This is a genomic window from Paracoccus kondratievae (assembly GCF_009301415.1).
Classification (GTDB): domain Bacteria; phylum Pseudomonadota; class Alphaproteobacteria; order Rhodobacterales; family Rhodobacteraceae; genus Paracoccus; species Paracoccus kondratievae.
Window position 1 is genome coordinate 1,007,501 of record NZ_CP045073.1, and the last position, 448,612, is coordinate 1,456,112.

Sequence of the window (448,612 nt, forward strand, 5' to 3'; positions counted from 1 at the left end):
GGAATGCTGGCCCAGCTTATGCTCGACCGAGACCACCTCGTAGCCCGGCGTGTCGGTCGGCACGATAAAGGCCGAGATCCCCTTTTTGCCCGCCGCCGGATCGGTGACGGCAAAGACGATCACCACATTGCCGTTCTTGCCCGAGGTGATGAACTGCTTGGCCCCGTCGATGACGTAATGATCGCCTTCGCGCCGCGCCCTGGTGCGCAGGTTAGAGGCGTCCGACCCGGCATGAGGCTCGGTCAGGGCAAAGCCGCCGATCCACTCGCCACTGGCCATCCGGGGCAGAAAGCGCGCCTTTTGATCATCCGTGCCAAAGCGCAGGATCGGCACGCAGCCGACCGAGCTATGCACTGACATGATGGTCGAGCATGCCCCGTCCGCCGCTGCAATCTCTTCCAGCGCAAGGGCATAGGCGACCATGCCGGTTTCCGAGCCGCCATGCGCCTCGGGCACCAGCATCCCCAGAAAGCCCAGCTCGCCCATCTCGGTCAGTTCGGCGCGCGGAAAGGCATGCTCACGGTCGCGCCGCGCCGCGCCGGGGGCCAGCCGCTCTTGCGCGAATTGCCGGGCAGCGTCGCGGATCTGTTCCTGTTCCTCGGTCAGCATCATTGCATCCTTTCGATCGCGACCGCCGTCGCTTCACCGCCGCCGATACAAAGCGAGGCGATACCGCGCGCCAGCCCATGCGTTTCCAGCGCCGCGAGCAGCGTGACCAGCACCCGCGCGCCCGAAGCCCCGATCGGATGGCCCAGCGCGCAGGCGCCGCCATGCACGTTCACCTTGTCATGGGGCAGATCCAGGTCGCGCATCGCCGCCATGGCAACCACGGCAAAAGCCTCATTGATCTCGAAAAGATCGTAATCACCAGGCGCGGTCCCGGTCCGCTCGGCCAGCCGGCGGATTGCACCGATCGGCGCGGTCGGGAACAGGTTCGGCTTATCGGCAAAGGTCGCGTGCCCAAGGATGCGGGCGCGCGGTGTCAGGCCACGCCGCCCGGCCTCCGAGGCGCGCATCAGCACCAGCGCCGCCGCCCCGTCCGAGATTGACGAGCTGTTCGCCGCCGTCACCGTCCCCCCATTGCGAAAGGCGGGCTTCAGCGTGGGGATCTTGTCAAGCCGCGCCTTTCCCGGCTGTTCATCCGTATCGACCACGGTTTCGCCGCTGCGGGTCCTGACCGTGACCGGCGCGATCTCGGCCCGGAAATGCCCGGCAGAGATTGCCTGCTGCGCCCGCCTCAGCGAGCTGATGGCGAATTCGTCCTGCGCCTCACGCGTGAACTGATAAGCCTCGGCACAATCCTCGGCAAAGGTGCCCATCAGGCGGCCTTTGTCATAGGCGTCCTCAAGACCGTCCAGAAACATATGGTCCATGACCTGGCCATGGCCCATGCGATAGCCCGAGCGGGCCTTGGGCAGCAGGTAGGGCGCGTTCGACATGCTCTCCATCCCGCCCGCAACCACGACATCGGCCGATCCGGCAAGGATCAGGTCATGGGCCAGCATTGCCGCTTTCATGCCCGAGCCGCACATCTTGTTCACGGTCGTCGCGCCCGCGCCCAGGGGCAGACCCGCGCCGAGTGCCGCTTGCCGGGCCGGGGCCTGACCCTGACCGGCAGGCAGCACACAGCCCATGATGATCTCATCCACCGCCTGCGGGTCCAGCCCGCCCAGCGCCGCCCTGATCGCGGTCGCGCCCAGCGACGCCGCCTCGACCGAGGCGAAATCGCCCTGAAACCCGCCCATTGGCGTGCGGGCCAGACCAACGATGACAATCGGATCGGTGCTCATGATGTCTCTCCCTTATTTCGGCGCCATGCGCAGCGCGCCATCCAGCCGGATGACCTCGCCGTTCAGCATCTGGTTTTCGACGATATGGCGCACCAGCGCCGCATATTCGGCCGGATTGCCCAGGCGCGGCGGGAAAGGCACCGTACCGCCCAGACTGTCCTGCACCTCCTGCGGCAGACCGGACATCATCGGGGTGGCAAAGATTCCCGGCGCGATGGTCACGACCCGGATACCATGCCGCGCCAGTTCCCGCGCCGCCGGCAGGGTCAGCGCAGCGACCCCGCCTTTCGAGGCCGCATAGGCCGCCTGCCCGATCTGCCCGTCAAATGCGGCAATCGAGGCGGTGTTGACGATCACGCCGCGCTCACCCCCCTCGCCCGGCGCATTCTTCGCCATGGCACCGGCGGCCAGCCGCAGGATGTTGAAGGTGCCGATCAGGTTGATCTGGATGGCACGGGCAAAGCTATCAAGCGCATGCGGACCCTCGCGCCCGACGATCTTTTCACCCGGCGCGATACCAGCGCAGTTCACCGCAACGTCCACACGGCCAAAAGCCGCAAGCGCCGCCGCCAGCGCGGCCTCGCCGTCCGGGGCGCTGGTCACGTCGGTGCGCACAAACCGCACGGCCTCGCCCAGCTCTGCCGCCATGGCTGCGCCCGCCTCGGCGTTCACGTCCAGAAGCACGGCCCGCGCGCGCGCCGCAACGGCCATACGGGCCACCGCCGCGCCCAGACCCGAGCCCGCGCCGGTGATCAGAAATACCTTGTTCTCGATCTGCATGATGCGTCCTTAATTCCGGGCCAGTTTCTCGACTTCAGCCTTGCGCAGGATAAAGCGCTGGATCTTGCCGCTTGGCGTCTTGGGCAGATCCTCGACGAAATCGATCATCCGGGGATAGGCATGGGCCGACAAGCGTTTCTTGACATGCTGCGCCAGCTCTTCGCTCAGGGCATCGGACCCCTCGACGCCCTTGGCCAGAACAACAAACGCCTTGACCAGTTCGGTTCGTTCGGGGTCGGGCACGCCGACGACCGCCGCTTCGACCACCGCCGGATGTTCGATCAGCGCGCTTTCAACATCGAAAGGCCCGATGCGATAGCCCGAAGAGGTGATGACATCGTCCGAGCGTCCGATAAAGCTGATCGACCCGTCCGGCTCGAACTCGACGGAATCGCCGGTGCGGTAATATCCGCCGGCAAGGGCGGGCGTCGCCTGGTTCAGATAGCCCGAGAACCACATCAGGGGCGAACGCTTCATGTCGATCGCCAGCACGCCCGGCTGGTTCGGGCCAAGCTCGTTGCCCTCGTCATCCAGCACCACCACACGATAGCCCGGCATCGCCAGCCCGGCCGAACCGGGGCGCACGGGATGATCCAGCCCGTGATGGTTGTTCACGCACATGCCCATTTCGGTCTGGCCGTAATGGTCGTGGATCGGCACCGACAGATGTTCAGCAAACCAGCGGATGATTTCGGGGTTCAGCGGCTCGCCGGCCGAACTCACGACCCGCAGCTGGCCCTTGATCTCTGCCGCAGCCTCTGGCCCCGCCGCGGTCAGCAGCCGATAGGCTGTCGGCGACCCGGCAAGGCTTGTCACGCCCATGCGCCGGATGATGCGACAGGTGGTCTCGGCGGTGAAACCGCCCTCGTAAAAGATCGTCGGCTGACCCAAAAGCAGCGGCCCGGTCAGCGCATAGTAAAGCCCGTAAGCCCAGCCCGGATCGGCGATGTTCCAGAAAACATCCTCTTCGCGCAGATCGACCGCATCGCGCATATAGGCGCCAAAGGCCAGCAGAGCCCGCAACGGCACCGGCACCCCTTTCGGCAGGCCGGTGGTGCCCGAGGTGGACATCATCATGAACAGATCCTCGCCGCGCCGCATCACCGGCTCGAACCCGGCCGAGGCTGTGCTCAGCGCATCGCGGAAATCAATGTCCTCGGGGGCCAGCTTTTCTTCATCTGCGCGAACCGTGGCGACCAGGGGGCAATCCTCGACCTCATCCAGCTTGGGCCGTTGGGCGGTATTCGTCACCACCAGCTTGGCACCGCTGGTCTTTAGCCGATGCTCGATTGCCTTGGGGCCAAAGGCGGTGAACAGCGGCTGATACACCGCACCCAGACGCCAGGCGCCCAGAACCACAGCAACCAGATCAACGGTGCGCGGCAACAGCCCCGCCACCACATCGCCCGGCCGGATACCCTTGTCCGAGAACAGGTTCGCCACCCGCGCCGACATGTCGCGCAGTTCTTCAAAGGTGTATTCGGTCAGCGTCTCATCCGCCGACAGGCAGCGCAGCGCCACCCGATTCACGCCACAATGCCGGTCGCAGCATTCGACACAGGCATTCAGCCCGGTCTCAAGATCGCCACGCAGCCCGGCCATGGCATCTTCGATCCGGAACCGCGCCACAGCATCATGATAACCGGGACGCGCCCGGGTCAGGGTCGTCGCAGACATATCTCTCCTCCTCTAACTCTCCGCCGGTGGCGGCTCTCCTGAGTCTGGCGTCAGCTTAGCGTCAGGCGCATTGCAAACAATGACATTGGCGGCCAGAATAGGCGATCGGTTTTGCAATATGGTGACATGGAACGGCGCAGGATCACCCCGGGTTTTGTCGAGGACGCGCTGGACTGTCTGCGCCGCCGCGGGCTTGACCCGCAGCCCCTGCTTGCGCGCGCAGGGATCGGGACTGCGGGCGAGCCGGTCTCGAACCTGCAATACGGCAAGCTGTGGCTCGCTATCGCCGATCTGATCCAGGACGAGTTCTTTGACGAGGCCGCCCGCCCGATGCGCCCCGGCAGTTTCCAGCTGCTGTGCCAGGCGGTGCTGCACGCCGAAACGCTTGAGCACGCGCTACGCCGGGCGCTGAAATTCCTCGCCGTCGTGCTTGACGACCCGGTCGGAGAGCTGCGCTTGCGCGAAGGCCAGGCCGAGATCCTGCTCAATGACAGCGGCCCGCCGCGCCGCGCCTTTGCCTATCGCACCTATTGGCTGATCCTGCTGGGGGTAATGTGCTGGCTGATCGGTCGCCGCATTCCGCTGATGCAGGTCGATTTCGCCTGCCCTGCACCCGAGAACCGCCGCGACTATCATCAGTTCTTCGGCGCTCCGGTTCATTTTGACCGGCCCGTCAGCCGGCTGACCTTTGCGGCAAGCTACCTGTCGCTGCCGACGATCCGCAACGAAAAGGCGCTGGCGGGCTTTCTGCGTGGCGCGCCGGCAAATATCCTTTTGCGCTATCGCCACGATCAGGGGTTGTCGGCACGCATCCGGGCAAGGCTGCGTGCGCTTGCCCCCGGGGACTGGCCGGATTTTGACACGCTCGCCGCCGATCTGCGCCTGTCGCCCGCGACCCTGCGCCGAAGGCTGCGGCGCGAGGGTCAGGGTTATGCCGCCATCCGGGCCGAGATCCGCCTGATGCGCGCCCGGGAATTTCTGCGCGACACTGACCTGAGTGTGGCCGAGATCGCTGCCCGGCTGGGTTATGGCGAACCCAGCGCCTTTCATCGCGCCTTTCTCAAGATCGCTGGAACGACACCCGCCGCCTTTCGCCGTGACGCGCTCAGCCAGCCAGCATCCACAGCCGGAACCGCCGCCCGCCTGTGATCTCGCGCGCAAGACCCAGGGATTTCATGCGCGCCAGCATCCGCTCGGCTGTGTCACGGCTGATCCCGGCGCTATCCTCAAGCATCGCCGCGCTCAGCAGCGGATGCGCGGCCAGCGCCCGGATCACCCGGGCCGGATTGTCGCCCTTGACCCCTGCCATCGCCGCCAGTGCCCGGGCCTGCCATTCGGTGACCCGCGCCAGCTCATGGCGGGCGTCCTCGATCCCCGCAGTGACCGCCGCCAGATGCCGCGCCATCCGCTCGGCCGGGGTGCCGCCGTCGATCCAGACCCCGCGCCCATGACGGCCAAGCGGGACAAAGCGCAACCCCTCGCACCCCTCGGCCATATCCCGCGCCGTCCATGTCGCGGGCTCGGCCAGCACCTCGGGCGCGGAAAGATCGCAAAGACGCCACAGCACCCGCAGTGCAGGGGCCCGCGCCACCGGCGTCAGATCGGCCAGTTCACCGGCCAGTGTGCGGAACTCTGCGGCGGCAGCATCGAAGTCATGACCGGTCGGACGCGCCGCCAGCAGGTCATCCAGCCCCGAGACCTCGGCCCGGTGCAGCCCGAGAAATGCGCGCAGGTCGCGCGGATCCCCCTGCCCTTCCAGCCGCCGGATGCTCCAGCGCGCCAGCCGCATCGCCTCCAGATCGGCGCCGGCCCGTGCCTCCATCAGATCGCGCCCGATCTCTTCCCGCCGTAGCGGAGAGCCCTGCGCCCATAGCATCGCCTCGGCTTCGATCAGCGCCAAACGCCGATTGGCCCCGGCCCGCAACTCAGGCTCCATCGCCATCAGCATGCCTTCCAGCCGCCCCAGAGCAAAGGCTGCGCGGGCCAGATCCGCCGCCAGAGCACTCTCGGCAGAAAACCAAGCCCCGACATCAAAAAGCTCGTGCAAAGGTGGTTTTTCGTGATAATCTGTGTCCGAAGCGGATGGCATGTTTTCTGACCTGCAAAAGTTCTTATCCGCAGAATATCCCCATTTTGCGGATCACTGGAAGAGGGCTGTTTTACCCCCTTCCGATACCTCTGTCCGCCCCGTTCTGCGCTCCCTTCCCCAGGGCGAAACCTTCCCCGTGGGGAAGGTCAGTCAAGCCCCTCAAGCAGCGATCTCACCGCCGCCTCAAGCTTGCGCCGGTCCACCGCCGAAAAGTCGCGTGGCAGGCGGATCTCCAGCCGCCCGTTCGAGGCGGTACACTTCGCGCTGCCCTGTGGACGCTGGATTTGAAAGCTGATGCGCGCCTTGCCCGACGGAGTGGCCGCGGTGGCGCTGCGCGGCTTTGCCGCAGCAGTTTCGCTGTCATCCCCCTGCCCCGCATAGCGGCGCAAAACGTCGAGTTCATCCTTGATCGAGCGCGTATCCCAGCCCTTCAGTTCGGCCCGGATTGCCGCTGCTGTGCCCGGCACTTCGTCCAGCCGCTGCGCTAATGCCAACCCCAAAGCGCGGGGGATTTCGGGTGCATACATCAGCGTTTCGCCAAGCGCCTCGATCAGGCGGATAAAGCTGCGGATATAGCTGCGCTTTTGATAGCCTGCCGATTTGAACAGGATCGCAACAGCCTTCTCGGGGTCATGTTCCTCGGTCTGCGGGTCCATGGCATAATGCAGCGCAAGCTGGGCCATCTCGGCAAAAGAGATGTCCTTGCGCACCATGTTTTCATCAACCATGCGCCGGTAAAGCTGCTCAAGCTCATCGCCGCGTGCGGCGATTCCGGCCGGAATCCGACCCCATTTCTCGGTATCGCCCGTCTCCTCCAGCAACAGCCGATAGGCCGACAGCCGCCGCCAACCCTGGATCAGCTCGTAGCGGCCACCCTCGGCCGGCTCGACCCTGATCGGGTTTGAAAGCCCGATATCACGGATAGATTCCACCAATTCGGGCAGCTCATAATCCGGTCCCGGCGCGCGGTCCCGGATCAGTTTCCGGGTATCAATCGCGTCCAGCGGGATCATATCGGTGATCAAACCGGCGCGTTTCAGCCGCACATGTTCCTGTGCCAAAGCATCGTTTTCGGCGCGGATCTGAGCCTCCAGACGGGCGCGATCTCTACTGGATTCAACGGTTTCCGCGATTGCGGTGGCCATTGGCCCCCGGCGCTGTTCACGCTCCTCCTTCCCCGCGGGGAAGGTTTCGGGCGTGGCCTCGACCGGCTCTTCCGGCATTTCGATTTCGAACATGCGACGTTTGCGGCTCATGCCTCACCCTCCAGCTTGTCCCAGGCGGCAACGAGACGGGATTTGAATTCCTCATAAGCCTGATCAAAGGTCGCCCGCGCCCGCCGCCAGGTTCCGCGCGTCATCTCACGATAATCAATCTCGTAGATCGAGGACAGGAAACGGCCGGACTGCTCGACCGCGCGCGTCAGTTCGATCGGATGCTCAGCCATATGCTCGCCGAACACCTGCTTGAACGCGCCATACATCGCCTGATGCAGTTCATTCGACGGCTCGAACCGCGTCATCAGGAACCGGATATCGGCAAAGGCTTTCGGCAACCGGATCTTCCCCGTGGGGAAGTTTTCGAAACCATGCGACAGATCCTCCAGCGCCTCGGATAGCTGTCCGATAAAGCTGGTGGTCGAGTCATACTCCCAATAGCCCGGCCCCGAGGGGATATAAAGCATGTCGGCAGCAAAGACCGCGTTCATTGACTGATAGCCAATCGCCGGCGGACAATCGAAAAGAATAAGGTCGTAAGCATCATCCGCGAGACTGTCGAGAAAGCGCGACACCGCACCAAAGAACGTCCATTCCGGATTAAGGTGCCGATACTGGGCGCTGGCGAACTCGACAAAGGCGGCGTTGGCGCAGCTTGGCACGATATCAATAGTGGACCATGCGGTCGGCTTGATAAAGTCCGCCGGGCGCAGCATCCCCAGCCCCATGTCACGGATCGAGGCGGGCAGCTTGCGTTGCGGCAGCGCCGTTCCCGACTCAGCCCCGCGAGCCACCGCATTCATACGGTCGGTTTCACGCTCAAGGTCACGGGCCATGATGCCCCAGACGGTGTGATCCTCGCCGACATCCGTCAGACCCATCGAATGGCTCAGCGTTGCCTGCGGGTCGAAATCGACCACCAGAACCCGATAGCCGTCCAGCGCGGCAGCGTGAGCAAAGTGCAGCGCCACGGTCGATTTGCCGGCGCCACCCTTAAAATTGGCAATCGCCGCCCGAAAGGCGCGCTTGCCCTGCGGCCGCCAGGGCATCAGCGACTTGCGGTTGATGCGGATGCGGCGGCGCAGCTCGTTCACCTCGTCAAGCGAGAACCAGCGCTGGCGACCATCCTCCTCAACTTCCCCGAGGGGAAGGTGCGGCTCGGCGGCAAGCTTGCCGCGAAAGGTCGACTGGTTGATGCGAAAGATCAGCTCGGCCACCTCCCAGCTGGAAAAGCGGCGCAGTGTCTTTTCATTGGCCGGGCTGAAGGTCTGGCGCCGGATCCAGCCCTGCATCTTCAAGGATTGTGCCTGCAGCCTGGCGAGGTCTTCGTGCGTATACATGGGATGCCTGTATTTATAGGACGCAGATTTTCTTCTGTTTCGCTTTTACGCCGGATTTGCACTTTTGGCAAAAACAGTTTTGATTGATAAGGCAAGAAGGCGGAAATGCGGGAATTTTCAGGCCCCGCCTGCGAATCGCCAACCGAATCGGAGGCCCGTCCGGAGGCAACGCAAACGCCGGAAATGGGGGACGTCAGATCGGCAGAGCGGCCTGAATAGGGGACAATATCGCGCCATTAGGTGACTCCCTGGGTGTCCCTCAATACCAATGATACCGATTTTTCCTTTCGGAATTGGGACGGGAAACCGGCCTGACGGCAAGACGCTTGACAGAATCGGAAATCAGGACGCAAATACGAGAGAGATGGCGAAAAGCGTTTCGATCGGCACAAGATCGGCGCCGCTGTCGGGGTCTCTTCGTCAGACGGGACCTTTGGGCTAAGGGGCAATAGCAGCCGGTCACATCCGGAGGCAGGGGCAGAGATGCAGGTGATCCGCGCCGTTGGTCGAGAGGCCGCGGCCAAGAAATACGATTTGCTTTCCGCCATGATGGCGCATGGCCTTGCGGGCGACAAGCATCGTCAGCGGCTGATCTTGCGACTCATGGCCCTGATCACCACAAGATATAACTGGCAACGAGATGAGCTTACGATTGGTCAGCGTGAAATCGCGCGGCTTTGGTGTGTTGACGAACGAACCGTCAAACGAGAGATGGCCAAGCTGCGTACGCTTGGCTGGATCGAAATTAAGCAGCACGGCGCGCGGGGCCGGGTTTCGGTCCTGAGTCTTAATCTGGAACGTATTTTGCTGGATACCCGGGGAGAATGGCCGAATATCGGGCCAGACTTTGTCGAACGGGTAGGGGGCAAACCAAGCGAACCGTCCAGCAATGTCGTGCCGTTGCATCGACCTGAACCGGTTCCGGCACAGGGGCTTTGGGCTGAGGCGCGTGCACGGCTGGCCGAAGAGGACCCGGCGTTGTTTGATGCCTGGTTCGCCGGGCTGATTGAGGCAGAGCTGACCGAAAGTTGCCTGACGCTTTTTGCGCCGACACGGTTTCACGCCAATTATGTCCAGACACATCTGCTGGAACGACTGCACACCGCAGTCCTGCGTTGCAACGGCCGGATCGCCAGGGTTCGCATTATTGGCCCGTGAGGGCAGGGCGGCTGTAAGCGAGCTGCAAGTTTCGCACCTTTATATCTGCAGCGATCCACGCAAATGCAGGAGTAAAGAATGCGTTTCATTGCCATGACTGCCGTGCTGACTGCCTTGGCCTTTCCGGTCATGGCGGATGGGGATTGCAAGGTTCCGGTTGCGCAGCGGCGAACGGTTGAGGAGCTGAAATCCTCACTGACCGCCAAGGGATGGGTCGTTCACAATGTCACCCTCGATGACGGTTGTTACGAGGTTTATGGCAAGGATGAGACTGGTCAGCGCGTCCAGATCGTCTTTCATCCCACAAGCTTTGCCGAACTGCGGATGGATGACTGACAAGACGGGGCAGGATCCGTTTGCGTCTAAATAATAGATAATATATCCGGGTTAACTTTCTGACGCGGCATTTTTATAGATACTCTTGAGGCCAGGTTCAGGAGGGATCATGTCGCAACCATTGTGCCGCGCTAAAGAAATCTATAATTTGCCACTGATGGACCTGCTTTTCAGGGCACAAACCGTGCATCGCGCCAATTTCGACCCGAATCTGGTCCAATGTTCAAAACTGCTTTCGATCAAAACAGGCGGCTGCCCCGAGGACTGTGCCTATTGTTCGCAATCGGCACGGAACGGGGCGGAACTCTCTGCATCGAAGCTGATGGAGGTTCAGCGCGTGCTGGCAGAGGCCAAGCGCGCAAAGGAAGCGGGCGCGACACGTTATTGCATGGGCGCTGCCTGGCGGTCACCGAAAGAGCGGGACATGCCAGCCGTGCTGGCGATGATCCGCGGCGTCAAGGCGCTGGGGATGGAGACCTGCATGACGCTGGGCATGCTGGACATGGATCAGGCGTTACGGCTGAAAGATGCTGGGTTGGATTATTACAACCATAATATTGATACATCGGAACGCTATTATTCCGAGATCATCACCACCCGCAGCTTTCAGGACCGGCTGGATACGCTGGACCGGGTGCAGGCGGCTGGGATCAATGTCTGCGCAGGTGGCATCATCGGGATGGGCGAGACGGCCGAGGACCGGATCTCGATGCTTGAAACCCTTGCCGGGATGGAGGTTCCGCCACAATCGGTGCCTATCAACATGCTGATGCCGATGGCGGGGACACCGCTTGCCGATGCGCCAAAGCTTGATCCGATCGAGATGGTGCGCACCATCGCTACCGCACGCATCCTGATGCCGAAATCATATGTGCGCCTTTCAGCCGGGCGCTCCGGGATGAGCGATGAATTGCAGGCGATGTGTTTTTTCGCGGGGGCAAATTCGATCTTTGTCGGCGACACCCTGCTGACCGCCGAAAACCCCGGCGAGGACAAGGATGCGCAGCTGTTCGCCCGCCTTGGCCTGCGCGCCGAGGTACTGACCGGGCCGGCCGAGGGCTGTGCGGCATGAGCTTTCCCCGCCATCGTGCGGCGCTTGATGCGCTGGCGCAGCGTGGCCGGTTACGCCAGCGGGCAACGACAGCCGGGCTTGATTTCGCCTCGAACGACTATCTGGGGCTGGCGGGGTCCGGGTTGCTGGTCCGTGCGGCGCTTGATGCGCTGGGGCGCGGCGTTCCTGTCGGGGCAGGGGGGTCGCGGCTTTTGCGCGGCAACCATCCCGAACATGAGGCGCTGGAGGCCGAGGCGGCCGCGTTTTTCGGCGCTGAGGCTGCGCTTTACATGGGTGGCGGCTTTCAGGCCAATCAGGCCATTTTTTCGACCCTGCCGATGCAGGGAGATCTGGTCCTGCATGACGCGCTGATCCATGCCAGCGCATATGAGGGGATGCGCCTTGGCCGGGCCGAATGCCGGAGCTTTGCCCATAATGATGCGGCTGATGCCGCCCGGGTGATAGCGGAATGGCGCGCCTTGGGGGGGCCTGGCCGGGTCTGGATCGCCGTTGAAAGCGTATACTCGATGGAGGGTGATCTGGCTCCGCTTTCCGCATTGGCCGAACTTGCCGCGCGCGAGGATGCGGTGCTGGTCGTGGATGAGGCCCATGCTACCGGCGTTTTTGGTCCGCAGGGCAGGGGGCTGGCGCATGGGGTGTCCGGTCCGCTGGTCACCTTGCATACCGGGGGCAAGGCTCTGGGTGCCTCGGGCGCACTGATCTGCGCAGATAAGGTGCTGATCGAGACGCTGGTGAACCGGGCGCGGCCCTTTATCTTTGCAACTGCGCCAGCGCCCCTGTCGGCGGCGGTGCTGCGGGCCTCGCTGATGGCCTTGCAGGATCAGCCCGCGCTGGCCGAGGGTGCGCGGCAGCGCATGGTTTTCGTGCGTGAGGCTGCGCGGGCTTGCGGCATTGCGGCGCAAAGCCAGATCGTGCCGGTGATCCTTGGCGCGGATCATCGCGCGCTGGCGATGGCCGCCGCATTGCAGGCGCAGGGTTTCGATATTCGTGCCATCCGCCCGCCGACGGTGCCAAAGGGGACGGCGCGGCTGCGCGTCTCGGTCACTGGGAACGTTGCAGAAAAGGATATCGCGGCGCTTTTCGCAGCCATTGCGGCAGAAGGCCGGGCGGCGGCATGAGCGCGGTGATCGTCACAGGCACCGATACCGGCATCGGCAAGACGCTGTTCAGCGCCGGGCTGACCCGCGCGCTTGGCGCAAGTTATTGGAAGCCGGTGCAGGCGGGGCTGGAGGATGAGACGGACAGCCAGACCGTCGCGCGTTTGTCCTCGCGCCCGGTTCTGCCCGAGGCCTATCGGCTGCGTCTGCCGGCCTCGCCCCATCTTTCGGCTGAACACGAAGGGGTGCGGATCGACCCCGCGCAGTTGGCGCTGCCGTGTATCGGCGGGCCGCTTGTCGTCGAAGGCGCAGGGGGGCTGATGGTGCCTTTGACCCGGGAAATGCTGTACTTACAGGTGATCGCCGAATGGCACGCGCCGGTGGTTCTGTGCAGCCGGACTGCGCTTGGCACCATCAACCACACGCTTTTATCGCTGGCGGCGCTGCGTGCGGCGGGGTGCAGGGTCGCGGGCGTGGCCTTTATCGGCGATGAGGCCAGGGATAGCCGTCAGGTTATCTGCGAGATTGGCGCGGTGCGCGATCTGGGGCGGCTGCCACGACTTGATCGGGTGACGCCCGAGGCGCTGGAGGCCGCGTTTACCGGCATAGATGTCGGCACGATCCGGGGGGCGATGTGATGCGCGATCTGGAATTTGACCAGCAGCACGTCTGGCATCCCTATGCCTCGATGCGTGAACCCGGCCCGGTGCATGAGGTTGTCGCGGCCGAAGGGGTTTGGCTGCAACTTGCTGACGGGGTGCGGATGATCGACGCGATGTCCTCATGGTGGGCGGCGGCGCATGGTCACCGTCACCCCCGGCTGGTCGCGGCGATGCAAAAGCAGTTGCAGCACCTGCCGCATGTGATGTTCGGCGGGCTGACACATGCCCCTGCGGTCGGGCTGGCACGACGGTTGGTGGGGATGCTGCCCCCGGGGCTTGACCGGGTGTTTTACAGCGACAGCGGCTCGGTCGCGATTGAGGTGGCGCTGAAGATGGCCTTGCAGGCCCAGCTTGGGCTGGGGCAGGACGGGCGGATGTATTTTGCCTCGGCCCGCGGGGGATATTACGGCGATACGTGGAAGGCGATGAGCCTTTGCGACCCGGTCACCGGCATGCACAGCCAATTCGGCGCGGCCCTGCAGGTGCAGCATTTCGTGCCGCGCCCGCCCATCCCCTTTGGCGCGGAATGGGACGAGGATCCGGCCCGGAACGGGCTGGGCGCAGTCGAGGCGTTGTTTGCCAAAAAAGCCTATGAAATCGCAGCTTTTATAGTCGAGCCGGTCGTGCAGGGCGCGGGCGGCATGTGGTTTTACCATCCGCGCTGGCTTTCGGGTCTCAGGACGTTATGCGACCGGCATGGGGTGCTTTTGATCCTTGACGAGATCGCCACCGGTTTTGGCCGCACCGGCACGTTATTCGCACTGGAGCGGGCGGGCGTAGTGCCGGACATTCTGTGTCTGGGCAAGGCGCTGACCGGGGGGATGATGAGCTTTGCCGTGACCGTCGCCTCACGTCGCGTGGCCGAGGCGATTGCGGACGGTCCCGCGCCGGTGCTGATGCATGGGCCGACGTTCATGGGCAATCCGCTGGCCTGTTCGGTCGCCTGCGCCAGTCTTGATCTGCTGGCCGAGGGGCACTGGCAAGCACAGGTCGCCGAGATCGGGGCCGGCCTGCGTCAGGGCCTTGTCCCGGTGCGCGACCTGCCCGCGGTCCAGGACGTGCGTGTTCTGGGCGCGATTGGCGTGATCGAGATGCGGCAGCCGCTGGACATGGCCCGCGTCCACGCTTTCTGCCGGGAAAGCGGGGTTTGGCTGCGGCCCTTTGGACGACTGCTTTATTGCATGCCACCCTTTGTCTGCGGGCCCGATGAGGTCGCGCGTATCTGTGCCGCCATGGTCCGGATCGCCGGGTGGCAGGAATGAAGGCCGAATGGCTGCGCCGCACGGGCGCTGATCACCTGATCGTGGTTCTGACCGGCTGGGCTGTCGGGGCGGCGCCGTTCCGGCATTTGCAGGGCGCGGCGGATGTGCTGGTTCTGTCCGATTACCGCGACCTTGCTGGGCCGGGCCGGCCTCAGGGATATGCGGCGACGGATCTGGTCGCATGGTCATTTGGCGTTGCGGCCGCCTGTCATCTGCCGGAGCCTGGCGGGTTTCGCCGCAAGGTGGCAGTTTGCGGATCTTGGTCGCCTTGTGACGACGATCTGGGCATCCCGCGCCAGATCGTCAGGGCGACGGCAGAGAATCTGTCGGCACGCTCATTGCAGCAATTCGCGCGTCGGGCGGGGTGCCCGGTGCCCGGTGACGCCGATTTGCAGGCATTGGGCACAGAGCTGCGGGCGGTAATGGCCCGCGAGGCCGGGCAGGTCCCGACCTTTGATCGCATCTGGCTGGGGGCTGCCGACCGCATCTTTCCGCTGCAGAACCTGCGGCGCGCGTGGCAGGGCTGGCACGAAGCGGTGCAAGAGCTTGACTGCGGGCACAACCCCTTTGTCCTGTGGCACGATTGGTCCGAGGTGCTGGGATGAACGCGTTGACCGGGCGGGTGGCGCGGTCCTTTGCACGCTCTGCCGAAACCTACGACCGTGCGTCATTGGCGCAGCGCCGGATCGCGGCACAGCTTTTCGCCGCCTATCGCCATGCCGCACCCGACCACCATCCGGAAAACGTGCTTGAGGCCGGGTATGGCTCGGGTCATCTGACCCGGCATCTGCTGAACCTTGCTCCGCGTCGGTTATGGCTGAACGATCTGGCCGCGCCCGGACTGGCGGGCATAAAGGCCGACTATCTGCCGGGTGATATCGCGCAGGTGGTGCTGCCCGACGGGGTGGATCTTGTGGCTTCGGCCTCGATGATCCAATGGGTTGCAGATCCGGCGCAAGTCATCACCCGGCTATGCGCCACGGCCGATGCCAGAGGGTGGCTTGCCCTGTCAGGTTTCGCGCCCGGCCATTTTCCTGAACTGCAGGCGCTGGGCAGCCGGGGTGCGGCGCCCTCATACCTGACCGGGGCACAGATGGCGGCGCTGTTGCCACCCGGATGGCGGGTTCATGGCGCGGGGGAATGGCGAATGCCGCTGCAGTTTCCTGGCGCGCAAGAGGTGCTGCGCCATCTGCGGGCCACCGGGGTCAACGGTTGCGCGGGACAGATCCGCGCGCCGGGCGCGCTGCGCGATTTCATGGCGCGGTATGAGATGCGATACCGGACGCCCAAGGGCGTTAGCCTGACCTATGTGGCAAGCTGGCTGGTTGCCGAAAGGCAGGGCTAGCCGACGATGGCAAAGGCCTCGCGCTGCTTGTCGCCGCCACCGGTTGCGGGACGGCGGCCAATCCAGCGCACATGCCGGGCAAGGGTGGCGCAGGCGCTGTCCACGTCCCCTTTGCGCAGCGCAGCCAGAATGGCCCGGTGGTCGTGATCGGTGCGGGTTTCCCAATTCGACTGCCATGCGGCGAAAAGGAAACGGGCGCTGGCCGCATGCAGATCGTCGATCGCCGCCAGCAGCCGCGGCATGGCGCAGGGGGTCAGGATCAGCTTGTGAAAACGGCGGTTCGCGGCCTCCCACGAACGGACATCGCGCGAGGCGTCGCCGGCCTTGGTCGCCTCTTCGGCGGCGTTAAGAATTGCCGGGGTCAGGTGCGGGGCGGCATGGCGCAGGGCAAGTTCCTCAAGCGCGGCGCGCATCTCGGCCACTTCCTTGACCTCGGGCAGATCAAAGGCCGCGACACGCACGCCCCGGCGCGGTTCGCTGATCGCCAGCCCCTGCGCCTCAAGCCGACGAAAAGCCTCGCGTACGGGGACATGGCTTGCCCCGAATTCCTCGGCAATGCGGTCCTGGCGCAGCCGTTCGCCGGGGCCGATTTCGCCCGATACGATCCGGTCCGCCAGCACACGGCTGATGCGGACGGCCAAGGTTTCTTCTGATCCCGCGCTCATGGCCTCATGGATAAGGTGAGCAAAGGAGATTGTCGATAACGCTTCAGGTCAGCGGCCAGCGCGCCAAAGGCACATGTCGCCCCAATCCCTGCAAGCTGTCGATCAGAACCAGCTCATTCACCCGCCAGCGGACAGGGGGCACGGCAATCCCTGCGGGGGGCAGCGGCTTGCCATAGGCCAGGGTTACATGCGGCGTGACCCGGTGACGGGCGACGGCCAGCCCGGCACCGGCAAGGCGCTGCCACAGCTGCTGGCACAGCGCGTCGGGTGCGGGGTTGATCTGGCGTCCGGCGAGCACCAGCGGCCGGTCGCGTCGTCGCGGCGGGCCAAAGGTGGTCAGCAGGTCGAGCACCAGATCAAAGGCCGGAAAATCCAGCCCCTCGACCGCATGCGCCAGTCCTTTTGCAAGGCACGGTTCAAACTGCGGGCTGCGCAGCACCGGCAGGATGGTCATATGCAGTGTTGAGCGGCGAAAGCGGTCGCGTCGCTCGGCCAGATGCCAGACGGTCTCCATCTCTGCGGCCACATCGGGCGGCGGTATCGCAACAAAGAGCAGGAAATGCTCGCGCGCGGTTTCTTGCGATTTCGGGGCGTCGGGCATGGCGGCCTCATGTCATTACCGCCATGCTAGGACAAATCGTGGCTCGGGTCAGCCCGCCCCGCTGACAAGGATCACATGCAGAAAGCCCGGCCCATGCGCGCCGCGCACATAACTGCCTTCAATATCGGTCGTGCCGCTGGGCCCCGTGATGAGGATCGCATTGCGCGGCACCTGCTGCGGCGACAGGCGGGCGGCATAATCCTCAAGATACGGCAGCAGGGTGGCCTCACGCAGCACCACGATATGATGCAGCGGCAGAAAGGACATCAGAATCGGATTCCCGGGCCCCGAATGGATGACGAGCGAGCCGCTTTCGGCAATGCCCCATAGTGCAAGGCCAAGGGCGGCGGGCTCGTCCGGGGCAATCTGCGGGCTGGGGGTGATGCCTGCCCAGTCCAGCGCGGAAAGTTCGGGCGTAGGTTGCATGGCAAGGCGGGGTGGAAGGCCATGCGCCTTAAGATAGCGCGCAGCCGCCTGCGGCACCCCGGCCATGCCGGACACACGGTCGATGGTGGTGCCAATGGCTGCGGCCTTTTGCGCAAAGGCATCGGGCAGGGCGGGGGCGACAAGCGCCGGGCGTGCCGTGTCCACCGGCTCAAGCAGCAAGGCGGCCTCGACGGCGATCTCATTGGCCGGTTTGCCGGGGCCAAGCGTGGCGCGGATGGCGGACAGGATACGGTCGCGGGCGGTCATTTGCGGGCCCTTTGTTCAGCCCGGTACTGATCCATAAAGCTTTTCGCCGCTGGTCGCGGCATATCGCGGTAATCGGTCCAACCCCGGGCCAGCGGCAGGCGCGAGATCCAGCCGGATCTGCCAAACAGCCGCAGGACGCGCAGCCCCAACCGGGTCGCAAGCCGGTAAAGCCGGGGGCGGCGGGCGAACTGCGCCCAAAGACCGATCCCGGCGCGGACCGGTGCAGGCTCAAGTCCCTCGCGCCAGCTACGGCGTCGCCAGGCGCGCAGCAGCGTTGGCAGCGGGATCCCGACCGGGCAGACCTCGGCGCAGCGGCCGTTCATGGTGCAGGCGTTTGGCAGATCGCGCGAGATGGCAAGCCCGTCCAGCACCGGCGTCAGGACCGAGCCCATGGGCCCCGGATAAGTCCCGCCATAGGCATGTCCCCCGATCTGGCGATAGACTACGCAATGGTTCATGCACGCCCCGCAGCGGATACAGCGCAGCATGTCGCGAAACTCGTTCGCCAGCATTTTCGTGCGGCCGTTATCGACCAGGACGATATGCATCTCTTCCGGACCGTCGGCATCGCCCGTGCGTCTGGGCCCGGCGTGAAAGGTTGTGTATTGCGTCATCTCGCCCCCGGTGGCCGAGCGGACCAGCAGGCGCAACAGTGCAAATGCATGCGCGGTCGAGGGGACCAGCTTCTCGATCCCGGCGGTGACGATATGGATGCGCGGAGGGGTGGTGGTCAGCTCGGCATTGCCCTCATTCGTGACCGTGCAGGTGGCCCCGGTATCGGCGATCAGGAAATTCGCACCCGAGATGCCGACATCAGCCGAAAGGAACTTTTCCCGCAGCACCCGACGCGCGCTTTGCACCATGGTCGCCGGGTCCTCGGCCGCGGGCGGTGGCTGGTGAGCGGTCTTGAACAGCTCGGCCACCTGCTCGCGCGTGCGATGCATGGCGGGCCAGATGATGTGCGAGGGATGCTCTCCGGCAAGCTGGATGATATGTTCTGCAAGATCGGTCTCGACCCGCTCGATCCCCGCATCGGCAAGGGCATGGGGCAGGCCGATTTCTTCGCCCAGCATGGACTTGGAACGTGTGACCCGCCGCGCATTGGCCGCCAGGCAGATATTGGTGACGATCGCGCGGGCCTCGGCATCATCGGCTGCCCAATGGACCTGTGTGCCACGGGCGGTGGCGTTTCTCTCGAACATCTCCAGATAATGGTCGAGATGGGCGATGACGTGATCCTTGATCGCCTGACCCCGGGCACGGGCGGCCCCGAATTGGGGAAAGTCGGCGACGGCCGCGGCGCGCTTGCGCTCGGCATTGCCCGTGGTGCGGTCGATGGCAAGCTTCAGCACCGGATCGGCCAGCGCAGCCGCGACGCGGTCCTTGAAACGAGCGGTCATGACGCCTCCTCGCCGATGGCTGGTCCCCCGGCACGTCCGGCCAGCACCTCGATGGTGTGAAAACAGCGGGTCCGCGCGCCGCGACGATGCAGCTTGCCGGCCATGTTCATCAAACAGCCCAGATCGCCGGCCAGCAGGATATCTGCTCCGGTTCCCTCGATGGCCTCGGCCTTTTCGGTAACGATGGCATTCGAGATGTCCGGGTATTTCACGCAGAACGTCCCGCCAAAGCCGCAACAAACATCATTGCCCGGCAGCCCACGCATGTTCAGCCCCTCGACATGGGACAGCAGCGCACGGGGCTGTTCGGCGACACCCAGGTCGCGCAGGCCCGAGCAGCTGTCGTGATAGGTCGCCGATGCCTCCAGCCGCACGCCCTGTGGCACATAGCCCAAGACGTCATGCAGAAAACTTGTGATCTCATGGGTCTTGGCTGCCATGGCCCGGGCGCGTCCGGTCCAATCCGGGTCGTCCGCCAGAAGCTCGGGATAGCCATGGACCATGGTTGCCGCGCAGGAACCCGAAGGCAGGACAACATAGTCATACCCCTCAAAGGCGGCAATCGTCTGACGGGCAAGTAAGGCGGCATTGCGGTCATTGCCGCTGTTCAGCGCCGGCTGGCCGCAACAGGTCTGAACCTGCGGTACCTCGACCTCGCACCCGGCCTTTTCCAGCAGTTCAAGGGCGGCAAAGCCGATCTGAGGACGGATGGCATCGACAAGGCAGGTGACGAACAAACCGACCCTGGGCTTTGGCTGTGCGGACATGGCTGCGCCCTTTGCTTCTTTCGTGGATAAATATCCCGGGGGTCCGGGGGCAGCGCCCCCGGTCCGTTTCGCAAGGCTCTGGCCTCAATCGGCCGGGGCGGTGATGGGCGGTGCTTCGGGCACCATCCCGCTAAAGGGCGGCAGATAGGCCTGGGCCATGACCAGCACGCCGACCAGTGCCGCCAGTGCCACCGAATGGAAGAACACAAAGCGCAGGATCGAACCTTCGCGCCCGTACCATTTGGTCGCGGTCGAGGCGACGACGATCGACTGGGCGTCGATCATCTTGCCCATCACCCCGCCTGACGAGTTCGCGGCGGCCATCAGAACCGGGTTCAGGTTCAGCTGCTGTGCGGTGACCTTTTGCAGCCCGCCAAACAGCACGTTCGATGCCGTGTCCGAGCCGGTGACGGCAACCCCCAGCCAGCCAAGCAGCGTGCCAAAGAATGGATAAAGCCAGCCGGTATTGGCAAACGCCAGACCCATGGTCGCATCAAGGCCCGAGTAGCGCGTGACATAACCAAGGGCCAGCATGCAGGCGATGGTGATCAGCGAAAAGCGGATCATCCAGAAGGTCCGGCCATACATCCGCAGCAGCGCCATCGGGCTATAGCCCAGCAAAATCCCCGAGACGAGCGCCGACAGCAGAATGCCGGTCCCGGTCATCGACAGGATGTTGAAGCTGAAGACCGCGGCCTCGGCATGGGGTTCGGGGGCGACCGGGGGCACTTTCTGGACCAGACCGTCCAGACCTGCGACCGGGATCTTGGCGCTCCAGATGCCGTCAAGCAACGCCTTCATCTGCGGGACACCCCACAGGAAGACAAAGATCGACAGGATCACCCAGGGCATCCAGGCTTTCAGCACTGATCGGCCCACGGCCGCGGCATCAGAGCCCTCTTCAGTACCGTCCCTGACCTCGTCCGAGGACCAGTCGCGCGGCGCTTCGGTGATCGGGTTCTTTGGCCGCCACACACGCAGGAAACCGGCCAGACACAGCATCGAGCTTATCGCCGCGATGATGTCTACCAGCCACGGCCCGTGAAAGTTCGAGACGAGGTATTGCGGCACCGCGAAAGAAACCCCGGCAACCAGCAGCGCCGGCCAGACCTCGATCATGCGGCGGAAGCCGACAAAGGCCCAGATCAGCCAGAAGGGTACGATGACGGAAAAGAACGGCAGCTGACGACCGATCATGGCCGAAAGTTCCATCAGGTCCAGTCCGGTGACGGCCGAAAGCGCGATCACCGGTGTCCCAAGCGCGCCATAGGCGACAGGTGCCGTATTGGCGATCAGCGACAGGCCCGCGGCTGACAGAGGCGAAAAGCCCAGACCCATCAGCATGGCTGCGGTTACCGCGACCGGTGTGCCGAACCCTGCCGCGCCCTCGAAAAACGCACCAAAGCTGAAGGCGATGAACAAAAGCTGCATCCGCCGGTCGTCCGAGATGTTGCGGATCGAGTGTCGCAGCACATCGAACTCGCCCTTTTCGTTGGTAAGCTGGTAAAGAAAGATGACGTTCAGGATGATCCATCCGATCGGCATCAGGCCATAGGCTGCGCCATAGACGGCGGACATCCCGGCCAGACCGACCGGCATGCCAAAGCCGACGATCGCCACGGCCAGCGCGGTGACCAGGCCCAGCATGGCGGCGATATGGGCGCGGATCTCGAAAATACCGATGGCGCCCAGAAGCACCAGCACCGGAATGGCGGCAGCGATGGTCGACAGGACCATATTGCCGAATGGATCGTATATCTGTGACCAGATCATGAAATGTTCCCTGTCATGGCAGCTATGTCAGCGCGGTGCGATGCGGCGCGACCGGGCTGCTGCTTTGGCTGTCCAGATGAAGCATTGTGAACGCGACGCCGGCGATCCGGGCGCGGCGGGACTGCATGTCTTTCCTCCCTCTCTCCTCTCCTGATGGTTCCTGCTGGCGCGGGGCCGGCGGTTCAGGGCCCGCTTATTGCCAATGCGCGCATTTCGAGGTCTGGCCGATGCCGGGGTTCATGCTGTTTGTGGGGTCGAGCTGCCGATAAAAGCCCGCGAGCTCCGGCTTGGCGTGATAGAGATGACCGACATTGTGTTCGGCCGGGTATTCGGCACTGCGCTGGTCAAGCAGGCGCCACATCTCATGTTCGACAGCGATGCAGTCGTGGCCCTTTTTCACCACGTAATCCTGATGGAAGACGTGGCAGAAGAAATGGCCGTAATAGAGTTTCTTCTCGATTTTGTCGGCCAGTTCGGGCGGCAGCCGCTCGACCCAGTCGCGGTCGTTGCGGCGCAGGGCGATGTCCAGCGCGACGATATCCTCGACCTCGCGGGCGTGGATCGCGCGGTAACGAACCGCCGCGCCGGCGACGGCAAAGCGGTGCAGAAAGGCGGCCGTCCCCTCATCCGGGTTGCATTCGAACATGTCCCCCTGAGCCGAGGGGAAAATGCTGCCAAGATAGTCGCGCGCCTCGGCAATGCCCGCCCCGCCCATGCGCAAAAGCAGGTGGTGTTCGTAGCGGTCACGGAATTCGTTCATGCGCCGGGGCAGATGCTGGGGCGCCAGCGAAGCAACGGCCTGCGCCAGCCGATCCGACAGGGTTGAGCCAAGACCAAGGCGTTCGGTCAGCGCATCCATCCGTGACTTGGCGGAAAAAAAGGCTGGCATGCGGTCGGTGCCGGCGTGGCGGATGAACAGGAAGGTGTCCTTGCCGTATTTGGCCGCGACGTCATAGGCCTCGCGGTGGATATATTCCCCGGCAATGGGCAGGTGACGGAAACTGGCAAGGATATGACGGCGAATCCCGGTCAGTTCGTCGGGGTCGTTGGTGCCGATGTAAAAGACCGCAGTTTCCTTTTCCGCCTTGAATGTGTCGAGCCGCACGGCAAAGACCGCCAGCTTTCCCGCACAGCCCGCGGCCTCGCGCAGGCGGCGTGGGTCGGCGTTGAACCGGGCCGGGGTGTCCGCCTCGATATCGCGGACATGATCGGCATATTCGCGGTCCGAGGCCCAGGCGTCGGTCGGCGCGGGCACGGGCAGATCGCCGGTCTCGATGCGGGCGAGGATCTCTTCGGGGTCGTCACCCAGATCAAGCCCCAGATGGTTGACGAGCGCGACCGAACCGTCGGCGCGTACCTCGGCGTAAAGGCTCATCTCGGTATAGGCAGGGCCGCGCTGGATCAGTGCGCCGCCCGAGTTGTTGCAGATCCCGCCAAGGACCGAAGCACCGATGCAGGACGAGCCGATCACTGAATGCGGCTCACGTCCCAGCGGGCGCAGGCGTTTTTCCAGCGCATCCAGCGTGGCGCCCGGCAGGCACAGCACCTGATCGCCCCCGCCCAGCAGGTGGATGCCCTTTAGTCGCATGACTGAAATCAGCACGATCTCGCGGTCGTAATCCTGTCCCCAGGGGGTCGAACCGCCGGTCAGCCCGGTATTCGCCGCCTGCAGGATCACGGCCCGGCCCGAGGCGATGGCGGCGTTCAGCACCCGCCACATTTCGACCAGAGAGCCGGGGCGCACCACTGCCGCGACCGGCCCCTCGCCATAACGAAAGCCACGGGTATAGCGGCGCGTTGTCCGGGGCGCGGTCAGCACATGAGCGCGCCCCACGATCTGGCGCAACTGGTCCAGCAGCCGGGTGCGGTCTGCGGCTGGCCTGGCGTCGCCGGGTCGCGTCATGGCTTTCCCCCCTCCCGTTCTTGCCTGTCTGGGCGGTATCGGTCCCATGTCAGGCATAAGAATTGATCAGTTCATTTTACCCACCCCAATTTATTGGTAAAATGATTTTACCAATCGGGTCAAGCGGAGAATCCATTGCGCCCGGCCCGGTGCTATGGATAATCTCTTCGACCGGGCGCCGCCGGTTAACCTTCTGAAATTTCGGCGATCCGCAGGGGAATGGGCATGGCGAGCGAAGTGAACAAAGGCATCTCAGCCGCAGAGACAACCGCACGGCATATCGAGGACCTGATTCTGGAAGGTTCGCTTCGTCCTGGGGATTCGCTTTTGGCCGAGCGTGAGCTGGCGCTGCGGCTGAACGTTTCGCGCCCGACGCTGCGTCAGGGGATCCGCATGCTTGAAGACAAGGGGCTGATCGTCGCCGAACCGGGCGGCGCGCGCCGGGTGGCGCCGCTGGCGACCAGCATTACTGATCCGTTGATCGTTCTGATGGCCTCACGCCCAGAGGTGGTGGACGACTATCTTGAGCTGCGCGGCACGCTTGAGGGGATGGCGGCCAATCTGGCCGCAACCCGTGCCAATGATGTTGATCGTGCCACCCTGACCCGCTGTATGGAGCGGATCGACGAGGCCCATGACAAGGCCGATTTCCGCGACGAGGCCGAGGCGGATGTCGATCTGCATGTCGCCGTCTATGAGGCCAGTCATAATATCGTGCTGCTCCAGATCATGCGCGCGCTGTCGGGCATGTTGCGCAAGGGCGTCTTTCACAACCGGGAAAAGCTTTATGCCCGGCCCGAGGTGCGCGAGGTGCTGCGCAGCCAGCATCGCGCTATCTACAACACCATCATGGCACGCGACCCCGAGGCGGCAGCCCGCGCTGCCCGCGATCACATGGTTTATACCCAACGCGTCCGGGCCGAGATCATCGCGGCCGAGGCCCGGCTGGAGATTTCGCTGCGCCGGATCGAGGGCGGGAGCCTGACCCCGCGCAACTGAATGGCTTTGCCGGTTCCGGCATCCATGCCATCATCAAATCCCGCAACGACAGGGAGAAGGGCATGGACAGGATCGACAAGCTGACAGCCCGCATCGACGGGCTTGAGGGTCGCGTGATCGCGCATCGCCGAATGTTTCAGAAACTGCTGGATCTTTCGTCCGAAAGCGTCCGGGCCCAGATTCTGCGCTGGCTGGAAGACCGCGAGGTGATGCTGGACGGGCAAGAGGACCCCGGCGTGATCTCTGGTCCCGAGGCCGCGCTGGAGCTGGCGCTGTCGGATGAGATGCGCTTGTTGCACGATCTTGCCGCTGCTTCGCGGTCCCGTTTCGAGGCATCTTAACCTTTTTCGTCACATCCGTTAACGCTAACTTTCATCTGACCGTCACAAGCTGCGAAGGGCGTGGCGCGGCAGAACCAAGTTTACAGACCGTCCCACGACCATTCGCTGGAGGAGTTCCATGAATCCCGTCGAGCCCGTTCACAGCACGACCACGCTGCTGCTTATCGCTGCGGCAGCGGTGCTGGTCCTGCTGGTCCTGATCATGCGGTTTCGGCTGCATGCCTTTGTTTCTCTGGTGCTGGTCAGCCTTTTGACCGCCATGGTCGCGGGTATTCCCCTGGCCGATGTCATCCCGACGCTGTTGCAGGGCTTTGGCTCGACGCTGGCCACGGTGGCGCTGCTCGTCGGCTTTGGCGCCATGATCGGCCGGTTGCTTGAGGTTACCGGCGGGGCGCAGGTGCTTGCCGACCGGCTGATCGGTAAATTCGGGGCCAACCGAGCGCCCTTTGCGCTGGGCGTTGCCTCGCTGCTTTTCGGCTTTCCGATCTTTTTCGATGCCGGTCTGGTGGTGATGCTGCCGATCATCTTTAGCGTCGCCTATCGGTTCGGTGGCTCGGTGCTGCTTTACGCCTTTCCGGCGGCGGGCGCGTTTGCAGTCATGCACGCGCTGGTGCCCCCGCATCCGGGACCGGTTGCGGCAGGCGATCTGCTGGGGGCCGATATCGGGCTTCTGGTGCTGGTCGGGCTGATCGTTGCCCTGCCGACCTGGTATTTCGGCAGCTATCTGTTCGGGCTCTGGGCCGGGCGGCGGTTTGAACTGCCGATTCCAAAGCTGCTTGGCGCGGATGAAGCTGTGAACCACGACCGTGTCCCGCCAAGCTTTGGCACGGTGATGCTCGTGCTGCTTTTGCCGCTGGCGCTGATCTTTCTCAACACCGGGCTGAGCACGCTGGCGACCATGGGCGTGGTCAGCGGCGATGCGGGCTGGGTCACAGTGCTGCGGCTGATCGGCCAGACGCCGGTTGCGCTGCTGATCACCGTGCTTGTCGCCATGGCACTGCTGAGCCAGGGCCGTACCCCCGCCGAGATTGAGCGTATTATGGACAGCGCGCTGGGCCCGATCTGCTCGATCATCCTCGTCACCGGGGCGGGCGGCATGTTCGGCGGTGTGCTGCGCGCCAGCGGTATCGGCGAGGCGCTGGCCTCAAGCCTTGCCACGGTGGGCATGCCGCTGATCGTCGCTGCCTTTGTCATCTCGATGGCGCTGCGGGTGGCGCAGGGCTCGGCCACGGTGGCGCTGACCACGACCGCCGGACTGATCGCGCCGACGGTTGCCGCGACCCAGGGGCTTAGCGAGTTCGACCGTTGCTTTCTCGTGGTGGCGATTGCAGGTGGCGCAACGGTGCTGAGCCACTTCAATGACTCGGGTTTCTGGCTGGTTGGCCGTTTCCTTGAGATGGATGAAAAGACGACACTGAAAACCTGGACAGTGATGGAGACATTGCTGGGCACCATCGCCTTTGGCTTTGCCCTGATCGGATGGTGGCTGCTGTGAGCGGGGCGGTGCAACATATCGTGGTGATGGGCGTTTCGGGCGCCGGGAAAAGCACCACCGGAGAGGCGCTGGCCCGCCATCTGGGCTGGCCCTTTGTCGAGGGTGACAGTTTCCACCCCGAGGCCAATGTTGCCAAAATGCGGGCTGGCATCCCCTTGGATGATGCCGACCGCGAACCCTGGCTGCGGGCGCTGGCCACAGAGATCGCCCGCAATGAGGCGCAGCGCCAGTCCTCGGTCATGGGCTGCTCGTCGCTCAAGCGCGCCTATCGTGACATTCTGCGCACGGGCGCACCGGTCGTGCGCTTTCTGCATGTTCACGGTTCGCGCGAACTGCTGGAAAGCCGTCTTTCGCACCGTGAAGGGCATTTCTTTCCGGCCAAGCTGCTGGATTCCCAGCTGGCGACATTGGAGCTGCTTGGCCCCGACGAAGATGGCACGGTGGTCGATATGGCGCTGCCGGTCGAAGAGCAGGTGCGCAAGGCGCTGAGGCTGCTGGGGCTTGAGGGGAAAGAGGCCCGCCGCGCCTGACCCGATAGCCGGTGGATCCCCATATGAATACCCCGCCTGAGCGTCAGGCAGAGTATTCGCTATGTCGGAGTCTGGACTGTGTGCGGAGCGCCGCGCACAGTCGCTCTCAAGGGCTCACATGGGGACTTTTTCTTCAACTGGTATGATCCGGCATTTCGTCAGTCCTTTCCGTTGTTCCGGATCCGTGGTCCAAGCCCGTTTCGCGATCCGTGCGCGTGCCTGTCGCACCTATCAAACTCACATACGGTTGCCGCTCAGGGCGGCTGCACCATGATCCCGCATTCTGCGGGCGAGGGCTCGGGAGGACGGGACCATTCTGCTCTGCGGCTGTCGAAGCCACGCCCTAATAAGGTCGCTCACCCGGATCCGGCGGGGTTGATCAGATCCCTTCGAACATCATGGCCATGAACGTCAGACCGTCTTCATGGCAGCACCTTCGATTACCACTCCGGCTGCGAGATACTTCCACAGGGCGACCAGCAGTTTCCTCGTCATAGCAGCGATCATGGTCTTGCGAATGCGGCCGCCATGAACGCCCCCCTTCGCCAGTCCGAGCGTCTTGGCCGTCTGACGACCGCGCTTGGCGCTGACATGCTGGCGCTTCTGCGCTTTGACGGCACGGACCATCTCAACGACCTGTTCGAATACCGCGTCGAGGCGCTGGCCACCCGCGATGATCTCGACTTCGACGCGCTCATCGGCACCCATGCCACGGTCGAGATCGAGGGCCGTGAGGGCACCCAGCCTTTTGACGGCATCGTCACGCAGGCGCGATGGGCCGGGGTGGGCGAGAACGGCCACCGCTATGATCTGGTGCTGCGCCCGTGGTTCTGGCTGGCAGGACGGCGGCGCTGCCGGCGCACAGTCCCTCCCGCAACAGCCCGGATATGACACATTCCAGCATGCTGTCGCCGTTGAACCGCGCCCTTATGAATTTGAGATCCTTGGCGTGAAACCCGGCATGCCGATTGATGAGGCCGTGCGCCTGATCGAGGAACATCTTGGCAAGGAACTGTCGCCACTGGATGGCACGCTGCAGATCAGCAGTCCGGATGGGCGCACATTCCGTACGGAACTGCGCTTAGGCTATGAAACACCGGGTATCACCTTCTTCCTGCGCAATCAGGATGATCAGCCCTTTGACAGCCTGAAACTTGACGTCTCGACGCCGGCATCAGGTTCCGTGGTCACTGTCGTGCGCAGAGAGGTCAGGCTGAGCGCCAGCGATGGTCCTGACGGTGCCAGCCTGCTCGCCCAGCTGGAGGACCTGCATGGCGAGCCCTCCGAGACCAAGGTATCCCCGGGTACAAACTCCTGGCTCTGGGCAACAGATATGGATTACAGCGCCATCCCCTTTGTCGGCGGCGGTCCGGAACCACGCTACGCCTGTGTTCTCGGCCTGCCGGACAATGGGCGATACAGCTACGAGGCGCCGTTTCTGACTGAGGGACCAAACAACTGCGGCGCGACATTCGGAGTCAGTCATCGCACAAGCGCTACCACGGTCACGCTCAATTTCCGGCTGACGGATTACAAACTGGTCGATCAGGATCGGGAGGCCGCGAACTCTCAGGTGGACGAGAAACTGAGTGCGACAGCGGTGCCTTCGGATATGAAGCTGTAAGGAGAACGATCCGGATGGACGGAGACGATGTTTTCACCGAGCCGAGCGACGAACGATTGGCGGATAATAGCATGGAAAACCTGCAGGATATGCTGGCCCACTTGCGCGCCAATCCTGACGACGACAAGGAGTGCGACCTCGAAATTCGGATCCCGATGTCGGCGTTGCTGAAAATGTTGCTGCGCAGCACGCAGGAAGGAACATCTCTGAAAGATGTCATGTGGGATGCTCTCCGGCGTGCCGATCTTATCGGGGCTGTCACATAGCCTGAGCCAGGGCGACGCAGGTTGTAGCCTTGATCCCTGGCGAGTGCGGTATGATGATTGGTGAACCGGGAGGAGTGGTATGGCAGCATCATTTGGACAATCCAGACATCCGGACGAGGCGGCGTTGCTGGATTGGGTTCACTACGGTCCCAAGAATTCGGATATTTGGAACCTGGTTCGCTGTCTTGCACATCAGCATGGGATGCGCCTTGCTGAAATCGAAGCGTTGATCGATAGCGCGCTGAGATCGGAGCTGAAAAGGCGCGAAGATCAAGTGCGGGGCGTCAGTTCTGGCGTTGACCCGCGGCAGAGCATTAAATGACGGATTGTTTTTAGATTGACTCAGGTGGGCGTATGAATTATTTGGAGAATAGGTTTGCCGCTTCAGTGCGGTTTTTATGTTTCGGGTCGATGATTAACTTGACTGGCCGAATCATCATAGACTAGTCTGCCTGTATCTTGTGCTACCGCACGATGCAGATCCAACATGTTCCCACACAAGTCGCCAGGTTGCGATCAGCGCACTGCCATTAAAGATGCGCTCAGGCGCCAGGGCGTAACCTTGGCTGATGTCGCGAAATCCCTGAACATCAGTGCGGCTGTCGATCGTGTTAACGGGCGAGCGCCGCTCACGCCGAGTCGCCGAGCATGTGGCAATGGTCCTAAATTCGACCATAGAGGAGCTTTTCCTCGGTCTCTACCCCAGCACGGAGGCTCGCTCATGACCTGACAGTACGTTCAAGTTGAATGTATTTTCTGGAGCACCCCATGCTCCGTGGAAAAGAAAACGGGGCTTGTCGTTTGCACCGACATGCCCCGCCGCGGATCTCAGAAGAAACCCATCTCTTCCTTCTGAATCCTTCTTTTCCCCGAAAAAGTCAAGCCTCCGCAGAAGGACTGCGGAGGGCAGCCACATATTCGCGAATGAAGGAGTTCTGATATGCCTTTGGCATGTGAGACAAGTGTATTTTCCCCCGCCTTGTCCAGCACAGCGACCCGGCCGGTTGGGAAGCGGTCCCGCACGAGCGTGCGAACGTTCCTGCCACGCCGCACTGCCCTCAGACGGCTTTCCGCCCTTACCGACGGTTCTGCACATTGATGGAAGCATCCATGTAGTCTGCCGTAACTGCATGTCGTCGGCGGTTTCGTGAAGCGATAGCCTAGTGGACAGAAGATCTGTCAAAAATGGACAAAAAGCTGTCACAAATGGACAACTCGCATGTCACCTGACAACAAAGGATTTTCAGTGGTGAGCCCGACAGGATTCGAACCTGTGACCCACTGATTAAAAGTCAGTTGCTCTACCAACTGAGCTACGGGCCCATCGCACGGGGGGCTAACTAAGGTTGGTGGCGGACAGGGTCAAGCGGAAAAATCGCTGCCTCTGGCAGAATCTTTTCGGCAGGAGTATGTCGGCGCCATGGAACATCAGCAAAACCTTGGCCAGAGCGCCCTTCTGCCCTTTATGAAGATGCACGGGCTAGGCAATGATTTCGTGGTTATCGACAGCCGCGCCACTGGCGCGCTGCCTGATGCTGCGACTGTGGCCGCCATGGCCGACCGCCATCGCGGCGTCGGCTTCGACCAGCTGGCCGTTATTCTGCCCGACGAAAGCGCCGATGCGCGGCTGGTGTTCTATAATGCGGATGGTTCGCTTTCGGCGGCCTGCGGCAATGCCACGCGCTGTATCGCGCGCTTTCTGATGGACGAATCGGGGGCGACGGCGCTGCGTCTTGCCACGGATCACGCCCTGCTTGCTGCCGAGGACGCGGGCAACCGGCTGACGCGCGTGAATATGGGGGCTCCGGTCTTTGACTGGTCGCGCATTCCTTTGGCTGAGGATGTCGATACGCTGCATCTGCCGATTCCCGGCGATCCGGTGGCAACCGGTATGGGTAACCCGCATATCACCTTTTTCGTGCCCGATGCGGCGGCGGTCGATCTTGAACGATTCGGCCCCGAGCATGAGCATCATCCCCTGTACCCCCAGCGCACGAATGTTGAGCTGGTGCAGGTCGTTTCGGATAGCGAAATCATCCTGCGCATATGGGAGCGGGGGACGGGAATCACCCTGGCCTCGGGCTCATGCTCATGTGCGGCGGTGGTCGCTGCGGCGCGGCGTGGGCTGACCGGGCGCAGGGTGCGGGTCAATGTTCCGGGCGGCGTGCTTGAAATCGACTGGCGCGATGATGGCGTCTGGATGACCGGCCCGACTGCGCATGTCTTTGACGGGGTCTGGCGGGGATGAGCGTGCCGAAGCCGCCTGTCTTTGCCACGCTTGGCTGTCGGCTGAATGCCTATGAGACCGAGGCCATGCGTGAGATGGCCGAGGCCGCAGGGCTGCAAGGTGCGGTGATCGTGAACACCTGCGCCGTCACGGCCGAGGCGGTTCGTAAGGCCCGGCAAGAGATCCGGCGGCTTGCACGCGAAAACCCCGGTGCTCCGGTCATTGTCACAGGCTGTGCGGCCCAGACCGAGCCCGAGACATTTGCCGCCATGGCCGAGGTCACCCGCGTCATCGGCAACCATGAAAAGATGCAGCCCGCGACCTGGGCCACGATGCAGGCCCCCGACCTGATCGGCGAGACCGAAAAGGTGCAGGTCGACGACATCATGTCCGTGCGTGAGACGGCTGGCCATCTGATCGACGGTTTCGGACGCCACCGCGCCTACGTGCAGGTGCAGAACGGCTGTGATCACCGCTGCACCTTCTGCATCATCCCCTATGGCCGGGGCAATTCACGCTCGGTTCCGGCGGGGGTGGTGGTCGAACAGATCAAGCGCCTGCGCGACCGCGGCTTTAACGAGGTGGTGTTGACCGGGGTGGACCTGACCTCATGGGGGGCGGATCTGCCGGGCCAGCCCCGCCTTGGCGATCTGGTCATGCGCATTCTGCGGCTGGTGCCCGATCTGCCGCGTCTGCGCATCAGCTCGATCGATTCGATCGAGGCAGATGAGAACCTGATGCTTGCCATCGCCACCGAGCCGCGACTGATGCCGCATCTGCACCTGTCCTTGCAAGCGGGCGATGACATGATCTTAAAGCGGATGAAGCGTCGCCACCTGCGCGACGACGCCATCCGCTTTTGCGAAGAGGCGCGGCGTTTGCGGCCCGGCATCGTCTTTGGCGCCGATATCATCGCCGGTTTCCCGACCGAGACCGAGGCGATGTTTGAAAACAGCCTGAAGCTTGTCGATGATTGCGGGCTGACATTCCTGCATGTCTTTCCCTATTCGGCGCGCAAGGGTACCCCGGCGGCGCGGATGCCGCGTGTTCCGGGACCGGCCATCAAAGAACGTGCAGCAAGACTGCGTGCTGCGGGCGATGCGGCGCTGGCGCGGCATTTACAGGCTCAGCTCGGCGAATCCCGCATGGTGCTGACCGAGGGGCCCCGCCTTGGCCGGACCGAGCATTTTACCGAGGTGACCTTTGATCGCGACATGCCCGAAGGCTCGCTGACCGAGGTGCGCATAGCGGGCCATGACGGGCAGCGGCTGACAGTTCAGGCACTCTGAGGCAGCATCGCGGCTGCCGTTTTCGGCAGGATCGGGAACATTGTCTTGCCCGGAAAAGGTCCGTGGCCATAATCCTTGGCTGATGACCCTGTTATACACCCATCCGTCCGGCTTTTCGCATGTGACCCCGCCAAGCCACCCCGAGCGTGTGGGGCGGCTTGATGCCGTGCTTGAGGCGCTGGAGGATATGGACCTTGACCGCCGCGAGGCGCCCGAGGGCACGGATCAGGACATCCTGCGCGCCCATCCGGCGGAATATCTGGCGCTCGTGCAGCGCAAGGTCCCGGCCGAGGGCTGGACGATGCTTGATTCGGACACCTATCTGGCGCCAGACAGTCTGACGGCGGCGCGTCATGCGGTGGGCGGGGTTTGCGCGGCAGTCGATGCGGTGCTGGCGGGCGAGGCTCCGAATGCCTTTGTCGCCATGCGTCCGCCCGGACACCATGCCGAGCGCGAAAAGGCGATGGGGTTCTGCATCTTTTCCTCGGTCGCCATCGCGGCCCTGCGGGCGCTTGATCACCACGGGCTGGACCGGGTGGCGGTGTTGGATTTCGATGTCCACCACGGCAATGGCACGCAGGATGTATTGTGGCATGAGCGGCGGGCCTTCTTTGCCTCGACCCATCAGATGCCGCTTTATCCGGGCACCGGCGCGGCCTCTGAACGGGGCGCGCATGGGCAGATCCTGAATATGCCGCTGGCCCCCGGCAGCGCGGGGGACGAAGCCCGCGCGGCATGGGAACAGATCTGTGAATGCGCCGAGGCGTGGCGGCCGCAGCTTGTACTGATCTCGGCCGGGTTTGACGCCCATGCCGACGATCCTTTGGCCGCGCTTATGTGGAGCGAGGCCGATTTCACCGCCATCACCCGAATGATCTGCGACACGGCGGCGACCTGTTCAGCCCCGGTGGTGTCTGCCCTTGAAGGGGGATATGATCTCGCCGCTCTGGGCCGCTCGGCGCGCGCCCATGTCGATGTGCTGAGGGAGACTGCGGCGTGACCGAGATCGAGAACATGTCCTTCGAAGAGGCGATGAAAGAGCTTGAGGCGACCGTCAGCCGGCTGGAACATGGCGAGGCCACGCTGGAAGAGGCGATCAAGCTTTACGAACGCGGTGCCGCATTGCGGGCACATTGCGACAAGCGCCTGCGTGAGGCCGAGGAACGGGTTGAAAAGATTACGCTGGCCGCGAATGGTCAACCCACAGGCACTGTCCCGGCCGAGGGACTGTGATGCAGGATCGTCTTGAGGATGTGAAGGCGCAGGTACAGACCGCGCTGGAAGGCGCAATGTCCTGCCTGCCGGATGGCGAGCTTAGCGATGCGATGCGTTACGCCTGTATCGGCGGTAAGCGCATCCGTGCCTTTCTGGTCATGGAATCGGCTCGGCTTTTCGGGCTGGGTGACAAGGCGTCGCTGCCCGTTGCTGCCGCGGTCGAGGCTTTACATGCTTATAGTCTGGTCCATGATGACCTGCCCGCGATGGACAATGACGACCTGCGGCGCGGTCTGCCGACCGTTCATGTCCAGTGGTCCGAGGCGACCGCGATTCTGGCCGGGGACGCCCTGCAGACCCTTGCATTTGGGCTACTGACTGACGCGCAGACCGGTTCGGCCGAGGTGCGGCTGGCGCTGGTGCGCGGGCTGTCCGAGGCGGTTGGCGCGCGCGGCATGGTCTGGGGGCAGGCGCTCGACATCGCGGCCGAGACCGCGATCACCCCCCTTGATATCGTTGCGATCAAGCGGCTTCAGCAGGCCAAGACCGGGGCGCTGATCCAGTTTGCCGCCACCGCCGGTGCGGTCATGGCGGGCGAGGACCCGGCCCCCTTGGCGGAATATGCGAAAAACCTTGGCCTTGCCTTCCAGATTCAGGACGATGTCCTTGATGTGACCGGCGACCCCGAGGCGATCGGCAAGCGCACCGGCAAGGACAAGGCGGCGAACAAGGCGACCTTTGTGTCGCTGCTTGGGCTTGAGGGTGCGCAGGACAAGGCGCGCAAGCTTGTGCGCCATGCCGAGGCCGCCCTTGAACCTTATGGCGAGGCGGCAGGAAACTTGCGGCAGCTTGCGCGTTTCGTTATCGAGCGCGACGCCTGACAGCCCGCCCGAGAGAGGGGCAAGCCATGACCACTGACCAGAACGAACATCGTCCCCTGACGCCGGTCCTGGATCGGGTGACACTGCCCTCGGACCTCAAAAACCTCAGCGACCGCGAATTGCGGCAGCTTGCTGACGAGCTGCGGGCCGAGACGATCAGTGCCGTCTCGGTCACTGGCGGCCATCTTGGTGCAGGGCTTGGCGTGGTCGAACTGACCGTCGCACTGCATGCCGTTTTCGAGGCGCCGCGCGACAAGATCATCTGGGATGTCGGCCATCAATGCTATCCTCACAAAATCTTGACCGGTCGGCGCGACCGCATCCGCACCCTGCGGATGGAGGGTGGTCTTTCCGGCTTCACCAAACGTTCCGAAAGCCCCTATGATCCCTTTGGGGCAGGGCATAGCTCGACCTCGATCAGCGCGGCACTGGGTTTTGCCATGGCCCGCGAACTGGGCGGCGATCCGGGCGACGCTGTCGCGGTGATCGGTGATGGCGCCATGAGCGCGGGCATGGCCTTTGAGGCGCTGAACAACGCCGGCGATCTGGGCAAGCGGCTGTTCGTGGTCCTGAACGACAATGAAATGTCGATTGCCCCGCCGACCGGGGCCCTGTCGCGCTATCTGACCCGCCTTTACGCCGAGGGTCCGTTCCAGGACCTTAAGGCGGTTGCCAAGGGCGCTGTCGGTTTTCTGCCCCAGCCTCTGCAAGAGGGTGCGCGGCGCGCCAAAGAGATGCTCAAAGGCATGACCGTTGGCGGCACCCTGTTCGAAGAGCTGGGCTTTTCCTATATCGGCCCCGTCGATGGCCATGATCTGGACCAGCTCTTGCCGCTGTTGCGCACGGTCAGGGCGCGGGCTGACGGGCCGGTGCTGATCCATGTCGTGACCCGCAAGGGCAAGGGTTATGCCCCGGCCGAGCGTGCCGCCGACAAGGGGCACGCTACCGCGAAATTCGACGTTCAGACCGGCGCGCAGGCCAAGGCAAAATCGAACGCGCCAAGCTATACCTCGGTCTTTGCCAAGGCGCTGGTCGATGAGGCCAGCCGCGATGCCCGCATCGTCGCTGTCACCGCTGCCATGCCCGACGGGACCGGGCTGAACCTCTTTGCCGAGCGTTTCCCGCGCCGTTGCTTTGATGTGGGTATTGCCGAACAACATGCCGTGACTTTCTCGGCCGGTCTTGCCTCGGGGGGGATGAAGCCGTTCTGCGCGCTTTACTCGACTTTCCTGCAGCGTGGGTACGATCAGATCGTCCATGACGTGGCGATCCAGCGCCTGCCGGTGCGTTTCGCTATCGACCGGGCCGGGCTGGTCGGTGCCGATGGCGCGACCCATGCCGGAGCCTATGACATCGCGTTTCTGTCGAACCTGCCGGGCATGGTGGTCATGGCTGCCGCGGATGAGGCCGAACTGGTCCATATGGTCGCCACCGCCGCTGCCTATGACGCGGGGCCGATCGCGTTCCGTTATCCGCGCGGCGAAGGCACCGGGGTCGAGATGCCCGAGCATGGCGAGGTTCTGGAAATCGGCAAGGGCCGGGTCGTGGCCGAGGGCAGGGGCGTTGCCATCCTGTCCTTTGGCACCCGTCTGGCCGAGGTGATGCGGGCTCGCGAAGCACTGTTCGTGCGTGGCATCCAGCCAACGATTGTCGATGCGCGCTTTGCAAAGCCGCTCGACCGCGATCTGATCTTGCGCCTTGCCTGCACGCATGAGGCGCTGATCACCATCGAAGAGGGCGCGGTCGGCGGCTTTGGCAGCCTTGTGGCGCAGCTTCTTTCCGATGAGGGCGTTTTTGATGGTGGGTTGCGTTTCCGCCAGATGGTTCTGCCCGACACTTTCATCGACCATGCCAGCCCCGAGGCCATGTACCGCGAAGCCCGCATGTCAGCCCCTGACATCGAGGCAAAGGTTCTGGAGATTCTGGGCGTGGCCGTGGCCAAACGTGCCTGAGAGGAAATAATGCTTCGTATCCTTCTGACTGGCCTTGCCCTTGCAATGCCTTTGGTCGCGCAGGCGCAGGACGACTACCTGCCGCGCCTTTTCGATGTCACCGTGGTCGAGACCTGGGACAAGCTGAACGTGCGCGAGGCGCCTCATGGTCAGGCCAAGATCGTTGGCACCCTTGCCTCGACCGCTAAGGGGATCGAGCTGATCGAACGCGATGCTACCGGCAAATGGGGCCGGGTGAATATCGGCGAAAGCTCGGGTTGGGTGGCGCTGCGCTTTCTCAAGCCGCAGGCCTCTGCGTGGAAGTCGGCCGAACTGCCCCTGACCCTGCAATGCTACGGGACCGAGCCGTTCTGGTCGGTCAAGACGGTGCAAAAGGGTATGGTCTTTAGCGAACCCGGCCAGCCCGAGCGCCAGCTTTCGCTGCGCAAGGTGATGGATAACGGCATTCCGGGCGATCCTTCGCGCGGTCTTGTCGCCGGGGATGACAAGGGTCGGCTGACTGCCTTCATGCGGCCCGAGCAATGTTCGGATGGCATGTCGGACCGCAACTTTGCCTTGGCGATCAGCGTAATTCTGGACGGGCAGGACCAGCCGTCGCGCATGCTGAACGGTTGCTGCTCGATCGCGCCCTAAACGCCGATGTTCTGGACCGTGATCCCTTCCGCCCTGGCCAGCGCCGCAAGTCCGGCGCGATAGTCAGGATAGCGCAGGGTCACGCCCAGTTCGGTTTTGATACGGTTGTTCGAGACGCGCTTGTTTTCGGCATAAAAACTGCGGGCCATCGGCGACATTCCGGCGGTGGCGAAATCCTCGGCCGGGGGCAGGGGCAGGCCCAACAGTTCCGCTGCATGACCGATCACCGTCTCGGGCGGGGCGGGGTCGTCATCACAGACATTATAGATCGCCCCGGGCCGTGGTGCCTTGATCGAGGCCAGCAGCACCTGGGCGATATCTTCGGCATGGATGCGCGAAAAGACCTGCCCTGGCTTGATAATTCGCCGCGCCGTGCCCTGACGCACCTTGGCGAAGGGTCCGCGGCCCGGTCCATAGATCCCGGCCAGACGAAAAATATGCAGCGGCAAACCGTGCCGGGCGGCAAGCTGCTGCCAACCCTCTTCGGCGGCGACCCGCTCGCGCCCGCGCTGGGTGGTGGGGGCGCAGGGTGTCTTTTCGTCCACCCAGTCGCCGTTACGGTCGCCATAGACCCCGGTCGTCGAAAGGTAGCCAAGCCAGCGCGGGCGTGCCGCCGCGATCTGGGCGCCAAAGGCCGCCAGAACGGGATCAGAGCCGCTATCAGGCCCAATCGAGACCAGAATCGCATCAGCCCCGGAAATCGCCCGGCCGACCGCTGCGTCATCCCCTGGCCAGATCAGCGGCTCTGCCCCTGTGGCTGTGACACGGGTGGTGTCGCTGCGCGTGGTGCCGGTCACCTGCCAGCCCTCAGCCCGCAGAAGCGGGGTGAGGAAGCCGGCAGAATAGCCGTGACCAAAGACAAGCATCCTCATGCGCGGCCCCGCAGGATCTCGGCTGCGATGGCAAAGCTGCGATGCCGGGCCTGTTGGTCAAAGATATTGCCGACAAGGATCAGCTCGTCTGGCTGATAACGGGTGATCAGTTCATCCAGCCGCGCGGCGACGGTCGCTGGTGTACCGACCGCACTGACCGAAAGCGCATGTTCGACCGAGGGCAGGATGCGCACCGGAATGGCATCCAGCACATCATCGACTGGCGGAGGCAGCAGCCCCGGCATCCCCAGCCGCAGCCGGGCAAAGCTGATCATCTGGCTGCTGCGCAGTTTTTGCGCCTCGGCATCGGTTTCGGCTGCGATGACGTTCACGGCCAGCATGAAACGAGGCCTGGTGCCGAACTCGGTCTGCTCAAACCGCTCGCGGTACAGTTGTGCGGCCTGATCCAGATCGCCGGGGGCAAAATGGCTGGCAAAAGCATAGGGCAGGCCAAGCGCGGCGGCGAGACTTGCACCGTAAAGCGACGAGCCCAGGATCCAGACCGGCACATTCGTCCCTTCGCCGGGGTGGGCCGCCACTGGTGCACCGGGGCGGGGCGGGCCGAGATAGCGCAACAGCTCGACCACATCATTGGGGAAATCTTCGTTGCGCTGCATCGAACGGCGCAGCGCATGCATCACCACCCCGTCGCCTCCGGGCGCGCGGCCCAGCCCCAGATCAATGCGCGGGCCGTGGATCGTCGCCAGCGTGCCGAATTGTTCGGCGATGGCCAGCGGTGCGTGATTGGGCAGCATTACGCCGCCCGCGCCGATGCGGATGGATTTCGTATGATCGGCGACATGGCCGATCAGGACCGAGGTGGCAGCACTGGCGATGCCGGGCATGTTGTGATGTTCGGCCAGCCAAAAGCGACTGTAGCCCCAGTCTTCGGCCGCCTGGGCCAGTGCAACGGAATTGGCAATGGCCTGCCGAGCATCCGAGCCCTCGGCGACCACCGCAAGGTCAAGAATGGAAAATTCCATGCGGATCACTCCTTTGCACATCAGATAGGGTCTCTGGTGGCGGCTTGCCAGCCCGGTGCGGCGCTGGCACTCTCCTTTCCAAATTGGAGAGCGCGCATGAATGCAACCGACAGCCGCAGACTTCCCATCGAGACGCCGGAACCCGCCGAGCGGCTTTATTTCGACGATCCGGCCGCCGCCGTCGCCAGATTGATCGAGCTTTACGACCGTTCGTCGCAATTTCTGCTGAACCGCTTTCTGGCGACCCTGAAAGGCGGCAGGCCGGGCGCGCGCTATCGCGCCTTTTACCCCGAGATCCGCATGACGGTGCCCATCCATTCCAAGACAGATTCGCGCCTGTCCTTTGGTCATGTGGCGCTGCCGGGGACCTATTCGACCTCGATCACCCGGCCCGACCTGTTTCGGGGCTATCTGACCGAACAGATCGGCCTGCTGATGCGCAACCATGGTGTGCCGGTCGCCGTGGGGGACAGCAGCACGCCGATGCCCGTCCATTTCGCTGTCGCCACGCAAAGCGACCTCAACGTCCCGCAAGAAGGCGTGCTCGACTATTCCCTGCGCGATGTGTTCGATGTGCCGGATCTGAATACGATGAATGACGATATCGTGAACGGGACTGCGGGGCCGAACCCGGATGGCAGCCACCCGCTGGCGCCCTTTACCGCGCAGCGTGTGGATTACTCGCTGGCGCGGCTGGCGCATTACACCGCGACCCTGCCCGAGCATTTCCAGAATTTCGTGATGTTCACGAATTACCAGTTCTATGTCGATGAGTTCGAGGCCTTTGCCCGCCGCGCGCTTGCCGATCCGAATTCGGGCTATACCGGGTTTGTCGCGCCCGGAAACCAGATCCTGGAACGCCCCGAGGATATCATTGCGACCGGCGCCAAGATGCCGCAGATGCCGGCCTATCACCTCAAGCGTCCGGATGGGGACGGAATCACGCTGGTCAATATCGGCGTCGGCCCTTCGAACGCCAAGACTGCGACCGACCACATCGCCGTCCTGCGTCCCCATGCCTGGCTGATGGTCGGCCATTGCGCGGGGTTGCGCAACAGTCAGAGCCTTGGCGATTTCGTCCTTGCCCATGCCTATCTGCGCGAAGATCACGTGCTTGACGATGACCTGCCGGCCTGGGTGCCGATCCCGGCCCTGGCCGAGGTGCAGGTTGCCCTGCAAGAGGCAGTGGCCGAGGTTACCCGGCTTGAGGGTTATGAGCTGAAGCGCATCATGCGCACCGGCACTGTCGCCACGATCGACAACCGCAACTGGGAGCTGCGCGACCAATCCGGTCCGGTGCAGCGCCTGTCGCAGTCGCGTGCCATCGCGCTGGATATGGAAAGTGCGACCATTGCCGCAAACGGTTTCCGCTTTCGGGTTCCTTATGGCACGCTGCTTTGCGTCAGCGACAAGCCGCTGCACGGCGAATTAAAGCTGCCCGGCATGGCCACCGACTTTTATCGTACGCAGGTTGCAAACCACCTGCAGATCGGCATTCGCGCGATGGAGAAGCTGCGAGAGACCCCTCTGGAGCGCATCCACTCACGCAAGTTGCGTTCGTTTAACGAGACCGCGTTCCTGTAGCCTGGTCCTGCGAGGCACTTTTCGCAGCGTTTGCTGGGGAATTTCGCCGAAAACGCTTGATCTGCGCTTAAAAAGCTTGTGTAGCGACACGCGTGCCGCCAAGGTGGCGTCCGAAAATTTCCCGAACGGGAACAACGAGGAGACAGAAAATGGCTCAGGCCGCTTCCAAACCGATGACCAAAACTCAGCTCGTCGCCGCGCTGGCCGATGAAATGGGCAGCGACAAGAAAACCGCCGCCGCGGCTCTGGACGCGATCTCGGCCATCGTGTCGCGCACGGTTGCCGAGGGTGGCGCCGTCACCCTGCCGGGGATCGGCAAGGTCGCCTGCCGCGCCCGTCCCGAGCGTCAGGTTCGCAACCCGCAAACCCAAGAGATGATGACCAAACCGGCCGACAAGGTGGTCAAGGTCACCATCGCGAAAGCGCTGAAAGACAGCGTGAACGCCTGAGATCCCGCGTTTACTGACGGGAATGAGCCGCGCATCTGATCTGCGCGGCTCTTTTCTTTTGCGGCGCCCCGATCTTACGGGGTCCGGGTTTTCGCACCTGCGGGCGGTTTGCTGCGCGGGTGATTACGCCGCCCCTTGTGCATCCCCGCGCATCCGTGTCCCATGCGCACGCAACACCGGGGGGACAGGATGGATTTCCGCGCGATATTGATGGGCGTCGGTTTTGCGGTGGTCTGGGCCTCGGCCTTTACCTCGACACGCATGATTGTCATGTCCGCCCCGCCGCTGACGGCGCTGGTCATCCGCTTTGGCCTGTCCGCGCTGGTGGCGATTCCCATGGCGCGTGCCATGGGGCAGAACTGGCATCTGACCCGGGCCGAATGGCGCACGGTGATCCTGTTCGGCCTGTGCCAGAATGCGCTTTACCTGGGGTTCAGCTGGGTCGCGATGCAATATGTCGAGGCCTCGGTTTCGTCGATCATCGCTTCGATGATGCCGCTGGTCGTGGCGTTTCTGGGCTGGCTTCTTTATGGCGAGAGGCTGCGGCCCATTGCCGTTGCCGGTCTGATCGCGGGCGTCGCGGGCGTCACCCTGATCATGGGGGTGCGGCTGCAACATGGGCTGGATATCCCCGGCGTGATCTTGTGCCTGATCGGTATGGTGGCACTGACCTTTGCGACGCTGGCTGCGCGTGGGGCAGGGGGCAGCCGCAACATGATGATGATCATCGGATTGCAGATGGCGGTCGGGGCGATCCTGCTGGTGATACCGGCCCTGCTGATGGATTGGGGCCGCCCGGTCGAATGGAGCGCCGGCCTGATCTGGGCCTTTGCCTATACGGTGGTCGCGCCGGGAATTGGCGCGACCTGGCTATGGTTCAGGCTGGTCAACCGCATCGGCGCGGTGCGGGCCGCCACCTTTCACTTTCTGTCGCCGATCTTTGGCGTCGGGATCGCTGCCGTGTTGCTGGGTGAACGGTTTGGCGTCTCGGATGTGATCGGCGCGCTGATCGTCGCGGCGGGAATTTTGATGGTGCAGCTGGCAAAGCTTCCCGCCGCGGGCTCAACCGCTCAGGCGTCCAGTTCGGCTACCCGCGCCATCGAGGGGCGCGACTGAATCCGCTGCACCCAGTCGTCAACGGCGGGGGTGCGCGGCATCTGCTCGGGGCCAAAGAACATGAACGGGCCCGCGACCAGCAAATCAGCTGCCGAGAAATCCTCGCCCAGCAGATAAGGCTGCTTTGTCAGCACCTCGTCCAGCCGCGCGACGGCGGTATCATAATCGCGCAGGCTTGCGGCCAGCGCCGGATGGTTGATCCCGCAAAAATGCAGGATCGCCACCGGCTCAAGCACGCCCTGATACCAGCTGAGCCAGCTGAGATATTGTCCGCGCCGGGGATCGCCTGGCAGAGGGCCCAGCCCTGCCTCGGGGAAAGTGTCGGTCAGATAAAGCATGATCGCGCCGCGTTCGCGTACGTGATCCTGACCGTTGACCAGATAGGGCACTTTTCCTTCGGGGTGGGGGTTGGCCGGGTCGCGGGCACCCGAGCCGTCCTGACGCGGGATCGTGACCCGGCGAACATCGACCTTGTCCAGAACGCCCAGCTCTTCCAGCAGCTCGACGACGGATGATGAGCGGCTTTTGGGCGCGTGATATAGAGTCAGCATCTTGGTCTCCTGTATTGACGGGGGCAGAATGACCCGACCCTCCTGACAAAAGGTGACAGCATGTCTCGTACCGATCGCCTGATGCGCCTGATGGATGCGTTGCGCCGCCTGCCCGCGCCGGTCACGGCCGGGCGGCTGGCGCAGGAGACCGGCGTTTCGACGCGTCAGCTTTATCGCGACATTGCTACCCTGCGGGCCGGAGGTGCGCTGATTGATGGCGAAGCGGGCGTTGGTTATTCGCTGACCGAAGACCCGGCCCTGCCGCCCCAAAGCTTTTCCCGGCTTGAGATCGAGGCCCTGCTGCTTGCCATCTCGGGCCTGCGTACTCTGGGTGATTCCGAACTGACACATGCCGGCGAAAACGCCATGGCCCGAATCATCGCCACCCTGCCTGAAGGTCAGGGCCGGCATGCCATGCACGCGACCATGCGCCTGTTTCGCGAACCTGCGCAAAGACCCGCCCTGAATGTGGATATGGCGCTGTTGCGGCAGGCGCTGTGGGATGAGCGTAGCCTGATAATCGGCTACCTTGACCTGCAGGGGATGCAGACCACGCGCGAGATCTGGCCTTTGGGCCTCAGCTACAGTGAGAATCACATGATGCTGTTGGCCCATTGCCGGATGCGACAGGATTTCCGCACCTTTCACGTTCCGCGCATTCAAGCCATGCGGCCGGGTGAGGAAAGCTTTCGCCCCCGCCGCGTGGCGCTGGTGCGCGAATATGTGGCGACCGTGGCCTGCGCTACTCGGCCGCGACCGGCGTAAAGATCGCGGTCGAATGGTCGCAGCGGTAATGGGGCAGGTGTTCCGTTGCGTGATCGGAAAGGTCGCAGATGGCGTCCAGAATTGCCTGAACTTCGGCGCGCGGGGCGGCCCAGCACAGGTTCAGCCGCACGAATCCGGGTTTCTCGATCTCATCCCCGGCAAGGATCGCGGCGCGCATGCGCGCTGATTCCTGTGGGTCCAGCCCCAGCAGGTGATGGACATAGGGGCCCGCACAGGCGCAGCCGCCCCGCGCCTGCACGCCATAAAGATCCGACAACATCCGAGTCGCCAGTTGCTGGTGGACATATCCTCCCTGCCCATCGCGGACGCGGAAGCTGAAGAAGGGCAGGCGGGGGGCATCCAGATTGCCCAGCAGCTCGACCCGGGGATGCGCGCGCAGCTGCGCCATTCCCAGCGCAAGCCATTCGGCATTGCGTGCATGGATATGGTCCTGACCCGCAGCGGCCTTGGTCAGAAAGACCAGCGCGGCGCGGATATCCCCGACCACGTTCGGCGTGCCGCCTTCTTCGCGCGCTTCCAGCGACAGCGAATAGTCATGCGACTCGGGCGAGACAAAGCGCACCGTCCCGCCGCCGGGCAGGGTGGGGCGGTCATTCACCACCGCATCGCGGCGCAGGATGGTCACGCCGGATGCCCCCGGCCCACCAATGAACTTGTGCGGTGAGATCACCACCGCATCCATGCCCAGCCGCATGTCGATGGGCAGGTAGGGCGCGCCTCCGGCATAGTCCCAGACCGCCTTGGCACCTGCAGTTTTGAGGATGCGCGTGACTTCGGCTACGTCAGTCAGCGTCCCTGTGACGTTCGACGCGGCCGAGAAACTGCCGATCACCGGTCCTTGGGCCTGGTCCAGCGCCTCGGCCAGCGCGGTCAGGTCCGGGCCACCGGTCGCAGCCTCGGGGATGGTGATTACGGTCGCGCCGCTTTCGCGCCAGGGCAGGATGTTCGAGTGATGTTCGTAAGGCCCGATCAGCACCGTCGTACCCGGGCCCGCACCCAACAGATGCACCAGCCGGTTGATCCCCTGTGTCGCGCCCCCACCGGTAAAGATCACCGCATGTTCAGGCCCGGCATGGGTGCAATTGCCAATCGCGGTCCGCGCGGCGCGGCGCATCCGGGTCATGGTGCCGCCGCAATGGCTGGCCTCGGTATGGCTGTTGGCATACCAGGGAAGCACGTTTTCCATCACCCATTCCTCGATAGGCCGCAGCGCGCGGCCCGAGGCGATGTAATCGGCATAGATCATCCGGCGCGGTCCAAAAGGACCGTCGATCACCGCGTCGCGGCCGATCAGGCAGGTGTGGATCTGACTGATCGGGTCGTCGCCCAACCGGGCGAGGTAGCTGTCAAAGGGCGGGATGGAAATCTGTCTCTGCATGCAGCCATCTTGACCCGCAGATCATGAGAAATCATTCTGAATATCAGCGATATTTTTTCAATATGGTTGTCAAATGAGCGACAAAAAGACAGAAACAGATGAAATCGACAACCAGTTGCTGGCGCTGCTGCAGCGGGACGCCAGCTTGTCTCAGCGCGAGCTGGCCGAACGTGTGGGCCTGTCCCAGAACGCCTGCTGGCGACGCTTGCAGCGGCTGACCGAGGCAGGGGTGCTGCAGGGCAGCCGTGCCGTCATTGACGCGGCTGCGCTGGGGCTGGGGCTGACCGTTTTCATCATGATCCGCACTCGCCACCACAACGATGCGTGGTCGCGCCGCTTTCGCGCCCGTATCGAATCCCTGCCCCAGATTGTCGAGTTCCACCGTATCGGCGGTGAATGGGACTATCTGGCCAAGGCGGTGGTCAGCGGCATGGCTGGCTATGATGCGCTATACAAGCGATTGATCGCCGATATGGATCTTGAGCGCGTAACAGGCGTTTTCTCGATGGAGACGATCTTTGAGGGTCGGCCATTGGCGCTGGCTTGATTTTCACGAAATGTTCTGGATGCTCGGACCATGCGCGCCGATTCCATTCTGTTTCCGACCGAGGCCGGGCTTTACTGCCCTGACGGCGGCTTTCACATCGACCCGCTGAAACCGGTCGCGCGTGCGCTGATCACCCACGGCCATTCCGATCACGCCCGCTTTGGTCATGGGGCGGTCATGGCGACGGCCGAGACGCTGGAGATTATGCGTCTGCGCATGGGTGAGGGGTTCGCGGGCACGACTCAGGTTGCTGCTGGGAACATGCGTATCGGTGGTGTCAGTGTGGGCTTTCACCCGGCGGGACATGTGCTCGGCTCAAGCCAGATCTCGGTCGAGGTCGGGGGCTGCCGCATCGTCGTTTCGGGCGATTATGCGCGCCAGCCGAACCCGACCTGTGCGGCGTTTCAGCCCGTCCCTTGCGATGTCTTTGTGACCGAGGCGACCTTTGGCTTGCCGGTGTTCCGTTTTCCTGATCCGGCGGGGCAGGTGCAAAAGCTGCTGGCCAGCATGGCCGAATTTCCCGACCGTCCGCATCTTGTCGGCGCCTATGCGCTGGGCAAGGCGCAGCATGTGATCGCTTTGCTGCGCGAGGCGGGCTATGATGCCCCTATTGCCGTTCACGGCGCGCTAAAGACCTTGTGCGAGTATTACGTTTCACGCGGGGTCAATCTGGGCACGCTGGTGCCTGCCTCGGTCGATGAGGTCGCGGCGCAACTGGTGATCGCCCCGCCCCCGGCCTTTGCCAGCCCCTGGGTGCAGCGGTTTCGGGATCCGGTTCTGGCATTCGCCTCGGGCTGGATGGCGGTGCGTGCCCGGGCGCGTCAGCGTGGGGTCGAACTGCCGCTGATCATCAGCGACCATGTTGACTGGCCTGCGTTGACCGCGACTCTGACCGAATTGGCCCCCGGCGAGGTCTGGGTTACCCACGGCACTGAGGATGGCGTGATCCGCTGGTGCGAATTGCAGCAGATCCCTGCACGTCCATTGCGACTGGTCGGCTATGAGGACGAGGCGGAATGAAAGCCTTTGCCGCCCTGTTGGAACGGCTGGCTTTCACGTCGGCACGGAACGCCAAGCTGCAAATATTGCAGCATTATCTGGAACGCACGCCCGATCCGGACCGCGGTTGGGCCCTTGCCGCACTGACCGGAGAGCTTGAGCTGCGCCGGGTCACGCCCTCGCTTTTACGCACCCTCGCGGCCGAGAGGGTGGATGAGCAGCTATTGGCGCTTAGCTATGATTTCGTCGGTGATCTGGCCGAAACCATTGCGCTGATCTGGCCCGATGGGGCCGAGGACGACCCCTCGCTATCAGATGCCGTGACGCTGCTGCGGGAAACCGGCAAGGCCGCACTGCCCGGCGCGATTGCTGCCATGCTGGACCGGCTGGTCCCGTCCGGGCGGCTGGCCTTTCTGAAGCTTGCCACCGGCAATCTGCGGATCGGAGTGTCGGCCCGGATGGCACGGATGGCATTGGCGGCGATGGGCACGCCCTCGGTTCCCGAGATCGAAGAGATCTGGCACGGCCTCACCCCGCCTTATGACGCGCTTTTTCACTGGCTGGGTGGCGGGGCGCGGCCTGAGCGTGCAGCACTCGCCCCCTTTCGCCCGGTGATGTTGGCAACGCCCATCGACCTGGAGGGATTGCAGGGGCTAGACCCCACCGAATTCGTTGCCGAGTGGAAATGGGACGGCATCCGTGTGCAGGCGGTCAGCGAGGGTGGTGTGCGCCGCCTTTACTCGCGCAGCGGAGAGGACATCTCGCACGCCTTTCCGGATGTAATCGCGGCAATGGATTTCGACGGTACAGTCGATGGTGAGCTGATTGTGCGGCGCGGGGACGAGGTGGCACCCTTTGGCGAATTGCAAAGGCGGCTGAACCGCAGGACGGTCAGCAAGGCACTGCTGGCAAGCCACCCTGCCGGGCTGCGGCTTTACGATCTGTTGCTGTGGCAGGGCTGCGACCTGCGGACCGAGCCTTTGACGCAACGCCGCGCGGTGCTTGAGGCGGCACAGTTTGGCGAGGGGATCGACCTTTCTCCGCTGCTTGATTTCGCCGGGTGGGAGGGTCTGGCCGCTTTGCGCGCCAACCCTCCTGTTGCGGTCATCGAAGGGGTAATGATCAAGCGTCGCGACAGTGCCTATGTCTCGGGTCGTCCGCGTGGCCCATGGTTCAAGTGGAAGCGTGATCCCATGGTTGTCGATGCGGTGCTGCTTTATGCGCAGCGCGGGCATGGCAAACGGTCGGGGTTTTATTCCGATTTCACCTTTGGCCTGTGGGACGGCGATGATCTGGTCCCGGTCGGCAAGGCTTATTTCGGCTTTACCGATGCCGAACTGCGCGAGCTGGACCGCTTTGTCCGCCAGAACACGGTCGAGCGTTATGGCCCGGTGCGGGCACTGGCTGCGAAACTGGTGGTCGAGGTCGCATTTGAGGGGCTCAACCGCTCGACCCGGCACCGATCGGGCGTGGCCATGCGCTTTCCCCGTATCAGCCGAATCCGCTGGGACAAGCCCGCTGCCGAGGCCGACCATCTGTCAGCACTTGAGGCGATGCTGTGATCCTGCCTGCCCTTTTTCAGGACTGGTTTGCCCGGCAAGGCTGGCAGCCCCATCCCCATCAGCTTGCGCTTTTTGCGGCCAGGGGCGACAGCCTGCTGATCGCACCGACCGGAGGGGGCAAGACGCTGGCGGGGTTCCTGCCCTCGCTCGTCGAGCTTGCCGGGGACAGGGCGGCCACGAAAGGGGTGCATACGCTATACGTTTCGCCGCTGAAGGCGCTGACGGCGGATATTGCGCGCAACCTTGCCCGCCCTGTCGCGGATCTGGGGCTGTCGATCCGGGTCGAGGACCGCACAGGGGACACCGGGCAAACCCAGCGGCGCCGCCAGCGCGTCGATCCGCCCGAGGTGCTGCTGACTACACCAGAAAGCCTTGCACTGATGCTGAGCTATCCCGAGGCGCCGGCGATCTTTGGCGGGCTGCGCCGGGTGGTGCTTGATGAACTGCACGCGCTGGCGGAAAGCAAGCGCGGCGATCAGTTGATGCTCTGCCTTGCCCGGCTGCGGGCGCTGGCGCCGGAACTGCGGGTCACCGGGCTTTCCGCGACGGTCGAGGACCCGCAGGCGCTGGCGAGTTTCATGGCAGGCGCTGACCCGGTGATGGTGGTCGAGGCTGATCCCGGTCCCGATCCCGACATTGCCATGTTGCCTACGGCCCGGCCTGCGCCATGGGCGGGTGGTGGTGGTCATTACGCCATCTCCGAGGTTCTGGCCGCGATCCGGGAGGCGCGCACCACCATCATCTTTATCAACACCCGTGCACAGGCCGAGCTGTTCTTTCAGGCGCTGTGGGCCGCGAATGAGGAAAACCTGCCTATCGGCCTGCACCACGGCAGCCTTGCGCGCGAACAGCGGGCGCGCGTCGAGGCAGCGATGGCGGCGGGTGAATTGCGTGCTGTGGTGGCGACCGGCAGTCTTGATCTGGGCATCGACTGGGGGGCAGTCGATCTGGTGATCCAGATCGGGGCGCCCAAGAATGTCAAGCGGCTGGTCCAGCGCATCGGTCGGGCCAATCACCGTTATAATGCGCCATCACGGGCGCGGATCGTGCCAGCCAATCGGTTCGAACAGATCGAATGCGTAGCAGCGCTGGAGGCAGTGCGCGAACGTGATCTGGACGGAGATCCACGCGGTCCCGGACCGCTGGACGTATTGTGTCAGCATATTCTGCTGACCGCCTGCGCCGCGCCCTTTGATCCCGATGCGCTATATGCCGAGGTCAGGACTGCTGGTCCCTATCGCCACCTTTCGCGTGCCGACTTCGATGCCTGCCTGGATTTCGCCGCGACCGGCGGATACGCGCTGCGTGCCTATGACCGCTGGCAGCGGCTGGTCCTGCGAAACGGCCTATGGCAGTTGCGCGATCCCCGCGCGGCCAGGCTGTTGCGCATGAATGTCGGCACTATTGTCGAGGCCGAGATGGTCAGGGTCCGCCTGCGTGGTCGTGGTGGCGCACCGTTGGGCGAGGTCGAAGAGGCCTTTGCCGCAAGCCTTTCCCCCGGCGACAGTTTCCTGATCGGCGGCCGTGTGGTGCGCATGGATGCGATGCGCGAGATGGTGGTAGAGGTCACGCCCGATCCGACCCGGCAGCCGAAAATCGCGGTCTATTCCGGGGTCAAGCTTGCGACCTCGACCCAGCTTTCCCATCGCGTGCTGGCACTGATCGGCGATCCCGCCCGGCACGGGGTGCTGCCCGTTCAGACGCGTGAATGGCTGGCCCTGCAGGCGCAGGTCTCGACCCTGCCCCGGCCGGGGCTGCTGCTTTCAGAAAGCTTTCCCCATGCCGGACTGTGGCATTTCGCGCTTTACGGTTTTGCCGGGCGCAATGCGTTGCAGACGCTTGGCCTGCTGTTGACGCGCGAGATGGAAGAGCAGGGCGTCGGGCCGTTGGGGTTTCTTTCAACCGACTACGCCCTGCTGGTCTGGTCGCTTGACCCCGTACGGGATCCGGTGCCACTGCTTGACGGTGCGCAGCTGCGTGCAGGACTTGACGACTGGCTGGGCGAGAATGCGGTCATGAAGCGTACATTCCGCAATGTCGCAACGGTCGCCGGGCTGATCCAGCGTAACTTGCCTGGTCGGCGCAAGACGGGGCGGCAGGCGACGTTTTCCAGCGATATCCTCTATGACACTTTGCGAAAATATGATCCCGGCCATCTGATGCTGCGGATCACTGGCGATGAGGTCGGACGCGGGCTGGTCGATTTCGGGCGTATTGAGGAAATGCTCAGCCGCTCGCCCCGGCGGGAACATCGGATGCTGGAACGGGTCTCGCCTTTGGCCGCGCCCCTGCTGCTGGAGGTTGGGCGCGTCCCGATTCGGGGGGAAGGGCGCGAACGGCTTGCCCGGATCGAGGCCGAGGCGCTGATGCGCGACGCCGGACTGGAGGAGATCGCATGACCGGCCACGGGTTTCAGTTTCACGGATTGCGGCTTGAGGCGCGGGCCTCGGGCGCGCTGTGGTGGCCCGGAGGCGGGTGGCTGATTGTCGCGGATCTGCATCTGGGCAAATCCGAGCGGATGGCCCGGCGCGGTGGTCCCCTGCTGCCACCTTATGAGGGGTTGGCGACGCTTGAACGGCTGGGGGCCGAGATTGCGGCCCTTAACCCCCGCGTCGTTGTCAGTCTGGGGGATGGTTTCGACGATCTTGCGGCGGCCGAGGCGCTTGACCCGCAGGTCGCCGATATCCTGCAGCGACAGGCACGGGGTCGGGACTGGCTGTGGATCGGCGGCAATCATGATCCCGGCGCCCCTGCTGGCCTGCCGGGGCAGGCGGTTGCCAGCATGATGCTGGGTCCGGTGACCCTGCGGCATGAGGCGGGGCAGGGGCCTGATATTTCAGGGCATTTTCACCCGGTCGTGCGGCTGGCGGGGGAGCGGCGCCGCGCCTTTCTGCTGGGCCGCGATCATCTGCTGCTGCCAGCCTTTGGCGCCTATACAGGCGGGCTTTTGCATGATGATGCGACGCTGACGGCACTGGTACCGCAGGGCATCGCCGTTGCCTGCGGTACCAGCCCGATCATCCTGCCGCTGGCACCTCGCCGAATGGGCTAGACAACAAAAAAGGGCCGCCAGAGGCGACCCTTTTTGTCCGTGGAGCCGGACCAACTTGCCCCGGATCAGAACCGGAAGTTCAGACCCAGTTTGATGTTGTGATAATCAGGGGTCGCCCGGGTTTCATAAACACCGTCCGACAGGGTTTCCTTGCCGAAGTTGGCATATTCGTATTCGCCGGTCACCGACATACGTTCGTTGATCTTTTTCTCGGCGCCCAGACCGACGATGTAGCCAGTCTTGGTATATTCGTCGCGGATATCCGCGCCGTTGCCGGTTACCGAATAATCGACCTTGGCGCGAGCCACGCCGGCGATCCCGTAGACCAGAATGTCGTTGTCGAGGACATAGCCGGTTTTCAGGCGCAGGGCGAGGACGTTCTTGATTTTCGATTCGGCGTCATAGCCGTCGGTCAGGAAGTCGTCCGAGATGTTGCCGCCCTCAAAGCCCAGTTCCGGGCCGATGACCCAGCGGTCACGCTGCCAGCGATAGCCCAGCCGGATGCCGGCATTCGCGCCGCTCAGTTCCAGCGTATTGGGGCTGACGCCGTTGACACCAACCTCATCATCGCCGCTGAAGGCATAACCCAGCGTCAGACCGGCGTAAGCGCCAGCCCAGTCACCAACCGGCTGAGCCTCGACCACCGGGGCGACCACGGGTTCCACCACCGGGGCAATAAAGCCGCCTGCCGTCGCGGTCAGGGTCGTGCCAAGGGACAGCAGGGCCGCGAGCGAGGCGGCGAGCGGGGCGTTCATACGAACAGCGCACATGTCCACATCTCCTATGCAAAACGATGCCAGGGAGTATCGCGCCCTAAACATCCTGAATTGAGTTTTAGCTACGCCTCCAGCCGGATGGCCGCAAGCGGCTGGTTGTTACGACGATCCTATACCAGCCAATGCGCGGCATGATAGCAACACTTAACCGGAGATTGAGTAAAAAAACAGCGATTCGCCTGACAGGGCAAGACGATGACGCGGATCATATATCCAGATTTTCCACGCTCAGGGCATTTTGCTGGATGAAATCACGCCGCGGCTCGACCATATCACCCATGAGTTTGGTGAAGATATCGTCGGCCTCGCCCAGATCCTCGATTCGCACCTGCAACATGGTCCGCGCTGCCGGGTCCAATGTGGTTTCCCACAGCTGTTCGGGGTTCATTTCGCCCAAACCCTTGTAGCGCTGCAGCGACAGGCCTTTTTCCCCTTCAAGGAAGACCGCCTGCAACAGGCTCAGCGGGCCATGGATGGGAATATCCCGGTCCTTGCGGATCAGATGCGCTGTCGTGCCATAGATCTCGTGCAGCGTGTCGGTCATCGTGGCCAGACGCCTGCTTTCGGCGCTGCGCAGCATCGGGCCATCAAGGGTCCGGCTTTCCTCGACCCCGCGCAACAGGCGGGTCAGGCGGATACCAGCGTCCTGAGTCGGGCGGCCCGACCAGCCACGTTCATATTCCTCGGCGATCATATCAAGACGTGCGGCCACCGCGGTGGCGACGCCCTGTGCATCCGCATCGACCCGGCCCTGTACCAGGGCACCAGCAATCGCGGCCTGCTCGATGATATGCGCGGGGTAATGCGTCGGATAGGCGCGCAGGATGCGACGGGCGGTGCGCGCCTCTTCGACTATGCGGGCCAGGTCGGCCCCGGTGATCTGTTCGCCATTGCCAAGCCGCAGGCTTGCGCCCTCGATCCCCTGCTCGATCAGGTAATCCTCAAGCGCGGCCTCGTCCTTGAGATAGACCTCAGAGCGGCCGCGGCTGACCTTGTAAAGCGGCGGCTGCGCGATATAGAGATGCCCCGCCTCGATCAGTTCGGGCATCTGCCGGAAAAAGAAGGTCAGCAACAGCGTGCGGATATGTGCGCCGTCGACGTCGGCATCGGTCATGATGACGATCTTGTGGTAACGCAGCTTTTCAAGGTTGAATTCGTCGCGTCCGATGCCGGTGCCAAGCGCGGTGATCAGCGTGCCGATCTGGTCGCTGGACAGCATGCGGTCGAAACGCGCCCGCTCGACGTTAAGGATTTTCCCGCGCAGGGGCAGCACCGCCTGGTTCTGGCGTGAGCGGCCCTGCTTGGCCGAGCCACCGGCCGAGTCACCCTCGACGATGAACAGTTCGGACAGCGCCGGGTCCTTTTCCTGACAGTCGGCCAGCTTGCCGGGCAGGCTGGCGACGTCCATCGCGGTTTTGCGCCGGGTCAGTTCACGGGCACGGCGCGCTGCCTCGCGCGCAAGCGCCGCCTCGACGATCTTGCCGAGGATCTGTTTGGCTTCGGCGGGATTTTCCTCAAACCACTCGGCCAGTTTCTCGCCGAGCAGTCCCTCAACGGCGGGGCGCACCTCGGACGAGACCAGCTTATCCTTGGTCTGGCTGGAGAATTTCGGGTCCGGCACCTTGACCGACAGTACGCAGGTCAGCCCTTCGCGGGCGTCGTCACCGGTGAAGTCGACCTTTTCCTTGCGGACCATGGCGTTCGACTGGGCATAATTGTTGATCACCCGGGTCAGCGCACCGCGAAAACCTGCCAGGTGGGTGCCGCCATCCCGCTGCGGGATGTTGTTGGTAAAAGGCAGCACCGTTTCGTGGTAGCTGTCGTTCCACCACATCGCCACTTCGATGCCGATGCCAGCGCGCTCACCCTGAATAAAGATCGGCTCGGGCATGATCGGCGTTTTCGAGCGGTCGATAAACTTGACGAATTCGCGCACGCCGCCTTCGTAGAACAGCTCGGTCCGCAGGGGTTCGGCGGGGCGGTCATCCTCGATGATGATGCGCACGCCTGAGTTCAGGAAAGCAAGCTCGCGCAGCCGGTTCTCAAGCACCTTGAAGCTGTAATCGCGGTTCGAGAAAGTCCCGTCCGGCCGGTCCTCTTTCGATGAGGCCAGAAAGCGGACCTCGGTCCCCTTTTCGCCTTCGGCGGCGTCGCCCACGACACGCAGATGCTCGACGGTATCGCCGTTTTCGAACCGGGCGAAATGTTCCTTGCCGTTGCGCCAGATGCGCAGCTCAAGCCAGTCCGACAGTGCGTTGACGACCGAGACGCCGACCCCATGCAGACCGCCCGAGACCTTATAGCTGTTCTGGTCGAATTTCCCGCCGGCATGCAGTTGGGTCATGATGACCTCGGCTGCCGAGACGCCTTCGGTCGGGTGCATATCGACCGGGATGCCGCGGCCATTGTCCCGCACCGAGATGCTGCCGTCGGCGTGAATTTTCACCCGCACAAAGTCGGCATGACCGGCCAATGCCTCGTCAATGCCGTTATCGACGACCTCATAGACCATGTGATGCAGGCCAGAGCCGTCGTCGGTGTCACCGATATACATGCCGGGGCGCTTGCGCACCGCCTCCAGGCCCTTGAGAACCTTGATGGAATCTGCGCCGTAATCGGATGTCTGGGGGGCGGGTTCGGTCATTGTCTTCTTATCCTGCCTTGGACCCACATCTTATAGTATGCGCCGCGCGGATTGTCACGGCAATGCCACAAGATTTGGGGATTTTCCGCGTCTTTCGCGCCCTCTTGGCCTGCGCTGCCGCTGTTTCGGGGCCGTAAGGGGTAAAAGCGGGGCTTTTCAGGGCCGTGATACCGCCCGGGGCGGGGGTCATGTCAGCCCGGTTTCATCCAGCAAGGTGTGGCCATCGCGGCTTTCGATCTCGATCACCCACAGGTCGGGGTCGCGGGCGGCGTTGCGGGAGATTTCGGCGTCGATTTCAGGCTCGGTGGCCTCGTTCAGCTGCGTCCACAGCCGCTCGTCCGTCTCATAGTTCCATTCGCGGGTCCATAGGCTGGCGCGCCCGTCCAGAGTGGCGCATTTCACCATCACCGCGCCGGCGGTGTCGTCGCCACGTCGGGTGATATAGGCGGGGATGGTCGCCAGTTCCAGCCGACGCAGATAGGCTGCCACCCAGATCCCGGTGGCCAGCCGGGCCTCAGGCATCGCCGTCCCGGAAATCCAGGCCCATTTCGTTATAACGCTCGGCCTCGTCCAGCCAGTTCTCACGAACTTTGACCTGCAGGAACAGATGGACCGTGCGGCCCATGAATTCGGCAAGCTCGGCCCGTGCCGATTGGCCGATGGCCTTGATCGTTTCGCCGCCCTTGCCCAGAACGATGCCCTTGTGGCCGGGACGGGCGACATAGATCACCTGATCGACCCGCGCCGAGCCGTCCTTTTTCTCTTCCCAACGCTCGGTTTCGACGGTCAGTTGATAGGGAATTTCCTCATGCAGGCGCAGGGTCAGCTTTTCCCGGGTAATCTCGGCCGCGATCATGCGCATGGGCAGGTCGGCTACCTGATCCTCGGGGTAAAGCCACGGGCCCTGCGGTACCTCGCCCGCCAGCCAGTCCAGCAGATCGTCGCAGCCATGACCCTTTTCCGCCGAGATCATGAAGGTGCTGACAAAGTCGAAAGCGCCGTTCACCTCTTGCGCCAAAGCCAGCAGGGCCTCGGCCTTTACCCGGTCAATCTTGTTGATGACCAGTGCGACCGGGGTCTTGCCCGCGTGTTCGCGCAGCTGCTCAATGATCGCCTCAACGCCGGGGGTCAGGCCGCGATGCGCCTCGATAAGCAGCAAGACCACATCGGCATCGGCCGCGCCGCCCCAGGCGGCCGCAACCATCGAGCGGTCAAGCCGCCGCCGCGGACGAAAGATGCCGGGCGTATCGACAAAGACGATCTGGCTGTCGCCGCGCATGGCGATCCCGCGAATGCGGGCGCGGGTGGTCTGGACCTTGTGGGTAACGATCGAGACCTTGGCCCCGACCATCTGGTTCAGCAAAGTTGATTTGCCGGCATTCGGTTCGCCGATCAGGGCGACGAAGCCCGCGCGCGTTTCGCTCATGTCGTTCTTTCAATCTGTTCCAGCATCGCACCGGCGGCTGCCTGTTCGATGCTGCGTTTGGTGCCCTTGCCACGGGCCGCCGCCTCGCGGCCATCGTCCAGCCGGACAGTGATTTCAAACTCTGGCGCATGGTCGGGGCCGCTGCGCGATGTCTGGATATAGCGCGGCGGGCTCATCCCATGGGCCTGCGCCCATTCCTGCAGTGCGGTCTTGGCGTCGCGGGCATCCGTCTCGACATTGGCAAGGCGGTCGGCCCAAAGCCGCAGGACCACGTTGCGCGCTGCCTCAAAGCCTGCGTCCAGATAGACGGCGGCGATCACCGCCTCCATCGCATCGGCCAGCAGCGCCTCTTTGCGGCGGCCGCCCGACATCATTTCGGACCGGCCGAGTTTCAGCACCTCACCCAGCCCGATCTGGCGGGCGACGGCGGCGCAGGTTTCACCTTTGACGAGCGCGTTGTAGCGCGGCGCAAGCTGACCCTCGGTCGCGCTGCGGTCGGCATCAAACAGTGCCTCGGCGATGGTCAGGCCCAGAACGCGGTCGCCCAGAAACTCCAGCCGCTGGTTGTCGGGCCGCGCGGCGCTGGCGATCGAGCCGTGGGTCAGCGCGTGCCGCAAAAGATCGGGGCGCGAAAATTCATGCCCCAGCCGTTCCGAGAATGCGCGCAGGTCTGCCGATATCTTCATGCTCCGATCTTGCCACGGCGTGGGGCGCCGCAGCAATCTTTCCCTAGTCCACCGCCTTGAAGAAACGGTCGGCCCGCCAGGTCCAGAAATACAACAGCGATTTGCCCGCCGACGAGAATACGATCCGGTCGGCCCGCCCGATCAGATATTCCGCAGGCACCATGCCGACGCCGCCCACAGCTGCCGGCCAGCGCGAGTCGCCCGAGTTGTCGCGGTTATCGCCAAGGAAGAAGTAGTTGCCCTCGGGCACGGTGAATTCGGCCGTATTATCGCCCGGGCCGTTATCAAAGATGTTCAGCACGTCATGGGCGACGCCGTTTGGCAACGTCTCGGTATAGCGGTCCTTTTCGCAGGCGCCGCCTTCGGGCACCGGCTCGTTGCGGCACTTGGGCAGGGTCTGCTGCGGGCCCTGAGGCTCATAGGGTTCGGTAAAAGTGCCGGCGGGCTGCTGGGGCACCTCTTGGCCGTTGATCCACAGAACGCCGTTCCTGATCTGGATGCGGTCGCCGGGCAGGCCGATCACCCGCTTGATAAAGTCGTCGCCGCGCGTCGGATGGCGAAAGACCACCACATCGCCGCGCTCGGGCTCTGAACCGAGGATACGCCCCGAGATCGGGCACATCGAAAACGGGCAGGACACCCGCGAATAGCCATAGGCCATCTTGTTCACAAAGAGGAAATCACCGATCAGCAGCGTGTCTTTCATGCTGCCCGAGGGAATCCAGAAGGGCTGGAAGAACAGGGTGCGGAACACCCCCGCAATCACCAGCGCCCAGAAGATGGTCTTGATGGTTTCCCAGATGCCCCCATCCTTGCGGGCTTCGCTCTTGGCCATGTCTGCCATTCCCTTCATCGGCAAGTCGCGCGTTCATGGGGTGCAGGCGGCTGCAAAGTCAACCCGTGGCAGGCTTCACGCTGTCAGGAAGCGCCTCGATCACCACGAAAGCCTGCGCCCAGGGGTGGTCATCGGTCAGCGTCACATGCACATGTGCGTGATGGCCGGGCGGGGTCATCGCGGCCAGCCGCTCGGCCGCCCAGCCGGTCAGCTCCATCGTCGGCTGGCCGGTCCGCAGGTTTCTGACCGCCATGTCCCGCCAGGAAATCCCCATGGCGAGCCCGGTTCCCAGCGCCTTTGAGCAGGCTTCCTTGGCGGCCCAGCGTTTTGCAAGCGTCGCTGCCTCGTGTCGGCGGCGGCTGGCAAGCGCCAGTTCCCTGTCGGTAAACACGCGGCGGCGAAAGCGGTCGCCGTGGCGCTCAAGCACCCCGGCGATGCGGTCGATGTTGCAAAGATCCGAGCCTATGCCAAGAATCATGCGCCTGATAGCTCCTTCATGGGCGTGTCAGCCGCGCGCAGCGTCCATGCGCTCGCGCATTTCACGGATCGCCTGACCAAGACCCAGAAAGACCGATTCGGCGATCAGGAAATGGCCGATGTTCAGTTCGCGCAGTTCGGGGATCGCGGCGATCGGGCCGACAGTGTCAAAGGTCAGGCCGTGGCCGGCATGAACCTCAAGCCCCAGCCCGTGGGCTTGCACCGCAGCCTTACGCAAAGCCTCAAGCTCTTGATCGCGCTCGCTCAGCCGGCCTTCGGTATCATAGTCGCAATAGGCACCCGTGTGCAGCTCCACGACTGCTGCGCCGATGCGGGCGGCGGCCTCGATCTGCGCGGGCTCATGCCCGATGAACAGCGAAACGCGGCAGCCGGCATCGCGCAAGGGGGCGATGAAATCGGCAAGGCAGGCCTCGTTTCCGGCCACATCGAGCCCGCCTTCGGTAGTGCGCTCTTCGCGTTTTTCGGGGACGATGCAGACGGCATGGGGACGGTGGCGCAGCGCGATGGCCTGCATTTCCGCAGTAGCCGCCATCTCAAGGTTCAGCGGCAGGCTCAGCGTTTCCATCAGCCGGTCGATATCTGTGTCCGAGATATGACGCCGGTCCTCGCGCAGATGGGCGGTGATACCGTCGGCGCCGGCCTTCTCGGCCAGCCTCGCGGCCCGGACCGGATCGGGCCAGGGCGTGCCGCGGGCGTTGCGGATGGTGGCGACGTGGTCGATGTTGACGCCAAGGCGCAGCATGATGTTCCCCTTGTGGATTTTACGGCAGGTTAGACCTTTGCCGGCGCAAGTCCAGACGCGGCCACCCACCAGTCAGGATTCGTCCCCAAGATGCGGTCGCGGGCAGCCTTTGCATCGGCGGCGCTGGCGAACAGGCCAAAGCAGGTCGCGCCCGATCCCGACATGCGGGCAAGCAGTGCGTCGGTGTCCCGGATCGCGGCCAGACAATTCGCAATCCTGGGCATAAGCGCGATGGCCGGAGCTTCCAGATCATTGCGGCAGTCGCGCAGAAAATCGACCAGCGCCTCAGCATTGGTGAAATCGGGCAGATGCTTGGGCATGGGCGGGTTGTCCCGTTGCCCAAGCGCCTTGAATACGGCGGGGGTGGACATGGCCGCGCCGGGATTGACCAGCACCACATGCAGGGGGGGCAAGGCAGGCAGCGGTGTCAGTATCTCGCCAAGGCCCTGCATCCGCACCGGACGGCTGGCAAGACAGGCGGGAACGTCGGCGCCCAGCATCTCCAGCCGCTCGGGCCGGGCATCGAGCGCGCGCAGCACGGCCGCCGCATCAGCCGAGCCGCCGCCGATGCCCGAGGCGACGGGCAGGTTCTTTTCCAGCGTGATCCGCGCCTCGCGTCCAGCCAGTCGCGCGGCGCGCAGGCAAAGGTTGTCCGGTTCGGCCGCAAGACCCTGGGCAAAGGGGCCGGTCAGACTGAGCGACAGCGGACCCGGAGCGACCGTGACCACATCGCCCAACTCAAGAAACACCACCAGCGAATCAAGCAGGTGATAACCGTCCGGGCGGCGTCCGGTGACATGCAGGGTCAGGTTCAGCTTGGCGGGGGCCGCCTCGCGCCGGGTCAGGGGCATGGTCACTCGGCCCGGGTCGGTTCCGGCGGGGCATGAACTTCGGGCAGCTTGCCGCCGTTGGCCTTTTCCTCTTCGAGCACGGCGTCAAGGCCGCGTTCCAGCTTGGCGCGGATGCGGCGGGCCTCGTCCTCGGTCTCGGGCTTCAGCGACAGGGCGCGGCGCCACTGGATCTCGGCCTCGCGGTGACGGCCGGCCATCCAGTAAATGTCGCCCATATGGTCGTTGACCAGCGCATCGCTGGCCATGGCCGCAACCGCCCGCTCCATCGGTGCGACGGCCTCTTGATAGCGGCCAAGGCGGAAATAGGCCCAGGCCAGCGAATCAAGGATATAGCCGTCAGTAGGCCGCAGATCGACCGCGCGCTGGATCAGCTTGAGCGCCTCTTCCAGTTTTTCGTTACGATCGACGAGGCTGTAGCCCAGATAGTTCAGCACCTGCGCCGAATCAGGACGAATTTTCAGTGCGGCGCGGAAATCGGCCTCGGCTTTGGTGAACTGGCCCGAGCGTTCCAGCGCGATGCCACGCGCATAAAGCGGGAACCAGCGTGCCTCGGGGTTGTCCTCGCCCAGAAGGCTGAGCGCCTTGTCATAGGCCGGGATGGCCTGACTGAACTTGTCCTGCTGGCGCAGGATGTCACCAAGCGCGATCCAGCCCTGAGCCAGCTCGGGATGGGTGGCGGTCAGCGCCAGAGTTGCTTTTTCAGCATCGGCCAGCCGGTCGGCGCGGGCCAGCGCGTCGATGCGCGACAGTTCGGCGATTGGGCGCATTTCGCCCTGTTCGCGCAGCTCTTCGAATTCGCGTTCGGCAAGGTCAAACTGGCCGAATCCTTGCAAAAGCTGGGCGGCAAGCAACCGTGCCTCGCCCAGATCGGGGGCAAGATATTCGGCCAGCCGGGCATGGATCAGCGCCAGCGGGTCAGGCTCATCGCTGCTGGCCAGAACCGAGCCGAAGGTCAGAAAGACCTGCGCGATCCCGTCAGCCGGGGTGCGCACTGATTCAAAGGGCAGCGTCTCGCCCTTGGCCAACCGGTCGCGCAGCGCCACGAGATAGGGCTCTTCGGCAAAGCCGGGGGTTTCCTCAAGCATGGCGATGGCGTCGCGGTTGCGTTCCAGCTGCGACAGCACCTGCGCATGCGCGATGATGCCCAGAATATGGGCGCCGGTCGCGGGATCAGCCAGCAGCAGCTCGGCCCCTTCAAAGTCGCCGACCTGCGCCTTGGCCAACGCCAGATGGTAGTTCACCATCGAAGCTGCGCCGCGCAGCTTGGTCAGCTGCTTGAACTCGGTCAGCGATTCGCCGGCGCGGCCGGAACCAAGCTGCGCCCAGGCGTGCATCAGCCCATCGACGAGCACGGTGCCGTCGGACGTATCGCCTCCACGGGACGCGGGCACATCCCCGATGGCCGAGACAAGTGCGTCCCAGCGCCCGGTGCGCGCCATTTCGGTGCGCTGGACCAGCTTGGCCAGATCGGTGGCGCGGCCCTGATCGGACATGGTGACGGCAAGCGCAGTGGCCCGCTCCATCTCGCCGGTCGAGATCAGCGCGACAAGGGCGCTGTCCTGCAGATAGGGGTCGCTGTCTGCATGGGCCAGTGCCTGCAGGTAATAGTCGGCGGCGGTGGAAAAGTCGTTCTGGATCGCGGCCATGCGCGCCGCCAGATAGGGACCGGCCAGCCCGCGAATTTCAGGCGCGGGGGGCTCGGGGCGGTGGGCCGGCCGCTCACTGTCCGGCGCGGCGGGGGCTTCGGCCTGAGCAAGCAGGGGGGCAGCCATGGCGGCGCCCTGAGGCAGCGGCGCGGTGGTCAGCGCGATCAGCGCCAGCGGGATCAGTCTTGTGGTCACGGCTTGGGCCCATGTCTAGGCAGTTTGCGCTGAACCCTAGCCGCCGCAGCGTCGATGGGCAACGCTGCGGCAGGCATGTCGCACCTATGTGCGATCACATATTCGGGTAGTTTGGTCCGTCGCCGCCTTGTGGTGTTGTCCAGTTGATGTTCTGGCTGGGATCCTTGATGTCGCAGGTCTTGCAGTGGACGCAGTTCTGGAAGTTGATCTGGAAGCGCGGCCCTTCTGGCCCATCAAGCACCTCATAGACCCCGGCCGGGCAATAGCGTTGCGCCGGCTCGGCATAAAGCGGCAGGTTCACCGCAATCGGCACCGAGGGGTCCTTGAGCTTCAGGTGACAGGGCTGGCTTTCCTCGTGGTTGGTAAAGGAAAACGCCACGTTGGTCAGCCGGTCAAAGGACAGCTTCCCGTCAGGCCTGGGATATTCGATGGGCTGGAAATCGGCCGCCTTGCCGGTTGCCTCGGCATCCGTCTTGCCGTGTTTCCAGGTGCCAAGGGGGTTCCAGCCGGTCAGGTTTGCCACCCACATGTCAAAGCCGCCTAGCGCAAGGCTGGCCCAAAGGCCAAGTTTCGACCAGATCGGCTTGACGTTGCGCACCGGCTTGAGGTCGCGGGCGATGGGACCCGAACGGACGTCGGCCTCATATTCGGCAAGCTCGTCGCCCGCGCGGCCCGCGGCGATGGCGGCGGCTGCGGCCTCGGCTGCGGCGATGCCCGACAGCATGGCGTTGTGGTTGCCCTTGATGCGCGGCACGTTCACCAGACCGGCCGAACAGCCAAGCAGAGCCGCCCCCGGGACAGTCAGTTTCGGGATCGACTGCCAGCCGCCCTCGGAAATCGCGCGGGCACCATAGGCGACGCGCTTGCCGCCTTCGAGCAGGTCAGCGACCAGCGGATGATGCTTGAACCGCTGGAACTCCATATAAGGATAAAGGTGCGGGTTGGCGTAGTTCAGGTGGACGACAAAGCCGACAAGCACCTGATTACCCTCAAGGTGATAGATGAAGCTGCCGCCGCCTGCGTTTTTGCCCAGCGGCCAGCCCATCGTGTGGGTGACCTTGCCCGGCCTGGCCTTGGAGGGCTCGATCTCCCAGATCTCTTTCATGCCGATGCCGAATTTCTGCGGCTCATGCCCGGCAGAGAGGCTGTATTTATTGATCAGCTCCTTGGCGAGACTGCCGCGCACGCCCTCGGCGATCAGCACATATTTGCCGCGCAGTTCCATGCCGGGCTCATAGGACGGGCCGGGGGTGCCGTCGGCCTCAAGCCCCATTTCACCCGCAACGACGCCGACGACGCGGTCGCCCTCATAGACCAGTTGCGAACAGGCCATGCCGGGGAAGATCTCGACCTCCAGCGCTTCGGCCTGTTCGGCAAGCCAGCGGCAGACATTGCCCATCGAAACGATATATTTGCCGTGGTTGTTCATCAGGGGCGGCATCGGCCAGTTCGGAACCCGCACCTGGCCCTGTTCGCCAAGGATATAGAAGTTATCCTCGATGACCTCGGTCGAGATCGGAGCACCTTTTTCGCGCCAGTCGGGGATCAGCCGGTCCAGCCCCGAGGGGTCCAGCACCGCACCCGACAGAATATGTGCCCCGATCTCGGACCCCTTCTCAAGCAGCACCACCGACAGTTCGGGGTTGATCTGCTTCAGCCGGATCGCTGCAGAAAGGCCGGCAGGCCCACCGCCAACGATAACGACATCATATTCCATCGACTCGCGGACGATTTCAGACATGGCTCGGCCCCTCAGTTATCCCTGGCTCGTGAATCTGCGTTGCACACCTAGCGCGTAATAATCTTGCGGGCAATCGTAACGCGACGCAGCATAATCAAACTGCGACCTCTTCTTAGGCGGCCTCTTGCAGAGTACTGGCGGCGGGGCTTGCAAGAAAGATCGGAACGATACACGATGCCGGCGGATTTTTCAGCGGGCGCCCTCGGCCAAAGGCCGGGGGCGTTCCAACACCTTGTTTCGCGTTGACTGGGGTCGCCTGGCTGCGACCGGAAGGACTGGAATGGAAAAGATACCGATGACCCGCGCGGGCTATGACCAGCTGGATGAGGAACTGCGCGAATTGCGCTCGGTTCAGCGTCCTGCGGTGATCCGCGCCATCGCCGAGGCCCGGGAGCATGGCGATCTGTCGGAAAACGCCGAATACCATGCAGCGCGCGAAAAGCAGAGCTTTGTCGAAGGCCGCATCAAAGAGCTTGAGGTGATCCTGTCGCGGGCCGAGGTCATCGACCCCTCAAAGCTGAGCGGCAGCATCAAGTTCGGTGCGACCGTCACGCTGCTTGACGAGGACACCGAAGAAGAGCGCACCTATCAGGTCGTCGGCGAGGCCGAGGCGGATCTGGAGCGCGGCCTTTTGAACATCCGCTCGCCCTTGGCCCGTGCCCTGATCGGCAAGGAAGAGGGCGACAGCGTCGAGGTGGTGACCCCTGGCGGTGAGAAATCCTATGAGATCATTTCGGTCCGTTATGTCTGACCGGTGGGGCGGGGCGCATGGATTCGCTTGATGCTCTGCGCCGGGTCGCGGTCGAACAGGCCCGTAACCGCGTGCTGATCGCCGGTGCGGCGGCAAGTGTTGCATGGCTGGCCTTGGCTGGGCTTTTCGCGCTGATCGGCTCCGATTCTGAAGGCGGCGCGGGCTGGCCGGTCTGGCTGGTCGGTCTGCTTTTGCCGCTGGCGTTGATCTGGCTGGCGGTCTGGTCGGCACGCAGCCTTCTGGCGCTGCGCCACGAGGCCGAAGAGCTGCGCACCATCCTGGCCCGCATGCAGGGTCAGGACCCGTCAGACCTCGGCATCCCCGCCGATCGCCATGATGCCGAGCCGCGCCGGACCCCACGCCGCAGCGCCGTCCCACCCGCGCCGCGCCCGGCAGCGGATGCGCGCCAGGCCTCGCTGGAGCTTGATTCGCCCCCCGCGACCGAATTGACCGCGACCGAACTTTTCTACGCCCTGAATTTTCCTGACGGCCCCGAGGACCGCGAGGCGATTCGCAGCCTGCGCCTGGCGCTTGCTGATCCCGGGATGGCCCGGCTGATCCGCGCCGCACAGGATGTCGTCACGCTGCTGGCCGGTCAGGGCGTTTATATGGATGAGCTTGAACTGGCCGAGGCCGACCCCGCCCTGTGGCGCCGCTTTGCCGAGGGCGCACGCGGAGAGGCGGTGGCTGAGCTGGCTACGATCCGTGATGAGACCGCGCTTGCCACCGCCGGTACCATGCTGCGCAGCGACGAAGTCTTTCGCGATGTGGCCCATCACTTTCTGCGCCATTTCGACCGCCTGTTAAGCCGTAAGGTTCAGGACAGCGATCCGCAGCTGTTGGCGGCGCTGGCTGAAAGCCGCTCGGGCCGGGCCTTTACGCTGCTTGCGCAAGTAACCGGTATGCTGGGCCGGGACGAGAGTGCGGAAGAGGCACAGGCCGAAGCCGAAGGCGACGCCTAGACGGCCATCCGTAGAACATGGGCAGGGGCCGACCATGGCCAGCCCAGTCTTTCCCGCCCGAGGTGCCGAAACCCCATCGCCTGCCATGCAGCCAGTGCGGCGTGGTTCCGGGCATGAACCTCGGCCCTCAGGGCAGGATACCCAAATTCGCGAGCATGGGCGGCAGCGGCTTTGACCAAAGCGCGGGCGATGCCGCGCCGCCGCCACTCTGGCCGCACCGCGACCCCGTCCAGTACCAGATCCGTCGTCTCACCCCCGCCAAGATACAGTGCTGTCGTCAGATGCCGCAGTCGTCCGCCAAACGGACCCCATGCGGCAACAAAGCCCCCGGCGTCCGGGCTGAGGAAGCCGCCATTCGCATCGCGCAGTCCCGCGACCCCGACAAGGCGGCCTGCCGGGGACAGGGCGACAAGCGCCTGTCCGGGCCGCATGGCGGTACGGATCAGCGCAACGCCCTGTCGCGCCCGGGCAGGCAGGGGCGAGATCTGCGCACCGAAATGACGCCAGTAGAGCGCCGCCACAGCGCCCTGCAATTCATCGGGGATGCCGCGCAAGATACGGGGTGGGGTCAGTGGTCCGGGCATTCGGGTCCTGATTTTCGGTCCTTGTATCGGCTCGCGGTTTTGGCGAAGGTGCGGCCAGCCATAACGTTATCTCGAGCCAGTTTCATCATGTCAGCGCAAGCCGAACTTGCGGCCAGTCCCAATCTGTCCCCCGAACAGAGCCGCGCCCTGCAGCGCAGCCCCGCACAATGCGTGCGCCACGGGTTTTTGCAGGCGCTGCCCTTTATCCTTGTGCTTATGCCTTTTGGCATGCTTTTCGGCGTCGTCGCATCTGAGGCGGGGCTGGATCTGGCACAGACCGTCGGCTTTACGGTGCTGGTACTGGCCGGGGCCTCGCAGTTCACTGCCGTCCAGTTGCTGACCGATCATGCGCCGGTGCTGGTCATCATCGTGTCGGCCATCGCGGTCAATCTGCGCATGGCGATGTATTCGGCTTCGCTTGTGCCATGGCTGGGCGCGGCGCGGCCGCGTGACCGGGCGTGGATCGCCTATGCGCTGATCGACCAAAGCTATGCGCTGTCGATCCAGCATTACGAAAAGCACCCGCGGCTGAGCATTGATCAGCGTGTCGGCTATTTCCTTGGCTCGGTGCTGGCAACCTGCCCGGTATGGGTGGTGGCGATGCTGCTGGGCTTTTGGCTGGGCAAATCCATCCCCGAGGACTGGGCGCTGGATTTCGCCATGCCGATCACCTTTCTGGCGCTGATCTCGCCCATGCTGCGCACCCCCGCCCATGTCGCGGCGGCGCTGGTTGCCGTTGTGGGTTCGCTGATCTTTGCCTTCCTGCCCTCAGGGCTGGGGCTGTTCGTTGCGGCACCGCTTGCCATGATCACCGGCGCCGTGGTCGAGGCGCTTATGGAGCGCAGAAACGGAGCGCGCCTGTGACCGGCTACAGTGACTCGACGATCTGGCTGATCATTGTGGCGGTGGGGCTGGGGACCTATGGGCTGCGCTGGTCCTTTCTGGGTATCTTTGGCAGCCGGCCGATGCCGATCTGGGCCCAGCGGATGCTGCGTTATACGGCGGTGGGCGTGCTGCCGGCTATTGTCGCGCCACTGGTCGTCTGGCCTGCGGCGACGCATGGCGAACCCGATCCCGCACGGATGATTGCGGCGGTTGCAGCCGTGGCGGTAGGGGTGCTGACGCGCAACGTTCTGGCGGCCATCCTTGCCGGGATGACCGTCCTTTACACCGCGCTTTATTTCATGGCGTGAAGCTGGCCGTCCTTGCCATAACCGGCGATTACGCCGCTTTTCTGGCGCAAAAGCACGTCATGGTTATTGGCCGGATCGCCGTCCATATGGCGTTTTGAGGTGACGCCGGGCAGGGTCAGGAACCAGTTGCGCAGCTTGGTCACCGAAAAGCCGGTCGGTGCGCCCTCAAAGCCCGGAACGCGGCGCAATGCCTGACCGGTGTTGACGGCGCAGAAGCTTTTGTTCGCGGCACCCTGCTGCTCGACCGAGCGGATCGCGGCATCGGCGATGGCCAGCGGCACCTGCACCGTGTCCTCGGCCACCCAATAGGTCGAGCGGGCGTGGTAATCGATGTAGAAATTCTTGAAGTTCGGGGTGATCCCGTACAGCACGTCATGGCGTTCGGGGATCGCGGGGTGTTCCCAGCTGCCGGCGGGGTCATAGATCACCCGCTGGCTGCCGTTGATCATCAGCGCGGAATGCCCGCCCTCGCCACGCGGGATGCCGATGACGCTGAACAGCGTGATCGAAGGAGGCTCATTCGAGACATAGCGGGCGCGCCGGACGGCTTCGTCGCTGGCCCATTTGTTGTCGGCTCCGCAGGCCGCAAGCACGGCTGGCAGCCCCAGCGCAAGGAAGGCACGCCTTTGCATGTTCGATTTTCCCCGGTCAGGTTCAGGCGTTGGTCAGCGCCAGGAACACCAGCACGACAATGGCCAGGGCACCAACCCAGGTCGAAGCCTTGATGAAGCCGGCAAAGGTCGCCTGCTGATGACGGATGTCCATTTCGCCGTGTTTGTGATCGGTGATTTCGTGATGCGAGGCCATGATCCTGTCCGTGAACGATACGATGCGTCTGGCGCAGGGATAGCGCAAGGTCGAGGCCGTGTCACGCCCCCCAGAGCACCGCTCCGCCCTCAGTCTTGCCCACCGGCCACACCCGGCCTGTGGCATGCAGGTGATTGATGTGTCCGACTGCCTCGGCCAGTGCCAGGCCGAATTCGGGCTTGGCGATCGGGCGGCGATAGAGCAGGGGAAAGCACCCCACCACGGTCAGCGGCTCGTGCTGCAGTCCCTCGACCAGACGGTCAAGCGCGGCGCGCTGATTCTCGGCCAGCTGGCGCAGCCGGGTCGGCAGCCCGCGATAAGGCAACTTGTGGCCGGGCAGAATCAGCTGGTCAGGCCGGGCGAACTGCGCTAGCCGGTCGCAGCTTTCCAGCCAGTCGCCGACGGTATCGGCCTCGGGCTCGGTCGGATAGACGCCGAGATTGGGCGAGATGGTCGCCAGCATCTGATCTCCGCCGATCACCAGATCGTCGTTGAGCGACCATAGCGTGACATGTTCGGGCGCGTGGCCGTGCCCCATGCGTACCACCCAGCGCCGCCCGCCAAAGGCGATCTCCTGTCCCTCGTGCAGGCGGCGATAGCCGGGGGGCAGGGGCGCGCAGACATCGGCGCTGTTAAAGGGACGTTCGTGGCTGCGTTCCTCGATCAGTTCGGGCGGCATACCTGCGCGGCGCCAAAAGGCGATGGCCTGCGGGGTGGGGCGCTCTTGCACGTCAAGAATGCCCATGCGCGCGGTCAGCCATGCCGTGCGCGAGGTCCACAGCTCGGCCCCCTGTGAAAGAAACCACCCGGCAAGGCCGATATGGTCGATGTGGTGATGGGTAGCAATCAGCCGGCGCACCGGTGCCCCGGCAAGCGGCCCTTGCAGGATGCCTTGCCAGATTGCGCGCGTCCGCCGGGTATCCAGACCCGTATCCACCACCGTCCAGCCATCCGCATCGTGAAAGGCATAGACATTCACTGTATCGGGCTTGAATGGCAGGGGCAGGTGTAACCAGAACGCACCCGGGGCGATTTCATGCGCCTCGCCCTCGGGTGGGGGATTATGTGTCTCGCTGCGTATCACCCGGCCATCTGGCCTGACAGGGCTGCGTCGTCAAGCGCCTCAAGGTCCGAGACACCGGCGCGGGCGGCGGCCAGATCGGCAGAAAACTGCGGCAGGATGCGGGTGATATAGATGCGGGCCAGAGGCTTGTTGCCGCCCTGGGTTGCCGCGCGCAGGTGGTAATGCGCGCCAAGCACCCTGGCAAAGGCCGAAAGATAAGGCACCGCGCCGGCGAAACGGTCGGCCATATCGAGACCCAGCAGCTCTTGCGTCGCTTCGCGCAGGGTTTCGGCGGCCTGCCAGACCTGATTGGCCAGATCCGGTTCGGCTGGCTGCGCGGCCTTTGCCCCATCAAGGATCTCGTCCAGCAGCGCCATTGCCGCCGCTCCGCCGTCCGACAGTTTGCGGCCGACCAGATCCATGGCCTGAATGCCGTTCGTGCCTTCGTAGATCGCGGTGATGCGGACGTCGCGCAGATATTGGGCCGCGCCGGTTTCCTCGATAAAGCCCATGCCGCCATGAACCTGTACCGCGGTATCGGCAATGCGAATGCCGACATCGGTGCCATGGGCTTTGGCGATCGGGGTCAGAAAGGCCGCGCGCGCGGCCCATTCCTCTTGCCCAGTGGCGCGCGCCATATCCAGCGCCACCGCGCAGCCAAGACAGATCGCGCGGGCGGCAAAGACCTCGGCGCGCGAGGTGGCAAGCATCCGGCGCACATCGGGATGGCGGATGATCGGACCCATCTGCATCCGCTCGGCGGCATAGGCTGTGGCCTGCTGCAAGGCGGCCTCGGCCTGTGCGACGCCCTGCACGCCGACGCCCAGCCGGGCGGCGTTCATCATCGTGAACATGGCGGCCATGCCCTTGTGTTCTTCGCCCACGAGCCAGCCTTTCGCGCCCTCAAAGCTCATCACGCAGGTCGGGCTGCCGTGGATACCCAGCTTGTGTTCAAGGCTGACGGTGCGCAGATCGTTTGCAACGCCCGGATTGCCGTTTTCGTCGGGGATGAGTTTCGGTACCATGAACAGGCTGATGCCGCGTGTACCCGGCCCGCCGTCGGGCAGTCGGGCAAGGACCAGGTGGCAGACATTCTCGGTCACATCGCTGTCGCCCCAGGTGATAAAGATTTTTTGCCCGGTGATACGATAGGTGCCGTCCCCGGCGCGTTCGGCGCGGGTGGTCAGGGCGCCAACATCCGAACCGGCCTGAGGCTCGGTCAGGTTCATCGTTCCCGACCATTCGCCCGAGATCAGCCGCGGCAGGTAAAGCGCCTTAAGCTCATCACTGCCGTGATGTTCCAGCGCCTCGATCTGGCCCTGCGTCAGCAGCGGGTTCAGTTGCAGCGCAAGACAGCCCGAAGCGACCATCTCGTTTACCGCCATGTTCAGCGATTGCGGCAGGCCCATGCCGCCATATTCGGGGTTGGCGGCAAGGCCGATCCAGCCGCCCTCGGCCAGCGCGCGAAATGCCTCGGCATAGCCGGGCGAAGAGCGCAGCTTGCCGTTTTCAAGCCGGGCAGGGGTCAGGTCGCCCGCGCGGTTCACCGGTGCGATTACCTCGGTCGCAAGCTTGCCCGCCTCGGTCAGGATCGCGGTCGCGGTCTCGGCTGTTGCTTCGGCAAAGCGTGTGGTGGCGGACAGGTCCGGAAAGGACACGATCCTGTTCAGGATGAACTCGATCTGTTCGACCGGGGCTTGATAGGCCATCCGCGCTGTCTCCCTCTGGCGCCTTGGCAAACCCTGTTGCGGCGCGTAACTGATCCTTTGGGTCTCGATCATATTTGTGGGCCCACGCCCATCAACCACAACCCGACGTAACGAATGCATACCGAGATACTAGGTCATGACCTTCGGGGGCTGCGCGCCGCGGCCGAACTGCTGGCGCGGGGCGAACTGGTCGCCATCCCGACCGAGACGGTCTATGGCCTTGCCGGCGATGCGCGCAACCCCCTTGCCGTTGCGCGTATTTATGAGGTCAAGGGCCGTCCGTCCTTTAATCCGCTGATCGTCCATCTGCCGGATATTGCTGCGGCCGGACGTATCGCGGTCCTTGGACCCGAGGCACTGGCGTTGGCGCACAGGTTCTGGCCGGGCGCGCTGACGCTGGTGCTGCCGCTGCGCGAAGATTCGGGCATCGCCTCGCTTGTCACGGCAGGGCTCAGCACCGTGGCGATTCGCGTGCCCGCCCATCCAGCGGCGCAAGAGCTGTTGCGTACGTTTGACGGACCCTTGGCCGCGCCCTCTGCCAATCCCTCGGGCCGGGTCAGCCCGACCACGGCGGCACATGTCGCTGATCCTGACACCGGGCTTGGCGGGCGTATCGCGGCGGTGCTGGATGCCGGGGCCTGCCCGGTGGGAGTCGAATCGACCATCGTTGGCTGGACCGAAGGCCGCGCGGCCCTGCTGCGCCCCGGAGGCGTCGCCGCCGAAGAGATCGAGGCCGTGCTGGGTCAGCCCCTGTTGCACCCCGTCGCCAATCCCGATGCGCCGAATGCGCCGGGGCAACTGACCAGCCATTATGCCCCGCGCGCCAGCCTGCGGCTGAACGCCGACACGGCCTTGCCGGGTGAGCTTTTGATCGGCTTCGGGTCAGTAACGGGCGAGATGACGCTAAGCGAAAGCGGTGATCTGACCGAGGCGGCCGCACGGCTTTTCGATCTTTTGCGCCGCGCGGATGAGGCAGGCCGCCCTCTTGCCGTCGCGCCGGTGCCCGAGCATGGGTTGGGCGCGGCGATCAATGATCGCCTGCGCCGCGCCGCGGCACCGCGCTAGACCTGATCGCCATTCAAGGTTCATAAATCGGCTGATGAGTGCTTCACAGGCCTCCGTGTTGAGCACGGAGGCCTGTCAGTGAAGGCGAAACGATATGAGCTGAGCGACGGACAGTGGGACAGGATCGCATCGCTGCTTGCTGGCAAAGCTGGCGATCCCGGCCGGACCGGGGCTGACAGCCGGATATTCATCAATGGCTGGCCGTGGGTTTTGCGCTCTGGCACCCATTGGCGCGACCTGCCGGACCGCTACGGCAAATGGACGACGGTGCATAAGCGCTTCAGCCGCTGGCGCCATGCCGGTATTCGGGTGCAGGTCTTCGAGACGCTGACGGCATCAGCAACTGATGATCGACTGCGCGATTGTGCGTGTTCATCAGCAGGCGGCATCTGGAAAGGGGAGCAGGGATCAGGCGCCGGGGCGTTCCCGAGGCGGGCTGACCATCAGGATCCACATGCTGGCCGATGCTCTGGGCAGACCGTCGCGGTTCATCATAACGGCCGGCCAGGTCGGCGAGGTTGCGCAGGCCTCGTCCCTTCCGCAGGGACAGAGCGGTGATCTCGTGCTGGCCGATAAAGCCTGTGACAGCAACGCCTTGCGGCAAATCATTGCCGGCATCGGAGCCGAAGCGGTCATCCCGTCAAACGGCTTGCGTAAAATCATCATTCCACACAATGAGCGCGCCTGTGCGCGTCGCAACCACATCGGACGTTGCTTCAGCCAGATGAAGCTCTTCCGCCGCTTCGCCTCTCGATACGACCGAAGAGCCGTTCACCTTCCGGGGCTTCGTTTATCTCGTTGCCGCTATGCCCCGGATGTGGTGAATGTCCGATCCGGCCTAGCTCGTCAGGCGTGGCCGGCGTCGGGCGACAGCATCAGGGGGTCAATCCCCAGCGACTTCATCGCCGCGCGCCATTTGCCGGAATTGTCGGTGCCAAAGATGATCTCATCCCCCCGGTCCGAGGTCAGCCAGCCGTTCTGGCGGATCTCGGAATCAAGCTGCCCCGGCCCCCATCCGGCATAGCCAAGCGCCAGCACCGCCGGTTGCGGGCCGTGCCCGTGAGCGTAATCTTCGAGGATGTCGCGCGTGGTGGACATGGCAAGATCGTCGGTGATGCGCATGCGGTTTTCGGCCAGGTCGATGTCGCGGGGCACGCGATGCAACACGAATCCGCGCCCCGGCTCGACCGGGCCGCCAAAGCGGACGGGAATATCCACCGCGTTTTCATCAGCCTGAATGCCAAGCTGTTCCAGAAGGTCGGAAAAGCCGATCTCGGGCAGCGGGCGGTTGACGACCAGCCCCATGGCGCCTTCCTCGGAATGGGCGCAGATCAGGATCACCGACTGCTCAAAGCGCGGATCGCGCATGCCGGGCATGGCGATCAGCATCTTGCCGGTCAGGTTGCTGGATTTATCCATGATCTGCTCCGTGTTTGTTGTTTGTTTCCTCTCAAGATCGGCCTTGCGACATGTTTTCGCAAGAGATTGCCGTCATTGTGACTTCACGCCCGGGCAAGGGGACGGCTAAAACGACACCATGAGGATGATCGCCCTGCTTTTTCTGACCGTCGCGCCGGCCATGGCACAAGACCTGCCGCCCGGGCTTGTCTCGGCCGAGATGATGCCCGGCTGGGTCACGCCCGAAGGCAATCGCATCACCGCTTTGCATCTGCGGCTTGAGCCGGGCTGGAAGACCTATTGGCGCAGCCCCGGCGATGCTGGCGTGCCGCCGCGCTTTGACTGGGCTGGTTCGCAAAATCTGGGCGAGGTCCGGTTGCTTTGGCCCCGTCCCGAGGTGATCGAATCCGAGGGAGAGCGTACGCTGGGCTATCGGGAAGAGCTGATCTTGCCGATCGAGATCACCCCCGCCCGCCCCGGCGCCCCGGTCGAGCCGATGGCCGAGGTCGATTTCGGCATCTGTCAGGACATTTGCGTGCCTGCACAGGTCAAGTTGCAGGCAGGTGCCCCCGCCGCGACCCCCGATCCGCTGATCAAACAGGCCATGGAAATGCGCCCCGAGATCTCGGACCGGCAGCCCGACTGCCGCATTGTCGAGATCCGCGACGGCATGCAGGTCACTGCCACCCTGCCAGCCGAGGACAGCGCCCGCGGCGACAAGGTCGCGATGGAGCTGACGGACGACGAGGTCTGGGTCTCGACCCCTGAAATTGGCGGAAAGGATGGGCGGCTGACGGCGCAGGCCGATTTCGTCGCTGCCTCGGGCAAACCCTTTGCACTGGACCCCGCCACGCTGAGGCTGACTCTGATCGGCCCCGATGATGCGGTCGAGTTCCGGGGCTGCCGCGAGGTCGCGGACTAACCCTTACCGGCAGCTTCAGCTAAGAGCTTCGACGCTGACCAGTTTGATGCTGCCGTCGAATGGTGCGATATACGCGCAAATATTATCGCTGAATTCGTCGATCAGGTTCAGCCCTTCAGGGTCGTAATCATTCTCGGCGATCAATCTTAGCACGCCGTCCGCGAATGTGCAGACGACGTTGTGCTCATGCGGATAGTTGCTACGGAACTCTTGGGTGATGTCGTCCGCTGCCCCGGGCCCCGCAGCGGCGGGAACACCATGACATTCCAAAGTGATACGATACATGTGTCGATGCTCCTGCTGCGGGAGAGGGGCAGGTCACTGGTTATGCTCAGCCAGCCAGGTCCTCAAGCCGCGCGGACAGCGACAACAGGTCCGCCCATGCCTCGCGTTTGGCCAGGGGCGTGCGCAGCAGATAGGCCGGATGGGCCATCGGCAGCGCGGGCAGGCCAAAGGCGGTCGTCCAGGTGCCGCGCAGCTTCAGGATGCCCTGCCGGTTCAGCGCCGCGATGCAGGGCGTATTGCCCATCAGCACCAGCAGCTGTGGTTGCACCAGTTCGACGTGCCGGGTCAGAAAGGGCATCATCATGGCGATCTCGGCCGGTTCGGGGCGGCGGTTTCCCGGTGGTCTCCAGGTCAGGACATTGGTGATGTAAAGCGCCTTTTCGGCATCAACCGCCGTCCGCGACAGTCCGATTGCCCCGAACATCTGGTCCAGCAACTGGCCAGCGCGGCCAACGAAGGGACGACCCTGCCGGTCCTCTTCCTCGCCCGGAGCTTCGCCGATGATCATCACCCGCGCGCCGGGGTTGCCGTCCGAGAAGCAGAAATTACGTGCGCCCTTTTTCAGCTCGATCCCGTCAAAGGCCTCTTGTGCGGCGGCAAGCTCGGCCAGCGTGGTGGCGCTGGCTGCCATGGTCTCGGCCTGCGCAACCAGATTTTCGCCCTCATCGCGGGGCGTGGCTGCAGAGGGGGCGGGCGGCGCAGCGGCAGGCGCGGCCGAGGGGGTCTCGGTCCGGTCGGACAAGGCATAACGGTCGAGCGGCGCATCAAGACATGGCTCGTCCGCGCCCAGCTCGGCCTGCCATTGCAGAAGCGCCAGCGCCGTTTCGGCGTCCAGCGCGAATCCCCTGTAGGTTGGATCGGCGGTCATGACCGCAGGCTAGGGCGCGAAGCGGGCGCGGGCAAGCCCGCCTGCGCTGCGGTACGCGTCATTGCGACTGGGTCAGCGGCGTCGTGCCGCCGCCCATGCCGATCAGCCGTTGGATCAGCGGTTTGGCCGTGGGCCCGATGCGGTCGCAGGCCGCCGGATCGTCCAGCAGCTTAAAGGCCGGCCCGTAATAGGTTTTGTCATAGGCCGAGGCGTCCAGCCCCAACTGTGCCGCCAGCAGGTCGCCAGTGCCGGTGATCAGGGTCCATTCCCCGTCGGTGATCGAATAATCGGCGCAATTCGAGGTGATGACATTCACATTCGCCAGTTCAGCGATCAGGGATTTCGCCTCGTTTTCGGACAGGTTTGAAACGTCGGGAAGCTTTACGGTGATGCCCCCGTCTGCCAGTGCCGCGCCGGACAGCAGGGCCAGTGCGCCGGCCAAAGCCGCGAGTGCCTTCATGGATTGCTCCCTTGCTTGTGCTGGGCATTCGGTTTGCCCGCCCATCCCGCCCGATCCGTCTGTCGGGCGCAACCCAATTCGCCGTGAACTTGACGCAGGCAGGCCGCAGGGCTAGGCGGGGCAGCAAGTGTCATAAGCATATGAGGATGCCTGCGATGACGACCTATTCCCTGCTGATCCTGCCCGGCGACGGCATTGGCCCCGAGGTCATGGCCGAGGTCCGCAAGGTCATTGGCTGGTTCGAAAAGAACCGCGGCCTGTCCATTGACGTCAGCGAGGATCTGGTCGGCGGCGCGGCTTACGACAAATACGGCAAACCCCTTGCGGATGAGACGATGGCCAAAGCACAGGCGGTTGATGCCGTGCTGCTGGGCGCGGTCGGCGGACCGAAGTACGACAACCTCGATTTCAGCGTGAAGCCCGAGCGCGGTCTTTTGCGTCTGCGCAAAGAGATGGACCTTTTTGCCAACCTGCGTCCGGCGCAGTGTTTTGACGCCCTGGCCGATTTCAGCTCTCTCAAGCGCGAGGTGGTTGCCGGTCTCGATATTCTGATCGTGCGTGAACTGACCTCGGGCGTTTATTTTGGCGAGCCGCGCGGAATTTCGGCGGACGACACCCCCGGCAACGAAGGCGGCCGCGTCGGCGTCAACACCCAGCGATATACCAGCGGCGAGATACGCCGCGTCGCGCGCTCGGCCTTTGAGCTGGCCCGTAAACGCGCAGGCCGCGTCTGCTCGATGGAAAAGGCCAACGTGATGGAATCTGGCATCCTGTGGCGCGAAGAAGTGCAATGGGTGCATGACAACGAATATCCCGATGTCGAGCTGTCGCATATGTATGCTGACAACGGCGCCATGCAGCTGGTACGCAACCCGCGCCAGTTCGATGTGATCGTGACCGACAACCTTTTTGGTGACATTCTTTCCGATGCGGCGGCGATGCTGACCGGCAGTCTGGGCATGCTGCCCTCGGCCAGCCTTGGCGCGCCGATGGCCAATGGCCGGCCCAAGGCGATGTATGAGCCGGTTCACGGCTCGGCCCCCGATATCGCGGGGCAGGGCAAGGCGAACCCGATCGCCTGTATCCTGAGCTTTGCCATGTGCCTGCGCTATTCCTTTGATCTTGGAGCCGAGGCTGACCTGCTGGAAAAAGCGGTCGAGAAGGTGCTGGCCGATGGCGTGCGCACCGGCGATCTGATGGGCGCCGAAGGCGGCAAGCCGGTGTCCACATCCGAGATGGGCGACCATATCGTCGCGGCGCTTTCGGCGCTCTGATCCAGGACCCGCGCCCGGTTCGCCGGGCGCGTCCGATCACGTGAACCGTCGGGGAGAGACATGGCGGCGGGCAATATCAAGGGCGCGTTGCTCGCCCTTCTGTCTATGGGGCTTTATTCGACCCATGACGTGATCATCAAACATCTGGGTGCCACATATCCGGCGCTGCAGATCCTGTTCTTCTCGGCGCTATTATCCTTTCCTCCGCTGGCGGTCCTGCTGCTGCGGGACCCGACGCATGGTACCCTGCGGCCGCGCAACCCGTTCTGGGTCGGGCTGCGGTCGTTCTGCATCGTCGCCTCGGGGATCGGCGGGTTCTATGCCTTTTCCGTCCTGCCGCTGGCGCAGGTCTATTCCATCCTTTTTGCTGCGCCCTTGCTGGTGACCGTCCTTTCGGTCCCGCTGCTGGGGGAACGGGTCGGGTTGCACCGCTGGCTTGCCGTCTGCGCCGGGCTGGGCGGGGTTCTGATCGTCCTGCGCCCTGGGGTGACACCCTTGGGTCTGGGACATCTGGCGGCGCTGATGGGGGCGACGGCGACCGCGCTGTCGGCCATTGCCGTGCGGCGTCTCGGCCGGTCCGAGCGGACGGTGATCCTGCTTTTATGGCCGATGATCGGGAACTTTCTTCTGACCGGAGCCTCGCTTGGCTTTGCCTATCGCCCGCTGGAATTTGGGGATCTGGTGCTGACCGGCGTGATCGCGGCGCTGGGGCTTGCAGCGGGTTTCCTGCTGATTCTCGCTTATCAGGCGGGCGAGGCGACCAATGTCGCGCCCATGCAATATTCGCAGATGCTCTGGGCTGTCGGCTATGGCTGGTACCTGTTCGGAGAGCGCCCGGATGGTCCCACCATCCTGGGGGCGGGTCTGATCATTGCCTCTGGGCTTTACATCCTGATGCGCGAGCGTCTGGGCGGTTCACGTCTGCGTCCGGCAACGCGGGCGCGCTTTGGTAGCGAGACGGTGACCGCCCCGCGCTGGAGCCTGTTGCAGCGCCTGATGCGCGAACGTGGCTGATCTCTGGTACGCGCCGTTTTCTGCGATGGGTTCGCAAGATTCCCCCTTGCATTCCGCTGCTTCAGGGGATACCTGCCCCTCACGGTCGGAGCGTAGCGCAGCCTGGTAGCGCACCTGCTTCGGGAGCAGGGGGTCGGAGGTTCGAATCCTCTCGCTCCGACCAATTTTTCTTTGTGGCGTTTCAGAGAGTCTTGCCTTTTGTTTCACAGGGCGCCCTTTCCGACTCGCTCGTCGGTTGGCCGCAGGACCACATATGACTTCCTGCCATGCCGGCAGATCAGCGCTCTGTTTGCATCGCGAGCGACCCGCTTGCAGCAACGGGGCAGCGAAGCGCATGATATCGGTATTTTAGGTAGAGGCGGCTCATCGCGGACGTTCGCAGTGACCCTCGCGCTACTGCACAGTTCCCCAAGAGCCGATACTCGTCAACGTATCTATATCCCGATGGGAGAGATGGGTGGCACGATAATCGGAGGCCTTGATCTGGAACTTGACTGCATATGCGGGCATGGTTCACGATAGCCCGAAGCCACCTTGGCGGTGCTTGCCGATTATCCCCAGAACTGATGGGTAGGCAGGCCGATCCGCAATTTACAGTAGGGAGGCCTTCCTGTTACACAATATCCAGCTAGGGTCAGGATGCATTGATTTTCAGTGTGCTACGTGATTCACGGCTCGGAAAACGGAGCGGTGACATGAGCGACCTGTACTGGCTGACCGACGAGCAGATGACCAAGCTTGCCCCTTTCTTCCCGAAGTCGCACGGCAAGCCACGCGTCGATGACAAGCGTGTTCTAAGCGGGATTATCTTCATCAATCGCAATGGTTTGCGCTGGCGAGATGCCCCCAGGGAGTATGGGCCGCACAAGACGCTCTACAGCCGGTGGAAGCGTTGGAGCGAGAAAGGCATTTTCGCCAGGATGATGATCGGGCTGGCCGCCGACCACGGCGAGGAAAAGACCGTGATGATCGACGCGACCTATCTGAAAGCGCACCGCACCGCGACCAGCTTGGCCGTGAAAAAGGGGGGCGTGGACGCCTCGTCGGCCGGACCAAGGGCGGCATGAACACGAAGCTGCATGCCATCTGTGACAGCCAGGGCCGACCGCTCGACCTGTTCGTCACCGCAGGGCAGGTCAGCGACTACATCGGGGCGCGGGCGTTGCTCAGCAGCCTCCCAAAGGTCGATTGGCTGCTCGGGGATCGCGGCTATGACGCCGACTGGTTCCGGGAAGCCTTGCAGGACAAGGGGATACGAGCCTGCATCCCCGGCCGAAAGCAGCGCAAGACACCGGTCAAATACGACAAGCGCCGATACAAGCGGCGCAACCGCATCGAGATCATGTTTGGCAGGCTCAAGGACTGGCGGCGCGTGGCAACCCGATACGACAGATGCCCGAAGGTCTTCCTCTCGGCCATCGCGCTCGCGGCAACCGTCATTTATTGGTTATGAATCCTGACCCTAGGTCATGTTGACAAATGGCGGAGCCAGAGCCTGATGCAGGCGACGTCGACGAAGCCAAGGAAGCTTTCGGCGGTTTTGTCGTAGCGGGTTGCAAGGCGGCGGCTATTTTTCAGCTTGTTGAAGCAGCGCTCGACCATGTTGCGCAGGGTGTAGATGGTCATGTCGACAGCCTTGCGCACCCTTCGGTTCCTTCGCATCGGTATCATGGGCAGGGCGTTGCGGCTCTCGATGTCTTCCCGAATTTTATCAGAGTCATAGCCCCTGTCGGCGACCAGAACTGCTGGTTGCGGCAGGTTGTCGGCCATCACCATATCATAGCCGGTGTAGTCGGAATCCTGCCCCGGCGTGATCTCGGTCCTCATCGGGAGGCCTGCGCCGTTGACGCGGAGATGGATCTTGGTCGAGAAGCCACCTCTCGAACGGCCAAGAGCCTCTTTCGGAGTCCCCCTTTTGCGCCCGCCGCATGATGATGGGCGCGGATCACAGTGCTATCAACCATCTGGAGCTTGTCTGGCGCGATCCCAGCGTGGTTCAGCGCATCCAGGATATCCTCCCACAGTCCCGCCAAAGTCCAGCGGCGGAACTGACGGTAGACCGAGGACCACTTGCCAAACTCTTCGGGCAGATCGCGCCATGGCGCACCAGTCCTTGCGATCCAGAATATACCATTCAGAACAAGACGATGGTCCGCAGGTTTCCGCCCGTTAGGGTGCCGGACGGCACGAATGAAGCCCTCGAAGAAGGTCCACTCATCGTCGGATATCAGGTTGCGTGCCAAGTTCATCTCCCACGTAGAGATGAGCTTGAATCATAGGACGACTGCCAGAGGAATCCCTTTTGTCAACACGACCTAGGACCGCGGCATATCGAATCACATACTCCGCGCCTCGGGCTGCAGTATCCAAATCGATTTATCTTCGGAAATGTCGTCGGAAGGATGCGTACACATCGGCTGAGCAACCGGCGGAAAGGTCGCTCTGGGCGTTTCCTGTGGCGACCTCCTTCATAAAAAATGTGACTCGGCCGTCACGTAAGCAATTGATATATATGTGAATCTGCTTGCAGGCCCATAAATGAGCATTTGCCCAATAAGCGGAAAATTGCTCACGCCGCGGATGCCTCGGATAGATTCCTTGCCACGTCATGATTTTGCATCAATCCTTAAGTTACATGGAGACGTGAAATATTTTCAGTTTCGCGAGGGGGGGCGAGCATTGTCGGATCGAGCGCTTGAGCTGGACGAACTTGAAAGACTTCTGAATCATGACCCGGCCGGCGTTGAGCTGAAGCGATTGCTGGAAAAGTTATCGGCTGCAAAGAGCATTGTGATCCGCGAGATGGATCGTGGGGTAAGTCCTGAAGTTTACGCCCAGCTTACCCTTCTTGCTCAGGCATATAATTCAGGAATTGATGCCCTGCCGAAACTTTGGGCGAATATTAACCACTCAGAGTGAACGGAGACTAAAATGGCTAATCCCATTACCGGAGATTTCAATGCGGGTATGCAGGACGTGATCAACCAGCAGCGTGCGATTACGCTGGAGGCTGCGAAAACCAACGTGGAAATTGCAAAACAAACCACATTGAAGGACGCCTACGGCAAGATCCGCTAATTATATTATGTGAGACGGGATTTCGTCTCGTCTCACATTTTTCTCTTGAATTCCGGAGCCCGCCATGGGGGAACAGGCAGGGCGCCGTTCCTCTGCGGACAGTTTCGTGCTGAGCGTCCTCGCCGGACCGAACGCAGGGGCATCCGTTTCGCTGGAAGCGGGGCGCCACACGATCGGCAGCGATGACAGCAACGACATCATACTGGCCGGACTGGGTGATCAGGTCATCAATCTGTCATTGAAGGGTGCGGCGGTCATCGCCAATCCGATCGTCGACGGCATTGGGCTGGTGGGCGAGGGAGCGAACGGCGTCGCGCCGCTGACCGTGAAGGGCGCGCCTTACCAGATCAAGCTGCCCGCGCGGCTTTGCCTTGGCTCTGATGTGATGGTGCAGCTTTCGGGCGGCGTGCAACGGCCCTCCACGGATCGGCGTATGCTTGTCGGCGTCGGCCTGGCGGCCTTGTTCTTTGGTTGCTGGCTGGGCGCAGCACTGTTTACGCAATCGCCGACGCCTGTGCTTGCCGGCCTCGGCAGCTCGGCGGCGGCCGATGTGTCGGCCCGGGTAGCGCTGACGGAACCGGCAGAGCTTGCGGTCACGCCGCGGATCAGCAACTCGCCGCAGCTTGAGTGTTTTAGCGATTGCGTTTTGGCAGCCGAGGCCGAGCTGAAGTCCCGGCTTGCGGCAGCGGGCCTCAACAATCTGACACTCAGCCATGATAGCGGGGTTCTTCGCCTTGGCGGGACGGTGCTGCCCGAGCAGGTGAACGACTGGCGTCAGATCCGCACCAAGTTCGAGGCAGAGTTCGGGCAAAGCCTGCCGATCGTTACAGCAATCGAATCCGAGACGGCGCCAATGCTGGCCGTGTCTTCGGTTTGGCTGGGCGAGAATGCCGAGGTTCGCACCAAGACCGGCAATGTCTATCGGGTCGGCGACCGGACCCGCGATGGCTGGGTCGTACGAAAGATCGACCGCGGTAGCGTCGAGTTCGAGCGTGACGGCCAGCTTGTCGCGGTACGTTTTTAGGGGAATGCAGAATGGCTGACTCGATCCATCCTTCTTCCCGTCTTATCTCCAGCACGCCGGCAACGCATGAGCTGCCGCGCTTGGGCCGGATCGGGCGTCCGCATCAGCCCGCACCTATCAGGGATGCCGACGATATCAGTTCGCGCCCCCGCCCGCGCGGTGAACGGGTCGGGTTCCAGTCGATCCTCGAGACCGGGCTCGGCAATGTGAGCCTGCCATCAGCGCCCGACCTGATCACCGCACTGGAAACGGCCCGCAGCTATGCCGACCGCGCCGACAAGGCGGTTCCGGGGCTTGGGCGTCTGGTCGATGCGGTGCTTGAGGACGAGTGCCGCAAGCTGTCGTGTTACATGGACATGCAAACAACATGAATGCTCCGCTTTCGATCATCACGAATTCGATCAGGCTGCCGGACCGGGCTGTGGGCGATGAGCCGACGGATGAGCAGCTTGAGGATATCTATGGCGAACTTGGCAACTTGGATGAGGCCGAGGCTCTGCCCGACAATCTGATCGCTGCCGATGCGCGCAAGCACGGACACATCCTGTCGTCGCTGGCGCTGCTTTATCTGCGCCACGGCAATCCGTCGAGAGCGATGGTTCTGGCGCTAGCGGCGCTATCGATGGGTGATGTGCGGCCCTCGGCGCTGCTGACCCTGGCGGAATCGCTGCTGCGGGCCGGGGATCCGGAACAGGCGATGTCGGTGCTGACCCGGTTCGACGAGACGGATCCGGGCCTGATAGATCCGGCGGCGACCGATATCCAGCACGCCGCGCGCCAGTATATCCGCGCCAAGGCGCTGCATCGGCAGGGCGATGCCATCGGAGCCCGGGATGCGCTTGCGCTGGCCCGCGATCTGCGGGTCGCAGCCGAGACCCGAAAGGAGAGCGGCTGATGGCGGAGGGCGGGTTTAGACGACGGATCAACGCGATTGCGGCGCGGCAGGATCTGGTTCTGGTGATCCTGCTGGTCCTGATCGTCTTCATGATCATCGTGCCGTTGCCGACCTGGTTGATCGATCTGTCGATTGGCTTCAATCTGGCGATCTCGGTCCTGATCATGATCGTGGCAGTCTATCTGAAATCACCGACGACGCTGTCCACGCTGCCCTCGATCCTGCTCTTCAGCACATTGTTCCGGCTGGCCATCAGCATCTCGACCACACGGCTGATCCTGCTACAGGCCGATGCCGGTCAGATCGTCGAATCCTTCGGGAACTTCGTCATCGGCGGCTCGCTTCTGGTCGGCATGGTGGTGTTTCTGATCATCACCATCGTCCAGTTCATCGTCATCACCAAGGGCTCTGAACGCGTGGCCGAGGTCTCGGCGCGCTTCTCGCTTGATGCGCTTCCGGGCAAGCAGATGGCGATCGACAGCGATATGCGTGCGGGCGAGATTGATCTGGCCGAGGCGCGCCGCCGCCGCGAGACGCTGCAGACCGAAAGCGAATTTTACGGCGCAATGGACGGCGCGATGAAGTTCGTCAAGGGCGATGCGGTGGCCGGGCTGATCATTATCGCGGTCAACATTCTTGGCGGGCTTGGCGTCGGTGTCGGGCAAATGGGAATGCCCTTTGGCGAGGCGCTGCACCGCTATTCGGTGCTGACCATCGGCGATGGCATGGTCAGCCAGATCCCGGCGCTGATCATGGCGATCAGTTCGGGCATCGTGATCACCCGGATCGCGAACGAGCGCTCGGTAGATCTGGCGCATGACATTACCGAACAGGTATCGGCCAATCCGCGGGCCTTGCATGTGGCGGCAGTGGTGCTGCTTGGCTTTGCACTGATCCCCGGCTTTCCCACTCCTGTCTTTCTGACGCTGGCGCTGGTCTTCGGGACGGCGGGCTTCCTGATCGCGCGGCGCAAGCAGGCCGAAGAGATCGAGGAAAGCCAGCGTCCGACGACCGATGGCAAGCAGGATCTGTTGATGGCGCCGATGGCACCGGTGCGGCTGGCCGTCGGTCCCGACATTGCTGAAAGCATCGACCGGATCGAGTTCGACAGGGTCGCCCTGCGCGAACGGACCAATGTGTTCGAGGATCTGGGCGTGCCCTTCCCGCGGCTGGAATTGTGGGTCGATGCGGATGCACCGAAGGATCGCTGGCAATTGCTGGTCGAAAGCGTGCCGGTTGCAGAGGGCTATATTCCGGCGGGGCGGCTGCGCCTGACCGATGACGCGGAAACCGCCGAGATCCTGGGCATTCCTGTTGATGATATCGAGCTGAGCCCGACCGAGCCGCACAGCTATTGGTGCGATGCGTCGAGGACCTATGAGCTTGAGAAGAACGGAGTTGCCTATCAATCCCCGGCCGAGGCGCTGGCTCATATCGCGGCCCGCAGATTGCCGCGCCATGCCGCCGAATTTCTGGGCGTGCAAGAGGTGGGCGCGCTGCTTGCGGCGATGGAATCGCGCTATGACAGCCTGGTCACCGAGGCGCAGAAGGCGCTGTCGCTCCAAAAGATCGCGACGATCATGCGGCGTCTGGTGGAAGAGGAGATTCCGGTTCGAAACCTGCGGGTTCTGTTGGAAACCATCGTCGACTGGGCCCCGCGCGAGAAGGATCCCGAGCTTCTGTCGGAATATGTCCGCACCGCGCTGGCCCGTCAGATCAGCTACAAGTTCGCCGATCGGGATCGCTTCATCGCCGCCTATATCGTCGATGCCGATATTGAGGGGCTGATCCGCAGCTCGATCCGCAACTCCTCGTCGGGGGAATATCTCTCGCTGGAATCGAAACAGTCGCGCCGCCTGCTGGAGCGCCTGAAGGAAACCGTCGGCGATCCGCAATCCCATTCCGCGCCGCCGGTCTTTATCTCGACCACCGAGATCCGCCGCTTCCTGCGCAAGTTCCTTGCGACGCATGAGATCAACTTCCCGGTGCTCTCGCACAAAGAGATCGCTCCCAGCTTCAAGGTGCAACCCATCGCGATGTTGTCGTTACAATGAAAAAACTCCTGACCCATATTTATGGACGCTCTGGCCGGATGGCCATGACAGGTTTCGTCGCAGCCCTGATCGCGGGCGTCGTCATCTCCGGCGCCGATGCGCAATCGACGCGTATCTATCTGAGCGAGGGGGACGGGCGCCGGATCGAGCTGCCGGAAGATACGGCAACGGTCTATATCGCCAATCCGATGATTGCGGACGCGCAGGCGATCTCGCCCACGGCGATCTATCTGACGGGCTATACGCCGGGACGCACCAGTGTGATCATCACCGGCGAAAACAGCGCAGTCAGCGCCGAATATGAGGTCGAGGTGATGCCTGCCTCCGGCGGCGCGGAAGCCCTGCTTCCCTCCGAGACGACGGTTCGGCGCAAGGAAGGTATCGCGATCATCTCGGGCGGGGTGAATGACGTTCAGGGCACGCGCGGCGTGGTCGCTTCCGAACGTTCTTTCGGGCGCCAGGGAGTCGTGACACGCGATGAGACGACCTATGGCGGTGGCACGCAGATCTCGTTGCGGGTTCGCTTTGTCGAGGCCTCCAGAAGCGAATTGCGCCGGATGGGCGTGGATCTGGCCGCACTTGGGGCAAGCGCGGGCGGCCCGCTGCGCGTCGTCACCAGCGGCGATCCAAGCGGTTTTCTGGACGGGGCGGCGGTCAGCAGCCCGGCCATTGGAGGGCGGATGACCTCGGGTAGCTTCACCATCGACACGATGATCAATGCGCTGGAAGAGCGCGGGGCCGTCCAGATCCTGTCTGAACCGACGTTAACCACCGTATCGGGTCGCCGCGCCAGCTTCCGTGCGGGCGGCGAGATCGGCTATCCGATCAATCAGGGCGATGGCGTAATTTCGGCCGCGTTCCGGCAATATGGCGTCTCGATCGAATTCCTGCCGACAATTCTGCCGAACGGCCGCATCGCCATCGAGGTTCAGCCCGAGGTCAGCTTCCTCAATCATGACAACCAGGTGAGTGTGGACGGTTTCGTGGTTCCCGGCCTGTCGGTGCGCCGTGCCGATACCACGGTCGAGGTCGGCAGTGGCCAGACCTTCGCCATTGCCGGCCTTTACGAGCAGTTCTCGGAGAACGGCCGCCGCGGCACGCCAGGGATGAGCGGGCTCTTCGGGCGGTCGAGCAATGTCCGGCAAGAACGCGAGCTGTTGATCTTCATCACCCCCTATATCGCCGAGGCCAGCAATGTCAGCGCCCCGCCGGTCGCCCGGCGTCCGGTGCGCAGTACCGTGGGGTTCATCACCAGATGAAATATCTTATGATCCCCGCCGTTGCGCTACTGGCCGCCTGCACCGATCCGCTGATCAAGGACTCAGACGTGATCGCCCGCGCCTCGGCCCCGGCCTATGGCTATTCCGAAAGCGGCCATGTCATTCCGTCCTCGTGCCAGCGCGTCGGCGGCATCTATTCGCGCCGCGCGCCGGGCTGTGAGCGTGATCTGGTTCTGGCGCGACAGGTTGCCAATCCCCGCGATCTCGTCTCGCCGGTCAGCCCCGGTCCTGCCGCGGCGCGCCCACTCGGGCGGGCGGCGGACAGCTATATCTACGGCCATGACGGTTCAGGCCGGCCCGACTATCCCGAAGACCCCCATTGGCGGCTCCGGTCGGGATCGGCGGGCGGAGCGGGCCAGGCGCGATCGATCGAGGTCGAATGACGATGCCCCTTTAATACAGGGCCGCACATGTCCCGGCCCGTGTATCTGGTTCACGGTTGGTAACGACAGGTCAATGCATCCTGAGGAGGGAATAATGGAAGTGAACGCTCACGCTGCCGGATGGCAGGACTTCTACAGCGACCGCCAATCACGCTGCGATTCCGCGCCCGACGAGGCGTTGAAGAAGCATTTCCAGGCGGAACTGGACGTGGCGCGTCAGACCATGCAGTCCATGGGACTGGACGTTCCCGAAGGCCAGCCCGCGCCGGAAACCGAGGCCCCCGCGGGCTGCGAGGATCTGCCCGGTGATGTTGCGGGTGAGGTGCCCGGCGATCTGCCCGAGCAGCCGGTCAATGCCGCTGTTCAGCCGGGCAACCCCGACCTGCCCGCCGGCGATCCCGAGACGCTTGGCTATGAAGATCAGGCCAGGCTCGACAAATACCGCGAAGACCTTGAGCCTCCTCATCAGGTTCCGGGCGGTCCTGAAGGTCAGGTGCCGAATGATCCGGCGGGCGACATCCCGACCCCGGTTCAGCGTCATCAGGTCGCCGGTGACGTCCCCGCCGTCGAAAGCGCTTCGCCGCAATATAACGATGCGCTCGAGGCCTTCCGCGCGCAGATCCTCGCCGCCTCCAAGGCGACCGGCATCCCCCCTGATATGCTTGCCGCGATGATCTGGGAGGAATCCAAGGGCGATCCCGACGCGATCTCGACCAATGCCGAGAACGGCAAATCCGATATCGGCCTGATGCAGATCAACGAGGACACCTTCGCCGAGATGAAGGCCAAATATCCCGACCTGATCAAGGGCGACATCAACGACCCCGAATCCAACATCATGGCGGGCGCGCTGTATCTGGCCGAGAAGAAGGAAGAGTTCGGCGATTGGGATCTGGCGCTGCGGGCCTATAACTCAGGCTCTGCCTCGGTCGATCCCGACAATCCCGACGTCTCCACCACCGACCTCGGAACCGACAGCTATGTCAACCGGGTGAACTACTATCAGGACCTGATCAAGGAAGGTCAGGACCTCCCATCCGAATACTCCGAGACCCCCGAACAGGTTCAGACCTGATCGCCCGAACCCGAGCGCCTGCCAAGCATGCCACGGCTGAAACGGTAGGCGCTCACCGCACCACATAGTTCGCACCGAAAGCGGGCATAGCAAACCGACGGCGCAAAAGACGCGTTAGCCACAACGCTCATCGGCCCCTGGTCCAAGATATAAGAGGGAGAAGAACGATGCCCATGGATGTCTCTTCAACTTTAGAACGTAACAAAGCCCCGCAAGAGATCGATATCCCGACCCCGGTGAAATTGGCAGCTAGCAGAAGTAATTCCAAGCCGGACGAGAGAAGTGGCGACGATAGCGAAGCCCCCAAAACCCTTGAGGACGACGACGTTCTTCCTCCGGTCAACAAGCTCGAGCCGAAAAGGGTTGATGACGATACGATCTCTTACACGTTCAACGGCGAAACCTATTATGTCAATCGCGAGGAAACGCCATTCAAGTATAATGTCTTGGAAGGCAAGCTCCTTGGAGCTGAGTTCGACAAGAGCGACAACAACATCAATGTAAACGTGCCAGAGTCGAGCGCGACCGACTTCATGAACGCAAAGACGACCGAAGATGGGAAGACGGTCGGTGAGCTGTTCCACGAGAACATGAAGAAGGAATGGGGCGATCTGAGCCTCGACGATCCGCGTCGCCAGTATTTCGAGCTGATGGAGGCCAAGTCGGCGCTGGCTGCGGGCTATCACGTCGTGCCCTACCAGACGAGGGACGGCGCGTTCGGATCGACGGTAACGACCTCTTTGGATTCAACATCACCCCTTGATCAGGCCAGCACCTATGGTCTTTTGAAGGAAGAGGAAATCGCCAAGAAACTGGCCGAACTGTCTGAACGTCCCGAGATCGTAGAGGGCGTGGACAAGCTGATGAACGACGCTGTTTCGAAAATCGAGGACCGGCGCGGGCTGACGAACAAGGTCTTCGACTCAATGTCCAGCGACGAATACATGGACATGCTGGAATCCCTGGACCCGGAAGTGGCAAAGGTGCGATTTGCCAACGACCTGAAATCGCTTGATTTCCTTGACAAGAACAAGGCCAGCGAAATCCGGAACAAGTTCCTCGATGAGGGCCTGGTCGATGAATTCACCAAGATTATGGAGAGCGGTGAATTCGATAAGGAAGCGATAGAGCTTGCTGCCAGCGATACGGTCCAGAAGGCATTGCAAGCGACTTTCATGTCGGCTTTCGGCATCACCTTCAGCGATATGGCCGTTCAGAACTATCTTAAGGACGGCAGCGGGAACCTGCCCGATGACGTAAAGCGTGGTCTGGACAGCTATAAGGTTGCGGTCAACGTTGCCACCACCGCCTTCACGGATTCGTTCAAGGCGAACGGAAAGTTCGACCTGGCCGATGTAACGAAGCGCCTCAGTCAGGGTATTTTGGCCGCAGACAACCTTCCGACCTCTTCGACTTCGGTCCGGAACGGCGCGGCGGCGCTGCTGAACGGCGCGATGATGAATGGCGCCCTGCCGGCAGCGGGCGGTATTCTTGCCGGTGTAGCCACAATCTATACACTGAACAAGAATGGCGGGGATACGCTCGAAGAACGTATGGGCGCTGCACGGACCGGGTTGATCGTCATCGCGACCAGCCCGGCCCTGGTGAAGGCCGGTTCGAAAGTGGTCGAGTCCTTCTTCAACAAGCCCGGCATGACCGCCATGCTTGGTCTGGAAGACAATACGCAGTTGCGGGAGGCGTTCGAGAAAAAATTCGGCGAAGCGGCCAAGCCGCCCGAGCTGCCCACACCGCCTGAATCGCCCACGCGCCCCGGATCGCCGGTTTCACCCGGGCTCGGTTTGGATCTGGGCGATATGGGAATAGAACTGGATGACTGGAGCAGGGATCTGCTTAGGGATATCAACAGGGCCGGTTCGGGAGAGAATGGCTTCTCCGAAACCATGCGAAACATGAATGTCGGTCTTGATGACGCGGGCGATGCCGCGACCCGGCCGATTGCCGACGCCTTGGACAATGCCGACCCGGCTGACCGCGCCAGCTTGATGAACATGATCGATGACCGTGTGCAAAGCATGGGTGTGGATCCAAGTGATCTGGATACCCCAAGCAAACTGCGCATCATCGGAACGATCATGACGACCGTGGGTGGGCTTGCCGACACCGTTGGGGGTATTCTCGACATTGCGCTTGGCGGCATGTCGCTGGACAAGCTCAGGAAGGATCCGGATGCCATGCCGGATGAGATCGCTGGCGCCACGTTCCAGTTGCTGGGCGGCATCAGTATCGCGGGTATGGCAGGCACCAGTCTGGCCAGTATGCTTGCAGGTCCCGCTACCGCCGCCACTATGGGGGTAGCGGCTGGTGCGATGGGCATCGCGGGTCTGGTTTTCGGTGGCATCTCGGCAATCATTGCCGGAGTCGTCGCCAGGAAGAAGCAAGATCAGGCGATGGACAACGTCCGCCAGGACTTCAATGACTGGAGCAGGCTTGGCATCACCGAGGACAATTGGGGCGACAAGCTCAACTACGCGATTCATACCGCCTACGAGTATAATTCGCGAAAGGGTTCGTCAAAATATTACGACCTCTATCCGGAAGACAAACCCGTATGGGAGGGACGCCCCGAACAATACGAGGCGTTCACCGAATACGTGGCCAAGCATGGTAAGATGCACGATGACTGGTTCAAGGACTGGGACGAGGAAGAGCTTGGCGCCAGCATCGGCAACTGGGGGGACAATTTCGGTTCGGACGATCCCTCGGGCCTGCCGCGTTTCGGCGATTCCGGCAAACCAGGCAGCTTCGGGGAATTCAAGCGCGATGTCGACCGTGTCGATGTAGGCTCGATCGAACTGGCCGAAAACGGCCGCGTCATCTTCAGGAAGGATGGTGTCAAGCAGATCATTGACCCGCAGATCGGCGAGAAGGCAAGCGACAAGGATCGGCGAGATATCATCAATTATCTCAAGGATTTGCATCAGATCACCCATCCCGGAGGCAAGCGTGACCAGGACATCATCGACCGGATCACCAAGCTGCATGACGAATCCGATCGCTATAACGAAATTTCGGATCTGAAGCGTATCCTCGACGACAGCAAGCCGCCGCTTTTCGGCAAGGACGGCAATACCAAGGTCGGCACGTTCAGCGATTTCAAGCGGGACATCGACCGCGTCGACATCGCCTCGATCCGGCCCGACTCAGGCGACAGCAGTGTCATCTATTTCGAAAAGGACGGTCAGGAATGGATGCTGGACAAGGATGACCACGGCAGCCTGAAAAAGGGGGATGCTGAGAAGATTTTCGATTACCTGAACAATCTCTACGTCATGACGCATCCCGGCGGCAAACCGGATCAAGATCTGATCGAACGGATCGAGGGATTGTTCGGTAAGTCCGACGATCACAACGATCTGGACGATCTCAGGGACGAGATCGGGGTCGACAAAGACCCGACCGGCCTGCCGGTATTTGGCGATGGCGGCAAGCCCGGCACCTTCAAGGACTTCCGGCGTGATATCGACCGCGTGGATATCGGGTCGATCGAGCTTGCCGATGGCGGGCGCGTCATCTTCAAGAAGGACGGGGTCCGCCAGGTCATCAACCCATCGGATGGCGACAAGGCCGGGCGCGACACGCGTCGCGACATCATTCGCTATCTGGAAGGGCTCTACCATCTTGCGCGGCCGGACGGCGATCTGGACAAGGATCGCGTCGACATGATGAACGACATCTTCGGGCGCACCGACAAGTACAACGATCTGGACGCAATCCGCGACAAGATCGAAATGGAGGAGAGCGCCGATGGTCTGCCGTTCTTCGGCGATGGCGGCAAGCCCGGCACCTTCAAGGACTTCCGGCGTGATATCGACCGCGTCGATATCGGTTCGATCGAGCTGCTGGACAACGGCAATGTCATCTTCACCAAGGATGGCGTGAAACAGGTCGTCTCGGTCACGCATGGCAGCGATTCCGACAAGAAGACGCGCGAACAGATTATCAACTACCTGAAGGAGATGCACAAGATCGCCCACCCGGACGGCAAATTCGATCGTGGCATCGCGGAACGGATGGATTGGGTGCTTGGCGCGAATGACAAGCACAACGAACCGGACAAGATCGGCGACTACATCGACGAATGGATTCGCAAAGGAAGACCGAAAGAAAAGGATAGGAAAAAATGGTGATCTTCCGCCGCCGCACAGGGTCCGCATCAGAAAGCCGGTGTTCGACATGCACGCTCACCGCCTGATGATCATCAGAAATATGCCGCCGGGGTTTCTCCGGCGGCGCGTTCGGGATTTGCGGTGATGGTTCGCGTTTTCGCCTTGGTGCCCGTTCTTGGCATTTGTGCGCTGCTTCTGGCGGGGATACCTGCGGTGGCGCAGCATCCTGACCTGCTTCGGGCGTTTCCCTACGCGGCCAGTGACGAGCGGGCCGATACGGCCTTGCGCGATCTGATGCGGCGGACGGGGATCCCGGTGATCATCAGCAACGAGATCAGCGGGTCGGTATCGGTCAACAACAGCAATGGCAGCATCATGGACGTGCTGAACTCGATCTCGGAACAGGTCAATGGCGTGTGGTGGTTCGATGGAAGCGCGGTGCGCGTCGAGCCAAGCTCGGTTCTGACCAGCCGGATGATCCCGCTGGACGGCTTTACGGTCGGGCAGCTCCGCCAGCAGATGCGGGCGGTGCGGCTTGAGGATGCGCGCTTTCTGATCAGTGCGGCCGAGGATGCCTCGATGATCCGGCTGTCGGGTCCGACGGGCTATGTCGATGCGGTCGAGGCGCTGGCACTTCATCTGACGGAACTTCGCCGCGCGGACAAGCCCGTGCGCGCAGGCTTTCCGGTCATCATCAGGGGACGGGAAACGGCGAGATCGCAACCCGAAACCCCGCAACAACAAGGGAATGAGTGAGATGCAACAGCTTTCAACCCAACAGAACGACGACCTCCATCTGCTGATGTCCATCGCGATCCTTTCCGGCAAACGCGGCGTCGATGTCGATCTGATGCCTATCTTCGAACTTTGGGAGGCAGAGTATCCGCAAGACGCCTTGGGCAAGGTCGGCCGCGGGCTTGCGATGGTGCACGAGGGTGATCTTCGGGGCGGCTACGAACTGATCAAGAAGGCTGCCGCGACCTCGACCTCGCGGGCGGATCAGGCGCAGGACGCTTTGAAATCGCTGACCGAGGGCTTGGGGGAATATCTGGACTGATCGTCACGCCGGGATGCGGCCGCCGATATCATCGGGAGGAATACAGAATGGTCACTGCAGTCATAGCCGTCGGCGATGCCGACCCCGCCGCCAAACTTCAGAGCGTGAACCTTGACGCGAGCGAGGCCGCGCCGGAAATGAGCAACATTGCCCAGGCCGCGCTGGCCCGGATCACCGAGATGGACAGCGGCTATCGCGCCAGCGCGGCAAAGCTGGAGGCGCTGGATTCGAAGCACTTCGCGCTGAACGGAACCGGGTCCAGCCTTGCATCCTCGATCAATCAGGTCAGCGAGACGTTCCGGGTTGCGCTGGAGGTGCAGACGCAGATCACGCAATTCTCTATGGTATCTTCGTTGTCCCAGACGCTGAGCACGCAGTTGAACAGCTTTCTGCGCGGGCAATAGGATCTTTTCCGCATGAAGATCACGCAGTTCATCGCCGTTTTATGTGCCGTCCTGTTTCTGGCGGGGTGCAAGTCCGAACTTTATACCGGTCTGACCGAACGTGAGGCAAACGAGATGGTGGCGGCGCTGATCGGCGCCGGGATTCCGGCCTCGAAATCCGGCTCTGGCGAAAATCTGAAGGTCATGGTCGATGGCGGCCGTTTTGCTGAGGCGATGAACGTGCTCGAGGTGCGCGGTCTTCCGGCGCAAACCTATTCCAACTTTGGCGAGGTGTTCCGCAAGGAGGGGCTGGTCTCGTCCCCGACGGAGGAACGGGCACGCATGGTCTATGCGCTCAGCGAGGAACTGTCGCGGACCATTACGCTGATCGACGGGGTTCTATCGGCGCGGATCCATGTAGTTCTGCCGGAAACGGACATGCTGGGGCGGAATGTAAAGCCGTCCTCGGCCTCGGTCTTTGTCCGCTATTCGCCTGCGGCGAATGTTCAGGACTATTCCGCGCAGATCAAACTGCTTGTGGCGAACTCGATCGAGGGATTGCTCTACGACAATATCACCGTGGTGATGGTGCCTGCGGAAGAAACCCGGAACACCACCGAGCCGGTCCGGTTCGTCGATGTGCTGGGCATCTGGGTGCATCCCGCCTCGGCCAACAGATTGTGGGCGGTTCTGGGCGGGATGTCGGCGATGACGATCGCGGCCTTCGGCTTGGCTGCCTGGCCCAGCCTGCGTCGCTCGCGCAGGTCCGAGACGCGCCCGGAGGCGAGTGCGACGCAAGAGGGCAAGTCATGAGCAAGGCGGCGGATCGCGACCAGATCTCCCCCGGTCCGGAACGGGTGTCGGCGCAGGAGGTGGCGCGCGCCAGGCTGCGCGCCCGCGCCAGTGCAGCGCGTGTGACGCTTCGCCGTCCAAGCCTTGATCCGCAGGGGCGGGGCGGGGCGCGCAAGGCACGGGATCTGTCGCCCGTCGGCGCGGCGGACCTGCCAGACAATTCGCCTGCGGTTCAACTGTTGCTGTCGGGCAAGCGGGCTGAACTGGTGCTGGACGCGGCTGTGGCGGCGCTTCTGTCGCCGCTGTTTGCCGATGTGATCGTCTCGAACAAGGTCGCCGAATTGCCGCTTCGGCGCGTGGCGCGCGAGTTCGGGCTGAGGCACCGCCATCTGGCGATGACGCTGGAAGAGATCCCGCAGCAGGAGCCCTTCGCGGTGGTCAAGGCCGGATTGCGCGGGCTGTGGATCACGATGCTGCCGCCGGTTCTGGGCCGCGAATGGGAGATAGCGGCCCAGCCGCTGCATCTGCCGACGATAGCCGTCAACCGCAAATCCGCGCCGCCGTCGCGCTTTCGCGGCATGTCCCGATGGCTGAAGCGCCGCCGCCCGAAGCATGTGCTGCCGCTTGCGGTGGAAAGCCCGGTCGAGGATCGGGCCGAGGCGGCCTTGCTGAGCGCAATCCGTGAACTCTGTGGTGACGCATGATGGCGCGGACAAGGCAGATCCAATCCAGCCGTATCCTCCGCAAGAAGGATCTTGCCAAGCTGCGCGATGCCGATCGCATCCTGCGCGAGGCCGAGAAGGCAAGCGAAACAAGCAGACAGTCCGCGAAGGTGCTGGAGCAGGAAATCCTTGATGCGGCCCATAAACGCGCGCTGCGCGATGCCGCGCGGGCAGCAAGCAGGGTGATCGCCGACGCGGAAGCGGCGACCTCAAGCCGCATGCAGAATTTGGAGACCGAACTGGCACAGCTTGTCAGCCAGACGGTGAGGGCAATCCTTGGCAGCTATGCGGCGGAAGATGCGACCTATCGCGCCGCGCTGAATGTGCTGTCGCAACTGCGCGAACATCGGCAGGGACGCGTCTTTGCGGCGCCGGATGTCGTCGATCTGATGCGCCGCGCTGTCACCGATCTTGGCAAGGACGGGGCCGAGGTCACGCAGGTGCTGACCGATTCGGGGCTCGCGTCCGGTCAGGCCTTTCTGGTCAGCGACCGGGGCAGCGTCGAGATCGGGTTGTCGGCCCTGACGGATTCGGCGCTGCGGATCTGGGAGGGGCCCGGAGCAGGAAAGGACCGACCCGAGTGAGTGACGCTGATCCCATGATCGAACGCCTGCGCTCGCGCGCAAGGATGATCGAGCCGGTCGAGTTGCGGGGCCGGGTCACACGGATCGTCGGCTGCGTCCTGCATGCTCAGGTTCCCGATGGCCGTGTCGGCGAGGAGTGCATCCTGCGCGATCCCGTAAGCCAGATCGAGCTGCGTGCCGAGATCATCGGCTTTGACGGCTCCGAGACCATTCTCGCGCCGGCAGGCGACATGCGCGGCCTGTCGGCGCGAACCGAGGTGATCCCGACCGGCACCGAGGCGCTTGGGCCGGCGGGGGTGGCGCTTCTGGGGCGGGTCGTCGATGCCTTTGGCCGGCCGCTGGACGGTCTGGACCGGGTCGAGGCCAATGTGCCGATCAATGCCGACCCGCCCTCGCCTCTGGACCGTCCGTTGATCGACACGCCATTGGAGACGGGTCTGCGGGTGCTGGACGGTTTACTGACGCTTGGAGAGGGACAGCGGATCGGCATCTTCGGCGCGGCTGGCGTCGGCAAATCGACGCTTCTGTCGCAGATCATCCGGGGCGCCAAGGCCGATGCGATCGTGCTTGGCCTGGTCGGGGAACGTGGCCGGGAAGTGGCCGAGTTCCTCGAGCGCGATCTTGGCAAGGAGGGGCGGCAACGTGCGGCGGTGGTCGTGGCCACCTCGGATCGCCCGGCAAGCGAGCGGCTGCGTGCGGTGATGACTGCTACCACCTGCGCCGAGGAATTGCGCCGTCAGGGAAAGCGGGTTTTGCTACTGGTCGACAGCGTGACGCGCGTGGCCCGCGCGCTTCGCGAGATCGGGCTTGCCGCAGGAGAGCCGCCGGTCCGGCGCGGCTTCCCGTCCTCGGTCTTTGCGGCATTGCCGCGGCTGGTCGAGCGGCCCGGCAGGACCGGAACCGGGGTTATTACGGCGATCTATACCGTGCTGGTCGAAGGCGATGACGACAATGCCGACCCGGTCGCGGATGAGATGCGCAGCCTGCTTGACGGCCATATCGTGCTGTCGCGCAGGCTGGCCAGTCAGGGTCATTACCCGGCCATCGACGTTCTGCGCAGCAAAAGCCGGGTGATGGAATCGGTCGCGGGCAAGGCGCAAATCCAGAACATGCGGGTTCTGACCGAGCGTCTTTCGAAGCTGGAAGAGATCGAGATCCTCGTACAGGTCGGCGAATACAAATCGGGTAGCGATCCGGTCGCCGATGCGGCGTTGGCGACCCGTGCGGCGATGAACGACTTCCTGCGGCAGGCCACGGATGAGTTCAGCGAGATGCCCCGGACGCTCTCGGCGCTGGATGACGTGGCGAGGATGGGCTGAAATGCAGGGGCCGCGTATGCAGATGAGGAAATTGCTTGAACTGTCCTCGGTTCGCGAACAGCTGGCACAGCAGCGGGTTGCCGCGGCCAGGAACCTGTTCCGCAAGCGCGCCGCCGAGGTTGCCCGACTGCGTGCCGAGGCCGATGCCTTGGCGCAAGCGCATCGCGACAACCGGATCGCCATGCGCAAGCCGATGATCAGCAAGCCCCAGCTTCGCGGGGCGATCGACGCCATCGTCGCCACATTCGACGCCGACCGGCATCGCGAGGAAGCGGCCGAGCGCGAGGTGATGGCCGCGCAAAAGAAGGTCGCCGAGGCCAAGACCGCGCTGGACCACGAGACCGCCGCGCTGGCCTCGGTTTACCGGCAGAAGCAGAAGCGGCAGGAACTGTGCGATGTGCTGGATGACGAGCACCAGCGCCATCTTGCCCGTGCCGAAGAGGCCGAACAGGGAGAGCGGCAAACGATTCTCGCGCGTCGCAGGACGGCGCCATGACGAAGGATATTCGACTGCCCGCCAGACGCGGCACGGGCGCAGGCAATGTGGCTGCGGCCCGGATCGAGGGCATCCAGAAGGTCTTCGTCGAGGCGCCGCAGCCCGCCACGCTGTTCATGCGCAGGCTGGACCGGGATCAGGCCGCGATCCAGAACCTACTGTGCCGACGCCGCTATTCCATCCGCTTCCGCATCGGCGAGACCAGCATCCATGTCGCGATCCGGCGCAGTCAGGCGGCCTCGTCCGCCTATGGCTGGATCGAGGCCGAGCTGAGCGGTCATTCCTTCCGCTTCGGCCTGCCTTGGACCGCCACGCGGCGCATCACCGGCGTTGCCGCCGAGGCCGCGACACCGGAAGATGCGGCGCTGCTGCTGGAAGACGGGCTGACAACGGTTCTCGATGAACTGGAACGCCAGTCGGGCCACACGATCACCTTCCGCCGCCTGCTGCCCGCGCGCGAGCCGGAGCCCGAAACCCGTGTTGATATCTGGTTCGGCATCGAATATTCGAACCGCGCCGAGAAAGCATTGCAGCGCGTCCAGGTCCCTGTCGAGCTGTCGCCCGCGGCCGCCGGAACCCTGGCCGAGATCCTTGGCCAGTGGCAGCGCCCCCAGCAGGACGATGGCGTGCTGTCTCTGCGCGCCGGGATCGAGATGGGCGCGACGCCCCTGACCCTTGCCGAACTTGCCAGCCTCGATCCTGGGGACGCGGTGATCATCGACGCGGCGGACAGTGCTGCGCGGATCGTGGTCGAGAACCAGTTGTTTGCAGCGGTCACACCATCCGGCAGCCCGGATCAGTGGAAGATGACCTCTGCCCTCCAGCCGCTGCCGCCCGCCCGCAGCCTTCCTTTCACCCCCCACGAGATCGAGAAAGTCATGCCCAATCAAGATACGCCCGACGACAACGCCCCCAAGGTTCAAGTCGAGGGCACCGAGGACCGAAGCTCGATAGGGGCGCTTGACGATCTTGAGCTGTCGCTGTCGGTCCGCTTTGGCGAAACCCTGGTGACGCTGCAGGATCTGCGCAATGCCGGGCCGGGCACGATCTTCACGCTGGACCGCCCCGATGGCACCCTGGTTGAGATGATGGTGAACGGCAAGGTCATCGGCACCGGCGATCTGATCTCGGTAGCGGGTCAGCGCGCGGTCGAGATCAGATCGCTCTTCCGCGAGAGCGGTTCCTGATGGACAGCCCGTTTCCCCTTCTGCTGATCGCGGCGGGCATTACGGTCATCCCTTTCCTGATCGTCAGCCTGACGGCATTCGTAAAGATCGCGGTCGTCCTGTTTCTGGTGCGCAACGCATTGGGCACTATGCAGACGCCGCCGAATATCGTGCTTTACGGGGTTACGGTGGTGCTGACCGGCTATGTCATGTCGCCGGTCTTTGCGGCCTCGCTGAATGCCGTGACTGCGGGCGGCACGTTGACGCAGATGCCCGCGCCCGCCGAATGGCCCGATATCTTCTCGCGCGGGATCGAGCCGGTGCGCGACTTTCTGATGCGCTTCACCACGCCGCAGGACCGTGAATTCTTCCTTGCCGCAGCGCAGGAGATGCATTCCGAAAATGCCGTGATGCCGCAGGAAACCGATATCTTCATCCTCGCGCCCGCCTTCGTGACGGCCGAGCTGACCAAGGCGTTCCAGATCGGGGTGCTGCTGTATCTGCCGTTCATTGTCGTCGATCTGGTGGTCACCAACGTGCTGACCGCGCTTGGCATGATGATGGTGTCACCGACAGTCATCTCGCTGCCGTTCAAGCTGTTGCTGTTCGTCGCTGCCGGCGGCTGGTCGCGGCTGACCCATGGGCTGGTGATGAGTTATGTGTGAGGCGGCATGCAGCTTTATGAATCCCTGACCCATGCACTGATCCTGGTCTTCCAGCTATCGATGCCAGCGATTGCGGTGGCGACGGTGATCGGTCTGGTCGTGGGGCTGATTCAGGCGCTGACGCAGATTCAGGATCAGACCCTGCCGCAAGCGATCAAGCTGTTCGCGGTCGGGACGGTGATCGTGCTGACCGGCGGGGCCCTGTCGGCGAAGCTGGTGGCCTTCACCGTCGATATCTTCTCACGGATCTCGCAGGGATGAACAGCCTACAGGACTTGTTCGCAGGTGGTGATTACGGTGTCATCCTTGCGGACATGATGGCGCTCTTCGTGATCATCGGCGGGCGGGCACTGGGTTTCGTGATGATCCACCCGATCTTTGGCCGCTTCGGGATCAACTTCGGACTGCTGCGCGGCTCGGTCATGGTGGCGATGACGCTGCCGCTGCTGCCGACCGGTGCCGTGATGGCGGCCGCCGATCCAAGCCTGCTGGAACCCGGCAACATGCCGTTCCATATGCTGCGCGAGGTGATCATCGGCGTCATTCTGGGGCTCATCACCGGCATCCCGTTCTGGGCGGCCATCGCTGCGGGCGAAATCCTTGATACGCAACGGGGTGCCTCCTCGGCCACCGATACCGACCCGACCGGCGGGCAGGTCGCGATCAGCGGCAACTTCTTCTTTCTGGTCGCGGTGCTGCTTCTGACCGCCGAGGGTCTCCTGATCCCCGCCGTCTTCGGTCCGCTCCTCAGCAGCTATCAGCTTTTCCCGCTGTTCGGTGCACTGGCATGGCCCGATCCGGGGCAGGGCCACCTGTTGCTGGCGCTGCTGGACGATCTGCTGCGGGCGGGGCTGATCCTCGCCATGCCGATCCTGATCCCGCTGCTGCTGACCGAGGTCGTCATCGCGATCTCGACCAGATACATGCCGCAGATCAACCCAACCTTCCTGTCGATGTCGGCCAAGCAGGTCGTCTATCTGCTGATGCTTGTCTTCTTCATGCCGCTTCTGGGGCGATACATGCTTGCGCTGGTCGGCCATGACAGCTTTGGCGCCGACGCGCTGGCAAAGTTTCTCAGCGGCGCGATCAGATGAGTGGTGGGGGTTCCGAACAGAAGTCACTACCAGCCTCGGCCCGCAAGCTAAGGAAGGCGCGCGAAAAGGGGCAGGTCGTCACCTCACGCGATTCCATCGCCTCCTTGGTGACGCTGGCGGTTCTGGTCTATCTGTTCGCGCGCCGCCATCACCTGTCCGATCTGCTGTATGGTCTCTTCACCTATACGCCACCGCCCGAATTGGTGTTCAGCGCGGCATTGTCCGATCTGATGGATCTTGCCTTCAGGGTGATCATCCAGATCTGCCTGCCGCTGATGATCCTGGTCGTCACCCTGAGCATCCTTGTCGGTATGCTGATCGCTGGCGGCCCGCTCTTCACGACCGAGCCGCTGAAACCCGATTTCAACAAGATCAACCCCGCCACGGGTTTCTTCAAGATCTTCAGCAAGCGGTCATTCATGACCTTTCTGATGCATGTGATCCGGGTCACGGTGATCTTCAGCGCATTGGGACTGATCCTCGCCTATTCCGCAGCCGCGTTGTTTACCGCACCCTATTGCGGGCTCCCTTGCACGCAAGAGGCCGCCATTGCGATCACCGTGCCATTGCTTGGTGCGCTGGTCGCGATCCTGCTGCTGACGGCGCTTTTCGATTATCTGGTCCAGCGCTCATCCTTCCTCAGCGAACAGAAGATGACCATGACCGAGTTCAAGCGAGAGTTGAAGGACCAGCACGGCGATCCGCAACTGCGCGGTCGCATCAAAAGCGACCGCCGCGACATGCTGGAGCGCCCGATCGGATGGGGGCAGGCTACCACCATCATCTATGCCGCGCCCCATATCGCAGTCGCGCTGCGCTATGTCCCCGACGAAACCCCCGCGCCCCTTGTCGTCGGTCGTGCCCGAGGGGCAGATGCCATCGCCCGCGCCCTGCGAAACAGCAAGGCGCCACGCAACGAAGATGCCCATGCGACCGCAATGATCGCGGCGATCCCGGTCGGGAAATACGTTACCGATGAAGAGCAGATCGTCGCAATCGTTCGATATCTGACAGCGTAGGGACGTTGTTGAGCTAATCGGCTGCAGGCCGATATGATCTTTTTCCTCTTTTCGTTCAACCAACGGCTATGATCTAGGCGGCGCCGAGGGCGTTGTACATGTTCATGACGGCGATGCGAATGTGGATCTCTGCGGTCTGTCGATCCGGGTCCGCCCGTTGAAGCTTTCGACGAAACCGTTCTGCATGGGCTTGCCCGGCGCAATGTAGTGCCATTCGATCTGGTGCTCGGCACACCATCGCAGGATCGCGTTACTGGTCAGCTCCGTCCCATTATCGCTGACAATCATTCCGGGTTTGCCGCGGCGCTCGATTAGGGCCGTCAGTTCACGCGCCACTCGGCGCCCCGAGATCGAGGTGTCCGGGATCGCCGCGAGGCATTCCCGGGTGACGTCGTCGACGACGTTGAGCACCCGAAAGCGCTGGCCTTTGGCGAATTGGTCATGGACGAAATCCAGAGACCAACGCGCATTGGGCCGCGCCTCGATCAGGATCGGGGCTCGCGTCCCGATAGCCTTGCGCCGGGCCTTTCGCTTGCGCACCGTCAGCCCTTCCGTAACGGCCCGATTGTTACCGCCTGCCTGAGTTTGGGCTGATGGATTAAGGCACGTGCATAGTGACGTCGTTAATGACGTGTCTTATGCGGGTGTGGGGATGCGGGGCGATATTCTTGGACTGGAGCGGCGGCGGCGGTGGAGCGACGAGGAGAAGCTCGAGATCGTTTTGTCGGTCGGCGTGGACGGGGTGACGGTGACGCAGGTTGCACAGCGGCACGATGTGACGCGGCAGCAAATCTATGCCTGGCGGCACCAACTGAAGAAGAAGGGCGTGATTTCGGCGTCTCCGGAAACGCTGTTTCTGCCGGTTGAACTGGACCGGCCCACGGAATTGGTGATGCAGTCAGCGACCATCTGCGCAGGAGCGCCTCGCCCCGCCCAGATCGAGTTGCAGTTGGCGAATGGTCGCTGCCTGCGCTTCGATCCGGCTCTGGATACCGTGACGCTGACACATGTGATCCGTGCGGTGGAAGGGGCATGATCGGGCCGGGAACCGGCGTTCGTGTCTATCTGGCCTGCGGCGTGACCGACATGAGGAAGGGAATCTCCGGGCTGGCTGCACTTGCCCAGGATGTTCTGCGCCAGAAGCCGGCCGGCGGTGCGGTTTTTGCATTCCGCGGGCGTCGCGGCGACAGGTTGAAATTGCTTCATTGGGATGGTCAGGGCTTCTGCCTGTATTACAAGGTGCTGGAGAAGGGGCGCTTTCCATGGCCGATGTGCGGGGATGGTGCGGTTCGCCTGACCTCGGCGCAGTTGGCCATGCTGTGGGAAGGCATTGACTGGCGCAGGCCGGATTGGGGCGCGCCACCAGCCCGCGTCGGCTGATTTATCCCGCTGAAACGCCTTGTTTTTATGGCCATTCCGCCTGCCTTGTGGTAGGCGGGCGCATGTCGAATACGGCCCAAATCCTTCCCGATGATCCGGCGCGTTTGAAGGCGCTGATCTTGGCGTTGCAGACGGAGAACGCGAAGATCTCGGCCACGTTGCGCGCCCATGACCAGTTGATCCAGGCCCTGCGGTTACGCATCGCGAGGCTGAAGAAGCAGGTGTTCGGCCAGTCCTCGGAAAAGATCGAGCGCGAGATCGAACAGCTGGAGCTGGCGCTCGAGGATCTTTTGATCGCAACGGCCGAAGGCCAGACTGACGTCGAGGACGACGGCCAAAACAATGATGGGCTGGAAACGGCACCTGCCGATGAAGCTGCCGAGCGTCCATCCCGCCGACGTCCCCGGGTCTCGGACAGCGCGCCGCGCGAGCGGCGGGAACTCGATCCCGGCAGCTGCTGCCCCGATTGTGGCGGCGACCTGCGCCTGGTGGGCGAGGATGTCAGCGAGATGCTGGATCTGATCGCGGCGCGGTTGAAGGTCGTCCAGATCGCCCGCCTGAAAAAGTCCTGCCGCCGCTGTGAACGCATGGTGCAGATGCCGGCCACCAGCCGGCCGATCCCCGGCAGCATGGCAGGCGCGAACCTGCTCGCCCACATCCTCGTCTCCAAGTTTGACGACCACCTTCCGCTTTATCGCCAGCATGAGATCTTCACCCGGATGGGCGCCGACATCCCGGACAGTACCTTGGTCGACTGGTGCGGTCGCGCCATGAAGGTGCTGGCACCGCTGATCGAACGGATCGAGGCAGACGTGATGGCCAGCGACCTCCTTCATGCCGATGACACACCGATCCGGGTGCTGGATCGCGCGGGCCGCGACAAGGGATTGGGCAAGGGTGTGAAGAAGGGCCGGATCTGGGCTTATGTCCGCGATCAGCGCCCTTGGGCAGGCACGTTGCCACCCGGCGCGGTCTATGCCTTCGCGCCGGACTGGAAGGAAGAGCATGTCCATCGCCATCTGGCCCGGACCCGCGGCATCCTGCAGGCCGACGGTTACAAGGGTTATGCCAAGCTCTACGATCCAAGCCCGGACGGGACACCCCGCCTGCGGGAGGCTGCCTGTTGGGCTCACCTGAGGCGCGACTTCCATGATGAATGGGACAAGACCAAATCCACGATCGCCCGTGAGGCACTCGACCGTATCGGCGCACTCTACGACATCGAGCGCGAGATCACCGGCCATCCCGCCGAAGTCCGTCTTGCCGCGCGCCAGAAACACAGCGCTCCGAAGGTCGAGGCCTTCTTCGCCTGGTCAGAGCAGCAGCTCTCGCGGATCCCCGGCAAGGGCGATCTGGCCAAGGCCTTCCGTTACGGGCTGAGCCGCCGGGACGCTTTCAGCCTGTTCCTTGAGGACGGCCGGGTGGCGATCGACAACAATCCTGCCGAGCGCGCGCTGCGCCCGATCGGTGTCGGGCGCCGCAACTGGCTCTTCGCCGGGGCCGATACCGGAGCCGAAACGCTGGCCCGCGCCATGACCATCGTTGAAACCGCCAAGATGAACGGCCTGGACCCCCAAGCCTATCTGGCCGACATCCTGGCCCGCATCCACGATCACAAGATCAACCGCCTCGACGAACTGCTGCCCTGGAACTGGGTGCCGACGACCGAAACCTTACCCGAGGCCGCCTGATGGCAACCGTCACCCATGTCTGCACTCTCGACTACGTTGCCAGGATGCTGGGCGAAGCCCCCGAGCTTCTCGAAGCCATCGTCTATAACGACGACAACCTGAGCTACAGCGCGATCATCAGCGTCTATACCGGCCAGGATGACACCGTCACCGCCCTGACCGATGACGGTATCGATGAACTGAAAGACATGCTCAGGGACGCCCGCATCACCACCGAAACCTGGCACCAGTTCCTCGACGACTTTGTCGATGACGCGGAACTCGTCGCCCGCATCAAAGCCCAATCGCCGCGGTAACAATCGGCCGGTTACGCCCTTCCTCGCGGTAGAGCCGATAGATCCGGTTAATCCCGGAAGGCTCCCCCTCGCGCCGCAGCAGCACGAAGAGCCGCCGATAGCCGAACCGTCGGCGCTCGTTGGCCAGATCCCGTAACCGCCCACGCAGCACTATGTCCGGCTCACGCTGTGCTCGGTAGCGGACCATCTTGCGATCCGCCCCAGCAATCCGGCACGCCCGCCGTTCCGAGAGCCCGAGTAGGGACCTCAGATGCGCGACCGCCTCGCGCTTCACGACAGGCGTCACCACTTTTTTGAAACCAGTTCCTTCATCGCAGCGAGATCGAGCAGCTGTTCGGCCAGCAGCTTCTTCAGCTTCGCGTTCTCATCCTCAAGCGCCTTCAGCCGCTTCGCCTCCGACACCGTCATGCCGCCGAATTTGGCCTTCCAATTATAGAAGGTGCCTTCCGACATGCCGTGCTTGCGGCACAGGTCCGCGCACTTCGCGCCTGCTTCGTGCTCCGCTAAGATGCCGATGATCTGTTCGTCCGTGAATCTCGTTCGCTTCATTGTCCGTCCTCAGATTGGATCGGACTCTAATCAACGGCGGAGGAAAAATCCCGTGGCAGGTCAAACGGAAAAAGACACCGCCCTGTTGATTGCCACTGAGAATTGACCCGGCAACGGCCAAAATTGTCACTGAGAATTGACCCATGTGCAACCTTGCCCCGGCTTGAACCAGCTGGGAGCACATGGAGTGATCGACATGGGATTTTTGAAGGTTATCAGGACATGGGCGCTGCGAGACAAGATGCCCATTCGCGAGATCGCGCGGCGCACGGGCATTTCGCGCAACACGATAAAGAAGTATTTGCGGGAGGGGATTGTCGAACCTGCGTTCCAGACGCCGGATCGCCCCAGCAAGCTGGACCCATATGCCAAGCAGCTGACCTCCTGGCTCACGACTGATCAGCGCAAATCACGCAAAGAACGCCGGACGGCGAAGCTGATGCATGCCGATCTGGTGAAGCTGGGATATGACGGCTCCTATGAGCGCGTTGCCGCCTTCGTTCGTGCATGGAAAGGCGAACGGCAGCGCGCGCAACATACGACAGACCGAGGAACCTTTGTGCCGCTGGCATTTGCGCCTGGGGAGGCTTTCCAGTTCGACTGGAGCGAGGACTGGGCCTATGTCGGTGGCGAGCGGATCAAGCTGCAGGTGGCGCATATCAAGCTCTCCCACAGCCGCGCCCTCGCTTTTCGTACCACCTACGACAGAATCCGAGAAATGCCATCTCGGGATTGCGGGGGGGCTCGGTCACCCAAGCGCGCCATTTGCTTTCGATATAGCGCACGTCCCAACCGGGAGCAGCCTCTCGAGCCATGTCGTAAACATCGGAATCGAGCTGTGGGATGGTTATGGCCTCAGTCAGCACCTCTGGCCCAATGCTACCGCGGCTACGCACTGTCAGGAGATCCGTCTCGCTGTCGAAGCGGATTTCATAATCTGGCATGTGATTGTGCTTCTGGTCCTCATCCGCAATGGCGTTAACTAGCCTACGAAACTCTCGCACCGATGAGCCGGAGCCACACTTTTTTTGAAGCCTTTCCAATCCAATCCGCCATTCTCGCTGTCGGCCGCAATGCTTGCGCGCCAGCTCATAGATCCGTCGCTCCAGAGGCTTACGCAGGCGAAAGTAATCCCGGCTGAGCGTAAGCACCTCTTGCGCCTTGATCGCGTTAAAAACCCAGTCCGACAGCTTGATCTCGACCTCTTGCATGCGCCCTTCGCGCGTCTCCCGAACAATCCGAGATCTCTCAATTAGACCGAAGTTCTCGAATATCTCCTCGCCACCAGTCGTAATATTAGTCGAAATCCGCGTTCCGGCCAGACGCTCCATCGCTGCCTTTAGCAAATCGTATCCGCGGCCTGTGAGCATGCGGTTTGTGGCCTTCAGTAGGTCGGACGCCTGAAAACGTACCACTTGCTGCGGCTCTCTACCTTCATTCATACCCCGGATGATCTGGCTGATACAAAAGATCAAGACGTCCCGGTCATGCACAGTAGCCAGTCCATCAGCAGACGGCTTGACCTCTACAGAAACGCCGTTGTGCTCGTATAAGCGAGGACGGGTGTCTGGCTTAGTCGATAGCGAGAATATCGGATGCTCCATTGATCCGATATCGTCTTTCGGCGCAGCATCAAAGACGTCGCACACGAAGAAGTCACCTTGCGGATGACGATCAGGCAATAATGGGTAGTCGTTCATCTCTGACTTTCGACATTTTACACGCACAACATACAACGACACTTTACACACGGGAAGCCACAAAACGACACTTTACACACGGCTGGTGTGAAACGACACTTTACACACAGAGAATCACCACTTTACACACGGCGCGTTCAGGTAGTAATCTGTTTTTATAAGTTAAATTCAGCCTCATAGAAACCGTAACACAGACTCTAACACCTATTAACACCCCTAATCTGTGGATGGGTTCGGGATCTGCTCTGAGCTGCCCGTGATACTGAGCCACTAAAGCGTGTCCCATGCGGGTGATGCACTGTGGCTCCCGTTTCGTCCCGACCGGAAAGATTGCATTCGGCTATGCTAGGTTCTCACTCGCAACGCCGCCATGAGCAAATCCAGAATCCGTGCAAGCTGTTTCTCATCTGATGTAGTGGTCGCAGCGAACACGGCACCAGCAATGCATAGCGTGACATCATCGGGTTCCACGTCGGCACGCAAACTTTGATCCTGCTGCCCTGCGCACAAAAACTTTGTGATCACGGCCGTCATGCGAGCTCGTAGCTCGGAAGTGGAGCCTGATTGCGGTGTGATAGAAATGCGTAAGGCATCGTGCATTGCGTGTTTTGTCGCGACGAAGCTGGCATAGAGACCTAACCACAGGCGCATTGCGTCGAAACTTTGATGCCCAGCCAGAAATGTTTCCACTTCTTGCTCCAGCGCATCGAGTTCAACGCGATAAACAGCCTCGACAAGTGCTTCCTTGCTCGGAAAGTGGCGATAAAGCGTCCCGATGCCGACACCTGCGGTGTCGGCGATCGTCTCGAGAGACACTGGTTCAGACGCGGACAATAAAAGATCGCGTGCCGTCAAGGTGAGGCGTTCACGATTTTTAGCCGCATCGGCACGCAGCTTCGGAGCTGTTGACAAGCGGACGACCCTCCGGTTAATAAACATCAAGCGGACGACCCTCCGCTTTATTCGCCCTAGCGCAGGAGAGTCAGTTGGTCCACCAGAAATCGTCAGGCGTAGCCGGCGCCGGTTCTTACGCCTTAGGCGAACGTCAGATTCCCCGCATGGGATATGGCGCGATGCAACTTCAGCGGCTTGTCAATGATCGCTCCGCAGCTATGGAGGTTTTACATCGCGCAGTTGGCTTGGGTGTCGAGCATTTTGATACGGCAGAATTCTACGGCGCCGGGTTTGTCAACGACATCATTCGTGAACTGCGTCTGGAACATCCCAACATTCTGATTGCAACGAAAGTTGGTGCGGCGTCGAATCCCGCTGGACCGATTCCAATTCGGCCCGCCCAGAAACCGGAGGAACTTCGGGCAAGCGTGGAGGAGAACCTTCGCAGTCTTGGTGTCGAACAACTTGACGTCGTGAATCTGCGTCGGCTTGACGTCGCGCCTGGTCTTTCTTCCGAGGGCGATCAGATTGTCGGAATCGACGATCAACTGGCCGAGATGTTGCGTATGAAAGATGAAGGCAAGATCGGTGGGATCGGTCTGAGCGCCGTTAGCCTCGACAACCTGAAACAAGCACTACCTGCAGGGATTGTTTGCGTTCAGAACGCCTATAGTCTGCTTAGTCGCCGTTATCAGCCACTGCTTGAACTATGCGAAGCCGAACATATCGCATGGGTGCCCTTCTTTCCGTTGGGAGGGACATATTTCCCTGACTGGCCGAAGGTGACGGCTCATCCCAAGGTTATCCAAATTGCAGCACGGTATAGGATCAGTCCGTCACAGCTCGGTCTTGCATGGCTCTTGCATCACAAACGGAATGTCTTGCTGATCCCCGGAACGACAAGTCTTGCCCATTTGGAAGAGAACGTTGCGTCCGCATCAATCATTCTACAGCAAGAAGATATTGTCGAACTGGACGCCCTGTCCTGTGCGCACGAGGAAGCATCGCATGAGTAACCAGTTTGCAGAGAACCCCATTTCAGGCAAGGCCATCACCTATCGGCAATCCGGTGGCCCGGAAGTCATCAGCATTGTCGACCGGCAGGTGCGTGCTCCACGTGAACACGAGATTCGTATCGCAGTTGTTGCGGCGGGTGTGAACCCGACCGACATCCAACTTCGCGATCCGGGTTTTCCCGGTCAAGCCTATCCCGTCGTGCCTGGCATGGACGCTGCCGGAATTGTCGAAAGCATCGGCTCGGCTGTCTCTCGGTTCAGGGTGGGAGACCGGGTCATGGCGGTCTTATTGCCAACGCGGCCTGAGGGTGGGGCGCAGGCAGAATACGTAGTGGTCCCCGAGGCATCCGCCGCCGTGATTCCGGATCATCTTTCTTTTGCTGGGGCCGCAACGCTTCCCATGAATGGATTAACCGCTCTGCTTGCGCTTGATCTGGCGGGCTTGTCGACAGGTGAAACCCTTGCAGTGAGTGGCGGCGCTGGACTGCTTGCAAGCTATATCATCCCAATCGCACGGTCGCGGGGATTGCAGGTTATCGCCGATGCAAGGTCTGAAGCGGTCGACCAGATTCGTAGCTATGGCGCAGACATTGTGATCGAACGAAGCTTGGATTTTGCGGAGAGGGTCAGAGACCATTTTCCACGCGGTGTGGACGCAATGATAGATACTGCTGTATTGGGCGTTCCAGCCTTGGGTGCTGTCCGCGATTGCGGCACCTATATCCCGCTCCGCGGATGGGAAAGCGATGTCCACGAACGTGATATCGGGATCAAGCCGGCGTTCGTGTTTCACGCTTTGCAACGCACAGATTGGCTCGAACTGATCCGTAACCTAGTTCAATCAGGGACGATTCCTCTCCGCGCGGTCTCGGAATATCCACCCGAAAACATCGCTGGCGCACAAGAGGCAATTTTAGCGGGCAGCGGAAAACACCGTCCGGTCATCCTATTTCGGACAGATGTTCGGTAATTCGATCCATTCACGGAAAGTGAGCTAATCGCCCTCCATTAAATCCGGGCAAGTCCAGACAGCCAGAGAAGCGTTGTCTTTTGTCCTGTTGCACCACTGGCAAGCGGGGACTGTCAGGCCACCACCTCTGGTCCTTGGAATGAGATGATCCCGGGTCAGAACCCGATCCGCCTCACGCTGACATCGAGCCTTGGCGAGCAAGGCAACGTCGCAATAGGCACAGGACGATCGTAATCGCGCATCATACCAGATTCTTCTCGCCATAGCCGTTTGCAATGCGGCCGATCTCATCCTTCGTCAGTCTTTCTGGATGACGCAGTATGTTGGCTGGTCTGGGTTTCCTGCGAAGTGCTGAGCACCGAAGATGGTGCAGGTCCATGACCATGAAGCGGGCAGGGTCCGGGCGAGGATGGCTGGGGTCAGGAAGCCGACCGTTATCGCCGCGACAAAGGCCGGAGGAAGCGCTACGGTGCTCAGGAGCTTTAAGCGCCGCTTCCGGGTCTCGTAGTCGCTCCTGGCCTCTCTGAGGGCCTCTGCGGCGATCCTGGAGGCCTCTGTGCCCACCGCGGCACCAAGGCGCGCCTTTTCTTCAACCTGCTGCTCCAGCGCAGGTTTAAGGCGGCCTATGGCCGAGCGGGTGGCCTCCACCATCTTAACAGGCAGATTGTTTATCAGCTCTGTCATCAGATGCTGCCAGCCAGCCATATTCCGAAACGCCTCGGTATCGGCCTCGATCCGGGTGGCTGATGCAGCGTTGCGCCTGTCCAATTCATCCAGAATGGCGATGAAGGCCGTGCCGGGATCTCCGCCATTGGCTTCCTGTTCCTGACGGAACAGATCGCGCAACGGCGTGTCCTGTGCCGCGCTGGCAGGTTCTGTCTTTGGCGGCAAGGGTGGTGGCCTGCGGCTCATTGCGCTGCCTCATCCGTTCTGCGCCCTTGTTGATCCGGTCGAGTGCCGTCCGTATCACGATCACCCTCATCTCGCGGTTCTAGGCCGGGGCGGGGCAGGGCCCAATCCTCAAACGCCTTGCGATCGTGCTGGCGGGACAGACCCCTTACCAATGCTGCCAGAATCTTCGCCGTCTCTGGATCCCGGCCGGCGCGCTCGATCAGCGCCCCACCGAGAATGATCTTGCGGCGGGCATCGAGCTTGCGCTGATGCTCGCGTTCCCGCGCCCGGGCCGCCTCCAGTCTGGCTCTGGCCTGCTGATATTGCCGCTCGAGTTTTGCCAGCTCGGATTCAGCCATCGATCCGCTCCGCTTTCAGGAATGTCGGGCGACCCTCTACCGATCGGCCGATGGTCAGCCGGTAACGTTCACCAGGCTGGGCATAGCGTAAGCTCGGACCATTCTCATCGGGCGCATAATCCTTGTCACGAAAGGTCTCGAGCCGAAACCGCTGGCGCGTCCGATCTTCCATCATGAAACATGAGAAGAGGTTCTGGGCCTTTCCCCAGATTGTCTGGATGAGAATAGCTGTCACAACTCCCTCCGGAAGATCGATCTCGGGAAAGGCTCCGGGATCAATGGCGGCATCATTCCAGTCTCTGACCGTTGTCTCATGCATGGAAACCTCGTCTGCGCTAAGGCCTTGGCGATTGAATAGGGTGAGGCTACCATGAACGCCAAAAGGAGTGAATGAAGCACTTATGCAAACTTGTTCTTCGGTACCCTCATCACAAGCTTTGCGCGCGATCTCTTCGGGGCCGTGCCCCGGCCGATGGCCAACCCCTTCACCGCAACGCTGTGCGGCGATATGGAAGAGCGCGCCGCCTCTTCCAAACCATCTCAGCCCAACTTGCGCAGTTGGATGGCGCGGCCCCCCTGTCCGCCGTCCTGCCATCTGGAGGGCTGGCGGCGGACAGGGGGGCTGGCGGTCGTCGCGTTTGTTGTTGCGGGCAGCTCCGACCTTGCCGTGTGCGGGGCGCTGAGCGATGGCCAGCTACCATCTCAGCGTCAAGACCGTGAAGCGCTCCGTCGGTCGTTCGGCCGTCGCTGCCGCCGCCTATCGGGCGGGCGCGCAACTGGCCTGCGATCGCGAGGGGCGCGTTCACGATTACACCCGCAAACAGGGCATTGTCGGCACCTTCATCCTCGCGCCCGATGCCGCCCCTGGCTGGGTGCAGGATCGGGCAGCGCTCTGGAATGCCGCCGAGGACCGCGAGACCCGCCGCAACGCCGTCACCGCCCGCGAATGGGAGCTGGGGCTGCCGGCCGAGCTTGACGATGCCGGGCGCTTTGCCTTGGCTCTCAACTTCGCCCAGGCGCTGGTGGCGCGCTATGGCGTCGTCGCCGATGTGGCGGTGCATACGCCGCATCGCGAGGGCGATCAGCGCAATCACCATGTCCACATCCTGACCACCACCCGCGAGATCGGCGCTGATGGCCTCGGGGCCAAGACCCGCATTCTCGATGCCGCCAAGATCGGAGGGGCGGAAATCGAGGCGATGCGGGCCTATTGGGCCGATCTGCAGAACCGGGCGCTGGAGCAAGCAGGGCAGGGGACCCGGGTCGATCACCGCTCGCTGGAGGATCAGCGTGAGGCTGCCCTGGAGCGTGGTGACGATCTCGCGGCAATGGCGTTGGATCGTGATCCCGAGCTGAAGCTGGGTCCGGCCGCCAATGCGATGGAGCGCAAGGCGCTGCGCGACGCTGTCGAATTTGGCGTGGATTATGTGCCGGTCACCGAGCGTGGCCGCGTGAACCACGCCCGCAGGCAGCAGCGGGATCTGCTGGCGGATCTGCGCGATCGGGCCGAGCGGGCGCACGAAGCATGGTCCGCCGCGCGGGCGGCGGATGCCAGCCGCTTCAGCGCCGCCGTCGAGGCCGCCAGGGCGCTGTTTGGCGCGTCCGAGGCCAGCGCATTCGCCAAAGGCTTCGAGAAGGCGTGGACCGCGCAAGACAGTGCCCGGAAGGCCGCTGAGGCCGAGGCACGGGATCGCGCGCGGCGGGCGCTGGAGGAACAGCAGGCGCGCGATCGACAGAAGCAGCTTGATGTGGAACGGGCGAGGTTCATCAAGGAAGCCGCGCAACGCTGGCAAGCCACATGGCATGTCGTCGATGCAGCACAGCGCGAGACGCTACAGGATAGGATCGTCGACCAGATCGCGCAAAAAGCCGAGAGATACGACATCAGCTTCGATGAGCTGGCTGCGCCCATCAATCAGCGCGCAAAGCGGATCAATGAAGAGCGGGTGGAGGCGGAGCGCCAAAAACAGCAAGAACACGAACAGCAGAAAAGCCGAAGCCGAGATGCAGGATACGACTTCGGAATGTGAAAAGACGTCAGGACTGGTTATGTCCTGCTTATCGAAGCTTGCCGAAGGCGTCTTTGACTGTTGTCTGCTGAGCTAACTGCACATTCGTTTGCGCAGAAATCAGCGTGATGTGGCGCTGCTGGTTAATCACGTCCTGCATGTCGAAGCTGAAATCCCCGGACGGAACAGCAGATTGAGACATGTTCTGCCCGGACGACACCTGCCTTGGCTCTCCACCGGGGCTCCGATGCTGATAATTGGAACGATTAGACCGAAAGTGGGGGAGGTTATTGTGCCGTCCTACATAACCCGAGGGGCGGCTAGCACCACAATTCATCATCAGGGGTCACACTTCAATTCATGTTGTTGACACTTGCCGCCGCAAACAGCGGATAGTCAGAACATCGCCTATATAAACCGGGGAGTCTACTATTTTTTACATTTTGACCGACAGTCATCTCGCTGCCGTTCAAGCTGTTGCTGTTCGTCGCTGCCGACGGCTGGTCGCGGCTGACGCATGGGCTGGTGATGAGTTATGTGTGAGGCGGCATGCAGCTTTATGAATCCCTGACCCATGCACTGATCCTGGTCTTCCAGCTATCGATGCCAGCGATTGCGGTGGCGACGGTGATCGGTCTGGTCGTGGGGCTGATTCAGGCGCTGACGCAGATTCAGGATCAGACCCTGCCGCAAGCGATCAAGCTGTTCGCGGTCGGGACGGTGATCGTGCTGACCGGCGGGGCCCTGTCGGCGAAGCTGGTGGCCTTCACCGTCGATATCTTCTCACGGATCTCGCAGGGATGAACAGCCTACAGGACTTGTTCGCAGGTGGTGATTACGGTGTCATCCTTGCGGACATGATGGCGCTCTTCGTGATCATCGGCGGGCGGGCACTGGGTTTCGTGATGATCCACCCGATCTTTGGCCGCTTCGGGATCAACTTCGGACTGCTGCGCGGCTCGGTCATGGTGGCGATGACGCTGCCGCTGCTGCCGACCGGTGCCGTGATGGCGGCCGCCGATCCAAGCCTGCTGGAACCCGGCAACATGCCGTTCCATATGCTGCGCGAGGTGATCATCGGCGTCATTCTGGGGCTCATCACCGGCATCCCGTTCTGGGCGGCCATCGCTGCGGGCGAAATCCTTGATACGCAACGGGGTGCCTCCTCGGCCACCGATACCGACCCGACCGGCGGGCAGGTCGCGATCAGCGGCAACTTCTTCTTTCTGGTCGCGGTGCTGCTTCTGACCGCCGAGGGTCTCCTGATCCCCGCCGTCTTCGGTCCGCTCCTCAGCAGCTATCAGCTTTTCCCGCTGTTCGGTGCACTGGCATGGCCCGATCCGGGGCAGGGCCACCTGTTGCTGGCGCTGCTGGACGATCTGCTGCGGGCGGGGCTGATCCTCGCCATGCCGATCCTGATCCCGCTGCTGCTGACCGAGGTCGTCATCGCGATCTCGACCAGATACATGCCGCAGATCAACCCAACCTTCCTGTCGATGTCGGCCAAGCAGGTCGTCTATCTGCTGATGCTTGTCTTCTTCATGCCGCTTCTGGGGCGATACATGCTTGCGCTGGTCGGCCATGACAGCTTTGGCGCCGACGCGCTGGCAAAGTTTCTCAGCGGCGCGATCAGATGAGTGGTGGGGGTTCCGAACAGAAGTCACTACCAGCCTCGGCCCGCAAGCTAAGGAAGGCGCGCGAAAAGGGGCAGGTCGTCACCTCACGCGATTCCATCGCCTCCTTGGTGACGCTGGCGGTTCTGGTCTATCTGTTCGCGCGCCGCCATCACCTGTCCGATCTGCTGTATGGTCTCTTCACCTATACGCCACCGCCCGAATTGGTGTTCAGCGCGGCATTGTCCGATCTGATGGATCTTGCCTTCAGGGTGATCATCCAGATCTGCCTGCCGCTGATGATCCTGGTCGTCACCCTGAGCATCCTTGTCGGTATGCTGATCGCTGGCGGCCCGCTCTTCACGACCGAGCCGCTGAAACCCGATTTCAACAAGATCAACCCCGCCACGGGTTTCTTCAAGATCTTCAGCAAGCGGTCATTCATGACCTTTCTGATGCATGTGATCCGGGTCACGGTGATCTTCAGCGCATTGGGACTGATCCTCGCCTATTCCGCAGCCGCGTTGTTTACCGCACCCTATTGCGGGCTCCCTTGCACGCAAGAGGCCGCCATTGCGATCACCGTGCCATTGCTTGGTGCGCTGGTCGCGATCCTGCTGCTGACGGCGCTTTTCGATTATCTGGTCCAGCGCTCATCCTTCCTCAGCGAACAGAAGATGACCATGACCGAGTTCAAGCGAGAGTTGAAGGACCAGCACGGCGATCCGCAACTGCGCGGTCGCATCAAAAGCGACCGCCGCGACATGCTGGAGCGCCCGATCGGATGGGGGCAGGCTACCACCATCATCTATGCCGCGCCCCATATCGCAGTCGCGCTGCGCTATGTCCCCGACGAGATGCCGGCGCCGCTCGTCGTCGGCCGCGCCCGCGGCGCGGAGGCCATCGCGCGCGCCCTTCGCAACAGCAAAGCCCCGCGCTCCGAGGACGCACATGCCGCCGCGAAGATCGCTGCAATCCCGGTCGGTCAATATGTGACCGATGAAGAACAGATCATGGCGATCGTGCGATATCTGGCAGCCTAGGGCGTGTTGACAAAAGGGATTCACCGGGCGCGGTGATCGTGATTCAAGCTGGTATCTGCAATGGAGACCAGCGTGGCACGAAACCTGATGTCGAACGACGAGTGGGCGTTCTTTGAACGCTTCATCCTGGCTGTCCGTTCTCCGAACGGCCGCAAGCCCACGAACCATCGGCTTGTTCTGGATGGGATTTTCTGGATCGCCCGAACGGGGTCGCCCTGGCGCGACCTGCCGGAAGAGTTCGGCAAATGGTCGTCTGTCTATCGGCAGTTCCGGCGCTGGACGTTGGCGGGGCTGTGGGAACAGATCCTGGAGGCGCTGAACGAGAGCCGGATCGTGCCGGATGCGCTGCAGATGATCGACAGCACCGTGGTTCGCGCTCATCATCAGACAGCGGGCGCAAAAGGGGGACTCCGCGCCAAGGTTTCGGCCGCTCGCGAGGTGGCTTCACGACCAAGATCCATCTGCGGGTCAATGCGGCAGGCCTGCCCATGAGAACCGAGATCACGGCCGGGCAGACATCGGACTACCTCGGCTTCGATCTGGTCATGGCTGACAACCTGCCCGAGCCAAGCGTTCTGCTCGCAGACCGCGGCTACGACTCCGACAACATCCGCAAGACCATGGAGGTGCGCGACGTGGTGCCGGTCATCCCCATGCGCAAAACCCGGAAGCTACGGGTCGCCGTTGACCGCAGGCTCTACCGCCTGCGCAATCTCGTTGAGCGGTGCTTCAACAAGCTCAAGAATGCCCGTCGCGTCGCCACCCGCTACGACAAGACCGCCGAAAGCTTCCTGGGCTTCATCGACATCACGTCGATCCGCCTCTGGCTCCGCCATTTGTCAACATGACCTAGTTCGCCACAGACGCGCATGCTGTACTTGGCTGCGGAGCGCATTGCCATTTGTGGAATCTTGTGGTCTCCTGCAGGTCGACCAACGAACTATCCCCACATGAGGGCTCTTGCCGTCCAGTCCAAACAGCCACCGACAAAACTTGCAGAAGTTGGCGAAGGTTATTACAATAATAATAACGCAATAGGGGTTTTTCTATGGTAAAACTGAAAGTGCGGAAGTTCGGAAATTCCCTTGGGGTGGTACTGCCCAAGGAAGTGGCCTTGCGCCTAAACGCACAGGACGGCGCGCCCCTGTATCTGATTGACGCTCCGGAAGGCGGCTATCGGTCGGTGCCCTATGATCCCAACTTCGAGCAGAAAATGGCGAAGGCCAAGGACATCATGCGGCGCTATCGTGACACGCTGCATGTTCTGGCTCGCCTTACATCGCAAAGGAGACGCAGATCTTCGCCCGCCAGCTCGGCCTGAGGCCCTGCTTCACGCCGGTGCAGAGCCCGCAGAGCAACGGTATCTCGGAGGCCTTCGTGAAGACGCTGAAGCGCGACTACGTCCAGGTAACGCCGCTGCCCGATGCACAGACCGCTCTCGGATTGATCGGAGGCTGGATCGAGGACTACAACGAAAACCACCCGCACTCAGGGCTGAAGATGCGCTCGCCCCGCGAGTTCATCGCAGCTCAAACCGCAACCGCCTGAGTGTCCGGCGAAACGGGGGCAAGACCACCTGCTAGGATTGCAAACACTACCATATTGTCAGCATGTAACTGGACATATATACGAAATGTCGATGCCGATTCAGTCTTGGCGATCGATAGCACGGATTATCTTTGACCATAATGACAGAAACGTAAAACGCCAAAGGCCATCAGAATGAACGTTCGCAATTTCAGGATTTGCTTTGGTTTGTTGGGTATTGTGCTGCTCGCCGCCTGTGCGGATCCGAACTTCGGACAATCGCCCGGTGCCATGGTTTCCCAGCAAGAAAAGCTCGCGCAACTGCAATCTTCCATCAAGGATCAGCCGAACAACTTGGCAGCCCTGAAGGAGTTCGGCGCGCTTCAGGCCGAAATGGGTGAATGGAGCAGGGCGATGGGCGCCTATCGGGAAGCGCTGCTGATCGCCCCGAATGATCGCGAGGCAAAGATCGGATTTGGCGAGGCGCAGCTTGGTCTAGGCGATTTTCAGGGCGCGCTGGACACCGGAACCTCCATCGGCGGAACCACGCTTCAGGTCCAGCAGCTCAGGGCAGGTGCGCTGACCGGCCTGAGCAGGTTTGATGAAGCGCGGGCGATTCTGGATGCGCTGCATCAATCGCATCCGCGCAATCTAGATGTGCGCAGCAACCTTGCATTGGTCATGGGCCTGCAACGTGACCTGGCGGCCTACGGCATCGCACGCGCAGCCGCCTTCGCGCCGGATGCCGAATTCACCCATGTCCGCAACATGGTGCTGATCGGCGGCATGATTCAGAACGAAGCCGGTGCCCGCAACGATGCCGAACAGCTTGGCCTTGCGGCGGATGAAATTGGCGAAATCCTTGCGATTGGCCGGCGCGCCCGCACGCAAGGGATGAGCGCATTCGGGATCGTATCCTGACCTCGGACGCTTTTGCGGTCGATAGGGTCGCGCCGGAATATTCGATCTGACGAAAGGCAAGGGCTGCATTTCGCGGCCCTTTTTCGCACACATCCGCGGTAATATCTGCCAGCGGGCCTTAAAGCTTGTGCATGCTGGCGCAGACAAAGATGAGGCACTCCAAGACATTTCAAGAAGGTGCGAGACGCCGCCTGTCATGACGCTGACAAGAATCAATGGCAGTTAACGGGCCAATACGAACAAAGGATTGTGCCTGATGACTGCCACCGTCGATCTTCTAAGCCCCGGCAACGCCGCCACGCCTCCGCATCGCGACATTCGCGACGGCATCCCGATGCAGATGCAAGCAGGGCTTGACCAAACAAAGCAAGCGAACACGCGGCAAGGCACATCGAATGAAAAATGGCCCGATCCGACGGAAACCAGCGTCACGGTCCTGGAGCGTTGGTTGGACGATTCCGGGCGTCCGAAGCTGGAATATTTCGACAATCATGGCGGCAAGTTCGTGCAGCTTGATCGTGACACGAATCCGCAGCTTTACGACTATCTGGAGCGGCATCAGGAGTTCAGCGCCTCCGAAAGGACCTATGAATATGCCGAAACTCAGGCCGATGAATTCGACGCCATCATCTGGGAGCGTGACCGCGCCCTGCCGCACCTGAAGGATATAGGCTTTGCCGAGATGCGCGGCGATGCGGTGACGCTGGAAACCAATGAGGGCGACCGTTTCGTCGTGACACGCCAGCTTGCGCCGGGCTCTTTCGACGCGGCGATCCGTCTGGCGCGCACCGTGGACGGCATCCGGATGAGCGAAGAACAAGGCTACAAGAACACGATCGAGGACGTCTACAGCAACGATCAGATCCAGAGGGCCAAGATCGGCTGGGAAGATGAGGTCGGCCCGGGCATGATCCGCGCCGAGATTCCGGTTGGCGATGACGATATTCGCAAGGTGATCGTCTCTGAAGAGCTTAACCCGAATCTCTATGACCGGCTCGTCTCGGCCCGTGATGGCTTCGTGGACTTGGATGGGCAGATCGACGATGCGCGCGACAAGCGGAATCTGCCGAAACCCGGCGACGTCGATCCTCTGGGCATGGAGACGACCGAAACCGTCTCGAAGGACGATGATACCAAGCTGACCGTTTCCGGTCTGGCATGGCGCGAGACGCTGGACGGCTGGAAGCGCGGGATCGAGGAAGGCAGCATCGACAAGGATGACGACCGCGCCAAGCTGTATGACGCGCTACGCGCCAAGACGATCCTTGACGATGGCACCAAGATGGTCGCGCTGGACATGTCGATGGGGCAGAACCTTGTCGATGTGAACCATCTGGACATGGCGGCGATCATCGACGCGTCGAAACTGGACACCAATATCGCCGATCTGATGTCTTCGGAAAGCATACAGAACGATTACATCGCCGCGCAGGACAAGGCGATCAAATCGCTGCCCGATGCCGACAAGGTGCATAAGCGGCTCAGCGACGTGGCCTTCAGCGACGATTATGCCGACTACATCTCCGACCTGAAACAGAATGGCGACGGGGATCTGGCCGAGGCTGATATCGCCCGCACCTATGCCGGTCTGGCAGCCTTCGACAAGGAAGAGGCGGGCAAGTTCGCCCAGACCATGCTGCTGAACGGGCTGACTGCTGATCTGGACCAGATCATCGCCGATCCCGGTTCGGTCAGCGAAGAAAACGAGGCGCTGGCTACCAAGGATGTGCTGGTCACCGTTCTGACAACGCTTAAAAAGGGCGGCATCGACGTCCCGCGCAGGACGGTCGATACGCTCGACAAGTTTGTCAACGAGTTCCTGAACGACAAGCAGCAGGCCAAAAGCTTCAACGCGGTGTTGCAAGAGCTGGGCGACAAGTTCAACAAGAATGGCACGCTGACGCAGGCCGATATCGAGAAGGTCGCCGCGTCGAATGGCAAGGACATCTTCAAGGCGTTGAACGAACGCAGCGACGGCGCGGCGCTGAGCGTGTTGGGCGAGTTGAACAGCAATGGCACCCTCGGTTCGGTGGGCGGCGCGATTTCGCTGGCATCCGGCATCTATCAGCTGACGGGCAAGGGCGGCACGCTGGCCGACACGCCGGAAGAGCGGGTTGCCATTGCGAAGGAATTCGTCAGCTTCCTTGGCGCGGGACAGCATTTCGCCAATCTCGGCTCGAACATCTACGACAAGATCTTGGGCACCAATGCCAACAAGATGTTGGGGCTGGACAAGACGCTGCCGCAGATCTTCAGCCGCGAGAACGCGTCGGGTGGCACGCCCTTCACGCCTGAGATCGGCGAGCGGTTCGTCCAGCACTTCGAAGCGGTGTTGGACGAGGTCGATATCGATGGCACCGGCAGCCTGTCCAAGCGGCTAAACCTCAGCGAAAGCGACGTGAAAGAGATCAGGAAGGGGATCGAGAACGGCTATGTGAAGAACCCTGAACTGCCCGGATCCACGAATTTCTCGCGCATGGCCTCGGCCGCGCTGCGGATCATGGATGCAGGCGCGAATGTGTTCACCGGCGTAGCCGATGTGGTTCTGGGCGGTCTCTCGATCAAGCGCGGCGTCGGTGCGGGCGATGCAGGCGCTATCGCCAGCGGCGCGATTCAGATCGCAGCGGGGGCGTTTACCTTTGGGGGCGGCGCGGCGACGGGTGCGGCGACCGCAGGCAGGATCGGGGCTGCGATCGGGCGCGCGCTTGCCGGGCCGCTGCTTGGGGTCGGCGCACTGCTTGGCGCAATCGCCTTCCTGCCCTCGATGATCATCGACGACATCAAGCACAACAACAACATGAAGAAGCACCGCGAGGATATGAAGGATCTGTTCTCGCGGCTGGACGGTCAGGACGTTCTGATGCCTGATGGAGCACAGCGCTACGAATACCTGGACAAATACCTATACAGCTACGGCCAGCGCGATGCGCCGGATGATCAGAGCATCTTCGACTACCGACCAGAAGAGTGGCAGTTCTACAAGGATAATGGGCATTTGCCGAGTCCGGGCTTCGACGATGTCGAGCATAAGGACTACAAGGGCGACGGTGACAATCTGGATACCCGTATGGACCGTCTTGGTTAGCATTCCAGTTTGATGTGCGCCTGTCTGGCGGCGGCCTGATGTGCCCTTCGCCAAAGCGCCGAGCTCAAACAGGCAGGCCATGACGATGCCGCGTCATGGCCTGTCGTTCGGACCTGCCGTGACAGGCCAGCGCCTCCTCCACAGCTTCTATACAGAAGTCGGCCTCCAGCGTGATCGACACCCGCCATGAAGCTGAAAATGGCCGCGTGAGTTCTACGGTCGCGCCCCGTTAAAACGGGGAGGATTACCCCATCATGCGGCGATCAAGTATCGACTGCGCAGACAACCGTGCCCCCGGCAAACGTCAATCAGCCCCACATCACGAAATGGCGTTTCGCATCATGTTCCGCATTTCGACGCGTCGTCCGGTCGAACGAAGACCGGCGGTCACTTGAATATTGTCAAATGAGCTTGACTGAGGGCACGCGATTAGACAACGGCATCTAGGGCGTGTTGACAAAAGGGATTCACCGGGCGCGGTGATCGTGATTCAAGCTGGTATCTGCAATGGAGACCAGCGTGGCACGAAACCTGATGTCGAACGACGAGTGGGCGTTCTTTGAACGCTTCATCCTGGCTGTCCGTTCTCCGAACGGCCGCAAGCCCACGAACCATCGGCTTGTTCTGGATGGGATTTTCTGGATCGCCCGAACGGGGTCGCCCTGGCGCGACCTGCCGGAAGAGTTCGGCAAATGGTCGTCTGTCTATCGGCAGTTCCGGCGCTGGACGTTGGCGGGGCTGTGGGAACAGATCCTGGAGGCGCTGAACGAGAGCCGGATCGTGCCGGATGCGCTGCAGATGATCGACAGCACCGTGGTTCGCGCTCATCATCAGACAGCGGGCGCAAAAGGGGGACTCCGCGCCAAGGTTTCGGCCGCTCGCGAGGTGGCTTCACGACCAAGATCCATCTGCGGGTCAATGCGGCAGGCCTGCCCATGAGAACCGAGATCACGGCCGGGCAGACATCGGACTACCTCGGCTTCGATCTGGTCATGGCTGACAACCTGCCCGAGCCAAGCGTTCTGCTCGCAGACCGCGGCTACGACTCCGACAACATCCGCAAGACCATGGAGGTGCGCGACGTGGTGCCGGTCATCCCCATGCGCAAAACCCGGAAGCTACGGGTCGCCGTTGACCGCAGGCTCTACCGCCTGCGCAATCTCGTTGAGCGGTGCTTCAACAAGCTCAAGAATGCCCGTCGCGTCGCCACCCGCTACGACAAGACCGCCGAAAGCTTCCTGGGCTTCATCGACATCACGTCGATCCGCCTCTGGCTCCGCCATTTGTCAACATGACCTAGTTACGCGGCCATGTCTTCAATTTCCAGAGCCGCGTAGAAGTTTGCCTCTGCTTCTGCCGGCGGGATGTTCCCGATCGGCTCGAGGAGGCGGCGGTTGTTGAACCAATCGACCCATTCGAGGGTGGCATATTCGACGGCCTCGAAGTTGCGCCACGGCCCGCACCGATGAATGACCTCGGCCTTGAATAGACCGTTTATGGTCTCCGCCAGAGCGTTGTCATAGCTGTCGCCAACGCTGCCCACGGAGGGCTCGATCCCCGCCTCGCCCAGCCTCTCGGTGTATTTTATGGACAGGTATTGCGACCCCCGGTCGGAATGGTGGACGAGCCCCGCGCCCTTGACTGGGCGGCGATCGTGGACGGCCTGTTCGAGAGCATCGAGCACGAAGCCTGCGTGTGCGGTTTGGCTCGCCCGCCAGCCGACGATCCGGCGGGCGTAGGCGTCGATGACGAAGGCGACATAGACGAACCCTCGCCAAGTGGCGACGTAGGTGAAATCGCTGACCCAGAGCATGTTCGGCGCGGGCACGCGGAACTGGCGGTTCACCTTGTCCTGCGGGCACGGGGCCTTCTTGTCGGGGATGGTCGTCTTGTGCGGCTTGCCCCGGATGATGCCTTGAATACCCATGCCCTTCATCAGCCGGGCCACGGTGCAACGGGCAACCGCGAAGCCTTCCCGATCCAGCTGACGCCAGACCTTGCGCACTCCGTAGACACGCCAGTTCGCCTCGAACACGCGCTCGATCTCGGGCCGCAGCGCAGCGTCCCGCCGGGCACGATCCGATAGCCGGGCCGGATCGGCCCGCTTCGCCAGGTGATCGTAGTAGGTGGACGGGGCGATCGGCAGAACCTTGCAGATCGGCTCGACCCCATGTTCACCACGATGATCGTCAATGAACCCGACCATCACTTCGACCGGCGGTCGAGCTCCGCCATCGCAAAATATGCGCTCGCCTTGCGCAGGATCTCGTTGGCCTGGCGCAACTCCCGGTTCTCCCGTTCCAGCGCCTTCATCTTCTCTGCCATGTCGGTCGGGATGCCCGCGCGCTTGCCGCTGTCGACCTCGGCCTTCTTCACCCACTCGTTCAGGGTCTGGGGCGCACAGCCGATCTTCGCGGAAATCGACATGACTGCCTGCCAGCGCGATCCATGCTGACCCTCATTGTCGAGAACCAGCCGCACCGCACGCTCGCGCACTTCGGGGGAAAACTTGTTCGTCGTCTTGCTCATGATGCTCCATCCTACTCAGGAGTTGGAGCCTCCGGCAAACCCGGAGCGGTTCATTTAGCTGCGAAAGCCGACTGGAGAGTTTCCACCGCTGTGGTAGTTGATGGCGTCTTGAGATTATTTTCGGCGAACCCGAAACGCGACGCGAACGGGATGAGGAAAGGTGATGCCAGCCCGCGGCAGGTACTCAAAGATGGACCGAGGGATAAATCACCTCTTAGAGAAATTTATATTTCTGGCAACGATGTGCTCCTGTTTCAAATAATCCTAAACTACTTAAAGGCATGCGACGAAGTCTTTTGGAAGGGCGCTGAGCGAGATTCATACATCTTGAAAACGATCGGCGTTCAAGCTGTCTTTGACATTCTTCGTCAATTGGCGGGGCAAGCTTATGCCGATCGCAATATCAGCGAAGAATACTTCGTCAGTAAGCTTAAAGGTGCACAAGATATCGACTTCTCCGAGGATTGTTTCAAGAACCCTTCAGGATCGGGGCGCACGGTCATTAGGAAAGCCATAGAAGCTGCGATTTTTGGGTAGGAAAATTTAATCCAACGGCCGAATTGGTCATCGGCTTCTCTATTGATGCTGATCACATTATGGCCTTTTATGGACCGTTAATTCTGAGAATTTTCCATTGAATATTTGTACTAAAACTTGACCCTCATCATTTCTTTACAAGAAAAGTATAGCCCTCAATGGTCCTTACTGATTTCTCCAGGGAGAATCCCATTTGATAGCACATGTATGGTATATCAATTTCAGAAGCTGGATCCGTTGCTTTAATAAGCAGTAATTGTCCCGATTCCAGCTGTGAGAGTACTCTCTTGGCCCGGATGACTGGAATTGGACAAAGTGTTCCGCTAGTATCAAGGTATTTGTCATACTTCATGGGACAATTCTATACCTTTGCAGCTGGCTATTTAGTTTGCTTATTTGTAGCTGCGTTCATTGGTGATCGGACCCACTGAGCGGATTTGTCGGGATTGTTAGCGCAATGTTAGGCGCAACGCCAGCGCGAGTGATGCCGTAAGACAGAGCTGCTGGGCACTGACGGTGATTCTCACCTGATCATCAGGCCGGCCCAGGATTTCCGACAAAACTATGACAACGCATCTGTGCTTGGTCGTTTCGACTAGGCGCTGCCGCCGCAGTTGGAGATTCTGTTACAGTTACTCGGCCTTCAGCAGCATCCAGCTCTCTACCCCAAACCCTTGGGCGACTCGATACAGATTGTCAATGGAGATGTTCTGCTCCGACCGCTCCACCGCACTGAGGTAGGTCCGGTTCAACCCGCATTCGTGCGCTAGGTACTCCTGCGACCAGCCGCGTTCTGCCCGCAGCCTGCGCATGTTGCGCGCCACGATGTCTCGCAGAGGGCTCTTGGGAGTCGTCTTCATGCACAATGCTATTGTGCACCGACGCTTTTAACTCTACCTGTTTTAACATTCATTCGACATCACGGAGCCCGCCATGCCCCAACAATGTCCACATTGCATGACCGAGATTCACGCCGAAGCTTCCACCTGCCCCGCCTGCGGAGCGATCCGCGGCGTGTGGGGCCGCTCGGTCGAAAGCTGGCGCCGGGCATCGACCTTCATGCTCGGCGTGGCCGCCTTCTTCGTTCTTGCCGGCATTGGCTTCGGCATGCTGGTGGCGTCGGATTACTCGACGACCTGGTTCGACGGGTTGATCGCCTTTCTGTTCCTATCGCCCTTCGTGCTGTTCGCCGGCGGTGTCGGCCTGTTCCTGCGCTATGTGATCCCTCGGATGTCGGAGGGCTGGTACCGATGAGGGCCATGCGCCGATCAAGGTTTGCAACAAGATGAAACGCGCCTGCAGGAGGAACGACCATGACCGCCAAGCAGAAATCTGAGTTGGACACGGACGGTATCACCGATCAGCGGCGGATCGACAATTTGCGGAACATGTTGGCCCATTTGAGTAACTATCCGGCAGACGATGCAGAATGCATCCTGGAGCTCAAGCTTCCGCTGTCGATGCTGGCCATGATCATGAAGCGCAGTGCCGAAGCCCGGACTACGCCACAATCGCTTGTTCTGGACCTGCTCTCCGAGGCTGGGTATTGATGTCTCATGCCGGACCCCGCACACCCACATCCTGACGCTGCATCCATTCGAGACTGGGGACTGTACGGGCCGCGCGACCCGGCCATTGCGACGCTCGTCGAGCGCCTGGCTTACGAACGCCAGATGCGGCTGAACGAAATTGAGCAGCTGATCGTCGATGTCCTGACAACCGCACTTAATACAGAGCGCAAACCGTCAAGCTAAGCGTGCGACTGGGCTTCCCCGTTCTAACAAAAAACAATCTGTAAAAAATTAGATTAGTAAAATCAAAGCGCTAGATAATTTTTTAGCTGGGAAAATGATTCGTTCTCTGCCATAATCCGTTTGGGCTAGATGTGCTGGTCACTCACTGACACGGTATAGGTGCAGGGATGGACGATGAATTTTGCCACGAGATGATCCGGGCACGCTTGCGGCTGGCCGGAACCAGCTTCAGCGACATTGCTCGCGAACTGGGCAAAACTCCTGCCTCGGTAAGCCTTGTGTCGCAAGGGCATCGGCGGTCTCAGAGAATCCAGCGTGCGATAGCGGAAAAGCTTGATACCACCCCCGAAAATATCTGGCCTGATCGCTACGAACAGGAGGGCACCATGAAGAGCTAAAAGCGAAAGGCTCCGAAAGCGCCAACTTTCAGAGCCCTGCTTAAACTTACCGAATCTGGTCAACCCGGTAAGTCGAAGCATCCCAAACCTCGCACGCAAAGTCAATGACCGGCGCCATCCGTTTCGGTCGATGGCTGCGCTGTGCCTGCATCCGCCGTGATCGCCCGTTCCCGGGGCGGTCACCTGACAAACTATTGCCAGGGATGTGACATGAACCCCTTCTTTCGTTTTCCCGTGCTGGCACCCGCCAGCCGGACCATTCCGGCGCGCTCGAAAGCGAGCGCCCGCGTGCAGGTCGTCGATGTGCGATCATTCTTGCCCCAGCCCGTCATCAGCCGGCTCGAATCCGGGCTGGAAGCCCATTGCTGGGACCAGTTGATTGCGGATCCCGAGATTCGTGAAGTTCAGGCGCAGCCGCCCGCCATCCGGTACCGCGACGCACGGGGCAGGCCCGCCGTCCATCACTTCGATTTCCGCGCCCGCCTGACCGACGGCAATGCGATTGCCGTCGCCGTGCGCCCACTGGCCCGCGTCCGCAAATACCGCTTCGAGGACACGTTGAGGCTTATCGCCTCGCAACTGCCCAGATCCTTCGCGACACGAGTCTTGCTGTTCACGGACGCGGATATTCCCCGGCCGGAAATCGTGCCGCACGCCCCGACGACGCGCCTGATCGAGCGCGCCAGGGAACTCGGCGCCCCGATGATTCCAGCCTTTACCCATATGATCCTGGCCTGAGAGGACGCCATGAAACACAGCAATTTCAAGCTTCTCGATCTCGTTGTCCTTGATGGCGTGGAATATCGGCTTGCATCACATGAACCAGAAGGGATCGTGCTGATCGGAACAGCGCCACCACACCCTGCCCGCAGCATCAGCCATGGCGAGATGGAGGAACTGCTTCGCAGCCCAAGGTTCCGCTGCATTCCGCAGGGAGGCGCACGCACAACGGCCGAGCGCAACCTTGACGGACTCCCCGAATATTTTCGGGATCTTCCCGACAGCAAGCAGCAGACGGCACTGTGGCGATTGCTGTTCGCCGAGGAACTGCTGCGCTGCATCGAGGCCGGGATGGCCAAGCGCAACGAGGCCTCGGTCAACACCATTCTGCCAGCAATCATTGCGGCCGTAGAAAATAACATCCGCAAGCGCTTTCGCAAACGGTTCAAGCGCGCGGGGCGTATGGAAACCTCTCGAACGCCGCCCTGCGCCAAGACGCTGCTGATCTGGACACGAGCCTATGAAAGAAGCGGCTTCAGCATCATGGCCCTGGTGCCTCAAACGCATCGATGCGGGGGCAGACGCCAGATGCTGCCCGGAGAGCTTGCGGCATTCGATGCGCTGATCGCCGAATACGCCTCGCCGCTGCGCCCGACCATCGATCAGATCCACGAGCGCGCGACCAACCTTTACGCGGATTTCAACCGCGACCGTGCTGAGCGGGGGGTGCCCGAACTCCGGCCGCCATCCCGCTCTACCGTCTATCGCGCGATCCTGCGGATGGACCCTTACGAGACCTACCTGCAACGGTGGGGCGTCGATGCCGCCAACAAGAAATTCGCGATCATCGAATACGGCGCGCAGGTCCTGCGGCCCATGGAACGGGTCGAGATCGACGAGTGGGATGTCGACCTCATGACATGGGTTTCCAACGCCGGTCTTCTCGAGCGGCTGACGAAGCAGCAGATCGCCGCTCTCGAAGTGATCCGCCTTGTCATCTGCGTCGCCATCGACTGCGCCACGCGCTGCGTCGTCGGTCTCACCCTGTCCAGGTCGACCAGTGCCGAAGCGGCGATCCGCACGCTGGAAACGGTCACGATCGACAAGACGGCTCTCGCGGTCGGCCTTGGCTGCCGTCACGGCTGGCATCAGGGCGGGCGCCCCGAAACCGTCGCGGCCGACATGGGCTCGGCCTTCGTCAGCGATGATTTCAAGATCACCTGCGCCGGGTTGCTTGCCCGCCTGGTCAATCCACCCGGCGGTGTGGCCAAGCTCCGGTCTCGCATCGAACGCCTGTTCGGGACCTTTGCAACGCATTTCGTCAGCCGATTCCGGGGGCGGACATTCCCGAACCCCGAGCAGCGGGGCGATTACGATGCGGAGGTGGAAGCCTCGCTCACCGATCAGGATCTGCTGGCGGCGCTCGTGACCTATATCGTGGACGTCTATCACCAACGGGCCCATCGTGGGCTGCATGGTGAGTCCCCCGCAGAGTGCTGGGACCGACTGGTCACCAAATACGGCCTTCCGGCGCCGGTCGATGCGATGGATCGCCGGGCGATCTTCGGCATTGAGCTGGAACGCAGCATTTCCGGTCGGGGTGTGCGGGTGTTCGGCGCGGATTTCGCCTGCGACCAGTTGCGCGATGCCCGCAAGCACAGCCATCAGCACAAGGCCCGGCTGCGGTTCGATCCACTTGACCTTGGCTGGGTCGCGGTCGAGGTCGGCGGAATCTGGTATCCCGCCCATGACCTGTCCGGGGCGCTTTCGGGCGTTTCCTTCTACCAGTGGTCGGCCTTCGCCAGGACCGTCATGGATCACAACCGCGAACGCGCGGCAATCTCCGCCGAAATCTTCCATGACGGGCTGCGCCGGCTCGATCTGCTTTCCATCGAGGCGGCCAACGCCGCGCAGCTTGGGCGGATGACGTTCACCGCCGAGGAGATCGACAGGGCGGAACAGACACTCGGTCTTGGCCTGCACCTGCTGCCCGCTGCGTCGGTCGGTCAGGCCCAGGCCGGCTCGGATTGGCTGCAGGGCGGGTTTGAGGTCGGGGGCAGCGAGGCAGATGATGCTGAGGTGCCACCCGCACCGGAGGACCCTCCTGCGGATGACACCCCGCCATCGCGCAAGGGCTGGAGGTTCGAAGATGACGAATGAGCATCACACGGCGCCCGATCAGGTCGCGCGGATCGCCGTGTCCCTGCGCAAGCATTTCGTGGCCCATCCGGGCTACGAAACCGTGCGGCGGCTTTTCCGCGAGATCATGGACAAACGCCAGGCCGAACTGGATCTTGGACAGTCTGCCGAGGGACGCGGGATCGCGGTCATCGGGGAATCCGGCAGCGGCAAGACCACTGCCATCCAGCGGATCCTGCGCCGGATTGATGCTGCGGACGCCGAATCTGGCGAGTTCCGCTGGATCTCCATTCGGGTGCCGACGCCTGCCACCCAGAAAGACCTCGCACGCGCGATCCTGCATGCCCTGGCTTTCCAGATCCAGAGCAACACCACGGCGTCGCGCATGTGGGAGCTGGTCAATTTTCACCTGCACCTGCGGAAATGCTGGCTGATCCACCTCGATGAAGGCCAGGAATTGGGTGGCCGAGGCTCGGAGGTCGAGAAGGCGGGCGTGATCAATGCCCTGAAGAGCCTCATGCAGATCCCGGACTGGCCGACCAACCTGGTCGTCAGCGGGACACCGGAACTGCATGATCTGCTGACCCAGGATCCACAACTGTCCCGCCGCTTCTTCATCACCCGCTTTCTTCCGGTGACCGAGTTCGATGCCTGCGACGATGTTGCAGAACTGGTCGCCCGCTACGCCGGGCTTGCGGATCTGCCGCTGGCGCCGGATCTGGCGGATGTGGAGTTCGTGCCCCGGCTTCTCCATGCCGGGCGCGAACAGTTCGGAATCGTGGTCGAACTGATCATCGGCGCGATCACCCGCGCCCTGGCGGACGGACATCTGGCGTTGGGCATCAGGGATTTCGCACGGTTCTATACCGAACGCACCGGGGATGTCGCGGGGCGGAACCCATTCCTCGTGCCGGATTTCCGGAGCCTGAATACAGGGCGATCACCGCTTGAGCCCGATCCTCCGACGGGTTCGAAGGGGCGGTCGCGAAAACCAAGGGGGAGGCGGTAAGATGATCTTTCCCGCCCCGCATGCCCGTGAGACCATCGCCTCCTACGGATACCGCATTGCCCGGCTGTCCGGGCTGTCATCCTTGCCAGAGCTGGTCCACCTCTTCGATCTGGACCTTCGAGCCCTGCTGATGGGCGACAGGCACAGCGTCGAAAACCTTGCCAGATATACGGGCTGCGATCCGCAGGCGCTTGTTCGTGGCGCCCTGGACGCCAGCAATCCGCGGCGTCTGCAACTCGGTGCCGACCCCCGCAACAAGGTTCAGTGCGCCCCGGATCGGTATCGGTTCTGCCCGGCCTGTCTGGGGGGATTGGCCGATGGTGATCTTCGCTCTGCCTGCCTGGGCCGGACGGATTGGCTGATCGACGCGAACCATGTCTGCGCCGAGCACGGTCTCCGTCTCATGACGGTCCTGCCCCGCAAGGCGGCACGGATGCAGCAGGACCTGTCGCCTCTGATTCCAAAGCTGGTCGCAGCTCGGGCGGCGCCCTGGCAACCAGGTCGACCGACCGCGCTGGAGCACTATATCACTGAGAGGTTGGACGGTGTGCACTCCAGGCGCTGGATCGACGATGTTCAGCTCGATGTCGCCATCCATACCGCCGAGGTCTTCGGTGCCATGGCCATGCGCGGTCCCCAAGGCGACTGGAAAGGCATATCTGCCGATGAGCGTCGCGAGCATGGGGATCTCGGGGCCGAGGTGCTGATCGAAGGACCGGCGGCGATCAAGGATTTCCTGCGCACGCATATCGGTCATGGCCGGCGGGGCAACGATTACCACAACGCCTTTGGCCGTGCGTTCAACGAGTTCTATTTCCGAAAGGATCAGCCCGCTTACAGGCCCATCTGTGCGGTGCTGGCAGCATATGTTGGGGAAACCTTCCGTTTCACGGGTCAGGAGAAGGTTTTCGGCATCCGCACACGCGGGGTCGAGCCCAAGACCCTGCGTTCGCTCTGCAACCGTCACGGAATCGGGCTGAAGATCACCGTGCAGGTGCTGAAGGCCCAATACGGCCTCAGGGTCGGGATCGGGGCCAGTTCCGAGGTCGATCCCGACCTGATCGCCGATCTTGCACCAAAGCTGAAGGACCTGCTCAACGCCCAGGATGCCGCGCGCCATCTTGGCGTCAGCGTCGATGTGGTGCGGGGGCTGATCGGCGACGGGCTGCTGGTCCCCGATTACCGCTTCAACGACAGGATGGTCGGGTTTTCGGCAGCGACGCTCGAATCCTTTCTCGATGACTGGTGCAGCGCAGGCAAGTCGCCATCAGGTGGACAGGCAATTCGCACCCCCATCCAGACCGTCGCTCGTGCGAACAGGGTCAAGGTTTCGCGGCTGCTGATCGCGGCTCGGGCCGTTGGGGGTGCGCTGTATCGTGACCGGCGGAAGCGGGGACTGACCGGGGTTACTGTCAGTCATTCTTGCATGGCGGCACTGGTTGAGCAGGCTAAAACCGATGCCAGCAAGGTTGGGCTCGGCTGACGTGCCGCGCGACAAACAGGATGAGACGGATCGGCGGGAGCGCGGCGGAGGGAGGGCGTAGCCCGACCGGAGGCGCGCTCCCGCCGATCTGCCCGATTTCCCGGGGTCTGTGATCGCGGTCGGCTCGCTACGTTGGTGGTTTTCAGGACTGGAGAACCACCTTTGTGCCGGGTCGCCATGTAACCGATCATCAGACGAGGCTTTTCATGAAGCTGAGACAAGACCATCCCATTGAGACCGCCGCCGCGAAGGCGGGGCTGAGCCGGTCGACGGGCTATCGGATCGTAAACGACCCGCGCCTGCCGTCGCAGAAGAAGGGAGCCCGCGGTCGCCGCCGCCCCGACCCGCTGGAGCATATTTTCGAGGCCGAGGTGGTGCCGATGTTGCAGTCGGCCCCCGGGTTGCGGCCGGTTGCCATTTACGAGGAGATGCTGCGCCGCCATCCCGAACTTCAACCGGGCATTCGCCGCACGCTGGAGCGCCGGATCCGGGCCTGGCGAGCTCTCCACGGCGAGGATCGGGAGGTCATGTTCCGACAGGTCCACGAACCTGGGCGGCTCGGCCTGTCGGACTTCACCGACATGGGCGCACTCGGCGTGACGATCACCGGGCAGCTGCTCGATCACCTGCTTTACCATTTCCGGCTGCCGTGGTCGGGGTTCGAACATGCCCATGTCATCCTGGGCGGCGAGAGCTTCGTGGCTTTGGCCGAGGGGTTGCAGAACGCGCTGTGGTCGGCGGGCGGCGCCCCCGCCTGTCACCGCACCGACAGCCTTTCGGCCGCGTTCCGCAACCTTGACGCCGATGCCCGGACGGACCTGACCACGCGCTACGAAGCGCTGTGCACCCAGTACCGCATGGTGCCGACGCGCAACAACAAGGGCGTGGCACATGAGAACGGGGCGATCGAAAGCGCCCATGGCCATCTCAAGGCCGCTGTCCGGGACGCACTGCTGATGCGCGGCAGCGCCGACTTCGATCACCTGGATCACTATCGCGCCTTCATCGACGAGATTGTCGGGCGCAGGAATGCGGCCAGAGGTAAGGGGATCGCGGCCGAGCGTGCCCATCTGCAGGTGCTTCCGACACGGCGCACCACCGACTTCGAGGAGGTGATCGTCACGGTGACCGGCACCGGCGGCTTCACCCTGCGCAAGGTGTTCTACACCGTGCCCTCGCGCCTGATCGGGCATCGGCTGCGGGTGCGCTTGTTCGATGACCGGCTGGAAGTCTTCACCGGCGGAACGCATCTTCTGACCCTGCCGCGCGGGCGTGCGCAGGCCAATGGCAAGCACGATCAGGTGGTGAACTATCATCACGTCATCCATTCCCTGCGCAAGAAGCCGATGGCTCTGGCGGGCCTGGTCTATCGCGACAAGCTCTTCCCTCGACCGGAATATCGCCGGGCCTGGGAGGCGCTCAATGAGGCGTTGCCCGCCCGGCAGGCCTGCAGGATCACTGTCGAGCTTCTGGCCCTGGCCCATGATCGCGGCTGCGAGGCCGAACTGGCCGCCGAGATCGGCCGCGTCCTGCAAGACGGTGGTTTGCCCGACCTGTCCATCCTGCGCGCACGGTTCTCGCCCGATCCCGAACAGCTGCCGGTCATCACGGTGACCTCGCCCCGGCTCAGCAGCTACGAGGCGCTGATCCGTGCCCCGGAGTTGGCGGAGGCCCGCGCATGAAACCTGCATCCCACACCGTCGACGGCGCGCGCCTCGGCATCATGCTCAACGAGTTGAGGCTGCCGACGATCAAGACCCTCTGGCCCCGCTTCGCCGAACAGGCGGATCGGGAGGGCTGGCCTGCCGCCCGCTTCCTTGCCGCGATCGCCGAGCATGAACTGGCCGAGCGTGCGCATCGCAGGATCGCGCGACATCTGGCCGAGGCCCATCTGCCGCCCGGAAAGACCCTCGACAGCTTCGCCTTCGAAGCCGTGCCCATGATCTCGAAGGCCCAGGTCTCCGCCATGGCCGCAGGCGACAGCTGGCTGGCCAAGGGCGCCAATGTGCTCATGTTCGGTCCGCCCGGCGGCGGCAAGAGCCACCTCGCGGCTGCGATCGGCCTGGCGCTCATCGAGAACGGCTGGCGCGTCCTCTTCACAAGGACCACCGACCTCGTCCAGAAGCTGCAGGTTGCCCGCAGGGAACTGCAGCTCGAGGCCGCCATCGCGAAGCTCGACAAGTTCGACCTGCTGATCCTCGACGACCTCGCCTATGCTCATCCTGTTTGTCGCGCGGCAGCCGCGAGCTCTCGGTAAAGGTCTTCGCGGGCCAGTGTCGCCTGGTCGAACTCGGTTTTCGCCAGGGCGGCGCGCCCGGATACGGGTTGCGCCGGGTGCTGATCGACGAACACGGAAACCCCAAGGGCGAACTGTCCCGCGGCGAGCAGAAGAGCCTTCAGACCGACAGGGTCATTCTCGTTCCCGGCCCCGAGGACGAACAGGACGTCGTCCGGCGCATGTATCGCATGTTCGTCGAGGACGGCCGATCCGAGCGCGAGATCGCGGATGCCCTGAACGCCGACGGACTGCGCACCGATCTCGACCGGCCATGGACGCGGGCGACGGTCCATCAGGTGCTGACCAACGGGAAATACATCGGCAACAACGTCTTCAACAAGATTTCCTTCAAGCTGAAGCAGCGCCGGGTGGTGAACCCGCGCGAGATGTGGATCCGCGCCGAGGGCGCCTATCCGGCCATCGTCGATGAGGCACTGTTCCTGCGCGCCCGGGAAATCGTCGATGCGCGCAGCCGTCATCTTTCCGACCAGGACCTGCTGGACGCACTTCGGGCACTGCTTGCGAGCAAGGGCTTCCTTTCCGGGTTGGTCATCGACGAGCACGAGGACGCGCCGTCATCGAGCGCGTTCCGATCCCGGTTCGGCAGCCTGCTGCGCGCCTATGAGATGGTCGGCTATCAGCCCGACCGGGACTACCGATACATCAAGATCAACCGCAAGCTCCGCGAGGCACATCCGCAGATCGTGGCGGGTGTCATCGCTGGGATCGAGAACGCCGGTGGCAGCGCCGTTCAGGATCCCCGGACCGAGATTCTGACCGTCAACGGCGAATTCACGGTATCGGTCGTGCTGTCGCGATGCTTCGAGACCGCTGCAGGCTCGCTGCGCTGGCGCATCCGCCTCGACACGCTTCACGGTGAACTGATGCGGTGGATGCCCCCACCCGACGGCATCTTGTGTGCCATGATGGTTTGATTGGAACCGAGCGGAGGGCGCAATTGTGACGACGAAGATCAGCATGCTGGCGATTGACCTGGCGAAGGGCAGCTTTCAGGTCTGTGCGGTCGCAGCGGATGGGGCGGTTCTATACAACCGCGTGATGTCACGGACCAGATTGGCAGCGCTATTGGCGGAGCAACCAGCCTGCGTAGTGGCCATGGAGGCCTGCGCCACGTCGCATCACTGGGGCCGCATGGCGCAATCCCACGGTCACGAAGTGCGTCTGGTCCCTGCTGTGTATGTGAAGCCGTTCGTAAAGCGCCAAAAGAATGACCGGGCGGATGCTGAGGCCATCGCGGAGGCAGCCCTCCGCCCGACCATGCGGTTCGTGGCGGTCAAGAGTGCCGACACACAGGGTCGCGCAGTGGCGTTTCGGACCCATCAATGCCTGGTCCGGCAACGCACGCAACTCATCAACGCCCTCCGCGGGCATCTGGCCGAGTTCGGACTGGTGGCGCCGAAGGGGCCTGCGAGCCTGAAGGTCCTAGAGAACGCGCTGGCAGATCCAGCCAGCGATGTGCCAGGCCCTGTCCGGGAGATGGGCGCGATCTACGTCGAGCAGATCGCGAGGCTGACAGAGGTGATCGGACGACTGGCGGAGGAACTCGAGGCCGCATCGAGGACAGATACGCAGCTCCGTCGGTTGTGCACCATCCCCAGGATCGGACCAGTTACTGCCGGCGCCGTCGCGGCATTCGCACCGGATCTCGACACGTTCGACAGCGGGCGCAATTTTGCCGCCTGGCTCGGCCTGGTGCCGCGCCAGAGATCAACGGGCGGCAAAACCAGATTGGGCTCTGTCAGCAAGATGGGGCAGACCGATATCCGCCGCCTGCTGATCGTCGGCGCCATGAGTGTGATCCGCTGGGTCGTCCGCAAGGGGGGCAGCGCGAACCGTTGGCTGGCCGCGCTCGTGATGCGCAAGCCGAAGATGGTCGCGGCAGTCGCGCTGGCAAACAAGATGGCCCGGATGATTTGGGCGCTGACGACAAAAGAACAGGATTACAGAATGGCGTGACCCAAGCCCGGAAAGGGTGACGGCACGGCATGGCCGCAAGGCCGGGGTGAGCGATCGACGAGGAGTAGGCGACACGGACTTCGAAGTTCAAGGCGGGGAAATTCAGTCCCGGGGCTCGAGCGCATGCAGCTCTATGAACCGATGTGAACCCAGCCTTCCGAACAGCATACCGGCCCGTGGTGTCATCCAAGGCCACGCTGAGAGGCCTGACACACGTCCGATCGAAGACCCCGCCGAAAGATCAAAGATTTAGCTTGCCAAACCGGGGGCATCCACACACGCCCCGGGTTTTCCGGAGGCGATTTGGTTTGAGTCACGCCGCCGTGGGTAGTTCTTCCAGCATGGCGTAGTAGCGTTCCTCGGCTTCGACCGGCGGGATGTTGCCGATGGGCTCGAGCAGCCGGCGGTTGTTGAACCAGTCGAACCACCGGCACTCGTTGGCCGAATCCCGCAACCGCCGGCGCAGCTCCGTGTCCCGAGCCGCTGTGCCTGATAACGGACCGCTAGCACCAAAGTCAGGAATCGTGCAAGCAAAAGTGCCGGTCGGGGCAGGACAACCCAAAGGGGTACATCACGCTTGACGGTGGGCGCGGCCTCCGCGTCATGGCAGGATCGAACCAGATCGTCAGCGAGCCGCGGCCCTTGAACGCTTCATTGCAGGTTGCTCAGTTGTTGGGCTCGTAGGTCGGGGTATCTGTCTGCTCATGTCACCCATTTATCAAACTGAATTCACAAGATAAATCCAATCCGTCGATTTGTGCAGCGGAGCCCCAAGACCTGACGAACGCATCGCCATGCACGCTCATAGAAGGAAGAAAAGATTCTGAAATTTCAGTATTGATTCGAGTCTGGATTTGTAATAGTGAAATATCAGAACAGGTGAAGGTTCGTGTGCTCTGGGGAGGGAGTCCATGAAATCGCAATTCGGTTCCTATTCTCCGTCTGATTGCCGGCTTTTCCCATGAGCCGACAGCCGTTCATTTCTTTCAACTCCGTCAGCAAGAGCTATGACCATGGTCGATGGGTGGTTGAGGATCTTTGCCTTGACGTCAGGGAAGGCGAGTTTTTGACGCTCTTGGGCCCGTCCGGGTCAGGAAAAAGCACCACGCTCATGATGCTCGCCGGGTTTGAGCAGCCAACCACGGGAGATATCTTGCGGCGCGGCCGATCACTTCATTCGATCGCGCCACACAAACGTAACATCGGGATCGTGTTTCAAGACTATGCGCTTTTTCCGCATATGAAAATTGGCGGCAATATCGGCTATCCGTTGAGGATGCGCGGTCTTCGGGGCGCTGATGTTGCACGAAAGGTAGAAAAAGCCCTGGACATGGTTGATATGTCAAATCTTTCGTCACGCTATCCCCATCAATTATCAGGAGGGCAACGCCAGCGTGTGGCTTTAGCACGGGCTTTGGTATTTGATCCTGATCTTGTTCTCCTGGACGAACCTCTCGGCGCGCTTGACAATCAGTTGCGCATTCGCATGCAGGCAGAGATCAAGCAGCTTCACGCAGCAACCGGCGTAACTTTCGTAGCTGTCACGCACGACCAGAACGAGGCGCTTTCGATGTCTGATCGTATCGCCATTTTCAATAACGGACGCGTCCAACAGATCGATGAACCTCGCAAGATATACGATCAGCCTGCCACAGCTTTCGTGGCACAGTTTATTGGAGATAGCAACATTCTACCAGCACAGCTTGTAGATCACGGCGCTGGTCAGGTGAGGGTGACAGTTGCGGGCATGGGGACATTACTCGCAACCAAACAAACGCTTACACCGGAAGGCGACAATATGGCAGTCGCTATTCGACAGGAGAGGATCGTCATCAGCCCTGCAGCCGCGAATTGCGACAATCGCTTCAGTGGTCAGGTCTCCGAACTTGCCTTTCTGGGTGATCAGATCCGCGTCCAGATCCACATTGGTGATCATCGCATCAATGTGCGTCGACCTATCTCGGAATTTGTCGAGATCCCGACCGAAGGTGATTGGTTCGAGGTTGGCTGGTCCCCGACCGATTGCTGGGCGCTTCCAGAGACCTGAAGTTAGTATGCATTGGGAACAGCAATGGAAAAGCACGAGTTCTACGCAGCCATGGTCCTCGCTTCGATCACTGCTACGATCTGTGGACCGTACCAATCTCTTGCGGACCAGATAACAATCGCGTCCTGGGGTGGGAATGTTACCGACGCCAATCGTGCGGCCTATTGGGAGCCATTTACGACCGAGAGTGGAATTGCAGTCGTCGACGATGTTTTCAACGGCGAGATAGCCAAGCTACGCGTTCAGGTGGAAACCGGATCGATCCAGTGGGATATCGCCGAGGTGGAGGACGCCGAGGCTATAGTCGGTTGCGATGAAGGTCTATACGAATTTCTAGTTATAGATACCCTTCCGATAGACGACATGCTGCCTGGAACAGTCACTGATTGCGGCATTGCTTCGCTAAGCGCGGCAAGCGTTTTGACTTATAACGGTACAAAGTTTGAAGAGGGTCCGAAAACTTGGACTGACTTCTTCAACCTGAACGCTTTTCCTGGCAAACGTGGGTTGCGAAAGTCGCCGACATACACGCTTGAGTTTGCGTTGCTTGCCGATGGTGTACCCCGCGAAGAAATTTATGAAGTGCTTGCGACGCCAGAAGGACAAGACCGAGCATTCGCCATGCTTGACCGGATCAAGGACGAGATCGTCTGGTATAGTTCTGGAACTCAGCAAATTCAGGGCTTTATCTCAGGTGAATACGACATCGGCGTCGGATTCAATGCAAGGGTGGCCGATGCCAATCGCGAACAGAGGGTTGATCTGCGCATGTCATGGAATGCGGGTTATATCGTCGGTCACAATTTTTGGGTCGTTTTGGCCGGATCTTCAAGGATCGAAGAAGTACGGAAATTCCTTGAGTTTGTGACCAGGCCGGACCGGCAGGCGGCTTTCATGGAGTATATCGATTACGGGTCGTCCAACCGGGAATCCTATAAGTTACTTCCGGAAGACCGAAAGACCTACCTACCAGGTGCAGGCGATCATGCCGAATACCAGATCAGTTATGATGCCCAGTTCTGGAGTAATCATCTTGACCAATTGACGGAACGGTTCAATCGGTGGATCGGCGAATGATCGAAGCAGCAGCCAAGTACGCGCACTCGGCAACATGGTGGCAACGTACAAAGCTGTTTGGTGATCGGTCGAACCGCGCGGCGTGGCTGCTGCTCTTGCCGTCGATGGTGCTGGTCGCGCTGGCATTTCTGATGCCGCTGGGAGGTTTTCTCTGGCGTGCGGTCGATAATTCGGCGTTGTCCAGAAAACTGCCCGCGACCATCGAGGCCGTTCAGATGTGGGATCATCGAACGGAACCAACGGAGACACTTGCCGCCGCAATGATGAGTGATCTTGCAACACAGGCCGAGCAGCGCGGTGGAATGGCAGCGGTTGCGCGAGAATTGAACGATCTGCTCCCAAGCTTTCGGAACGTGATAATGCGGACGGGACGCGCCCTTACGCAACCGCCTCAGACCGTCTCGGCGATGGAATGGCTAGGAGCCGTGGACCAACAATGGCGGGAGCCGGATGTTTGGATCGCCGTGAAGTCCAATGATGGATATCTGACCGACCGCTATCTTCTGACGACATTAGGGTTAGAGCGGTCGATCGATAAGGGGTTGACTCGCGCGTCCGTTGACAAGCGCATCTATGCTGATGTGCTTGTCCGAACCCTTTGGATGAGCTTTGTCGTCACCGCGGCCACTCTTCTGCTCGCCTATCCGCTGGCCTATGCACTCGCCCATGCGCCGAGCAGATGGAGAGGGTTAGTCCTCTGCGCTATAATGCTACCTTTTTTGACTTCGCTCTTGGTCAGGACTCTCGCGTGGGTCATCATCTTACAGAAACACGGAGTATTGAACCAGCTGCTGATTGGCACCGGAATAGCAGAGCGGCCGCTTTCTTTGCTCTATACACGAGGTGCCGTCTATTTAGGGATGATACATATCCTGTTACCGTTCATGGTCCTGCCGATCAGAAATTCTATGCAACGTATCCCACCATCTCATATGAAAGCTGCTTTGTCGCTTGGCGCAACACCGCTGCGCGCCTTTCTGAATGTTTATCTGCCCGCGACCCTTCCTGGAATCGGTGCCGGCGTCCTAATCGTCGGTGTACTCACGCTTGGCTTCTATATCACACCCGAGTTTCTGGGGGGATCCAAGGACCAGATGGTCAGCTATTTCGTCTCATTCTTCACCAACCGAAGTGTCAACTGGGGCATGGCATCGGCAATGGGGATATGGCTATTGGTCTTGGCGGTCGCGCTTGTAGGCACACTACGCTGGCTGACGCAGCACTTTAACCCGGAGCGTCAGGGATGAGAGTTTCTGGTCTTTCTTCGATTGTTCTGGCGGCTCTGTGCATCCTTCTGATCGGTTTCCTGCTCGCTCCTCTGGCAATCATTCTGGTTTTGTCCTTCACCGCAGACACCTATTTCGTCTTTCCGCCTTCCGGCTGGTCGCTGAAATGGTATGCTGAAGTGATGGCCAGCGCGGAATGGCGCAGATCTTTCGTCAATTCGATGCTTATCGCAACTGCGACCGCTCTGTTGGCGACGGTGTTTGGCACAATGGCGGCGTTGGGACTGTGGAAGCTACGATCACCGCTCAAGGGTGTAATCTACGCCACGCTTCTGGCACCCTCGATGGTGCCGATCGTCATCACTGCGGTCGCGCTGTTCGCAGCCTTCAGCAGGGTCGGTCTCGTGAATACTTACAGCGGGATAATCATTGGCCACACTCTGCTGGCGTTGCCCTTCGTTATCCTGTCGGTTGGTGCAGCCCTGCAATCCTATAATCCTAATCTCGGCCGTGCCGCAGCAAGCTTGGGAGGTTCGCCGTTGCGGGTGTTCCTAGGCGTCATGATGCCCGTTATCGCGCCGGGATTGATCACGGGGGCGCTGCTTGCTTTCTCGACATCTTTCGATGAGGTCGTTCTGGCGTTGTTTCTCGCGTCGCCGGGACAAAGGACCGTTCCGCGCCAGATCTATGCGGGAATCGGGGAAAGTATCACACCTGCTGTTGCCGCTGCCGCCGCACTGGTGATCCTGATGGCGACGATCCTTATGCTTCTGATTGTTTATCGAAGCCGAACCAGGACATGACGCAAGCGGCCTTCCCGCATTATTCAGGCATATCAGAAATGCCTTGGCATCGCTCGGGCGACGGACTAGAAAGCAGCCACCTCATGGATATCAGCCGCGATGCAGCAGAATCTTTCACCCACACCACGCAAGCGCCGTCCGGGCGGCGGGCGCAAGCAGGTGGCGGCGCCGAGCCTGCCGGTTCTGGCAAGCGGTGATGAGGAGACGCTGGCGCAAAAGGTCTATGATGCCTTGCAGGCAGGATTGATGGCGGGCAGCATCGAGCCGGGAATGCCTTTGACCGTGCGATCATTGTCGCAGGTCATGGGGGTCAGCGCGACCCCGGTTCGCGAGGCGCTCAAACTGCTGGAAGCCGATGGCGTGCTGGAGGCCCGCAACAAGAGCGCATTCTATGCCCGTGAATTGGGCAGCGAAGAGATGCGGCAGGTGCTGGACATGCGTCTTGCGCTGGAGGGGTTGGCGGTCCGCCGGGCTGCCTTGGCGGTCGGGCCGGACGATCTGGACAGGATCTCGCGGCTGAACGATCATTATGCAACCGCGCTGCGCGCCGCGGGGGACAACGGCCCATTGATCCTGGAACGCAATCACCAGTTTCATTTTGCCATCTACGCGCTTTGCGGCTCGCCGATCCTGCTGCAGACCATCGAGACGATGTGGCTGCGGATCGGCCCAACCCTGCATCTCTACATTGACGCGGGCGGCATGGACGGGGATTTCCCGCGCTATCACGAGGACATGATCGATGCGCTGCGCGAGCGGGATGCCGATGCCGCCGAAGCTGCCCTGCGCGATGACCTGATTGCTGCCGCCCGCAAGATCCTGCGCCTGCAGGCGTCTGAGACAACAGGCAATCGGCAGCCCTATATCCTCGAAAACGTCGATCTCTGAAGACCCGAGCCGCGGTTGACGATTCGCGGCTTTTGCATCTCTGGCAAGTGGGTATTGTCTCAAATAATTGATATTACTTGATGAAAGATCCGTCTTTTTATTTTGGCATATCAGATTGACAGACCGGCCGTCTGTAGTGATACTGACATCTCAGAATAGAAGGACGGCGGGGCCTGACCCTGCTCGCCCTCGAAATCCGAGATGCGGTCAAGTGCGATCCGCGTCCATCCAACGGGGTTCTTTCATGCCGAAGAAGGTCATTATCACCTGCGCCGTCACCGGGGGGCTGCACACGCCGACCATGTCGCCCTATCTGCCGATCACTCCGGACGAGATCGCGGAAGCCGCCATCGGCGCGGCCAAGGCAGGGGCGGCGATCATCCATCTGCATGCGCGCGATCCCGAAAGCGGCCGCCCGAAACAGGACCCCGACCTGTTCCTGCAATTCCTGCCGCGGATCAAGCAGGCCACCGGCGCGGTGCTGAACATCACCACCGGCGGCGGCCTTGGCATGACGCTGGAAGAGCGGCTGCGTCCCGCACATCGCGCCAAGCCCGAGGTTTGCAGCCTCAACATGGGCACGATGAACTTCTGCGCCTTCGAACTGGCGGGAAAATACGACAGCTGGAAGCACGATTGGGAAAAGCCCTATCTGGAAAGCACGCGCGACCTGATCTACGCCAATACCTATGCCATGCTGGAAACCATCATGGTCGAGGTCGGCCAGGCGCATGGCACGCGGTTTGAATTCGAGTGCTTCGATCTCAGTCATCTGGAGGCGGTGCGCTATTTCGCCGCCAAGGGGCTGATCAAGCCCCCCTTCCTGATCCAGGGCATCTTCGGCGTGATGGGCGGCATGGGCGCGACGATCGAGAACTTGATTCATTTCCATGGTGTCGCGCAACGCCTGTTCGGCAGCGACATGGAGTTTTCCGCCTTTGCCGTCGGGCGCAGGCAGATGCATTTCCTGACCGTCGCGGCGATCTTGGGGGGCTCGGTCCGGGTCGGGTTGGAGGACAGCGTTTACATCGGCCGGGGCGAACTGGCTACGTCGAACGCGCAGCAGGTGCAGAAGATCCGCCGGATCGTCGAGGAGCTGGGACTGGAGGTCGCTTCGCCCGACGAGGCACGCGCGCGGCTGTCGCTGAAGGGCGGCGACCGCGTCGATTTCTAAGGGAGGAGGGCAAGCAATGCGATTGGCAAGCGATACCGGCGGCACCTTTACCGATCTGGTCGTCGAGGAGGACGACGGCCGGATCACCATGTACAAGTCGCCTACCGTGCCCGACGATCCGGTGTTGGGCGTGCTGCGCGCGCTGGAACTGGCCGCCGAAGATCGGGGCCTGTCGCTGCAGGAACTGATGGCGCGCGCCGATACATTCATCCACGGCACCACCCATGCGATCAACGCGATCATCACCGGCAATGTCGCCCGCACCGCGCTGCTGGTCACCAAAGGCCATCGCGACATCCTGGTGTTCCGCGAGGGCGGGCGGGTCGAGCCCTTCAACCAGTCCATCCCGTTTCCGCGTCCCTATATCCCGCGCGATCTGACCTATGAGATCCCCGAGCGGATCCTGTCGACCGGCGCGATCCATCGCGATCTGGACGAAGCGGCGGTGATCGGGGTGCTGCAGTCGCTGAAGGAACAGCAGGTCGAGGCGGTGGCAGTCTGCCTGCTCTGGGCAACGATCAATCCGGCGCATGAGCTGCGCGTAGGCGAATTGATCGCCGAACACCTGCCGGGCGTCCCCTATACGCTGGCCCATGACGTCAACCCGACGCTGCGCGAGTTTCGCCGGGCGTCCTCGGCGGCTATCGACGCCTCGCTGAAACCGCTGATGGGGCATTACCTCAGCGGGCTGACCGACCGGATCCGGGGCGAGGGTTTCACCGGCGACATCATGTTGCTGACCAGCAGCGGTGGCATGGTCGATGCGGCCGAGGTTGCGCGCTCGCCGATCAAGGTGATCAACAGCGGGCCGTCGATGGCGCCGATCTCGGGGCATTATTATGCGCGGGCCGAGGCGCAGGCGGATGACGTGATCGTCGCTGATACCGGCGGGACCACCTATGACATCAGTCTGGTGAGGAAGGGCGTGGTGCCGATCACGCGGGAATTGTGGATCGGTCGGCCGCTGCTGGGTCATCTGGTCGGCTACCCTTCGGTCGAGGTGAAAAGCGTCGGCGCGGGCGGTGGTTCCATCGCTCATGTCGATCAGGGCGGCCTGCTGCGCGTCGGGCCGCAAAGCGCGGGCGCGAAGCCCGGGCCGGTCTGCTACCGGCAGGGCGGTACGAAGCCCACTGTAACCGATGCCTCGGTCGCGCTTGGCCATATCGACCCGGACTTCTTCCTTGGCGGGCGTATTAAGCTGGACCGTCCCGCCGCCATCGAGGCGATCCGGAAGCAGGTGGCCGAGCCGCTGGGCATGTCGGTCGATGAGGCGAGTTGGCAGATCATCGCGTTGGCGACCGAGGGCATGGTGCAGGCCATCGCCGATATTACCGTCGCTCAGGGGATCGACCCGGCCAATGCGGTGCTGATCGGCGGCGGCGGTGCGGCGGGTCTGAACTCGACCTTCATTGCGCGCCGCTTGGGCTGCAAGTCGCTGGTGATCCCGGAAACCGGCGCGGCGCTGTCCGCAGCGGGTGCGATGATGTCACCGCTGATCAGCGAATATGCGACCAGCATCTTCGTCTCGTCGGACCGTTTCGATCGCGAGGCACTTGCCGCCGCAATCGAAAGGCTCCGTGCGAAATGCGAAGACTTCGCCAGCCGAAGCCCTGCAGCCAACGGCGCGCCCCGGATCAGCTTCGTCGCCGAGGCGCGATACGAGGGGCAGGTCTGGGATATCGATGTGAAGTTCGACCCTCAGAAGATCCTTGGGCCTGACGGCAGCGAAATCTTCCGCGCCGGCTTCGACGATATGCACGAACAGATCTTCGCGGTGCGCGATCCCGGCTCTGCGGTCGAGATCATCGGCATCCGCGCCACCTTGCGCGCCGATATCCGCCGGGATGTCGAGTTCCGCCTGCATTCGCCGGGCGCCCTTTCCGGTGATCACCGGCCGCGCGAGATCTATTTCCACGGCTATGGGCGGCTGCAGACGCCGGTCCTGCGGCTCGAGGCGATTGCGCCGGGACGGCCCGGCCAAGGCCCGGCGATCATCGAATCCGCCTTCACCACCATCGTCGTTGATCCCGATGCGCGCTTTCACCGCTCGGGAACCGGCAGCATCGTCATTCATCCGTGAAAGGGACCACCATGACCACCACCGCTTTGAACGGCGCGGAACTGGCGATCCTGAACAACCGGGTCGAAGGGATCGTCCGCAAGATGGCCAATACCCTGCTGCGCACGGGCCGGTCGGGCGTCCTGAACCGCGCCAAGGACTTCTCCTGCTGCATCATCACCGCCGATTGCCATCTGCTGGCGGCGGCGGAAAGCCTGCCGATCCATGTGCTGTCCGGCCCGGACATCATGGCGCGCACCATGGCCGAGTTTCACCCGAACCTGCGGCGCGGCGACGCCTTCTTCCACAACTCGCCCTATCACGGCTGCTCGCATGCGGCGGATCTCAGCATCCTTGTGCCGGTGATCGATGCCGATGGCCGCCACCGCTTCACCATCTTCGCCAAGGCGCATCAGGCCGATATCGGCAACAGCGAGCCGACGACCTACATGGCGACGGCGCGCGACATCTATAATGAAGGGGCGCTGCTGTTTCCGGCCGTGCAGGTGCAGCGCGACTATCGGGACATCGCCGACATTATCCGCATGTGCGAATTGCGCATCCGTGTGCCCGAGCAATGGCGTGGCGACTATCTGGCGACCATCGGCGCCGTCAGGATCGGTGAGCGGGAACTGCTGGCGCTTGGCGAAGAGATCGGCTGGGATCGGCTGGATCAGTTCGCCGCGCAATGGTTTGACTATAGCGAGAACATGATGGATGCCGCGATCCGCGAATTGCCTGCCGGTCGCGTCATGGGCCGGTCCACGCATGATCCGTTTCCGGGCCTGCCCCCCGAGGGCGTCACCGTCACTGCCCATGTCCATGCCCGCCCGGACGAGGGCCGTATCACCGTCGACCTGAGCGAGAATATCGACTGCCAGCCCTCGGGTCTGAATCTGTCGGAAGCCTGTTCCCGCACGGCGGCGATGATCGGGGTGTTCAACAGTCTGGATCATCGCGTGCCGAAGAATGCGGGCGCGTTCCGGCGAATCGAGGTGATCCTGCGCCGCAACTGCATCGCGGGGATCACCGAGCATCCCTATAGCTGCTCGGCGGCGACCACGAACATTTCGGACCGGGTCGGAAATGCGGTGCAGCTTGCCATGGCCGAATTCGGCGACGGCTTCGGCATGGCCGAGGTGGGCGCGGTCATCGCGCCCTCGGCTGGCGTCGTTTCGGGTGTCGATGCGCGCAGTGGCAATGCCTTTGTGAACCAGATCTTCCTTGCCTTCTCGGCGGGGGCGGCGAGTCCGATTTCCGATGCCTGGTGGACGATGATCGATGTCGGCAATGGCGGCATGTGCGGGCTGGACGGGGTCGAGCTCGACGAGATCTACCAGCCGCTTCTGGTCGAAAGCCGCCGCTTCGTCACCGATACCGAAGGCGCCGGCCGGTTCACCGGCGCGCCCTCGACCGAGGTAGTCTTCGGCCCGGTGCAGGGGGGAATCACCATCGCCTATGGCTCGGACGGCCAGGTCAATCCTCCGCAAGGGGTGCGCGGCGGCGGCCCCGGGGGCGGCAGCGACCAGTTCATCCGCCGCAAGGACGGTACGGTCGAGCCGCTGCCCCCCGTTGCACAGGTCGAACTGCGCGAGGGTGAGATGATTATCGCCATCTCGACCGGCGGCGGCGGTTATGGCCCGCCTGCCGACCGCGACGCGGCAGCCGTCGCCCGCGACGTGCGCGAAGGCTATGTCAGCACGGATCGGGCCCGGACGGTCTATGGCGTGGTGCTGGACGGGCAGGGCCAGGTCGATCTGGCTGCGACCGAAACGCGACGCGCGGAGATGATGGCATGAGCGGGCAAAGTGTCATCGTGACGGCGGGCGCATCGGGCATCGGCCTGGCCATTGCCCGCAGCTTCCTGGAAGCAGGCGCGCGGGTCGCCATTTGCGATCTGAACGCCGAGGCCTTGGCGCAGGTCAAGGCGGAACACCCGGACATCCAGACCCTGCAGGCCGATATCGCCCGCGAGGATCAGGCCATTGCCAGCGTGGCGGAAGTCGTCCGCTTGCATGGTCGTGTCGATGTGCTGGTCAACAATGCTGGCATTGCGGGCGCCTGCGCACCAATTGCTGACATATCTGCGGTGGACTGGATCCGCTCCTTCGATGTGAATGTCCATGGTGTCTTTTTCATGCTGCGCGCCGCCCTGCCCGACATGATCGCGCGCAGAACCGGCGCTATCATCAATATCTCGACCGGCTCGGTCTTCACGCTTCCGGCGGGTCGGGCGGACTATGTTGCCTCGAAATGGGCGCTGGAGGGGCTGACGCGGGCGGCAGCGAAAGAGCTTGGCCCGCTGGGCATCCGCGTCAATGCGATCCGCCCCGGCTTCGTGGACAGCGCAAGGATGCGCGGCATTCTTGGCCAGAAGGCGAAGGCCGAGGACACCACGATGGAGGCGCTGGAGCAGAGGTTTCTGGATTACATCTCGATGCGGACCAAGGTGCAGCCGGAGGATATCGCCCGCATGGCGGTGTTCCTTGCCTCGGAGAGCGCGCGTTTCGTCACCGGGCAACTGGTTTCCGTCGATGGCAACATCGAATGGGAAAACTGACCGGATCAGAAGGCAAGGCGAATCGGATGGCGGTCGATGTGGCGTTGGATCCGGACCGGATGACTGATGCCGGACCGGATCCCGGCAGAGGGCAGCCTGATGGCGCAATGCCGCGCCACGATGATCAAGCTGCTGCGCTGCGAAGGCGTTACCCTGGCCGATGTCCGCATACCTTCGGCCGGTCGCAGGCTGATGTCGCGGCCGGCAAGGTGTTCGTCGCGGGTGTCTCTTCTCCGTTGCTGTCCAGCGGCGGCGAGCCGGAGATTGGCCGGCCGGGCCAGGTGGCACGCCGCCCACGCGCGGCCTTGCGGGGCATCCATACGGGTACAGTCACCAGACCGAAAGGTCGGGGTGAGATCGTTGAAGCAAGGAGCGGAGCCTGATGGATGACAGTAAGCCGCGCCAGATCGAGACCGGCAGGCGGGTGGTGTATCCGTGGTATTGCGATGTCATGGGGCATCTGGCGACGCAGCACTACATGGCGTTCCTTGACGATGCCTTCCTGCATTTCATGGCGGAACTGGCACCCGCGCCGCAACCCGAACGGCTGGGCTGGGCCGATGTCCGCCACGAGATCGACTATCTGGCGGAACTCCGGGCGGGCGATCTTGTGGTCCTGCGCAGCAGCCTTCTGGCGATCGGGCGCAAGTCGATCCGCCACCAGACCGAGATCCGGCGGCAAGGCTGTGGCACGGTCTGCGCACGCGTGATCTCGACCACCGTCCGCTTCGACCTCGACGCCCGCCGCGCCATCGATGTCGAACCCGGGATCGCCGCCCGCGCACAGGCGCTGGACCTGCTGCCCCGGGCCGCGTCCAAGCCATCTTGCCCCTGATCGGTCATGCAACTACTCTTTTGCGCATCCGCAATTAAGGCGAAGGGCACAGCATGGCCAGGAAAATCGAAGGGACCCGGATTCAATCCGGTCTGCCAGAGCGGCTACGGGCGTTGCGGGAACGCAAGGGCTGGTCGCTCAATCGGGCTGCGGAAGAGGTGGGCGTGCCGCCCAGCACCCTGTCGCGGATCGAGAACCGCAAGATGTCGCCGACGCTGGATCTGCTGCTGAAGATCGTCCGCACCTTCGACATGCATCCCAACGACGTCTTCTCTGGCCGTCCCGACCAGCAGGAAAAGCAGGAAATCAGCGTTTCGCGCGCCAGCGATCCGGCGCTGATCGAGCTGCCGAACCTGTTCTACAAGCATCTGCACCCCGATATGGCGTGCTTCAATTTCCGCGCCATCCTGATCACCCTGTTCGCCCGCTCGGTCGAGGAATATGGCGGGCTGACTGCGCATTCCGGGCAGGAATTCGTCTATCTGCTGAGCGGCAAGCTGCAGGTCCATCTTGAGGGACATCCGCTGGTCACCCTGGCCCCCGGCGACAGCATCATGTTCACCAGCAGCATTCCGCACGCCTATGTCTCGGCAGGTGATTCGCAGGCGAAGCTGTTGATCGCATCCTCGTCGGAAGAAGACGTCCTTCAGGTCAAGTTTCAGAAATAAAAGAGTTTCATCTTGAAAATTCGCGCGAATCTGCGGGGATCTCCGCCGGAAATTTTCTTTTTGATTGCGCATTCGCAATGGAGTATTGTTGCTGATACGCAATGATGCAGGAGGCCTGCACGCAGGTGTCGGACGCCTTTAGCGGCGACCCTTCAAGCAGGACAAGCCAATCAACAGGGTGAGCCATGTACCAGTATTTTCCCAACAACTATTCGTGGAGTCTTGCCGTCTCGTGCTCCATCGCGATGGGTGCGCAGATCTCGGAACTGGACGAGGCGCTGGCGCCGCTGGTACCACTGGTCGAAGCCGGCCATACCGCGGCCGCAAACGAGGCCTGGTATCAGAACTGGACCCGCCTGGGCCACAAGCTGAACGATCTTGCAAAAGCCGATGAAGCAGCGGGCAACGGTTTCACCGCCTCGGCCAAATACATGCGGGCGGCGAATTACTACCTGTTCGCCGAGCGGATCGCCTCATGGTCCGATCCGCGCCGGATGCATGTCTACAACCTGGGGATCGCCGCCTTCCGCAAGGGCCTGGAGCTTTCGGGCGACCGGTGGGAGCGCGTCGAGATCCCGTTCGAAGACGGTGTGCTGTCGGGCTGGCTGCGTCTGGCCGATACCGATGCAAGGCAACCGGCGCTGGTCTTCTACAACGGCTTCGATTCGATCAAGGAGATGCATTACCTGATCTATGCCGGCATGTCGGCCCGGCGCGGCATCGCCACGCTGTTCGTGGATCAGGAGGGAACAGGCGAGGCCGTGCGCTTCCACAATATCCCGAAACGCCCGGAAACCGAGGTGTCAGCAGGGAAATTCTACGACTTCCTTGCCGCGCATCCGGCAATCGATGCTGACCGTATCGGCATCGTCGGCCTGTCGATGGGCGGCTACTGCGCTCCGCGCGCGGCGTCCCAGGACCATCGCTTCAAATGCGTGGCGAGCCTTGGCGCCTTCTTCGAACTTGATGCCGGGTGGGAGGCGCTGCTGCGCGGCACCTCGGGCTCCGGGCTGTCCGACGGGCTGCCGGAAAGCGGCATCCACGCCATGCATGTGACCGGAAAGCCGACCATCGACGAGGCCATCGCGGTGTTGAAGGCCCGCACCCTGGAGCCGGTAATCGGGCAGGTGAAATGCCCGCTGCTGGTGGTGCATGGCGAGAACGACCGTCAGGTTGCGCTGGCCCATGCCGAAAAGACCGTAGCCGGGGCGGTGAACAGCGCCGATGCGAAGCTACGGGTGTTTTCGGTGGCCGAGGGCTCGACAGAGCATTGCGGCGTCGATGTGATGGAGATGCAGGGCCACTATGTCTATGACTGGGCCGCCCGCATTCTGGGGGGGCGCGTGGCATGAACCGGTTCAAGGACAAGATCGCTGTCGTCACCGGCGGCAGTTCGGGGATCGGCGCGACCGTCGCCATGCGGTTGGCCGCCGAGGGCGCGCGGGTCCATGTGGTCGCCAGCAGCAGCATCGACAAGGCCCGGGTCGTCGCCGACCGGATCGTCGCGGCGGACGGACAGGCGGCGCCGCATGTTGCGGATGTGCAAAGCGAATGGATGATGCGGGCGCTGGCCGATAACGTCGTCAAGGCGGACGGCCGGATCGACATCTGGGTCAACGCAGCGGGCGTCTTTCTTCCCTCACCCGTGGGTGACACTCCGCCGGAGGTGCTGAACGGCATGATCGACATCAACCTGAAGGGAAGCTGGAACGCCATTCAGGCTGTTGTCCCGCACATGAAGGCGGCGGGCGGCGGCAAGATCCTCAACTTCTCGTCGGTGGCCGGGCTGACCGCGATCAAGGGCTTTGCGCTCTATTGCGCCAGCAAGGCGGCGACGGCGATGCTAACCAGGGTCCTGGGGGCCGAGCTTGCGCCCTTCAACATCAACGTCAACGCCATCGCGCCCGGCAATACCGAGACGCCGATGAATGACGCGATGCGCAACGATCCGGCGCAGTCGGCGGTGCTGGCGGCGATGAAGGCCATGACGCCCAGCAACCAGACCTTCTCGAAGCCCGACGAGATCGCCTCGACCGCGCTGTTCCTGGTCTCCGACGAGGCGCGGCCGATGTATGGCAGCATCCTTCTGGCCGATGAGGGCCTGTCCGCCGCGATCGGCTGATCGTTCGCGGGGTCGGGCCTTGATCCTGCGACACCCACATCCAGGCCGCCGGGCGGCCGATCCATCCCGGCGCACGGCCTGGGGATGCAAGCCTCGCCTGCGCGGATCACATCATCTCTTGCAGGAGTATTTCTCATGCAGACTGTGACCACCTCGTCCATGGACGAATTGAAAACCGGCTGGAAATATCTCGTCGCCGCCATGGTCGGCTGCGGGTTGGGGGTTTCCTCGCTGCCGATCTATACGGCCGGCGTCTTCTTCCCCGCGCTCATCGCCGAATACGGCTGGAGCCGCTCGCAGCTCTCCTTCGCGGTGCTGCTGTTCACGCTGTCGATCGGGGTGGCCTCACCCATCGTGGGCCGGGCGATCGACCGCTTCGGCCCGGTGCGTTGCGCGGCGGTCTCGATCATCTCGGCGGTGGTGCTGTATCTGGTCCTTGCCCGTTTCGTGAACAGCCTTGCGGGCTTCTATGCCGTCCATGTCCTGATCGCGCTGCTGGGCGCGGCGGCGGCGCCGGTGGCCTATACCAAGGTGATCGCGGGCCATTTCTCGCGGATGAAGGGGCTGGCCATGGGCATCACCCTGATGGGCCCCAGCGTTGTGGCGACGGTCGCGCCGGCCATCGTGGCGACCTCGATCGACGACACCAACTGGCGCGCGGGCTACATCGCGCTGGCGGTCATGATGGCGATCGTCCTGCCCTTCCTGCTGCTTCTGCGCGGGCAGGGCGATGGCGTCCAGGCTGCGCAGGCCGCCCCCGAGGACGACAACGGCGCCTTCACCGAGGCCGAACGCCGGAACATCTTCCGCCTGCTGATCACCGGGCTGGCGTTGTTTTCGCTCGGCATCGGCAGCCTGATCGTGCACCTGTCGCCGATGCTGATCGACGCGGGGCTCGAGCCGGTCACGGCGGCAGGGATCGTCGGCTTCCTGGGCATCTCGGGGATGGCGGGGCGCCTGATCGGCGGCTGGTTGGCCGACCGCATCTTCGCGGCCTACATCCTGGTCGGGGTGTCGCTGTCGGCGGCCCTGGGCTGTCTTGCGCTGGCCATGGTCGGCGCCAGCGTGGCCATCCCCGCCACGATCGCTATCGGCTTTTCACTGGGCGTCGAGGCGGATCTGATGGGCTACCTGGTGTCCCGATATTTCCGCAGGTCCGACTACAGCAAGGTCTATGGCTGGCAATATGCGGCGTTCATCGGAGCCGTCGGGATCAGTCCGCTGATCATGGCGCGGATATTCGATTCGCTGGGCAACTATCAACTGGGGCTGTTCCTGAACGTCGTGTTGTTGACGATGGCTGCGGCGGTGTTCCGGGTGCTGCCGCGTTATGATAAACCTGCCGCTGTCCGGAGTTTTGCTTCAGCAGGCTGAGATGTCACTACTGTCCGTCGCTGGATGATCTGGAACGGAAGGCTTGGCTCGTTCGGCTTTCAGTCCATGCTGCGGTTTGATGATGCAGCAATCGGCGCTTCTCAAAGGTTTTGATCTCTTGCGCCGTTTGAAGATGGTTTAGGCATTGTTGCAGAAGTCAGGCAGTGGTGGGACGTGCCCTTTCCCCGCTTGGTTCAGGCCACGCGTTCGATCTCTGCGATGCCGAGTGCATTGAGGCGGTTCATGGGCGCAACGCGGATCTGGACTTTGGCTGCTTGGCGGTCCGGGTCCCGTGATGCGATGCGCTCGCCGAAGGCGTTGACCTCAGCAAGTTGGGAACTGACGCACCACAAGCTGACCGCGAAGGACAGGGCCGACCTGACCTTGGGCGCCGGAGCCGATAAGCTGAGGCCGATGACCGAAGCCGGCTCGGCTGAGGTGCAGGACAAGGAGAAGGCGCCGCTGTCCGAAATCCTATTGAAGGTGTAGCTGCCATAGCGGCGGGCCAGTGCAACGATGTCGTCGGTCAATTGCCGCTCGTCATCCCGGTCGCGAGAAAGGCGACGCTGCGTGGAACGGTTCTGCCCCAGCACGCGGACATACCGCTCCGACACGCGGCTAGCAGGGCAGTGCGAAAGGGCACGGTCTAGCGCGTCAGCCGAGTCCAACCTTGCCCGCATCGGTTTTGGTTGCATTTCAGCTCCGGCGTTTTGGGTTGATGAGATGAGCGAGCCCCGGCCCGCTCTCCACAAAATGGGTTGTAGGGACGGGGCTGACGACGGCGCAGGTTGAAAATCTCCGTAGCATGATGTATATGTTTCTGCATATACACATGAACAGGAGGGGCGATCATGCCGCATCCGCAGCCATCTTCAGGGCCTCGTGAAGCCAAGCTCTTCCGCAACAACAAGAGCCAGGCCGTCCGCATCCCGGCTGACTTCGAGATGCCGGGGGATCGGGTGAACATCTATCGTGACGGGAACCGGCTTATCATCGAGCCGCTGCGCCGCAAGAACCTGCTTGAAGTGCTGGCCGGACTAGACCCGCTTGGGCCAGAGGATCAGTTTCCTGATGTGGACGAGACGCTTCTCCCGGCCAAGGAAATCGACCTTTGACCCTTTACATGCTCGACACCAATATCGTCTCCGATCTGCTGCGACATCCTGACGGCAGCGCGGCAAAGCGCATTGCCGAGGTCGGCCCGGATGCGATCTGCGTGAGCATCATCACAGCCGCAGAGCTGCGATATGGGTGCGCCAGGAAAGGGTCTGCGAAACTCCTGGCGCATGTCGAAGCGATACTGGAAAGCGTGCAGGTTCTGGCGCTCGATGTGCCTGCTGACGCAGAGTATGGCGGCATTCGTGCCGAGCTTGAGGCCGCTGGTAAGCCCATTGGTCCGAACGATCTGTTGATCGCAGCTCATGCCTACGCCGCAGGCGCAATCCTTGTGACTGACAACACGGGCGAGTTTTCCCGCGTTCGCGGCCTGCGGGTTGAAAACTGGATCAGGTAGCCGATGAAGCGGGGATTCGATCCATCAACCTGAACACCGCTCAGGGAAGGAGCACTTCCAGACCCCATCAACCCGAAACGCCGGATAGCCCAGAAAACAGATCGTGAGCACCTTTACCTGGCAAAGTTGCTCGGAAACGCACGGGTGGTTCGTTATCTCATGCAGCATCGTCCTGAGTTCCTGGCCAAGTTCCAGGCGATCGCGGACATGGCGCCCACGCTGCCGCCAGAGGCCGCCGCCTGACCGCAACGCGACAACCGATGGGGACCCGGACCCATATCAAGCGCGGTGGTGGGGGTGGCGGCGAACCCGCCTCAAGCTCGTTCGCTCCGACTGGATCGGACGAGATCGCGAGAACCATGGAGAAGGCTGACCTCCCAAGGGCCGCATCATGTCCGACCGCCGGGTTTCCGTAGAAGAAATCGTCGTGCATCTAGCATCAGCAAGAACACGGTTTAGCGCGTCAGCTATAGCGCGACAATCTGGGTGAGACCTCGTTTCTCGCAATGGCGGGGCGTGAGGAGCTCATGGCGGCCGTGAAGCTCGCGGCTGCGGAACGGGCGATCGAAGAGGTACTGGCGGCAGTCCGCCGGCTGACGGCCGAAGATTGACCTGACCATACCAAGGCGCCGCCTGACGAGGCGGATTTTACCGTCCGCCAATGATACGCAGGATTGCGCAACGCTCAAGGCCCGAAAGCGGGCGGAGTATGAGAACCGATGAAGGCTCTCGTCTTCCCGCCTCCGGAGGAAGCCGGCATTGATGGTGTCTGATACTTCTTATCACCCACTTCTTGCAAAAAGTAACCCGATGGGCTACATGTGGGCATGCAGACAGTAGTGGAAACCCCTATCTTTACCCGACAGACCGAAAAGCTGTTCGACGAAGACGAGAAGCGGGAACTGATCGATTTTCTGGCCGAGAACCCCATGGCCGGTGATGAGATCCCTGGCACGGGTGGGGTGCGCAAGCTCCGGTTCGCAGCCTCAGGTCGAGGCAAACGGGGCGGTGCTCGGGTGATCTACTACTACCTGGATGAATCCATGCCGCTTTACGCGCTGCTGGCCTATGCCAAGAACGCGAGAAGCGACATGACCCCGGATGAAAAGCGCACTGTGGCCGCGCTGGCCACGGCGCTGAAGGCTGCATGGAAGGAAAGGAAATGAGCACGTTTGGCGAAGATCTGATCCAGGCCATGGGCGAGGCACTGGCCCATGCCAAGGGAGAAGGCACCGCAATTCTGCACGAGCCGGTCGATCCGCGAGAGGTCAGGATGCGGGCGAAGCTGACACAGGCGCAAATGGCCCCATTGATGGGGATGAGCCTTTCGGGGTATCGAAAATGGGAACAAGGTCAGCGTCGCGTCTCTGGTCCTGCTGCCACGCTGCTGCGGGTGATCGAGAAAGAGCCCGTTGCGGTGCAGCGTGCCTTGGCGGGTCGACCCTGAATGCGTCGAGTAGTTGGAAGCCAACCGGAAATCACCCGCCCCCCCCGCATGATCGGATGAATGCCGAGCAGCATTTCCAGGGGCAACCGATAATGCTGGCAGGAACACAATGAGCACTCTGAACATCCATCTGGACACGGGGGCCAATCTTCGGACAGGCTTCACCGAAGCAGGCGAACTGGCCGTTGCAGCCAAGGGCCGCGAAGCAGTCCCCGCGCTGTATTTTCGCAGCTACGAGGATCTGCATCGGGTTCTCACACCTTCTCGTCTTAGGGTTGTCATGGCGCTTGCCGGGCAAGGGGTCATGTCCATTGACGAGCTTGCGCACCGGGTCGGGCGCGATGCGCCAGCCGTGCATCAGGACGTAATCACGCTCGCAGATGCGGGGGTTATCGACCATACTGAAAAAGGCGCCGAATTTCCCTATCGCGGCATCCACCTCGATTTTTGGTTAGATTTATCGGATGGGAACATGCAACGGCATGAGCAATAAGCAATATCGGGAGTGCGCTTCATACAATACGGCGCGGCCGATCACCTCAAGGCCTGCAAGATCGCGAACAAACCTCGAAGCAATTGTGAACCTCCGAACTTTGCCAGCCCCAACACGATAACCCGCGTGCGAAGTGAAATAAAAGGCAGTTAACGAAAAACGCGCTAGCCAAAGCCACTGGATTCGTTCAGGATTCGGATGGAGAACAGAGCAAGACTCTCTGAAATTTCACATTCTTTGTCGCGTTTCAGAAAGATTTGCCTTTCGTTTCATAAAGGCGCGGGTTTTGGGACGGTTCACATGAAAGACGAAGCGCCTAATGGCGCTTTTTCTTTGTTTATTTCTGTACGTCTGCTCTCCATACTAGATCGCCATAGCTGCTCCAGCAGAGCAAGATCCTGAGGAGAGGCACCCTAGATGATTTCCAAGTCACCTGTGTGAGCTCAGTCTGAACTGGTCAGACGACGGCTATGGGCGGAGAGATGCCTGACGCTAGCGCGGCATGGCACCTGCAGCAAACCCGGAAAAGCGCCCATTCGAGTGTGACGCCGCACAAGCCGCTCACCACTGTCGATCAGGGCGGAAAGCAGTCGTTGGCGCTCCCAAGAGGTTGAATGATCGCCAGAGTGAAAGCAGGCATTCGGGCTCCCGCGTTTGAAAGACCAAACTGGGGCGGGAAGCCGTTTGGGGCGGTGCGGCATGGTGCCCGCGGCGAACTTGAGAAAGCAAACACTCATACGTAGCATGGCGATCATCCTGTCTTGCGGGCGGAAACAGTCGTTCGCTGCAGTCGCAAAATCGAGACTATAGGTTTGAATATCATTCCCGCTCGTCTGATGCACAGTAGTTTTCAACGATCTGTCCGCGCGTTACGATTTCCCAAGGCATGCACCGGTGAAGGAGGTCAGCAGAGTGACGGAGAACAGCAAATTAGCCCAGCTGATTATCGATGGCGACGCCGCCGGACGCCTTATCCCGACTATACTCGACTTTGAACACAAGGACAGGCAACGAGAACTAAGCGATTTGCTGGCAGAGTTACACAACTCAGGTGAGATCGCTCTGCTCTCGGACCACAACCTCGAGGCCATACGACAGCTTGAGCACAACAACTTTTGGATGATTTTCGGCGCGTTGTCTGACGCGATTGAGCGCGTGGCGGATGACTATCACGCCGTTCAGCGCTTTGCCGAATGTTTGGTCGAAAAGGCAGGTAATGATGGGGCTTCGACCACACCGTTTGCATCATTAGTTCGTTGGTGCGAAAAACATCCCTCGCAAGCCAGAGAAATTGTACTGGGCGCAATAGACGGCCAAGAAGATTGCCAACGCTCCTGCGTGTTCGCCTTACAAGGCCTCGATGACTTCGGGTGCTTGGTAGGTTTCTTAGAGGACAGTAGAGCAGAAATCCGATCTATAGGATTTCGCGCCCTAGGACGGCTCAAGAACATGACATCACAGGATGATAAAACCGGCATAGATGCTTGCTTTTCGGATATTCAAAGTCCGTCATCCGAGGACGCGAAAAATGCCGCTATTGAGGCCGTTTTTCGTATTTGGGACAAAGAATCAGGCAAAGAAAAATATCGGCAAGACGAAGTGATCCAGTCCCTTCTCGCCCAGCCGACAGATGAAGACTTGGTCCGCCTGTGTGCAATGCTTTTCTATCACAAGAATGCATCCACAGGGCAAACTATCAGTGCAGTATTGAGCAGATCACAAAGCATATCCTCCAGCTTTGAGGCAGCAAGCCACTGGATAGATAGCGCGCTAACCTGGAAAGATGAACGCTGGTCGTTCAAAGCGGTGGTCGCGTTCATGGAGGCCATGGTTCCGCACTTCGAGAAGCCAGCAAAGAGCGAGCAGTTTCATAACTTTTTCGAATGGGCTTGGGAGGAACCTTCAAACGCGTCATATCTATTCGCAAGATGGCTAAATTCTGGGGACTTTTCTTTGTGCAGCTTCTTGGCTGAGATGGTTCGCGGCGGAGATAAAGGAGCAGTTCTGATAATCCAGCCGCGAGACATACCTTCTGAAGCGGTCGATCAAGTCTTTTTGGCCCGAAAATGTATCGGATTCCTTTGGATGCATGAGATCACGGCAGCGTCAGTTCTGCTCAGTCTTGTGGAACATGGACATCCAGATGCTGTTGCTGAGATCGAAAAACTTCTTTGGGAACCACTTTTGCTTAGCTACTCCAGTGAGCTTATACCATATCTTGAGCAGCAAGCGTCTAGTGGTTCTCCGGCCGTGGCTAAGGCAGCTCATGACCTAATAGCGCGACACAAGGCGTATATTGAGGGATTGAAAAATGCGGAAGAACTCAGTGAACTTGAACCCTCAAATGAAGCGAGGCGGGCAGCTGCGATAAAAGATCACCAAAGGAACACTGATATTCAAAAGCAAGCTCGGAAAATGTCAGTGTTTGCTAGTCTCGTTCACAAGGTCACGATGCTCTACGGGCGTAAGAGCTTTACCATGATTACAGGCGCAGACGGCCAACAGTTTCCTAGCATTAGCCCACTGAGTGAGCACTCCTACAGCTTTGAGATTCCTCGATTATCCGTGGTCGACCCGGTTGGGTTTAATGCTCTTCTGACGGTTTTTAGGGTCGAGCAGAGAAAAGTAAAATGAAGCTGATACTTAAAGAATATCTCGCATCGCTCAAGGAACGCGGTGACCTTGACAAAGTGTTGTTGCCCAACTTGCTGTCTGCGATGGGGTTGCAGGTGCTGAAAACTCCAATGATCGGAACTCGCCAAGATGGAGTTGATATATCTGCCGTAGGTCAGTTGCCAGACGATGATCAGAAGTACCTTTATTTGCTCTGCGTCAAGGCAGGAGACGTAGGGCGCAACGATTGGGATGCAGGGCCACAGTCAGTGCGTCCTGAGTTGCAGGAAATTCTGGATGTTTACATAGGTTCGAAAGTTGCAAAAGAGCGTAACGGCCCGATTGTTACCGCCTGCCTGAGTTTGGGCTGATGGATTAAGGCACGTGCATAGTGACGTCGTTAATGACGTGTCTTATGCGGGTGTGGGGATGCGGGGCGATATTCTTGGACTGGAGCGGCGGCGGCGGTGGAGCGACGAGGAGAAGCTCGAGATCGTTTTGTCGGTCGGCGTGGACGGGGTGACGGTGACGCAGGTTGCACAGCGGCACGATGTGACGCGGCAGCAAATCTATGCCTGGCGGCACCAACTGAAGAAGAAGGGCGTGATTTCGGCGTCTCCGGAAACGCTGTTTCTGCCGGTTGAACTGGACCGGCCCACGGAATTGGTGATGCAGTCAGCGACCATCTGCGCAGGAGCGCCTCGCCCCGCCCAGATCGAGTTGCAGTTGGCGAATGGTCGCTGCCTGCGCTTCGATCCGGCTCTGGATACCGTGACGCTGACACATGTGATCCGTGCGGTGGAAGGGGCATGATCGGGCCGGGAACCGGCGTTCGTGTCTATCTGGCCTGCGGCGTGACCGACATGAGGAAGGGAATCTCCGGGCTGGCTGCACTTGCCCAGGATGTTCTGCGCCAGAAGCCGGCCGGCGGTGCGGTTTTTGCATTCCGCGGGCGTCGCGGCGACAGGTTGAAATTGCTTCATTGGGATGGTCAGGGCTTCTGCCTGTATTACAAGGTGCTGGAGAAGGGGCGCTTTCCATGGCCGATGTGCGGGGATGGTGCGGTTCGCCTGACCTCGGCGCAGTTGGCCATGCTGTGGGAAGGCATTGACTGGCGCAGGCCGGATTGGGGCGCGCCACCAGCCCGCGTCGGCTGATTTATCCCGCTGAAACGCCTTGTTTTTATGGCCATTCCGCCTGCCTTGTGGTAGGCGGGCGCATGTCGAATACGGCCCAAATCCTTCCCGATGATCCGGCGCGTTTGAAGGCGCTGATCTTGGCGTTGCAGACGGAGAACGCGAAGATCTCGGCCACGTTGCGCGCCCATGACCAGTTGATCCAGGCCCTGCGGTTACGCATCGCGAGGCTGAAGAAGCAGGTGTTCGGCCAGTCCTCGGAAAAGATCGAGCGCGAGATCGAACAGCTGGAGCTGGCGCTCGAGGATCTTTTGATCGCAACGGCCGAAGGCCAGACTGACGTCGAGGACGACGGCCAAAACAATGATGGGCTGGAAACGGCACCTGCCGATGAAGCTGCCGAGCGTCCATCCCGCCGACGTCCCCGGGTCTCGGACAGCGCGCCGCGCGAGCGGCGGGAACTCGATCCCGGCAGCTGCTGCCCCGATTGTGGCGGCGACCTGCGCCTGGTGGGCGAGGATGTCAGCGAGATGCTGGATCTGATCGCGGCGCGGTTGAAGGTCGTCCAGATCGCCCGCCTGAAAAAGTCCTGCCGCCGCTGTGAACGCATGGTGCAGATGCCGGCCACCAGCCGGCCGATCCCCGGCAGCATGGCAGGCGCGAACCTGCTCGCCCACATCCTCGTCTCCAAGTTTGACGACCACCTTCCGCTTTATCGCCAGCATGAGATCTTCACCCGGATGGGCGCCGACATCCCGGACAGTACCTTGGTCGACTGGTGCGGTCGCGCCATGAAGGTGCTGGCACCGCTGATCGAACGGATCGAGGCAGACGTGATGGCCAGCGACCTCCTTCATGCCGATGACACACCGATCCGGGTGCTGGATCGCGCGGGCCGCGACAAGGGATTGGGCAAGGGTGTGAAGAAGGGCCGGATCTGGGCTTATGTCCGCGATCAGCGCCCTTGGGCAGGCACGTTGCCACCCGGCGCGGTCTATGCCTTCGCGCCGGACTGGAAGGAAGAGCATGTCCATCGCCATCTGGCCCGGACCCGCGGCATCCTGCAGGCCGACGGTTACAAGGGTTATGCCAAGCTCTACGATCCAAGCCCGGACGGGACACCCCGCCTGCGGGAGGCTGCCTGTTGGGCTCACCTGAGGCGCGACTTCCATGATGAATGGGACAAGACCAAATCCACGATCGCCCGTGAGGCACTCGACCGTATCGGCGCACTCTACGACATCGAGCGCGAGATCACCGGCCATCCCGCCGAAGTCCGTCTTGCCGCGCGCCAGAAACACAGCGCTCCGAAGGTCGAGGCCTTCTTCGCCTGGTCAGAGCAGCAGCTCTCGCGGATCCCCGGCAAGGGCGATCTGGCCAAGGCCTTCCGTTACGGGCTGAGCCGCCGGGACGCTTTCAGCCTGTTCCTTGAGGACGGCCGGGTGGCGATCGACAACAATCCTGCCGAGCGCGCGCTGCGCCCGATCGGTGTCGGGCGCCGCAACTGGCTCTTCGCCGGGGCCGATACCGGAGCCGAAACGCTGGCCCGCGCCATGACCATCGTTGAAACCGCCAAGATGAACGGCCTGGACCCCCAAGCCTATCTGGCCGACATCCTGGCCCGCATCCACGATCACAAGATCAACCGCCTCGACGAACTGCTGCCCTGGAACTGGGTGCCGACGACCGAAACCTTACCCGAGGCCGCCTGATGGCAACCGTCACCCATGTCTGCACTCTCGACTACGTTGCCAGGATGCTGGGCGAAGCCCCCGAGCTTCTCGAAGCCATCGTCTATAACGACGACAACCTGAGCTACAGCGCGATCATCAGCGTCTATACCGGCCAGGATGACACCGTCACCGCCCTGACCGATGACGGTATCGATGAACTGAAAGACATGCTCAGGGACGCCCGCATCACCACCGAAACCTGGCACCAGTTCCTCGACGACTTTGTCGATGACGCGGAACTCGTCGCCCGCATCAAAGCCCAATCGCCGCGGTAACAATCGGCCGGTTACAAAAGAGCACCAAGATTTGCCGATCAAAATATGTTTGTGCATGGGGGGGGAGCTAAAGGAAACTGTTGAGGGCAACTGGGCTGGTTTCACGCAGAAAAATGCGACTAGCGAAGTGTGCTTTGAGCTTTGGAACGGGGACCGCCTAGCTGGATTTATGGAAAAATCTTTGTTGGCTCGGGAGCTATTGGACGAAGCGGCGCGCAGGCATTTCCAGAAAGCTCTTGCAATGGTGAATGAGCCAGAGGCCTGCTACGAGTACACTAGAAGTTTTGTTGCCATCGTTCTCCCACAAGAGGATATGGATGACAAAGAGCGCCTATTGAGGCTCAGGCAGGCGTATATTTGCCTCCACGCCATTTGCGCCTGGGCAATCGAAGCAAAGAGCCTCGATGTCATCTATCGGATTTCTGAATTAGGCTTGCTGTTCTGCTGGGATGCCATGCGAGAAGAACCAGTCGAGACGAAGCCGTCCAAACATCAAAGTGCTCTGACGGCAATTTTGGATCAGTACGTTCGGCTCTATCTGATGATGTCCGAGTTATATTTTGAGAAGGTATTGTATCCTCATGCAGGGACGCTTCATGCGCTAACGGTTTCGGTGAAGTCGCGTGAAGCGGTCGATGCGAATCTTGCTATGTTCGACTTGCTTGGACGAGCCGCCATCCGTGCAATCTGGACGGACTTGTTTGGGAAAGCTCTCTCGGAGGCGAACCCCGAGTTCGCTCGTAGCCTGAGCGAGCAGACAATGAAGATGCTGGATATGTTGGTAGCTCTGATCAACAACAACCCGACTTTGGGGTCTCCGTTTAAGGACGATCACATGATCGAGTCAGCGTTGATCATGTATCTTGCTCAACAGACATCGTCTGAAAATCGATTCATACCATGGTTACATGAGATGGCTCAGAACACTTCGTTCGCGCTTCTCACAAATTCCAGTTACCCGACGTGTTTCCGTGATTACAACGATCTGCTTGCTCATCCTGCGAGTAGTGATCAGGGATACCGTGATGAGGCCTGTGTTGGCAGTGTCCTGTTTCCCTACCTGTTCGTGTTGCTACAGTACGGCGCAGAACAAAGTCTCATTGACGTATTCTCAGGACGACTTTCGCAAATGATACCCGACTGCACACATCAAGCGTGGTTCCCAGATGCGGAAACGGATCAAAAAATCTGGCGTGGGGATACCTACCATGGGATTTGCGTGACTGGCCTGTCGCCATCGCGTGGATATGAGAAGATAGCAGATACCTTGAACCTTGCAATCAAGGAGTGTGTGGCAATTTTTGAAATGACAGCGATCAAGCGAGGTCTCGTCCCGCTTTTCCTGACTGCGTGTAGGCACTATCGCCTGCCTATCCCGCCGACACTATGGATCCCACCGCAGAGCATTACAGATGTGTCTCAGGATGAGCCCCATTCATAGTAGTGCAGGATGCTGTCCGACCCGCAGGCCCAGCTCGTTCAGCTCCTCGGTCATACGCGGCCTGCCGTAGCTGCCCAGGCTCAGCCGATGCTGTTCGCGGATATGGGCCAGGATCACCATATCGCGCCGCTGACGGATGGACGGGGGGCCTGCGCAGCCACGCGCGCAACCCGCGATCCGTTACGCCCATCATGCGACAGAGATGGCGGCGAGAAAGGCTGCCACGATAGCCGGCAATGAACTGAAACTTCACGGCTTTTGAGCCGCGAAGAACTGAGCCGCCTTTTTTAGTACTTCCCTCTCCTCGCGCAGTATGCGGTTCTCTTTGCGCAGCCGTTCGTTCTCACGAAGAAGACCGGTATCCCGTTCCGGCATCTTCGCCTCAGCGGAAATCGCCCGTATCCACTTGCCAAGCGTCGAAAGGCCGACGCCAGGATCAGACGCAACCTGACGCCGTGTCAGGCCGCTGGTGAGTGCAATGCGAACCGCATCCCGTTTGAATTCCGCGCTGTGTGTCGCTGCCATATCCTGTCTCCTTTGGGGAGAGCATCGCTCTCAGAAGACCGGAACGAAACCGCGACAGGTCCAAAGTGCCGCATCAAAACCCGAGCCTGAACACCCCCGAAACGCAGGCCCGCGTCGGCTGCGCCAGCTGGAAAGCTACGCCGCCACGGGCCTGCTCACCACATCGCCAGAGGGGTCCCTTTTGGACGCCGATAAGGGGGCACTCTTCAACGCCGATTGACATTCAAGCTTTCCCAAACCACGTTACCATCCTTGTCCACGCGCAATATTCCCGGCTCGTGGCTTCTTGCAATACGATCTGCATCTAAGGGCCCAAATCCTTGCTCGAGACGGTCTCGGATCCAATCCGGCGACATTTGCTATGTGCCGTCCTTTAGTCGTCCCAACCCGGCCGACCCATATTTGGCATCGGTGACGAAGTAATCCGGGGGGGGGTGGGGTTGCGATAGACCGCATCCAGCCCCCGATGGCCCGGCGTATTCATGGTCGAAGCAGGGCCGTTGCCCTTTTCCCAGGGCGGGTTCTGTTTTGCCGCCCAATCATCGGCCATCATCTCGCCAAACCGGCCCTTGGTGTTGTTGCTGGTCTGGGAAACCCGTTTCCAGGTGCCGTTTTCCTCGGCCATTGCCCCACCGTCGGGGGCACGACGAACGCCGGGAGGATCTGCCGGATTCCGATAAGAACCACCAGGTCTTCGGCATTGCCCTTATCGTTGCCCTTGCCCGGACGGCCATAGCGATTCCGGATCAGATAATGCGACAAGAACCCGCTGAAGAGCGAGGCGCGTTTGCGCGTTCCGTCCGGCAGAATCTTTGCCACCAGGCACTGGTCGTTGTCATAGAGTACGGACTGGGGAACCGCACCGAAGAACGCGAGCGCATGGATGTGGCCATCCACTCAGGCCTCGGCCATCGTCGCAGGATAGGCCCGCACATAGCACGCATCGCTGTGCGGAAGGTCCAGCACGAAGAAGTGCGCCTTCTGCTCGACACCGCCGATCCGGACCAGGGCCCCGCCGAAGTCGGCCTGACCGTGGCCCGGCAGATGCGACAGCGGCACGAACATCTCCTGCCCGCATCGTTCCCGCTCTCGCATGTAATCCTTGATGATCGCGTAGCCGCCGGTGACGCTGCATTCTTCGCGAAGCCGGTCGAACACCCGCTTCGCCGTATGCCGCTGATTGCGCGGCATGGTCAGACTGGCTTTCAGCCAGCCCTCAATGATCGGGAGGAAGGGCTCGAGCTTCGGGCACCGGATATCGAACGTCAGCCGGTAGCCGGGTGGAACCGAAAATGACATCATCTTCCGAACCGTGTCCCGCGGAACGTGGAATATCCGTGCTGTTTCCTGTTGGCTCATGCCATCCGCACAAGCCTGACGAACTCTCAGATATAGCTCCACGCTGTAGATCCCTACGACCTCCCTGCAACCGCAGGAAGGAAAAGTGGACGACTTTCACGCCGCCCGCAGCAGCTTCATGCCGCCGCTTCCGTGGACCAATTTCCCACCGCCGTTCTCAACTTGACCCCGGTTTCCTTCATGACCGCCCCCAATCGGCGATTCAGGGCAAGCCTCTGAGTCAGAGCCTGTGCAGTGACTTGGAACGTTCCGATTGATTGCAGAGCCGCTTTGAACCAGTCAATCGCGTGTGCACAAGGTGTGTGGCCCAAAAGCATGGTGGATCTGATCCGGGCCGGCTGCCTTGACCGCATTCCGCGACGCCATCCTGGTTGGATTTCTTGGCGGGGCAGGCGGATAGTGGCGCTTTGCACGGACTCGACCCCAGCCAAGGTTTCGAAAGCCGTGCCGAAGCAATCTCGATTGCCGGTGCTAAGTCATGCGGATTTTGGTGCCCCTGATCGCCGCATTTTTCGGCAGTCCTTGGCCGCTGAAACGGCTTCATACGGCGATGAGGCGCGGTTCTGAATTTTACCACTTGATAAAAAATGAACCTGTGAGACCCTGATTGCAATAACAAGCCAGGGAGGTCCAAGGTGACCAACAGCCAGTTAACGCCGGGGGCGGTGCCCGGTCGGCTGTCGCATGACAGCTATTGCACCAATTTCAGTGACGTGGCGCCGCCGCTTGATACCCATCAGGCGCAGGTCGAGGCAGACCGCTGTTATTTTTGTCACGACGCGCCTTGTACCGAGGCCTGCCCGACCTCGATCGACATTCCGTTGTTCATCCGCCAGATCGCGACCGGCACGCCCGAAGCGGCGGCGGTAACCATTCTGTCGCAGAACATTCTGGGCGGTATGTGTGCCCGGGTTTGCCCGACCGAGAACCTGTGCGAAGGTGCTTGCGTGCGCCAGACGGCCGAGGACAAACCGGTCGAGATTGGCGCGCTGCAGCGCCATGCGACGGACAGGATCATGGCGCGTCAGGACCATCCTTTCCGCCGCGCTGATGCGACCGGCAAGACCATTGCCGTGGTGGGTGCGGGGCCTGCGGGTCTGGCCTGTGCACATCGGTTGGCGATGCGTGGTCATGACGTCGTGCTGCATGAAGCACGGGCGAAACCCGGCGGGCTGAACGAATTCGGCATCGCCTCATATAAGGCCGTTGACGATTTCGCCGCGCGCGAGGTGGCATGGCTGATGCAGATCGGCGGCATCCGTCTGATCGAGAACTGGCAGCTGGGCCGTGATGGCGCGCTGGCGGATCTGGCCGGGGATTATGATGCGGTCTTTCTGGGCATGGGGCTGTCAGGCGTGAACGCTTTGGGCCTTGCAGGCGAAGACAAGGCTGGTATCGAGCCCGCGACAAGCTTTATCGCTGAACTGCGTCAGGCCCGCGACCTTGCAGAACTGCCAATCGGCCGTGACGTGGTGGTGATCGGCGGCGGCATGACTGCGGTCGATGCGGCAGTGCAGGCGCGGCTTTTGGGGGCGCTGAACGTCTCGATCGTCTACCGCCGCTCGCGGGCCGAGATGCCCGCCTCGGCCCATGAGCAAGAGCACGCCTTGGCCAATGGCGTGCGCATCATCGAAAACGCCGCCCCGGTGGCGATCCACGGCAATGGCGCGGTGCGAGAGGTGGAGTTCGCCTATACCCGCCGCGGGGCGCAGGGGTTGGAGCTGACGGACCAGACCTTTCGACTGCCAGCCGATCAGGTCTTTAAGGCCATCGGCCAGACGCTGGGTCAGACCCCGGCCGAGATCGCGTTGGAAGCGGGCAAGATCCGCACAGACGCCCACGGCCGTACCTCGGTTTCGGGGGTGTGGGCAGGCGGCGATTGCGCGCTTGGCGGAGATGATCTGACCGTGACAGCGGTGGCTCAGGGCCGTGACGCTGCTGAAGATATCCACAACTTCCTGATGGGGGCCTGAGCTATGGCGAACCTGGCTACCGACTTTATTGGCATCAGATCGCCGAACCCTTTCTGGCTGGCCTCGGCTCCGCCCACGGACAAGGAATACAACGTCCGCCGCGCCTATGAGGCCGGTTGGGGTGGCGTGGTGTGGAAGACGCTTGGGGCCGAAGGGCCTCCGGTCGTCAATGTGAACGGCCCGCGTTACGGCGTCGTTTATGGTCCTGACCGCCGTGTCATCGGGCTGAATAACATTGAGCTGATCACCGACCGCCCGCTTGAGGTGAACCTGCGTGAGATTAAATCGGTCAAGCGCGACTACCCTGACCGTGCGCTGATCATCAGCCTGATGGTGCCATGCGACGAGGATTCATGGCGCGACATCCTGCACCGCATCGAGGACACCGGCGCCGACGGGGTCGAGCTGAACTTTGGTTGTCCGCATGGCATGGCCGAACGCGGCATGGGCTCGGCCGTGGGGCAGGTGCCGGAATATATCGAAATGGTGACCCGCTGGGTGAAGACCCATTCACGCATGCCCTGCATCGTCAAATTGACGCCGAACATCACCGATGTGCGCAAACCTGCCGAGGCGGCAATGCGCGGTGGGGCCGACGCGGTCAGCCTGATCAACACCATCAATTCGATTACCTCGGTCAATCTTGATGCCTTTTGCCCCGAGCCGATGATCGACGGCATGGGCACGCATGGCGGCTATTGCGGCCCGGCGGTCAAACCCATCGCGCTGAACATGGTGGCCGAGATCGCCCGCAACCCGGCCACCCATGGCCTGCCGATCAGCGGCATCGGCGGCGTCACCACCTGGCGCGATGCGGCCGAGTTCATGGCACTGGGTGCCGGTTCGGTACAGGTCTGCACTGCGGCCATGACCTATGGTTTCAAGGTGGTGCAGGAGATGATCTCGGGCCTGTCGGATTACATGGATCGCAAGGGGTTTACCTCGGTAACCGATCTTGTGGGTCGCGCGGTGCCAAAGATCACGGACTGGCAATATCTGAACCTGAACTACACGACCAAGGCGGTCATTGATCAAACCGAGTGCATCAAATGCGGCCGTTGCTATGCCGCCTGCGAGGATACCTCGCATCAGGCAATCGCCGTCGAGCCGGACCGCACCTATGTCGTCAAGGACGAGGAATGCGTGGCCTGCAACCTTTGCGTCGATGTCTGTCCGGTCGATTGCATCACCATGAAAGAGCTGCCTTTGGGCGAAGTCGACCCGCGTACCGGCCGGCCGGTTGCGGCCTATGCCAACTGGACGACCCACCCCAACAACCCGGCAAGAAACGCTGCTGAATGATACGGCGCATTGTCCGGTAAACGTTTGCTGGCTGCCGGGGGGAAACCTTCGGCAGTCGCGATTCAGATCCGCAGCAGCCGCGTGAACAGCATGTCAAGAAAGGCGCCGGCCTCATCATAGGGATCGTGGCCCGGGCCCAGAACGGCCGTAACCTGCACCTCGAAATCGGCGTAATGCTGGGTCAGCGCCCAGATGGCAAAGATCAGATGATGCGGATCGACCGGGGCAAGCTTGCCGGCCCGTGTCCAGTCGCGGATGATTTCGGCCTTTTCATCGACCAGCGCCTTAAGCTTGGGCAGCACCTCAGTCAGTCGCGGTGCGCCTTGCAGCATTTCATTGGCGAAAAGCCGGCTTTCGCGCGGCATGGCGCGGCTCATCTCAAGCTTGCGGCGGACATAGCCCAGGATCTCATCCTGTGGGGTGCCGTCAGGGTTCAGCTCGCGCAGCGGTGCCAGCCATGTATCCAGCAGGCCGTCCAGCAATTCGGCATGGATCGCCTCTTTCGAAGCGAAGTAATACAGCAGGTTCGGCTTTGACAGCCCGGCTTCGGCCGCGATCTGGTCCAGTGTCGCGCCACGGAATCCCTGGGCCGAGAATACCTCAAGTGCGGCTTCGAGGATGGCTTTGCGGTTGCGGCGCTGGATGCGCGTGCGGGCTGGGTTGTTGTCGCTCAATGTTGTCCTTTCCCGTCAGATCGCGACGCCGATGCCGCGAAGGATGATCTGCTTTACAGATTCCCGCGCCGCGCGCCAGTCCGCATCGCTTAGCGGACCTCCATTCAGGACCTCGATCTGGTGGCCGAAGTCGGCATAATGCTGCGTGGCGGCCCAAAGCATGTAAAGCAGGTGCTGCGGATCGGTCGGCGCCATCTTGCCGGCGTCAATCCAGCCCTGAATTACTGCTGCCCGACCGGCGGTCCAGTCGCGCAAAGTCGTTTCCAGATAGTCCTGGATCACCGGCGCGCCGTGCATCACCTCGCTGGCCCAGACTTTTGAACCGTTGGGATAGCGGCGCGAGATTTCCATTTTGGCATCAATATAGGCACCGATGCCTTCGGCCGGGCCGGGGGCGTCGTCCATGGCCTGCGCTGCCTCAAGCCAGATCTGGAAGATGCGCTCGACCACCCGGCGATAAAGCTCTTCCTTGCTGGCGAAATAATAATGCAGGTTGGCTTTCGGCAGGCCGGCAAGATCGGCAATCAGTTGCATGGTCGCACCGCCAAAGCCAGCTTCGGCAAAGACCGTTTCGGCGGCGTTCAGGATCGCCTCTTCGGTGGCGCGACGGTTTGCCTCGCGCCGCCCGATTTTTGGGCGTTCTGCGTCGGAACTCGTGTTCATCCTGGCCCGTGGTGCTGAATTTTTGTTGACCGGATGGTCAGAACGTGGCCTCCTGCAACCTGACCATATGGTCAGAAATGGATTCGTCGCAAGAGGGCCAAAGCCCCGAAGCCGACAGGGAGATCAATGACATGCCATCACCCGGAGAGAATCTCCGCATCGATTCCGCGCGCCTGTGGGACAGCCTTATGCAGATGGCGCAGATCGGCCCCGGCGTCGCCGGCGGCAATAACCGCCAGACGCTGACCGATGCCGATGCCGAGGGTCGCGCCCTGTTCAAGCTCTGGTGCGAAGAGGCGGGGCTAAGCCTTGGCGTCGACCGCATGGGCACCATGTTTGCCACCCGTGCGGGCGAGGACCCCGATGCTTTGCCGGTCTATGTCGGCTCGCATCTGGATACCCAGCCGACGGGCGGGAAATATGATGGCGTGCTTGGGGTGCTGGCCGGGCTGGAACTGGTGCGGACGCTGAACGATCTGGGCATCCGCACCAGGCATCCCATCGTGGTGACGAACTGGACCAATGAGGAGGGCGCGCGGTTCGCGCCCGCCATGCTTGCCTCGGGCGTTTTCGCCGGGGTGCTGGACCTCGACTATGCCTACTCCCGCAAGGATCAGGAAGGTCTGACCTTTGGCGACGAGCTAAAGCGCATCGGCTGGGTCGGTGAGGAAGAGGTCGGCGCCCGCAAGATGCACGCCTATTTCGAATATCACATTGAGCAAGGCCCGATCTTAGAGGCCGAGGGCAAGACCATCGGGGTAGTGACGCATTGCCAGGGGCTGTGGTGGCTGGAATTCACCCTGACCGGACGCGAGGCGCATACCGGCTCGACGCCGATGGACATGCGGGTGAATGCCGGACTGGCCATGGCGCGGATCTTTGAGATGGTGCAAGAGGTGGCGATGGCCGCCCAGCCCGGTGCGGTGGGCGGTATCGGACAGGTAAAGTTCAGTCCAAATTCGCGCAATGTGTTGCCGGGGAGCGTTGTCTTTACCGTGGATATCCGCAGCCCCGATCAGCCCAAGCTGGACGGAATGCGGGCCGAGATCGAAAAGCGCGCTGCCGCAATTTGCGCCGATCTGGGCGTTGGCTGCGCGGTCGAGGCCGTCGGCCATTTCGATCCCGTGACTTTTGATCCGGTGCTGGTCGGCCGGGTACGCTCGGCTGCCGAAAGGCTGGGGCTTGAGCATCGCGATATTATCTCAGGCGCGGGGCACGATGCCTGCTGGGCGGCTAAGGTGGCGCCGGCCACCATGATCATGTGCCCCTGTGTCGGCGGTCTGTCGCATAACGAGGCCGAAGAGATCAGCCCCGAATGGGCTGCCGCTGGCGCTGACGTGCTGCTGCACGCCGTGCTTGAGACGGCAGAGGTGGTCGCCTGACCGCATGAGCCGGTTCAGGGGCGTCACGCGTCCCGGACCCCAAAGATTTCTGGGAAACGGAGAGGGACTGAGGCATGAGCACGGTCATCAAGGGCGGCACCATCGTCACCGCGGATCTGAGCTATTCCGCGGATGTGCTGATCGAGGGCGGGCGGATTGTTCAGATTGGCGCGGGTCTGACGGGCGACACGGTTCTGGATGCGACGGGCTGCTATGTCATGCCTGGCGGGATCGACCCGCATACCCATCTGGAGATGCCCTTCATGGGCACCTATTCCAGTGACGATTTCGAAAGCGGGACACGCGGCGCCTTGGCGGGCGGAACCACGATGGTGGTGGACTTCGCCCTGCCTGCGCCCGGTGAAGGGCTGCTTGATGCACTGAAGAAATGGGACAACAAGGCTGGGCGTGCCTGTTGCGACTACTCTTTCCACATGGCGATCACCTGGTGGGGCGAGCAGGTCTTTAATGAGATGCAGGCGGTGACCGAGCGCGGCATCAACACCTTCAAGCATTTCATGGCCTATAAAGGCAGCCTGATGGTGAATGACGAAGAGCTGTTTGCCAGCTTTCGTCGATGCGCCGAACTTGGGGCGATCCCGCTGGTCCATGCCGAGAACGGCGATATCGTCGCCAGCATGTCCACCAGGCTGCTGGCCGAGGGGAACAAGGGTCCCGAGGCGCATGCCTATTCCCGCCCAAGCCAGGTCGAGGGCGAGGCGACGAACCGCGCGATCATGATCGCCGATATGGCAGGCGTGCCTCTATATGTCGTCCATACCTCTTGCGAGGAAAGCCATGAGGCGATCCGTCGGGCGCGGATGCTGGGCAAGCGGGTCTGGGGTGAGCCTTTGATTCAGCACCTGGTCCTGGATGAAAGCGAATATGCCAACCCCGATTGGGACCATGCCGCGCGGCGGGTGATGTCGCCGCCTTTCCGCGACAAGCGCCATCAGGACAGCCTGTGGGCCGGGCTTGCCTCAGGCAGTCTAAGCTGCGTTGCAACCGACCATTGCGCCTTTACGACCGAGCAAAAGCGCTTTGGCATCGGCGATTTCACCAAGATCCCGAACGGCACTGGTGGTCTTGAAGAGCGGATGCCCATGCTCTGGACCACGGGTGTCAGGACCGGGCGGTTGACGCCGAACGAATTTGTGGCGGTAACCTCGACCAATATCGCCAAGATCCTGAACATCTATCCGCAAAAAGGCGCAGTGCTGGTCGGCGCGGATGCCGATCTGGTGGTCTGGGACCCCGAGGCGCGCAAGGTCATCACGGCCTCGGCCCAGCAATCCGCCATTGACTACAACGTCTTTGAGGGGCGCGAAGTGGTCGGCCTGCCCCGATTTACGCTGACGCGCGGGGTCGTGGCCGTGACCGAGGGCAAGGTTGATACGCATGAAGGCCATGGCCGCTTTGTCGCGCGTCAGCCCAGGGGCGCAGTCGGTCAGGCTCTTTCCACATGGAAGGCGCTGACTGAACCCAGGCCGGTGCCGCGCGCCGGTATTCCGGCCAGCGGGGTGTAAGGTGGAGGCGGCACCTGTGGTCATCGAGGCCCGGCACCTGAACCTCACCTTTCCCACAGACGACGGCCCGGTCCATGCGCTAAAGGACGTGGACCTGATCGTTGAGGCTGGCGATTTTGTCAGCTTCATCGGCCCGTCGGGTTGTGGCAAGACGACGCTTTTACGCTGTATTGCCGCGCTGGAGACGCCAACCGGGGGCAGCCTGACCGTGCGCGGCATGACGGCCGATGCGGCACGGCAGGCGCGAAGCTATGGCTATGTCTTTCAGGCGGCGGGGCTATATCCCTGGCGTACCATCGCCGGAAACATCCGCCTGCCGCTTGAGATCATGGGTTATCCCAAGGCCGAACAGGCCGAGCGGGTTCAGGCAGTGCTGGATCTGGTCGAACTGGGTCAGTTCGGTCGCAAATTTCCCTGGCAGTTGTCCGGGGGCATGCAACAGCGGGCAAGCATCGCCCGCGCCCTGGCTTTTGACGCCGGGATTCTGCTGATGGATGAGCCTTTCGGCGCGCTTGACGAGATCGTGCGCGACCGCCTGAACGAAGAGCTGTTGCGGCTGTGGCAGCGTACCGGCAAGACCATCGTCTTTGTCACCCATTCGATCCCCGAGGCGGTCTATCTGTCCACCAAGATTGTCGTCATGTCGCCGCGTCCGGGGCGTATCGCAAAGGTGATCGAAAGCCCGCTGCCCCGGGTCCGGCCCCTGGATATCCGCGACACGCCTGAATTCATCCGCATTGCCCATGAGGTGCGCGAAAGCCTGCATGAAGGGGGGCGCCATGACTAAGGTTGCGGTCCTTATGCATGACATGGCCGGAAAGGATGCGACATGAACCGCGTCCTGCCGGTCCTGACCGTGCTGTTTGCGATCCTTGTGATCTGGTACGGCGCGGCGGTTATCCTGAACCGGGCGTGGGTGCTGGATCAGGCGGCGCGCTCGGGGACCGAGGTGGGTTTCGGCCAGATGCTGCACGAGACGATGACGCAGGAACGGCCGGTGCTGCCTGCGCCCCATCAGGTGGCAAAGGGGCTGTGGGACGGTATCGCCGGGCAAAAGATCACCTCGAAACGCAGCCTTGTCTGGCATGCCGGGGTAACACTGTCGGCGACGCTGGCCGGGTTTGCTCTGGGGACTGCCGCGGGCCTGCTGCTCGCCATCGGCATCGTCCACAACCGCGCGATGGATATGAGCGTGATGCCATGGGCCATTGCCTCGCAGACCATTCCCATCCTGGCGATCGCGCCGATGGTGATCGTGGTTCTGGCCTCGCTGGGGATCAAGGGGCTGCTGCCCAAGGCGCTGATTGCCGCCTATCTGAGCTTTTTCCCGGTGCTTGTCGGCATGGTCAAAGGCTTGCGGGCACCGGACGGGATGCAGCTTGACCTGCTGCGGACCTACAGTGCCTCGCAGGGCCAGACCTTGCGGATGCTGCGATTACCGTCCTCGGTCCCCTATCTCTTTGCGTCGCTGAAGGTCGGGATTGCGGCGGCACTAGTCGGCACCATCGTGGCCGAGCTGCCGGCGGGCGCGACGGCGGGGCTTGGGGCGCGGTTACTGTCGGGCAGCTATTACGGCCAGACGATTCAGATATGGGCAGCACTGTTTGCCGCCGCCATCCTCGCCGCGGTCCTGGTGATGCTGATCGGCGCGGCTGAGCGGGCTACCCTGAAACGCATGGGGTTTGTGCGATGAGCTGGCAGGGCTGGGCCGCAATCCTTTTCTGGGCGCTTGCCCTTGCGCTGAACGTGCAGATCGCAAACCGGTACGGCAATGCGCGGTGGGCGCGGGTATTTGTGCCGACCCTGTTTGGCATCACGCTGCTGGTACTGTGGCAAGGTCTGGTGCGCGGGCTGGCGGTCAGCCCCGTGATCCTGCCCGCGCCAAGCGATATCGCGGCGCGCTTTGTGCAAAGCCTGCCATTGCTATGGGGGGACTTCACTCAGACGATCCTGAAAGGGGCGCTGTCGGGCTATGTCATCGGCTGCACGACAGCGGTTCTGACGGCCATCGCGGTGGACCGCTTTCCCTTCCTGCAGCGGGGGCTGTTGCCGGTCGGGAATTTTGTCGCCGCCCTGCCAATCGTCGGTATCGCGCCTATTCTGGTGATGTGGTTCGGTTTCGACTGGCAGTCAAAGGCGGCCGTGGTCGTGGTCATGGTATTCTTTCCGGTGCTTGTGAACATGGTCGCGGGGCTTGCTGCAACCGATGCGCTGCAACGCGACCTGATGCGGACCTATTCCGCAAGCTATCGTGACGCGCTGTTAAAGCTGCGCCTGCCTGCGGCGATGCCCTTTCTCTTCAACGGGTTAAAGATCGCGACCACGCTTGCCCTGATCGGTGCCATCGTGGCCGAATTCTTTGGCTCACCAACGCGGGGCATGGGCTTTCGTATCTCGACCGCTGTGGGGCAGCTGGATCTGCCGCTGGTCTGGGCCGAAATCGCCGTGGCGGCGCTGGCCGGCAGCGGGATTTTCGGCCTGATGACGCTTGCCGAAAAGGCAGTCACCTTCTGGCATCCCTCGCAGCGGGGGCGATGATTTCAACCAGCCCGGGCAAATCCGGCAACCAACAGTGGAGACGGGAATGAACAGATTGCTGATCGGAGCCGCTCTGGCGGCCCTCGCGGTGGGGGCAGCACAGGCCGAAGAGGTAAAGTTGCAGCTGAAATGGGTGACGCAAGCCCAGTTCGCTGGCTACTACGTCGCCAGGGACAAGGGGTTTTACGAAGAAGAGGGGCTTGAGGTCGAGGTCATGCCCGGTGGTCCCGATATCTCGCCCACGCAGGTCATGGCCGGTGGCGGGGCCGATGTAACGGTGGACTGGATGCCCTCGGCCCTTGCGGCGCGGGAAAAGGGACTGGCGCTGGTCAATATAGCCCAACCGTTCAAAAGCTCGGGGATGATGCTGACCTGTCTTAAGGAAAGTGGTGTCGCCGGGCCCGAGGATTTCCGTGGCAAGACGCTGGGTGTCTGGTTCGGCGGCAACGAATATCCATTCCTCAGCTGGATGGCGACGTTGAAGATTCCGACCGATGGCTCACCCCAGGGGGTGACGGTACTGAAGCAGGGCTTTAACGTTGACCCGCTTTTGCAAAAGCAGGCGGCCTGCATCTCGACCATGACCTATAACGAATACTGGCAACTGATCGATGCGGGGCTGAAGCCCGAAGATCTGGTGACTTTCAAATATGAGGATGAGGGTGTCGCCACGCTTGAAGACGGGCTTTACGTCATGGAGGACAAACTGACGGACCCGGCTTTTGTCGAGAAGATGGCGAAGTTCGTCCGTGCCTCGATGAAGGGCTGGAAATACGCCGAAGAGCACCCTGACGAGGCCGCCCAGATCGTCATCGACAATGACGAGACCGGCGCACAGACGCTGGAGGTGCAGGCCCGGATGATGGGTGAGATCGCCAAGCTGACGGCCGGCTCGAACGGGGCGCTGGACCCGGCGGACTATGACCGGACGGTAAAGGTGCTGCTGGGCGGTGGATCGGATCCGGTAATCTCGAAAGAACCCGAGGGGGCCTATACGCTGCAGGTCACCGACAAGGCGCTGCAATAAGCGCGACGGTGTTCATGCTGCTGCGCTGCGAAGGCGAGCCGTCCGAGATCTACCGCAGGGAAGGGTCAACGGTGCGTAAACGCAAAGCGTGCCGCAAGGCCATTGGAACAAGGGCCTCGATCCTGACGAGGGCGTGGGCCAATGCGCGCTGGTCGCTCGGCTTCGTGTATGACCAGTTCGCTTGGCCGCGTTCACGAACAGGCAAATCGCGCTGAGCTGTTCGACGAAGGGCAGCTTCCGCTACGCAAAGATGGTGCCGGAGGTCGCGCCGAACTGGCGATGACAGGCCACACATTTGAAGCCCTTACGGGCCTGTCAGGTCGTAGACATCGGTGTATCTGCAGGCCGGACAGACCGGCGCGCCGTCTGTCTCAGGCCAGCGCCAGCCGGCAGAGCCGGCGATAGGGGCCTTGCCCGCCATCGGATATAATCGCCTTGAGCGAAAGTGTTCGTGCCGCCGCGGAGAGAAGAAAGTGCTTCGCCATGGAGGGCTTCCAGAGCCATAAAGTTCACATAATGTGCTCAAAGTCCACCACGTCAACATCATGGTGTGTTTGCTACCTAACACCGCGTTCTTGGACGTGACCATGTTCCACGCGCCGGGTGATCGCTCAACCCGTACTGTAAGGCGTAAATCAGCCGCCGGCTCCGGTCACGGAATAATGTATGGGATTGTACCGCTTGCACGAGATGTTTCAGACAGCAACCGATCAATACTACTGCAAAAGTCCAATTTGAACATCGCAGGACGCAGATTGCACATAAGCACGGCAGTAGTTTTTCGCGGCTGCCGCTTTGATCTGTTGGCCCCTAATTTCTCTCCTCGGGTTGCGGTTGGCCTGCAGTTTCTGATGCGCTAACCTGGATGTGACTGCAAGTTGTTGATTGAAAACGCGAAGCTGTCATATCCAGGATACGCAAAACCCCGGACATAACCAGGTCATGTTGCCAAATGGCGGAGCCATAGCCTGATGCAGGCGATGTCAATGAAGCCGAGGAAACTGTCTGCGGTTTTGTCGTAACGGGTCGCCAGCCGGCGGCTGTTCTTCAGTTTGTTGAAACAACGCTCGACCATATTGCGCAGTGTGTAGATGTCATGTCGACAGCCTTGCGCACCTTTGGGTTCTTTCGCATCGGGATCATTGGCAGGGCGTTGCGGCTCTAGATATCTTCCCGAATTTTATCAGAGTCATAGCCCCCGTCTGCGACCAGGACGGCTGACTGCGGCAGGTTGTCAGCCATCACCAGATCATAGCCGGTGTAGTCGGAATCCTGCCCCGGCGTGATCCCGGTCCTCATCGGGAGGCCCGCGCCGTTGACGCGGAGATGGATCCTGGTCGGGAACCCACCTCTCGAACGGCCAGGAGCCTCTTTCGGAGTCCCCCTTTTGCGCCCGCTGCATGATGACGGGCGCGGATCACGGTGCTGTCGACCATCTGCAGCTTGTCCGGCGCGAGCTTCGCGTGGTTCAAGGCATCCAGGATGTCCTCCCGCAGCCCGCCGATCGTCCAGCACCTAACAAGCAGTTGGGCGTAGGCAAATGAGCGGATTGCAATATTTGCACCTGCGCCGCTACAGATGCCGCCCGGTGTCCTGCGCGCCGTGCGGGATGCGGACGATTCCCAGCGTATCGCCCAGATCCCGGAAGAAGATGACATGCGATCCGCTGCGGCACTTCAGATAGCCTGGCCGAACGTCCACTTTTCTGCTGCGCCTTTCACCCGATGCCAGCGCCCGGCGCCAGTGCGCAACTCCTGCACATAGCGCCGGGCTTGCGCGAGGCTCCATTCGCCTTCCGTGTAGTCCCGGATATCCCCCAGATCGACCGTTGCCGCGACGGTAAAGGCCAATGCCTTCATGCGTTGCGGCCGGCCATCTTGCGGGCAATGAACTGGTCGAGGTCGAAGCCTTCCGCCCGGCCGGATGCCTCTCCGGCGATCAGGGCGGCCTGCAACGCCTTCACCCTGGCCTCGTGCTCCTCCAGAAGCCGCAGCCCCGCCCGCATGACGTCGCTGGCCGAGCCATAGCGGCCGCCCTTCACCTGCGCGTCGATGAAGCTGACGAAGTGATCGCCGGGCGAAACCGAAGTGTTGTGGGACATGCGGGCCTCCTGCGCGTCGATACTGGATATTGCGAAGAAATAGTATCAGCCGCAATTGCCGGATCTCTGCCGCCGGATGGGCAGATTGGCTTATCGGCTTGGCATTTCCGCTTTGATCATGCACACTTTCAGCAGCTTAGTTTGACCTGTTTCCTCCCGACGAGGCTTGTTCATGAACGCCCCCCTTCGCCAGACCGAGCGTCTCGGCCGTCTGACCACCGCGCTTGGCGCTGACATGCTGGCGCTTCTGCGCTTTGACGGCACGGACCATCTCAACGACCTGTTCGAATACCGCGTCGAGGCGCTGGCCACCCGCGATGATCTCGACTTCGACGCGCTCATCGGTACCCATGCCACGGTCGAGATCGAGGGCCGTGAGGGCACCCAGCCCTTTGACGGCATCGTCACGCAGGCGCGATGGGCCGGGGTGGGCGAGAACGGTCACCGCTATGATCTGGTGCTGCGCCCGTGGTTCTGGCTGGCGGGGCGGCGGCGCAACCAGCGGATCTTTCACAACAGGACCGTGGTGCAGATCCTGCGCGAGCTGCTGTCGGACTATGCCCAGCTCGGCGATCCGGCGCTGGATGTGCAGCTGTCGCAGGACTATCCGGTGCTGGAATACACGGTGCAGTACCGCGAGAGCGACCTCGACTTCGCCCGCCGCCAGATGGAGCGGCACGGGATCAGCTTTCATTTCCGCCACGCCATGGGCAGCCACACGCTGGTGCTGACCGATGACGTTCTGGCGCATGAGACGATCGGCGCGCGGCCCTATAAAAGCTACGACGGCCACCACCAGGCCGAGGGTGAGCATTTCTGGGACTGGACGCCCGAGCGCAACATCACCACCGGGGCGATCCGGCTGACCGACTATAACTTCAAGCATCCTAATCAGGCGATGGAGGTCGACCGGCTGGGCGATGCCGCCCATGCGCAGGGCCAGATCGAGAGCTTCGATTATCCGGGCGATTACCTGGCGCAGGACGTGGGCAAGATCGTGGCGGGCCTGCGCACGTCGCAGGAACGTGGAGCGGACCGTCGCAACCGGGCGGTGGGCGATTGCCTGAGCCTGCGGTCTGGCAAGCGGGTGACGCTGTCGGGCGACCGGATCCCCGGCACGGACGAGAGCTACCTGTGCCTGTCAGCATCGCACCACTTCGTGTCTGAGGCCTATGGCTCGGGTGGTCAGGGCAGCGACGGCTATGCCTTTACGGGCAGCTACGTGCTGATGCCCGACACCGCGCCGATGGCGCCCCCGCGGCGCACGCAGGTCCCCGTGGTGCATGGCCCGCAGACGGCGATGGTGGTGGGCGAGGGCGAGATCGACTGCGACGAATACGGCCGCATCCTGGTGCGGTTTCACTGGGACCTTGATGCCGCGCATTCGATGCGCTGCCGGGTGTCGCAGAACTGGGCCGGAGCAGGCTGGGGCGGCATGGTCATCCCCCGCATCGGCATGGAGGTCGTCGTCGAGTTCCTTGAAGGCGATCCAGACAAGCCGCTCGTCACGGGCTGTGTCTATAACGGCAAGAACAAAGTGCCGTATGATCTGCCCAAGCATAAGACCAAATCCGTGTTTAGGTCAGATACGCATCAGGGGCAAGGGTTCAATGAGATCAGTTTCGAGGATCAGGCCGGACGGGAACGCATCTATCTTCATGCCCAGCACGATCATGAAGTGCATGTCCAGAACAACCACGCAAAGCGGGTCGATGTCAGCGAGGTCGAAAGCATCGGAAACAGCAAGTATTCCGAGATAGGCATGGACTTCAGCTTTCAGATCGGCGGCAATGCCACGACCGAGGTGGGCGCGGCGGATGTGCAGCTGGGCGCGACCAGGGCGCTGGCCGCATTCGATGACGGGCCCTTGCGACTGGCGTATGAGGCGACCTTGCCGGGCGGCCCCGACCCGTCGCGCGGGCATTACAAGCTGATCGTGGCGCAATCCCGCACCGAGGCGATCGGAACGCAGTCCACCACCCGTGTCGGGGACAGTGGCACTTTGGCCGTTGGAACGTCCTACGCCGTGAATGTCGGGTCCAGGATGTCTGTCACGACAGGCACGGATTCTTTTGAAACTGTGGGCGGCGGCCGGTATTTCCACGTCACGAAAGAGATCGACCTGCGTTGTGGTGCATCGCGCCTGCTTCTGAAAAGCAACGGCGAGATCGAATTGACCGGGGTGCACATCAAGCTGAGCGCCGACAACATAGATCTGAACGAATGATGCGTGCGCTTGATATCGTGACTGCTGGCGGCCTGCTGATTGCGCCTTGCGTCGCATTCGCCGCTGGCTGCACCCTGCCCGGTCATCCGCCCGCCAAACTGGTCGCCATGTTGTCGCCTGATTGCTTCGACGACGCGCTGCAAGTCGGAGCGGATGCCCGGTCGGCGATGGACTACGGTTTTCCCTCGCGGTTGTTCGGGCTGCTGCCCGAGGCCGAGGCGGTGGAACTGGTCGCGATGGCCGCGCAAGAAGGGGACCGCGGCTTCTTTGTCGCCGACCGCAGCATCTTGGACCATGTCGGTGCGCTGCCGGGACCGGCGGCCGACTTCGTCACCGCCTCACTGGCTCCGGCCGAGACTCTGCGGATGGGTGAGGCCAGCGCAGATTTCCTGATGGCCGTGCCGCTGTGGGGCCAGCCGGAAAATGGGCCGCTGCTGACCGGCTATTGCGCCGGACACGACTGTCAACCGACTGAAACGCACTGCCCCGACCGCATCGGTCTGGCGGACAAGCTGGCCGTGGCCAGCGGCAGCATGACGCTGCAGCAGGCCCAGGCACTGTGCCCGCCGTCCTTTGAATGGCTGCGGGCGCTTCGTCAGGCCGGGCTTGTCGATACGTCTTGCACCTCGACCATGCAGATCAACCGGACGATGGCCGATCCCGCATTGCTGGATGCGGCGTGCTATCCGCCCGACCTGTCCCTGATGGATTTGCCGGCTGCAACCTCGGCTGATGCGGTGCGCTACCTGCGCCAGCATCTGACGCATTCCCCCTTGGCACCGATCCCGGCAGGCAGCCTGGATTACATTGCCAGCCAATGGCCGGAACTGGCCGACTATCTGCAGGCCATGAACAAGCAGGGAGACAAGGACTGATGGTCGAACTGACCCACGAACAATTCGAAGCGTTCATGTCAAAGACCGATTTCGACTTTAGCACGCCTTCCGGGTGGGAGGAGTTCTTGGCCGAGCGGTCCCTGGGCGGCACCGGCCGCGATGCCGATGGGGTTCAGCTACGCGATGTCAAGAACTATGCCGTCGGCACGGCTTTCGTGAACACCATCGGCGAGCCGGCGCGCGTGCATTTCCAGGTCAGGACCCTAGGTACCGGACTGGCTTTACCGCCTGGCATTCTTTACGTTTACCATCCCGATGCGTCTTGGCGAAAGAAGGTCACGACCTTTTATGTCGGACCTCCCACCTCTTCCCTGGATTTTCGGATGCAAGCTGGTGGCGGCGGAACCCCGACCCGGCCGGAATGGGGCTCACTTTACTACATCGTCCTCAAGTCCGGCGAAATTCCCGGCCGCGGCGCGGCTCGCACCGCCGCGAACCATGCGCTGCGCGAGGCGTTCAAGCGGTCTGGCTGGTTCTTCACGCGCGGCTTCAAGCTGCTGACCCGGGGTGAGGCGGGTTACAGCGTCAGCGTCCGAGTAGGCTCGAATGAGGTGGTGCGCGACTATTTCATGCCGCAGAAGATCTTTTCCGAAGAGGCGCAAGAGCGATTACGCGAGATGGGTGAGCGGGCGGTTTCCGCTTTCGACCCCGGCTGACCCGGCCCTTGACCAGTGGAAGGCAGAAGTTCGCATGTTTAGGCGCATTGCCGCAATCCTGAGGGTCTTGGCCGAGGCCGGTCTGGGCTACGCCCTTTTCGCGCTTGGCGGGCTGGCGATCGGTGTGGGCGTGCAGATGGGTTGGTGGCTGCTGGCGGTGTTGGGGATCGCCGTGGTGTTGGCCGGGTTCTGGCTGATCGGGCTTTAGTGGAAGTGATCAAGGAAAGCGCATGACGACGCATGAAAGGCTGGGCAGTCTTCGGCTGTGCCGCATCCTTTCCATAGCCGAAAACGGCCGGCCGGTTCTGGAGGGGCCCAATGCCCGCATCCTGTGTGCCGGCCGGGCACAGGTATCCGACATCGGGAGAATGGCGGTCTGTCAGGACATTGCCGAGGTAGATGAAAGTCTGACGGTGGTGCTGGGTGCTGGGTGCTGGACGATGAGCGAAAGCCCCAGAATGACGGGGTCGTCATCATCCGCAACGGTCAGGCTTCGCTGGCCTTGTATCCCGGCGGACGCATCCGAATGACGGGGCTCGACATTGGTATCGATGCCGAGCAGGGCTTCACCGTGCTGGCCGGACGGATCGACCTCAACTGATGTGGCAACTTCAGAACCATACACCTCATGCGGCACGGACCGGGTTTTATCGCGATCACCGGGATGCGATCTTCTGGGGGCTGTGGATAAAGGCCGCCTTCATGCTGTGAGCGGACCGTCCGCCGCTGTTCTTACGAAACGGAGCGGTCTTGCACGACGGCCCCCTGAAGGCACCGGACGACCCGGAAATGCCCTTGGAGGACAGCGACCTGCAGCCACCGAAAGCGGCGGTCGATCTGCTTCTGACGGCCCGCGCCATGCAGCCCGCCACGGCAGATCCGAAGCCGATCCTGTTTCGCCTGGGCGACTGGCGACGTGATTTGCTGCTGATGCCGCCCCGGCGGCGCAACTGGCGCGGTCTGCCTACGTATGACCGCGACGCGCTGCCGCGATGCGTTTCGCTGAACGGTCGGGCATCCCATGGTGGCCCGGATCACCCCGACAACCCGCTGGGCTGCGACAACTCTGACGGCGCCGATGCGCCGCTCCCGGTGCTGATCTCGCCCGAGGATCAGGGTGCGCGGCCCGGTCGGGCTTTGGTTCCTGTGACAATCGGGGCGCTCGCTCCGCACTGGCCGGGAGGCGTGCGGTTGGCGGGAACCTATGACAAGGCATGGCAGGAAACCCGCGCGCCGCTCCTGCCGCGGGATCTCGACCCTGCCTGGTGGCAGGCCGCGCCTGTCGAACAGCGCCTGCCCCGGCCTCTGCCCGCCCACCCCGTGCTGGAGGCAGGAGGGCTTGTCGGCACCGGCACGGCGGATGCGCCGTCGCGCTATCCGCTGGCACCGCGCCGCGCCGGAGTTGTAGACGATCCGTGTCGATTTCGACAGGCTTCAAGTCCACATGACCTGGCTGGCGTCCTGGCGGCTGGCGAGACCCGAAGACGACGTGACCATCGGCACCACGCGGCCTGCCGCAGGCGCGACCGACAGCTTCCGCGCCCTTCCCGAAGACGCGGCCCTGTTCGATGCCAGCCCGTCCGGCCTACCCTTCCAGCCCGAGAGTGCAGCATGACCGTCACCATCCGCGTCAACGGCCTGACCATCACCCATCGCGGTTCGGGCCGGCCGGCACAGCAACTCGGCCCCCGATGTCTGCAAGACGCCGGGCGGCGGCGTGCCGGTTCCCTATGCGATCACCGCCGTCAATCCCGACATCGACCGGGCACCACGACCGTGCACGCCGACGGTGGCAACATGATCGCCATCCGGCCGTCGATCTTCACGCGTTGCTCCGGCGACGAGGCCGGCTCGATGGGCGGCATCATTTCGGGCACCTTTCTCAAGCGCAACCATTGGATCACCTATTCGCCGAATGTCCGTCCATGCCGAAGGCGAAAACATCTGCCGCCTGACCGACAAGCTGTTCATGAACGACCGCAATACCATTTCGGGTGCTGGCGGGCAGGTCGAGACCAGCTTGTCCACCGGCGACGCGATCCTGGATGCGCTTTGCGTGATCTTTTGCGAATCGCGCGACGAATGGCACCGCTGCCGGGCCAAGCCGCCGGCGGGCGGCTGCAAAAGACCGTCGAAGATCGCGCAGCGAAAGGCGCAGACGGCGCTTGACCAACCCGGATCCGAGCTGCGCAAGGCGATGGGCCGCCGCTTTCCGGGCGCCGTGGGCGCGGCCGAGCGCAGCCGAAGACCGGGCGCTGGATGCCGGGCGCAAGTTCTACACGCAATCCGGCCTCAAGGACGCTCCGCGCCGCGCCGTGCGCAAGGCGGTCACCGAGGCCGGGATCAATCGTGCCAAGGCGATGGGCAAGCGGTTCTGGATGAAGATGGTCCCAGGCCTGAACATCCTCTCGACCGCGCTCGACGTCTATATGACCGCGCAGGACATCTACGACATCATCAAGATGGCCGACAGCTTCATGGACGATGCCGTCCGCATCCAGCCCGATTTCTCGGTGCTGGACAAGGACGGAGGCGTGGCCGAGATCTATGACTTCAAGTTCGACGCCGATCCGGATCAGGACAGCTTTTCCGACAGCCAGAAACGGCTTTATCAGAACGTCACGGGCAAGCCGCCGGTCGAGGTAAACAACGCGACCTGCAACTGCGACGCCCGCGGGGTCAGTTGACGGGTCAGATCATGCCGCAAATCCTTCACGCCACCGTCCGCAACTATGACGAGCCTATCGCGCTGCCGGTCTTTCGCATCGGCTTCGTGCTGGACGGGATGCTGGACCAGCCGGGCTGCCGCACGGCGGTTCTGGCCATGCTGGATGTCTTCACCGCGGAATATGGCGCGCAGCTCGCCTATATGATGCTGGCCGGCGCCGGCGGAAAGCCCGGCAAGCTGATCGCCTTCGACACCGGAAAGCTGGCCCAATGGCGCGAGCGTATCGTCGAGGGCCTGCTCAGGAACCGCAGCCTGCGGCTTTACGGCGCCGACGACAACCCGCTTACCGTGCCCTTTGCGCCCTTCTTGTCCCTCGACCACGACCGCCACCCCCTGACGCGGATCGAGATCTGCATCCCGTGGGACGCCCAGGACCTGCTTGGGTTCTCGGCGCGCATCGACCGGATCGCCCGCGCCGCACCGGTCAGGTTCGGCTTTCAGGGCTACGGTTTCGCGGGCAGCCCGGTTGCGGGCTTTTCCGAACGGATGCTGCCTGCGGCGTTCCTGCGCTATCGCACCGCGCTGATGGGCGGTGTGCTGGGCAAGGAAACCTGCCTGTTCTACAGCAAGTCCTTCGTCGCCATGCGCAGGCTCGACCAGCAGCGCAAGGGCGCCGGAGGTCCGCCCTATGACTATCAGCCCGGCATTCCCGACATGGGCTGGCTGACCTATGTCGGTCCGGCCTTTGCCGGGCGCCTTTCGGGAGTTCCCGAAGACCCCCGGATCAAGGTCGATGAGCAGGGGGGGGAATGGTCATGGTGACCGTCGGCGACAAGCCGATCTGGGGCGACCTCAACCAGGGCGAAGATATTTCCGCCTGGCGCGAGGCCCAAACCTTTCTCCGCCCCGCCTTTTGCAGCCGCAACCTGCTGGGAGCGCTGACGCTGGGCAGCGATCCCGCCGACCTGGCCTCTGTCGAGACGGCCGCGCAATATCTCGACCGCCTTGCGTGAGGGCACATGACCTTTGACGATCTGCTGAAACCGCATTTGCCCCGCTTGCCGGCGATCTTGCCCGCCGAGATCCGGCAGGCGACGATCCTGGTCAGGCACAGCCCCGATGCCGTCTCGCGCGGCATCCCCGCCCGGATCGCCGAAGCGGTCGAGGAACGACTGCGCGATGCCCCGCCGCTGCTGCGGGCGGGTTTCGCGGCGGTGGCGCCTAGATCGGGCAGGGAACTCTCGCTGAATGTCCTGCCGAGTCAGGATGGCTATGCGATCGAAATTGCCGATGCGGCACATACCCCTTTGCTGGCGCAAATCCTGTTTCGCCTGCTCATCGCTGAGAACCAGACGCCTCCCGATGCCTGGCAGCGTCTTCTGGCGGCGCTTGATGGGGACGAAGCGGCGGCGCAAGACGCCTTCGCGCCGCTGGGTTTCGCAACCGACGTCGCCACGCTGCGCTTCGAGGCGCAGGGCGCCGGACAGCAGGACTTCACGCTCACCCCCGCCCTCCTGCGGTCGGAACTGGCCGGAATCGTCGAACAAATATTCGCGGACGGGGAACGACAAGGCTTCTTGCTGCCAGCGGCTGCCGTTCTGGACGAGGACCAGGAAAACGGCTTCCTGTCGCTGCAGAACGCTCGGGTTTTTTCCTCGGATCTGGACCGGCGTGCTGGAGATTTTCCTGGAAGAAGATGCCGCTTCCTCCATCCTGGTGGCGGAAGGCTGGACCGAAGACCCCGTCTGGTTGGCCGAATTGCTTTGGACCGTGGCACAAGGTGAGATCGCGCCTGTGCGGCGTGCGGACTGATATGCAGCAACACCTCGTCGCAATGGGCATCAGTTCCTGCCTTGGGCAGGGTCTGTGGGAGCATCATCGGAAGATTGCAGCGCGAGACCACCGCTTTCGCCGGCAGAGGACGTTTCTGGGCAGCGATTTCAAACCGCAGCTGACGGTGTCCCCCGGCGATATTGGCGAGCAATCCGCCCTTTCGCGCTTCATGGAGCTGGGGGCAGAGGCGATTGCCGATCTGATAGCCTTTCCCATGCTCCCCTTGCCGGGCCGCGATTGTACATCGCGATCGCTCTGCCTGTTTCTTGCCCACAGCAGGGGCTGAGGCCGTCGGATTTGCAAGAGTTGGGAGATCGGCTTTCCGAGACGATCCTTGGACATCTGGCTGGCGATTTGGCTGCCTTGCGCCTCTACGCAAAAGGCGCCGCCGGTTTTGCATGGGCGCTCCGGGATTTCGCCGCCGCGGCGGTCCCCGAGGACGCCCTAATCATATTGTCCGGAGACAGCTATCACTGCCGCGTGCGGATGAATGCGCTTTTGGCGCAGGGCCGGCTTTTCAGCCGAAAGCATCGCTATGGCCAGATCCCCGGCGAGGCGGCTGTCGCGGCGCTATTCACCCCTCGCGCGCCGGAAAAGGCGATTGCTCGCATCACCGGAGCGGCCATAGAGGTGGAAACTCTTCGCGAGGGCGAGACAGGCGCGACAGACTTTTCAGCAATGTCCAAGGCCTGTCTCTCGGTACTTCCGGCAGATCAATTGCCGTCGTGTTGGCTCACGGATTGGAACAATTCCCGCTATGGCGCGGCCGAGCTGTCCTATGCGCAACTCAGACTGGCGGGGCGCTTCGAAAGGGATTTCGAAACCCTGCACCTGCCATTGGTTTTCGGCAGCACAGGTGCGGCGGGACTGGGAGTCGCGCTGGCGGCTTCGCTTTCCCGGCCTGGGTGCAGCCTTTTGACGGGTTCGGTTGAGCTTTCTGCAGAACGGGCCGCGCTTGCATCTGTCTCCTGTGGTTCAGGGAAGCCTCATCCCCGCTGATCGTGCAATTCAAGCCGGCCGGCTGCTGCTGGAATGAAGGGAAGTCGCCAGGAAATAGGCTGGTCAACAGCGCAGGATTCGTTCAAGATTCCCACCGAGAACGAAGCAAGACTTCGTGAAATTTCACATCCTTGATTGTGGCGTTTCAGAGAGTCTTGCCTTTTGTGCCAAAAGGCGACCCTCTGGTGAGGTCAAGAGCTTCGCGGCTGAGTTCGCCGGGCCGGACCGCTTGCATGCACTTTGCCGTGTAACCCTAGAGGCGATCGTCGGTCACGGCCCAGAACCGCTCGTCGGACGCCCCCCCATGCTGCATGGCCGCATTCTCCGAATGCTGCCGCTCGACTGGCGCCACGGCGAAATCCCGACCAGAATCGCTGCTCCAAGGGACGGAACGGGCCTTCGATGGCTGGTCTTTTGCAAGCCTTTCATCCGCGCCCGGCACCTGCCTGCTGTCATTCAGCGTGATGGTGTCGTAGTGATGGCAAAACGATTCAGGTCAGGCAATGCGAACTCATTTTTCTGCTCTTCTCGCTCTCATGATCGTCACCGGATGCGCGGTCGGTTCTGGTGCAGTGGTAAAGGGCGTCGGGCCAGGTGATCTCCTGAAGCTGCGCGAAGGCCCTGGCCTCAACCACAACATCATCATCGGCCTGCCTGACGGAACGCGCCTCACCCGCCAGAACTGCGTCACGAACAACGGCAAGGTCTGGTGCAGGGTCTCGCTCGCCGACAGGCCCGGTATCTCGGGTTACGTTTCGGCGGACTATCTGGCGCATCGCTGACAGCAACATGGTCGGCCCAGAGCCGCCAGTCAAACCCGAGTGCGCGCCTTAGCGCAGCGCATCCGAACCGGACGCTGGTGCGCGCCGCAGCATGTCGTGGGTTGGTTGGCCGATAACGCAGGGCTCAAAAATGGCTCTGAGGTTACGATTTAACTTTCAGATCTGCGATTGCTTCGAGCATGCGAGCTATCGCTTTCGCACCTTCTGGCGTTTCATCCCATATCCTTCGAATGCTCGACTGAACCTGCGCCCAAGAAGGATCAGACCTCTCCGCCCTGGCCTCTGACCTTGGGAGCTTGACGTCCAGTGCCATGCAAACTTGCACGACATTGTGGCTCAGGGTTTTGAAGCTACCGGCGCAAATCCGGCTGACCTGACTTGGGTGGACGCCGGCGACCCGTCCAATCGCGGCGTTCGTTATGCGCTTTTTCGTGTATGCCTTGGCGATTTTGGCTCGAATCGCATCAAGTTGCTTGTCAGATAACTTCATGCAAATTAGCACGACAAAATTAATGTATATTTGCAAGGATGAAGATATGGACGATATTCGGTTCTACCGCGCGAGCGAGAAGCCCTAGGCTCCGGACTCATAGCCAAAAGATGACGATGGCGGCGAGAGCGATGGCGGAGAAGAAGGCCTTGGGGCACCGGTCGTATCTGGTTGCGACACGTCGCCAATCCTTGAGCCGGCCGAACATGATCTCGATGCGGTTGCGGCGTTTGTAGCGGCGCTTGTCATATTTTGCCGGAGTTTTCCGCTGTTTCCGGCCGGGGATGCAGGCGCGTATGCCCTTGTCTTGCAACGCTTCCCGGAACCAATCGGCGTCGTAGCCACGGTCCCCGAGCAGCCAGTCGACATCCGGCAGGCTGCTGAGCAGTGCCCGCGCTCCGATGTAATCGCTGATCTGACCGGCAGAGACAAAGAAGTTGATCGGGCGGCCCTTGCTGTCGCAGATGGCATGTAACTTGGTATTCATGCCGCCCTTGGTGCGGCCAATCAGGCGGCCACGCCCCCTTTTTTCGCGCCCAGGCTGGACGCGGTGCGATGGGCTTTCAGATAGGTGGCGTCGATCATCACTGTCTTTTTCTCGCCGTGCTGAGCGGCCAGGCCAGCCATCATCTGCGCAAAGATGCCCTTGTCGCTCCACCGCTTCCAACGATTATAAAGCGTCTTGTGCGGACCATACTCTTTCGGCGCATCGCGCCACCGTAAGCCATTGCGATTGATGAAGATAATCCCACTCAAGACGCGCCTATCATCGACACGAGGCTTGCCGTGGGGCTTCGGGAAATAGGGCTCCAACCGCGCCATCTGCGCGTCGGTCAGCCAGAAGAGATCAGACATGTTCACCGCTCGTTTTCGAGCCGTGAATCACGCAACAGACCTGAAATCAATGGGTCCTGACCCTAGCCTGAACGGCAGCTTCCTGTCTGACCCGGTTACGCGATCAAATGACCACCTGCATTGGCTGTGGTTGTCTCTCGACTCGCGATTGCCTCTTACGCAACCCATACGACAGACTCGGAGTAGATCGCGTCGGCCCCGTGCTTCTGGAAGGCGCGATATGAAGAGTGTGGCCGGTCGCCCAACCGGGATACTGCTTTTTGATGTCCGGCATCCACCAACACGACAGAACGGGCCCAGTCTAGGATTTGGTCTCTGCCGTCAGCTCACGCCGTCGGGCGCCCGGCGAAACGCCTATCACGCGTTTGAAGGCGCGGGTAAAAGCGGCTTGTGACCCATAACCAAGCCGAAAGGCGACATCCGCCACCGAACTGCCCTCTTGTCCTAACCACTGCGCCGCGATCCGCATTCTAAGGTCGGTCAGATAGCGAAGCGGACTAACCCCCACGATCTCCGCAAACCGCTCGGAAAAGACTGAACGCGACACGCCCATCAGGTCCGCCATCATCGGCACATCCCAATTTCGACCGGGTTCCTTGTGAAGCTCGACCAGAACCCTGGCGAGTCGCGGATCGCGAAGCGCCGTAATCACGCCGGATGCCTGATCGCAACCGCACTCAATCCAGCCCCGGACGATCAGGGCGGCGACCACATCCGCAAGCCGCGCAAGGACGCCGGCAGAACCCGGACGATCCTGCGCCATCTCGGTTTCCATAGCCGCCAGAATGCCGTGCATACCGGATTGACTTTCCAGCAGCGACCCGACCGACATCGCATGTGGCATCTGCGCGACCAACGGATGCATGGTCACCAGATCAAGCTCCATTGCGCCAGTCAGGATAGTCGTATCCTTGGTCCGGCAGCTGGCCGCATCGCAGGCCTGAATCTCGTAAAAGGCGCGACAAAGGGTTTCCGGCGTGAACCTGCCAAAATCTCGCGCGGCGATCCTTGGTGCCGATAACAGTTGATGCGGATGACCGCGAGGGATCAGCACCGCATCGCCCACCTTCATTACGCGAGGGGCACTGTCGGGCAGCATCAAAAGGGCTTCGCCTTGGCCGATAAAGTGAAATCTCGGGCCATCGTCCACCCGGAAGTTCACGCCGAAAGGTGGCGACAGACGAAGTCTCCAGTAACGTGCACCACGCAGGCGCATGCCAAGCAGGACCTCGCTAACAGCGTCACCAATTTTCGTCGCTTCGGCGTTTCGATCAAGCATGAAGGATAAACTGGCATAGTTTGACTGGCCTGTCGAGCCATATTCCTTCTCTCAACGCTGGGAACACAAGGAGCCGTCCTATGGCCACCGATACGATGCAGAGCGATCTGGATCTCATTGCACTGCCGATAGAAAGTGAAATATCTGACCGACCCGCATGGGGCGCGGTCTTGTCCATGTCGCTTGGCGTTTTTGCCTTGGTGACAGCCGAATTCCTGCCTGCCAGTCTGCTAACCCCATTGGCGGCAGGGTTGCAAATCAGCAAGGGTGCGGCCGGTCAGGCGGTGACAGCGACCGCATTGGTCGGGTTGATCACCAGTCTTCTGATCTCGCTTATCATCCGTGACATCAACCGACGTTGGGTGCTGATTGGTCTCTCCGTGCTGCTGATCCTGTCGAACCTTGTCGTCGCGACTGCCCCCGGCCTTGGTATGCTGCTGCTTGGCCGTATCCTGATGGGCATCGCACTTGGTGGCTTCTGGAGCCTTTCTGTGGGGGTGGTGATGCGACTGGTGCCGGAAGCAGCTATTCCCCGCGCGCTGGCAATCATGTTTATGGGCGTGTCCGCCGCAACTGTCTTCGCAGTCCCGGTCGGCAGTTATCTTGGCGGGATGATCGGCTGGCGCGGGGTCTTTTTTGCAGCAACCGGTCTCGCGGCCCTGTCCCTCCTCGTCCAGACGTTGACGCTTCCCTCGCTGCCCGTGCAAAGCGCCGCAAGGACGGCCTCGCTTCTCGACGTGCTACGACGCCCCGGGATCGCGATCGGAATGTTTTCCGTGCTGCTGGTTTTCGGAGGACACTTTACCTTTTTCACCTATCTTCGCCCCTTTCTAGAGAGCATCACGGGGCTCGGCGTCGACGGTGTTACTGCGGTTCTCTTTGGCTTTGGCCTTGCCAATTTTGCCGGAACCTATCTTGTCGCATATCTGATCGAACGCTCGCTTCGCCTGACTATGATCGTGCTTCCGTTGTCGATGGCCATCCTTGCCCTCATCCTGACCAGCTTCGGAGGCTTGGCCTCTTTCGATGCCGTGCTGGTCGCTATCTGGGGACTTCTTTTTGCCGGCGTTCCTGTGGCATCGTCGACATGGATCACGCGCTCACTGCCCGACGATGCGGAAGCCGGTGGCAGCCTGATCGTCGCCGCAATCAACTTCGCCATTGCGACAGGAGCTGGTTTGGGCGGAGCTCTGCTGGAAGCGACCGGACCCAGAAGTGTTTTCCTGGCCAGCGGCATAATTCTTGCTGTCGCAGCATCGGTAATCGCTCGCCGTGTCCGTGAAGTCAGAGCTTGATGGGGGCGGTAGAAAGGACGGATTGCCGTCGGCCGCAGCCCAACTTGCAAATCGCGGCGCAACGTCAAACCGGTCGTTCGGCAACCGTCGGGGTGGCCACGATCGCTGAGTGGCTGTAGGATATTCCGAGCCCTGAGCGGACGGTCAAGTCGTTTGCAGATTGGCTCAAGCCGTTCGCTCCCGCAGCAACGGCTTAGCGCCCAAACCAAAGGTGGGGTTCAAGCGTTAATGCAAACTTATTCACCCTAAATCACTTGACATTGACACTAATGTTAAGGTGCTGCGGCAACGTGGAAAGGGGTCGAAATAAAGATCAAAGAGGCTGCTGAAAGGCTCGGATCACGGAGCGCATGTTGCGCCATTACGAAAAGGCGGGCCTCATGGATGCTCGTCGCTCGGAGAATGGCTATCGCAGCTACAGCAAAGCCGACCTGCGCCGGGCGGGACGCATCCGCGATCTCATTGCGACGGGCTTTGCCACACGCGAGGTCCGCGCCATGGCGGCCTGCCTCTCCGACGAGGGCGCAGGACCGTGCGAGGGAGGTATTCCGCAATTGCTGGAGAAGCTGGAGCATATCGACCGGCTCCGAGCCGATCTTGACGCACGGCGGGAAGCGGTCCTCGGCCGCCTTGCCATGTTCCGGGAGTCCCTTTCGATCCATCACGAAAGGAAAGACCCGCACCATGCTTCGACTGACATTTCTCTTTCTGATCGCCTTCCTCGTGGGGGCGGACGAATTTCTCTTGGGGCCGATCCTCTCGCCGATAGGCGCTGATCTTTCGGTCCCGCCCGAGCGCATCGCGCTATTCATCACGGCCTATAGTCTGCCACTGGCGATCATGGCCCCGATCCTTGGCGGCATTTCCGGCCGATATGGGCGGCTCGCCGTTCTTGTCCCCTCAACGCTCGTGTTCGGCCTTGCGTCTATTGCCACATCTTTCGTCCCTAGTTTGATGTTTCGAATTTTTTCTGGTAATTTCATGGTCAAGGCGAGGCAAGTGATTGATGCCATTGCCAGTCGCATAAATCTGAACTGAGGGCCAAAAGAATGGGAGGGATGTGTGCTGACGGGACTGTAATTTTCAATGGCGAAGAGAGTGAAGATGGCCGCGGCGAGATTGTAATTCCTGATGCCGATCCGGAGTTTTTTTAACTGCATTCTATCGGCTGAACCTATTTTCACAAACATTGAACCCCCTTTCTACGAATGGATGGATATAGACGAATTTCTTTTCGGAAATTATGGTAAGGATTGGCTGTATGGTCAGTTGGCATTTCCCGCAGCGTCAGGCTTACCAGGTCCTATCGCGAAAGAGAATTTTTCATTTGCCTTGGAACATGCTCTGGATGAGATATCTTTAGTTCTCAACAGTGTTCCGCCGGCCTACGCACTTCTGAAAATGGTGTTTAACCTCGCCTTTGGAAGTGATGAATTCGAAACAAATTTGCGCGAGTGTTTATCTAGGCAACCCCAGCTTATGGAGGGAGTAAAAGAGAGCGTTTTGGAGCTTAGAGAGCAGCTTCAAGATGAAGCCCCTTCGGCTGTGCTGGAAACCGGTCAGAGGATGCTTGGCGGCTTCTTGGTCAGTTACGTTGTGCACGGCGGGAGATACGGGAAACAGATTCTTGAAGGGAAGTCGCGATCTTACAGGTTGACAGAGGCGACAGTAAATATATTCTACAATATTATTATGGCCTCGCTAGGCGCAGCTATTCGATGCGTTTGGGAAAAGACGATTCTTGTGGATCGACTTTATCTTAGAGATGACTATCAGGTCCGTATTAAGTCAGTTGAACACCCTACTATTGTCCAGATGTTGATTACGGCGATCACAGACACATCGGAAGGCGTTGATGGTATATTTTCGGATAGTGAGAAACTGTTCGAGTTGATGAATGCAGCTGGCCTTTGTTATTTCGATGACCTTGTCGAGTTGGTGACCTTTAGGGCTCTACTTGAAGGAATGAGGGACGGTGGAACGGGAGCTTTGCGATGAACTGGAAAGGCTTCTTGGGGTTTTTGAGGGATTTTTTGATACATGTTGTCATGACGATGTTGCTGTCCTCGGCACTTTTTTTACTGATATTCGGAACCTGGTACTCGGCACTGGCATTTTTCTTGGTGGCCATGGTTTTTGGATATTTATTTATCAAGTAAATCAATAATAAAATCAGCAACATAAACCAGGCCAGGCTCAGGACTCGTTCTGGCTCATAGCCAGAACAAGACGATCGCGGCGAGCACGATCGCAGAGAAGAAGGTTTCGGGGCACCGGTCGTATCGGGTGGCGACGCGCCGCCAGTCCTTGAGCCTGCCGAACATGGTCTCGATGCGGTTGCACTGTTTGTAGCGCCGCTTGTCGTATTTTACCGCCTTCTTGCGGGACTTCCGGCCGGGAATGCAGACCTTTATCCCCTTGTCTTTCAAGGCATCTCTGAACCAATCGGCGTCATAGAGCCTCTGTCGGCCAGTAGCCACCCCGCCTTCGGCAGGCTGCCCAGCAGCGCCACCGCGCCCGTGTAGTCGCTGACTTGGCCCGCCGACATGAAGAACCCGATCGGCCGCCCCTTGGCATCGGCAACGGCGTGCAGTTTGGTATTCATCCCACCCTTGGTGCGCCCGATTTGGCGCCCGCGCCCCCTTTTTGACGCACAGGCTCGATGCCGTGCGGTGGGCCTTGAGACAGGTTGCGTCGATCATGATCGTCTTGTGTTCGGCGCGTTCGGTGGCCAGACCCACCATGATCCGGGCGAAGACCTCATTGTCGCTCCAACGCTTCCACCGGTTGTAGAGGGTCTTTGCCGGGCTGTATTCCTTTGGCGCGTCGCACCATCGCAAGCATTGCGATTGATGGAGATTATGCCGCTGAGGACGCGACGGTCATCGACGCGTGGCTTGCCATGGCTCTTGGGAAAGAAAGGCCCCAGACGTTCCATCTGGGCGTCGGTCAGCCAGTAAAGGTTACAGGTCTCCTTGCAGAGCCTGAATCACGCCAAACGTCTGAAATCAATAGGTCCTGATTCTAATCACCTGAATCTAGAGTTCGGCACATAGATTTTTCTGTGTTTTCTGGGAGAAGCGTTTGACGGATGCGAGGATTTCGTCGGCAGATTTGACCCATCGATAGGGCTTGGGGTTTTCGTTGTGCGCGTCTATGAAGGCGGCGATATCGGCCTCCAGGTCTGCGGTGGAGCGGTGGACACCCCGTTGCAGTTGCTTGCGCGTCAGTTCCGCGAACCAGCGCTCCACCTGGTTGATCCAACTCGCCGAGGTGGGTGTGAAATGCACATGCCAATGCGGGCGCCGGGCGAGCCAGGCCTTGATTTTGGATGTCTTGTGGGTGGCGTAGTTGTCCATCACCAGATACACATCCCGTCCTTGCGGCAAGGTTGCATCGATCCGCTTCAGGAAGTCTAGGAACTCGGTCGCCCGGTGCCGCTTGTAGCATTTGCCGATCACCGCCCCTGTGGCGATATCGAGTGCTGCAAGCAGCGAGGTCGTGCCGTGGCGGATATAGATAGCTATGGGTTCTCCGCTCGGCGACACCCGGCGCCATCGGCAACACCGGCTGTTCCCGATCCAGCGCCTGAATCTGGGATTTTTCGTCCACGCACAGCACGATGGCCCGGTTCGGCGGGGCCATGTAAAGGCCGACGATATCCTGCACCTTGTCGACGAACAGCGGATCGGTGGAAAGCTTGAAGGTCTCACTGCAATGTGGCTGCAGGCCGAAGGCGGCCCAGATCCGGCGGATCGTGGTGTGCGACAGGCCCGTCACCGCGGCCATCGAGCGGATCGACCAATGGGTGGCGTCCTTCGGCGTGGTGTTCAGCGTCCGTTCGATGACCTCGGCCACCTGGTCGTCCGATACTGTGCGGGGCCGGCCGGGACGATATTCGTCGGTCAATCCCTCGATCCGGTCCCTGACGAACCGTCTGCGCCACTTGCCGACGGTATGCTCATGCACTCCGGGCCGCGCGCCGACCTCCTTGCTTTGCAGCCCTTCCGCGCAGAGCAGAACCATCCGGCACCGGGCCGACAGCGACCGCGTGGCCTGGTGACGCCGGACATGCGCCTCGAGAAAGTCGCGTTCATCGGCACTCAGAACCACCTCGTCCGCTACTCGACCAACCATATCATCCCTCCGAAATCGGAGGGGTCAATGATATGAACTACAGTTCCAGATGACTAGAATCAGGACCTATTAATTTGGCTTGAGATGTGATTCGAGGTCTTTGCTGAAAGAGGCCGTGATGAGGGATTTGGTTCTGCTGAGCGAGCGCCAGATGGTGCGAATATCGCCGTTCTTTCCGCTTTCGCATGGCATGCCGAGAGTGGATGATCGCCGGGTGGTGAGCGGCATCGTCGGTGGGTCGATCACATATTATGCGGGGCTGGACCGAATGGAGGAAATCAAGGAAATCCTGATTGATCGCTTCCACTCTGGCGACATGACGGACGCACAATTCCGCGAGGTCTTCGGTCAAGACCTCCGCCCGGAAGATGTGAAAAAATATTGGGAGATGTAGCAATGAGAATGACGACAGTTCAGGCGATGTGGGTATTCATGATCGCATGCGTAGTGCTCATGTTCCTTGCATCGCGCTTCTTTCACTTCTTCTCGGTATGGGGTCTGGTTTCTACCCTAATCATCTTCATCGGTCTTCGCTACATCATCAGGCGTCATGTTGTCATTGTGGGCAAGAAAGACTAAATGTGCGCGGTTCAAAACCAACCGTATCGATGATTGGGGAAAAATCGAAATCTATCTCAAAAAACGGGGCTGATTAGGCTCAGGGTCCATTGATTTCAGGCGTTTGGCATCCAACATCCACACTGACTCTTCTTTTTTCTTATGGTAAGGTGACTGATGACCAACTCCGCGACATCTTTGGGGATCGCATTGATCTTGCCTTGATGAAAAAAATACTGGGAGCTTTGAGGGTGCGCTTTCCGATATATGTATCACGCACGGATTTTATATTTTTGGGTGCCGTATGTGGTGGGATTGGATTTTCCGTTTCGGCTGTGATTTTCGGATATCTATCACTTCTGCATATAATCAGTGGGTTGGCCATATTATGGTTAATCATATATTTAGCGCCCAAACTGTTCAGAGTGGTTTCAGATGATGACCGGTAAACCCTCCACGCGCCTTGGCGATATCGGTTCCGGCCATGGCTGCCATTTCCCGCCAACACCGGGCATCGAGGCTTCGCCGGATGTGAACATCGACGGGATTGCGGCTTTGCGTCAGGGCGATGCCTACGGCCCGCATGGCTGCCCGAGCTGTCCGGCCCCGGCGCATCCGCACGTCTTGTCGGGCGGTTCCGGCTCGGTGTTCATCAACGGCAGGCCTGCCGGTCGGGTGGGTGATGCGGTCACACACCAGCCACGTCCACGGCGATGAGCCGGGCGTGGGCAAGGGTATCAAGTCCGGCACCGTCGGCGGCATCAGCGAGCCGATCACCCACGCCGCACAGGTCCGCGCCGAGGGCAGTCACGTTATCGCCAAATTTATCAGCGATCAGCCGCAGGCCGGCCGCATAGCTCGGCCTGCGAAGTGGTGCCCGCCGGTCTGCGTCTGCTGGAAGAACATGAGGCCAGGTCGAGGGCGTTGGAAGCGGCCCTGAAGGACGTATTGGTCGTAGACTACGTCGACAGTGCCGTGCCCGTTCTCATCGGCAAGCATCGCCCGAAAAGACGGGCATCACCCGATCATCTTCATGCAATGCGGTCCGGTGCACCATCAGGTGAGTGCCAAATTACAGGCTGCCGAAAGCGGCATTCACTACCGGGCCCGTGAGCGTCATACAAGACTTCGATTGCCAGAGGCTCTCGCCATGACCAGCCTAATCACCACCATCGACACGTTCGACTGTATGCAGCCGAAGAAGACGGTTTGGGCGATCTCTACGAGGGCTTACTGGAACGCACCACGTCTGAGCGAAAGTCTAAGGCGGGTCAGTATTTCACCCCGCGTCCGTTGATCGAAGCCATCATCCACTTGATGAAGCCCAAGGTTGGCGAGGTCATCCAAGACCCTGCGGCGGGCACCGGAGGCTTTCTGATTGCCGCCCACCGCGCCATCATGCGCGACACCGACGACCTAACGACCGTTCCCAAGGACGTCACCTTTGCCCAGCGAAATGGAAAGTACCAGGGCGCGGAACTGATTACCGGCACGCATCGGCTGAATACGATGAATTTGCTGCTGCATGGCATTGACCAGCCGATCGACCCAATTGATGTGCTGACCTCTGACGCCAAGAAATTCGATCCGGCCGATCTGATCCTGACCAACCCGCCGTTCGACAAGTTCCCCGAAAGCGTGGCGCGCGATGATTTCGTTATCACCGCAGAGGCCAGAAACCATGCGATTTTCCGCTCGGAACACACAGGTCATCGACGCGGGGTTTGCCATGGGACTTGGGAAAGCTGGGCTTCAGATGCGCCATCTGCTCGTCGGTGTGCCAGGAACATCGCACCCGCCATCGCTTCATTTTCATGCGGAGAGGCTATGAATTATTTTAAAATCAATTAGTTGTGTGGAATGATCCAATGGGACCGGAGGACAACTCTGTCCCACCATCACGCTGGACGAAGATGTATCCCGATCATTCATGAGAATGTGAGATGCCCCCTATAGACCGGGGCGGCCTGTTGTGCTGTCCTTATCCGTGATAGGCTGACCGTATTCCAGTAGCCCGTAGCCGGGCGGCCTGACCTCTGGAAGCCGGGCCGGAGTGAAACTGATGGCAGCGACGGGCATCCCCCCGTACCACTTTCAGGCTGAGGAGCTACCCATGGATCTGACAATCAACGGCACCAAGCACCAAATTGATATCGAACCCGAAACCCCGCTGCTTTGGGTGCTGCGCGATGAACTGGGTATGACCGGAACCAAATACGGCTGCGGAGTTGCGCAATGCGGAGCCTGCACTGTCTTGGTTGACGGAGTCGCCACCCGGTCCTGTGTGACCACGGTGGACAGCGTGGTGGGGGCGCAGATCACGACGATCGAAGCCATCGAAGAGGACCCGATCGGCCAGAAGGTGGTGCAAGCCTGGGTCGCCCATCAGGTCCCGCAATGTGGTTATTGTCAGTCGGGACAGGTGATGGCTGCGACGGCGCTGCTTAAGGAAACACCCCAGCCCGGAGATGAGGACATTGCGTCGGCAATGGTCAACCTGTGCCGTTGTGGCACCTATAACGCCATAATCGCCGCTGTGCGTGATGCGGCTCAGGCGTAATGGGGCAGAAAAATGAATGACATGTTCATCAAGTCCCGCGAGATCGGCAAACCGTTCAAACTGTCGCGTCGTGGTTTCATCGGCGCTTCATTAGGGGCGCTGGCACTGGGGGTGGTCGTGCCGGCGGGGCGTGCCCGTGCGCAGGCGGCGCAGGCTGTTGTGCCGGGTACACGCGTATCCGCCTTTATCGAAATTCGTCCTGACAGCACCGTGCTGTTCCGCAGCGCCTTCATCGAAGGCGGGCAGGGGATCTTTACCGCCATGGCGCAGATCGTGGGCGAGGAACTGGACGTTGATCCGGCCAACTTTACCGTTGAGGGTGCGCCTCCGGGTCCTGACTATCTGCTGATCGGCGGTGCACGCTTTACCGGCGGCAGCATGTCGGTCCGTATGAGCTATGATGCCATGCGCAAGCTGGGTGCCTCGGCCCGCATGATGCTGATGCAGGCCGCGGCGACGCAGCTTGATGTGCCGGTTGCCGAACTGTCGACAGAGCCGGGGCGTGTGCTGCATGCAAAGTCCGGGCGCAGCATTCCATATGGTGAACTGGTGGACGCGGCTGCCGGGTTGCCGGTGCCCGAAGAGGTCGCTTTGCGTGACAGCGCCGACTTTCGCTGGATCGGAAAACCGGTCGGGCGGCTGGATGCGCATGACAAATCGACAGGCAAGGCGCAATATTCCATCGACCTTAAGGTCGATGGGATGCTGTATGCCGCCGTGCAGCACAGCCCGCATCTGGGGGGCGAGCCGGACAGCTTACAAAACGAAGCCGAGGTAGCCGGTATGCCGGGCGTCCATTCGGTTCACCGGCTGCCCGGCGCGGTCGCGGTGGTTGCCAACAGCTGGTGGCGGGCCCGGATGGCGGTCGAGGCGTTGCAGGTGACCTGGACCGAGCCGGCACCCGATGTTTCCCGTGCCATGCCGGCCGATTTCTCGACCGAGGCACATCTGGCTGCGCTGAAGGCCGCGCCCGGCGACGGCATCGCTTTTGAAGAGGAAGGGGACGTTTCCGCCGCACTTGCCGGTGCTGCGAAGGTGGTCGAGGCCAGCTATGACGCGCCCTATCTGGCGCATGGTCAGCTGGAACCGCCCTCGGCGCTGGTGCGCTGGAACGAAGATGGCACGCTGGAGCTTTGGGCCCCGAATCAGGCGCCCGAGATGTTCCAGGCTCATGCTGCAAAGGTGGCTGACATCGAGCCCGGGCAGGTCATTGTTCATTCGCCCCTGCTTGGCGGCTTTTTCGGACGCCATTTTCTTTATGAAACCGCCAACCCCTTTCCGCAGGCGATACTGCTGTCGAAAGCTGTTGGCCGGCCAATCAAGCTGATCTGGAGCCGCGAGGAAGAGTTCTTGCGTGACGCCCTTCGTCCCATGTCCGCTGTCCGCTTTCGTGCCGGGCTGGATGCTGACGGGCTTCCTGTTGCGCTACATGCGGTGTCCGCGGGCGAGGGACCGGCTGGCCGCTGGTTCGGGCGTGATCCGGACAAGGTCGACAGTACCGCTGTCGAGGGGATTGCCGGCAAGGTCTATGCGATCAAGAACCGTCGCGTCGGGCATATCCATGTAGATGATCCGGCGATCATCGGCTTCTGGCGCTCGGTCGGGCATTCCATGAATGATTTCTTTTATGAAACCTTCTTCGACGAAATGGCCGATGTCGGGGGGCATGATCCCTATGAGTTGCGCCACCGTCTGCTGGCCGACAGTCCGCGTCACAGAAACCTGCTTGAAGCGGTTGCCGAACTGGCAGGCGGCTGGAAGCGCGGACCCTTTGAGGCCGAGGATGGCAGCCGCCGCGCCCGGGGTGTCGCCATGGCCTCGCCTTTCGGCAGTGAGGTGGCGACTATCGCCGAAGTGTCGATCCAGCAGGGCCAGATCGTTGTGCATGACATCTGGGTGGCCATTGATCCGGGCAGCATCGTCAACCCGGCAATCATCGAAGCTCAGGTGAATTCGGCGGTTGCGCTGGGGCTGTCCTCTGCCTTGCTGGAAGAGGTGGTCTATGTTGACGGTGTTCCACAGGCGCGCAATTACGACGGCTATCCGATCCTGACGCCGGATCAGATGCCGCGCGTCCATGTCCGCATCGTGGAAAGCGGCGCCCCCATGGGCGGTATCGGCGAACCCGGGGTGCCGGGCGTGCCGCCAGCTGTGGCGAACGCGGTGTCGACCCTGACCGGGCGTCGTGTGCGCAGCCTGCCACTGTCGAAGTTCAGTCTGGAGGAGGGCGGCGCAACCTGAAGCTGGCTGTGGCGTAACGGCAGGGCATCGGTACCTGCCGTTAGTCGCCCGATCAGGCAACCGAGTTTCGCGCGGGGCATGAGTTGAACGGGACGGAGATTCTTAGCGTATTGCCAACACCTGTCCGGGTGCTTGAAAGCGATGATCCGGCAGAGCTGTTGCGTTTCGCAGTGACCAGCTTTGCCCGGGGTCCGGTTGCGGTTGCGACCCTGACCGGCATTCGCGGCAGTGCGGCGCGAAGGCTGGGGTCGCATGTCGTCATCGCGGCGGATGGTGGCTATGCGGGGTTTGTCTCGGGCGGCTGTGTCGAGGCCGCAGTCGCGGCCGAGGCTTTGCTTGCCATGGCAGAGGGGCATGACCGGACAGCCGTCTTTGGCGAGGGGTCTCCGTTTTTCGACATTGTCCTGCCCTGCGGCGGTGGAATTACCATCGCCATCCATGTGCTGCGCGATGTCGGTGCCATCGAGCATACCCTTCATAACCTCGCTGCGCGTCGGCCTGCGGCATTGTGCTATGATCCGCAACAGCAGGCGTTGCGCTGTGCGCCGGTGCCAGAACGGCCGGGATGGGACAACGGCGGCTTTCTTTCGGTCTATCATCCGGTGACGAGGATGGTGATCTCGGGTCGCTCGATCGAGGCGCAGAAGCTGGCGCAGCTTGCCGCCTGCGCGGGGTATGACACTCTGGCGCTGGGTCCCTCACTTGTGGCGGATGACATCGGGGAACTGGCCGATGCCTATACGGCCTTTGCCGTTCTGTACCATGATCTGGACGCCGAACTGCCCGTGCTGCACAGGGCATTGCAGTCACCCGCCTTTTACATCGGGGCGCTGGGCAGCATGAGGACCCATCGCGCGCGCGTCGAACGTTTACGGGGTATGGGGATCCCTGAGACCGATATTGCCCGGGTCAAGGCCCCCATCGGCATGTTCGGCCCGACAAGGGACGCGTCCTCGCTTGCAATTTCGGTGCTGGCTGACGTTGCGGCTGCACGGTTGGCAGCCTTTGCCTGAGGCTGGTGGGTGGTATTTCCGGGTCGTCCGGGAGCTTCGGCCTGCTGCGATACTATCGGCACCCGCGCTGACAGAACCCCACAGCTTGGACTCTCACTCATTGATTCCCTTGGGGGCGAATATGATCGAGCCCGCCTTCTGCAAGAATGCCTGTCTTGGTGTTCCGGGCGGGTCGGTCCTTCGATGCGAAAGGCAGGTCGCGCGTCTGCTACTTTGTGACAAATGGAAACGGCCATGCCCAAAGGCATGGCCGCTTTGCGTACAAACGGAACAGGTGTCGTTATTTGTCGCCGGCGCGGCTTACGGTATAGAGCCCCGCCACATTGTTGCCGGACACCAGATTAAGGACGCCCGTGCCTTTCTGTGCGGTGATGAAGGCGGCGCGGCTGGCGCGTTCTTCACCCAGTTTTTCGCTGGCAATCTGCGCCAGCTCGTTGGTGGTGAACTGGCTTGCGTCCAGTCCCAGCAGGTCCGCCTGCATCTGGCGGCCCGGATTGATTTCCGACGCCAGGGCGGGCACGGCAAAGCTTGCTGCAACGGCGGCGATAACAAGTTTATTCAGCATTTCAACTTCTCCTTGGATCCGGCGGCGGCTGTGTTTCGCCCCGGTATGAAGCCAATATGAACATTGCATTTCCGCGTTAAACTGGCCAAAAATGACAACTGATGTGCAAAACTGAGTGGAACTATGCGCCTGAACCTCTGGAGTGAAATCCGCACCGCTGCTCAGGTGGCGCGTTTGGGCCGGGTCAGTGCCGCAGCCGAGGTGCTGGGGATGCATCATTCCTCTGTCATCAGGCATATCGACACGCTTGAGGCCGAGCTGGGCGTCAAGCTGTTCCAGCGCCATTCGCGCGGCTATACACCGACCGAAGCGGGCGAGGAGCTGCTGCAAACCGCCAGCGCGGTGGACGAGCAATTCACCCAGATGCTGGGGCGGATCGAAACCGCGCGAAATCAGGTCTCAGGACGGCTGGTGCTGACGGCGGTGCCCAGCCTTGACCCGCTGATCGTACCGATGCTGGGCCGATTCCTGTGCGACCACCCGCTGGTGCAGGTCACCTATGATTCGGATGAGCGCACCTTTGAGCTGTCGCGGGGCGAGGCGCATGTGGCGCTGCGGGCCGGTCCGCGTCCTTCAGCACAGGACAGCGTGGTCACGCCGCTGTTTGACTACCCACATGCGCTTTACGCGGCGCCGTCCTATATCGCCCGGCATGGTCGCCCGGAAACGCTGGCAGATCTGGCCGCGCATCATCTGATCGTGGGCGAGGATCGTTTCGCCCGCGCGCCATTTTATCAATGGCTGTTCAGCCGCGTCCCGGATGAGGCGTTTGTCCTGCGCACCCCGCAAAGCTCTGTGGCCTATCGCGCGGTCGAACAGGGGCTGGGCATCGGCTTTCTCAGCCCGCTGACCGCCTCGCCCGAGCTGGTTGAGCTGTTCCCCGGCATCTGCCCACCGGAATGGCGGACGCAGATCTGGGTGGTGACGCATGTGGACCTGCACCGCAGTTCCAAAGTGCAAAGCCTGACCCGTTTCATCCATGACCAGGCACGCGGCTGGCGCGCATCGCTGGCGTTGCGTGACAAGGCATCGGGGAAGGTCTGATTTCCAATACGACCGCCTGCGGCCCGGCGTCGGTGGCCGGAAAGTAAAGCTTGCGTCCCGGGCGGTTATCGAAGCCACGATGATGATCGTCCCGTCCTTTGGCATATCCGTCACCTCGGGCGAATAAAACATTGCGCCTGTATTGACCCCAAAGCCGGGCCGCCATTTCTGATCGGGAAGCTCTTCGATGCTGTCGTTCTCGCTCAGGCATTGTTTTTACGCATTGATGCATGCAAAGTCCGGGAATCTGACATTCAGGTCCATCTGCATGAGCCATATTCCCACCGCCTCTGAGGGCTGGCGTATAGGTGTGCTGTTTTCGCGCAGCGGGCTTAGCGCGCTGACCGAAAGCGAGCATCTGCGCGGCACGACCCTGGCCATCGAAGAGATCAACAAGGGCGGCGGCGTGCGCGGCCTGCCCCTTGTCCCCGTTCTGCGCGACCCACAATCAAGCCCGACGACCTATCGCCAGATGGCACGGCAGCTGATCGTGGATGAAGGGGTCACGATCATCTTTGGCTGCTCGCATTCGGCCTCGCGCAAGGCGGTGCTTCCGCTGGTCGAGCGGCATGATGCATTGTTGTTCTACCCCTCGGTCTATGAGGGGTTCGAGTATTCGGAAAACGTGATCTATGCGGGCGCCACGCTGAACCAATGCGCCTTTGCTCTGGCCGACTTCCTGATCCGCCGTTACGGCAAGCGCATCGGTTTTGTCGGGGCGGACTATATTTTCCCGCGCGAATCAAACCGCACCATGCGCGACATCCTTGAAAGCAAGGGGGCCAAGGTCGCGGGCGAGGTTTATGCACCGCTTGAAGCCTCATCCTCCGAGGTCGCAGAACTGATGGGCCATATCCGCAGTTGGCAGGCCGATGCGGTGTTCAGTACCGTGATCGGTGGCCCGGCCCGTCAACTGTACCGCATGTATGCCGAGGCGGGCTTTGACACGCAACAGCGCCCCATCGCCAGCCTGACCATGGCCGAAACCGAAATCAACGAGATCGGGCCCGAATACTGTCACGGCCATGTGCTGTCGGCCAGCTATTTCCAGACGCTGCCCTCTGACCAGAACCAGCTGTTCGTTGCGGCCTACAAAGACAGGTTCGGGGCCGAAGCGACAACCAGCGTTTGGTCCCAGACGGCATATCTGCAGGTATACCTGCTGGCGCATGCACTTGAACGTGCAGGCAGTCTCGAGCCGTCGGCGCTTGCCCCCCACCTGCTGGGGCAAAACCTGCTGGCACCCGAAGGCCCGGTTTGTGTCGATCAGGAAAACCGGCATCTGTGGCTGACACCGCGCATCGGCATCATGCGCCGGGACGGGCTGTTCGACGTCGCGTGGCAGGCTGACAGCCCGGTCCGTCCCGACCCCTATCTGGCAACTGCTCGCTTTGATGAGGTCTGGGTTTGACGGGCGCACCAGTTGATCGCAGCCGGCGCCCTGCCGCGCGCCGCCTCCTGGACGATCTGCGTCAGGCCAGGGTGCTGGTCCTGCATCCACACGACGAAGACAGGGCGGTCCTGACCGAACATCTCAAGCGACTTGGCTGCGCGGTAACGGCCCTGTGGCCTCTGCCCGCCGCGCTGCCGCCTGAAACCGACACGATATTCGTGCAGGTCGACGATCTGCCCGGAGAGGCACTGCCCGCGCTGCTGCAGGATCGCACGCCAGCCATCATCGCTATCATGACCTATGAGACGCCGACCGCGCTGCAAGCCATCACCGATCTGAACGCCCATGGCGTGATTTCAAAGCCGCTGCGGCCGTTCGGCATTCTCGCCCAGTTCGTGCTGGCCCGCTATCGCCGGGGCTATGAGGGGCGGCTGACAGGCAAGATCCAGAAGCTGGAAGAGACGATGAAAAGCCGCCGCCTCGTTGATCGCGCGGTCAAACTGATGGCCGAGCTGCGCGGTATTCCGGATGATGAGGCCTATCGTCTTTTACGTGATCAGGCGACGGCCAGGCGGACCTCGCTGACCTCGATCGCCGAAGGTTTGCTTGCCGCCGAAGCAACGCTGCGCAGCATCGGCCTGACGATTGCCGAAAAATAGCCCTGCCTTTTGCGAACCTGGGTCGATTGCCATTTCTCGTTGACATTTGAACTGAGCTTGGCAGAGTTGTCCGCGAGCAAGGTTGCTCTGTCGGCAGGATTGCCGAACTGAAATCGAGGCTAGGTAGCCCATGGCATGCGGATCTTTCCCGCGTCCATGGGCTTTTTTCATTTCTGGAGGGCGCCTTGACGCACAAGGTCCAAGAGAAGCAAACGGTTGCCGTCGCTTGCCTGCAATTCGAACCCCGCTTTGGCGAGGTCGAGGCCAATCTGGCCGCCATCGACCGGCTGGCCAGAGAGGCTGCGGCAAAGGGGGCCAAGATCCTTGTCCTGCCCGAACTGGCGGACACCGGCTATGTGTTTGAGGCAGCCGATGAATTGCAGCAACTGGCCGCACCCATTCCCCAAGGACGCCCATCACAGGCGCTGATCGCACTGGCGGCTGAGCTGGGCGTCTACATAGCGGCCGGGCTATGCGAAAAAGCCGGGGATACCTTCTACAACTCGGCGATATTCTGCGGGCCAGAGGGGTATCTGGGCACATTCCGCAAATTGCATCTGTGGAACAAGGAAAAGCTGTTTTTCCGGTCCGGCGATCTGGGGCTGCCTGTATTCGACACGGTCTATGGCAAGGTTGGCGTGGCGATCTGTTATGATGGCTGGTTCCCGGAAACCTTCCGGGGATTGGTCGCTGCGGGTGCCGAACTGATCTGCGTGCCGACCAACTGGGTTCCCATTCCAGACCAACCCGCCGGTGCCGAACCGATGGCCAATATCCTTCACAAAGCGGCCGCCCATTCGAACGGTGTCGCCATCGCCTGTGCCGATCGCGTGGGCATTGAACGTGGCCAGCCCTTTCTGGGATGCAGCCTGATCGTCGGGCCACGCGGCTGGCCTCTTGCCGGTCCTGCATCCCCTACCAACCCCGAGATCCTGATCGCCGATGTCATGTTCGGAGACCTGGAAAACCAGCGACGCGTCAGTGAACGCAATAACGTCTGGGAAGACCGGCGCACCGATCTTTATAACTGATCGCTTGCGCATAACCAATTGATACAACAGGGAAATGTAAGATGAAAAACGCTAAACCCACCTGCCTTTGCCTGCTGCTTGCCACCGCGCTTGTCAGCGGCCCCGCCCTTGCCCAGGAAGGCGAGCCGATCACCATTGGCGTACCGGTCGGCCTGTCCGGGGCAAACAGCGTTATTGCCCCCGCCGTGGTTCAGGCCACCCAGCTTGCCGTTGAGCAGATCAATGCCAGCGGCGGGATCCTGGGCCGCCCCGTCAAGGTTGTCGTCGCAGATGACGCCTCGGGCGCGGCAGGGGCGCAAACCGCCTATAATACGCTGGTCTTCCAGAACGACGTTGACGTGCTGATTGCGATGGAAACCTCGGCCGCGCGCAACGCGGGCCTTCCCATCGTGGAAGAGGGGGAAAAGCCCTTCATTTATTCATCATTCTATGAAGGCCGCTCTTGCTCACCCAATATGTTCGTCAACGGCTGGGTGCCTGAACAGCAGGTGCCTCCGGTTGTGGAAAAGCTGATGGCGGATGGTGCCAGGAATTTTTTCCTGATCGGTTCGGATTATGCCTTCGGGCGGGGCATGCTCGAGTTCTCGCGCAAGTATATCGAGGATAAGGGCGGCAAGATCGTGGGCGAGGAATACCTGCCGATGGAGGGGTCGGACTGGACCGCGATCCTTTCGAATCTGCGTAGCGCGGGCGCGGATGCGGTCATCACCTCGACGGCGGGCGGAACACCGAACGTGACACTGACAAAACAGCTGCGCGCCTCGGGTATCTCGATCCCCTACGCCAATCTGGCGGTTGACGAAGGCACCGCGAAAGCGATGGGGGCGGATGGTGTGGGCATTCTTATTTCGGCATCATACCTGACCGCAATCGACACGCCCGAGAACAAGGATTTCATCGCGGCTCTGGAAAAGAAATTCGGGGGTGAGATGCGGACCCCGAACGATCTGTCCACCCCGCAATATGAGGCGGTCTATCTTTACAAGGCCGCTGTCGAAAAGGCCGGATCGACGGAAACCGAAGCCGTCCTGGCAGCCTTCCCCGAAGTCTCGTTCAAGGGGCCGCGCGGCGAGATTTCAATGTCGAAACAGCATCATGCTCCCCTCACCATGTATCTGGGGGAAGTACAGGCTGACGGTTCGGTCAAGGTTGTGGCCGAATTCCCGAACGTGGACCCGGGCGACCAGTGCCCTGATCTCTGAGCCGTCCCGTACCGCGACCGTCATACGCGGTCGCGGGCACGCCTGTCCTTCAACGAGGGAACCGCATGGCCCTATTACTTGACATAACAACGACCGCAGCGCTGCTGTTCATCGTCTCTGCCGGTCTGTTCGTCATATTCGGCGTACTCAAGATCATCAATTTCGCCCATGCCGCATGGCTGACCATCGGCGCCTACACAACCGTGGTCGCGACCAGGATGGGGTTCAGCCCCTGGCTGTCGCTGCCGCTGGCCGTTTTCGTTGGCGGGCTGCTGGGCGCGGCCACAGAGATCGCCATTGTGCGCCCGCTTTATCGCCGTTCCCTGGACGCCATTCTTGCGACATGGGGGTTGGGCGTGGTGATCGTCCAGATCATCACCCTGACGTTTGGCCGGGACATGCAGATGCCGCCCGCGCTTATCACCGGAACTGTTGACGTGCTGGGTATGCCATATTCCAGCTACCGGCTGTTTTTGCTGGTCGCTGCGGTCATCATGGGCCTGGCCTTCGTCCTTGTTCTTGAGCGCACGCGCCTTGGCCTGAATGCGCAAGCAGTCATCATGAATGAGACGCTGGCACGCGCATTGGGCATCAATACTTCGCAAGTGCGACTGGTCACCTTTATGCTGGGTTCGGCCATCGCAGCCCTGGCCGGGGTCCTGCTGACGCCCCTTTCCAGTGTTGATCCCACCATGGGCATTTCCTGGCTGATCGGAGCGTTCATGCTGGTCATGGTATCTGGCACCTCGGTCGCAGCACTTGCACTGGCCTGTCTGTGCTTTGGCGCAGCGCAGGTGCTGGTGTCGACATGGATCAGCCCCATCCTTGGCAGCGTGACCGTAGCTGTGCTTTGCGCCGTCGTACTGCGACTTCATCCGAAAGGTTTTGCCCGTGGCTGATCGCGCACATTCCCTTGCCGTTTCCGACCGTATGTTTACCCGTCATGGGACGGGGCTGTTCCTGCTGGGCGCTCTGGCTTTGGCGCTGGTGCTGCTGGGACCGCTGTTTCTGGACCGCTTTACGCAGAATGTCCTGACCCGCTCGATGATCTACGCGATGATGGCGATCACGGTGGATCTGCTGTGGGGCTATACCGGCATCCTGACATTCGGACAGTCCGCCTTTTTCGGTGCCGGGGCTTACGCAACCGCCCTGATCCTGACCCATATCGGCGGAGGCATGCAGAACTTTGCGCTCGCCCTGGCCCTGTCGGTAATCCTGCCAATGGTGCTGGCCGCACTGGTTGGCTGGCTGTCCTTTTACCACAAGTCGACGCCGCTTTACGCATCCGTCATTTCGCTGGTGGTGCCGATCGTGCTGACGCAGGCCATCTTTGCCGGAGGCAGTTTTACCGGCTCTTCCAGTGGGCTGGTCGGGTATCCGGTGATGAAGCTTGGCGCGGCCAATTACTTCCGCCTTGCTGGGGTGGCACTGATCCTGTTTGCTGCTCTGTCCTGGATCATCGTTCGTTCGGATGCGGGGCGGGTTCTCGTCGCCATTCGGGACAATCCCCTGCGCGCGGCTTACCTGGGTATCCGCACCCAAAAGGTGCAGATCCTGCTGATGACCGTGCTGGGTGGAATCGCCGGGCTGTGCGGTTTTCTTTACGCCAATGCCGGGCGCATCGTCGCACCCGAGATTGCGGGCTTTGGTTTTGGTACACAAATGATCGTCTGGACCGCACTGGGCGGCAGGGCCTCGATCTTTGGGCCAGCCCTTGGCGCAATCGGCATCGACTATCTGGGCGCCCAACTGTCGGGCAGCATGCCCTATGTCTGGCAACTGATCATCGGCGTCCTTTTCGTGGCGATGATCCTGTTTGTCCCGCGCGGTCTTGTGGGGCTTCTTCCCCGGCGCAAGCACAGCGGGGCAGCACCGGCACTGGTCGCCCTGCCGGATCAAAGGCAGGAAAGCGGCCGCGATGCGCTGCTTACGGTTTCGGGGCTGCGCAAGGCTTATGGCAATTTTGTCGTGCTTGATGGCATTGATTTGAAGGTCAGACCCGGTGAGCTGATCTCGGTGGTCGGACCAAACGGTGCCGGCAAGACCACTCTGCTGCGCTGCCTTTCGGACGGGACAGAGACTATCGAGGGCAATATCACCGTGGTCGATAAGGACATTGCCGGCCGCCCGCCCGAAGATATCGTCGCACTGGGCATCGGTCGCAAATTTCAGGTCGCAAGTGTCTTTGAAAGCATGACCGTCGCTGAATGTCTGCGCCTTGCACGCACGACCCATGAACGGCCCAGCCTGTGGCATCGCGCCTCGACGATCGAACTGCCGTCAGCCGCGCTGGAGATCCTTGCGCTGACGGGCCTGAACAAGAAACTGGGCGAACCGGTCAGCGGACTTTCTCACGGGATGCGGCAAAGCCTGGAGCTGGCGATGGTCGTCGCCATGCAGCCCCGGCTGATCCTGTTGGACGAGCCTACCGCAGGTCTGACCAAGGCCGAGCGGACGTTGATCGGCGAGGTGTTGAAGCGACTGACGCAAAACCTGGGCTACGCCGCGATCCTTATCGAGCATGATATTGATTTCGTAAAGGAAATCTCGCAGCGGCTCGTCGTGCTTCACCAGGGTCGACTGGTGATGGATGGCTCTGTCGAAGAGGTCGTGAACTCAGAGCTTGTACGCTCGATCTATTCGGGGATGGCCCATGACTGACAACAGGCTGACGATCGAGGCCCTGACATCTGGCTATGGCGAGACCGATATCCTGCAAGGGGTTGCGCTGACTTTGTGCCGGGGCGAGATTCTTGCCCTGATGGGGCGCAATGGCATGGGCAAAACCACGCTGCTAAAGACCGTGATGGGCCTGATCCAGACGCGCGCGGGCCGCATCATGCTTGATGGCAGCCCGGTCGACGGCAAGCCGCCCGCCTGGCTTTTGGCGCATGGGGTGGGATATGCGCCGCAAGAGCTGCCCTTGTTTCAGGACCTCTCGATCCGTGACAATCTGCGACTTGCTTTGCGTCATGATCGCGATCTGGCCAAGGCCTTGCAGAATGTTGGGCGCAGCTTTCCCTTTCTGCTTGAACGGTTGGAACAGTTGGCAGGCACCTTGTCTGGGGGTGAGCAAAAGATGCTCATCCTGGCGCGCGCCCTGATGAACGAACCCGATCTTTTACTGATCGACGAAATCTCTGAGGGGATACAGCCCAGCGTGGTTCAGCGCATTGCAACCGCCCTGAAGACCGAGCGCGAACGACGCGGGATCAGTATTCTGGTGGTCGAGCAGAATCTTGATTTCGCACTCAGCGTGGCGGATCGCTGGGCGGTCATGAAGTTGGGTCAAATCGTCGACGAAGGTGCCTGCAACGCCGAGTCGAGAGAAACGGTGCTAAAGCATCTGAGTATCTGAGGGCCTGATCCGCCTGATCGTTTGTGTATCGGCCACCGGACGTTTTGCGACCCGGTGGTCAGAAACCCTGAAAGATCGGCCGCAGGCGCTGACCGTGGTTTGGACCCAACCGAGAGGATTACCAAACTGTCGCCAACCTACGCGCCGATCCTCCTCAGGAAATCGCGCCGGTCGAATGTACCGGCTTGCCTGCCGGAGAACAGTTCTTCGTCCAGATCGCGCAGCGGCCTGGGGTTGACCGTCCGGCCCAACCGGACCTCGGCCATGACGAATGCTTCGGCTGCGGCGCGCAAAGCCATCAGATCGCCAGTCCGCGCGGCCTTTCGCAGGGCGCGCCCCTTGGGGTTGGGCAGCAGGCGGCGTATCTGAGCCACCAGACGTCCGGGTGCGGGCGCGCGCCCGACCAGTGCTGCGACCATCCCAACAACCAGCCCCGCCAAGGCAAAGGCACCCATCTGAACGGCCATTGTCCGTGATGAGAACGCCTGCCCGCCAATATTGTTGCCAAAGCCCGCGATCCCGATCTCGACCGGCAGGGTAACAGCACCGCGCATTTCGCGGATCTGGGTGTTGAACCAGGGAAAGCGCAGCGGGGTCAGCGAACCGGTTTCGCCGGTATGCGGGCGCAGCGTCCACTCCCACACGGCGACCGCGACCGGACCTTGCGCCGTCAGCCGCGTCTCTCGCAGCTCGGGGGCGGCAAAGCTGATCAGCCATGGTTCGCGGATTGTCGGGCGTGCAGGTAACAGATGGGCCATGCTGCCCTCAGCAATCAGCGTGATCCGCCGGGTAAAGGATTCGGACGGGCCAAGCTGCGAGGGATTGGCCGAAAACTCATCCCTGACCGTCACATTGCGGGCCGCCAACGCCCGGCCCGAGCCGGGATAGGGTGTCACAGCGCGCGTCACAGGCTGCGCCTCAACATTGACTGCGATCCGGGACGTACCTTCGGCCTTGGTCAGATGATGTGTAACCGGTCCAATGGTCAAAGTGCCGGCATGACGTGGAAAGACGGCGACCCTCCGCTCAAAGACGCGATAAAGGGTGCCGTCCACCCGTTCATCCACCCACCGGTCACGGGCGGTTTGCACCCAGTCATAGGCGGGGGAGTCCGGGAAAACCATCTTTTCCAGCGTGACAGAGCCGGTGTATTCGCCGCGGATGGTCACGGGGATCATCTCGCCGACCACAGGACGCATCTCGGGTATGAGCAGGCGCAGACTGTCCGACATTGCTGGCAGCGTCGTCAAAAGCAACAACAGCAGCGCGCGGATCACCATGGCTCAGCCTCCCGCGGCCGGATAAGGCCTTGGCCAAGGCGGCGATCATATTCCGATTTCAGACGCAGCTTAAGGAACTCTCCCGGATCATCCCTGATGGTGGCCAGCCAGTCGTCACTTGCAACGATCCCGCCCGCATCAACCTTGCGCCGTGTTTCGGGGTCCTGAATATCCCCCGAGGACTGCTGCATCTCTTCCCCAGGTCCAAGGCCCCCATAGCCACGGATGCGCCCCGGGACCACGCTTTCACCGCGGGCTGGCGGATACATCGCGCTGACCAGGTCGCGGTTGTGGCGCGCCTCGGCGTCAGCGGGGTTAGAGAACAGAACCGCATCGAAATAGGCCACAGACAGCGGATAGTTCCCAATGGCAGCAAGGCTAAGCCCGCGATTATAGGTCTGGCTGCGCCCCGAAGCGGCAAACGCCTTATCTGCACGGTCATATTGTCCCGCGCGATACAGCGCGACGCCCTTTTCGACGGGATCTGACAGCAATGGCACGGCAAGCCCCGGCATTCCGCCCAGCAGGGCCAGCCGACCCAGCGCCTGGGGTCCGGCCAGGGCAAGGCAGATGATGCCGGCGGTCAACAGGACAGGTATTCTCATGCCAGCCTCCGGAAACGAAGCAGCAAAGACAGCAGCGCCAACAGCGCAAGCCACGGTCCCAGATCGTAATACTGCTGCGAGCGAAGCGCCGGGTCACGATCCAACCCCGAAGAGGCCAGCGAGCGAGCCACCCGATAGGGGTCGTCAAAGCGGGCGACAGGGCCGTTGGCGATCGTCCGCAGCGCCTCGGGATCCGAGGGCGGATTGCCCGCGACTGTCAGCGCCGAAATCCGCACCCCGCCGGATTGCAGCCGCGCGGCCTCGGCCTGCGCTGCCTGATCAATGCCGCCGCCATCCGAAATCAGCACCAGATCCGCCCGCCGCAACCCGCGCAGCAATTGCCCTGCCATGGCCAGAGCGGCAGCGGGATGCGAACCTTCGTCGGGCATGGTTTCCGCGTCCAGCACCGCGATCTGGGTCTCAAGCGTCGCGGGGTCTTGGGTCGGGGCGGCGATCAGGTAGGCCTCGCCCGCATAAAGGATCAGCCCGACTGGACGGCCCGCAAGCTGCGCCAGCAACCCTGCTGCGGCCGCCTGCGCGTCCTTAAGCCCCGGCCCATCAGCGACCGAAGAAGACATGTCCAGCGCAATCACGACCGCATCGCTTTGGGCAAAGACCGGCGCCTTGGCCCGCTGCACTGCAGGCCCGGCAAGCCCCAGCATCAGCGCGGCAGCCCCGGCCAAAGGCAGGTATCGCGCGCGGTCCGTACCCGCGCCAAGCTGACCCAGTGCCGCCATGCCCCGTCGCATATGGGGTGGCAGCACAGCTTGCCAGCCGCCCGCATCTGGTCCGCGCCGCCAGATCGCCAGCGCAAGCAGGACCAGCGCAGCAAGGGCCAGAAGCCACAGGGGGCGCAGCAGGATCATTCGCGCCTCCAGCAGATCAGCATCATCAGGATCAGCGCCACCGCGCCCGGCCAGAACCACAGCGAATGCCAGTAACGCATTGGCGGACGCTCGGCCGGGTTCGGCTCAAGCTGATCCAGACTGGCGGCCATCGCCTCAAGATCGTTCATGTCACGCACACGAAAGGCGGTGCCGCCGCCAAGACTGGCCACTTCGCGCAAGGCTTTCGTATCTACCGCGTCGCGGGAGTTAGGCTGGTTTTCCAGATCTTCGGGACCAAGCGCGATGGTATGAATGCGGATACCGTGGCTTGCCGCCAACCGGGCCGCATCGGCCGCGCGCACCTTGCCCGTGGTATCGACACCGTCCGACAGCAGAACGATAACCCGTGTCGGCGCCTCGCTGGCGGCAAGCCGCTTGATCGCCAGGCCCAGCCCGTCCGATATTGCCGTTCCGCGCCCCGAGATCCCGATCTGGGCCTCATCGACGGCACGTGCGACAGCGTCGACGTCAAAGGTCAGCGGCTGGGCGAAATAGGCACGGTCGCCAAAGATCGCCAGCCCGATCCGGTCCCCCCGCCGCGCTGCGACAAAACGCGAGGCACTGCGTTTAACCGCATCCAGCCGGGAAATCGGCTGACCGTCGAGGTGGAAATCCTCTTTCCGCATACTGCCCGACAGATCAATGGCCAGCACGATATCGCGTCCCGAAGCAGGCAGCATATCGCTGGTTCGGCTGACCTGAGGCCCTGCAATCGCAATCACCAGCAACACCCAGGCCAGCCCGGCTGGCAACCAGCTGCGTCCCGCCCGTCTTTCAGCGGTGACGCCTGCGAAAATATGCTCGGGCACCCGCAACCCGGTCTGCACGGACGCTGGCGGCAGCAAACGGATCAACAGCGGTACGGGCAAAAGCAGAAAGGCCAGCGGCCAGGCAAAGCTCATTCGCGGCTCCTTGCCAGTCGCTCGATCTCATCCGCTGGGGGCATGGGCGCCGCACCATAAGCCGCGGGGCGCAGTGCCCGTGGCAGGCGGCCAAGAATGCGGGCGATGACAAGCAGCCGCTCTTCGGGCTCTAGCCCGCGCGTCGCGCGAATGCGGGTGCGGACTGAGCGGCGATGCGTCAGGATCGGTGAAAGCAACCAGATCAGCAAAGCCCCGGCCAGAAGCCCCAGACCGAACAGTGCCACCGCCTCGCGCCAGCCCAGCACCAATGTCGAGGGCGGCAGGCGGCTTGGCGACAGTGCAGCGATCAGTTCAGCCCGTGTCATCGGGTGAAACCGCCCGGGCTTTGGCGCCAAGGCTGTGCAGATGGGCAAGCAAGGCCCCGCAGTCCAGCGGGGACAGCCGTCCATGGCGTGCGGCATGTCCGTGGCGCACCGACAGCGCCGTTCGGGGCGGAGAGGTCTCGGCAGGATCAAGGATCACGTGCACGCGTATCACCCGCCCCCGCGCCAGTTGCGACAAGGCTGCGTCAGCCCCGGCCAACCCGTCGGGGCCGGTCGCCAGATGCACCTGCCCGCCCGGCGGGACCATGCGCCGTGCCTGAACCAGCGCCGTCGCAAGGCTGGACTGACCCGATCCAAGGGCCAGCGCCGCATCATGGGCCTGCGCCATGGCCTGAGACAGCGCAAGCATTTGGGGCGTGCCCGTCCCTGCGGACAGCAACGCCGGTGCCCCCTCCTTGACCGCCATCAGCGCGACCGACGCCCCTTGTGCCACCGCCTGCCAGCCGATCCGGGCCAGCCACCGCGCCGCCCGGACCGAGCGTAGCGCCGACCCCGTGCCCCATAGCATCTGATGACGAAAATCGACGATCAGCAGCCTCGTGTCATCGCGATCCTCATGAAAGCTGCGGACATGAAGCTGACCCGTCCGGGCGGTTGCTCCGGGATCTATGCGGCGCTGGTCGTCCCCCTCGGCAAAGGCCCTGATCTCGCGCAGGTCCATGCCCTGACCTGCGACCCGCGCCGGAATTGCTCCGGGGCGCGCACCCGCAGGACGGTGTCGGGCGGGCCTGAACGCAGGACGCAGCGCAATCAGTTCTGCAGCGGTAAGACGCAGCCCCGGATGGTCCAATGCGGCTGCTACCATGGCCGCACCTTGCACAGGATCTCGGCAATCAAGCTGCGGCCATTCCACCCTTCGCTGGCGGCCTGCCAGTTCGGGATCAGGCGATGGGCCAGGGCATCCTCGGCCAGATCCTCGACGTCTTCGGGCAGCACATGATCGCGCCCATGCAGCCAGGCACGGGCACGCCCGGCGGCAGCCAGGGCAAGCGTGCCACGGGGCGAGACGGGATGTTCGATCCGGTCTGCAACCTCACCCCCTGCGCGGGTTGCCATCACCAGCCGGACGATAAAGTCCTTGAGTGCCGGGGCCAGATGGATCCCGGCAACTGCCTGCCGCGCGGCATGGATGTCAGCATCGGCAATCACCGGCTGAATGGCTGACACGGGCGTCAGTGTCTCGGCCTCGACCAGATCAAGGATTGCCCGCTCGGCCTCAGCCCCCGGCATGTCCAGAAACAGGTGCAGCAGAAAACGGTCCATCTGCGCCTCGGGCAGCGGAAATGTGCCTTCATGCTCGATGGGGTTTTGCGTTGCCACCACCATGAATGGATCAGGTAAGGGCCTTGTCGTGCCGCCAGTGGTCACCTGATGTTCAGCCATCGCCTCTAGCAAGGCTGACTGTACTTTTGGCGGCGCGCGATTGATCTCATCGACCAGCACCAGCGAATGAAACAGCGGGCCGGGCACGAAATCAAAGCCGCCCGTATCGGCGCGGAAAACCTGCGTGCCGGTCAAGTCCGAAGGCAGCAGGTCAGGCGTACACTGAATGCGTGCGTGTTTGCCGGGCAAATGCGAGGCAAGCTGCTTGACCGCACGGGTTTTGGCAATGCCGGGCGGCCCCTCCAGCAGCACATGCCCCCCGGCAAGCAAGGCGATCACCAGCCGTTCGACCATCTGGTGATGGCCGATCAGCCCTGCTGAAACCTCGCTCACCAGCGTGGCAACGGGATTTCCGGCAGGCCTGTCCAGTTGGTTCATCATCTCTCCCCCGCCACGAGCTTCACATAAACGGCTATGCCGGACGAGCCTCCTCCCCGCGAAGTAGCACTAAGGGACTAACCCAAAGGCCATTTCGCAGGTGACCTGCAAGCGGCCGGAATGGCAGAGGGTTTGGCAGATCGGCGGCGGGTCGGTCATGAACGCGGGGCTTTCAAGGCCCAGAATTTTTGCTGTCCGCCAGTATTCAGGCGCGAGAACTTCCGCGCAATTCTGCACAGATTTTGCGCCATAGGGCGTTGATCCCGGCGTGTCCTGTGCTTGATCGTGATTTCTGGGCCAGCCTTTCACCGCAGGACTGGCGCGCCATTCTGGATCGGACGGGGCTTGCGCTTGCCCGGTCTCAGGTGGCTTACCAGCAAGGCGTGGCTTCGGCGCCGAAGGGGGGCGGGGGTCGCGGGGTGATCGTCTCGGACGCGTCGCCCGCAATTGAGGCCAGGCTGAAAGAGTTCCAGGACGGGATGTTGGCGGGACTGACCAAACGTACGATGAAACAGCGCGGCATCGACGATCCGACCCCGGTCATCGACGAATATCCGGCACTGGCCCGCAAATGATCCGAACTGCTGGAAGGGGTTGATCGCAACGATATCGAGGCCATCGCACGCCTCGTGCATAAAGATCTATGCCAAGGTTGATGACACCATCTTTGGCGTGAACTGATCCAGCCCTTTTGCCTTAGCCTATCCACTGCATACCAACTGGCAAATCACGACTTCTCAAACACTTCCGACCGCAATCGGAGCCGGCGCAGGCTCAGGCATAGGGCGGGCGATTGCGCATCGTCTGGCTGAGGACGGCTATCCGCATGATGTGGCGCGCCGGGCGCAAAGCTTTGACCATGTCAGACGCGGCCTGCTGCATTACTCGATGTCGCCGGTTTCCGGCACGGGCGGCGGGATCGCCGCGGCCGCGGCCTTCGGTGCGAATTTTGTGGATACGAACCCTAACGGCGGTTTCTGGCCCCCGGTTTTGCTGCTGCGCAATGCTGATGGATCAATGCGGCCGTTCCCGCATCTGTTTCTGGATCGCGCCAAGACCGGCGTGATCGCTGTTGGCCATGATGGTCGACGCTTTGTCAATGAGGCGTCAAGCTAGCATGATTTCGTACAGCGCCTGATAGCCAAGCTTTTAGCCGAGGGGCAGAAATCCGCCCGGTTGATTGCCGATCATCGGGCGATCCGGCGTCATGGGCTGGGCGCGGCGCATGCGTTTCCGGCGCGTTTTGGCCCCCATACCGCCAGATGCCCGAGGGGCTGGCCCGGCAATGTGGTATCGCTGCCCCGGCGCTGATCGAAACTCTGACCCGATTCAATGAGGCTGCAGCCCGTGGCGAAGGTCCCGAATTCGGCAAGGGATCGACCAGCTATCAGCGCTATCTGGGCGATGCCGAACATCGGCCAAACCCCTGTCTGCGCCCGCTTGAGGGGCCGTTCTATGCCGTCGAGATCTACCCCGGCGACATCGGCACCTCGATGGAGCCCGACATCACGGCAAAGGGTGAGGTCAGGGACAGGCAAGGCAAAGTCATACCCGGCCTTTATGCTTGCGGGAACGGTATCAACTCGATCATGTCCGGTGCTTATCCCGGCCCGGGCAGCACCTTGGGTCCGGGGCTGACCTTTGGATATGTCGTCGGGCAATCAGCGGCTGTGTAAAGGGCGGCAGGCCTAAACTGTCATCACTCGCAGGTCTCATGCCGGGGCTTGCGAGTGATGTTGCAGGCCTGTCACCGAGCCGTCGCAATCGGCTGGTTTCATAAGCGGTGGCCTTGCCCGGATTTGTCCGCGCTTGCGACAAGTTGACCAGCGGCGGGAGCCCGGCGGCTCGCCGGGGCATGAAAAGATCAGTCCGCATGCGACGGACGAACTTTCCAAGAAAACATTTTGCGGGTGTGTCATGCGTATCGGGACCTTTTTCCCTTATCAGCCAGCTGTGGTGGCCGGGGCTTTTCGCGCCAGCTTGTTGCCGTTTATGGACACAAGCACGTTTTCCCGCGCGAGGAATGGCGGTTGCCGTTTCTGCTGAAAGATGCCGGTTCGCTGGATTCGCTGCGACTGTCTCAGCGTACTTTGCCTGACAAGGTGCAGGTCAGCCGTGCGGCATCGCGGCCAGAGGAAAAGGGTCTGATCACGCACTCGGTTCTCGGCTCGGAGCGCCGCTCGCGCAATCATGCCATCACTGATGCGGGGCGCGATCTGTTCAGCCGCGCCTTTGGTGCTGTCGAGACGCGGGCGAACCAGATACTCAACGCGATGTCTGCTGCGGATCGGGGCGCGCTGGCGCAGGGCATCGCTGAGGTGGATCGGTCCGGATCCGGGGCGGCCAGCCCATCTTCGCGCCTGGGCCAGATGCAGCAGACGGGCTAGTCAGCGCCACCTTTCGCGATGATTTTGGTCAAAGCCCGGTCTATTCCCTCGGCATCTGAACCCAGCTCTTTCAGCAGCTCGGCTTGAAAATCCTCGGCGACGCGGGTCAGGCGGGTCATCAGGGCCCGACCTTCGGCGGTCAGTTCCAGCACCACCAGTCTGCGGTCGGTGTCGTTTTCCGATTTGCGCACCCAGCCCGCCTCTTGCAGGCGGGAGGCGGCACGGCTGACCATCGACTTGTCGAGGTTCACCCGGACGTTGATGTCGCGCACACTGACCGCGCCCGAGTGGTACAGATGCGCCAGCACCCGCCATTCGGGGACAGTCAGTCCCGCCTCGGCTGCATAGCGGCCGGCAAAGCGGCGGCTGACCTGAGCAGCGGCAACGCTAAGGCGATAGGGCAGGAATTGATCAAGATTGAATGCCATATGTGCTGCTTCTCCTTGATGGGCAGGACAGCAGAAAGCCGTTGCGTTCGCAACAAGGAACAATGAAGGCGCAGATATCAGTTGACATCGTTGCTGATGCAACGGCATATTTGTTGCAATAGCAATGATCTGACAGGGAGGAGAATATGACCCGGCATCCACTGCCTCAGGGCATGACCCGCGCTACTGTCGTCACTGGCACCCATGACGGTTACATGCCGGGCTTTGGCAATGATTTCGAAACCGAGGCGTTGCCGGGCGCATTGCCGCAGGGTCAGAACAGCCCGCAGAAATGCGCCTATGGACTTTATGCCGAACAGCTTTCCGGCACGGCCTTTACCCGCCCGCATCCCGAGCGGACCTGGTGCTATCGTATCCGCCCCTCGGTTCGCCATACCGGGCGTTTCGACCCGATCGAGCTGCCCTATTGGCAGACCGCGCCGAACGTGCTGCCCGATATTGCCAGCCTCGGCCAGTATCGCTGGGACCCGATTCCGCTGCCGGGTTCGGATCAGGATCTGACCTGGCTGACCGGCATGCGGACCATGACGACGGCGGGGGATGTCAACCTGCAGGTTGGCATGGCAAGCCATGTCTATCTGGTCACGCGCTCGATGCAGGACGAATATTTCTTTTCCGCCGATGGTGAGTTGCTGGTCGTGCCGCAAGAAGGACGGCTGCGCTTTTGCACCGAACTGGGCGTGATCGACGTCGAGCCGAAAGAGATCGCCATCATCCCGCGCGGTCTGATCTTCCGGGTCGAGGTGCTGGAGGGGCCATGCCGCGGGTTTGTCTGCGAAAACTACGGCCAGACCTTTACCCTGCCGAACCGCGGGCCAATCGGTGCGAACTGCCTTGCCAATCCGCGCGACTTTAAATGCCCTGTCGCGGCTTTCGAGGATCGGGAAACCCGTTCGCGACTGGTGGTCAAATGGTGTGGCCGCTTCCATGAAACCTGGATTGACCACAGCCCGCTGGACGTTGTCGCCTGGCATGGCAATTACTGCCCTTACAAATACGACCTGCGCAGCTATTCCCCGGTCGGTGCTATCCTGTTCGACCATCCTGACCCGTCGATTTTCACCGTGCTGACCGCGCCTTCGGGGCAAGAGGGGGTGGCCAACATCGACTTCGTGTTGTTCCGCGAACGTTGGATGGTGGCCGAACACAGCTTCCGCCCGCCGTGGTACCACCGCAACATCATGTCCGAGCTGATGGGCAATATCTACGGCATCTATGACGCCAAGCCTCAGGGCTTTGCCCCGGGCGGGATCAGCCTGCATAACTGCATGTTGCCCCATGGCCCTGACCGCGACGCGTTCGAGGGGGCCAGCAATGCCGAACTGAAACCCGAAAAGCTGGACAACACCATGTCCTTTATGTTCGAGACCCGCTTTCCGCAGCATCTGACCGCATTCGCCGCGAACGAAGCGCCGCTGCAACAGGAATATATCGAGGTCTGGCAACAGCTTGAAAAGAAATTCGACGGTACGCCCGGCATCAAGTGACGCCGTCGCGGCAATCGGAAAATCATAGAAGGAGGCCGGATTTGGCTTTGCTGCGGTCCTGGGTGGAAAGCGCCAACGGGGCGGATTGCCCCTTTCCTCTAAACAACCTGCCTTATGGCGTATTTTCAACCACCGGCACTGCGCCGCGCTGCGGGGCGGCTATTGGCGATATGATCGTCGATCTGGCTGCCTGCGAGGCGCTGGGGCTGCTGGATGCGGGGGGAACATTCTCGCAGCCGCAGCTTAACGGGTTCATGGCGCTGGGGCGGGCCGAATGGGACAGGGTGCGGGCGCGTCTGACCGAACTTCTGGCCGAAAACTCGGGCACTCAGCTGCCCTTGGTCCCAATGGCCAAGGCACAGATGCATCTGCCGATCCGTGTGACCGGGTTCACCGATTTCTACGCCTCGAAAAACCATGCCTTCAATGTCGGGGTGCTGTTTCGCGGTCCTGAAAATGCCTTGCCGCCGCAATGGACGCATATGCCCATCGGCTATAACGGCCGGGCCTCTTCGGTCGTGGTCTCGGGAACGCCGATCCGGCGGCCGATGGGACAGATTCGCGGAGAGGCGGGCCCGGATTGGGCGCCGTGCAGGCGGCTGGACCTTGAGCTTGAACTGGGCGCCATCGTCGGTGCGGACAGCACCATGGGCGAACGGGTCAGCGTCGAAAAAGCAGAAGCGATGATCTTTGGCTATGTCCTGCTAAACGACTGGTCGGCGCGGGATATTCAAGCTTGGGAATACCAGCCGCTTGGTCCGTTTCAGGCCAAGGCGCTTGGTACGACCATCGGGGCATGGGTGGTGACGCAGGCAGCGCTGGAGCCGTTCCGCAGTCCCGGGGCCGAGCGGGTGAACCCGCTGCTGCCCTATCTGCAAGAGGCCCGGCCGGGGTTTTATGACCTGCAGGTCGGCTGGACCATGAACGGGCAGGTGATGGGGCGGACGAATTACAACGTCATGTATTATTCCAGCGCCCAACAGCTTGCCCATCACAGCAGCTCGGGCTGTCCGCTGCGGGTGGGGGACCTTCTTGGCTCGGGTACGATCTCGGGGCCAACCCGGGACGCAACCGGGGCGCTTCTTGAGATGACCGAGGGTGGCAAGACTCCGGTCATGGTCAACGGTGCGCCGCGCACTTTCATTGAGGACGGGGATGAGATTGACCTCTTTGCCCATGCCCGGGGCGACGGCTATTGCATCGGCTTTGGCCCGTGCACAGGCAAGATCCTGCCTGCGAAACCATGAGCGTCGTACTCTATGATTACTGGCGCTCATCCGCATCCTGCAGGGTGCGGATTGCGCTGGCGCTGAAGGGCATCGCCTATCAGCGGGTGCCGGTCGATCTGCTTTCCGGTGCGCAGCGGGACGCTGAACATCTGGCGCGGAACCCGCAAGGGTTGGTGCCGGTGCTTGAAACAGATGGGCTGCGCCTGACGCAATCACTGGCGATCCTTGAATATCTTGAGGAAACCCGGCCTGAGCCGCCCTTGCTGCCCCAAGACGCCAAGGCGCGGGCACATGTTCGGGCATTGGCGCTTGCCGTGGCCTGCGAGATTCACCCCATTTCGAACCTTGGAGTTCTGGCGCGCGTCGGGGATCTGGCCGGACCCGGGGCACGTGCCGCATGGAACCGTGATAACATTGCCCGCGGCCTTGAAACGATTGAGCGCTTGCTGGACCATCCGGGTTTTACCGGGCGTTTCTGCTATGGCGATCAACCGGGGATGGCCGATTGTGTGCTGATCCCGCAGCTATATAACGCCAGCCGCTGGGGGGTAGAGTTTCAGCATCTCTCGCGCGTTGATGCGGTTTTGGCGGCATGTTCGGCATTGGAGGCGTTTCAGGTCGCCATGCCTGAAAAGGCCCGGCAACAGGAGGTCTGCACCTCCGCTATCTGACGCTTCACGGGCACTGCTGCGGTGCGGCTACGGGCCGTATGCCCCGTTTGTCGCCCCGGAAGATTGGCCTGATGAGGGGGGTAGGATACCCATGCCGGATGATGACGGCGCCGGGATCTCATCCGGCAATGCCAGGCTTCTGTGCGGCGCGGCTGGCACCTTCTCTTGAAGAGCAGGTAAGAGATCCGCAACCTCAATCACCGTCGGGCGGGGCATCGGTGTTTCCGGCGGCCCAGGCCGATGCTCGCATGGAACAGGACCTGGCGCGCTCATCAGCGTGATCCGGAAAATTGAATCAATAACAAGATGATGAGCTGCAGGCTTATGCCTGTCCGGATGCCGGACAGCGCGAGTGACCCCCTCGCAGAAAGTTCATTCATTGTGGGATATCAGGTTGCGTGCCAAGCTCGTCTCCCTCGTGGAGATGCGCCTGAATCACAGGTCGCAGAACAGCGGAGCCCCTTTCATCAACACGGCCTGAAGGTGTGGATATCGACACGTCGCGCGCCAAAACCCCTGTCGCTGCTGTTCAACAGCATCGGAAAAACCGTGCGGGGAGAACGGCGGGAGGGATCGGACATCCGTGCGGCTGGTGGCATGTCATAAGCAGCGATTGCGCCCCCCAGCATCGGTCCGCAAAGTGCTCCGATCCGCGAAAAGCTTAGCGCCCAACCCGTCCCAGCCGCACGGATGTCCGGGTCCAGACGCTGTGCGAGGAATCCGGTCAAAATCAGCGAGGCCGCAACGGTGCCGAACCCAGCGAGGGCGACGAAGATATAGTTCACCACCAACGAATTCTGAAAGCTCAGGGCGAGGATGCCAAGCGCCCCCGCGCCATAGGACAGCGCCACCACCCGCCGTACACCGAAGCGGTCGGCAAGCTTACCCAGGAAAATTCCACCAATGGCCGAACTAAGGCTGAAGACCGCCAGGAAAAGCAAGCTATTGCCCAGGTCGTACCCGCTTTTACGCATGATCTGCGGCAACCATTGCCCTAGCCCGTAGACCAGCAGCAATCCGGCAAAAAGCGCTGTCCAGAAACAAGCGGTCTCGAATGCGCGATCCCGGGCGAATATCCGCGAGATCACCTGAATTACGCCGGGCGCGGCCTCGCGCGTTGCCGGCGCTGCGGGCAGCGGCATGTTCCAGCGCCGCGCGGTTTCTGCGGCCCGTGCCTTGCGGCCTTGCGAGACCAGCCACTCCAGCGATTCCGGCAAAAAAATAGCAAAGATGGGCAGAAGTATCAGTGGAAAGGCACCGATCATCAGCATCATCCGCCAGCCGTGTTCCTCGACATTTGCCCGGCTGACCAGTGCGGCTGCGAGGATGCCGGCCGAATAGCCCGAATACATCAGCCCGTAGTTAAAGCTTTTCCGGCGTTTGGGCGAATACTCGGTGGTCAGTGCGGCGGCGCAGGGGATGATCCCGCCCAGCCCAAGCCCGGCGATGAAACGACTGATGCCGAAAGTCGTCGGATCAGGCGCACGGGCGCTGGCCACCATGCAACCGGCAAACAGTGCCAGACAGGCAATGAACAGCGGCTTGCGTCCGTAAAGTTCGCTTAGCGTACCGGCCAGAATTCCGCCAACCAACATGCCCAGTACGGTATAGCTGCCCATTGCGCCCAGTTGCAGTGGCGTCAGCTGCCAGACGGGATCAGAGGCGAGCGAAGGCAATATCGCGCCCAGAACTCCGACGTCATATCCTTCGGCAAAGATTGCAAGCCAGCATAGAAAGACCACGATATGGCTTTTTGCGATCGAAATTTCGGGTGGTGATCCCTGAGGTTTCATCAGCTTCCCTGTCGCATATTTGTTTAATGTTTAGATATTTCAGATTTAAAATATGTGGCGGCCCAGACCCTTACCTGCGCGCCACTCAACCCGGTTTGGCAAAAGAGGCAACGGTCGTCAGCGCGCCGTCCAACGCCTTACCTTTTTCATCCGCCAGGGCGGCAGTACGCAGGCGGCGCATCCAGTCGGCCGCGTCTGCTCGCCCCTCAAGCATCGAAAGGCTGCCCATCACGCGGGCGAATTTCGACAGCCCGCGCATATGCGTATCGGAATAACCCTTGATCAGGCGGTAATTGGCCAGCACCTCGGCTGCCAAAGCGCGGTCGGTCCTGGCCAGCCTTAGAACGGTCGTGAACCAGTCGCGGACATGTGCCATCTCGGTCTCATGGCGTAGCAGCGAGCGCCGCCACGGGCGAAGGGTGGACACCACCCAAAGCGCCAGAAATCCGCCAAGGCTGCTTGAGCGGATGCGGCGGCCCTTATCGAAATGGCGGGTATAAAAGGCCGCGGTTCCGGGTTTGTTTTGTAACCAGCGGCCCAGACGGCGTGGCAGGGTGGTGGTGAACTCTTCGAAACGCGGGTGAAAATACTCTGTCAGTCGCAAAAGCTGGGCGTCTGTGGTGCCAATCTCGGCCCGGATGCGGCGAAAGCGTGAAGAACGGGTTTTCAGATCAGCGACCCGCAAGATGTCATCATAGCATAACGCCCGCGCGCAGTATTTAGCCGCAGCGATTGTAATGTCAAAAGGGGCGTGATCAAGTGTGTGGATCTGCTTGATCATGTCGAGATACTCGGCACCATAGGCGATGTCCTGATAATCGACGACCTTTTGCAGGCCGAGCCTGGCCATCTCTTGCACCTCGGTCGGCAAGGTGTGCAGACGGGCTTCAAGTGCCTGCCAGGGCTTTTTCAGCTTTGCAGGCACCGCCAGCGCCGGTTTTGCCTTGTCCTCGGCCAGCGGCTGAGGCGGCGGCGCTGCGCCTGTCGCGCAGTCATAGGCCCGGCGGAACCCGCGTAGCGACGCCTCGGCCGTCTTGCCCGAACGACGGATCACCTCTTCGTAGCTTTCACGCGGGAAAGGCAATGCGTTCGAGCCTGCCAACGCTCCCAGCAGCGTGGCTGAAATCACGGTCCCGCTTTCCTTGGCCAAGGCCTCAAGGTCGAAGGCGACGACATGATCGGCAGCAATGCCCATGGCCTTGATCACGGCGCTGCTGTCGGTTCGACCATCGCCCGGTGCAATCTTTTCCGACACTGCCGGAATGCGGTGGGTCGAGGCGATCAGCGTGGTTCGGCCCGGCGTTACAAAGCCGCGCATCACGGCCCGCCCGGCTTCGACCAGTTCCGAGGCCATCAGGATATCCACATCGCCTGGCGCCGGGGACAGCGCAAAGACCGGTTGGCGGCCCGTATCGCGGCACATCTCGACATAATAGATGGTCGCGCCGGTGCGTTGCGCCACGCCTGCCACCGAGGTGGATTGTGCAAGCCAGCCGTTCTCTTCGGCTACTTCCACGATCCAGTTGGTCAGCACGCCGCCGCCCTGACCCCCAACCGCCAGAGCGGCCAGGGTAATGATCCCCTCTCCGTCGGGACCGGGCGAACGGCGGGCGATGCGCGGAGCTGGCTTGCCGGTTTGGATATTCATGGCGGGCCTCATTGAAAGACGATGCGGCGGGCTTCGCGGCGCGCTTGCAGCCGGGTGATGATGCGCTGCGCGAAACGTGCCAGCCGCGATTCGCCGCGCGTGGGGTTCGAGACCAGCTCGGCCTGCCAGAAGCTTGGGCAAAGCACGGCTGCATCAGCGACCTCGCCGCAGTTGCCGCAGCCGACACAGCTTTGGTCGATGCTGGCTACGGGGTCATCGCGCAGGGGATCGCCCGTGTCCTTGACTGACAGCGACGGACAGCCCGACAACCGCATGCAGGCGTGATCACCGGTGCAAATGTCCTCATCCACGCCAAAGCGGGGCTTTACCACACGCTTGCCGTCCTTTGCTGCCCGGGCCAGCAAGGGCTTTTCGCGGCGCTGCTTGTTCAACATGCATTCCGACGAGGCGATGATGACCTTTGGCCCTTCGGCATCCGAGGCGAGCGCCTCTTTCATCGTGTCGCGCATCAGGGTCACGTCATAGGTGCGGTCGATCTGGCGCACCCAGTTGACACCCATGCCCTTTACGGCGTCGATGATGGGGTTTTGCGTCGTTTTGGTCGGGTTGTCAGCGCGCGAGGACAGGATATCCTGCCCGCCCGTGGCCGATGAGTAGAAATTGTCCACGATGACGATCACGCCGTCATTCTTGTTAAAGACCGCGTTTCCGATCGAAGAGGTCAGGCCGTTGTGCCAGAAACCGCCGTCGCCCACGAAAGAGATTGAGCGTTTGCCCTTTGGGTCCTTGTTGCGCAGGGCTGCCGCCGAGGCCGGGCCAAGGCCATAACCCATGGTCGTGGCCCCGATGTCAAAGGGCGGCATGATCGAGAACAGGTGGCAGCCGATATCGGACGAGATATGGTGCGGCCCCAACTCTTCTTGCACGAGCTTGGTGGCGGCAAAGATCGGGCGCTCGGGACAGCCGGTGCAGAAGCCGGGTGGCCGTGAGGGCAGCTTGGCCGAGATATCCGGGATCGGTGTTGCCGGCTCATTCACCGCCTGTTTGGCGACAGGCAGCAGCTCGGGGGCATGGGTCTCAAGAAACAGCCCCAGCGCATCGACCAGCACCTGACCGTTATATTCACCCCCCATCGGCAGCATCCCCTTGCCCTGCAAGGTGACCCGGGCGCCGGCCTTGTAGAGCATGTGACCGATAGCCTGTTCGATGAAATTGGGCTGGCCTTCCTCGACGATCAGAACGGCATCTTTGCCTTCGCAAAAATCGAGGATCTGGCCTTCGACCAGCGGATAGACCGCGTTCAGGCACAACATGTCGACGGAACTGACCGCCATCACCGCTGTGGTGATCGGAGGAGCCCTGCTGACAGGCGGAGCGGGCCATGTCTTTGGCACGCTGGTCGGTGTGCTGACCATGGGGCTGATCCAGACTTGCATCGTCTTTGACGGCACGCTGTCGAGCTGGTGGACCAAGATCGTCGTCGGTATCCTGAGCTGGTCTTTATCCTGCGGCAAAAGGGCTTGCTGAACCTGTAGTGATCGCGGCTTGCCGCCCGGAGATGAGGCAAGTGCTAGGGGTGGCGGTCGCTGTCCTGCGCCGCCTGCTCTTTGCTGACCAGCTCGCGGATGACCGACAGGAAACCTTCCAGCGTTGGTGAGGGGTCGTCCTGACGATAGATGGCGTAAAGCGGAATTCGGGGCGCCGAGATAATGTCGCGGAATACCACGTTCTGAGGGGCAAGCGATGCCATGCTGGCCGGTAACAGGGCCACCCCCATGTTCGCGGCGACAAGGCTGAGCAGCGACTGCACCTCAAGCACCTGCTGGCGGATCTGCGGTGCAAACCCTGCCTTGACGCAGCATTGGTAAAGATAGTCGGCAAAATGCGACTGTCGCAGACCGAACATGACAAAGGGTTGCTCTTTCAGTTCGGTCAACGCCATCGCCTCGCGTTCGGTCAACGGGTGGGTTCGGGGCAGGGCGATCATCAGCTTTTCCTGCTGAATCAACTCGCGATGCAGACCTTCGCGGGCGGGGGGCATGCGGAACAGGCAGATATCGATCCGCCGTTCAAGCAAGCCCTCGATCTGGCGTGCCGGTGTCAGTTCGTGCAGGCGCCACTCAACCTCCGGATGGCGCTCACGAAAGGTTTCCAGTGCGGCAGGCACCACGCCGACCAGGGATGAACTGATGACACCAATCTCCAGCCGTCCGATCTGGCCGCTTGCAGTACGGCGGGCGGTCGTAACTGCCTTTTCCAGCTGCTGAAAGACCAGCGGCGCCTGTTCAAGAAACGCATGTCCGGCGGGGGTCAGCTCGACATGGTGATGGCTGCGCAAAAACAGCGCGGCGCCCAGGTCGGCCTCCAGCTGGCGAATCTGCTGGCTTAGCGGTGGTTGGGACATGTTCAGACGTGCGGCAGCACGGCCGAAATGCAGTTCCTCGGCCAGCACGAGAAAGTAGCGCAGTGTGCGCAGGTTGAAGGGACGCAGATCGGCAAGGTCCATATTCAAAACATCTCACCATCACATGAAAGCGATATTATACGAATGGGTGATGTGATGCCAACCTTGGCCTGAAGGAAATCGCCACTGTCGGGAAAAGTTGTTCGGCGCAAGTCAGGCGCGGGCGCTGCAAGCGGTCCGTCATGGGATGGGCACGGCGGTTTTCTTGTCCATCGGCCCCACAGCGGAGCCGAGCAGAAGGAGACCAAGCATGATCATCGACACTAGCTGCTATCCGACCGATCTGGTTGATCTGGCATGGCAGCACGATGGCGAGCCGTTCAGCGGTGAACGCCTGATCCAGATGATGGACGGCCCCTATACGATCAACGGAAAGCCGCGCCGCATCGACAAGGCCTTTATCCAGCCGCCGCAAGGCAACACCATCTACACCTGGACCGACGGCGAACTTTCAGGGCGCGAGTCCATCGACAGATACATGGCCTATACGCTGAAGATGGTTCAGAAATACCCGGATCGCTTCATCGGCTGCTTCGTCTATAACCCGCGCTGCGGCGTGCAGAACGGTGTCGAGGCGATCGGGCGCTATGTCACCGAACATGGTTTTAAGATGGTGCAGTTCCAGGCGAACATGCACGCCTATCGGCCTGACCGGGCCAAGGACTGGTTGCGCCCCGCGCTTGACAAATGTGCCGAGCTGGGCGTGCTGGTCAAGGTTCACACCGGGGACGGTCCCTACTCGATCCCGACCGAATGGATTCCGCTGATCAAGGAATACCCGCAGATCAATTTCATCATGGCGCATTTCGGTGTGCAGACCGGCGGGGTCTATTGTTTCGAGCCCTTCCAGTGGGCGATGGAACTGCCCAACGTCTATTGCGAAACCGCCTGGTGCCTGCAGTCGCGGATCGTAGAATTCGCCAAGGAATTGCCAACGCACAAGATCCTTTACGGTTCGGATACGCCGCCGAATGAACCCGGCATGTGGCTGAACCTGCTTGAGGTTCTTTGCCATGAACCGCCGCAGGGCATGAACCTCGATGAGGCCACGCTTGAGGATTACCTGGGCAACAACCTGGCGCGGATGATCGGCATCGAGCCGACCCCCCATCCTGCGACCTATGAGGACGCGGTAGCCGAACTCGAACGCCACGGCATTGAGAACCGGCACTACCTCGCCACCCTCGTCTGAGATCTTCGGAGAGCGACAATGATCATCGACACGCACCTGCATCCTACCAATCTGGTGGATGAGGCATGGCGGCACACGGGCGAGCCCTTTACCGGCGAGCGTATGCTGAAACTCATGGACGGCCCCTATATGATCAACGGCAAGCCGCGCCGGATCGACATGGGCTTTATCCAGCCGCCGCCCGGAAATACCGGCTATCGGGATGGGAACCGCCGCGGCCGCGAGGGCATCCGCGACTACATGTCCTACGTTGCCGAGCTTTGCCAGAAATATCCTGACCGCTTTATCGGCAACTTTACCTTCAACCCGCGCTGGGGGCCGGAAAACGGTGCCGCCGAACTGGAGTTTCATGTCAAGGAATACGGCTTCAGGATGCTGAAGCTGCATTCCAACATGCATGGCTATCGTCCTGATCGCGCATTGGAATGGTTGCGTCCGGCAATGCGGAAATGCGCAGAACTGGGCGTGGTGGTGCTGATTCACACCGGGGATGGTCCCTATTCCATCCCGACCCAGTTTTATCCGATCATCCGCGAATTCCCGATGGTCAACTTTATCATTGGCCATTTCGGTATCCAGACTGGCGGGAACTATAGTTTCGAGGCCTTCTGGATGGCGATGGACACACCCAACGTCTATTGCGAATCCGGCTGGTGCTTCCAGTCGCGGATCGTTGAGTTCGCCAAGCAGCTGCCGCCGCACAAGATCGTGTTTGGCACCGACTCGCCGCCGAACAACCCCGGCATGTGGTTGCGGGAACTGGAGGTTCTCTGCTCGCCCGAGCCGCAGGGGATGAACCTGAGCGAGGACATTCTGGAAGATTATCTGGGCAACAACATTGCCCGTCTGATCGGTCTCGAGCCGACCAAGCCTCCCAAGGACCTGGCCGAGGCCGAGAAGCGCCTTAAGGCGACCTACGTCTGAGGCATGGGTGCGGGGCCCCCGACCCCGCACCCCTTTCATCCGGCCCGCAGGGAAAGCGAACATGAGCCAGAATCAGGATTTCCAAAGCTTTGCCCGCGAGTATCGGGCGCGTTTTCCGCAGGATGTGCTGCATGTGCCTTCTGCCCTTACAGACGGGCAGGACGTGACCGCGCTGGTCGAGGCATTGGCACGGCAAGGCCGTTCACCGATGCTGTTCTGCGATCGGGTGCCGGGCAGTGACTGGCCCCTGGTCACCAACGCCTTTGCCTCGCGCAACCGCATTGCGCGCATTCTTGGAACCGATCCCGACAACCTGCACGCCGAATATCAGCGCCGCGCCAATTCTCCGATCGAACCCGAATATGTGGAAAGCGGTCCGGTGGCGGAAGAGGTTGCCGAAGGCGATGCCGTCGATCTGGGAAACGTGCCAATGATCCGGCATTTCGACAGCGACCGCGGTCCTTACGCGACCAATGCGATCATCGTTGCCTGTGATCCCGAAACCGGGGTGGCGAACCTTAGCTATCATCGCTCGATGCGCCATGCGCGCAATGCGCTGGCAACCAGCCTGCATTCGCGCGGCCATCTGTGGCGCATGTATGAAACAGCGCGCAGCGCCGGGCGGCCCTTGCCGGTTGCCATGGTGATAGGGGCGCATCCGCTGTTCATGCTCGCCGCCTCGGCCCGGGTGGCCTATGGGGTCGATGAGCGGGCGATTGCAGGCGCCTTGATGCAAGAGCCGCTGAAACTGCTGCGCACACCCCGGCACGGGATCGGCGTGCCAGCAGCTGCCGAGTTCGTGCTTGAGGGCCATCTGGACCCCGAAGCCCATGTAGCCGAGGGCCCGTTCGGAGAGTTTTCGGGCTACAGTTCCGACCGTTCCACCAACACCTTGTTCCACGTTACGGCCATAATGCGCAAACGCGCGCCCTGGCTGGTTGATGTGGTGGGCGGAGCGACGGACGAACACCTTAACCTTGCACGCCTGCCGCGCGAGGCCGAGATGTTTGAAAAGCTGAAGGCCCGCTTCCCGGCGGTGACGCGGTTGCATTATCCGACCTCGGGCACGCATTTTCACGCCTATGTGGCGCTGCGCCAAAGCCGCCCCGGCGAGGCGCGACAGGTCATGCTGGGTCTGCTGGGCTGGGACCCCTATCTGAAAACGGTGGTCGCGGTCGATGAGGATATCGACGTCACCCAGGACAGCCAGGTGCTTTGGGCGCTGGCGACGCATTTCCAGCCGCATCGCGACATGTTCACCATCGCTGGCCTGCCGGGCAGCCCGCTGGACCCATCCTCGACCTCTGACGGCACCACATCGCGTCTGGCGCTGGATGCCACGCGCGGACCAGATTTTCACGGCATCCGCGCCACGATCAGCCCCGCAGCGCAAGAACGTGCCCGGGCCCTGATCGCGGGGGGGCAGCCATGAACGCCCATGCCGTCCCCCACGGTGAGACGCCTGGGCGTATGGCGGTGGGGATCAGTGGCGCATCGGGCTTTGTCTACGGGGTGCGCCTGCTTGAAATCCTGCGTGATCTGGGGATCGAGACCCATGTCGTTGTCAGCCGCGCCGCCCTTTTGACAATGGTTCATGAAACCGGCTGCAAGCTGTCGGATGTCGAAGCGCGCGCAGATTTCCTGTACCGTTCAGACGATGTCGCGGCGAGCATTTCCAGCGGCTCATTCCGGACCATGGGCATGATTGTCGCGCCCTGTTCGATGAAGACGCTGGCCGAGATCGCGCAGGGGGTAACCTCGGGGCTGATCAGCCGCGCCGCCGAGGTCACGCTGAAAGAGCGTCGTCGGCTTGTGCTGATGACACGCGAGACGCCGCTGACCCGCAGCCATCTGCAAAACATGCTTGCCGTGACCGAGATGGGGGGGATCATCGCCCCTCCGGTCCCGGCTTTTTACGCACGGCCTGCCAGCCTGGACGACATGGTTGATCACACGCTGGGCAGGGTGCTGGACATGTTCGACCTTGATAGCGGCAAGGTCCGGCGCTGGGTCAAGACCCCCTGAATTTCACTTGGGAGAGGAACGATGCAAAAGACGGTCAAGGACAAGATCCCGGTCACGGTGCTGACGGGGTTTCTGGGCTCGGGCAAGACCACCTTGCTGAACCATATCCTGCGCGAAAATCACGGGATGAAGATTGCCGTGATCGAGAATGAGTTCGGCGAGATCGGCATTGATGGCGGGCTGGTGATCGGCAGCACCGAAGAGATCTTTGAGATGACCAACGGCTGCGTCTGCTGCGTGGCCGAGGCGCGTGATGACCTTTTGCGTGTCATCCGTCAGCTTTTGGCGCGGCCCCAACGGCTGGACCGGATCATCATCGAAACCAGCGGTCTGGCCGATCCCTATCCGGTGGCGCAGACTTTTTTCCTTGATGATCCGATCAGGGCAGAGACCAATCTGGACGGGGTGATCGCGCTGGTCGATGTCAAACATATCCTGCGCCATCTGGACGATACCCTTGTCGAGGCGCATGACAATCAGGCGGTGGATCAGATCGTCTGCGCGGACCGTATCGTGCTGAACAAGATCGATCTTGCCGCTGAGGGCGAGATCGCCGAGGTCGAGGCGCGTGTCAGCCGCCTTAATGAGACGGCCGAGATCGTGCGGTCCAGCCATGCCCGGATCGAGCTGGACAAGATCCTGGGACTTGGCGCCTTTGATCGTACCCGCAGACTGGCCGCGGATATCCATCACGACCATGCCCATCATCATGCGGCGCCCTGGGATAAGGACGGCGATCACGAACATGATGCCTCGGTCACCTCGGTCGGGATTGAACTGCCCGGTCACATGGATCCGGCTGCCATGGCCCGCTGGGTGCATGAGATCAGGCAGCAGGACAACAGCGACCTGTTTCGCATGAAGGGCATCTTTTCGATCCAGGGCGACGACTACTGCTATGTTCTGCACGGGGTTCATGACCAGATCGAATTCCGCCCGAACCATCCCTGGGCGGATGAGCCACGCTGCAACAAGATGGTCTTTATCGGTCGCAATCTTGACCGCGCCGCGCTTCAGGCGCGTCTTGCGCAATGCCGCGCTGCCTGAGGAGGCACGAGCAGCACCGGCAGCGACCCGGGGAGGAGATAAGGGTCGCCTGACCGGGGTTGTCCGGCAGAGTGCCGGATAAAGGGGGAAAACCCAAAACAGGGGGGAGAAATGACAACCACAGTACATCCGGCGGATGAAATCCTGCCGGCAAAGAAGATGTTTGCCCTGGCGCTTCAGCATGTCGCCGTGGCCTATGTCGGTTCGGTCGCGGTCCCGTTGATTATCGCCAATGCTCTTGGCTTTACCCGGGAAGATACGATCCTGCTGATCAGCACGACCTTTTTCTGCTCGGGTCTGGCGACGCTGGTGCAGACGGTGGGGTTTTGGCGCTTTGGGGTGCGGTTACCGATCATGACCGGGGTGGCCTTCAGCAGCGTCTCGGCAATCATCGCGATCGGGACCATGCCGGGCGTTGGTATCTCGGGTATCTGCGGCGCGGTGATCCTTGGCGGGTTGTTTATCGTCCTGATCGCGCCTTTGGCTGGCCGATTGCGGCGCTTTTTCCCGCCGGTGGTGACGGGCTGCATCGTCACGGCCATTGGCATGCAGTTGCTGCCAGTCGCCTATCAATGGGCTGGCGGCGGGAAAAATCACGAGAACTTTGGCGACCCGGTGTTTCTGTGCATCGCGCTGCTTGTGCTGACGGTGATCCTGATGCTGAACCGGCTGGGCTCACCTTTGATGCGCAATCTGGCGGTGCTTGTGGGCATGGGGGTCGGCGCGGCGGTCGCGTGGCTTTTGGGGTTGGGTAACATGGACCCGGTCCGCGAAGCGCCATGGGTGGTCTTGCCGATGCCGTTTCAGTTCGGCCTGCCGCAATTCGGGCTGCTGCCCTTTCTTACCATCACCATCGTCATGATCGTGCAGGCGGTCGAATCCATGGGCCTGTTCATTTCGATTGGCGATATGGTCGACCGGCAGGTGACGCCGCGGCAGGTTTCGGACGGAGTGCGCGCCAATGGCCTGTCCAGTGCGGTCGGAGGTATATTCGCCGGGTTCCCCGTCATCACGCATATGGAAAATATCGGGCTGGTCATCCTCAGCGGCGTGCGCAGCCGTTGGGTCGTGGCGCTTTGTGGGCTGATGCTTTGCGTCTTTTCCTTTTTTCCAAAGTTCGGCGCTTTGCTTGCCGCGGTTCCGGCCCCGGCACTTGGCGGGGCGGCCATGGCGATGTTTGGCATCGTTGCTGCGGCGGGGATTCAGGCGCTTGCCAAGGTCGACTATGCGAACAACCGCTATAACCTGATGATCGTGGCGCTGACGCTGTCGATTGCGCTGATCCCGATCATGGCGCCGAACCTGTTCAGCCAGCTGCCTGATTGGATGAGGACGGTCCTGCACAGCAGCGTGGTCATCGCCTGTCTTGTGTCTGTGACGCTGAATCTGGTCCTGAACGGGGCGGGTGATGATCAGGGCGATGATGTTCATCTGCCGGCTGGTCCGGCCCCGATCACTCCGATTCAGGCCGAGGCCTGAGAACGTTCCGAACTTTGGCCGCGGGGCCCGGCCTTGCGGTTTCGCGACTGACCATGCAACCCGACAGGGGCACGCCCCTTTTCGCCAGAGCTGAGGATGACGATGAACCAGATGCAAAAGGAACCCGCCCGCTCTGCGGTGCTGATCGGGGGAGGCATCCCCATGACGAAGACCGCGTCTGCAAGCCCGGCCGATGTGCTGATCGGTTCTGACGGTCGCATCGCCGCAATTGGGGACCGGATTGACCCACCCGAGGGCTGTCAGATCATCAAGGCCGATGGCTGCCTGATCCTGCCCGGCTTTGTCGATGCGCATCAGCATCTCGACAAGACCGGGGTGCTGCGGTTTGCGCCTAATCCTTCGGGAACGCTTCAGGGCGCGCGGGATGCCTTTGCGCTATATGCCCGCAATGCCCCGCCCGAGGATATTCTGAACCGCGCGTCCCTGACGATCGCGCAATGCCTGTCGCATGGCACGACCGCAATCCGCAGCCATGTGAACGTCGACAAGGATGCCGGTTTCAACGGGATGGAGGCGCTGGCGCAGTTGCGGCGGGACTGGGCCGACCGGGTGCGTCTGCAGCTTGTCGCCTTCATGACCCCGCATCCGGGGCAGGATCTGGACTGGCTGCGCGCCAATATCGACCGCGCTGTCGAGCAGGGCGACGCCGTCGGCGGGACGCCAGCGGTGGCCGAGGATCCCGATACCTATCTGGACATCATTTTTCAGGCCGCAGCGCAGCATGGTCGCCCGGTCGATCTGCATATGGATGAGCATCTGAACGCCTCGCGCCAGCTGTTCCCCAAAGTGTTTGAACGGGTGCGGCGCTTTGGCATGCAGGGCAGGACGGTGCTGAGCCACTGCTCGGTGCTAAGCGCCATGCCCCGGGCCGGGTTCGAGGCGGTGATGGCCGAAATCCGCGACCTTGGCATTGGTGTCATCACTTTGCCTGCTGCGAACCTTTACCTTCAGGGCCGGGACAGCGACATCTTGCCGCCGCGTGGTCTGACCCGTGTGGCAGAGCTGGCGCGGGCGGGCATTCCCATCGCGACCGCTTCGGACAATATTCAGGACCCCTTCGTTCCGACCGGATCGGGCGACATGCTTGAGATAGCGCGCTGGACGCTGCTGGCCGGGCATCTCAAAGGGGATGAGCTGGAGCTCGCCTATCGCATGATTACCGGGATTCCGGCGCGGCTGATGGGGCTAGATGATCATGGTCTGCGCATTGGGGCGCGCGCCGATCTGGTGATCGCACGCAGCGCGGATATTGCCTCGCTGGTTGCCGGTGGTGCGACCGAAATGCAGGTTCTGGCTGCTGGCAGACTGGTTTCGGAAAGCACCCGGCGCCTTGAGCCTATGGCATGGAATGCCTGACCCCGCACCCTGCTAGCAAGGCTGCGGGCCGCGCAAATCCTTGGGGCGGTCAATGTCATGCGCGGTTGCGGCGTCTATCGCAATAAGCCGCTCTGGCGGAATTGTCGCGATAATATGCCGCGCGCCATGATCGCCTGTCGGGGCGGCCCGGGCTGCCGCGAAATCCGATGCCGCGACATAGGCGGGCGGCATCGGACGGCCTGCGGAAATGCAGGCCGCACTGTGGGTATGCCCGGAAAGCTGATGCAAAAGGGCGGCATCTACGTTCGGCATGTCGCCCAGACAAATCAGTAGCCCCTCGGCACCAGCCTCGCTTGCGTATCCAAGTGCCCTGCCAAAGGAATGCGACATGGGCAGGCCGGGCGGCACAGGCAGCAAATGAAAACCCGTCAGCCGGTCGGCCACCTGTGGCGAGGACACAACCGCGATCAGCTGGTCGCATCCGGCTGCCCTCAGGGCCTCTGCCGCCCAGTCCACCAAGGGGCGGCCGCGCCAAAGCGCCAGTAACTTGTCCTCGCTGCCAAAGCGCTGCGATTGACCGGCCGCGAGCAGGCTGCCAACCCGGGTCATGCCGGGGCTCCGGCGGTAACATCCTGCGTGCCCGCGACCATCAGCACTTCGGCAAGTACCGAGACCGCAAGCTGGCGGGGATCACGGGATGAAGGGATCAGCCCGATAGGGCCGCGCACACGCTGGCGTTGCTTGATCGGTATTCCCATGGAGGTCAGCCTTTCCAGCCGGTCCGCCTGCGTCCGGCGGCTGCCTTGGGCGCCGATGTAAAAAGCCGGACCGGACAGAAGCGCGCGCAGAATCTCGGGTTCGTAGTCATGGTCATGATAGAATAGCAGGGCTGCGCAACGATCGTCAGGCAATAGCTCTGCCATGTCAGGCAAAGGGCCAAGCCGCCGGGTCATGCACCCCATGGCCTGCGCCATGTCGAGGCTGCGATCCTCATGCGACAGCAACACATGCCGGAACCCAAGCGAGCGGACCAGATCAGCAAAGACCGCTGCTTCGGCGCCGGCACCAAAGATGACAAAGCGCAGCGGCGGGCGAAAGGTCAGGCGAAACCCCGCATTTGCGCCAAGCTCCAGCGTTCCCACCTTGGTCACCGTCAGGGTGGTGACCTGTCGCGCCGCCATGCGCCGGGCCAGGGTTTCCAGCGGCGCGAGATCATGCAGGGGAAACAGCATAACCTCGATTCCCCCGCCACAGGGCAGCCGCAGATCCATGAAGGGTGAGCCCTGCCCATAGCGCAGCCGCCGTGCGATCCCGATTTGGCGCACCTTTTGCGCGTGCAGCACCAGGTCGGCCTCGATACAGCCCGAACTCAGGGCACCAGCGGTTCGTCCATCCGCTGCGATTGCCATGGCTGCGCCGCGGGTCTTGTAAGCCGGGCCGATGGTTTGGGTCAGAACGGCCATGACGGTTCCGGGGCCGAACTCCAGTGCTGCAAGCCAGGGGTCCAGCAGGGCAGGGTGCTGGTCGCGCACCGGAATGGAAATGTGGAAATCCTGAATCACGAAGCCTCCCAACGGGTTGTCTTAAAGCTTCGCTCGACTGCCTGGGCCGTGAAGAGCGGGATTTAATAGATTGTTGACAATTTATCGGCATCGCCGCAAGCTAAAAATTGTCAACAATCTGGAATCGTCATGAGTCAGACCCCAACCCAGACCTTGCCCGACACTGATCCCGGTCTGAGCAAAAGCGGCCTTGATGCCGAAGAGCGCGTGGTCCGGCTGGTCATGGAGGGCATCGGCCAGCATCGCATCCCGCCCGGACACAGGCTTGTCGAACGTGAATTGACCGAGGGTGCACATGCCAATCGTCAGGCGGTGCGCAATGCGCTGCTGCGCCTGTCTCAGGCCGGTCTGGTGCAGCTGACTCCCAATCGCGGGGCGACTGTCATGCAATGCACACCTGACATGACCCGACAGATCATGCAGGCCCGGATCATTAACGAGGGTGCCGCCCTGCGGATGCTTGCCCCCCGGCTTGATGAGGCAGGATCAGGGCGGTTGCAGCAGATCCTGCGTAATGAAGCCTCGGCTTATGACGAGGGGCGCATTAGCGAGGCGCGCCACTTTTCGCGCCAGTTCCACATCGCCTTTACCGAAATGGCCGGTAACGAAATGATCGCCCGTTTCATGCGTGAATTGATCGCTTGCCAGCCGCTGCTTGCGGCCTGGGACCGGGACCGGCCGTCCAGTTTTTCGGGCGTGATCGCCCATACCAAGACGCTGGCAGCCTTGCAGCGCGGCGACGGAGCCGAGGCCGAGGCCGCCAACACCGAACTGCTATGCGCGCTGGAACGTGAGTTTCTGCGCGAATCGGCAGAACGCGATGTCGGAGGGAGGGCCCGCGGCACGCAATAGAAACGTCCCGGCGTAGCCCCGATCGGTAAGCGGCCAGGCAAAAGAATCGTCGCTTGAATAGCCAGAGGAGGGTGAATTGCGCAGATTCGAGTACCACGAGCCAACATCACTGAAGGAAGCCTCGCAACTGCTGACGTCCCTGGGGGAGGGGGCGTATTTTCTGGCAGGAGGCACCGATTTGTTCGTCGAGATCCGCGAGCGGCTGCGCCAGGTGCGCCATCTTGTGAACATCAAACGGGTGCCGGGGCTGGACCAGATCGAATGGTCCGACCAAACCGGGTTGCGCTTTGGCGCGCAGGTGACGGCCGGGCAGCTGGAGGCCTCGGGCTATCTGAACGGCCGCTATCCCAACCTGCGGGCCGCGCTTAAGGCCCTGGCCTCGATTCAGGTCAGAAACCGGGCGACGGTGGTCGGCAATGTCTGCCGGGCCTCGCCCTCGGCCGATACGATCCCGCCGTTGATCGCCGATGGTGCCGTGATCGAGACTTATCGTCCCGGGGGCGGTCGGCATATTCCGCTGGCCGAATTCTTTGCAGGCCCCGGTCGTACGGTGCTGGAACCGGGCGAAATCGTAATCGCCGTGACCGTGCCGCCGCCCGCGCAGGGCAGCCATCGAGCCTATCTTAAACATGGTCGCCGCAAGGCTATGGAGCTTGCCACCGTCGGGGTGGCGGTCAGCCTTGAGGTCGAAGACGGGCTTTGTACAGGCGCACGTGTCGCGCTTGGTGCGGTTGGTCCGGTGGTGCTGCGTGCCCCACAAACCGAGGCAATACTTGTCGGCTCGCGTCTGGATGCCGCCGTTCTGAACGCAGCGGCAGAACAGGCGATGCAGGAATGCACGCCAATCAGCAATGTCCGCGCTTCGGCCGAATATCGGCGCGAGATGGTGGGGGTCCTGACCCGCCGCGCGGTGATGCTTGCCTTGGAGGAAGCGGCATGAACAAGATTCATCTGGAAATTACCGTAAATGGCGAAGCGCGCAGCATGATGGTCGAAGGTCATCGCTCGCTTCTGGATGCGCTGCGCGAAGAGGCTGGGCTGACCGGCACCAAGAAGGGTTGCGATGTCGGCGACTGCGGTGCCTGCACGGTCATCGTCGATGGGCGGCCCGTTAATGCCTGCCTGATGCTGGCAGTCGAGGCGCAGGGTGCAGAAATCCTGACCATCGAGGGGTTGCAGCCCGATCCCGATACGCTGCACCCCCTGCAAGAGGCGTTCATGGAGCACGGGGCGTCGCAATGCGGCTTTTGCTCTCCGGGCATTCTGATCATGGCAAAATGCCTGCTGGATCGTAATCCCCTGCCCAGCGACGAAGAAATCCGCTTTGGCCTCTCGGGCAATATCTGCCGGTGTACCGGCTATACCAAGATATTTGATGCCATTCGCACGGCGGGCCGCCGCATGGCCGCCGCCAGGGCCCAGTCGGTGGAGGCCTGAGATGACGAAGCATGAATTCCGCATTGTCGGCAAAAGCGTCAAACGTCAGGACGTCATTGAAAAGATCACCGGCGAGGGCCGATACACCGGCGACTATCACCTGCCGGGCCTGCTGTCTGGCAAGATCAAGCGCGCCGAGATCGCACATGCCCGGATCCGTCGGATCGACGTGTCACGGGCGCTGGCCTATCCCGGTGTCAAGGCGGTGCTGACCCATCACGACGTACCACGCGTGCTGCATTACGGCTCGCCGCATCCACGTTCGGCGTCCTGTACGATGGACCAGTATATCCTTGATGACCGCGTGCGGTTCTGGGGCGAGGGGATCGCCGCTGTCGCCGCGGTCAGCGAGGAAATCGCCGATGAGGCGCTGGATCTGATCGAGGTGGAATACGAGCCGCTGCCCGCCGTTCTGGATATAGACGCCGCGCAGGCCCCCGATGCACCGCTGATCCATGACGTCGGCCCCGGCGGCAATCTGGTGATCCCGCCTGTCCATATCGAACGGGGCGATGTCGAAAAGGGCTTTGCCGAGGCCGACCTGATCCTTGAGGGAGAGTTCTCGGGCGGTCGTCCCGTGCCAACCTATATGGAGCCGAATGTCTGCATCGCAGACTGGGATGGCAGCAACAAGCTGACCTTCTGGACCTCGACCCAGACCTCATTCATGGTGCGGGGGGCGTTGGCCGAGGTGCTTGGCCTGCCGCTGAACAAGGTACGGGTGCTCGTTGATCATATGGGCGGCGGCTTTGGGGCCAAACAGGACCTGTTCCAGCATGAATTCCTATGTGCGCTGCTGGCAAAGAAATGCCGTCGCCCGGTCAAGATGGAGTTTACCCGGCGTGAGACCTTTCTTGCCGGGCGGTCGCGCCATCCCTTCCGGCTGTGGCTCAGGCAGGGTTTTCGCAAAGATGGTACGCTGACCGCGCGTGAGATGAAGATCGTCTATGAATCCGGTGCCTATGGATCGCACAGTCCCGGCGTCACCAATGTCGGCACTGCCTCGGCCACCTCGCTTTACCGCTGCGAAAATGTGCGGCTGGATGGGCGCGCGGTCTATACCAACACGCCGATTGCCGGGGCGTATCGCGGCTATGGCGTGGTACAGACCTATTTCGCCATCGACATCCAGATGGATGAGGCGGCCGAAAAGCTGGGTATCGACCCGGCCGGGATCCGTTTGCGCAATGCTGTACGGGAAGGTGATATCGCCCCCTCTGGCCATCCTGTCGTCGGATATGGGCTGGAGGCCTGTATCCGGCACGGCATCCGTGCCTTTGACTGGGCGGGCAAGCGCGCGGCTGACCGTCACGATCCCGCCAACCCCGCGATCCGCAAGGGCTGGGGCATCGGCTGCGAGATGCACGGCTCATCTGCCTATCCGGGCATTAAAGAGCAGGGCAACGCCATTGTCCGTATGAATGAGGACGGCAGCGTTACCCTGCTGACCGGGGCGGCGGGGCTGGGGACCGGTGCCCATACCGCGCTGGCCCAGATCGTTGCCGAAGAGCTGGGCGTGCCCTTTGAGACGGTCTCGGTCGTGCATGGCGATACGGATGTGGTGCCCTGGGATATCGGTGCATTTGCCAGCCACACCACCTATCTGGTCGGCTCGGCGGCAAAAATGGCTGCGGCCGAGCTGCGTCAGCGTGTACTGGCACGCGCGGCCGAAAAGCTGCAGGAAAAGCCCGGGCATCTGGAGATGGTCGAGGGGGTGATCTTGGTCCAGGGGCAGCCTGACCGCAGCATCACCGTGGCTGAGGCAATGGGCCCGTCGCGCGGGATTCCGGCCGAGCATCTGGTTGCCTCGGGCAGCTATATGCCGACCAAGTCCTACTCGTTTGCGGCGCATTTCGTTGAGGTTGCGGTAGATACCGAAACCGGAATCATCGAATGCCGCAAGGTGATGCCCGTCCATGACGTAGGCCGCGTCATCCATCCCGTCGCAGCGCAGGGGCAGATCGAGGGCGGTATCCAGCAAGGCATCGGCCACACCCTGACCGAGGATTATGTGATCGACCGGACGACCGGCCGGTCACTGAATGCCGGTCTGGTCGATTACAAGATGCCGCTGTCGATGGATATGCCGGATATCGAAACTGTAATCCTTGAGGCCGCGCCCGATCCTGGGGGGCCATGGGGCGCCAAAGGGGTAGGCGAGGACCCGATCATTGCCATTGGCCCGGCCATTGCCAATGCCGTTTACGACGCCATCGGCGTGCGCTTTCACCACTATCCGATCACGCCCGAGGATGTGCTGAATGGCCTGCGTCGCAAGGCCGCTGAAAGTTCCGCACGGGACTAAGGCGCACGGCCAGGCTACTGCCCCCCGCCCGATTGGCGGCGGGGGTCACTGACCCGATCCGGTCCGGCGAAACCCGTTGCGCAGGCTCGATTGCGTCGATCGGTGCAGAAAGTCGCGAAACAGTCGGCAGGCAGGCGACAGCGAATGATCGGCCCGTTGAATAAGCGAGATCTTGCGGGTGATGATCGGCTCGACCGGCATCACCGTGACCAGTCCCATGGATTTCGCCAGAGGATTGACGGCCGAGGTCATCACCGCGATGCCAAGCCCCGCCTCGACCATGCCGATGATTGTCAGCGGCAACGAGACATCCTGAAACGAACGGTGCAGCGTCAGGTTCACCTGGACACGCGCCAGCTCGGCCCGCAGCCGTTCGCGGATGGGGTTGCCCCGCTGCGGGCCGATCAGTGTTTCGGCTTCAAGATCTTTCCAGCGCAGCCCGCGCCGTTGGGCCAGAGGGTGCTCCGGCGGCATGACAACCAGAAAGGAATCGGTGGTCAGCTCCAGCCCAAGAACCTCGCTGTCCCGATCCGGAACGGTGCCAAGACCCAGATCGACCTGGCCGGATTTGACCATATCGACCACTGCCCGTTCCGACACATCGTGCATGGTCACGTCGATATTCGGGTATCTGTCGCGAAAGCTGCGGATAAGGCGCGGCAGCATCAGCGCTGCCTGCAAGGTGCCAGCGGCGATGCTGACCCGGCCCCGGCTGAAATTGTTCAGATCACGGGCATTTTCAACCAGACGATCCAGATCTCCGACGGCCTGACGCGCCACGGCCAGTGCCTCGGCACCAGCCTGGGTCAGCCGCAGCAATCGTGTGTGGCGATCAAACAGCCGCAGGCCAAGGTTTTGCTCAAGCTGGCTGATCAGGGTGCTGACCGCGGATTGCGACAGCCCCAGCCGTTCCGCTGCCCGCGTGAACTGTCCGCTTTCCGCGACGGCGACAAAGGCCCGGAACTGCTTGAGCGTGGGTTCCATGCGATCCCTCCATCTCAATTCATAGAAAGATCATATGAACAAAGTCAATTGTGCCGATTGATAAATGAATTGTCGTCGGCCCAAGATGAAGTGCATGCGCAAAAGACATGCCGACCAAGCCAGCAGACAGGGAGACGAAACCATGAGTGGCACACTCGATATGAGAAACTCTGCATGGGACGGGGAGGAGGCGGCCGCGCCAGTTGCTGTGTCCCGGGAAGGGGCAGTGGCCTTTGATCCGATTGAAGAAAAAATGCCCGTTCCCAAGCTTGTGGCGCTGGGGCTGCAGCATGTTCTGGTGATGTATGCGGGTGCGGTGGCGGTGCCGTTGCTGATCGGCAATTCGCTGGGGCTGAGCAAGGAACAGGTGGCGCTGCTGATCAGCGCCGATCTGTTCTGCTGCGGCGTCGTGACGATGATCCAGTGTCTGGGCCTGTGGAAATTTGGTGCCCGGCTGCCGATCATGATGGGGATCAGCTTTACCGCCGTCCCGGTGATCATCGCCACCGGCAGCGATCCCGATGTGGGCATCCGCGGCGTTTTCGGTGCGGTGATTGCCTCGGGGGTATTTACAGTCTTTGCTGCCTGGTTTTTCAGCAAATGGGTGCGCTTTTTCCCCTCGGTCGTGACTGGCACGGTTATGCTGGTGATCGGTGTTTCATTGATGCGGGTGGGGGTGAACTGGGCTGCTGGCGGCAATCCGACCATCCGCACTGCCGAAGGCGTTGTTCCGAACCCAGCCTATGGCGAACCCTTTGCCATAGCCGTCGCCGGGATCGTGCTTTTGACCATCCTGCTGGTGACCCGGTTCTTTCGCGGATTTTACGCTAATCTTGGCGTGCTGATCGGAATCGGACTGGGCTTTCTGATCTCGATTGCGGCGGGCAAGGTCAGCTTTCAAGGTCTGGCCGAGGCGCACTGGGTCAACTTGGTCACCCCTTTTGCCTTTGGTCTGCCGACCTTTAACCTTTGGGGCACGATTGGGTTAAGCGCCGTGATGATCGTGATGATGATCGAGGCCACCGGTCAGTTTCTTGCCGTGGGTGACATGGCCGGGCAAAAGATCAGCGAAGAGCGTCTGGCGCGCGGACTGCGTACCGATGGTATCGGTAATATCATCGGCGGCATCTTCAATACCTTCACCTACACGACCTATGCGCAGAACGTCGGGCTGCTGCAGATCACGGGCGTGCTTAGCCGCTATGTGGTCGCGGCAGGCGGTGCAATCCTGATCCTGCTGGGCTGCCTGCCCAAGATCGCTTTCATCAGCGCCTCGATCCCCAGCTATGTGATCGGTGGCGCGGCGCTGGTCATGTTCGGAATGGTTTCAGCCACAGGGGTCAAGATCCTGGCGCGGGTCGATTTTGTCGGGAACCGGCGCAATGTCTATATCGTGGCGGTCAGCCTTGCGCTGTCGATGATCCCGGTTGTCGCGCCGACGATGTTTGACAAGATGCCCCATCTGGTCGAGCGGATCTTTCACAGCGGCATTCTGGTCGGGACCTTTTCGGCCCTGCTGCTGAACCTTCTGTTCAATGGCATTCCGGCACGTGGGACCGACCCGGCGGCAGCGGCGCATTGATCGCGCCGGATACCTTTGGCGGGCCGGGATATTCCCGGCCCGTTTTTCATGGGTTGTGATGGGCTTGGTATCGCCCGAGCCGTTCCACCGGTTCCGGTGGCTTATGGTTAAGCTGATTGGCCGCTAAGCCTGCAATACGACCCTGATGTCGGGGGATCAGGCCCGGCCGCGTCTGCGCAGCCAGATCAGCCCGCCCGCCCATAGCGCCGCTAATGAGAACCAGGTCAGCGCATAGCCAAGATGGCTGTTGCGGAACCTGACCTCGGTCAGCCCGCCGATCGGTTGCGCCTCGTCCCCGCGATCGTCGGCGTCGATGAAATAGGGTGCGACCGGGCCGATGCCCTGTGCGGCGGCGATGGCAGAGGTGTCGCGGGAATACCAGCGTCCGCCGACGGGATCATTGCGGCGCAGGAACCCGCCATTGTTCTGGCTCATCCGCAAAAGCCCGCTGACCGTCACCTGATCCCTGGGTAAGGGGCGGTCGTTGCGGGCGGTCTCGGGGACAAAGCCGCGGTTGATCAACAGATCCCAGCCCTCGGTGGTGCGCATCGGCGTCATGACCCAAAAGCCCGGCCCCCGGGCAGTCACTGCCTTGACCAAAGTGTCGCTGTCGGCGCGATAATTGCCGCTGACCGTCACCCGGCGGTATTCGGCATCGCGCGGATCAAGCCCAGCCCAATCCGCTGGTCCGGGGGCGGGGACGGGATCGGCTGCCAGCCGTGCCTCAACCCGGGCGATGAGATCGGTTTTCCACGCCAGCCGCTGGACCTGCCAGACCCCAAGCGCGATCAGCGCCAGAAGGACTGCCAGCGCCCCGGCAGCCGCCAGCAGCCGGCGGAAATTCACGAGCCAAAGCCCTGCATCAGCTCATGATCCATCTGCGGCATCATGTTGGTGTTCATGTGATACATGACCCATAGCGAACCGGCGAGCAGGATCACCACCACGACGATGGTGAAGATGGTCGAAAGCATGGTCCAGCCCTCTTCCTGCTTACCGTTCATATGCAGGAAACAGACCATGTGGACGAGGATCTGGGCCACGGCAAAACCCATCACCGTGACGGCGGTCAGCGAGCGGCTTTCAAACCCTCCGGCCATGACCAGACCAAAGGGGATCGCGGTCAGGATCACCGACAGCAGAAAACCCTTGATATAGGCGGCATGGCTGCCGTGGTCGTGGCCGTGATCCTGATGATGCGCGGTATGTGCGTGTTCAGCGGACATCAGATCATCCCCAGAAGATAGACGAAGGTAAAAACGCCGATCCAGATCACGTCGAGGAAATGCCAGAACATCGACAGACAGATCATCCGGCGCTGGTTTTCTGGCCCAAGCCCCCGGCGCGCGATCTGCACCATCAGCGTTATGAGCCAGATCGAACCAAAGGTCACATGCAGCCCGTGCGTGCCGACCAGCGTAAAGAAAGCCGACAGAAAGCCCGAACGCTGCGGTCCGGCCCCCAGGTGGATCATGTGCTGGAATTCGTAAAGCTCGATCCCCAGAAAGCACAGACCAAAGACCAGTGTCACCCCCAGCCAGCGCAGGGTCGCCCCCTGCCTGCCCGCAAACATCGCCAGCATGGCAAAGCCAAAGGTGATCGAGGACAGCAGGAGCATCCCAGTATTGACCGCCACAAGCCCAAGATCGAACAGGTCCTTAGGCCCTGGTCCGGCGGCAAAGCTGGTGCCAAGCACGCCATAGACCGCAAAGAGCACTGCAAACATCAGGCAGTCGCTCATCAGATAGACCCAGAAACCCAGGCTGGTCGAGGCGCCCTCGGGGTGGTGATGGGGTTTAAGCTCCCAATAACGGCCAAGGTTGTCTGTGGTGGTGTCGGTTACAACGTGGCTCATGGTTCAGACCCCCTGCGCAAGCTGGCGCGTCCGGGCATCCTCGGTCGCCTCGATTTCCGGGACCGGGATGTAATAGTCGCGATCATAGTTGAAGGTATGGGCGATCGAGACAGCGATGATGCCAAGAAAGCTCAGGCCCGCCAGCCACCAGATATACCAGACCATCGCCAGCCCGCAGACCGTCGCCAAAGCGGCAAGGATCACGCCGGTGCCGGTGCTTTTCGGCATATGGATCGGCATGAAGCCTGACGTCGGCCGGGTGGCGCCCTGCTGCTTCATCTCCCACCAGGTATCCAGCCCGTGCGAGATCGGGTTGAACGCAAAGTTATAGGCGGGCGGTGGCGACGAGGTCGCCCATTCCAGCGTGCGCCCGTCCCACGGGTCCCCGGTCGGGTCGCGGTATCCGGGGCGGTTGCGGCGCATGATCGAGACGCCGAACTGCACGAACATGGCCAAGATGCCGACGGCGATCAGCACCGCGCCAAGGGCGGCGATGGCAAACCAGATGCGCAGGTCCGGGTCATCAAAGACACGCAGCCTTCGCGTCACGCCCATCAGGCCAAGGATGTACAGCGGCATGAAGGCAAACCAGAAGCCGATGACCCAGAACCAGAATGAGACCTTGCCCCAGAACACATCCAGTTTGAAACCAAAGGCCTTGGGCCACCAGTAATTCACCGCCGCGAAACAGCCAAACAGCACGCCGCCGATGATGACGTTGTGGAAATGCGCAACGAGGAACAGCGAGTTGTGCAGCACGAAATCGGCGGGCGGCACCGCAAGCAGCACCCCGGTCATGCCGCCGATCACAAAGGTCAGCATAAAGGCCAGTGTCCACATCATCGGCAGTTCGAACCGGACGCGGCCGCGATAGATGGTGAACAGCCAGTTAAAGAGCTTGGCCCCCGTCGGGATCGAGATGATCATCGTGGTGATCCCGAAGAACGAGTTCACCGAGGCGCCCGAGCCCATGGTAAAGAAGTGATGCAGCCAGACCAGATAGCTCAGCACCGTGATACAGACGGTGGCATAGACCATCGAGCTGTAGCCAAACAGCCGCTTGCCCGAAAAGGTCGCGGTGATTTCGGAAAACACCCCGAACAGCGGCAGGATGAGGATATAGACCTCGGGGTGGCCCCAGATCCAGATGAGGTTGATATACATCATCGGATTGCCGCCAAGGTCATTGGTAAAGAAGTTGGTGCCGACATAGCGATCCAGCGTCAGCAGGATCAGCGTCATGGTCAGGACCGGGAACGAGGCGACGATCAGGATGTTGGTGCAGAAGGCCGTCCAGGTAAACACCGGCATCCGCATCATCGTCATGCCCGGCGCGCGCATCTTGAGGATCGTCACCAGCAGGTTGATGCCTGAAAGCGTGGTGCCGACCCCCGCGACCTGCAGGCCCCAGATGTAATAATCCACCCCGACCCATGGGCTGTAGCCGATGCCCGACAGCGGCGGAAAGGCCAGCCAGCCGGTCTGTGCGAATTCACCCACAAACAGCGAGGCCATGGTGATGATCGCGCCCCCGACCGTCATCCAGAACGAGAAGTTGTTCAGAAAGGGGAATGAAACGTCACGCGCGCCGATCTGCAGCGGCACGATATAGTTCATCAGCCCTGTGACAAAGGGCATCGCCACGAAAAAGATCATGATGACGCCATGGGCGGTAAAGATCTGGTCGTAGTGATGCGAGTTCAGATAGCCCTCGGATCCGCCAAAGGCCCAGACCTGCTGCAACCGCATCATGATCGCATCGGCAAAGCCGCGCAGGAACATGACCAGCGCAAGGATGATATACATGATGCCGATCTTTTTATGATCGACCGAGGTAAACCACTCTCGCCACAGCCAGCCCCACAGACGGTAGCGGGTCAGGGCTGCAAGCAATGCGACCCCGCCCATCGCTACGACTACAAAGGTGCCCAGGACGATCGGCTCTTTCGGGATCGCATCCCAGTTCAGCCGGCCCAGAAGAAAGGTGGTTTCGTTGGAAAACGTTGCCATGCTTGCGTCCGATCAGAATTTCTGCGCCTGACCCCTGGTTGGGTCCAACAGCGTCACGGCATTGTCCTGTGAGGGGGTGAACAGCCCTTTCGGCGGGGTCAGCGCATGGCCGCGCAGAGGCGTCATGTTCACTGTCGTGCGGGTCAGCTCGGGCGATTTTCCGAACATCCGCGCCGAATCCTCGGGCGTGCAGAACGAGGCGATCTGAAAGGGCTCCCACCCCAGTACCGGGGCGCGGGTGCCGCGTCGCTGGTCCTTGTCATAGGTCAGCCGCTGCACATTCATCGTACCGGCAAGCCCGGTGCCGCCCTGGGCGTCCAGGGCCATCATCTCTGCCATGCAGATCTTGCCGGGCTCAACGCACATGTTCACGACGCGCTGGAAAAGCTGGGGATCGACATCGGCAAAGGACATCGGCGGCACGTTTTCGCTGGGTGCCTCAAGCTCAAGGTAGCGGGGGCGGTCCAGCGTGCCGCCGCCAGCCCGGGCCCTGGCGACCCAGGCGTCAAAGCCTGCCTCGTCGCTGGCCAGTGCCTTGAAATGCATCCCCGAAAAGCCCTGGCCCGAGTAATGCGAGGCGATGCCCTTGTATTCGCCCGGGCGGTTAAAGACGCCGTTCAGCTTGGTTTCCATCCCCGGCATGGCGTAGATCATGCCAGCCATCGCCGGGATGTAGAATGCGTTCATGACCGAGGTCGAGGTCAGCGTGAACTCGACCGGACGATCGACCGGCACCGCCATCTCGTTGATCGAGGCAATGCCCTGTTCGGGATAGATAAAGAGCCATTTCCAGTCCATCGCCACCACCTGCACCTGCAGCGGCCTGGTGTCGCTGGCCACCGGCTGGCCGCTCGTGATGCGGTCAAGCGGGCGATAGGGGTCCAGCAGATGCGTACCGACCCAGGTCAGCGCCCCAAGCGTGATGATGATCAAAAGCGGCGCGGCCCAGATCACGAACTCAAGCTTGGTCGAATGGTCCCAGTCGGGCTGATAGTCGGCGCGGCGATTCCTGGCGCGGTAACGCAGCGCAAAGATCACCGTCAGGATCATGACCGGGACGATGATCAGCAGCATGAGCAGCGTCGAGGTCACCAGCAGGTCGCGCTGTCGCGCCGCCACATCCCCGGCGGGGGCCAGAACTTCGGCCTTGCAGGCGGCCAGCGGGAACGCCAGCGCAAGCCACGGCAGGCCGGCGAATTTTCGTTTTTGGGTCATTGGACTGTCCGAGTGTCCGTGAACGACAGGTGCGGATGGCTGAGTCGCGAAAGGCTGCGACCTATGCGGTAATTGGCTTACCTTGATCTGGATCAAATCCGCCATGCGGCGTTTTGTCCTATACTGCCTGGCCCCTCATTGCGGCAGCAATAAGGTAGGAAACGCCGCGGTGGACTTTGGTCAAGCCGGGCGCGAATCTGGATCACATCGGATTCCTCGGGAACATGAGCACAACTTCTTCCATGCCCGCCGCCGGGACGGCAGCCCCGTCATCGCACGGCCATCACAGCGTTTCACCCTCGGACATTGCCGTCGGGGTGATCATCGGACGCACCTCGGAGTTCTTTGACTTCTTCGTTTTCGCGATTGCCTCGGTGATCGTCTTTCCTCAGCGGATCTTTCCCTTTGTCGATCCGCTGACCGGCACGCTGCTGTCATTTGCGCTGCTGGCACTGGCCTTTGTCGCCCGGCCGCTTGGCAGCGTCCTGTTCATGGGCATCGACAGACGCCATGGACGCGTGACCAAGCTGACGGCAGCCCTGTTTTTGATGGGAACCGCCACCGTCGCGATGGGCCTGATCCCCAGCTATGAAAATGTCGGCGGCTGGGCGGTGGTCATCCTTGCTATCCTGCGCATCGCACAGGGGCTGGCACTTGGCGGGGCATGGGACGGTATGCCCTCGCTTTTGGCGCTGACGGCCCCACCGAACCGGCGCGGCCTTTACGCCATGGTGCCGCAGCTTGGCGCGCCGATCGGGCTGATCGTGGCAAGCCTGCTGTTTGCTTATCTTGCCGCCAATCTGACGGCGCAGGATTTTCTGGACTGGGGCTGGCGCTACCCGTTCTTTGTCGCCTTCTCGGTCAACGTGGTGGCGCTGTTTGCCCGGCTGCGCATCGTCGCGACCGATGAGTTTTCCCAGCTTTTCGAATCGCGTGAGCTGCAGCCGACCCGCATCGGCAAGACCCTCGGCGAGGATGGCGGTGCGGTGCTTGTCGGGATCTTCGTTCCGCTGGCAAGCTTTGCCATGTTCCACATGGTCACGGTCTATCCGCTGTCCTGGATCTATCTTTATACCGACGAGACGCTGCTAAGCTTTCTGATTATCGAGGCCGTGGCCGCCGTTGCTGGAATCGTTGCCATTCTGCTGTCGGGCTGGCTTGCCGACCGCTTTGGACGGCGTAACCTCTTGCTGATCGGGGCGCTGCTTATCGGTTGTTTTGCGGCACTCGCCCCCCTGCTTTTGTCCGGCGGCGAGACCGGAGAGCTCATTTACATGATCGCCGGTTTTTTTATCCTTGGCCTTAGCTTCGGGCAAAGTTCGGGTGCGGTGGCCTCGCTCTTTGGGGCGCGCAACCGCTATACCGGCTCGGCCATCGTCTCGGATCTGGCCTGGATGTTCGGGGCGGGTTTCGCGCCGCTGACGGCACTGCTGCTGTCGACCTGGCTGGGGCTGTCGGCTGCGGGGCTATACCTGCTTTCGGGCGCCGTCTGTTCGGTCATCGCCATTCTCATGTCGGGCAAGCTGGATTTTCGCACCTCTGACCGCTAGGTGACCCGCCGTCCCCCGATCCCATACCAGAGGCGGGGCGCGGCGTTCTTTTCTTGACACAAGCTGCGCCAGTCACATTACTCTGCGGCAAGCCTGCAGAAAGGCGCGATGATGACGGAAAGCATCCAGAAGGAGGACTGGGAGCGGTTCCGTGCGTTGGGGAGCGTGCCCCCCAGCATCCGGGAGATCGTGTTCAGGTCCTGGGTCAGATCACGGGAGCGGGGGGAAATCGGCTCGCTCAACCGTGCGCCGACGGTTGCGCAGGACGAATTGCATGGCATTCGCCACCGCAACGCGAGGCTGCGCAAGGCGGCGCAGAACGCGATCCGCCGCACCGGATACATGCTTGAGGACGCCGGGGCGATGCTTCTGCTTTGCGACCGCAGAGGCGTCGTCATGGATGCGACGGGCGATTCCCGCATCCTGTCGCGCGGTGCGGAAAACCATCTGCAACCGGGCGGGCGCTGGGACGAAGGCGCGATTGGCACCAACGCCATCGGCACCGCGCTGCATCTGGCCCAGCCCGTCGTCATCACCGGGGTGGAGCATTTCTGCGAGGCGATTCAGCGCTGGTCCTGTGCTGCAGCCCCGATCCATGACCCGCTGAGCGGGCGGCTGCTTGGCGCTGTCGATATCTCGGGTCCTGCTCAGGACAGCATGCGCCGGGGCGCCGCGCTGTCGGTGACGCTGGCTTTGCAGATCGAGGAAAGCTTGCGCAGCGCCGGTCTGCATGAACATGCGGTCCTGATTGATGCGCTGCTGGCACGGCACAATGGCGGGGGAGCCGAGGATCTGTTGCTGCTTGACCGCTACGGGCGCAAGGTCTGGTCCCGCACCCCCAGCCGCGAAGCTGCCGCGCAGGTCGAAGCGAAAGGTGCGGTCCTGCAAAGCCTGATGAAGGACAACGACGGCGACTGCCATGATCTGGCCGGGCGGGTGCGCGAGGTTCTGGCCGATGCCGAGGTCGATGTCCTGTCCGAACGTGGCGAGGCGCTGGGCGTTGTCGTGACCTTTCCCCGCCGCACCCGTCCTGCACGGCGTGAGCCGGCCGCGCCCCCAGATCTGCGCCAGATCGCTGAAACAGGGGCGGTGATGCAGGATCTTTGCAATGCCGCTGAACGGATCGTCGGAAACGGCCTGCCTCTGGTTCTTGAGGGGCCGGTCGGCAGCGGCAAAGAGACCTTTGCCCGTGCGCTGCATGCAGGTGGCCCCCTGGCCGGGTTGCCGTTCGAGATGCTCGATTGCAGCCTTCTTGACGCGGCGACGCTGAAGCCGGGATCGGGTGGCAGCGAGGCATTGCTGCGTCTGGCGCAAAGCGGCGGCACGCTGTGCCTTGACGAGCCGGCCGAAACCCCGGCCGAGGTGCAGCCGCTTCTGACACAGGCGCTGGCGCAGATCGAACGGGCGGGGACGGCGGTCCAGTTGATAACCTTGTGCTCGGTGCCGCTGTCCGACAGCCTTGGCGTGGGCGGGCTTGGCTCGGCGCTGCATTTCCGGCTGGCTGCGGCGGTCTTGCGCCTGCCTGCGCTGGCCGAGCGGCGTGAGGACCTGCCGGCGCTGATCCGCCGCTTTGCCCAGACCTATGCGCCGCAGCACCGTCAGGGCAGGGTGCTGCGCTTTACCCCGGCGGCAATGCAGCAGTTGCAGGCCCATGACTGGCCGGGCAATCTGCGGGAATTGCGCAATCTGGTGGAATCTCTGGGTGTGACCTCGCTAAGCGGGCTGGTTGATGCGTCGGACCTGCCCCGCCACCTGACGCGCGCACCCGGTCCGCGGCGCGAGGAAACCCTGCGCGACCGAGAGCGGGCCGAGATCATGGCGGCCATGGCCGAGGCGGGCAGCAACATCACCGAGGTCGCGCGCAGGCTGGGGATCGCGCGCTCGACGCTTTATCTCAAGCTTGACCAATACGGCATCAGGCGGCCCCGCCGCGAATAAGTGCCGTTCTGTCCGCCATTGTCCGACGCCCTGTCCGAAAACCGGACAACACGGACAGGTGGCACGATTCCATCCTGCCGCTACGCCACAGGGAGGTGGCGCAATGGGAGGAGAAAACCGTGCCATTGGACAAACCCAACAGACGCAAGGTGCAGGTGCTGGGCATCGACGCTGGCGGCACCATGACAGATACGTTCTTTGTGGACAGCGAAGGCGAATTCGTCGTCGGCAAGGCCCAATCGACGCCACAGAACGAGGCGCTTGGCCTGATCGCCAGCTCTCGCGAGGGGTTGGAGCATTGGGGACTAACGCTGGAAGAGGCGCTGTCCGAAATCCAGACCGGTGTCTATTCAGGCACCGCCATGCTGAACCGAGTGGTTCAGCGCAAGGGGTTGCGCTGCGGCCTGATCGTCAATGCGGGGATGGAGGATTTCCACCGCATGGGCCGTGCGATCCAGGCCTATCTGGGCTTTGCCTATGAAGACCGGATCCACCTGAACACCCATTACTATGACGAGCCTTTGGTGCCGCGTCACCTGACGCGCGGCGTCATGGAACGCATCGACATGTCGGGTACCGTGGTCATTCCGCTGCGCGAGGAAACCGCCCGTCAGGCTGCGCGCGAACTGATCGCGCAGGATGTCGAAGGTATCGTGATCTCGCTTTTGCACAGCTACCGCAACCCCGCGCATGAACGGCGGGTGCGCGATATCGTGCAAGAGGAAATCGCGGCCTCGGGCAAGTCCATCCCGGTTTTTGCCTCGACCGACTATTATCCGGTGCGCAAGGAAACCCACCGCACCAATACTACCATCCTTGAGGCTTATGCCGCCGAGCCGTCGCGCCAGACGCTGAACAAGATCTCATCCGCGTTCAAGGATAACGGCTCGAAATTCGACTTTCGCGTGATGGCGACGCATGGCGGCACCATCAGCTGGAAGGCCAAGGAGCTGGCGCGCACCATCGTCTCGGGTCCGATCGGGGGCGTGATCGGTGCGAAATATCTTGGCGAAGTGCTGGGTTATTCCAATATCGCCTGCTCTGACATTGGCGGCACCTCGTTCGACGTGGCGCTGATCACCCAGAACGAACTGACGATCCGCAACGACCCGGATATGGCGCGGCTTGTCCTGTCCCTGCCTTTGGTCGCCATGGATTCGGTCGGCGCCGGGGCGGGCAGCTTTATCCGGCTTGACCCCTATACCAGGGCGATCAAGCTTGGCCCGGATTCGGCGGGCTATCGCGTCGGTGTCTGCTGGGCTGAATCGGGGATCGAGACCGTCACCATCTCGGATTGTCATGTCATCCTTGGCTATCTGAACCCCGACAACTTCCTTGGCGGTCAGGTCAAGCTGGACCGCGAGCGGGCCTGGAACGCGATGAAGGAGCAGATCGCCGATCCGCTTGGCCTGTCGGTCGAGGATGCCGCGGCTGGGGTGATCGAGCTTTTGGACAGCGATCTGCGTGACTATCTGCGCTCGATGATCTCGGGCAAGGGTTACAGCCCGTCCAGCTTCGTCTGCTTCAGCTATGGTGGCGCAGGTCCTGTCCACACCTATGGCTATACCGAGGGTCTGGGCTTTGAGGATGTGATCGTTCCCGCCTGGGCGGCAGGTTTTTCCGCCTTTGGCTGCGCGGCGGCGGATTTCGAGTATCGCTATGATAAATCGCTCGATATCAACATCGCAAGCGAGGCCGGGGATGATCTCAAGGTCCGTCAGGCCCAGACCCTGCAGGCAGCTTGGGAAGAGCTCAAAGAGCGGGTCCTCGAAGAGTTCGAGATCAACGGCTATTCCGCTGATCGCGTGACACTGCAACCCGGTTTCCGCATGCAGTATCGCGGCCAGCTGAACGATCTGGAAATCGAAAGCCCGATCCTTGAGGCCAACTCGGCCGAGGACTGGGATAAGCTGGTCGAGGCCTTCAACGACACCTATGGACGCGTTTATGCCGCCGCTGCCCGCTCGCCCGAGCTTGGCTATTCGGTGACTGGCGCGATCATGCGCGGCACGGTGCCAATCCCCAAACCCCGGATCCCCAAGGAACCCGAGGCCGGTCCGACCCCGCCCGAAGAGGCCAGGCTTGGCACCCGCAAGTTCTATCGCCACAAGCAATGGGTCGATGCGCAGCTTTACCAGATGGAAAAGCTGAAACCGGGCAACCGCGTCACCGGCCCGGCGATCATCGAATCCGACGCCACGACCTTTGTGGTGCCCGGAGGTTTCGAGACCTGGCTCGACGGTCATCGCCTGTTCCACCTGAAAGAACTCTGAAGCTCCGAGGGAGGAGATCGACATGAACATTCAAGCAAAGGTCGACACGCGCGGCATCGTCCGCGGCGGCGAGACCCTGAAGCAACACCGCGACCGGCTGATGGAGGCCACCAGGCGGACCAAACATTACGCCGGGCTTGAGCGGCTTGAGATGCGCGACAGCGATCCGATCAAGTACAACAAGCTTTTCTCGCGGCTGCGGGCCGGGGTGGTGGATGCGCGCGAAACCGCCAAAAAGATCGCGGCATCGCCCATCGTCGAGCAAGAGGGCGAGCTGTGCTTTACCCTCTATAACGCGGCTGGCGACTCGATCCTGACTTCGACCGGGATCATCATCCACGTCGGGACCATGGGCGCGGCGATCAAATATATGATCGAGAACGGCTGGGAACATAACCCCGGCATCAGGGACAAGGACATTTTCTGCAACAACGACAGCCTGATCGGGAACGTCCACCCCTGCGACATCCACACCATCGTGCCGATCTTTCACGAGGGGGAACTGATCGGCTGGGTCGGTGGCGTCACCCACGTGATCGACACCGGCTCGGTCGGGCCGGGCTCGATGTCTACCGGGCAGGTGCAGCGTTTCGGCGACGGCTATTCGATCACCTGCCGCAAGATTGGCGAAAATGACACGCTGTTCCGCGACTGGCTGCACGAAAGCCAGCGCATGGTGCGCACTACGCGCTACTGGATGCTGGACGAGCGTACCCGCGTCGCGGGCTGCCACATGATCCGCGATCTGGTGCAGGAGGTGATCGCCGAAGAGGGTATCGAGGCCTATTGGAAATTCGCCTATGAGGCGGTCGAGCACGGCCGGCTGGGTCTTCAGGCCCGTATCAGGGCGATGACCATTCCCGGCAAGTATCGGCAGGTCGGTTTTGTGGACGTGCCTTATGCGCATGAGGATGTGCGGGTCCCCTCGGACTTTGCCAAGGTCGACACGATCATGCACACCCCGTCCGAAATCACCATTCGCGGGGATGGTACATGGCGGCTGGATTTCGAGGGCGCCTCGCGCTGGGGCTGGCACACCTACAACGCCCATCAGGTCAGCTTTACCAGCGGTATCTGGGTGATGATGACCCAGTCGCTGATCCCGACCGAGATGATCAACGACGGCGCCGCCTACGGGACCGAGTTCCGTCTGCCCAAGGGCACATGGATGAACCCCGACGACAGGCGGGTGGCATTCAGCTATTCATGGCATTTCCTCGTCAGTTCGTGGACTGCGCTGTGGCGCGGGCTGAGCCGGGCCTATTTCGGGCGCGGCTATCTGGAAGAAGTGAACTCGGGTAACGCCAATACCTCGAACTGGCTACAGGGCGGCGGCTTTAACCAGTATGATGAAATCCATGCCGTGAACTCGTTCGAATGCGCCGCGAACGGAGTCGGGGCCAGCGCCTTCAGCGATGGGATCAGCCATGCCGCTGCGGTCTGGAACCCCGAAGGCGACATGGGTGACATGGAGATCTGGGAACTGGCCGAACCGCTGATCTATCTGGGTCGGCAGATCAAGGCCTCGTCAGGCGGCGCGGGCAAGTATCGCGGCGGCTGCGGCTTTGAATCGCTGCGCATGGTCTGGAACGCCAAAGACTGGACCATGTTCTTTATGGGTAACGGGCATATCAGCTCGGACTGGGGGCTGATGGGTGGCTACCCCGCTGCCTCGGGCTATCGGTTCGAGGCCCATGACACCCGCCTGAAAGAGCTCATCGCCGAGGGTGGCCCGATCCCCCATGGCGGCGATACCGACCCGCAAAATCCGGTCTGGGATGGCCAGTTGCCTGACGCGCGCATCAAGCGTGACAAGCAGGCCATCACCACCGAGGCGATGTTCAGGGACTATGACCTTTACCTCAACTACATGCGGGGTGGGCCGGGCTTTGGCGATCCTCTGGACCGCGAGCCGCAGAAGGTCGCCGATGACGTGAACGGCGGCTATCTGCTCGAACGGTTTGCCGACAGCGTCTATGGCGTGGTGCTGAAGGAGGCGGGCGACGGCATGAAGGGCGTGGATCTGGCCGCGACCGAGGTCCGCCGTCAGGCCATCCGCAAACAGCGGCTCGCGGAATCGGTCCCGACCAGCGAATGGATGGCCGAGGAACGCCAGCGGATCCTGAACAAGGATGCGGGTGTGCATGTTCAGCAGATGTATGCCGCCTCGTTCAAGCTTGGGCCGCGATTTGAAGAGCAGTTCCGCGCCTTCTGGAACCTGCCCGCCGACTGGAAACTGTGCGAGGCGGATCTGCCCATCCCTTCTTACGGGCGGGAATACTCGATGGATATCTCGGAACTGCCGGACGTCAGGACCGTGCAATTCGTCGAGGAATGACGCCCCCGGCTGCGTCCGTTCCCCCCGGGCGCAGCCAATATCCCCTCAAGGCCAATCCAAGGGAGGAACCGATGGCCTATACCAAAGCCAAGATCAAGGATCTGGTGGACGGCAAGATCGACCGTGACACGCTGCATAACATGCTGTCCACGCCAAAGGACCGCGAGCGTTTCCAGATTTATCTGGAGATCCTGCAAGAGCAGGTGGAATGGGACGATCCGATCATTCTGCCGCTGGGACCTAAACTGTATATCGTGCAGCGCAAGTCGGACAAGAAATGGGTGATCCGCAGTCAGGCGGGCCATGATTTCTGCGACTGGGACCAGAACTGGAAACTTTATGCCCGGGTCCGGGTGCGTAGCACCCCCCAGCAGATGGAAGAGATTTATCCGCGCCTGATGGCCCCCTCGCCCGACTGGCAGGTCATCCGCGAATATTTCTGTCCGCTGTCGGGCGATTTGCTGGAGGTCGAGGCGCCGACCCCATGGTATCCGGTCATCCATGACTTTGAGCCGGATATCGAGACCTTTTACAAGGACTGGCTGGGTCTGCCGGTGCCCGAGCGCGCCTGACCTGCGGCCCATCGCCAAAGACAGTTCATCAGACAAGGGGCGGCCGGTGTGGGTCGCCCCTTGCACATCTGCCCTGCCGGGCGGGTGGTTCAGGCCATTGGTGTCAGCCCTTGTTCCGCGATCACCCGATCCGGGACGATCACCAGCTTGCCAAGAAAATCGCGGCTACGCTCGACAAACAGCTGCTCGGCCTCGCGCAGGCGGGACAGGGGCATGATCCCTGACAGCACGGGCCTGAACCGGTTCTCGCGGATCCAGCTGATCAGTTGCCGCGCTTCGGCCGGGGTGCCGTGCGAGACGCCAAAGATCTGGACCTGATTAAGATAGATCAGCGTCCAGGGCAGGGCAGTGACATTGCCCGCGCTTGCCCCGGCAATGGACAGGCGCGGTGGTGTCCGCCGTCCGCGCAGGTCACGGCACATGGTGCGGATCAGTGGCACGGTCATCTCGCCCCCGACCAGATCCATCACCGCGTCGATCGTGACACCGCCTGTTGCCTGCGCAATCGCCACGGGCCAGTCGGTGACGGTCTCGCGTGCGATCACGCTTTCGGCGCCAAGCGCGCGCAGTGCCTCGGCCTTGCCGGCGCTGGCGATGGCATGGGGGATCGCGCCGATGACCCGGCACATTTGCAAAAGCGCGGTTCCGACCCCGCCCGAGGCCCCGGTGACCAGCACATGCTCACCTGCCGAAACATTGGCCGAGGTCAACATGTGATAGCCCGTCTGCCACGAGCACATGCCCAGTGTCGCAAGCTCGGCATCGCTGAGCGCGGGGTTGGAGATGGCGTGGAACTGGTCCGAGGGAAAGCAGCCATATTCCGCATAGCCCCCGTCTGCGCCATGGCCGAAATAATCCGGCGCAAGGTTCAGATCGTCGCGTTGATCGGGGTAGATGTTGAAATCGAGCAGCCCCCTTTCGCCGATCCGGTCGGGTGATACGCCCGGACCCACGGCGACGACATGGCCGACTACATCGGCGCCCTGAATGCGCGGAAAGGTCAGCGTCTCGCCCGCCATGGCGAATGAGGCGACCGCGCCATCGTCGGAATACAGCCCCTCACGCACCTTGCGGTCGGTGTTGTTCTTGGCACAGGCGGTGATGCGGACCAGAACCTCACCCGGGCCGGGGCGGGGAACGGGCCAGTCGTCATGCCATTCCAGCCTGTCGGGGCCGCCATGGCCGGTCAGGACCATGGCGCACATCGTTTCGGGGATAGCGGCCGTCACGAGTTATTCCGCCTTAGCCCAGGATTTCGCGCACGGATCCGGCGGCGGCATCGACGATGACATCGGCCTCGGCCTCGGTCAGGCACAGGGGCGGGGCAAGTCCGATGATATCGCCCTGCGGCATGGCGCGGGCGATCACACCGCGTCTGAGCATTGCGCCAACGACCTTGGCCCCGACCCCCTCGTCAGCGTCAAAGAAGGTGCGCTGGTCCCGATCCCGGACCAGCTCGACCGCGCAAAGCATGCCCTCACCGCGGATTTCACCGACATTGGGATGATCGCCAAGGGCGGCGCGCATTCGGTCGTTCAGATAGCGGCCGGTGCGACCGGCGTTCCCGACCAGTCCCAGCTCGTCGATCAGCCGCAGATTGGCGATACCGGCCGCTGCGCCGATGGGATGGGCGGAATAGGTCCAGCCATGACCAAGGACGCCGTTTTCGTCCGTGCCCTGCATCAGCACATCCCAGACCTTTTGCCCGACGATGCTGCCCGACAGCGGCGCATAGGCCGAGGTCAGGCCCTTGGCGCAGGTGATGATATCGGGCGTCATGCCATAATGGTCCGAGCCGAACATGCTGCCCAGCCGGCCAAAGCCTGTCACCACCTCATCAGCGATCAGCAGGATATCGTGACGCGCCAGAACTTTCTGGATCGCCTGCCAATAACCTTTGGGCGGCGGGACGATCCCGCCGGTGCCCAGAACCGGCTCGCCGATAAAGGCGGCGATGGTGTCCGCGCCTTCGGCGGCGATCAGGCGCTCAAGCTCTTCGGCGCAATGGGCGCTGAATTGCTCTTCGGTCATGCCGGCATCCTTGCGGCGATAGTAATAGGGCGCCTCGGTATGGATCACCTGCGCCAGCGGCAGGTCGAACTTGCGGTGAAAAAGCTCAAGCCCGGTCAGCGAGCCGGTCATCAGGCCGCTGCCGTGATAGCCGCGCCAGCGCGAGATGATCTTTTTCTTTTGCGGCAGCCCGCGGATGTTGTTGTAGTACCAGACCAGCTTGATGTTCGTTTCATTCGCGTCCGAGCCGCCAAGCCCGAAATAGACCCGCGCCATATGCTTGGGCGCGCGGTCCATGACCATCTTTGCCAGCGTGATCGACGCTTCTGAGCCATGACCGGCATAGGCGTGGTAATAGGCCAGCTCGCGCGCCTGCCGGGCGATTGCATCGGCGATTTCGGTGCGGCCATAACCCACGTTCACGCAGTACAGGCCCGCAAAGCCGTCCAGCAGCCGGTTGCCGTCGCGGTCCAGAATATGGACACCCTCGGCGCCTGCGACGATGCGCTGCGCGCCCTCGCCCCGCGCGAACTGGCCAAGATTGGTCGAGGGGTGGAACAGGCTCTCGCGGTCCCATTTGGACAGTTCGTCATTGGTCAGCATCATGCTCTCCTTGTCTCTGCCCAGTCGCGGCAGACGTATTTGATCTCGGTGAATGCTTCGAGCCCGTGGCGGCTGCCTTCGCGGCCCAGCCCGGACTGTTTCATGCCGCCAAAGGGGATCGGTGCGCCGGTGACCTTGGTGCGGTTGACGGCGACCATGCCGAATTCCAGCGCCCGCGACAGGCGGTAGATGCGGCGCGGGTCGCGGCTATGGACATAGGCGACCAGCCCGTATTCGGTGCCATTGGCGATACCCACCGCATCGTCCTCGGTTTCAAAAGGGGCGATGGCGGCGACAGGGCCGAAAGTTTCTTCGTGAAAGATCAGCGCCTCGGGCGGGACATTGGCCAGAACGGTCGGCTGATAGAACAGCGGCCCCTGCGCATCCCGTGTCCCCCCGGTCAGCAGCCGTGCGCCGCGGGCCAATGCGTCGGCGACATGTTCCTCTTGCTTGCGGACGGCGACTTCATTCATCAGCGGACCAAGGTCGCGGTCCTCGACCCCCGGACCCAGTGTCAGCGCGGCGGTGGCGGCGGCAAAGCGGCGGCAGAACTCATCATAGATCCCGCGTTCGATCAGAAAGCGGTTTGCGCCAAGGCAATCCTGTCCCGAGGTTGCGAATTTGGCCTTGATCGCCTCATCAACGGCCAGATCAAGGTCGCAATCGGCAAAGGCGATAAAGGGCGCGTGACCGCCAAGCTCAAGAACCAGCCGCTTTACCGTATCGGCGCTTTGGCGATACAGCTGCTTGCCGATACGGGTCGAGCCGGTAAAGCTGAGCGCCCGAACCCGGGGGTCGGCGCACCATGCGCCGACGATTTCGGCCGCGTCCCCGGTCACGACGTTAAAGGTGCCTGCCGGAAAGCCTGCGCGCTGCGCAAGCTCCGCCAGGGCGGTCGCCGAAAGTGGCGTTTCCGCCGAAGGATGCACGACCGTGGTACAACCCGCCGCCAGTGCTGCCGCGGCCTTGCGGGTGATCATGGCACAGGGAAAGTTCCACGGGGTCACCAGCGCCGCGACGCCCAAAGGTTCGCGCCACAGTTCCATCTCGGCGGTCGAAAGATGCGAGGTCACGCTTTCGATATTCGGTCGCTTTGCCTCTTCGGCGTAGAATTCGACAAAGCTGGCCGCGTAGTCGATTTCGCCCCGGGCCTCGGACAGGGGTTTGCCCTGTTCGGCGGTCATGAGCCGGGCCAGATCCTCGCGGTTTTCGCGGATAAGCTGGTACCAGCGCAACAGCACTGCCGCGCGTTCCTGCGGCAGCAGGGCGGCCCAGGGGGCAAAGGCGGCCTGAGCCGCATCGACGGCTGCGCGGGCCTGCGCCGCATCAAGCCGTGCCACCCGGGCGATAACCGTGCCGGTCGCGGGGTCGGTGACGTCAAAGCGCGGGCCGCCGACCCAGCCGCCGTTGATAAAGGCGTCTTCGCAAAGCAGGGTCTTGTCCGAGATCATCCTTCGACCTCCTCGCCGATGACGGCGACGCAATCGCCGGGTTTCACGATGCCGGGGAAATGCCGCGCCATCAGCAGCCCGGCGCGGCGGGCATGGACGGCAATCGGGGCAAGCCCGGTCCGCCCGATGGGAAAGATGCGCGCGACAGGCTGGTCGGCACTGACCGGCCCGCCCAGATCAATCAGGAATTCGATCAACCCGCCGTCCTCGGCAAAGGCAAAGCAATCAGCGTCGGGCATATCAAGCCAGCGTGTCGGCTGGGCCGTGACCTCGCCCCGCATCGCCCCGGCGGCAATCAGCAGGCTTCTCAGGCCTCGCCGGGCGATTCCGGCTGTGCGGGCCGATGCTGTCCCGCCTCCGCCCAGTTCGGTGGTGACAAAGATTTTGCCCATATCTTCGGCGGCGGTGTCATACATGCCGACCGCGTCGATTTCGAGCATCCTGCACGACCATGGGGCGCCAAAGGCGCGTACAAGGTCAAAGGCGGCCGCCTCTTGCCGCTTGTCGGGCAGCACATGGGCGGCGCAATAGGGCAGGAAATCCAGCGTTTTTCCGCCCGAGTGGAAATCCAGCACCACATCGGCCATGGGCAGCAGCACGCGCTGGAAATAATCGGCGATCTTTTGGGTCACCGTGCCGTCGGGCCGACCCGGAAAGCTGCGGTTCAGGTTGCCCCGGTCGATCGGAGAGGTACGGGTGCCTGCTGCAAAGGCCGGGTAGTTCATCGCCGGAATGATGATCAGCCGGCCGGTGACTTCCTCGGGCCGGACGGTTGCGGCAAGATCGAAAAGCGCGATCGGCCCTTCGTATTCGTCACCGTGGTTTGCGCCGGTCAGCAGCGCCGTCGGCCCCTCGCCGTGATTGACCACGGTGACCGGGATCATCACCGAACCCCAGGCCGCGTCATCGCGCGAGTAGGGCAGGCGCAGAAAGCCGTGCTGTACCCCGGGCGCGGCAAAATCCACCGTCGCCGTGACGGGCGAAGGCACCAGCGAAGGCGGGGGCTGCATCTGCAACATGGCCCTAATCCTTTACGAAAAGCTGGCGCGGGACATTGGCAAGGCACTCGACGCCGGTGTCGGTGATCAGGATCGACTCGGTGATCTCCAGCCCCATGTCCTCAAGCCAGAGGCCGGTCATGAAGTGAAAGGTCATCCCGGGTTGCAGCACAGTGCGGTCGCCGGGGCGCAGGGACATCGTGCGTTCACCCCAATCCGGGGGGTAGCTGACGCCGATTCCATAGCCGGTGCGGTTGTCCTTGATGATGTTGTACTTTGCCAGAACGTCGAAAAAGCCCCTGGCGATATCTTCGCAGGTATTGCCGGGTTTCGCGGCGGCAAGCCCTGCCTCCATCCCTTCGAGCGTCGCTTTTTCCGCGTCTAGGAACGCCTGTGTCGGTTTGCCCAGAAATACCGTGCGCGACAGGGGGACGTGATAGCGGTGATAACATCCGGCGATTTCAAAGAAAGTGCCCTCGCCGCGCTGCATCGGCTTGTCGTCCCATGTCAGATGCGGGGCCGAGGCATCGCGCCCCGAGGGCAACAGCGGCACGATTGCGGGATAATCGCCGCCGATTCCGTCGATGCCGCGCACGCCTGCATCATAGATCTCGGCCACAAGATCGCATTTGCGCATGCCGACCTCGACCTTGTCGAGGATGCGGGCGTGCATCGCCTCGACGATCCGCGCGGCATTGCGCATATAGGCGATCTCTTGCGGGCTTTTCACCGCGCGTTGCCAGTTCACAAGGGCGGTGCAATCTGAAAACCGCGCATCCGGCAGGTGCTGTGTCAGGCTGGCAAAGGCTGCGGCGGTGAACCAGTAATTGTCCATTTCGACGCCGATGCGCTTTGCGCCCCAGCCACGGTCGCGCAGGATGGCGGACAGGTGGTCCATCGGGTGCATTTCGGGGTTCTGCACGTAATGGTCGGGATAGCCGATGATATTTTCATGCCGCAGATAGGCGGTCAGTTTTGCGCCATTGGCGTCCTGTCCGCGCCCGTACCAGATCGGTTCGCCCTCGGGCGGGATGACGACACATTGATGGACGTAAAATGACCAGCCGTCATAGCCTGTCAGCCAGTTCATGTTCGACGGATCGGTGACGATCAGCAGATCGACGCCTTTCGCCTCCATCGCCCGGCGGGTCCTGGCGAGGCGTCCGGCATATTCCTCGCGGGTGAATTTCAATGCGACTTCTGTCATGGCGGTTGCTCTCACAGGGTGAAGGTACGGCCGGCCCCGGTTTTGCCCGCACGGGCAAGTGCCAGGGTGGCGATGGCGGTGTCCTGAATCCCGGTGCCGGTCAGGTCGGCCAGGGTGATCTGGCTGGCACTGGTCCGGCCCGCGGCCTGTCCGGCAAGGATCTGGCCCAGTTCGGGAAATTCCTGCCCGGCAAGGGGCGAGTGGCGCAGTTCGCCCAGCTCTCGCGTTTGCGAGAGGCGGTCGGCAACATAGAGTGCGCGGGCGATCAGCTCGGGCGCGATCTCATTCTTATGCTGCGCGTCCGAGCCCATGGCGGTGACATGGGTTCCGGGGGCAATGTCGTCGGGACCTAGGATCGGCTGTTCGGCGGGGGTGGTGGTCACGACCAGATCAGCGTCGTGCGTCGCCCCGGCGACGCTGGCGGCGGGGGTGACGGGGATGCCCAACGCTTTGGTCATCTCGGCCGCAAAAGCCTGTGCCTTGGCCGCATCCCGCGCCCAGACCCGCACCCCGGTAAGTTTGCGCACAAGTGTAAGCGCGCGCAGCTGCATCCGCGCCTGCATCCCCGCCCCAAGGATCGCTGCCTTGCCTGCATCCGGGCGCGCAAGCGCGTCGGCGGCCACTGCCCCGGCTGCCGCGGTGCGAATATCGGTCAGATAGCCGTTGTCGAGCAACAGAGCCTCGACCAGTCCGGTACGCGAGGACAGCACCACCATCATCCCATTGGTCGAGGGCAGGCCAAGCGCGGGATTGCCAAAAAATCCGGGTGAGATCTTGATCGCGAAATGCGAAAGGCCGGGAATATAGGCGGTCTTTACATCGACCTCGCCCCGGTGTTCGGGGATATCCAGGCGCAGGATCGGCGGCATTGCCACAGGTCGGGTCGCCAGCGCCACGAAGGCATCGCGGATGCAGGCAACAGCTTTGGTATCCGGCGGCACAAGCGCGCGCAGGTCGGTTTCGGTCAGGATGGTGACGGGCGGTCTCATGCGGCCTCTGCCATGATGCGGGAATGCAGCGCGGGGTCGATATTCGCGCCGGAAAGGATGCAGATGGTCGGGCCGGTCGGCGCGACCTTACCCGCAAGAAGCGCGGCGGTGCCGACGCTGGCCGCACCTTCGACGACATGGCCCGCGCGGCCAAGGTGGCGGATACCGGCCGCGATCTCGGTTTCGGTCAGCAGGACCACATCGTCGAGCAGGTCGCGGCACAGCGGAAAGGTCACGCGGTTTGCGACCCCGATGCCGCCGCCAAGGCTGTCGGCAAGGCTGGGGCTTTCCCCGACCTCGACCGGGTGACCGGCGGCAAGGCTCGCGGCCATGGCGGCACCACTCTCCATCGTCAGGCCGATGATCCGTGTCTGGGGGGCAAGCGACCTGAGCGCCACCGCAATCCCAGCTGCGAGCCCGCCGCCGGAAAGCGGTACCAGCACCGTCGCAGGGTCCATGGGCGCGATTTCCAGACCCAACGTTCCCTGACCGGCAACCACCGCTTCATGGTCAAAGGGCGGGATTTCGGTCATCCCTTCGCGTTCGACTGCGCGGGCAACTTCGGCCATCGCCTCATCCTGGCTGGCGCCGACGATGCGCACCTCGGCCCCGAGGTCGCGGATGGCACGTACCTTGTTTTCGGGTACCAGACGCGACAGGCAGACAGTCGCCGGCACGCCAAGCGCGCGGGCCGCATGGGCCAGCGCCCGGCCATGATTTCCGGTCGAAGCTGTGACAACGCCGCGCGCCAGCGCCCTGGGTTGCAGGGACAAAAGCGCATTGGTCGCGCCGCGCAGCTTGAAGGCGCCAGTGGTCTGGCGGTATTCGCATTTCAGCCAGATGGGCTGGCCCAGCCGGGCTGACAGGACCTCGTCCGGCAACAGCGGCGTTTCGACCACATGGGCGCGGATGCGCTTGGCGGCGGCGTGGATGTCGTTAAGGGTGACGCTCATGCCGTCCTCATCAGTTGGCAGGGCGCGATCGGGCCGGTCACGCCGCAGGCCCGCGCAGCCGCCCACAGCGTTGCGGAATTGGCCGAGACCACCGGGACCCCGACCGTCTGTTCGATCCGGTCGACGATGGTGGCGGCGCGGACGGCAGTGCAGGCGATAAACAATGCCTGGCTGTCCGGGGCGATGGCGGCACGCGCCGCCTCGATGATCGTCGCATGCGAAATTCGTGCCATTTCGCGATCGTCGGTCAGGTTCAGGCAGGACACCCCTTGCAGGGCAAAGCCCGCACCCCGGAAGCAATCGGCCATCGGCTGGGTGGTGCGCGGGGTGTAGGGGGTCAGAAGCGTGATCCGCTCTGCCTTAAGCGCCCGCAAAGCGGCAAATCCGGCTGAAATCGGTGTGATCGGCTCAGCGCGCGGCTTGCCAAGCCGGATCGCCTCGCGCACCGCTTCGTCGCCGATCACGACCGAGGCCGAGGTGCAGCTATAGACCACCGCGTCCAGATCCTCATCAGGCAGGATCAGCGCTGCTGCCGAGGTCACGTCGCGGGCCATCGCGGCCAATGTCTCGGGCGTGACGGGATTGGCAAAGGGGATGCGGGTGGCATAGACGCCAACGCCATGCGCCGGCAGGACCGAGAAATCGACCTCGGTCGTGTGATCTGTGGCCAGTGTCACCAGCCCGACGCGACGGGGCAGGGGCCGGTTGTCAAAGGTGACGGACAGCGGCAGGGTGTTCATTGCGAGACCCTTCCATAACGGCGTTCCAGCCAGCGCAGCGCGATGACCGACAGCAGGCTGACGATCAGGAACATCACCCCGACCAGCGTCATCGGCTCGACATAGCGGTATGAGCTGTTGGCGACCGATTTCGCCTGATTCATCAGCTCAAGTACGGTGATGGCGGATAGCAGCGGCGTTTCCTTGAACATGGCCAGCAGGTAATTCGCCATCGCCGGGATCATCGGTGGCACCGCCTGCGGCAGAATGACATGCAGCCAGGTCTGCCGGGTGGTCAGGTTGGTGGCGCGCGCGGCCTCCCACTGGCCCCGCGGGACGGATTCGATGCCGCCGCGATAGACCTCGGCAGCATAGGTCGCATAGTGCAGGCCCATGCCGATCACCCCCGCCATCAGCGCCGGCAATCGCAGCCCCAGATCGGGCAGCACGTAAAAGATGAAATACAGCTGCACGAGCAGCGGCGTGCCGCGGATGAATTCGACCACAAAACTGGTCCCGCGTGAAAGCCAGCGGTTGGATGAGCGGCGCAGGATCGCAAAGACCAGCCCCAGCACTGCGGCCACAATAGCGCCGAGAAAGGTCGCGATCAGCGTGATGCGGAACCCTGCAAGCAGGGTGGGCATGATCGACCAGGCGAAATCCCAATCCCATTCCATGTCAGCGCACTCCGTCGAGACCGCGCGTCACCCGGCGCTCGATCCGGCGCATGCCGAATGAGATGGCCGAGGACATCGCGAAATACAGCACCAGGATGGTGACAAAGGGCATCAGCGTGCTGCCGGTCTGTGAACGGACCACCTGCGCCTGAAAGGTCATGTCCGACAGCGATATCAGCGAGACGACCGAAGTCGCCTTGAGCAGCTCGATGGCATTGTTGCAAAAGGTCGGCAGCATCAGCGGCAGGGCTTGCGGCAGGATGACATGGCGCAGCCGCTGCCAGCGCGTCAGGTTGACGGCGATGCAGGCCTCGTGCTGGCCGCGCGGCACGGCAAGGATCGCGCCGCGCACCACCTCGGCCCCATATGCGCCGACATTCAACCCCAGCGCCATTACCCCCGCCTGCATGGGCGTCAGCTCGGCCCCTGTCATCGGCAGCACGAAATAGATCCAGAACAGCTGGACAAAGATCGAAGTGCCGCGAAAGAATTCGATATACGCGGTTGAAAGCCAGCGGATCGGCGCGTGGTGCGAGATGCGGCCGAGCCCGGCAAGAAAGGCCACGACCAGCGCCAAAGCCGAGCCCATCAGGGTCAGCTTGACCGTGACCCATGCCCCCTGAAGGATGAGTGTCAGATATCCTGCCCAGTCGCCCATGCGCCGAAGCCTGCCTTTTTTCGCTGATGAAAAGGCGAGGTAACCCCCCGCCCAGAGGTTACTGCGCCGCGCAGAGCTGATCGCGCGTCGTCGACATCGCCGCCTGTGCCGAAAAGCCGTAAGGCTCGACGATGCTGGCGAACTCGCCCGATTCTTTCAGCTTGGCCAGCTCGACGTCAAAGGCGTCGCGCAGGGCGGTGTCCTTTTTGTTAAAGGCCGCGCCGTCGCAATAAACCGGGGCGCCTTCGACCGGGGCAAAGACCTCAAGGTTCGCGTCTCCCGATTTCTTAAGCAGATCGTTGAGTGACAGGACCGGCAGCGAATAGGCGTCGATACGGCCGTCCTGCACCATCTTCAGCCCCGATTGCGGATCAGGAACCACGATCAGCCGGTCGCGCGGCACGCCCGCATCAAGCGCCAGCTTTTCCTCGGTGCCTCCGCCCGGCGCGCCAAGCTTTGCCGCAGGGTCGTTGGCGATGTCAGCATAGGATTTAAAGCCCTTTGGGTTGCCCTTGGGCAGCAGCAGTGCCTCGGCATCGCAAAGGATCGGTTCGGAATAGGCGACGGCCTGACACCGCTCGGGTTTCATGAACAGACCTGCGGTGATCGCATCGACCCGCCCGGCCTGAAGGCTGGGGATCATCGCGCCATATTCGGCAATCGAGGCCTCAAGATCCTTGATCCCCAGCCGCTCAAAGACCGCGCGTGCCACATCCGGTGCCGCCCCCGAGACCTTGCCGTCCGAGGCGACAGCCGTATAGGGCGGTTCGTTGCCGATGGCGATGCGGACATAGCCCTGTTCCTTGAGGTCATCTAGCTTGTCGGCAAGGGCCGGCAGCGGCGCGGCCACCAAAACCAAGGCGATCAGGCATTTTTTCATCATTCTCTCCTGTTGGGTTGCATCACACGCGCTGTCCGGCGGCGATGATCTTGCGCAGGAAGGACTTCGTCCGGTCCTCTGCCGGCGCGGTAAAGATCTGCTTGGGCGGACCCTGTTCGACGATGCGGCCCCGGTCAAAGAACAGGACGCGATCAGCGAAGTCATGGGCAAATCCCATCTCGTGAGTGACGAGCAGCATGGTCATGTCGGTTTCGGCAGCCAGGCGCTTCATCACTTCGAGCACCTCTTCGACCAGTTCAGGGTCAAGAGCCGAGGTCACCTCGTCAAAGAGCATGATCTGGGGCTGAAGGGCCAGCGCGCGGGCGATGGCGACGCGTTGTTTCTGGCCGCCCGAAAGCTGGCTTGGCATGTAGCCGGCCTTATCGGCCAGGCCGACCATATCAAGCAATTCGCGCGCCCGCTTGTCGGCCGCTGCCCGCGTCTCGCCCTTGGTCAGCATGGGGGCGAGCGTGATGTTTTGCAGCACCGATTTATGCGGGAACAGGTTGAAATGCTGAAATACCATGCCGATGTAGCGACGCATCCGGTGCAGATGCGCCTCATCCGCGGGGACCTCGGCGCCATTGCGTTGCATGTGGTACAGCGGTTCGCCACAGATTTCGATCCGTCCGCCCGAGATCCCTTCCAGCGTCATCAGGATGCGCAGGATCGTGGTCTTGCCCGAGCCCGAGGGGCCGATCAGCGCCAGCTTTTCACCCTTGGCCACATCAAAGTTCAGCCCGTCGATAACTGTCAGCGTCCCGAAGGATTTCTGCAAATTCTGGATGCGGATGATCGGCTGGTCCAAAGGCGTCCCCCTTTGTTGCTGAGGAGAGCTTTGCAGCGAGATCAAATCAGGTCAATATTAAAATAATATCATAACAATTTTTAGCTTTGATCTGCTCATCAGATCAGCGGAAGCAACGGCTCCGAGGTGCCGTTCAGTACATCGGCGACCAGTGCTAGGCCCCGGTGCAGCTCATCTGTGCTGGTCGAGCCAAGGGCGATTCGCACCGCGTCGCGGCGTCCACGTTCACTCAGCCGGAAGGCCCGGCCCGAAGCGATGGCGACGCCGCGCTGGCGGCCCTGGGCGACAAACTCCTCTTCGTCGCGACCTTCGGGCAGTTCCAGCCAGATGTGCAGGCTTTGGGGATGTGCGCGAAACGGGGTTGCGCCCAGCACCTCACGGGCGATGCGGTGGCGCTGTTCCAACGCCTCGCGTTGCCAGCCGATCAGCCGGTCCACCGTGCCGTCACTGATCCAATGGCTCAGCAATTCGACCATGGCGGGTGTGGCCATCCAGTTTGTCACCAGATGCCGGTTAGCGGCGGTCGAGGCGATCTGGGGCGGAGACACCAGCCAGGCAACCCGCAGGCCCGGCAGCGTGGTCTTGGTAAAGCCGTTGATATGCAGCACCCGCTCGGGCGCGAGTGCCGCCATGGGCGTCGGCCGGTCGGGAATCATCGCGTTCAGCATGTCGTTTTCGATGATCAGCAGATCATGCCGACGGGCAATATCGGCAAGTTCGGCGCGACGTTGGGTGCTGGTCATGATTGCCATGGGATTGATTGCCGCCGGTTGCATATACAGCGCCCGCAAACAGCCCTTGCGGGCCAGATGATCCAGCGCCTCGGGGATGATGCCGTCCTCATCGACGGGCAGTCCCTCAAGATGCAGGCCCAGATAGCGGCACAGCGGGATCAACAGATGATGGGTCAGCGTGGCGGCCGCCAAAGTGCCGCCCGCCGGGACCGCGCTCATCACCGCCGTGGTGATGGCCGAGGTGGCGCCGTCGGTGATGGTGATATTTTGCGGTGCGGTGTCGACGCCATGACGGCGCAGCCAGTCTGCGGCGACCTGCTGGTGTTTCGGCAGGACCGAGTTCGGACGGAAGGACAGCGCGGCCGAAGCCGTCAGATTTTCGGCCACCCAATGCAGGCCCTGACGGAAGGTCTCGACATGCATATGCTCGGTCACGGGTTTGAGGATCGACAGGTCGATCAGTTCGCGCTGCCGCTCTGCCAGATAGGGTGGTGAGTTTTCGCCCCCCGGGGGCAACACGAAAGAGCCGCGCCCGACCTCTCCGACCACCAGGCCGCGGCGGATCAGTTCTTCATAGGCGCGCGAGACGGTTTGGACCGACAATCCCAGATCGTCGGCCAGCTTGCGCTGGGGCGGCAGGCGGGTGCCAGCGGGCAGCCGCCCGTCGCGAATGGCGCGGGCATATTGCTCGGCCAGCGAAAGATAGGCCGGGCGATGCAGGGTGCCGGGATCTGGGGTCCATATTGTCATGGATTGAAATTAATCCAATCCAGGCAATTGGCAATATTGTTATGATTATATCTGCAGACAATTTTCGGCCGGGCCGTGATGTCGTGACACGGCCCGGCATTGGTCAGCGGGTTGGATGCGGCACCGGCCCGCGGTCAGGCCGGTTCGTTCTCGCGCCTGAGCGCGGGCAGGCCGACGCCGGTTGCGTCAAAGCCACCATCGACGGCCAGGGTCTGTCCTGACACGAAACTCGCCTTGTCCGAGCATAGAAAGACGATGGCTTCTGCGATCTCACGCGCCTCGCCATAGCGGTTCAGCGGGATGGCGTCGTAATAGGCCGAGATGATTTCGGGCGCATGGACGGCGGCAGCCAGCTTGGTCTTGACCGGGCCGGGCGCCACACAATTGACGCGGATGCCCTGTTCGCCCAGCTCGGCGGCGAATTGCTTGGTCAGGTGGATCACCGCCGCCTTGGAGGTGCCGTATGCTACCCGCAGGGTCGAGGCGCGCAGGCCCGAGATCGAGGCGATATTGACGATTGCCCCACGCGTCTTGGCCAGTTCCGGCACTGCCGCCTGGGTGCACAGAAAGACGCCGTCAAGGTTTGTCGACATCACCTCGCGCCATTCCTCGAAACTGGTGCGGCCGACGCGCGAAAACAGCGCGACCCCGGCATTGTTCACCAGCGCATCAATGCGGCCGAATGCGGCGGTTGTCTCGGCCACCATGCGCTCGACATCCTTGGGAATCGAGACATCGGCCTCGACCGCCAGCACGTTTTCCATACCATCCGCGACCCGGTGCAGCTCTTCGGTGTCACGATCGACCATGGCCACGCGCCAGCCCTGTTCAAGAAAGATCTCGGTGGCGGCAAGGCCGATGCCCCGGCAACCCCCGGTGACGATAGCGGTTTTCATGATGGGTCCTCTGTCGGTTCGATGATGAGTTCCAGCGTGACGCCCACAGGGTTCGGGCCACGTTCCAGCACGCCTCGGGCGATATGGCCGTGGATATCCACGACCTCAATCGGGATATGCGCGGTGCCCCGGATCAGCCGGGCGTCGTCAAAACGCAGTTCGGTGGCAAGGCAGTCCATACGCTGCCCGTCCGAAAAGCGGATGTGGTCGATACTGCCGACGGCATGCAGCCTTGCCGAGCTGATGCCATGCCTGGCGGCGAGGGTTTCGATGGCGGTGACTACGTCCTCGCCCGGGCGGATGCGGGCGAAAAGGGCGGCGCCATCCTCGCCCCCCTCAGGCGTGAACAGGGTAAAGGCGGTCTCGGGGTCAGGCAGGGCCTCGAACCATGTGCCGGGGGCGCCAAGCCCTTCGACCGTGACGTCCTCGGCAATGACCGAGTCAAAGGGCAAAAGGTGCCCCATGGCCGTTTCGCGCCCATCCGACCAGATGCCGTGGCAATGCAGAAAGGGCGCGCCCTCTTTCCAGCCGACGGTGGCGGTGGCGCTGTGGATTGTCCAGAGGCCCGGCGGGGCGTGCGTCTCGGAATACCACGCCGCATGCAGCCCGTCGGTGGACAGGTCGGGCAGCACATAACGCATCGGCCCGCAGCAAAGCCCGGCAAGCGACAACACCCCGCCCTTGCAGCCGCAAGAGGCGAACAGATCGCCCACCGCCTGCATGACCGTCTGACCCGCGCGCAGCCGCCCCCTGACAGGGCGCAACACGGCGCGCCGCACCTCGGCGCGGCTTGTGGCGCGCGGGCCGGGATGGACCATCCGCGTGTCGGGGCTCATGCCGGTGCTTTCTCCAGCAGGCCGCGGGCCTCAAGCTCTTCGCGGATCATCTTTTTGGTGATCTTGCCATAGGCCGATTTCGGCAGCGCGTCCCAGAACAGAAAGCGTTTGGGAAGTTTGTAGCGCGAGACCCTGGGCCCAAGATATTCGGTCAGCTCTGCTTCGCTGACCGGGGCGTGGGCAACGCAGACCGCCCAGCCGACCTCACCCCACAGCGGGTCGGGGATGCCAAGCACCGCGACCTCAGAGATGGCGGGGTGGGTCAGGATCTTTTCCTCGATCTCGCGCGGGTAAACGTTTGAGCCGCCCGAGATGAACATGTCGGATTCGCGTCCGGTGATATAGACAAAGCCCGCCTCGTCCATATGGCCAAGGTCCCCGGTGCGGAACCAGCCGTTGCGAAAGGATTTCGCATTGGCCTGTGGGTTCTGGTAATAGCCGGCAAAGACGGCGGGGCCGATCACGCAAATCTCTCCGGTCTGGCCGGGCGGCAGTTCGCGGCCCTGATCGTCCTGTATCTGGATCTCGATCCCGGTGCGTGCATGGCCACAGGTACCGATGCGGACGTTTGGACCTTCCCCGGTTTCGTGCAGATGGGCGGGCAGGACGGTGATTGCGCCGGTACATTCGCCCAGCCCGTAATATTGCACCAGCACCTTGCCAAGCGTGTCCAGCGCTTTTTGCTGATCGACCCGGTACATCGGCGCGCCAGCATAGATCACATAGCGCAGCGATGAGGTATCGGCCCCGGCTGTCGCCGGATGTTCGACCAGCAGTTTAAGGATCGTCGGTACCGTAAACATGGTCGAGACACGCCATTCCCGCACCAGATCCCAGACCTGCGCAACATCGAAACGTTCGGACGGCAAAAGCACGGTCTTGACCCCCCGTGCCACCTGCGTCAGCTGATGGACCCCCGCGCCATGGGACAGCGGCGCGACGACCAGTGAGGCATCGTCGCCCGTCAGCCCGGGCATCAGGTCAGCAAGATGGTTTGTAACGACAAAGGCCATTTGCCCGTGGGTCAGGACCGAGGCTTTGGGCCGTCCCGTCGTTCCCGAGGTAAAGAAGAACCAGCACGGGTCGTCGCGATCCACCACCGCGACTTCGGGGCGCTGGCCCAGATGCGCCTCGGTGATATCCTGCACCGAGGGGCCAAAGTCCGCCTGACCAAAGACCAGCGTCGTTACCCCGCAGGCGGCGGCGTGATCGGGAAAGCCCGCGTTGCAGAACATCAGTGCCGCGCCCGAGGATTGTGTCAGATAGGCCACCTCTTCGGGCGTCTGGCGAAAGTTCGCGGGCACCCAGACGCCACCGGCGCGCCAGACCGCGAACATGGCCTGCATCATCTCCATGCAGTTCTGCGACTGGCACATGACCCGGTCGCCCTTTTGCAGGCCAAAGCGGGTTTGCAGCGCGTGGGCAAGGGCGTCGGCGCGGGCTTCGAACTCGCGCCAGCTCCAGCGCGCATTGCCCATGACCAGCGCGACGCCGTCAGGGTCCCGCCGTGCTGCCTGGGTCAGAAAAGTGGCAAGGTTCATCACCCGGGTCGAGACCGGGTTCAGGCCGCCGATGGGTTCGGTCATTTCATCCGCTCCAGAATCGAGCAATAGCTGGCGACTGCTGCGCCGCCCATGTTGAATACCCCGCCGAGTGTGGCGCCCGGCACCTGCATTTCGCCAGCATCACCGCAAAGCTGCATCGCGACCATGACATGTTGCGAGACGCCGGTTGCGCCGATCGGATGGCCGCGCGACTTGAGCCCGCCCGAGGGGTTCACCGGCAACGCACCGTCAAGGCGGGTCACGCCGTCGCGGATGGCGCGCCAGCCCTGACCGGGTTCGGCCAGGCCCATGGCCTCGTATTCGATCATCTCGGCGGTGGTGAAACAGTCATGGGTCTCGACCAGCGCCAGATCCATGATACCAAGCCCGGCTTGTTCAAGCGCCGCTGCCCATGCCCGGCGCGGGCCGTCAAAGGCGATGGGGTCGCGCCGCGACAGCGCCAGCAGATCGCCCGCCTGCGCCCGGGCGCGAAAGCGGATGGCGCGTTGCAGATCGGCCGCCACATCGGGCGCGGCCAGCACCAGCGCCGCAGCCCCGTCCGAGACGAGTGAACAATCCGTGCGCCGCAGCGGTCCCGCCACCCGCGGGTTCTTGTCCGAGACAGTGTTGCAGAAAGCGACGTCAAAGGGCTTTTGCATATGCGCATAAGGGTTGCGCATACCGTTTTCGTGGTTCTTTGCGGCGATCATCGCCAGCTCTTCCGAGCGGTCGCCGTGGCGTTGGAAATAGGTGTCGGTGATGCGGCCAAAAACGCCTGCAAATCCGCCGGGGATGTCGCCCTCTTCCGGGACGTAGCTTGCTGACAAAAGGATGTCGCCGACCTGATCTCCGGGGGTCGCGCTCATTTTTTCGGCGCCGATCACCAGCGCGACCTTGCCACGCCCCGAGGCGATGAAATCCGCAGCCGAGTAAAGCGCGGCCGAGCCGGTGGCACAGGCGTTTTCGGTGCGCATAAAGGGTACGCCCGCCAGTTCGGGGGTACCCATGGCGACCAGAGCGCCCTGAAAATCCTGCCGCGAGAAGCCGTTGTTATAGACCCCGACGAAAATGCCATCGACGGCCTCGGGGCCAAGCCCGGCGTGGTCCAGCGCCGGGCGCGCAACTTCGGCCATCAGGGCCATGGTGTCGGGCGCTTCGGCCTTGCCGAATTTCGTATGCGCCCAGCCGACGATCAGCGGATCCGTCATGCGATGTTCCTTTCGGGTTGCGTCTCAAGCGCGGCGAGACGGGTTTCGGTCAGCCGCGCTTCGTGGTGCAGCATGGCTGTCAGTTCGGCCTGACGGGCCTCGCCCATGCGGCTGTCGATTGCAGCGATGGACAGCGCACCCGCCGGGCGGCCATCGGGCCACAGGATTGCAACGCCCAGGCCCCACGATCCCGGCACGACCCGACCGGGGTTCAGCGCATGGCCGCTGGCCCGCGCGCGCGCCAGATCCTCGATAAGTGCCGGGGCAAGGCCGGGGGCCATCGCCTCGGTCAGCGGGGCCGTCCGCTGTAGCAGCGCATCCGCCTCGGCCACCGGCAGGGCGGCAAGGATCGCCAGCGCCCCTGCGCCGACGCCCGCTGGTTTGCGGTCGCCGCGCATCAGAGCATGGGTCCGGACCGGGAAATCGCCCTCGATCCGCTCAAGGCAAAGCGTGTGGTCGCCCTGTGGCACGGTCAGCAGCACCGTATCGCCAGTGTCGCGCGCCAGCCGCAGCATGGAGTCGCGCGCGTGATGCAGGATGCCGTGCCGCTCGGCCGCGAATGAGGCCAGCAGATACGCTTCGGGACCAAGATGATAGCGGCGGGTGTGGCGGTCCTGCTCGACCATGCGCGCCTCGGTCAGCGCCAGCAGCAGCCGCCGTGCTGTCGGTCGTGCAAGCCCGGTTGCAACGGCAAGCTGCGCCAGCCCCGATCCCGCGCTGCCACCCCTGCCGACCAGCGACAGCAGCGACAGCGCCCGCGCCACCGCCTGCGCGCCGCCGCCGGCGGGCTCAGGCGCAGGGGGTGCGGGGGATGGGGCGGGCTGTCCGGTCATGTCAGGCGAGCTTGCGACCGATGGCGGTCTCAAGGATCTCCCACGCCTCGTCGCCGTAGGTCTTTTTCCATTCGGTATAGAAGCCCGCCTCGCGCAGCTTGTCCTCAAACGGTTTGGGATCGACGTCGTTAAAGACAAAGCCCTGTCCCTCAAGCTCGCCACGCAGTGAAGCGTTCAGCTCCATCACGTCGGCGCGTTGCCGTTCGGCGGCGGCGTTGAAGTTCTTGGCGACGATCTGTTGGGCTTCCTCGGGCAGGGCGGCCCAGGCACGGCGGTTGCCAAGCAGCCAGAACCCGTCCCACATATGGTTGGTCATGGACAGGTATTTCTGCACCTCCCACAGCTTGGCGACCTTCATGATCGCCAGCGGGTTTTCCTGACCATCGACGATGCCGGTTTGCAGCGCAGTATAGACCTCGGCAAAGTTGATCGAGGCCGGAGCCGCCCCAAAGGCCGAAAAAAGCGAGGTCCACAGCGGGCTGACCGGCACGCGGATCTTGAAGCCCTGAAGATCCTCGGGCGAGGTGATCGGCTTGGTCGAGGAGGTGGTCTGGCGGAAGCCGTTGTCCCAGATCTTGTCCATCACGACGAGGCCCGCGGCCTCGATCTGTCCGCGCTCATAGGCACCCAGCTCGCCGTCCATCGCCTTCCAGACCGTGTCGTAATCCGGGAAGGCAAAGCCCACACCGTTGATCGAGGCGTTCGGCACCAGCGTCGAAAGGATGATCGGCGACAGCTGGAAGAACTCGACCCCGCCCGAGCGCAGCTGACCCAGCACATCGGTATCGGCGCCAAGCTGGTTGGACGGAAAGATCTGGATGTCCACAGCGCCCGAGGTTTCCTCAAGGATCGCCTTGACCGCCTCGATCAGCCGGACGTTGCTTGGGTGTTCTAGCGGTTGGTTATTGGCGATCTTGTAGCTGAATTCGGCGGCGCGGGCTGCGCCGGTGCGGATAAAGGGCGCGGCCAGCGCCCCGGCGGCGGCCCCCATCAGGACGCTGCGACGGTTGATTTTCATGGTTTCCTCCTCCCCGAGGTTGTTTGGATCATAGCAATGCGGTCGAGAACCAGGGCACGGCAGCGATGGCCAGAAGGCCGATCATCAGCGCCGCAAGATAGGGCCAGATCCGGCGCATGACCTGATCGGCGGGCACATTGGCGATCTTGCAGGCGATGTAAAAGCCGATGCCGATGGGCGGTGCCATCAGGCCGATGTTCATGGCCGTGACGATGACCATGGCGTAATGGATGTCGTGAATGCCAAGCCCTCGGGCGATGGGGAACATGATCGGCGCCAGCAGCACGATGGCCGGCAGCCCTTCCAGCACGCAGCCAAGGATCAGAAAGATCGCGATCGAGGCCAGCATGAACACGACCCAGCCGCCCGGCAGGCCGGTAACCACGGTCATCAGGTCGCGGGCAAAGCCCGATTGTGTCAGCGCCCAGGCCATGGCCGAGGCTGCACCAAGGATCAGCAGGATTGCACCCGACATGGCGGCAGTCTCGACCAGCATCGCGCCCACGCGGCGCAGCGGGATGCCGCCGTAAAGCACGACCCCGATGATAAAGGCATAGACGACTGCGATGGCCGATACCTCGGTCGCTGTCGCAACGCCGCTGGCAACAAGACTGCGGATCATGAAGGGCAGGACCAAAGCCGGTGCAGCAATCAGCAGCGCCCTGCCGATCAGCACCGGGGTTGCGCGTTTGACGCCCGACATATCCTCGCCCCGGGCTTTCCAGCGCGCAAGCACGGCAAGCACCACCAGCAGCACCATGGCGATGACAAAGCCCGAGGTGAACAGCCCCGCAATCGACACCCCCGCGACCGAGCCAAGCACGATCAGCACGATCGAAGGCGGGACCGTGTCGGCCATGGCCGCGCCAGTCGCCAGCAGCGCCGTCATCTCGGGCGCGGAATGGCCGCGGCGGCGCATTTCGGGAAACAGCGCCGGGGCAACCGTCGCCATGTCCGAGACCTTTGAACCCGAGATCCCCGATACAAGAAACATCGAGCCGAGCAGCACATAGCTCATCCCCGCCTTCACATGGCCAAGCAGCGAGGCAAGAAAGTTCACGATGGCCTTGCCCATGCCGGTTGCATCAAGAATGCAGCCCAACAGAACAAAGACCGGGACCGACAGCAGGATCAGCGAGGACATGCCTTCGTCGATGCGGCCCATCATCACAAAGATCGGCGCGTGGCTGGCAAAGGTCAGATAGGCAAGCGTTCCCAGCGCAAAGCAGAACGCAATGGGCACCCCTATGCACAGCAGCACCGCGACCAGCAGCCCCAGCCAGATCGGCAGGTTCCAGTTGCCCAGCGACAAAAGGGCAGGGCGTGCATACCACAGCACCGCGACTGCCGCCGCCGTTACGATCAGCGTGGCCCCGATTATCCGCCATTCGCGGGTGCGCAGCACCGCAAGCAGCGACAGAAATGTCATCAGCCCGATCCCGGCAGGCAGGGCCGAGGCGCGCCATGACATCGGCAGCCCCAGCGCGGGAGAGCGGACAAAGCTTTCCTCATAGGCATATTCCACCGCTACCGGCAAAAGCCGCAGCAGCAGGATGCAGACCAGAACCTGCCCCACGATCTCGGCCACGCGTGCCACCCGTCCGGGCAGCAGCGGCAGGAATACGGTCAGCCGCATATGCTCGTGCCGGTCCACCGCCAGAGCCGCGCCCAGCATCGCCATCCAGATGAAACTGATCGAGGCGACCTCATCCCCCCAGATCAGCGGCTTTGTCAGCACATAGCGAAAAAAGACATTGGCCAGCACGGTGACCATCATCACCACCAAAAGGCCGGCAGCGATGATTTCAACAGGGCGCATCCAACGCTCGGCGCGCTTTGGCTCGGCCAGCGCCTCGATACCGCCTAGGGCCAGCTCTCCCTCGGGCTGGGTGTCGGTCAATTGCATCTTGTCCCTCCCATGGCGGCGGGGGCCTCCCCTCCCCTGACACCGATCCACCATATGGACGCGGTAGCCGCCTTGTCTGATGCAGATTTCTGAACGATTCTTGCCGGAACGCAAGGAAAATTCTGCACCCGGATTTGTAAAAGCAAGGTTCCGCGCGTCTATCATTCCATGATGTGGAATAATCGGTCAGCGCAGGACGCGGCGCAGCCCCTCTTGCACCTTCAGCAGGGGCGGCAGGTACAGCGCGGCCATTTCCTGCGCCGGGGCATGGACCGCAGCCACGCCGGTGTTCAGTGCCGCGACCACCCGGCCATGAATATTGTACAGCGGCACGGCAAGCGAGCGCAGACCCAGCTCGACCTCCTGATCGTTAAGCGAATGGCCCTCGGCCCGGACCTGACCAAGACGGGCCATAATCTCAGCCGGCGCGGTCAGGCTAAAGGGTGTGCGCGGGGTCAGGTCAGAACGTTCGATAATGGCGCGGGCCTCGGGCTCGGGCAGGGCGGCCAACAGCACCCGCCCCATTGAGGTGCAATGCGCCGGCAGGCGCGAGCCCGGCATCAGCCCGATCGACATGACCCGTCGCTGTGCTGCACGGGCAAGATAGACGATCTCGGTATCGTCGAGGATCGAGACCGAGGTGCTTTGGCCGATCTGTTCGGACAATTGGTCAAGCCAGGGCTGCACCAGTTGCGCCAGTGGAATTGCCGCCATTGCCCCCATGCCAAGACGCAGGACACGCGGGGTCAGGGTAAAGAACTTGCCGTCGTAATCGGCGTAGCCAAGCTCGTGCAGGGTCAAAAGACAGCGCCGCGCGGTCGCCCGGTCAAGGCCGGTCGCCTCGGCGACCTCAGTGATTGAAAGGCGCGGTTGCTCGGCCCGAAAGGCTTCGATCACCTTCAGCCCTTTGGCAAGCGAGGCGATAAAGTCAGTTTTGTTCACCATGCGCACAGGATTTTCCACAATTTGAACAAATGTCAACATCCGCACGGAGTCTCTGGCCTGCTGGTGGCTCTATGGGCAACAACCTGTCCGTACCTGCAGAAGAGGACACATGGACAAACGCATCCCCAGTCTGGCCGAGGCGGTTGCCGACATCCCGGACGGCGCAACAGTGATGATCGGCGGTTTCGGCGGCTCGGGCGCGCCGATCGAGCTGATCCATGCGCTGATTGACCGCTGTCTGGCGACCGGCAGCCCCCGTGACCTGACGGTCATCAACAACAACTCTGGCAACGGCCATGTCGGTATTGCTGCGCTGATCGAGCAGGGAATGGTGCGCAAGATGGTCTGTTCTTTCCCGCGCTCGGCTGATCCGCGTGTCTTTACCGAGAAATACCTTGCCGGAGAGATCGGGCTGGAACTCGTCCCGCAGGGCACGCTGGCCGAACGGATCCGGGCCGGTGGCGCGGGCATTCCGGCTTTTTACACTCTGACCGCCTATGGCACCGATCTGGCGCAGGGCAAGCCGGTCGCAGAGTTCGAGGGCAGGCAGTATGTCCAGGAACGCTGGCTCAAGGCCGATGTGGCGTTGATCAAGGCCGAACTTGGCGACCATCACGGCAACCTGACCTATCGCATGGCGGCGCGCAATTTCTCGCCCCTGATGGCGATGGCGGCGGCACGAACCATCGTGCAGGTGACACAGGTGGTCGCGCCGGGCTGCATTGATCCTGAACATGTGGTGACGCCGGGCATATTTGTCGATGGCGTCGTCGAAGTCGCAAACCCCGCGCAGGAAGAGGCGCTGAACCGCGCCAATGCGGTCTATCCCGAGGTGCAGGCATGACGACCAGGCTTTCCAACGCCCAGATCGCCTGGCGCGCGGCGCAGGACATCGCTGACGGTGCCTATGTGAACCTGGGCATCGGCTTTCCCGAGATGGTGGCCAGGTTCCAGCCCCCCGGCCGTCAGGCGGTGTTCCATACCGAAAACGGCGTCCTTGGCTTTGGCGAGGCCCCGCCCGCCGGACAAGAGGATTGGGACCTGATCAATGCTGGCAAAAAGGCCATTACCCTTAATCCCGGGGCGGCGTTTTTCCACCATGCCGACAGTTTCGCCATGGTGCGGGGCGGGCATCTGGATGTCGCGATCCTTGGCGCCTATCAGGTGGCGCAGAACGGTGATCTGGCGAACTGGTCCACCGGACCGCGTGGCGTGCCGGCTGTTGGCGGCGCGATGGATCTGGTCCATGGCGCGAAACGTGTCGCCGTCCTGACCGATCACGTCACCAAGGATGGCATGCCAAAACTTGTCGAAAGCTGCACCCTGCCGCTGACCGGGGTTCGCTGCGTGACGCGCGTCTATACCTCGCTTGCTGTGGTTGATATCGAAAATGACCATTTCGTGCTGCGTGAAAAGCTGCCTGCGATCTCGCTGGACGAATTGCAGGCTGTGACCGGCGCGCGCTTGCATGTAGATGGCGAAATCGCCGATCTGATCGTACCGGAGCTTTGAATATGAATGCTGTTTTTATCTGCGACTATATCCGCACGCCGATCGGCCGTTTCGGCGGGGCTTTGTCCTCGGTGCGTGCGGACGATCTTGGCGCGGTTCCCCTGCGCGCATTGATCCAGCGGAACGCCAATGTGGACTGGCAGACGGTGGATGACGTGATCTATGGCTGCGCCAATCAGGCGGGCGAGGATAACCGCAACGTCGCGCGTATGTCAGCGCTGCTTGCCGGTCTGCCCATCGAGGTGCCAGGCACCACCATCAACCGGCTCTGCGGTTCGGGCATGGACGCGGTGCTGGTCGCTGCGCGCCAGATCGCGGCGGGAGAGGCCAGCCTGATGATCGCGGGCGGGGTCGAGTCCATGTCGCGCGCGCCCTTTGTGCTGCCCAAGGCCGAAAGCGCCTTTTCCCGCCATGCCGAGATTCACGATACCACCATCGGCTGGCGCTTCGTGAACCCGGAGATGGATGTGGCTTACGGTACCGATTCCATGCCTCAGACCGGCCAGAACGTCGCCGATGAATTCGGCATCAGCCGCGAGGCGCAGGACGCCATGGCGCTGGGCTCGCAGCAAAAGGCGGCGGCCGCCATCGCCAATGGCCGTCTGGCGCGCGAGATTGCTGCTGTTACGATCCCTCAGCGCCGGGGCGAGCCTGTGGTCGTCGATACCGACGAACACCCCCGCGCCACCACGGCCGAGACGCTGGCCAAGCTGCGCCCGCTGTTTCCCAATGGTTCGGTCACGGCAGGCAATGCCTCGGGCGTGAACGATGGGGCGGCCGCCCTGATCCTGGCATCTGAGGCGGCGGTCAAGGCCCATGGCCTGACGCCCATCGCCCGGGTGATGGGTGGGGCAACGGCGGGCGTCCCGCCCCGGATCATGGGCATCGGCCCGGTCCCGGCAAGCCGCAAGCTGATGCAGCGGCTGGGCCTGACCCCTGCCGATTTCGACGTCATCGAACTGAACGAAGCGTTTGCCGCCCAGGGCATCGCCACGCTGCGCGAGCTTGGCATCGCCGGGGATGACCCGCGCGTGAACCCCAATGGCGGCGCCATTGCCTTGGGTCACCCGCTGGGCATGTCGGGTGCGCGGATCACCGGCACCGCTGCGCTTGAGCTAGCGCTGAACGGTGGCAAACGCTCGCTTTCGACCATGTGCATCGGTGTGGGTCAGGGCATCGCCATCGCGCTGGAAAGAGTCTGACGTCCCTTTTGTATCCTTACGCCTGCCCCCCTTGCGGGGCAGGCGTTTTTTTATGAGATGAAGCGCCAGCAGGGTCAGACCCTGCAATGCCGCATCAACCTCAGGCAGAATCGCCCGGCCGCCTCTGTTGCAGCCCCCGCCGGGCCTGCTCTTGGGGCGGAAAATCAGCAATGCCAAAGGCTTCGAGTGTGGTTTTTTGTTGATCAAGCTTAAATGCAATTGTCGCGATCTGGACGTTTTTGCCTCTCAACATGTCGGTTGAGTGCTCTTTGCGGCGGGCCTCATGTCACATCTTACCCAGCGTAGGATACTCGCCCAAGCCAACGAATTGTTCGCTGCCACAGAGCAAAAGCCGTATCGGAACAAAGCCATGATCTGGCTGCGTGAAACGCGTGCCGCCTTGTCCACGACCGGGTCATGCGGACCTCCATTTTGTGCGAGAGCCTGACGGCCCCGGGGCATCCCCAGCGCCGGACGCCTTAACGAGTCTTGGAGGAGACTGCGGAGGAGATCGTAAATGCAGACGAAACCCGAAAGGGGAATTAACATTGGCGTCTTCTGGCCGGCCATTGCGGTCGCAGGAGGCTTTGTGATGTGGGGCGTTCTAGGCCCCGACAGCCTGGCCGTAGTCGCCAGGGCCACCCTGAACTGGATCATCCGGGTCTTTGGGTGGAGTTTTGTTATCTCGACGGCCTTCTTTCTGGCCTTCTCGCTGTTTCTGGCCTTCAGCCGCTTTGGCCGCATCAAGCTTGGCCATGATGACGAACAGCCCGAATTCTCGACGCGTTCATGGGTTTGCATGATGTTCAGCGTCGGCATGGGCATCGGGCTGATGTTCTGGGGCGTGGCCGAGCCGATCAGCCATTACGCCAACCCGCCCCATGGCCTTGCCGCACCGCAGACCAAAGAGGCGGCTCTGGTCGCCATGCAATATGCCTATTTCCATTGGGCGCTGCACCCTTGGGCAATCTATGCGATGGCGGGCCTTGCCATGGCCTATTTCAGCTATCGCCGCGACCTGCCCACGCTGGTGTCGAGCGTCTTTCACCCGCTGCTTGGTGACCGCATCCATGGGCCGGTCGGGCGCATGATCGACGTGCTGGCGATCATCGCCACGCTGTTTGGTACCGCCACCTCGCTGGGGCTTGGCGCGCAGCAGATCAACAGTGGCATGAATTATCTGTGGCAGACCGGAGAATCCCCGGCCATCGCACTGGCGATCATCGCGGTGCTGTCGGTGCTGTTCATCCTCTCGGCCGTCTCGGGCGTCGGCAAGGGCATCCAGTTTCTCAGCAACATGAACATGGTCATCGCCGTGGTGCTGTTGCTGTTTCTGGCGCTGCTGGGTCCGACGGTCTTTATCCTCGACACGCTGATCGAGTCGCTGGGCTATTATTTCAGCGATCTGATCTCGATGTCGTTCCGCACCTCGGCCTTTAGCGACAGCAAATGGCTGGCAAGCTGGACGATCTTTTACTGGGCATGGTGGATTTCATGGGCCCCCTTTGTCGGCGTGTTCATTGCCCGCATTTCGCGTGGGCGCACGATCCGTGAATTCGTCGTAGGCGTTCTGTTGATCCCCAGTGCGGTGACCTTTGTCTGGTTCACCGTCATGGGGGGCAGCGCGCTGTTCTCTGAGATCAGCGGCCCCGGCGGGCTGGTCGGGGCGATTGCCGAAAAGGGCGAGGCCGTGTCGCTGTTTGCGATGCTGGAGCAATACCCGATGGCCGGGCTTACCTCGGTCGTGGCGATGTTCCTGGTCGCGATCTTTTTCGTCTCGGGGGCGGATGCGGCCTCGGTCGTGATGGGGATGCTGTCCAGTTACGGCACCACCCATCCGCGCGCCGGCATCGTCGTGCTGTGGGGCGTGCTTGCGGGCGCCTCGGCCTCGGTTCTGCTGGTGATGGGCGGGCTTGACGGGTTGCAAACCGCCTCGATCATTGCCGCTGCGCCCTTCCTTGTCGTGATGGTCGGGCTATGCGCCTCGCTGTGGAAGGGGCTGCTGGACGATATCGAGGTCCACGGCCATTTCGAGGAAATCGACCCGCATACCGGTGGCCTCAAAGAGCGCTCGCGTTGAAGTCCCCGCCAGCTGTCCCGGTTCGCCGGGGCGGCACCTGACCGGCCCCGGCATTGGACCGGGGCCGGTTCTTTATTTTTTACCGGCCGGTGATACCTTCGATCGGCGGCGGGGGTACGGGACGGGTTACAAAGGCACTTTTGCGCTTTTCGTAAAAGGCGTTGCCCCCTGTCACCAGCACGTAATGCATGTTGTCATAGGAAAAGCGGTGCCCGGCCGTGTGAAAGAACGTGGCGTCCCCGATCAGCGGATGGCGTTCGCCGCGCATGACCGAGCGGGCGGCCTCTTTGATCTTGGGCATCTCTCGTGGGTTCATCTTGCGGGTCATGATGCCACGGGCGAACTGACCCTTTTGCCCGACGACGCCGCAGACCGAGTTCGGGAATTTGTCCGACCGCACCCGGTTCATCACCACGCTGCCAACCGCGATCATGCCGTCCCGGCTTGAGCGGTTGGATTCGAAATACATGGCGCGCTCCATGCACTCCAGTTCGCTGTGGCGACGGAACCCCGAACAGCCGCTCAATACGAGCAGCGCCGAGGCCACGGCGACGCCAAGCCGCAATGTCCTGCGCGGAAATTTCATGTACTGCCCCTTCTGCTGCCTGCAGAGTTTTGTTGTCATTGCAGCCATGATTATTAGCAGCATAGGGGGTGTTTCATCAACATGTCGCCCCTGCAACGCCATGGCCGGGCGCCTGCTGGCCCTATTTTTTCTAATGCCAGGGGCCTGAATATTCTCCTTTGCCGGGCTGTCCGGCGGGGCCTTATCAAGCAGCCATCCTACAGGAAAAATGGAGGCCGCGACATGACGCCCCGGATGGTGCTGGAAGGTATCTACACGCCGCTGATCACCCCGTTTCACGCCGATGGCTCGATCGACTATGACGCGCTGGCTGATCTGGTCGAGCGGCTGGTTGCGGCGGGGGTACACGGCCTGATCTCGGGCGGCTCTACCGGCGAGAACTATGCCGAGACCGTCGAAGAGCGACTGGATCTTGCGCGCTTTATCCTTGAGCGCGCGGCGGGTCGCCTGCCGGTCCTTGTCGGCACCGGTGCCATGCGCACGCCCGACTCGATTGCGCTGGCGCAGGGCGCGCGTCAGATGGGGGCGGACGGGCTGCTGCTGGGCACGCCGCCTTATTCGGTCCCGACCGAGCGTGAGAATGCGCTGAATGCGCTTGCCATTGACCGGGCGGCGGATCTGCCGATCGTGCTTTACAACTATCCCGGCCGCATGGGCGTCGAGATGGGGCGCGAGTTTCTTGATCGTGTCGGGCGTTCGCGCAACGTCATTGGCATCAAGGAAAGTTCTGGCGATATCAACCGGCTGCATCTGCTGGCGCGCGATTATCCGCATATCCAGCTGTCCTGCGGCATGGATGATCAGGCGCTGGAATTCTTTGCATGGGGTGCGCGCAGCTGGATCTGCGCCGGCTCGAACTTCCTGCCCGAAGAGCATGTCGCGCTGTACGAAGCATGCGTCGTCCGGGGGGATTTCACCCGTGGCCGCCAGATCATGTCGGCGATGCTGCCGCTCATGCGCGTGCTCGAACAGGGCGGCAAGTTCATCCAATGCGTCAAACATGGGGTCGAGACGACCGGCCTGCGTGCTGGCACGATGCGCCCGCCGCTGAAGGGGCTGAACAAGGATGAAAAGCGCGCTCTGGAACAGGTGATCCGCTCACTGAAAACCGCCGTCAAGGCGATCACGGAGGGAAACTGAGATGACCGGTCTGCTGACCAATCAGGAATATAAGGCTATCGCCGGGGCGCTGAGCCTGCCGCAGAACGCCTTTATCGACGGCACTTTCCGGCCGGCCATCTCGGGCCGGACCTTTGCCACCGTGAACCCCGCGACCGGCGAGACCTTGACCGAGGTTGCCGCCTGTGGTGCCGAGGATGTTGATCTGGCGGTGCAAAAGGCCCGCGAGGCTTTCGAGGATGGCCGCTGGTCACGCCTGCATCCCGGCGCGCGCAAAGAGGTTCTGCTGCGTCTTGCCCGCCTGATCGGGCGTAACGCGCGCGAACTGGCGGTGATGGAAAGCATCGACAGCGGCAAGACAATCTATGACTGCGAAACGGTGGACGTGCCCGAAACGATCCATGTCATCCGCTGGCATGCCGAGCTGATCGATAAGATTTATGATCAGGTCGCGCCGGCTTCTGACGATCATATCGCCATGATCGTGCGTGAGCCGGTGGGTGTGGTCGGATTGGTTCTGCCCTGGAACTTTCCGCTGCTGATGCTGGCGTGGAAGATCGGCCCGGCGCTGGCTGCCGGTTGTTCGGTCGTGGTCAAACCTGCTGCCGAGACCACGCTGACCGCGCTGCGTGTTGCGGAACTGGCGGTCGAGGCCGGGTTGCCGCGTGGCGTGCTGAACGTTGTGACCGGCAGTGGTGCCGATGTGGGCGAGCCGTTGGGCCGCCACCCGGATGTGGATATGGTCAGCTTTACCGGCTCGACTGTGACCGGGCGACGGTTCCTGCACTATTCGGCCGATAGCAACCTGAAAGAGGTGGTGCTTGAGCTGGGTGGCAAGAACCCCTGTATCGTGCTGGATGATGCCGAAGATCTGGATGCGGTTGCTGCCCATGTCGTCAACGGGGCTTTCTGGAACATGGGCCAGAACTGCTCGGCCGCCTCGCGTCTGATCGTTCAGCGCGGCATCCGTGACCGGCTGCTTGAGCGGGTGCGCGCCCATGCCCGTGAATGGATCGTGGGCGATCCCCTTGATCCGCAGGTACGGGTGGGTGCGCTGGTCAGCCCGGCGCATTTTGGCAAGGTCAGCGCCTATCTGGAGGCAGCCGGGCAGGAAACCATTCTGATGGGCGGCAAGATCGTGGCTGATGGCTTCATCGAACCGACCATCGTCGAGGCTCCGCGTGATTCCAGACTGGCGGCAGAAGAGATCTTTGGCCCGATCCTGACGGTTATAACCGTGGACAGTTTTGAGGAAGCCATAGCCGTCGCGAACGACACGGATTACGGGCTCGCCGCCTCGATCTTTACTGCCAATGGCAAGCGGGCGCTGCGTGGGGCGCGGATGCTGCGCGCGGGTACCGTGACGGTGAACAGCTTTGGCGAGGGCGACATCGCGACCCCCTTTGGCGGCTACAAGCAGTCGGGTTTTGGTGGACGTGACAACTCGATCCACGCCCATGACCAGTACACCCAGCTTAAGACGATCTGGCTGGACCTGACCGATCACGCCGATACGGCCCTTGACTAGGATGGCAAGGCACGAGGCCCTTCGCACCCCGGTCTTTAACGGTCCGGCCGGGTGGAATGCCATCCTGTCTCGGGCCGCGCCGCGTGCACGGCTTGAGGGGGCGACTGGCTGCGATATCGCCATTGTCGGCGGTGGGTTCGCGGGGCTATCCGCCGCCCGCCGCCTGCATCAGATTGATCCGGGACTGGACGTGGTAATCCTTGAGGCGGCCCGGATCGCGGAAGGGGGAACCGGGCGCAACTCGGGCTTTATGATCGACCTGCCGCATGAGCTGACCTCGTCAGATTATGCGGGCTCGGGTGAAAGCCGGGATCGGCAATTAACCCAGCTGAACCGGCATGCGATCGACTTTGCCGCGCAGGCGGTGGCGGAATACGCCATCCCTGACGGCTGGTTTCAGCGCAGCGGCAAGATCAACGCCGCTGCCTCGGCGGTGGGGATGGCTGCGAATGAAAGCTACGCCCGCCACCTGCGCGATCTGGGCGAGGCGCATGAGATGCTGGACGCCAGCGCCATGCGCGAAATCACGGGCACCGATTATTATCGCGGCGGGCTTTACACCCCCGGCGCTGCGATGATCCAGCCGGCAGGTTATGTACGCGGGTTTGCCCTGGGGCTTGAACGTACGGGCGTTCGCATTTTTGAGCAATCGCCGGTTCTTTGCATCGAGAATGGGGCGCAGGGCTGGCGGCTGCTGACCGCACGGGGCGAGGTCCGCGCCGAGCGGGTGATCATGGCGAATAACGGCCATCTGGAAAGCTTTGGCTTTCAGCGCGGACGGCTGATGCACATCATGCTGAACGCCTGCATGACCGAAGAGCTGTCGGCGGATCATCTGCGCGCGCTTGGCGGACATGAATGCTGGGGGGCGACGCCCTCGGATCCTATGGGGACGACAGTGCGGCGCATTGGTCCGGCACAGGGCGGCCATCGTATCGTTATCCGGCAAGGTGGCTATTACCGGCCCCGGATGCAGACCAGCACCTGCGACCTTGCCCGCCTTGTCCGCCATATGCGGCAGAAATTCGAGGCGCGTTTCCCGATGCTAAGGGGTGTGCGCTTTGAATATTGCTGGTCGGGCCATCTGTGCCTGTCCCGAAATGGCGTTTCGGTCATGCGTGAGCTTGAGCCGGGGCTGTACGCGGCCTGTGTGGATAACGGGCTGGGCACCACGCGCAGTACCCTGACCGGGATCGGCGCGGCCGAAATGCTATGCGGCCTGACAAGCGCCGTGACCCGCTTTTTCACCGCCGAGGCCCAGCCGGACAGGCTGCCGCCCCATCCTTTCGACACGGTCGGCGCGAACGCTTATATGCGCTGGAAAGAATGGCGCGCGCGGCTAGAATGACGTCCCGTTCAACTGGACATGTCGCTGCCATGCCGCCGATCAAGCGCCGCTACCTGCCTTCGCTTGGCTCATTCGCCACGTTCGAGGTGGCGGCCAAGCATCTGAGCTTTACCCTTGCTGCACGCGAGCTGAACGTGACCCAAGGCGCGGTCAGCCAGCAAATCCGGCTGCTTGAGCGGGCGCTTGATACTGCGCTGTTCATCCGCAGGCACAATGCGTTGGAACTGACGCCCGAAGGCGCCAGCCTTTATGCGGCAGTTACAGCCGGACTTGATACGATCAGCGCCGCAGTTTCGGTTCTGACCGGCGATGAGGGACCGCGAACGGTGACCATTTCGGCCACCGACGCCATGGCCTTGTTCTGGTTGCAGCCGCTGATCGACAGTTTCCGCGCCCGCCACCCCGAGATCGGATTTGTGGTGCTGGCCTCGGATTCCGATGACACGCTGCGCAATTACTCTGAGGTGGATATCTCGTTCTTATGCGGCAACGAGCGTTGCGAGGTCGGCGAAGAGCTGCATTTCCTGTTTCAGGAAATTGCCCAGCCGGTCTGTACCCCGGCATTTCTGGCCGAACACGGACCATTTGAGGACCCCGATGCACTGAACCGCGTCAACCTGTTGCATCTGCATGACCGACATTGGAGTGCGGATGCCATCGGCTGGCAGCCGCTTGGCTGGGCAGAATGGTTCCGCGCGCAGGGCGCTGAATGGGCCAAGGCCCCTTCCAGCCTGTCGACGAACAAGGTCAGTCTGCTGATGAACGCCACGCTGCGGGGCGAGGGGGTGATGCTGGGCTGGCATCATATGGTCAGGGCGCTGATCGATGAGGGGCGGCTGACATTCGCCCACCCTGCGCCGATCACGGCGGGTCGCGGCAACTTTCTGAATTGCAAAAAGAAATCTCTGAAACGGCCGGATGTGGCAGGGTTTGTGGAACATGTGCTGACCGTGCTGAAGGAACAGGCAGGCTGATGCCGCAGGCGGCCCGCCGTAGATTTTCTAATGCCCGACCAAAGCAAAATCTCGTTTGCTCAAGTGCCGGTGCGAATGGATAAATGAGTTTATTCAGGATGGGGGCGTCCTGACGTAAGGCCACTTCTGAACCCACCGGAAATCGCAACCCGTCTCGAAACACATGAGTCCGGGCAAAGACTGCTGCGGCGTGCGTCGTGGCAAGGGACGCCTCATGTCCGCGACCTGGACCGACAACGATCCAATCAGTGGAGGAACGAAAATGCGCAGGTTATTCAAAGCAGTCCTTGCCGGCGCGTTGGCCCTGGGGCTGGCGTCCGAAGTCATCGCTCAGGAAAAGGTGATTCGCATGGGGACCCTGTCATGGGAGGACCTGACCCCGATCACCGGCATCACCAAAAAGGTGCTTGAGGACAAAGGTTACACCGTCAAGGTGACCGAGTTTTCCGAGTGGGGCATCGCCTATGCGGCGCTGACCAAGGGCGACGTACAGATCATGGCCTCGCAGATCGACTATGTCGCCCATGACTACTGGAACCGCAACAAGAACCGGCTTGAGAAACTGTCTCCGGTTTCGCACGGGCTTTATCAGGGCATCGCGGTGCCGAAATACGTCACCATAGATTCCATCGAAGAGCTGAATGAGAACGCCGACAAGTTCGGCGGCCGCCTTATCGGGATCGAGCCGGGAGCGGGCCTGATGCGTGAGGCATCCGATGCGATCGACGCCTATGGGCTGAAACTGCAACTGGTTGAGGGCAGCACCGCGGGCATGACCGCCGCCCTGAAATCGGCGGTGGACCGCAAGGAGTGGATCGCCGTCACCCTGTGGGAACCGACCTGGATGGCGCTGAAGTTCGACACCAGGTTCCTTGCCGATCCCAAAGGCATTTTCGCGCCGCCGCAATCCTATTACTGGATCGCGCAAAAGGGCTTTGCCGAAGCCAATCCCGAAGCGCGCGAGATCATCGGTAGCGTTTACATCCCCATCGAAGAGATCGCCCGGATAAATGCGGCGGTGAACGATGGCCAGACCATGGATCAGGCGGTTGCAGAGTGGACCGCCTCGCATGAGGACCGGCTGAAGCGCTGGGAAAGCATCAAGTCCTACTGATCCCTGCCCGGCGGCCCTTTGGCCGGGCCGCTGCGGCATCAGGAAAAAGCGACAGGGAAAACATGGAAAGCACCGAGGCTCTGATCGACTGCCAGTCGGTCTGGAAAGTGTTTGGCGACCGCAGTGACGAGGCTATTCGCGCCATCGCCGAACGCGATCTGACCAAACAGGATATCCTGCGGCAATATAACTGTGTGGTTGGTGTCTCGAACGCCTCATTACAGGTCCGCCGGGGCGAGATTTTCTGCATCATGGGCCTGTCAGGCTCGGGTAAGTCGACGCTGATCCGGCTGCTGAATCGGCTGATCGAGCCAAGTCTTGGCCGGATCATGGTCAAAGGGCGTGACATCGCCGCGCTGGACGCTGCCGAGCTGCGCCAGATGCGTGCGCGCCATATCGGCATGGTCTTTCAGTCGGTCGCCTTGTTGCCTCAGCGCACTGTGCTGGAAAACGCTGCCTTTGGGCTTGAGGTGCAGGGCGTCCCGCGAGATCAGCGCAACCGCGCTGCCGAGGCTGCGCTGGCCAAGGTCGGGCTGTCGGATTGGAAAGCGCGCTTTCCGGCTGAATTGTCGGGCGGGATGCAGCAGCGCGTCGGGCTGGCGCGCGCGCTGACCTCGGACCCCGAAATCATCCTGATGGACGAACCTTTCAGCGCGCTTGACCCGCTGATCCGGCGCCAGCTGCAGGATGAATTCCGGCAGCTGACCAAGGATCTTGGCAAATCGGCGGTCTTTATCACCCATGATCTAGATGAGGCGATCCGCATCGGCGACCGTATCGCGATCATGAAGGACGGGATCATCATCCAGACCGGCACCGCAGAAGAGATTGTGGTGAACCCCGCCGACCAATATGTCGCGGATTTCGTTGCCGGTATCTCGCGGTTGCACCTGATCCGCGCGCATTCGGTCATGCAGCCCTTGGTCCGCTGGCAGGGCGTGACGGACGGTCTGCCACGCTGTTCGCCTGATGCCGATATCGACGCGCTGATCGGTCTGATTACCAGCTCGGGCAGCGATGCCGTCGCGGTAGAAGAGGGCGGCCGCCTGCTGGGCATCGTCACCATCCGCGATCTGCTGCTGGGGGTCAGGGGCGAAACCGAGGCTCGCGCGGCCTGAGCGGTTGGCCATAAAAGAGGGATTGGCCATGGAAGAACTCGTCTCGGCCTTTGATGCGCAGGTTGATAATGCGCTGTTCTGGCTTGCCGATCATGCAAGCTTTGTCTTTGATTTTTGCCGGCTCGTGCTCGAAGGGCTATATGCCGGTGTGCTTGGGCTTTTGATGCTGCCGCCCTTTTATGTCATCGCTGCCCTTGCCGGGTTGCTGGCCTGGCGGGTGCTGGGACTGGTTCCCGGAGTGGTCACGGCCGCAGCACTCGCGCTTTGCGCAGCGATGATGCTATGGCCCGAAACCATGAGCACGCTTGCGCTGGTCATTGCGGCCACCGTTATCGCGCTGGCGACTGGCCTGCCGTTGGGCGTGCTGGCCGGACTGCTGCCGCGGCTGGAAAAGCTGCTGACCCCGGCACTGGATCTAGTTCAGACCCTGCCGCCCTATATCTACCTGCTGCCCTCGATTGCGCTTTTGGGCTATGGGCCGGCAACAGCGCTTATTGCCACGGTGATCGTGGCCATGCCTCCGGCGATCCGCCTGACGGCACTGGGCATCCGCCAGACCCCGCGCGAGTTCATCGAGCTTGGCCATGCAACAGGCGTGACGCCCTTGCAGATGTTCTTGAAAATCCGGTTGCCCTTTGCCGTACCCTCGATCATGGCCGGAGTTAACCAAAGCCTGATGATGGCCTTTGGCATGGTGGTCATCGCGGGAATCGTCGGTTCGGGCGGGCTTGGCGAAACCATCTATGGCGCCATCCGCACGCTGGATATTGCCACCTCGATCAACGCATCGATTGCCATCGTGGTGCTGACGATGGTGCTGGACCGTGTGACCCAGGCTGCAGCGAGGACGAAATGAGTTTCAATCCCGGAGCCTTTCTGGCACCCGCTGTCGATTGGCTGAACGCCAGCTTTCACCCGTTTTTCGCGCTGATAACCCAGGTGATCGAGGCGGTGCTAAGCACCATCGAGGCGGCCTTTCTGGCCTTGCCGCCTGCGGGGCTTGTTGCAGCGGTTGTGGTGCTGGCCGCTATGGCCGCCGGGCTGCGGGTAGCAGTCCTTGCAGGGTGCTGCCTTGGCTTTTGCTGGCTGACCGGGCTGTGGCAGGCCTCGATGCAGACCATCGCGCTGGTCCTTGTAGCGGTGCTGATCGCGGTCGCCATCGCCTTTCCTCTGGGCATCATTGCGGCGCGCCGGCCGGGGGTCGAGGCGGCACTGCGTCCGATCCTTGATGTCATGCAGACCGTGCCGCCATGGGTCTATCTGATCCCGGCCGTGATGATCTTCAGCCTTGGGCGGGTGCCTGCGATCATCGCCACCATCGTTTACGGCATTCCGCCGATGCTGCGTCTGACCACTCTGGCGTTCCGCACTGTGCCAAACGATCTGAAAGAACTTGGTCAGGCGATCGGCGCCAAACCCCGCGCGATCCTGTGGAAGATCGAATTTCCCGCGGCTCGGCCTACTTTGCTTGTCGGTCTGAACCAATGCATCCTTCTGTCCCTTGCCATGGTCGTGCTGGCCGGGCTGGTCGGAGCGGGCGGTCTGGGCGCCGAGGTGACGCGCGGCCTGACGCGGATGGAGATGGGGCTGGGCCTGCGCGCCGGCCTTGCAATCGTCGCGGTGGCGGTCCTGCTTGACCGGTTGTCGCGCGGGGCGCTGGATCGGCAAAGAAAGGGCGCATAAGCCTTTGGGCTCTTGCGAAGCGGGGCGATTGTGGCATCAGATAGGCGCAGAATCGGCCTGACCATCGCCGTATTCTCTCTGGAAAAAGCCCAGGATCGTCGTAATGACTAGCGCTACGCTGACCGCCGCCCCCCGGGCCAGAACCCATGTGACCGTGCTGCTGGTTCTGGGTCTGGCGCATTTGCTGAACGACCTGATGCAATCGCTGATCCCTGCCGCCTATCCGATCCTGAAGGCCGAGCACGGGTTGTCGCTTACGCAGATCGGCATGATCACCATGACCTTTCAGATCGCGGGCTCATTGTTGCAGCCGGTGATCGGGATGGTGACCGACCGCCACCCGGCCCCCTATTCGCCGGTGGCAGGGATGATGTTCACCCTGTCGGGACTGGTTAGTCTTGCCTATGCCCATAGCTATCAGATCATCCTGATTTCAGTGGCGCTGATCGGCATCGGCTCGTCGATCTTTCACCCCGAGGCGACGCGCATGGCCCGTTACGCCGCAGGCGGGCGGCAGGGCTTTGCGCAGGGCATCTTTCAGGTTGGCGGACAGGCGGGCGGGGCCCTGGGCCCGGTCTTTGCCGCGCTGATCATCGTACCCTGGGGGCAGCCGAGCCTTGCGATCTTCGCGGTTGCTGCCCTGATCGCGATGATGATGCTGGTCTGGATCGGCAGCCGCCAGCGCGAGATCAGCGCCGAATTCGTCGCCAACAGGGCGGCGACGAAAAAGGGTGCCACCCCCCAGGCCCATTACGCCCCCCTGACCATCGGGATCGGGCTTGTGGTGCTGACGCTGCTGATGTTTTCCAAGAACGCCTATAACGAAAGCTTCCGTTCGTTCTATACCTTCTACCTGATGGATCGCTTTGGCCTGTCGATCCGGTCGTCGCAGATGATGCTTTTCATCTTTCTGCTGGCCTCGGCGGTGGGGGCGCTGGTTGGTGGCATCATCGGCGACCGTATCGGCCGCTATCGCATCATCTGGATTTCGGTGCTGGGACCCCTGCCACTGACCCTGATCCTGCCTTATGCTGATCTTTTCTGGACCGGAGTGCTGACGGTCGCGATCAACCTGATCATGGCAAGCGCTTTCGCCTCGATCCTGATCTATGCGATGGAGCTGATGCCGGGTCGGATCGGTCTGATCGGCGGGCTGTTTTATGGGCTGAACTTTGGCCTTGGCGGGATCGCGGCGGCGATTCTGGGTACGCTTGCCGACAGCTATGGGGTCGGGACAGTCTATCAGCTGTGTTCGTTCCTGCCCCTGGCCGGGCTGCTGGCCTGGTTCCTGCCAAAGATCGACGAGGGGCGCTGACCGCCCAAGGCGGGCCTTTCCTCAGATTCTGACCCGGTGACCGGTCGGCGTTCTGCGGCCGGGCTCAGGGATTTTTGCATCATGTGATCGCTGCAAGGGGATTGCGGTCGGTGGCGTTTGCCTCTAATAAGAAATGTAATAACATTACATAAAGAGGACGCCATGCCGACCAGCCAGCATTCTGGCGATGCCCGCCTGCCTGTCACCGTCCTGTCCGGCTTTCTGGGGACGGGCAAGACCACGCTTCTGAACCATGTCCTGAACAATCGTGAGGGCCGCCGCGTCGCTGTCATCGTCAATGACATGTCCGAGGTGAACATTGACGCCGATCTGGTCCGCGACGGCGCCGAACTGAACCGCGCCGAAGAACGGCTGGTCGAGATGACCAACGGCTGCATCTGCTGCACCCTGCGCGATGACCTGCTGGTCGAGGTCCGCCGACTGGCCAGTGAAGGCCGTTTTGACTACCTGCTGATCGAGGGGACCGGCATTGCCGAACCGCTGCCCGTTGCCGCCACCTTTGATTTCCGCGACGAGAACGGCGACAGTCTGTCGGACGTGGCGCGGCTGGATACCATGGTGACCGTGGTTGATGCCGTGAACTTGACCAAAGACTTCTCCAGCCATGATTTTCTTGCTGACCGGGGCGAGACGCTGGGCGATCAGGACAATCGAACCTTGGTCGACTTGCTGACCGACCAGATCGAATTTGCCGATGTGGTGGTGCTGAACAAGGTCAGCGATGCGGGGCCGGTACGGCTGGATCAGGCGCGCAAGATCGTGCGGGCGCTGAACCCTGACGCAAGGCTGATCGAGACGGATTTCAGCCGCGTGGCTGCGGACGCGATCTTTGACACCGGCCTGTTCGATTTCGACCGGGCGCATATGCATCCGATGTGGGCCAAAGAGCTTTACGGCTTTGCCGATCATGTGCCCGAAACCGAGGAATACGGCATCTCATCCTTTGTCTATCGCGCGCGGCGGCCATTCGATCCGCAACGTATCTATCGGGTGCTCAACGGTGATTTGCCGGGGGTGATCCGGGCAAAAGGGCATTTCTGGATCGCTTCGCGCCCCGATTGGGCGGCTGAATTCAGCCTTGCCGGCGCGATGTCCAGTGTGACGCCGCTTGGGGCATGGTGGGCCTCGGTTCCGCGGGAGCGCTGGCCCGTGCATCCCGACAGCCTGTCCGAACTGACGCGGAACTGGCAGGACCCTTGGGGCGACCGTCGACAAGAGCTGGTCTTTATCGGTGCGGGCATGGACCCGGCGGCAATCACCCGTGCGCTCGACGGTGCACTGGTCGAGGATGAGGGCTTTATTCCCGAAGCATGGGCCGATCTGCCTGATCCCTTTCCGCAATGGGGCCAGCGCCGTGTCGCTTGAAAACAGGGCTCGAGCATGACGGAATCCACGCTGCATTCGCTGCGCACCTCCGCGCTGGTCGAGGCCCGTATGATCGCCGAATCTCCGAATGGGCTGATCTTGCCGCGGGTCGCCGATGCGGGGATCGGGGCGGCAATCTGGCGGCGCAGCCTGTCGCCCGGCTTTGCCCGCTGGGTTGATGAGATCCCTTTGGAGCAACTGCCCGCCCTGCGGTCGGTGGTTGAGCTGCGTTCGGTGGAAAGTGCTGTTCATACCGCCTGTGACATTTCTGGCCTGCCGCGGGGTGAGATGCGCGATCTGTTCGCCAGCGACATCGCGGCGCTGGCACTGGTCTTTGCCCAGGTGGCGGCTAGCCCGGTGCTGCATCTGCGGCTTGAGGCGGTGACGACGGACGCCTGCCGCCGCTATCACATCGACCGGATTCCGTCGCGGCTGGTCTGTAGCTATCGCGGGCCGGGGACGCAGTTCGCGCGTGAGGACGCCGAGGGCAATATCATCCCTGTCACCAGGATGAAAAGCGGAGAGGTGGCGATCATGCGCGGCACTCTTTGGCCGGGAGAGGAGGTGACACGGCTTTTGCACCGCTCTCCGCCGATCAAGGGCACCGGACAGGCGCGGCTGTTTCTGGCACTTGATCCGGCGATAGACCCTGATGACAGGCGGCGACTGCACTGATGCGCGCCAATCTTGCTACCTCGCTGCGCCGCCGTCGCAGGTCCTGCCCGATTGCGCAATACGACCGCCTGCCGCCGGAATTGCGCCGCTGGCTGGCGCAGGCGGCGCTGCCATGGAGTCCGGTGTCAGCCCTGCGCCTGTGGCAAAAGATCCTGTCCGAAACCGCAGGCGATGTCGAAGCCGCGCGCCGTCGCCTTGATCAGATCGAGGCGCGGATGTTGATGAAGGACGCGCCCCACATCTGGGGCACGCCTCTGCCCGCCAACACGGCCCCGGTCCCATTCGTGGGTCAATAGACCCGGCATGGTTCTGAGCAGCGAGTTCGACCGTTTATCTGCCAGATAAAGCGTATTGGTCCCGGGCAAGGCTTGGCATGGGGTGGAATCGTCAAGCTCTTCTGATGTGCAGGCTGAAATTATAAGGGTCATTTTAGTTCGTATTTGGCTGTATGGGCGCATGATAGTTGCGCTGCGACTGCAAAGGCGCTAGTCATGCCGCAACGCCGCATGATGGAGTCTGCCATGAAGGACCTGCCCGCGATGCCAGCTGATACGCCTTCTGCCCTGCTTGCCCTTGCCGAGGGGGCGCTGCCCGAACTCGAATCGCTGCAATCCCACGCCATCGAGGCGCTGCGGGCGCTGGTCGCGCCTTCGGGCAAGCTTGATCCCGCCCTGCTTGAGCGGCACCAGCATGCGGCCCATGCGGCCTCATGGCTTGCGACCTATATCGAATCGCTGCGGCAGCTTACCGGCTGGGCGGGCCGTCTGGCGCAGGCAGGCGGGTTCGGTCGCGTCGAGGCGCTGATTCTGCAAATCGGCATGGGCGAATACCTGACCCAGATCGCCGGTGGCATCCCGATGAGCCAGACCGAATTTGCCCGTCTGTCGGACCTTGGGCTGGACTGGCAGCCGGGCGAGGCGTTGCGCACGCTGATGGGTGGCAATACCGCCCCGGCACGGGCCGAGCTTGCGCGGCTGATGCAGGACAATCACGGCCGCGCCACCTTTGGGGCCACCGGACTTGATGAGGATCTGGAAATGATCCGCGATCAGTTCCGTCGCTATGCCGAAGACCGGGTGATCCCGAACGCCCATGACTGGCACCTCAAGGACCAGCTGATCCCGATGGAGATCATTCAGGAACTGGCCGAGCTTGGCGTCTTTGGCCTGACCATTCCCGAAGAATTCGGCGGGCTTGGCCTGTCGAAAGCCTCGATGGTGGTGGTGACCGAGGAACTGTCGCGCGGCTATATCGGCGTGGGCAGCCTTGGCACCCGCAGCGAGATCGCTGCCGAACTGATCCTTTGCGGTGGCACGGATGAGCAAAAGGCGAAATGGCTGCCTAAGCTTGCCTCGGGCGAGGTGCTGTCCACTGCGGTCTTTACCGAACCGAACACCGGCAGCGACCTTGGCAGCCTGCGCACCCGGGCGGTCAGGGACGGCGATGACTGGGTGATCACCGGCAACAAAACCTGGATCACCCATGCGCAGCGCACCCATGTCATGACGCTGCTGGCCCGGACCGAGCCCGACACAAGCGATTGGCGCGGCCTGTCGATGTTCTTGGCCGAGAAAGTGCCGGGCACTGACGACGATCCATTCCCGACCCCCGGCATGACCGGAGGCGAGATCGAGGTGCTCGGCTATCGCGGCATGAAGGAATACGAACTGGGCTTTGACGGTTTCCGCGTGAAGGGCGAGAACCTGCTGGGCGGCGTGCCCGGGCGCGGCTTCAAGCAGTTAATGGAGACCTTTGAATCCGCGCGCATCCAGACCGCCGCCCGTGCGGTCGGCGTTGCGCAATCGGCCTGCGAGATTGGCATGCAATATGCCCTTGATCGCAAGCAGTTCGGCAAATCGCTGATCGAGTTTCCCCGTGTTTCCGACAAGCTGGCGATGATGGCGGTCGAAATCATGATCGCCCGGCAGCTGACCTATTTCAGTGCATGGGAAAAGGATCATGGGCGGCGCTGCGACCTTGAGGCGGGCATGGCCAAGCTGCTTGGCGCGCGCGTTGCCTGGGCAGCGGCGGATAATGCGCTGCAAATCCACGGCGGGAACGGCTTTGCGCTGGAATATGCGATCAGCCGGGTGCTGTGCGACGCACGTATCCTGAATATCTTTGAAGGAGCGGCCGAGATTCAGGCACAGGTTATTGCACGCAGGTTACTCGACTAGGATGAATTTCCCCCTGCGGCTGGACAGACGGGGCCGTTAAGGCATTATGGCGCCAACGTGACCTGATGGAGCTGCCTATATGACCCGTATCCCGATGATTGCTGTGGCGACCGCCGCCCTCTTTGGCCTGGCTGCTTGTGAGCCGACGACCCCTCCGACCCCCGGCGCGAATATCCCCGCCGGTCCCTATGTGCTGGTCGGGATCGGTGCAGATACCGTGCCGCAGCGTAACGTCGACCTGACCATTGCAGCGGATGGCTCGATCTCGGGGCGGGCGCCTTGCAACCACTACTCGGCCAGCCAGACGGCCGAACCGCCGGCCTTTGCCGTTGGGCCGCTGACCACCACCCGGATGGCCTGTTCGGGCAATGCCGGCCGGCTTGAGTCGCGCTATCTGCAGGCGCTTTCGGCTGCGAATGGCATCACCTATGAAGGCGGCGTGCTGACGATCAAAGGGCCGACCTATCTGACCTTTGAGCCCGGCTACCGCAAGGAATGACGGTCCCGCCGAAAGCAAGCATGATGCGTAAACTGATCCCCGCCCTCCTGCTGGTGCTGGCGGCCTGTAGCGGCGATTCGGATAAGGCCAAGATCCCCGGCGAATATACTCTGGTCGCCATCGAGGGGGTCGAGGTCTCGGGTACGCCCAGCCTGAATATCGGCGAGGACGGGGCGGTTTCGGGTCAGGGCCCGTGCAACATGTTTACCGGCCAGAACCGCGCTGAACTACCGGGGCTGGATCTTGGGGCACTGGCGACCACCCGTCGCGCTTGCCTGCAGGAAGGAGGCGAGGGTGCCTTTTTCAAGGCGCTTGGCGCGGTACGCGAGGCCCGGCGCGACGGGGATGAGCTGGTGATGACCGGCCCCGATGTCACCATCCGTTGGCGGGTGGCGACGCAGTAAGACGCGCAACCAGACGGGCGCGGGCAGGCGGCAATGGCTTGCCCGCGTGAACTTCGGCCAGCCGGGTGGCGAGGAAATGCCCGGTCACTGCCAGCGCATCGGCCAGCCCGCCATTTCCTTGCCCGCCCAGCATCGCGGGCAGCGGTAAAAGGCGCGGCGCCCATTCCCCCGCAGCCTGCGCCGAAACTGCGCGACCCGAACGCGGGCTGACATAGGCCAGTCCCTGACGTGCGCCCGTCACCGCGCAGCTTGTCAGGTCAAGGCCAAACCCCAGCTCGTCGAGCAGGCGCATTTCCCAATGCAGATAGACCTCGGCCCAGTCACTGCCCGCGTCGATCAGGTCAAGCAAAGCCTCGGTCGCATCGGCAAGCCGGGGATGAGGGTCGCGTTCGGGCAGGGCATAGGCAAGCAGGGCGGTGACCGCATTCACCCCGGCCAGTGCATCGGCTCCGCTCAGCAGGCCCGGCCTCGCCCGCGCGGGTTCGACGCTGAAAGTGCCCAGCTGATCCTCTAGCCGGGCGCGCCAGCGCAGGCTGATGCGGTTGCCCGGTTGCAGCATTGCGGCGCGGCGTGCACTCGCCCCGCCCGGCACAAGGCCCCGGATCAGCCCTGCCTCACGCGTCAGCACGGTCAGGATCACGGCATTTTCGCCGTGCCTTTGCTGTGTCATCACGCTGGCTTCGCCGCTCCATTCCATCATGCCGCCTTTCCTTCTGCGCTACCCTGCCGCAATCTGGGGGCGACTAACAAGGAGACAGGCATGTTGAAACCGTGGATCGAGGCTCAGGCCCGGCTGGTCGAGGTGGCGGCGGGGCGTGCGCCCGCGGATCTGGTGATCCGGGGCGGAAAATGGGTCAACGTCCACACGCGCGAGGTGATCCCCGATACTGATATTGCCGTGGCCGATGGGCGGGTGGCCTATGTCGGCCCCGACGCAAGCCCCTCGATCGGGCCCGGAACACAGGTGATCGGGGCCGGTGGGCGATTCATGGTGCCGGGGCTTATCGACGCCCATATGCATGTCGAATCGGGGATGCTGACGCCTGCGGGCTTTGCCGCAGCAGTGATCCCGCATGGTACGACAACGATTTTCCACGACCCGCACGAGATCGCCAATGTGCTGGGTCTGGAAGGTGTGCGGCTGATGCGCGACGAATCGCTGTTGCAGCCGATCAGCATGTTCACCCAGATGCCAAGCTGCGCGCCCTCGGCTCCGGGGCTTGAGACGACGGGCCAGCCGATTACCGAAGGTGAGGTCGCGCAGGCGATGGGATGGGAAGGCATCATCGGTCTGGGCGAGATGATGAATTTTCCCGGTGTCGCCTCGGGCGACCGGCAGATGCTGGCCGAGATCGCCGCCACCCGCGCCGCCGGCAAGACGGTTGGCGGCCATTACGCCAGCCCCGATCTGGGCCGGCCCTTTCATGCCTATGTCGCGGGCGGCGCCAATGACGATCACGAGACGACGACCGAGGCGCAGGGGATCGCCCGCGTGCGTCAGGGTATGGGATGCATGATGCGGCTTGGCTCGGCCTGGTATGATGTGGAAAGCCAGATCACCGCGATCACTGAAAAGGGACTGGATCCACGCTTTTTCATCCTGTGCACCGATGACAGCCATTCCGGCACGCTGGTAAACGACGGGCATATGAACCGGGTTGTGCGCCATGCGATTGATTGCGGCTGCGACCCCCTGATCGCCATCCAGATGGCGACCATCAACAGCGCCAGCCACTTCGGTCTGGAGCGTGAACTGGGCAGTATCACCCCCGGACGTCGGGCGGATGTGATCCTGACCTCGGACCTGCACAGCCTGCCGGTCGAGGCGGTGATTGCGCAAGGGCAGCTGGTCGCCGAAGACGGCCGCCTGCTGGTTGACTGCCCGCGCATCGACTGGCCCGAGACAGCGCGCCAATCGGTGCATCTGGGCAAGACCATCGCGGCTGCAGATTTTGAGGCCCGCGCCCAGGGCGACAGCGCCCTTGTCCGCGTGATCGGCGTGGTCGAAAATCAGGCCCCGACCCGCGCGTTGACCGCCGAACTGCCGATCCGCGAAGGGGTGATCGAGCCAGAGGGCGGGACCTGTCACATCGCGCTGGTCGAGCGTCATCGCGGCACCGGCGGGGTGGTGAACGGGTTTGTCTCGGGCTTTGGCTATCAGGGACGGATGGCGGTGGCCTCGACCGTGGCGCATGACAGCCATCACATGATCGTCGTCGGCACATGCCGCGAGAACATGGCGGCGGCGGCCAATCATCTGGCCAGCATCGGCGGCGGCGTCACGGTGTTCCGCGACGGTGCCGAGCTGGCAAGCGTGGCCTTGCCCATCGCCGGCCTCATGTCCGACCGTCCAGCGCCCGAAATGGCCGATGCCGCGCAAGGGATCGTCAAGGCCATGCAGGATTGCGGCTGCACGCTGAACAACGCCTATATGCAGCATTCGCTGCTGGCGCTGGTGGTGATCCCCGAGCTGCGGATCTCGGACCTTGGGATTGTGGATGTCACCCGTTTTGAGCTGGTCGATCTGGTGGTCGGCGATGCAGAGGCCAGCGCCTGGGCGGATGCAGACTGTGCTGACAAGCCTTGATGCCCGGTCGCGCCAGCAGGTCCTGACCCTGATGTCGCGGCTGGGAGAGGCTTTGGGTCCGGATCTGCTGGCGCTTTACCTGCATGGCTCGGCGGTTGCTCAGGGGCTTAGACCCAATAGTGACGTCGACCTGCTTGGCGTCCTGAAGCGCAGCCTGACCGAAAAGCAGCGCAGGGCATTGCTGTCATCCCTGCTGGATCTTTCGGCCAGCTATCCGGCCCCACCGGGTGGGCCGCGTTGTCTTGAGGTGATCTTTTTCGCCAAGCCTGACCTTGCCGGTCTGAGGTTTCACGCGCAGGCTGACTTTGTCTATGGCGAGTGGTTGCGCGATGGGTTCCGTGCGGGCAGGCTGCCCACTCCTGAAAGGGACGCGGAATATACGCTGATCCTTGCGCAGGCGCGGCAAGAGGCCCTGCCGCTGATCGGCCCCGAAGCCAACGCGCTGCTGCCCGAGGTTAAAGCAGATGCCATCCGGGCGGCGATGCGTGACTTGCTGCCGGGGCTGCTTTCGGCTCTGCAGGACGATACCCGGAATGTGCTTTTGACATTGGCGCGGATGTGGCGAACGGCCCGAACGGGGGATTTTCTTTCAAAAGACCGCGCGGCGGTTTGGGCGATCAGACAGCTTGCCTCTGCTGATGCCGAAATGCTCGATCATGCCAGACGGGCTTATCTGGGCGAGGCTGCGGACGACTGGCGCGGACATTATGACATCGCGCACGATCTGGCCCAGCGGCTGGCGGACGAGGTGAAGGCCGCACTTTAGCGCGTCAGCTTTCGGTCAGATGCGAGGTGTCACCCTCGCGCGTGACTGCAAGGAATTGTGCCCGGCTGCACAGGGCCTCGAACAATTCCGGGCCGGTGCCGGTCAGCCAGGCCTGGGCGCGCAATGCGCAAATCTCATCATAAAGCGCGGCGCGGCGGTCAGCGTCGAGATGGGCCGCGACCTCATCCAGCAGCAGGACCGGACTTTCCCCGGTCAGTGCCCGGGCATTGGCGAGGATCAGTGACAACAGCAGCGCCTTTTGCTCGCCGGTCGAGGACAGGGCGGCGGGCATCTCCTGTGGTCCCCAATATGCGCCAAGATCGGCGCGATGCGGGCCGGTCAGCGTGCGGCCTGCGGCCATGTCGCGGCTGCGCCCTTCCGCAAGTCGGGCGGCAATGGCGTCGGGATCGGTGTCGCAGCCATGCCCCTCACCCGCAAGCAGGGTCAGGCGGGCCGCGGGAAAGGCGGTCTCGGCCCCCTTTTGCGCGGCCATGATCCGGTCGATCGCATCCAGCCGGTTGCGGGTTACTGTTGCACCGGTCTCTGCCATCTGTGTCTCAAGCGCGCGATACCAGGCGGCATCGCGTATCCCTTCACGCAGCAGGCGATTACGTTCGCGCATAGCCTTTTCATAGCCAAGCGCATCTTCGGCATGCGAGGGTGTAAAGCTAAGCGTCACCCGATCAAGAAACCGGCGCCGCTGTTCGGGTGCCTCGGTCCACAGCCGGTCCATGGCAGGGGTCAGCCAGATCACCCGCATCAGACGGCCAAGCGCAAGCTGGGTCGCGGGCTTGTCGTTGATCACCACCTCGCGGGGTTGGCCGGGCAGGGCGCGGGTCAGGACCTGATGATCCCCGATTCCGGCACGGATCTGCCAGCCGATTTCCGGCCCTTTACGGGCCTGATCACCGGGTGCCACGCCACGCATACCCCGACCGGGCGAGAGCATCGAGATTGCTTCAAGGATATTGGTCTTGCCCGCCCCGTTGGGTCCGTGGATGGCGACGGGGCGGTGGTCGGCCTCGATTTCCAGCCTGGCCCAGCTGCGAAACTGGGACAGGTGCAGGCGGGCCAGCGTCACACGCGCATCGGCATGACGACATAAACGGCTGAGGTATCCCCGCCTTCGCGGATCAGCGCCGCGTCGCCCGAGCCGTTGAACAGAAAGACGGCGTTCTCACGTTCGATCTGGCTGGCGATCTCGTGCAGGTATTTGGCGTTAAACCCGATTTCCAGCGGTTCGTCGCCATAGGCAACCGGCAGCTCTTCTTCGGCGGCACCGGCGTCAGGCGCATTGACCGACAGGATCAGCCGGTCCTCGTCCAGCGACAGCTTGACCGCGCGCGAACGTTCGCTGCTGACCGTTGCCACGCGGTCCACCGCGCGTGCAAAGTCACTGGCATCAACCTCAAGCTTGCGGGCGTTCGAGGCGGGAATCACCCGGCTATAGTCGGGGAACGTGCCGTCGATGACCTTTGAGGTCAGCGTGATGGTCGGAGTCGCAAAGCGCACCTTGGTCTCGCTGACCGAGACGGCGATATCAGCTTCGTCATCCTCAAGCAGCTTGCGCAGCTCGGCCACGGTCTTGCGCGGCACGATCACGCCGGGCATCTCATCGGCACCGGAGGGCAGCGGAGCGTCGATCCGGGCCAGCCGGTGACCATCGGTCGCCACGCAGCGGAGGCTGGGACCATCCTCGGTCTGGGCGACATGCATGAAGACGCCGTTGAGATAATAGCGGGTTTCCTCGTTCGAGATCGCGAATTTCGACTTGTCGAACAGGCGGCGCAGCACGGCCGCAGGGGCCGAGAAATTGGCGCTGTATTCCGACGAGGACATGACCGGAAAATCCTCGCGCGGGAGGGTGGCGAGGCTGAAGTTCGACCGTCCCGCCTGCACCGAGAGCCGCGCCGAGGTCGAGTCAAGGCTGACCTGAACCAGCGATCCGTCGGGCAGTTTCCGGGCAATGTCGTTCAGCATCCCGGCCGAGACGGTGGTCGCGCCCGGCCGCTCGACCTGCGCGGCGGCGCGGTCCACAATCTCGGTATCCAGATCGGTGGCGCGAAAGCTCACACCCTCGGGCGTTGCCTCGATCAGCACGTTGGCGAGGATCGGAATGGTATTGCGCCTTTCGACGACGGACTGGGCCTGGGATACGGCCTTCACCAGATCGGCACGTTCGATCGAGAATTTCATGGTCCACCCTTAATATCTTCAGGCCATTTTCCGCATCTTTCGTCGCGGGGCGCCAATGTGGCACAATTCCGCGTCGGGTCAAGCAGATGCGTTCAGGCCTCTAGCAAACGGCGCAGCAGGTCGATGTCCTCGGCAAGGCTGCGGTCCGCGCTGCGCAATTCCTCGATTTTTTTCACGCCATGCATGATGGTGGTATGATCGCGCCCGCCAAAGCGGCGCCCGATTTCCGGCAGGCTGCGCGAGGTCATCTGTTTGGCCAGATACATGGCGATCTGCCGTGGCCGGGCGACTGTACGCACCCGCTTGGGGCCGATCATATCCGCAAGGCGGATGTTGTAATGCTCGGCCACCTTGCGCTGGATTTCCTCAATCGAGACCTTGCGATCATTGGCGCGCAGGATGTCGGCAAGGCATTCCTGCGCCATGTCCAGGTTGATCTCGCGCCCCATCAGGCTGGCAAAGGCGAATAGCCGCTGCAGCGCGCCTTCAAGCACGCGGACATTCGAGGTGATACGATGGGCCAGAAACTCCAGCACGCCCGGCGCGATCTGCAGGCCCGGATATTGGTTGCGGAACGATTCGGTCTTGCTTTGCAGGATGCCCAGCCGCAGCTCGTAATCGGTCGGGTGCAGGTCCACGACCAGACCGCATTGCAGGCGCGACTTGATACGTTCTTCCATGTCCTTGATCTCGCCCGGGGCGCGGTCGGCCGAGATGACGATTTGCTTGCCCTGATCGACCAGGGTATTGAAAGTGTGGAAGAATTCTTCCTGCGTGGAATCCTTGCCGGCGATAAACTGCACATCATCGACCATCAGAACCGAGACGGTGCGAAACAGCTCCTTAAAGTCCATCACGGTGCGGTCGCGCAGCGCCTGCACAAAGCGGTACATGAACTGTTCAGCCGAGAGATAAAGTACCCGCGCTTCGGGGCGGCGGACCTGAATTTCACGCGCGATGGCGTGCATCAGGTGGGTCTTGCCCAGCCCGACGCCGCCATAAAGAAACAGCGGGTTAAAGGTCACCGGTCCGCCTTCGGCCACGCGGCGCGCGGCGGCATGGGCCAGCTCGTTCGGCTTGCCGACGACGAAATTTTCAAAGGTAAAGCGGCTGTCGAGCGGTGCGGTCAGCTCTTCGTCGCTTTGGGTGCGGGGCTGTGACGGGCGCTTGACCGCAGGGGCAGCGGCTTGCCGCGCGGTCTGGCTGCGCGTCTCGAACTGCAGCCGCTGCACCGGGCCACCCATACGGTCGAGCACCTTGAGGATGTCGTCGCTGTAGTGACGCGAAACCCAGTCGGACAGGAAACGGGTCGGGCTGGCGATGGTGGCGGTGCCGTCCTCGACGCCGGTCAGACGCAGAGGCTCGATCCAGGTCGAGAAACAGTCGGCTCCGACGATCTTCTGAAGTTCTTCACGCGCCTGCCCCCAAAGTCTGTCCATCTCGCCCAGTTCCGTCTCTTGTCCCCACATGCCGCCGGCATTTTCCGGCGTGAGACGATTCAAAGCCGCACCTGAACGCATGAAATCCGGCAACAAAAGACCCCCGCCGCCAAGGCGACGTATGGGCCGTCAGGCGGCCGGAACTTCCAGACACGCAACGCATACCGGTGGCAGCCGGCTTGCGCATTGTCGGTAGCGGATCTCAATTTGATCTCGCTGCCCTCTGAATGTCGGTGGCAGACCGACACTTCAGAGCATGTCCCCCAGGTGCGACGTGAATCGCAGGGAACAAGCTAGCAAGAACCACAGCAGGCCAGCAACCGATCTTCTCGCTTGACAGCCACTTTGGCCGATCGAATCTCACAGAACCGCGACAGCGCCGTGACGGACCGTCAAGTTACTGAAAATTCAAACGGAAACTGGTGTTCGGCCATAAAGAAAGGCGCATCCGGGCTGGACGCGCCTATGGGTATCTCTATCAAGAGTTGCCAAAATGCCGCAGCGGCTTAGGCCGAAGCGAGGGCGTTCACGCGGCCGGCCAGACGCGAGATTTTGCGCGCCGCGGTGTTCTTGTGGACGATGCCTTTGGTCACGCCACGCATCAGCTCAGGCTGAGCGACGCGCAGGGCTTCGCGAGCTGCTTCGATATCGCCGCTGGCGATGGCCTCTTCGACCTTGCGCAGGAAGGTGCGGATCCGCGAGCGGCGTGCCTTGTTGATGGCGGTCCGGCGCTCAAGCTGACGCGCGCGCTTTTTCGACTGAGGCGTATTTGCCATGGGTTCTGTGTCTCCAAATCTCGTATCTCGGTTACGCAAAAGCCCACGGCACCGCCTGATCAGGCGGACATGATTCTTGCCTTAAGCGGGCCCACGCGCATGTAAGCCCGGGCCTATACAGCGGACCGGTGCAAATGCCAAGCGGGAATCACTTGTCGCGGAACTGCGGCTCACGCTTTTCCAGAAAAGCGGCCATACCTTCCTTCTGGTCCTCGGTTGCAAAGAGCGACAAAAAGCAACGCCGCTCAAAAAGGATACCCTCGCGCAAAGTGGTTTCATAAGCGCGATTCACAGCCTCTTTCGCGGCCATGATGGCAATTTGTGACTTCTCGGCGATCTTCTTGGCGGCGGTCAGGGCCTCAGGGATCAGCTTTGCTGCTGGAACCACCCGGCTCACCAGGCCCGATCGCTCAGCCTCGGCCGCATCCATGAACCGGCCGGTCAGGTGCATTTCCATGGCCTTCGACTTGCCGACAAAACGGGTCAGTCGCTGGGTGCCACCGATACCGGCGATCACGCCCAGATTGATCTCGGGCTGACCGAATTTCGCGTTATCGGCACAGATGATAAAGTCGCAGGCCATGGCAAGTTCACAGCCACCCCCTAGGGCATAACCTGCGACGGCCGCGATGATCGGCTTGCGCGTCGCGGTGATACGATCAACCTGCGCGCCGAAAAGATCGCCCGTATAAACATCGACAAAGCTCTTGCTGGCCATCTCTTTGATGTCGGCCCCTGCGGCAAAAGCCTTTTCGCTGCCGGTCAATACGATGCAGCGCACTTTTTCATTCCGGTCGGCCTCGGCCAGGGCATCGCCCAGCTCGTCCAGCAGCTGTGAGTTCAGCGCATTCAATGCCTCTGGCCGGTTCAATCGGATCAGCGCCACATAGTCGTCGATCTCAACGGTGAGGGTCTGGTAAGCCATCGACTCTTCGCCTTTTGCAAACAAGCTGACCGCGAGTTCTAACAAAAGCACAGTGGCAAGACCAGCATTGCTCTTCCGTGCTGCAAATATCCCCGCCGGAGGCAGCCGCCGCAGGCGGCTTTACCTTTGACAGACCGGGCAAAAATAGCTCGACCGTCCCGATTGCACGATCCGGGCGATGGCGCCGGTACAGCCAGGGGTCGGGCAAGGAGCCCCCTCGCGGTCATAGACGCGAAAGGAATGCTGGAAATAGCCAAGCTCTCCCGTCGCCTGCCGGTGATCGCGAAGCGATGAGCCGCCTGCGGCGATTGCTTCCTCAAGTACCGCCCGGACATGATTGACCAGCGCCGCTATCTCGGCCTCAGCGACTGCGCCTGCCAGGCGGCGCGGGTCGATACCGGCACGGTAAAGCGCCTCCGAGACATAGATATTGCCAAGCCCAGCCACGATTCGCTGATCAAGCAGCGCTGCTTTGATCGGCATGCGCCGCCCGGCAAGGGCCTGTACCAGCTTTTCTGGCGTAAAGGTGTCCGACAGCGGTTCGGGCCCCAGATGGGCTAGTAGCGGGTGGCTCTCTCCCGGGGCGACCAGATCAATCAGGCCGAATCGCCGCGCATCGTTAAAGGTGATGCGCGTGCCCTCCTCGGTCCACAGCACGACATGGTCGTGGCGCGGCAGAATCGCCGGGTCGCGATGAAAGTCGCCCTGACTTTCCCCCTCGATCAGCATCCGCCCCGACATGCCCAGATGCAAAAGTAGGCTGCCGCGATCCTCAAGATCGGCAAGGATATACTTTGAGCGTCGGCGCAGACCCGTCACCCGCGCACCGGTCAGCACCTGCACCAGATCGGGGGGCAGGGGACGGCGCAGATCGGGGCGGCGGGCCTCGGCGCGGGTGATGATGCGGTTTGTCAGATGCGGCTCAAGGCCGCGCCGGACGGTTTCGACCTCTGGCAGTTCTGGCATTTTCTTCCTGTTCGTCGCATGGTGCGGCCGCGTCCCCTGCTATGGCGCGCGGCGCACTTTAGGACTATCTGGGCGCGAAACGACGGATGGACAAGCGACATGATCCCTGAGGAGCCAAAGAATACCCATTTCGGCTTTCGCACCGTGGCTGAAAAGGACAAGGCCGGGCTGGTCCATGGCGTCTTCTCGCGCGTCGCCTCGCGCTATGATGTCATGAATGACCTGATGAGCGCCGGCGTTCATCGCCTGTGGAAGACGGCGATGATGGACTGGCTGGCGCCGCGCGACGGTCAGCACCTGCTGGATGTGGCGGGCGGCACCGGGGATATCGCCTTTCGCTTTCTCGAACGTGCGCCGGGGGCACGCGTCACTGTCTGTGACATGACCGAATCGATGCTGGTCGAGGGGCGCAAGCGCGCCGAGGCCGGCAAGCTTGCCGAGCGTCTTGCCTGGGTCACGGGCGATGCGATGCAGCTGCCCTTTGCCGATAACAGCTTTGACCGCTACACGATCAGCTTCGGCATTCGTAACGTCACCCGCATTCCCGATGCGCTGGCCGAGGCGCGGCGCGTGCTCAAGCCCGGCGGGCGGCTGATGGTGCTGGAATTCAGCCAGATGCCGGTGCCGATGCTGCAATGGCTCTATGACCGCTATTCCTTCAACGTGATCCCGGTGATGGGCCAGGTCGTCGCAGGCGACCGCGACAGCTATCAGTATCTGGTCGAATCGATCCGCCGCTTTCCGGATCAGGAAAGCTTTGCCGCGATGATCCGTGAGGCGGGCTTCGGCCGTGTGCAATGGCGCAACCTGTCCATGGGAATCGCCGCACTGCATTCCGGCTGGAAGCTCTGAATGCGCGGGCCGCATAACATCTGGCGCCTGATCCGTACCGGCGCCACGTTCGAGCGTACCGGCGCGATGAAGGTTGCGCTGGATGCGATGAATGCACCCGCCCATATCCGGGTCGCGGCGCGTATCCTTGGCTGGCCCTTCGCCTGGCTTGGCTACAAGGGCGATCCGAACCTGCCACCTGTTACCCGCGCGATTACCGCGCTGGGGCCGGCCTATGTGAAATTCGGCCAGATCCTCTCGACCCGCCCCGATGTGGTGGGGATCGAACTGGCCAATCAGCTTTCCATGCTGCAGGACCGGCTGTCGCCATTTTCACAGGATCAGGCGCTGCGCACCGTCGCTGCCGATCTTGGCCGTCCGGTCGGGACGCTGTTCAGTGAATTCTCTGAACCTGTGGCTGCGGCCTCGATCGCGCAGGTTCATCGCGCGCGGCGCATCGACAACGGACGCGAGGTCGCGGTCAAGGTGCTGCGTCCGGGCATCGAGGCGGCCTTCCGCCGTGACATCGACGCGTTCCATTTCGCCGCTGCGATGATCGAGGCGCTGTCGCCCGCGACCCGTCGTCTGCGCCCGCGCGACGTTATCAGCCATTTCGAATCGGTTGTCGCCGGAGAGCTGGACCTGCGGCTGGAGGCCGCATCCGCCTCGGAGTTCGCCGAGAATACCTCGGGCGATGAGGGCATGGCCGTACCTGTCCCTTACTGGCATCTCAGCGCCCGGCGTGTGCTGACGACCGACTGGGCCGAGGGCATTCCGATGGGCGATATCGCTGCGCTCAAAGAGGCCGGCCATGACTTGCCAGCCTTGGGCGGGCGAGTGTTGCAGCTGTTTCTGCGCCACGCGCTGCGCGACGGTTATTTTCATGCCGACATGCATCAGGGCAACCTGAAGGTGGCAAGCAATGGCGATATCGTCATCTATGATTTCGGCATCATGGGTGAGATCGACGAGTATACCCGGCGGGTCTATGCCGAGATCCTGATGGGCTTTATCCGCCGCGATTATGAGCGGGTGGCGCGCGTGCATTTCGAGGCGGGCTATGTCCCGCGCGACCGCGACATCCGAGAGTTCGCCCGTGCCCTGCGTGCGGTGGGCGAGCCGATTTTTGGCGCCGATGCCAGCCGCATCTCGATGGCCAATCTGCTGGCCTATCTGTTCGAGGTCACCGAACGTTTCGGCATGGCCACCCGGACCGAACTGCTGCTGCTGCAGCGTACGATGGTGGTGGTCGAAGGGGTCGCGCGCTCGCTTGATCCGCAGATCAACATGTGGGAGGTCGCGCGGCCAGTGGTTGAAAGCTATATCCGCGACAATCTCGGCCCTCGGGCGGCTGCGCGCGATCTGACCCGCGCCGTGCAGGTGCTGGGCCGCTTTGCCCCGCTTTTGCCCGAGTTTCTTGAGCGTCGGATGCCCGAACTGCTGCGCGAAACCCCAGCGCCTGCGCAGCCGGGCAAGGGGCGCGGCTTTTGGGGTGGCGTCGTGCTGGGCGCGGTCGTTGCCCTTGCAGGGGCGGTGTTGGGCGCATGGCTGCTATAGTTCCCGCCATCATGCGGCCGACGGGGCTTGAGCCCACCTCGGCTTTCGCCTAACCCATTCAGCCATGCGTATTCTCTATCTTGGCGATGTAATGGGGCGCGCGGGCCGGCGCGCGGTTGCTGAGGGGCTTGGCCCGCTCAAGGAACGTTTGGGTGTCGATTTCACCATCGTCAATGGTGAGAACGCATCAGGCGGCATGGGACTGACCGGAGGTCATGCCAAGCTGATCCTTGATGCCGGTGCCGATTGCATCACTCTGGGCGACCATGCTTTCGACCAGAAAGAGATGCTGTCCTTTATCGAGGCAGAGCCGCGCATCATCCGGCCGCTGAACTACTCAAAGGCCGCCCCTGGCCGGGGTGCCCGGGTCTTTGAGGCGACGCGGGGCCGCAAGGTTCTGGTGGCGCAGGTGCTGGGGCAGGTTTTCATGAAGCGGCCCTTTGATGATCCGTTCTCGGCCATCGAAGCGGTGCTCAAGGCGCATCCGCTGGGCGGGCTCGTACAGGCCAGCGTGGTCGACATCCATGCCGAGGCTACCAGCGAAAAGATGGCGATGGGTCACTGGTGCGATGGCCGCGCCAGTCTGGTCGTCGGCACCCATACCCATGTGCCGACTGCCGATACGATGATCCTCAATCGCGGCACGGCTTATCAGACCGATGCCGGGATGTGCGGCGATTATGACAGCGTGATCGGCATGGATAAGGCCGAGCCGCTGCGCCGCTTTCTGACCGGAATGGTGTCCGAGCGTTTCGCCCCCGCCGAGGGCGAGGCGACGCTGTCGGGCGTTCTGGTCACCACCGACGACCGCACGGGTAAAGCCGTGGCGGTCGAGCCGGTGCGTCAGGGTGGCAGGCTGGCAGTTACGCAACCCTCTGTCTGATCCGCGTCTGTTTCCGGCGCTTTAACTTGCCGCGGCGGGGAAAATAATTCTATCTCCCATCGAAAGGGCCGTGATTTCGCGGCGCTATGGAAACAGGTTGGCATGTTGGGTTTTGAACTGACCGGCTCCACTGCGGCTGTCACGATGCTGATTATCGTGACGGTCATGTTTATCGAGTTTATCCGCGAACGCCGCCCGCCAGAAGTCATTGCCATCGGCACTGCGGCGGTGCTGATGATTTTGGGTCTGTTGCCGGTCAAGGACGCAGCTTCGGTGCTGTCGAACTCGGCGCCCTGGACGATCGCCTTTATGTTCCTGATCATGGGGGGGCTTCTCAGGACCGGTGCGCTTGAGATCATGTCGCGGCTGGTCACGGCGCGGGCTGACAAGCATCCCCGGCTGACCCTGTGCGGGCTGTTTGGCTTCGTCATTGTCGCCTCTGCGATCATGAACAACACACCCGTCGTGGCGGTGATGATCCCGATTTTTATCCAGCTGGCGGTGCAGCTTGGCACCTCGCCGTCGAAATTCCTGATGCCGCTCAGCTATTTCACCATTCTGGGCGGGATGATCACGCTGATCGGGACCTCGACCAACCTGCTGGTCGATGGTGTTGCGCGCGAAGCGGGGATGACCCCCTTTACCATCTTCGAGATCGCACCGGTCGGCATCGCCATCACCCTTGCCGGGATTGCCTATTTCGTGCTGATCGGCTGGAAAATTTTGCCCGAGCGTACCTCGCTTGCCGGATTTCTGGGTACCAGGCGTGAGATGAAATATTTCACCGAAGTCGCCGTCCCCGAGGATTCCAGCCTTGTCGGCCAGCCGGTCCTGACCGCGCCGATCTTCAAGCGTGATTCGGTGCGGGTGATCGACGTGCTGCGGGGCGATGCCTCGCTGCGCCGCAATCTGGAAGAGGTGGTGCTTGAGCCGGGCGACCGCGTCGTGCTGCGCTCGGAAATGGCTGAACTGCTTGAGATGCAGGCCAACAAGAACTTCCAGATGGTCGATAAGCTCAGCTCGGTTGCGACTGAAACGGTCGAGGTGCTGATCTCGCCCGGTGCGCGGCTGGTCGGGCGGCGTCTGGGCGACATGCGTTTGCGCCGTCGCTATGGCGTCTATGTGCTTGCTGCGCATCGCCGCAGCCAGAACATCGGTCGCCAGCTTGATGATCTGGTGGTGCAGGTTGGCGATACGCTGCTGCTGGAGGGGGCGCCCGAAGATATCGCCCGCCTCGCCGCAGATATGGAGCTGGTCGACGTCTCGCGCCCCTCGGCGCGGCCGTTCCGGCGCTCAAAGGCTCCGATTGCCATTCTGTGCCTGCTTGCGGTCGTGACGCTGGCGGCGGTGGATACGGCACCGATCATGGCGCTGGCCTTTGTCGCCGCGGCGCTGATCCTGATCACCCGCTGCGTCGATGCCGAAGAGGCGTTCTCTTTTGTCGATGCGCGGCTGATGGCGATGATCTTTGCCATGCTGGCGGTCGGAGCGGCGATGGAGCATACCGGCACTGTCAACCTGGTGGTCGAGGTTATTTCGCCCCTGTTGCAGGGCCTGCCGCCCTTTGCGACGCTTATCGCGGTCTATTTCCTTGGGCTTGTGATGACCGAGGTGCTGTCGAACAATGCGGTCGCCGTGCTTTTGACCCCGGTGGCGATTGCCCTGGCAAAGTCGCTTGGCCATGATCCACGTGCCTATGTGGTGGCGGTCATGTTCTCGGCCACCGTCGCTTTTGCCACGCCCATCGGCTATCAGACCCATCTGATGGTCTATGGCCCCGGCGGCTATCGCTTCAGCGATTTCGTCAAGGTCGGCGTGCCTCTGGACATCATCTGCGGCATTGTCGCCTGCCTGACCATCCCGCTGTTCTGGCCGCTGTAAGTTTGCCACCTGCCAGGCCGGGATCAGCCCTGCGAGAAACCCTCGCGGACGGCAGTCCCGGCCTTGGCGGCCAATGTCTTGCGGGTCTCACCCCCGACTGGGATCGGATCGTGCAGCCGTACGGTGACCGAGCCTTGCGGAGACTGCGCCAGCACCGCCAGCAGATGCGGCCCCAGATCCATGTCGCCCCACCACCCATAAAAGCGCGGATCGCGGCCTTGCGGCGCGTGATAGGTCGCGCTCATCGGCTGGATCGCCAGATCCTCGGGTAGCGAAGGGTCCAGAAAGCCCTGAAACAGCGTCGGTTTAAAGGGCAGCACACGCTGCCCGTCGCTGCTGGTCCCTTCGGGGAAAAACAGCAGGCGGTGGCCGGCGCGGGTGCGGGCGGCAAATTCCTCGGCCTGTTCGCGTGCCAGCTTGGGGTCGCGGGTGACGAAATGCGTATTCGTGACCCGGGTCAGGATATTGATGCCCGGCCAGCCTGCGACCTCGGCCTTTGAGACAAAGAACACGGGCATGGCCGCGTTCAGGACAAAGATATCAAGCCAGCTTGAGTGGTTGGCCACCACCGCGCCCGGGCCGCGCAAGGGCTGGCCGATGCAGCGCCATTTCAGCCCCAGGATCCACAGGCAGATGCGGCAGACGCCCTGAACCCATGGCCCGGTCAGGGGGCGGCGCGGGCCGGTGAACAGCCGCTCGGCTGTTCGCAGGGGTACGATCAGCAGGACACCGATCAATAGGACAAGGATGATCCCGCCGCCGCGCAATGCAACGCGCAGCCAACCCATGGCGCCGGGGCGCGGCAGGGCAGGCGGCGGCACCGTGTCCCGCCATGTGGCACGGTTGCCCTCGCTCATGGCCGTGGGCGGGTCTCGTAGAATTTACGGTGCTTTTCCGACATGGCCTTGGTGTCCACCATCAGAAAGACATCAGTTGTATTAAAGGCGTGATCAAGCCATGCGCCTTCGCCGACCATGCCGCCAAGCCGCAGATAAGCCTTGATCAACGCCGGCATCGCCTTCATCGCGGTGCGGCGGTCAAGCTGGTCGGCCGGGATCAGGTCCATGGCATGATAGCCATCGGCACGGGCATGGGGGCGGATCGTTTCAGGCGCCAGATGGTGATGATACAGCCAGCTCAGCGACTGGGCCAGCGCCCCGATATCGGTGCCGTGGAATGAGGCAACGCCGAACAGGATCTCGATCTCGCGCGCCAGCACGTATTCGGCCAGCGCGTTCCAGATCAGGAACATGCCAGATCCGCCGCGATATGCGGGATCAACGCATGAGCGGCCCAGTTCCAGCAGCGACCGGCCCGAGGTACGCAGCGGTGCCAGGTCGTATTCGCTATCACAGTAAAAGCGGCCAAAGCTTTCTGCCCGCTCGCCCGACAGCAGGCGATATGCTCCGACCACATGGTCCAGATCATCGCGCGAACGGCGAGCATCGACCAGCACCAGATGATCGACGACGGGGTCGAACTCGTCACGTTCGAATCGGCCCTGATGATCGACCAGAGCACCGTCTCCGCCCAGCTCTTCGACAAAGACGCGATAGCGCAGGCGCTGCGCTGCCAGCAGATCAGCTTCGTCCGTGGCGAGACGGGTTGAGAAATAAGACGTTTCTGGCGTCATGGTTACGGCTTGGAACCCCGCCTTTTGTATCAGGGCCCGTGTCTAGGCGGGAGCACGAGACATTGCAACCGCTTAGCGCGGCTAATCACAGGATAACCGGTTGTGGCGATTGACTCGCGCTAAAGTTGAATTAGTCTAGCCTTATTGGTCGAATGGGTCAGTGGTGACGAGTTCAAGATGGATATGTTTGCCGTTGACTACCTGTTTGCCGGCATTAGCAAAATTGATGGTGATGCGATCTCCGATCCGCGACTGGACTTGTCCGGTCCCCCATTCGGGCGCCCCCGGGTGGCGTACGATCATGCCCGGCTCAAGGATTTCGTTCATCTCGCGCCCTTTTTACAACCATGATGCAGGCTAATTCCCCATGGATGATCTGACAATCCGCCACGTGCCCGACCCATCCGAGGCGCTATCACCCGAATATCTGGCGACACTGGTCGCTGCCCGGATGTGCCATGACATCGTCTCGCCCTTTGGCGCGATCGGGAACGGGCTGGAGTTGTTGCAGCTTTCGGGCGCTTATCCGGGCATCGGGGCCAGCGCAGAGATGCAACTTATCGCCGATAGCGTCGATGCCGCACGGGCGAGGCTGCATTGGTTCCGCATGGCCTTTGGTCATGCCAAGCCGAACCAGCGCGTGGGCGTGCCCGAACTGGCGTCACTGCTGGCCGCGGACGAAAAAGGTGGCCGGTTGCGCATCCGCCTTGAGGCCGAGGGCGACCTGCCCCGGATGGAGGCGCGTATGATCCTGCTGGGGCTGATGTGCTTTGAGACTGCCTTGCCCTGGGGCGGCAGTGTGCTTGTCTGCCGGGGCGCGCAGGGCTGGCGACTGATGGCCGAGGCCAGCCGCGTGCGTCAGGACCCGGCGCTGTGGTCGTGGCTTGACCTGACAACCGGCCGGGAACGACCCGAACCAGCCGCGTCAGAGGTGCATTTCATGCTGCTCTCGGCCTGCGCGCGCGCCGCCGCCCGTCCCCTCAAGTGGGAGTTGGACGATATCGGGGGTGAGATCTCGTTCTGACCGGCTGAGCCGTACGGGCTTATGCTGGAAAATACCTGAGGGATGCGCCATAAGTCAGCGCATCCCTTGTGTTTTCTTTAGGTGCGGACGGTGCCGTCACCGATGACCAGATATTTAAAGCTGGTCAGCTGTTCTGCCCCCACAGGCCCGCGCGCATGCATCTTGCCGGTGGCGATGCCGATTTCAGCACCCATACCGAATTCGCCGCCGTCGGCGAACTGGGTCGAGGCGTTGCGCATCAGAATGGCGCTGTCGAGCCCTTTGAAGAAGCGTTCGGCGGTCGCGTCATTTTCGGTCAGGACCGACTCGGTATGGCCCGAGCCAAAGCGACGGATATGGGCGATCGCCTCTTCCACACCATCGACCAGTCTGACAGCGATGATCTTGTCGAGGAATTCTTGCCCGAAATCCGAAGGCTCGGCGGGGATCGTACCCGGGATCTTTGCCAGTTCACCTTCGGCCCGCACCTCGACCCCGGCGTCCAGCAGATCCTGGACCAGGACTGTGCCGTGTTTGGTGTAGAACTGCCAGTCGATCAGCAGGCATTCAGCTGCGCCGCAAATGCCGGTGCGCCGGGTTTTGGCGTTCAGAACCACGCGGCGAGCTTTTTCAAGATCGGCGTCGCGGTCGGCATAAACATGGCAGATACCTTCGAGATGGGCGAAAACCGGCACGCGGGCCTCGCGCTGGACCAGTCCGACCAGTCCCTTGCCGCCGCGCGGCACGATTACGTCGATGAACTCTTGCGCCCGCAGCATTGCGGCCACCGCTTCGCGGTCGCGGGTCGGCACCATCTGGACCGCTGTCTCGGGCAGACCGGCCTGGCGCAGGCCGGTAACCAGCGCCTGATGGATCGCAGTCGCGCTGTTCAGGCTTTCGGATCCGCCGCGCAGGATCACGGCATTGCCAGCCTTTAGCGCCAGCGCCGCCGCATCCGCGGTGACGTTCGGCCGGCTTTCATAGATCACGCCGATGACACCCAAAGGGGTCGCCACGCGCTGGATATGCAGCCCGTTCGGCCGGTCCCATTCTGCAAGAACCCGTCCGACCGGGTCGGACTGTTCCGCGACTGAGCGCAGGCCATCGGCCATGGCGCGGATGCGGTCGGGATCAAGCTTCAGCCGGTCCAGCATGGCTGGCGACAGACCTTTTTCCCCGGCGTGGTGCATGTCCAGAATATTGGCGTCGAGGATCGCATCCCCGGCCTTCAGGATTGCATCGGCGGCACTGATCAGGGCGGCGTGCTTACGCTCGGCCGTGGCTTCGGCCAGCACCGAGGCGGCTTCGCGCGCTTTGCGGCCCATATCCGCGATCAGAGCATCGGCTTCGGAGTTGGTCAGGTCTTTCATCGCAGCGGTCTTTCCTTGCATGACGCATGAAATAGGCGTCGCCGGGCCGAAAAACCAGAGAGAAAGGAAAAGTGCAGGGATATGCGCGAAAACGCTAAGCGCATTGACCCTGCGAAGAAAGCGTCTTTCAGGAGCGGGGGACAGAAAGAGGGCATAGCGGGAACGATGCGCTTTACTGTAAACCAGAAATCCGGTGCCTGGCATGAGCCATGTAGCGATGAACCGGGCGTTCCAGCAGCGAGGTTTGAAGCCATCGGCCAAGCTGGTTCTGCTGGCGTTGGCTGACCGTGGCGCAGGTGCGGGGTGCGGGGTGTGAGAGTATGACACATGCTGCGCTTTGCGGCCCTGACCGGATCGAGTTTGTTGGCCTGTCGGCAAGCGGGCCGCGCTTGCCGTGATGCGCTGATCCCACTCGGAGCGCCTACTGCCTGTCCGGCTCGGTTCATGGTCCTGCTGATTGAGGATGATGGCGGCCAGACGGTGCTTTGGGACGGTGCCAGCTATATCCAAGCGATCCTTGAGGCGGAACGTTGCGCGGGTGACTGGCGGGTGCCGGTTCTTGTCCGGGGGGTGGTCTGGGCTTTGGGCCTTTAGCGGGGACCGGCGGGGGGGGGGCCGGGCGCTACATTTGCGGGAAGTAGGCTTTCTCATTTCAGGTCAATGAGATGGAGAGGGCAGATGACGGGAAGGCAGAAAAACATGCTGGCGAAACAGGCAAAAAACGATCAACCACCACTGGATCGGTAGCGCATAGATTCAGTTTTGAAGCTGAACCGGCCGTTATGGGGTATGCGAGCCATCGCAGCATGCCTGGACGTTTCAGTCGATACTGCCCGCCGTTGGGCCGCAGATCCGGACAGTGGCATGCCCGTGCGCAGGCCCATGGGCCGGTGGTTTGCTGAAAGGGGCCAGTTGCTGGCATGGCGGCGTGGTCGCTGATGCATAAGTTTGCGACACATTTCTGCACTTTGCATGGTTTTGCCAGCTTCCGTCACCGCCGTTGCCGGTCGCATAAACTGGTCCATGAGCATCTGGACCACCCTGCGCAAGACCTTCGCGCCCGATAGGAAATCGCTGGCATCGCCTGACGCGGCGCTGGTTGAGGTATTCGGCGCGGAGGCGACCACGACCGGGATCGTCGTCAGCACCTCGGCTGCGCTGCGCGTTCCTGCGGTTGCCAATGCGATCCAGCTGATTTCGGAAGCCGTTGCCTCGCTCGACGTGACGGTGAAGCGGATCGAGGGCCAGACCGAAATCGACGTGCCTGAGCATCCGGTGCTGGCGCTGCTGCGTGATGAAGCAAACGACTGGATGACCGGCTTTGAGCTGATCCGCCAGATCGTCCGCGATGCCCCGATGAGCGATGCTGGCGGGCTGGCATGGGTCAACCGGGTCAATGGCGAGGTGCGGGAGATCATCCGCTATCGCCCGAGCTTCCTGCAATTCGACCTCGACCTTGAGACCGGCGAACGCCGCTATCGGCTCAACAATCGCCCGATCCCGGCCCGCGATGTGATCCACCTTCTGCCGCCGCTTGAGCGCTGCCCGCTGTCGCTGGCGCGAGAGGCCATCGGGATCGCGGTTGCTCTGGATCGTCACGCGGCCAAACTGTTCACGCGCGGTGCCCGTCCCTCGGGGGCGCTGAAGATCCCGAAAGGTATGGGCAGGAAGCGGTGAAGGCGGCGCGGGATGCGTGGCGCACGGCGCATGAGGGCGAGGATCATGGCCGCACGGCGATTCTTTTCGACGGGATGGATTTCACCCCGTTCACCTTCAACTCGACGGACGCGCAGTTTCTGGAAAACCGCAAGTTCCAGATTCAGGAGATCGCCCGCACCGTCAGCATGGCGTCCGTCAACTCGGCAATGAACGGATCATCCGCCGCGGCCTCGCGCACCGCCTGGTCGAACTTGCTGCGCGAGATGCCGCCGAGCTTGATCCCAAAACTCTTGAGCGAATGGCGGACGGCGTTCTCCAGGTCGAGAAACCTGCGTTTCAGGTTGCGCCGGTGCGTCAGAAGCAGGCGCATCCGGTAGCAACTCTCCGTTTTCACATGCGCGGCCCGGAACCCGCCGGTGCGCATGATATGGGCAATGCCGAGGGCGTCCTTCTCGTCGGTCTTGTTGCGCTGCGCCGACATCGCCGTACGTACATGCTGCGTCTCCAGGCAGGTCGCTGGCAGGCCGAGCTTCAGCAACTCCGGATGCAGCCAGGGTGACAACGATCCCGCCTCAAGACCGACGCGCCTGAGCCGTGCGACGAAGGGTTTCAGCACCGCAAACAGCGCCTCCGGCTCGGTCGCGACCTTGACCGTCAGATGCACTTCGCCATGATTATCGACAACGCATACCGCCGTCTCCTCGGTCGCGACATCCAGCCCACAAAAGAATTCCATCGTCCGCCTCCTGCGTGGTTTCGGGGACGATACTTTAGCGCCACTCACCACCACTGCGCCCGCAGATGGGGCGCCTGGCAAATTACGGGCGGCCGTTCGCCCTTTCTGACCTTTCCGCCCTTCCAACTGGAAATGCAGCCAGGCGCGACCCTGCCTGACTGTACACCGGAACCAGCGCGAACAGACGCGGGAGCGCCATCGTCACGGCGCTCTTCCGTCGTCGGCCCGCGTGATGAGCATGCCGCCGTAACGCGGCTCCGCATCGAGGCGCTCGCGCACCGGAACGGTCGGACGAGCGTCGCCTGATGTGCCGATGGTCTGCACCGGATCGGCGCTTCGCCTGTCGCTCGGACGCATGACGAAGAGCGGCGCATCGCGCCAGTCGGGCGGCGGTGGTGGTGGCGCGGATGTTTCGGGTGTGACCGCGCTGCCCGGAACCGGCGCAAGCGCGGTGACATAGGCGCGCGTCTCGGCGGGCAAGGCGCGGCCGGTCGTGCGATGTTCGTCGTAGCGGCCGGGACCGGCATTGCAGGCCGCGAGCATTGCAGCGACATTGCCGTAACGGTCCCACATCTCGTGCAGATAAGCCACGCCCTCCATGATGTTGTCGCGCGGATCGTAGGGATCGCGGCCAAGGCCATGACGAACGCGCAGGCCCACCCAGGTATCGGGCTTGACCTGCATCAATCCCATCGCTCCGGCCGACGGGATTGTGCGCACGCCACCCGCGCTCTCGGCGCGCAGCACGGCGCGAATCCAGCGTTCGGGAGCGCCGAAACGCTGGGAGGCTTCGGTGATGAAGCCGGCATAGGGATCGACGGAATTCACGCCCGCCACTGGTGCGGTCTGCGCCGATACGGCGACCGGACAGGCTGTGATCACGAGTACGCCAGCCAGCAGGAGACCGGCATATTGCACAATCTCCCTGTCTCTGCTCGCCCTCCAGCGTGCTCGCTGCGGTCAAGGGCAAGGCGCGACGTCGGCCAGAGGCTTCGCTGCGCGCGCCGGAGCGGGACGACGGGATGAGACGGCCTTTCTGCGAACAACGGGATGAGAGTTTTGAACGCGGGGATGACGCGATAGCGCATGGCTTTCAGTCCCGCCCGCCACGCGGAGCGGCTCCAATGCAGCGACCAGGCCGTCTTGTGTTGCCGTCCCGGAAAAAGTTGACGCGGATCGGCTGCGGCAAGGCGGGATCCTCGATCACCAGCGAAGTGTAGTCGCCGGCCTTTTCGCCGACATCCTTCCAGCCCGCGCCGACCTCCGGGCCATCTTCGACCCCGTGAAGGACGCGATAGGCGGGTGGCCTTGAGGCCGTCGATGCGGTCTTTCAGCGCCGGGTCGTCCAGATCGGCAATGCCCGCCTCGATAGCGCCATAGAGTCGCTTGAGGCGCAGTTCCGTTCTGTGGCGCGCTTGCTCAACTCGGCGATATGCTCGCGGCGGCGCCCTGCATGTTCCTACCTGCGGTTGAGTACAGCGGCAAGAACGGTTTCCAGCCGCTCAGGCTGAAATAGCTGTTTCTCAAGGTGATTGACGACAAGATCGTCCAGCTTTCCATCGGCACGGCCATGCCCTCGCAGGCGGTCGGACCCCGCCGCGCCTTCATCAAGCAGGCATAATAGCGATAGCGCCCGCCTTAGCCGGTGCGGATAGTCATGGCCTCGCCGCATTTGGCGCAATGGATCAGGCCGGTCAGCATGGTTGGGCCACTGATGACGCGGGCGGGTATGACCTTGGGATTGCGGGCTTTGAGCAGCTTCTGAACCGCCTCGAAGGTTTTGCGGTCGATGATCGGCGGGACGGGAACGGTAACAATCACGCTGACTGGCTTCAATTCCTTGGCCTTGGGGCAGGACCTGTGGCAATGGCATAAGGACAGGCCAGAGAATTTCCGGCTTCATGCTGTTGCCTGCGAACGAATGGTTTAACTTGAATTCCTGCTCTCCAATCTTCAGCAGCCATGTCGCCGGAATGTCGGCGTGGACCGGGACGGGATCGTGGCTGCGGTGCATAGTCAGATGGCAAGAGCTATGTACCCACTGATCCGCGACTCCAGTGCCGAGGCATGGCGCGATGCCGAGGCAAAGGTCGCCCGGATGGCTGCGAGCGAGGGGGCTGGCGGGCATGACCATCGCCGGGTTGTGGCGCATGGCCAGTAGCGGTTGCTGGATCTGCAACAGCGGGGATCTGCGACAGCGGGGCGAGGTGCTTTTACACCACGCCCGGCAAGTTCAGAGCAGGCGGTGCCGCAACCACCTGGCTGGTTGGCTCTGCCGAAGAGGTTGCCAATTCGCCGCGGGAATAAGCCAGGCAGGGGATAACCAGGTTCATCCTGTCCGACACGCCCTATCTGCAACAGACCGGGTATCAGGGCCGCATCCTGCTGCCGCTGTTGCGTGGCGAAACCGTGCCTGCCTGATTGCTAAAGCGTTGATCGCGTGCCGTCCAAATGGGCCAGGGCGGATGCCGTGACCCATTTGGCGTGCGGCTACGGTCAACACATCATCGGGCGATGGTTTTGCAGATGGCGGTTTGCAAGCTTGCGCGCGCGGCGGCCCGAAGGCAGGGGGCGGGCTGGGGCTGGTTCAAACCCTTGCTCACCCAGTTGCGGGAAAAGCGTAAAGATCTCGTCCCTAGCCGCCTTGCCGACCGCTTGCAGGGCCTGTGCACCTGTATAAAGCGACTCGGTCAGCGCACCGTTCGAGATCACGACCTCATGCCGGTCAAAGAGCATGTGGAAATATTCAACCTCGGTCAGGTCGGTAGCGATGTCGATACCGTCAAGCAGCAGCAATTGCCTGGCGGCGACCAGCACTTCTGTGGCGCCGAACATCTTTTGTGCGATGCGCGAGCGGACCAGCACCCGATGCTGCGGCGAAAGCACAAGGTCCGAGGACGGCGTCCCGTTCCCCAGCGCCCCGGCCCGGATGCGGATGGGGCGCAGCTTGGGGTTGGCCGCCAGTGCGCGGGCATCCAGCTTGATCGAGCCGATCCAGCGGATGGGCTGCATGCCGTTATCGGCAGTCCGGATAAGGTTGCCGGGCCGCAGATCCTCGATGCAGCATTGGCCGTGATCGGTTTCGATCAACGTGCTGCCAGCAAAGCAGGGTACGCCGGTGTTGTCGAAGGTCAGGTCTTCGGGTGCAACGGGGCTGCCGTTGTTTTCAAGTCTGACGTTCAGATAGGGCAGGCCGTTCTGGCCGTCCAGCATGTTCAGCGTGCCGTCATCGGCCTGATCGGCCCGCATCCATTGCAACGGGTTTTTATAATTCGTGCCGTGCAGTTTATTGTAGAGATCGAGATTGTAGTAAGAATAGCCCGCTTGGTGCAAGGCGATGAAGTCGTTGTTCGATTGGTCGCCGTCATGGATGTCCTGACCAGTGCCAGTATTAAAATCCGTGATCAGGACGTAGTCATTAGCAGGATCCAGGCCATTATACACGTAAAAATGGTCGAAACCTTCGCCGCCAGTTAAGGTGCTGTTTCCTCCGTGAAAAGAAAGAGTATCATTTCCCTCACCACCGTCCAGATAGTGGTCTCCGTACTGCGCAAATAGAAAATCGTTTCCGGCCCCGCCATAAACGGTGTCCTGACCGTACTCGGCGGTTATGATATCGTCGCCATCTCCACCTTCCATCCAGTCATTGCCGTATCCTCCGTAAAACAGATCGTTTCCTGGTCCGCCATACAGGGTATCGTTCCCGTCGCCGCCATATATGGTGTCATCGCCCTCGCCGCCATATACAAGGTCGTCGCCTGCTCCGGCATAAACAGTATCGTTTCCCAACCCTGCGTAAACGGTATCGTTGCCTGCCCCGGCCTCGATGTAATCGTCGTCTGATCCGGATTCACCAAAGCGACCAGTATTGTCCCCTCCGTCGATCACATCTCCATCGGGGTCGCCGGTGTAATTTGCGTCAATTAAATCGTCGCCATCCGTGCCTTGGACCTTGCCGTCCAGCGTTCCTTCCAACTTGCTTGCCGTAAGGTTATCCGGCGCGTCCGGAGAGCCTGTGGCACCGGAACCCGGCGCAAGATCGGTAGCCTCCCTGATTGATATACCCGTCGCGGTATAGCCAATAATCTGCCAATCACCCGGCGTGAGTTCGGCCCAGATGGCGAACATGGTAAAATTGCCGACGATCAGTGTAGATGAGCTGCCGTTTTCGCCGCCCTGCCAATCCAGCTCGGATTTATATCCAAGCATGATTTTGACTTCGCCATAGTCAACCCCGCCGTGAACGACCTTGGCTGTCTGCACCTGATCAAGACCGATTTCCTGACCTTGCGAGTTTTCGTACTTCTGATCCGGGCTTGAGCCGGGCGGATTATTCCCTCCGGTCGCCATATCATCCAGAGTTTGGTTGTAGTCGGAAAAGGTGATCCGGGTGGTGTCCAGCGAGGGGTCGTAGGTCTGGGACAGGACGAAATCACTGTCCGGATGTTCGGTGGTCGGCCCGCCGGAAATATTTTGCGAAGAGGTCAGCGTGAGCGTGTAAGGCATGGCGGCAGGGAACCTTCTGATCGATTGGTGCAAGTTCAGACAGAGGTAGTTTCAGGACTCAGCTGACAGGATGATCGTCAGTGCGGGCTACATAATTTCATGTGACCGCGGTATTTAATTACTCATTCTGGCGGAGGCCGGGTGAACAAGAAGCCGGCATATATATCTAATGTCCGAACGGCCTTCAAATCACATATATGTCAACCCATGGCGGGGCATATTTCCAAGTCGAAGAAATTTTAAGCAACCAATTGTAACTTATCAACATAATTTCTTTCTCTCGGCTGCGACTTCGCAATTCAGGGGTATCTTGACGCTGCGTCATTTTCTGACTTTCCAAGCGGCGTCAAGTATTTTTCCGCCAGCAGTGGGGTGCAAATTGGCTGGGGGTGTTCGCATCCCGGGCCGCTGCATGAGGGCGCGGTTTTAAGCGGGCCTGGTGCCTTGCACAGCCACCGGCACAGCGGCGGCTTCAATTCGCTGCCTTGATTTCCAGAAATGACCGCAACCTTGGTGTCATGAAGTCAAGAAAGGCCCGGACCCGGTGCGGCATCCGTTCACTGCCAAGAAACAGCGCGTGCACATCCTCGGTATCGCCTTCGACGGCCTCTGACAGCACTTCGACAAGCGCGCCGGAACGCAGGTCTTCGCGCACGTGAAACTCGCCCATATGTGCAAGCCCCATACCGGCAAGCGCCATCCGCCGCACTGTTTCGCCGTTATTGGCAAGCAAAGGCCCGCTGACACCACGGTCGAGGATTCGCCCGCTGTCGCGCAACGGCCAGACCGGGGTCGAGCGGCGAAAGTTGAAGCCCAGACAGGAATGATGGGCCAGGTCGTAGATTGTACCGGGCGTGCCGTGGCGGCGCAGATAGTCGGGCGAAGCGACGATTTTGCGCGGTGCGGTGCCAAGTTTGCGCGCCGTCAGGCTGGAATTCGCCAGCGTCCCTACGCGAAAGGCCACATCGGTGCGGTCCATGTACAGATCCACGATCTCATCGGACAGCGACAGGTCCACGACAATATCGGGAAATTCTTGCCAAAAGGCGGGAAGCAAAGGCTCGACCGCGACCATGCCAAAGCCGACCGACGCGGTGACCCGTATTGTGCCGGAAATGCGCGCCATGCCATGGGAAAGGTCTTGCTCGACGGCATCAAGTTCGGCCAGCAGGGATTGGCTGCGCTCATAATAGATGCGGCCTTCGTCGGTCACGGACAGTCTGCGGGTCGAGCGTTCGAGCAACCTTACCCCCAGTCGCGCCTCAATCCGGGCGACCAGCTTTGACACGGTCGAGGGCGTCATCAGCATCTGCCGTGCCGCCTCGGAAAAGCTGCCAGTATCGACGACGCGCAGAAAGACCTGCATCTCGCCCACGCGGTTGTCCATCCGGTCCCCATTGATGAAATCACTTCACAGATAATGTGCCAAGCTGGCGGATTATCAAGCACCGCCTTTGCATCTATCTGCAGGTTCATCAAACAGAACCATCCAGCCGCCCCGCCGTGCGAAGGTCGGCGTCTGACAGGCACTCGGTTGCCAGACAGCATGAACAGGAGAAGAACGATGCAATATGTGAAAGCCCATGGCGCCGAGATTCCAGCGCTTGGCTTTGGGGTGTTCCGCATGTCGGACACCGAGGTTGAGGCCGTGATCCCCGCCGCGCTTGAAGCTGGCTTCCGTCATTTCGACACTGCCCAGATCTACCAGAACGAGGCCGCGCTTGGCCGGGCGCTGGTCAGTGCCGGTGCAAAACGCGACGAACTGTTTCTGACCACCAAGGTCTGGGTCGATAATTACAGCGCCGATCGCTTTGCCGCTTCGGTTGATGAAAGCCTGGACAAGCTGGGCGTTGATCAGGTCGATTTGCTGCTGGCACATTGGCCGGGCAATACGGTCCCGGTGGCCCAGCAGATTGAATGGCTGAATGAGGTGCAGGCTGCTGGCAAAACCCGGTTCATCGGCGTCAGCAATTATAACCGCAGCCAGTTGCGTGAGGCGATCTCGGTCAGCGAGGCACCGGTTGTGACGAACCAGATTGAGATTCACCCATATCTCGATCAGTCGGCTATGCTGGGCCTTGCCGCTGAGACCGGTACCGCCCTGACGGGTTATTTCGGCATGGCCGACGGCGCGGTTCCGGGTGATGAGCTGATCTCGCAGATCGGTGCGAAACATGGCAAAACCGCTGCACAAGTCGGCCTGCGCTGGCAGATCCAGCAGGGGATCATCGTTCTGTCGAAAACCGCCAAACCTGCCCGGGTGGCCGAGAATTTCGACATCTTCGACTTTACCCTCAGCGATGACGAAATAAAGGCGATTGGCGGTCTTGCCCGTGCCGATGGCCGTCTGGTCAGCCCCGAAGGTCTTGCCCCTGACTGGGCTGCATAAGGAAACCGCCATGACAACGCAGAAATTCAACTGGCCGCTGCTGGCGCTGGCAGTGGGTGCTTTTGGGATCGGGGTGACCGAATTCTCGCCCATGGGGATGTTGCCGGTAATTGCCGAAGGGGTCGGGGTCTCGATTCCTTCGGCGGGGCTTCTGGTCAGCGCCTATGCCATCGGGGTGATGGTTGGCGCGCCGGTGATGACCTTGCTTTTCAGTCGCTTTGGCAAGCGGACGGCATTGATGGCCCTGATGGGGATTTTCACCCTGGGCAATATCCTGTCTGCCTTGTCGCCGGATTACTGGACCCTGCTGATCTCACGCGTGGTGACCAGCCTTAACCACGGCGCATTCTTTGGACTGGGCGCGGTGGTGGCGGCCAGCGTCGTTGCCCCTGAAAAACGGGCAAGCGCGGTTGCGTCCATGTTCATGGGCCTGACCATTGCCAATATCGGCGGCGTGCCGGTGGCGACCTGGATCGGGCAACAGATCGGCTGGCGCGCGGCCTTTGCCGGTACCGCTGTTTTGGGGCTGCTGACCATTGCGGCGCTGTGGATGGCCCTGCCCAAAGGCGCACCCGGCGTGCGGCCTGAACTGCGGCGCGAGTTGCGTGTGCTGGCCCGGCCCGAGGTGGTCATCGCGATGCTGACCACGGTGATGGGCGCAAGCGCGATGTTTGCCCTTTACACCTATGTCGCGCCGATCCTGACGAAAGTGACCGGAGTGTCGGACGGTTTCGTCACGCTGGCGCTGGTGCTGATCGGGCTGGGCTTTACCATCGGCAACTGGTTGGGCGGCAAAGTTGCCGACTGGTCGCTTGACGGTGCGACGGCGATCTTTCTTGCCGCGCTGGCGGGGATCATGCTGATTTCGCCCTTGCTTATCAGCACCCCTGTCGGTGCGGCGGTCACCTTGCTGATCTGGGGTGCGGCGGCCTTCGCGATCGTGCCTCCGGTTCAGATGCGGGTCATGCAAGCCGCCCATGATGCGCCGGGCCTTGCCTCGTCGATCAATATCGGGGCCTTCAACCTTGGCAATGCGATTGGCGCGGCGCTTGGTGGTGCGGTGATCAGCGCGGGGCTGGGCTATGCCGCCGTTCCCGTTGCAGGTGGTCTGACCGCTGCGGCCGGGTTGGTGCTGGTCTGGCTGGGTCGTCAGCGTAGCGCCGCCAATGCGGTGACCTGCGAAGCCTGACAGACGAAAGACAGCTGAAAAGCAGGGTCACGGTTGTTGCCGTGACCCTGTTCGCGTTTCTTACCGTTGCAATCAGCACATCACAGGACAGTGGTGCTGAATATGGCGGTTGGCCAGCTTGTGCGCCCGGGGGCTGAGGCGAGACCATCAGGTCCGGACCTGGTGTGCCATTCGCCAAAGCCCCGGCGCGGATGCGGAGGGGGTGCAGTTTGGGGCTGGCGGCCAACTCGGCCGGGCCAAGCTTGACCAAGCCGACCCAGTGAAGGGGTTGCAAACCGTTGTCGGCGGTCCGGGCCATACCCTCTCCTGGCTGCCAGCACATTCGATGAACGTGCCGCAGGTAAAGCAGACAATACTCGTTTCGAATATCCCGGTATAGAAACCTATCGGGGCGACGGGGTTTGTCTGTCGTGGGCTGCATACCGATAATCTCGACCCGTGATATCTGAGTGATATCCCTTCAGTCATGCGGGGGTGGTGCCCAGGGGCCAAAGAACAGGTTATCTGCATGAGCCTGCCGTCCTGCTGGGATGCGCTCGGATTGCCATTTTCATCGTGAACCGTGATGGCAAAGCGGGCGACCACAAAGGTATTATCCGGATGCCGTGTTGTCGGCGGCCATCAGGATCAGGACCAACGGCGTGCCTGGCAGATTGGTGCATATTGGTCAGATAGCCCGTGGAATGCACCTGGGGCTCAGGCCATGAGGTTGGCGTATCATTCCAGCCGCTGCATTTAGCACGCAAGCATTGACGTTCCCCTGTCGGGCGCAGCCAGAGAATAGTTCTCTCTTTCCTGCACGGGCTTTGGAATGGCCAGGAACCTCGACGCAGCGTAGCAAATGACGATGAACTAAATCGTCATTTGGCGGCCAAACCGGTCGCCGGCATACGGCAAGATCGAGGCAAGAATGAAGAACAAGACGGCAATCCCCGCGCTGGCGGCGGTGCTTGCACTGGTCGCCACATCTGCTTTTGGCGCTGTCAAGATCGGTGTGACTCCCGGGGCGCTGGCGGATTCGATCGAGGTCGCCGCCCGCGAGGCCAGGGAAAAGGGCCTTGAGGTCGAGGTGGTCGAATTCAGTGACTGGACCACCCCGAATCTCGCACTGGCAAATGGCGATCTGGACGCCAATTACTTTCAGCATCAGGCCTTTCTCGACAATGCGGTGAAAGAGACTGGTTATGAGCTAAAGTCCGTGGCTCTGGGGATCTTGCCGAATATCGGGCTTTACTCGGAAAAGCATGTCTCGCTTGAGGCGCTGCCGGACGGGGCGCGGGTGGCGGTTGCCAACGACCCGGTCAATCAGGGCCGGGGGCTGGTGCTGTTGCAGGCTGCCGGGCTGATCGCATTGCGGCCCGATGTCGGCTGGAAAGCGACGCTTGACGATATCACCGCCAACCCCCGCAACCTGCAATTCGTCGAGATCGAGGGGCCGCAGCTGGTCCGCGCCGTCTCGGACGTTGATCTGGCACAGGGCTACCCGGCCCATTACGTCAATGCCGGGCGCGACGATTTCGCTGGCAGGGCGCTGCTTTACTCCGGGCTTGACGACATCCATTTCGCCATCCGCTTCGTCACCCGGGTGGATAACGCTGACGATCCCGAAATCGCGGAATTCATCAGGATCTATCAAAGCTCGCAGGCGGTACGCGACCGGATCGACGCCTCGAATGCCCATAACCCCGCACTCTATTCGCTGCCCTGGCTTAGCCAGACGGCAGCCAACTGACGGAGACAGCCATGAAACTTGTCACTTTTGCATTTGCCGCCGCGCTGTCGCTGGTCGGCCTGTCCGCCTCGGCCGAGGCGCTTAAGATCGGTGTCGTTCCCGGTGCCTATGGTGATGCCGTGAACGTCGCCGCCGAGGAAGCCAAAGAAAAGGGCCTTGAGGTCGAAGTGGTCGAGTTCAGCGACTGGACCACGCCGAATGTCGCGCTGGCGGCGGGGGATATCGACCTGAACTTTTTTCAGCACCGTCCTTTCCTGGAAAATGCCGAGAAAGAGCGCGGCTATGATTTTGAGGTAGTGGGCCAGGGCATTCTGGCAAACCTTGGGCTATATTCGCTCAAGCATAAAAGCTTTGACGAAATCCCCGAAGGTGGCAGCGTCGCTATCGCCAATGATCCGGTGAACCAGGGGCGCGGCCTGCTGCTGCTGGAAAAGGCCGGCTTGATCAAGCTGAAAGAGGACGTGGGTTTCCTTGGCACGCTTGACGATATTGTCGAGAACCCGCGCAATCTGAAATTCACCGAGGTCGAGGGGCCGCAGCTGGTCCGTATCACCGGCGATGTCGATCTGGCGCAGGGCTATCCGCATTTCATCGTCGCCTCGGGCGCTTTTGACCCGACTTCGGGGCTGATCTATTCGGGCATCGAGGACAAACAGTTCTCGGTTTCCTTTGTGTCGCGCAGCGACAACAAGGATGACCCGCGCATCAAGCAGTTCATCGAACTGTTCCAGCAGTCGCAGGCGGTCAAGGATCAGGTCCATGCCTCGTTCGCCAGCAGTGACAAGCTTTACATCCTTGCGTGGCAAAGCTGATGACGGGTGCGGCAGCAACCCTTGCGCGCAGCGCGGTGACGGAAATTCCCGCCGCCGCTGCGGCCATTCGCAAGGCAGGCACGGTACGGTTCGAGGGGCTGGGTAAGACCTACCGGTCATCGGCCGGAGAGGTGCAGGCGCTCAGCAGCATCGACCTTGACATCCGGGCGGGTGAGATCTTTGGCATCATCGGCCGCTCGGGCGCGGGCAAGTCCAGCCTGCTGCGCACCATCAACCGGCTTGAGCGTCCGACAACCGGCCGGGTTCTGGTCGATGGCGAGGATATCGCCCTGCTCGATGAGGCGGGACTGGTCGCCCTGCGCCGCCGCGTCGGCATGATTTTTCAGCATTTCAACCTGCTGTCCGCCAAGACGGTTTATGAAAACGTCGCACTGCCCTTGCGGGTCGCGGGCGTGGCACGGGACGAGATCACACGCCGCGTTGATCAGGCGCTGGATCTGGTCGGTCTTGCCGGCAAGGGTGGAACCTACCCGTCGCGCCTGTCGGGTGGGCAAAAACAGCGCGTCGGTATCGCCCGCGCGCTGGTCAGCCGTCCCGAGATCCTGCTGTGCGACGAGGCGACCTCGGCGCTGGACCCAGAAACAACGGTTTCGATCCTGCGGCTTTTGCGGGATATCAACCAGCGGCTGGGACTGACCATCGTCCTTATCACCCATGAGATGAGCGTGATCCGTGAAATCTGCGACCGGGTGGTGGTGCTGGAGCGCGGAGAGATCGCCGAACAGGGCGAGGTGTGGCAGGTCTTTGGCGCGCCCCGCCATCCGGCCACGCAGGCGCTGCTGCAACCTTTGCAGCACGGCCTGCCCGAGGATCTGGCCGACCGGTTGCATGAGACCCGGCGCGGTCCCGAGGATCAGGCGGTGGTCGAGCTGACCTTTGCAGGATCAGCCGTGCCGGATCTGGCGCAGCTGACTGAACTGGCCGGAGGCAGGGGGCTGCGGCTTTTATCTTCGCAAATCGACCGCATTCAGGGTCGCGCCATCGGCAAGCTGCTGCTCGCGCTGGGGCCGGGGGGCGATGCAGAGTTTCCGGCGCATCTCGCCGACAGGACAAGGATCATCGGATATGTTGACGACACAGATGGTTGACCGCCTGCAACAGGCGCTTTGGGATACGGTGCTGATGGTCTCGGTCTCGGCCGGGATCGCTGTGCTTGCGGGGATACCTCTGGCAGTGTTTCTGGTGACCTCGGGGTCTGACGGGATCTTTCCGGCACCGAGGCTGAACCGCATTATCGGCACTGTGGTGAACGGATTCCGAGCCGTGCCTTTCATCGTGCTGCTGGTGGCGCTGATCCCCTTTACGCGGCTGGTCGCGGGCACGACGATCGGTGTCTGGGCGGCGATCGTGCCGCTGTCGGTGTCAGCGACCCCCTTTTTCGCGCGGATTGCCGAGGTCTCCTTGCGCGAGGTTGATCCGGGGCTGGTTGAGGCCGCACAGTCCATCGGCTGCCGGCGTTGGGACATCGTACGCCATGTGCTGCTGCCCGAGGCACTGCCGGGAATTGCCGGCGGGTTCACCATTACCGTTGTTTCAATGATCGGCGCCTCGGCCATGGCGGGCGCTGTCGGCGCGGGTGGTCTGGGTGATGTGGCGATTCGCTATGGTTATCAGCGGTTTGACACCACTGTCATGCTGGTGGTGATCGCGATCCTGATCCTGCTGGTTTCGGCTGTGCAGTTTTCGGGGGATCATGCAGTCAGGCGGCTGAAGGCGCGCTGAAATGAATGTGGGGGCTGACTGCCCCCACACCCCCGTGGATATTTTGACACGAAAGAAGGACTATTGCGCCGCCACCGCCGGGCCGGGGCGGAAGTTTGCAACTGTGTGGCGGTCGGGCAGGCGGTCGCCCTGGCCGAAGATCTTGTGGCGCAGCGTGCCCGGTGCGTATTCAGTCTTGAAGCTGTCGCGGGTTTGCAGTTCCGGCACGATCAGATCGGCGAAGTCTTCGTAAGTTTCGGGCGTGGCGAGGCGGGTGAGGTTGAAGCCGTCAATGTCGCCCTCGCGCACCCAGGATTCGAGTTCGTCCGCCACCTCGGTCGGCGTTCCGACAGCAAGGGGGTAGCGCCCGCCGAGCGCGAGCTGGTTGAGCAGATCGCGTTTGGTCCAGCCTCGGCTTTCGGCCAGTTTTGTTGCCGACTGGATCGAGTTTGTCGGCCCGTAAGGGATCGGGTCGTCCAGATCATAGCGCGAGAAGTCGATGCCTGTCGAAGCGGCGAAATGGGCAAGACCGGCCTCGGGGCTGGAATGGGCCCGATACTCAGCCAGCTTTTCCAATGCTGCCGCCGCGCTGCGGTCGGTGATGACGTTGATGCCGATGATGATCTTGACATCCTCGGGGCGGCGCCCGGCAGCGGCGACGGCGGCGCGGATGCTTTGCGCGGCCTTGCGAGCCAGCTGTTTTTCCGGGGCCGAGATGAAGACGCATTCCGCGTGTCGTGCCGCAAAAAGCTGGCCGCGGCCCGAGGTTCCGGCCTGAAAGAGCACCGGTGTTCTTTGCGGCGAAGGTTCCGAGAGGTGCCAGCCCTCGACATCGTAGAAACGTCCGTGGTGGACGACCTTGCGCACTTTGGCCGGGTCGGCATAGACGCGCGCCGCACGGTCCCGGATCACGGCATCGTCGTCCCAGGACCATTCCCAGAGCTTGTAGAGCACCTCGAGATATTCGTCGGCCTGATCATAGCGCAGGTCGTGATTGGTCTGCCCGTTCTGGCCCACTGCGCGTGCGGCGCTGTCGAGGTAGCCGGTGACGATGTTCCAGCCGATCCGCCCTTGTGTCAGGTGGTCAAGCGTCGAGATGCGGCGGGCAAAGGTATATGGGGCCTCTTGGTTGACATTGACCGTGACGCCGAAGCCCAGGTTCTGCGTCACGGCCGCCATGGCCGAGATCAGCAGGATCGGGTCATTGACCGGCAGTTGCACGGATTCGCGCAAGGTCACATCTATCCCACCACCATAGACGTCATAGGTGCCGATGATATCGGCCAGAAACAGCCCGTCGAACAAGCCGCGCTCAAGCGTTCGGGCGAGGTCGGTCCAGTAGTCGAGCCGGGTATAATCTGCCGAGCGGTCGTGGGGATGGGTCCATTGGCCGTGGTTGATATGGCCCACGCAGTTCATGTTGAAGGCATTGACGATAATATGCTTGCCAAGGCGGGCCATTCAGATCGCTCCGTGTCGCGGCGGGTTGATACCGTTCAGGCTGTGATTGCCGACGGCGTGGTATTTCCAGCGCACCGGATCATGCAGCGTATGGGTACGCACGTTGCGCCAGTGGCGGTCGAGGTTGTCCTCGGTCAGCGTGGCAGAGGTGCCGGTCAGTTCGAACAGTTTCGACGTGGCGAGAAGGCCAGCTGTGGTTGTCAGCGCCCGGGCGGCGGCGACGGACAGCGAGGCTTGCGCAACGGTGAACTCGGTCGGATCGGCGATGGCCTCATCGACAGCGCGGCCGGCGCGGTCGACCAGCGCTTCGGCAGCGCGCAGTCGGACCGAGACCTCACCCACACCTGCGACCAGCAGCGGATCATCGGCGGCGCGCTGGACTTTGGCGTCGATCCAGGGCCGCGCGCGGTCGCGGATAAAGGGCAGGGTGGCCGCAAAGGCGCCTTTGCCGATGCCAAGGTCGATCGCCGCATGCAAAAGCTGCGCGAGCGGGCCGATGGGCGTTGGGCGTTCAAAGCTTGCCTGAAACGGAATGACCCATTCGGGACGCACCTCGACACGGTCGAAGGCGACCGAGCCCGATCCGGTGCCCCGCTGTCCAAACCCGTCCCAGTCATCGGTGATGCTGACGCCGGGCGCGTCGCGCGGGATAAAGACGAGCTGCTGACGCTCATCCTCGTCGACGACCAGCGTCGGGATCCAATGGGCATAGATCGCACCGGTGCAGTAGAACTTGCGCCCCTCGACCAGCAGGCGGCCGTTATCGTGAAAAAGCCGGGTGCGGCGTTTGAAGTCACGCGCGCCGATCTCTGCCAGCGCATTGCCAAAGCGGTGCCCGCTGAGCGCCAGCCTGTCGAAATAGGCGCGCTGCTCTGGGCTGCCACCGCTGCGCAGGACCTCAAGCGCATAGAAATGGTTCTGCGGGATCTGCGCCAGCGAGCCGTCGGCGGCACCGATGATGGCGATGACGCGCGCCAGTGTCACCGCGGATACACCTGCACCGCCGTGTTCGGCCGGTATGGTGATGCCCCACAGGCCCGAGGCCGAAAACGCCTCGAGCTCATCCCAGGGCAGGACGCGGTTGCGGTCGCGGTCCGAGGCGCCGGGTGCAAAACCAGCGGCAAGGCGGTGGGCGGCCTCGATCGCTTCGGCGTCGTCGGTGATCACATGCACGTCGCGGGGCGGAGGAGCGGTTCTAATCATCTCAGTTCCATTGATGGCGGGCAGGCAGTGCACCGTTCAGGTGCCAGTTGCCCAGCAGGTGATATTTCCAGCGCACCGGGTCGTGCAGCGTATGAACGCGGGCATTGCGCCAGATGCGGCCAAGGTTCGGCGCGGCACGGGTCGCGGCCGATCCGGCAAGCTCGAAAAGCTTTTCGGCGGCGTTAAGCGCGATTTCGGTCGTCAGGATCTTGGCTTCGGCCACCGCGACCGAGGCGCGGGCGCTGGCCTCGGCGGTCACCTCGTTGGCGGCGATTTCGTCAAGCAGGCGCGCGGCGTCATGCAAAACCGCGCGTGCAGCCCACAGGTCGATCTGCAACCGCCCGACATCGCCAATGATATAGGGGTCGTCCTGGGCACGCTCGACCCCGGAATCGACCCAGGGGCGGGATTTCTCGCGCACAAAGCGGATTGCCTCGTCCAGGGCTCCGATGGCGATGCCGCTGTCGATTGCCGCCTGGATCAGCTGCGAGACCGGCCCGGCCAGACCCGGCGTCTCGGCCCGCTGCCAGACGGGAATGATCTGATCCTCGCTGATCGGCACATCTTCAAAGATCACGCTGCCCGAGGCGGTGGAGCGCTGGCCAAAGCTTGACCAGTCGTCAATCACACGCACGCCCGGCGCGTCATGGGGAACCCAGATCTGCACGGGGCGGCCCTGTTCGTCATTGGCCCGGGTGGGGATCCAATGGGCAAAAATCGCCCCGGTCGAATAATAGCGGTGTCCGTTCAGGCGCAGCCCCTGCGGGCCACGGCTAAGGCCGGTGGTGTTATGGGTGACCACAGCGCGGCTTTTCTCGGGTCCGGCATTGCCGATGCGGGCGCCGGCAAGCACGTCGGCGAACCAGCGCGCCTTTTGCTCGGGGCTGCCGGCCTCGGTCAACAGCTGGATGACGCCGAAATGGTTCTGCGGGATCTGGCCCACCGAACTGTCAGCCGCGCACAGAATCTCGAACACCTCGGCCAGGGTCAGATAATCCAGTCCCGGCCCGCCATAGGCGCGCGGGACGGTCAGGCTGCCAAGGCCCGAGGCCGTAAAGGCCGCGATTTCGTCAAAGGGCAGGATACGCTGGGCGTCCCGCTCGGCCGCCTTGGGGGCCCAGTCGGCGGCAAGACGGTGCGCAGCCTCCAGCGCCTGTTCGCGGGTCTCGATCCATGCGGGCACGACGGGGACGGGGCTTGCCGCCCCGGGTCGTGCTTGCGGAGGTTGGATGGTCATGGCGGATATCCTGTCCTTGCAGTCTGGCAGGCCCGCGGTTCCGGCATCAGACAACCGCCCCCGTCCTGCCGATTGTGGCGCGGGGGTGACCGGCGTTCTGGCGCTTGGGGTGGGCAGGCCAAATTCACGACTAAGGTTAACGTGATTTCTGGCCGCCGCCATTCCAAAGATCCGGGCCGCAAGAGAACAAGTTTCCCCAGAGAGGCCGCGCGAGAAAATCCATCTGCCCCTGAGAGGGTCGTTAAGGCCGCTATATCGGTTGTTCCGGGGCAGAGATCCGACCTTTTGGGGGTGGCGGCGGCCCAGACCCTGATGCGTTGCAGCACTGAAAAACGGGTGCCGGGACTTGTGGAATAAGCAGGGAAAACGGGGCGATAGCGGGAGATCGCGGGAGGTTTTGGCTGTAAGTCATCCGGGACGACAGAGATAGTCTTTTCTCTGATCTGGGGTGAAGACGGTGATTTTCACCTATTGGGCGGCCCGGCTTTGGAATGGCCGGGCGTGGACCCACCCCCTATGTCTATCACTAGCAATCGAGTCGTCTTTTCGTGGAGAACTCATGTCCGGACCCCGTTTCGCCGCCTTTGCCGGCTCGTGGAGCCAACCCTCGAAAACCCGCATCCTGATCGAAGAGGCGGCCAGCCGCGCCATTGCGCGTTTCGGTGGTAGTGCGCATGTTTTCGACATTTCAGACCTTGGACCGGATTTCGGATCACTGCGCCAGCCGCAGGATGGCCCCCATCAGCACCATATCGACGAATTTCTGGCCGCTGACGCGCTGATCGTCGCAAGCCCGGTCTACAAGGGCAGCTATACCGGCCTTTTCAAACATTTCATTGACCTGATTGATCCCGCTGCGCTGGCCGGCAAGCCGGTGCTGCTGGCGGCGACCGGCGGCGGCGACCGCCATGCCCTGGTGATCGAGCATCAGCTGCGCCCGGTTTTCGGCTTTTTTGAGGCCCATACGCTGGCGACGGGGCTTTATGCCTCTTCGTCGGATTTTGGCAGCGACGGGCTGACCTCAGAGGCGGCCATTGCCCGTCTTGATCGTGCGGTCAGCCAGTTTACCCCGCATCTGCCCCGCTTTCAAAGCGCGCCCCTGCGCGCTGTCGGTTAATCCCTGTCCGAGTGGTCCGTCATGAGCAATGCCAAGAAAAAACGTATCATCCTCAATGCCTTTGACATGACCTGCGTCAGCCATCAGGCGGCGGGGACATGGCGGCATCCTTCCAGCCAGGCGTTGCGCTATAACGATCTGGAATACTGGACCAATCTGGCCATCGAGCTTGAGCGCGGCCATTTCGACGCGCTCTTTATTGCCGATGTCGTGGGTGTCTATGACGTCTATCGCGGCTCGGCCGAAGCGGCGTTGCATGACGCGGCACAGGTGCCGGTAAACGATCCCTTTGGTGCGATTTCGGCCATGGCGGCGGTGACCAGGAACCTTGGCTTTGGCATCACCGCGGCGGTGACGTTCGAGCATCCCTATCTGCTGGCGCGCCGTCTTTCGACGCTGGACCACCTGACCAAGGGGCGCGTGGCATGGAACGTGGTTTCCTCGTATCTCGACAGTGCGGCGCGCAATATCGGACTGGACCGGCAGATTGCCCATGACGCCCGCTATGATCTGGCCGAGGAATATATGGAGGTCACCTACAAGCTGTGGGAAGGCAGCTGGGAAGACGGGGCTGTCCTGCGCGACAAGGAAACCGGCGTTTTCACGGACGCAAGCAAGGTTCATCCGATCCGGCATGAGGGCGAATATTTCAAGGTGCCTGGCTTTCACCTGTCAGAACCTTCGCCGCAGCGTACCCCTGTCATCTTTCAGGCAGGTGCAAGCTCGCGCGGGCGGCAGTTCGCGGCGCGCCATGCCGAGGCGATGTTCGTGCTGGCAACCTCGCCCGAGACGGCGCGCAGGCTGACCGATGCGATCCGCGCCGAGGTGGCAGAAGCAGGGCGTGAGCCGGACGCGCTGAAGATCTTTACGCTTCTGACCGTCATCACCGGCCCGACCGACGAGGCGGCGCAGCGCAAGTATGAGGAATATCTCAGCTATGCCAGTGCCGACGGTATGCTGGCGCTTTACGGTGGCTGGACCGGGCTCGATTTTTCGTCCCTTGACCCTGATACCCCGCTGACGGCGGTCGAAAACGACAGTCTGCGCACGACGCTGGAATCTCTCGCCGCAGATGGCGAGGCCTGGACGGTGCGCGATGTGGTCCACCGCCGCGCGATTGGCGGGCTGGGGCCGGTGCTGGTCGGGGGTCCGCAGACCATCGCGGATGAGCTTGAAAAATGGGTCGATGAAGGTGGCGTGGACGGGTTCAACCTTGCTTATGCGGTAACCCCGGCCTCGACCACCGATTTCATTGACTTCGTGGTGCCGGAACTGCGCAAGCGTGGCCGGGTACAGACCCGATATGCGCCGGGCACGCTGCGTGAAAAGCTGCTTGGCGATCAGGATGGCCGGGTGCGTGACAGCCACCCCGCCGCGCATTGGCGCCAGTATTACATCGGCCGTGAAAGCGTCGCCGATGCCAGCCGGCCCACCGCATTTGATGGAAAAGAGCTGCATCGCACGGAGGCTGCGGAATGACGACCCCCGAGATTTTCTGGTTCCTGCCGACCTCGGGCGACACGCGCTATCTTGGCACTTCGGATTTCGGTCGCCCGCCGACCAGCGCCTATCTGCGCGATATCGGCACCACCGTTGACAGGCTGGGCTATGACGGCATGCTGATCCCGACCGGGGCAAGCTGTCTTGACCCCTGGGTTGTCGCGGCGGCGCTTGCGCCGGTGACGCAGCGGGTCAAACTGCTGGTCGCATTGCGTACCTCGATCAGCGGTCCGACCGTCGCGGCGCGGCAGGCGGCTGCTTTGGACGAGGCGCTGGGGGGACGGCTGCTTTTGAACGTCGTGCCGGGCGGTGACCCGCGTGAGCTTGCGGCTGACGGCGCCTTTTTCAGCCATGACGGCCGGTATGAGAACGCGGATGAGTTCCTGACCGTCTGGAAACGGCTGATGGAGGGCGAGACGGTCGATTTCCATGGCCGCCATGTCCGGGTCGAGGGCGCCAGGAACTTTCATCCCGGCCCGCAAAAGCCCTGGCCTCCGCTATATTTCGGCGGCTCGTCCGAGGCCGCGCATGAGCTTGCCGGCAAGCATGTCGATGCCTATCTGACTTGGGGCGAACCCCCGGCGGCGGTCGCGGAAAAGATCGCCGATGTGCGGGCGCGGGCGGCAAAGCATGGCCGCAAGGTTCGCTTTGGCATCCGTCTGCACGCCATCGTGCGCGAGACCGAGGCCGAGGCATGGGCCGCAGCCGATCGCCTGATCAGTCGTCTGACAGATGAGGACATCGCCCGGGCACAGGCGAACTATGCGAAAATGGATTCAGTCGGGCAGCGTCGCATGGCGGCGTTGCACGGGGGTCGCCGCGACAAGCTGGAGATTGCGCCAAATCTCTGGGCCGGGGTCGGACTGGTGCGTGGTGGTGCAGGCACGGCTCTGGTCGGCGACCCCGGCACCGTGGCAGCACGGATGCAGGAATATCAGGATCTGGGCATCGAGACCTTTGTCATGTCCGGCTATCCCCATCTGGAAGAGGCGATCCGCTTTGCCGAACTGGTCTTTCCCCTGCTTGGCAAGGATGCCGTGACTTTGCAGCGCAGCAGCCAGACCGGCGGTGCGTTTGACATTCGCGCCCGTGCCGCTTCGTGACGATCTTGTGAGAAAACCATGACCTTTCCCGTCATTGACATGCGCTGCCGCCCGGCATTCCTGCACGATTTTTTCGGCAGGACCCCGGGAACGGCGGATTACGATACCGTGCGCTGGCTTAACCGCCGTGTCGGCACTCTTGGCGATGATGAGCATTTTACCCGCTCATCCACGCCCGGGGGGTTTCTGGATGAGGTCCGCGACGCTGATCTGACCCGTGCAGTTGTCGTTGGCCGCCACACGCCCAGTCAGCATCTTCCGAATGATGAGATTGCGCGTATCGTCGACCTTGATCCCGCGCGCTTGACTGGCATTGGCTCGGTCGATCCGGTCATTCAGGGCACGGATGTGGCCATTGCCGAGGCGCGTCGCGCCATCCAGACGCTTGGCCTGCGCGGTATAGATGTCGAGCCCGGCTTTGGCACCCCGCCCCGCCATCCCGACGACCCCGCCTATCTGCCCGTCTATGAATGGGCCGAAGCCGAGGGCGTCCCGATCTTTGTGATGAGCGGGCCGACCACGCCCGACCCGCGCTTTAACGATCCGGCCGGGCTTGCGGCGGTGGCGCGCAATTTTCCCAAGCTGAGAATCGGTGTCTTTCACGGCTATTGGCCGAATATGCAGGACATCCTTGGCCTCGCATTCCGCTATGAGAACATCCATGTCATCCCTGACATGTATCTGTTTCAGGCGGGCGGCGGTGCCTATGTCGAGGCGGCGAACGGCTTTCTGGGCGATCAGCTGCTGTTCGGCTCGTCCTATCCCTTCCGGCCGATCCGTCAGAGCATTCAGGACGCTGTCCGGCTGGGACTGCGCGAGGATGTCCTGCCGCGCTTTTTCCACGATAATGCCGTAAGGTTGCTTGGCCTCGGCCCGGCCTGACGCGAAGGAGCCCAGATGACTGCGACATCTTTCGATCGACTTGATGCCCGTATCCGCGCGGCGATTGCCGAAATCGCCGCCGGTCGGCTGGTCATCGTCACCGATGATGAGGACCGCGAGAATGAGGGCGACCTGATCGGTGCGGCCTCGGCCATCGGGGTGCGCGAAGTGGCCTTTATGGTCCGCCACACGACCGGCATTCTTTGCGCGGCCATGGACCCGGCGCGTTGTGCGGCGTTTGATCTGCCGCCGATGGTACAGGGCAATCAGGACCCGAACGGCACCGCCTATACTGTCAGTTGCGATGCGGCGGCCTGCGGCACCGGTGTTTCGGCCGAGGACCGCCTGCTGACCCTGCGCACCCTTGCCGGTCATCCCGATCCGGCGGCCTTGCGCCGCCCCGGCCATATGTTCCCCCTGCGCGCCCGCCCCGAAGGCGTTCTGGCCCGACCCGGCCATACCGAAGCCGCGTGGGAGCTGGTGACCCATGCCGGCCTGCCCGGTGTTGGCGTTCTGGCCGAACTGGTCAATGATGACGGCAGCATGATGCGCGGCCGGGCACTTGAAGAGTTCGCACAGCGCCATAATCTACCCATTCTTGCGATCACCGAACTTGTCGCATGGCGTCGTGCCCTGGCGGCCGAGGCCCCGCGGATCGCCGAGGTGGCATGAGCGCGCCTGCCAATAACCCCGCCGAAACTCCGGTCGTTGCCATTATCGGCGGCGGCTTTACCGGGGCCAGTGTCGCCTGGCATCTGGCCCGTGCCGTGACGGCCCCGGCACAGATCGTGGTGATTGAGCCGCGTCCGAAACTGGGGCAGGGGCTGGCCTATTCGACCGCCGATCCCAGCCATCGCATCAACGTTCCCGCCGCGCTCATGACCATGGATTGCGCGGATGAGGGCGGTTTGCAGAAATGGATCGAGGCAGCGCGCCCCGATCTTTCGCCGGGCACCGAGGCCGAGGGCGGCGGGCTTTTCCCGCAGCGCGGACTGGTGGCCGACTATGTCAGCGACAACCTTGCGCCGCTGCTGGCTTCTGGGCAGGTGCGGCATGTGCAAAGCGTCGCGACCTGGGTCCATCGCGGCGAGCGTTTTTGCATCTTTTGCCAGGACGGCACCGAGCTTGAGGCCGATCTGCTGGTGATCGCATCGGGTCATCCGCCGCCCGGCATCCCTCAGGCGTTTCGCGATCTGGAGGGCTCGCCCCGGCTGATCGCCGACAGCGCGCAGGCGGGGCGGATATCACAAGTCGCAGCAGAGGATGGCGAGGTGCTGGTGGTCGGCACCGGACTGACCGCCGCCGACGTGATCGCAAGTCTTGACCGGCAGGGCTTTCAGGGTCGCATCACGGCGCTATCGCGGCGTGGGTTGCGTTCGCGCGGTCATGTTTTCGGCTACCCCGAGTCGCCCTCGGACTTCGCAACCCGGCCTGCCCGCAGCGCGCTTGAACTGCTGCGCAATATCCGCGCCGCCGTGCGTCTTGATATCGGGGCCGGGCTGCCCTGGCAGGCGACGCTTGACAATGTGCGCCGGGACGGACCCGCGATCTGGGCGGCGCTGGATCTTGCCCAACGCGCGCGGCTGCTGAAAAAGCTGCGGGTCTGGTGGGACGTTCATCGGTTTCGCATAGCGCCGCAGGTCGCCGGGGTTCTGGACCGGCTGATCGACCATTCGCGGTTGCGCGTCCTTGCTGCCCGGCTGCTGTCGGCGCAGCAGGATGATACCGGCCTTTGGGTCGAATGGCGTACCCGGGGCGGCAAGACCGGGCGCGAGCGTTTCGACAGGGTGATCCTTGCTACCGGCCCGGCACATGACAGCATCTTGCATAGCTCGCCTGTCCTTGCCTCGCTGGCAGATGCCGGGCTGGTCAGGCCGGATGCCCTGCGGTTGGGGCTTGACGTGACTGAGGGGTGCCTTGCGGTCGGCAGCAACGGCCAGCCGACGCCCGGCATCCTTGTGGCTGGTCCGCTTGCACGCAGCCATGTGGGCGAGTTGATGGGCGTGCCCGAAGTGACCGCCCATGCCGAGCTGGTTGCCGCGCGTCTGGCCGCAAGTCTTGCCCGCGCTGAGCGCAGCTTGCAGGACGCCGACCTCTGATCCTCTGACCGCCATCTTGCGCATTACAGCCCCTGCCATGCAGTCGCATGGTGGGGCTTGTCACGTTTTGCAGCCCGCAACCGGGCATAGAATTATTTTCTTCATCCAGCACGAGATTTGGAACCCAAAAACTCGACTAACATGATAGATATTTACTGGAAGGAGAAAGCCCATGATTCGCACATTACTTCTCCCCGGTCTTGACGGTTCGCCTGCGCCGCATTGGCAACACTGGTGGGCACAAACCGATCCGAATTCGGTGATGGTCGAGCAGGCCTCGTGGTCACGACCCTCGCCCGACCAATGGCTGACCGAGATCGCCGGCGCTTTGCTGGCGCATCCCGGCGCGGTTCTTGTCGGCCATTCGCTGGGGGCGATCGCGGCGGTCAAGCTGCTGTTGCAATGGCCGCAGCTCAAGGTTGGCGGGGCGCTGCTTGTCGCCCCGGCCGAGCCCGGCCGCGATCCGCGCACTGCGGTCTTTGGCAAGATCCCCGAAGCACCGCTACCGGTGCCGACCATCGTGGTTGCCAGCCGCAACGACAGCTGGATGGAGTTCGACCGCGCGCGCGATCTGGCGCGGGTGTGGAGGGCGTCTTTTGTCGATCTGGGCGCGGCGGGGCATATCAACGTCGCCTCGGGTTATGGGCCCTGGCCTCAGGGTCGCCTGCTGCGCGCGCTTTTGCCCGAGGTCGCGACCGAGACGATTGCGAAACAGATGCCGCCCCGGCCCGTGCCGGTGCCGCAAGGCTGGCTGAAACAGCCGGCGCTGCAGGTTTGACGCCCCCCAAAGCAGATCGAAAGGACCGACCGATGTATGGCACCGCTTACGACCCGGGGTTCATCGCCTTTCTTTCCCAGGAAGGTGAAGTGCTGTCCGACCGCGAAGAAAGCCGGCTGGGCCAGGCGCTCGCCGTGTTCTGGGCTTTGGTCTTTCTTTGTCTGATGGTGATGTGATGGACGGTCAATTCTTGCAGGACGGCAGCCGTCATATTCTTATCATCGGCGGCGGCGCCAGCGGTGTGCTGGCCGCCGCCCATCTGTTGCGCAACAATCCCGCGCTGCGCATCAGCATGATCGAAAAATCCCGCACTCTGGGTTGCGGCATCGCCTATTCGACCGACAATCCCAATCACCTGCTGAACACGCGCGTTCATAACATGAGCGCCTTTCCCGACGATCCCGAGCATTTTCTGCGCTGGCTGCATGACGCAGGCGCCGCACCTGAGGCTACGCCGGATTGTTTCGTTGGCCGCTCGACTTACGGGCGCTACCTCGAAAGCCTTTTGGCGACATGGGGCCGGGACCGGCTGACCTGCCGCCGTCAGGAATGCCTGCGCCTGGAAGAGGGGCCGGGCAGCGTGCGTGCCGTGCTGGACGATGGCAGCACCATTACCGGCCACCTCGCCATTCTGGCCACCGGCCATGCCGTGCCCCAGCACCCGCCACAAGGGATGCGCGGTGGCTGGGACTTTACCCCTCCGGCCAGTGCGGACACCGATGTCGTAATCGTCGGCACCGGGCTGTCGATGGTCGATCATGTCGTATCTCTGCTGGGGCGCGGGCATCGCGGGCGCATCACCTGCCTGTCGCGCCGCGGGCTTTTGCCGCGCGCTCATGCCACAAGTCACGCCGCGCCCATCGCGACGGATGAGATCCCGCTGGGCGCCCCGGTCAGCCAGGTACTGCGCTGGCTGCGCGCGCGCATTCGCGCGATCGGGGCCGAGGGCCTTGGCTGGCGTGATGTGCTGGACGGGCTGCGCGCCCATGTCAGTGCAATCTGGCAAAGCTGGGACGAAGATAGCCGCCGCCGCTTTCTGCGTCATGGCGCCTCGTGGTGGGAGGTTCATCGCCACCGCATGCCGCCCCAGTCCGCGGCGCTGATCGGAGCAGCGCGAGAGCGCGGCCAGTTGCAGGTCCTGAAAGCGCGCTTCCGTCAGATGACGCCCGAGGGGGTCGAGGTCCTGACTGCCGGGGGGCCGCGTCTGCTGCCTGCGGGTCATGCCATCGACTGCCGTGGCATCCGCCGCGACCCCGAGACTGACAGTGCCCCGGTTGTGCAAGAGCTGATCACCAGCGGACGGGGGCGGCTTGATGCGCTTCGACTCGGGCTGGACACGACGCGTGATGCGCGGCTGATCGCGCGTGACGGCACCGTGTCGCAGCGGGTTTTCGCCATCGGCCCCTGTGCCCGCGCTGCGCTGTGGGAAATCACGGCGATCCCCGACATTCGGGTGCAATGCGCGCGGCTGGCGGATCTGTTTGACCGGCTGCCCGAGACCGTGGGCTAAAGCACGCAGGGCCATGATGCCTGCCATTGCCAAGCAAAGGACAAAAGCCCAGAGCCCTGCCGCTGACCCTTGGGTGCGGCAGGGCATCGCCATTCTGGCACAGGCTACAGCCGCCGGGACAGGGCGCTGCGCAGCAGGCTCTTGCCTTCGCGCAGGGGCAGGCACAGGGCAGAGGGGATCGTGCCAGGTCGCAATTGTTCAGCGATCAGCGCCATCTGCTGCCGGGAGCTCAGTCCTGACCAATCCTGCGGCAAAAGCAGGACCCGCAGCCGTTGCAGGCGCGCGCGGTCGTTCGACCAGATCGCATACCAGCGTGGCCCGGCGCGGCGAATGTTCCAGTCCGGCTCCGGTAAAAGAAGAGCGTCGGACATTACCGGCCCGGAGCGGCTGGTTGTCAGAAAGAAAAGGCGGTCGATCAGGGTATCAGGGGGTTGCACCATGGCGGGCGCCTCCGCTGGGCGAATTGACCGGTTCGACCTCGGCGCGCCACAGCTGCCGGTTCCGGCCCCGCATGAAATCCGCCACCGTCGAACGCGGCGAATGGGTCAGGATGCTCAGCGGGATGCCGTTCACACTAGGCACCTCACCCGTCCTGCGGTCGATGAGGCGCACAGAAAACAGCTGCTCCCCTTCGGCCCTGGTTTCGGCTCCGTCGGTGGCGATGAACTGGTTCATGTGCATGTTCTCCCGTTCGCAGATTCGTTCAGGGTGTCATTGCTGCAGGGAAGTATAATACACGATTGAACAGATCGGCAATATAGTTATTCTAGCGCCTGTCGAAGAAGCCGATTCCCCGGACGCGAAAAGGGCGAAAACAGAAATGCCGGATCTGGACCTGATCGACCGCAAGATTGTTGCGGAACTGATGCATGATGCGACCCTGCCGATATCGCAGATCGCCGAAAAGGTGGGTCTGTCCCAGACGCCCTGCTGGAAGCGGATCCAGAAGCTTGAGGCGCAGGGCGTCCTGACCGGGCGGGTGGCGCTGGCCGATCCGGCCAAGCTTGGCTTCGGCATACTGGTCTTTGTCGAGATCGAGGCCCCCAACCACTCGATGGAATGGCGCGAGGAATTCACCCGTGCCACGTCAAGCCTGCCCGAGATCATGGAGGTTTATCGTATGGCCGGGCGCATGGATTACATGCTGCGCGTGGCGGTGCCGGACATGGCGGCCTTTGATCAGTTCTACAAACGGCTGACGGATGCGGTACCGATCAAGAACGTCACCTCGCATTTCGCGATGGAGCGTATCCGCTTCAGCACCGCCTATCCGGTTGATACCCGCAACCGCTAGAAGGCGATCACGCGGTTCCGCGTTCGGATCGTGCCCAGCGATAGCCGACGCCCGGCTCGGTCAGGATCAGTTCCGGCCGGGCCGGGTCGCGTTCAAGCTTTTGACGCAACTGGCCGATAAAGACGCGCAGATAGGGCACGTCATCGACATGGGCCGGCCCCCATACCAGTTGCAAAAGCTTGCGATGGGTCATCACCCGCCCGGCATTACCGGCCAGCGCCGCAAGCAGGTCGAACTCTTTGGGCGTCAGTCGCAGCAGCTCGCCATCGCGGCTGACCTGATGGGCGGTAAGGTCGATCAGCAGCCCGTCCTGACTGATCACCTCGGTGCGGGCGGTGCGGCGCGGACGCAGGCAGGCGCGCATCCGCGCCAGCAGTTCGCCGATGCCAAAGGGCTTGGGCACGAAATCATCCGCACCTAGATCCAGCGCCATGATCTTTTCCATTTCCTGATCATGGGCCGACAGCACGATAACCGGCAGGTCCAGGCGCAGCCGCAGCCGCTCGATCACCTCTTTGCCGTTCATGTCGGGCAGGCCTAGGTCAAGGATCATCAGATCGGGCTCTTGCGCCATGGCCTGGGCCAGCGCCTCGGCCCCCGAACCGGCAAGGCAGATGTCATAGCCCGCTGCAACCAGCGCATGGCCAAGAAAGCGCTGAATCTGCGGCTCATCATCGACGACGAGGATAAGCTGACGTTCCCTCATGCGGCGGCCTCCGGGATTGGCAGGCGCAGCGCAAGTTTTGCGCCCGCGCCATCGCGGGACGCAGTCAGCCGCCCCCCCAGCGTCCGGGCAATGCCCTTGCAGATCGGCAGCCCCAACCCGGCCCCCGCAGGGGCGCCGGTCAGCCCGTCCTGACCCAGCCAGTTTGCGACCGCAGGCGGCAGGCCGGGGCCATGGTCCAGAACGGCAAGGACCAGCTCATCTCCATCGACCGTGCCGGTGACGCGGATCGGGCCGGGGGCATATTTCACCGCGTTTTCAACAAGGTTAAAGACTGATTGCTCAAGCAAACCCGCCTCGGCCCTTATCATGGGCAGATCGCCGGTCTCGGCAAGGATCTGGGCATCGGGCCATGCACGGCGGGCGCGGGCCACCGCCGCCTGCGCAGCATCGCCCGCATCGACCCAGGTCATCTGCGCTGCAATCCCGGCGTTAAGCCGGGTAAGCTGCAGCAGCTTTTCGACATAGCGGGCCAGCCGTTCGGCCTCTTCCTCGATTGCTGCCAACAGATCGGCCTGCGAGTCGGGCGGCAAGGTCACGCCCAATTCGCGCAGGGTCGTGACCGCGCCAAGGATCGTTGCCAAGGGCGTACGCAGGTCATGAGACAGCGAGGCAAGCAAGGCTGCCCGCGTTTCTTCGGCGGCCGCGCGGCGGCGCTCGGCCTCGGCGGCCTGGGCCAGGGAAAGGCGGTGCAGGGCCTGTTCGGCCTGACGCAGCATGACTTCGATCGTGCGTTCGCGCAGGTCGCGGTCACGGCGGTCGGGTGCCAGCCGGGCGTGGCCCAACACCGGGCCGGGGCTGCCTTCCACCTGTAAAGGATAAAAGCTGAGGCGCTGCCCATTCCAGCCCTGAGCGGGGGCCAGCTCGGCACGGCCATGGCGAAAGGCAATGTCCGCGGCATCAAGTTCGCGCGGTTCGGGGGCATAGCCTTCTGGCAACGCGGCGATCAGATGCAGTCCATTGCCCTGCGGAGCAAGAGCGACCGCCGGTCCTTCGGACAGACGGTTGAGATGGCGCAGCACGATCCGCGTCACCTCGGCGGGCCCGGTCACGGCGGCAAGCTCGGCGCTTGCCTGTGACAGCATCTCCAGTGCTGCGGCACGGGTCTTGGCGGCCTCGACCTGTTCGCGCAGCCGTCCCGCCAGCAGCCCGGTCAGGCTGGCCGCCAGCAGGAACACAGCCACGGTCACCAGATCATGCGGGCGAGAGATGTGCAGCGTGAAATGCGGCTCGACGAACAGAAAGTTAAAAGCGGCGATGGCGCCAAGGGCACTGGCAATTCCGACCCAGAAGCCAAAGGCGGCGGCATTGATCAGAACCGCGGTCAGAAACAGCAGGATCGAGACATTCTCGGGCAGAAACTCGCGCAGCTGCCCCGCCGCCAAGGCCACCAGCGCCAACAAAAGCGCCGCCCCCAGCACTCCGCCGGGGCGCGGCGTGGTCATCCAGCGACGGTCGTCGGGGGGCAGGCGGGGCGGCTCAAAACTTTCCATGGCAGGATCTGGCGCGAGGGCCGGGCGCTTGTCCATGGTCTTTATGGAATCCTTACGCGCCGGGCAATCTTCCCTGTCGATCCCTTACGCCGCTTTGCGCCACCTTGCGCGCTCGGGCCGGACGACTTCCGGTGCAATAAGGCGAAACCATGGCAAGTGTGGATACCCAAATCGCTGACACCCAGCCGCGTCGAGCGGGGATGATGTCGCTGTCTCTGGCGGCTCTTGGCGTTGTTTACGGCGATATCGGGACGTCGCCCCTTTATGCCTTTCGCGAGGCAATGGCAGCGGCAGGCGCCACCCATGGGGGCGTTGCGCGTGAAGATGTACTGGGTCTTTTGTCGCTGATCCTCTGGACACTTCTGCTGATCGTGACGGCGAAATATGTGCTGATCCTGCTGCGCGCTGATAACGAGGGCGAGGGCGGCACACTGTCGCTGCTGGCGCTGGCACAGCGCGCCATGGGGCGGCCGAACCGGCTGATTCTGGTCCTTGGCCTGATCGGAGCGGCGCTGTTTTACGGCGATGCAACGATTACGCCCGCGATCTCGGTTCTGTCGGCGATCGAGGGGCTTAAGCTCGTCACGCCGGGCGTTGATCCTTACATCCAGCCCATGGCCATCGCCATCATCATCGGTCTGTTTCTGGTGCAAAGCCACGGCACACAGGCGGTGGCGCGCTGGTTCGGGCCGATCATGCTGATCTGGTTCATGGTCATGGCGGCAGCGGGGCTGAACTGGACCATCCGTAATCCGGATGTGCTTGCCGCGCTGAACCCCATACATGCGCTGAATTTCGTTCTTGGTAACGGCCGTCTTGGCCTGATCGTTCTGGGCGCGGCCTTTCTGGCCGTGACCGGGGCCGAGGCGCTTTATGCCGACATGGGCCATTTTGGCCGCAAACCCATTCAGCTTGCTTGGTTGTTCGTGGCTTTTCCGGCGCTGGCGCTGACCTATTTCGGGCAGGGTGCGCTGGTGCTCAGCAACCCCGCCGCGATGGTGAACCCGTTTTTTCACCTCTTTCCCGGCTGGGCGCTGTTGCCGGTGGTGATCCTGGCCACGATGGCTACGATCATCGCCAGTCAGGCAGTTATTACCGGCGCCTATTCGCTGACCCGTCAGGCGGTGCAGCTGCGTATGCTGCCGCGCATGAAAATCCGCCACACCTCGGACGAACATGAGGGCCAGATCTTTGTGCCGGGCGTCAATCTGTGGCTGATGATTGCCGTGCTGGCGCTGGTGATGACCTTTGGCAATTCGTCGGGCCTTGCCTCGGCCTATGGTATCAGCGTGACCGGGGCCATGGTGGTCACGGCGATCCTGGCCATGGTCGTGGCGCGCAAGCACTGGGGCCTGCCGCTCTGGGCGTCCATCGGCATGATGCTGCCCTTTCTGGTGCTGGACCTGACCTTTCTGGGTGCGAACCTGATCAAGATCAGCGACGGTGGCTATGTGTCGCTTGGCATTGCCGCGACCATGCTGATCCTGATGACAAGCTGGATGCGCGGCACCGCCATTGTGCTGGCCAAGGATCGTGAGGCCGAGCTGCCGATGGCCAGCCTGCTTGAGCAGGTGAACAGGTCAGGCTCGATTGCCACGGTGCCGGGGACGGCGGTGTTTCTGACTTCGACCCCCGATCTGGCACCTTCGGCGCTGCTTCATAGCCTGAAGCATTTCAAATCGCTGCACGAGCAGAACGTGATCCTGACGATCACAACGGCCGAGGTCCCCCGGGTGGCCCAGACAGAGCGCGTGCGTATTGAGGAAATTGATGAGCGTTTCCGCCGCGTCGAGCTGATCTATGGCTATGCCGAGGAGCCGGATGTCCCGCGCGCCCTGCTGCAATGTCGCCGTCAGGGGTGGAAGTTCGACATTATGGCAACCTCTTTCATCCTGTCGCGCAAGCGCTTGCGCATTGCCACCCGCAGCCGCATGCCGGGCTGGCAGGGGCGGCTGTTCATCACGCTGTCGCGCAACGCTGCCGGGGCCTCGGACTATTTCCGTATCCCCGCCGGGCGGGTGGTCGAGATCGGTGCCCAGATGAATATCTAGGTGCATGCCCGCGGCGGGGCGGACCTGCCGCGGGCCTCAGCTATCGGGAAAGCCGCGAAAGCTGGTATAGGCAGGCAGGTCCTCGCGCGCAGTGCGCACCTGGTTTTCGGGTGCCTCGTGATCGGGAAAACCCAGCGCGATGCCGCAGACGACCATTTCCTCGGCTGCCAAATCCAGCAGCTGATGCACGGTCGGGCCGTAATTTGCCAATGCACCGATGCCGGTTGCGCCCAGTCCGCGCGCCTCAGCCGCGAGCAGAAATCCCATCAGGCACATGCCCAAATCCATGAAACAGCCCGCACCCATCCGGCGGTCAATGGTGACGACCACCCCGACCGGAGCGCCGAAAAAGGCATAGTTGCGGCGGAATTGCTGCCGTCGTCCCTCAAGGTCGCGTCGCGCGATACCCAGCGCCTGATACAGCGCATAACCTGCCGCGCGCTGGCGTTCGCGCAACTCGGGCGGCATCGGTTCGGGGAACCATGAATATTCCGTGGCCTCGGTCACGCCAGCCCCGATCGCCGCGTCGATCCCGGAGATCAGATTACGCAAAGGGGTGCCGGTCAGGACGTGAAAGCGACCGGGTTGCAGGTTGGCCCCGCTGGGGGCCGTGCGCGCAAGGCGGCAGATCTCTTCAATCTCGGCGCGCGGGACCGGCTTGTCGAGATAGGCCCGGATCGAGCGCCGGCGTCGCATAAGAGAGCCGAAGTCCTGAACCATTCCCGTCCTGCCCTTGTCATGGGTGATGCGGGCGCAACCTGTCGGAAGCGCCGGTGCGGGTCAAGTCGCCGCCCGGTCTTGCCTTTTACTGCCAGAGCGGTTTTCAGCCTTGTTCAACGATGCCCGTGACAAGGGGATACCGATGCGATTGCTTGCCAATACCGGCTTTCTGTTCGCCGCCCTGCCATTTCCCGAACGTCTTGCAGCCGCCTCGGCCGCAGGTTTCGACGGGGTCGAGTTCCATGACGAGGTCCAGCGTCACGATGCCTCTGGAATCGCTGCTGCGCTGGATGAACTGGGGCTTACGGTCGGCGGGCTGAATATCCGCATGGGTGACAGTTTCGGCTGTGCTGCTTTGCCGGGGCATGAGGCTGACTTTATTGCCGATCTGACGGCTGCCCATGCTGCGGCCGTGGCGGTCGGGGCGGGGGCGATACACGTTCTTGCCGGGCGCGGCGCGGGTGACGAAGCGGTCTTTCGCGCCAACCTGCGCCGTGCCCTTGATGCCACCGACCGGCTGATCCTGATCGAGCCGATCTGCGCCGAGGCGGTCCCCGGCTATCACCTGTCACGGCTGGATCACGGACTGGAGCTTGCCGACCTGTTCGGGTCACGCGTCCGGGTCATGTTCGACTGGTTCCATGCCGCGACCGAACTGGGTCCCCAGAACGCCGCCGAGGCGCTGGCCCGCCACACGGCCTTGATAGGCCATGTGCAGGCGGCGTCATGCCCCGGTCGCAATGAGCCCGAGCCTGAGGTCCTGCACCGCTTTGCCGATACGGGTTGTACGGCGGCAGGGCTGGAGTATCGACCGCTGATCACTCCGGCTGACCATCTGGCGCGCCTGCGTGCCGCGGGTATCTGACCCACCCGGGGGCAGCACTTTTTTTGCGTGGGCATCGCTTTGGTCGCGAGCGGGCGGCGTAATGATCATGGGCCATGCGCAAAGTGATGCGCGGTATGCATGGTCCCGGCCGCAGCCTGACCCGTGCTAAACCAGTCATAGCCCGGAATGGAAACCCCCGCCCGGTTGCGATCCGGGCGGGGGCGGGGTTGGCAGGCCGCTACTCGATCTCGACCATGAGATCTTTTGCGTCGATCTGTTCGCCTGGCCGGACGTGAAGGGCTTTCACCACTCCGGCGCGGTCGGCGTGGATGGCGGTTTCCATCTTCATGGCCTCGATGGTCAGCAGCAGGTCTCCGGGATTGACCTTTTGCCCCTGGGTGACCGCGACCGAGGCGACGACGCCGGGCATCGGGGCGCCGAGATGGCCCTCGTTCGCCGGGTCGGCCTTGGGTCGCGAGGTGGTCTGCGATTTGACCAGACGGTTCGGCACCCGGATTACCCGGGGCTGGCCGTTCAGTTCGAAAAAGACTTTGACTTCGCCCTGTTCGTCAGTCTCGCCAATGGCTTGCAGGCGGATTTCCAGCGTCTTGCCGGGATCGATCTCGGCCTCGATCTCTTCGCCGGGTTCCATCCCATAGAAGAAGGTCCGCGTCGGCAGGGCCCGCACCGGACCGTATTGCCGGTGACGGCCCATGTAGTCGAGAAAGACCTTGGGATACATCAGGTAACCGTTCAGGTCCTCATCATCGACATGCTTGCCCTCTAGCTGACGGCTCAGATCGGCGCGCGTCGCCTCCAGATCCACGGGCGGCATCGCCGCGCCCGGGCGGGCGGTCAGCGGGGCCTCGCCCTTCAGAACCTTTTTCTGCAGCGCCGCAGGCCAGCCGCCCGGGGGTTGGCCAAGGTTGCCGCGCATCATGTCGACGACCGAATCGGGGAAGGCCACCTCGACGTTCGGGTCCTCGACCTGTTCGCGGGTCAGCCCCTGCGCCACCATCATCAGCGCCATGTCGCCCACCACCTTGGACGAGGGCGTGACCTTGACGATATCGCCGAACATCCGGTTCACCTCGGCATAGGCCTGTGCGACCTCGTGCCAGCGATCCTCAAGGCCAAGCGAGCGTGCCTGCGCCTTGAGGTTGGTGAACTGGCCTCCGGGCATCTCATGCAGCCAGACCTCAGAGGCCGGGGCCTGCAGCCCGCTTTCAAAGGCGGTGTAATGTTCGCGCACTGCCTCCCAGTAGTTCGAGATGCGGCGGATCGCGTCGATGTCCAGCCCGGTGTCGCGCCCGGTATGGCGCAGGGCCTCGACGATTGAGCCAAGGCAGGGCTGCGAAGTATTGCCCGACAGTGCGTCCATGGCGCAATCGACCGCATCCACGCCTGCCTCAGCCGCAGCAAGGATCGAGGCACCGGCAATGCCACCGGTGTCATGGGTGTGGAAATGCACCGGCAAGCCGATCTCTTCCTTCAGGGCGCGGACAAGGATGCTGGCCGAAGCTGGCTTCAAAAGCCCCGCCATATCCTTAAGGCCCAGGACATGCGCCCCGGCATCGCGCAGTTCGCGCGCCATGCTGAGATAGTATTTCAGATCGTATTTCGACCGCGCCGGGTCCAGCAGATCGCCGGTATAGCAGATCGTGCCTTCGCAGATCTTGCCCGATTCGATCACCGCATCCATGGCGACACGCATGTTTTCGACCCAGTTCAGGCTGTCAAAGACCCGGAATACATCGACGCCGGTCCTGGCCGCCTGCCGCACAAAGCTTTGCACCACATTGTCGGGGTAATTGGTGTAGCCGACCCCATTGCTGGCCCGCAGCAGCATCTGCGTCATCAGGTTGGGCATGCGGGCGCGAATATCGCGCAGCCGCTGCCAGGGGCATTCCTGCAAGAAACGATAGGCCACGTCAAAGGTCGCGCCGCCCCAGCATTCGACGCTGAACAGGCCGGGCAGGTTCGCGGCATAGGCCGGGGCCACCCGGATCATGTCGATCGAGCGCATCCGCGTGGCCAGCAGCGACTGATGCCCGTCGCGCATCGAAGTGTCGGTGATCAGCAGCCGCTTTTGTTCAAGCATCCAGTCGGCGACGGCCTTGGCGCCCTTTTCCTCAAGCAACTGGCGCGTGCCGGGGGCGGGGTCGGCCTTGAGGGCCGGGACGACCGGGACGCGCACCTCGGCCGGGGGCAGAGGACGGCCCGCGGTCTCGGGGTGACCGTTGACCGAGATGTCGGCGATATAGACCAGGAGCTTTGTCGCACGGTCGCGGCGTTTGTGGAAAGCGAACAGATCCGGCGTCGTGTCGATGAATTTGGTCGTGTAGCTGTTGTCCAGAAAGACCGGATGTTTCAGCAGGTTGATGACGAACTCGATATTCGTCGCCACGCCGCGGACGCGGAATTCGCGCAGCGCCCGGTCCATCCGCGAGATCGCTTTTTCAGGGGTCTGGGCATGGGCCGTCACCTTGACCAGCAGCGAGTCGTAATAGCGGGTGATGACCCCCCCGGAATAGGCGGTGCCGCCGTCCAGCCGGATGCCGTTGCCGGTGGCGCTGCGATAGGCAGTGATGCGACCATAGTCGGGGATGAAGTTGTTCAGCGGGTCCTCGGTCGTCACCCGGCATTGCAGGGCGTGACCGTTCAGATGCACGTCCTCCTGCCGGGTCACACCGGTTGCCTCGGCCAGGGTCGCCCCCTCGGCAATCAGGATCTGGGACTGCACGATGTCGATGCCGGTGACCTCTTCGGTCACGGTATGCTCGACCTGCACGCGCGGGTTCACTTCGATGAAGTAGAAGTGGCCCGTATCCATATCCATCAGGAATTCTACGGTGCCGGCGTTCTGATAGCCGACAGCGCGGCCGATTTTCAGAGCCAGCTCGCAGACCTCGGCGCGTTGCCCGGGGGTCAGATAGGGGGCGGGCGCGCGCTCGACGACCTTCTGGTTGCGGCGCTGCACGGTACAGTCGCGCTCATAGAGGTGATAAAGGCCACCATGGCTGTCGCCCAAGAGCTGCACCTCGACGTGGCGCGCGCGCAGGATCATCTTTTCCAGATAACCTTCGCCGTTGCCAAAGGCGGCCTCGGCCTCGCGGCGGCCCTCGCGGATCTTTTCGGGCAGTTCATCGGCGCCCATGATCGGGCGCATGCCGCGTCCGCCGCCGCCCCAGCTGGCTTTCAGCATCAAGGGATAGCCGATCGTGTCCGCCTCGGCCCTGATCGCCTCCATATCGTCGCCCAGCACCTCGGTCGCCGGAATGACCGGGACGCCAGCCTTGATGGCGACGCGCCGTGCGCTGGCCTTGTCGCCAAGCGCCCGCATCGTATCCGCCGAAGGACCGATGAAGGCGATCCCCGCCTCGGCGCAGGCATCGACGAAATCGGGGTTTTCCGAAAGCAGCCCATAGCCCGGGTGGATGGCATCGGCGCCGGATTCCTTCGCCACCCGGATGATCTCGGGGATCGACAGATAGGCCGCGACCGGCCCCAGCCCCGCGCCGATGCGGTAAGCTTCGTCCGCCTTGAAGCGGTGCAGGCTCAGCTTGTCCTCCTCGGCATAGACTGCGACCGTCTTCTTCCCAAGCTCGTTTGCCGCCCGCATCACGCGGATCGCAATCTCACCTCGGTTCGCTACAAGAATCTTCCGGAACATCAGTCCCCCCATGTTCGCTCGCCAGGCATCCTATTCATGCTGCGGTGCAGCGCAAGCACCCATTGCGACGGATTCGTGACGTGGATTTGTCATGTTAGCGGCGGTTGCGAAAGAACTCCTGCAACAGCCGCCGCGATTCTTCTGCGGAAATGCCGTCGATGATCTCTGGCCGGTGGTGACATTGGGGGTGGTCAAAGACGCGCGCGCCGTGGCGCACGCCCCCCATGCGCGGGTCATCAGCCCCGTAATAAAGGGTTTCAATGCGCGCGGCTGAGATGGCGGCAGCGCACATCGGGCATGGTTCCAGTGTTACCCAAAGCCGCGCCCCCGGCAGCCGCTCCGAACCGACAGTCGCGCAAGCGATGCGAATGGCCAGGATTTCGGCATGGGCTGTCGGGTCGCTTAGTTCGCGCGTGCGGTTGCCGGCACGGGCCAGAACCGTGCCATCCGCACCGACCAGAACAGCGCCCACCGGCACCTCGCCGCGCCGGGCGGCGGCGCGGGCCTCAGCCAGAGCGGCGGGCATATGCGAGGCAAAGACCATGCGCGCTTTTCGCGCGGGCTTGCATTGCTTGCAAGAACTGCTTTCCATCTTCAGTCATTGGGCGTAGAGAGCCCGCTTTGCCACCGCAGAGATGCGCAGGAGATCGCCATGACCGACACCCCCGAAACCACCCCGGACGACACCCCGAAACCTGCCGCTGGCGAACGTATCGCCAAGGTGATGGCCCGTGCCGGCGTCGCAAGCCGCCGCGAGGCCGAGCGCATGATCGTCGAAGGCCGGGTGTCGGTGAACGGGCGCAAGATCGACAGCCCTGCGCTGGATGTCCTGCCATCAGACCGGATCACGGTTGATGGCAAGCCCATGGACGCGCCGCAAGAGACGCGGCTGTGGCTTTACTACAAACCGGTTGGGCTGGTGACCTCGGCTTCGGACGAAAAGGGGCGGCAGACGGTGTTTGATGCCCTGCCGCGCGACATGCCGCGGGTGATGACCGTGGGGCGGCTGGACCTGAATTCAGAAGGGCTGCTGCTGCTGACCAACGATGGTGAGCTTAAGCGTCGGCTGGAACTGCCCAGCACCGGCTGGCTGCGCCGTTATCGCGTGCGGGTGAACGGCCAGCCGACCGACCTGACCTTTGCGCCGCTGCGCCGGGGTGTGACCATCGACGGCGAGGAATTCGCGCCGATGGAGATCAATCTGGACAGCCAGCAGGGTGCGAACGCCTGGCTGACCGTCGGGATCCGCGAAGGCCGCAACCGCGAAATTCGTCGCGCCATGGCGCATGTCGGGCTGATCGTGAACCGGCTGATTCGGATCGGCTATGGCCCCTTCAAGCTGACGGGGATGGAGGAAAACGAGGTCCGCGAGGTCAAGCGCAAGGTCCTGCGCGACCAGCTTGGCGGGCTTTTGACCGGGGAGACCGAGGAAAAACCGCGCTCGTTCCGGGATCGGGGTGCGGCCAGGGCGGATGGCAAGCCGGGCGAGGGGCGGGCCCGTTCTGACGGGCCGCGCCGTCCGATGGGCAAGCGCGAGGATGGCGAATCGCGCCCGACCCGCCGTGAGGACGGAGAGCGTCGCTTTACCGCCCGCCGTGATGACGCCGGGCGCAAGCCCTTTGGCAAGCGCGCCGAGGGGGATGACCGCAAATCCGCGCCACGCGGTGAAGGTCGCAAGCCCTTTGGTCAGGCTGCACGCGACGGCGAGGGGCGTAAACCCTTTGGCAAACCTGCCCGTGATGGAGAGGCCCGCAAACCTTTTGCCAAAGGCCCGCGCGATGGCGAACGCTCTGCGCCCGGTGGCAAATCCGGCTTCAAGCCCCGTGCGGCCGAGGGCGAGAGGGGTGCGAATCCGCGCGCTCAGGGTAAACCTGCCCGCGACGCCAAACCGGCCCGTGATTTCAAGGAACTCAAAACCGGTCGCGACGGCGGGAAGGGCGCTGGCAAGCCCTTTGGCAAACCTGGCCCAAAGGCAGGACCGAAGTCGGGGGGAAAACCGGGGTTTGCAAAAACCAATCGCGCCCCCGGCAAGGGAGCGCGACCAGAGGGAAAGGGTCCGCGGCGCGGGTAACACGCGCCGCCCTTGATCGGGTTATTTCGTCAGGATCAGTTTACCGGCCCGGGTGATGCGCAGGTTGTACACCTGATCACCCAGAACGATCAGTGCCTGATTGCCGCCGGCAGTCAGCAATTCTGCATCATATTCGGGAAGACGCTGCAATGCGGTCACGCCGGGACGCGTGAATTCGGCAGGGCGGGTCGCGGTCATGTCCAGTTCCTCGTTTCTGTCGCGGTGAGGGTAACCTGACAAAATTTATAAGAGATGTCAAAGGAAAATAGTCGGGAATTTTCCATCCCGTTAATTATTTGTTATGTAATTAAAAAAGCCGGGCACTGGTTGGGTGCCCGGCTTTTGTGATGGTTATGGATTCGGCTGATTCTAGCCTTGGTTCAGACAGTCCGCCAGCGCCTTGCCCAGCCCGCGCAGAACGGCCGGATACAGGTTGGGATCAGCTGGCGCGCCGCTGCCTTCGGGGTCCAGCGCTTCGCCCTGCCGGACCTCGGTTCCCTCGGTCGCGGCGGCAATCAGGCGGGGGTCGTGATTCGCCTCTGGAAAAGCACAGACCGCGCCTTGGGACGAGATCTCGTTGCGGATCGCCTCAAGCCTGCCTGCTGACGGGGTCGAGGCATCGCCAAGGCTGACCGCAATTGCCGGCTCAAGCCCGTAATGGGCGGTGAAATAACCGTATGCGTCGTGAAAGACCACGAATCGCTTGCCCTTGGCGGGGGCAAGCAGGGCACCCAGCTCAGCATCCAGCGCCGATATCTCGGCGGCGGCCTTGGCTGCGTTGTCGGTATAAACTGCGGCATGGTCAGGGTCGCGTGCTGCCAGCGCCTCGGCAATGGCCTCTAGCCATGCTTGGCCGTTGGCCGGGTCAAGCCAGGCATGAGGGTCAGTGCCGCTGTGGACGTGGTCGTGTCCGTGGTCATCATGCTCATGCTCATGCTCATGCTCATGCTCATGCTCATGTGCGTCGGCGTATTCGTGGCGCCTGGTGGCGGGCAGGTCCAGCAGCGTCATGCTGTGACTGCCGGCGGCCAGGTTTTCGGCGGGGCGGGCGAGCCATGGGGTCAGTTCGGGGCCGACCCAGATCAGCAGATCGGCGTTTTGCAGACTGCGCGCCTGACTGGGGCGCAGCGAATAGCTATGCGGATCACCGCCGGCTTCCAGCAGGATGTCCGGCCGGCCCAGATCGCCCATCACCTGCTGGACCAATGCACCCACGATCGGAACATCGGTCACGACGCGCGGCACCTCGGCATGGACAGGCAGGGCGAAAGCCCCAAACGCAAGGCTGAAAAACGAAAGGGAGGGTCGGGTCATGGCGAACTCACTTGCAGAAACTCCCAATCTATTTATGTTATATTGTAACTCGTCAAGTAAAAATGTAACAGTGTAACATCATGTCTGATCCTGCTGCCCCGGCCGAGCCGGAAGATCCATTCCACGACCACGATCATGCCCGTTGCGCCTCGGCGGTGCTGGCGCGTGCCGAAGAGCAGGCCCGGGCCGAGGGCGTGCGCCTGACCCCGGTGCGCCGTCGCGCGCTTGAAATCTTGCTCGAATCGCATCGCGCGATGGGGGCCTATGAGGTGCTTGAACGTTTGTCGGCCGAAGGCTTTGGCAAACAGCCCCCTGTCGCATACCGGGCGCTGGATTTTCTGGTCGAGCAGGGCCTTGCCCATCGCGTCCAGCGGCTGAACGCCTACGCCGCTTGCCTCTCGGACGAGCGTAACCACTCACCCGCTTTCCTGATCTGCCGCGGGTGTGAGCAGGTGGCCGAGGCCGATTCGACAAAGCTGCGCACTGCCCTTCAGCATCTCGCCGGCAGCTCGGGCTTTCTTATTGAGCGGTCGACGGTTGAGCTTTTGGGTCTTTGCGACCGTTGCCGTGAGGCTGGCGCGTGACCTCGCTTATTGAGGCCACCGATCTGACGGTCAGCCATGGCGGGTTGGGGGCCCCGGTGCTGAGCCATGTCGATTTTCTGATCCGCCCGGCCGAGATCGTTACCGTGGTCGGGCCAAACGGTTCGGGCAAATCGACGCTGATACGCGCGCTTCTGGGTCATGTGGCGCTGGATTCGGGCCGGGTCGAGCGCGCGCCGGGACTGCGGATAGGCTATGTTCCCCAGCGCGTGCATATCGAACGCGCGATGCCCATGACCGTGCGCCGCTTTCTGTCGTTGCCGCACCGGGTCCGTGACGATCTGGCCGCGGCAGCCCTGGCGCGGACCGGGGTGCCGGGGCTTGAGCAGCGCCAGATTACCGCCTTGTCGGGTGGGCAGTTCCAGCGCGTCCTGCTGGCCCGAGCATTGCTGAACGACCCGCAGCTGCTTGTCCTTGATGAGCCTACTCAGGGCCTGGACCAGCCGGGGATCGTTGCCTTTTACAAGCTGATCGAAGAGGTCCGGGCCGAAACTGGTGCAGCCGTTCTGATGGTCAGTCACGACCTTTTGGTGGTCATGCGCGCCTCGGACCGGGTGGTGTGCCTCAATGGCCATGTCTGCTGCGAGGGGACGCCTCAGGCGGTCAGCGCCGCCCCGGCCTATCGCGCGCTGTTTGGTGCCGAATCGCAAGGGACGCTGGCCCTTTACCGCCATCAACACGACCACGACCACGATCATATCGCCGGGGGCCACCACCATGGCCCGGGCTGCACCCATCCGCATTGAGGTCCCATGCTTGACGATTTTCTGACCCGCGCCGCACTGGCTGGGCTTGGTCTGGTGCTGGCGACCGGCCCTCTGGGCTCATTCGTGATCTGGAGACGCATGGCCTATTTCGGCGATTCGACCGCCCATGCGGCGATTTTAGGCGTGGCGCTAAGCTTTGCCCTGTCGGCGCCGATCTATCTTGGGACGCTTGCCGTCGCCGTCGCCATGGCGTTGGTGGTGGCTCATCTGACCGGGCGCGGCCAGTCCATGGATACGGTTCTGGGGGTGCTGGCCCATAGCGCACTGGCGCTGGGTCTGGTTGGGGCAAGCTTTGTGCCCTCATTGCGGGTCGGGCTCGACGCATTCCTGTTTGGCGATATCCTTGCGGTCAGCCGGACCGACATTGTCTGGATCTGGGGCGGGTCGGCGCTGGTCCTTGGCCTGCTGATCTGGCGCTGGCAGCGGCTGGTCACTGCCTCGGTCAACGAGGAACTGGCGATGGCAGCAGGAATCGATCCCGCGCGTGAACGGCTGATCCTGTCGCTGGCACTGGCCGTGGTGGTGGCGATCGCGATTCGCATCGTTGGCGCGCTGCTGATCTCGGCTATGCTTATTGTGCCGGCTGCGGCAGCCCGGGGATTCTCGGCAACGCCCGAACGCATGGCCGGTTCCGCAACATTGATCGGCGCGATCGCAGTCCTTGGCGGACTTTGGGCCAGTCTCAGGCTCGATACGCCCGCAGGGCCATCAATCGTGGCCATTTCCGCACTTATTTATGTCGTAACTTTAGGCATTTGGCGGAAATGACCGGTTTCGTGCAGCCGTCTGGGGCCGGCAAATTTCGGCCGGTCGGCTGGCGGTATCCTGCCCACTGTTTCCGGGTTTGGCTATTATGCAACAGTTGCCCAGGTCGAGCGGGGCTTCTCATTCAAGACCGCTTTCCAAGTCCTTGGGTTTATGCGACTGTCGCACCGATGTTGCCGGAAACGGCAGCCGTCAAAGTACTGAACGGAGCATGATCATGACCAAATTCGCTACTTTCGCCCTGGCCCTGGGCCTGTCGGCCTCGACCGCTCTCGCTGGTGGCTACGTCGCCCCGGTCGTCGACGTCGAGCCGGTCGTCGTTGACGAGAAGCCCGCTTCGAGCAACGCCGGCCTTGTCGTCCCGGCTCTGCTGCTGCTGGGCGTCATCGCCGCCGTCGCTTCGGACGACGACGACAGCTGATCTTACAGCGGAACCTTACGGTTCCGTCAGGATCAGGGGCTGACCTTCGGGTCGGCCCCTTTTCTTTTGCGCAAACAGGCCCTTGGCCGCGTTTCATCATGGGCTTTCTGCGCAGCTCATCAGCTAAGAAGAAAGCCGGCCCTCGCGTGAGGACCGGCTTGCTGTTTTCCATGCTGTCGTGGTTTGCTTCAGGGCCGCAGCGTCTGGATGGTCACATAACCCAGCTTCGGCCCCAGCCACTGACGCGAGACCGGCAGATGCCCGCCCTGTGCCATATAGCTGTTCTGGAAGCTCGTACCGTGGCCTTCGCAGCTTTCGACGACAACACCCGCTTTTGGACCCGGCCCGACGGTACAGTCAAAGCTCAGCGGCCGTTCCAGCCCGTCGCCGCTGTAATAGCGCATGACGCGTTTGGCCGAGCCCGGGCGCCCGGCGCGGATCAGCGCCTCGGTCCCCGGCTCAGCGACTGAAAGGTCGTTGCCAAGACCGCGGGTGCCGACGACCATACCGTCGCGCAGAATCAGCGCCTCTTCTGACGGGGCCATAAAGGTCCGCATTGCGCCGTTCTGCCCGGTCATGGCCATGACCTGAGTGCGGCCAAGCGACTCAAAGCCAACCATGACAAGCGGTGCCGGGTTGACGCGCAGCGCCTCGGCGGCCATCTGCTCGGGCGTACGCTTGGGGGCGGCCGGTTCGGCCTTCTCGTTGCGCATCTGGGCAACCGTGCCTCCGGCCGCCTTGGCGGCGATCAGCAGCGGGTTGGTGGCATTGCCGGTGTCGTCGTTGCCACAGGCGGCGAGGCCCGCGATCAGCAGCGCGGACAGCGCTGCGTGGTGGATGCGGCTCGTGATCATCGCCAGAAGCTCCCCCAGCCTTGATAGAGTTTGACCGATTGCGCGTCGCGGACCTTGTCGTAAAGGCGCCCGTTCACGTGAACCTTGGCCCCGCCATCGCGCGACAGCGAACGCAGCGTGGTTCCGGCGCGATCACGCGACGGCGTGCCCGTTGCCCAGGACACCGGGATCGAGATCGTGATCCCCTTGTCGAACGAGCCCTCGCCGAATTCCTCATCGCTGAGGTCGGTCTTGGTGGCATAGGCACCGACGCGCCAGCCATTGGCGAATTCGCGCGTCAGGGTAAAGGTCGCGCCCTTGTCGCCTGCCAGATACTTGCCGACATCCAGTTGCGCGGTGAACCCTTCTGCGAATTCGTAATAGGCCGAGACATGACCCGTGGTGACCTCATAATCGCGGAAGCCAAAGACATCCTCGAAATCACGCTTTCTCACCCGGTTGACCTCTGCACCAAAGGCCAGCGGCGAATTCGCCGGTTTCCACAGCACCTCGCCCGAGACGCCGCCATAGGCACGCTCAAGCAGGCCGACGGTCACGCGGGTATAGACGGCGCGGGTCGGCTGAGCATACCAGGCCAGTGTCAGCTCGGGGATCGTCGGGCTGTCGCTGCCTGTGTACATCCGGGTATCCGAACGCACGCGCGGGACACCGTTGAAATACTCGTAATCCGGGTTCGAGACATATTCTTCGGGCGTGTAATGTTCGCCGCGCTGGCCGGGGATACCCGGGCCGCGCTGCTTCATGGTGCCAAGCGCGCGCTGGCGCACCGTACCCGACAGGATCAGGCCCGGCATGATCTCGTAGCTGGCCTTCAGTTCGGCTCCAAGTTCATAGCGCAGCGGATCCTGCGGGTCGAAAACCCCCAGCTCAAGATAAGGTGCCAGCTTCCAGCGGAAGCGCGGGAACAGATCCGGCGTGGTCACCAGACCGTCGGGGCGCGGTTCGGCATCGACCAGCTGTGCCGCCTCGGCGATGCGGCTCGCCTCAGTATTCTCAAGCCGCTCGACATCCGAGCGGCGCAGCACCACGGACGAGGTCGCCATACCTTCGGAATTCGAAGTGATGACCAGCGTCTCGACCGAAGGCGGCAGCGCGCGGGTCATCAGCCGCGCTGTGCGGCCAACAGCCTCGGCCTGCTGGATATAGCGGGTGTTGCGGATGCGCACCTCGGCGCGGTTCGAGGACAGCGCCATGGATTCAAGGATCTGCCCTTCATCCTTCAGCGCCTTGCCCAGTGCGGTCTGGATCGCGGGTTGCGCGGTCGGATCGGCCGACCAGGCGCCGGACCAGCCATCGGGATCGGCCGAAGGCGCGGGGCGCGGCCGCACCGGCGCCGGGCCTTTTTCCAGCCCCGAGGGGAAGGGCGCATTACGCGGGTTCAGCGCAAAGCTGAACTGAGCCCCGAAAGTATCGCCCCCCAGTGTGTAAAGCCCGACCTGATAGCTGGGGTTGAAGGTATAATAAGCTCCGAAATTGAATTTGCTGTCGGGTTCGTCGTCACCCTGGCGCACATCATCAATGGTGCCATTGGGGCGCAGATAGCGGGCCAGATAGCGGTCATGTGAGTATTCGGCGACCAGGCTCAGCTTGTCATTGACTTGCCAGGTGATCGAGCCAAAGGGTCTGGCGCTGCCCGAGAACCACTCGTCGACATTCGGTTTGCCGCCGTTGTCCTCGGTGTCGATGGTCCGGGGCTTGCCTGCCAGCGTGCCCCAGCCGATACCGATGCTGGCGCGAATGTTGGGGGTGATGGTCTTGGTCGCGACGATATATTCGCCCGAATAGACCCCGGTGCCCAGAAAATCCTGCAGCCCGACCGAGACTGCGGGGCGCCAGCCCTGTTCGTCTATGAACTGGAAGCGCAGGTCGAATGAGCGGTCCCAGATATGGCCAAGATTGTTGTGGTCATTAATCCCCTCGACCCGCGAATAGCGCAGGGCGGTGGTCAGCCGGGGATGCAATTGGAATACCACGTTATGACGGCGCGCCCGGTCGGTATATGACACCGTCCCGCCCAATGTGCCATCGGGCAGCATCTCGGCGGTCGGGGTATCGACCCCGCCCGGCAAGCCGTAACTGTTCAGCACATTGCCGATCAGCGGATCGGTATGGGCTGGCTGGGCACCGAGACCCAGCAAAAGCGCCACCGGCACGGTCGAGGCCAGCAGGCGGCGGGTAAGAAGCGAATGGGCGCGCATCGGCGGGTCCTTTCAGGTCTTGGCCCGCAGCAAGGGCGGCGGGTGGGCCGACACCGCGCGAACCCTTCCGCGCGGCGTCTGGGTTTTTGTGACTTACTCGCTGGTGGCGGGCGGCAGGACCAGTTCGGGCGCAGGCACACCGCTGGCCGGTGCCGGGCTGCCGCTTGCCGCCGGGGCGGGTTCGCTGGCCGGTGCCGCCGGTGCGGTCGTGGGCGCCGCGCTTTCCGGAGTGGTGCTGGCCGGTGCGGTGCTGGCCGAGCCGGTGGCGGGGGCCGTGGTCTCAGGCGCAGTCGTTGCCGGGGTCGTGGTTGCGGGCGTCGTGGTTGCCGGGGTCGTCGCCGGGCTGTTGTCGGTCGAGGTTTCCGGCTTGCTGGTCCCGGTCGCGTTTTCCGCGGCGGGTGCCGTCGTGTCGCTGGCGGGGGCGGCCGGTTTCGTCGCCGGAGCGGCAGGTTTAGGCTGAGCTTTCGGCTTTGGCGCGGCGGACGATGCGCGAACCTGAGCCTTGGGCATGGTGTCGGTCGGGGCCGCACAGCCGGTCAGGCGCTGGCTGCCGACGCGCAACCGCGCAGTAAAGGGCGATTTCTGATCGCCGACCTCACATTCGGCCGCCTGAATATTCAGCGCAAAGACCGAACCGTTCATCGTTCCGATGAATTCGACCCCGCGGCCATAGACCATGCGGCGCACGGTAACGCCGACGGATTTCGCGCCCGACCGTTCATAGACGGCGGTCTTGTCGTTGGCGGTCACCGCCCAGCCTGCGCCAGCGGCGCGGAAGATCGCGGTGTTGAGGGTGCGTGCCTCGGCAGTAGCGATAGGTTTCGCCTCGCCCCCGGTCTCGATCGGCTGTTCCAGCGGCGAGACGGCGGGCGGGCCGGAATGGCCGGGGGCCGCCTCGGGCTCGGCCGATTTCTGGAAGGGCAACTCGCCGCAGGCGGCAAGGGCCACTGTCATCGCAAGCACGGCGCATGCCGAACGGAATTTCATCTGCTCTGTCCCGGTTCCCATGGGTATTGCTTATGCCGATTGGCTACAGGAAGGGCAGGGCTTGAGCAAGCACAGACAGGGCCCGCAAGGGGTCAGGACCGCCGGTGCGCGATAATTTGCACGCAGTCAGCAGTTCGGGACGTTGACCGCAAGCCCGCCGAGCGAAGTTTCCTTATACTTGTCGCTCATGTCGCGACCGGTCTGGCGCATGGTCTCGATGGCGGCGTCCAGCGGAACGAAATGCTGGCCATCGCCGCGCAGGGCCAGACTGGCCGCCGAAACGGCTTTGATCGCGCCAAGCCCGTTACGCTCGATACACGGCACCTGCACCAGACCTTTGACCGGGTCGCAGGTCATGCCCAGGTGGTGCTCAAGCGCGATTTCGGCCGCGTTCTCGACCTGCTCGGGGGTGCCGCCCATGACCGCACAGATCCCTGCCGCCGCCATGGCGCTGGCCGAGCCGACCTCGGCCTGACAGCCGCATTCCGCCCCCGAGATCGAGGCATTATGTTTGATAAGCCCGCCAATCGCTGCGGCGGTCAGCAGAAAATCGTCCAGCTGCCGCTCCGAGGCTCCCGGGACATGGTCGAGCCAGTAGCGGATCACCGCCGGTACCACGCCCGCCGCGCCATTGGTCGGCGCGGTGACAACCTGACCGCCGGCCGCGTTTTCTTCGTTCACGGCCATGGCATACATCGACATCCAGTCATTGATGACATGGGGCGCGGTCAGGTTCATGCCCGCCTCGGCCTTCAGCGCCTCATGGATGGCGGCGGCGCGGCGGCGGATCGACAACCCTCCGGGCAGGATGCCGCGGGTTGCAAGGCCGCGGTCCATACAGTCCCGCATCACTTGCCAGATTCGGTTAAGTCCGGCCGAAATTTCAGCATCCGTGCGATAGACGCGCTCATTCTCGCGCTTCATCCGGGCGATGGATTTGCCCGATTTTTGCGCCATCTCCAGCATCTCGGCGGCCGAGGCAAAGGGATAGGGCACCTTGGGGGCGGCATCGGTCCGGGTATCGTCGCCACGCGCGGCCAGTTCGGCCTCGGTCATCACGAAACCGCCGCCGATCGAATAATAGATCTCTTGAAAGATCACGTCGCCCTGCGCGTCGGTTGCCATCAGGATCATGCCATTGGCGTGGCCGGGCAGCGGACGGTCATAGTCAAAGATCAGGTCGTGCACCGGGTCAAAGACCAGATCGCCCAATCCCGCAGGCGACAGCACCCTTGTTTCGCGGTTGCGGGCCAGCGTGTCCTCGGCTGCCTCGGCATCCATGGTTTCGGGCAGGAAACCGGCAAGGCCAAGGATGGTGGCGCGGTCGGTGGCATGGCCTTTCCCGGTGAACGCCAGGCTGCCATGCAGACTGGCGCGCAGCCCATGGGCGCGAAAGGGCTGCTGGCGCAGAGCGTCAAGAAAACGGCCCCCCGCCACCATGGGTCCCATGGTGTGAGAGGAGGACGGGCCGACTCCGATCTTGAATATGTCGAAGACGGAAAGAAACATCGCGCACTCCCTGGCTGGCAGGGCAAGCCTAGCCGCCCTTGCCCCCAGGAAGCCAGAGCCGTTGCGACAGCGGGCCTGAAGCTCCGCGACATTTGACGAAACCGGCTCTGCCCTGTATTTAGGCATCAAGCACCAAAAACAGGCAAAATTCCTAATCGCGGCATCGCCTGCCAATCAGGCAGACGCCGCATTCTTTCGCATTCCCGCAGTGTGGCATACGAGTTTTCCCATGACATTGCCCGAACCCATCACCCTTGGCTCTGTGCGGCTTGGCCCTCCGGTCTTTCTTGCGCCGATGGCCGGCATCACCGATCTGCCCTTTCGTCGCGCGGTGGCGCGTCATGGCGGGGCGGGGCTGATGGTCAGCGAAATGGTCGCCTCGACCGAGATGGTGACCCCGCGCCCCTCGACCCGCGCGGCGGTACGCGCCAGGGCCCTGACCGAGGGGGCGTTGCCCGTCAGTGTCCAGATTGCCGGGCGCGAGGCGGGCGCTATGGCCGAAACGGCGCGCATAGTCGCGGGCATGGGCGCACGCATTATTGATATCAACATGGGCTGCCCGGCGAAAAAGGTCACGGGCGGGCTGTCGGGTGCTGCGCTGATGCGCGACCTTGATCATGCACTGGGACTGATCGAGGCGGTGATCTCGGCCGTGCCCGATCTGCCGGTGACGCTAAAGATGCGGCTGGGCTGGGATGGCGACTGTTTGAACGCGCCGGAACTGGCGCGCCGCGCCAGCGGGGCCGGGGTCCGGATGCTGACAGTCCATGGCCGCACCCGGGCGCAGTTTTATACCGGCAGTGCCGACTGGGCGGCGATCCGGGCCGTGGCGAACCTGCCTGATCGCCCGCCGTTGGTCGCCAATGGCGATGTGGTCGATGCGGCCAGTGCCCGCGCGGCGTTGCGCCAATCGGGGGCCAATGCGGTCATGGTCGGTCGTGGCGCACAAGGGGCGCCCTGGCGGCTGGCGCAGATCGCGCATGAGCTGTGGGGTACGCCCGCCCCGGTCATTCCCAAAGGCGCTGCCCTGGCCGGGGCGGTGGCCGAGCATTACGATGACATCCTGTCGCTTTATGGTCGTGAGCTGGGCTTGCGCGTCGCGCGCAAACATCTGGGCTGGTATGCCGAGGCGAACGGTGCCCCGAACCGCGCCGAGCTTTTGCGCGCCCCGACCCCCGAGGCGGCGATGTCCGCAATCCGCGCCGGGTTCGGCGATGCCGATGTGGCGCTGGTTGATGCGGTCCATGCCAACGCTCAGGCGACCGAGGTGCCCTCATGACCAGCCGCGTCCGGTCCGAAATGCTGCCCGACCTTGAGGTGGAAACCGCAGGCGGCTTCATTCCGGCAGAGGTAGGGCCGAACTGGTCGGCGCTTCCCCTGCCAGCGATCATTCTGGATGCGCAGGGCCGGATCGCGGCGATGAACGACCTGGCCGAGGCCTTTCTGAACATCTCGTGCCGCTCATCCCTGGGCCATGCGCTGGAAGGGCCCGAGATGCTCAAACGATTGCGCATCGTGCCCTCGCTTGGCTCGATCCTTGAGCGAATGCGCGAAGGGCATGAGGCGCTGAACCACGCCGGTGTGCGCTTTGAGATCGGCGACCGCTCGGGCGGGCATTCCGATCGTGTCGCCACCGTTCACGCCGGGCAGGCCCCCAGCCCCGAAGGGGGAACCGTCATCCTGCTTGCCCCCAGCGACGGGGGTGGCCGGCTGGGGCAGGGGCAGGCGGCGCGGTCTGCCGCCCGCTCGGCCATCGGCATGGCCGAGATGCTGGCCCATGAGATCAAGAACCCGCTGGCAGGTATTCGCGGCGCGGCGCAGCTCATCGGCATGAACCTTGAGGCCGAGGATCGCGACCTTGCCGATCTGATCGTCGCGGAATCGCGCCGCATCGTCGAACTGCTGGATCAGGTCGAGCGGTTTGGCGACACCTCGGCCCCCCGCCTGGCGGCGGTGAATATCCATGACGTGCTTGAACGTGTGCGCCGCTCGGCTGCTGTCGGCTTTGGCAGAGGGCTGCGGATCGTACCCGATTACGACCCCTCATTGCCGCCGGCGCTGGTCGATTCCGATCAACTGGTGCAAGTCTGCCTGAACCTCGTCAAGAATGCCGCCGAGGCGATTGGCAGGGCGGGGCAGGGCACCACCATCCGCCTGCGCAGCTTTTACGACGGCACCCTGCGCCTCGCCCCGACCGAGGCCGAGCCGCAGGGCCGCAGCCTGCCTCTGCAGATCGAGATCGAGGATGACGGTCCCGGCATCCCCGAGTCGCTGATCGGCGCGGTGTTCGAGCCCTTTGTTTCGGGGCGAGAGAACGGCACCGGGCTGGGTCTCGCGCTTGTTTCCAAGATCATTACTGACCATGGCGCGTGGATTGCGCTGGAATCCCGGCCTGGTCGCACCGTTTTTCGCATTTCATTGCCCAAAGCCTGAGGTTTCTTCATGGACGGCACCGTTCTGATCGCTGACGACGACCGCACCATCCGCACGGTCCTGACCCAGGCCCTGACCCGTGCTGGCTGCCGGGTCCACGCCACCGGCTCACTGTCGCAACTTTTGCGCTGGGTCGAGGAGGGCCGCGGAGATCTGGTCATTACCGATGTGATGATGCCCGATGGCAATGGCATCGACATGATCCCGGCGATCCACAAGGCACGGCCTGACCTGCCGGTGATCGTGATCTCGGCCCAGAATACCATCGTCACCGCCATTCGTGTGACCGAGGCGGCCGCCTTTGACTACCTGCCAAAGCCCTTTGACCTGCCCGAGCTGATGACGCGGGCCAATCAGGCGCTGTCGCGGCGGGTGCGCAAAACCGATCCAGCGCCCTCGGCCGCGCCTGTGCCCGAGGCGGTTGCCGATCCGGCCCTGCCGCTGATTGGTCATGCTCCGGCCATGCAGAACCTGTTCCGCATGGTAGCCCGGGTTCTGAACGCCGATCTGCCGGTGATGATCGCGGGCGAGGCCGGGGTGGGCAAGACCGTGGTCGCGCGCTCATTCCATGACCTTTCGGACCGGCGCGAGGCGGGGTTTGTCGTGCTGACCTCGGCCGATCTGTCCGAAGAGGCGATCCATAATGCCGCCGACCGCGCCCAGGGCGGTACGCTGTTGATCGAGGATCCGGCCGGGTTCGACACCGCCGCTCAGGCCCGGCTGATCGGCATGATCGAGGCATGGGAGGTCGGACCGCGCCGCAACCTCATGCCGCGCCTTGTATCGACCACCGGCGCTGATCCGCAGGCGGACGTGGCAGCCGCGCGGTTGCGGGCGGATCTGTATTACCGCCTTGCCGGGGTCACGATCACCGTGCCGCCGCTGCGCGCCCGTGTGGATGACATCCCGCCACTTGCGCGCCACCTGCTTGCCCGCGCCGCGGCGCAGGGTCTGCCACATCGCACCCTGTCCGAAGGGGCGACGGCCCTGATCCGCGCCTATCCCTTTCCCGGCAACGTGCGCGAGCTGGAAAACCTGACCCGTCGGCTGGCGCTGACTGCCGCCGGATCCGAGATATCCGAGGCTGAGGCCCATACCGCATTGGCGGAATCCAGCCCAATCGTCCCCCCCGCCCCGGCAGGTGCACCCGCTGTCCGTAACGGAGCACCCGCCCCGGTCGCGGCCCCGGCCGCCGCTGCCGTTCCGCTGGGTGAGCCTGCGAACATGCGGCTGGCCCAATCGGTCGAAATGCACTTGCAGCGCTACTTTGATCTGCATGGCGATCAACTGCCGCCGCCCGGCCTTTATGACCGGATCCTGCGCGAGATCGAAAAGCCTTTGCTTGAGATTGCCTTGGATGCGACTGGCGGAAATCAGCTGCGTTGTGCCGATCTTTTGGGCATCAATCGCAATACTCTGCGCAAGAAATTGACCGACCTGAATATTGAGGTGACACGGCGGCGCAAACTGATGTAAAACAGCCACAGATGGCCTTGCGAGAGTCGCTGAACGGCCACAGAACAGCCGCGGCACGGCGGCGGAACCGTGAGGGCAGGCAAGGTGGCGGGAACGCTGTCCAGGGGTACATGGGAACGAGTCGCGCGTTTGCGACGTCTGCGCTGGTATCGCAATGCGGCGACGCTTGGGCTTGTCCTGCTGGGGCCGGTGCTGGCTGGTCTGACCTTTGCGGTGATGGGCCCCTTTGACAATGCCAGCTCGGGCGGGGCGGCGTTGCGGCTGGTGCTGCTTGCCGACCTTCTTTACCTGATCGTGCTCATCGGCCTTGTTGTGGCGCGTATGGTGCAGATCGTGGCGGCGCGGCGCAAATCGGCCGCCGGGTCGCGCCTGCACATGCGGCTGGTCGGCGTTTTTGCCACCATCGCGCTGGTGCCGACCGTTCTGGTCGCGCTTTTCGCCGGCCTGACGGTGAACATCGGCCTTGAGGGCTGGTTTTCGAATCGCGTTCAGCAGGTGGTCTCAAGCTCGCTTGCCGCCGCCGAGGCCTATCAGGAAGAGCATCGCCGCGACCTGACCAATGACGCGCGGCTGCTTGCCGGTGCACTGACGCAGGCGGCGCGGCAGAACCCGATGCTTGAGGAAGGCGACCTGCGCCTGTTGCTGACCGATTACCAAAGCCAGATCCAGCGCGGCTTGCGCGAGGCTTATATCGTCGATGGCCGCGGCACGATCCGTGCGCGCGGCGACCGCAGCTATCAGTTCTGGTACGAACAGCCGAGCCCTGCCCAGTTCGACGAGGCGGCGACTCGGGGGCTGGTGCTGATCGAGGATTGGCAAAACAACGAATTCCGTGCCCTTGTGCCGCTGACCCCGCTGCCGGACCGCTATCTTTATGTCACCCGCGATGTTGATGGCAGCCTGCTGGGGCTGCTGGACGATACGCGCCAGACCGTCGGCGATTACCAGCGGCTTGAGCAGGAGCGGGGTCGGGTCCTGCTTGAATTTTCGCTGCTTTATCTGGGCTTTGCGCTGCTGCTGGTGGCGGCAGCTATGTGGCTGGGCCTGTGGTTTGCAGATCGCCTGTCGCGCCCCATCGGCCGGCTGGCCGAGGCTTCAGAACAGGTGGGTAAGGGCAATCTGGACCTGCAGATCCCCACCCCCGACACCGGGGACGAGATCCAGACCCTTGGCGAAAGTTTCAACCACATGACGCGCCAGCTTAAGTTGCAGCATGAAGAGCTGGTCGAAAGCTATCGCGCGGTGGATGATCAGCGCCGGCTGTTTGATTCCGTGCTGTCTTCGGTTACCGCCGGGGTGATCGGGCTGGATGCTGCGGGTGAGATCGACTTTCTCAACCGCTCGGCCACGAGGTTGCTGGGGCTGGATCCGGTAACAGCGCATGACCGGCTGTTGTCCGAAGCGGTGCCTGAATTTTCGCCGCTGTTTGATCGGCTGGAGCATTCGGTCAATGAATCGGTGCAGGACGAGATTCGCCTGTCCCGTGAGGGGCGGGTGGAAAGCCTGCTGGTGCGCATGGCGATCCGGCGCGGTGCAGCGGGCGGACTGGAAGGTTACGTGGTCGCGCTGGATGATGTGACCGATCTTGTCTCGGCGCAGCGCATGGCAGCCTGGGGCGATGTTGCCCGTCGCGTCGCGCATGAAATCAAGAACCCGCTGACGCCGATTCAGCTTTCGGCCGAGCGGCTGAAGCGCAAGTTCGGCCCGATTGCCGGGGATGAGCGCGAGGCGCTGGAGCAATATACCGAAGTCATCATCCGCCAGACCAACGACCTGCGCCGGATCGTGGACGAGTTCAGCCGCTTTGCCCGCATGCCGGAACCCGACCGTAAGGAAACCGATATCACCAAGCTGTTGCGCGACACCGAACTGATGCAGCGCGATGCGCTGCAAGGCGCGCTGATCTCGGATATTCCTGATGAGCCGGTGATTGTCGATGCCGATGCCGGGATGATGCGGCAGGTCTTTACCAACCTGTTAAAGAATGCGGGCGAGGCGCTGGACGAATTGCGCGCCTCTCCGCCCGAAGGATGGGAGCCGCAGGTTCAGGTCACTATGACCGCTGCCCCCGATGCCGTAACCATCCGCATCATCGACAACGGCCCCGGCCTGCCCGAGGATCGGACCCGGCTTTTTGAACCTTATGTCACCATGAAACCTGGCGGCACAGGCCTTGGCCTGCCCATCGTTAAAAAGATTGTCGAAGAGCACGGCGGCCGCCTTGTGCTGACCGACGCGCCCGAAGGGCGGGGAGCCATGGCCGAAATACGATTGCCGCGCGAACGCCAGCCAGTGCGCCTGTCCGCGCGCCGCCAGAAACACGAGCAGGAAGCAATGAAATGAGCGATATTCTGATTGTCGATGACGAACGGGACATCCGTGAACTGATTTCCGATATCCTGCGCGACGAGGGCTTTTCGACCCGTCTCGCCGCCAATTCTGATCAGGCGGTGGCCGAACTGAACACGGCTGAACCGGCGCTGATGATCCTCGACATCTGGCTGAAGGACAGCAAGATGGACGGGATCGACATTCTCAAGCAGGTCAAGCGCAACAACCCTGACGTGCCGGTCGTCATCATCTCGGGCCATGGCAATATCGAGATCGCGGTCGCGGCGATCAAACAGGGCGCCTATGACTTTATCGAAAAGCCCTTCAACATCGACCAGCTTCTGGTGGTGATCCGCCGCGCGATGGAGACGGCGCGCCTGCGCCGCGAGAATGCGACACTGCGGCGGGGTGAGGCACGGGGCGCCGAGATGCTGGGCAACTCTGCCCCCTTCCGGCGGCTGCGCGAACAGTTGGACAAGGTCGCGAAGTCGAACGGCCGGGTCATGCTGACCGGTGAGCCGGGCGTCGGCAAGGAAACCGCCGCGCGCTATGTTCACGCCCAAAGCCCGCGGGCGCGTGAGCCTTTTATCACCGTGCCCTGCGCCACCATTGAGCCCGAGCATATGGAAGAAGTGCTCTTTGGCCGCGAGACCCCCGAACGGGGGATCGAACCGGGGCTTCTGGAACAGGCCCATGGCGGGGTGATCTATTTCGACGAGGTGGCGGATATGCCCCTTGGCACCCAACCCAAGATCCTGCGCGTGCTGACCGAGCAGCAGTTTCAGCGTGCTGGCGGCACGGACAAGGTGCGGGTGGATCTGCGGGTGATCTCGTCGACCAACCGCGACCTTGCGGCCGAAATCGCTGCCGGCCGGTTCCGGCAAGAGCTTTATGACCGGCTGAACGTCGTGCCGGTTGCGGTTCCATCGCTAGCCGAGCGGCGCGATGATATCCCGCTGCTGGCCGAGTCGTTCATTGAGCAGTTCCACGCCAGTCAGGGTCTGCCCCAGCGCGAACTGCCCGAAGAGACCGCCGCCGCTTTGCAGGCAATGAACTGGCCGGGCAACATTCGCCAGTTGCGCAATGTGATCGAGCGGGTGCTGATCCTTGGCGACGGCACCGGGCCAATCCAGCCGTCCGAGCTGGAAGGCCAGACCGGCAGCGCAAGCGGCGCCGAGGTGCTGGCTCTGGGGCCGCAGATTACCAGCCTTGCCCTGCGCGAAGCACGCGAGCTGTTCGAGCGGGAGTATCTGCTGGCCCAGATCAACCGTTTTGGCGGCAATATCAGCCGGACGGCGCAGTTTGTGGGCATGGAGCGTTCGGCCCTGCATCGCAAGCTCAAGTCGCTGGGCGTTGTCGGTGGCGTGCGCGTCGAAGAAGAGCTGGTCGGCAAGTAACACCCCCGAGGTGATCGCCTGGGCGCGTTGCGGCGCGGGCTTGTGGCCCGGCTGCCGCGCGATTAGCCATGTCTGTCGGATGCCGTGGCTCTGCGGGGCGTTTCCCTGTATCCGTTACCATTCCGGCGCGTTAGGATCGCGCCTTACCAAGGGTTGAATTGGAGCCGGTATGAAGATCATCATCTGCGGGGCAGGTCAGGTCGGTTGGCATATCGCCCGCCACCTTTCGGGCGAGCGGAACGATGTCACCGTCATCGACACCAATGCCGAACTGATCCGGCGCGCCACCGATGCGCTGGATGTGCAGGGTGTGACAGGCTTTGCCAGCCATCCCGATGTGCTGGACCGCGCCGGTGCGCGCGATGCCGATCTGATCATTGCCGCGACCCATTCGGACGAGGTGAACATGGTCACCTGTCAGGTCGCGCATTCCGTCTTTCAGGTGCCGCGCAAGATCGCGCGGCTGCGCAGCTCGGCCTATCTCGACGCGATTTACTCGGATCTCTACCGCACCGATCACCTGCCGATCGACGTGGTGATCAGCCCCGAGCGCGAGGTGGCGCGGGCGGCGATCCAGCGCCTTTCCGCCCCTTCGACCTTTGATGCCGAGACCTTTCTGGACGGGCAGCTGCACCTGCTTGGCATTTTGCTGGAGGCGGACAGTCCGGTGCTGAACACGCCTCTGCGCCAGTTGAACGACATGTTCACCAGCCTTAGCGACATCGTGGCCGGGGTACGGCGGGGCGGCAAGCTGTTTGCCCCCGAGCCGGGCGATCAGCTGTTCGAGGGCGATCAGGTATATGTCTTTACCCATGCCGTCGATGTGCCGCGTACGCTGGAAATCTTTGGCAAGCCGATGGCCAAACAGGAAAGCGTGGTCATCATCGGGGCGGGCAACGTGGGCCTTGCCGTGGCCCAGGCGCTGGAGGCGCGGCCCGAACGTATCCGTGTCAAGCTGATCGAGCGCAGCCGCGCCCGGGCCGAGGATGCGGCGGACGCGCTGAACCGTACCATCGTTCTGAACGGCGACGGGCTGTCGGCCGAACTGCTGGAAGAGGCGGCGGTACCACGCGCCGATGCGGTTCTTGCCATCACGGATGACGATAAGACCAACATCCTTGCCGCGGTGCGTGCCAAGCAGGCGGGGGCAAAGCTGGCGATCTCGCTTGTCAACGACCCGACGCTGATGCCGCTGATGGAGCCTCTGGACATCGACGCCTTCATCAACCCGCGGGCCAGCACGGTTTCGACCATTCTGCGCCATGTGCGGCACGGACGGGTGCGCGATATCTACTCGATCGGCGATGCCGAGGCCGAGGTGATTGAAGCTCAGGTACTTTCGACCTCGCCCATCGCCGGGCGGGCCCTGCGCGATATCGACTTTCCTGGCGGCGCGCTGCTTGGCGCTGTCCGCAAGGGTGAACGCGTGATCAAGCCGACCGGGGATCTGCGCATCGAAGAGGGCGATATCGTGGTGATCTTTGCCCTTGCCTCTGACATTCCCGAAGTCGAGCGCCTGTTGCAGGTCTCGATTGATTATTTCTGAGGCGGGGCGATGACGCTGCTGCTGCGCCTGCCGCTGATCGTGATCCTGGGGGGTATCGGGGCGCTGGCCATGGTCCTGCCCGGACTTTACGCCCATGCGCTGGACCAGCACAAGATCGGCTCGATCTTCCTTGGCGCGGCGGGGCTGTTTCTGTTGTTGGCCGCCATGCTGGGGCTGGCAACCGCTGATCGTGCCCAGGGGACACGCGCCAGCAGCGTGCTTTTGGTCATGCTGGGGACGATGGCGGGCCTGCCCGCGATGCTGGCTGTGCCCTTTGCCCTGTCATTGCCCGACACCGGCTTTTTCAACGCCTGGTGGGAGATGGTCTCCTGCATTACCACGACGGGCGCTTCGCTTTACGCGCCCGACCTGCTGCCGGCGCCGCTGCATCTGTGGCGGTCATTGGTTGGCTGGCTGGGTGGGCTGTTCATGCTGGTCGCGGCGATTGCGCTGCTTGCCCCCCTGCGGGTCGGCGGGTTTGAGATCATGACCTCTCCCTACGGGCGCAGCGAACGGTTCGAACATCTGCCGCGCTCGGGCAATGAGCCGCTGATTCTTACGCCGTTGTCGCATCCAGCCTATCAGACCGAACTTTCCGATCCGGTGCAGCGGGCGATGCGGGCGGGGCGGGCAGTGCTGCCGGTCTATGCTGGGCTGACGCTGCTGATGTGGATGCTGCTTCTGATGCTGGGTGAGCCGGGGCTGGTGGCGCTGACCCGGGCGATGGGGACGCTGTCGACCAGCGGCATCAGCCCGGTCTCGGGTCCTGCTGGACAGGGCAGCGGTATCACCGGCGAGGTCGTGATCTTTCTTTTCCTGATTCCGGCGCTGTCGCGGCGGTTCTGGCCCGGCGGAGGAGAGCTTAAGGCCAGTGAAAGCTGGAACGACGACCCCGAATTGCGCATGGCGGCAGGTGTGGTGCTTTTGGTGTCGCTTGCGCTGTTCGTGCGCCATTTCGCCGGGGCTGTCGGCGTCTCGCCGACCGGCGCGAAGGGAATCGTCGATACGCTCGATAGTGCGATTTCGGCGGCCTGGGGCGGGGTGTTCAATGGTCTCAGCTATCTGACCACCACCGGCTGGAACTCGGTCGAGTGGGAGGGCGCGCGCAGCTGGTCAGGTCTCAGCTCTCCGGGGTTGATGCTGGCGGGCCTTGCGATGATGGGCGGAGGCGTGGCCACCGCCGCGGGCGGGGTCAAGCTGCTGCGGGTCTATGCGCTGGCCCGTCACAGCGAGCGCGAGCTTGACCGCATCATCCACCCCAGTTCTGTCGGGGGCGGCGGGCTGATGGCGCGGCGGCTGCGGCGCGAGGGGGCCTATCTCGCTTTCATTTTCTTCATGCTGTTTGCCAGTTCGATTGCGGTCACGATCATGCTGATTTCGTTGCAGCGCATCGAGTTTGACAGCGCGACGATTCTTTCCATCGCGTCGCTGACCAATACCGGACAGCTTGCCGGTGCGATTCCGCTGACGCCGACATTTCAGGGATCAGCCGGCATGGCAGGCGCGCCATGGGCAGGCTGGGCTGGTCTGCCCGGTTTTACCAAAGCGGTGCTTGCCGGTGCGATGGTCGTCGGACGGGTCGAGACTTTGGCCATCCTTGCGCTCTTCTCGCCTGATTACTGGCGGCGTTAACGCAGATCACATGCTTGCAAGCCGCCGCCTGCTCCCCTAAGTCTTGAAAACCAGCGATAAGAACAAGGTGCCCCGAATGGCCGGCGACAAACAGAACCTCCAGGACGCTTTCCTGAACCATGTGCGCAAGGGCAAGGTTCCGGTCACGATCTTTCTCATCAATGGGGTCAAACTTCAGGGCGTGATCACCTGGTTTGACAATTTCTGCGTACTTTTGCGCCGCGATGGACAATCGCAACTGGTTTACAAGCACGCCATCTCGACCATCATGCCGGGGCAGCCGATCAGCCTCTATGAGGGCGAGGACTGATTGGCCGAGCCATCGGAAACCCGTGAGCGGCCCACCCGGGCCTATGTCATCCATCCTGATCTGGGCAATGCCCGCACCCGCCGCGCCCCCGAACTGGCGCTGGAGGAGGCGGTCGCCCTTGCCCATGCGCTGCCCGCCATTGAGGTGACGGGGGCCGAGGTGGCGCGGCTGCGCAAACCTGATCCGGGGATGCTGTTTTCCAAGGGGAAGCGCGAAGAGATCGGCGCGCATCTGCAGGCCGTAGCCGATGGCGAAGGGGCCGAGCTTGTGCTGATTGACGGACCGGTGACCCCGGTTCAGCAGCGCAACCTGGAAAAGGAATGGGGGGTCAAGATTCTTGACCGCACCGGGCTGATTCTTGAAATCTTTGCCGACCGCGCCCGTACGCGCGAGGGGGTCTTGCAGGTCGAACTGGCGGCGCTGGCCTATCAGCGCACCCGGCTTGTCCGTGCATGGACCCACCTTGAACGTCAACGCGGCGGATTGGGTTTTGTCGGCGGGCCGGGTGAAACGCAGATCGAGGCTGACCGTCGCGCCATTGACGAGCAGGTGGTCCGCCTGCGTCGGCAATTGTCGCGCGTGGTCAAAACGCGCGAGCTGCATCGCAAGGCCCGCGCCAAGGTGCCCTATCCAATCGTGGCGCTGGTTGGGTACACAAACGCCGGTAAATCCACGCTTTTCAATCGCCTGACCGGGGCCGAGGTTGTGGCCAGGGACCAGCTTTTTGCCACGCTCGACCCGACCATGCGTCAACTGACACTGCCGGGCGAGCGAAGGGTGATTCTGTCCGATACGGTGGGTTTCATTTCGGACCTGCCACATGAGCTGGTCGCCGCCTTCCGCGCTACGCTGGAAGAGGTGTTGGCGGCTGACCTGATTCTGCATGTTCGCGACATCAGTCATTCCGAGACCGAGGAACAGGCAGCCGATGTCGGCGAAATCCTTGATTCGCTTGGGGTTGAGGATGACGTGCCGCTGATCGAGGTCTGGAACAAGATTGACGCGCTGTCGCCCGACATCCGGCAGGCTTTGCAGAATACCGATGCACGCAAGCAGGATGTGCAGGCGATCTCGGCCCTGACCGGAGAGGGTATCCCCGCGCTGCTGTCTGCCATCGAGGCCAAACTGGCCGAGGCGCTGGACGAACCACGCCGCGAGGCAGAGCGGCTTCTGTCCCACTCTGACGGTCGCCGCCGCGCCTGGTTGCATGGTCAGGGTGTGGTTACCTCTGAAGAGATGACCGAGGACGGTGTGCGCCTGCGCCTGCTTTGGACCGACCGGCAAAAGGCAGCGTTCGAGGCTCTTTAACCCGCTTTCTCAGGCAGTTATTTCCAAATGTTAAAGCTGAATCTTCGCCCGTTTTGCGGGCGAAGTCGTCCCGTCAGGCCGGTTGCCCTTCAAGCTCATGCGCCCAGGGCGGGTTTGCCCCGGGGCGCGAGACGGTGATGGCGGCCGCGCGGGTGCCAAGCGTCAGCGCCTTGGCGATCGTCTGGGCATCAAGCCTGTCGAGGGCGTCACGGCTAAGTGCCCCTGCGTGATCAAGTGCGGCCATGACGCCCGCGTTGAACGTATCGCCTGCGCCGATGGTGTCGGCAACCTCGACCCGCACCGCTTGGGCGATCTGGGTCTCGCCCGCCCAGAAAGCCCGCGCCCCGGCTGAACCTCCGGTCTGGAACACGACGCGAGGGCCGCGGGCAAGGATCGCCGCCGCGGCTTCTTCGTAGCTTTTGCCGGGCATCAGCCAATCCATGTCGTCGCCCGAAAGCTTGACCAGATCGGCCATGGCAAACAGCCGCTCAAGCCGCGCGCGATAGGCGTTGGAATCCGAGATAAAGAAGGGACGAATATTCGGGTCCAGCATGATCGGCATGCGGTGGCGGACACGCCTGACCAGTTCCTCGACCGCAGCGCCGCAGGGATCAGGGACAAGGCTGATCCCGCCGATGAACAGTGCCGAGACGGTTTCCGGGATCTCGGGCAGGTCCTCGGGCGAGAACATGCGCCCGGCCGAGCCCTCGTCATAAAAGAAATAGCGTGCCTCGCCCCCTTCTAACGAGACAAAAGCCAGCGTGGTCAGCCGGTCGCTGCGCGGGCAAAGTGCGGTGTCGACCCCGGCTTCGGCCAGTGGGCGCATCAGCGTCTCGCCAAAGCGGTCACGCGATAGCGGCCACAGATAGCCCGTCGGTACGCCCATACGGCCAAGCGCAATCGCGGTGTTATAGACTGCGCCACCGGGCAGAGGGCGATAGTTCGCCCCTTCGGGCACCATGTCGATCAGCGATTCTCCGACGCACAGGATCATGGTTACCCCTCCCTTCCCGTTCCTAACCGCTTGGGGCGGCAAGGCCGCCCGTTCCGGCCTTCTGATAGCGGTAACTGTCGGCGATGAAAATATCCGGTGTGAAGTCCGCCTCACCAATCCGCACGAAACCGCCGCGCTCATTCATCCAGATCAGTGCGAGCAGCAGGACAAGTGCCAGAAGCACCGCGAAAGTGATCTTCCACACCGACCAGGGCCGTTCGCCCTGCACCCGGCCCGACTGACCGTTGACGACGAAGCGGTAGCTTTTACCGTTATAGCGATAAGCCGCTGTCCAGACCGGCAGCAGGATATGCTTGAAGGTTTCATCCGTGTAGCGGGTCTCGATTCCGTGGATGCGCTGTTCATTGCCGCCGATGTCGCGGCGCACGTCCATGGCGATGACACCTGCCATTTCCTGTCGCGCAATGTCATGGCCGGCGCTGAGCGGGATTGTATAACCCTCGGCCAGAAAGCCGGCCAGATATTCGGGCTGATATGGCACCAGATGCGACAGATCCCATGGGGTCAGCGCATCGGTGATCCGGCGTGGCAGAGAGCTGGAGGCAAGCACCAGCACATCGTCGAAATTCCGCGCCACCTGACCCGATACCGTTGTCCAGCGCGTCTTGCGCACCTGTTGGGCGACCCGCTGCTGGCGGCCGTCCACCATCTGGGTGACATAGACCGTTTCATAATACCAATCCCCGCGCGCGCCGCTGTAACGTGAGGCTGTATCGGCGTCGAAGGTCCAGAAGGGCGAATAGACCCCGCTCATCTTTTTGCCGCGGCGGGCATAGGCGGTCAGGCCCGACGGGGCGAACCACAGGCCGCGCAGCCAATCCTCAAGAGCCGCTTTTGCCTGAGCCTCGCTGATGACAAAGGGCAGCACGCCCTGTGGTTTGATCAGCCGGGTTGTGCCGGTGTCCGTAACCACGGCGGTGGCGCAGAACGGGCAGGCCGAGGCGTGGCGGTCGCTGGTGATTTCGACCTTTGCGCCACAATTAGGGCAAGAGAGGGTGCGGACCGTTTCGGCCAGCTCGCTGTTGCGGTCAAGCGACAGGCCATCCTCAAGCGGCAGTTCCCGCAGGCCGGGTGATTTGTGCCCCCCGTCCCATTGCAGCGCCCGGCCAGTCGCAGGGTCGCGCAGAATGGCGCTTTCGCCCCAGGGGCCCTGCTGCGGCTGGCGGGCCGGAGCACGCGCGGGGCCGGGGCCGATATCCTGCTGGTGTCCGCAAAAAGGGCAGAGCAAGCTTTGCTGCCCGGGCGAGAATTCAAGGCTCGCGCCGCAATTCTCGCACGGGTAGCGGTATTCCGAAGGCGGGGTCGGCATTCCTGTCCGTCACTCTGCCTTGGGCAGCGGCGGCGGAGGGGGAGGCGGCGCGACGGTGAACAGCTGGGCCAGCTCGGCCACGTCCTCGGCCCGTTTCCAACCGTCCTGACCGGGGGTCCAGACCAGGGTGTCACGGGCAAACTGCCCCTCGCGTGCCAGCCGGCCCAGGTGGGCGCGGCCATAGGGGCCGTCGGCCTCGCCATTGATGGCGATATGCCAGACCGTTTCGGGTTGCAGCGGCGGCGGGCTCTGCGGCGCGACCTGTGGCTGGGGCACGGCACCCCACGGACCGCGTTGCGCCATGGCGGCGCCAAGGCCCGCGCCCAGTCCGGCGCCGATGCCTGCCCCCATGCCCCCGGGCTGGTTTGACGCGTTCAGCATTGCCTCGGATGCCGCGTACTGGCCAAAGCGGTTCAGATCGCCCACGATGCCCATCGAGGTCCGCTTATCAAGCATTTTCTCAACTTCGTCAGGCAGGCTAATGTTTTCAATATAAAATTCTGGAATGGTCAGTCCATACGCTGCAATCGTGGGGCTGATCGCTTTGGCGACCATCTGGCCCAGATCGCCGGTATTTGCCGCCATGTCCAGAACCGGGATGCCCGAACCTGCGATCATGCGCGAGAATTCCTGCACGATGATATTGCGCAGCTGAAAGCTGATCTCATCGGCGGTGAATTCGCCATCGGTGCCGACGATCTCGGTCATGAAGCGGCCGGGGTCGGTCACCCGCATGGAGAAGGTGCCAAAGGCGCGGATGCGCACCGGGCCGAATTCCGGATCGCGGGCGATGACCGGGTTGCGCGTGCCCCATTTCAGGTCGTTGAAACGGGTGGTGTTGACGAAATAGATCTCGGACTTGAAGGGGCTGCGAAAGCCGTGGTCCCAATGTTGCAGCCGGGTCAGGATCGGCAGGTTGTTGGTTTCCAGCATATAAAGACCGGGCTGGAACACATCGGCAAGCTGGCCCTCATGGATAAAGACGGCCGCCTGCCCCTCGCGCACGGTCAGCTTGGCGCCGTATTTGATCGCTTTGCCTACCGTCGGATAGCGCCAGACCATGGTGTCGCGGCTGTCGTCGGTCCATTCGATGACATCAATGAACTCGCCGCCGAGGATGTCGAAAATGCTCATGAGGCTTGCCTTTCGCGCTTGCCGGGACGCGTGGCGAGGATGATCCCCGCGCCTGTCCCGCGTCAAGCCCCGACTGCCGGGGCTAGGCTTCGGTTCCCAGAAGTTCGCGGGCGATCTGCAGGATGATCGGACGCGCCTCGGCCGCGGTCATGCCGGGCTGCAGCCGAGGATCGTAAAGGATCTTGAGCAACAGCTCATCATGCGGGGTCAGATAGGCGAATTCTTCGTCATCGTTGAAGATCGAGGGCCGCACCCGCGGGCTGTCATTGGCAAGGCCCATGCCCTGTGCCAATTCTTCGTGAATGCACGAACGGCGCAGCCGCGAAGGCAGCTCGGCCCGGATCAGCGCCACGGCCTGGGTGTAGGTCGGCGAGTTGCCGTTGGAATAGGCAAAGACCGTGCAGTAATTCTGCGGCGCCAGATCGCGCAGCGCGTCTATATCGCTTGCCGGGATGCCCGGTACGAGCGAGGCGAGGCGCGGGGCGATCTGGCGCCGCTCATCCTCGTTCACGATCAGGACGTTGAAATTGCCCGTACCGCCGGTCAGCCCGACCGGATGGCCGCTGACGCTTTGCAGCCGTGCGGCAAGGCCCGCGATGTCGGCCCGGTCACGGGCCCGCAGCGCCGGAGCGACCGAGTCCCCGAATTCGACCCGCACCAGCACCGGCTGTTGCCAGCGCCGCAGGGGTGCTGGGGTGGCGCGGGGGATCAGCTTGCCCCCTTCGCGTATATATTCGTCGTGAAGGGCGACCTCGATGAAATCCTCGGCCAGCTTTTCGGGGGTCAGGGTGATCTCGGTCCCCCCATCGGTGCGCAGACGCCCGCGGCTGATCAGCGTTTCCTCAACATTGGCAAGATATTCGCGCATACTGCGGCTGGCCGGAGAGGCGGCCGCCGCCTCGGCCCGCGCGGTTGCGGCGCGTGCGGTTTCAGCGCGTTCGCGCCGCAGGGCTGCCTGATCGACCTCGGGTGGTTCGGGCCGGTCCGGGGGTGGCGGTGCCTTGATCACGGGCGGCGGCGCCTCGGTCTGGGTTTCGGGCGCACAGGCGGAAAGCAGCGCCAGCAGAGCCAGCGCAAAAGGCAGAGCGAACGGCTGTGCCAAAAGTCGGGGGCGGGTGGTCAGGGTCACGATGGTGTCGAGGCTGGGGAGGTGGAGCCGGCTCGGGCCGAGGCGAGGGTCTTGCGCAGTTCCGCTTCCATCGTCCTGAGGTCTTCCTCGGCGGCGGCGCGGCGGACGCGACCTTCGTCAGCGATGCGCAAGCTGTCCTCGATGGTCGAAATCAGCTCGGCATTAGCGGTGCGCACCGCCTCGATGTCAAAGACGCCCCGCTCGACCTGAGTGCGTATCTGGGCATTGGCTTCGCGCAGATTCTTGGCGTTTGCGGTCAGCAGGTCGTTGGTCAGGTCGTTTGCCTCTTTGACCGCGCGGGCGGCCTCGGCGCTGCGCTGGATGGTGACTGCCTGAGCCAGCTGCGTTTCCCACAGGGGCACGGTGTTCACCAGTGTCGAATTGATCTTGGTGATCAGCGATTTGTCGTTTTCCTGCACCAGCCGGATCGAAGGCAGAGACTGCATCGTCACCTGTCGCGTCAGCTTCAGGTCATGGACCCGACGCTCAAGATCGTCGCGCGCCGAGCGCAGGTCGCGCAGTTCTTGCGCGGCCATGACCTTGTCGTTTTCTGCCGCAGCCTCGACGGCGGCTTCCTTTGCGGGGATCTCGTCACGGTCGATCTGCGCCAGTTTTTCTTCGCCTGCTGCGATATAGAGCGCGAGCTCGTCGTAGAAGTTCAGCGTGCGATCATAAAGCAGGTCCAGCGATTTGATGTCTTTCAACAACAGGTGCTGGTGATGGTCCAGATCGGCGGTGATGCGATCAATCTGGCCCTGAACCTCTTCGTAATTGGCGACGAATTTCGCGAATGGAGCGGCACGGCCCAGCAGTTTTTCCCACCAGCTGCGCTTGCGCCTTACGTCGAGTTCGCTGACCGAAAAGCCGCGGATCGTGGTCACGATCTCGCGCAGCGATTCGCCGGCGGGGCCAACGTCCTTGTTCCTGACCCCTTCAAGCATTGCCTGGCTGATTTCCTGCAGCTCATTCTGGGCGCGGGCACCGAAATGCACGATCGAGCCAGAGTCGCGGATATTCACCTCGGCCATGCGCTTGCGGATTTCCTCGGCAAGCTCAGGGTTGGCCTCGCTGAGGGTTGGGGCTGCTGCAGGTGGTTCGGGCAGGACGACCGCGGTCACGGTCTGGATTTCGTCCAGGGCTGCCTGGGCGCTGGCCTGTGTCTGCGTGGTCATCCGGTGTAGTCCTTTCATGTGTCGCAAGGGCCCGGCAGCAGAATAGGCCCTTTCCCGTCGAGTTCAACGAGCGCCCTGCCCATCAGTTCCCTTTGTTTTTGGTGGTGTTGCCATCCTGCCGGGGTGGGACGGGCCATGATGGGGCGGGCGCTTGCCGGCGGGGGTCGCTTTGCGTTGCACGGGCAGCGGGGGGCGTGTAGAACCTGCCCGATCGAGCGTTGCGAAGGAGCCCGTGCATGCGCAGAGTTGTCGTCACCGGACTGGGGATGGTCACACCGCTGGCCTCGGGGGTCGAAGAGACCTGGTCGAGACTGCTGGCCGGAGAATCCGGTGCCGGCCTGATCACTCGTTTCGACACCAAGGATGTGGCGACGAAATACGCCTGCGAAATTCCGTTCGGGGATGGTTCGAACGGCACATTCAATCCCGATGACTGGATGGAGGCCAAGGACCGCCGCAAGGTGGACGATTTTATCGTCTATGGCATGGCCGCTGCCGAGCAGGCCGTCCGCGATTCCGGCTGGGTGCCCGAAAACGAGACTGACCGCGAGCGTACCGGCGTGCTGATCGGTTCGGGCATCGGCGGGTTGCAGTCGATCGCCGAAACTGCGGTTCTGATCAAAGAGCGCGGACCGAAACGGGTGTCGCCCTTCTTTATTCCCGGGGCGCTGATCAACCTTGTTTCAGGGCAGGTCTCGATCCGCTTTGGTTTCAAGGGGCCGAACCATGCAGTAGTGACCGCCTGTTCGACCGGCGCCCATGCTATCGGTGATGCGGCGCGGCTGATTGCCCTGGGCGACGCTGACGTTATGATCGCTGGCGGCACCGAAAGCCCGATCTGCGAGATCGGCATCGCCGGCTTCAACGCCTGCAAGGCACTGTCCACCAAGCGCGAGGCTGATCCGAAGGCGGCTTCGCGGCCCTGGGACGTGGATCGCGACGGCTTTGTCATGGGCGAAGGCGCGGGCGTTCTGGTGCTTGAGGAATACGAGCACGCCAAGGCCCGTGGCGCGCATATCTATGCCGAGATTCTGGGCTATGGTCTGTCGGGCGACGCCTATCACATCACCGCGCCAAGCGAGGATGGCGAAGGCGGTTTCCGCAGCATGTCCAATGCCTTGGCTCGTGCCAGTATCAAGCCGGGCGATCTGGATTATATCAACGCGCATGGCACCTCGACCATGGCCGACGTGATCGAGCTTGGCGCGGTCGAGCGGCTGCTTGGCGATGCGGCTGGCAATGTGGTGATGTCCTCGACCAAGTCGAGCACCGGCCATCTTTTGGGCGCGGCAGGCGCGGTCGAGGCGATCTTCTGTATTCTCGCCTTGCGTGACCAGATCTGTCCGCCGACCATCAACCTTGACAATCCGGCGCGTGAAACGCCCGTCGATCTGGCCGCCAATGCTGCTGTGCGCCGCAAGGTGGATTACGTGCTGTCGAACAGCTTTGGCTTTGGCGGCACCAACGCCAGCCTGGTGATGGGACGGGTCAAGGAATGATCTGGCGCCATATCGCGTCGAACTTCCTGACACTGCTGATTGTGGTGCTGATTGCGGTTGCGGCCGCGGTCGCCTGGGGCAAGCATGAATACGACCGGCCTGGCCCAAGCGCCGTGGCTGCTTGTGTGCGTGTCGCGCCTGGCGCCAGCCTGAACGCGATCAGTCAGCAGTTGGCCGAACAGGGCGTGATCTCGAACGCCTATGTCTTTCGGGTCGGCGCTGATTATGAAGGCAAGTCGCGCAATCTGAAATTCGGCTCGTATCTGGTCCCTCCGCAGGCCAGCATGGCCGAAATCTCTCGCGTCATTACCGCAGGCGGCCCCAGCACCTGTGGCACCGAGGTCGTGTTCCGCATAGGTGTGCGCGAAAACTCGGTGATCCTGCGGGACATGGATTCCGAAACTGGCGTTTTTGCCGAACAGGCGAAATACAACCCCGCCACCGAGCCTGCACCTGAGGTCATTGCCGCCGCCGAGCAAAAGCCGGACGCGCGGCTGCGTATTTCGGTCGCGGAGGGCGTGACCAGTTGGCAGGTGGCCGAGGGTCTGAAGCAAGCAGGTTTCCTGGGCGGCGAGGTCGGCAGGCTTCCTGCCGAGGGCAGCCTCGCGCCCGACACCTATGATGTCGAAAAGGGTGCGGATCGCGCCACCCTGCTGGCCGAAATGGCGCGGCGGCAATCGTCGATCCTGGCCTCGGCGTGGGAGGCGCGGGCGCCGGATCTGCCCTATGCTTCGCCCGAAGAGGCGCTGATCATGGCCTCGATTATCGAAAAAGAAACCGGGATCCCGGAAGAGCGTCGCGTGGTCGCCAGTGTCTTTGTGAACCGGTTGCGCCAGGGAATGCGACTGGAGACCGACCCGACCGTGATCTACGGCATCACTGGCGGCAAAGGGGTTCTTGATCGCGGCATTCGCGGCTCTGAGCTGCGGCGGCGCACGCCTTATAACACCTATCAGGTGGACGGGCTGCCTCCGACGCCGATCGCCAATCCGGGCCGGGCTGCCATCGAGGCAGCGCTGAACCCCGAGGATACGGACTACGTCTTCTTTGTCGCGGACGGTTCGGGTGGTCACGCCTTTGCCCGGACGCTGGAAGAGCACAACAGCAATGTTGCCCGGTGGCGTGAGATCGAGCGTCAGCGCGGACAGCCGCTTTCCCCGGTTCAGGGTGACTAGATTCGGCAGTTGACGGGGGCGTTTTCGCCCCCGTTGCATATTGCGTGCGCTGAGGTGTTGCGCGGCCCATCCTGTTGTTTTCAGTGATTTATTTTGAGATGCCGAACTCAACCAATGGGTTCTTATTGACTTTGCGAACGCCCTAAAGTAGAAATTACCCATGCTGGGAGAGGTGGGCAAGCGGCCGGGTCGGATGACCCGAGGCCGCTTTTTTCATTTCTTGCTCGTGCGGACAGACACACGAGGGCAGGACGATCAGGAATGACGATGAATTTCGATCCGGGGCCGGAGGCACCGGAAGGGCCTTTCGTGCCCGGCGCCGCCGCGGCGCCTGACATGGATGTGCTTGCGATCGCGGATGGGCTGTTCCGGTCTTATGCGGCGGATCTTGCCCGATTGCGGGCCAAGATTCAGGCCGGCGAGATGGACGAGTTGAAGGAATCCGTCCGGATGGTGCGCGACCTGAGGGCCGCGACCCAACTGGTGCTGGAGGAAAGGAGCAAGGTTGACAAGCTTCGCAAGGAAGCTGCCGGACAGGTCGGCGCGGGAACGCTTGACCTTGTCGCGGCACGCGATGAGATCGGGCGCCGCCTGGCTTGCCTGCGCCGCGCAGGAGGAGGTTGACGAATTCCTGGGCAGCCTTGGCGACAATGCCCTTGCGGCACTGCCCTGGCTGTTCGAGTTCTGGGCGCTGCCGCATCAGTTGCCGCCCGAGGGCGACTGGAAATCCTGGGTGATCATGGGGGGACGCGGCGCGGGCAAGACCCGCGCCGGTGCCGAATGGGTGCGCATGCAGGTTGAAGGAGCTACCCCAGATGCGCCGGGCCGTGCCCGTCGCCTTGCGCTGGTTAGCGAGACCTTTGATCAGGCGCGTGACGTCATGGTCTTTGGCGAGTCGGGGATTTTGGCCTGCTCGCCTCCGGATCGCCGTCCGGTGTGGGAGGCGGGACGGAGGCGGTTGGTCTGGGCAAATGGCGCCACCGCACAGGTTTATTCGGCGCATGAGCCCGAGGCGCTGCGTGGTCCGCAATTCGATGCCGCCTGGGTCGATGAACTGGCCAAGTGGAAGAAGGCCGAGGAGACCTGGGACATGCTGCAATTTGCCCTGCGTCTGGGGGAACACCCTCAGCAGGTGGTGACGACGACGCCAAAGAATGTCCCGGTGTTGAAGCGGATTCTGGGTAATGCCTCGACCGTGACCACCCATGCGCCGACCGATGCCAACCGTGCCTATCTGGCCGAGAGCTTTCTTGCCGAGGTCGAGGCGCGCTATGCGGGCACACGGCTTGGGCGGCAGGAGCTTGAGGGGCTGCTTCTTGAAGATGTCGACGGCGCGCTTTGGACGACTTCGATGCTTGAACGGTGCAGGGTCGATGCGGCCCCGACGCTATCGCGTATGGTGGTTGCGGTCGATCCCGCGGTGACGGGCGGGGCTGGCGCTGATGAATGCGGCATCGTCGTCGCCGGGGTGGTGGCCGAGGGTCCGGTGACCGACTGGCGGGCCTATGTGCTTGAGGATGCCTCGGTCCGGGGCGGGCCGTCTGATTGGGCGCGGGCGGCAATTCAGGCGATGGAGCGGCATGGCGGCGAGCGGCTGGTGGCCGAGGTCAATCAGGGCGGCGATCTGGTGGAAAGTGTTTTGCGCCAGATCGACCCGCTGGTGCCCTTTCGCGCCTTGCGTGCCGGGCGGGGCAAGGGGTTGCGGGCCGAGCCGGTCGCGGCGCTTTATGAGCAGGGTCGGGTTCACCACCTGCGCGGCCTGGGGATCCTTGAAGATCAGATGTGCCGCATGACCGTCGCGGGCTATGGTGGCAAGGGCTCACCGGATCGTCTGGATGCTCTGGTCTGGGCTATTCACGAGCTGATGATTGAGCCGGCGGCGCATTATACGCGTCCTGCGGTACGCGCGCTCTAGCGGCTTCGGCGCCGCTTTTGCGGGGCTGTCGCATGGATATTTGGACACGGAAGAACGGGTCATGGGGCTCGTGAGGGTCGCGGTCAGCGGCCCTTTTTTCTTGGGATTTTCAGGAGGAGCCTATGGCATTTCCCTGGTTCGGGCGGAATGGGGTATCGGCGCGGCCAACCACCGCAGTCGAGAAAAAGGCCAGCGCCGCCGGTAAGGTAGTGGCGTTGGCAGCGGGGTCAGGTCGGGTTGTCTGGTCCCCGCGTGATACGGTCAGCCTGACCAATGCCGGGTTCATCGGCAATCCGGTCGGTTTCCGAGCCGTACGGCTGATTGCCGAAGCGGCGGCTGCGGTGCCGCTGATCTGTCAGGACCGAGAGCGGCGTTATGACGTGCATCCGGTGCTGGATCTGCTGCGCAGGCCCAATCCGGCGCAGGGCCGTGCCGAGATATTCGAGGCGCTTTATGGCCAGATCCTGTTAAGCGGTAACGGTTATCTGGAGGCGGTCGGTATGGGGCCCAAAGGCCTGCCTGCGGAGCTGCATGTCTTGCGCGCTGATCGGATGGCGGTGGTGCCGGGGCCGGATGGTTGGCCCATCGCCTATGAATATGGTGTGGGTGGCCGCAAGGTTCGGTTCGATATGGCGGGCAGTCCCGATCCGATTTGCCATATCCGCAGCTTTCATCCTTTGGACGATCATTATGGGCTGTCGCCGATGCAGGCGGCTGCGGTGGCTGTCGATGTCCACAACAGCGCTTCGAGCTGGTCGAAGGCTTTGCTGGATAATGCTGCGCGGCCTTCCGGCGCTATCGTCTATCGCGGTGCAGATGGGCAGGGGAACCTGTCGCCCGACCAGTATGAACGGTTGGTTGCCGAGATGGAGATGCATCATCAGGGCGCCCGTAATGCCGGTCGACCGATGCTGTTGGAGGGCGGGTTGGACTGGAAGCCGATGGGGTTTTCCCCCTCGGACATGGAGTTTCATCAGACCAAGCTGGCCGCTGCACGCGAGATTGCACAGGCTTTTGGCGTGCCACCCATGCTGATCGGTATTCCGGGCGAGGCGACCTATGCCAACTACGCCGAGGCGCATCGGGCGTTTTATCGGCTGACGGTTCTGCCTCTGGTCTCGCGCGTGGCGAGTGCCGTGGCGTGGTGGCTGTCCGAGCATCTGGGCAATGAGATCGACTTGCGTGCCGATCCGGATCAGGTGCCTGCGCTTGCTGAGGAACGCGACGCCCAATGGCGGCGTGTCGGCGAGGCGGCCTTTCTGAGCGAGGCGGAAAAGCGCGCGGTTCTGGGCCTGCCGCCTGCGCAGGAGGACTAGGATGGAGGGCTCGCGTTTCGTCAAGGAGCCCTTTGACTGGCATGACCAGCGCCTCAACACCCAAGAGCGGATCATGGCGCTGCAGTTTGGTCAGGTCGAGCGCCGGCTGGAGCGGATCGAGGCGCTGATCGAAGGGCTGGAGCGGCGCTTATGGATGACGGTTTATGGCGTTGTCGCGGTGATCCTGACCCAGGCCGTGCAATCGATCATGACCTTTACGCCAAAAGGGGGATAGCGTGAATTCAAAGGATTACGGGCTGGAGTTGAAGTTTGCGGCGGGATCGTCCCTGATCTTGGACGGTACGCGGATCGAGGGCTATGCCAGCCTGTTCGGCGTTACGGATCAGGGCGGCGATGTCGTCTTGCGCGGGGCCTATGCCGAAAGCCTGAGGCGGCTTGCCGCGCGCGGCGACCGTGTGCGGATGCTGTGGCAGCATGACCCGACCCGGCCGATCGGCGTTTGGGACGAGATACGAGAGGACGAGCGGGGTCTGTGGGTCGCGGGTAGGCTTTTGCCCGACATTGCCCAGGCCCGCGAGGCGGCGGCGCTGATCGCTGCTGGTGCCATCGACGGGTTGTCGATCGGCTATCGCACAATTTCGGCCGAGCGTGATGCCAAGGGCCGGCGGCGGCTGACCGAGGTCGAGCTGTGGGAGGTGTCCTTGGTCACCTTTCCCATGCTTGCCGAGGCAAAGGTGGGCCGAAAATCAGGCGGGATCGACGAACTGGCAGCGGCTTTTCGGGCCGCAACGCAGGCGCTGCGCGCCGAATGATTTCATCCAAATGGAGGGGAGCATGACCGAGGTGAAAGCCGCGGCCGGGACAGAACTGCCCGGAGAACTGGGGGCTGAAATGCTGGGATTCGTAAATGAACTCAAGCAGTTTCGCTCAGACATTCAGAAACAACTGAAAGTACAGGAAGATCGCATGACCATCATGGACCGCAAGAGCATTTCCCGGGCGCGTGCCCCTTTGTCGGCTGAGGCCGATCAGGGCGCGCCCTATCAAAAGGCGTTTGACGCCTATGTCCGCCATGGGGACGATGCGGCGCTGCGCGGGTTGCCGTTGGAAGGTAAGGCAATGACCTCGACCTCGGATGGCGGGTTCCTTGTTGCTCCGACCGTGGCGATGCAGGTGCAGGACGTTCTGACCGGCACCGCCTCGTTGCGACGGATTGCCAATGTCGTGACAGTGGAATCGGCGAGCTATGAGGTGCTGGTCGATATGGGCGATATCGCCCATGGTTGGGCGAGCGAGGATACCGCTCAGGCTGAGACGGGTACGCCGACCGTTCAGCGGGTCGTGATTCCGGTGCACGAGCTTTCTGCCATGCCCAAGGCGAGCCAGCGCCTGCTGGACGACAGTGCCTTTGACGTCGAAAGCTGGCTTGCCGGTCGGATTGCCGACAAATTTTCCCGAGCGGAGGCAGCAGCCTTTGTCAAAGGCGACGGTATCAACAAGCCCAAGGGATTCCTGACCCATGCTACGGCGCCCCATCATGAGGCTGGTGATTCCAGGATCGGAACCTTGCTGTCAGGTGGTGATGGAGATTTTGCCGAAGGGAATCCGGCAGATGCTTTGATCGACCTGGTTTATTCGCTGGGCGCGCAATATCGGGCCAATGCAAGCTTTGTCATGAACTCGAAGACCGCTGCGGCGGTGCGCAAGATGCGCGATGCCGATGGCCGGTTTTTGTGGACGGACTCGCTGGCTTTGGGGCAGCCGGCGCAGTTGCTGGGCTATCCGGTGCTGATCTGCGAAGAGATGCCTGATATCGCCCGTGGCGCTGCTGCGATCGCCTTTGGTGATTTTCGCGCCGGCTATACCATCGTCGAGCGTCCCGATCTGCGCGTCCTGCGCGACCCGTTCTCGGCCAAGCCGCATGTTCTGTTTTATGCCACCAAGCGCGTTGGCGGCGGCGTCACTGATGCCCGCGCCATCAAGCTGATGATCTTCGGCTGATCCAGGGCCGAAGCGGGGCCGCGCGGATTTCATGCCCGCCTTACCGGCAAGTGCAACTGTCCGCGCGCGCGAGGGCGGGCAGCGGCGCGGCCCCTTTCGTGACCCGAGGATGCGGCACCCCAGCGAATGGGAGAATAGAAGATGATGCTTGAGGAAGTGACAGCGCCTGTAGCCGAGGCGCTGCCCGTCGCGGTGTTGCGCAATCACTTGCGGCTGGGCTGTGGTTTTGGCGGGCCTGGTGCTGAGGATGTGGCCGAGACCGCGGCTTTGGCGGGCTATCTGCGCGCTGCCATTGCCGCAATCGAGGCGCGTACCGGCAAGGTGCTGCTGACGCGGCGGTTTCGGCTGCAGCTGGAGCGGTGGCGAGATACGCAGGGCCAGCCGCTGCCGCTGGCCCCGGTCGAGGCGGTCGAGGGGGTTGAGATCCTTGACGCCACGGGGGCAGGGACGGTGCTTGATCCTGCGCGCTATCGTCTGGTGCGGGATATGCAACGACCGGTGCTGAAGCCGGTGGGCGTTTTTCTGCCATCTGTCCCGCACGGGGGATGCGTGACGATCAGCTTTCTGGCTGGTTTCGGGGCTGACTGGTCCCGGGTTCCGGCTGATCTGGCGCAGGCGGCGCTGATGCTGGCTGCGCATTATCACGAGGACCGCAGTTTTGAGGGCATCCAGAGTGCGCTGCCTTTCGATGTCAGTGTGCTGATTGAACGCTGGCGCTCTGTCCGGGTGCTGGGAGGGCGCGGCAATTCGCGTGGCGGTGCATGAGCACGCCACGCATGACAGTGCCGCTGGTCGTGGAATCCTCGGCCCGGTTGCCCGACGGGATGGGCGGCTTTCGCCAGTCCTGGCAGGAGGTCGGGCGGATCTGGGCCGAGATGCGCTCGGGCGCGGGTGGTGAACGTGTCGCCGCATTGGGGACGCAGAGCGTCGTGACCTGGCGGATCACCGTCAGGGCAGCGCCTGCGGGCGATACGCGCCGCCCGCGCCCCGGGCAGAGGTTGCGGCTGGGTGAGGGCGCGCAGGCGCGGCGCTTTCGCATCGACGCAGTCGCCGAAAGCGACCCCGGGGGGCGCTGGCTGGTCTGTATCGCGCAAGAGGAGATTCCGGCATGAGCTACCGGGCAACGGCTGCCTTGCAGGCGGCGGTTTATCAGGTGCTGCGCGATGATGCGGCGCTGCGCGAACTGGTCGGGGACGCGATCTATGACGCGATGCCGGTTTCGGCCCCGGCAGGGGTTCATGTCGCGCTGGGTCCCGAAGAAGCGCGCGATGCGGGCGACATGACCGGGGCGGGGGCAGTGCATGACCTGACCGTCTCGGTCTTGTCGGGGGCTGATGAGACCGGCGGTTTCGCGACGGTCAAGGCGGCGGCTGCTGCGGTCTGCGACGCACTGGAAAGTGCGGGCATGACCATCGGGTGTGGCCATCTGGCGGGGCTGTGGTTCCTGCGTGCCCGGGCACGACGGACGGAAAAAGGCGCGGGGCGGCGGGTCGATCTGACCTTTCGCGCGCGCATCGACCTTGGATGAGGAGAAACGGTGATGGCGGTTCAGAACGGACGCGACCTGCTGATCAAGATGGATATGACCGGCGACGGTCATTTCGAAACCATAGCCGGCCTGCGGGCGACCCGGCTGGGTTTCAATGCCGAGACTGTGGATGTGACGAGCCTGGAAAGCGAGGGTCGCTGGCGCGAACTGCTGGCGGGTGCGGGGGTGCGCTCGGCCAGCATCTCGGGCTCGGGTGTGTTCCGTGATGGCACGACGGATGAGCGTGCGCGGCAGGCCTTTTTTGATGGCGAGGTGCCGCGCTTTCAGGTGGTGATCCCGGATTTCGGCACGGTCGAGGGGGCGTTCCAGATCACGGCTTTGGAATATGCGGGTAGTTACAATGGCGAGGCAACCTATGAGATTTCCCTGGCAAGCGCGGGCCCGATCAGCTTTGTCGCGCTTTGACGGCATCAACCCGCTTGCGGGTGAGGTCGAGATCTGGCTGGGCAGTCAGCGCCATGTCGCAAGGCTGACCCTGGGCGCGCTGGCTGCGCTTGAGGCCGAGCTGGGCGCCGAAAGCATGATCGCGCTGGTCGAGCGGTTCGAGGGTGGCCGCTTTTCCAGTCGTGACGTGATGGCGGTTCTGGTTGCGGGTCTGCGCGGCGGCGGCTGGACGGGCGGCATGGATGATCTGGCCTTGGCCGATCTGCGCGGCGGGCCGGTCGCGGCTGCTCATGCGGCTGCGGCGCTGTTGTCGCGCGCCTTTCGGATCGAGGGGACATGAGTGGCGGGCTGGACTGGCCCGGGCTTTTGCGTGCCGGGCTGAGCCCCGCACGTCTGGGCGGTCTGGGCCTTACCCCCGGGCAGTTCTGGACGCTGACCCCGGCCGAGCTGGCGCTGATGCTGGGCGTCGACCCGGCGCACGGCGGTGGCGCGATGACGCGTGCGCGGCTGGCCGAACTGGCCGCGCGCTATCCTGACCGGCCTGTCGGTCAGCATGAGAAAAAAGGAGGCGGCGGTGGTGACGAACAGGGACGGGCTTGGCCCGCTCGACGAGGACGAACAAGAGGCGCTGATCAAGGGGCTGGACGAGAATGCCCGGCTGACGGCAGCCTTTGACGCTGAACTGGCCCGCCTGCGCGAGACCATGCTTTACACCAACCGCGAGGCCAGCACGCTGGCCTTTGGCATCGGTGCCGGGCTGCGCCGTGCGTTCTCGGGACTGGTTTTTGACGGCATGAAGCTGAGCGAGGCTCTGAAAGGCATCGCGCGCAGCATGGCGGATACCGCCTTTTCCCTGGCGATGAAGCCGGTCGAACAGGCGCTGGCCGGAGCCATCGCGCAGGGTGTGAACGGGATGGTCTCGGCGGTGCTGCCTTTTCGGGATGGCGCGGCCTTTGTGCAGGGTCGGGTCATGCCCTTTGCCCGGGGTGGCGTGGTCAGTCAGCCGACCTTTTTCCCAATGCGCGGCGCGACCGGGCTGATGGGCGAGGCCGGACCCGAGGCGATCATGCCCCTGCGCCGCAGTGCTGATGGTCGGCTGGGTGTCGCGGCGGCGGGCGGCGGGCGGCCGGTGAATGTGACCTTCAATGTCTCGACCCCCGATGTCGCGGGGTTCCAGCGTAGTCAAAGCCAGATTGCCGCGCAGCTTGGCCGCATTCTGGCGCGCGGGGAAAGGAACGGGTGAGCAATGGCATTTCATGAGATCAGATTTCCGGCGAGCCTTTCCTTTGGCTCGGTCGGGGGGCCTGAGCGGCGCACCGAGATCGTCGCGCTGACCAACGGTTACGAAGAGCGCCGCACCCCATGGGCGCATTCGCGGCGGCGCTATGATGCGGGGCTTGGCCTGCGCTCGCTTGACGATGTCGCGGCGCTGATTGCCTTTTTCGAGGCGCGGGCGGGCCAGATGCATGGTTTCCGCTGGAAGGACTGGGCCGATTACAAGTCATGCATCCCAAGTGCCGAGGTCACCTTTCAGGATCAGGAGATCGGGATCGGCGATGGGATGCAGCGTGAATTTGCGCTGTGCAAAGCATATGCCTCGGGGGTCGGTCGCTATCGGCGCCCGGTGATCAAGCCTGTCGAGGGCACGGTGCGTGCCGGCGTGGGGCATGTCGAAAAGCGCGAGGGCGTCGATTTCGAGGTCGATACGGCCACGGGGATCATTACCTTTGCCGCGCCGCCCGAGGCGGATGCCGTAGTGACCGCGGGGTTCGAGTTCGACGTACCGGTGCGCTTTGACGCCGACCGTATCGCGGTGTCGGTCGCTTCGTTTCAGGCGGGCGAGCTGCCTCAGGTCCCGGTGGTGGAGGTGCGGCCATGAGCGGGACAATTGCGCGCGCATGGGCGGTACGGCGGCGCGACGGGCTGGAGCTTGGCTTTACCGATCATGACCGGGAACTGGGCTTTGAGGATATCACCTTCCGGCCTGATTCAGGGCTGAGTGCGCGGGCATTGGTGCAGGGCCTTGGCCTGTCGGTTGACAACAGCGAAGCCATGGGCGCGCTGTCGGATGCCGCGATCACCGAGCAGGACCTGATGGCCGGGCGCTGGGACAGTGCCGAGGTTCGCCTGTGGGAGGTGGACTGGTCCAACGCTGCTAACCGGCAGCTGATCTTTCGTGGCCATCTGGGCGAGGTAGTGCGCAGTGGCGCGGCTTTTAGTGCCGAGTTGCGCGGACTTTCCGAACCTTTGAACAAGGCGCAGGGCCGGGTCTATCACCCGCGCTGCTCGGCGGTGCTGGGCGACGGCAAATGCCGATTTGATCTGTCTAAGCCCGGCTATTCGGCCGAAGGCGTGGTACTGGCCGACGAGGGCGGACGGCTGACGCTTTCGGGTATTGCGGGCCATGATCCGGGTTGGTTCGAGCACGGCCGGCTGATCATGCTGTCCGGTGCTGCCGAGGGGCTGTCGGCCATGGTCAAGGCGGATGTTGCCCAGCCGGGCAACCGGCGTGCGGTTGGATTGTGGACGGCGCTGGGCATTCAACCCGTCGCCGGGGACCGCGTGCGGCTGGTGGCCGGCTGCGACAAGCGCGGCGAGACTTGCCGGATGAAGTTCCTCAATTACCTGAACTTTCGCGGCTTTCCTCATTTGCCTCCTGAGGATTGGCTGATCGCGCCCAAGGTGAACCGATGAGCGTGGCTGCGGGACTGGCGGCAGTGGCGGCCGCGCGGGCGTGGATCGGCACGCCCTATGTTCATCAAGGATCGGTTCGGGGGGCGGGGGCGGATTGTCTGGGGCTGGTGCGCGGTATCTGGCGCGAACTTTACGGGACCGACCCCGAGCCTATGCCGGCCTATACCCCCGACTGGGGTGAGGTCGGCGGGACCGAGCTTATCCTGGGTGGTGCGGGGCGCTATCTGCTGCCCGCCCAAGATGAGCAGCCGGGCGATGTGCTGGTCTTTCGCATGAGGGCCGGGGCTATCGCCAAGCATCTGGGAATATTGGCGGAAATTGGTGCAGAGGCGCGTTTCATCCATGCCTATGACCGGCATGGGGTGGTGGACAGTCCGCTGTCGGCGCCGTGGCGGGCGCGGATTGCGGGACGTTTCCGGTTTCCGCCTCTTTGAGGGAAAGGTTAGGGCGCAATGGCGACGATTCTGCTGGCGGCGGTCGGGGCATCGCTGGGTTCGGGCTTTGGCGGCACGGTTCTGGGGCTTTCGGGCGCGGTAATTGGCCGGGCGGTCGGGGCGACGCTGGGGCGGGTGATTGATCAGCGTCTTTTGGGCGGTGGCTCGAAGGCGGTTGAGACGGGGCGCGTGGACCGGCTGCGCATTCAGACTGCGGGCGAGGGAACCTCGATCCCGAGGCTGTGGGGCCAGATGCGGCTGCCCGGGCACGCGATCTGGGCCGGTCCCGTGGTCGAGACCCGGCGTGAGCATGGCGGTGGCAAGGGCTCGGGTCCCAGTGTGACCGAGATCGGCTATCGGCTGAGCTTTGCCCTTGCACTGTGCGAGGGGCCGATCCTTGGTGTCGGGCGGGTCTGGGCGGATGGAGAGGAGGTCTCGGCCGATGATCTGAACATGCGGGTCTATCCGGGGGACGAAGATCAGCTGCCCGATCCGGCCATTGCCGCGCAGGAGGGGGATGATGCCCCTGCCTATCGCGGCATTGCCTATGTCGTCTTCGAGGAGCTGGCACTTGAGAAATGGGGCAACCGCGTTCCGCAGCTTTCGTTCGAGGTGACCCGGGCAGCAAAGGACGGTCGCGGCCTGTCGCGTGAGGTGCAGGCAGTGGCAATGATCCCCGGTACCGGAGAGTACTCTTTGGCTACCACGGCGGTCAGCCTGGATCTGGGCCTAGGCGAGACGCAGGTCATCAATCACAACACACCTTTGGCTGCGAGCGATTTCCGCGCCTCGATGCGGACGCTGGGGCGCGAGTTGCCGAATGTCGGTTCGGTCTCGCTGGTGGTGTCATGGTTTGGCGATGACCTGCGCGCGGGTGAATGCCTTGTGCAGCCAAAAGTTGAAGATCGCAGCCGTGACGGACGTGAGATGGCCTGGCGCGCTGGCGGCATCGGGCGGGGTGAGGCGGGTGAGGTCGCGCGCGTGAACGACCGGCCGATCTATGGGGGCACTCCGGCCGATGCCTCGGTGATCGAGGCGCTGCGGGCGATTGCTGCAAGTGGCCGGAAGGGGGTGTTCTATCCGTTCATCCTGATGGAGCAGCTGGCCGGCAACCGTCGCCCCGACCCGTGGAGCGGCGCTGTGCATCAGCCGGTCATGCCATGGCGGGGCCGGATCACCACCAGTATCGCCGCGGGCCGCGATGGCAGTCCCGCGGGCACGGAGACGGCTGAAGCCGAGGTGAGGCGATTTTTCGGCTCTGCCGAGGTGCGGCATTTCTCGCGCGATGGCACGGTCATTTCCTACAGTGGGCCGCAGGAGTGGTCTTATCGCCGGTTCATCCTGCACTACGCCCATCTATGCGCGGCTGCAGGGGGGATCGACGCCTTTCTGATCGGCTCGGAGATGGTAGGTCTGACGACGATCATGGGGTCGGGCCACTCATTCCCTGCGGTCGATGAGCTGCGCCGGCTGGCGGCCGATGTGCGTGCCATTCTGGGACAGGGGGTCAAGATCGGCTATGCCGCTGACTGGTCGGAATATTTCGGCCATCACCCCGGCAACGGCGATGTACATTTCCATCTGGACCCGCTGTGGGCGGACAGGAACATCGATTTCATCGGTATCGACAATTACATGCCGCTGTCGGATTGGCGCGAGGGTGAGGACCATCTGGACGTCCATTTCGGCCGCATCGACAATCCCGCCTATCTGCGCGGCAATGTTGCGGGGGGAGAGGGTTACGACTGGTATTACGCCAGTGATGCCGACCGGCAGGCGCAGCGTCGCACCTTGATCGAGGACGGGGCGCATCACGAGCACTGGATCTGGCGCTACAAGGATATCCATGGCTGGTGGCAGAACCGCCATCACGATCGCATCAGAGGCGTGCGGCAGGCCAGGCCCACCGCATGGGTGCCGCGCAGCAAGCCGGTCTGGTTTACCGAGATGGGCTGTGCCGCGCTGGATAAGGGCACCAACCAGCCCAACAAGTTCCTTGATGCGATGAGTTCGGAATCGATGTTGCCCCACTTCTCGGACGGGCGGCGGGATGACGTGATTCAGGCGGCCTATATACGGGCGATGACCGAGTACTGGTCCGACCCGGCCAACAACCCTGCCCGTGCCGCCTATGGCCGGACGGGTGCAGGCCGGATGATCGACATGGATCGCGCGCATGTCTGGTGCTGGGACGCGCGGCCCTATCCGGCCTTTCCCGCCCGTACCGACCTGTGGTCGGATGGCCCGGCATGGGAGCGGGGTCACTGGCTGAACGGTCGTGCTGGTGCCGTGCCTCTGGCCGATGTCGTGGCCGAGATCTGCCATGAGGCAGGCGTGCGGGCCTTTGACGTCGAGGGCTTGCGGGGGTTGGTGCGGGGATATGTGCTTTCTGGTTCTGAAAGCGGTCGCGCGGCATTGCAGCCCCTGATGCTGGCGCATGGGTTCGATGCCGTCGAACGTGACGGTGTCCTGCGCTTTGTCATGCGCGGCGCGCGCGTCGATGCCGAGCTTGGTCCCGATGACATGGCGCTGGCCGAGGAGATCCAGTCTGTCGAGGTCCGGCGTGCCGCCGATGCCGAGATGGTTGGTCGTATCCGTCTGTCCCATGTCGAGGCCGGGGGTGATTATGCCGTGCGCACGGCTGAGACGATGATGCCGGGGGCAGAATTCCTGCCGGTCTCGGACAGTGAGCTGGCCATGTCGCTGACACGCGGCGAAGGTCGGGCGCTGGCCGAGCGCTGGCTGGCAGAGGCAGCGGTTGCGCGGGACGGGGTGCGCTTTGCCCTGCCGCCCTCGCTGGGGCATCTGGGGCCGGGTGATGTGGTGCGGCTGGCCGAACCCCGGGCCGAGACGAAACGCTGGCGCATCGACCGTGTCGAGCGGGCGGGTGCGATCACCGTCGATGCGGTGCGGGTCGAACCGGGGGTCTATCGTCCCGCCCGGGTCGCCGGAGGAGAGACGGTCCTGCGTCCCTTTGTCCCGCCGATCCCGGTCTGGCCGGTGTTTCTGGATCTGCCGTTGCTGCGCGGGGACGAGGCGCCCCATGCGCCGCATCTTGCGGTGACGGCGACGCCATGGCCGGGGGCGGCAGCGGTCTGGGACTCGGCGCAGAAAACCGGCGGGTATCGGTTGAACCTGACGCTTGCTGAGCCTTCGATTATGGGGCGTACTGAAAACCCGCTTGCTGCGGCCCGGCCCGGGGTTTGGGACCGTGGCCCCGCACTGCGTCTGAGGGTCAAGGGGGGTAATCTGCGCTCGGCCTCAGAGGAGGCGCTGATGGCGGGGGCGAACCTGCTGGCCATCGGCGACGGTTCGCCCGAGGGGTGGGAGCTTTTGCAGTTTGCCGAGGCGCGCCTGATCTCGGCCGGTTTGTGGGAGATATCGACCCGGCTGCGCGGGCAGGCGGGTACAGATGCCTTTATGCCCTTGGTCTGGCCTGTGGGCAGCATTGTTGTCTTACTGGATGGTGCGGCGCAGCAGGTGGATCTGCCGCCCTCGGCCCGCAATCAGCTGCGTCACTGGCGTGTCGGTCCGGCGGTGCGTGCTCCCGATGATCCGAGCTATCGCCATATCGCCATGGCGTTCCGAGGCGCTGGGCTGCGGCCGCTGTCGCCCTGTCATCTGGAGATGCGCGGCCGGGTTGCGACCTGGATCCGCCGCACGCGGATACAGGGCGACGGCTGGGAGGGGGCTGACGTCCCCTTGGGCGAGACGCAGGAGCGTTACTTGGTCCGGCTGGTTCGGGACGACGGGCATGTACTGGCACGTGCCGTGGTCGATGAGCCGCGCTGGACGGTACCCGCGGATGTTTGGGCCGAGGCCGCAACAGGAGGCGGCCTTGCCCTTGAGGTTGCCCAGCTTTCCGACCTGTTCGGAGCGGGTCCCTATGCAAAAAGGATGATCCATGTCTGAGAATACGACCGCCAACTGCGACCTGCCGCTGCTGATGCCGGCGCAGGCGCAAAAACATGTCACCGTCAACGAGGCGCTGATGCGCCTGGACGGTCAGGTCGATCTGGTCATGCAAAGCGTGACGCGTATCAATCCGCCCGATACGGTGGCCGAAGGGCTGTGTTGGGGTGTGCCGCAAGGTGCGGTCAACGCCTGGGAGGGGCAGGGCGGCAAGATCGCCATTGGCGCAAACGGAGGCTGGATCTTTGTTCAGCCGGGCTTTGGCCGCCGCGCGATCATTGCCGATGAAGGGGTGACGGCGATCCATGACGGTTCACACTGGGTGCCGGGTGCGGTGACGCTGGGCCGCCATGGTTCGGGGCTGCTTGCGCGGCAGCTGTCCGAGGATGTTGCGCTGGGGCAGGGCCCCTCATTCGATACGGCGATATTCATTCCCGCGGGGGCGCTGGTCTTCGGCGCGACGGCGCGGGTGATCGAGGGGATCACGGGTGGCGCGACCTCATGGTCGCTGGGCACGCCGGGCAATGCAGACAGTCTTGTCCGGTTTGGCCAGGGGCTTGGCAAGGCGCAGGGCTCATGGGCGCGGGGGCTTTTGTCGCCACCCATGGTGTTCTGGGAGCCTGTGCCACTGAGGCTGACTGCAAAGGGCGGCCAGTTCGCTGGTGGCAAGGTGCGTGTCGTCCTGCATTGGTGGGAATTGCGGCTGCCGGATTGAGCAGACTTTTCGCGCCCGTCGGTTTCCGCTAGACTCGGTGAATGAAACTGACGGGCGCGCCTGAATGAACCTGCAGAAAGATATGATCGAGCCGCTATCGGACGCGCGGGACGCCCCGCGCGATTCGGTCTGGGGCCGTATCCAGCGCGAAGCGCGGATCGCCGTGCGCGACGAACCCCTGCTGGGGGCGCTGATCCATGCCGGGCTGTTGCATCACGCCACCTTTGAGGCGGCTTTGGCCTATCGTTTTTCGCTGAAACTTGCCTCGCGCGAGATGAGTGAGCAGATCTTGCGCGAGATTGCGGACGACGCTTTTTCCCGTGCGCCCGAGCTTTCCTCGGCGGCGCAGGCCGATCTGTTGGCGGTCTATGACCGTGATCCGGCTACCCACCGGCTGATGCAGCCGATCCTGTTCTTTAAAGGTTATCAGGCGCTGCAAGCCTATCGCATCGGGCATTGGCTGTGGCAGCAGGGCCGGAGCGACATGGCCTATTTCGTGCAGATGCGTTGCTCGGAGGTTTTTGGCGTCGATATTCACCCGGCAGCACGCATCGGGACGGGCGTCATGATCGACCACGCCCATTCCATCGTCATCGGCGAGACGGCCGAGGTTGGCAATGATGTCTCGATGCTGCATTCGGTGACGCTGGGCGGCACCGGCAAGGAGGATGGCGACCGGCATCCAAAGATCGGCAATGGTGTGATGATCGGGGCCGGGGCCAAGGTGCTGGGTAATATCCGCGTCGGCCATCACTCGCGCATCGCCGCCGGTTCGGTCGTGCTGAGCGAAGTGCCGCCTTGCAAGACTGTGGCGGGCGTGCCGGCACGGATCGTCGGCGACGCCGGCTGCCCGGAGCCTTCGAATTCCATGAACCAGCTTTTGGGTCAGGAAGACCTGTTCTAAAGCCAGTCGGCGTTGCCGCTGCCGGTCAGCTCGGACAGGGTGATGTGTTCGCGTGCGAGCCGCTGATCCAGTTCGCGCGCAATGCGGCTGGCCAGGGAAAAGCCCTGATAGATCAGCGCCGAGTAGATCTGTACGGCCGATGCTCCGGCGCACAGCTTTTGCCATGCCTGTTCGGTCGAGCCGATTCCGCCCACGCCGATCAGCGGCACCCGTCCCTGTGTCTCGCGGTAGAGGCGGGCGAGGACGCGGGTCGAGCGTTCGAACAGCGGCGCGCCTGACAGGCCGCCCGCTTGGGGCGCGTGGGGTGAGCTAAGGCCATCGCGGGTCAGTGTGGTATTTGTGGCGATGATCGCATCGACGGGCGCGGCCAGCGCCACGGCCGCGATATCGGCAATCGCGGCGTTGTCCAGATCGGGGGCGATCTTGATGAATACAGGCGGGCGGTTTTTCAGGCTGTCACGTGCCTGCAACACGCCCTGCAACAGCGCCGCAAGAGCCTCGGCCCCTTGCAGATCGCGCAGTTTCTCAGTGTTCGGCGATGAGACGTTGACGGTCAGGAAATCGGCATGGGCGCCACTGATGCGCACGACCTCAGCAAAATCGGCGCTGCGGTCGATGCTGTCCTTGTTAGCCCCGATGTTCAGCCCGACCGGAATGCCCGACGGGCGCGCGGCAAGTCGTTGGGCAATTGCCGAAGCGCCTTGGTTATTGAAGCCAAAGCGGTTGATGATGGCGCGGTCTTCGCTTAGCCGAAAGAGCCGTGGCCGGGGGTTGCCGGGCTGGGCGCGCGGAGTGGCGGCGCCGACCTCGATAAAGCCAAAGCCCGCCCGCATCAGCGCTGGCAGAGCGCGGGCGTTCTTGTCATAGCCCGCCGCCAGCCCAACCGGATTCGGCAGATCGAGCCCGGCAAGGCGCAGTCGCAGCCGACCAGAGGTGACGGGTTGGTCCGGCAGCGGCACCAGCCCCTTTCGCAGAGCCAGGATCGAGAGATCATGCGCACGCTCGGGGTCGAGGCGATGCAATGCGGCAAGGCCCATCCGCTCGATGAGGTTCATGTGATATCTCCGATATCGTGGCCGCCGGGGCCGAGAGGCAGGGGGCGGCTCCACAGCACGTCATTGGCCCTGAGTTCGCGGTAGAGATGCGGGAACAGATCACCACCGCGCGATGGTTCCCAACGCAGCTCGTCCAGCGCCCTGGAATCGAGAGCCAGCAGATGCAGCCCGTCTTTGCCTGCAAAGTGACGCGACAGCGTGCCGGGAAGCTGTGTTGCAGTTGACAGGTGGATATAACCATCGGCCAGATCCACGGGTGCGCCAAGGCTATGGCCCTGATGCGTGAAGGCCTGAAACTCGGCCGCGTGAAAGATCTTGTAAACCAGCATGGTGGGTTCATGCGTTGCACCGTGCGGCCCGTCAAGCGCCATTGAGCCTGCGGCTTGTCAGCCAACATGATCGTCAATTGACGGAGCCGCGGCCATCCCCCAATCTGCGTTTCATTCGGACATTCGGGGTGAGAGGGAACGAGATGAAACGCTGGCTTTTGGTTTCGGCAGCGGCCGTTGCGCTGTCTTCGGGCGCGGCGCAGGCGGATTATACGCTGCACGTGCTGCATATTAACGATTTTCACAGCCGAATCGAGCCGATCAACGCTTATGACAGTACCTGCGATGCTGAGACCGAGGCCAAGGGCGAGTGTTTCGGCGGCGTGGCGCGGCTGGCATCCAAGATCCGCGAGCTTCGCGATGAGCTGAAGGCCGAGGGGCAGAATGTCATCGTGCTGGATGCGGGCGATCAGTATCAGGGCAGCCTGTTCTATACCACCTATAAGGGTAAGGACACGGTCGAGTTCATGAACGCGATCGGCTTTGACTCCATGGCAGTCGGCAATCATGAGTTTGACGACGGACCGGCTGGGCTGGCGATTCTGGCCGAGGGAACGAAGTTTCCCGTGATCTCGGGCAACCTTGATCTGTCCCAATCGCCCGAGCTGAAGGACAAGGTTGACGATATGCTGACGCTAGAGATCGGGGGCGAAAAGATCGGCATCGTTTCGGCCCTGGCGATGGACACCCCAGAGACCGCTTCGCCCGGCGATAAGGTCATTTTCATGGATGACATGGATAGCCTGAAGGCCGATGTGCAGGAACTGACCGATCAGGGCGTCAACAAGATCATCGCCCTGACCCATACGGGCTTTAAGCGTGATCAGGAGTTCGCTGCCGAAGTGGCGGGAATCGATGCGGTGATCGGCGGGCACAGCCACACGTTGCTTGGTCAGGTCGAAGGGGCCGAGGGTCCCTATCCGACAATGGTGAAGGGCGCTGATGGGGCTGAGGTGCCGGTCGCGACCGCCTATGCCTATGGCAAGTATCTGGGTCATCTGGTTCTGACCTGGGACGACAACGGCAAGCTGATCAAGGCCGAGGGCCAGCCGGTCCTGCTGGATAACTCGGTCGTGCCCGACGAAAAGCTTGCCGCTCGCGTCAAGGAAATGGCTGCGCCCATCGAACAGCTCAAGCAAAAGCACGTGGCCGAGATCAAGGCACCCATCGACGGCAGCCGCGAATCCTGTCGTGTCCGTGAATGCGAAATGGGCAATGTGGTCGCGGATGCGATGCTGGCGCGTGTCAAGGATCAGGGCATCACCATTGCGATCCAGAACGGCGGCGGGTTGCGCGCCTCGATCCCGGCGGGGGCGGTGACCATGGGCGATGTGCTGTCGGTACTGCCGTTCCAGAATACGCTTTCGACCTTTCAGCTGAAAGGTTCTGATGTGGTTGCGGCGCTGGAAAATGGCGCGAGCCAGATCGAAGAGGCGGCGGGGCGCTTTGCTCAGGTCTCGGGGCTGAAATACACGCTGGACCCCTCGGCCCCGGTCGGAAGCCGGATCAGCAATGTGCTGGTGCGCGAAGGCTCGGATTGGGTGCCGATCAACCCGGAGGCGGTATATGGTGTCGTGTCCCAGAACTATATGCGCGCTGGCGGTGACGGCTATAAGGTCTTTGCCGATAACGCTATGAATGCCTATGATTTTGGGCCTGATCTTGCCGATGTGCTGGCAGAATATCTGGCCAGGCAGGGGCCGGATTTCGCGCCAAGGCTTGATGGCCGCATCACCGTGAAATGACACTGCAAAGGCCGGGGATCGCACCCGGCCTTTTTCCATCCTGGCGGCCTAGGTTGGCAAGAAGGCGCGGCGGTTCTTCATATGTCGCTGGACAAGCTGGCGGCCTTTACGTCCCGGCGCGACGGGGCGGGCAGCGGGGGGGAAATGGCCCACCGCAAGTTCGGGAAACAGTGCGAAAATCTCGCGCCGCGCGGCGGATGAAAACGCGCGCAGCGCCTGCGGTCCGGTCAGCAATGATTCTGTCCAGCACCCATTTGACAGCACCAGCTCATGCCGGTCAAAGAGCAGGTGCAGATAGGATACGCCATCTTTTGGACAAAGCGGGCGGATGCCGTCGAGCGCGGTCAGATGGGTAGCCGCAACAAGGATTTCTTCGGCATCAAACATCCGCCGCGCGATGGCCGAGCGCAGCAGGGCGCGATGCTGAGGCGAAACGATCAGGTCACGCTGGGGCAGGTCGGGGCCGAGCGCGTCTTGGGAAATCAGGATCGGGCGCAGGTTTGGGCACAGGTCCAACCTTTTGCCATCCAGCCGCACACGGCCAATCCAGCGCAGGGGTTGAAAGCCGTGGTCGCGTGTCAGGATCAGATCACCTGGGGCCAGAGTCTCGACCGTGCGCGGGCCGGACAGGGTTTCGATCAGTGTGCCGGGGGTGAAACAGGGCGCACCTTGCATGGTGGGGTCATAAGGCAGCGCCGAAGTTGTAGCGCCCATGACCCTTTTGCCGACATATCTATAGGTCCCATCAGGGCGGAACTTTGGCCAGTAGTCCTCTCCCCCGGTGGTTTGACGCATCCGGGGAAGGATCATCACGGTATGACGGCCACCGGCCTCGATCGGGTAGCCCGCGTTCAGAGGCTTTCCGTCCGGTCCTTCTCCGACATAGCTCGGGAAGAAAACATAAAACTCGTTTCCATCGGCATCGCGCAGGATTGATGTCTCTTGCAAGGATATGCGGGTGCCTGCGTCCAGTGTCTGTTGCTTGTCGCCTTGACCAAAGGTCGTGGTTTCGATGAGCGTCTGACCATCGCCCGGATCGTTGTAATATAGCCCGGAGCCACCGCGCGAGAGATAACCAAACTCTGGATCGTCATCCTCGATCCTCAGTTCCCCCATCTCGGCCGATGCGAAGCTGATGTTGCTGCGGTTCAGGAAGGGCAGGTTCTTTTCCGCACCGGTCACGTTGGGGTTGGTGTAAACCGGAACCTCGAAGGTTGCCGTGATGATGCGGTATTCCATTAACCAATTCACAATCTAAAGTTGTACAAACTTGGTAAATACAACTTAAAAATAAGGAAATTGAAAGCCTTATTTGTCCGCGGCAACGGGCGGTTGCCGCCTGGCCATCCGTCTTGATGTGCGAGGGCTATTCCGGGTTGCCTTCACCAGTTTGCGAAAGCGTCTGGTGCAGGAACCGTTCGAAATCATCCAGATCCACCGGTTCGAACTGGCCAAAGCCCTGCATCCAGACCGAGGCGCTGCGCAGCCCGTCGGGTTCGAGCTTGCACCAGATGATCCGTCCGCGCCGCTCCTGTCGGATCAGACCGGCAGCAGCCAGTACCGAGAGGTGCTTTGAAATCGCCGCAAGGCTGACCTGAAAGGGCGCCGCGACATCGGTGACGGCCATGTCATCTTCGAGCAGCATCGAAAGAATTGCCCTGCGCGTCGGATCGGCGAGGGCGGCAAAGATCGCGTCGAGGCTGGGCTGTGCTGCGGACATGGGCCTTGTTCAACTTGCCGGTTGAATATGCGGCGGATCGACTGGCAACGGCAAGATCATGTTTTTGTCGGATGTTTGCCGGATGGCAGGCTAATCAAATGCAGTATTTTCAATGTGTTATAAATGTGCCTCGCTTGCTTGACTCATGGGGCGCAAGTCCCTATCACCGCGCCAACCGATAACGGGGGTGTGAGCCGTGGCCGAACACGACCATGACGCTGCGCGAGCCCGGGACGCAGAGCGGCTGCGCGAGCTGGAGGCCCGGTTGGGCAAGAAAGCCGGAGCAAAGCTGCCCTCGCGCGGGGAAGAACATTTCAGTCAGGCCAATCTGGCCTGGCGCATGGTGACGGAGCTGGTGGCAGGGTTGGGCATCGGCTTCATGATCGGATACGGGCTGGATTATCTGACCGGCCTGCGACCGGTCTTCATGGTGGTCTTTGTGCTGCTGGGCCTGGCAGCCGGTATCAAGACCATGATGCGGACCGCGAAAGACATAGGCAAGCCACCGGGGCCTCCCGGCGACGACAAGGGTGAATGACGATGGCAGAAGAAGAAGCAGGTGGTCTGGTTTTCCATCCGATGGATCAGTTCGTCATCAAACCGCTGTTTGGCGAAGGTTCGGTAAACTGGTACACGCCGACCAATGCGACCCTGTGGATGGCGCTGGCGGCTGTCGCTATCACCGCCCTTCTGGTCTTTGGCACCCGTGGGCGCGCCATCGTGCCGAACCGCGTCCAGTCCATCGCCGAGCTGCTGTACGGCATGGTCCATAAAATGGTCGAGGACGTAACCGGCAAGGACGGGCTGAAGTACTTCCCCTATGTGATGACGCTGTTCTGCTTCATCCTGTTCACGAACTTCCTGGGCCTGCTGCCGAAAAGCTTTTCGCCGACTTCGCATATCGCTGTGACGGCGGTTCTGGCGGTTCTGGTCTTTTTGGGCGTCACCATTCTGGGCTTTGTCAAGAACGGCGCGCATTTCCTGGGCCTGTTCTGGGTCAGCTCTGCGCCTTTGGCGCTGCGCCCGGTGCTGGCGGTGATCGAGCTGATCTCGTACTTTGTGCGCCCCGTCAGCCATTCGATCCGTCTTGCTGGTAACATCATGGCCGGCCACGCGGTGATCAAGGTCTTTGCCGCCTTTGCCGCCATCTCTGCCATTGCGCCGCTTTCGGTGCTGGCCATCACCGCTGTCTATGGGCTTGAGGTGCTGGTTGCGCTGATCCAGGCCTATGTCTTCACCATCCTGACCTGCGTCTATCTGAAGGACGCGCTGCATCCGGCGCACTAAGCGCCGGGTCAGCCTCGGGTCTGAATCGAAACCCTTTCCAAAGCCTCAAGGAGCATGAACATGGAAAATCTGGGTCAACTGGGACAGTACCTCGGCGCCGGTCTGGCTTGCGTCGGCATGGCGGGCGCCGCCATGGGGGTGGGCAATGTCGCCGGCAACTATCTGGCGGGCGCCCTGCGCAACCCGTCGGCCGCTGCCTCGCAGACCGCCACCCTGTTCATCGGCATGGCCTTTGCGGAAGCCCTGGGCATCTTCTCGTTCCTGGTCGCTCTGCTGCTGCTGTTCGCAGTCTGATCCTTTTGCCATCCTTGCGGTTGGGTGGGGGCTACAGGCGCCCACCCGATTGTGAAACGACCGGCATGGGGTAGGATATGTTCAGCCTGTTGCAACAGACCGCGCCTGTCGTGGTCGAAGAAACTGAAACGGTGGTAATCACCGAATCCGCCGAGGCGGCGGGTCATGGCGCCGAAGCAGCCCATGCCGTTGCCAATGCCGCGGATGCTGCGGCTGGCCATGCCGCCAGCGCCCCCGGCATGCCGCAACTGGATATCACGACCTTTGGCAACCAGATTTTCTGGCTGCTGGTCATTCTGGCCGTGATTTACTGGGTGCTGTCGCGGATCGCGCTGCCGCGCATCGGCGGCGTTCTTTCGGATCGTCAAGGCGCCATCACCGGCGACCTGATGGCTGCCGAGGAATTCAAGCAAAAGGCCAAAGAGGCCGAGGCTGCCTATGACAAGGCTCTGGCCGATGCCCGGGCCGAGGCGCAGAAGATCATCGCTGCCAACAAGGCCGAGATCCAGAAAGAGCTGGATGCTGCCATCGCCCATGCCGATGCGGAAATTGCTGCCCGCGCGGCAGAATCCGAAAAGCGCATCTCTGAGATCCGCGCTTCGGCGGTTGAGGATGCGCGCTCTGTTGCCCGCGAGGTGACGGCAGCGCTGGTGGAGCATCTTGGCGGCAAGGTCGATCAAAACCTGGTCGACACGGCTGTCGATCAGCGGTTGAAAGGGGCGCTGCAATGAAACGTCTGAGCGTGCTCTTTGCGCTGATGGGAACCCCGGCGCTTGCGGCTTCGGGTCCGTTCTTCTCGCTGCGCAATACCGATTTCGTCGTTACTCTGGCCTTCCTGGTCTTTGTCGGCATCCTGCTCTGGTTCCGTGTGCCGCAGACTGTCGGCGGCCTGCTGGACAAGCGCGCCGAAGGCATTCGCAACGATCTGGCCGAAGCCCGGCGCCTGCGTGAAGAAGCGCAGGAGATCTATGCAAGCTACGAGCGCCGCCAGCGCGAAGTTAAGGGCCAGGCCGAAGAGATTGTCGCCAATGCACGCCGCGAGGCGGTGAGCGAGGCCGACAAGGCCAAGAAAGCGCTGCAACAATCCATCGAGCGCCGCCTGAAAGCTGCCGAAGATCAGATCGCCAGCGCCGAAGCCGATGCTGTGCGTGCTGTGCGTGATCGCGCGATCCAGACTGCGGTGACCGCTGCGGCCGAGATCCTTGGTCAGCAGGTCAGCCCGGCTGAGCGCAGCGCTGGTATCGACAAGGCCATCGAAGAGGTTGCCCGGCGGCTGAACTGAGGCCACGGAATTGAACGAGAAGGGTGCCTTCGAGCATCCTCAGGGACAGTGACTGAACCCCGGGGCGCGTTAGCGTCTCGGGGTTTTCCTTGTCCACGCACCGGGCTGGTGGCGGATACGGTCGTTTGAAAATGAATGGGCCGGCAACCTTGCGGCTGCCGGCCCGATCTTTACCCTGGCGATGGATCAGCGCGTCGGGGTGATCAGGATTTCGACGCGGCGGTTTTGTGCCCGGCCTGCTGCGGTGTCGTTCGAGGCCACCGGCTGGGTAGCGCCGCGGCCCGAGGTTGCGATGCGGCCCTGCGACACGCCGCCAGCGGTCAGGATGCCAGCGACCGAACGCGCCCGGCGCTCGGACAGGTCCTGGTTGTAGGCGGCCGAACCGGTGCTGTCGGTATGACCGACGACCTGAATGCGGCTGTTCGGATACTGGTTCAGGTTGCGTGCGATGATGTAGAGGTCGTTCTGACCCTGCGCGCCAACTGCTGCCGAGTCGGTGGCAAACAGCGTCGATTCCGGCATCACTACGGTCAGATAGCTGCCGTTGTTGACGATGCGGATGTTGGGGTTGTTCAGCTGCTGTTGCAGGGATTTCTGCTGCTGGTCGAGGATCGCCCCACCCACGCCGCCGACCGCGGCACCGACGATGGCGCCCTTGATCGCGTCCATGCCCTGGTTGTTCTTATCCTTGTCGCGGGTAGCGCCCAGAACGCCGCCGACCACGGCGCCGGCGATGGCGCCCTGCTGGGCGCGGTTCATCTGCTGAGGTTGGCCATAGCGGTCGCCCGGTGTACAGGCGCTGATGGCAAGCGCGCCGGCCGAGGCGAGAAGCAGCGAAATACGGGTCTTCATTTTATTACCTTTCTTTTCGGGGCGATCCACAGCCGCCTGTCCTTACGACCTGGCCGGACTGATCCGGCATCTGATGCCCAAACGATTGAAACTTGGCATGAGTTCCATGCCAAGACCAGAGAAACTCGTGCAAAATCGCTGGCCTGCACTCACAAAACAGCGATGGCGAGAGGAGCGATTTTCGCACCCTCGCGCGTAAGAAGTGCACGTTTTACCGCCTCGCCCCAATGATATCCTCCGATGGCGCCACCGGTGCGGGTCACGCGGTGGCATGGGATCGCCCATGAGACCGGGTTCTGCCCGACAGCGGTGCCGACTGCGCGCAGGGCCCGGGGACGGCCAATTCGTTCGGCCAGCGTGGCGTAGCTGATGACCTGCCCGGCCGGCACCTGGGTCAACGCCTGCCAGACCTGCAGCTGAAAAGGGGTGCCGCTCAGACGCACGGTGATCTCTCCTGCACCTGCAATCAGCGCGTCTATTGCGGGCTCAAGCGCCTCGGGGGCGGGAACCGGCCGTGCGCCGGGCCAGCGGGAGGAAAGATCGGCCTCAACCTCGGTCTCGGGCAGGGGACCGGCAAAGCCGAGCCCCCAAAGGGCGCCGGCCGCGCCATAGGCGATTACTGTGCCAAGCGGCGTTTTGAACCGTCCGTGGCACAAAACCACGCCCGGATCCTCTGCCGGTTGGGTCGTGATCGTCACTCGCAGCCCGTTTTCGGGCGGGGTGAGAGGAAAGAGCGTTGCCGTCATCGCTGCCTCGCTGCTGTCTTTGCGGCAGAGTAGCGCAGACGTGGCGCAAATCCATGCACGAATGCTTGCGCATAAGCGCGGGGCAGGGCATCTGAAGGCCATGGCACGCAGCACCACCCCCCGTCTTCCCCCGGCTTTGCCCTATACGACGCAGGTCGCAATCTTTTCGCGACTGCGCGAGGCCAATCCGCAGCCGGTGACCGAGCTTGAATATACCAACGCCTTTACCCTGCTTGTCGCGGTCGCGCTGTCGGCGCAGGCCACCGATGTCGGCGTGAACAAGGCAACCAGGCGGCTGTTTCAGCAGGTCAGCACGCCCAGGCAGATGCTGGATCTGGGCATTGAGGCGCTGACCGAAGAAATCAAGACCATCGGCCTTTATCGGCAAAAGGCCAAGAACGTCATCGCCCTGTCGCAGCGCCTGATCGACGAATACGGCGGTGAGGTGCCCCAATCGCGGGCGGCGTTGATGACCCTGCCCGGTGTCGGGCGCAAGACCGCCAATGTCGTGCTGAACAGTGTCTTTAACTTTCCTGCGCAGGCGGTCGATACCCATATCTTTCGTGTCGGGAACCGCACGCATATCGCCCCCGGCCGCGACGTGTCCGAGGTCGAGCGCGCGATCGAGGATAACGTCCCCGTGCCCTTTCAGCAGAACGCCCATCACTGGCTGATCCTGCATGGCCGTTATATCTGCCAGGCGCGGCGTCCGCGTTGCCGGATCTGCCCAATCGAAGATCTCTGCCCCTATGAGGAGAAGACCGGATGACCACCCCCTATGTAATCGGGATCGGCAATGCCGTCATGGATGTGATTGCGCCGACCTCAGAGGACACGCTGGCCCGGCTGGGGGTGGAAAAGGGCATCATGCAACTGATCGACCGCGAGCGGTCCGAGTTCCTGATGGCGGCGCAATCGGCCGATCCGCAGGCGGGCAAGGCGCGGCTGGTGCCAGGTGGTTCGGTTGCGAATACGCTGGCCGGGCTGGGGATGCTGGGACTGCGCACCGCCTTTATCGGCAAGGTGGCAAGCGATCCTCTGGGCCTGAGCTATGCCGAACAGACCGAGCAGCAGGGCACGGTTTTCGTCAACCCGCCGGTTGCGGGGGATGTGCTGCCAACTTCGCGTTCGATCATCTTTGTCACCCCGGATGGCGAGCGGTCGATGAACACTTATCTGGGAATTTCGGCCGAGCTGGGGGCGGATGATGTCAGCCCGTCAGTCTTTAGCGGCGCGGATTGGCTGTTTCTTGAGGGCTATCTGTTTGACAAGGACCCCGGGAAAACAGCGTTCTTGAAGGCTGCCGATGCTTGTCACAAGGCGGGTGGGCAGGCGGGAATTGCGCTGTCCGATCCGTTCTGCGTGGATCGGCATCGCGCCGATTTCCGTCGTCTGGTGGCAGGACCGATGGATTACGTCATCGGCAACGTGCATGAATGGCAGTCGCTATATGAGGTCGAGGATCTGGAAGAGGCGCTGCGGCAGGCAAGCGCCGATTGCCACACCGTGATCTGTACCCGCTCGGGCGAGGATGCGATCCTGATCCGTGGGGATGAACGGGTAAGCGCGCCGGTCCACCGTATCGTGCCGGTGGATGCGACCGGAGCGGGCGACCAGTTCGCGGCGGGCCTGATCTATGGTCTGGCGATTGGCGCGGATCTGGCGGCGGCGGGACGCATGGGCTGTATCGCTGCGGCCGAGGTCATCAGCCATGTCGGCGCGCGGCCTGAAAGCGATCTGCGCGCGGCCTTCAGGGCCGAGGGGCTGATCTGAAGCGGTCCTCGCAGAGGGGTAAAGGGAAAGGGGCAGGGACGTTGTCGCCTCTGCCCCTTTTTCAGTCTCAGGCGGCCTTCTTGCCAGCGCCAAAGCGTCCGTAGAAGCTGTCGCCTTTCGTCGCCATGTCGCGCAGCAGTTGCGGCGCGGCAAAACGCGGGCCGAACTTGGCCTCAAGCGCGTCGGCGATTTCGACCACACGCGGCGCGCCCAGCATGTCGAGCCAGCTGAACGGGCCGCCTGACCAGGGTGCAAAACCCCAGCCAAGGATCGCGCCGACATCGCCTTCGCGGATGTCCTCAAGCACGCCCTGCTCAAGCGCGCGCACCGCTTCGAGCGCCTGCACGAACATCAGCCGGTGCTGGATCTCGGTCAGTTCGGGCTGCGCATCGGCTTCGGGCCAATCCGAGGCGAGCCCTGACCAGAAACCCTGACGCTTGCCGGCCTCATCATAGTCGTAAAAGCCCGCCTTGGCCTTGCGGCCCAGCCGACCCTGCTCGGCCAGTTTGAAGATCACCTCATCCACGGCACCGTCGGGATAGGCGTCGCCCATGGCTGCGCGGGTTGCCCTGGCAATCTTGACGCCAAGATCAATCGAGGTCTCATCGACCAGTTGCAGCGGGCCCAGCGGCATACCCATCATCTTGGCGGCGTTTTCGACCAGCACCGGGCTAACGCCCTCGGCCACCATGCGGATCCCTTCGTTGATATAGGGGATGATGCAGCGGTTGGCATAGAAGAAGCGCGCGTCATTAACGACGATCGGCGTCTTGCGGATCTGGCGGACGAAATCCAGCGCTTTGGCGACGGCGCGCGGGCCGGTCTCTTTGCCCTTGATGATCTCGACCAGAGCCATCTTGTCCACCGGGCTGAAGAAATGGATGCCGATGAACTGATCAGGCCGCGCGCTGGCCTTGGCCAGTTCCGAGATAGGCAGGGTTGAGGTGTTGGTGGCAAAGATCGCCTCGGCGGGCAGCACGGCCTCGGCCTTTTTCGTCACCTCAGCCTTGACCGAGGGGTCCTCGAACACCGCTTCGACCACCAGGTCGCAGCCTTGCAGGGCGGCGTAATCGGTGGTGGGGGTAATGCGGGCAAGGACCTCGGCCTTTTTCTCTTCGGTTGCTTTGCGGCGGCTGATTGCCTTGTCAAGCAGACCGGCGGAATGGGCCTTGCCACGCTCGGCCGCCTCCTGGGCCGAGTCGATCAGCACGACCTCGATCCCAGCCATGGCCGAGACATGGGCGATGCCTGCGCCCATCATGCCCGCGCCAAGGATGCCGACCTTTTTCACGCTTTGATCGGGGGCATCGGGACGGTTTGCGCCTTTCTCCAGCGCCTCCTTGTTGATGAAGAGGCTGCGGATCATCGCGGTGGACGAGGGGTTCATCAACACATTGGTGAACCAGCGCGCCTCGATCTTCAGCGCCGTGTCAAAGGGCACCATCGCCCCTTCGTAGACGGCGCTGAGCAGGGCCTTGGCGGCCGGGTAGACCCCCAGCGTCTTGCCATGGACCATCGCGCTTGCGCCGACAAAGGTCATATAGCCCGCCGGGTGATAGGGTTCACCCCCCGGCATCTTGTAGCCTTTGGCATCCCAGGGTTTGACCAGATCGGTGTCGCTGGCCTTCAGCACCCATTCACGCGCAGCGGCGACTGGATCGGCGGCCACCTCGTCGATCAGCCCCGCGCCCTTGGCCTTGGCCGGGTCGCTAAGCTTGCCTTCCAGCAGGAAGGGGGCCGCGCCCATCGCGCCAAGCCTGCGCACCAGCCGGGTGGTTCCGCCAGCGCCGGGGAAGATGCCGACCATGATCTCGGGCAGGCCGATCCTGGCCTTGGGATTGTCGGCGGCAAAGATGCGATGCGTTGCAAGCGGCAGCTCCAGCCCGATCCCCAGGGCCGTGCCGGGCAGGGCTGCTGCGATGGGCTTGCCGCCCTTTTTTGTCTTGGGGTCCATACCCGCAAGCTCGATCTTGCGCAGCAGGTGGTGCAGCGTCATCACCCCGTCAAAGACTGACTGAGCGCCGCCCTCTTTCATGCTTGCGATGACGTTCAGGTCCATGCCGGCGGCAAAGTCCTTTTTGCCGCTGGTGATGACGATGCCCTTGACCGCTTCATCGGCCAGCGCGTCGTCGATCAATGCATTCAGTTCAGCCGCGCCGTCCAGAGACAGCACGTTCATCGACTTACCGGGCACGTCCCAGGTGACGATGGCGACGCCGTCGGCGTCTTTCTGCATGGTGAAATCGGTCATCCTTACCTCCCTCAGACGCGCTCGATGATGGTGGCCGCGCCCATGCCGGACGCGATGCACAGTGTGGCAAGGCCCACCGTCTTGTCCTGACGCTCAAGCTCGTCAAGCAGCGTGCCGATGATGATGGCTCCGGTCGCCCCCAGCGGGTGGCCAAGAGCAATCGCACCGCCATTGACGTTGACGACGGCGGGGTCGACGTCAAAGGCCTGCATGAAGCGCAGCACGACCGCGGCAAACGCCTCGTTCACCTCGAACAGGTCGATGTCGCTGATCGCCATGCCGCTGTCTTTCAGGATCTTTTCCGTCACTGGCACAGGGCCGGTCAGCATGATCGTCGGGTCGGTGCCGATCTTGGCAGTGGCGCGGATGCGGGCGCGGGGCTTTAGCCCGTAAGCCTTGCCGAACTCGGCATTGCCGATCAGCACAGCAGCCGAGCCGTCCACGATACCCGAGCTGTTGCCGGCGTGGTGGATGTGCTCGATATGGTCAAGGTGGGGATATTTCAGCGTTGCCACCTTGTCGAAGCCGGGCATCATCTCACCCATTTCCTTGAAGCTGGCCTTGAGCCGGCCCAGATCCTCAAGCGTGGTGCCGGGCCGCATGTATTCGTCGCGGTCAAGGATGGTCAGTCCGTTCTGGTCCCTGACCGGCACGATCGACTTGGCAAAGCGGTTCTCGGCCCAGGCCTGTGCTGCGCGGCGCTGGCTTTCAACGGCAAGGCTGTCGGCCTGTTCGCGCGAAAAGCCGTATTCGGTGGCGATGATATCGGCGCTGATCCCCTGCGGGACGAAATAAGTCGGGAAGGTCAGGCTGGGGTCGACGGCGATGGCGGCGCCGTCGCTGCCCATGGCAACGCGGCCCATCATCTCGACCCCACCGGCGATATAGGCCTGGCCTGCGCCGCCCCTGATCTGGTTTGCGGCAATGTTCACGGCCTCCATGCCCGAGGCGCAGAAACGGTTGATCGACAGGCCCGGGATCGACTCGTCCAGATCCGAGGCCAAGACGGCCGAGCGTGCAAGGCAGCCGCCCTGCTCCTTGACCTGGGTGACATTGCCCCAGATCACGTCCTCGACCGCATGACCGGTCAAGCCGTTGCGTTCCCTGATCGCGTTCAGCAGCCGGGCCGAAAGCGCGACCGAGGTGACTTCGTGCAGGCTGCCGTCGGGGCGGCCCTTGCCGCGCGGGGTACGGGCGGCGTCATAGATATAGGCTTCGGTCATGCTTCCTCCTTCGCGGCCCGGTCCGCGGGGTTGCCGGGCATCAGATCATAGGGGTGTTTCCAGCCCGGCAGCGCCGAAATGCGCGTCAGCCAGGCGTCGATATGGGGCCAATCGGCGCGGTCAAAGCCGAAGGGCTCGGGATAAAAGAGATAGCTGCAGCACGAGAGGTCGGCGATGCTTGGCGCGTCCCCCGCCAGCCATTCGCGCCCGGCCAGATGGGCGTCCAGCGTTCTGAGCGCCGCCCGGCAGCGACCCTGCAGCCAAGCGATAACCTCGGCCGGGCGTTTGTCGGGGGGCAGGAAATTCATCAAAAAGCGCAATGCGCCGAATTGCGACGAACCTTTGTGATTGTCCCAAAACAGCCAGCGCATGATTTCGTTACGGTCCTCGCCGAGGAACTGGCCGGTCTTTTCCGCAAGATGCAGCAAGATCACACCTGATTGGGTCAGGGTCAGCCCGTCTTCGGCAAAGACCGGAGCCTCGGCCATTTCGTTCAGGGCGCGGTATTCGGGGCTGCGCGATGCGCCGTTGAAAAAGTCGACAAAGACCGGCTGCCAAGGATAGCCGGTCAGCTGCATCATCAGCGCCACTTTGTAAGAGTGGCCCGATTCCCCAAAACAGTAAAGCAGTGCTGGCATCCTGTCTCCTTTCCCTCCCACAAGGCATTAGGTGCGTGGCTGGCGCGGGTCCGGGTCCGGGGCCGGGGCGCTGGCCCCTTGTCCCTGCTGCCCCGCGCCGGGCCGTCTGTTTCAGAACTGCTCAGCCGTCAGCGCCATTACCGGATCAGCACCCGTGCGGATGCGCGCCAGATGCGTCGCGGTCATCGGCAGGTGACGCGCCATGTAATAGCGCCCGGTGGCGAGCTTGGTCTCATAGAAGGTCGCGTCGCCGGTCCCGGCGGCAAGCGCCGCACGTGCAGCCGCCGCCATGCGCACCCACATCAGGCCGAGCGCGACATGGCCAAAAAGATGCATGAAGTCATAGGACCCGGCCAGCGCGGCATTGGGGTTCTTGAGCCCATGTTCCATAAAGAACATCGCCGCCGCCTGCAGATCTTTCGAGGCCGCCTTGAGCGGGTCGAGGAAATCGGCCTTAAGCGTCTCATCCTCTTCATGCGCCTTGATGGTCTGGCGGATCATGTCAAAGAAACCCATGATCGGCTTGCCGCCTTCGGCCGCGAGTTTGCGACCGACGAGGTCAAGCGCCTGCACGCCGTTCGCGCCCTCGTAGATCATGGTGATGCGGGTGTCGCGGACGAACTGCGACATGCCCTGTTCCTCGATATAGCCGTGGCCGCCAAAGACCTGCTGGGCCTGGACCGCCACGTCAAAGCCCTTGTCAGTCAGGAAGCCCTTGATGACCGGGGTCAGCAGCGAGATGAGGTCATGCGCCTCTTTGTCATTGCCGATCACGGCGCGGTCGATCAGATGCGCGCCCCAAAAGGCCAGTGCGCGCGCCCCTTCCAGAAAACTTTTCTGGTCCATCAGGTTGCGGCGGATGTCGGGGTGGGCGATCAGCGGATCGGCCGGGCCCCCTGGATTGGCCTCTCCGGTCGCGGCACGACCTTGCAGACGCTCGCGCGCATAGGCGACGGCGTTCTGATAGGCGGCCTCGGCCACGGCATAACCCTGCAGGCCGACGCCGATACGGGCTTCGTTCATCATGGTGAACATGGCGCGCATGCCTTTGTGCAGCTCGCCCAGCAGCCAGCCTTTGGCGCCGTCATAGTTCATGACGCAGGTGGCATTGCCGTGAATGCCCATCTTTTCTTCAAGATTGCCGACCGACAGCTTGTTGCGTTCGCCCAGCGAACCGTCCTCATTGACGAGGAACTTGGGCACGATGAACAGCGAGATGCCCTTGGTGCCCGGACCGCCGCCCGGAGCCTTGGCCAGCACCAGATGGATGACGTTTTCCGACAGGTCGTTGTCACCGGCCGAGATAAAGATCTTTTGCCCGGTGATCAGATAGCTGCCGTCCGGCTGCGGCTCGGCCTTGGTGCGCAGCAGGCCCAGATCCGTACCGGCATGCGGCTCGGTCAGGTTCATGGTGCCGGTCCATTCGCAGCTGACCATCTTGGGCAGATAGGTCGCCTTCTGCTCATCCGTGCCATGGGCGCGGATGGCGGAATAGGCGCCATGGGTCAGGCCCTGATACATGGTAAAGGCCATGTTCGAGCCCGAAAACATCTCGCCCGCCGCAAGGCCGATCACATAGGGCATGCCCTGACCGCCATATTCGGGGTCGCAGTCGAGCGCGGTCCAGCCACCTTCGCGCATCTGCTGGAACGCCTCGGCAAAGCCTTTCGGCGTGTGGACGACGCCATTTTCCAGCCGACAGCCTTCGCGGTCACCGGTGGCATTCAGGGGGGCCAGCACCTCGGAGGCAATCTTGCCGGCTGCTTCCAGCACGGCCTGAGTAAAGTCGCGGTCAAGCTCGTCGTGGCCCGGAAGCTCTTGCCTGGAGATTTCGAGAACGTCATGCAGCAGGAACTGCATGTCACGGACGGGGGCGGAATAGGTTGTCATCGGTCCTCCCAGGGGTTCGACGTCAGGCGTCGGATTTCAGGTTGTTCAGCCACAGCTCACCATCGGCGATCTGCTGGCGCAATTCGGACATGGCTTCACCCAGTTCACGGTGCTGCTGCTCCATGTCAGCCAGCCGCTCGCGCGCTGCGCCAAGCGCGGCCTCGGTCTGGGTGATGTTGCGCTCGGCCGGGTCGTACAGTTCCAGCAACTGCCGGATCTGTTCGAGCGAAAAGCCAAAGCGGCGGCCGCGCAGGATCAGGGTCAGCCGGGCACGATCTGCGCGGCTGTAAAGCCGCTGCTGGCCGCGCCGCTCGGGGAACAGCAATTCGCGCGATTCGTAAAAGCGCAGCGTACGCGGCGTGACGCCAAAGGCGTCGCACATCTGGCGAATGGTCATCGGCGCTTCGCTCACGTCCGGTCCTTTCCCTCGCAGTCACCTGATCTGAATATAGGCCAGGTTGACGTGCACGTAAGGTGCGACGTGGCGTCAGAGAGTGCTCAGCCGGTCTGCGCCTCTCCGGCGGGTTTCTCATCGGCCTCCATGCCTTCGAGAATGGCCAGCGTTTCGTTGCGCAGGGCGCGCAGGTCGGTCATCGAGGTCTCAAGCTCGTCGCGCTGCTGGGCCAGTACCTCAAGCTGGCGGTCGGCAAGTTCGATCCAGACCCGGTACTGTTCGCGGGTGCCCTTTTCGCCATAGATGAGCAGCCACTGGCGGATATCCTCAAGCGAGAAGCCAAAGCGGCGACCGCGAAGGATCAGTTTCATCCGTGCGATTTCGCGCGGGCCGTAAAATCGCGAGCGGCCTTCTTTGCGCGGGCTGAGCAATTCTATGTATTCGTAATAGCGCAGCGTCCGCGGCGTCACGTCGAAACGTGCGCACATCTCTTTGAAACCTATGTATTCGCTTTGGTCGCCATCGGACATCTGTCGAACCCCGTAATCGGATCATGGTCAGCCTAGCGCCGGGGTTGGCCAAACTCAACCATTGCGCGGCCGGGCTTGTCTGGCGGTGGCGTGCTGCTACCATTCACCTCACCCCAATCAGGAGGCACGAAGCATGAACGGAGCGTCACCCGAGGACGATCCTGAACAACGCCGGCGGATCGCGCGTCAGTTCATCGAGATAATCCCGCACGCCCGCGCGCTTGGCATGAGCCTGGACAAGCTGTCACCCGAAGGGACCGAAATCTCGTTGCCATGGCGCGAGGATCTGGTTGGCGACCCTGACAGCGGGGTCATTCATGGTGGCGTGATTTCTGCGCTGATGGACACATGCAGCGGCGCGGCGGTCATGGCCCATCCCGCAGGCGCGCGCTCGACCGCGACCATCGACCTGCGCATCGACTATATGCGCGCGGCAACGCCCGGTCAGACCATCCGCGCCCGCGCTGAATGCTATCACGTCACCCGCTCGGTCGCTTTTGTGCGTGCCTGGGCGATGGATGACGACGAATCGCGCCCTGTGGCTGCCGCCACCGGGGCCTTTACCATCGAGAGGTAACATGGCGGGCCGGAACGAACCCCTCGACGCGATCAAGTCGCGGCGCAACGGCACGCTGAACGCGCTGGTCAACAGCGTGCCCTATATCCGCTGGCTGGGGATCACCTTTGACCGGCGCGGAGATGAGCTGACGGCGGTGCTGCCCTTTGACGAAAAGCTGATCGGCAACCCGATGCTTCCCGCGATCCACGGCGGCGTCACGGCTGCCTTTCTGGAAGTCACTGCCATCGTCGAACTGACCTGGAGCGCGATCTGGGAGGACATGGAACAGGGCCGCATCGCCCCTGATGCCGCTGTGCCGGAAAGCCTGCCGCGCCTGCCAAAGACCATTGATTTTACAGTGGATTACCTGCGTTCCGGCCTGCCGCGTGACGCCTATGCGCGGGCGCGGGTGGTGCGTTCGGGCCGGCGCTATGCCAGCGTGCATGTCGAGGCCTGGCAGGATCATCGCAGCAAGCTTTTTGCCCAGGCGACCGGTCATTTTCTGATGCCGCAGAACGGCTGACCTCATGGTTGAGATCTTGCCAGCCAGCGGCATGACCGGCGCGGACAGGCCAGTTTCGCATCGCCGTGTGCTGTCGATCGCCCTGCCGGTGGTGATTTCCAACGCCACCGTTCCGATCCTTGGCGCCGTCGATACCGGCGTTATCGGCCAGCTGGGAGAGGCGGCGCCCATCGGCGCGGTGGGGCTGGGGGCGGTGATTCTTGCCTCGATCTACTGGATCTTTGGCTTTCTGCGTATGGGGACCTCGGGCCTTGTCGCCCAGGCCCATGGCGCAGGGAATGAGGGCGAGGCCGGCGCGCATCTGCTGCGGGCGCTGGGAATCGGAATCATCGCCGGGCTGGTATTTATCCTGTTGCAAGGGCTGCTTTTTGCCGGGGCCTTTCGCCTTGCCCCGGCCTCGCCCGAGGTCGAAGCCCTGGCGCGGCAATATCTTGGCCTGCGGATCTGGGGGGCCCCGGCCACCATCGCGCTGTACGCCATCACCGGCTGGCTGATCGCGACCGAGCGGACCCGGTCGGTGCTGGTCCTGCAACTGGTGATGAACGGGCTGAATATCCTGCTGGATCTGTGGTTCGTGCTGGGTCTTGGCTGGGGTGTGCCCGGTGTGGCCGGCGCGACCCTGATTGCCGAATGGTCGGGGCTGGCGCTTGGCCTGTGGTTTGCGCGTCACGCCATCCGTGCCGCCGTACGGCGGTCCGGGCTTATGGCCCGCGACCGGATCGAAGAACTGGTGCGCGTGAACGCCGATATCCTGATCCGCTCGGTACTGCTGCAGGGGTCGTTCACCACCTTCATGTTCATGGCGGCGGGGCGCGGAGATGTGACGCTTGCTGCCAATCAGGTGCTTTTGCAGTTTCTGGAAATCGTCGCCTATGGGCTGGACGGTTTCGCCTTTGCGGCCGAATCGCTGGTCGGGCAGGCGGTCGGGGCGCGGCGGCTGGATCGGTTGCGCCAGTCGGTGCGCGTCGCCTCGGGCTGGGGTGTCGCCGGGGCAGTGATCCTGTCGCTGACCTTTCTGCTTTTCGGACCGGCGATCATCGACCTGCTCACCACCTCGCCCGAAGTGCGGGCAGAGGCACGGCATTATCTGCCATGGCTGATCGCCGCGCCGGTGATCGGCATTGCTTCGTGGATGCTTGACGGGGTGTTCATCGGTGCGACCCGCACGCGTGAGATGCGCAATGCCATGCTGGTGTCGGTCGGGGTTTACGCGGCTTTGGTGACGCTGCTGCCCGCGCTTTTCGGCAATCATGGCCTATGGGCGGCGCTGATGGGGTTGAATGCGCTGCGCGGGGTGACAATGTGGCGGCTTTATCCCCGGGTCGAGGCCGCCTTGTCCTGAATGTGCACAGCGCCCCGCGAATCGGGGCGCTGTGGTGATATCTCGTCCTACAGCTCTTTGATGATCTGCTGGCGGGCGGTAACGCGCAGTTCGGCCATTTTGGTGCGGATGGTCGTCTCATCTGCCTTGCCTTCCAGATCGGCGGCAAGCTTGCGATAGACATCCTCATCGCCCGGCTCATCGAAATCCGAGCTGACCACGGTCAGCGCATAGGCGCGGGCGTCGTCGCCCGTCTTGCCCAGCAAACCGGCCGCCCATTCGCCAAGCAGGCGATTGCGCCGCGCCTCGGCCTTGAAGTTCAGTTCGGCATCATGGGCGAATTTCGCCTCATGTGCGCGCTCGCGGTCGTCAAAGGTAGTCATGGCGGCCTCCGGCTAGGGGTGATCCCGTGGTTCTTTTTGCTGGATATGCCCATGCGCGCGCCCCATCGCAAGCCCGTATTGCCCCTGACCCTCATTCTGGCCTATAGCGCGGGTAGGAATTCTCACCTTGCGGACGGGGGACGCGCAGCATGGCACCAAGGCGCAAGAAAATCTACGAAGGCAAGGCCAAGATTCTGTATGAGGGCACCGAGCCGGGAACGCTCATCCAGTATTTCAAGGATGACGCCACCGCCTTCAACGCGCAGAAGAAGGCGACGATCGAGGGTAAGGGGGTGCTGAACAACCGCCTGTCCGAGTTCTTTATGACCGGGCTGACCAGCATCGGCGTGCCCAATCACTTTATCCGCCGCATCAACATGCGCGAGCAGCTTGTGCGTCAGGTCGAGATCATCCCGCTTGAGGTGATCGTGCGCAATTTCGCCGCCGGTTCGATTGCCAAGCGGCTGGGGATGGAGGAAGGCACGCAGCTTCCGCGGCCTATCGTCGAATACAGCTTCAAGAATGATGAGCTGGGCGACCCCTTCGTCTCTGAGGAATATATCATCGCCTTTGGCTGGGCGAGCCAGCAGGACCTGGACGATATCGTGTCGCTGGCGCTGCGGGTGAATGACTTCCTCTCGGGTGTGTTCTTTGGTGTCGGCATCAAACTGATCGACTTCAAGATCGAGATCGGCCGCATCTGGGACGGCGATTTCATGCGTCTTGTCGTCGCCGATGAGATCAGCCCCGACTCCTGCCGTCTCTGGGACGTCAAGACCGGGCAAAAGCTCGACAAGGACGTGTTCCGCCGCGATCTGGGCAGCCTGACCGATGCCTATACCGAGGTGGCCCGCCGGCTGGGCCTGATGCCCGCCAACACCGCCTCGCTGACCAAACCGACGCTTATCAACTGAAAGGCCCGCCGATGAAAGCCCGTGTCACCATCATGCTTAAGGATGGCGTTCTGGATCCGCAGGGCGAGGCCATCCGCCACGCCCTCGGCGGCCTTGGTTTTCAGGGCGTCTCGGGCGTGCGTCAGGGCAAGGTGATCGAGCTGGACCTGGCTGCCACCGATGCCGAGGCAGCCGAGGCCGAGGTCGCGCGCATGTGCGAGGGTCTGTTGGCCAATACGGTGATCGAGAAATACGCCGTCGAAATCGTCTGATCTGCCGGGCCGGGCGTTGCTCCGGCCTTTGGTGTTCAGGCAGCAGCCGGGAGGGCGGTTTTCGTGATCGACAAGCTCTCCATGTTCATGGCGCTGGCGCGGGAAAAGCATTTTGGCCGCGCCGCCGAATCGCTGGGCATCACCCAGCCGACCCTGTCATCCGCCATCCGCGCGCTTGAAGAACAGCTGGGCGTGCAGCTTGTGCGCCGGGGCTCGCGCTTTCAGGGTCTGACGCCCGAAGGCGAACGGGTCCTTGGCTGGGCGCGCCGCATCGTCGCCGACGCCCGCGCCATGCAGGCCGAGATGGAGGCCAGTCGCAAGGGCGTCTCGGGCCGGCTGCGCATCGGCGTCATCCCGACTGCCATGCCGCGTATCGCCGAGCTGACCGGGCCATTCCTGCGCCGCCACCCGAATGCCGGGGTCTCGATCCTGTCGCGCAGTTCGGACGAAATCCGCGAGCAGATCGAGGCGCTGGAACTTGATGCCGGTGTGACCTACCTCGACAGTGAGCCTTTGGGCCGGGTGCAAAGCCTGCCACTTTATCGCGAGACCTACTGCCTGATTGACCGCAGCGAACTTGGCAGTCCGGTCGGCTGGGCCGAGGCGGCGACGCGGCCGCTGTGCCTTTTGACGCCCGACATGCAGAACCGTCGCATCGTCACCCGCCATCTGGTCGAGGCGGGGGCGGATGCGCTGCCACGGGTCGAATCGACCTCGATGCTGGCAATTCTTTCGCATGTGGCGACCGGGGACTGGGCTGCGATCCTGCCCCGGGCGCTGGCACGGGGCCTGCCCTTGCCCGAGGGCGTGCGCGCCCGCGACCTGACTGGCGAAGGGCATATGGTTGGTCTGGTGGTTGCCAACCGCGAGCCGCATCCGCCGCTGGTCGAGGCGTTGCTTCGTATTACCGCATCAATAGATACATTCGATCAATAGACGGTATATCACGATTGTTTTGTCTATCGTTGGGCTTTAGTCTGGACAAAATTGATGAGCCCGGACGACCCAGCCATGACTGTACCAGCGATTGACGCTGATTTCCTGTTACGCCTTGATGAGATCATCGCCGCCCATAAGGGCCGCGAGGGGCCGCTTCTGCCCATTCTGCACGACATTCAGGCCGAATGGGGCCATGTCCCCGAGGCCGCGCAGCCGGTCATCGCCGAGGCCTTGGGCATGACCCGTGCCGAGGTGCATGGCGTGGTCAGCTTTTATCATGATTTCCGGGATCATCCGCATGGCCGGCATGTCCTGCGCCTGTGCCGGGCCGAGGCTTGCCAGTCGATGGGGGCCGAGGCTTTGGCCGATGAGGTCCGTGCTGCGCTGGGGATTGACTGGCATGAGACGACGCCCGACGGGCGGCTGACGCTTGAGCCGGTGTTCTGCCTTGGGCTTTGCGCCTGTGCGCCGTCGGCGCAGATGGGCGACCGGCTGCTTGGCCGCGCCGATCTGGCCAAGGTGCAGAAACTGGTGGCGGAGGCAGGGGCATGAGAGTCTGGGTTCCTCTCGACGCTGCTGCAAGGGCTCTTGGTGCTGACGAAGTCGCCGAGGCGCTTTCGCGCGAATTCACCGTCACCCGCAACGGTACCCGCGGGATGGTCTGGCTTGAGCCTTTGGTCGAGGTCGAGCGTGACGGGGTGCGCTATGGCTATGGTCCGGTGATGCCGGAGGATGCCGCCTCGGTTGCCGGGGCGATCCGCACCGGTTCCGAGCATCCGCTGGCCTTGGGGCCGGTCGAGGAACTGCCATGGATGAAGGCACAGACCCGGCTGACCTTTGCCCGCGTGGGCGTCATCGACCCTCTGTCGGTCGATGAGTATGAGGCCCATGGTGGCCTTGCAGGTCTGCGTCGCGCGATCAGCGTCGGTCCGGAAAAGATCGTTGATGAGGTCACCGAATCCGGCCTGCGCGGCCGTGGTGGTGCAGGTTTCCCGACCGGCATCAAATGGAAGACTGTGGCGGGTGCCAAGGCCGTTCGCAAATACATCGTCTGCAATGCGGATGAGGGCGATTCGGGCAGTTTTGCCGACCGTATGCTGATGGAGGGCGATCCTCTGGTCCTGATCGAGGGCATGACGATCGCGGGCATCGCGGTCGGTGCGGTTCAGGGCTATGTCTATATCCGCAGCGAATATCCCGATGCGATCCGGCTGATGCAGGCTGCAATCGTTCGGGCGCGGCAGGCGGGAATTCTGGGCCAGTCTGTCCTTGGCTCGGGCCATGCCTATGACATGGAGGTGCGCGTCGGCGCCGGAGCCTATGTCTGCGGCGAGGAAACGAGCCTGCTCAACAGCCTTGAGGGCAAGCGCGGCATCGTCCGTGCCAAGCCGCCGATTCCGGCGCTGGAAGGTTTCCTTGGCCGTCCGACGGTTGTGAACAACGTGATCTCGCTGGCCTCGGTGCCGTGGATCCTTACCCATGGTGCGGCGGAATATGCCCGGCTGGGCGTCGGTCGCTCAAAGGGTACGATCCCGGTCCAGCTGGCTGGCAACGTCAGATATGGCGGGCTGTTCGAGGTCGCTTTTGGCATGAGCCTGCGCCAGATCATCGAAGAGATCGGCGGCGGCACAGCCTCGGGCCGGCCGGTCAAGGCGGCGCAGGTCGGCGGACCGCTTGGCTCATATATCCCGCATTGGAATTTCGATCTGCCCTTTGGCTATGAAGAGCTTGCGAGCAAAGAGGGGCTGCTTGGCCACGCCGGCATCACCGTCTTTGACGACACTGCCGACATGCTGAAGCTTGCGCGCTTTGCCATGGAGTTCTGCGCCGTCGAAAGCTGTGGCAAGTGCACGCCCTGCCGTATCGGTTCGATCCGCGGGGTCGAGACGATCGACCGTATTGCCCAGGGCGATGAAACGGGGATCGCGATCCTGACCGATCTTTGCAACACGATGAAATGGGGATCGCTTTGCGCGCTGGGGGGTTTTGCGCCCTTTCCGGTCATGTCCGCGCTGACCCATTTCCCCGAGGATTTCAGCGGGCGCCGCGAGCCCCGCAGGGAGGCCGCCGAATGAAGGACTTTATCATTCCCGACCGCGACATGGGTACCCCGGCGGTCAAATCCGATGTCACTGTCAACCTGACCGTGGACGGCATTTCCGTCAGCGTTCCTGCGGGTACCAGTGTCATGCGCGCTGCTGCCGTGGCTGGGATTTCGGTCCCCAAACTGTGCGCGACGGATCATGTCAGTGCCTTTGGCTCATGCCGGCTGTGCGTGGTGCAGATCGACGGGATGCGGGGTCTGCCTGCCTCATGCACCACCCCGGTGGCCGAGGGCATGGTCGTCCATACCCAGACAGATGATGTCGCCCGCGTCCGCAAAGGCGTGATGGAGCTGTACATCAGCGATCACCCGCTGGACTGTCTGACCTGTGCCGCTAATGGCGATTGCGAATTGCAGGACATGGCCGGGGCCGTCGGTCTGCGCGAAGTGCGTTATGAGCCGGGCAAGAACCATTTTGCCCGCCGCGATGCCGAGGGGCCGAACCCCGAATACCGGCCCAAGGATCAGTCGAACCCCTATTTCACCTTCGACCCGGCGAAATGCATCGTCTGTTCGCGTTGCGTCCGGGCCTGCGAAGAGGTGCAGGGTACTTTTGCGCTGACCATCGAGGGGCGGGGCTTTGACAGCCGCGTCTCGGCCGGGATGGGGTCCGACAGTTTCCTGTCTTCGGATTGTGTCAGTTGCGGGGCCTGTGTGCAGGTCTGCCCGACTGCGACCCTGATCGAAAACAGCGTCATCCAGATCGGAACGCCCGAGCATATCGTCAAGACGACCTGCGCCTATTGCGGGGTCGGCTGCTCGTTCGATGCCCATATGCGCGGCGAAGAGGTCGTGCGCATGGTGCCAGGCAAGGACGGCAAGGCCAACCATGGCCATAGCTGCGTCAAGGGTCGCTTTGCCTGGGGCTATGCAACCCACCGTGAACGCCAGACACAGCCGATGGTGCGTGAACGGATCACCGACCCCTGGCGTGTCGTCACCTGGGATGAGGCGCTGGATTTCGCCGCCAGCCGATTGCGCCAGGCCCAGCAGGACCATGGACGCGACGCCATCGGTGTCATCACCTCGTCGCGCTGCACCAATGAGGAAACCTATCTGGTGCAGAAACTGGCGCGCGCCGTCTTTCTTAACAACAACACCGATACCTGCGCGCGGGTCTGTCATTCTCCGACCGGCTACGGGCTGAAGACGACCTTTGGCACATCGGCGGGCACGCATGATTTCGACTCGGTCGAAGAGACCGATCTGGCGCTGATCATCGGTGCGAACCCGACCGACGGGCACCCGGTCTTTGCCTCGCGCCTGCGCAAGCGGCTGCGGCAGGGCGCGGGGCTGATCGTCATTGACCCGCGTCAGATCGACCTGCTCAAGACCCCGCATATGGGCGAGGGGCTGCACCTGCCGCTGCGTCCGGGCACCAACGTCGCCGTCCTGACCGCGATCGCGCATGTGATCGTGACCGAGGGGCTTTATGACGAGGGCTTTATCCGCACGCGCTGCGACTGGGATGAATTCCTGGCCTATGCCGAGTTCCTCAGGGACCCGCGCCACGCGCCCGAAGAGGTCGAGAAACTGGCCAAGGTCCCGGCCGAACTGATCCGCAAGGCGGCCCGTGCCTATGCCGCCGCGCCGCGGGCAAGTATCTATTACGGCCTTGGCGTGACCGAGCATTCGCAGGGCTCGACCACGGTGATGGCGATTGCGAACCTTGCCATGCTGACCGGTAACATCGGTCGCCCCGGCACCGGCGTGAACCCGCTGCGCGGTCAGAACAACGTGCAGGGCTCTTGCGACATGGGCAGCTTCCCGCATGAATATCCGGGCTATCGCCATGTCTCGGACCCCGAGGCGCGGGCGATTTATGAACGTGTCTGGGGGGTCGAGCTGTCGCCTGAACCGGGCCTGCGCATCCCCAACATGTTTGATGAGGCGCTGGCCGGCCGTTTCCGGGGTCTTTACTGCCAGGGCGAGGATATCGTCCAATCGGACCCCGACACCCACCACGTCACCTCGGCGCTGAAGGCGATGGATATCGTCATCGTGCAGGATCTTTTCCTGAACGAGACCTCGAACTACGCCCATGTCTTCCTGCCGGGTTCGAGCTTCCTTGAAAAGAACGGCACCTTCACCAATGCCGAACGGCGCATCAACATGGTTCGCCGCGCCATGACGCCGCGCAACGGATACGAGGACTGGGAAATCACCCAGTTGCTTGCGAACCGGATGGGCGCGAACTGGTCCTATACCCACCCGCGCGAGATCATGGCCGAGATCGCGCTGACCACGCCCAGCTTCTCGGGCGTGACCTATGACCTGCTTGACCGGGTTGGTTCGGTGCAATGGCCGTGCAACGAAAATGCCCCGCTGGGCACGCCGCTGATGCATATCGACGGTTTCGTGCGCGGTAAGGGCAAGTTCGTCCATACCGAGTATATCGCGACCGAAGAGCGGACCGGTGCGCGTTTCCCGCTGTTGCTGACGACCGGGCGCATTCTGTCGCAGTACAACGTCGGCGCGCAGACACGGCGTACCGAAAACGTGGTCTGGCACGCCGAGGATCTGCTGGAGATCCACCCCTCGGACGCCGAAAACCGCGGTATTCGCGAAGGCGATTGGGTGCGGGTGGCCTCACGCTCGGGCGAGACGACGCTAAGGGCCCATATCACCGATCGGGTGGCGCCGGGGGTGGTTTATACCACCTTCCATCACCCGACGACTCAGGCCAATGTGGTGACTACGGACAATTCCGACTGGGCCACCAACTGTCCCGAGTTCAAGGTGACCGCCGTGCAGGTCAGTCCCTCGAACGGCCCGTCGGAGTGGCAAGAGGAGTATCGTCACCATTCCGAACTCGCGCGTCGTATCCTGCCCACCGCAGCGGAATGACAAGGTTCCGGACCGGATGCGGGACATGAACGGGGTTTTGCGCTGGCAGGGCGGCTGGCATCAGGCCGCGCCGCCCCCGGCGCCGCAGGAATGCCCCGTCGCCATTGTCATCGACGGCATGAGTCAGGCGGTGCTGATGGCGACGCCGCATGACCTGCGCGACTTTGCTTTGGGGTTTGCGCTGACCGAGGGGCTGATCGCCTCGCCCGAGGATGTCGAGGGGTTTGACGAAGCCGAGGCCCCGGCCCGCGGCTTTCCCGCATGCGAGGCACGGCTGTGGCTGCGCCCCGGCCTGTCAGCACGACTGGCCGAGCGTCGGCGTAGCATGATTGGCCCGGTTGGTTGCGGGCTGTGCGGCGTGGACAGTATCGAGGCAGCTTTGCCCGAGATCGTGCCCGTCAGTTCGGACTGGTCTATGCCGCCCGAACAGGTGGCAGAGGCCATGGCCGCGCTGACCGAAGGGCAGATCCTGCGCCGCCAGACCCCGGCGATTCATGGCGCGGCCTTTTGGGATGGTGCCCGCGCCATCACCCGCGAAGATGTTGGCCGTCACAATGCGCTGGACAAGCTGGCCGGTGCCCTTGCCGTTGCGGGACAGGCGGCGGGGCAGGGTGCGATTGTCATGTCCTCGCGCCTGTCGGTCGATCTGGTGCAAAAGGCTGCCCGTATCGGTGCGCCCGTTTTAATCGGTGCAAGCGCCCCGACCGCGCTTGCGCTTGACTGGGCTGAACGCGCGGGCATCACGCTGATCGCACGCTCGCGGCAGGACAGTTTTGATCTTTACACCCACCCCTGGCGTATCGCCGGAAGTTCAGGTTTGAGATGACCGAGACCATGACCCATAACAAGCTGATCCGCATGGCGACCCAGATGGCAGATTTCTTTCGCAGCCAGCCTGATCGCCCCGCGCCTGAGGCTGTCGCCGCCCATATCAACGATTCCTGGTCGCCCCGCATGCGTCAGGACTTTGTCGAACAGATCCGTGCCGGTGCCGAGGCCGATCCGGTGGTGCGCGAGGCGGCGGATCTCATTCGCATCTGATCGGTGCAGGTGCGCTTTTTGCCTCTGCCGCCCAAGCTTTCGGCGTGATAGCGTGACGGCATGGCACAGCTACCTTCCCGGCAAGAGATTCTCGACTGGGTGTCCGCCCACCCGGACGCCACCGCCAAGCGCGATATCGCCAAGGCTTTTGGGATAAAGGGGGCGGCGCGGATCGAGCTCAAGCGTATTCTGAAAGAGCTTGAGGCCGACGGTCTGCTAGAACGCCGCCGCCGCCATTACCATGATGCCGAGCGTCTGCCTCCGGTGACGGTGGTGCAGCTTTTGCCGCCTGATCGCGATGGCGACATCTTTGCCAGGCCGCTGGAGTGGCAGGGTGAGGGGCCGATGCCGCGCATCCTGTACGCAGCTCTTAAATCCGACCCGGCGGTCGCGCCGGGTGAACGCATCCTTGCCCGGCTGATCGAGACCCGGGGCGAGGATCATGATTATCAGGCCCGGCTGATCCGCCGCATCGGCACGGTCCAGCACCGCATCGTCGGCATCTTTCGCGCCTCGGCGGGCGGTCCCGAGGCGGGGGGGCGTATTCTGCCCATCGACAAGGGGCAGGATAAGGAATGGCAGGTGCGCCCCGGCGACGCCCATGGTGCGCAAAGCGGCGAACTGGTCGAGGCCGAACAGGTCGGCCCGCGCGGCCGTCTTGGCCTGCCCATGGCACGCATCGTCGAACGGCTGGGCGACCCTTCGGCGCCCAGGGCGGTCAGCCTGATCGCCATCCATCAGCACGGCATTCCCGATGATTTCCCCGACGACGTGATCGCCGAGGCGGATGCCGCCAGCCCCGCGACCATGAAGTCACGCGAGGATCTGCGCCATTTGCCATTTGTCACCATTGATCCCGTTGATGCCCGCGACCATGACGATGCCGTCATGGCCGAGACGCATGAGGACGGCGGTGCGACAATCTGGGTCGGCATCGCCGATGTGGCGCATTACGTCCGCCCCGGCTCGGCCCTTGATCGTGAGGCACGGCTGCGCGGCAACTCGACCTATTTCCCTGACCGGGTGGTGCCGATGCTGCCCGACGTCCTTTCAGGGGATCTTTGTTCGCTGCATGAAGGCATTGACCGGCCGGTGATCGCCGTGCGTATGCGGCTGGATGCGCAGGGCAACAAGGTCAGCCACAGTTTTCATCGCGGCATGATCCGTTCGGCCGCGAGCCTTAGCTATGAGCAGGCGCAGGCAGCGGCGGACGGCAACCCTGATGAGCAGACCGGCCCGCTGATCGACAGTGTGATCCGCCCGCTTTGGGCTGCCTATGCGCTGCTGAAGGCCGCGCGTGAGCGTCGCCAGCCGCTGGAACTTGACCTGCCCGAGCGTCGGATCGAGCTGACTGCTGACGGGCGTGTCAAATCGGTCAACTTCCGCGAACGTTTTGACGCGCACCGGCTGATCGAGGAATTCATGGTGCTGGCCAATGTCGCCGCCGCCGAAGAGCTTGAGCGTCTGCGCCGTCCGCTGCTTTATCGCGTGCACGAAGAGCCGACGGTGGAAAAGCTTGATGCGCTGCGCGAGGTGGCCGAGGCTTCGGGCTTTACCCTTGCACGTGGACAGGTCCTGCAGACCCGGCATCTGAACCGGCTGCTGGAACAGGCCGAGGGATCAGAGTTCGATGAGCTGATCAATATGACCGCGCTGCGTTCCATGCAGCAGGCCTATTACCACCCCGAGAATTTTGGTCACTTTGGACTGGCGCTGCGATCCTATGCGCATTTCACCTCTCCCATCCGTCGCTATTCGGACCTGATCGTGCATCGCGCACTGATCACCGGCCATAAATGGGGCGCTGACGGGCTGTCGCCGCAGGATATTGAGCGACTGTCCGAGACAGCGCAACATATCTCGGAAACCGAGCGCCGCTCGATGGCGGCCGAGCGGGACACAACTGACCGCTATCTTGCGGCCTATCTGGCTGATCGGGTGGGGGCCGAGTTTACCGGTCGGGTCAGTGGCGTGCAGCGGTTCGGCGCTTTCGTACGGCTGGACGAAACCGGGGCGGACGGGCTTTTGCCGATCCGCGAGATCGGGCGAGAGTATTTCCATTATGACCCCGATGCGCAGGTGCTCATGGGGTCAGAGACGGGGCTGGAGATCGGTATTGGTCAGCGGGTCACCGTCCGGCTTTCCGAGGCGGTGCCGGTGACCGGCGGTCTGATGCTTGAGTTGCTGGAGGTCGAGGGTCGGCCGCTGCCGCAAAGCGGCCGTCGCGGCGCAGGCAAAGGGCCGATGCGCAAGCGTGCGACCCAGGCCCGGCTGGCTGAAATCAAGCGCGCGCAAAAACGCCGCCGCGTCCGCCGCCAGCGCTGAAACGCGCCAGACCTCGCAGCGATCTGATAATGAATGGGGCGGCCCGGTGGACCGCCCCTTGTTGTTTTCCCTGTCAGACTTTCGCCGTCAGTGTTCAGCCGATGGCGGCGGCGCGAACGTCGTCGTCGATCTTGTCGGCGTATTGGGCAAAGTTGTCGCTGAACATGCTGACCAGTTTGCGTGCCTGGGCATCATAGGCCGCAGGATCGGTCCAGGTCTGGCGCGGATCAAGCAGCTTGTCCTCGACGCCCGGGACCGAGACCGGAACTTCGAAGCCGAAATTCGGGTCCTTGCGGAATTCGGCATTGTTCAGCGAACCGTCCAGCGCAGCGGTCAGCAGGGCACGGGTAGCCTTGATCGGCATGCGCTTGCCGGTGCCGAAAGCGCCGCCGGTCCAGCCGGTGTTGACCAGCCAGCAGGTTGCGCCGGTCTTGGCGATTTTTTCCTGCAGCAGCTTGCCATAGACCTCGGGGCGGCGCGGCATGAAGGGCGCGCCGAAGCAGGTCGAGAAGGTCGGGGTCGGTTCGGTCACACCGACCTCGGTGCCCGGGGTCTTGGAGGTAAAGCCCGACAGGAAGTGATACATCGCCTGCGCCGGGGTCAGCCGCGCGATCGGCGGCAGCACGCCATAGGCGTCGCAGGTCAGCATGATCACGTTCCTGGGCTGGCCACCCAGCGAGCTTGCCGAGGCGTTCGAGATATAGTCCAGCGGATAGGCGCAGCGCATGTTGTCGGTGATCGAGTTATCCTCGAAGTCCAACTCCAGCGTGTCCGGATCAAAGACCATGTTTTCGATCACGGTGCCGAATTTCGAGCAGGTGGCATAGATCTCGGGCTCGGCCTCGGCCGACAGGTTGATCGTCTTGGCGTAGCAGCCGCCCTCGAAGTTAAAGATGCCGTGGTCGGACCAGCCGTGCTCGTCATCGCCGATCAGCGTGCGCGAGGGATCGGCCGACAGCGTGGTCTTGCCGGTGCCCGACAGGCCGAAGAAGATGGCCGAGTCATCGGGATTGCCGATCGCGTGGTTGGCCGAGCAATGCATCGGCATCACGCCTTTTTCCGGCAGGATGTAGTTCAGCAGGGTAAAGACCGACTTTTTGTTTTCGCCGGCATAGGCGGTGTTGCCGATCAGGATCAGCTTCTTGTCGAAGTTCAGCGCGATCACCGTTTCCGAGCGGCAGCCGTGTTTCGCCGGATCCGCCTTGAAGCTGGGGCAGTTGATGATGGTGAACTCGGGCACAAAGCTTGCAAGCTCGGCCAGTTCGGGGCGGCGCAGAAGATGGCGGATGAAAAGCCCGTGCCAGGCCAGTTCGGTCACGACCCGCACGTCAAGGCGCAGGGCAGGATCCGCGCCGCCGTAGAGGTCCTGAACGTAGTATTCCTTGCCCTTCATATGCTCAAGCATATCGGCGTGCAGGCGGTCAAAGGCCTCGGGCTCCATCGGGCGGTTGTTTTCCCACCAGATGGTGTTTTCGACCGAAGGGGTGCGCACGACATGTTTGTCCTTGGGCGAGCGGCCTGTATGGGCGCCGGTCGAGACAAGGAACGTGCCGCCCAGACCCAGCCTGCCTTCGCCGTGCTGGATCGCAGCTTCGATCAGCGCCGGTTCGAGCAGGTTGTAGTGGACTTTGCCGAGCCCCGTGATTCCCTGGTCTTCGAGACGGCAATTCGGATTGACGCGCGGTTCGGTCATGGCACCTGTGCTCCTGCTTAATTCCGGGCCGGCAACCGGCCGTTGCGCGTCCTATAACACGGCATTTCCCCGGCGAAAGTGCAGTTATGGACAGGGTTAGCGCAATCAGGAAAGGTTAGCGCAATCATTTGCCCGGCCGTAGAGTTGTCCATAAGAAAACGTCACAAAGCCAAGCCGTCCACGCGCGAAAACCGGGGTGATTCGCCCCCGACGAATGAGGTGCCCGCGATGATCCTGCATGCGTCCTGCATCGCCCATTCCGGCAGGGGGCTGCTGATCCTTGGCCCCTCGGGGTCTGGAAAATCGACGCTCGCGCTTGAGTTGATGGCATTTGGCGCGGCGCTGGTTGCCGATGACCGCACCATTCTGAACGTCCGGCAGGGCCGGATCATCGCCGATGCCCCCGATTCGATTCGTGGCCGGATCGAGGCGCGCGGGGTCGGTATCCTGAATGCGCAGGCCCATGGCCCGGTCGAACTGGCACTGGCGGTGGATCTTGAGCGGCCCGAGCCCGACCGCCTGCCGCCCGATCGCCACATTGAGCTGATGGATTGCCGCTTGCCTCTTGTCCTTGGCGCGGGGCAGGTCCATCTTGCGCCGATGCTGCTGCAATATCTTATCGCCGGCAGGGCCGATACGGATATGCACGGGAGGTAAGAGCCAAGCGATGCCGGAGGCCAACAGCCCCACCGAGACTCATGAAGAAGAAGCGCAGCGGCTGGTACTGATCACCGGCCCGTCGGGTGCCGGGCGCTCGACCGCGATCAACGTGCTTGAGGATCTGGGCTACGAGGCCATCGACAACCTGCCGCTGTCGCTGGTGCCCCGGCTGCTGGATGGCCCGGCGCGGCCTGTGCCCCTGGCGCTGGGGCTGGATGTGCGCAACCGCGACTTTTCGGTCTCAAACCTTATCGAGTTGATCGACCGGCTGACCCGGCTGCCCGAATATGCGCCCGAAGTACTGTTTCTGGACTGTTCGACCGAACAGCTTCTGCGCCGCTTTAATGAGACCCGCCGCCGCCATCCGCTGCGGCTTGAGGGCTCGCCGCTGGAAGCGATTGTGGCTGAACGTGACATGCTTGCCCCGATCCGGGCGCGCGCCGATGTGCTGGTCGATACATCAGAGCTGTCGCCGCATGATCTCAAGGCCGAGCTGTCGCGCTGGTTCGAGACCGAGCCGGGACGCAGGCTGACCGTCTCGGTCCAGTCATTTTCTTACAAGCGGGGCGTGCCGCGCGGCGTCGACATGATGTTTGACTGTCGCTTTCTGTCGAACCCGCATTGGAAGCCGGAATTGCGACCTCTGGACGGGCGTGATGCGCCTGTTCAGGACTATGTGATGGCCGATCCGCGATTCGACGAATTCTTCCGTCGCGTCCGTGATCTTGCACTTTTTACCCTGCCTGCCCATCTTGAGGAAGGTAAAGCCCACCTGGCAATCGGCTTTGGCTGCACAGGGGGGCGACACCGTTCTGTCACAATGGCGGAAAAAATGGCAGATGCGCTTGCGAAAGCAGGCTGGCAGGTGTCAATTAGACATCGGGAACTTGAACGCCGTGAAAAGGCGCCGGCACCTTGGGATGATGGCCAGGTTTTGGCCTCTCGCACGGCCCGGGCGCAGGGTTGACGGCTGTGCGTGGTGAGGCGAATTGATAGGGATTGTCATCGTGGCGCATGGGGGCCTGGCCCGGGAATATCTCTCGGCGGTCGAACATGTTGTGGGGCCCCAGACCGGAATCAGGGCCGTGGCGATCGAGGAAAACCATGACCGTGGCGAAAAGCAGGCCGAAATATGTGCCGCTGCCGACGCGGTGGATGCGGGCGACGGCGTGGTCGTGGTGACGGACCTGTTCGGCGGCTCGCCTTCGAACCTGTCGCTGATGGCTTGTGCGGCGCGCAATCGGGCCATTCTTTATGGGGCCAATCTGCCCATGCTGGTCAAGCTGGCCAAGTCGCGCAAGTTGCCGGTCGCCGATGCGGTGTCGCTGGCCAAGGATGCGGGCCGCAAGTATATCAACAGCTATGACGTCGTGCCCGCCGATGTGCTGCCCATCCCGAAACGTGCCTTTTCATGAATGATATGACCAACGGGGCGATTACCCGCGAACTGGCGATCATCAACGAAAAGGGCCTTCACGCCAGGGCCAGCGCAAAATTCGTCGAGACGGTTGAGCGTTTTGATGCACGGGCGACCGTCGAAAAAGACGGGATGTCGGTTGCAGGCGATTCGATCATGGGCCTTTTGATGCTGGCCGCTCCGCGCGGCAGTGCCATTCGCGTCACGACAACCGGCGCACAGGCGAAAGAGCTTGCCGATGCGCTGACCGCCCTTGTCGAGGATTACTTCGGCGAAGGCATGTAAGGGCCGGACATGGCCCGCGCGTCCTACCATCACGGCAATCTGCGTCAGGCCCTTGTCGAGGCTACGGTACAGCTGATCGAAGAGAAGGGCCCGCAGGCCTTTACTCTGGCCGAAGCTGCGCGTCTGGCCGGTGTCAGTGCCGCCGCGCCCTATCGCCATTTCTCTGGCCGTGACGAATTGCTGGAAGAGGTTGCGCGGCAAGGGTTCGATGAGTTCTCGGAACGTCTGGACGATGCTTTCGACAATGGCAGGCCGACTCCGCTGACCGCCTTTCTGCGCATGGGGCAGGCCTATCTGGGCTTTGCCGCTGAAAGGCGCGGCTTTTACATCGCCATGTTCGAATCCGGTATCTCGATTGCGGGTAATGCCGGACTGGCGCAGGCGTCCGAGCGTGCGCGTGGGATGCTGGTGCGTGGTGCCGAGGTTTTGTTTCGTCAGCTGCCCGAGGGTCGCCGCCCACCGCCCGGCATGGTCGCCGATCATATCTGGGCGCTGAGCCACGGCGTGGTCGAGCTGTTTGGCCGGGGCAAGCCCGGCTCACGTTCGCCCGTTGCGCCTGCGGATATGCTGGAAAGCGGGGCGCTGATCTATCTGCGCGGTCTGGGCGTCATCCCTGAGTGAAAAAAATTAGCCGAAAGTCTTGACCGGGGCTCGTTGCGCGCCATCTATGTAAATGTAATTAACATTTACATTGGAAAGGGACCGCAATGAACACCTACATAGCCCCGCGCCCTTCTGTCTTCGACAGGATCGGGGCAGTGCTCGCCGGCGTCCGGGACTGGCTGGACGAGCGCGGAAAGGGCGCCTGGATCGCTGCAATGATCCTGGCCTTTGTCGCCTGCTGGCCCCTGGGCCTGGCTATCCTGGGTTACATGATCTGGAGCAAACGGATGTTTTCCTGCCGCCATCGCCACCACTCTGCCCGCAGCTATCGTCACGGTTTCTCTGCGCCGACCGGCAATAGCGCCTTTGACGCCTATCGCGAGGAAACGCTGAAGCGGCTTGAGGACGAACACCGCGAGTTTCTGGACTTTCTGCAGAAGCTGCGCGAGGCCAAGGACAAGGCCGAGTTCGACCAGTTCATGCAAAACCGCAACGAGCCGCGTGAGCCGCAGGCCTGAGGCGACGGTCAAGCAATGCAAAAGGGCCGGGAAAACCCCGGCCCCTTCTTTTTTACAAAGATCGGCTCAGTAGGAATATTCGGCGTAGATGCGGTTCAGATCGCCCGCCCATTCGCCGTGATATTTTTCAAGCAGCTCATCGGCCTGGACCTTGCCGTTCTCGACGCTTTCCTTGAGCGTGTTAAGGAAATGCGTCTCATCCGGCACCAGCCCGCCCGAGCCGGCCCGTGCCCGCGCCTTAAGCCCTGCTTCGGCGATGTTCAGCACCTCGCGGGCAAGATCGCGCATCCGGGTGCCGTTCACCTCGGCATCAAGCGCGTGAACGCCCGCGCCGCGCCGCCATGCCTCGCGCGTTTCATGATCCCAGCCCTTGACCAGATCCCAGGCCGCGTCCAGTGCCGCCTGGTCATAGATCAGCCCAACCCATAGTGCGGGCAGGGCGCAAAGCCGCCGCCACGGACCGCCATCGGCGCCGCGCATCTCGATGAACTTCTTGACCCGGGCTTCGGGAAAGACGGTGGTCAGGTGGTCGGCCCAATCCGACAGCGTCGGGATCTCGCCCGGCAGTGCTGGCAGACGGCCTTGCAAAAAGTCGCGGAAGCTCTGCCCCAGCGCGTCGATATATTTGCCGTCGCGATAGACGAAATACATCGGCACATCCAGAACGTAATCGACCCAGCGTTCATAGCCGAACCCGTCCTCAAAGACGAAGGGCAAAAGCCCGGTGCGGGCATCATCCAGGTTTTGCCAGATATGCGCACGCCAGCTTTTCCAGCCGTTCGGCTTGCCGTCGAGGAAAGGCGAATTGGCGAAAAGCGCATTGGCGACCGGTTGCAGCGCCAGCGCCACACGCAGTTTCTGCACCATATCGGCCTCGGATGCGAAATCGAGGTTCACCTGCACGGTGCAGGTGCGATACATCATCTGCGTACCAAGAGTCCCGACCCGTCCCATATAGTCGGTCATCAGCCGGTAGCGGCCCTTGGGCATCATCGGCATCTGTTCCTGGGACCAGATCGGGGCTGTGCCCAGACCAATAAAGCCCGCGCCCAGATCGTCGGCGACGCTTTTGACCTCGGCCAGGTGCTGGTTCACCTCGTCACAGGTCTGGTGAATGGTTTCCAGGGGCGCGCCCGACAGCTCAAGCTGCCCGCCCGGTTCCAGGCTGATATTGGCGCCGTTACGCTCCAGCCCGATGATGTTGTCCGCCTCAAGTACCGGGGTCCAGCCAAAGCGCGCCTGCAACCCCTCCAGCATGGCTTTGACAGAGGGCTGTCCTGCCGGGGCCTCATAGGGCAGGGGCATATGGTCGGAATGGCGGTAGCCGAATTTTTCATGCTCGGTGCCGATGCGCCATTTCTCGCGCGGCTTTTCACCCGAGGCGATATATTCGGCCAATTGTGCGGTGTGTTCGATCGGGCCGCCGCCCTGTTGGGGAATGGACATCGGTGGCCTCTCGTTTGCCTTTGCGTGTCACAGGTGGCAAGTGCCGCGTCTCAAGTCAAGCGGGTGCGAGCCGGCCTCGTCCAAACGGTCTGGATTGTTGGACTTTCCGGCCCGAGCGCGGCAGCAAGCCGGCCCATCTCGATCCCCGGCAGGGTCGAGAAGGCACCGGCCAGATCTTCGGCCCCGGCTGCATCGACCGGGATCAGCAGCGCCTGCCCATCCGCGCTTTTCAGCCGCCAGTGCAGGCGGCTGCTCAGACGGGTCAGCCGGATCTCGTTCAGTTCGCGCAGTGCTATTTCGCCACCGAGCAGCGGGTTGGGGGACATGTAACGGATCGCGCCTTCGTCAAGCTCGACCACGCCGGGTCCCAGCGTGGCATGACGAAAACGCATTCGGCGCCGCGCATCGAGCGCCCAAAGAGCCGAAGCCCCCGCCAATCCCGCGCCCAAGGGCCAAAAGAGCCACCCGCCCAACGAAAAGACCCAGAGACCAAAGGCGGTGGCAAGCAGCGCAGCGCCGGTTTCGGCCCAGGGGCGCAGTTTTTCGGCTAGTTCGGGCCGGATCATTCCAGATCCAGAACCATGTCCCGATGGGGAATGCCGGCGTCATCATATTCCGGCCCATAGGCGACAAAGCCCAGCTTTTCGTAAAAGCCGATGGCATGGGTCTGGGCGCCCAGCTTGGCGCGAGTAATGCCGGGCAGTGTGCGCAATTCCTCAAGCGCCGCGCGGATCAGTGCCGCGCCGACCCCTGTGCCGCGGGCAGATTTCCGCACCGCGACGCGGCCGATCTTGCCGGTCCTTCCCTCGATCAGGATGCGGGCGGTACCAATTGCGCGGTTCTGTGCATCGCGGGCAAGCAGGTGTAGCGCCTCGTCGTCGCGCCCGTCCCACTCTTCATCCTCGGACACGTTCTGTTCGAGGATAAAGACTTCGCGGCGGATGTCGCGACAGGTGTCAAGATCGGTGGTCTTTTCGATCATGAGAAATAGCTCTCCAGAACACGGCGATAGATACGGGCAAGCTGGCGTACCTGATCGGCGGGGACACGTTCATCAACCTGATGCATGAAATGTCCGACCAGTCCGAATTCAAGGACCGGACAGTGATCTTTTATGAACCGTGCATCCGAGGTGCCGCCCGAGGTGGACAGCACCGGATCAATCCCGGTTTCCTCGCGCACGACACCCGTGACCAGATCGACAAAGGGGCCGGGCCGGGTCAGGAAGCTTTCGCCCGACACCTCGGCCGAGATGGCAAAGCTGATGCCGGTCTCGGCCGAAATCGCCTCGGCCCGTGCGCGGATCATCCTGTCAAGGCTGCCCGAGTCATGGGCGTCGTTGAAGCGGATGTTGATCGTCGCCTGCGCCCGTTCGGGGATCACGTTCGAGGCCGGGTTGCCGCAATCGACCGTCGTAACCTGAAGGCCCGAAGGATCGAAATGCTCGGTCCCGTGATCAAGCGGTGTCGAAGTCAGCCCATGCAGCAGCCGCACCAGCGCGTGGATCGGGTTGCGGGCGCGATGGGGATAGGCGGCGTGGCCCTGAACGCCTTGCGCCTCGATCCGCAGGGTCATCGAGCCTCGTCTGCCGATTTTGATCATCTCGCCCATACGGTCGGGGTTCGAGGGTTCGCCGACGATGCAGACGTCCATGCGTTCATCATTGGCCTGCATCCAGTCGAGCAGCGCACGGGTGCCGTGCCTGCCCGGTCCTTCTTCATCGCCGGTGATCGTCAGGATAATCGACCCGTCCTTAGGCGGGGTTTGGGTCACAAAGGCGATGGCGGCGGCGGCAAAGGCCGCAACGCCCGATTTCATGTCGGTGGCGCCCCGCCCCCAGATCCAGCCATCCTCTTCGTGTCCGGAAAACGGCGGGTGGGTCCAGCTGGCCAGATCGCCCGGAGGCACCACATCAGTGTGACCGTTAAAGCCAAAGCTGCGCGCCGCGCCCTTTTTTCCCCAGCGGGCAAAAAGGTTTGGCACCCCCTCACGATCCACCCGCTGGCAGGTGAAACCTGCCTTGCTCAACACCCCGGCCAAAAGGGTCAGCGCGCCGCCCTCATCAGGCGTGACCGAGGGACAGCG

Annotated in this window: 442 protein-coding genes, 2 tRNA genes, 24 pseudogenes and 1 other annotated feature (2 of these 469 cut by a window edge); of the genes and pseudogenes, 302 read left to right on the forward strand and 166 right to left on the reverse strand. The window is 62.6% G+C overall.

Annotated features, from left to right (window positions below; translation table 11 throughout):
* The 4 genes in view from F8A10_RS16260 to F8A10_RS16275 are tightly spaced (at most 12 nt apart) and all read right to left on the reverse strand, a layout consistent with a single transcriptional unit that may run on beyond the window.
* Positions 1–612, reverse strand: the 5' portion of a protein-coding gene (locus F8A10_RS16260) for an acyl-CoA dehydrogenase family protein (RefSeq protein WP_010398779.1). It extends 516 nt beyond the left edge of the window; only the first 612 of its 1,128 coding nucleotides appear in the window; its start codon is at positions 610–612; its stop codon lies off the left edge, out of view.
* Positions 609–1,790: an acetyl-CoA C-acyltransferase gene (locus F8A10_RS16265; RefSeq protein WP_152367901.1), complete on the reverse strand. Its 1,182-nt coding sequence runs from the start codon at positions 1,788–1,790 to the stop codon at positions 609–611. The genes F8A10_RS16260 and F8A10_RS16265 overlap by 4 nt, the downstream gene beginning before the upstream one ends.
* 12 nt (positions 1,791–1,802) lie before the next feature.
* Positions 1,803–2,570: an SDR family NAD(P)-dependent oxidoreductase gene (locus tag F8A10_RS16270; protein ID WP_010398781.1), complete on the reverse strand. Its 768-nt coding sequence runs from the start codon at positions 2,568–2,570 to the stop codon at positions 1,803–1,805.
* 9 nt (positions 2,571–2,579) lie between these two features.
* Positions 2,580–4,247, reverse strand: coding sequence for an acyl-CoA synthetase (locus tag F8A10_RS16275; RefSeq protein ID WP_010398782.1), 1,668 nt, complete (start codon positions 4,245–4,247; stop codon positions 2,580–2,582).
* A gap of 126 nt (positions 4,248–4,373) precedes the next feature.
* On the opposite strand from F8A10_RS16275, the gene F8A10_RS16280 reads away from it, so the two are divergent.
* Positions 4,374–5,396 carry an AraC family transcriptional regulator gene (locus tag F8A10_RS16280; protein ID WP_152367902.1) on the forward strand — a complete coding sequence of 341 codons (1,023 nt, stop codon included), beginning with the start codon at positions 4,374–4,376 and terminating at the stop codon, positions 5,394–5,396.
* On the opposite strand, the gene F8A10_RS16285 is transcribed toward F8A10_RS16280, so the two are convergent.
* From F8A10_RS16285 to F8A10_RS16295, 3 genes are all read right to left on the reverse strand, one after another.
* Positions 5,353–6,336 carry a Fic family protein gene (locus F8A10_RS16285; RefSeq protein ID WP_152367903.1) on the reverse strand — a complete coding sequence of 328 codons (984 nt, stop codon included), beginning with the start codon at positions 6,334–6,336 and terminating at the stop codon, positions 5,353–5,355. The two genes, F8A10_RS16280 and F8A10_RS16285, sit on opposite strands and share 44 nt — an antisense overlap.
* 146 nt (positions 6,337–6,482) lie before the next feature.
* Positions 6,483–7,592 carry a ParB/RepB/Spo0J family partition protein gene (locus F8A10_RS16290; RefSeq protein ID WP_152367904.1) on the reverse strand — a complete coding sequence of 370 codons (1,110 nt, stop codon included), beginning with the start codon at positions 7,590–7,592 and terminating at the stop codon, positions 6,483–6,485.
* Entirely contained in the window at positions 7,589–8,893 is a 1,305-nt protein-coding gene (locus tag F8A10_RS16295) for an AAA family ATPase (RefSeq protein WP_010398786.1), read from the reverse strand. Before F8A10_RS16295 ends, F8A10_RS16290 begins: the two co-directional genes overlap by 4 nt.
* A gap of 483 nt (positions 8,894–9,376) precedes the next feature.
* Here F8A10_RS16295 and F8A10_RS16300 point away from each other — a divergent pair, with 483 nt between their 5' ends.
* The 8 genes from F8A10_RS16300 to F8A10_RS16335 all read left to right on the forward strand — a co-directional run bounded on the left by F8A10_RS16300 (position 9,377) and on the right by F8A10_RS16335 (position 15,825).
* Positions 9,377–10,051, forward strand: coding sequence for a DnaA N-terminal domain-containing protein (locus tag F8A10_RS16300; RefSeq protein ID WP_152367905.1), 675 nt, complete (start codon positions 9,377–9,379; stop codon positions 10,049–10,051).
* 78 nt (positions 10,052–10,129) lie between these two features.
* Entirely contained in the window at positions 10,130–10,387 is a 258-nt protein-coding gene (locus F8A10_RS16305) for a PepSY domain-containing protein (protein ID WP_152367906.1), read from the forward strand.
* 109 nt (positions 10,388–10,496) lie between these two features.
* Complete coding sequence (gene bioB / locus F8A10_RS16310; RefSeq protein WP_152367907.1) at positions 10,497–11,459, forward strand: biotin synthase BioB; 963 nt, start codon at positions 10,497–10,499, stop codon at positions 11,457–11,459.
* Positions 11,456–12,577 (forward strand): 8-amino-7-oxononanoate synthase, encoded by a 1,122-nt coding sequence (locus F8A10_RS16315; protein ID WP_193668229.1) that lies wholly within the window; start codon positions 11,456–11,458, stop codon positions 12,575–12,577. The genes bioB and F8A10_RS16315 overlap by 4 nt, the downstream gene beginning before the upstream one ends.
* Positions 12,574–13,194: a dethiobiotin synthase gene (bioD, locus tag F8A10_RS16320; RefSeq protein WP_152367908.1), complete on the forward strand. Its 621-nt coding sequence runs from the start codon at positions 12,574–12,576 to the stop codon at positions 13,192–13,194. Before F8A10_RS16315 ends, bioD begins: the two co-directional genes overlap by 4 nt.
* Positions 13,194–14,480 (forward strand): adenosylmethionine--8-amino-7-oxononanoate transaminase, encoded by a 1,287-nt coding sequence (bioA, locus tag F8A10_RS16325; RefSeq protein ID WP_152367909.1) that lies wholly within the window; start codon positions 13,194–13,196, stop codon positions 14,478–14,480. Before bioD ends, bioA begins: the two co-directional genes overlap by 1 nt.
* Positions 14,477–15,085: a pimeloyl-ACP methyl esterase BioG family protein gene (locus F8A10_RS16330; protein WP_152367910.1), complete on the forward strand. Its 609-nt coding sequence runs from the start codon at positions 14,477–14,479 to the stop codon at positions 15,083–15,085. The genes bioA and F8A10_RS16330 overlap by 4 nt, the downstream gene beginning before the upstream one ends.
* Positions 15,082–15,825, forward strand: a complete 744-nt coding sequence (locus tag F8A10_RS16335; protein WP_152367911.1) for a methyltransferase domain-containing protein — start codon at positions 15,082–15,084, stop codon at positions 15,823–15,825. The genes F8A10_RS16330 and F8A10_RS16335 overlap by 4 nt, the downstream gene beginning before the upstream one ends.
* Here F8A10_RS16335 and F8A10_RS16340 read toward each other — a convergent pair.
* From F8A10_RS16340 to dld, 7 genes are all read right to left on the reverse strand, one after another.
* The gene (locus tag F8A10_RS16340) at positions 15,822–16,490 is read right to left on the reverse strand and encodes a GntR family transcriptional regulator (RefSeq protein ID WP_010398804.1); all 669 of its coding nucleotides are present in this window, start codon (positions 16,488–16,490) and stop codon (positions 15,822–15,824) included. The genes F8A10_RS16335 and F8A10_RS16340 overlap by 4 nt on opposite strands.
* A 43-nt stretch (positions 16,491–16,533) precedes the next feature.
* Positions 16,534–17,091, reverse strand: coding sequence for a 2'-5' RNA ligase family protein (locus F8A10_RS16345; RefSeq protein ID WP_152367912.1), 558 nt, complete (start codon positions 17,089–17,091; stop codon positions 16,534–16,536).
* 48 nt (positions 17,092–17,139) lie between these two features.
* Positions 17,140–17,784, reverse strand: a complete 645-nt coding sequence (locus F8A10_RS16350; protein ID WP_152367913.1) for a LutC/YkgG family protein — start codon at positions 17,782–17,784, stop codon at positions 17,140–17,142.
* The gene (locus F8A10_RS16355; RefSeq protein WP_010398808.1) at positions 17,781–19,184 is read right to left on the reverse strand and encodes a LutB/LldF family L-lactate oxidation iron-sulfur protein; all 1,404 of its coding nucleotides are present in this window, start codon (positions 19,182–19,184) and stop codon (positions 17,781–17,783) included. The genes F8A10_RS16350 and F8A10_RS16355 overlap by 4 nt, the downstream gene beginning before the upstream one ends.
* Entirely contained in the window at positions 19,181–19,951 is a 771-nt protein-coding gene (locus F8A10_RS16360) for a (Fe-S)-binding protein (protein WP_010398809.1), read from the reverse strand. Before F8A10_RS16360 ends, F8A10_RS16355 begins: the two co-directional genes overlap by 4 nt.
* 84 nt (positions 19,952–20,035) lie before the next feature.
* On the reverse strand, positions 20,036–21,724 hold the full coding sequence (locus F8A10_RS16365) for an L-lactate permease (protein WP_085502774.1): 1,689 nt from the start codon (positions 21,722–21,724) through the stop codon (positions 20,036–20,038).
* 193 nt (positions 21,725–21,917) lie between these two features.
* The gene (gene dld, locus F8A10_RS16370) at positions 21,918–23,627 is read right to left on the reverse strand and encodes a D-lactate dehydrogenase (protein ID WP_010398818.1); all 1,710 of its coding nucleotides are present in this window, start codon (positions 23,625–23,627) and stop codon (positions 21,918–21,920) included.
* 225 nt (positions 23,628–23,852) lie between these two features.
* On the opposite strand from dld, the gene F8A10_RS16375 reads away from it, so the two are divergent.
* The 8 genes from F8A10_RS16375 (at position 23,853) to F8A10_RS16415 (ending at position 29,204) form a co-directional block, all read left to right on the forward strand.
* A complete protein-coding gene (locus F8A10_RS16375; protein ID WP_010398821.1) occupies positions 23,853–24,626 on the forward strand; it encodes an FCD domain-containing protein in 774 nt (257 codons plus the stop codon).
* A gap of 62 nt (positions 24,627–24,688) precedes the next feature.
* On the forward strand, positions 24,689–24,967 hold the full coding sequence (locus F8A10_RS16380; RefSeq protein WP_010398823.1) for a hypothetical protein: 279 nt from the start codon (positions 24,689–24,691) through the stop codon (positions 24,965–24,967).
* A 118-nt stretch (positions 24,968–25,085) separates the two neighbouring features.
* Entirely contained in the window at positions 25,086–26,462 is a 1,377-nt protein-coding gene (locus tag F8A10_RS16385) for a GntP family permease (protein WP_010398825.1), read from the forward strand.
* Positions 26,447–26,992 carry a gluconokinase gene (locus tag F8A10_RS16390; protein WP_085502778.1) on the forward strand — a complete coding sequence of 182 codons (546 nt, stop codon included), beginning with the start codon at positions 26,447–26,449 and terminating at the stop codon, positions 26,990–26,992. Before F8A10_RS16385 ends, F8A10_RS16390 begins: the two co-directional genes overlap by 16 nt.
* A gap of 591 nt (positions 26,993–27,583) precedes the next feature.
* Positions 27,584–27,883 carry a contractile injection system protein, VgrG/Pvc8 family gene (locus F8A10_RS16400; RefSeq protein WP_227493463.1) on the forward strand — a complete coding sequence of 100 codons (300 nt, stop codon included), beginning with the start codon at positions 27,584–27,586 and terminating at the stop codon, positions 27,881–27,883.
* Between the two features lie 70 nt (positions 27,884–27,953).
* Complete coding sequence (locus F8A10_RS16405) at positions 27,954–28,616, forward strand: hypothetical protein (protein WP_152367914.1); 663 nt, start codon at positions 27,954–27,956, stop codon at positions 28,614–28,616.
* 14 nt (positions 28,617–28,630) lie between these two features.
* Positions 28,631–28,882, forward strand: a complete 252-nt coding sequence (locus F8A10_RS16410) for a hypothetical protein (RefSeq protein WP_152367915.1) — start codon at positions 28,631–28,633, stop codon at positions 28,880–28,882.
* 79 nt (positions 28,883–28,961) lie between these two features.
* A complete protein-coding gene (locus F8A10_RS16415; RefSeq protein ID WP_152367916.1) occupies positions 28,962–29,204 on the forward strand; it encodes a hypothetical protein in 243 nt (80 codons plus the stop codon).
* Between the two features lie 925 nt (positions 29,205–30,129).
* Here F8A10_RS16415 and F8A10_RS16420 read toward each other — a convergent pair.
* Positions 30,130–30,205 (reverse strand) — tRNA-Lys (locus F8A10_RS16420).
* 97 nt (positions 30,206–30,302) lie between these two features.
* Between F8A10_RS16420 and dapF the strand changes: the two genes are divergently transcribed.
* The 7 genes from dapF (at position 30,303) to F8A10_RS16455 (ending at position 37,079) form a co-directional block, all read left to right on the forward strand.
* Positions 30,303–31,130, forward strand: a complete 828-nt coding sequence (gene dapF / locus F8A10_RS16425; RefSeq protein ID WP_152367917.1) for a diaminopimelate epimerase — start codon at positions 30,303–30,305, stop codon at positions 31,128–31,130.
* Positions 31,127–32,398 (forward strand): tRNA (N(6)-L-threonylcarbamoyladenosine(37)-C(2))-methylthiotransferase MtaB, encoded by a 1,272-nt coding sequence (gene mtaB / locus F8A10_RS16430; RefSeq protein ID WP_010398519.1) that lies wholly within the window; start codon positions 31,127–31,129, stop codon positions 32,396–32,398. The genes dapF and mtaB overlap by 4 nt, the downstream gene beginning before the upstream one ends.
* A gap of 82 nt (positions 32,399–32,480) precedes the next feature.
* Complete coding sequence (locus F8A10_RS16435; protein WP_152367918.1) at positions 32,481–33,398, forward strand: histone deacetylase family protein; 918 nt, start codon at positions 32,481–32,483, stop codon at positions 33,396–33,398.
* Positions 33,395–33,631, forward strand: a complete 237-nt coding sequence (locus F8A10_RS16440) for an exodeoxyribonuclease VII small subunit (RefSeq protein ID WP_010398515.1) — start codon at positions 33,395–33,397, stop codon at positions 33,629–33,631. Before F8A10_RS16435 ends, F8A10_RS16440 begins: the two co-directional genes overlap by 4 nt.
* Positions 33,631–34,494 carry a polyprenyl synthetase family protein gene (locus F8A10_RS16445; protein WP_010398513.1) on the forward strand — a complete coding sequence of 288 codons (864 nt, stop codon included), beginning with the start codon at positions 33,631–33,633 and terminating at the stop codon, positions 34,492–34,494. The genes F8A10_RS16440 and F8A10_RS16445 overlap by 1 nt, the downstream gene beginning before the upstream one ends.
* Positions 34,495–34,520: 26 nt before the next feature.
* On the forward strand, positions 34,521–36,446 hold the full coding sequence (dxs, locus tag F8A10_RS16450) for a 1-deoxy-D-xylulose-5-phosphate synthase (RefSeq protein WP_152367919.1): 1,926 nt from the start codon (positions 34,521–34,523) through the stop codon (positions 36,444–36,446).
* Positions 36,447–36,455: 9 nt separating this feature from the next.
* Positions 36,456–37,079 carry a COG3650 family protein gene (locus tag F8A10_RS16455; RefSeq protein WP_152367920.1) on the forward strand — a complete coding sequence of 208 codons (624 nt, stop codon included), beginning with the start codon at positions 36,456–36,458 and terminating at the stop codon, positions 37,077–37,079.
* Here the strand turns inward: F8A10_RS16455 and F8A10_RS16460 are convergent.
* Together F8A10_RS16460 and F8A10_RS16465 are read right to left on the reverse strand one after the other, a co-directional pair.
* Positions 37,076–37,951, reverse strand: a complete 876-nt coding sequence (locus F8A10_RS16460; protein WP_152367921.1) for an SDR family oxidoreductase — start codon at positions 37,949–37,951, stop codon at positions 37,076–37,078. The genes F8A10_RS16455 and F8A10_RS16460 overlap by 4 nt on opposite strands.
* On the reverse strand, positions 37,948–38,934 hold the full coding sequence (locus F8A10_RS16465) for an LLM class flavin-dependent oxidoreductase (protein ID WP_152367922.1): 987 nt from the start codon (positions 38,932–38,934) through the stop codon (positions 37,948–37,950). Before F8A10_RS16465 ends, F8A10_RS16460 begins: the two co-directional genes overlap by 4 nt.
* Positions 38,935–39,030: 96 nt before the next feature.
* Here F8A10_RS16465 and F8A10_RS16470 point away from each other — a divergent pair, with 96 nt between their 5' ends.
* From F8A10_RS16470 to F8A10_RS16480, 3 genes are all read left to right on the forward strand, one after another.
* Positions 39,031–40,518 (forward strand): AMP nucleosidase, encoded by a 1,488-nt coding sequence (locus F8A10_RS16470; RefSeq protein ID WP_010398500.1) that lies wholly within the window; start codon positions 39,031–39,033, stop codon positions 40,516–40,518.
* A 149-nt stretch (positions 40,519–40,667) separates the two neighbouring features.
* Positions 40,668–40,967 (forward strand): HU family DNA-binding protein, encoded by a 300-nt coding sequence (locus F8A10_RS16475; RefSeq protein ID WP_010398498.1) that lies wholly within the window; start codon positions 40,668–40,670, stop codon positions 40,965–40,967.
* A gap of 189 nt (positions 40,968–41,156) precedes the next feature.
* Complete coding sequence (locus tag F8A10_RS16480) at positions 41,157–42,083, forward strand: DMT family transporter (protein ID WP_152367923.1); 927 nt, start codon at positions 41,157–41,159, stop codon at positions 42,081–42,083.
* Here the strand turns inward: F8A10_RS16480 and F8A10_RS16485 are convergent.
* Positions 42,038–42,634, reverse strand: a complete 597-nt coding sequence (locus F8A10_RS16485; RefSeq protein WP_085502634.1) for a glutathione S-transferase family protein — start codon at positions 42,632–42,634, stop codon at positions 42,038–42,040. The genes F8A10_RS16480 and F8A10_RS16485 overlap by 46 nt on opposite strands.
* Positions 42,635–42,694: 60 nt before the next feature.
* On the opposite strand from F8A10_RS16485, the gene F8A10_RS16490 reads away from it, so the two are divergent.
* Complete coding sequence (locus F8A10_RS16490) at positions 42,695–43,399, forward strand: helix-turn-helix transcriptional regulator (RefSeq protein WP_085502635.1); 705 nt, start codon at positions 42,695–42,697, stop codon at positions 43,397–43,399.
* On the opposite strand, the gene F8A10_RS16495 is transcribed toward F8A10_RS16490, so the two are convergent.
* Positions 43,377–44,798, reverse strand: a complete 1,422-nt coding sequence (locus F8A10_RS16495; protein ID WP_152367924.1) for an aminotransferase class V-fold PLP-dependent enzyme — start codon at positions 44,796–44,798, stop codon at positions 43,377–43,379. The two genes, F8A10_RS16490 and F8A10_RS16495, sit on opposite strands and share 23 nt — an antisense overlap.
* A 73-nt stretch (positions 44,799–44,871) precedes the next feature.
* Here F8A10_RS16495 and F8A10_RS16500 point away from each other — a divergent pair, with 73 nt between their 5' ends.
* Genes F8A10_RS16500 through pdeM form a run of 5 tightly spaced genes read left to right on the forward strand, consistent with a single transcriptional unit; the run spans position 44,872 to position 50,958 of the window.
* Entirely contained in the window at positions 44,872–45,345 is a 474-nt protein-coding gene (locus F8A10_RS16500) for an Lrp/AsnC family transcriptional regulator (RefSeq protein WP_010398488.1), read from the forward strand.
* A gap of 30 nt (positions 45,346–45,375) precedes the next feature.
* On the forward strand, positions 45,376–46,365 hold the full coding sequence (locus F8A10_RS16505; RefSeq protein WP_152367925.1) for a ligase-associated DNA damage response exonuclease: 990 nt from the start codon (positions 45,376–45,378) through the stop codon (positions 46,363–46,365).
* Positions 46,362–47,906: a cisplatin damage response ATP-dependent DNA ligase gene (locus tag F8A10_RS16510; RefSeq protein ID WP_152367926.1), complete on the forward strand. Its 1,545-nt coding sequence runs from the start codon at positions 46,362–46,364 to the stop codon at positions 47,904–47,906. Before F8A10_RS16505 ends, F8A10_RS16510 begins: the two co-directional genes overlap by 4 nt.
* On the forward strand, positions 47,903–50,305 hold the full coding sequence (locus tag F8A10_RS16515) for a ligase-associated DNA damage response DEXH box helicase (RefSeq protein ID WP_152367927.1): 2,403 nt from the start codon (positions 47,903–47,905) through the stop codon (positions 50,303–50,305). The genes F8A10_RS16510 and F8A10_RS16515 overlap by 4 nt, the downstream gene beginning before the upstream one ends.
* Positions 50,302–50,958 carry a ligase-associated DNA damage response endonuclease PdeM gene (pdeM, locus tag F8A10_RS16520; RefSeq protein WP_010398478.1) on the forward strand — a complete coding sequence of 219 codons (657 nt, stop codon included), beginning with the start codon at positions 50,302–50,304 and terminating at the stop codon, positions 50,956–50,958. The genes F8A10_RS16515 and pdeM overlap by 4 nt, the downstream gene beginning before the upstream one ends.
* 65 nt (positions 50,959–51,023) lie before the next feature.
* Here pdeM and F8A10_RS16525 read toward each other — a convergent pair whose 3' ends face one another.
* The 11 genes from F8A10_RS16525 to F8A10_RS16575 all read right to left on the reverse strand — a co-directional run bounded on the left by F8A10_RS16525 (position 51,024) and on the right by F8A10_RS16575 (position 62,998).
* Positions 51,024–51,728: an outer membrane protein gene (locus F8A10_RS16525; protein WP_010398476.1), complete on the reverse strand. Its 705-nt coding sequence runs from the start codon at positions 51,726–51,728 to the stop codon at positions 51,024–51,026.
* A gap of 211 nt (positions 51,729–51,939) precedes the next feature.
* Entirely contained in the window at positions 51,940–54,378 is a 2,439-nt protein-coding gene (gene gyrB, locus F8A10_RS16530; RefSeq protein WP_010398473.1) for a DNA topoisomerase (ATP-hydrolyzing) subunit B, read from the reverse strand.
* Positions 54,379–54,564: 186 nt separating this feature from the next.
* Complete coding sequence (locus F8A10_RS16535) at positions 54,565–54,900, reverse strand: DUF1491 family protein (protein ID WP_010398470.1); 336 nt, start codon at positions 54,898–54,900, stop codon at positions 54,565–54,567.
* Complete coding sequence (gene era / locus F8A10_RS16540) at positions 54,893–55,804, reverse strand: GTPase Era (protein WP_010398468.1); 912 nt, start codon at positions 55,802–55,804, stop codon at positions 54,893–54,895. Before era ends, F8A10_RS16535 begins: the two co-directional genes overlap by 8 nt.
* Entirely contained in the window at positions 55,801–56,490 is a 690-nt protein-coding gene (rnc, locus tag F8A10_RS16545; RefSeq protein ID WP_152367928.1) for a ribonuclease III, read from the reverse strand. The genes era and rnc overlap by 4 nt, the downstream gene beginning before the upstream one ends.
* 43 nt (positions 56,491–56,533) lie before the next feature.
* On the reverse strand, positions 56,534–57,325 hold the full coding sequence (gene lepB, locus F8A10_RS16550; RefSeq protein ID WP_369750423.1) for a signal peptidase I: 792 nt from the start codon (positions 57,323–57,325) through the stop codon (positions 56,534–56,536).
* A 58-nt stretch (positions 57,326–57,383) separates the two neighbouring features.
* Positions 57,384–57,803: a holo-ACP synthase gene (gene acpS / locus F8A10_RS16555; protein ID WP_010398461.1), complete on the reverse strand. Its 420-nt coding sequence runs from the start codon at positions 57,801–57,803 to the stop codon at positions 57,384–57,386.
* A gap of 27 nt (positions 57,804–57,830) precedes the next feature.
* Entirely contained in the window at positions 57,831–58,565 is a 735-nt protein-coding gene (locus F8A10_RS16560) for a pyridoxine 5'-phosphate synthase (protein ID WP_040602219.1), read from the reverse strand.
* Positions 58,566–58,594: 29 nt separating this feature from the next.
* Positions 58,595–59,416 carry a 4-(cytidine 5'-diphospho)-2-C-methyl-D-erythritol kinase gene (locus tag F8A10_RS16565; RefSeq protein ID WP_085502642.1) on the reverse strand — a complete coding sequence of 274 codons (822 nt, stop codon included), beginning with the start codon at positions 59,414–59,416 and terminating at the stop codon, positions 58,595–58,597.
* Positions 59,417–59,418: 2 nt separating this feature from the next.
* Entirely contained in the window at positions 59,419–61,257 is a 1,839-nt protein-coding gene (locus F8A10_RS16570; protein ID WP_085502643.1) for a tetratricopeptide repeat protein, read from the reverse strand.
* Between the two features lie 94 nt (positions 61,258–61,351).
* Positions 61,352–62,998 carry an electron transfer flavoprotein-ubiquinone oxidoreductase gene (locus F8A10_RS16575; RefSeq protein ID WP_085502644.1) on the reverse strand — a complete coding sequence of 549 codons (1,647 nt, stop codon included), beginning with the start codon at positions 62,996–62,998 and terminating at the stop codon, positions 61,352–61,354.
* A 280-nt stretch (positions 62,999–63,278) separates the two neighbouring features.
* Between F8A10_RS16575 and greA the strand changes: the two genes are divergently transcribed.
* Together greA and F8A10_RS16585 are read left to right on the forward strand one after the other, a co-directional pair.
* Complete coding sequence (gene greA / locus F8A10_RS16580; RefSeq protein ID WP_010398449.1) at positions 63,279–63,749, forward strand: transcription elongation factor GreA; 471 nt, start codon at positions 63,279–63,281, stop codon at positions 63,747–63,749.
* A gap of 17 nt (positions 63,750–63,766) precedes the next feature.
* Positions 63,767–64,711 carry a hypothetical protein gene (locus F8A10_RS16585; RefSeq protein ID WP_085502645.1) on the forward strand — a complete coding sequence of 315 codons (945 nt, stop codon included), beginning with the start codon at positions 63,767–63,769 and terminating at the stop codon, positions 64,709–64,711.
* On the opposite strand, the gene F8A10_RS16590 is transcribed toward F8A10_RS16585, so the two are convergent.
* The gene (locus F8A10_RS16590) at positions 64,708–65,295 is read right to left on the reverse strand and encodes a GNAT family N-acetyltransferase (RefSeq protein ID WP_085502646.1); all 588 of its coding nucleotides are present in this window, start codon (positions 65,293–65,295) and stop codon (positions 64,708–64,710) included. The genes F8A10_RS16585 and F8A10_RS16590 overlap by 4 nt on opposite strands.
* 87 nt (positions 65,296–65,382) lie before the next feature.
* Between F8A10_RS16590 and F8A10_RS16595 the strand changes: the two genes are divergently transcribed.
* Both F8A10_RS16595 and F8A10_RS16600 read left to right on the forward strand, forming a co-directional pair.
* The gene (locus tag F8A10_RS16595; protein ID WP_139824607.1) at positions 65,383–66,159 is read left to right on the forward strand and encodes an AzlC family ABC transporter permease; all 777 of its coding nucleotides are present in this window, start codon (positions 65,383–65,385) and stop codon (positions 66,157–66,159) included.
* Positions 66,156–66,488: an AzlD domain-containing protein gene (locus F8A10_RS16600; protein WP_010398440.1), complete on the forward strand. Its 333-nt coding sequence runs from the start codon at positions 66,156–66,158 to the stop codon at positions 66,486–66,488. Before F8A10_RS16595 ends, F8A10_RS16600 begins: the two co-directional genes overlap by 4 nt.
* Here F8A10_RS16600 and F8A10_RS16605 read toward each other — a convergent pair.
* The 4 genes from F8A10_RS16605 to F8A10_RS16620 all read right to left on the reverse strand — a co-directional run bounded on the left by F8A10_RS16605 (position 66,473) and on the right by F8A10_RS16620 (position 70,067).
* Positions 66,473–67,120: a hypothetical protein gene (locus F8A10_RS16605; RefSeq protein ID WP_010398437.1), complete on the reverse strand. Its 648-nt coding sequence runs from the start codon at positions 67,118–67,120 to the stop codon at positions 66,473–66,475. The two genes, F8A10_RS16600 and F8A10_RS16605, sit on opposite strands and share 16 nt — an antisense overlap.
* A 22-nt stretch (positions 67,121–67,142) precedes the next feature.
* On the reverse strand, positions 67,143–67,295 hold the full coding sequence (locus F8A10_RS16610) for an aa3-type cytochrome c oxidase subunit IV (RefSeq protein WP_010398435.1): 153 nt from the start codon (positions 67,293–67,295) through the stop codon (positions 67,143–67,145).
* 61 nt (positions 67,296–67,356) lie between these two features.
* Entirely contained in the window at positions 67,357–68,379 is a 1,023-nt protein-coding gene (locus F8A10_RS16615) for an MBL fold metallo-hydrolase (protein WP_152367929.1), read from the reverse strand.
* Positions 68,376–70,067, reverse strand: coding sequence for an acyl-CoA dehydrogenase (locus F8A10_RS16620; protein WP_152367930.1), 1,692 nt, complete (start codon positions 70,065–70,067; stop codon positions 68,376–68,378). Before F8A10_RS16620 ends, F8A10_RS16615 begins: the two co-directional genes overlap by 4 nt.
* 114 nt (positions 70,068–70,181) lie before the next feature.
* Here F8A10_RS16620 and F8A10_RS16625 point away from each other — a divergent pair, with 114 nt between their 5' ends.
* Positions 70,182–71,132 carry an L-threonylcarbamoyladenylate synthase gene (locus F8A10_RS16625; protein ID WP_152367931.1) on the forward strand — a complete coding sequence of 317 codons (951 nt, stop codon included), beginning with the start codon at positions 70,182–70,184 and terminating at the stop codon, positions 71,130–71,132.
* Between the two features lie 78 nt (positions 71,133–71,210).
* Positions 71,211–71,956, forward strand: a pseudogene (locus F8A10_RS16630) (IS5 family transposase).
* A 22-nt stretch (positions 71,957–71,978) separates the two neighbouring features.
* On the opposite strand, the gene F8A10_RS16635 reads toward F8A10_RS16630, so the two are convergent.
* Positions 71,979–72,551, reverse strand: a complete 573-nt coding sequence (locus tag F8A10_RS16635; protein ID WP_010400511.1) for a YqgE/AlgH family protein — start codon at positions 72,549–72,551, stop codon at positions 71,979–71,981.
* A 118-nt stretch (positions 72,552–72,669) separates the two neighbouring features.
* On the opposite strand from F8A10_RS16635, the gene F8A10_RS16640 reads away from it, so the two are divergent.
* Positions 72,670–73,452, forward strand: a complete 783-nt coding sequence (locus F8A10_RS16640) for a protein-disulfide reductase DsbD domain-containing protein (protein ID WP_152367932.1) — start codon at positions 72,670–72,672, stop codon at positions 73,450–73,452.
* A 15-nt stretch (positions 73,453–73,467) separates the two neighbouring features.
* Here F8A10_RS16640 and F8A10_RS16645 read toward each other — a convergent pair whose 3' ends face one another.
* Genes F8A10_RS16645 through F8A10_RS16655 form a run of 3 tightly spaced genes read right to left on the reverse strand, consistent with a single transcriptional unit; the run spans position 73,468 to position 75,065 of the window.
* A complete protein-coding gene (locus F8A10_RS16645; protein ID WP_152367933.1) occupies positions 73,468–73,737 on the reverse strand; it encodes a hypothetical protein in 270 nt (89 codons plus the stop codon).
* Between the two features lie 46 nt (positions 73,738–73,783).
* On the reverse strand, positions 73,784–74,605 hold the full coding sequence (locus F8A10_RS16650) for a uracil-DNA glycosylase (RefSeq protein WP_152367934.1): 822 nt from the start codon (positions 74,603–74,605) through the stop codon (positions 73,784–73,786).
* Between the two features lie 58 nt (positions 74,606–74,663).
* The gene (locus tag F8A10_RS16655) at positions 74,664–75,065 is read right to left on the reverse strand and encodes a hypothetical protein (RefSeq protein WP_010400501.1); all 402 of its coding nucleotides are present in this window, start codon (positions 75,063–75,065) and stop codon (positions 74,664–74,666) included.
* Positions 75,066–75,220: 155 nt separating this feature from the next.
* Between F8A10_RS16655 and leuB the strand changes: the two genes are divergently transcribed.
* From leuB to F8A10_RS16675, 4 genes are all read left to right on the forward strand, one after another.
* The gene (gene leuB, locus F8A10_RS16660; protein WP_152367935.1) at positions 75,221–76,339 is read left to right on the forward strand and encodes a 3-isopropylmalate dehydrogenase; all 1,119 of its coding nucleotides are present in this window, start codon (positions 75,221–75,223) and stop codon (positions 76,337–76,339) included.
* A gap of 60 nt (positions 76,340–76,399) precedes the next feature.
* A complete protein-coding gene (locus F8A10_RS16665; RefSeq protein ID WP_085502654.1) occupies positions 76,400–77,353 on the forward strand; it encodes a DMT family transporter in 954 nt (317 codons plus the stop codon).
* An 86-nt stretch (positions 77,354–77,439) separates the two neighbouring features.
* Positions 77,440–77,516: transfer RNA gene (locus tag F8A10_RS16670), tRNA-Pro, on the forward strand.
* A gap of 532 nt (positions 77,517–78,048) precedes the next feature.
* A protein-coding gene (locus F8A10_RS16675) for an IS5-like element IS1248A family transposase (RefSeq protein WP_114669439.1) occupies positions 78,049–78,806 on the forward strand; the annotation gives its coding sequence in 2 pieces (ribosomal slippage) (positions 78,049–78,370 and positions 78,370–78,806; 759 coding nt in all).
* Between the two features lie 14 nt (positions 78,807–78,820).
* On the opposite strand, the gene F8A10_RS16680 is transcribed toward F8A10_RS16675, so the two are convergent.
* Positions 78,821–79,602 (reverse strand): IS5 family transposase gene (locus F8A10_RS16680; protein ID WP_085999836.1). Its coding sequence is split into 2 segments (ribosomal slippage): positions 78,821–79,260 and positions 79,260–79,602, totalling 783 coding nucleotides; the frame shifts between segments, so codons are not numbered across the junction.
* A gap of 349 nt (positions 79,603–79,951) precedes the next feature.
* On the opposite strand from F8A10_RS16680, the gene F8A10_RS16685 reads away from it, so the two are divergent.
* From F8A10_RS16685 to F8A10_RS16785, 23 genes are all read left to right on the forward strand, one after another.
* Entirely contained in the window at positions 79,952–80,272 is a 321-nt protein-coding gene (locus tag F8A10_RS16685; protein ID WP_227493464.1) for an EscE/YscE/SsaE family type III secretion system needle protein co-chaperone, read from the forward strand.
* 12 nt (positions 80,273–80,284) lie between these two features.
* On the forward strand, positions 80,285–80,431 hold the full coding sequence (locus tag F8A10_RS21180) for a hypothetical protein (protein ID WP_193668233.1): 147 nt from the start codon (positions 80,285–80,287) through the stop codon (positions 80,429–80,431).
* 64 nt (positions 80,432–80,495) lie between these two features.
* Positions 80,496–81,455: a SctD/MshK family protein gene (locus tag F8A10_RS16690; protein ID WP_152367937.1), complete on the forward strand. Its 960-nt coding sequence runs from the start codon at positions 80,496–80,498 to the stop codon at positions 81,453–81,455.
* Positions 81,456–81,466: 11 nt separating this feature from the next.
* Positions 81,467–81,826, forward strand: coding sequence for a hypothetical protein (locus tag F8A10_RS16695; RefSeq protein WP_152367938.1), 360 nt, complete (start codon positions 81,467–81,469; stop codon positions 81,824–81,826).
* The gene (locus F8A10_RS16700; protein ID WP_152367939.1) at positions 81,823–82,350 is read left to right on the forward strand and encodes a tetratricopeptide repeat protein; all 528 of its coding nucleotides are present in this window, start codon (positions 81,823–81,825) and stop codon (positions 82,348–82,350) included. Before F8A10_RS16695 ends, F8A10_RS16700 begins: the two co-directional genes overlap by 4 nt.
* On the forward strand, positions 82,350–84,404 hold the full coding sequence (gene sctV, locus F8A10_RS16705) for a type III secretion system export apparatus subunit SctV (protein WP_152367940.1): 2,055 nt from the start codon (positions 82,350–82,352) through the stop codon (positions 84,402–84,404). The genes F8A10_RS16700 and sctV overlap by 1 nt, the downstream gene beginning before the upstream one ends.
* Positions 84,401–85,663, forward strand: a complete 1,263-nt coding sequence (locus tag F8A10_RS16710) for a type II and III secretion system protein family protein (RefSeq protein WP_152367941.1) — start codon at positions 84,401–84,403, stop codon at positions 85,661–85,663. The genes sctV and F8A10_RS16710 overlap by 4 nt, the downstream gene beginning before the upstream one ends.
* Complete coding sequence (locus F8A10_RS21185; protein ID WP_172686450.1) at positions 85,660–86,067, forward strand: hypothetical protein; 408 nt, start codon at positions 85,660–85,662, stop codon at positions 86,065–86,067. Before F8A10_RS16710 ends, F8A10_RS21185 begins: the two co-directional genes overlap by 4 nt.
* Before the next feature lie 94 nt (positions 86,068–86,161).
* A complete protein-coding gene (locus F8A10_RS16715; protein ID WP_172686451.1) occupies positions 86,162–87,142 on the forward strand; it encodes a transglycosylase SLT domain-containing protein in 981 nt (326 codons plus the stop codon).
* Positions 87,143–87,309: 167 nt separating this feature from the next.
* Positions 87,310–91,290 carry a hypothetical protein gene (locus tag F8A10_RS16720; RefSeq protein ID WP_152367943.1) on the forward strand — a complete coding sequence of 1,327 codons (3,981 nt, stop codon included), beginning with the start codon at positions 87,310–87,312 and terminating at the stop codon, positions 91,288–91,290.
* Positions 91,291–91,413: 123 nt separating this feature from the next.
* Complete coding sequence (locus F8A10_RS16725) at positions 91,414–92,025, forward strand: hypothetical protein (RefSeq protein WP_152367944.1); 612 nt, start codon at positions 91,414–91,416, stop codon at positions 92,023–92,025.
* Position 92,026: 1 nt separating this feature from the next.
* Complete coding sequence (locus tag F8A10_RS16730; RefSeq protein WP_152367945.1) at positions 92,027–92,326, forward strand: hypothetical protein; 300 nt, start codon at positions 92,027–92,029, stop codon at positions 92,324–92,326.
* Between the two features lie 47 nt (positions 92,327–92,373).
* Positions 92,374–92,730, forward strand: a complete 357-nt coding sequence (locus F8A10_RS16735) for a hypothetical protein (protein WP_152367946.1) — start codon at positions 92,374–92,376, stop codon at positions 92,728–92,730.
* 12 nt (positions 92,731–92,742) lie between these two features.
* Entirely contained in the window at positions 92,743–93,522 is a 780-nt protein-coding gene (gene sctJ, locus F8A10_RS16740; RefSeq protein WP_152367947.1) for a type III secretion system inner membrane ring lipoprotein SctJ, read from the forward strand.
* The gene (locus F8A10_RS16745; RefSeq protein WP_152367948.1) at positions 93,519–94,205 is read left to right on the forward strand and encodes a hypothetical protein; all 687 of its coding nucleotides are present in this window, start codon (positions 93,519–93,521) and stop codon (positions 94,203–94,205) included. Before sctJ ends, F8A10_RS16745 begins: the two co-directional genes overlap by 4 nt.
* On the forward strand, positions 94,205–94,807 hold the full coding sequence (locus tag F8A10_RS16750; protein ID WP_227493465.1) for a hypothetical protein: 603 nt from the start codon (positions 94,205–94,207) through the stop codon (positions 94,805–94,807). The genes F8A10_RS16745 and F8A10_RS16750 overlap by 1 nt, the downstream gene beginning before the upstream one ends.
* Positions 94,804–96,126, forward strand: coding sequence for a FliI/YscN family ATPase (locus F8A10_RS16755; RefSeq protein ID WP_271180073.1), 1,323 nt, complete (start codon positions 94,804–94,806; stop codon positions 96,124–96,126). The genes F8A10_RS16750 and F8A10_RS16755 overlap by 4 nt, the downstream gene beginning before the upstream one ends.
* Positions 96,127–96,148: 22 nt before the next feature.
* Positions 96,149–96,622 (forward strand): hypothetical protein, encoded by a 474-nt coding sequence (locus F8A10_RS16760; RefSeq protein WP_152367950.1) that lies wholly within the window; start codon positions 96,149–96,151, stop codon positions 96,620–96,622.
* Positions 96,619–97,809: a FliM/FliN family flagellar motor switch protein gene (locus tag F8A10_RS16765; protein ID WP_152367951.1), complete on the forward strand. Its 1,191-nt coding sequence runs from the start codon at positions 96,619–96,621 to the stop codon at positions 97,807–97,809. The genes F8A10_RS16760 and F8A10_RS16765 overlap by 4 nt, the downstream gene beginning before the upstream one ends.
* Positions 97,809–98,453, forward strand: a complete 645-nt coding sequence (sctR, locus tag F8A10_RS16770; protein WP_152367952.1) for a type III secretion system export apparatus subunit SctR — start codon at positions 97,809–97,811, stop codon at positions 98,451–98,453. The genes F8A10_RS16765 and sctR overlap by 1 nt, the downstream gene beginning before the upstream one ends.
* 6 nt (positions 98,454–98,459) lie before the next feature.
* Positions 98,460–98,714, forward strand: a complete 255-nt coding sequence (sctS, locus tag F8A10_RS16775) for a type III secretion system export apparatus subunit SctS (RefSeq protein WP_152367953.1) — start codon at positions 98,460–98,462, stop codon at positions 98,712–98,714.
* Positions 98,711–99,547, forward strand: a complete 837-nt coding sequence (locus F8A10_RS16780) for an EscT/YscT/HrcT family type III secretion system export apparatus protein (RefSeq protein ID WP_152367954.1) — start codon at positions 98,711–98,713, stop codon at positions 99,545–99,547. The genes sctS (F8A10_RS16775) and F8A10_RS16780 overlap by 4 nt, the downstream gene beginning before the upstream one ends.
* Positions 99,544–100,566 (forward strand): EscU/YscU/HrcU family type III secretion system export apparatus switch protein, encoded by a 1,023-nt coding sequence (locus tag F8A10_RS16785; RefSeq protein ID WP_152367955.1) that lies wholly within the window; start codon positions 99,544–99,546, stop codon positions 100,564–100,566. Before F8A10_RS16780 ends, F8A10_RS16785 begins: the two co-directional genes overlap by 4 nt.
* A 117-nt stretch (positions 100,567–100,683) precedes the next feature.
* On the opposite strand, the pseudogene F8A10_RS16790 reads toward F8A10_RS16785, so the two are convergent.
* A pseudogene (locus tag F8A10_RS16790) lies at positions 100,684–101,118 on the reverse strand (DDE-type integrase/transposase/recombinase); the annotation flags it as partial.
* A 55-nt stretch (positions 101,119–101,173) separates the two neighbouring features.
* Between F8A10_RS16790 and tnpA (F8A10_RS16795) the strand changes: the two are divergent.
* From tnpA (F8A10_RS16795) to F8A10_RS16810, 4 genes are all read left to right on the forward strand, one after another.
* Positions 101,174–101,602 (forward strand): IS66-like element accessory protein TnpA, encoded by a 429-nt coding sequence (tnpA, locus tag F8A10_RS16795; protein WP_227493466.1) that lies wholly within the window; start codon positions 101,174–101,176, stop codon positions 101,600–101,602.
* Positions 101,599–101,946, forward strand: coding sequence for an IS66 family insertion sequence element accessory protein TnpB (tnpB, locus tag F8A10_RS16800; protein ID WP_152367957.1), 348 nt, complete (start codon positions 101,599–101,601; stop codon positions 101,944–101,946). Before tnpA (F8A10_RS16795) ends, tnpB (F8A10_RS16800) begins: the two co-directional genes overlap by 4 nt.
* A gap of 62 nt (positions 101,947–102,008) precedes the next feature.
* Positions 102,009–103,637: an IS66 family transposase gene (tnpC, locus tag F8A10_RS16805; RefSeq protein WP_152367958.1), complete on the forward strand. Its 1,629-nt coding sequence runs from the start codon at positions 102,009–102,011 to the stop codon at positions 103,635–103,637.
* Positions 103,637–103,933: a hypothetical protein gene (locus F8A10_RS16810; protein ID WP_152367959.1), complete on the forward strand. Its 297-nt coding sequence runs from the start codon at positions 103,637–103,639 to the stop codon at positions 103,931–103,933. The genes tnpC (F8A10_RS16805) and F8A10_RS16810 overlap by 1 nt, the downstream gene beginning before the upstream one ends.
* Here F8A10_RS16810 and F8A10_RS16815 read toward each other — a convergent pair.
* Positions 103,917–104,482, reverse strand: a pseudogene (locus F8A10_RS16815) (transposase); the annotation flags it as partial. The gene F8A10_RS16810 and the pseudogene F8A10_RS16815 overlap by 17 nt on opposite strands.
* Before the next feature lie 196 nt (positions 104,483–104,678).
* Between F8A10_RS16815 and F8A10_RS16820 the strand changes: the two are divergent.
* Positions 104,679–105,203: pseudogene (locus F8A10_RS16820) on the forward strand (helix-turn-helix domain-containing protein); the annotation flags it as partial.
* Here the strand turns inward: F8A10_RS16820 and F8A10_RS16825 are convergent.
* Entirely contained in the window at positions 105,142–106,182 is a 1,041-nt protein-coding gene (locus F8A10_RS16825) for a replication initiator protein A (protein WP_152367960.1), read from the reverse strand. The pseudogene F8A10_RS16820 and the gene F8A10_RS16825 sit on opposite strands and share 62 nt — an antisense overlap.
* A 345-nt stretch (positions 106,183–106,527) precedes the next feature.
* The gene (locus F8A10_RS16830) at positions 106,528–107,121 is read right to left on the reverse strand and encodes a TetR/AcrR family transcriptional regulator (RefSeq protein WP_227493533.1); all 594 of its coding nucleotides are present in this window, start codon (positions 107,119–107,121) and stop codon (positions 106,528–106,530) included.
* Between the two features lie 47 nt (positions 107,122–107,168).
* Between F8A10_RS16830 and F8A10_RS16835 the strand changes: the two genes are divergently transcribed.
* Together F8A10_RS16835 and F8A10_RS16840 are read left to right on the forward strand one after the other, a co-directional pair.
* Positions 107,169–108,092, forward strand: coding sequence for an aldo/keto reductase (locus F8A10_RS16835; RefSeq protein ID WP_227493467.1), 924 nt, complete (start codon positions 107,169–107,171; stop codon positions 108,090–108,092).
* Positions 108,085–109,062 (forward strand): NADP-dependent oxidoreductase, encoded by a 978-nt coding sequence (locus tag F8A10_RS16840; RefSeq protein ID WP_152367961.1) that lies wholly within the window; start codon positions 108,085–108,087, stop codon positions 109,060–109,062. The genes F8A10_RS16835 and F8A10_RS16840 overlap by 8 nt, the downstream gene beginning before the upstream one ends.
* 297 nt (positions 109,063–109,359) lie before the next feature.
* Here the strand turns inward: F8A10_RS16840 and F8A10_RS16845 are convergent, their stop codons facing one another.
* The 3 genes from F8A10_RS16845 to F8A10_RS16855 form a co-directional block, all read right to left on the reverse strand.
* On the reverse strand, positions 109,360–109,908 hold the full coding sequence (locus F8A10_RS16845) for a hypothetical protein (protein ID WP_152367962.1): 549 nt from the start codon (positions 109,906–109,908) through the stop codon (positions 109,360–109,362).
* A 62-nt stretch (positions 109,909–109,970) separates the two neighbouring features.
* A complete protein-coding gene (locus F8A10_RS16850; RefSeq protein WP_193668235.1) occupies positions 109,971–110,312 on the reverse strand; it encodes a mobilization protein in 342 nt (113 codons plus the stop codon).
* Positions 110,305–110,631: a hypothetical protein gene (locus F8A10_RS16855; protein ID WP_152367963.1), complete on the reverse strand. Its 327-nt coding sequence runs from the start codon at positions 110,629–110,631 to the stop codon at positions 110,305–110,307. The genes F8A10_RS16850 and F8A10_RS16855 overlap by 8 nt, the downstream gene beginning before the upstream one ends.
* A 367-nt stretch (positions 110,632–110,998) precedes the next feature.
* Between F8A10_RS16855 and mobQ the strand changes: the two genes are divergently transcribed.
* Entirely contained in the window at positions 110,999–112,342 is a 1,344-nt protein-coding gene (gene mobQ / locus F8A10_RS16860; RefSeq protein ID WP_152367964.1) for a MobQ family relaxase, read from the forward strand.
* Positions 112,343–112,370: 28 nt separating this feature from the next.
* On the opposite strand, the gene F8A10_RS21190 is transcribed toward mobQ, so the two are convergent.
* Positions 112,371–112,523, reverse strand: a complete 153-nt coding sequence (locus tag F8A10_RS21190) for a hypothetical protein (protein ID WP_193668237.1) — start codon at positions 112,521–112,523, stop codon at positions 112,371–112,373.
* Positions 112,524–112,777: 254 nt separating this feature from the next.
* Here F8A10_RS21190 and F8A10_RS16865 point away from each other — a divergent pair, with 254 nt between their 5' ends.
* From F8A10_RS16865 to F8A10_RS16915, 10 genes and pseudogenes are all read left to right on the forward strand, one after another.
* Positions 112,778–112,864 (forward strand): hypothetical protein, encoded by an 87-nt coding sequence (locus F8A10_RS16865; protein ID WP_406611820.1) that lies wholly within the window; start codon positions 112,778–112,780, stop codon positions 112,862–112,864.
* Between the two features lie 6 nt (positions 112,865–112,870).
* The gene (gene sctS / locus F8A10_RS16870; protein WP_152367953.1) at positions 112,871–113,125 is read left to right on the forward strand and encodes a type III secretion system export apparatus subunit SctS; all 255 of its coding nucleotides are present in this window, start codon (positions 112,871–112,873) and stop codon (positions 113,123–113,125) included.
* Positions 113,122–113,958: an EscT/YscT/HrcT family type III secretion system export apparatus protein gene (locus F8A10_RS16875; RefSeq protein ID WP_152367954.1), complete on the forward strand. Its 837-nt coding sequence runs from the start codon at positions 113,122–113,124 to the stop codon at positions 113,956–113,958. The genes sctS (F8A10_RS16870) and F8A10_RS16875 overlap by 4 nt, the downstream gene beginning before the upstream one ends.
* Positions 113,955–114,977: an EscU/YscU/HrcU family type III secretion system export apparatus switch protein gene (locus F8A10_RS16880; RefSeq protein ID WP_152367965.1), complete on the forward strand. Its 1,023-nt coding sequence runs from the start codon at positions 113,955–113,957 to the stop codon at positions 114,975–114,977. The genes F8A10_RS16875 and F8A10_RS16880 overlap by 4 nt, the downstream gene beginning before the upstream one ends.
* An 87-nt stretch (positions 114,978–115,064) precedes the next feature.
* Positions 115,065–115,825: pseudogene (locus F8A10_RS16885) on the forward strand (IS5 family transposase).
* Positions 115,826–116,025: 200 nt separating this feature from the next.
* Complete coding sequence (locus F8A10_RS16890) at positions 116,026–116,298, forward strand: AbrB/MazE/SpoVT family DNA-binding domain-containing protein (RefSeq protein WP_152367967.1); 273 nt, start codon at positions 116,026–116,028, stop codon at positions 116,296–116,298.
* Positions 116,241–116,525 (forward strand): annotated as a pseudogene (locus F8A10_RS16895) (integrase core domain-containing protein); the annotation flags it as partial. The gene F8A10_RS16890 and the pseudogene F8A10_RS16895, both read left to right, overlap by 58 nt.
* Positions 116,526–116,699: 174 nt before the next feature.
* Positions 116,700–117,425, forward strand: coding sequence for a hypothetical protein (locus F8A10_RS16900; RefSeq protein ID WP_152367968.1), 726 nt, complete (start codon positions 116,700–116,702; stop codon positions 117,423–117,425).
* A gap of 256 nt (positions 117,426–117,681) precedes the next feature.
* Positions 117,682–120,510: a hypothetical protein gene (locus F8A10_RS16905; RefSeq protein ID WP_152367969.1), complete on the forward strand. Its 2,829-nt coding sequence runs from the start codon at positions 117,682–117,684 to the stop codon at positions 120,508–120,510.
* Positions 120,511–121,044: 534 nt separating this feature from the next.
* A pseudogene (locus F8A10_RS16915) lies at positions 121,045–121,805 on the forward strand (IS5 family transposase).
* Positions 121,806–121,810: 5 nt separating this feature from the next.
* Here the strand turns inward: F8A10_RS16915 and F8A10_RS16920 are convergent.
* A protein-coding gene (locus F8A10_RS16920) for an IS3 family transposase (RefSeq protein WP_122003605.1) occupies positions 121,811–123,039 on the reverse strand; the annotation gives its coding sequence in 2 pieces (ribosomal slippage) (positions 121,811–122,751 and positions 122,751–123,039; 1,230 coding nt in all).
* Positions 122,642–122,758, reverse strand: a sequence feature (AL1L pseudoknot). It overlaps the preceding gene by 117 nt.
* 150 nt (positions 123,040–123,189) lie before the next feature.
* Between F8A10_RS16920 and F8A10_RS16925 the strand changes: the two genes are divergently transcribed.
* Positions 123,190–123,576, forward strand: a complete 387-nt coding sequence (locus tag F8A10_RS16925; protein WP_152367971.1) for a ParB N-terminal domain-containing protein — start codon at positions 123,190–123,192, stop codon at positions 123,574–123,576.
* A gap of 127 nt (positions 123,577–123,703) precedes the next feature.
* Here F8A10_RS16925 and F8A10_RS21945 read toward each other — a convergent pair whose 3' ends face one another.
* Both F8A10_RS21945 and F8A10_RS16935 read right to left on the reverse strand, forming a co-directional pair.
* Positions 123,704–123,928, reverse strand: coding sequence for a sulfurtransferase TusA family protein (locus tag F8A10_RS21945; RefSeq protein ID WP_152367972.1), 225 nt, complete (start codon positions 123,926–123,928; stop codon positions 123,704–123,706).
* A 280-nt stretch (positions 123,929–124,208) separates the two neighbouring features.
* Positions 124,209–124,436: a helix-turn-helix domain-containing protein gene (locus F8A10_RS16935; protein ID WP_152367973.1), complete on the reverse strand. Its 228-nt coding sequence runs from the start codon at positions 124,434–124,436 to the stop codon at positions 124,209–124,211.
* A 97-nt stretch (positions 124,437–124,533) separates the two neighbouring features.
* Here F8A10_RS16935 and F8A10_RS16940 point away from each other — a divergent pair, with 97 nt between their 5' ends.
* The 12 genes and pseudogenes from F8A10_RS16940 to F8A10_RS16990 all read left to right on the forward strand — a co-directional run bounded on the left by F8A10_RS16940 (position 124,534) and on the right by F8A10_RS16990 (position 135,334).
* Positions 124,534–124,830: a zinc ribbon domain-containing protein gene (locus tag F8A10_RS16940; RefSeq protein ID WP_227493468.1), complete on the forward strand. Its 297-nt coding sequence runs from the start codon at positions 124,534–124,536 to the stop codon at positions 124,828–124,830.
* 59 nt (positions 124,831–124,889) lie between these two features.
* Positions 124,890–125,126 (forward strand): hypothetical protein, encoded by a 237-nt coding sequence (locus F8A10_RS16945; RefSeq protein WP_152367975.1) that lies wholly within the window; start codon positions 124,890–124,892, stop codon positions 125,124–125,126.
* 6 nt (positions 125,127–125,132) lie between these two features.
* On the forward strand, positions 125,133–125,330 hold the full coding sequence (locus tag F8A10_RS21195) for a hypothetical protein (RefSeq protein ID WP_193668239.1): 198 nt from the start codon (positions 125,133–125,135) through the stop codon (positions 125,328–125,330).
* A gap of 167 nt (positions 125,331–125,497) precedes the next feature.
* The gene (locus tag F8A10_RS16950) at positions 125,498–125,728 is read left to right on the forward strand and encodes a helix-turn-helix domain-containing protein (protein ID WP_152367976.1); all 231 of its coding nucleotides are present in this window, start codon (positions 125,498–125,500) and stop codon (positions 125,726–125,728) included.
* A 210-nt stretch (positions 125,729–125,938) separates the two neighbouring features.
* Positions 125,939–126,466: a hypothetical protein gene (locus F8A10_RS16955; RefSeq protein WP_152367977.1), complete on the forward strand. Its 528-nt coding sequence runs from the start codon at positions 125,939–125,941 to the stop codon at positions 126,464–126,466.
* Between the two features lie 9 nt (positions 126,467–126,475).
* Complete coding sequence (locus tag F8A10_RS16960) at positions 126,476–128,608, forward strand: DDE-type integrase/transposase/recombinase (protein WP_152367978.1); 2,133 nt, start codon at positions 126,476–126,478, stop codon at positions 128,606–128,608.
* 37 nt (positions 128,609–128,645) lie between these two features.
* A complete protein-coding gene (locus F8A10_RS16965) occupies positions 128,646–129,596 on the forward strand; it encodes a TniB family NTP-binding protein (protein ID WP_193668241.1) in 951 nt (316 codons plus the stop codon).
* Between the two features lies 1 nt (position 129,597).
* Positions 129,598–131,079 carry a TniQ family protein gene (locus F8A10_RS16970; RefSeq protein ID WP_152367979.1) on the forward strand — a complete coding sequence of 494 codons (1,482 nt, stop codon included), beginning with the start codon at positions 129,598–129,600 and terminating at the stop codon, positions 131,077–131,079.
* Positions 131,080–131,243: 164 nt separating this feature from the next.
* The gene (gene istA / locus F8A10_RS16975) at positions 131,244–132,761 is read left to right on the forward strand and encodes an IS21 family transposase (protein ID WP_011746807.1); all 1,518 of its coding nucleotides are present in this window, start codon (positions 131,244–131,246) and stop codon (positions 132,759–132,761) included.
* A pseudogene (locus F8A10_RS16980) lies at positions 132,758–133,294 on the forward strand (ATP-binding protein); the annotation flags it as partial. The gene istA (F8A10_RS16975) and the pseudogene F8A10_RS16980, both read left to right, overlap by 4 nt.
* Before the next feature lie 23 nt (positions 133,295–133,317).
* Positions 133,318–134,226, forward strand: a pseudogene (locus F8A10_RS16985) (recombinase family protein); the annotation flags it as partial.
* 109 nt (positions 134,227–134,335) lie between these two features.
* Positions 134,336–135,334, forward strand: coding sequence for an IS110 family RNA-guided transposase (locus F8A10_RS16990; RefSeq protein WP_011746810.1), 999 nt, complete (start codon positions 134,336–134,338; stop codon positions 135,332–135,334).
* 313 nt (positions 135,335–135,647) lie between these two features.
* On the opposite strand, the gene F8A10_RS21200 is transcribed toward F8A10_RS16990, so the two are convergent.
* Positions 135,648–135,788 (reverse strand): hypothetical protein, encoded by a 141-nt coding sequence (locus F8A10_RS21200; RefSeq protein ID WP_157137423.1) that lies wholly within the window; start codon positions 135,786–135,788, stop codon positions 135,648–135,650.
* Between the two features lie 507 nt (positions 135,789–136,295).
* Here F8A10_RS21200 and F8A10_RS17000 point away from each other — a divergent pair.
* From F8A10_RS17000 to F8A10_RS17065, 15 genes are all read left to right on the forward strand, one after another.
* Positions 136,296–137,381 carry an ABC transporter ATP-binding protein gene (locus tag F8A10_RS17000; protein WP_152367981.1) on the forward strand — a complete coding sequence of 362 codons (1,086 nt, stop codon included), beginning with the start codon at positions 136,296–136,298 and terminating at the stop codon, positions 137,379–137,381.
* 24 nt (positions 137,382–137,405) lie between these two features.
* Positions 137,406–138,458: an ABC transporter substrate-binding protein gene (locus F8A10_RS17005; protein ID WP_049792290.1), complete on the forward strand. Its 1,053-nt coding sequence runs from the start codon at positions 137,406–137,408 to the stop codon at positions 138,456–138,458.
* Positions 138,455–139,705: an ABC transporter permease gene (locus F8A10_RS17010; RefSeq protein WP_011746813.1), complete on the forward strand. Its 1,251-nt coding sequence runs from the start codon at positions 138,455–138,457 to the stop codon at positions 139,703–139,705. Before F8A10_RS17005 ends, F8A10_RS17010 begins: the two co-directional genes overlap by 4 nt.
* On the forward strand, positions 139,702–140,487 hold the full coding sequence (locus F8A10_RS17015) for an ABC transporter permease (protein ID WP_011746814.1): 786 nt from the start codon (positions 139,702–139,704) through the stop codon (positions 140,485–140,487). Before F8A10_RS17010 ends, F8A10_RS17015 begins: the two co-directional genes overlap by 4 nt.
* A 99-nt stretch (positions 140,488–140,586) precedes the next feature.
* Complete coding sequence (locus F8A10_RS17020) at positions 140,587–141,375, forward strand: GntR family transcriptional regulator (RefSeq protein ID WP_011746815.1); 789 nt, start codon at positions 140,587–140,589, stop codon at positions 141,373–141,375.
* 244 nt (positions 141,376–141,619) lie between these two features.
* Complete coding sequence (locus F8A10_RS17025; protein WP_011746816.1) at positions 141,620–142,549, forward strand: BKACE family enzyme; 930 nt, start codon at positions 141,620–141,622, stop codon at positions 142,547–142,549.
* Between the two features lie 16 nt (positions 142,550–142,565).
* Positions 142,566–144,629 (forward strand): hydantoinase/oxoprolinase family protein, encoded by a 2,064-nt coding sequence (locus F8A10_RS17030; RefSeq protein ID WP_152367982.1) that lies wholly within the window; start codon positions 142,566–142,568, stop codon positions 144,627–144,629.
* Positions 144,630–144,640: 11 nt separating this feature from the next.
* Complete coding sequence (locus F8A10_RS17035) at positions 144,641–146,407, forward strand: hydantoinase B/oxoprolinase family protein (protein ID WP_011746818.1); 1,767 nt, start codon at positions 144,641–144,643, stop codon at positions 146,405–146,407.
* Positions 146,404–147,168 carry an SDR family oxidoreductase gene (locus F8A10_RS17040; RefSeq protein ID WP_152367983.1) on the forward strand — a complete coding sequence of 255 codons (765 nt, stop codon included), beginning with the start codon at positions 146,404–146,406 and terminating at the stop codon, positions 147,166–147,168. The genes F8A10_RS17035 and F8A10_RS17040 overlap by 4 nt, the downstream gene beginning before the upstream one ends.
* Positions 147,156–147,551, forward strand: a complete 396-nt coding sequence (locus F8A10_RS21205) for a hypothetical protein (protein WP_193668242.1) — start codon at positions 147,156–147,158, stop codon at positions 147,549–147,551. Before F8A10_RS17040 ends, F8A10_RS21205 begins: the two co-directional genes overlap by 13 nt.
* Positions 147,551–148,003 (forward strand): acyl-CoA thioesterase, encoded by a 453-nt coding sequence (locus F8A10_RS17045; protein WP_152367984.1) that lies wholly within the window; start codon positions 147,551–147,553, stop codon positions 148,001–148,003. The genes F8A10_RS21205 and F8A10_RS17045 overlap by 1 nt, the downstream gene beginning before the upstream one ends.
* A 53-nt stretch (positions 148,004–148,056) precedes the next feature.
* Positions 148,057–148,671, forward strand: a complete 615-nt coding sequence (locus F8A10_RS17050; protein ID WP_152367985.1) for a helix-turn-helix domain-containing protein — start codon at positions 148,057–148,059, stop codon at positions 148,669–148,671.
* A 185-nt stretch (positions 148,672–148,856) separates the two neighbouring features.
* Complete coding sequence (locus tag F8A10_RS17055) at positions 148,857–150,023, forward strand: alpha/beta hydrolase family protein (protein WP_011746823.1); 1,167 nt, start codon at positions 148,857–148,859, stop codon at positions 150,021–150,023.
* Positions 150,020–150,793 carry an SDR family NAD(P)-dependent oxidoreductase gene (locus F8A10_RS17060; RefSeq protein ID WP_011746824.1) on the forward strand — a complete coding sequence of 258 codons (774 nt, stop codon included), beginning with the start codon at positions 150,020–150,022 and terminating at the stop codon, positions 150,791–150,793. The genes F8A10_RS17055 and F8A10_RS17060 overlap by 4 nt, the downstream gene beginning before the upstream one ends.
* Positions 150,794–150,928: 135 nt before the next feature.
* On the forward strand, positions 150,929–152,167 hold the full coding sequence (locus F8A10_RS17065) for an MFS transporter (RefSeq protein WP_011746825.1): 1,239 nt from the start codon (positions 150,929–150,931) through the stop codon (positions 152,165–152,167).
* Between the two features lie 194 nt (positions 152,168–152,361).
* On the opposite strand, the pseudogene F8A10_RS21530 reads toward F8A10_RS17065, so the two are convergent.
* A pseudogene (locus F8A10_RS21530) lies at positions 152,362–152,484 on the reverse strand (IS5/IS1182 family transposase); the annotation flags it as partial.
* 534 nt (positions 152,485–153,018) lie between these two features.
* Here F8A10_RS21530 and F8A10_RS17075 point away from each other — a divergent pair.
* From F8A10_RS17075 to F8A10_RS17135, 12 genes are all read left to right on the forward strand, one after another.
* Positions 153,019–153,282 carry an antitoxin gene (locus tag F8A10_RS17075; protein WP_011746827.1) on the forward strand — a complete coding sequence of 88 codons (264 nt, stop codon included), beginning with the start codon at positions 153,019–153,021 and terminating at the stop codon, positions 153,280–153,282.
* Positions 153,279–153,680 carry a type II toxin-antitoxin system VapC family toxin gene (locus tag F8A10_RS17080; RefSeq protein ID WP_024844294.1) on the forward strand — a complete coding sequence of 134 codons (402 nt, stop codon included), beginning with the start codon at positions 153,279–153,281 and terminating at the stop codon, positions 153,678–153,680. Before F8A10_RS17075 ends, F8A10_RS17080 begins: the two co-directional genes overlap by 4 nt.
* Before the next feature lie 827 nt (positions 153,681–154,507).
* Positions 154,508–154,846: a type II toxin-antitoxin system RelE/ParE family toxin gene (locus F8A10_RS17090; protein WP_011746829.1), complete on the forward strand. Its 339-nt coding sequence runs from the start codon at positions 154,508–154,510 to the stop codon at positions 154,844–154,846.
* On the forward strand, positions 154,843–155,127 hold the full coding sequence (locus F8A10_RS17095; protein WP_193668244.1) for a helix-turn-helix domain-containing protein: 285 nt from the start codon (positions 154,843–154,845) through the stop codon (positions 155,125–155,127). Before F8A10_RS17090 ends, F8A10_RS17095 begins: the two co-directional genes overlap by 4 nt.
* Before the next feature lie 109 nt (positions 155,128–155,236).
* Complete coding sequence (locus F8A10_RS17100) at positions 155,237–155,620, forward strand: HVO_A0114 family putative DNA-binding protein (protein WP_152367987.1); 384 nt, start codon at positions 155,237–155,239, stop codon at positions 155,618–155,620.
* Between the two features lie 912 nt (positions 155,621–156,532).
* On the forward strand, positions 156,533–158,254 hold the full coding sequence (locus F8A10_RS17105; protein ID WP_152367988.1) for a hypothetical protein: 1,722 nt from the start codon (positions 156,533–156,535) through the stop codon (positions 158,252–158,254).
* Positions 158,251–158,604, forward strand: a complete 354-nt coding sequence (locus tag F8A10_RS17110) for a hypothetical protein (protein ID WP_152367989.1) — start codon at positions 158,251–158,253, stop codon at positions 158,602–158,604. The genes F8A10_RS17105 and F8A10_RS17110 overlap by 4 nt, the downstream gene beginning before the upstream one ends.
* A gap of 13 nt (positions 158,605–158,617) precedes the next feature.
* Positions 158,618–159,046 carry an IS66-like element accessory protein TnpA gene (tnpA, locus tag F8A10_RS17115; RefSeq protein ID WP_227493466.1) on the forward strand — a complete coding sequence of 143 codons (429 nt, stop codon included), beginning with the start codon at positions 158,618–158,620 and terminating at the stop codon, positions 159,044–159,046.
* Positions 159,043–159,390, forward strand: coding sequence for an IS66 family insertion sequence element accessory protein TnpB (tnpB, locus tag F8A10_RS17120; protein ID WP_152367957.1), 348 nt, complete (start codon positions 159,043–159,045; stop codon positions 159,388–159,390). The genes tnpA (F8A10_RS17115) and tnpB (F8A10_RS17120) overlap by 4 nt, the downstream gene beginning before the upstream one ends.
* A 62-nt stretch (positions 159,391–159,452) precedes the next feature.
* Entirely contained in the window at positions 159,453–161,081 is a 1,629-nt protein-coding gene (gene tnpC / locus F8A10_RS17125; protein ID WP_152367958.1) for an IS66 family transposase, read from the forward strand.
* Positions 161,081–161,377, forward strand: a complete 297-nt coding sequence (locus tag F8A10_RS17130; protein ID WP_152367959.1) for a hypothetical protein — start codon at positions 161,081–161,083, stop codon at positions 161,375–161,377. The genes tnpC (F8A10_RS17125) and F8A10_RS17130 overlap by 1 nt, the downstream gene beginning before the upstream one ends.
* Before the next feature lie 31 nt (positions 161,378–161,408).
* Positions 161,409–162,818: a hypothetical protein gene (locus tag F8A10_RS17135; protein ID WP_193668246.1), complete on the forward strand. Its 1,410-nt coding sequence runs from the start codon at positions 161,409–161,411 to the stop codon at positions 162,816–162,818.
* 15 nt (positions 162,819–162,833) lie between these two features.
* On the opposite strand, the pseudogene F8A10_RS17140 reads toward F8A10_RS17135, so the two are convergent.
* The 3 genes and pseudogenes from F8A10_RS17140 to istA (F8A10_RS17145) all read right to left on the reverse strand — a co-directional run.
* Positions 162,834–163,343: pseudogene (locus tag F8A10_RS17140) on the reverse strand (transposase); the annotation flags it as partial.
* Positions 163,344–163,716: 373 nt separating this feature from the next.
* A complete protein-coding gene (locus F8A10_RS21210) occupies positions 163,717–163,968 on the reverse strand; it encodes a hypothetical protein (RefSeq protein ID WP_193668341.1) in 252 nt (83 codons plus the stop codon).
* Between the two features lie 59 nt (positions 163,969–164,027).
* Positions 164,028–164,744: pseudogene (gene istA / locus F8A10_RS17145) on the reverse strand (IS21 family transposase); the annotation flags it as partial.
* Positions 164,745–165,337: 593 nt separating this feature from the next.
* Between istA (F8A10_RS17145) and F8A10_RS17150 the strand changes: the two are divergent.
* Together F8A10_RS17150 and preA are read left to right on the forward strand one after the other, a co-directional pair.
* Positions 165,338–166,675 carry an NAD(P)-dependent oxidoreductase gene (locus tag F8A10_RS17150; protein WP_152367991.1) on the forward strand — a complete coding sequence of 446 codons (1,338 nt, stop codon included), beginning with the start codon at positions 165,338–165,340 and terminating at the stop codon, positions 166,673–166,675.
* A 3-nt stretch (positions 166,676–166,678) separates the two neighbouring features.
* On the forward strand, positions 166,679–167,977 hold the full coding sequence (gene preA / locus F8A10_RS17155) for an NAD-dependent dihydropyrimidine dehydrogenase subunit PreA (protein ID WP_152367992.1): 1,299 nt from the start codon (positions 166,679–166,681) through the stop codon (positions 167,975–167,977).
* 62 nt (positions 167,978–168,039) lie between these two features.
* Here preA and F8A10_RS17160 read toward each other — a convergent pair whose 3' ends face one another.
* Positions 168,040–168,651, reverse strand: a complete 612-nt coding sequence (locus F8A10_RS17160; RefSeq protein WP_152367993.1) for a TetR family transcriptional regulator C-terminal domain-containing protein — start codon at positions 168,649–168,651, stop codon at positions 168,040–168,042.
* Positions 168,652–168,666: 15 nt separating this feature from the next.
* On the reverse strand, positions 168,667–169,314 hold the full coding sequence (locus F8A10_RS17165) for a TetR family transcriptional regulator C-terminal domain-containing protein (protein ID WP_152367994.1): 648 nt from the start codon (positions 169,312–169,314) through the stop codon (positions 168,667–168,669).
* Positions 169,315–169,445: 131 nt separating this feature from the next.
* On the opposite strand from F8A10_RS17165, the gene F8A10_RS17170 reads away from it, so the two are divergent.
* The 7 genes and pseudogenes from F8A10_RS17170 to F8A10_RS17200 form a co-directional block, all read left to right on the forward strand.
* The gene (locus F8A10_RS17170; RefSeq protein WP_152367995.1) at positions 169,446–170,696 is read left to right on the forward strand and encodes a Zn-dependent hydrolase; all 1,251 of its coding nucleotides are present in this window, start codon (positions 169,446–169,448) and stop codon (positions 170,694–170,696) included.
* 74 nt (positions 170,697–170,770) lie between these two features.
* Positions 170,771–172,222 carry a dihydropyrimidinase gene (hydA, locus tag F8A10_RS17175; RefSeq protein WP_152367996.1) on the forward strand — a complete coding sequence of 484 codons (1,452 nt, stop codon included), beginning with the start codon at positions 170,771–170,773 and terminating at the stop codon, positions 172,220–172,222.
* A 1-nt stretch (position 172,223) separates the two neighbouring features.
* Positions 172,224–173,009 carry an ABC transporter ATP-binding protein gene (locus F8A10_RS17180; protein ID WP_152367997.1) on the forward strand — a complete coding sequence of 262 codons (786 nt, stop codon included), beginning with the start codon at positions 172,224–172,226 and terminating at the stop codon, positions 173,007–173,009.
* Positions 173,010–173,051: 42 nt separating this feature from the next.
* Entirely contained in the window at positions 173,052–173,915 is an 864-nt protein-coding gene (locus tag F8A10_RS17185) for an ABC transporter permease (protein WP_152367998.1), read from the forward strand.
* The gene (locus tag F8A10_RS17190; protein ID WP_152367999.1) at positions 173,912–174,760 is read left to right on the forward strand and encodes an ABC transporter permease; all 849 of its coding nucleotides are present in this window, start codon (positions 173,912–173,914) and stop codon (positions 174,758–174,760) included. Before F8A10_RS17185 ends, F8A10_RS17190 begins: the two co-directional genes overlap by 4 nt.
* Before the next feature lie 46 nt (positions 174,761–174,806).
* Entirely contained in the window at positions 174,807–175,787 is a 981-nt protein-coding gene (locus tag F8A10_RS17195) for an ABC transporter substrate-binding protein (RefSeq protein WP_152368000.1), read from the forward strand.
* Between the two features lie 8 nt (positions 175,788–175,795).
* A pseudogene (locus F8A10_RS17200) lies at positions 175,796–175,978 on the forward strand (IS3 family transposase); the annotation flags it as partial.
* A 749-nt stretch (positions 175,979–176,727) separates the two neighbouring features.
* Here F8A10_RS17200 and F8A10_RS17205 read toward each other — a convergent pair.
* The 3 genes and pseudogenes from F8A10_RS17205 to F8A10_RS17215 form a co-directional block, all read right to left on the reverse strand.
* A pseudogene (locus F8A10_RS17205) lies at positions 176,728–177,304 on the reverse strand (IS5 family transposase); the annotation flags it as partial.
* Between the two features lie 159 nt (positions 177,305–177,463).
* Complete coding sequence (locus F8A10_RS21540) at positions 177,464–177,646, reverse strand: type II toxin-antitoxin system RelE/ParE family toxin (RefSeq protein ID WP_227493469.1); 183 nt, start codon at positions 177,644–177,646, stop codon at positions 177,464–177,466.
* Positions 177,643–177,888: a type II toxin-antitoxin system ParD family antitoxin gene (locus tag F8A10_RS17215; RefSeq protein WP_152368001.1), complete on the reverse strand. Its 246-nt coding sequence runs from the start codon at positions 177,886–177,888 to the stop codon at positions 177,643–177,645. The genes F8A10_RS21540 and F8A10_RS17215 overlap by 4 nt, the downstream gene beginning before the upstream one ends.
* A gap of 172 nt (positions 177,889–178,060) precedes the next feature.
* On the opposite strand from F8A10_RS17215, the gene F8A10_RS17220 reads away from it, so the two are divergent.
* From F8A10_RS17220 to F8A10_RS17265, 14 genes and pseudogenes are all read left to right on the forward strand, one after another.
* Positions 178,061–180,115, forward strand: a complete 2,055-nt coding sequence (locus F8A10_RS17220) for a type VI secretion system Vgr family protein (RefSeq protein ID WP_152368002.1) — start codon at positions 178,061–178,063, stop codon at positions 180,113–180,115.
* On the forward strand, positions 180,112–180,990 hold the full coding sequence (locus tag F8A10_RS17225; RefSeq protein ID WP_085503210.1) for a hypothetical protein: 879 nt from the start codon (positions 180,112–180,114) through the stop codon (positions 180,988–180,990). Before F8A10_RS17220 ends, F8A10_RS17225 begins: the two co-directional genes overlap by 4 nt.
* The gene (locus F8A10_RS17230) at positions 180,990–181,667 is read left to right on the forward strand and encodes a hypothetical protein (protein WP_085503212.1); all 678 of its coding nucleotides are present in this window, start codon (positions 180,990–180,992) and stop codon (positions 181,665–181,667) included. The genes F8A10_RS17225 and F8A10_RS17230 overlap by 1 nt, the downstream gene beginning before the upstream one ends.
* A gap of 34 nt (positions 181,668–181,701) precedes the next feature.
* The gene (locus tag F8A10_RS21215; protein WP_176224584.1) at positions 181,702–181,875 is read left to right on the forward strand and encodes a hypothetical protein; all 174 of its coding nucleotides are present in this window, start codon (positions 181,702–181,704) and stop codon (positions 181,873–181,875) included.
* 222 nt (positions 181,876–182,097) lie between these two features.
* On the forward strand, positions 182,098–182,268 hold the full coding sequence (locus tag F8A10_RS21220) for a hypothetical protein (RefSeq protein WP_176224585.1): 171 nt from the start codon (positions 182,098–182,100) through the stop codon (positions 182,266–182,268).
* Positions 182,269–182,456: 188 nt separating this feature from the next.
* Positions 182,457–182,963, forward strand: a pseudogene (locus F8A10_RS21950) (DUF2169 domain-containing protein); the annotation flags it as partial.
* A gap of 148 nt (positions 182,964–183,111) precedes the next feature.
* Positions 183,112–183,282, forward strand: a complete 171-nt coding sequence (locus F8A10_RS21225; protein ID WP_193668343.1) for a hypothetical protein — start codon at positions 183,112–183,114, stop codon at positions 183,280–183,282.
* A complete protein-coding gene (locus F8A10_RS21545; protein WP_227493534.1) occupies positions 183,279–183,836 on the forward strand; it encodes a PAAR-like domain-containing protein in 558 nt (185 codons plus the stop codon). Before F8A10_RS21225 ends, F8A10_RS21545 begins: the two co-directional genes overlap by 4 nt.
* A complete protein-coding gene (locus F8A10_RS21550; RefSeq protein WP_227493470.1) occupies positions 183,833–184,354 on the forward strand; it encodes a hypothetical protein in 522 nt (173 codons plus the stop codon). Before F8A10_RS21545 ends, F8A10_RS21550 begins: the two co-directional genes overlap by 4 nt.
* A gap of 11 nt (positions 184,355–184,365) precedes the next feature.
* The gene (locus F8A10_RS17245; RefSeq protein WP_152368003.1) at positions 184,366–185,157 is read left to right on the forward strand and encodes a hypothetical protein; all 792 of its coding nucleotides are present in this window, start codon (positions 184,366–184,368) and stop codon (positions 185,155–185,157) included.
* On the forward strand, positions 185,145–185,348 hold the full coding sequence (locus F8A10_RS17250) for a hypothetical protein (protein ID WP_152368004.1): 204 nt from the start codon (positions 185,145–185,147) through the stop codon (positions 185,346–185,348). The genes F8A10_RS17245 and F8A10_RS17250 overlap by 13 nt, the downstream gene beginning before the upstream one ends.
* Before the next feature lie 6 nt (positions 185,349–185,354).
* Positions 185,355–186,119 (forward strand): hypothetical protein, encoded by a 765-nt coding sequence (locus F8A10_RS17255; RefSeq protein ID WP_152368005.1) that lies wholly within the window; start codon positions 185,355–185,357, stop codon positions 186,117–186,119.
* Between the two features lie 286 nt (positions 186,120–186,405).
* Complete coding sequence (locus tag F8A10_RS17260) at positions 186,406–187,167, forward strand: hypothetical protein (RefSeq protein ID WP_152368006.1); 762 nt, start codon at positions 186,406–186,408, stop codon at positions 187,165–187,167.
* 503 nt (positions 187,168–187,670) lie between these two features.
* The gene (locus F8A10_RS17265; protein ID WP_085503243.1) at positions 187,671–187,949 is read left to right on the forward strand and encodes an SH3 domain-containing protein; all 279 of its coding nucleotides are present in this window, start codon (positions 187,671–187,673) and stop codon (positions 187,947–187,949) included.
* Between the two features lie 587 nt (positions 187,950–188,536).
* On the opposite strand, the gene F8A10_RS17270 is transcribed toward F8A10_RS17265, so the two are convergent.
* Positions 188,537–189,294 (reverse strand): IS5 family transposase gene (locus tag F8A10_RS17270; protein ID WP_152366692.1). Its coding sequence is split into 2 segments (ribosomal slippage): positions 188,537–188,958 and positions 188,958–189,294, totalling 759 coding nucleotides; the frame shifts between segments, so codons are not numbered across the junction.
* Positions 189,295–189,595: 301 nt separating this feature from the next.
* Entirely contained in the window at positions 189,596–190,573 is a 978-nt protein-coding gene (locus tag F8A10_RS17280; RefSeq protein WP_152368007.1) for an AraC family transcriptional regulator, read from the reverse strand.
* 80 nt (positions 190,574–190,653) lie between these two features.
* Here F8A10_RS17280 and F8A10_RS17285 point away from each other — a divergent pair, with 80 nt between their 5' ends.
* The 5 genes from F8A10_RS17285 to F8A10_RS21235 all read left to right on the forward strand — a co-directional run bounded on the left by F8A10_RS17285 (position 190,654) and on the right by F8A10_RS21235 (position 194,035).
* Positions 190,654–191,868 carry an MFS transporter gene (locus tag F8A10_RS17285; RefSeq protein ID WP_227493471.1) on the forward strand — a complete coding sequence of 405 codons (1,215 nt, stop codon included), beginning with the start codon at positions 190,654–190,656 and terminating at the stop codon, positions 191,866–191,868.
* Between the two features lie 338 nt (positions 191,869–192,206).
* Entirely contained in the window at positions 192,207–192,644 is a 438-nt protein-coding gene (locus F8A10_RS17290; protein WP_264675570.1) for a MerR family transcriptional regulator, read from the forward strand.
* Positions 192,553–192,906 carry an MFS transporter gene (locus F8A10_RS21955; RefSeq protein ID WP_152368009.1) on the forward strand — a complete coding sequence of 118 codons (354 nt, stop codon included), beginning with the start codon at positions 192,553–192,555 and terminating at the stop codon, positions 192,904–192,906. Before F8A10_RS17290 ends, F8A10_RS21955 begins: the two co-directional genes overlap by 92 nt.
* 174 nt (positions 192,907–193,080) lie before the next feature.
* The gene (locus F8A10_RS17300) at positions 193,081–193,866 is read left to right on the forward strand and encodes a hypothetical protein (protein ID WP_152368010.1); all 786 of its coding nucleotides are present in this window, start codon (positions 193,081–193,083) and stop codon (positions 193,864–193,866) included.
* On the forward strand, positions 193,844–194,035 hold the full coding sequence (locus F8A10_RS21235; protein ID WP_193668250.1) for a beta-N-acetylhexosaminidase family protein: 192 nt from the start codon (positions 193,844–193,846) through the stop codon (positions 194,033–194,035). Before F8A10_RS17300 ends, F8A10_RS21235 begins: the two co-directional genes overlap by 23 nt.
* 46 nt (positions 194,036–194,081) lie before the next feature.
* On the opposite strand, the pseudogene F8A10_RS17305 reads toward F8A10_RS21235, so the two are convergent.
* Both F8A10_RS17305 and F8A10_RS17310 read right to left on the reverse strand, forming a co-directional pair.
* A pseudogene (locus tag F8A10_RS17305) lies at positions 194,082–194,806 on the reverse strand (IS5 family transposase).
* 100 nt (positions 194,807–194,906) lie between these two features.
* Positions 194,907–196,005: pseudogene (locus F8A10_RS17310) on the reverse strand (IS630 family transposase).
* A gap of 118 nt (positions 196,006–196,123) precedes the next feature.
* Here F8A10_RS17310 and F8A10_RS21555 point away from each other — a divergent pair.
* The 8 genes and pseudogenes from F8A10_RS21555 to F8A10_RS17345 form a co-directional block, all read left to right on the forward strand.
* Positions 196,124–196,237: pseudogene (locus F8A10_RS21555) on the forward strand (IS5/IS1182 family transposase); the annotation flags it as partial.
* A gap of 761 nt (positions 196,238–196,998) precedes the next feature.
* Positions 196,999–197,280, forward strand: coding sequence for a PAAR domain-containing protein (locus F8A10_RS21240; protein ID WP_227493472.1), 282 nt, complete (start codon positions 196,999–197,001; stop codon positions 197,278–197,280).
* Complete coding sequence (locus F8A10_RS21960) at positions 197,246–197,503, forward strand: PAAR-like domain-containing protein (protein ID WP_406611718.1); 258 nt, start codon at positions 197,246–197,248, stop codon at positions 197,501–197,503. The genes F8A10_RS21240 and F8A10_RS21960 overlap by 35 nt, the downstream gene beginning before the upstream one ends.
* Positions 197,386–197,676, forward strand: coding sequence for a type II toxin-antitoxin system ParD family antitoxin (locus F8A10_RS21565; RefSeq protein ID WP_227493536.1), 291 nt, complete (start codon positions 197,386–197,388; stop codon positions 197,674–197,676). Before F8A10_RS21960 ends, F8A10_RS21565 begins: the two co-directional genes overlap by 118 nt.
* A 96-nt stretch (positions 197,677–197,772) precedes the next feature.
* A pseudogene (locus F8A10_RS17330) lies at positions 197,773–198,138 on the forward strand (HsdM family class I SAM-dependent methyltransferase); the annotation flags it as partial.
* A gap of 538 nt (positions 198,139–198,676) precedes the next feature.
* On the forward strand, positions 198,677–199,123 hold the full coding sequence (locus tag F8A10_RS17335) for a (2Fe-2S)-binding protein (RefSeq protein ID WP_010394754.1): 447 nt from the start codon (positions 198,677–198,679) through the stop codon (positions 199,121–199,123).
* A gap of 21 nt (positions 199,124–199,144) precedes the next feature.
* Entirely contained in the window at positions 199,145–201,364 is a 2,220-nt protein-coding gene (locus F8A10_RS17340; RefSeq protein WP_217809593.1) for a xanthine dehydrogenase family protein molybdopterin-binding subunit, read from the forward strand.
* A gap of 110 nt (positions 201,365–201,474) precedes the next feature.
* Complete coding sequence (locus F8A10_RS17345) at positions 201,475–202,377, forward strand: XdhC family protein (RefSeq protein WP_152368012.1); 903 nt, start codon at positions 201,475–201,477, stop codon at positions 202,375–202,377.
* A gap of 280 nt (positions 202,378–202,657) precedes the next feature.
* On the opposite strand, the gene F8A10_RS21250 is transcribed toward F8A10_RS17345, so the two are convergent.
* Positions 202,658–203,161 carry a hypothetical protein gene (locus F8A10_RS21250; RefSeq protein ID WP_193668345.1) on the reverse strand — a complete coding sequence of 168 codons (504 nt, stop codon included), beginning with the start codon at positions 203,159–203,161 and terminating at the stop codon, positions 202,658–202,660.
* Between F8A10_RS21250 and F8A10_RS17355 the strand changes: the two genes are divergently transcribed.
* The 8 genes from F8A10_RS17355 to F8A10_RS17390 all read left to right on the forward strand — a co-directional run bounded on the left by F8A10_RS17355 (position 203,066) and on the right by F8A10_RS17390 (position 211,632).
* Entirely contained in the window at positions 203,066–203,986 is a 921-nt protein-coding gene (locus tag F8A10_RS17355; RefSeq protein WP_085502073.1) for a LysR family transcriptional regulator, read from the forward strand. The two genes, F8A10_RS21250 and F8A10_RS17355, sit on opposite strands and share 96 nt — an antisense overlap.
* 268 nt (positions 203,987–204,254) lie before the next feature.
* Complete coding sequence (locus F8A10_RS17360; protein ID WP_152368013.1) at positions 204,255–205,397, forward strand: transporter substrate-binding domain-containing protein; 1,143 nt, start codon at positions 204,255–204,257, stop codon at positions 205,395–205,397.
* Entirely contained in the window at positions 205,394–206,038 is a 645-nt protein-coding gene (locus F8A10_RS17365; protein ID WP_010394743.1) for an ANTAR domain-containing response regulator, read from the forward strand. The genes F8A10_RS17360 and F8A10_RS17365 overlap by 4 nt, the downstream gene beginning before the upstream one ends.
* A 185-nt stretch (positions 206,039–206,223) precedes the next feature.
* Complete coding sequence (locus F8A10_RS17370) at positions 206,224–207,069, forward strand: nitrilase family protein (RefSeq protein ID WP_152368014.1); 846 nt, start codon at positions 206,224–206,226, stop codon at positions 207,067–207,069.
* Positions 207,070–207,110: 41 nt separating this feature from the next.
* Positions 207,111–208,271, forward strand: coding sequence for a substrate-binding protein (locus F8A10_RS17375; RefSeq protein WP_152368015.1), 1,161 nt, complete (start codon positions 207,111–207,113; stop codon positions 208,269–208,271).
* Between the two features lie 65 nt (positions 208,272–208,336).
* Complete coding sequence (locus F8A10_RS17380) at positions 208,337–209,170, forward strand: branched-chain amino acid ABC transporter permease (RefSeq protein WP_010394738.1); 834 nt, start codon at positions 208,337–208,339, stop codon at positions 209,168–209,170.
* Positions 209,163–210,935: a branched-chain amino acid ABC transporter ATP-binding protein/permease gene (locus F8A10_RS17385; RefSeq protein WP_227493473.1), complete on the forward strand. Its 1,773-nt coding sequence runs from the start codon at positions 209,163–209,165 to the stop codon at positions 210,933–210,935. The genes F8A10_RS17380 and F8A10_RS17385 overlap by 8 nt, the downstream gene beginning before the upstream one ends.
* Positions 210,928–211,632 (forward strand): ABC transporter ATP-binding protein, encoded by a 705-nt coding sequence (locus F8A10_RS17390; RefSeq protein WP_152368016.1) that lies wholly within the window; start codon positions 210,928–210,930, stop codon positions 211,630–211,632. Before F8A10_RS17385 ends, F8A10_RS17390 begins: the two co-directional genes overlap by 8 nt.
* A 137-nt stretch (positions 211,633–211,769) precedes the next feature.
* Here the strand turns inward: F8A10_RS17390 and F8A10_RS17395 are convergent, their stop codons facing one another.
* The 7 genes from F8A10_RS17395 to F8A10_RS17425 are packed head-to-tail and all read right to left on the reverse strand — an operon-like array spanning position 211,770 to position 217,411.
* Positions 211,770–212,912, reverse strand: coding sequence for a BatD family protein (locus tag F8A10_RS17395; protein ID WP_085502078.1), 1,143 nt, complete (start codon positions 212,910–212,912; stop codon positions 211,770–211,772).
* Positions 212,906–213,517 carry a tetratricopeptide repeat protein gene (locus F8A10_RS17400; protein ID WP_029371728.1) on the reverse strand — a complete coding sequence of 204 codons (612 nt, stop codon included), beginning with the start codon at positions 213,515–213,517 and terminating at the stop codon, positions 212,906–212,908. The genes F8A10_RS17395 and F8A10_RS17400 overlap by 7 nt, the downstream gene beginning before the upstream one ends.
* On the reverse strand, positions 213,514–214,383 hold the full coding sequence (locus tag F8A10_RS17405) for a VWA domain-containing protein (protein ID WP_152368017.1): 870 nt from the start codon (positions 214,381–214,383) through the stop codon (positions 213,514–213,516). Before F8A10_RS17405 ends, F8A10_RS17400 begins: the two co-directional genes overlap by 4 nt.
* Entirely contained in the window at positions 214,380–215,306 is a 927-nt protein-coding gene (locus F8A10_RS17410; protein ID WP_152368018.1) for a VWA domain-containing protein, read from the reverse strand. Before F8A10_RS17410 ends, F8A10_RS17405 begins: the two co-directional genes overlap by 4 nt.
* A complete protein-coding gene (locus tag F8A10_RS17415; RefSeq protein ID WP_152368019.1) occupies positions 215,303–215,632 on the reverse strand; it encodes a hypothetical protein in 330 nt (109 codons plus the stop codon). Before F8A10_RS17415 ends, F8A10_RS17410 begins: the two co-directional genes overlap by 4 nt.
* Positions 215,619–216,455, reverse strand: coding sequence for a DUF58 domain-containing protein (locus F8A10_RS17420; protein WP_227493474.1), 837 nt, complete (start codon positions 216,453–216,455; stop codon positions 215,619–215,621). Before F8A10_RS17420 ends, F8A10_RS17415 begins: the two co-directional genes overlap by 14 nt.
* Complete coding sequence (locus F8A10_RS17425; protein ID WP_193668331.1) at positions 216,449–217,411, reverse strand: AAA family ATPase; 963 nt, start codon at positions 217,409–217,411, stop codon at positions 216,449–216,451. The genes F8A10_RS17420 and F8A10_RS17425 overlap by 7 nt, the downstream gene beginning before the upstream one ends.
* A gap of 275 nt (positions 217,412–217,686) precedes the next feature.
* Here F8A10_RS17425 and F8A10_RS17430 point away from each other — a divergent pair, with 275 nt between their 5' ends.
* The 4 genes from F8A10_RS17430 (at position 217,687) to F8A10_RS17440 (ending at position 219,798) form a co-directional block, all read left to right on the forward strand.
* Entirely contained in the window at positions 217,687–217,986 is a 300-nt protein-coding gene (locus tag F8A10_RS17430) for a type 2 periplasmic-binding domain-containing protein (RefSeq protein ID WP_152368021.1), read from the forward strand.
* Positions 217,987–218,242: 256 nt separating this feature from the next.
* Entirely contained in the window at positions 218,243–218,527 is a 285-nt protein-coding gene (locus F8A10_RS21570) for an FAD-binding protein (protein ID WP_264675562.1), read from the forward strand.
* A 146-nt stretch (positions 218,528–218,673) separates the two neighbouring features.
* Positions 218,674–219,087, forward strand: coding sequence for an FAD-binding protein (locus tag F8A10_RS21575; protein WP_227493475.1), 414 nt, complete (start codon positions 218,674–218,676; stop codon positions 219,085–219,087).
* Between the two features lie 354 nt (positions 219,088–219,441).
* Complete coding sequence (locus F8A10_RS17440) at positions 219,442–219,798, forward strand: helix-turn-helix domain-containing protein (RefSeq protein ID WP_227493476.1); 357 nt, start codon at positions 219,442–219,444, stop codon at positions 219,796–219,798.
* On the opposite strand, the gene F8A10_RS17445 is transcribed toward F8A10_RS17440, so the two are convergent.
* Complete coding sequence (locus F8A10_RS17445; RefSeq protein ID WP_152368023.1) at positions 219,795–220,226, reverse strand: MarR family winged helix-turn-helix transcriptional regulator; 432 nt, start codon at positions 220,224–220,226, stop codon at positions 219,795–219,797. The genes F8A10_RS17440 and F8A10_RS17445 overlap by 4 nt on opposite strands.
* A 146-nt stretch (positions 220,227–220,372) precedes the next feature.
* Between F8A10_RS17445 and hmgA the strand changes: the two genes are divergently transcribed.
* The 3 genes from hmgA to maiA are packed head-to-tail and all read left to right on the forward strand — an operon-like array spanning position 220,373 to position 223,634.
* The gene (gene hmgA, locus F8A10_RS17450) at positions 220,373–221,734 is read left to right on the forward strand and encodes a homogentisate 1,2-dioxygenase (protein ID WP_010394708.1); all 1,362 of its coding nucleotides are present in this window, start codon (positions 220,373–220,375) and stop codon (positions 221,732–221,734) included.
* Between the two features lie 41 nt (positions 221,735–221,775).
* Complete coding sequence (fahA, locus tag F8A10_RS17455; protein ID WP_152368024.1) at positions 221,776–222,981, forward strand: fumarylacetoacetase; 1,206 nt, start codon at positions 221,776–221,778, stop codon at positions 222,979–222,981.
* Positions 222,978–223,634, forward strand: a complete 657-nt coding sequence (gene maiA, locus F8A10_RS17460) for a maleylacetoacetate isomerase (protein WP_085502085.1) — start codon at positions 222,978–222,980, stop codon at positions 223,632–223,634. Before fahA ends, maiA begins: the two co-directional genes overlap by 4 nt.
* A 467-nt stretch (positions 223,635–224,101) precedes the next feature.
* Here the strand turns inward: maiA and F8A10_RS17465 are convergent, their stop codons facing one another.
* The 3 genes and pseudogenes from F8A10_RS17465 to F8A10_RS17475 all read right to left on the reverse strand — a co-directional run.
* Complete coding sequence (locus F8A10_RS17465) at positions 224,102–225,427, reverse strand: MFS transporter (protein WP_227493477.1); 1,326 nt, start codon at positions 225,425–225,427, stop codon at positions 224,102–224,104.
* Positions 225,428–225,512: 85 nt separating this feature from the next.
* The gene (locus F8A10_RS17470) at positions 225,513–227,075 is read right to left on the reverse strand and encodes an indolepyruvate oxidoreductase subunit beta family protein (RefSeq protein ID WP_152368025.1); all 1,563 of its coding nucleotides are present in this window, start codon (positions 227,073–227,075) and stop codon (positions 225,513–225,515) included.
* 8 nt (positions 227,076–227,083) lie between these two features.
* A pseudogene (locus F8A10_RS17475) lies at positions 227,084–228,361 on the reverse strand (thiamine pyrophosphate-dependent enzyme); the annotation flags it as partial.
* Between F8A10_RS17475 and F8A10_RS17480 the strand changes: the two are divergent.
* The gene (locus F8A10_RS17480; protein WP_227493478.1) at positions 228,348–228,563 is read left to right on the forward strand and encodes a hypothetical protein; all 216 of its coding nucleotides are present in this window, start codon (positions 228,348–228,350) and stop codon (positions 228,561–228,563) included. The pseudogene F8A10_RS17475 and the gene F8A10_RS17480 sit on opposite strands and share 14 nt — an antisense overlap.
* A 43-nt stretch (positions 228,564–228,606) precedes the next feature.
* Here F8A10_RS17480 and F8A10_RS17485 read toward each other — a convergent pair whose 3' ends face one another.
* On the reverse strand, positions 228,607–229,542 hold the full coding sequence (locus F8A10_RS17485) for a LysR substrate-binding domain-containing protein (RefSeq protein WP_152368026.1): 936 nt from the start codon (positions 229,540–229,542) through the stop codon (positions 228,607–228,609).
* 208 nt (positions 229,543–229,750) lie between these two features.
* Between F8A10_RS17485 and F8A10_RS17490 the strand changes: the two genes are divergently transcribed.
* The 7 genes from F8A10_RS17490 (at position 229,751) to F8A10_RS17520 (ending at position 237,544) form a co-directional block, all read left to right on the forward strand.
* Positions 229,751–230,692, forward strand: a complete 942-nt coding sequence (locus tag F8A10_RS17490) for an amidohydrolase family protein (protein ID WP_085502092.1) — start codon at positions 229,751–229,753, stop codon at positions 230,690–230,692.
* 18 nt (positions 230,693–230,710) lie between these two features.
* The gene (locus tag F8A10_RS17495; protein ID WP_010394691.1) at positions 230,711–231,616 is read left to right on the forward strand and encodes an amidohydrolase family protein; all 906 of its coding nucleotides are present in this window, start codon (positions 230,711–230,713) and stop codon (positions 231,614–231,616) included.
* A 61-nt stretch (positions 231,617–231,677) separates the two neighbouring features.
* The gene (locus tag F8A10_RS17500) at positions 231,678–233,048 is read left to right on the forward strand and encodes a UbiD family decarboxylase (RefSeq protein ID WP_152368027.1); all 1,371 of its coding nucleotides are present in this window, start codon (positions 231,678–231,680) and stop codon (positions 233,046–233,048) included.
* Entirely contained in the window at positions 233,045–233,641 is a 597-nt protein-coding gene (locus F8A10_RS17505) for a UbiX family flavin prenyltransferase (protein WP_152368028.1), read from the forward strand. Before F8A10_RS17500 ends, F8A10_RS17505 begins: the two co-directional genes overlap by 4 nt.
* Positions 233,642–233,662: 21 nt before the next feature.
* On the forward strand, positions 233,663–234,688 hold the full coding sequence (locus F8A10_RS17510) for a CobW family GTP-binding protein (protein WP_152368029.1): 1,026 nt from the start codon (positions 233,663–233,665) through the stop codon (positions 234,686–234,688).
* Between the two features lie 111 nt (positions 234,689–234,799).
* Positions 234,800–236,167: a nucleobase:cation symporter-2 family protein gene (locus F8A10_RS17515; RefSeq protein WP_010394681.1), complete on the forward strand. Its 1,368-nt coding sequence runs from the start codon at positions 234,800–234,802 to the stop codon at positions 236,165–236,167.
* A gap of 162 nt (positions 236,168–236,329) precedes the next feature.
* Positions 236,330–237,544 carry an amidohydrolase family protein gene (locus F8A10_RS17520; RefSeq protein WP_227493479.1) on the forward strand — a complete coding sequence of 405 codons (1,215 nt, stop codon included), beginning with the start codon at positions 236,330–236,332 and terminating at the stop codon, positions 237,542–237,544.
* Between the two features lie 12 nt (positions 237,545–237,556).
* Here F8A10_RS17520 and F8A10_RS17525 read toward each other — a convergent pair whose 3' ends face one another.
* Together F8A10_RS17525 and F8A10_RS17530 are read right to left on the reverse strand one after the other, a co-directional pair.
* Positions 237,557–238,114 carry a nucleotidyltransferase family protein gene (locus tag F8A10_RS17525; RefSeq protein ID WP_152368031.1) on the reverse strand — a complete coding sequence of 186 codons (558 nt, stop codon included), beginning with the start codon at positions 238,112–238,114 and terminating at the stop codon, positions 237,557–237,559.
* Positions 238,111–239,067, reverse strand: coding sequence for an XdhC family protein (locus F8A10_RS17530; protein WP_227493480.1), 957 nt, complete (start codon positions 239,065–239,067; stop codon positions 238,111–238,113). Before F8A10_RS17530 ends, F8A10_RS17525 begins: the two co-directional genes overlap by 4 nt.
* Positions 239,068–239,196: 129 nt before the next feature.
* Here F8A10_RS17530 and F8A10_RS17535 point away from each other — a divergent pair, with 129 nt between their 5' ends.
* From F8A10_RS17535 to F8A10_RS17550, 4 genes are all read left to right on the forward strand, one after another.
* A complete protein-coding gene (locus tag F8A10_RS17535; protein WP_010394673.1) occupies positions 239,197–239,919 on the forward strand; it encodes a GntR family transcriptional regulator in 723 nt (240 codons plus the stop codon).
* A gap of 76 nt (positions 239,920–239,995) precedes the next feature.
* Positions 239,996–240,859, forward strand: a complete 864-nt coding sequence (locus F8A10_RS17540; protein WP_029371712.1) for an FAD binding domain-containing protein — start codon at positions 239,996–239,998, stop codon at positions 240,857–240,859.
* On the forward strand, positions 240,856–241,356 hold the full coding sequence (locus F8A10_RS17545; RefSeq protein ID WP_010394669.1) for a (2Fe-2S)-binding protein: 501 nt from the start codon (positions 240,856–240,858) through the stop codon (positions 241,354–241,356). Before F8A10_RS17540 ends, F8A10_RS17545 begins: the two co-directional genes overlap by 4 nt.
* Before the next feature lies 1 nt (position 241,357).
* Complete coding sequence (locus F8A10_RS17550; RefSeq protein WP_152368032.1) at positions 241,358–243,661, forward strand: xanthine dehydrogenase family protein molybdopterin-binding subunit; 2,304 nt, start codon at positions 241,358–241,360, stop codon at positions 243,659–243,661.
* Positions 243,662–243,706: 45 nt separating this feature from the next.
* Here F8A10_RS17550 and F8A10_RS17555 read toward each other — a convergent pair whose 3' ends face one another.
* Positions 243,707–244,645 (reverse strand): LysR family transcriptional regulator, encoded by a 939-nt coding sequence (locus F8A10_RS17555; RefSeq protein WP_010394665.1) that lies wholly within the window; start codon positions 244,643–244,645, stop codon positions 243,707–243,709.
* A gap of 253 nt (positions 244,646–244,898) precedes the next feature.
* Between F8A10_RS17555 and F8A10_RS17560 the strand changes: the two genes are divergently transcribed.
* Positions 244,899–246,227: a nucleobase:cation symporter-2 family protein gene (locus tag F8A10_RS17560; protein WP_050804173.1), complete on the forward strand. Its 1,329-nt coding sequence runs from the start codon at positions 244,899–244,901 to the stop codon at positions 246,225–246,227.
* Positions 246,228–246,383: 156 nt separating this feature from the next.
* Here F8A10_RS17560 and F8A10_RS17565 read toward each other — a convergent pair whose 3' ends face one another.
* The 5 genes from F8A10_RS17565 to cyoA are packed head-to-tail and all read right to left on the reverse strand — an operon-like array spanning position 246,384 to position 251,307.
* A complete protein-coding gene (locus tag F8A10_RS17565; protein WP_152368033.1) occupies positions 246,384–247,073 on the reverse strand; it encodes an SURF1 family protein in 690 nt (229 codons plus the stop codon).
* On the reverse strand, positions 247,070–247,453 hold the full coding sequence (cyoD, locus tag F8A10_RS17570; RefSeq protein WP_152368034.1) for a cytochrome o ubiquinol oxidase subunit IV: 384 nt from the start codon (positions 247,451–247,453) through the stop codon (positions 247,070–247,072). The genes F8A10_RS17565 and cyoD overlap by 4 nt, the downstream gene beginning before the upstream one ends.
* Entirely contained in the window at positions 247,453–248,082 is a 630-nt protein-coding gene (gene cyoC, locus F8A10_RS17575; protein ID WP_010394657.1) for a cytochrome o ubiquinol oxidase subunit III, read from the reverse strand. The genes cyoD and cyoC overlap by 1 nt, the downstream gene beginning before the upstream one ends.
* 3 nt (positions 248,083–248,085) lie before the next feature.
* On the reverse strand, positions 248,086–250,092 hold the full coding sequence (cyoB, locus tag F8A10_RS17580; RefSeq protein ID WP_085502103.1) for a cytochrome o ubiquinol oxidase subunit I: 2,007 nt from the start codon (positions 250,090–250,092) through the stop codon (positions 248,086–248,088).
* Between the two features lie 12 nt (positions 250,093–250,104).
* On the reverse strand, positions 250,105–251,307 hold the full coding sequence (gene cyoA / locus F8A10_RS17585) for a ubiquinol oxidase subunit II (protein ID WP_152368035.1): 1,203 nt from the start codon (positions 251,305–251,307) through the stop codon (positions 250,105–250,107).
* Positions 251,308–251,531: 224 nt separating this feature from the next.
* Between cyoA and F8A10_RS17590 the strand changes: the two genes are divergently transcribed.
* The 5 genes from F8A10_RS17590 to F8A10_RS17610 all read left to right on the forward strand — a co-directional run bounded on the left by F8A10_RS17590 (position 251,532) and on the right by F8A10_RS17610 (position 259,978).
* Positions 251,532–252,857, forward strand: coding sequence for an MFS transporter (locus tag F8A10_RS17590; RefSeq protein WP_085502105.1), 1,326 nt, complete (start codon positions 251,532–251,534; stop codon positions 252,855–252,857).
* Between the two features lie 111 nt (positions 252,858–252,968).
* On the forward strand, positions 252,969–254,795 hold the full coding sequence (locus F8A10_RS17595) for a sigma-54-dependent Fis family transcriptional regulator (protein ID WP_227493481.1): 1,827 nt from the start codon (positions 252,969–252,971) through the stop codon (positions 254,793–254,795).
* Positions 254,796–254,920: 125 nt separating this feature from the next.
* Positions 254,921–257,068 carry a hydantoinase/oxoprolinase family protein gene (locus F8A10_RS17600; protein WP_010394647.1) on the forward strand — a complete coding sequence of 716 codons (2,148 nt, stop codon included), beginning with the start codon at positions 254,921–254,923 and terminating at the stop codon, positions 257,066–257,068.
* A gap of 22 nt (positions 257,069–257,090) precedes the next feature.
* Positions 257,091–259,406, forward strand: a complete 2,316-nt coding sequence (locus F8A10_RS17605) for a hydantoinase B/oxoprolinase family protein (protein ID WP_010394645.1) — start codon at positions 257,091–257,093, stop codon at positions 259,404–259,406.
* 71 nt (positions 259,407–259,477) lie between these two features.
* Complete coding sequence (locus F8A10_RS17610; protein ID WP_010394643.1) at positions 259,478–259,978, forward strand: acetone carboxylase subunit gamma; 501 nt, start codon at positions 259,478–259,480, stop codon at positions 259,976–259,978.
* An 89-nt stretch (positions 259,979–260,067) separates the two neighbouring features.
* Here F8A10_RS17610 and F8A10_RS17615 read toward each other — a convergent pair whose 3' ends face one another.
* From F8A10_RS17615 to F8A10_RS17715, 21 genes are all read right to left on the reverse strand, one after another.
* A complete protein-coding gene (locus tag F8A10_RS17615) occupies positions 260,068–261,207 on the reverse strand; it encodes an alcohol dehydrogenase family protein (protein WP_227493483.1) in 1,140 nt (379 codons plus the stop codon).
* A gap of 13 nt (positions 261,208–261,220) precedes the next feature.
* A complete protein-coding gene (locus F8A10_RS17620) occupies positions 261,221–262,591 on the reverse strand; it encodes an aspartate aminotransferase family protein (RefSeq protein ID WP_085502107.1) in 1,371 nt (456 codons plus the stop codon).
* Positions 262,591–264,042, reverse strand: a complete 1,452-nt coding sequence (locus F8A10_RS17625; RefSeq protein WP_152368036.1) for an NAD-dependent succinate-semialdehyde dehydrogenase — start codon at positions 264,040–264,042, stop codon at positions 262,591–262,593. Before F8A10_RS17625 ends, F8A10_RS17620 begins: the two co-directional genes overlap by 1 nt.
* The gene (gene doeB / locus F8A10_RS17630) at positions 264,039–265,061 is read right to left on the reverse strand and encodes a N(2)-acetyl-L-2,4-diaminobutanoate deacetylase DoeB (protein ID WP_152368037.1); all 1,023 of its coding nucleotides are present in this window, start codon (positions 265,059–265,061) and stop codon (positions 264,039–264,041) included. The genes F8A10_RS17625 and doeB overlap by 4 nt, the downstream gene beginning before the upstream one ends.
* Before the next feature lie 4 nt (positions 265,062–265,065).
* On the reverse strand, positions 265,066–266,247 hold the full coding sequence (gene doeA / locus F8A10_RS17635) for an ectoine hydrolase DoeA (RefSeq protein WP_010394634.1): 1,182 nt from the start codon (positions 266,245–266,247) through the stop codon (positions 265,066–265,068).
* Between the two features lie 11 nt (positions 266,248–266,258).
* A complete protein-coding gene (locus F8A10_RS17640; protein WP_010394632.1) occupies positions 266,259–267,236 on the reverse strand; it encodes a cyclodeaminase in 978 nt (325 codons plus the stop codon).
* Positions 267,233–268,189, reverse strand: coding sequence for a hydroxyectoine utilization dehydratase EutB (gene eutB, locus F8A10_RS17645; RefSeq protein WP_152368038.1), 957 nt, complete (start codon positions 268,187–268,189; stop codon positions 267,233–267,235). Before eutB ends, F8A10_RS17640 begins: the two co-directional genes overlap by 4 nt.
* Complete coding sequence (locus tag F8A10_RS17650) at positions 268,186–268,929, reverse strand: aspartate racemase/maleate isomerase family protein (RefSeq protein WP_152368039.1); 744 nt, start codon at positions 268,927–268,929, stop codon at positions 268,186–268,188. Before F8A10_RS17650 ends, eutB begins: the two co-directional genes overlap by 4 nt.
* On the reverse strand, positions 268,926–269,585 hold the full coding sequence (gene ehuD, locus F8A10_RS17655) for an ectoine/hydroxyectoine ABC transporter permease subunit EhuD (protein ID WP_010394625.1): 660 nt from the start codon (positions 269,583–269,585) through the stop codon (positions 268,926–268,928). The genes F8A10_RS17650 and ehuD overlap by 4 nt, the downstream gene beginning before the upstream one ends.
* A gap of 1 nt (position 269,586) precedes the next feature.
* On the reverse strand, positions 269,587–270,243 hold the full coding sequence (ehuC, locus tag F8A10_RS17660; RefSeq protein WP_010394623.1) for an ectoine/hydroxyectoine ABC transporter permease subunit EhuC: 657 nt from the start codon (positions 270,241–270,243) through the stop codon (positions 269,587–269,589).
* A 58-nt stretch (positions 270,244–270,301) separates the two neighbouring features.
* Positions 270,302–271,126, reverse strand: coding sequence for an ectoine/hydroxyectoine ABC transporter substrate-binding protein EhuB (ehuB, locus tag F8A10_RS17665; RefSeq protein WP_010394621.1), 825 nt, complete (start codon positions 271,124–271,126; stop codon positions 270,302–270,304).
* Between the two features lie 19 nt (positions 271,127–271,145).
* Positions 271,146–271,931, reverse strand: a complete 786-nt coding sequence (gene ehuA, locus F8A10_RS17670; protein ID WP_152368040.1) for an ectoine/hydroxyectoine ABC transporter ATP-binding protein EhuA — start codon at positions 271,929–271,931, stop codon at positions 271,146–271,148.
* Positions 271,932–272,029: 98 nt separating this feature from the next.
* Positions 272,030–273,415, reverse strand: coding sequence for a MocR-like ectoine utilization transcription factor EhuR (gene ehuR, locus F8A10_RS17675; protein WP_152368041.1), 1,386 nt, complete (start codon positions 273,413–273,415; stop codon positions 272,030–272,032).
* A 134-nt stretch (positions 273,416–273,549) separates the two neighbouring features.
* Positions 273,550–274,311 (reverse strand): SDR family NAD(P)-dependent oxidoreductase, encoded by a 762-nt coding sequence (locus F8A10_RS17680; protein WP_010394615.1) that lies wholly within the window; start codon positions 274,309–274,311, stop codon positions 273,550–273,552.
* Positions 274,308–275,147, reverse strand: a complete 840-nt coding sequence (locus tag F8A10_RS17685) for a PCC domain-containing protein (RefSeq protein WP_152368042.1) — start codon at positions 275,145–275,147, stop codon at positions 274,308–274,310. The genes F8A10_RS17680 and F8A10_RS17685 overlap by 4 nt, the downstream gene beginning before the upstream one ends.
* The gene (locus F8A10_RS17690) at positions 275,144–276,733 is read right to left on the reverse strand and encodes an acyl-CoA synthetase (RefSeq protein ID WP_152368043.1); all 1,590 of its coding nucleotides are present in this window, start codon (positions 276,731–276,733) and stop codon (positions 275,144–275,146) included. Before F8A10_RS17690 ends, F8A10_RS17685 begins: the two co-directional genes overlap by 4 nt.
* Positions 276,730–277,899, reverse strand: coding sequence for an acetyl-CoA acetyltransferase (locus F8A10_RS17695; RefSeq protein WP_152368044.1), 1,170 nt, complete (start codon positions 277,897–277,899; stop codon positions 276,730–276,732). The genes F8A10_RS17690 and F8A10_RS17695 overlap by 4 nt, the downstream gene beginning before the upstream one ends.
* Complete coding sequence (locus F8A10_RS17700; protein WP_152368045.1) at positions 277,896–278,732, reverse strand: IclR family transcriptional regulator; 837 nt, start codon at positions 278,730–278,732, stop codon at positions 277,896–277,898. Before F8A10_RS17700 ends, F8A10_RS17695 begins: the two co-directional genes overlap by 4 nt.
* 1 nt (position 278,733) lies before the next feature.
* Entirely contained in the window at positions 278,734–279,750 is a 1,017-nt protein-coding gene (locus F8A10_RS17705; protein ID WP_010394605.1) for a TRAP transporter substrate-binding protein, read from the reverse strand.
* A gap of 28 nt (positions 279,751–279,778) precedes the next feature.
* Entirely contained in the window at positions 279,779–281,656 is a 1,878-nt protein-coding gene (locus F8A10_RS17710) for a TRAP transporter large permease (RefSeq protein WP_010394603.1), read from the reverse strand.
* Between the two features lie 186 nt (positions 281,657–281,842).
* On the reverse strand, positions 281,843–282,601 hold the full coding sequence (locus tag F8A10_RS17715; RefSeq protein ID WP_152368046.1) for an IclR family transcriptional regulator domain-containing protein: 759 nt from the start codon (positions 282,599–282,601) through the stop codon (positions 281,843–281,845).
* A gap of 109 nt (positions 282,602–282,710) precedes the next feature.
* Here F8A10_RS17715 and F8A10_RS17720 point away from each other — a divergent pair, with 109 nt between their 5' ends.
* Genes F8A10_RS17720 through pcaF form a run of 3 tightly spaced genes read left to right on the forward strand, consistent with a single transcriptional unit; the run spans position 282,711 to position 285,315 of the window.
* Positions 282,711–283,445: a 3-oxoacid CoA-transferase subunit A gene (locus F8A10_RS17720; protein ID WP_152368047.1), complete on the forward strand. Its 735-nt coding sequence runs from the start codon at positions 282,711–282,713 to the stop codon at positions 283,443–283,445.
* Positions 283,442–284,113 carry a 3-oxoacid CoA-transferase subunit B gene (locus F8A10_RS17725; RefSeq protein ID WP_010394596.1) on the forward strand — a complete coding sequence of 224 codons (672 nt, stop codon included), beginning with the start codon at positions 283,442–283,444 and terminating at the stop codon, positions 284,111–284,113. The genes F8A10_RS17720 and F8A10_RS17725 overlap by 4 nt, the downstream gene beginning before the upstream one ends.
* A gap of 2 nt (positions 284,114–284,115) precedes the next feature.
* Positions 284,116–285,315 (forward strand): 3-oxoadipyl-CoA thiolase, encoded by a 1,200-nt coding sequence (gene pcaF, locus F8A10_RS17730; RefSeq protein WP_152368048.1) that lies wholly within the window; start codon positions 284,116–284,118, stop codon positions 285,313–285,315.
* Positions 285,316–285,415: 100 nt separating this feature from the next.
* Here the strand turns inward: pcaF and F8A10_RS21255 are convergent, their stop codons facing one another.
* On the reverse strand, positions 285,416–285,568 hold the full coding sequence (locus tag F8A10_RS21255; RefSeq protein ID WP_193668252.1) for a hypothetical protein: 153 nt from the start codon (positions 285,566–285,568) through the stop codon (positions 285,416–285,418).
* Between the two features lie 264 nt (positions 285,569–285,832).
* Here F8A10_RS21255 and F8A10_RS17735 point away from each other — a divergent pair, with 264 nt between their 5' ends.
* The gene (locus tag F8A10_RS17735) at positions 285,833–287,395 is read left to right on the forward strand and encodes a BCCT family transporter (RefSeq protein ID WP_010394588.1); all 1,563 of its coding nucleotides are present in this window, start codon (positions 285,833–285,835) and stop codon (positions 287,393–287,395) included.
* 79 nt (positions 287,396–287,474) lie between these two features.
* On the opposite strand, the gene F8A10_RS17740 is transcribed toward F8A10_RS17735, so the two are convergent.
* Positions 287,475–287,981 carry a cell wall hydrolase gene (locus F8A10_RS17740; protein WP_010394586.1) on the reverse strand — a complete coding sequence of 169 codons (507 nt, stop codon included), beginning with the start codon at positions 287,979–287,981 and terminating at the stop codon, positions 287,475–287,477.
* Between the two features lie 222 nt (positions 287,982–288,203).
* Between F8A10_RS17740 and F8A10_RS17745 the strand changes: the two genes are divergently transcribed.
* The 15 genes from F8A10_RS17745 to F8A10_RS17815 all read left to right on the forward strand — a co-directional run bounded on the left by F8A10_RS17745 (position 288,204) and on the right by F8A10_RS17815 (position 303,321).
* Positions 288,204–289,121 (forward strand): dihydrodipicolinate synthase family protein, encoded by a 918-nt coding sequence (locus tag F8A10_RS17745; protein ID WP_050804172.1) that lies wholly within the window; start codon positions 288,204–288,206, stop codon positions 289,119–289,121.
* Position 289,122: 1 nt separating this feature from the next.
* Entirely contained in the window at positions 289,123–290,628 is a 1,506-nt protein-coding gene (locus tag F8A10_RS17750) for an aldehyde dehydrogenase (RefSeq protein WP_152368049.1), read from the forward strand.
* Between the two features lies 1 nt (position 290,629).
* Positions 290,630–291,976, forward strand: coding sequence for an NAD(P)/FAD-dependent oxidoreductase (locus tag F8A10_RS17755; protein WP_152368050.1), 1,347 nt, complete (start codon positions 290,630–290,632; stop codon positions 291,974–291,976).
* 29 nt (positions 291,977–292,005) lie between these two features.
* Positions 292,006–292,950, forward strand: a complete 945-nt coding sequence (locus tag F8A10_RS17760; RefSeq protein ID WP_152368051.1) for a LysR substrate-binding domain-containing protein — start codon at positions 292,006–292,008, stop codon at positions 292,948–292,950.
* Positions 292,951–293,212: 262 nt separating this feature from the next.
* Positions 293,213–294,064 carry a glycine betaine ABC transporter substrate-binding protein gene (locus tag F8A10_RS17765; protein WP_152368052.1) on the forward strand — a complete coding sequence of 284 codons (852 nt, stop codon included), beginning with the start codon at positions 293,213–293,215 and terminating at the stop codon, positions 294,062–294,064.
* Between the two features lie 62 nt (positions 294,065–294,126).
* A complete protein-coding gene (locus tag F8A10_RS17770; protein ID WP_152368053.1) occupies positions 294,127–295,182 on the forward strand; it encodes a quaternary amine ABC transporter ATP-binding protein in 1,056 nt (351 codons plus the stop codon).
* 28 nt (positions 295,183–295,210) lie between these two features.
* Positions 295,211–296,038 (forward strand): ABC transporter permease, encoded by an 828-nt coding sequence (locus tag F8A10_RS17775; protein ID WP_010394571.1) that lies wholly within the window; start codon positions 295,211–295,213, stop codon positions 296,036–296,038.
* Positions 296,035–296,865 (forward strand): ABC transporter permease, encoded by an 831-nt coding sequence (locus F8A10_RS17780; protein WP_152368054.1) that lies wholly within the window; start codon positions 296,035–296,037, stop codon positions 296,863–296,865. Before F8A10_RS17775 ends, F8A10_RS17780 begins: the two co-directional genes overlap by 4 nt.
* Before the next feature lie 103 nt (positions 296,866–296,968).
* Positions 296,969–298,180: an MFS transporter gene (locus F8A10_RS17785; RefSeq protein ID WP_152368055.1), complete on the forward strand. Its 1,212-nt coding sequence runs from the start codon at positions 296,969–296,971 to the stop codon at positions 298,178–298,180.
* Between the two features lie 162 nt (positions 298,181–298,342).
* On the forward strand, positions 298,343–299,566 hold the full coding sequence (locus tag F8A10_RS17790; RefSeq protein WP_152368056.1) for a GTP-binding protein: 1,224 nt from the start codon (positions 298,343–298,345) through the stop codon (positions 299,564–299,566).
* A 15-nt stretch (positions 299,567–299,581) separates the two neighbouring features.
* On the forward strand, positions 299,582–300,241 hold the full coding sequence (locus F8A10_RS17795; RefSeq protein WP_152368057.1) for a DUF1826 domain-containing protein: 660 nt from the start codon (positions 299,582–299,584) through the stop codon (positions 300,239–300,241).
* Positions 300,241–300,537: a DUF6525 family protein gene (locus F8A10_RS17800; RefSeq protein WP_010394563.1), complete on the forward strand. Its 297-nt coding sequence runs from the start codon at positions 300,241–300,243 to the stop codon at positions 300,535–300,537. Before F8A10_RS17795 ends, F8A10_RS17800 begins: the two co-directional genes overlap by 1 nt.
* 225 nt (positions 300,538–300,762) lie before the next feature.
* Positions 300,763–302,418 (forward strand): acyl-CoA dehydrogenase family protein, encoded by a 1,656-nt coding sequence (locus F8A10_RS17805; protein WP_152368186.1) that lies wholly within the window; start codon positions 300,763–300,765, stop codon positions 302,416–302,418.
* Positions 302,419–302,497: 79 nt separating this feature from the next.
* Positions 302,498–302,917: an META domain-containing protein gene (locus F8A10_RS17810; RefSeq protein WP_010394561.1), complete on the forward strand. Its 420-nt coding sequence runs from the start codon at positions 302,498–302,500 to the stop codon at positions 302,915–302,917.
* Between the two features lie 20 nt (positions 302,918–302,937).
* The gene (locus F8A10_RS17815; RefSeq protein WP_227493484.1) at positions 302,938–303,321 is read left to right on the forward strand and encodes an META domain-containing protein; all 384 of its coding nucleotides are present in this window, start codon (positions 302,938–302,940) and stop codon (positions 303,319–303,321) included.
* On the opposite strand, the gene recO is transcribed toward F8A10_RS17815, so the two are convergent.
* Positions 303,290–304,018 carry a DNA repair protein RecO gene (gene recO / locus F8A10_RS17820; RefSeq protein WP_152368187.1) on the reverse strand — a complete coding sequence of 243 codons (729 nt, stop codon included), beginning with the start codon at positions 304,016–304,018 and terminating at the stop codon, positions 303,290–303,292. The genes F8A10_RS17815 and recO overlap by 32 nt on opposite strands.
* A 63-nt stretch (positions 304,019–304,081) precedes the next feature.
* Between recO and F8A10_RS17825 the strand changes: the two genes are divergently transcribed.
* Positions 304,082–305,908, forward strand: a complete 1,827-nt coding sequence (locus tag F8A10_RS17825) for an adenine deaminase (RefSeq protein WP_152368059.1) — start codon at positions 304,082–304,084, stop codon at positions 305,906–305,908.
* Positions 305,883–306,674 carry an aminoglycoside adenylyltransferase domain-containing protein gene (locus tag F8A10_RS17830; RefSeq protein WP_152368060.1) on the forward strand — a complete coding sequence of 264 codons (792 nt, stop codon included), beginning with the start codon at positions 305,883–305,885 and terminating at the stop codon, positions 306,672–306,674. The genes F8A10_RS17825 and F8A10_RS17830 overlap by 26 nt, the downstream gene beginning before the upstream one ends.
* Before the next feature lie 4 nt (positions 306,675–306,678).
* Here F8A10_RS17830 and recF read toward each other — a convergent pair whose 3' ends face one another.
* From recF to mutM, 6 genes are all read right to left on the reverse strand, one after another.
* Entirely contained in the window at positions 306,679–307,755 is a 1,077-nt protein-coding gene (gene recF, locus F8A10_RS17835) for a DNA replication/repair protein RecF (RefSeq protein ID WP_152368061.1), read from the reverse strand.
* The gene (dnaN, locus tag F8A10_RS17840) at positions 307,752–308,870 is read right to left on the reverse strand and encodes a DNA polymerase III subunit beta (protein ID WP_152368062.1); all 1,119 of its coding nucleotides are present in this window, start codon (positions 308,868–308,870) and stop codon (positions 307,752–307,754) included. The genes recF and dnaN overlap by 4 nt, the downstream gene beginning before the upstream one ends.
* Positions 308,871–308,962: 92 nt before the next feature.
* Entirely contained in the window at positions 308,963–310,309 is a 1,347-nt protein-coding gene (dnaA, locus tag F8A10_RS17845) for a chromosomal replication initiator protein DnaA (protein WP_029371701.1), read from the reverse strand.
* A 506-nt stretch (positions 310,310–310,815) separates the two neighbouring features.
* Positions 310,816–311,085 (reverse strand): 30S ribosomal protein S20, encoded by a 270-nt coding sequence (gene rpsT, locus F8A10_RS17850; protein WP_010394551.1) that lies wholly within the window; start codon positions 311,083–311,085, stop codon positions 310,816–310,818.
* A 148-nt stretch (positions 311,086–311,233) separates the two neighbouring features.
* Positions 311,234–312,010, reverse strand: coding sequence for an enoyl-CoA hydratase (locus tag F8A10_RS17855; RefSeq protein WP_010394550.1), 777 nt, complete (start codon positions 312,008–312,010; stop codon positions 311,234–311,236).
* Positions 312,011–312,130: 120 nt separating this feature from the next.
* Positions 312,131–312,976, reverse strand: coding sequence for a bifunctional DNA-formamidopyrimidine glycosylase/DNA-(apurinic or apyrimidinic site) lyase (gene mutM / locus F8A10_RS17860; protein WP_085502136.1), 846 nt, complete (start codon positions 312,974–312,976; stop codon positions 312,131–312,133).
* Positions 312,977–313,075: 99 nt separating this feature from the next.
* Between mutM and ubiE the strand changes: the two genes are divergently transcribed.
* From ubiE to F8A10_RS17880, 4 genes are all read left to right on the forward strand, one after another.
* A complete protein-coding gene (ubiE, locus tag F8A10_RS17865; RefSeq protein ID WP_010394548.1) occupies positions 313,076–313,828 on the forward strand; it encodes a bifunctional demethylmenaquinone methyltransferase/2-methoxy-6-polyprenyl-1,4-benzoquinol methylase UbiE in 753 nt (250 codons plus the stop codon).
* Positions 313,829–315,364 carry a 2-polyprenylphenol 6-hydroxylase gene (ubiB, locus tag F8A10_RS17870; protein ID WP_152368063.1) on the forward strand — a complete coding sequence of 512 codons (1,536 nt, stop codon included), beginning with the start codon at positions 313,829–313,831 and terminating at the stop codon, positions 315,362–315,364.
* Positions 315,365–315,428: 64 nt separating this feature from the next.
* A complete protein-coding gene (locus tag F8A10_RS17875) occupies positions 315,429–316,247 on the forward strand; it encodes a TIGR00282 family metallophosphoesterase (RefSeq protein WP_010394546.1) in 819 nt (272 codons plus the stop codon).
* Between the two features lie 102 nt (positions 316,248–316,349).
* Positions 316,350–318,128 (forward strand): SLC13 family permease, encoded by a 1,779-nt coding sequence (locus F8A10_RS17880; protein WP_010394544.1) that lies wholly within the window; start codon positions 316,350–316,352, stop codon positions 318,126–318,128.
* Between the two features lie 23 nt (positions 318,129–318,151).
* Here F8A10_RS17880 and F8A10_RS17885 read toward each other — a convergent pair whose 3' ends face one another.
* From F8A10_RS17885 to F8A10_RS17895, 3 genes are all read right to left on the reverse strand, one after another.
* Positions 318,152–318,985: a lysophospholipid acyltransferase family protein gene (locus F8A10_RS17885; protein WP_010394541.1), complete on the reverse strand. Its 834-nt coding sequence runs from the start codon at positions 318,983–318,985 to the stop codon at positions 318,152–318,154.
* Positions 318,982–319,761 carry a GNAT family N-acetyltransferase gene (locus F8A10_RS17890; RefSeq protein ID WP_010394538.1) on the reverse strand — a complete coding sequence of 260 codons (780 nt, stop codon included), beginning with the start codon at positions 319,759–319,761 and terminating at the stop codon, positions 318,982–318,984. Before F8A10_RS17890 ends, F8A10_RS17885 begins: the two co-directional genes overlap by 4 nt.
* Positions 319,762–319,902: 141 nt before the next feature.
* Positions 319,903–320,088 (reverse strand): DUF3553 domain-containing protein, encoded by a 186-nt coding sequence (locus F8A10_RS17895; RefSeq protein ID WP_010394536.1) that lies wholly within the window; start codon positions 320,086–320,088, stop codon positions 319,903–319,905.
* Positions 320,089–320,128: 40 nt separating this feature from the next.
* Here F8A10_RS17895 and F8A10_RS17900 point away from each other — a divergent pair, with 40 nt between their 5' ends.
* Positions 320,129–320,785 carry a histidine phosphotransferase family protein gene (locus F8A10_RS17900; protein ID WP_085502138.1) on the forward strand — a complete coding sequence of 219 codons (657 nt, stop codon included), beginning with the start codon at positions 320,129–320,131 and terminating at the stop codon, positions 320,783–320,785.
* Positions 320,786–320,862: 77 nt separating this feature from the next.
* On the opposite strand, the gene F8A10_RS17905 is transcribed toward F8A10_RS17900, so the two are convergent.
* Positions 320,863–322,134 carry a glutamate-5-semialdehyde dehydrogenase gene (locus F8A10_RS17905; protein ID WP_152368064.1) on the reverse strand — a complete coding sequence of 424 codons (1,272 nt, stop codon included), beginning with the start codon at positions 322,132–322,134 and terminating at the stop codon, positions 320,863–320,865.
* Between the two features lie 444 nt (positions 322,135–322,578).
* Here F8A10_RS17905 and F8A10_RS21260 point away from each other — a divergent pair, with 444 nt between their 5' ends.
* Both F8A10_RS21260 and F8A10_RS17915 read left to right on the forward strand, forming a co-directional pair.
* On the forward strand, positions 322,579–322,728 hold the full coding sequence (locus F8A10_RS21260) for a hypothetical protein (RefSeq protein WP_158004469.1): 150 nt from the start codon (positions 322,579–322,581) through the stop codon (positions 322,726–322,728).
* A 429-nt stretch (positions 322,729–323,157) separates the two neighbouring features.
* A pseudogene (locus F8A10_RS17915) lies at positions 323,158–323,912 on the forward strand (phage portal protein); the annotation flags it as partial.
* 47 nt (positions 323,913–323,959) lie between these two features.
* Here F8A10_RS17915 and F8A10_RS17920 read toward each other — a convergent pair.
* The 4 genes and pseudogenes from F8A10_RS17920 to F8A10_RS21585 all read right to left on the reverse strand — a co-directional run.
* A pseudogene (locus F8A10_RS17920) lies at positions 323,960–324,529 on the reverse strand (IS110 family transposase); the annotation flags it as partial.
* A 201-nt stretch (positions 324,530–324,730) separates the two neighbouring features.
* Positions 324,731–325,447, reverse strand: coding sequence for a lytic transglycosylase domain-containing protein (locus F8A10_RS17925; protein ID WP_227493485.1), 717 nt, complete (start codon positions 325,445–325,447; stop codon positions 324,731–324,733).
* A 175-nt stretch (positions 325,448–325,622) separates the two neighbouring features.
* Positions 325,623–325,790, reverse strand: a pseudogene (locus tag F8A10_RS17930) (DUF736 family protein); the annotation flags it as partial.
* Positions 325,791–326,167: 377 nt separating this feature from the next.
* Positions 326,168–326,365: a recombinase family protein gene (locus F8A10_RS21585; protein ID WP_227493486.1), complete on the reverse strand. Its 198-nt coding sequence runs from the start codon at positions 326,363–326,365 to the stop codon at positions 326,168–326,170.
* Between the two features lie 196 nt (positions 326,366–326,561).
* On the opposite strand from F8A10_RS21585, the gene F8A10_RS21780 reads away from it, so the two are divergent.
* On the forward strand, positions 326,562–326,690 hold the full coding sequence (locus F8A10_RS21780) for a hypothetical protein (protein ID WP_264675564.1): 129 nt from the start codon (positions 326,562–326,564) through the stop codon (positions 326,688–326,690).
* Positions 326,691–327,025: 335 nt separating this feature from the next.
* Here F8A10_RS21780 and F8A10_RS17940 read toward each other — a convergent pair whose 3' ends face one another.
* A complete protein-coding gene (locus tag F8A10_RS17940) occupies positions 327,026–329,035 on the reverse strand; it encodes a Hint domain-containing protein (protein WP_152368065.1) in 2,010 nt (669 codons plus the stop codon).
* Between the two features lie 472 nt (positions 329,036–329,507).
* Positions 329,508–330,422, reverse strand: coding sequence for a LysR family transcriptional regulator (locus F8A10_RS17945; protein ID WP_010394514.1), 915 nt, complete (start codon positions 330,420–330,422; stop codon positions 329,508–329,510).
* A gap of 177 nt (positions 330,423–330,599) precedes the next feature.
* Between F8A10_RS17945 and F8A10_RS17950 the strand changes: the two genes are divergently transcribed.
* Both F8A10_RS17950 and F8A10_RS17955 read left to right on the forward strand, forming a co-directional pair.
* Positions 330,600–331,424, forward strand: coding sequence for an aldo/keto reductase (locus F8A10_RS17950; protein ID WP_010394512.1), 825 nt, complete (start codon positions 330,600–330,602; stop codon positions 331,422–331,424).
* Between the two features lie 10 nt (positions 331,425–331,434).
* The gene (locus F8A10_RS17955) at positions 331,435–332,613 is read left to right on the forward strand and encodes an MFS transporter (protein ID WP_010394510.1); all 1,179 of its coding nucleotides are present in this window, start codon (positions 331,435–331,437) and stop codon (positions 332,611–332,613) included.
* Between the two features lie 145 nt (positions 332,614–332,758).
* Here the strand turns inward: F8A10_RS17955 and F8A10_RS21965 are convergent.
* Positions 332,759–333,034: pseudogene (locus F8A10_RS21965) on the reverse strand (Hint domain-containing protein); the annotation flags it as partial.
* Between the two features lie 489 nt (positions 333,035–333,523).
* Between F8A10_RS21965 and F8A10_RS17965 the strand changes: the two are divergent.
* From F8A10_RS17965 to F8A10_RS17980, 4 genes are read left to right on the forward strand one after another with little or no spacing between them, the layout of a single operon-like run.
* Positions 333,524–334,345, forward strand: a complete 822-nt coding sequence (locus tag F8A10_RS17965; RefSeq protein ID WP_010398965.1) for a MetQ/NlpA family ABC transporter substrate-binding protein — start codon at positions 333,524–333,526, stop codon at positions 334,343–334,345.
* An 11-nt stretch (positions 334,346–334,356) separates the two neighbouring features.
* Complete coding sequence (locus F8A10_RS17970) at positions 334,357–335,157, forward strand: MetQ/NlpA family ABC transporter substrate-binding protein (RefSeq protein ID WP_085503104.1); 801 nt, start codon at positions 334,357–334,359, stop codon at positions 335,155–335,157.
* The gene (locus F8A10_RS17975; protein WP_083825853.1) at positions 335,157–336,266 is read left to right on the forward strand and encodes a methionine ABC transporter ATP-binding protein; all 1,110 of its coding nucleotides are present in this window, start codon (positions 335,157–335,159) and stop codon (positions 336,264–336,266) included. The genes F8A10_RS17970 and F8A10_RS17975 overlap by 1 nt, the downstream gene beginning before the upstream one ends.
* Positions 336,244–336,900, forward strand: coding sequence for a methionine ABC transporter permease (locus F8A10_RS17980; RefSeq protein ID WP_010398958.1), 657 nt, complete (start codon positions 336,244–336,246; stop codon positions 336,898–336,900). The genes F8A10_RS17975 and F8A10_RS17980 overlap by 23 nt, the downstream gene beginning before the upstream one ends.
* 60 nt (positions 336,901–336,960) lie before the next feature.
* Here the strand turns inward: F8A10_RS17980 and F8A10_RS17985 are convergent, their stop codons facing one another.
* The 3 genes from F8A10_RS17985 to F8A10_RS17995 are packed head-to-tail and all read right to left on the reverse strand — an operon-like array spanning position 336,961 to position 340,780.
* Complete coding sequence (locus F8A10_RS17985) at positions 336,961–338,340, reverse strand: LLM class flavin-dependent oxidoreductase (protein WP_010398957.1); 1,380 nt, start codon at positions 338,338–338,340, stop codon at positions 336,961–336,963.
* Positions 338,341–339,543: an SfnB family sulfur acquisition oxidoreductase gene (locus F8A10_RS17990; RefSeq protein ID WP_152368067.1), complete on the reverse strand. Its 1,203-nt coding sequence runs from the start codon at positions 339,541–339,543 to the stop codon at positions 338,341–338,343.
* A 1-nt stretch (position 339,544) separates the two neighbouring features.
* On the reverse strand, positions 339,545–340,780 hold the full coding sequence (locus F8A10_RS17995) for an SfnB family sulfur acquisition oxidoreductase (protein WP_152368068.1): 1,236 nt from the start codon (positions 340,778–340,780) through the stop codon (positions 339,545–339,547).
* Between the two features lie 559 nt (positions 340,781–341,339).
* Between F8A10_RS17995 and F8A10_RS18000 the strand changes: the two genes are divergently transcribed.
* The 9 genes from F8A10_RS18000 (at position 341,340) to F8A10_RS18035 (ending at position 349,769) form a co-directional block, all read left to right on the forward strand.
* Positions 341,340–341,897, forward strand: coding sequence for an NAD(P)H-dependent oxidoreductase (locus tag F8A10_RS18000; protein ID WP_152368069.1), 558 nt, complete (start codon positions 341,340–341,342; stop codon positions 341,895–341,897).
* 21 nt (positions 341,898–341,918) lie between these two features.
* Positions 341,919–343,376, forward strand: a complete 1,458-nt coding sequence (locus F8A10_RS18005) for an LLM class flavin-dependent oxidoreductase (protein WP_152368070.1) — start codon at positions 341,919–341,921, stop codon at positions 343,374–343,376.
* On the forward strand, positions 343,373–344,500 hold the full coding sequence (gene ssuD / locus F8A10_RS18010; protein WP_010398947.1) for an FMNH2-dependent alkanesulfonate monooxygenase: 1,128 nt from the start codon (positions 343,373–343,375) through the stop codon (positions 344,498–344,500). Before F8A10_RS18005 ends, ssuD begins: the two co-directional genes overlap by 4 nt.
* 18 nt (positions 344,501–344,518) lie before the next feature.
* Positions 344,519–345,382, forward strand: a complete 864-nt coding sequence (locus tag F8A10_RS18015) for an amidohydrolase family protein (protein WP_152368071.1) — start codon at positions 344,519–344,521, stop codon at positions 345,380–345,382.
* A gap of 15 nt (positions 345,383–345,397) precedes the next feature.
* Complete coding sequence (gene ribB / locus F8A10_RS18020; RefSeq protein ID WP_152368072.1) at positions 345,398–346,054, forward strand: 3,4-dihydroxy-2-butanone-4-phosphate synthase; 657 nt, start codon at positions 345,398–345,400, stop codon at positions 346,052–346,054.
* Positions 346,051–347,481: an FAD/NAD(P)-binding protein gene (locus tag F8A10_RS18025; RefSeq protein ID WP_152368073.1), complete on the forward strand. Its 1,431-nt coding sequence runs from the start codon at positions 346,051–346,053 to the stop codon at positions 347,479–347,481. Before ribB ends, F8A10_RS18025 begins: the two co-directional genes overlap by 4 nt.
* 172 nt (positions 347,482–347,653) lie before the next feature.
* Complete coding sequence (locus tag F8A10_RS18030; RefSeq protein WP_010398940.1) at positions 347,654–348,259, forward strand: RBBP9/YdeN family alpha/beta hydrolase; 606 nt, start codon at positions 347,654–347,656, stop codon at positions 348,257–348,259.
* 32 nt (positions 348,260–348,291) lie between these two features.
* Entirely contained in the window at positions 348,292–348,435 is a 144-nt protein-coding gene (locus tag F8A10_RS21265; RefSeq protein WP_010398937.1) for a hypothetical protein, read from the forward strand.
* Positions 348,435–349,769, forward strand: a complete 1,335-nt coding sequence (locus F8A10_RS18035; RefSeq protein ID WP_152368074.1) for an FAD/NAD(P)-binding protein — start codon at positions 348,435–348,437, stop codon at positions 349,767–349,769. The genes F8A10_RS21265 and F8A10_RS18035 overlap by 1 nt, the downstream gene beginning before the upstream one ends.
* A gap of 104 nt (positions 349,770–349,873) precedes the next feature.
* Here F8A10_RS18035 and F8A10_RS18040 read toward each other — a convergent pair whose 3' ends face one another.
* Positions 349,874–350,209, reverse strand: a complete 336-nt coding sequence (locus tag F8A10_RS18040; RefSeq protein WP_152368075.1) for a hypothetical protein — start codon at positions 350,207–350,209, stop codon at positions 349,874–349,876.
* Positions 350,193–350,444: a hypothetical protein gene (locus F8A10_RS18045; protein WP_010398931.1), complete on the reverse strand. Its 252-nt coding sequence runs from the start codon at positions 350,442–350,444 to the stop codon at positions 350,193–350,195. Before F8A10_RS18045 ends, F8A10_RS18040 begins: the two co-directional genes overlap by 17 nt.
* Before the next feature lie 145 nt (positions 350,445–350,589).
* Here F8A10_RS18045 and F8A10_RS18050 point away from each other — a divergent pair, with 145 nt between their 5' ends.
* Complete coding sequence (locus F8A10_RS18050; RefSeq protein ID WP_010398928.1) at positions 350,590–351,063, forward strand: Lrp/AsnC family transcriptional regulator; 474 nt, start codon at positions 350,590–350,592, stop codon at positions 351,061–351,063.
* 7 nt (positions 351,064–351,070) lie between these two features.
* On the opposite strand, the gene F8A10_RS18055 is transcribed toward F8A10_RS18050, so the two are convergent.
* Together F8A10_RS18055 and F8A10_RS18060 are read right to left on the reverse strand one after the other, a co-directional pair.
* Positions 351,071–351,769: a response regulator gene (locus tag F8A10_RS18055; RefSeq protein WP_010398925.1), complete on the reverse strand. Its 699-nt coding sequence runs from the start codon at positions 351,767–351,769 to the stop codon at positions 351,071–351,073.
* Positions 351,766–353,316, reverse strand: coding sequence for a DUF4118 domain-containing protein (locus tag F8A10_RS18060; RefSeq protein WP_085503051.1), 1,551 nt, complete (start codon positions 353,314–353,316; stop codon positions 351,766–351,768). Before F8A10_RS18060 ends, F8A10_RS18055 begins: the two co-directional genes overlap by 4 nt.
* 113 nt (positions 353,317–353,429) lie before the next feature.
* Here F8A10_RS18060 and F8A10_RS18065 point away from each other — a divergent pair, with 113 nt between their 5' ends.
* The gene (locus tag F8A10_RS18065; RefSeq protein WP_227493487.1) at positions 353,430–355,331 is read left to right on the forward strand and encodes a potassium transporter Kup; all 1,902 of its coding nucleotides are present in this window, start codon (positions 353,430–353,432) and stop codon (positions 355,329–355,331) included.
* 36 nt (positions 355,332–355,367) lie between these two features.
* Here the strand turns inward: F8A10_RS18065 and F8A10_RS18070 are convergent, their stop codons facing one another.
* Entirely contained in the window at positions 355,368–356,051 is a 684-nt protein-coding gene (locus F8A10_RS18070) for a nitroreductase (protein ID WP_152368076.1), read from the reverse strand.
* A 142-nt stretch (positions 356,052–356,193) separates the two neighbouring features.
* Here F8A10_RS18070 and F8A10_RS18075 point away from each other — a divergent pair, with 142 nt between their 5' ends.
* Positions 356,194–356,916, forward strand: coding sequence for a TIM barrel protein (locus F8A10_RS18075; protein WP_152368077.1), 723 nt, complete (start codon positions 356,194–356,196; stop codon positions 356,914–356,916).
* A gap of 199 nt (positions 356,917–357,115) precedes the next feature.
* Here F8A10_RS18075 and F8A10_RS18080 read toward each other — a convergent pair whose 3' ends face one another.
* Complete coding sequence (locus F8A10_RS18080; RefSeq protein WP_152368078.1) at positions 357,116–360,550, reverse strand: pyruvate carboxylase; 3,435 nt, start codon at positions 360,548–360,550, stop codon at positions 357,116–357,118.
* A gap of 94 nt (positions 360,551–360,644) precedes the next feature.
* Positions 360,645–361,094 carry a nucleoside deaminase gene (locus F8A10_RS18085; RefSeq protein ID WP_010394212.1) on the reverse strand — a complete coding sequence of 150 codons (450 nt, stop codon included), beginning with the start codon at positions 361,092–361,094 and terminating at the stop codon, positions 360,645–360,647.
* 108 nt (positions 361,095–361,202) lie between these two features.
* Between F8A10_RS18085 and F8A10_RS18090 the strand changes: the two genes are divergently transcribed.
* Complete coding sequence (locus F8A10_RS18090; RefSeq protein WP_085501503.1) at positions 361,203–362,621, forward strand: pseudouridine synthase; 1,419 nt, start codon at positions 361,203–361,205, stop codon at positions 362,619–362,621.
* A 21-nt stretch (positions 362,622–362,642) separates the two neighbouring features.
* Here the strand turns inward: F8A10_RS18090 and hemP are convergent, their stop codons facing one another.
* Both hemP and F8A10_RS18100 read right to left on the reverse strand, forming a co-directional pair.
* Positions 362,643–362,819 carry a hemin uptake protein HemP gene (gene hemP, locus F8A10_RS18095; protein ID WP_010394206.1) on the reverse strand — a complete coding sequence of 59 codons (177 nt, stop codon included), beginning with the start codon at positions 362,817–362,819 and terminating at the stop codon, positions 362,643–362,645.
* 171 nt (positions 362,820–362,990) lie between these two features.
* On the reverse strand, positions 362,991–363,935 hold the full coding sequence (locus F8A10_RS18100; protein ID WP_152368079.1) for a zinc ABC transporter substrate-binding protein: 945 nt from the start codon (positions 363,933–363,935) through the stop codon (positions 362,991–362,993).
* Positions 363,936–364,015: 80 nt separating this feature from the next.
* Here F8A10_RS18100 and F8A10_RS18105 point away from each other — a divergent pair, with 80 nt between their 5' ends.
* From F8A10_RS18105 to F8A10_RS18120, 4 genes are all read left to right on the forward strand, one after another.
* Positions 364,016–364,519: a Fur family transcriptional regulator gene (locus F8A10_RS18105; RefSeq protein WP_010394201.1), complete on the forward strand. Its 504-nt coding sequence runs from the start codon at positions 364,016–364,018 to the stop codon at positions 364,517–364,519.
* Entirely contained in the window at positions 364,516–365,283 is a 768-nt protein-coding gene (locus F8A10_RS18110) for a metal ABC transporter ATP-binding protein (protein WP_152368080.1), read from the forward strand. Before F8A10_RS18105 ends, F8A10_RS18110 begins: the two co-directional genes overlap by 4 nt.
* 6 nt (positions 365,284–365,289) lie before the next feature.
* On the forward strand, positions 365,290–366,072 hold the full coding sequence (locus F8A10_RS18115; RefSeq protein ID WP_010394197.1) for a metal ABC transporter permease: 783 nt from the start codon (positions 365,290–365,292) through the stop codon (positions 366,070–366,072).
* A gap of 214 nt (positions 366,073–366,286) precedes the next feature.
* Positions 366,287–366,490: a hypothetical protein gene (locus tag F8A10_RS18120; RefSeq protein WP_029371618.1), complete on the forward strand. Its 204-nt coding sequence runs from the start codon at positions 366,287–366,289 to the stop codon at positions 366,488–366,490.
* Positions 366,491–366,678: 188 nt separating this feature from the next.
* On the opposite strand, the gene F8A10_RS18125 is transcribed toward F8A10_RS18120, so the two are convergent.
* The 4 genes from F8A10_RS18125 to F8A10_RS18140 form a co-directional block, all read right to left on the reverse strand.
* Positions 366,679–367,344: a YjbF family lipoprotein gene (locus F8A10_RS18125; RefSeq protein ID WP_085501499.1), complete on the reverse strand. Its 666-nt coding sequence runs from the start codon at positions 367,342–367,344 to the stop codon at positions 366,679–366,681.
* Positions 367,341–369,542, reverse strand: coding sequence for a YjbH domain-containing protein (locus tag F8A10_RS18130; protein ID WP_152368081.1), 2,202 nt, complete (start codon positions 369,540–369,542; stop codon positions 367,341–367,343). The genes F8A10_RS18125 and F8A10_RS18130 overlap by 4 nt, the downstream gene beginning before the upstream one ends.
* Before the next feature lie 93 nt (positions 369,543–369,635).
* Complete coding sequence (locus F8A10_RS18135) at positions 369,636–370,529, reverse strand: hypothetical protein (protein ID WP_152368082.1); 894 nt, start codon at positions 370,527–370,529, stop codon at positions 369,636–369,638.
* Between the two features lie 126 nt (positions 370,530–370,655).
* The gene (locus F8A10_RS18140; protein ID WP_152368083.1) at positions 370,656–372,038 is read right to left on the reverse strand and encodes an L-serine ammonia-lyase; all 1,383 of its coding nucleotides are present in this window, start codon (positions 372,036–372,038) and stop codon (positions 370,656–370,658) included.
* A gap of 229 nt (positions 372,039–372,267) precedes the next feature.
* Between F8A10_RS18140 and dusB the strand changes: the two genes are divergently transcribed.
* The 9 genes from dusB to hflX all read left to right on the forward strand — a co-directional run bounded on the left by dusB (position 372,268) and on the right by hflX (position 384,471).
* On the forward strand, positions 372,268–373,317 hold the full coding sequence (gene dusB, locus F8A10_RS18145; RefSeq protein WP_152368084.1) for a tRNA dihydrouridine synthase DusB: 1,050 nt from the start codon (positions 372,268–372,270) through the stop codon (positions 373,315–373,317).
* Positions 373,314–374,471, forward strand: a complete 1,158-nt coding sequence (locus F8A10_RS18150) for a two-component system sensor histidine kinase NtrB (protein WP_010394179.1) — start codon at positions 373,314–373,316, stop codon at positions 374,469–374,471. The genes dusB and F8A10_RS18150 overlap by 4 nt, the downstream gene beginning before the upstream one ends.
* Positions 374,472–374,480: 9 nt before the next feature.
* On the forward strand, positions 374,481–375,947 hold the full coding sequence (locus F8A10_RS18155; RefSeq protein ID WP_152368085.1) for a response regulator: 1,467 nt from the start codon (positions 374,481–374,483) through the stop codon (positions 375,945–375,947).
* 84 nt (positions 375,948–376,031) lie between these two features.
* Complete coding sequence (locus tag F8A10_RS18160) at positions 376,032–378,290, forward strand: sensor histidine kinase NtrY-like (RefSeq protein WP_029371612.1); 2,259 nt, start codon at positions 376,032–376,034, stop codon at positions 378,288–378,290.
* On the forward strand, positions 378,287–379,675 hold the full coding sequence (gene ntrX / locus F8A10_RS18165) for a nitrogen assimilation response regulator NtrX (RefSeq protein ID WP_010394172.1): 1,389 nt from the start codon (positions 378,287–378,289) through the stop codon (positions 379,673–379,675). The genes F8A10_RS18160 and ntrX overlap by 4 nt, the downstream gene beginning before the upstream one ends.
* Before the next feature lie 169 nt (positions 379,676–379,844).
* Positions 379,845–381,221: a Trk system potassium transporter TrkA gene (gene trkA / locus F8A10_RS18170; protein WP_010394170.1), complete on the forward strand. Its 1,377-nt coding sequence runs from the start codon at positions 379,845–379,847 to the stop codon at positions 381,219–381,221.
* A gap of 9 nt (positions 381,222–381,230) precedes the next feature.
* Positions 381,231–382,853, forward strand: coding sequence for a potassium transporter TrkG (locus F8A10_RS18175; RefSeq protein WP_010394168.1), 1,623 nt, complete (start codon positions 381,231–381,233; stop codon positions 382,851–382,853).
* A gap of 76 nt (positions 382,854–382,929) precedes the next feature.
* Positions 382,930–383,163, forward strand: coding sequence for an RNA chaperone Hfq (gene hfq / locus F8A10_RS18180; protein ID WP_010394165.1), 234 nt, complete (start codon positions 382,930–382,932; stop codon positions 383,161–383,163).
* A complete protein-coding gene (gene hflX, locus F8A10_RS18185; RefSeq protein ID WP_152368086.1) occupies positions 383,164–384,471 on the forward strand; it encodes a GTPase HflX in 1,308 nt (435 codons plus the stop codon). It begins immediately after the preceding gene.
* Positions 384,472–384,544: 73 nt separating this feature from the next.
* On the opposite strand, the gene F8A10_RS18190 is transcribed toward hflX, so the two are convergent.
* From F8A10_RS18190 to F8A10_RS18210, 5 genes are all read right to left on the reverse strand, one after another.
* On the reverse strand, positions 384,545–385,465 hold the full coding sequence (locus F8A10_RS18190) for a carbohydrate kinase family protein (protein ID WP_152368087.1): 921 nt from the start codon (positions 385,463–385,465) through the stop codon (positions 384,545–384,547).
* A 22-nt stretch (positions 385,466–385,487) separates the two neighbouring features.
* A complete protein-coding gene (locus F8A10_RS18195; RefSeq protein ID WP_152368088.1) occupies positions 385,488–386,795 on the reverse strand; it encodes a zinc ribbon domain-containing protein in 1,308 nt (435 codons plus the stop codon).
* Between the two features lie 9 nt (positions 386,796–386,804).
* The gene (locus F8A10_RS18200; protein ID WP_010394143.1) at positions 386,805–387,929 is read right to left on the reverse strand and encodes an SPFH domain-containing protein; all 1,125 of its coding nucleotides are present in this window, start codon (positions 387,927–387,929) and stop codon (positions 386,805–386,807) included.
* 82 nt (positions 387,930–388,011) lie between these two features.
* Positions 388,012–389,058, reverse strand: a complete 1,047-nt coding sequence (locus F8A10_RS18205) for a DUF2927 domain-containing protein (RefSeq protein WP_152368089.1) — start codon at positions 389,056–389,058, stop codon at positions 388,012–388,014.
* Positions 389,055–390,230: a toxic anion resistance protein gene (locus F8A10_RS18210; RefSeq protein ID WP_010394137.1), complete on the reverse strand. Its 1,176-nt coding sequence runs from the start codon at positions 390,228–390,230 to the stop codon at positions 389,055–389,057. Before F8A10_RS18210 ends, F8A10_RS18205 begins: the two co-directional genes overlap by 4 nt.
* 236 nt (positions 390,231–390,466) lie before the next feature.
* Here F8A10_RS18210 and fabF point away from each other — a divergent pair, with 236 nt between their 5' ends.
* The 21 genes from fabF (at position 390,467) to cysE (ending at position 408,689) form a co-directional block, all read left to right on the forward strand.
* Entirely contained in the window at positions 390,467–391,729 is a 1,263-nt protein-coding gene (gene fabF / locus F8A10_RS18215; RefSeq protein WP_010394134.1) for a beta-ketoacyl-ACP synthase II, read from the forward strand.
* Complete coding sequence (mltG, locus tag F8A10_RS18220; RefSeq protein WP_010394132.1) at positions 391,726–392,904, forward strand: endolytic transglycosylase MltG; 1,179 nt, start codon at positions 391,726–391,728, stop codon at positions 392,902–392,904. The genes fabF and mltG overlap by 4 nt, the downstream gene beginning before the upstream one ends.
* Positions 392,905–393,165: 261 nt before the next feature.
* Entirely contained in the window at positions 393,166–393,528 is a 363-nt protein-coding gene (locus tag F8A10_RS18225) for a hypothetical protein (protein WP_010394130.1), read from the forward strand.
* A complete protein-coding gene (locus tag F8A10_RS18230) occupies positions 393,479–394,819 on the forward strand; it encodes a DNA-packaging protein (protein WP_152368090.1) in 1,341 nt (446 codons plus the stop codon). The genes F8A10_RS18225 and F8A10_RS18230 overlap by 50 nt, the downstream gene beginning before the upstream one ends.
* Before the next feature lie 122 nt (positions 394,820–394,941).
* Positions 394,942–396,135, forward strand: coding sequence for a phage portal protein (locus tag F8A10_RS18235; RefSeq protein WP_152368091.1), 1,194 nt, complete (start codon positions 394,942–394,944; stop codon positions 396,133–396,135).
* A 1-nt stretch (position 396,136) separates the two neighbouring features.
* A complete protein-coding gene (locus F8A10_RS18240) occupies positions 396,137–396,370 on the forward strand; it encodes a GTA head formation protein, RCAP_rcc01685 family (protein WP_010394124.1) in 234 nt (77 codons plus the stop codon).
* Between the two features lies 1 nt (position 396,371).
* Positions 396,372–396,908 carry an HK97 family phage prohead protease gene (locus tag F8A10_RS18245; RefSeq protein WP_406611736.1) on the forward strand — a complete coding sequence of 179 codons (537 nt, stop codon included), beginning with the start codon at positions 396,372–396,374 and terminating at the stop codon, positions 396,906–396,908.
* A gap of 22 nt (positions 396,909–396,930) precedes the next feature.
* Positions 396,931–398,097 carry a phage major capsid protein gene (locus F8A10_RS18250; protein ID WP_029371604.1) on the forward strand — a complete coding sequence of 389 codons (1,167 nt, stop codon included), beginning with the start codon at positions 396,931–396,933 and terminating at the stop codon, positions 398,095–398,097.
* A 141-nt stretch (positions 398,098–398,238) separates the two neighbouring features.
* Positions 398,239–398,862, forward strand: coding sequence for a head-tail connector protein (locus tag F8A10_RS18255; RefSeq protein ID WP_152368092.1), 624 nt, complete (start codon positions 398,239–398,241; stop codon positions 398,860–398,862).
* Positions 398,859–399,209 (forward strand): head-tail adaptor protein, encoded by a 351-nt coding sequence (locus F8A10_RS18260; RefSeq protein WP_029371603.1) that lies wholly within the window; start codon positions 398,859–398,861, stop codon positions 399,207–399,209. Before F8A10_RS18255 ends, F8A10_RS18260 begins: the two co-directional genes overlap by 4 nt.
* Positions 399,206–399,625 (forward strand): DUF3168 domain-containing protein, encoded by a 420-nt coding sequence (locus tag F8A10_RS18265; RefSeq protein WP_085501484.1) that lies wholly within the window; start codon positions 399,206–399,208, stop codon positions 399,623–399,625. Before F8A10_RS18260 ends, F8A10_RS18265 begins: the two co-directional genes overlap by 4 nt.
* A 12-nt stretch (positions 399,626–399,637) precedes the next feature.
* The gene (locus tag F8A10_RS18270; RefSeq protein WP_010394113.1) at positions 399,638–400,051 is read left to right on the forward strand and encodes a phage major tail protein, TP901-1 family; all 414 of its coding nucleotides are present in this window, start codon (positions 399,638–399,640) and stop codon (positions 400,049–400,051) included.
* A complete protein-coding gene (locus tag F8A10_RS18275; protein ID WP_050804162.1) occupies positions 400,002–400,370 on the forward strand; it encodes a gene transfer agent family protein in 369 nt (122 codons plus the stop codon). Before F8A10_RS18270 ends, F8A10_RS18275 begins: the two co-directional genes overlap by 50 nt.
* Positions 400,367–400,705 (forward strand): phage tail assembly chaperone, encoded by a 339-nt coding sequence (locus F8A10_RS21850; RefSeq protein ID WP_152368093.1) that lies wholly within the window; start codon positions 400,367–400,369, stop codon positions 400,703–400,705. Before F8A10_RS18275 ends, F8A10_RS21850 begins: the two co-directional genes overlap by 4 nt.
* Positions 400,608–401,273, forward strand: coding sequence for a phage tail tape measure protein (locus F8A10_RS18285; RefSeq protein ID WP_152368189.1), 666 nt, complete (start codon positions 400,608–400,610; stop codon positions 401,271–401,273). Before F8A10_RS21850 ends, F8A10_RS18285 begins: the two co-directional genes overlap by 98 nt.
* Positions 401,274–401,276: 3 nt before the next feature.
* A complete protein-coding gene (locus tag F8A10_RS18290; RefSeq protein ID WP_085501483.1) occupies positions 401,277–401,909 on the forward strand; it encodes a DUF2460 domain-containing protein in 633 nt (210 codons plus the stop codon).
* Positions 401,906–402,724, forward strand: a complete 819-nt coding sequence (locus F8A10_RS18295; RefSeq protein ID WP_152368094.1) for a DUF2163 domain-containing protein — start codon at positions 401,906–401,908, stop codon at positions 402,722–402,724. The genes F8A10_RS18290 and F8A10_RS18295 overlap by 4 nt, the downstream gene beginning before the upstream one ends.
* Positions 402,721–403,158, forward strand: coding sequence for an NlpC/P60 family protein (locus tag F8A10_RS18300; protein ID WP_152368095.1), 438 nt, complete (start codon positions 402,721–402,723; stop codon positions 403,156–403,158). Before F8A10_RS18295 ends, F8A10_RS18300 begins: the two co-directional genes overlap by 4 nt.
* A gap of 18 nt (positions 403,159–403,176) precedes the next feature.
* Positions 403,177–407,070, forward strand: a complete 3,894-nt coding sequence (locus F8A10_RS18305; protein ID WP_152368096.1) for a baseplate multidomain protein megatron — start codon at positions 403,177–403,179, stop codon at positions 407,068–407,070.
* Positions 407,063–407,785, forward strand: a complete 723-nt coding sequence (locus tag F8A10_RS18310) for a DUF2793 domain-containing protein (RefSeq protein ID WP_010394098.1) — start codon at positions 407,063–407,065, stop codon at positions 407,783–407,785. Before F8A10_RS18305 ends, F8A10_RS18310 begins: the two co-directional genes overlap by 8 nt.
* Before the next feature lie 64 nt (positions 407,786–407,849).
* Positions 407,850–408,689, forward strand: a complete 840-nt coding sequence (cysE, locus tag F8A10_RS18315; protein ID WP_010394094.1) for a serine O-acetyltransferase — start codon at positions 407,850–407,852, stop codon at positions 408,687–408,689.
* Here the strand turns inward: cysE and F8A10_RS18320 are convergent.
* Positions 408,686–409,744, reverse strand: a complete 1,059-nt coding sequence (locus F8A10_RS18320; protein ID WP_152368097.1) for a quinone-dependent dihydroorotate dehydrogenase — start codon at positions 409,742–409,744, stop codon at positions 408,686–408,688. The genes cysE and F8A10_RS18320 overlap by 4 nt on opposite strands.
* Positions 409,741–410,073 carry a DUF952 domain-containing protein gene (locus F8A10_RS18325; RefSeq protein WP_227493488.1) on the reverse strand — a complete coding sequence of 111 codons (333 nt, stop codon included), beginning with the start codon at positions 410,071–410,073 and terminating at the stop codon, positions 409,741–409,743. The genes F8A10_RS18320 and F8A10_RS18325 overlap by 4 nt, the downstream gene beginning before the upstream one ends.
* A gap of 143 nt (positions 410,074–410,216) precedes the next feature.
* On the opposite strand from F8A10_RS18325, the gene F8A10_RS18330 reads away from it, so the two are divergent.
* Positions 410,217–411,818 (forward strand): bifunctional metallophosphatase/5'-nucleotidase, encoded by a 1,602-nt coding sequence (locus tag F8A10_RS18330; protein ID WP_152368099.1) that lies wholly within the window; start codon positions 410,217–410,219, stop codon positions 411,816–411,818.
* A gap of 48 nt (positions 411,819–411,866) precedes the next feature.
* On the opposite strand, the gene F8A10_RS18335 is transcribed toward F8A10_RS18330, so the two are convergent.
* Together F8A10_RS18335 and F8A10_RS18340 are read right to left on the reverse strand one after the other, a co-directional pair.
* Positions 411,867–413,057, reverse strand: coding sequence for a Hint domain-containing protein (locus F8A10_RS18335; protein ID WP_152368100.1), 1,191 nt, complete (start codon positions 413,055–413,057; stop codon positions 411,867–411,869).
* Positions 413,058–413,184: 127 nt separating this feature from the next.
* Positions 413,185–413,538: an ArsR/SmtB family transcription factor gene (locus F8A10_RS18340; RefSeq protein ID WP_010394084.1), complete on the reverse strand. Its 354-nt coding sequence runs from the start codon at positions 413,536–413,538 to the stop codon at positions 413,185–413,187.
* A gap of 196 nt (positions 413,539–413,734) precedes the next feature.
* Here F8A10_RS18340 and F8A10_RS18345 point away from each other — a divergent pair, with 196 nt between their 5' ends.
* The 5 genes from F8A10_RS18345 to F8A10_RS18365 all read left to right on the forward strand — a co-directional run bounded on the left by F8A10_RS18345 (position 413,735) and on the right by F8A10_RS18365 (position 416,401).
* Positions 413,735–414,076 (forward strand): AtpZ/AtpI family protein, encoded by a 342-nt coding sequence (locus F8A10_RS18345; protein ID WP_152368101.1) that lies wholly within the window; start codon positions 413,735–413,737, stop codon positions 414,074–414,076.
* 2 nt (positions 414,077–414,078) lie between these two features.
* Complete coding sequence (locus F8A10_RS18350; RefSeq protein WP_029371596.1) at positions 414,079–414,825, forward strand: F0F1 ATP synthase subunit A; 747 nt, start codon at positions 414,079–414,081, stop codon at positions 414,823–414,825.
* A gap of 60 nt (positions 414,826–414,885) precedes the next feature.
* Positions 414,886–415,119 (forward strand): F0F1 ATP synthase subunit C, encoded by a 234-nt coding sequence (locus tag F8A10_RS18355; RefSeq protein WP_010394077.1) that lies wholly within the window; start codon positions 414,886–414,888, stop codon positions 415,117–415,119.
* 77 nt (positions 415,120–415,196) lie between these two features.
* Entirely contained in the window at positions 415,197–415,850 is a 654-nt protein-coding gene (locus tag F8A10_RS18360; protein WP_010394065.1) for a F0F1 ATP synthase subunit B', read from the forward strand.
* The gene (locus F8A10_RS18365; RefSeq protein ID WP_010394063.1) at positions 415,847–416,401 is read left to right on the forward strand and encodes a F0F1 ATP synthase subunit B; all 555 of its coding nucleotides are present in this window, start codon (positions 415,847–415,849) and stop codon (positions 416,399–416,401) included. The genes F8A10_RS18360 and F8A10_RS18365 overlap by 4 nt, the downstream gene beginning before the upstream one ends.
* 186 nt (positions 416,402–416,587) lie before the next feature.
* Here F8A10_RS18365 and F8A10_RS18370 read toward each other — a convergent pair whose 3' ends face one another.
* Together F8A10_RS18370 and F8A10_RS18375 are read right to left on the reverse strand one after the other, a co-directional pair.
* Positions 416,588–417,253: an OmpA family protein gene (locus F8A10_RS18370; protein ID WP_010394062.1), complete on the reverse strand. Its 666-nt coding sequence runs from the start codon at positions 417,251–417,253 to the stop codon at positions 416,588–416,590.
* A gap of 149 nt (positions 417,254–417,402) precedes the next feature.
* The gene (locus F8A10_RS18375; RefSeq protein WP_010394060.1) at positions 417,403–417,999 is read right to left on the reverse strand and encodes a methylated-DNA--[protein]-cysteine S-methyltransferase; all 597 of its coding nucleotides are present in this window, start codon (positions 417,997–417,999) and stop codon (positions 417,403–417,405) included.
* A gap of 100 nt (positions 418,000–418,099) precedes the next feature.
* Between F8A10_RS18375 and nth the strand changes: the two genes are divergently transcribed.
* Positions 418,100–418,768: an endonuclease III gene (gene nth, locus F8A10_RS18380; RefSeq protein WP_152368102.1), complete on the forward strand. Its 669-nt coding sequence runs from the start codon at positions 418,100–418,102 to the stop codon at positions 418,766–418,768.
* A complete protein-coding gene (locus F8A10_RS18385) occupies positions 418,765–419,772 on the forward strand; it encodes an adenosine kinase (RefSeq protein WP_085501473.1) in 1,008 nt (335 codons plus the stop codon). The genes nth and F8A10_RS18385 overlap by 4 nt, the downstream gene beginning before the upstream one ends.
* A gap of 67 nt (positions 419,773–419,839) precedes the next feature.
* On the opposite strand, the gene F8A10_RS18390 is transcribed toward F8A10_RS18385, so the two are convergent.
* The 6 genes from F8A10_RS18390 to F8A10_RS18415 all read right to left on the reverse strand — a co-directional run bounded on the left by F8A10_RS18390 (position 419,840) and on the right by F8A10_RS18415 (position 426,698).
* Positions 419,840–422,023 carry a 3-hydroxyacyl-CoA dehydrogenase NAD-binding domain-containing protein gene (locus F8A10_RS18390; protein ID WP_152368103.1) on the reverse strand — a complete coding sequence of 728 codons (2,184 nt, stop codon included), beginning with the start codon at positions 422,021–422,023 and terminating at the stop codon, positions 419,840–419,842.
* Between the two features lie 11 nt (positions 422,024–422,034).
* A complete protein-coding gene (locus F8A10_RS18395; protein ID WP_085501471.1) occupies positions 422,035–423,246 on the reverse strand; it encodes an acetyl-CoA C-acetyltransferase in 1,212 nt (403 codons plus the stop codon).
* Positions 423,243–423,884: a glutathione S-transferase family protein gene (locus F8A10_RS18400; RefSeq protein WP_010394048.1), complete on the reverse strand. Its 642-nt coding sequence runs from the start codon at positions 423,882–423,884 to the stop codon at positions 423,243–423,245. Before F8A10_RS18400 ends, F8A10_RS18395 begins: the two co-directional genes overlap by 4 nt.
* Before the next feature lie 111 nt (positions 423,885–423,995).
* The gene (locus F8A10_RS18405; RefSeq protein WP_010394046.1) at positions 423,996–425,774 is read right to left on the reverse strand and encodes an acyl-CoA dehydrogenase C-terminal domain-containing protein; all 1,779 of its coding nucleotides are present in this window, start codon (positions 425,772–425,774) and stop codon (positions 423,996–423,998) included.
* A gap of 22 nt (positions 425,775–425,796) precedes the next feature.
* Positions 425,797–426,186 carry a MerR family transcriptional regulator gene (locus F8A10_RS18410; RefSeq protein WP_010394045.1) on the reverse strand — a complete coding sequence of 130 codons (390 nt, stop codon included), beginning with the start codon at positions 426,184–426,186 and terminating at the stop codon, positions 425,797–425,799.
* A gap of 86 nt (positions 426,187–426,272) precedes the next feature.
* On the reverse strand, positions 426,273–426,698 hold the full coding sequence (locus F8A10_RS18415; protein ID WP_010394044.1) for a MerR family transcriptional regulator: 426 nt from the start codon (positions 426,696–426,698) through the stop codon (positions 426,273–426,275).
* 133 nt (positions 426,699–426,831) lie between these two features.
* Here F8A10_RS18415 and F8A10_RS18420 point away from each other — a divergent pair, with 133 nt between their 5' ends.
* The 3 genes from F8A10_RS18420 to F8A10_RS18430 are packed head-to-tail and all read left to right on the forward strand — an operon-like array spanning position 426,832 to position 429,122.
* On the forward strand, positions 426,832–427,275 hold the full coding sequence (locus F8A10_RS18420) for a PaaI family thioesterase (RefSeq protein WP_085501470.1): 444 nt from the start codon (positions 426,832–426,834) through the stop codon (positions 427,273–427,275).
* A gap of 1 nt (position 427,276) precedes the next feature.
* Positions 427,277–427,780, forward strand: a complete 504-nt coding sequence (locus F8A10_RS18425; RefSeq protein ID WP_010394040.1) for a PaaI family thioesterase — start codon at positions 427,277–427,279, stop codon at positions 427,778–427,780.
* Between the two features lie 4 nt (positions 427,781–427,784).
* A complete protein-coding gene (locus F8A10_RS18430; RefSeq protein ID WP_152368104.1) occupies positions 427,785–429,122 on the forward strand; it encodes an MATE family efflux transporter in 1,338 nt (445 codons plus the stop codon).
* A 47-nt stretch (positions 429,123–429,169) separates the two neighbouring features.
* On the opposite strand, the gene F8A10_RS18435 is transcribed toward F8A10_RS18430, so the two are convergent.
* Complete coding sequence (locus F8A10_RS18435) at positions 429,170–429,484, reverse strand: DUF1476 domain-containing protein (protein WP_010394038.1); 315 nt, start codon at positions 429,482–429,484, stop codon at positions 429,170–429,172.
* A gap of 149 nt (positions 429,485–429,633) precedes the next feature.
* Between F8A10_RS18435 and purC the strand changes: the two genes are divergently transcribed.
* From purC to rnr, 9 genes are all read left to right on the forward strand, one after another.
* Positions 429,634–430,398: a phosphoribosylaminoimidazolesuccinocarboxamide synthase gene (gene purC / locus F8A10_RS18440; RefSeq protein WP_010394036.1), complete on the forward strand. Its 765-nt coding sequence runs from the start codon at positions 429,634–429,636 to the stop codon at positions 430,396–430,398.
* An 11-nt stretch (positions 430,399–430,409) separates the two neighbouring features.
* Positions 430,410–430,649 (forward strand): phosphoribosylformylglycinamidine synthase subunit PurS, encoded by a 240-nt coding sequence (purS, locus tag F8A10_RS18445; RefSeq protein ID WP_152368105.1) that lies wholly within the window; start codon positions 430,410–430,412, stop codon positions 430,647–430,649.
* A 63-nt stretch (positions 430,650–430,712) separates the two neighbouring features.
* Entirely contained in the window at positions 430,713–431,585 is an 873-nt protein-coding gene (locus F8A10_RS18450) for a LysR family transcriptional regulator (RefSeq protein WP_152368106.1), read from the forward strand.
* Positions 431,586–431,660: 75 nt separating this feature from the next.
* Entirely contained in the window at positions 431,661–432,140 is a 480-nt protein-coding gene (locus F8A10_RS18455) for a formate dehydrogenase subunit gamma (protein ID WP_010394031.1), read from the forward strand.
* Complete coding sequence (locus tag F8A10_RS18460; protein WP_152368107.1) at positions 432,137–433,663, forward strand: formate dehydrogenase beta subunit; 1,527 nt, start codon at positions 432,137–432,139, stop codon at positions 433,661–433,663. Before F8A10_RS18455 ends, F8A10_RS18460 begins: the two co-directional genes overlap by 4 nt.
* Positions 433,660–436,539 carry a formate dehydrogenase subunit alpha gene (gene fdhF, locus F8A10_RS18465; RefSeq protein ID WP_152368108.1) on the forward strand — a complete coding sequence of 960 codons (2,880 nt, stop codon included), beginning with the start codon at positions 433,660–433,662 and terminating at the stop codon, positions 436,537–436,539. Before F8A10_RS18460 ends, fdhF begins: the two co-directional genes overlap by 4 nt.
* Before the next feature lie 25 nt (positions 436,540–436,564).
* Entirely contained in the window at positions 436,565–437,365 is an 801-nt protein-coding gene (fdhD, locus tag F8A10_RS18470; protein ID WP_010394026.1) for a formate dehydrogenase accessory sulfurtransferase FdhD, read from the forward strand.
* Positions 437,362–437,580, forward strand: a complete 219-nt coding sequence (locus tag F8A10_RS18475) for a formate dehydrogenase subunit delta (protein WP_010394025.1) — start codon at positions 437,362–437,364, stop codon at positions 437,578–437,580. The genes fdhD and F8A10_RS18475 overlap by 4 nt, the downstream gene beginning before the upstream one ends.
* 60 nt (positions 437,581–437,640) lie before the next feature.
* On the forward strand, positions 437,641–439,905 hold the full coding sequence (gene rnr / locus F8A10_RS18480) for a ribonuclease R (RefSeq protein ID WP_029371584.1): 2,265 nt from the start codon (positions 437,641–437,643) through the stop codon (positions 439,903–439,905).
* A gap of 94 nt (positions 439,906–439,999) precedes the next feature.
* Here the strand turns inward: rnr and F8A10_RS18485 are convergent, their stop codons facing one another.
* Entirely contained in the window at positions 440,000–441,598 is a 1,599-nt protein-coding gene (locus F8A10_RS18485; RefSeq protein ID WP_010394022.1) for a phosphoenolpyruvate carboxykinase, read from the reverse strand.
* 228 nt (positions 441,599–441,826) lie between these two features.
* On the opposite strand from F8A10_RS18485, the gene F8A10_RS18490 reads away from it, so the two are divergent.
* The 6 genes from F8A10_RS18490 (at position 441,827) to F8A10_RS18515 (ending at position 445,081) form a co-directional block, all read left to right on the forward strand.
* Positions 441,827–442,255: an HPr kinase/phosphorylase gene (locus F8A10_RS18490; protein WP_085501464.1), complete on the forward strand. Its 429-nt coding sequence runs from the start codon at positions 441,827–441,829 to the stop codon at positions 442,253–442,255.
* Between the two features lie 10 nt (positions 442,256–442,265).
* Positions 442,266–443,225 (forward strand): RNase adapter RapZ, encoded by a 960-nt coding sequence (gene rapZ / locus F8A10_RS18495; protein ID WP_085501463.1) that lies wholly within the window; start codon positions 442,266–442,268, stop codon positions 443,223–443,225.
* 22 nt (positions 443,226–443,247) lie between these two features.
* Positions 443,248–443,673 carry a PTS sugar transporter subunit IIA gene (locus F8A10_RS18500; protein WP_029371582.1) on the forward strand — a complete coding sequence of 142 codons (426 nt, stop codon included), beginning with the start codon at positions 443,248–443,250 and terminating at the stop codon, positions 443,671–443,673.
* Positions 443,670–443,960: an HPr family phosphocarrier protein gene (locus tag F8A10_RS18505; RefSeq protein ID WP_010394018.1), complete on the forward strand. Its 291-nt coding sequence runs from the start codon at positions 443,670–443,672 to the stop codon at positions 443,958–443,960. Before F8A10_RS18500 ends, F8A10_RS18505 begins: the two co-directional genes overlap by 4 nt.
* A gap of 9 nt (positions 443,961–443,969) precedes the next feature.
* A complete protein-coding gene (locus F8A10_RS18510; protein WP_152368109.1) occupies positions 443,970–444,581 on the forward strand; it encodes a TetR/AcrR family transcriptional regulator in 612 nt (203 codons plus the stop codon).
* An 86-nt stretch (positions 444,582–444,667) separates the two neighbouring features.
* Positions 444,668–445,081, forward strand: a complete 414-nt coding sequence (locus F8A10_RS18515; protein ID WP_010394014.1) for a DUF2852 domain-containing protein — start codon at positions 444,668–444,670, stop codon at positions 445,079–445,081.
* Positions 445,082–445,147: 66 nt separating this feature from the next.
* Here the strand turns inward: F8A10_RS18515 and F8A10_RS18520 are convergent, their stop codons facing one another.
* The 4 genes in view from F8A10_RS18520 to dapE are tightly spaced (at most 50 nt apart) and all read right to left on the reverse strand, a layout consistent with a single transcriptional unit that may run on beyond the window.
* Positions 445,148–446,527, reverse strand: a complete 1,380-nt coding sequence (locus F8A10_RS18520) for a glutamate--cysteine ligase (protein ID WP_152368110.1) — start codon at positions 446,525–446,527, stop codon at positions 445,148–445,150.
* Between the two features lie 50 nt (positions 446,528–446,577).
* Positions 446,578–447,093: a hypothetical protein gene (locus F8A10_RS18525; RefSeq protein WP_085501462.1), complete on the reverse strand. Its 516-nt coding sequence runs from the start codon at positions 447,091–447,093 to the stop codon at positions 446,578–446,580.
* Entirely contained in the window at positions 447,090–447,509 is a 420-nt protein-coding gene (locus F8A10_RS18530) for a GNAT family N-acetyltransferase (RefSeq protein ID WP_152368111.1), read from the reverse strand. The genes F8A10_RS18525 and F8A10_RS18530 overlap by 4 nt, the downstream gene beginning before the upstream one ends.
* Positions 447,506–448,612, reverse strand: partial view of a succinyl-diaminopimelate desuccinylase gene (gene dapE, locus F8A10_RS18535; protein ID WP_010394005.1) — the 3' portion only. 45 nt of this gene lie beyond the right edge of the window; 1,107 of the gene's 1,152 nt are visible here — the last part of the coding sequence; the start codon falls outside the window, past its right edge; the stop codon is at positions 447,506–447,508. Before dapE ends, F8A10_RS18530 begins: the two co-directional genes overlap by 4 nt.

Excerpts from the sequence above, each read along its gene's own strand:
- F8A10_RS16265 (WP_152367901.1), bottom strand. The coding sequence starts at position 1,790 with ATGAGCACCGATCCGATTGTCATCGTTGGTCTGGCCCGCACGCCAATG.
- F8A10_RS16270 (WP_010398781.1), bottom strand. The coding sequence starts at position 2,570 with ATGCAGATCGAGAACAAGGTATTTCTGATCACCGGCGCGGGCTCGGGT.
- F8A10_RS16275 (WP_010398782.1), bottom strand. The coding sequence starts at position 4,247 with ATGTCTGCGACGACCCTGACCCGGGCGCGTCCCGGTTATCATGATGCT.
- F8A10_RS16280 (WP_152367902.1), top strand. The coding sequence starts at position 4,374 with ATGGAACGGCGCAGGATCACCCCGGGTTTTGTCGAGGACGCGCTGGAC.
- F8A10_RS16285 (WP_152367903.1), bottom strand. The coding sequence starts at position 6,336 with ATGCCATCCGCTTCGGACACAGATTATCACGAAAAACCACCTTTGCAC.
- F8A10_RS16290 (WP_152367904.1), bottom strand. The coding sequence starts at position 7,592 with ATGAGCCGCAAACGTCGCATGTTCGAAATCGAAATGCCGGAAGAGCCG.
- F8A10_RS16295 (WP_010398786.1), bottom strand. The coding sequence starts at position 8,893 with ATGTATACGCACGAAGACCTCGCCAGGCTGCAGGCACAATCCTTGAAG.
- F8A10_RS16300 (WP_152367905.1), top strand. The coding sequence starts at position 9,377 with ATGCAGGTGATCCGCGCCGTTGGTCGAGAGGCCGCGGCCAAGAAATAC.
- F8A10_RS16305 (WP_152367906.1), top strand. The coding sequence starts at position 10,130 with ATGCGTTTCATTGCCATGACTGCCGTGCTGACTGCCTTGGCCTTTCCG.
- bioB (WP_152367907.1), top strand. The coding sequence starts at position 10,497 with ATGTCGCAACCATTGTGCCGCGCTAAAGAAATCTATAATTTGCCACTG.
- F8A10_RS16315 (WP_193668229.1), top strand. The coding sequence starts at position 11,456 with ATGAGCTTTCCCCGCCATCGTGCGGCGCTTGATGCGCTGGCGCAGCGT.
- bioD (WP_152367908.1), top strand. The coding sequence starts at position 12,574 with ATGAGCGCGGTGATCGTCACAGGCACCGATACCGGCATCGGCAAGACG.
- bioA (WP_152367909.1), top strand. The coding sequence starts at position 13,194 with ATGCGCGATCTGGAATTTGACCAGCAGCACGTCTGGCATCCCTATGCC.
- F8A10_RS16330 (WP_152367910.1), top strand. The coding sequence starts at position 14,477 with ATGAAGGCCGAATGGCTGCGCCGCACGGGCGCTGATCACCTGATCGTG.
- F8A10_RS16335 (WP_152367911.1), top strand. The coding sequence starts at position 15,082 with ATGAACGCGTTGACCGGGCGGGTGGCGCGGTCCTTTGCACGCTCTGCC.
- F8A10_RS16340 (WP_010398804.1), bottom strand. The coding sequence starts at position 16,490 with ATGAGCGCGGGATCAGAAGAAACCTTGGCCGTCCGCATCAGCCGTGTG.
- F8A10_RS16345 (WP_152367912.1), bottom strand. The coding sequence starts at position 17,091 with ATGCCCGACGCCCCGAAATCGCAAGAAACCGCGCGCGAGCATTTCCTG.
- F8A10_RS16350 (WP_152367913.1), bottom strand. The coding sequence starts at position 17,784 with ATGACCGCCCGCGACCGTATCCTGTCCGCCATCCGCGCCACGCTTGGC.
- F8A10_RS16355 (WP_010398808.1), bottom strand. The coding sequence starts at position 19,184 with ATGACCGCTCGTTTCAAGGACCGCGTCGCGGCTGCGCTGGCCGATCCG.
- F8A10_RS16360 (WP_010398809.1), bottom strand. The coding sequence starts at position 19,951 with ATGTCCGCACAGCCAAAGCCCAGGGTCGGTTTGTTCGTCACCTGCCTT.
- F8A10_RS16365 (WP_085502774.1), bottom strand. The coding sequence starts at position 21,724 with ATGATCTGGTCACAGATATACGATCCATTCGGCAATATGGTCCTGTCG.
- dld (WP_010398818.1), bottom strand. The coding sequence starts at position 23,627 with ATGACGCGACCCGGCGACGCCAGGCCAGCCGCAGACCGCACCCGGCTG.
- F8A10_RS16375 (WP_010398821.1), top strand. The coding sequence starts at position 23,853 with ATGGCGAGCGAAGTGAACAAAGGCATCTCAGCCGCAGAGACAACCGCA.
- F8A10_RS16380 (WP_010398823.1), top strand. The coding sequence starts at position 24,689 with ATGGACAGGATCGACAAGCTGACAGCCCGCATCGACGGGCTTGAGGGT.
- F8A10_RS16385 (WP_010398825.1), top strand. The coding sequence starts at position 25,086 with ATGAATCCCGTCGAGCCCGTTCACAGCACGACCACGCTGCTGCTTATC.
- F8A10_RS16390 (WP_085502778.1), top strand. The coding sequence starts at position 26,447 with ATGGTGGCTGCTGTGAGCGGGGCGGTGCAACATATCGTGGTGATGGGC.
- F8A10_RS16400 (WP_227493463.1), top strand. The coding sequence starts at position 27,584 with ATGCTGGCGCTTCTGCGCTTTGACGGCACGGACCATCTCAACGACCTG.
- F8A10_RS16405 (WP_152367914.1), top strand. The coding sequence starts at position 27,954 with ATGCCGATTGATGAGGCCGTGCGCCTGATCGAGGAACATCTTGGCAAG.
- F8A10_RS16410 (WP_152367915.1), top strand. The coding sequence starts at position 28,631 with ATGGACGGAGACGATGTTTTCACCGAGCCGAGCGACGAACGATTGGCG.
- F8A10_RS16415 (WP_152367916.1), top strand. The coding sequence starts at position 28,962 with ATGGCAGCATCATTTGGACAATCCAGACATCCGGACGAGGCGGCGTTG.
- dapF (WP_152367917.1), top strand. The coding sequence starts at position 30,303 with ATGGAACATCAGCAAAACCTTGGCCAGAGCGCCCTTCTGCCCTTTATG.
- mtaB (WP_010398519.1), top strand. The coding sequence starts at position 31,127 with ATGAGCGTGCCGAAGCCGCCTGTCTTTGCCACGCTTGGCTGTCGGCTG.
- F8A10_RS16435 (WP_152367918.1), top strand. The coding sequence starts at position 32,481 with ATGACCCTGTTATACACCCATCCGTCCGGCTTTTCGCATGTGACCCCG.
- F8A10_RS16445 (WP_010398513.1), top strand. The coding sequence starts at position 33,631 with ATGCAGGATCGTCTTGAGGATGTGAAGGCGCAGGTACAGACCGCGCTG.
- dxs (WP_152367919.1), top strand. The coding sequence starts at position 34,521 with ATGACCACTGACCAGAACGAACATCGTCCCCTGACGCCGGTCCTGGAT.
- F8A10_RS16455 (WP_152367920.1), top strand. The coding sequence starts at position 36,456 with ATGCTTCGTATCCTTCTGACTGGCCTTGCCCTTGCAATGCCTTTGGTC.
- F8A10_RS16460 (WP_152367921.1), bottom strand. The coding sequence starts at position 37,951 with ATGAGGATGCTTGTCTTTGGTCACGGCTATTCTGCCGGCTTCCTCACC.
- F8A10_RS16465 (WP_152367922.1), bottom strand. The coding sequence starts at position 38,934 with ATGGAATTTTCCATTCTTGACCTTGCGGTGGTCGCCGAGGGCTCGGAT.
- F8A10_RS16470 (WP_010398500.1), top strand. The coding sequence starts at position 39,031 with ATGAATGCAACCGACAGCCGCAGACTTCCCATCGAGACGCCGGAACCC.
- F8A10_RS16475 (WP_010398498.1), top strand. The coding sequence starts at position 40,668 with ATGGCTCAGGCCGCTTCCAAACCGATGACCAAAACTCAGCTCGTCGCC.
- F8A10_RS16480 (WP_152367923.1), top strand. The coding sequence starts at position 41,157 with ATGGATTTCCGCGCGATATTGATGGGCGTCGGTTTTGCGGTGGTCTGG.
- F8A10_RS16485 (WP_085502634.1), bottom strand. The coding sequence starts at position 42,634 with ATGCTGACTCTATATCACGCGCCCAAAAGCCGCTCATCATCCGTCGTC.
- F8A10_RS16490 (WP_085502635.1), top strand. The coding sequence starts at position 42,695 with ATGTCTCGTACCGATCGCCTGATGCGCCTGATGGATGCGTTGCGCCGC.
- F8A10_RS16495 (WP_152367924.1), bottom strand. The coding sequence starts at position 44,798 with ATGCAGAGACAGATTTCCATCCCGCCCTTTGACAGCTACCTCGCCCGG.
- F8A10_RS16500 (WP_010398488.1), top strand. The coding sequence starts at position 44,872 with ATGAGCGACAAAAAGACAGAAACAGATGAAATCGACAACCAGTTGCTG.
- F8A10_RS16505 (WP_152367925.1), top strand. The coding sequence starts at position 45,376 with ATGCGCGCCGATTCCATTCTGTTTCCGACCGAGGCCGGGCTTTACTGC.
- F8A10_RS16510 (WP_152367926.1), top strand. The coding sequence starts at position 46,362 with ATGAAAGCCTTTGCCGCCCTGTTGGAACGGCTGGCTTTCACGTCGGCA.
- pdeM (WP_010398478.1), top strand. The coding sequence starts at position 50,302 with ATGACCGGCCACGGGTTTCAGTTTCACGGATTGCGGCTTGAGGCGCGG.
- F8A10_RS16525 (WP_010398476.1), bottom strand. The coding sequence starts at position 51,728 with ATGTGCGCTGTTCGTATGAACGCCCCGCTCGCCGCCTCGCTCGCGGCC.
- gyrB (WP_010398473.1), bottom strand. The coding sequence starts at position 54,378 with ATGACCGAACCCGCCCCCCAGACATCCGATTACGGCGCAGATTCCATC.
- F8A10_RS16535 (WP_010398470.1), bottom strand. The coding sequence starts at position 54,900 with ATGCCTGAGGCCCGGCTGGCCACCGGGATCTGGGTGGCAGCCTATCTG.
- era (WP_010398468.1), bottom strand. The coding sequence starts at position 55,804 with ATGAGCGAAACGCGCGCGGGCTTCGTCGCCCTGATCGGCGAACCGAAT.
- rnc (WP_152367928.1), bottom strand. The coding sequence starts at position 56,490 with ATGAAGATATCGGCAGACCTGCGCGCATTCTCGGAACGGCTGGGGCAT.
- lepB (WP_369750423.1), bottom strand. The coding sequence starts at position 57,325 with ATGGCCAAGAGCGAAGCCCGCAAGGATGGGGGCATCTGGGAAACCATC.
- acpS (WP_010398461.1), bottom strand. The coding sequence starts at position 57,803 with ATGATTCTTGGCATAGGCTCGGATCTTTGCAACATCGACCGCATCGCC.
- F8A10_RS16560 (WP_040602219.1), bottom strand. The coding sequence starts at position 58,565 with ATGCTGCGCCTTGGCGTCAACATCGACCACGTCGCCACCATCCGCAAC.
- F8A10_RS16565 (WP_085502642.1), bottom strand. The coding sequence starts at position 59,416 with ATGCCCCTGACCCGGCGCGAGGCGGCCCCCGCCAAGCTGAACCTGACC.
- F8A10_RS16575 (WP_085502644.1), bottom strand. The coding sequence starts at position 62,998 with ATGTCTGAAATCGTCCGCGAGTCGATGGAATATGATGTCGTTATCGTT.
- greA (WP_010398449.1), top strand. The coding sequence starts at position 63,279 with ATGGAAAAGATACCGATGACCCGCGCGGGCTATGACCAGCTGGATGAG.
- F8A10_RS16585 (WP_085502645.1), top strand. The coding sequence starts at position 63,767 with ATGGATTCGCTTGATGCTCTGCGCCGGGTCGCGGTCGAACAGGCCCGT.
- F8A10_RS16590 (WP_085502646.1), bottom strand. The coding sequence starts at position 65,295 with ATGCCCGGACCACTGACCCCACCCCGTATCTTGCGCGGCATCCCCGAT.
- F8A10_RS16595 (WP_139824607.1), top strand. The coding sequence starts at position 65,383 with ATGTCAGCGCAAGCCGAACTTGCGGCCAGTCCCAATCTGTCCCCCGAA.
- F8A10_RS16605 (WP_010398437.1), bottom strand. The coding sequence starts at position 67,120 with ATGCAAAGGCGTGCCTTCCTTGCGCTGGGGCTGCCAGCCGTGCTTGCG.
- F8A10_RS16610 (WP_010398435.1), bottom strand. The coding sequence starts at position 67,295 with ATGGCCTCGCATCACGAAATCACCGATCACAAACACGGCGAAATGGAC.
- F8A10_RS16620 (WP_152367930.1), bottom strand. The coding sequence starts at position 70,067 with ATGGCCTATCAAGCCCCGGTCGAACAGATCGAGTTCATCCTGAACAGG.
- F8A10_RS16625 (WP_152367931.1), top strand. The coding sequence starts at position 70,182 with ATGCATACCGAGATACTAGGTCATGACCTTCGGGGGCTGCGCGCCGCG.
- F8A10_RS16635 (WP_010400511.1), bottom strand. The coding sequence starts at position 72,551 with ATGGATAAATCCAGCAACCTGACCGGCAAGATGCTGATCGCCATGCCC.
- F8A10_RS16640 (WP_152367932.1), top strand. The coding sequence starts at position 72,670 with ATGAGGATGATCGCCCTGCTTTTTCTGACCGTCGCGCCGGCCATGGCA.
- F8A10_RS16645 (WP_152367933.1), bottom strand. The coding sequence starts at position 73,737 with ATGTATCGTATCACTTTGGAATGTCATGGTGTTCCCGCCGCTGCGGGG.
- F8A10_RS16650 (WP_152367934.1), bottom strand. The coding sequence starts at position 74,605 with ATGACCGCCGATCCAACCTACAGGGGATTCGCGCTGGACGCCGAAACG.
- F8A10_RS16655 (WP_010400501.1), bottom strand. The coding sequence starts at position 75,065 with ATGAAGGCACTCGCGGCTTTGGCCGGCGCACTGGCCCTGCTGTCCGGC.
- leuB (WP_152367935.1), top strand. The coding sequence starts at position 75,221 with ATGACGACCTATTCCCTGCTGATCCTGCCCGGCGACGGCATTGGCCCC.
- F8A10_RS16665 (WP_085502654.1), top strand. The coding sequence starts at position 76,400 with ATGGCGGCGGGCAATATCAAGGGCGCGTTGCTCGCCCTTCTGTCTATG.
- F8A10_RS21180 (WP_193668233.1), top strand. The coding sequence starts at position 80,285 with ATGGCTAATCCCATTACCGGAGATTTCAATGCGGGTATGCAGGACGTG.
- F8A10_RS16690 (WP_152367937.1), top strand. The coding sequence starts at position 80,496 with ATGGGGGAACAGGCAGGGCGCCGTTCCTCTGCGGACAGTTTCGTGCTG.
- F8A10_RS16695 (WP_152367938.1), top strand. The coding sequence starts at position 81,467 with ATGGCTGACTCGATCCATCCTTCTTCCCGTCTTATCTCCAGCACGCCG.
- F8A10_RS16700 (WP_152367939.1), top strand. The coding sequence starts at position 81,823 with ATGAATGCTCCGCTTTCGATCATCACGAATTCGATCAGGCTGCCGGAC.
- sctV (WP_152367940.1), top strand. The coding sequence starts at position 82,350 with ATGGCGGAGGGCGGGTTTAGACGACGGATCAACGCGATTGCGGCGCGG.
- F8A10_RS16710 (WP_152367941.1), top strand. The coding sequence starts at position 84,401 with ATGAAAAAACTCCTGACCCATATTTATGGACGCTCTGGCCGGATGGCC.
- F8A10_RS21185 (WP_172686450.1), top strand. The coding sequence starts at position 85,660 with ATGAAATATCTTATGATCCCCGCCGTTGCGCTACTGGCCGCCTGCACC.
- F8A10_RS16715 (WP_172686451.1), top strand. The coding sequence starts at position 86,162 with ATGGAAGTGAACGCTCACGCTGCCGGATGGCAGGACTTCTACAGCGAC.
- F8A10_RS16720 (WP_152367943.1), top strand. The coding sequence starts at position 87,310 with ATGCCCATGGATGTCTCTTCAACTTTAGAACGTAACAAAGCCCCGCAA.
- F8A10_RS16725 (WP_152367944.1), top strand. The coding sequence starts at position 91,414 with ATGGTTCGCGTTTTCGCCTTGGTGCCCGTTCTTGGCATTTGTGCGCTG.
- F8A10_RS16730 (WP_152367945.1), top strand. The coding sequence starts at position 92,027 with ATGCAACAGCTTTCAACCCAACAGAACGACGACCTCCATCTGCTGATG.
- F8A10_RS16735 (WP_152367946.1), top strand. The coding sequence starts at position 92,374 with ATGGTCACTGCAGTCATAGCCGTCGGCGATGCCGACCCCGCCGCCAAA.
- sctJ (WP_152367947.1), top strand. The coding sequence starts at position 92,743 with ATGAAGATCACGCAGTTCATCGCCGTTTTATGTGCCGTCCTGTTTCTG.
- F8A10_RS16745 (WP_152367948.1), top strand. The coding sequence starts at position 93,519 with ATGAGCAAGGCGGCGGATCGCGACCAGATCTCCCCCGGTCCGGAACGG.
- F8A10_RS16750 (WP_227493465.1), top strand. The coding sequence starts at position 94,205 with ATGGCGCGGACAAGGCAGATCCAATCCAGCCGTATCCTCCGCAAGAAG.
- F8A10_RS16760 (WP_152367950.1), top strand. The coding sequence starts at position 96,149 with ATGAGGAAATTGCTTGAACTGTCCTCGGTTCGCGAACAGCTGGCACAG.
- F8A10_RS16765 (WP_152367951.1), top strand. The coding sequence starts at position 96,619 with ATGACGAAGGATATTCGACTGCCCGCCAGACGCGGCACGGGCGCAGGC.
- sctR (WP_152367952.1), top strand. The coding sequence starts at position 97,809 with ATGGACAGCCCGTTTCCCCTTCTGCTGATCGCGGCGGGCATTACGGTC.
- sctS (WP_152367953.1), top strand. The coding sequence starts at position 98,460 with ATGCAGCTTTATGAATCCCTGACCCATGCACTGATCCTGGTCTTCCAG.
- F8A10_RS16780 (WP_152367954.1), top strand. The coding sequence starts at position 98,711 with ATGAACAGCCTACAGGACTTGTTCGCAGGTGGTGATTACGGTGTCATC.
- F8A10_RS16785 (WP_152367955.1), top strand. The coding sequence starts at position 99,544 with ATGAGTGGTGGGGGTTCCGAACAGAAGTCACTACCAGCCTCGGCCCGC.
- tnpB (WP_152367957.1), top strand. The coding sequence starts at position 101,599 with ATGATCGGGCCGGGAACCGGCGTTCGTGTCTATCTGGCCTGCGGCGTG.
- tnpC (WP_152367958.1), top strand. The coding sequence starts at position 102,009 with ATGTCGAATACGGCCCAAATCCTTCCCGATGATCCGGCGCGTTTGAAG.
- F8A10_RS16810 (WP_152367959.1), top strand. The coding sequence starts at position 103,637 with ATGGCAACCGTCACCCATGTCTGCACTCTCGACTACGTTGCCAGGATG.
- F8A10_RS16825 (WP_152367960.1), bottom strand. The coding sequence starts at position 106,182 with ATGAACGACTACCCATTATTGCCTGATCGTCATCCGCAAGGTGACTTC.
- F8A10_RS16830 (WP_227493533.1), bottom strand. The coding sequence starts at position 107,121 with ATGTTTATTAACCGGAGGGTCGTCCGCTTGTCAACAGCTCCGAAGCTG.
- F8A10_RS16840 (WP_152367961.1), top strand. The coding sequence starts at position 108,085 with ATGAGTAACCAGTTTGCAGAGAACCCCATTTCAGGCAAGGCCATCACC.
- F8A10_RS16850 (WP_193668235.1), bottom strand. The coding sequence starts at position 110,312 with ATGGCTGAATCCGAGCTGGCAAAACTCGAGCGGCAATATCAGCAGGCC.
- F8A10_RS16855 (WP_152367963.1), bottom strand. The coding sequence starts at position 110,631 with ATGCATGAGACAACGGTCAGAGACTGGAATGATGCCGCCATTGATCCC.
- mobQ (WP_152367964.1), top strand. The coding sequence starts at position 110,999 with ATGGCCAGCTACCATCTCAGCGTCAAGACCGTGAAGCGCTCCGTCGGT.
- F8A10_RS21190 (WP_193668237.1), bottom strand. The coding sequence starts at position 112,523 with ATGTCTCAATCTGCTGTTCCGTCCGGGGATTTCAGCTTCGACATGCAG.
- sctS (WP_152367953.1), top strand. The coding sequence starts at position 112,871 with ATGCAGCTTTATGAATCCCTGACCCATGCACTGATCCTGGTCTTCCAG.
- F8A10_RS16875 (WP_152367954.1), top strand. The coding sequence starts at position 113,122 with ATGAACAGCCTACAGGACTTGTTCGCAGGTGGTGATTACGGTGTCATC.
- F8A10_RS16880 (WP_152367965.1), top strand. The coding sequence starts at position 113,955 with ATGAGTGGTGGGGGTTCCGAACAGAAGTCACTACCAGCCTCGGCCCGC.
- F8A10_RS16890 (WP_152367967.1), top strand. The coding sequence starts at position 116,026 with ATGGTAAAACTGAAAGTGCGGAAGTTCGGAAATTCCCTTGGGGTGGTA.
- F8A10_RS16900 (WP_152367968.1), top strand. The coding sequence starts at position 116,700 with ATGAACGTTCGCAATTTCAGGATTTGCTTTGGTTTGTTGGGTATTGTG.
- F8A10_RS16905 (WP_152367969.1), top strand. The coding sequence starts at position 117,682 with ATGACTGCCACCGTCGATCTTCTAAGCCCCGGCAACGCCGCCACGCCT.
- F8A10_RS16925 (WP_152367971.1), top strand. The coding sequence starts at position 123,190 with ATGAGGAAAGGTGATGCCAGCCCGCGGCAGGTACTCAAAGATGGACCG.
- F8A10_RS21945 (WP_152367972.1), bottom strand. The coding sequence starts at position 123,928 with ATGAAGTATGACAAATACCTTGATACTAGCGGAACACTTTGTCCAATT.
- F8A10_RS16935 (WP_152367973.1), bottom strand. The coding sequence starts at position 124,436 with ATGAAGACGACTCCCAAGAGCCCTCTGCGAGACATCGTGGCGCGCAAC.
- F8A10_RS16940 (WP_227493468.1), top strand. The coding sequence starts at position 124,534 with ATGACCGAGATTCACGCCGAAGCTTCCACCTGCCCCGCCTGCGGAGCG.
- F8A10_RS16945 (WP_152367975.1), top strand. The coding sequence starts at position 124,890 with ATGACCGCCAAGCAGAAATCTGAGTTGGACACGGACGGTATCACCGAT.
- F8A10_RS21195 (WP_193668239.1), top strand. The coding sequence starts at position 125,133 with ATGCCGGACCCCGCACACCCACATCCTGACGCTGCATCCATTCGAGAC.
- F8A10_RS16950 (WP_152367976.1), top strand. The coding sequence starts at position 125,498 with ATGGACGATGAATTTTGCCACGAGATGATCCGGGCACGCTTGCGGCTG.
- F8A10_RS16955 (WP_152367977.1), top strand. The coding sequence starts at position 125,939 with ATGAACCCCTTCTTTCGTTTTCCCGTGCTGGCACCCGCCAGCCGGACC.
- F8A10_RS16960 (WP_152367978.1), top strand. The coding sequence starts at position 126,476 with ATGAAACACAGCAATTTCAAGCTTCTCGATCTCGTTGTCCTTGATGGC.
- F8A10_RS16970 (WP_152367979.1), top strand. The coding sequence starts at position 129,598 with ATGATCTTTCCCGCCCCGCATGCCCGTGAGACCATCGCCTCCTACGGA.
- F8A10_RS16990 (WP_011746810.1), top strand. The coding sequence starts at position 134,336 with ATGCTGGCGATTGACCTGGCGAAGGGCAGCTTTCAGGTCTGTGCGGTC.
- F8A10_RS17000 (WP_152367981.1), top strand. The coding sequence starts at position 136,296 with ATGAGCCGACAGCCGTTCATTTCTTTCAACTCCGTCAGCAAGAGCTAT.
- F8A10_RS17005 (WP_049792290.1), top strand. The coding sequence starts at position 137,406 with ATGGAAAAGCACGAGTTCTACGCAGCCATGGTCCTCGCTTCGATCACT.
- F8A10_RS17010 (WP_011746813.1), top strand. The coding sequence starts at position 138,455 with ATGATCGAAGCAGCAGCCAAGTACGCGCACTCGGCAACATGGTGGCAA.
- F8A10_RS17015 (WP_011746814.1), top strand. The coding sequence starts at position 139,702 with ATGAGAGTTTCTGGTCTTTCTTCGATTGTTCTGGCGGCTCTGTGCATC.
- F8A10_RS17020 (WP_011746815.1), top strand. The coding sequence starts at position 140,587 with ATGCAGCAGAATCTTTCACCCACACCACGCAAGCGCCGTCCGGGCGGC.
- F8A10_RS17025 (WP_011746816.1), top strand. The coding sequence starts at position 141,620 with ATGCCGAAGAAGGTCATTATCACCTGCGCCGTCACCGGGGGGCTGCAC.
- F8A10_RS17030 (WP_152367982.1), top strand. The coding sequence starts at position 142,566 with ATGCGATTGGCAAGCGATACCGGCGGCACCTTTACCGATCTGGTCGTC.
- F8A10_RS17035 (WP_011746818.1), top strand. The coding sequence starts at position 144,641 with ATGACCACCACCGCTTTGAACGGCGCGGAACTGGCGATCCTGAACAAC.
- F8A10_RS17040 (WP_152367983.1), top strand. The coding sequence starts at position 146,404 with ATGAGCGGGCAAAGTGTCATCGTGACGGCGGGCGCATCGGGCATCGGC.
- F8A10_RS21205 (WP_193668242.1), top strand. The coding sequence starts at position 147,156 with ATGGGAAAACTGACCGGATCAGAAGGCAAGGCGAATCGGATGGCGGTC.
- F8A10_RS17045 (WP_152367984.1), top strand. The coding sequence starts at position 147,551 with ATGGATGACAGTAAGCCGCGCCAGATCGAGACCGGCAGGCGGGTGGTG.
- F8A10_RS17050 (WP_152367985.1), top strand. The coding sequence starts at position 148,057 with ATGGCCAGGAAAATCGAAGGGACCCGGATTCAATCCGGTCTGCCAGAG.
- F8A10_RS17055 (WP_011746823.1), top strand. The coding sequence starts at position 148,857 with ATGTACCAGTATTTTCCCAACAACTATTCGTGGAGTCTTGCCGTCTCG.
- F8A10_RS17060 (WP_011746824.1), top strand. The coding sequence starts at position 150,020 with ATGAACCGGTTCAAGGACAAGATCGCTGTCGTCACCGGCGGCAGTTCG.
- F8A10_RS17065 (WP_011746825.1), top strand. The coding sequence starts at position 150,929 with ATGCAGACTGTGACCACCTCGTCCATGGACGAATTGAAAACCGGCTGG.
- F8A10_RS17075 (WP_011746827.1), top strand. The coding sequence starts at position 153,019 with ATGCCGCATCCGCAGCCATCTTCAGGGCCTCGTGAAGCCAAGCTCTTC.
- F8A10_RS17090 (WP_011746829.1), top strand. The coding sequence starts at position 154,508 with ATGCAGACAGTAGTGGAAACCCCTATCTTTACCCGACAGACCGAAAAG.
- F8A10_RS17095 (WP_193668244.1), top strand. The coding sequence starts at position 154,843 with ATGAGCACGTTTGGCGAAGATCTGATCCAGGCCATGGGCGAGGCACTG.
- F8A10_RS17100 (WP_152367987.1), top strand. The coding sequence starts at position 155,237 with ATGAGCACTCTGAACATCCATCTGGACACGGGGGCCAATCTTCGGACA.
- F8A10_RS17110 (WP_152367989.1), top strand. The coding sequence starts at position 158,251 with ATGAAGCTGATACTTAAAGAATATCTCGCATCGCTCAAGGAACGCGGT.
- tnpB (WP_152367957.1), top strand. The coding sequence starts at position 159,043 with ATGATCGGGCCGGGAACCGGCGTTCGTGTCTATCTGGCCTGCGGCGTG.
- tnpC (WP_152367958.1), top strand. The coding sequence starts at position 159,453 with ATGTCGAATACGGCCCAAATCCTTCCCGATGATCCGGCGCGTTTGAAG.
- F8A10_RS17130 (WP_152367959.1), top strand. The coding sequence starts at position 161,081 with ATGGCAACCGTCACCCATGTCTGCACTCTCGACTACGTTGCCAGGATG.
- F8A10_RS21210 (WP_193668341.1), bottom strand. The coding sequence starts at position 163,968 with ATGGCCGAGGAAAACGGCACCTGGAAACGGGTTTCCCAGACCAGCAAC.
- preA (WP_152367992.1), top strand. The coding sequence starts at position 166,679 with ATGGCGAACCTGGCTACCGACTTTATTGGCATCAGATCGCCGAACCCT.
- F8A10_RS17165 (WP_152367994.1), bottom strand. The coding sequence starts at position 169,314 with ATGAACACGAGTTCCGACGCAGAACGCCCAAAAATCGGGCGGCGCGAG.
- F8A10_RS17170 (WP_152367995.1), top strand. The coding sequence starts at position 169,446 with ATGCCATCACCCGGAGAGAATCTCCGCATCGATTCCGCGCGCCTGTGG.
- hydA (WP_152367996.1), top strand. The coding sequence starts at position 170,771 with ATGAGCACGGTCATCAAGGGCGGCACCATCGTCACCGCGGATCTGAGC.
- F8A10_RS17185 (WP_152367998.1), top strand. The coding sequence starts at position 173,052 with ATGAACCGCGTCCTGCCGGTCCTGACCGTGCTGTTTGCGATCCTTGTG.
- F8A10_RS17190 (WP_152367999.1), top strand. The coding sequence starts at position 173,912 with ATGAGCTGGCAGGGCTGGGCCGCAATCCTTTTCTGGGCGCTTGCCCTT.
- F8A10_RS17195 (WP_152368000.1), top strand. The coding sequence starts at position 174,807 with ATGAACAGATTGCTGATCGGAGCCGCTCTGGCGGCCCTCGCGGTGGGG.
- F8A10_RS21540 (WP_227493469.1), bottom strand. The coding sequence starts at position 177,646 with ATGAAGGCATTGGCCTTTACCGTCGCGGCAACGGTCGATCTGGGGGAT.
- F8A10_RS17215 (WP_152368001.1), bottom strand. The coding sequence starts at position 177,888 with ATGTCCCACAACACTTCGGTTTCGCCCGGCGATCACTTCGTCAGCTTC.
- F8A10_RS17220 (WP_152368002.1), top strand. The coding sequence starts at position 178,061 with ATGAACGCCCCCCTTCGCCAGACCGAGCGTCTCGGCCGTCTGACCACC.
- F8A10_RS17225 (WP_085503210.1), top strand. The coding sequence starts at position 180,112 with ATGATGCGTGCGCTTGATATCGTGACTGCTGGCGGCCTGCTGATTGCG.
- F8A10_RS17230 (WP_085503212.1), top strand. The coding sequence starts at position 180,990 with ATGGTCGAACTGACCCACGAACAATTCGAAGCGTTCATGTCAAAGACC.
- F8A10_RS21215 (WP_176224584.1), top strand. The coding sequence starts at position 181,702 with ATGTTTAGGCGCATTGCCGCAATCCTGAGGGTCTTGGCCGAGGCCGGT.
- F8A10_RS21225 (WP_193668343.1), top strand. The coding sequence starts at position 183,112 with ATGACCTGGCTGGCGTCCTGGCGGCTGGCGAGACCCGAAGACGACGTG.
- F8A10_RS21545 (WP_227493534.1), top strand. The coding sequence starts at position 183,279 with ATGACCGTCACCATCCGCGTCAACGGCCTGACCATCACCCATCGCGGT.
- F8A10_RS17245 (WP_152368003.1), top strand. The coding sequence starts at position 184,366 with ATGCCGCAAATCCTTCACGCCACCGTCCGCAACTATGACGAGCCTATC.
- F8A10_RS17250 (WP_152368004.1), top strand. The coding sequence starts at position 185,145 with ATGGTCATGGTGACCGTCGGCGACAAGCCGATCTGGGGCGACCTCAAC.
- F8A10_RS17255 (WP_152368005.1), top strand. The coding sequence starts at position 185,355 with ATGACCTTTGACGATCTGCTGAAACCGCATTTGCCCCGCTTGCCGGCG.
- F8A10_RS17265 (WP_085503243.1), top strand. The coding sequence starts at position 187,671 with ATGCGAACTCATTTTTCTGCTCTTCTCGCTCTCATGATCGTCACCGGA.
- F8A10_RS17280 (WP_152368007.1), bottom strand. The coding sequence starts at position 190,573 with ATGCTTGATCGAAACGCCGAAGCGACGAAAATTGGTGACGCTGTTAGC.
- F8A10_RS17285 (WP_227493471.1), top strand. The coding sequence starts at position 190,654 with ATGGCCACCGATACGATGCAGAGCGATCTGGATCTCATTGCACTGCCG.
- F8A10_RS21955 (WP_152368009.1), top strand. The coding sequence starts at position 192,553 with ATGCTTCGACTGACATTTCTCTTTCTGATCGCCTTCCTCGTGGGGGCG.
- F8A10_RS17300 (WP_152368010.1), top strand. The coding sequence starts at position 193,081 with ATGGATATAGACGAATTTCTTTTCGGAAATTATGGTAAGGATTGGCTG.
- F8A10_RS21240 (WP_227493472.1), top strand. The coding sequence starts at position 196,999 with ATGATGACCGGTAAACCCTCCACGCGCCTTGGCGATATCGGTTCCGGC.
- F8A10_RS21960 (WP_406611718.1), top strand. The coding sequence starts at position 197,246 with ATGCGGTCACACACCAGCCACGTCCACGGCGATGAGCCGGGCGTGGGC.
- F8A10_RS17335 (WP_010394754.1), top strand. The coding sequence starts at position 198,677 with ATGGATCTGACAATCAACGGCACCAAGCACCAAATTGATATCGAACCC.
- F8A10_RS17340 (WP_217809593.1), top strand. The coding sequence starts at position 199,145 with ATGTTCATCAAGTCCCGCGAGATCGGCAAACCGTTCAAACTGTCGCGT.
- F8A10_RS17355 (WP_085502073.1), top strand. The coding sequence starts at position 203,066 with ATGCGCCTGAACCTCTGGAGTGAAATCCGCACCGCTGCTCAGGTGGCG.
- F8A10_RS21250 (WP_193668345.1), bottom strand. The coding sequence starts at position 203,161 with ATGATGCATCCCCAGCACCTCGGCTGCGGCACTGACCCGGCCCAAACG.
- F8A10_RS17360 (WP_152368013.1), top strand. The coding sequence starts at position 204,255 with ATGAGCCATATTCCCACCGCCTCTGAGGGCTGGCGTATAGGTGTGCTG.
- F8A10_RS17375 (WP_152368015.1), top strand. The coding sequence starts at position 207,111 with ATGAAAAACGCTAAACCCACCTGCCTTTGCCTGCTGCTTGCCACCGCG.
- F8A10_RS17380 (WP_010394738.1), top strand. The coding sequence starts at position 208,337 with ATGGCCCTATTACTTGACATAACAACGACCGCAGCGCTGCTGTTCATC.
- F8A10_RS17390 (WP_152368016.1), top strand. The coding sequence starts at position 210,928 with ATGACTGACAACAGGCTGACGATCGAGGCCCTGACATCTGGCTATGGC.
- F8A10_RS17395 (WP_085502078.1), bottom strand. The coding sequence starts at position 212,912 with ATGGTGATCCGCGCGCTGCTGTTGTTGCTTTTGACGACGCTGCCAGCA.
- F8A10_RS17400 (WP_029371728.1), bottom strand. The coding sequence starts at position 213,517 with ATGAGAATACCTGTCCTGTTGACCGCCGGCATCATCTGCCTTGCCCTG.
- F8A10_RS17405 (WP_152368017.1), bottom strand. The coding sequence starts at position 214,383 with ATGATCCTGCTGCGCCCCCTGTGGCTTCTGGCCCTTGCTGCGCTGGTC.
- F8A10_RS17410 (WP_152368018.1), bottom strand. The coding sequence starts at position 215,306 with ATGAGCTTTGCCTGGCCGCTGGCCTTTCTGCTTTTGCCCGTACCGCTG.
- F8A10_RS17415 (WP_152368019.1), bottom strand. The coding sequence starts at position 215,632 with ATGACACGGGCTGAACTGATCGCTGCACTGTCGCCAAGCCGCCTGCCG.
- F8A10_RS17420 (WP_227493474.1), bottom strand. The coding sequence starts at position 216,455 with ATGGTAGCAGCCGCATTGGACCATCCGGGGCTGCGTCTTACCGCTGCA.
- F8A10_RS17425 (WP_193668331.1), bottom strand. The coding sequence starts at position 217,411 with ATGAACCAACTGGACAGGCCTGCCGGAAATCCCGTTGCCACGCTGGTG.
- F8A10_RS21575 (WP_227493475.1), top strand. The coding sequence starts at position 218,674 with ATGCCCGAGGGGCTGGCCCGGCAATGTGGTATCGCTGCCCCGGCGCTG.
- F8A10_RS17445 (WP_152368023.1), bottom strand. The coding sequence starts at position 220,226 with ATGGCATTCAATCTTGATCAATTCCTGCCCTATCGCCTTAGCGTTGCC.
- hmgA (WP_010394708.1), top strand. The coding sequence starts at position 220,373 with ATGACCCGGCATCCACTGCCTCAGGGCATGACCCGCGCTACTGTCGTC.
- maiA (WP_085502085.1), top strand. The coding sequence starts at position 222,978 with ATGAGCGTCGTACTCTATGATTACTGGCGCTCATCCGCATCCTGCAGG.
- F8A10_RS17465 (WP_227493477.1), bottom strand. The coding sequence starts at position 225,427 with ATGAAACCTCAGGGATCACCACCCGAAATTTCGATCGCAAAAAGCCAT.
- F8A10_RS17470 (WP_152368025.1), bottom strand. The coding sequence starts at position 227,075 with ATGAATATCCAAACCGGCAAGCCAGCTCCGCGCATCGCCCGCCGTTCG.
- F8A10_RS17480 (WP_227493478.1), top strand. The coding sequence starts at position 228,348 with ATGTCGACGGAACTGACCGCCATCACCGCTGTGGTGATCGGAGGAGCC.
- F8A10_RS17485 (WP_152368026.1), bottom strand. The coding sequence starts at position 229,542 with ATGGACCTTGCCGATCTGCGTCCCTTCAACCTGCGCACACTGCGCTAC.
- F8A10_RS17490 (WP_085502092.1), top strand. The coding sequence starts at position 229,751 with ATGATCATCGACACTAGCTGCTATCCGACCGATCTGGTTGATCTGGCA.
- F8A10_RS17495 (WP_010394691.1), top strand. The coding sequence starts at position 230,711 with ATGATCATCGACACGCACCTGCATCCTACCAATCTGGTGGATGAGGCA.
- F8A10_RS17500 (WP_152368027.1), top strand. The coding sequence starts at position 231,678 with ATGAGCCAGAATCAGGATTTCCAAAGCTTTGCCCGCGAGTATCGGGCG.
- F8A10_RS17505 (WP_152368028.1), top strand. The coding sequence starts at position 233,045 with ATGAACGCCCATGCCGTCCCCCACGGTGAGACGCCTGGGCGTATGGCG.
- F8A10_RS17510 (WP_152368029.1), top strand. The coding sequence starts at position 233,663 with ATGCAAAAGACGGTCAAGGACAAGATCCCGGTCACGGTGCTGACGGGG.
- F8A10_RS17515 (WP_010394681.1), top strand. The coding sequence starts at position 234,800 with ATGACAACCACAGTACATCCGGCGGATGAAATCCTGCCGGCAAAGAAG.
- F8A10_RS17520 (WP_227493479.1), top strand. The coding sequence starts at position 236,330 with ATGACGAAGACCGCGTCTGCAAGCCCGGCCGATGTGCTGATCGGTTCT.
- F8A10_RS17525 (WP_152368031.1), bottom strand. The coding sequence starts at position 238,114 with ATGACCCGGGTTGGCAGCCTGCTCGCGGCCGGTCAATCGCAGCGCTTT.
- F8A10_RS17535 (WP_010394673.1), top strand. The coding sequence starts at position 239,197 with ATGAGTCAGACCCCAACCCAGACCTTGCCCGACACTGATCCCGGTCTG.
- F8A10_RS17545 (WP_010394669.1), top strand. The coding sequence starts at position 240,856 with ATGAACAAGATTCATCTGGAAATTACCGTAAATGGCGAAGCGCGCAGC.
- F8A10_RS17550 (WP_152368032.1), top strand. The coding sequence starts at position 241,358 with ATGACGAAGCATGAATTCCGCATTGTCGGCAAAAGCGTCAAACGTCAG.
- F8A10_RS17555 (WP_010394665.1), bottom strand. The coding sequence starts at position 244,645 with ATGGAACCCACGCTCAAGCAGTTCCGGGCCTTTGTCGCCGTCGCGGAA.
- F8A10_RS17560 (WP_050804173.1), top strand. The coding sequence starts at position 244,899 with ATGCCCGTTCCCAAGCTTGTGGCGCTGGGGCTGCAGCATGTTCTGGTG.
- cyoD (WP_152368034.1), bottom strand. The coding sequence starts at position 247,453 with ATGTCCGCTGAACACGCACATACCGCGCATCATCAGGATCACGGCCAC.
- cyoC (WP_010394657.1), bottom strand. The coding sequence starts at position 248,082 with ATGAGCCACGTTGTAACCGACACCACCACAGACAACCTTGGCCGTTAT.
- cyoB (WP_085502103.1), bottom strand. The coding sequence starts at position 250,092 with ATGGCAACGTTTTCCAACGAAACCACCTTTCTTCTGGGCCGGCTGAAC.
- cyoA (WP_152368035.1), bottom strand. The coding sequence starts at position 251,307 with ATGACCCAAAAACGAAAATTCGCCGGCCTGCCGTGGCTTGCGCTGGCG.
- F8A10_RS17590 (WP_085502105.1), top strand. The coding sequence starts at position 251,532 with ATGAGCACAACTTCTTCCATGCCCGCCGCCGGGACGGCAGCCCCGTCA.
- F8A10_RS17595 (WP_227493481.1), top strand. The coding sequence starts at position 252,969 with ATGACGGAAAGCATCCAGAAGGAGGACTGGGAGCGGTTCCGTGCGTTG.
- F8A10_RS17605 (WP_010394645.1), top strand. The coding sequence starts at position 257,091 with ATGAACATTCAAGCAAAGGTCGACACGCGCGGCATCGTCCGCGGCGGC.
- F8A10_RS17610 (WP_010394643.1), top strand. The coding sequence starts at position 259,478 with ATGGCCTATACCAAAGCCAAGATCAAGGATCTGGTGGACGGCAAGATC.
- F8A10_RS17620 (WP_085502107.1), bottom strand. The coding sequence starts at position 262,591 with ATGCTGACCAATGACGAACTGTCCAAATGGGACCGCGAGAGCCTGTTC.
- F8A10_RS17625 (WP_152368036.1), bottom strand. The coding sequence starts at position 264,042 with ATGATCTCGGACAAGACCCTGCTTTGCGAAGACGCCTTTATCAACGGC.
- doeB (WP_152368037.1), bottom strand. The coding sequence starts at position 265,061 with ATGTTGCAGATGCAGCCCCCGCCTTCGCTGGTGCCTTCGCCCGTCACG.
- doeA (WP_010394634.1), bottom strand. The coding sequence starts at position 266,247 with ATGACAGAAGTCGCATTGAAATTCACCCGCGAGGAATATGCCGGACGC.
- F8A10_RS17640 (WP_010394632.1), bottom strand. The coding sequence starts at position 267,236 with ATGAGACCGCCCGTCACCATCCTGACCGAAACCGACCTGCGCGCGCTT.
- eutB (WP_152368038.1), bottom strand. The coding sequence starts at position 268,189 with ATGAGCGTCACCCTTAACGACATCCACGCCGCCGCCAAGCGCATCCGC.
- F8A10_RS17650 (WP_152368039.1), bottom strand. The coding sequence starts at position 268,929 with ATGAACACCCTGCCGCTGTCCGTCACCTTTGACAACCGGCCCCTGCCC.
- ehuD (WP_010394625.1), bottom strand. The coding sequence starts at position 269,585 with ATGGAATGGGATTGGGATTTCGCCTGGTCGATCATGCCCACCCTGCTT.
- ehuC (WP_010394623.1), bottom strand. The coding sequence starts at position 270,243 with ATGGGCGACTGGGCAGGATATCTGACACTCATCCTTCAGGGGGCATGG.
- ehuB (WP_010394621.1), bottom strand. The coding sequence starts at position 271,126 with ATGATGAAAAAATGCCTGATCGCCTTGGTTTTGGTGGCCGCGCCGCTG.
- ehuR (WP_152368041.1), bottom strand. The coding sequence starts at position 273,415 with ATGACAATATGGACCCCAGATCCCGGCACCCTGCATCGCCCGGCCTAT.
- F8A10_RS17680 (WP_010394615.1), bottom strand. The coding sequence starts at position 274,311 with ATGAAAACCGCTATCGTCACCGGGGGTTGCCGGGGCATCGGCCTTGCC.
- F8A10_RS17685 (WP_152368042.1), bottom strand. The coding sequence starts at position 275,147 with ATGAGCCCCGACACGCGGATGGTCCATCCCGGCCCGCGCGCCACAAGC.
- F8A10_RS17690 (WP_152368043.1), bottom strand. The coding sequence starts at position 276,733 with ATGACCGAACCCATCGGCGGCCTGAACCCGGTCTCGACCCGGGTGATG.
- F8A10_RS17695 (WP_152368044.1), bottom strand. The coding sequence starts at position 277,899 with ATGACGGATCCGCTGATCGTCGGCTGGGCGCATACGAAATTCGGCAAG.
- F8A10_RS17700 (WP_152368045.1), bottom strand. The coding sequence starts at position 278,732 with ATGACCGGACAGCCCGCCCCATCCCCCGCACCCCCTGCGCCTGAGCCC.
- F8A10_RS17705 (WP_010394605.1), bottom strand. The coding sequence starts at position 279,750 with ATGAAAATCAACCGTCGCAGCGTCCTGATGGGGGCCGCCGCCGGGGCG.
- F8A10_RS17710 (WP_010394603.1), bottom strand. The coding sequence starts at position 281,656 with ATGCAATTGACCGACACCCAGCCCGAGGGAGAGCTGGCCCTAGGCGGT.
- F8A10_RS17715 (WP_152368046.1), bottom strand. The coding sequence starts at position 282,601 with ATGGTGAACAAAACTGACTTTATCGCCTCGCTTGCCAAAGGGCTGAAG.
- F8A10_RS17720 (WP_152368047.1), top strand. The coding sequence starts at position 282,711 with ATGGACAAACGCATCCCCAGTCTGGCCGAGGCGGTTGCCGACATCCCG.
- F8A10_RS17725 (WP_010394596.1), top strand. The coding sequence starts at position 283,442 with ATGACGACCAGGCTTTCCAACGCCCAGATCGCCTGGCGCGCGGCGCAG.
- pcaF (WP_152368048.1), top strand. The coding sequence starts at position 284,116 with ATGAATGCTGTTTTTATCTGCGACTATATCCGCACGCCGATCGGCCGT.
- F8A10_RS21255 (WP_193668252.1), bottom strand. The coding sequence starts at position 285,568 with ATGTTGAGAGGCAAAAACGTCCAGATCGCGACAATTGCATTTAAGCTT.
- F8A10_RS17735 (WP_010394588.1), top strand. The coding sequence starts at position 285,833 with ATGCAGACGAAACCCGAAAGGGGAATTAACATTGGCGTCTTCTGGCCG.
- F8A10_RS17740 (WP_010394586.1), bottom strand. The coding sequence starts at position 287,981 with ATGAAATTTCCGCGCAGGACATTGCGGCTTGGCGTCGCCGTGGCCTCG.
- F8A10_RS17745 (WP_050804172.1), top strand. The coding sequence starts at position 288,204 with ATGACGCCCCGGATGGTGCTGGAAGGTATCTACACGCCGCTGATCACC.
- F8A10_RS17750 (WP_152368049.1), top strand. The coding sequence starts at position 289,123 with ATGACCGGTCTGCTGACCAATCAGGAATATAAGGCTATCGCCGGGGCG.
- F8A10_RS17755 (WP_152368050.1), top strand. The coding sequence starts at position 290,630 with ATGGCAAGGCACGAGGCCCTTCGCACCCCGGTCTTTAACGGTCCGGCC.
- F8A10_RS17760 (WP_152368051.1), top strand. The coding sequence starts at position 292,006 with ATGCCGCCGATCAAGCGCCGCTACCTGCCTTCGCTTGGCTCATTCGCC.
- F8A10_RS17765 (WP_152368052.1), top strand. The coding sequence starts at position 293,213 with ATGCGCAGGTTATTCAAAGCAGTCCTTGCCGGCGCGTTGGCCCTGGGG.
- F8A10_RS17770 (WP_152368053.1), top strand. The coding sequence starts at position 294,127 with ATGGAAAGCACCGAGGCTCTGATCGACTGCCAGTCGGTCTGGAAAGTG.
- F8A10_RS17775 (WP_010394571.1), top strand. The coding sequence starts at position 295,211 with ATGGAAGAACTCGTCTCGGCCTTTGATGCGCAGGTTGATAATGCGCTG.
- F8A10_RS17780 (WP_152368054.1), top strand. The coding sequence starts at position 296,035 with ATGAGTTTCAATCCCGGAGCCTTTCTGGCACCCGCTGTCGATTGGCTG.
- F8A10_RS17785 (WP_152368055.1), top strand. The coding sequence starts at position 296,969 with ATGACTAGCGCTACGCTGACCGCCGCCCCCCGGGCCAGAACCCATGTG.
- F8A10_RS17790 (WP_152368056.1), top strand. The coding sequence starts at position 298,343 with ATGCCGACCAGCCAGCATTCTGGCGATGCCCGCCTGCCTGTCACCGTC.
- F8A10_RS17795 (WP_152368057.1), top strand. The coding sequence starts at position 299,582 with ATGACGGAATCCACGCTGCATTCGCTGCGCACCTCCGCGCTGGTCGAG.
- F8A10_RS17800 (WP_010394563.1), top strand. The coding sequence starts at position 300,241 with ATGCGCGCCAATCTTGCTACCTCGCTGCGCCGCCGTCGCAGGTCCTGC.
- F8A10_RS17805 (WP_152368186.1), top strand. The coding sequence starts at position 300,763 with ATGAAGGACCTGCCCGCGATGCCAGCTGATACGCCTTCTGCCCTGCTT.
- F8A10_RS17810 (WP_010394561.1), top strand. The coding sequence starts at position 302,498 with ATGACCCGTATCCCGATGATTGCTGTGGCGACCGCCGCCCTCTTTGGC.
- F8A10_RS17815 (WP_227493484.1), top strand. The coding sequence starts at position 302,938 with ATGATGCGTAAACTGATCCCCGCCCTCCTGCTGGTGCTGGCGGCCTGT.
- recO (WP_152368187.1), bottom strand. The coding sequence starts at position 304,018 with ATGGAATGGAGCGGCGAAGCCAGCGTGATGACACAGCAAAGGCACGGC.
- F8A10_RS17825 (WP_152368059.1), top strand. The coding sequence starts at position 304,082 with ATGTTGAAACCGTGGATCGAGGCTCAGGCCCGGCTGGTCGAGGTGGCG.
- F8A10_RS17830 (WP_152368060.1), top strand. The coding sequence starts at position 305,883 with ATGCAGACTGTGCTGACAAGCCTTGATGCCCGGTCGCGCCAGCAGGTC.
- dnaN (WP_152368062.1), bottom strand. The coding sequence starts at position 308,870 with ATGAAATTCTCGATCGAACGTGCCGATCTGGTGAAGGCCGTATCCCAG.
- dnaA (WP_029371701.1), bottom strand. The coding sequence starts at position 310,309 with ATGGACAGACTTTGGGGGCAGGCGCGTGAAGAACTTCAGAAGATCGTC.
- rpsT (WP_010394551.1), bottom strand. The coding sequence starts at position 311,085 with ATGGCAAATACGCCTCAGTCGAAAAAGCGCGCGCGTCAGCTTGAGCGC.
- F8A10_RS17855 (WP_010394550.1), bottom strand. The coding sequence starts at position 312,010 with ATGGCTTACCAGACCCTCACCGTTGAGATCGACGACTATGTGGCGCTG.
- mutM (WP_085502136.1), bottom strand. The coding sequence starts at position 312,976 with ATGCCAGAACTGCCAGAGGTCGAAACCGTCCGGCGCGGCCTTGAGCCG.
- ubiE (WP_010394548.1), top strand. The coding sequence starts at position 313,076 with ATGATCCCTGAGGAGCCAAAGAATACCCATTTCGGCTTTCGCACCGTG.
- ubiB (WP_152368063.1), top strand. The coding sequence starts at position 313,829 with ATGCGCGGGCCGCATAACATCTGGCGCCTGATCCGTACCGGCGCCACG.
- F8A10_RS17875 (WP_010394546.1), top strand. The coding sequence starts at position 315,429 with ATGCGTATTCTCTATCTTGGCGATGTAATGGGGCGCGCGGGCCGGCGC.
- F8A10_RS17880 (WP_010394544.1), top strand. The coding sequence starts at position 316,350 with ATGTTGGGTTTTGAACTGACCGGCTCCACTGCGGCTGTCACGATGCTG.
- F8A10_RS17885 (WP_010394541.1), bottom strand. The coding sequence starts at position 318,985 with ATGAGCGAGGGCAACCGTGCCACATGGCGGGACACGGTGCCGCCGCCT.
- F8A10_RS17890 (WP_010394538.1), bottom strand. The coding sequence starts at position 319,761 with ATGACGCCAGAAACGTCTTATTTCTCAACCCGTCTCGCCACGGACGAA.
- F8A10_RS17895 (WP_010394536.1), bottom strand. The coding sequence starts at position 320,088 with ATGAACGAAATCCTTGAGCCGGGCATGATCGTACGCCACCCGGGGGCG.
- F8A10_RS17900 (WP_085502138.1), top strand. The coding sequence starts at position 320,129 with ATGGATGATCTGACAATCCGCCACGTGCCCGACCCATCCGAGGCGCTA.
- F8A10_RS17905 (WP_152368064.1), bottom strand. The coding sequence starts at position 322,134 with ATGAAAGACCTGACCAACTCCGAAGCCGATGCTCTGATCGCGGATATG.
- F8A10_RS21260 (WP_158004469.1), top strand. The coding sequence starts at position 322,579 with ATGGTCCTGCTGATTGAGGATGATGGCGGCCAGACGGTGCTTTGGGAC.
- F8A10_RS21780 (WP_264675564.1), top strand. The coding sequence starts at position 326,562 with ATGTACCCACTGATCCGCGACTCCAGTGCCGAGGCATGGCGCGATGCC.
- F8A10_RS17940 (WP_152368065.1), bottom strand. The coding sequence starts at position 329,035 with ATGCCTTACACGCTCACGCTGACCTCTTCGCAAAATATTTCCGGCGGG.
- F8A10_RS17945 (WP_010394514.1), bottom strand. The coding sequence starts at position 330,422 with ATGGACAACCGCGTGGGCGAGATGCAGGTCTTTCTGCGCGTCGTCGAT.
- F8A10_RS17950 (WP_010394512.1), top strand. The coding sequence starts at position 330,600 with ATGCAATATGTGAAAGCCCATGGCGCCGAGATTCCAGCGCTTGGCTTT.
- F8A10_RS17955 (WP_010394510.1), top strand. The coding sequence starts at position 331,435 with ATGACAACGCAGAAATTCAACTGGCCGCTGCTGGCGCTGGCAGTGGGT.
- F8A10_RS17965 (WP_010398965.1), top strand. The coding sequence starts at position 333,524 with ATGAAGAACAAGACGGCAATCCCCGCGCTGGCGGCGGTGCTTGCACTG.
- F8A10_RS17970 (WP_085503104.1), top strand. The coding sequence starts at position 334,357 with ATGAAACTTGTCACTTTTGCATTTGCCGCCGCGCTGTCGCTGGTCGGC.
- F8A10_RS17975 (WP_083825853.1), top strand. The coding sequence starts at position 335,157 with ATGACGGGTGCGGCAGCAACCCTTGCGCGCAGCGCGGTGACGGAAATT.
- F8A10_RS17980 (WP_010398958.1), top strand. The coding sequence starts at position 336,244 with ATGTTGACGACACAGATGGTTGACCGCCTGCAACAGGCGCTTTGGGAT.
- F8A10_RS17985 (WP_010398957.1), bottom strand. The coding sequence starts at position 338,340 with ATGGCCCGCCTTGGCAAGCATATTATCGTCAATGCCTTCAACATGAAC.
- F8A10_RS17990 (WP_152368067.1), bottom strand. The coding sequence starts at position 339,543 with ATGATTAGAACCGCTCCTCCGCCCCGCGACGTGCATGTGATCACCGAC.
- F8A10_RS17995 (WP_152368068.1), bottom strand. The coding sequence starts at position 340,780 with ATGACCATCCAACCTCCGCAAGCACGACCCGGGGCGGCAAGCCCCGTC.
- F8A10_RS18000 (WP_152368069.1), top strand. The coding sequence starts at position 341,340 with ATGTCCGGACCCCGTTTCGCCGCCTTTGCCGGCTCGTGGAGCCAACCC.
- F8A10_RS18005 (WP_152368070.1), top strand. The coding sequence starts at position 341,919 with ATGAGCAATGCCAAGAAAAAACGTATCATCCTCAATGCCTTTGACATG.
- ssuD (WP_010398947.1), top strand. The coding sequence starts at position 343,373 with ATGACGACCCCCGAGATTTTCTGGTTCCTGCCGACCTCGGGCGACACG.
- F8A10_RS18015 (WP_152368071.1), top strand. The coding sequence starts at position 344,519 with ATGACCTTTCCCGTCATTGACATGCGCTGCCGCCCGGCATTCCTGCAC.
- ribB (WP_152368072.1), top strand. The coding sequence starts at position 345,398 with ATGACTGCGACATCTTTCGATCGACTTGATGCCCGTATCCGCGCGGCG.
- F8A10_RS18025 (WP_152368073.1), top strand. The coding sequence starts at position 346,051 with ATGAGCGCGCCTGCCAATAACCCCGCCGAAACTCCGGTCGTTGCCATT.
- F8A10_RS18030 (WP_010398940.1), top strand. The coding sequence starts at position 347,654 with ATGATTCGCACATTACTTCTCCCCGGTCTTGACGGTTCGCCTGCGCCG.
- F8A10_RS21265 (WP_010398937.1), top strand. The coding sequence starts at position 348,292 with ATGTATGGCACCGCTTACGACCCGGGGTTCATCGCCTTTCTTTCCCAG.
- F8A10_RS18035 (WP_152368074.1), top strand. The coding sequence starts at position 348,435 with ATGGACGGTCAATTCTTGCAGGACGGCAGCCGTCATATTCTTATCATC.
- F8A10_RS18040 (WP_152368075.1), bottom strand. The coding sequence starts at position 350,209 with ATGGTGCAACCCCCTGATACCCTGATCGACCGCCTTTTCTTTCTGACA.
- F8A10_RS18045 (WP_010398931.1), bottom strand. The coding sequence starts at position 350,444 with ATGAACCAGTTCATCGCCACCGACGGAGCCGAAACCAGGGCCGAAGGG.
- F8A10_RS18050 (WP_010398928.1), top strand. The coding sequence starts at position 350,590 with ATGCCGGATCTGGACCTGATCGACCGCAAGATTGTTGCGGAACTGATG.
- F8A10_RS18055 (WP_010398925.1), bottom strand. The coding sequence starts at position 351,769 with ATGAGGGAACGTCAGCTTATCCTCGTCGTCGATGATGAGCCGCAGATT.
- F8A10_RS18060 (WP_085503051.1), bottom strand. The coding sequence starts at position 353,316 with ATGGACAAGCGCCCGGCCCTCGCGCCAGATCCTGCCATGGAAAGTTTT.
- F8A10_RS18065 (WP_227493487.1), top strand. The coding sequence starts at position 353,430 with ATGGCAAGTGTGGATACCCAAATCGCTGACACCCAGCCGCGTCGAGCG.
- F8A10_RS18070 (WP_152368076.1), bottom strand. The coding sequence starts at position 356,051 with ATGGTTCAGGACTTCGGCTCTCTTATGCGACGCCGGCGCTCGATCCGG.
- F8A10_RS18075 (WP_152368077.1), top strand. The coding sequence starts at position 356,194 with ATGCGATTGCTTGCCAATACCGGCTTTCTGTTCGCCGCCCTGCCATTT.
- F8A10_RS18080 (WP_152368078.1), bottom strand. The coding sequence starts at position 360,550 with ATGTTCCGGAAGATTCTTGTAGCGAACCGAGGTGAGATTGCGATCCGC.
- F8A10_RS18085 (WP_010394212.1), bottom strand. The coding sequence starts at position 361,094 with ATGGTCTTTGCCTCGCATATGCCCGCCGCTCTGGCTGAGGCCCGCGCC.
- F8A10_RS18090 (WP_085501503.1), top strand. The coding sequence starts at position 361,203 with ATGACCGACACCCCCGAAACCACCCCGGACGACACCCCGAAACCTGCC.
- hemP (WP_010394206.1), bottom strand. The coding sequence starts at position 362,819 with ATGACCGCGACCCGCCCTGCCGAATTCACGCGTCCCGGCGTGACCGCA.
- F8A10_RS18100 (WP_152368079.1), bottom strand. The coding sequence starts at position 363,935 with ATGACCCGACCCTCCCTTTCGTTTTTCAGCCTTGCGTTTGGGGCTTTC.
- F8A10_RS18105 (WP_010394201.1), top strand. The coding sequence starts at position 364,016 with ATGTCTGATCCTGCTGCCCCGGCCGAGCCGGAAGATCCATTCCACGAC.
- F8A10_RS18115 (WP_010394197.1), top strand. The coding sequence starts at position 365,290 with ATGCTTGACGATTTTCTGACCCGCGCCGCACTGGCTGGGCTTGGTCTG.
- F8A10_RS18120 (WP_029371618.1), top strand. The coding sequence starts at position 366,287 with ATGACCAAATTCGCTACTTTCGCCCTGGCCCTGGGCCTGTCGGCCTCG.
- F8A10_RS18125 (WP_085501499.1), bottom strand. The coding sequence starts at position 367,344 with ATGATCACGAGCCGCATCCACCACGCAGCGCTGTCCGCGCTGCTGATC.
- F8A10_RS18130 (WP_152368081.1), bottom strand. The coding sequence starts at position 369,542 with ATGCGCGCCCATTCGCTTCTTACCCGCCGCCTGCTGGCCTCGACCGTG.
- F8A10_RS18135 (WP_152368082.1), bottom strand. The coding sequence starts at position 370,529 with ATGAAATTCCGTTCGGCATGCGCCGTGCTTGCGATGACAGTGGCCCTT.
- F8A10_RS18140 (WP_152368083.1), bottom strand. The coding sequence starts at position 372,038 with ATGTTTCTTTCCGTCTTCGACATATTCAAGATCGGAGTCGGCCCGTCC.
- dusB (WP_152368084.1), top strand. The coding sequence starts at position 372,268 with ATGACATTGCCCGAACCCATCACCCTTGGCTCTGTGCGGCTTGGCCCT.
- F8A10_RS18150 (WP_010394179.1), top strand. The coding sequence starts at position 373,314 with ATGACCAGCCGCGTCCGGTCCGAAATGCTGCCCGACCTTGAGGTGGAA.
- F8A10_RS18155 (WP_152368085.1), top strand. The coding sequence starts at position 374,481 with ATGGACGGCACCGTTCTGATCGCTGACGACGACCGCACCATCCGCACG.
- ntrX (WP_010394172.1), top strand. The coding sequence starts at position 378,287 with ATGAGCGATATTCTGATTGTCGATGACGAACGGGACATCCGTGAACTG.
- trkA (WP_010394170.1), top strand. The coding sequence starts at position 379,845 with ATGAAGATCATCATCTGCGGGGCAGGTCAGGTCGGTTGGCATATCGCC.
- F8A10_RS18175 (WP_010394168.1), top strand. The coding sequence starts at position 381,231 with ATGACGCTGCTGCTGCGCCTGCCGCTGATCGTGATCCTGGGGGGTATC.
- hfq (WP_010394165.1), top strand. The coding sequence starts at position 382,930 with ATGGCCGGCGACAAACAGAACCTCCAGGACGCTTTCCTGAACCATGTG.
- F8A10_RS18190 (WP_152368087.1), bottom strand. The coding sequence starts at position 385,465 with ATGATCCTGTGCGTCGGAGAATCGCTGATCGACATGGTGCCCGAAGGG.
- F8A10_RS18195 (WP_152368088.1), bottom strand. The coding sequence starts at position 386,795 with ATGCCGACCCCGCCTTCGGAATACCGCTACCCGTGCGAGAATTGCGGC.
- F8A10_RS18200 (WP_010394143.1), bottom strand. The coding sequence starts at position 387,929 with ATGAGCATTTTCGACATCCTCGGCGGCGAGTTCATTGATGTCATCGAA.
- F8A10_RS18210 (WP_010394137.1), bottom strand. The coding sequence starts at position 390,230 with ATGACCACGCAGACACAGGCCAGCGCCCAGGCAGCCCTGGACGAAATC.
- fabF (WP_010394134.1), top strand. The coding sequence starts at position 390,467 with ATGCGCAGAGTTGTCGTCACCGGACTGGGGATGGTCACACCGCTGGCC.
- mltG (WP_010394132.1), top strand. The coding sequence starts at position 391,726 with ATGATCTGGCGCCATATCGCGTCGAACTTCCTGACACTGCTGATTGTG.
- F8A10_RS18225 (WP_010394130.1), top strand. The coding sequence starts at position 393,166 with ATGACGATGAATTTCGATCCGGGGCCGGAGGCACCGGAAGGGCCTTTC.
- F8A10_RS18230 (WP_152368090.1), top strand. The coding sequence starts at position 393,479 with ATGAGATCGGGCGCCGCCTGGCTTGCCTGCGCCGCGCAGGAGGAGGTT.
- F8A10_RS18235 (WP_152368091.1), top strand. The coding sequence starts at position 394,942 with ATGGCATTTCCCTGGTTCGGGCGGAATGGGGTATCGGCGCGGCCAACC.
- F8A10_RS18240 (WP_010394124.1), top strand. The coding sequence starts at position 396,137 with ATGGAGGGCTCGCGTTTCGTCAAGGAGCCCTTTGACTGGCATGACCAG.
- F8A10_RS18250 (WP_029371604.1), top strand. The coding sequence starts at position 396,931 with ATGACCGAGGTGAAAGCCGCGGCCGGGACAGAACTGCCCGGAGAACTG.
- F8A10_RS18255 (WP_152368092.1), top strand. The coding sequence starts at position 398,239 with ATGATGCTTGAGGAAGTGACAGCGCCTGTAGCCGAGGCGCTGCCCGTC.
- F8A10_RS18260 (WP_029371603.1), top strand. The coding sequence starts at position 398,859 with ATGAGCACGCCACGCATGACAGTGCCGCTGGTCGTGGAATCCTCGGCC.
- F8A10_RS18265 (WP_085501484.1), top strand. The coding sequence starts at position 399,206 with ATGAGCTACCGGGCAACGGCTGCCTTGCAGGCGGCGGTTTATCAGGTG.
- F8A10_RS18270 (WP_010394113.1), top strand. The coding sequence starts at position 399,638 with ATGGCGGTTCAGAACGGACGCGACCTGCTGATCAAGATGGATATGACC.
- F8A10_RS18275 (WP_050804162.1), top strand. The coding sequence starts at position 400,002 with ATGAGATTTCCCTGGCAAGCGCGGGCCCGATCAGCTTTGTCGCGCTTT.
- F8A10_RS21850 (WP_152368093.1), top strand. The coding sequence starts at position 400,367 with ATGAGTGGCGGGCTGGACTGGCCCGGGCTTTTGCGTGCCGGGCTGAGC.
- F8A10_RS18290 (WP_085501483.1), top strand. The coding sequence starts at position 401,277 with ATGGCATTTCATGAGATCAGATTTCCGGCGAGCCTTTCCTTTGGCTCG.
- F8A10_RS18295 (WP_152368094.1), top strand. The coding sequence starts at position 401,906 with ATGAGCGGGACAATTGCGCGCGCATGGGCGGTACGGCGGCGCGACGGG.
- F8A10_RS18300 (WP_152368095.1), top strand. The coding sequence starts at position 402,721 with ATGAGCGTGGCTGCGGGACTGGCGGCAGTGGCGGCCGCGCGGGCGTGG.
- F8A10_RS18305 (WP_152368096.1), top strand. The coding sequence starts at position 403,177 with ATGGCGACGATTCTGCTGGCGGCGGTCGGGGCATCGCTGGGTTCGGGC.
- F8A10_RS18310 (WP_010394098.1), top strand. The coding sequence starts at position 407,063 with ATGTCTGAGAATACGACCGCCAACTGCGACCTGCCGCTGCTGATGCCG.
- cysE (WP_010394094.1), top strand. The coding sequence starts at position 407,850 with ATGAACCTGCAGAAAGATATGATCGAGCCGCTATCGGACGCGCGGGAC.
- F8A10_RS18320 (WP_152368097.1), bottom strand. The coding sequence starts at position 409,744 with ATGAACCTCATCGAGCGGATGGGCCTTGCCGCATTGCATCGCCTCGAC.
- F8A10_RS18325 (WP_227493488.1), bottom strand. The coding sequence starts at position 410,073 with ATGCTGGTTTACAAGATCTTTCACGCGGCCGAGTTTCAGGCCTTCACG.
- F8A10_RS18330 (WP_152368099.1), top strand. The coding sequence starts at position 410,217 with ATGAAACGCTGGCTTTTGGTTTCGGCAGCGGCCGTTGCGCTGTCTTCG.
- F8A10_RS18335 (WP_152368100.1), bottom strand. The coding sequence starts at position 413,057 with ATGGAATACCGCATCATCACGGCAACCTTCGAGGTTCCGGTTTACACC.
- F8A10_RS18340 (WP_010394084.1), bottom strand. The coding sequence starts at position 413,538 with ATGTCCGCAGCACAGCCCAGCCTCGACGCGATCTTTGCCGCCCTCGCC.
- F8A10_RS18350 (WP_029371596.1), top strand. The coding sequence starts at position 414,079 with ATGGCAGAAGAAGAAGCAGGTGGTCTGGTTTTCCATCCGATGGATCAG.
- F8A10_RS18355 (WP_010394077.1), top strand. The coding sequence starts at position 414,886 with ATGGAAAATCTGGGTCAACTGGGACAGTACCTCGGCGCCGGTCTGGCT.
- F8A10_RS18360 (WP_010394065.1), top strand. The coding sequence starts at position 415,197 with ATGTTCAGCCTGTTGCAACAGACCGCGCCTGTCGTGGTCGAAGAAACT.
- F8A10_RS18365 (WP_010394063.1), top strand. The coding sequence starts at position 415,847 with ATGAAACGTCTGAGCGTGCTCTTTGCGCTGATGGGAACCCCGGCGCTT.
- F8A10_RS18370 (WP_010394062.1), bottom strand. The coding sequence starts at position 417,253 with ATGAAGACCCGTATTTCGCTGCTTCTCGCCTCGGCCGGCGCGCTTGCC.
- F8A10_RS18375 (WP_010394060.1), bottom strand. The coding sequence starts at position 417,999 with ATGACGGCAACGCTCTTTCCTCTCACCCCGCCCGAAAACGGGCTGCGA.
- nth (WP_152368102.1), top strand. The coding sequence starts at position 418,100 with ATGGCACGCAGCACCACCCCCCGTCTTCCCCCGGCTTTGCCCTATACG.
- F8A10_RS18385 (WP_085501473.1), top strand. The coding sequence starts at position 418,765 with ATGACCACCCCCTATGTAATCGGGATCGGCAATGCCGTCATGGATGTG.
- F8A10_RS18390 (WP_152368103.1), bottom strand. The coding sequence starts at position 422,023 with ATGACCGATTTCACCATGCAGAAAGACGCCGACGGCGTCGCCATCGTC.
- F8A10_RS18395 (WP_085501471.1), bottom strand. The coding sequence starts at position 423,246 with ATGACCGAAGCCTATATCTATGACGCCGCCCGTACCCCGCGCGGCAAG.
- F8A10_RS18400 (WP_010394048.1), bottom strand. The coding sequence starts at position 423,884 with ATGCCAGCACTGCTTTACTGTTTTGGGGAATCGGGCCACTCTTACAAA.
- F8A10_RS18405 (WP_010394046.1), bottom strand. The coding sequence starts at position 425,774 with ATGACAACCTATTCCGCCCCCGTCCGTGACATGCAGTTCCTGCTGCAT.
- F8A10_RS18415 (WP_010394044.1), bottom strand. The coding sequence starts at position 426,698 with ATGTCCGATGGCGACCAAAGCGAATACATAGGTTTCAAAGAGATGTGC.
- F8A10_RS18420 (WP_085501470.1), top strand. The coding sequence starts at position 426,832 with ATGAACGGAGCGTCACCCGAGGACGATCCTGAACAACGCCGGCGGATC.
- F8A10_RS18425 (WP_010394040.1), top strand. The coding sequence starts at position 427,277 with ATGGCGGGCCGGAACGAACCCCTCGACGCGATCAAGTCGCGGCGCAAC.
- F8A10_RS18430 (WP_152368104.1), top strand. The coding sequence starts at position 427,785 with ATGGTTGAGATCTTGCCAGCCAGCGGCATGACCGGCGCGGACAGGCCA.
- F8A10_RS18435 (WP_010394038.1), bottom strand. The coding sequence starts at position 429,484 with ATGACTACCTTTGACGACCGCGAGCGCGCACATGAGGCGAAATTCGCC.
- purC (WP_010394036.1), top strand. The coding sequence starts at position 429,634 with ATGGCACCAAGGCGCAAGAAAATCTACGAAGGCAAGGCCAAGATTCTG.
- purS (WP_152368105.1), top strand. The coding sequence starts at position 430,410 with ATGAAAGCCCGTGTCACCATCATGCTTAAGGATGGCGTTCTGGATCCG.
- F8A10_RS18455 (WP_010394031.1), top strand. The coding sequence starts at position 431,661 with ATGACTGTACCAGCGATTGACGCTGATTTCCTGTTACGCCTTGATGAG.
- F8A10_RS18460 (WP_152368107.1), top strand. The coding sequence starts at position 432,137 with ATGAGAGTCTGGGTTCCTCTCGACGCTGCTGCAAGGGCTCTTGGTGCT.
- fdhF (WP_152368108.1), top strand. The coding sequence starts at position 433,660 with ATGAAGGACTTTATCATTCCCGACCGCGACATGGGTACCCCGGCGGTC.
- fdhD (WP_010394026.1), top strand. The coding sequence starts at position 436,565 with ATGAACGGGGTTTTGCGCTGGCAGGGCGGCTGGCATCAGGCCGCGCCG.
- F8A10_RS18475 (WP_010394025.1), top strand. The coding sequence starts at position 437,362 with ATGACCGAGACCATGACCCATAACAAGCTGATCCGCATGGCGACCCAG.
- rnr (WP_029371584.1), top strand. The coding sequence starts at position 437,641 with ATGGCACAGCTACCTTCCCGGCAAGAGATTCTCGACTGGGTGTCCGCC.
- F8A10_RS18485 (WP_010394022.1), bottom strand. The coding sequence starts at position 441,598 with ATGACCGAACCGCGCGTCAATCCGAATTGCCGTCTCGAAGACCAGGGA.
- F8A10_RS18490 (WP_085501464.1), top strand. The coding sequence starts at position 441,827 with ATGATCCTGCATGCGTCCTGCATCGCCCATTCCGGCAGGGGGCTGCTG.
- rapZ (WP_085501463.1), top strand. The coding sequence starts at position 442,266 with ATGCCGGAGGCCAACAGCCCCACCGAGACTCATGAAGAAGAAGCGCAG.
- F8A10_RS18505 (WP_010394018.1), top strand. The coding sequence starts at position 443,670 with ATGAATGATATGACCAACGGGGCGATTACCCGCGAACTGGCGATCATC.
- F8A10_RS18510 (WP_152368109.1), top strand. The coding sequence starts at position 443,970 with ATGGCCCGCGCGTCCTACCATCACGGCAATCTGCGTCAGGCCCTTGTC.
- F8A10_RS18515 (WP_010394014.1), top strand. The coding sequence starts at position 444,668 with ATGAACACCTACATAGCCCCGCGCCCTTCTGTCTTCGACAGGATCGGG.
- F8A10_RS18520 (WP_152368110.1), bottom strand. The coding sequence starts at position 446,527 with ATGTCCATTCCCCAACAGGGCGGCGGCCCGATCGAACACACCGCACAA.
- F8A10_RS18525 (WP_085501462.1), bottom strand. The coding sequence starts at position 447,093 with ATGATCCGGCCCGAACTAGCCGAAAAACTGCGCCCCTGGGCCGAAACC.
- F8A10_RS18530 (WP_152368111.1), bottom strand. The coding sequence starts at position 447,509 with ATGATCGAAAAGACCACCGATCTTGACACCTGTCGCGACATCCGCCGC.